436 protein-coding genes, 2 tRNA genes, 1 pseudogene and 1 riboswitch (2 of these 440 running past the window's edge) are annotated in these 451,989 nt (G+C 69.4%); of the genes and pseudogenes, 185 read left to right on the top strand and 254 right to left on the bottom strand.

The features are described from left to right. Window positions 1–2,056, top strand: partial view of a hypothetical protein gene (locus tag PGB26_RS06690; RefSeq protein ID WP_271639556.1) — the 3' portion only. It extends 740 nt beyond the left edge of the window; the window shows 2,056 of its 2,796 coding nt (coding positions 741–2,796); its start codon lies beyond the left edge, outside the window; the stop codon is at window positions 2,054–2,056. Between the two features lie 130 nt (window positions 2,057–2,186). Here the strand turns inward: PGB26_RS06690 and poxB are convergent, their stop codons facing one another. From poxB to gabT, 8 genes are all read right to left on the bottom strand, one after another. After that, window positions 2,187–3,911 carry a ubiquinone-dependent pyruvate dehydrogenase gene (gene poxB / locus PGB26_RS06685; protein ID WP_271639555.1) on the bottom strand — a complete coding sequence of 575 codons (1,725 nt, stop codon included), beginning with the start codon at window positions 3,909–3,911 and terminating at the stop codon, window positions 2,187–2,189. A gap of 26 nt (window positions 3,912–3,937) precedes the next feature. Beyond that, window positions 3,938–4,372, bottom strand: coding sequence for a pyridoxamine 5'-phosphate oxidase family protein (locus tag PGB26_RS06680; RefSeq protein WP_271639554.1), 435 nt, complete (start codon window positions 4,370–4,372; stop codon window positions 3,938–3,940). 99 nt (window positions 4,373–4,471) lie between these two features. Further along, the gene (locus tag PGB26_RS06675; protein ID WP_271639552.1) at window positions 4,472–5,833 is read right to left on the bottom strand and encodes an NAD-dependent succinate-semialdehyde dehydrogenase; all 1,362 of its coding nucleotides are present in this window, start codon (window positions 5,831–5,833) and stop codon (window positions 4,472–4,474) included. A gap of 61 nt (window positions 5,834–5,894) precedes the next feature. Beyond that, window positions 5,895–7,364 carry an NAD-dependent succinate-semialdehyde dehydrogenase gene (locus PGB26_RS06670; RefSeq protein WP_271639551.1) on the bottom strand — a complete coding sequence of 490 codons (1,470 nt, stop codon included), beginning with the start codon at window positions 7,362–7,364 and terminating at the stop codon, window positions 5,895–5,897. A gap of 28 nt (window positions 7,365–7,392) precedes the next feature. Further along, a complete protein-coding gene (locus PGB26_RS06665) occupies window positions 7,393–8,958 on the bottom strand; it encodes an APC family permease (protein ID WP_271639550.1) in 1,566 nt (521 codons plus the stop codon). Further along, window positions 8,958–9,851 (bottom strand): universal stress protein, encoded by an 894-nt coding sequence (locus PGB26_RS06660; RefSeq protein ID WP_271639549.1) that lies wholly within the window; start codon window positions 9,849–9,851, stop codon window positions 8,958–8,960. Before PGB26_RS06660 ends, PGB26_RS06665 begins: the two co-directional genes overlap by 1 nt. Next, window positions 9,848–11,227 (bottom strand): flavin monoamine oxidase family protein, encoded by a 1,380-nt coding sequence (locus tag PGB26_RS06655; protein ID WP_271639548.1) that lies wholly within the window; start codon window positions 11,225–11,227, stop codon window positions 9,848–9,850. The genes PGB26_RS06660 and PGB26_RS06655 overlap by 4 nt, the downstream gene beginning before the upstream one ends. An 86-nt stretch (window positions 11,228–11,313) precedes the next feature. Beyond that, a complete protein-coding gene (gene gabT / locus PGB26_RS06650; protein WP_271639547.1) occupies window positions 11,314–12,672 on the bottom strand; it encodes a 4-aminobutyrate--2-oxoglutarate transaminase in 1,359 nt (452 codons plus the stop codon). A 97-nt stretch (window positions 12,673–12,769) separates the two neighbouring features. Here gabT and PGB26_RS06645 point away from each other — a divergent pair, with 97 nt between their 5' ends. After that, a complete protein-coding gene (locus tag PGB26_RS06645) occupies window positions 12,770–14,275 on the top strand; it encodes a helix-turn-helix domain-containing protein (RefSeq protein ID WP_271639546.1) in 1,506 nt (501 codons plus the stop codon). Window positions 14,276–14,285: 10 nt separating this feature from the next. Here PGB26_RS06645 and PGB26_RS06640 read toward each other — a convergent pair whose 3' ends face one another. Continuing rightward, a complete protein-coding gene (locus tag PGB26_RS06640; RefSeq protein WP_271639545.1) occupies window positions 14,286–15,737 on the bottom strand; it encodes an XRE family transcriptional regulator in 1,452 nt (483 codons plus the stop codon). A 140-nt stretch (window positions 15,738–15,877) separates the two neighbouring features. On the opposite strand from PGB26_RS06640, the gene aceB reads away from it, so the two are divergent. The 4 genes from aceB to PGB26_RS06620 all read left to right on the top strand — a co-directional run bounded on the left by aceB (window position 15,878) and on the right by PGB26_RS06620 (window position 21,132). Beyond that, a complete protein-coding gene (gene aceB, locus PGB26_RS06635; RefSeq protein WP_271639544.1) occupies window positions 15,878–17,545 on the top strand; it encodes a malate synthase A in 1,668 nt (555 codons plus the stop codon). 30 nt (window positions 17,546–17,575) lie between these two features. Continuing rightward, a complete protein-coding gene (locus tag PGB26_RS06630) occupies window positions 17,576–19,171 on the top strand; it encodes an isocitrate lyase (RefSeq protein WP_271639543.1) in 1,596 nt (531 codons plus the stop codon). Window positions 19,172–19,321: 150 nt separating this feature from the next. After that, complete coding sequence (gene rraA / locus PGB26_RS06625; RefSeq protein WP_271639542.1) at window positions 19,322–19,786, top strand: ribonuclease E activity regulator RraA; 465 nt, start codon at window positions 19,322–19,324, stop codon at window positions 19,784–19,786. Between the two features lie 128 nt (window positions 19,787–19,914). Beyond that, window positions 19,915–21,132: a pyridoxal phosphate-dependent aminotransferase gene (locus PGB26_RS06620; protein ID WP_271639541.1), complete on the top strand. Its 1,218-nt coding sequence runs from the start codon at window positions 19,915–19,917 to the stop codon at window positions 21,130–21,132. Between the two features lie 43 nt (window positions 21,133–21,175). On the opposite strand, the gene PGB26_RS06615 is transcribed toward PGB26_RS06620, so the two are convergent. From PGB26_RS06615 to PGB26_RS06580, 8 genes are all read right to left on the bottom strand, one after another. Further along, the gene (locus PGB26_RS06615) at window positions 21,176–21,571 is read right to left on the bottom strand and encodes a VOC family protein (protein ID WP_271639540.1); all 396 of its coding nucleotides are present in this window, start codon (window positions 21,569–21,571) and stop codon (window positions 21,176–21,178) included. A gap of 32 nt (window positions 21,572–21,603) precedes the next feature. Continuing rightward, window positions 21,604–22,740: a UDP-N-acetylmuramate dehydrogenase gene (locus PGB26_RS06610; RefSeq protein ID WP_271639611.1), complete on the bottom strand. Its 1,137-nt coding sequence runs from the start codon at window positions 22,738–22,740 to the stop codon at window positions 21,604–21,606. Window positions 22,741–22,756: 16 nt separating this feature from the next. Beyond that, entirely contained in the window at window positions 22,757–23,158 is a 402-nt protein-coding gene (locus tag PGB26_RS06605; RefSeq protein ID WP_271639539.1) for a MaoC/PaaZ C-terminal domain-containing protein, read from the bottom strand. After that, on the bottom strand, window positions 23,158–23,619 hold the full coding sequence (locus PGB26_RS06600) for an FAS1-like dehydratase domain-containing protein (RefSeq protein ID WP_271639538.1): 462 nt from the start codon (window positions 23,617–23,619) through the stop codon (window positions 23,158–23,160). The genes PGB26_RS06605 and PGB26_RS06600 overlap by 1 nt, the downstream gene beginning before the upstream one ends. 58 nt (window positions 23,620–23,677) lie before the next feature. After that, window positions 23,678–24,475: a sulfite exporter TauE/SafE family protein gene (locus PGB26_RS06595; protein ID WP_271639537.1), complete on the bottom strand. Its 798-nt coding sequence runs from the start codon at window positions 24,473–24,475 to the stop codon at window positions 23,678–23,680. Window positions 24,476–24,544: 69 nt separating this feature from the next. After that, window positions 24,545–26,092 (bottom strand): tripartite tricarboxylate transporter permease, encoded by a 1,548-nt coding sequence (locus tag PGB26_RS06590; protein WP_271639536.1) that lies wholly within the window; start codon window positions 26,090–26,092, stop codon window positions 24,545–24,547. Beyond that, on the bottom strand, window positions 26,092–26,637 hold the full coding sequence (locus PGB26_RS06585; protein ID WP_271639535.1) for a tripartite tricarboxylate transporter TctB family protein: 546 nt from the start codon (window positions 26,635–26,637) through the stop codon (window positions 26,092–26,094). The genes PGB26_RS06590 and PGB26_RS06585 overlap by 1 nt, the downstream gene beginning before the upstream one ends. A gap of 1 nt (window position 26,638) precedes the next feature. Continuing rightward, the gene (locus PGB26_RS06580; protein ID WP_271639534.1) at window positions 26,639–27,655 is read right to left on the bottom strand and encodes a Bug family tripartite tricarboxylate transporter substrate binding protein; all 1,017 of its coding nucleotides are present in this window, start codon (window positions 27,653–27,655) and stop codon (window positions 26,639–26,641) included. A 159-nt stretch (window positions 27,656–27,814) separates the two neighbouring features. On the opposite strand from PGB26_RS06580, the gene PGB26_RS06575 reads away from it, so the two are divergent. Continuing rightward, window positions 27,815–29,083, top strand: a complete 1,269-nt coding sequence (locus tag PGB26_RS06575; protein WP_271639533.1) for a PAS domain-containing protein — start codon at window positions 27,815–27,817, stop codon at window positions 29,081–29,083. A gap of 38 nt (window positions 29,084–29,121) precedes the next feature. Continuing rightward, window positions 29,122–30,705 (top strand): AMP-binding protein, encoded by a 1,584-nt coding sequence (locus tag PGB26_RS06570; protein ID WP_271639532.1) that lies wholly within the window; start codon window positions 29,122–29,124, stop codon window positions 30,703–30,705. Window positions 30,706–30,775: 70 nt separating this feature from the next. Here PGB26_RS06570 and rplQ read toward each other — a convergent pair whose 3' ends face one another. The 7 genes from rplQ to PGB26_RS06535 all read right to left on the bottom strand — a co-directional run bounded on the left by rplQ (window position 30,776) and on the right by PGB26_RS06535 (window position 34,693). Then, window positions 30,776–31,291, bottom strand: a complete 516-nt coding sequence (gene rplQ, locus PGB26_RS06565) for a 50S ribosomal protein L17 (protein WP_271639531.1) — start codon at window positions 31,289–31,291, stop codon at window positions 30,776–30,778. A gap of 35 nt (window positions 31,292–31,326) precedes the next feature. After that, window positions 31,327–32,316 (bottom strand): DNA-directed RNA polymerase subunit alpha, encoded by a 990-nt coding sequence (locus tag PGB26_RS06560; protein ID WP_271639530.1) that lies wholly within the window; start codon window positions 32,314–32,316, stop codon window positions 31,327–31,329. 138 nt (window positions 32,317–32,454) lie between these two features. Beyond that, window positions 32,455–32,853 (bottom strand): 30S ribosomal protein S11, encoded by a 399-nt coding sequence (gene rpsK / locus PGB26_RS06555; RefSeq protein WP_071644012.1) that lies wholly within the window; start codon window positions 32,851–32,853, stop codon window positions 32,455–32,457. A 27-nt stretch (window positions 32,854–32,880) separates the two neighbouring features. Next, window positions 32,881–33,255 (bottom strand): 30S ribosomal protein S13, encoded by a 375-nt coding sequence (gene rpsM / locus PGB26_RS06550; protein WP_099196937.1) that lies wholly within the window; start codon window positions 33,253–33,255, stop codon window positions 32,881–32,883. Between the two features lie 226 nt (window positions 33,256–33,481). Beyond that, entirely contained in the window at window positions 33,482–33,598 is a 117-nt protein-coding gene (rpmJ, locus tag PGB26_RS06545; RefSeq protein ID WP_071644008.1) for a 50S ribosomal protein L36, read from the bottom strand. Between the two features lie 61 nt (window positions 33,599–33,659). Then, window positions 33,660–33,881: a translation initiation factor IF-1 gene (gene infA / locus PGB26_RS06540; protein WP_017201569.1), complete on the bottom strand. Its 222-nt coding sequence runs from the start codon at window positions 33,879–33,881 to the stop codon at window positions 33,660–33,662. A 152-nt stretch (window positions 33,882–34,033) separates the two neighbouring features. Continuing rightward, entirely contained in the window at window positions 34,034–34,693 is a 660-nt protein-coding gene (locus PGB26_RS06535; RefSeq protein ID WP_271639525.1) for a DsbA family protein, read from the bottom strand. Between the two features lie 253 nt (window positions 34,694–34,946). Between PGB26_RS06535 and PGB26_RS06530 the strand changes: the two genes are divergently transcribed. Beyond that, the gene (locus tag PGB26_RS06530) at window positions 34,947–35,975 is read left to right on the top strand and encodes a hypothetical protein (protein WP_271639524.1); all 1,029 of its coding nucleotides are present in this window, start codon (window positions 34,947–34,949) and stop codon (window positions 35,973–35,975) included. Between the two features lie 78 nt (window positions 35,976–36,053). Here PGB26_RS06530 and map read toward each other — a convergent pair whose 3' ends face one another. The 35 genes from map to PGB26_RS06355 all read right to left on the bottom strand — a co-directional run bounded on the left by map (window position 36,054) and on the right by PGB26_RS06355 (window position 60,656). Beyond that, a complete protein-coding gene (gene map, locus PGB26_RS06525; RefSeq protein WP_271639523.1) occupies window positions 36,054–36,902 on the bottom strand; it encodes a type I methionyl aminopeptidase in 849 nt (282 codons plus the stop codon). A gap of 7 nt (window positions 36,903–36,909) precedes the next feature. After that, on the bottom strand, window positions 36,910–37,506 hold the full coding sequence (locus PGB26_RS06520) for an adenylate kinase (protein ID WP_271639522.1): 597 nt from the start codon (window positions 37,504–37,506) through the stop codon (window positions 36,910–36,912). Then, complete coding sequence (gene secY / locus PGB26_RS06515; protein ID WP_271639521.1) at window positions 37,503–38,825, bottom strand: preprotein translocase subunit SecY; 1,323 nt, start codon at window positions 38,823–38,825, stop codon at window positions 37,503–37,505. The genes PGB26_RS06520 and secY overlap by 4 nt, the downstream gene beginning before the upstream one ends. 113 nt (window positions 38,826–38,938) lie before the next feature. Then, on the bottom strand, window positions 38,939–39,520 hold the full coding sequence (gene rplO, locus PGB26_RS06510; protein WP_271639520.1) for a 50S ribosomal protein L15: 582 nt from the start codon (window positions 39,518–39,520) through the stop codon (window positions 38,939–38,941). After that, entirely contained in the window at window positions 39,520–39,705 is a 186-nt protein-coding gene (rpmD, locus tag PGB26_RS06505; RefSeq protein ID WP_071640253.1) for a 50S ribosomal protein L30, read from the bottom strand. Before rpmD ends, rplO begins: the two co-directional genes overlap by 1 nt. After that, window positions 39,705–40,385, bottom strand: coding sequence for a 30S ribosomal protein S5 (gene rpsE / locus PGB26_RS06500; RefSeq protein WP_271639519.1), 681 nt, complete (start codon window positions 40,383–40,385; stop codon window positions 39,705–39,707). Before rpsE ends, rpmD begins: the two co-directional genes overlap by 1 nt. Further along, window positions 40,382–40,741, bottom strand: a complete 360-nt coding sequence (gene rplR / locus PGB26_RS06495; protein WP_071640257.1) for a 50S ribosomal protein L18 — start codon at window positions 40,739–40,741, stop codon at window positions 40,382–40,384. Before rplR ends, rpsE begins: the two co-directional genes overlap by 4 nt. A 2-nt stretch (window positions 40,742–40,743) precedes the next feature. Next, complete coding sequence (gene rplF / locus PGB26_RS06490; RefSeq protein WP_271639518.1) at window positions 40,744–41,280, bottom strand: 50S ribosomal protein L6; 537 nt, start codon at window positions 41,278–41,280, stop codon at window positions 40,744–40,746. A gap of 6 nt (window positions 41,281–41,286) precedes the next feature. Further along, a complete protein-coding gene (gene rpsH, locus PGB26_RS06485) occupies window positions 41,287–41,685 on the bottom strand; it encodes a 30S ribosomal protein S8 (RefSeq protein WP_071640261.1) in 399 nt (132 codons plus the stop codon). A 161-nt stretch (window positions 41,686–41,846) separates the two neighbouring features. Next, a complete protein-coding gene (gene rplE, locus PGB26_RS06480; RefSeq protein ID WP_071640263.1) occupies window positions 41,847–42,437 on the bottom strand; it encodes a 50S ribosomal protein L5 in 591 nt (196 codons plus the stop codon). Further along, the gene (gene rplX / locus PGB26_RS06475; RefSeq protein WP_101188491.1) at window positions 42,437–42,796 is read right to left on the bottom strand and encodes a 50S ribosomal protein L24; all 360 of its coding nucleotides are present in this window, start codon (window positions 42,794–42,796) and stop codon (window positions 42,437–42,439) included. Before rplX ends, rplE begins: the two co-directional genes overlap by 1 nt. A 2-nt stretch (window positions 42,797–42,798) precedes the next feature. After that, on the bottom strand, window positions 42,799–43,167 hold the full coding sequence (gene rplN, locus PGB26_RS06470; protein WP_099194602.1) for a 50S ribosomal protein L14: 369 nt from the start codon (window positions 43,165–43,167) through the stop codon (window positions 42,799–42,801). After that, complete coding sequence (gene rpsQ / locus PGB26_RS06465) at window positions 43,164–43,478, bottom strand: 30S ribosomal protein S17 (protein ID WP_271639517.1); 315 nt, start codon at window positions 43,476–43,478, stop codon at window positions 43,164–43,166. The genes rplN and rpsQ overlap by 4 nt, the downstream gene beginning before the upstream one ends. Then, window positions 43,478–43,792: a 50S ribosomal protein L29 gene (gene rpmC / locus PGB26_RS06460; RefSeq protein ID WP_071640272.1), complete on the bottom strand. Its 315-nt coding sequence runs from the start codon at window positions 43,790–43,792 to the stop codon at window positions 43,478–43,480. The genes rpsQ and rpmC overlap by 1 nt, the downstream gene beginning before the upstream one ends. Next, window positions 43,792–44,211 (bottom strand): 50S ribosomal protein L16, encoded by a 420-nt coding sequence (gene rplP, locus PGB26_RS06455; protein WP_179410064.1) that lies wholly within the window; start codon window positions 44,209–44,211, stop codon window positions 43,792–43,794. The genes rpmC and rplP overlap by 1 nt, the downstream gene beginning before the upstream one ends. After that, window positions 44,211–44,975, bottom strand: a complete 765-nt coding sequence (rpsC, locus tag PGB26_RS06450; protein ID WP_071640276.1) for a 30S ribosomal protein S3 — start codon at window positions 44,973–44,975, stop codon at window positions 44,211–44,213. The genes rplP and rpsC overlap by 1 nt, the downstream gene beginning before the upstream one ends. After that, window positions 44,975–45,376, bottom strand: a complete 402-nt coding sequence (rplV, locus tag PGB26_RS06445) for a 50S ribosomal protein L22 (protein ID WP_101188487.1) — start codon at window positions 45,374–45,376, stop codon at window positions 44,975–44,977. Before rplV ends, rpsC begins: the two co-directional genes overlap by 1 nt. 38 nt (window positions 45,377–45,414) lie before the next feature. Next, the gene (gene rpsS / locus PGB26_RS06440) at window positions 45,415–45,696 is read right to left on the bottom strand and encodes a 30S ribosomal protein S19 (protein ID WP_071640280.1); all 282 of its coding nucleotides are present in this window, start codon (window positions 45,694–45,696) and stop codon (window positions 45,415–45,417) included. A 12-nt stretch (window positions 45,697–45,708) separates the two neighbouring features. Next, window positions 45,709–46,548: a 50S ribosomal protein L2 gene (gene rplB / locus PGB26_RS06435; RefSeq protein WP_271639514.1), complete on the bottom strand. Its 840-nt coding sequence runs from the start codon at window positions 46,546–46,548 to the stop codon at window positions 45,709–45,711. 20 nt (window positions 46,549–46,568) lie between these two features. After that, window positions 46,569–46,889 carry a 50S ribosomal protein L23 gene (gene rplW, locus PGB26_RS06430; RefSeq protein WP_099194598.1) on the bottom strand — a complete coding sequence of 107 codons (321 nt, stop codon included), beginning with the start codon at window positions 46,887–46,889 and terminating at the stop codon, window positions 46,569–46,571. Next, window positions 46,886–47,551, bottom strand: coding sequence for a 50S ribosomal protein L4 (gene rplD / locus PGB26_RS06425; RefSeq protein ID WP_271639513.1), 666 nt, complete (start codon window positions 47,549–47,551; stop codon window positions 46,886–46,888). The genes rplW and rplD overlap by 4 nt, the downstream gene beginning before the upstream one ends. Window positions 47,552–47,555: 4 nt before the next feature. Further along, window positions 47,556–48,215, bottom strand: coding sequence for a 50S ribosomal protein L3 (rplC, locus tag PGB26_RS06420; protein ID WP_099194596.1), 660 nt, complete (start codon window positions 48,213–48,215; stop codon window positions 47,556–47,558). An 8-nt stretch (window positions 48,216–48,223) separates the two neighbouring features. Next, entirely contained in the window at window positions 48,224–48,532 is a 309-nt protein-coding gene (gene rpsJ, locus PGB26_RS06415) for a 30S ribosomal protein S10 (RefSeq protein ID WP_017201594.1), read from the bottom strand. A 423-nt stretch (window positions 48,533–48,955) separates the two neighbouring features. Next, a complete protein-coding gene (locus PGB26_RS06410) occupies window positions 48,956–49,168 on the bottom strand; it encodes a hypothetical protein (protein WP_271639504.1) in 213 nt (70 codons plus the stop codon). A gap of 145 nt (window positions 49,169–49,313) precedes the next feature. After that, on the bottom strand, window positions 49,314–50,507 hold the full coding sequence (gene tuf / locus PGB26_RS06405) for an elongation factor Tu (RefSeq protein ID WP_271639503.1): 1,194 nt from the start codon (window positions 50,505–50,507) through the stop codon (window positions 49,314–49,316). A 169-nt stretch (window positions 50,508–50,676) separates the two neighbouring features. Then, window positions 50,677–52,791, bottom strand: coding sequence for an elongation factor G (gene fusA / locus PGB26_RS06400; RefSeq protein WP_271639502.1), 2,115 nt, complete (start codon window positions 52,789–52,791; stop codon window positions 50,677–50,679). A 77-nt stretch (window positions 52,792–52,868) separates the two neighbouring features. Then, window positions 52,869–53,339, bottom strand: coding sequence for a 30S ribosomal protein S7 (rpsG, locus tag PGB26_RS06395; RefSeq protein WP_017201608.1), 471 nt, complete (start codon window positions 53,337–53,339; stop codon window positions 52,869–52,871). 5 nt (window positions 53,340–53,344) lie between these two features. Further along, window positions 53,345–53,713, bottom strand: coding sequence for a 30S ribosomal protein S12 (gene rpsL / locus PGB26_RS06390; RefSeq protein ID WP_018187369.1), 369 nt, complete (start codon window positions 53,711–53,713; stop codon window positions 53,345–53,347). 213 nt (window positions 53,714–53,926) lie between these two features. Further along, window positions 53,927–54,574: a spermidine/putrescine ABC transporter substrate-binding protein gene (locus PGB26_RS06385; protein WP_271639501.1), complete on the bottom strand. Its 648-nt coding sequence runs from the start codon at window positions 54,572–54,574 to the stop codon at window positions 53,927–53,929. A 65-nt stretch (window positions 54,575–54,639) separates the two neighbouring features. Beyond that, window positions 54,640–55,131, bottom strand: a complete 492-nt coding sequence (locus PGB26_RS06380) for a hypothetical protein (protein ID WP_271639500.1) — start codon at window positions 55,129–55,131, stop codon at window positions 54,640–54,642. Window positions 55,132–55,146: 15 nt separating this feature from the next. Then, window positions 55,147–56,448 (bottom strand): hypothetical protein, encoded by a 1,302-nt coding sequence (locus PGB26_RS06375; protein WP_271639499.1) that lies wholly within the window; start codon window positions 56,446–56,448, stop codon window positions 55,147–55,149. A gap of 162 nt (window positions 56,449–56,610) precedes the next feature. Then, on the bottom strand, window positions 56,611–56,769 hold the full coding sequence (locus PGB26_RS06370) for a hypothetical protein (protein ID WP_271639498.1): 159 nt from the start codon (window positions 56,767–56,769) through the stop codon (window positions 56,611–56,613). Window positions 56,770–56,864: 95 nt separating this feature from the next. Beyond that, entirely contained in the window at window positions 56,865–57,749 is an 885-nt protein-coding gene (locus tag PGB26_RS06365; RefSeq protein WP_271639497.1) for a sugar ABC transporter permease, read from the bottom strand. Next, window positions 57,749–59,353, bottom strand: coding sequence for a maltose ABC transporter permease MalF (gene malF, locus PGB26_RS06360; protein ID WP_271639496.1), 1,605 nt, complete (start codon window positions 59,351–59,353; stop codon window positions 57,749–57,751). Before malF ends, PGB26_RS06365 begins: the two co-directional genes overlap by 1 nt. 88 nt (window positions 59,354–59,441) lie before the next feature. After that, the gene (locus PGB26_RS06355; protein WP_271639495.1) at window positions 59,442–60,656 is read right to left on the bottom strand and encodes a sugar ABC transporter substrate-binding protein; all 1,215 of its coding nucleotides are present in this window, start codon (window positions 60,654–60,656) and stop codon (window positions 59,442–59,444) included. A 240-nt stretch (window positions 60,657–60,896) separates the two neighbouring features. Here PGB26_RS06355 and PGB26_RS06350 point away from each other — a divergent pair, with 240 nt between their 5' ends. The 3 genes from PGB26_RS06350 (at window position 60,897) to PGB26_RS06340 (ending at window position 63,683) form a co-directional block, all read left to right on the top strand. Next, window positions 60,897–62,300: a serine/threonine-protein kinase gene (locus PGB26_RS06350; protein WP_271639494.1), complete on the top strand. Its 1,404-nt coding sequence runs from the start codon at window positions 60,897–60,899 to the stop codon at window positions 62,298–62,300. A 45-nt stretch (window positions 62,301–62,345) separates the two neighbouring features. Further along, complete coding sequence (locus PGB26_RS06345) at window positions 62,346–62,834, top strand: YajQ family cyclic di-GMP-binding protein (protein ID WP_271639493.1); 489 nt, start codon at window positions 62,346–62,348, stop codon at window positions 62,832–62,834. A gap of 204 nt (window positions 62,835–63,038) precedes the next feature. Next, window positions 63,039–63,683 carry a GntR family transcriptional regulator gene (locus PGB26_RS06340; protein WP_271639492.1) on the top strand — a complete coding sequence of 215 codons (645 nt, stop codon included), beginning with the start codon at window positions 63,039–63,041 and terminating at the stop codon, window positions 63,681–63,683. On the opposite strand, the gene PGB26_RS06335 is transcribed toward PGB26_RS06340, so the two are convergent. The 5 genes from PGB26_RS06335 to PGB26_RS06315 all read right to left on the bottom strand — a co-directional run bounded on the left by PGB26_RS06335 (window position 63,676) and on the right by PGB26_RS06315 (window position 69,271). Beyond that, entirely contained in the window at window positions 63,676–64,677 is a 1,002-nt protein-coding gene (locus PGB26_RS06335) for an alpha/beta hydrolase (protein WP_271639491.1), read from the bottom strand. The two genes, PGB26_RS06340 and PGB26_RS06335, sit on opposite strands and share 8 nt — an antisense overlap. A 26-nt stretch (window positions 64,678–64,703) precedes the next feature. Continuing rightward, the gene (locus PGB26_RS06330; RefSeq protein WP_271639490.1) at window positions 64,704–66,077 is read right to left on the bottom strand and encodes an FAD-dependent oxidoreductase; all 1,374 of its coding nucleotides are present in this window, start codon (window positions 66,075–66,077) and stop codon (window positions 64,704–64,706) included. 13 nt (window positions 66,078–66,090) lie between these two features. Beyond that, a complete protein-coding gene (locus PGB26_RS06325) occupies window positions 66,091–67,152 on the bottom strand; it encodes a polyprenyl synthetase family protein (RefSeq protein WP_271639489.1) in 1,062 nt (353 codons plus the stop codon). Between the two features lie 58 nt (window positions 67,153–67,210). Beyond that, entirely contained in the window at window positions 67,211–68,479 is a 1,269-nt protein-coding gene (locus PGB26_RS06320) for an isochorismate synthase (protein WP_271639488.1), read from the bottom strand. A 237-nt stretch (window positions 68,480–68,716) separates the two neighbouring features. After that, window positions 68,717–69,271: a DUF402 domain-containing protein gene (locus PGB26_RS06315; protein WP_271639487.1), complete on the bottom strand. Its 555-nt coding sequence runs from the start codon at window positions 69,269–69,271 to the stop codon at window positions 68,717–68,719. A 119-nt stretch (window positions 69,272–69,390) separates the two neighbouring features. On the opposite strand from PGB26_RS06315, the gene ubiE reads away from it, so the two are divergent. Continuing rightward, window positions 69,391–70,104: a bifunctional demethylmenaquinone methyltransferase/2-methoxy-6-polyprenyl-1,4-benzoquinol methylase UbiE gene (gene ubiE, locus PGB26_RS06310; protein ID WP_271639486.1), complete on the top strand. Its 714-nt coding sequence runs from the start codon at window positions 69,391–69,393 to the stop codon at window positions 70,102–70,104. Window positions 70,105–70,113: 9 nt separating this feature from the next. On the opposite strand, the gene PGB26_RS06305 is transcribed toward ubiE, so the two are convergent. After that, window positions 70,114–70,968: a polyphosphate kinase 2 family protein gene (locus PGB26_RS06305; protein ID WP_271639485.1), complete on the bottom strand. Its 855-nt coding sequence runs from the start codon at window positions 70,966–70,968 to the stop codon at window positions 70,114–70,116. A gap of 97 nt (window positions 70,969–71,065) precedes the next feature. On the opposite strand from PGB26_RS06305, the gene rmuC reads away from it, so the two are divergent. Beyond that, the gene (rmuC, locus tag PGB26_RS06300) at window positions 71,066–72,640 is read left to right on the top strand and encodes a DNA recombination protein RmuC (RefSeq protein ID WP_271639484.1); all 1,575 of its coding nucleotides are present in this window, start codon (window positions 71,066–71,068) and stop codon (window positions 72,638–72,640) included. A 24-nt stretch (window positions 72,641–72,664) separates the two neighbouring features. On the opposite strand, the gene PGB26_RS06295 is transcribed toward rmuC, so the two are convergent. Both PGB26_RS06295 and PGB26_RS06290 read right to left on the bottom strand, forming a co-directional pair. After that, entirely contained in the window at window positions 72,665–74,416 is a 1,752-nt protein-coding gene (locus PGB26_RS06295) for a thiamine pyrophosphate-binding protein (RefSeq protein ID WP_271639483.1), read from the bottom strand. After that, window positions 74,413–74,754, bottom strand: a complete 342-nt coding sequence (locus PGB26_RS06290) for a PLDc N-terminal domain-containing protein (RefSeq protein ID WP_271639482.1) — start codon at window positions 74,752–74,754, stop codon at window positions 74,413–74,415. The genes PGB26_RS06295 and PGB26_RS06290 overlap by 4 nt, the downstream gene beginning before the upstream one ends. An 88-nt stretch (window positions 74,755–74,842) precedes the next feature. Between PGB26_RS06290 and PGB26_RS06285 the strand changes: the two genes are divergently transcribed. Next, entirely contained in the window at window positions 74,843–75,103 is a 261-nt protein-coding gene (locus tag PGB26_RS06285) for a DUF4229 domain-containing protein (protein ID WP_271639481.1), read from the top strand. Window positions 75,104–75,137: 34 nt separating this feature from the next. Here the strand turns inward: PGB26_RS06285 and PGB26_RS06280 are convergent, their stop codons facing one another. From PGB26_RS06280 to PGB26_RS06270, 3 genes are all read right to left on the bottom strand, one after another. Beyond that, entirely contained in the window at window positions 75,138–75,437 is a 300-nt protein-coding gene (locus tag PGB26_RS06280) for a DUF4287 domain-containing protein (RefSeq protein ID WP_271639480.1), read from the bottom strand. A gap of 65 nt (window positions 75,438–75,502) precedes the next feature. Then, a complete protein-coding gene (locus PGB26_RS06275) occupies window positions 75,503–76,471 on the bottom strand; it encodes a 1,4-dihydroxy-2-naphthoate polyprenyltransferase (RefSeq protein ID WP_271639479.1) in 969 nt (322 codons plus the stop codon). Between the two features lie 49 nt (window positions 76,472–76,520). Then, on the bottom strand, window positions 76,521–76,970 hold the full coding sequence (locus PGB26_RS06270; protein ID WP_271639478.1) for an Lrp/AsnC family transcriptional regulator: 450 nt from the start codon (window positions 76,968–76,970) through the stop codon (window positions 76,521–76,523). A 72-nt stretch (window positions 76,971–77,042) separates the two neighbouring features. Here PGB26_RS06270 and PGB26_RS06265 point away from each other — a divergent pair, with 72 nt between their 5' ends. Both PGB26_RS06265 and PGB26_RS06260 read left to right on the top strand, forming a co-directional pair. Beyond that, the gene (locus PGB26_RS06265) at window positions 77,043–78,473 is read left to right on the top strand and encodes a DUF6421 family protein (RefSeq protein ID WP_271639477.1); all 1,431 of its coding nucleotides are present in this window, start codon (window positions 77,043–77,045) and stop codon (window positions 78,471–78,473) included. A gap of 62 nt (window positions 78,474–78,535) precedes the next feature. After that, a complete protein-coding gene (locus tag PGB26_RS06260; RefSeq protein WP_271639476.1) occupies window positions 78,536–79,177 on the top strand; it encodes an SDR family NAD(P)-dependent oxidoreductase in 642 nt (213 codons plus the stop codon). On the opposite strand, the gene PGB26_RS06255 is transcribed toward PGB26_RS06260, so the two are convergent. After that, entirely contained in the window at window positions 79,164–80,522 is a 1,359-nt protein-coding gene (locus PGB26_RS06255) for an MFS transporter (protein WP_271639475.1), read from the bottom strand. The two genes, PGB26_RS06260 and PGB26_RS06255, sit on opposite strands and share 14 nt — an antisense overlap. A gap of 81 nt (window positions 80,523–80,603) precedes the next feature. On the opposite strand from PGB26_RS06255, the gene PGB26_RS06250 reads away from it, so the two are divergent. Next, window positions 80,604–81,671: a threonine aldolase family protein gene (locus PGB26_RS06250; protein WP_271639474.1), complete on the top strand. Its 1,068-nt coding sequence runs from the start codon at window positions 80,604–80,606 to the stop codon at window positions 81,669–81,671. Between the two features lie 13 nt (window positions 81,672–81,684). On the opposite strand, the gene PGB26_RS06245 is transcribed toward PGB26_RS06250, so the two are convergent. After that, window positions 81,685–82,278 (bottom strand): NUDIX hydrolase family protein, encoded by a 594-nt coding sequence (locus PGB26_RS06245; RefSeq protein ID WP_271639473.1) that lies wholly within the window; start codon window positions 82,276–82,278, stop codon window positions 81,685–81,687. 132 nt (window positions 82,279–82,410) lie between these two features. On the opposite strand from PGB26_RS06245, the gene PGB26_RS06240 reads away from it, so the two are divergent. Continuing rightward, window positions 82,411–83,067, top strand: coding sequence for an alpha/beta hydrolase (locus PGB26_RS06240; protein ID WP_271639472.1), 657 nt, complete (start codon window positions 82,411–82,413; stop codon window positions 83,065–83,067). A 260-nt stretch (window positions 83,068–83,327) separates the two neighbouring features. Then, window positions 83,328–84,992 carry an ABC-F family ATP-binding cassette domain-containing protein gene (locus PGB26_RS06235; RefSeq protein WP_271639471.1) on the top strand — a complete coding sequence of 555 codons (1,665 nt, stop codon included), beginning with the start codon at window positions 83,328–83,330 and terminating at the stop codon, window positions 84,990–84,992. Window positions 84,993–85,030: 38 nt separating this feature from the next. Here the strand turns inward: PGB26_RS06235 and PGB26_RS06230 are convergent, their stop codons facing one another. Continuing rightward, a complete protein-coding gene (locus PGB26_RS06230) occupies window positions 85,031–85,276 on the bottom strand; it encodes a hypothetical protein (RefSeq protein WP_271639470.1) in 246 nt (81 codons plus the stop codon). Window positions 85,277–85,357: 81 nt separating this feature from the next. On the opposite strand from PGB26_RS06230, the gene PGB26_RS06225 reads away from it, so the two are divergent. From PGB26_RS06225 to PGB26_RS06205, 5 genes are all read left to right on the top strand, one after another. After that, entirely contained in the window at window positions 85,358–90,121 is a 4,764-nt protein-coding gene (locus PGB26_RS06225) for an Lhr family ATP-dependent helicase (RefSeq protein WP_271639469.1), read from the top strand. Between the two features lie 12 nt (window positions 90,122–90,133). Further along, entirely contained in the window at window positions 90,134–90,889 is a 756-nt protein-coding gene (locus tag PGB26_RS06220; protein WP_271639468.1) for an EI24 domain-containing protein, read from the top strand. After that, window positions 90,882–91,655 carry a DNA-formamidopyrimidine glycosylase family protein gene (locus PGB26_RS06215; protein WP_271639467.1) on the top strand — a complete coding sequence of 258 codons (774 nt, stop codon included), beginning with the start codon at window positions 90,882–90,884 and terminating at the stop codon, window positions 91,653–91,655. The genes PGB26_RS06220 and PGB26_RS06215 overlap by 8 nt, the downstream gene beginning before the upstream one ends. An 80-nt stretch (window positions 91,656–91,735) precedes the next feature. Continuing rightward, window positions 91,736–92,143: a transferase gene (locus PGB26_RS06210; RefSeq protein WP_271639466.1), complete on the top strand. Its 408-nt coding sequence runs from the start codon at window positions 91,736–91,738 to the stop codon at window positions 92,141–92,143. A 74-nt stretch (window positions 92,144–92,217) separates the two neighbouring features. Next, window positions 92,218–92,928: a LysR substrate-binding domain-containing protein gene (locus PGB26_RS06205; RefSeq protein ID WP_271639465.1), complete on the top strand. Its 711-nt coding sequence runs from the start codon at window positions 92,218–92,220 to the stop codon at window positions 92,926–92,928. Between the two features lie 43 nt (window positions 92,929–92,971). On the opposite strand, the gene PGB26_RS06200 is transcribed toward PGB26_RS06205, so the two are convergent. After that, window positions 92,972–95,542 (bottom strand): ATP-dependent Clp protease ATP-binding subunit, encoded by a 2,571-nt coding sequence (locus PGB26_RS06200; protein ID WP_271639464.1) that lies wholly within the window; start codon window positions 95,540–95,542, stop codon window positions 92,972–92,974. A 99-nt stretch (window positions 95,543–95,641) separates the two neighbouring features. Here PGB26_RS06200 and PGB26_RS06195 point away from each other — a divergent pair, with 99 nt between their 5' ends. Beyond that, window positions 95,642–96,358, top strand: coding sequence for a glutamine amidotransferase-related protein (locus tag PGB26_RS06195; protein WP_271639463.1), 717 nt, complete (start codon window positions 95,642–95,644; stop codon window positions 96,356–96,358). Window positions 96,359–96,403: 45 nt separating this feature from the next. Here PGB26_RS06195 and PGB26_RS06190 read toward each other — a convergent pair whose 3' ends face one another. Next, window positions 96,404–96,865: a glutaminase gene (locus PGB26_RS06190; protein WP_271639462.1), complete on the bottom strand. Its 462-nt coding sequence runs from the start codon at window positions 96,863–96,865 to the stop codon at window positions 96,404–96,406. A gap of 75 nt (window positions 96,866–96,940) precedes the next feature. Here PGB26_RS06190 and purU point away from each other — a divergent pair, with 75 nt between their 5' ends. Beyond that, window positions 96,941–97,792 carry a formyltetrahydrofolate deformylase gene (gene purU, locus PGB26_RS06185; RefSeq protein ID WP_271639461.1) on the top strand — a complete coding sequence of 284 codons (852 nt, stop codon included), beginning with the start codon at window positions 96,941–96,943 and terminating at the stop codon, window positions 97,790–97,792. A 26-nt stretch (window positions 97,793–97,818) separates the two neighbouring features. Here the strand turns inward: purU and PGB26_RS06180 are convergent, their stop codons facing one another. The 3 genes from PGB26_RS06180 to PGB26_RS06170 are packed head-to-tail and all read right to left on the bottom strand — an operon-like array spanning window position 97,819 to window position 100,102. Further along, a complete protein-coding gene (locus tag PGB26_RS06180; RefSeq protein WP_271639460.1) occupies window positions 97,819–98,859 on the bottom strand; it encodes an NAD(P)H-dependent flavin oxidoreductase in 1,041 nt (346 codons plus the stop codon). A gap of 53 nt (window positions 98,860–98,912) precedes the next feature. Next, window positions 98,913–99,221, bottom strand: a complete 309-nt coding sequence (locus PGB26_RS06175) for a hypothetical protein (protein WP_271639459.1) — start codon at window positions 99,219–99,221, stop codon at window positions 98,913–98,915. Continuing rightward, window positions 99,218–100,102: an SDR family oxidoreductase gene (locus PGB26_RS06170; protein WP_271639458.1), complete on the bottom strand. Its 885-nt coding sequence runs from the start codon at window positions 100,100–100,102 to the stop codon at window positions 99,218–99,220. The genes PGB26_RS06175 and PGB26_RS06170 overlap by 4 nt, the downstream gene beginning before the upstream one ends. A 206-nt stretch (window positions 100,103–100,308) precedes the next feature. On the opposite strand from PGB26_RS06170, the gene PGB26_RS06165 reads away from it, so the two are divergent. Next, complete coding sequence (locus PGB26_RS06165) at window positions 100,309–100,557, top strand: hypothetical protein (protein ID WP_271639457.1); 249 nt, start codon at window positions 100,309–100,311, stop codon at window positions 100,555–100,557. A 154-nt stretch (window positions 100,558–100,711) separates the two neighbouring features. On the opposite strand, the gene PGB26_RS06160 is transcribed toward PGB26_RS06165, so the two are convergent. Further along, window positions 100,712–101,035: a DUF7882 family protein gene (locus PGB26_RS06160; protein ID WP_101188419.1), complete on the bottom strand. Its 324-nt coding sequence runs from the start codon at window positions 101,033–101,035 to the stop codon at window positions 100,712–100,714. A 69-nt stretch (window positions 101,036–101,104) separates the two neighbouring features. On the opposite strand from PGB26_RS06160, the gene PGB26_RS06155 reads away from it, so the two are divergent. The 6 genes from PGB26_RS06155 (at window position 101,105) to PGB26_RS06130 (ending at window position 105,168) form a co-directional block, all read left to right on the top strand. Continuing rightward, complete coding sequence (locus tag PGB26_RS06155; RefSeq protein ID WP_271639456.1) at window positions 101,105–101,410, top strand: DUF7882 family protein; 306 nt, start codon at window positions 101,105–101,107, stop codon at window positions 101,408–101,410. 181 nt (window positions 101,411–101,591) lie between these two features. After that, entirely contained in the window at window positions 101,592–102,005 is a 414-nt protein-coding gene (locus PGB26_RS06150) for a CBS domain-containing protein (protein ID WP_271639455.1), read from the top strand. 61 nt (window positions 102,006–102,066) lie between these two features. Further along, window positions 102,067–102,624, top strand: coding sequence for an FHA domain-containing protein (locus tag PGB26_RS06145; protein ID WP_271639454.1), 558 nt, complete (start codon window positions 102,067–102,069; stop codon window positions 102,622–102,624). Between the two features lie 99 nt (window positions 102,625–102,723). Next, window positions 102,724–103,008 carry a DUF6412 domain-containing protein gene (locus tag PGB26_RS06140; RefSeq protein WP_271639453.1) on the top strand — a complete coding sequence of 95 codons (285 nt, stop codon included), beginning with the start codon at window positions 102,724–102,726 and terminating at the stop codon, window positions 103,006–103,008. A 73-nt stretch (window positions 103,009–103,081) separates the two neighbouring features. Then, a complete protein-coding gene (locus PGB26_RS06135) occupies window positions 103,082–103,822 on the top strand; it encodes a YidC/Oxa1 family membrane protein insertase (protein ID WP_271639452.1) in 741 nt (246 codons plus the stop codon). Window positions 103,823–103,869: 47 nt separating this feature from the next. Next, entirely contained in the window at window positions 103,870–105,168 is a 1,299-nt protein-coding gene (locus PGB26_RS06130) for a M18 family aminopeptidase (RefSeq protein ID WP_271639451.1), read from the top strand. Between the two features lie 22 nt (window positions 105,169–105,190). Here the strand turns inward: PGB26_RS06130 and PGB26_RS06125 are convergent, their stop codons facing one another. Then, window positions 105,191–105,598: an arsenate reductase ArsC gene (locus PGB26_RS06125; protein WP_271639450.1), complete on the bottom strand. Its 408-nt coding sequence runs from the start codon at window positions 105,596–105,598 to the stop codon at window positions 105,191–105,193. A 289-nt stretch (window positions 105,599–105,887) separates the two neighbouring features. Here PGB26_RS06125 and PGB26_RS06120 point away from each other — a divergent pair, with 289 nt between their 5' ends. The 3 genes from PGB26_RS06120 to PGB26_RS06110 are packed head-to-tail and all read left to right on the top strand — an operon-like array spanning window position 105,888 to window position 108,267. Then, window positions 105,888–106,235: an ArsR/SmtB family transcription factor gene (locus PGB26_RS06120; RefSeq protein WP_099195296.1), complete on the top strand. Its 348-nt coding sequence runs from the start codon at window positions 105,888–105,890 to the stop codon at window positions 106,233–106,235. Window positions 106,236–106,282: 47 nt separating this feature from the next. Then, on the top strand, window positions 106,283–107,728 hold the full coding sequence (locus PGB26_RS06115) for a purine-cytosine permease family protein (protein ID WP_271639449.1): 1,446 nt from the start codon (window positions 106,283–106,285) through the stop codon (window positions 107,726–107,728). Beyond that, window positions 107,725–108,267: a cysteine hydrolase family protein gene (locus PGB26_RS06110; protein WP_271639448.1), complete on the top strand. Its 543-nt coding sequence runs from the start codon at window positions 107,725–107,727 to the stop codon at window positions 108,265–108,267. The genes PGB26_RS06115 and PGB26_RS06110 overlap by 4 nt, the downstream gene beginning before the upstream one ends. A 4-nt stretch (window positions 108,268–108,271) precedes the next feature. On the opposite strand, the gene PGB26_RS06105 is transcribed toward PGB26_RS06110, so the two are convergent. After that, complete coding sequence (locus tag PGB26_RS06105; protein WP_271639447.1) at window positions 108,272–109,771, bottom strand: glutamate-cysteine ligase family protein; 1,500 nt, start codon at window positions 109,769–109,771, stop codon at window positions 108,272–108,274. Window positions 109,772–109,903: 132 nt separating this feature from the next. On the opposite strand from PGB26_RS06105, the pseudogene PGB26_RS06100 reads away from it, so the two are divergent. From PGB26_RS06100 to PGB26_RS06080, 5 genes and pseudogenes are all read left to right on the top strand, one after another. Next, window positions 109,904–110,753: pseudogene (locus PGB26_RS06100) on the top strand (tryptophan 2,3-dioxygenase). A 162-nt stretch (window positions 110,754–110,915) separates the two neighbouring features. After that, the gene (locus PGB26_RS06095) at window positions 110,916–111,803 is read left to right on the top strand and encodes a hydrolase (RefSeq protein WP_271639446.1); all 888 of its coding nucleotides are present in this window, start codon (window positions 110,916–110,918) and stop codon (window positions 111,801–111,803) included. 1 nt (window position 111,804) lies between these two features. Continuing rightward, complete coding sequence (locus PGB26_RS06090; RefSeq protein ID WP_271639445.1) at window positions 111,805–113,031, top strand: kynureninase; 1,227 nt, start codon at window positions 111,805–111,807, stop codon at window positions 113,029–113,031. A gap of 95 nt (window positions 113,032–113,126) precedes the next feature. Beyond that, window positions 113,127–113,918 (top strand): PaaX family transcriptional regulator, encoded by a 792-nt coding sequence (locus tag PGB26_RS06085; protein WP_271639444.1) that lies wholly within the window; start codon window positions 113,127–113,129, stop codon window positions 113,916–113,918. 18 nt (window positions 113,919–113,936) lie between these two features. After that, window positions 113,937–114,581, top strand: coding sequence for a DsbA family protein (locus PGB26_RS06080; RefSeq protein WP_271639443.1), 645 nt, complete (start codon window positions 113,937–113,939; stop codon window positions 114,579–114,581). Window positions 114,582–114,639: 58 nt separating this feature from the next. Here the strand turns inward: PGB26_RS06080 and PGB26_RS06075 are convergent, their stop codons facing one another. Continuing rightward, window positions 114,640–115,122 carry an FBP domain-containing protein gene (locus tag PGB26_RS06075; RefSeq protein WP_271639442.1) on the bottom strand — a complete coding sequence of 161 codons (483 nt, stop codon included), beginning with the start codon at window positions 115,120–115,122 and terminating at the stop codon, window positions 114,640–114,642. Between the two features lie 310 nt (window positions 115,123–115,432). Between PGB26_RS06075 and PGB26_RS06070 the strand changes: the two genes are divergently transcribed. Beyond that, window positions 115,433–115,777 (top strand): hypothetical protein, encoded by a 345-nt coding sequence (locus tag PGB26_RS06070; RefSeq protein WP_271639441.1) that lies wholly within the window; start codon window positions 115,433–115,435, stop codon window positions 115,775–115,777. Window positions 115,778–115,837: 60 nt separating this feature from the next. Here PGB26_RS06070 and PGB26_RS06065 read toward each other — a convergent pair whose 3' ends face one another. Then, window positions 115,838–116,239 carry a hypothetical protein gene (locus tag PGB26_RS06065; protein ID WP_271639440.1) on the bottom strand — a complete coding sequence of 134 codons (402 nt, stop codon included), beginning with the start codon at window positions 116,237–116,239 and terminating at the stop codon, window positions 115,838–115,840. 120 nt (window positions 116,240–116,359) lie between these two features. Here PGB26_RS06065 and PGB26_RS06060 point away from each other — a divergent pair, with 120 nt between their 5' ends. The 13 genes from PGB26_RS06060 to PGB26_RS06000 all read left to right on the top strand — a co-directional run bounded on the left by PGB26_RS06060 (window position 116,360) and on the right by PGB26_RS06000 (window position 125,994). Next, complete coding sequence (locus tag PGB26_RS06060; RefSeq protein ID WP_271639439.1) at window positions 116,360–117,808, top strand: MFS transporter; 1,449 nt, start codon at window positions 116,360–116,362, stop codon at window positions 117,806–117,808. A gap of 202 nt (window positions 117,809–118,010) precedes the next feature. Then, complete coding sequence (locus PGB26_RS06055; RefSeq protein WP_271639438.1) at window positions 118,011–118,370, top strand: hypothetical protein; 360 nt, start codon at window positions 118,011–118,013, stop codon at window positions 118,368–118,370. Between the two features lie 7 nt (window positions 118,371–118,377). After that, window positions 118,378–119,169 carry a nitroreductase family protein gene (locus PGB26_RS06050; protein ID WP_271639437.1) on the top strand — a complete coding sequence of 264 codons (792 nt, stop codon included), beginning with the start codon at window positions 118,378–118,380 and terminating at the stop codon, window positions 119,167–119,169. A 2-nt stretch (window positions 119,170–119,171) separates the two neighbouring features. After that, complete coding sequence (locus PGB26_RS06045) at window positions 119,172–120,026, top strand: endonuclease/exonuclease/phosphatase family protein (RefSeq protein ID WP_271639436.1); 855 nt, start codon at window positions 119,172–119,174, stop codon at window positions 120,024–120,026. Beyond that, window positions 120,023–120,646 carry a DUF2238 domain-containing protein gene (locus PGB26_RS06040; RefSeq protein ID WP_271639435.1) on the top strand — a complete coding sequence of 208 codons (624 nt, stop codon included), beginning with the start codon at window positions 120,023–120,025 and terminating at the stop codon, window positions 120,644–120,646. The genes PGB26_RS06045 and PGB26_RS06040 overlap by 4 nt, the downstream gene beginning before the upstream one ends. Before the next feature lie 65 nt (window positions 120,647–120,711). Continuing rightward, window positions 120,712–120,972 carry a hypothetical protein gene (locus PGB26_RS06035; protein ID WP_271639434.1) on the top strand — a complete coding sequence of 87 codons (261 nt, stop codon included), beginning with the start codon at window positions 120,712–120,714 and terminating at the stop codon, window positions 120,970–120,972. 25 nt (window positions 120,973–120,997) lie between these two features. Next, entirely contained in the window at window positions 120,998–121,843 is an 846-nt protein-coding gene (locus PGB26_RS06030) for a transposase (RefSeq protein WP_271639433.1), read from the top strand. A gap of 133 nt (window positions 121,844–121,976) precedes the next feature. Further along, window positions 121,977–122,141, top strand: coding sequence for a hypothetical protein (locus PGB26_RS06025; protein WP_271639432.1), 165 nt, complete (start codon window positions 121,977–121,979; stop codon window positions 122,139–122,141). A 49-nt stretch (window positions 122,142–122,190) separates the two neighbouring features. Continuing rightward, complete coding sequence (locus PGB26_RS06020; RefSeq protein WP_271639431.1) at window positions 122,191–122,631, top strand: SRPBCC family protein; 441 nt, start codon at window positions 122,191–122,193, stop codon at window positions 122,629–122,631. Then, window positions 122,628–124,100, top strand: a complete 1,473-nt coding sequence (locus tag PGB26_RS06015; protein WP_271639430.1) for a phytoene desaturase family protein — start codon at window positions 122,628–122,630, stop codon at window positions 124,098–124,100. The genes PGB26_RS06020 and PGB26_RS06015 overlap by 4 nt, the downstream gene beginning before the upstream one ends. A 103-nt stretch (window positions 124,101–124,203) precedes the next feature. Next, window positions 124,204–125,031 carry a hypothetical protein gene (locus tag PGB26_RS06010; RefSeq protein ID WP_271639429.1) on the top strand — a complete coding sequence of 276 codons (828 nt, stop codon included), beginning with the start codon at window positions 124,204–124,206 and terminating at the stop codon, window positions 125,029–125,031. Beyond that, a complete protein-coding gene (locus PGB26_RS06005; protein ID WP_271639428.1) occupies window positions 125,009–125,422 on the top strand; it encodes a phage holin family protein in 414 nt (137 codons plus the stop codon). Before PGB26_RS06010 ends, PGB26_RS06005 begins: the two co-directional genes overlap by 23 nt. Next, window positions 125,419–125,994 (top strand): DUF3618 domain-containing protein, encoded by a 576-nt coding sequence (locus tag PGB26_RS06000; RefSeq protein ID WP_271639427.1) that lies wholly within the window; start codon window positions 125,419–125,421, stop codon window positions 125,992–125,994. The genes PGB26_RS06005 and PGB26_RS06000 overlap by 4 nt, the downstream gene beginning before the upstream one ends. A gap of 56 nt (window positions 125,995–126,050) precedes the next feature. On the opposite strand, the gene PGB26_RS05995 is transcribed toward PGB26_RS06000, so the two are convergent. From PGB26_RS05995 to PGB26_RS05985, 3 genes are read right to left on the bottom strand one after another with little or no spacing between them, the layout of a single operon-like run. Further along, window positions 126,051–126,755, bottom strand: coding sequence for a TetR/AcrR family transcriptional regulator C-terminal domain-containing protein (locus PGB26_RS05995; protein WP_271639426.1), 705 nt, complete (start codon window positions 126,753–126,755; stop codon window positions 126,051–126,053). Between the two features lie 37 nt (window positions 126,756–126,792). Further along, entirely contained in the window at window positions 126,793–127,338 is a 546-nt protein-coding gene (locus tag PGB26_RS05990) for a YaeQ family protein (RefSeq protein WP_271639425.1), read from the bottom strand. 48 nt (window positions 127,339–127,386) lie between these two features. After that, window positions 127,387–128,592, bottom strand: coding sequence for a fibronectin type III domain-containing protein (locus tag PGB26_RS05985; RefSeq protein ID WP_271639424.1), 1,206 nt, complete (start codon window positions 128,590–128,592; stop codon window positions 127,387–127,389). Between the two features lie 747 nt (window positions 128,593–129,339). On the opposite strand from PGB26_RS05985, the gene PGB26_RS05980 reads away from it, so the two are divergent. The 11 genes from PGB26_RS05980 to PGB26_RS05930 all read left to right on the top strand — a co-directional run bounded on the left by PGB26_RS05980 (window position 129,340) and on the right by PGB26_RS05930 (window position 140,715). Next, window positions 129,340–131,106, top strand: coding sequence for an ABC transporter substrate-binding protein (locus PGB26_RS05980; protein WP_271639423.1), 1,767 nt, complete (start codon window positions 129,340–129,342; stop codon window positions 131,104–131,106). A gap of 73 nt (window positions 131,107–131,179) precedes the next feature. Continuing rightward, a complete protein-coding gene (locus PGB26_RS05975; RefSeq protein ID WP_271639422.1) occupies window positions 131,180–132,829 on the top strand; it encodes an ABC transporter ATP-binding protein in 1,650 nt (549 codons plus the stop codon). Next, window positions 132,826–133,785: an ABC transporter permease gene (locus PGB26_RS05970; RefSeq protein WP_271639421.1), complete on the top strand. Its 960-nt coding sequence runs from the start codon at window positions 132,826–132,828 to the stop codon at window positions 133,783–133,785. The genes PGB26_RS05975 and PGB26_RS05970 overlap by 4 nt, the downstream gene beginning before the upstream one ends. Then, complete coding sequence (locus tag PGB26_RS05965; RefSeq protein WP_071641670.1) at window positions 133,782–134,747, top strand: ABC transporter permease; 966 nt, start codon at window positions 133,782–133,784, stop codon at window positions 134,745–134,747. The genes PGB26_RS05970 and PGB26_RS05965 overlap by 4 nt, the downstream gene beginning before the upstream one ends. A 115-nt stretch (window positions 134,748–134,862) precedes the next feature. Further along, window positions 134,863–136,164 carry an alpha/beta fold hydrolase gene (locus tag PGB26_RS05960; RefSeq protein ID WP_271639420.1) on the top strand — a complete coding sequence of 434 codons (1,302 nt, stop codon included), beginning with the start codon at window positions 134,863–134,865 and terminating at the stop codon, window positions 136,162–136,164. Window positions 136,165–136,220: 56 nt separating this feature from the next. Beyond that, the gene (locus PGB26_RS05955) at window positions 136,221–137,708 is read left to right on the top strand and encodes an aminopeptidase P family protein (protein WP_271639419.1); all 1,488 of its coding nucleotides are present in this window, start codon (window positions 136,221–136,223) and stop codon (window positions 137,706–137,708) included. 54 nt (window positions 137,709–137,762) lie between these two features. Next, the gene (locus PGB26_RS05950) at window positions 137,763–138,668 is read left to right on the top strand and encodes a dihydrodipicolinate synthase family protein (protein WP_271639418.1); all 906 of its coding nucleotides are present in this window, start codon (window positions 137,763–137,765) and stop codon (window positions 138,666–138,668) included. A 117-nt stretch (window positions 138,669–138,785) separates the two neighbouring features. Then, a complete protein-coding gene (locus PGB26_RS05945; RefSeq protein WP_271639417.1) occupies window positions 138,786–139,463 on the top strand; it encodes a GntR family transcriptional regulator in 678 nt (225 codons plus the stop codon). Window positions 139,464–139,556: 93 nt separating this feature from the next. Further along, window positions 139,557–139,997 (top strand): hypothetical protein, encoded by a 441-nt coding sequence (locus PGB26_RS05940; RefSeq protein WP_271639416.1) that lies wholly within the window; start codon window positions 139,557–139,559, stop codon window positions 139,995–139,997. A 108-nt stretch (window positions 139,998–140,105) separates the two neighbouring features. Then, a complete protein-coding gene (locus PGB26_RS05935) occupies window positions 140,106–140,567 on the top strand; it encodes a hypothetical protein (protein ID WP_271639415.1) in 462 nt (153 codons plus the stop codon). A gap of 19 nt (window positions 140,568–140,586) precedes the next feature. Next, the gene (locus tag PGB26_RS05930) at window positions 140,587–140,715 is read left to right on the top strand and encodes a hypothetical protein (protein ID WP_271639414.1); all 129 of its coding nucleotides are present in this window, start codon (window positions 140,587–140,589) and stop codon (window positions 140,713–140,715) included. 21 nt (window positions 140,716–140,736) lie between these two features. On the opposite strand, the gene PGB26_RS05925 is transcribed toward PGB26_RS05930, so the two are convergent. The 4 genes from PGB26_RS05925 to PGB26_RS05910 all read right to left on the bottom strand — a co-directional run bounded on the left by PGB26_RS05925 (window position 140,737) and on the right by PGB26_RS05910 (window position 142,997). Next, a complete protein-coding gene (locus tag PGB26_RS05925; protein WP_271639413.1) occupies window positions 140,737–140,919 on the bottom strand; it encodes a hypothetical protein in 183 nt (60 codons plus the stop codon). A 192-nt stretch (window positions 140,920–141,111) separates the two neighbouring features. Then, a complete protein-coding gene (locus PGB26_RS05920) occupies window positions 141,112–141,315 on the bottom strand; it encodes a hypothetical protein (protein WP_271639412.1) in 204 nt (67 codons plus the stop codon). Window positions 141,316–141,595: 280 nt separating this feature from the next. Continuing rightward, window positions 141,596–142,231 carry a hypothetical protein gene (locus tag PGB26_RS05915; protein ID WP_271639411.1) on the bottom strand — a complete coding sequence of 212 codons (636 nt, stop codon included), beginning with the start codon at window positions 142,229–142,231 and terminating at the stop codon, window positions 141,596–141,598. Window positions 142,232–142,346: 115 nt separating this feature from the next. Continuing rightward, window positions 142,347–142,997, bottom strand: a complete 651-nt coding sequence (locus PGB26_RS05910; protein WP_271639410.1) for a response regulator transcription factor — start codon at window positions 142,995–142,997, stop codon at window positions 142,347–142,349. A gap of 340 nt (window positions 142,998–143,337) precedes the next feature. Here PGB26_RS05910 and PGB26_RS05905 point away from each other — a divergent pair, with 340 nt between their 5' ends. After that, the gene (locus tag PGB26_RS05905; RefSeq protein ID WP_271639409.1) at window positions 143,338–144,531 is read left to right on the top strand and encodes a sensor histidine kinase; all 1,194 of its coding nucleotides are present in this window, start codon (window positions 143,338–143,340) and stop codon (window positions 144,529–144,531) included. Window positions 144,532–144,788: 257 nt separating this feature from the next. Here the strand turns inward: PGB26_RS05905 and PGB26_RS05900 are convergent. Continuing rightward, a tRNA-Ser gene (locus tag PGB26_RS05900) sits at window positions 144,789–144,879 on the bottom strand. 107 nt (window positions 144,880–144,986) lie between these two features. On the opposite strand from PGB26_RS05900, the gene PGB26_RS05895 reads away from it, so the two are divergent. The 3 genes from PGB26_RS05895 to PGB26_RS05885 are packed head-to-tail and all read left to right on the top strand — an operon-like array spanning window position 144,987 to window position 148,153. Further along, window positions 144,987–145,916 (top strand): ornithine cyclodeaminase family protein, encoded by a 930-nt coding sequence (locus PGB26_RS05895; RefSeq protein ID WP_271639408.1) that lies wholly within the window; start codon window positions 144,987–144,989, stop codon window positions 145,914–145,916. Window positions 145,917–145,956: 40 nt separating this feature from the next. Beyond that, the gene (locus tag PGB26_RS05890; RefSeq protein ID WP_271639407.1) at window positions 145,957–146,940 is read left to right on the top strand and encodes a proline racemase family protein; all 984 of its coding nucleotides are present in this window, start codon (window positions 145,957–145,959) and stop codon (window positions 146,938–146,940) included. Window positions 146,941–146,965: 25 nt separating this feature from the next. Then, window positions 146,966–148,153 (top strand): metal-dependent hydrolase family protein, encoded by a 1,188-nt coding sequence (locus PGB26_RS05885; protein ID WP_271639406.1) that lies wholly within the window; start codon window positions 146,966–146,968, stop codon window positions 148,151–148,153. A gap of 133 nt (window positions 148,154–148,286) precedes the next feature. Here the strand turns inward: PGB26_RS05885 and PGB26_RS05880 are convergent, their stop codons facing one another. The 11 genes from PGB26_RS05880 to PGB26_RS05830 all read right to left on the bottom strand — a co-directional run bounded on the left by PGB26_RS05880 (window position 148,287) and on the right by PGB26_RS05830 (window position 159,420). Continuing rightward, complete coding sequence (locus PGB26_RS05880) at window positions 148,287–149,759, bottom strand: aldehyde dehydrogenase (NADP(+)) (RefSeq protein WP_271639405.1); 1,473 nt, start codon at window positions 149,757–149,759, stop codon at window positions 148,287–148,289. Between the two features lie 46 nt (window positions 149,760–149,805). After that, on the bottom strand, window positions 149,806–150,807 hold the full coding sequence (locus PGB26_RS05875) for a proline racemase family protein (RefSeq protein WP_271639404.1): 1,002 nt from the start codon (window positions 150,805–150,807) through the stop codon (window positions 149,806–149,808). Beyond that, window positions 150,807–152,186 (bottom strand): FAD-dependent oxidoreductase, encoded by a 1,380-nt coding sequence (locus PGB26_RS05870; RefSeq protein WP_271639403.1) that lies wholly within the window; start codon window positions 152,184–152,186, stop codon window positions 150,807–150,809. Before PGB26_RS05870 ends, PGB26_RS05875 begins: the two co-directional genes overlap by 1 nt. Next, window positions 152,183–152,428 carry a (2Fe-2S)-binding protein gene (locus PGB26_RS05865; protein ID WP_271639402.1) on the bottom strand — a complete coding sequence of 82 codons (246 nt, stop codon included), beginning with the start codon at window positions 152,426–152,428 and terminating at the stop codon, window positions 152,183–152,185. The genes PGB26_RS05870 and PGB26_RS05865 overlap by 4 nt, the downstream gene beginning before the upstream one ends. Then, window positions 152,425–153,585 (bottom strand): NAD(P)/FAD-dependent oxidoreductase, encoded by a 1,161-nt coding sequence (locus PGB26_RS05860; RefSeq protein WP_271639401.1) that lies wholly within the window; start codon window positions 153,583–153,585, stop codon window positions 152,425–152,427. The genes PGB26_RS05865 and PGB26_RS05860 overlap by 4 nt, the downstream gene beginning before the upstream one ends. A 53-nt stretch (window positions 153,586–153,638) precedes the next feature. Beyond that, entirely contained in the window at window positions 153,639–154,349 is a 711-nt protein-coding gene (locus tag PGB26_RS05855) for an ABC transporter ATP-binding protein (protein WP_271639400.1), read from the bottom strand. Continuing rightward, window positions 154,346–155,272, bottom strand: coding sequence for an ABC transporter ATP-binding protein (locus tag PGB26_RS05850; protein WP_271639399.1), 927 nt, complete (start codon window positions 155,270–155,272; stop codon window positions 154,346–154,348). The genes PGB26_RS05855 and PGB26_RS05850 overlap by 4 nt, the downstream gene beginning before the upstream one ends. Next, a complete protein-coding gene (locus PGB26_RS05845; RefSeq protein WP_271639398.1) occupies window positions 155,269–156,423 on the bottom strand; it encodes a branched-chain amino acid ABC transporter permease in 1,155 nt (384 codons plus the stop codon). The genes PGB26_RS05850 and PGB26_RS05845 overlap by 4 nt, the downstream gene beginning before the upstream one ends. A gap of 1 nt (window position 156,424) precedes the next feature. Then, entirely contained in the window at window positions 156,425–157,312 is an 888-nt protein-coding gene (locus PGB26_RS05840; protein ID WP_271639610.1) for a branched-chain amino acid ABC transporter permease, read from the bottom strand. A gap of 115 nt (window positions 157,313–157,427) precedes the next feature. Further along, window positions 157,428–158,612: a branched-chain amino acid ABC transporter substrate-binding protein gene (locus tag PGB26_RS05835; protein ID WP_271639397.1), complete on the bottom strand. Its 1,185-nt coding sequence runs from the start codon at window positions 158,610–158,612 to the stop codon at window positions 157,428–157,430. Between the two features lie 124 nt (window positions 158,613–158,736). After that, window positions 158,737–159,420: a GntR family transcriptional regulator gene (locus PGB26_RS05830; protein ID WP_271639396.1), complete on the bottom strand. Its 684-nt coding sequence runs from the start codon at window positions 159,418–159,420 to the stop codon at window positions 158,737–158,739. Window positions 159,421–159,543: 123 nt separating this feature from the next. On the opposite strand from PGB26_RS05830, the gene PGB26_RS05825 reads away from it, so the two are divergent. Next, the gene (locus PGB26_RS05825; protein WP_271639395.1) at window positions 159,544–160,320 is read left to right on the top strand and encodes a hypothetical protein; all 777 of its coding nucleotides are present in this window, start codon (window positions 159,544–159,546) and stop codon (window positions 160,318–160,320) included. Window positions 160,321–160,338: 18 nt separating this feature from the next. Here the strand turns inward: PGB26_RS05825 and PGB26_RS05820 are convergent, their stop codons facing one another. After that, window positions 160,339–160,953 (bottom strand): helix-turn-helix transcriptional regulator, encoded by a 615-nt coding sequence (locus PGB26_RS05820; protein ID WP_271639394.1) that lies wholly within the window; start codon window positions 160,951–160,953, stop codon window positions 160,339–160,341. A 98-nt stretch (window positions 160,954–161,051) separates the two neighbouring features. On the opposite strand from PGB26_RS05820, the gene PGB26_RS05815 reads away from it, so the two are divergent. Together PGB26_RS05815 and PGB26_RS05810 are read left to right on the top strand one after the other, a co-directional pair. Continuing rightward, window positions 161,052–161,528 (top strand): MogA/MoaB family molybdenum cofactor biosynthesis protein, encoded by a 477-nt coding sequence (locus PGB26_RS05815; protein WP_271639393.1) that lies wholly within the window; start codon window positions 161,052–161,054, stop codon window positions 161,526–161,528. Continuing rightward, complete coding sequence (locus PGB26_RS05810) at window positions 161,525–161,950, top strand: molybdenum cofactor biosynthesis protein MoaE (RefSeq protein WP_271639392.1); 426 nt, start codon at window positions 161,525–161,527, stop codon at window positions 161,948–161,950. Before PGB26_RS05815 ends, PGB26_RS05810 begins: the two co-directional genes overlap by 4 nt. A 61-nt stretch (window positions 161,951–162,011) precedes the next feature. Here PGB26_RS05810 and PGB26_RS05805 read toward each other — a convergent pair whose 3' ends face one another. The 5 genes from PGB26_RS05805 to PGB26_RS05785 are packed head-to-tail and all read right to left on the bottom strand — an operon-like array spanning window position 162,012 to window position 165,945. Next, window positions 162,012–162,260 (bottom strand): MoaD/ThiS family protein, encoded by a 249-nt coding sequence (locus PGB26_RS05805; protein WP_271639391.1) that lies wholly within the window; start codon window positions 162,258–162,260, stop codon window positions 162,012–162,014. Window position 162,261: 1 nt separating this feature from the next. Continuing rightward, window positions 162,262–163,146, bottom strand: coding sequence for an NTP transferase domain-containing protein (locus PGB26_RS05800; RefSeq protein ID WP_271639390.1), 885 nt, complete (start codon window positions 163,144–163,146; stop codon window positions 162,262–162,264). Then, a complete protein-coding gene (moaC, locus tag PGB26_RS05795) occupies window positions 163,143–163,616 on the bottom strand; it encodes a cyclic pyranopterin monophosphate synthase MoaC (protein ID WP_271639389.1) in 474 nt (157 codons plus the stop codon). Before moaC ends, PGB26_RS05800 begins: the two co-directional genes overlap by 4 nt. After that, window positions 163,616–164,842: a molybdopterin molybdotransferase MoeA gene (locus PGB26_RS05790; protein WP_271639388.1), complete on the bottom strand. Its 1,227-nt coding sequence runs from the start codon at window positions 164,840–164,842 to the stop codon at window positions 163,616–163,618. Before PGB26_RS05790 ends, moaC begins: the two co-directional genes overlap by 1 nt. Next, window positions 164,839–165,945 (bottom strand): ThiF family adenylyltransferase, encoded by a 1,107-nt coding sequence (locus PGB26_RS05785; RefSeq protein ID WP_271639387.1) that lies wholly within the window; start codon window positions 165,943–165,945, stop codon window positions 164,839–164,841. The genes PGB26_RS05790 and PGB26_RS05785 overlap by 4 nt, the downstream gene beginning before the upstream one ends. Window positions 165,946–166,090: 145 nt before the next feature. Between PGB26_RS05785 and PGB26_RS05780 the strand changes: the two genes are divergently transcribed. From PGB26_RS05780 to radA, 5 genes are all read left to right on the top strand, one after another. Continuing rightward, on the top strand, window positions 166,091–166,495 hold the full coding sequence (locus tag PGB26_RS05780; protein WP_271639386.1) for a TOBE domain-containing protein: 405 nt from the start codon (window positions 166,091–166,093) through the stop codon (window positions 166,493–166,495). Then, window positions 166,492–167,289, top strand: a complete 798-nt coding sequence (gene modA / locus PGB26_RS05775; RefSeq protein ID WP_271639385.1) for a molybdate ABC transporter substrate-binding protein — start codon at window positions 166,492–166,494, stop codon at window positions 167,287–167,289. Before PGB26_RS05780 ends, modA begins: the two co-directional genes overlap by 4 nt. A gap of 53 nt (window positions 167,290–167,342) precedes the next feature. Then, window positions 167,343–168,146: an ABC transporter permease gene (locus PGB26_RS05770; protein WP_271639609.1), complete on the top strand. Its 804-nt coding sequence runs from the start codon at window positions 167,343–167,345 to the stop codon at window positions 168,144–168,146. Next, window positions 168,143–168,850: an ATP-binding cassette domain-containing protein gene (locus PGB26_RS05765; protein WP_271639384.1), complete on the top strand. Its 708-nt coding sequence runs from the start codon at window positions 168,143–168,145 to the stop codon at window positions 168,848–168,850. The genes PGB26_RS05770 and PGB26_RS05765 overlap by 4 nt, the downstream gene beginning before the upstream one ends. Window positions 168,851–168,916: 66 nt before the next feature. Continuing rightward, window positions 168,917–170,284 (top strand): DNA repair protein RadA, encoded by a 1,368-nt coding sequence (gene radA, locus PGB26_RS05760; RefSeq protein WP_271639383.1) that lies wholly within the window; start codon window positions 168,917–168,919, stop codon window positions 170,282–170,284. A gap of 7 nt (window positions 170,285–170,291) precedes the next feature. Here the strand turns inward: radA and PGB26_RS05755 are convergent, their stop codons facing one another. From PGB26_RS05755 to PGB26_RS05745, 3 genes are all read right to left on the bottom strand, one after another. Beyond that, complete coding sequence (locus tag PGB26_RS05755) at window positions 170,292–170,702, bottom strand: dehydrogenase (protein WP_271639382.1); 411 nt, start codon at window positions 170,700–170,702, stop codon at window positions 170,292–170,294. A gap of 235 nt (window positions 170,703–170,937) precedes the next feature. Further along, the gene (locus PGB26_RS05750) at window positions 170,938–171,582 is read right to left on the bottom strand and encodes a hypothetical protein (RefSeq protein ID WP_271639381.1); all 645 of its coding nucleotides are present in this window, start codon (window positions 171,580–171,582) and stop codon (window positions 170,938–170,940) included. 9 nt (window positions 171,583–171,591) lie between these two features. After that, window positions 171,592–172,095 (bottom strand): amino-acid N-acetyltransferase, encoded by a 504-nt coding sequence (locus PGB26_RS05745; RefSeq protein ID WP_271639380.1) that lies wholly within the window; start codon window positions 172,093–172,095, stop codon window positions 171,592–171,594. Between the two features lie 84 nt (window positions 172,096–172,179). Here PGB26_RS05745 and PGB26_RS05740 point away from each other — a divergent pair, with 84 nt between their 5' ends. Further along, window positions 172,180–172,395 carry a hypothetical protein gene (locus tag PGB26_RS05740; protein ID WP_442923012.1) on the top strand — a complete coding sequence of 72 codons (216 nt, stop codon included), beginning with the start codon at window positions 172,180–172,182 and terminating at the stop codon, window positions 172,393–172,395. 63 nt (window positions 172,396–172,458) lie between these two features. On the opposite strand, the gene PGB26_RS05735 is transcribed toward PGB26_RS05740, so the two are convergent. Continuing rightward, entirely contained in the window at window positions 172,459–174,978 is a 2,520-nt protein-coding gene (locus PGB26_RS05735) for an ATP-dependent Clp protease ATP-binding subunit (RefSeq protein WP_271639379.1), read from the bottom strand. A gap of 217 nt (window positions 174,979–175,195) precedes the next feature. Between PGB26_RS05735 and PGB26_RS05730 the strand changes: the two genes are divergently transcribed. From PGB26_RS05730 to PGB26_RS05715, 4 genes are all read left to right on the top strand, one after another. Beyond that, entirely contained in the window at window positions 175,196–175,819 is a 624-nt protein-coding gene (locus PGB26_RS05730) for a hypothetical protein (RefSeq protein WP_271639378.1), read from the top strand. Continuing rightward, window positions 175,819–176,565, top strand: coding sequence for a hypothetical protein (locus PGB26_RS05725; protein WP_271639377.1), 747 nt, complete (start codon window positions 175,819–175,821; stop codon window positions 176,563–176,565). Before PGB26_RS05730 ends, PGB26_RS05725 begins: the two co-directional genes overlap by 1 nt. After that, window positions 176,562–176,801 carry a helix-turn-helix domain-containing protein gene (locus PGB26_RS05720; RefSeq protein WP_271639376.1) on the top strand — a complete coding sequence of 80 codons (240 nt, stop codon included), beginning with the start codon at window positions 176,562–176,564 and terminating at the stop codon, window positions 176,799–176,801. Before PGB26_RS05725 ends, PGB26_RS05720 begins: the two co-directional genes overlap by 4 nt. A gap of 242 nt (window positions 176,802–177,043) precedes the next feature. After that, complete coding sequence (locus PGB26_RS05715) at window positions 177,044–178,471, top strand: dicarboxylate/amino acid:cation symporter (RefSeq protein ID WP_271639375.1); 1,428 nt, start codon at window positions 177,044–177,046, stop codon at window positions 178,469–178,471. A gap of 154 nt (window positions 178,472–178,625) precedes the next feature. On the opposite strand, the gene PGB26_RS05710 is transcribed toward PGB26_RS05715, so the two are convergent. Continuing rightward, window positions 178,626–178,916, bottom strand: coding sequence for a MerR family transcriptional regulator (locus tag PGB26_RS05710; RefSeq protein WP_271639374.1), 291 nt, complete (start codon window positions 178,914–178,916; stop codon window positions 178,626–178,628). Window positions 178,917–179,043: 127 nt separating this feature from the next. Between PGB26_RS05710 and PGB26_RS05705 the strand changes: the two genes are divergently transcribed. Next, entirely contained in the window at window positions 179,044–179,466 is a 423-nt protein-coding gene (locus tag PGB26_RS05705) for an Hsp20/alpha crystallin family protein (protein WP_271639373.1), read from the top strand. Between the two features lie 62 nt (window positions 179,467–179,528). Further along, window positions 179,529–179,744, top strand: coding sequence for a DUF2795 domain-containing protein (locus PGB26_RS05700; protein WP_271639372.1), 216 nt, complete (start codon window positions 179,529–179,531; stop codon window positions 179,742–179,744). Between the two features lie 112 nt (window positions 179,745–179,856). On the opposite strand, the gene PGB26_RS05695 is transcribed toward PGB26_RS05700, so the two are convergent. Continuing rightward, window positions 179,857–181,551 carry a cation:proton antiporter gene (locus tag PGB26_RS05695; RefSeq protein ID WP_271639371.1) on the bottom strand — a complete coding sequence of 565 codons (1,695 nt, stop codon included), beginning with the start codon at window positions 181,549–181,551 and terminating at the stop codon, window positions 179,857–179,859. Window positions 181,552–181,622: 71 nt separating this feature from the next. Between PGB26_RS05695 and PGB26_RS05690 the strand changes: the two genes are divergently transcribed. Next, entirely contained in the window at window positions 181,623–182,666 is a 1,044-nt protein-coding gene (locus PGB26_RS05690; protein WP_271639608.1) for an LLM class flavin-dependent oxidoreductase, read from the top strand. A 509-nt stretch (window positions 182,667–183,175) separates the two neighbouring features. Continuing rightward, window positions 183,176–184,114, top strand: a complete 939-nt coding sequence (locus PGB26_RS05685) for an endonuclease domain-containing protein (RefSeq protein ID WP_271639370.1) — start codon at window positions 183,176–183,178, stop codon at window positions 184,112–184,114. Window positions 184,115–184,430: 316 nt separating this feature from the next. On the opposite strand, the gene pheA is transcribed toward PGB26_RS05685, so the two are convergent. Continuing rightward, on the bottom strand, window positions 184,431–185,372 hold the full coding sequence (gene pheA / locus PGB26_RS05680) for a prephenate dehydratase (RefSeq protein WP_271639369.1): 942 nt from the start codon (window positions 185,370–185,372) through the stop codon (window positions 184,431–184,433). A 123-nt stretch (window positions 185,373–185,495) separates the two neighbouring features. On the opposite strand from pheA, the gene pgm reads away from it, so the two are divergent. After that, on the top strand, window positions 185,496–187,139 hold the full coding sequence (gene pgm / locus PGB26_RS05675) for a phosphoglucomutase (alpha-D-glucose-1,6-bisphosphate-dependent) (RefSeq protein WP_271639368.1): 1,644 nt from the start codon (window positions 185,496–185,498) through the stop codon (window positions 187,137–187,139). A 191-nt stretch (window positions 187,140–187,330) separates the two neighbouring features. Here the strand turns inward: pgm and PGB26_RS05670 are convergent, their stop codons facing one another. From PGB26_RS05670 to PGB26_RS05630, 9 genes are all read right to left on the bottom strand, one after another. Next, a complete protein-coding gene (locus tag PGB26_RS05670; protein WP_271639367.1) occupies window positions 187,331–188,443 on the bottom strand; it encodes a glycerate kinase in 1,113 nt (370 codons plus the stop codon). Continuing rightward, complete coding sequence (locus PGB26_RS05665; protein ID WP_271639366.1) at window positions 188,440–189,465, bottom strand: LacI family DNA-binding transcriptional regulator; 1,026 nt, start codon at window positions 189,463–189,465, stop codon at window positions 188,440–188,442. Before PGB26_RS05665 ends, PGB26_RS05670 begins: the two co-directional genes overlap by 4 nt. A 9-nt stretch (window positions 189,466–189,474) precedes the next feature. Beyond that, window positions 189,475–190,275 (bottom strand): sugar phosphate isomerase/epimerase family protein, encoded by an 801-nt coding sequence (locus PGB26_RS05660; protein WP_271639365.1) that lies wholly within the window; start codon window positions 190,273–190,275, stop codon window positions 189,475–189,477. Between the two features lie 49 nt (window positions 190,276–190,324). Beyond that, on the bottom strand, window positions 190,325–191,188 hold the full coding sequence (locus PGB26_RS05655; RefSeq protein WP_271639364.1) for a sugar phosphate isomerase/epimerase family protein: 864 nt from the start codon (window positions 191,186–191,188) through the stop codon (window positions 190,325–190,327). Next, window positions 191,185–192,369 carry a dihydrodipicolinate synthase family protein gene (locus PGB26_RS05650; protein ID WP_271639363.1) on the bottom strand — a complete coding sequence of 395 codons (1,185 nt, stop codon included), beginning with the start codon at window positions 192,367–192,369 and terminating at the stop codon, window positions 191,185–191,187. Before PGB26_RS05650 ends, PGB26_RS05655 begins: the two co-directional genes overlap by 4 nt. Further along, window positions 192,366–193,520 carry a Gfo/Idh/MocA family protein gene (locus PGB26_RS05645; RefSeq protein ID WP_271639362.1) on the bottom strand — a complete coding sequence of 385 codons (1,155 nt, stop codon included), beginning with the start codon at window positions 193,518–193,520 and terminating at the stop codon, window positions 192,366–192,368. The genes PGB26_RS05650 and PGB26_RS05645 overlap by 4 nt, the downstream gene beginning before the upstream one ends. Before the next feature lie 109 nt (window positions 193,521–193,629). Continuing rightward, window positions 193,630–194,103, bottom strand: a complete 474-nt coding sequence (locus tag PGB26_RS05640) for a MarR family winged helix-turn-helix transcriptional regulator (protein WP_271639361.1) — start codon at window positions 194,101–194,103, stop codon at window positions 193,630–193,632. Between the two features lie 131 nt (window positions 194,104–194,234). Then, on the bottom strand, window positions 194,235–194,672 hold the full coding sequence (locus PGB26_RS05635; RefSeq protein WP_271639360.1) for a MarR family winged helix-turn-helix transcriptional regulator: 438 nt from the start codon (window positions 194,670–194,672) through the stop codon (window positions 194,235–194,237). 1 nt (window position 194,673) lies between these two features. Then, window positions 194,674–196,350, bottom strand: coding sequence for an MDR family MFS transporter (locus tag PGB26_RS05630; protein ID WP_271639359.1), 1,677 nt, complete (start codon window positions 196,348–196,350; stop codon window positions 194,674–194,676). A gap of 165 nt (window positions 196,351–196,515) precedes the next feature. On the opposite strand from PGB26_RS05630, the gene PGB26_RS05625 reads away from it, so the two are divergent. After that, a complete protein-coding gene (locus PGB26_RS05625; RefSeq protein ID WP_442923011.1) occupies window positions 196,516–197,469 on the top strand; it encodes a formylglycine-generating enzyme family protein in 954 nt (317 codons plus the stop codon). A gap of 25 nt (window positions 197,470–197,494) precedes the next feature. Here the strand turns inward: PGB26_RS05625 and PGB26_RS05620 are convergent, their stop codons facing one another. Continuing rightward, on the bottom strand, window positions 197,495–197,869 hold the full coding sequence (locus tag PGB26_RS05620) for a DUF202 domain-containing protein (RefSeq protein ID WP_271639358.1): 375 nt from the start codon (window positions 197,867–197,869) through the stop codon (window positions 197,495–197,497). After that, window positions 197,866–198,234, bottom strand: a complete 369-nt coding sequence (locus PGB26_RS05615; RefSeq protein WP_271639357.1) for a YidH family protein — start codon at window positions 198,232–198,234, stop codon at window positions 197,866–197,868. Before PGB26_RS05615 ends, PGB26_RS05620 begins: the two co-directional genes overlap by 4 nt. A 62-nt stretch (window positions 198,235–198,296) precedes the next feature. On the opposite strand from PGB26_RS05615, the gene PGB26_RS05610 reads away from it, so the two are divergent. Continuing rightward, window positions 198,297–199,319, top strand: coding sequence for a zinc-dependent alcohol dehydrogenase family protein (locus PGB26_RS05610; protein WP_271639356.1), 1,023 nt, complete (start codon window positions 198,297–198,299; stop codon window positions 199,317–199,319). A gap of 133 nt (window positions 199,320–199,452) precedes the next feature. On the opposite strand, the gene PGB26_RS05605 is transcribed toward PGB26_RS05610, so the two are convergent. Then, window positions 199,453–200,427 (bottom strand): LacI family DNA-binding transcriptional regulator, encoded by a 975-nt coding sequence (locus PGB26_RS05605; protein ID WP_442923010.1) that lies wholly within the window; start codon window positions 200,425–200,427, stop codon window positions 199,453–199,455. A 72-nt stretch (window positions 200,428–200,499) separates the two neighbouring features. Here PGB26_RS05605 and galT point away from each other — a divergent pair, with 72 nt between their 5' ends. From galT to PGB26_RS05590, 3 genes are all read left to right on the top strand, one after another. Beyond that, window positions 200,500–201,684, top strand: coding sequence for a galactose-1-phosphate uridylyltransferase (gene galT, locus PGB26_RS05600; RefSeq protein WP_271639355.1), 1,185 nt, complete (start codon window positions 200,500–200,502; stop codon window positions 201,682–201,684). Next, window positions 201,681–202,862, top strand: coding sequence for a galactokinase (gene galK, locus PGB26_RS05595; protein WP_271639354.1), 1,182 nt, complete (start codon window positions 201,681–201,683; stop codon window positions 202,860–202,862). The genes galT and galK overlap by 4 nt, the downstream gene beginning before the upstream one ends. Before the next feature lie 87 nt (window positions 202,863–202,949). Continuing rightward, window positions 202,950–204,449: a carboxylesterase/lipase family protein gene (locus PGB26_RS05590; RefSeq protein WP_442923009.1), complete on the top strand. Its 1,500-nt coding sequence runs from the start codon at window positions 202,950–202,952 to the stop codon at window positions 204,447–204,449. Window positions 204,450–204,685: 236 nt separating this feature from the next. On the opposite strand, the gene PGB26_RS05585 is transcribed toward PGB26_RS05590, so the two are convergent. After that, window positions 204,686–208,126 (bottom strand): bifunctional proline dehydrogenase/L-glutamate gamma-semialdehyde dehydrogenase, encoded by a 3,441-nt coding sequence (locus PGB26_RS05585; RefSeq protein WP_271639352.1) that lies wholly within the window; start codon window positions 208,124–208,126, stop codon window positions 204,686–204,688. Between the two features lie 91 nt (window positions 208,127–208,217). Here PGB26_RS05585 and PGB26_RS05580 point away from each other — a divergent pair, with 91 nt between their 5' ends. Beyond that, a complete protein-coding gene (locus PGB26_RS05580) occupies window positions 208,218–209,111 on the top strand; it encodes a LysR family transcriptional regulator (RefSeq protein WP_271639351.1) in 894 nt (297 codons plus the stop codon). A gap of 6 nt (window positions 209,112–209,117) precedes the next feature. On the opposite strand, the gene PGB26_RS05575 is transcribed toward PGB26_RS05580, so the two are convergent. From PGB26_RS05575 to PGB26_RS05555, 5 genes are read right to left on the bottom strand one after another with little or no spacing between them, the layout of a single operon-like run. After that, a complete protein-coding gene (locus tag PGB26_RS05575) occupies window positions 209,118–210,029 on the bottom strand; it encodes a DNA-methyltransferase (protein WP_271639350.1) in 912 nt (303 codons plus the stop codon). Beyond that, window positions 210,008–211,057 (bottom strand): lipoate--protein ligase family protein, encoded by a 1,050-nt coding sequence (locus PGB26_RS05570; RefSeq protein ID WP_271639349.1) that lies wholly within the window; start codon window positions 211,055–211,057, stop codon window positions 210,008–210,010. Before PGB26_RS05570 ends, PGB26_RS05575 begins: the two co-directional genes overlap by 22 nt. 44 nt (window positions 211,058–211,101) lie before the next feature. After that, a complete protein-coding gene (gene pnuC, locus PGB26_RS05565) occupies window positions 211,102–211,809 on the bottom strand; it encodes a nicotinamide riboside transporter PnuC (protein WP_271639348.1) in 708 nt (235 codons plus the stop codon). A 1-nt stretch (window position 211,810) separates the two neighbouring features. Next, a complete protein-coding gene (locus PGB26_RS05560; RefSeq protein ID WP_271639347.1) occupies window positions 211,811–212,692 on the bottom strand; it encodes an alpha/beta fold hydrolase in 882 nt (293 codons plus the stop codon). 47 nt (window positions 212,693–212,739) lie between these two features. Then, window positions 212,740–213,483: a copper homeostasis protein CutC gene (locus PGB26_RS05555; protein ID WP_271639346.1), complete on the bottom strand. Its 744-nt coding sequence runs from the start codon at window positions 213,481–213,483 to the stop codon at window positions 212,740–212,742. Window positions 213,484–213,582: 99 nt separating this feature from the next. Here PGB26_RS05555 and PGB26_RS05550 point away from each other — a divergent pair, with 99 nt between their 5' ends. From PGB26_RS05550 to PGB26_RS05535, 4 genes are all read left to right on the top strand, one after another. Then, window positions 213,583–214,014, top strand: a complete 432-nt coding sequence (locus tag PGB26_RS05550) for a MarR family winged helix-turn-helix transcriptional regulator (RefSeq protein ID WP_271639345.1) — start codon at window positions 213,583–213,585, stop codon at window positions 214,012–214,014. Beyond that, window positions 214,011–215,369, top strand: coding sequence for an MFS transporter (locus PGB26_RS05545; protein WP_271639344.1), 1,359 nt, complete (start codon window positions 214,011–214,013; stop codon window positions 215,367–215,369). The genes PGB26_RS05550 and PGB26_RS05545 overlap by 4 nt, the downstream gene beginning before the upstream one ends. Window positions 215,370–215,447: 78 nt before the next feature. Further along, entirely contained in the window at window positions 215,448–215,714 is a 267-nt protein-coding gene (locus PGB26_RS05540) for a hypothetical protein (RefSeq protein ID WP_271639343.1), read from the top strand. 29 nt (window positions 215,715–215,743) lie between these two features. Beyond that, a complete protein-coding gene (locus PGB26_RS05535) occupies window positions 215,744–217,603 on the top strand; it encodes a BCCT family transporter (RefSeq protein ID WP_271639342.1) in 1,860 nt (619 codons plus the stop codon). Window positions 217,604–217,804: 201 nt separating this feature from the next. Here PGB26_RS05535 and rocD read toward each other — a convergent pair whose 3' ends face one another. From rocD to PGB26_RS05520, 3 genes are all read right to left on the bottom strand, one after another. After that, window positions 217,805–219,025, bottom strand: coding sequence for an ornithine--oxo-acid transaminase (gene rocD, locus PGB26_RS05530; RefSeq protein ID WP_442923008.1), 1,221 nt, complete (start codon window positions 219,023–219,025; stop codon window positions 217,805–217,807). Continuing rightward, on the bottom strand, window positions 219,022–219,900 hold the full coding sequence (gene ddaH / locus PGB26_RS05525) for a dimethylargininase (RefSeq protein ID WP_271639341.1): 879 nt from the start codon (window positions 219,898–219,900) through the stop codon (window positions 219,022–219,024). The genes rocD and ddaH overlap by 4 nt, the downstream gene beginning before the upstream one ends. 171 nt (window positions 219,901–220,071) lie before the next feature. Continuing rightward, window positions 220,072–220,635: an acyl-CoA thioesterase gene (locus tag PGB26_RS05520; RefSeq protein ID WP_271639340.1), complete on the bottom strand. Its 564-nt coding sequence runs from the start codon at window positions 220,633–220,635 to the stop codon at window positions 220,072–220,074. Between the two features lie 120 nt (window positions 220,636–220,755). On the opposite strand from PGB26_RS05520, the gene PGB26_RS05515 reads away from it, so the two are divergent. After that, window positions 220,756–221,265, top strand: coding sequence for a GNAT family N-acetyltransferase (locus PGB26_RS05515; RefSeq protein WP_271639339.1), 510 nt, complete (start codon window positions 220,756–220,758; stop codon window positions 221,263–221,265). 135 nt (window positions 221,266–221,400) lie between these two features. On the opposite strand, the gene pntB is transcribed toward PGB26_RS05515, so the two are convergent. From pntB to PGB26_RS05490, 5 genes are all read right to left on the bottom strand, one after another. Beyond that, window positions 221,401–222,810 carry a Re/Si-specific NAD(P)(+) transhydrogenase subunit beta gene (gene pntB, locus PGB26_RS05510; protein WP_271639338.1) on the bottom strand — a complete coding sequence of 470 codons (1,410 nt, stop codon included), beginning with the start codon at window positions 222,808–222,810 and terminating at the stop codon, window positions 221,401–221,403. After that, window positions 222,807–224,360, bottom strand: coding sequence for a Re/Si-specific NAD(P)(+) transhydrogenase subunit alpha (locus PGB26_RS05505; RefSeq protein WP_271639337.1), 1,554 nt, complete (start codon window positions 224,358–224,360; stop codon window positions 222,807–222,809). The genes pntB and PGB26_RS05505 overlap by 4 nt, the downstream gene beginning before the upstream one ends. 204 nt (window positions 224,361–224,564) lie before the next feature. Continuing rightward, window positions 224,565–226,259 carry a cytochrome b/b6 domain-containing protein gene (locus tag PGB26_RS05500; RefSeq protein ID WP_271639336.1) on the bottom strand — a complete coding sequence of 565 codons (1,695 nt, stop codon included), beginning with the start codon at window positions 226,257–226,259 and terminating at the stop codon, window positions 224,565–224,567. Between the two features lie 2 nt (window positions 226,260–226,261). Next, window positions 226,262–227,233: an electron transfer flavoprotein subunit alpha/FixB family protein gene (locus tag PGB26_RS05495; RefSeq protein WP_271639335.1), complete on the bottom strand. Its 972-nt coding sequence runs from the start codon at window positions 227,231–227,233 to the stop codon at window positions 226,262–226,264. Window position 227,234: 1 nt separating this feature from the next. After that, window positions 227,235–228,011, bottom strand: a complete 777-nt coding sequence (locus tag PGB26_RS05490) for an electron transfer flavoprotein subunit beta/FixA family protein (protein ID WP_271639334.1) — start codon at window positions 228,009–228,011, stop codon at window positions 227,235–227,237. A 116-nt stretch (window positions 228,012–228,127) separates the two neighbouring features. On the opposite strand from PGB26_RS05490, the gene PGB26_RS05485 reads away from it, so the two are divergent. From PGB26_RS05485 to PGB26_RS05475, 3 genes are read left to right on the top strand one after another with little or no spacing between them, the layout of a single operon-like run. Next, window positions 228,128–228,664, top strand: a complete 537-nt coding sequence (locus PGB26_RS05485; protein ID WP_271639333.1) for a MarR family winged helix-turn-helix transcriptional regulator — start codon at window positions 228,128–228,130, stop codon at window positions 228,662–228,664. Further along, complete coding sequence (locus PGB26_RS05480; RefSeq protein WP_271639332.1) at window positions 228,664–229,131, top strand: SRPBCC family protein; 468 nt, start codon at window positions 228,664–228,666, stop codon at window positions 229,129–229,131. The genes PGB26_RS05485 and PGB26_RS05480 overlap by 1 nt, the downstream gene beginning before the upstream one ends. Window positions 229,132–229,136: 5 nt before the next feature. Then, a complete protein-coding gene (locus PGB26_RS05475) occupies window positions 229,137–229,568 on the top strand; it encodes a YdeI/OmpD-associated family protein (protein ID WP_271639331.1) in 432 nt (143 codons plus the stop codon). On the opposite strand, the gene PGB26_RS13880 is transcribed toward PGB26_RS05475, so the two are convergent. The 6 genes from PGB26_RS13880 to PGB26_RS05450 all read right to left on the bottom strand — a co-directional run bounded on the left by PGB26_RS13880 (window position 229,450) and on the right by PGB26_RS05450 (window position 234,467). Then, the gene (locus PGB26_RS13880) at window positions 229,450–229,914 is read right to left on the bottom strand and encodes a Fic family protein (protein WP_442923016.1); all 465 of its coding nucleotides are present in this window, start codon (window positions 229,912–229,914) and stop codon (window positions 229,450–229,452) included. The two genes, PGB26_RS05475 and PGB26_RS13880, sit on opposite strands and share 119 nt — an antisense overlap. Before the next feature lie 263 nt (window positions 229,915–230,177). Continuing rightward, window positions 230,178–231,497 (bottom strand): hypothetical protein, encoded by a 1,320-nt coding sequence (locus tag PGB26_RS05470; protein ID WP_271639330.1) that lies wholly within the window; start codon window positions 231,495–231,497, stop codon window positions 230,178–230,180. Further along, complete coding sequence (locus tag PGB26_RS05465) at window positions 231,490–232,170, bottom strand: hypothetical protein (RefSeq protein WP_271639329.1); 681 nt, start codon at window positions 232,168–232,170, stop codon at window positions 231,490–231,492. The genes PGB26_RS05470 and PGB26_RS05465 overlap by 8 nt, the downstream gene beginning before the upstream one ends. A gap of 34 nt (window positions 232,171–232,204) precedes the next feature. Continuing rightward, window positions 232,205–233,416 (bottom strand): exonuclease domain-containing protein, encoded by a 1,212-nt coding sequence (locus tag PGB26_RS05460; protein ID WP_271639328.1) that lies wholly within the window; start codon window positions 233,414–233,416, stop codon window positions 232,205–232,207. Continuing rightward, window positions 233,401–234,021 (bottom strand): hypothetical protein, encoded by a 621-nt coding sequence (locus PGB26_RS05455; protein ID WP_271639327.1) that lies wholly within the window; start codon window positions 234,019–234,021, stop codon window positions 233,401–233,403. The genes PGB26_RS05460 and PGB26_RS05455 overlap by 16 nt, the downstream gene beginning before the upstream one ends. Then, window positions 234,018–234,467 (bottom strand): hypothetical protein, encoded by a 450-nt coding sequence (locus PGB26_RS05450; protein WP_271639326.1) that lies wholly within the window; start codon window positions 234,465–234,467, stop codon window positions 234,018–234,020. Before PGB26_RS05450 ends, PGB26_RS05455 begins: the two co-directional genes overlap by 4 nt. 180 nt (window positions 234,468–234,647) lie before the next feature. Between PGB26_RS05450 and PGB26_RS05445 the strand changes: the two genes are divergently transcribed. Beyond that, the gene (locus PGB26_RS05445) at window positions 234,648–234,977 is read left to right on the top strand and encodes a DUF2130 domain-containing protein (RefSeq protein WP_271639325.1); all 330 of its coding nucleotides are present in this window, start codon (window positions 234,648–234,650) and stop codon (window positions 234,975–234,977) included. 136 nt (window positions 234,978–235,113) lie between these two features. On the opposite strand, the gene PGB26_RS05440 is transcribed toward PGB26_RS05445, so the two are convergent. The 5 genes from PGB26_RS05440 to PGB26_RS05420 form a co-directional block, all read right to left on the bottom strand. Next, entirely contained in the window at window positions 235,114–235,551 is a 438-nt protein-coding gene (locus tag PGB26_RS05440; RefSeq protein WP_271639324.1) for a putative immunity protein, read from the bottom strand. A gap of 8 nt (window positions 235,552–235,559) precedes the next feature. Then, window positions 235,560–236,336: an enoyl-CoA hydratase-related protein gene (locus tag PGB26_RS05435; RefSeq protein WP_271639323.1), complete on the bottom strand. Its 777-nt coding sequence runs from the start codon at window positions 236,334–236,336 to the stop codon at window positions 235,560–235,562. Between the two features lie 279 nt (window positions 236,337–236,615). Continuing rightward, a complete protein-coding gene (gene mmsB, locus PGB26_RS05430; RefSeq protein WP_271639322.1) occupies window positions 236,616–237,503 on the bottom strand; it encodes a 3-hydroxyisobutyrate dehydrogenase in 888 nt (295 codons plus the stop codon). Further along, entirely contained in the window at window positions 237,500–238,690 is a 1,191-nt protein-coding gene (locus PGB26_RS05425; RefSeq protein WP_271639321.1) for an acyl-CoA dehydrogenase family protein, read from the bottom strand. Before PGB26_RS05425 ends, mmsB begins: the two co-directional genes overlap by 4 nt. Before the next feature lie 11 nt (window positions 238,691–238,701). Beyond that, window positions 238,702–240,204: a CoA-acylating methylmalonate-semialdehyde dehydrogenase gene (locus PGB26_RS05420; RefSeq protein ID WP_271639320.1), complete on the bottom strand. Its 1,503-nt coding sequence runs from the start codon at window positions 240,202–240,204 to the stop codon at window positions 238,702–238,704. A gap of 284 nt (window positions 240,205–240,488) precedes the next feature. Here PGB26_RS05420 and PGB26_RS05415 point away from each other — a divergent pair, with 284 nt between their 5' ends. After that, window positions 240,489–243,266 carry an immune inhibitor A domain-containing protein gene (locus tag PGB26_RS05415; RefSeq protein ID WP_271639319.1) on the top strand — a complete coding sequence of 926 codons (2,778 nt, stop codon included), beginning with the start codon at window positions 240,489–240,491 and terminating at the stop codon, window positions 243,264–243,266. 95 nt (window positions 243,267–243,361) lie between these two features. On the opposite strand, the gene pulA is transcribed toward PGB26_RS05415, so the two are convergent. The 9 genes from pulA to PGB26_RS05370 all read right to left on the bottom strand — a co-directional run bounded on the left by pulA (window position 243,362) and on the right by PGB26_RS05370 (window position 260,799). Next, on the bottom strand, window positions 243,362–249,340 hold the full coding sequence (gene pulA / locus PGB26_RS05410) for a pullulanase-type alpha-1,6-glucosidase (RefSeq protein WP_271639318.1): 5,979 nt from the start codon (window positions 249,338–249,340) through the stop codon (window positions 243,362–243,364). A gap of 552 nt (window positions 249,341–249,892) precedes the next feature. Then, window positions 249,893–250,942 carry a ScyD/ScyE family protein gene (locus PGB26_RS05405; RefSeq protein ID WP_271639317.1) on the bottom strand — a complete coding sequence of 350 codons (1,050 nt, stop codon included), beginning with the start codon at window positions 250,940–250,942 and terminating at the stop codon, window positions 249,893–249,895. Between the two features lie 207 nt (window positions 250,943–251,149). Next, on the bottom strand, window positions 251,150–252,328 hold the full coding sequence (locus tag PGB26_RS05400) for a thiolase family protein (protein WP_271639316.1): 1,179 nt from the start codon (window positions 252,326–252,328) through the stop codon (window positions 251,150–251,152). A gap of 46 nt (window positions 252,329–252,374) precedes the next feature. After that, the gene (locus PGB26_RS05395) at window positions 252,375–253,553 is read right to left on the bottom strand and encodes an ROK family transcriptional regulator (RefSeq protein ID WP_271639315.1); all 1,179 of its coding nucleotides are present in this window, start codon (window positions 253,551–253,553) and stop codon (window positions 252,375–252,377) included. Window positions 253,554–253,611: 58 nt separating this feature from the next. Beyond that, the gene (locus PGB26_RS05390) at window positions 253,612–255,168 is read right to left on the bottom strand and encodes a family 43 glycosylhydrolase (protein WP_271639314.1); all 1,557 of its coding nucleotides are present in this window, start codon (window positions 255,166–255,168) and stop codon (window positions 253,612–253,614) included. Further along, the gene (locus PGB26_RS05385; protein ID WP_271639313.1) at window positions 255,165–257,597 is read right to left on the bottom strand and encodes a glycoside hydrolase family 3 N-terminal domain-containing protein; all 2,433 of its coding nucleotides are present in this window, start codon (window positions 257,595–257,597) and stop codon (window positions 255,165–255,167) included. The genes PGB26_RS05390 and PGB26_RS05385 overlap by 4 nt, the downstream gene beginning before the upstream one ends. A 1-nt stretch (window position 257,598) precedes the next feature. After that, window positions 257,599–258,462, bottom strand: a complete 864-nt coding sequence (locus PGB26_RS05380; protein ID WP_271639604.1) for a carbohydrate ABC transporter permease — start codon at window positions 258,460–258,462, stop codon at window positions 257,599–257,601. 29 nt (window positions 258,463–258,491) lie between these two features. Beyond that, the gene (locus tag PGB26_RS05375) at window positions 258,492–259,505 is read right to left on the bottom strand and encodes a carbohydrate ABC transporter permease (protein WP_271639312.1); all 1,014 of its coding nucleotides are present in this window, start codon (window positions 259,503–259,505) and stop codon (window positions 258,492–258,494) included. Between the two features lie 7 nt (window positions 259,506–259,512). Beyond that, entirely contained in the window at window positions 259,513–260,799 is a 1,287-nt protein-coding gene (locus PGB26_RS05370) for an extracellular solute-binding protein (RefSeq protein WP_271639311.1), read from the bottom strand. A gap of 139 nt (window positions 260,800–260,938) precedes the next feature. Between PGB26_RS05370 and PGB26_RS05365 the strand changes: the two genes are divergently transcribed. The 3 genes from PGB26_RS05365 (at window position 260,939) to xylB (ending at window position 264,757) form a co-directional block, all read left to right on the top strand. Then, window positions 260,939–261,937: a LacI family DNA-binding transcriptional regulator gene (locus PGB26_RS05365; RefSeq protein ID WP_271639310.1), complete on the top strand. Its 999-nt coding sequence runs from the start codon at window positions 260,939–260,941 to the stop codon at window positions 261,935–261,937. A gap of 104 nt (window positions 261,938–262,041) precedes the next feature. Next, window positions 262,042–263,232, top strand: coding sequence for a xylose isomerase (gene xylA, locus PGB26_RS05360; protein WP_271639309.1), 1,191 nt, complete (start codon window positions 262,042–262,044; stop codon window positions 263,230–263,232). Window positions 263,233–263,359: 127 nt separating this feature from the next. Continuing rightward, entirely contained in the window at window positions 263,360–264,757 is a 1,398-nt protein-coding gene (xylB, locus tag PGB26_RS05355; protein WP_271639308.1) for a xylulokinase, read from the top strand. Window positions 264,758–264,865: 108 nt separating this feature from the next. Here the strand turns inward: xylB and PGB26_RS05350 are convergent, their stop codons facing one another. From PGB26_RS05350 to PGB26_RS05285, 14 genes are all read right to left on the bottom strand, one after another. Next, window positions 264,866–265,789 carry an aldose 1-epimerase family protein gene (locus tag PGB26_RS05350; RefSeq protein WP_271639307.1) on the bottom strand — a complete coding sequence of 308 codons (924 nt, stop codon included), beginning with the start codon at window positions 265,787–265,789 and terminating at the stop codon, window positions 264,866–264,868. After that, complete coding sequence (gene araA / locus PGB26_RS05345; RefSeq protein WP_271639306.1) at window positions 265,789–267,312, bottom strand: L-arabinose isomerase; 1,524 nt, start codon at window positions 267,310–267,312, stop codon at window positions 265,789–265,791. Before araA ends, PGB26_RS05350 begins: the two co-directional genes overlap by 1 nt. Before the next feature lie 50 nt (window positions 267,313–267,362). Continuing rightward, window positions 267,363–268,931, bottom strand: coding sequence for a xylulokinase (locus tag PGB26_RS05340; RefSeq protein ID WP_271639305.1), 1,569 nt, complete (start codon window positions 268,929–268,931; stop codon window positions 267,363–267,365). Beyond that, the gene (locus tag PGB26_RS05335) at window positions 268,928–269,647 is read right to left on the bottom strand and encodes an L-ribulose-5-phosphate 4-epimerase (protein ID WP_271639304.1); all 720 of its coding nucleotides are present in this window, start codon (window positions 269,645–269,647) and stop codon (window positions 268,928–268,930) included. The genes PGB26_RS05340 and PGB26_RS05335 overlap by 4 nt, the downstream gene beginning before the upstream one ends. Before the next feature lie 232 nt (window positions 269,648–269,879). Then, a complete protein-coding gene (locus tag PGB26_RS05330; RefSeq protein ID WP_271639303.1) occupies window positions 269,880–270,890 on the bottom strand; it encodes a LacI family DNA-binding transcriptional regulator in 1,011 nt (336 codons plus the stop codon). A 53-nt stretch (window positions 270,891–270,943) separates the two neighbouring features. After that, window positions 270,944–271,981, bottom strand: a complete 1,038-nt coding sequence (locus PGB26_RS05325) for an ABC transporter permease (RefSeq protein ID WP_271639302.1) — start codon at window positions 271,979–271,981, stop codon at window positions 270,944–270,946. Continuing rightward, window positions 271,978–273,048: an ABC transporter permease gene (locus PGB26_RS05320; RefSeq protein ID WP_271639301.1), complete on the bottom strand. Its 1,071-nt coding sequence runs from the start codon at window positions 273,046–273,048 to the stop codon at window positions 271,978–271,980. The genes PGB26_RS05325 and PGB26_RS05320 overlap by 4 nt, the downstream gene beginning before the upstream one ends. Continuing rightward, window positions 273,045–274,652, bottom strand: coding sequence for a sugar ABC transporter ATP-binding protein (locus PGB26_RS05315; RefSeq protein ID WP_271639300.1), 1,608 nt, complete (start codon window positions 274,650–274,652; stop codon window positions 273,045–273,047). Before PGB26_RS05315 ends, PGB26_RS05320 begins: the two co-directional genes overlap by 4 nt. Before the next feature lie 64 nt (window positions 274,653–274,716). Continuing rightward, complete coding sequence (locus PGB26_RS05310) at window positions 274,717–275,712, bottom strand: substrate-binding domain-containing protein (RefSeq protein WP_271639299.1); 996 nt, start codon at window positions 275,710–275,712, stop codon at window positions 274,717–274,719. A gap of 195 nt (window positions 275,713–275,907) precedes the next feature. Continuing rightward, window positions 275,908–277,449: a sugar ABC transporter ATP-binding protein gene (locus PGB26_RS05305; RefSeq protein ID WP_271639298.1), complete on the bottom strand. Its 1,542-nt coding sequence runs from the start codon at window positions 277,447–277,449 to the stop codon at window positions 275,908–275,910. Continuing rightward, a complete protein-coding gene (locus PGB26_RS05300) occupies window positions 277,446–278,465 on the bottom strand; it encodes a LacI family DNA-binding transcriptional regulator (RefSeq protein ID WP_271639297.1) in 1,020 nt (339 codons plus the stop codon). Before PGB26_RS05300 ends, PGB26_RS05305 begins: the two co-directional genes overlap by 4 nt. Before the next feature lie 156 nt (window positions 278,466–278,621). Beyond that, the gene (locus tag PGB26_RS05295; protein ID WP_271639296.1) at window positions 278,622–281,315 is read right to left on the bottom strand and encodes a family 43 glycosylhydrolase; all 2,694 of its coding nucleotides are present in this window, start codon (window positions 281,313–281,315) and stop codon (window positions 278,622–278,624) included. 308 nt (window positions 281,316–281,623) lie between these two features. After that, complete coding sequence (locus tag PGB26_RS05290) at window positions 281,624–282,883, bottom strand: FAD-binding protein (protein WP_271639295.1); 1,260 nt, start codon at window positions 282,881–282,883, stop codon at window positions 281,624–281,626. 20 nt (window positions 282,884–282,903) lie between these two features. Then, window positions 282,904–284,385, bottom strand: coding sequence for an MFS transporter (locus PGB26_RS05285; RefSeq protein ID WP_271639294.1), 1,482 nt, complete (start codon window positions 284,383–284,385; stop codon window positions 282,904–282,906). Between the two features lie 192 nt (window positions 284,386–284,577). On the opposite strand from PGB26_RS05285, the gene PGB26_RS05280 reads away from it, so the two are divergent. Next, the gene (locus PGB26_RS05280) at window positions 284,578–285,396 is read left to right on the top strand and encodes an aldo/keto reductase (RefSeq protein WP_271639293.1); all 819 of its coding nucleotides are present in this window, start codon (window positions 284,578–284,580) and stop codon (window positions 285,394–285,396) included. A gap of 165 nt (window positions 285,397–285,561) precedes the next feature. Here the strand turns inward: PGB26_RS05280 and PGB26_RS05275 are convergent, their stop codons facing one another. The 9 genes from PGB26_RS05275 to PGB26_RS05235 all read right to left on the bottom strand — a co-directional run bounded on the left by PGB26_RS05275 (window position 285,562) and on the right by PGB26_RS05235 (window position 295,004). After that, window positions 285,562–286,752 (bottom strand): bifunctional 2-methylcitrate synthase/citrate synthase, encoded by a 1,191-nt coding sequence (locus PGB26_RS05275; protein WP_271639292.1) that lies wholly within the window; start codon window positions 286,750–286,752, stop codon window positions 285,562–285,564. Between the two features lie 36 nt (window positions 286,753–286,788). After that, the gene (gene prpB / locus PGB26_RS05270) at window positions 286,789–287,697 is read right to left on the bottom strand and encodes a methylisocitrate lyase (RefSeq protein WP_271639291.1); all 909 of its coding nucleotides are present in this window, start codon (window positions 287,695–287,697) and stop codon (window positions 286,789–286,791) included. Then, complete coding sequence (locus tag PGB26_RS05265) at window positions 287,697–289,223, bottom strand: MmgE/PrpD family protein (protein ID WP_271639290.1); 1,527 nt, start codon at window positions 289,221–289,223, stop codon at window positions 287,697–287,699. The genes prpB and PGB26_RS05265 overlap by 1 nt, the downstream gene beginning before the upstream one ends. Further along, window positions 289,220–289,879: a GntR family transcriptional regulator gene (locus tag PGB26_RS05260; RefSeq protein WP_271639289.1), complete on the bottom strand. Its 660-nt coding sequence runs from the start codon at window positions 289,877–289,879 to the stop codon at window positions 289,220–289,222. Before PGB26_RS05260 ends, PGB26_RS05265 begins: the two co-directional genes overlap by 4 nt. Window positions 289,880–290,046: 167 nt before the next feature. Then, window positions 290,047–290,406, bottom strand: a complete 360-nt coding sequence (locus PGB26_RS05255) for a VOC family protein (RefSeq protein WP_271639288.1) — start codon at window positions 290,404–290,406, stop codon at window positions 290,047–290,049. 71 nt (window positions 290,407–290,477) lie between these two features. Further along, a complete protein-coding gene (locus PGB26_RS05250) occupies window positions 290,478–291,827 on the bottom strand; it encodes a sulfatase family protein (protein WP_271639287.1) in 1,350 nt (449 codons plus the stop codon). Beyond that, a complete protein-coding gene (locus PGB26_RS05245) occupies window positions 291,824–292,747 on the bottom strand; it encodes a carbohydrate ABC transporter permease (protein ID WP_271639286.1) in 924 nt (307 codons plus the stop codon). Before PGB26_RS05245 ends, PGB26_RS05250 begins: the two co-directional genes overlap by 4 nt. Before the next feature lie 8 nt (window positions 292,748–292,755). Beyond that, complete coding sequence (locus PGB26_RS05240; RefSeq protein ID WP_271639285.1) at window positions 292,756–293,715, bottom strand: carbohydrate ABC transporter permease; 960 nt, start codon at window positions 293,713–293,715, stop codon at window positions 292,756–292,758. Further along, window positions 293,712–295,004, bottom strand: coding sequence for an ABC transporter substrate-binding protein (locus tag PGB26_RS05235; protein WP_271639284.1), 1,293 nt, complete (start codon window positions 295,002–295,004; stop codon window positions 293,712–293,714). Before PGB26_RS05235 ends, PGB26_RS05240 begins: the two co-directional genes overlap by 4 nt. Window positions 295,005–295,234: 230 nt before the next feature. Between PGB26_RS05235 and PGB26_RS05230 the strand changes: the two genes are divergently transcribed. The 4 genes from PGB26_RS05230 to PGB26_RS05215 are packed head-to-tail and all read left to right on the top strand — an operon-like array spanning window position 295,235 to window position 300,215. Further along, window positions 295,235–296,359, top strand: a complete 1,125-nt coding sequence (locus PGB26_RS05230; protein WP_271639283.1) for a GntR family transcriptional regulator — start codon at window positions 295,235–295,237, stop codon at window positions 296,357–296,359. A gap of 15 nt (window positions 296,360–296,374) precedes the next feature. Next, window positions 296,375–297,370 carry a Gfo/Idh/MocA family protein gene (locus tag PGB26_RS05225; protein WP_271639282.1) on the top strand — a complete coding sequence of 332 codons (996 nt, stop codon included), beginning with the start codon at window positions 296,375–296,377 and terminating at the stop codon, window positions 297,368–297,370. Continuing rightward, window positions 297,367–298,782, top strand: coding sequence for a sulfatase family protein (locus tag PGB26_RS05220; protein ID WP_271639281.1), 1,416 nt, complete (start codon window positions 297,367–297,369; stop codon window positions 298,780–298,782). The genes PGB26_RS05225 and PGB26_RS05220 overlap by 4 nt, the downstream gene beginning before the upstream one ends. Then, window positions 298,779–300,215, top strand: a complete 1,437-nt coding sequence (locus tag PGB26_RS05215) for a sulfatase family protein (protein ID WP_271639280.1) — start codon at window positions 298,779–298,781, stop codon at window positions 300,213–300,215. The genes PGB26_RS05220 and PGB26_RS05215 overlap by 4 nt, the downstream gene beginning before the upstream one ends. Before the next feature lie 56 nt (window positions 300,216–300,271). On the opposite strand, the gene PGB26_RS05210 is transcribed toward PGB26_RS05215, so the two are convergent. Next, the gene (locus tag PGB26_RS05210; RefSeq protein ID WP_271639279.1) at window positions 300,272–301,678 is read right to left on the bottom strand and encodes a sulfatase family protein; all 1,407 of its coding nucleotides are present in this window, start codon (window positions 301,676–301,678) and stop codon (window positions 300,272–300,274) included. Window positions 301,679–301,784: 106 nt separating this feature from the next. Here PGB26_RS05210 and PGB26_RS05205 point away from each other — a divergent pair, with 106 nt between their 5' ends. The 3 genes from PGB26_RS05205 to PGB26_RS05195 are packed head-to-tail and all read left to right on the top strand — an operon-like array spanning window position 301,785 to window position 305,346. Further along, window positions 301,785–303,719 carry a DUF2264 domain-containing protein gene (locus PGB26_RS05205; RefSeq protein WP_271639278.1) on the top strand — a complete coding sequence of 645 codons (1,935 nt, stop codon included), beginning with the start codon at window positions 301,785–301,787 and terminating at the stop codon, window positions 303,717–303,719. Between the two features lie 49 nt (window positions 303,720–303,768). Then, window positions 303,769–304,818, top strand: a complete 1,050-nt coding sequence (locus PGB26_RS05200; RefSeq protein WP_271639277.1) for a PLP-dependent cysteine synthase family protein — start codon at window positions 303,769–303,771, stop codon at window positions 304,816–304,818. Between the two features lie 18 nt (window positions 304,819–304,836). Then, window positions 304,837–305,346, top strand: a complete 510-nt coding sequence (locus tag PGB26_RS05195) for a glycine cleavage system protein R (protein ID WP_271639276.1) — start codon at window positions 304,837–304,839, stop codon at window positions 305,344–305,346. 75 nt (window positions 305,347–305,421) lie between these two features. Here PGB26_RS05195 and PGB26_RS05190 read toward each other — a convergent pair whose 3' ends face one another. From PGB26_RS05190 to PGB26_RS05180, 3 genes are read right to left on the bottom strand one after another with little or no spacing between them, the layout of a single operon-like run. After that, on the bottom strand, window positions 305,422–306,435 hold the full coding sequence (locus PGB26_RS05190) for an aldo/keto reductase family protein (protein WP_271639275.1): 1,014 nt from the start codon (window positions 306,433–306,435) through the stop codon (window positions 305,422–305,424). A 43-nt stretch (window positions 306,436–306,478) separates the two neighbouring features. Further along, window positions 306,479–306,970 carry a hypothetical protein gene (locus PGB26_RS05185; RefSeq protein ID WP_271639274.1) on the bottom strand — a complete coding sequence of 164 codons (492 nt, stop codon included), beginning with the start codon at window positions 306,968–306,970 and terminating at the stop codon, window positions 306,479–306,481. A gap of 12 nt (window positions 306,971–306,982) precedes the next feature. Further along, the gene (locus PGB26_RS05180; RefSeq protein WP_271639273.1) at window positions 306,983–308,596 is read right to left on the bottom strand and encodes a DUF4407 domain-containing protein; all 1,614 of its coding nucleotides are present in this window, start codon (window positions 308,594–308,596) and stop codon (window positions 306,983–306,985) included. Between the two features lie 104 nt (window positions 308,597–308,700). Between PGB26_RS05180 and PGB26_RS05175 the strand changes: the two genes are divergently transcribed. After that, a complete protein-coding gene (locus PGB26_RS05175; RefSeq protein WP_271639272.1) occupies window positions 308,701–309,177 on the top strand; it encodes a SixA phosphatase family protein in 477 nt (158 codons plus the stop codon). A gap of 9 nt (window positions 309,178–309,186) precedes the next feature. Here PGB26_RS05175 and rlmN read toward each other — a convergent pair whose 3' ends face one another. Continuing rightward, window positions 309,187–310,458 carry a 23S rRNA (adenine(2503)-C(2))-methyltransferase RlmN gene (gene rlmN, locus PGB26_RS05170; RefSeq protein WP_271639271.1) on the bottom strand — a complete coding sequence of 424 codons (1,272 nt, stop codon included), beginning with the start codon at window positions 310,456–310,458 and terminating at the stop codon, window positions 309,187–309,189. Window positions 310,459–310,489: 31 nt separating this feature from the next. Between rlmN and PGB26_RS05165 the strand changes: the two genes are divergently transcribed. After that, entirely contained in the window at window positions 310,490–311,263 is a 774-nt protein-coding gene (locus tag PGB26_RS05165) for a sulfite exporter TauE/SafE family protein (protein WP_271639603.1), read from the top strand. A 112-nt stretch (window positions 311,264–311,375) separates the two neighbouring features. Here the strand turns inward: PGB26_RS05165 and PGB26_RS05160 are convergent, their stop codons facing one another. After that, entirely contained in the window at window positions 311,376–312,206 is an 831-nt protein-coding gene (locus PGB26_RS05160; protein WP_271639270.1) for an SDR family oxidoreductase, read from the bottom strand. 94 nt (window positions 312,207–312,300) lie between these two features. Beyond that, complete coding sequence (locus PGB26_RS05155) at window positions 312,301–313,062, bottom strand: SDR family NAD(P)-dependent oxidoreductase (RefSeq protein WP_271639269.1); 762 nt, start codon at window positions 313,060–313,062, stop codon at window positions 312,301–312,303. A 63-nt stretch (window positions 313,063–313,125) separates the two neighbouring features. Here PGB26_RS05155 and PGB26_RS05150 point away from each other — a divergent pair, with 63 nt between their 5' ends. Next, window positions 313,126–313,539: a DUF488 domain-containing protein gene (locus PGB26_RS05150; protein WP_333909437.1), complete on the top strand. Its 414-nt coding sequence runs from the start codon at window positions 313,126–313,128 to the stop codon at window positions 313,537–313,539. 44 nt (window positions 313,540–313,583) lie between these two features. On the opposite strand, the gene PGB26_RS05145 is transcribed toward PGB26_RS05150, so the two are convergent. The 3 genes from PGB26_RS05145 to PGB26_RS05135 form a co-directional block, all read right to left on the bottom strand. Next, window positions 313,584–314,402 (bottom strand): energy-coupling factor transporter transmembrane component T family protein, encoded by an 819-nt coding sequence (locus PGB26_RS05145; protein ID WP_271639268.1) that lies wholly within the window; start codon window positions 314,400–314,402, stop codon window positions 313,584–313,586. Next, window positions 314,399–315,949 carry an ABC transporter ATP-binding protein gene (locus tag PGB26_RS05140; protein ID WP_271639267.1) on the bottom strand — a complete coding sequence of 517 codons (1,551 nt, stop codon included), beginning with the start codon at window positions 315,947–315,949 and terminating at the stop codon, window positions 314,399–314,401. Before PGB26_RS05140 ends, PGB26_RS05145 begins: the two co-directional genes overlap by 4 nt. 2 nt (window positions 315,950–315,951) lie before the next feature. Then, the gene (locus tag PGB26_RS05135) at window positions 315,952–316,596 is read right to left on the bottom strand and encodes an ECF transporter S component (RefSeq protein WP_413634775.1); all 645 of its coding nucleotides are present in this window, start codon (window positions 316,594–316,596) and stop codon (window positions 315,952–315,954) included. Beyond that, a riboswitch (TPP riboswitch) is annotated at window positions 316,589–316,698 on the bottom strand. Its footprint overlaps the gene before it by 8 nt. A 74-nt stretch (window positions 316,699–316,772) precedes the next feature. Here PGB26_RS05135 and PGB26_RS05130 point away from each other — a divergent pair. Further along, complete coding sequence (locus tag PGB26_RS05130; RefSeq protein WP_271639266.1) at window positions 316,773–318,356, top strand: D-alanyl-D-alanine carboxypeptidase; 1,584 nt, start codon at window positions 316,773–316,775, stop codon at window positions 318,354–318,356. A gap of 184 nt (window positions 318,357–318,540) precedes the next feature. Here the strand turns inward: PGB26_RS05130 and PGB26_RS05125 are convergent, their stop codons facing one another. From PGB26_RS05125 to PGB26_RS05115, 3 genes are all read right to left on the bottom strand, one after another. Then, window positions 318,541–320,790: an ABC transporter ATP-binding protein gene (locus PGB26_RS05125; RefSeq protein WP_271639265.1), complete on the bottom strand. Its 2,250-nt coding sequence runs from the start codon at window positions 320,788–320,790 to the stop codon at window positions 318,541–318,543. Then, a complete protein-coding gene (locus PGB26_RS05120) occupies window positions 320,787–322,514 on the bottom strand; it encodes an ABC transporter ATP-binding protein (RefSeq protein WP_271639264.1) in 1,728 nt (575 codons plus the stop codon). Before PGB26_RS05120 ends, PGB26_RS05125 begins: the two co-directional genes overlap by 4 nt. A 141-nt stretch (window positions 322,515–322,655) precedes the next feature. Continuing rightward, window positions 322,656–322,937: a hypothetical protein gene (locus PGB26_RS05115; RefSeq protein ID WP_271639263.1), complete on the bottom strand. Its 282-nt coding sequence runs from the start codon at window positions 322,935–322,937 to the stop codon at window positions 322,656–322,658. Window positions 322,938–323,007: 70 nt separating this feature from the next. Between PGB26_RS05115 and PGB26_RS05110 the strand changes: the two genes are divergently transcribed. After that, entirely contained in the window at window positions 323,008–324,171 is a 1,164-nt protein-coding gene (locus tag PGB26_RS05110; protein ID WP_271639262.1) for a glycosyltransferase family 4 protein, read from the top strand. A gap of 179 nt (window positions 324,172–324,350) precedes the next feature. Here PGB26_RS05110 and PGB26_RS05105 read toward each other — a convergent pair whose 3' ends face one another. Continuing rightward, complete coding sequence (locus PGB26_RS05105; protein ID WP_271639261.1) at window positions 324,351–325,409, bottom strand: enoyl-CoA hydratase/isomerase family protein; 1,059 nt, start codon at window positions 325,407–325,409, stop codon at window positions 324,351–324,353. 133 nt (window positions 325,410–325,542) lie between these two features. Between PGB26_RS05105 and PGB26_RS05100 the strand changes: the two genes are divergently transcribed. Further along, the gene (locus PGB26_RS05100) at window positions 325,543–327,876 is read left to right on the top strand and encodes an ATP-binding cassette domain-containing protein (RefSeq protein ID WP_271639260.1); all 2,334 of its coding nucleotides are present in this window, start codon (window positions 325,543–325,545) and stop codon (window positions 327,874–327,876) included. Between the two features lie 122 nt (window positions 327,877–327,998). Here the strand turns inward: PGB26_RS05100 and PGB26_RS05095 are convergent, their stop codons facing one another. From PGB26_RS05095 to hemE, 11 genes are all read right to left on the bottom strand, one after another. After that, the gene (locus PGB26_RS05095; RefSeq protein WP_271639259.1) at window positions 327,999–328,451 is read right to left on the bottom strand and encodes a hypothetical protein; all 453 of its coding nucleotides are present in this window, start codon (window positions 328,449–328,451) and stop codon (window positions 327,999–328,001) included. A gap of 243 nt (window positions 328,452–328,694) precedes the next feature. Beyond that, on the bottom strand, window positions 328,695–330,008 hold the full coding sequence (gene hemL, locus PGB26_RS05090; RefSeq protein WP_271639258.1) for a glutamate-1-semialdehyde 2,1-aminomutase: 1,314 nt from the start codon (window positions 330,006–330,008) through the stop codon (window positions 328,695–328,697). Between the two features lie 39 nt (window positions 330,009–330,047). Beyond that, window positions 330,048–331,028, bottom strand: a complete 981-nt coding sequence (hemB, locus tag PGB26_RS05085) for a porphobilinogen synthase (RefSeq protein ID WP_271639257.1) — start codon at window positions 331,026–331,028, stop codon at window positions 330,048–330,050. Then, complete coding sequence (locus PGB26_RS05080) at window positions 331,025–331,822, bottom strand: uroporphyrinogen-III synthase (RefSeq protein ID WP_271639256.1); 798 nt, start codon at window positions 331,820–331,822, stop codon at window positions 331,025–331,027. The genes hemB and PGB26_RS05080 overlap by 4 nt, the downstream gene beginning before the upstream one ends. Window positions 331,823–331,833: 11 nt before the next feature. Then, window positions 331,834–332,820, bottom strand: coding sequence for a hydroxymethylbilane synthase (gene hemC / locus PGB26_RS05075; RefSeq protein ID WP_271639255.1), 987 nt, complete (start codon window positions 332,818–332,820; stop codon window positions 331,834–331,836). Then, the gene (gene hemQ / locus PGB26_RS05070; RefSeq protein WP_271639254.1) at window positions 332,817–333,494 is read right to left on the bottom strand and encodes a hydrogen peroxide-dependent heme synthase; all 678 of its coding nucleotides are present in this window, start codon (window positions 333,492–333,494) and stop codon (window positions 332,817–332,819) included. Before hemQ ends, hemC begins: the two co-directional genes overlap by 4 nt. Before the next feature lie 80 nt (window positions 333,495–333,574). Continuing rightward, window positions 333,575–333,883, bottom strand: coding sequence for a hypothetical protein (locus tag PGB26_RS05065; protein ID WP_271639253.1), 309 nt, complete (start codon window positions 333,881–333,883; stop codon window positions 333,575–333,577). Beyond that, on the bottom strand, window positions 333,870–334,280 hold the full coding sequence (locus PGB26_RS05060; RefSeq protein ID WP_271639252.1) for a phage holin family protein: 411 nt from the start codon (window positions 334,278–334,280) through the stop codon (window positions 333,870–333,872). Before PGB26_RS05060 ends, PGB26_RS05065 begins: the two co-directional genes overlap by 14 nt. 3 nt (window positions 334,281–334,283) lie before the next feature. Then, on the bottom strand, window positions 334,284–334,697 hold the full coding sequence (locus PGB26_RS05055; RefSeq protein WP_271639251.1) for a hypothetical protein: 414 nt from the start codon (window positions 334,695–334,697) through the stop codon (window positions 334,284–334,286). Window positions 334,698–334,835: 138 nt separating this feature from the next. After that, window positions 334,836–336,302, bottom strand: a complete 1,467-nt coding sequence (locus PGB26_RS05050) for a protoporphyrinogen/coproporphyrinogen oxidase (RefSeq protein WP_271639250.1) — start codon at window positions 336,300–336,302, stop codon at window positions 334,836–334,838. Between the two features lie 272 nt (window positions 336,303–336,574). Then, window positions 336,575–337,588 carry a uroporphyrinogen decarboxylase gene (gene hemE, locus PGB26_RS05045; RefSeq protein WP_271639249.1) on the bottom strand — a complete coding sequence of 338 codons (1,014 nt, stop codon included), beginning with the start codon at window positions 337,586–337,588 and terminating at the stop codon, window positions 336,575–336,577. A 102-nt stretch (window positions 337,589–337,690) separates the two neighbouring features. Here hemE and PGB26_RS05040 point away from each other — a divergent pair, with 102 nt between their 5' ends. Next, a complete protein-coding gene (locus PGB26_RS05040) occupies window positions 337,691–338,968 on the top strand; it encodes a glutamyl-tRNA reductase (protein ID WP_271639248.1) in 1,278 nt (425 codons plus the stop codon). Between the two features lie 49 nt (window positions 338,969–339,017). Continuing rightward, entirely contained in the window at window positions 339,018–339,929 is a 912-nt protein-coding gene (locus tag PGB26_RS05035) for an oxygenase MpaB family protein (RefSeq protein WP_271639247.1), read from the top strand. On the opposite strand, the gene PGB26_RS05030 is transcribed toward PGB26_RS05035, so the two are convergent. Beyond that, a complete protein-coding gene (locus PGB26_RS05030; RefSeq protein ID WP_271639246.1) occupies window positions 339,926–340,588 on the bottom strand; it encodes a DUF3887 domain-containing protein in 663 nt (220 codons plus the stop codon). The genes PGB26_RS05035 and PGB26_RS05030 overlap by 4 nt on opposite strands. Before the next feature lie 107 nt (window positions 340,589–340,695). On the opposite strand from PGB26_RS05030, the gene PGB26_RS05025 reads away from it, so the two are divergent. Beyond that, window positions 340,696–341,268, top strand: a complete 573-nt coding sequence (locus PGB26_RS05025; protein WP_271639245.1) for an HhH-GPD-type base excision DNA repair protein — start codon at window positions 340,696–340,698, stop codon at window positions 341,266–341,268. Beyond that, entirely contained in the window at window positions 341,265–341,690 is a 426-nt protein-coding gene (locus PGB26_RS05020; protein WP_271639244.1) for a DUF1801 domain-containing protein, read from the top strand. The genes PGB26_RS05025 and PGB26_RS05020 overlap by 4 nt, the downstream gene beginning before the upstream one ends. Before the next feature lie 157 nt (window positions 341,691–341,847). On the opposite strand, the gene PGB26_RS05015 is transcribed toward PGB26_RS05020, so the two are convergent. Beyond that, window positions 341,848–342,321: an adenylyltransferase/cytidyltransferase family protein gene (locus tag PGB26_RS05015; RefSeq protein ID WP_271639243.1), complete on the bottom strand. Its 474-nt coding sequence runs from the start codon at window positions 342,319–342,321 to the stop codon at window positions 341,848–341,850. A 288-nt stretch (window positions 342,322–342,609) separates the two neighbouring features. Between PGB26_RS05015 and PGB26_RS05010 the strand changes: the two genes are divergently transcribed. Beyond that, entirely contained in the window at window positions 342,610–345,615 is a 3,006-nt protein-coding gene (locus PGB26_RS05010) for an alpha-mannosidase (RefSeq protein WP_271639242.1), read from the top strand. Window positions 345,616–346,003: 388 nt separating this feature from the next. On the opposite strand, the gene PGB26_RS05005 is transcribed toward PGB26_RS05010, so the two are convergent. The 3 genes from PGB26_RS05005 to PGB26_RS04995 all read right to left on the bottom strand — a co-directional run bounded on the left by PGB26_RS05005 (window position 346,004) and on the right by PGB26_RS04995 (window position 349,139). Next, entirely contained in the window at window positions 346,004–346,684 is a 681-nt protein-coding gene (locus PGB26_RS05005; RefSeq protein WP_271639241.1) for a hypothetical protein, read from the bottom strand. Window positions 346,685–346,806: 122 nt separating this feature from the next. Beyond that, entirely contained in the window at window positions 346,807–348,192 is a 1,386-nt protein-coding gene (locus PGB26_RS05000; RefSeq protein WP_271639240.1) for a glycine--tRNA ligase, read from the bottom strand. Window positions 348,193–348,449: 257 nt separating this feature from the next. Further along, the gene (locus PGB26_RS04995) at window positions 348,450–349,139 is read right to left on the bottom strand and encodes a GNAT family N-acetyltransferase (protein ID WP_442923015.1); all 690 of its coding nucleotides are present in this window, start codon (window positions 349,137–349,139) and stop codon (window positions 348,450–348,452) included. Between the two features lie 106 nt (window positions 349,140–349,245). Here PGB26_RS04995 and PGB26_RS04990 point away from each other — a divergent pair, with 106 nt between their 5' ends. From PGB26_RS04990 to PGB26_RS04980, 3 genes are read left to right on the top strand one after another with little or no spacing between them, the layout of a single operon-like run. After that, a complete protein-coding gene (locus PGB26_RS04990; RefSeq protein ID WP_271639238.1) occupies window positions 349,246–350,034 on the top strand; it encodes a TspO/MBR family protein in 789 nt (262 codons plus the stop codon). Window positions 350,035–350,076: 42 nt separating this feature from the next. Next, window positions 350,077–351,546: a peptide MFS transporter gene (locus PGB26_RS04985; protein WP_271639237.1), complete on the top strand. Its 1,470-nt coding sequence runs from the start codon at window positions 350,077–350,079 to the stop codon at window positions 351,544–351,546. Between the two features lie 45 nt (window positions 351,547–351,591). Continuing rightward, complete coding sequence (locus tag PGB26_RS04980; RefSeq protein WP_271639236.1) at window positions 351,592–353,034, top strand: MFS transporter; 1,443 nt, start codon at window positions 351,592–351,594, stop codon at window positions 353,032–353,034. A gap of 24 nt (window positions 353,035–353,058) precedes the next feature. Here PGB26_RS04980 and PGB26_RS04975 read toward each other — a convergent pair whose 3' ends face one another. The 3 genes from PGB26_RS04975 to PGB26_RS04965 form a co-directional block, all read right to left on the bottom strand. Beyond that, window positions 353,059–353,991, bottom strand: a complete 933-nt coding sequence (locus PGB26_RS04975; protein ID WP_271639235.1) for a serine hydrolase — start codon at window positions 353,989–353,991, stop codon at window positions 353,059–353,061. Window positions 353,992–354,107: 116 nt separating this feature from the next. Further along, window positions 354,108–356,072, bottom strand: coding sequence for a M13 family metallopeptidase (locus PGB26_RS04970; RefSeq protein ID WP_271639234.1), 1,965 nt, complete (start codon window positions 356,070–356,072; stop codon window positions 354,108–354,110). Window positions 356,073–356,250: 178 nt separating this feature from the next. Next, window positions 356,251–356,808 carry a J-domain-containing protein gene (locus tag PGB26_RS04965; RefSeq protein WP_442923007.1) on the bottom strand — a complete coding sequence of 186 codons (558 nt, stop codon included), beginning with the start codon at window positions 356,806–356,808 and terminating at the stop codon, window positions 356,251–356,253. Between the two features lie 237 nt (window positions 356,809–357,045). Between PGB26_RS04965 and PGB26_RS04960 the strand changes: the two genes are divergently transcribed. Continuing rightward, window positions 357,046–358,380 (top strand): MATE family efflux transporter, encoded by a 1,335-nt coding sequence (locus tag PGB26_RS04960; protein ID WP_271639233.1) that lies wholly within the window; start codon window positions 357,046–357,048, stop codon window positions 358,378–358,380. Continuing rightward, entirely contained in the window at window positions 358,377–359,300 is a 924-nt protein-coding gene (locus tag PGB26_RS04955; RefSeq protein WP_271639232.1) for a hypothetical protein, read from the top strand. The genes PGB26_RS04960 and PGB26_RS04955 overlap by 4 nt, the downstream gene beginning before the upstream one ends. 112 nt (window positions 359,301–359,412) lie before the next feature. On the opposite strand, the gene PGB26_RS04950 is transcribed toward PGB26_RS04955, so the two are convergent. Next, window positions 359,413–361,128 carry an acyl-CoA dehydrogenase gene (locus tag PGB26_RS04950; RefSeq protein ID WP_271639231.1) on the bottom strand — a complete coding sequence of 572 codons (1,716 nt, stop codon included), beginning with the start codon at window positions 361,126–361,128 and terminating at the stop codon, window positions 359,413–359,415. A 90-nt stretch (window positions 361,129–361,218) separates the two neighbouring features. Beyond that, the gene (locus tag PGB26_RS04945) at window positions 361,219–361,839 is read right to left on the bottom strand and encodes a TrmH family RNA methyltransferase (RefSeq protein ID WP_191712524.1); all 621 of its coding nucleotides are present in this window, start codon (window positions 361,837–361,839) and stop codon (window positions 361,219–361,221) included. 135 nt (window positions 361,840–361,974) lie between these two features. On the opposite strand from PGB26_RS04945, the gene PGB26_RS04940 reads away from it, so the two are divergent. From PGB26_RS04940 to PGB26_RS04925, 4 genes are read left to right on the top strand one after another with little or no spacing between them, the layout of a single operon-like run. Beyond that, the gene (locus tag PGB26_RS04940) at window positions 361,975–363,210 is read left to right on the top strand and encodes an Nramp family divalent metal transporter (RefSeq protein WP_271639230.1); all 1,236 of its coding nucleotides are present in this window, start codon (window positions 361,975–361,977) and stop codon (window positions 363,208–363,210) included. A gap of 48 nt (window positions 363,211–363,258) precedes the next feature. Then, window positions 363,259–363,585 carry a hypothetical protein gene (locus tag PGB26_RS04935; protein WP_271639229.1) on the top strand — a complete coding sequence of 109 codons (327 nt, stop codon included), beginning with the start codon at window positions 363,259–363,261 and terminating at the stop codon, window positions 363,583–363,585. 2 nt (window positions 363,586–363,587) lie between these two features. Then, window positions 363,588–364,193, top strand: a complete 606-nt coding sequence (locus PGB26_RS04930; RefSeq protein WP_071642034.1) for a metal-dependent transcriptional regulator — start codon at window positions 363,588–363,590, stop codon at window positions 364,191–364,193. A 17-nt stretch (window positions 364,194–364,210) separates the two neighbouring features. Continuing rightward, on the top strand, window positions 364,211–364,372 hold the full coding sequence (locus PGB26_RS04925; protein ID WP_271639228.1) for a hypothetical protein: 162 nt from the start codon (window positions 364,211–364,213) through the stop codon (window positions 364,370–364,372). Window positions 364,373–364,461: 89 nt separating this feature from the next. On the opposite strand, the gene pyrE is transcribed toward PGB26_RS04925, so the two are convergent. Next, window positions 364,462–365,022: an orotate phosphoribosyltransferase gene (pyrE, locus tag PGB26_RS04920; protein ID WP_271639227.1), complete on the bottom strand. Its 561-nt coding sequence runs from the start codon at window positions 365,020–365,022 to the stop codon at window positions 364,462–364,464. Window positions 365,023–365,098: 76 nt separating this feature from the next. On the opposite strand from pyrE, the gene PGB26_RS04915 reads away from it, so the two are divergent. The 10 genes from PGB26_RS04915 to PGB26_RS04870 all read left to right on the top strand — a co-directional run bounded on the left by PGB26_RS04915 (window position 365,099) and on the right by PGB26_RS04870 (window position 373,393). Continuing rightward, on the top strand, window positions 365,099–365,635 hold the full coding sequence (locus PGB26_RS04915) for a YbhB/YbcL family Raf kinase inhibitor-like protein (protein ID WP_271639226.1): 537 nt from the start codon (window positions 365,099–365,101) through the stop codon (window positions 365,633–365,635). A 42-nt stretch (window positions 365,636–365,677) separates the two neighbouring features. After that, the gene (locus tag PGB26_RS04910) at window positions 365,678–366,523 is read left to right on the top strand and encodes an exodeoxyribonuclease III (protein WP_271639225.1); all 846 of its coding nucleotides are present in this window, start codon (window positions 365,678–365,680) and stop codon (window positions 366,521–366,523) included. A gap of 43 nt (window positions 366,524–366,566) precedes the next feature. Next, a complete protein-coding gene (locus tag PGB26_RS04905; protein WP_271639224.1) occupies window positions 366,567–367,448 on the top strand; it encodes an HAD family hydrolase in 882 nt (293 codons plus the stop codon). A gap of 9 nt (window positions 367,449–367,457) precedes the next feature. Further along, window positions 367,458–368,246, top strand: a complete 789-nt coding sequence (locus PGB26_RS04900) for an HAD-IIA family hydrolase (protein WP_271639223.1) — start codon at window positions 367,458–367,460, stop codon at window positions 368,244–368,246. 90 nt (window positions 368,247–368,336) lie between these two features. Further along, a complete protein-coding gene (locus PGB26_RS04895; protein ID WP_271639222.1) occupies window positions 368,337–369,671 on the top strand; it encodes a sensor histidine kinase in 1,335 nt (444 codons plus the stop codon). Continuing rightward, on the top strand, window positions 369,668–370,402 hold the full coding sequence (locus tag PGB26_RS04890) for a response regulator (protein ID WP_271639221.1): 735 nt from the start codon (window positions 369,668–369,670) through the stop codon (window positions 370,400–370,402). Before PGB26_RS04895 ends, PGB26_RS04890 begins: the two co-directional genes overlap by 4 nt. Next, window positions 370,399–370,665, top strand: a complete 267-nt coding sequence (locus PGB26_RS04885; protein ID WP_271639220.1) for a hypothetical protein — start codon at window positions 370,399–370,401, stop codon at window positions 370,663–370,665. Before PGB26_RS04890 ends, PGB26_RS04885 begins: the two co-directional genes overlap by 4 nt. Before the next feature lie 65 nt (window positions 370,666–370,730). Next, window positions 370,731–371,621 carry an ABC transporter ATP-binding protein gene (locus PGB26_RS04880; protein ID WP_271639219.1) on the top strand — a complete coding sequence of 297 codons (891 nt, stop codon included), beginning with the start codon at window positions 370,731–370,733 and terminating at the stop codon, window positions 371,619–371,621. After that, window positions 371,618–372,685 (top strand): ABC transporter permease, encoded by a 1,068-nt coding sequence (locus tag PGB26_RS04875; protein WP_271639218.1) that lies wholly within the window; start codon window positions 371,618–371,620, stop codon window positions 372,683–372,685. The genes PGB26_RS04880 and PGB26_RS04875 overlap by 4 nt, the downstream gene beginning before the upstream one ends. A 120-nt stretch (window positions 372,686–372,805) precedes the next feature. Then, window positions 372,806–373,393: a nitroreductase family protein gene (locus tag PGB26_RS04870; protein ID WP_271639217.1), complete on the top strand. Its 588-nt coding sequence runs from the start codon at window positions 372,806–372,808 to the stop codon at window positions 373,391–373,393. Window positions 373,394–373,444: 51 nt separating this feature from the next. Here the strand turns inward: PGB26_RS04870 and PGB26_RS04865 are convergent, their stop codons facing one another. After that, entirely contained in the window at window positions 373,445–375,241 is a 1,797-nt protein-coding gene (locus tag PGB26_RS04865) for a glycoside hydrolase family 15 protein (RefSeq protein WP_271639216.1), read from the bottom strand. Between the two features lie 76 nt (window positions 375,242–375,317). Between PGB26_RS04865 and PGB26_RS04860 the strand changes: the two genes are divergently transcribed. Continuing rightward, complete coding sequence (locus PGB26_RS04860; protein WP_271639215.1) at window positions 375,318–376,703, top strand: glucose-6-phosphate dehydrogenase; 1,386 nt, start codon at window positions 375,318–375,320, stop codon at window positions 376,701–376,703. A 129-nt stretch (window positions 376,704–376,832) separates the two neighbouring features. Here the strand turns inward: PGB26_RS04860 and PGB26_RS04855 are convergent, their stop codons facing one another. Both PGB26_RS04855 and PGB26_RS04850 read right to left on the bottom strand, forming a co-directional pair. Continuing rightward, window positions 376,833–378,299 (bottom strand): nucleobase:cation symporter-2 family protein, encoded by a 1,467-nt coding sequence (locus PGB26_RS04855; protein WP_271639214.1) that lies wholly within the window; start codon window positions 378,297–378,299, stop codon window positions 376,833–376,835. A gap of 248 nt (window positions 378,300–378,547) precedes the next feature. Next, the gene (locus PGB26_RS04850; RefSeq protein WP_271639213.1) at window positions 378,548–380,704 is read right to left on the bottom strand and encodes an ATP-dependent Clp protease ATP-binding subunit; all 2,157 of its coding nucleotides are present in this window, start codon (window positions 380,702–380,704) and stop codon (window positions 378,548–378,550) included. Between the two features lie 126 nt (window positions 380,705–380,830). Between PGB26_RS04850 and PGB26_RS04845 the strand changes: the two genes are divergently transcribed. The 4 genes from PGB26_RS04845 to xdhC all read left to right on the top strand — a co-directional run bounded on the left by PGB26_RS04845 (window position 380,831) and on the right by xdhC (window position 385,811). Continuing rightward, window positions 380,831–380,953, top strand: coding sequence for a hypothetical protein (locus PGB26_RS04845; RefSeq protein ID WP_271639212.1), 123 nt, complete (start codon window positions 380,831–380,833; stop codon window positions 380,951–380,953). Between the two features lie 190 nt (window positions 380,954–381,143). Then, window positions 381,144–382,628: a xanthine dehydrogenase small subunit gene (locus tag PGB26_RS04840; RefSeq protein ID WP_271639211.1), complete on the top strand. Its 1,485-nt coding sequence runs from the start codon at window positions 381,144–381,146 to the stop codon at window positions 382,626–382,628. Then, window positions 382,625–384,988, top strand: a complete 2,364-nt coding sequence (gene xdhB / locus PGB26_RS04835; protein ID WP_271639210.1) for a xanthine dehydrogenase molybdopterin binding subunit — start codon at window positions 382,625–382,627, stop codon at window positions 384,986–384,988. The genes PGB26_RS04840 and xdhB overlap by 4 nt, the downstream gene beginning before the upstream one ends. Window position 384,989: 1 nt before the next feature. Then, window positions 384,990–385,811 (top strand): xanthine dehydrogenase accessory protein XdhC, encoded by an 822-nt coding sequence (gene xdhC, locus PGB26_RS04830; protein ID WP_271639209.1) that lies wholly within the window; start codon window positions 384,990–384,992, stop codon window positions 385,809–385,811. A gap of 189 nt (window positions 385,812–386,000) precedes the next feature. On the opposite strand, the gene PGB26_RS04825 is transcribed toward xdhC, so the two are convergent. Together PGB26_RS04825 and PGB26_RS04820 are read right to left on the bottom strand one after the other, a co-directional pair. After that, window positions 386,001–387,596 (bottom strand): NCS2 family permease, encoded by a 1,596-nt coding sequence (locus tag PGB26_RS04825; RefSeq protein WP_271639208.1) that lies wholly within the window; start codon window positions 387,594–387,596, stop codon window positions 386,001–386,003. A gap of 28 nt (window positions 387,597–387,624) precedes the next feature. Next, entirely contained in the window at window positions 387,625–388,140 is a 516-nt protein-coding gene (locus tag PGB26_RS04820; protein ID WP_271639599.1) for a nucleoside deaminase, read from the bottom strand. A 298-nt stretch (window positions 388,141–388,438) separates the two neighbouring features. Between PGB26_RS04820 and moaA the strand changes: the two genes are divergently transcribed. Beyond that, the gene (moaA, locus tag PGB26_RS04815; protein WP_271639207.1) at window positions 388,439–389,518 is read left to right on the top strand and encodes a GTP 3',8-cyclase MoaA; all 1,080 of its coding nucleotides are present in this window, start codon (window positions 388,439–388,441) and stop codon (window positions 389,516–389,518) included. Between the two features lie 11 nt (window positions 389,519–389,529). Here the strand turns inward: moaA and coaBC are convergent, their stop codons facing one another. Then, window positions 389,530–390,759 carry a bifunctional phosphopantothenoylcysteine decarboxylase/phosphopantothenate--cysteine ligase CoaBC gene (gene coaBC / locus PGB26_RS04810; protein ID WP_271639206.1) on the bottom strand — a complete coding sequence of 410 codons (1,230 nt, stop codon included), beginning with the start codon at window positions 390,757–390,759 and terminating at the stop codon, window positions 389,530–389,532. A gap of 95 nt (window positions 390,760–390,854) precedes the next feature. Between coaBC and PGB26_RS04805 the strand changes: the two genes are divergently transcribed. After that, window positions 390,855–391,568, top strand: a complete 714-nt coding sequence (locus tag PGB26_RS04805) for an NRDE family protein (RefSeq protein WP_271639205.1) — start codon at window positions 390,855–390,857, stop codon at window positions 391,566–391,568. Window positions 391,569–391,702: 134 nt separating this feature from the next. Continuing rightward, window positions 391,703–391,849 carry a hypothetical protein gene (locus tag PGB26_RS04800; RefSeq protein WP_271639204.1) on the top strand — a complete coding sequence of 49 codons (147 nt, stop codon included), beginning with the start codon at window positions 391,703–391,705 and terminating at the stop codon, window positions 391,847–391,849. A 71-nt stretch (window positions 391,850–391,920) separates the two neighbouring features. Here PGB26_RS04800 and PGB26_RS04795 read toward each other — a convergent pair whose 3' ends face one another. The 7 genes from PGB26_RS04795 to PGB26_RS04765 form a co-directional block, all read right to left on the bottom strand. Continuing rightward, window positions 391,921–393,051: a glycerate kinase gene (locus tag PGB26_RS04795; protein ID WP_271639203.1), complete on the bottom strand. Its 1,131-nt coding sequence runs from the start codon at window positions 393,049–393,051 to the stop codon at window positions 391,921–391,923. Window positions 393,052–393,068: 17 nt separating this feature from the next. Further along, a complete protein-coding gene (gcl, locus tag PGB26_RS04790) occupies window positions 393,069–394,856 on the bottom strand; it encodes a glyoxylate carboligase (RefSeq protein WP_271639202.1) in 1,788 nt (595 codons plus the stop codon). 19 nt (window positions 394,857–394,875) lie between these two features. After that, complete coding sequence (locus PGB26_RS04785) at window positions 394,876–395,754, bottom strand: 2-hydroxy-3-oxopropionate reductase (RefSeq protein WP_271639201.1); 879 nt, start codon at window positions 395,752–395,754, stop codon at window positions 394,876–394,878. A 25-nt stretch (window positions 395,755–395,779) separates the two neighbouring features. Further along, a complete protein-coding gene (locus PGB26_RS04780; protein WP_271639200.1) occupies window positions 395,780–396,565 on the bottom strand; it encodes a hydroxypyruvate isomerase family protein in 786 nt (261 codons plus the stop codon). A gap of 182 nt (window positions 396,566–396,747) precedes the next feature. Further along, a complete protein-coding gene (locus tag PGB26_RS04775) occupies window positions 396,748–397,560 on the bottom strand; it encodes a bifunctional allantoicase/(S)-ureidoglycine aminohydrolase (protein WP_271639598.1) in 813 nt (270 codons plus the stop codon). Next, window positions 397,557–398,822 (bottom strand): DUF6986 family protein, encoded by a 1,266-nt coding sequence (locus tag PGB26_RS04770; RefSeq protein WP_271639199.1) that lies wholly within the window; start codon window positions 398,820–398,822, stop codon window positions 397,557–397,559. Before PGB26_RS04770 ends, PGB26_RS04775 begins: the two co-directional genes overlap by 4 nt. 5 nt (window positions 398,823–398,827) lie before the next feature. Further along, window positions 398,828–400,225: an NAD-dependent malic enzyme gene (locus PGB26_RS04765; protein ID WP_271639198.1), complete on the bottom strand. Its 1,398-nt coding sequence runs from the start codon at window positions 400,223–400,225 to the stop codon at window positions 398,828–398,830. A gap of 195 nt (window positions 400,226–400,420) precedes the next feature. On the opposite strand from PGB26_RS04765, the gene PGB26_RS04760 reads away from it, so the two are divergent. Continuing rightward, window positions 400,421–401,188: an IclR family transcriptional regulator gene (locus PGB26_RS04760; protein ID WP_271639197.1), complete on the top strand. Its 768-nt coding sequence runs from the start codon at window positions 400,421–400,423 to the stop codon at window positions 401,186–401,188. Window positions 401,189–401,201: 13 nt separating this feature from the next. Beyond that, window positions 401,202–401,951: an SDR family oxidoreductase gene (locus PGB26_RS04755; RefSeq protein WP_271639196.1), complete on the top strand. Its 750-nt coding sequence runs from the start codon at window positions 401,202–401,204 to the stop codon at window positions 401,949–401,951. Between the two features lie 175 nt (window positions 401,952–402,126). Here the strand turns inward: PGB26_RS04755 and pucL are convergent, their stop codons facing one another. The 5 genes from pucL to PGB26_RS04730 form a co-directional block, all read right to left on the bottom strand. Continuing rightward, window positions 402,127–403,020, bottom strand: a complete 894-nt coding sequence (gene pucL, locus PGB26_RS04750) for a factor-independent urate hydroxylase (protein ID WP_271639195.1) — start codon at window positions 403,018–403,020, stop codon at window positions 402,127–402,129. 9 nt (window positions 403,021–403,029) lie between these two features. Beyond that, the gene (uraH, locus tag PGB26_RS04745) at window positions 403,030–403,371 is read right to left on the bottom strand and encodes a hydroxyisourate hydrolase (protein WP_271639194.1); all 342 of its coding nucleotides are present in this window, start codon (window positions 403,369–403,371) and stop codon (window positions 403,030–403,032) included. A gap of 11 nt (window positions 403,372–403,382) precedes the next feature. Beyond that, a complete protein-coding gene (gene uraD, locus PGB26_RS04740) occupies window positions 403,383–403,871 on the bottom strand; it encodes a 2-oxo-4-hydroxy-4-carboxy-5-ureidoimidazoline decarboxylase (RefSeq protein ID WP_271639193.1) in 489 nt (162 codons plus the stop codon). A gap of 179 nt (window positions 403,872–404,050) precedes the next feature. Further along, window positions 404,051–404,518, bottom strand: a complete 468-nt coding sequence (gene bcp / locus PGB26_RS04735) for a thioredoxin-dependent thiol peroxidase (protein ID WP_271639192.1) — start codon at window positions 404,516–404,518, stop codon at window positions 404,051–404,053. A gap of 79 nt (window positions 404,519–404,597) precedes the next feature. Continuing rightward, entirely contained in the window at window positions 404,598–405,455 is an 858-nt protein-coding gene (locus PGB26_RS04730; RefSeq protein WP_271639191.1) for an HpcH/HpaI aldolase/citrate lyase family protein, read from the bottom strand. 204 nt (window positions 405,456–405,659) lie between these two features. Here PGB26_RS04730 and allB point away from each other — a divergent pair, with 204 nt between their 5' ends. Beyond that, window positions 405,660–407,057, top strand: a complete 1,398-nt coding sequence (gene allB / locus PGB26_RS04725; RefSeq protein WP_271639190.1) for an allantoinase AllB — start codon at window positions 405,660–405,662, stop codon at window positions 407,055–407,057. 48 nt (window positions 407,058–407,105) lie between these two features. Here the strand turns inward: allB and PGB26_RS04720 are convergent, their stop codons facing one another. Beyond that, on the bottom strand, window positions 407,106–408,284 hold the full coding sequence (locus tag PGB26_RS04720) for a glycosyltransferase (protein WP_271639189.1): 1,179 nt from the start codon (window positions 408,282–408,284) through the stop codon (window positions 407,106–407,108). Window positions 408,285–408,378: 94 nt separating this feature from the next. Between PGB26_RS04720 and PGB26_RS04715 the strand changes: the two genes are divergently transcribed. Next, the gene (locus PGB26_RS04715; protein WP_271639188.1) at window positions 408,379–408,963 is read left to right on the top strand and encodes a hypothetical protein; all 585 of its coding nucleotides are present in this window, start codon (window positions 408,379–408,381) and stop codon (window positions 408,961–408,963) included. Window positions 408,964–409,018: 55 nt separating this feature from the next. Here the strand turns inward: PGB26_RS04715 and PGB26_RS04710 are convergent, their stop codons facing one another. Further along, window positions 409,019–409,591, bottom strand: a complete 573-nt coding sequence (locus PGB26_RS04710; RefSeq protein ID WP_271639187.1) for a dihydrofolate reductase family protein — start codon at window positions 409,589–409,591, stop codon at window positions 409,019–409,021. 74 nt (window positions 409,592–409,665) lie between these two features. Between PGB26_RS04710 and PGB26_RS04705 the strand changes: the two genes are divergently transcribed. Then, on the top strand, window positions 409,666–410,250 hold the full coding sequence (locus PGB26_RS04705) for a TetR/AcrR family transcriptional regulator (RefSeq protein ID WP_271639186.1): 585 nt from the start codon (window positions 409,666–409,668) through the stop codon (window positions 410,248–410,250). Here the strand turns inward: PGB26_RS04705 and PGB26_RS04700 are convergent. Next, entirely contained in the window at window positions 410,241–411,314 is a 1,074-nt protein-coding gene (locus PGB26_RS04700; protein ID WP_271639185.1) for a YeiH family protein, read from the bottom strand. The genes PGB26_RS04705 and PGB26_RS04700 overlap by 10 nt on opposite strands. A 77-nt stretch (window positions 411,315–411,391) precedes the next feature. Here PGB26_RS04700 and PGB26_RS04695 point away from each other — a divergent pair, with 77 nt between their 5' ends. Then, window positions 411,392–412,297 (top strand): LysR family transcriptional regulator, encoded by a 906-nt coding sequence (locus tag PGB26_RS04695; RefSeq protein ID WP_271639184.1) that lies wholly within the window; start codon window positions 411,392–411,394, stop codon window positions 412,295–412,297. A 62-nt stretch (window positions 412,298–412,359) separates the two neighbouring features. On the opposite strand, the gene PGB26_RS04690 is transcribed toward PGB26_RS04695, so the two are convergent. Beyond that, entirely contained in the window at window positions 412,360–412,836 is a 477-nt protein-coding gene (locus PGB26_RS04690) for a hypothetical protein (protein WP_271639183.1), read from the bottom strand. 298 nt (window positions 412,837–413,134) lie between these two features. On the opposite strand from PGB26_RS04690, the gene mgtE reads away from it, so the two are divergent. Further along, complete coding sequence (gene mgtE, locus PGB26_RS04685; RefSeq protein WP_271639182.1) at window positions 413,135–414,490, top strand: magnesium transporter; 1,356 nt, start codon at window positions 413,135–413,137, stop codon at window positions 414,488–414,490. Window positions 414,491–414,493: 3 nt separating this feature from the next. On the opposite strand, the gene PGB26_RS04680 is transcribed toward mgtE, so the two are convergent. From PGB26_RS04680 to dnaK, 4 genes are read right to left on the bottom strand one after another with little or no spacing between them, the layout of a single operon-like run. Beyond that, complete coding sequence (locus PGB26_RS04680) at window positions 414,494–414,949, bottom strand: heat shock protein transcriptional repressor HspR (RefSeq protein WP_271639181.1); 456 nt, start codon at window positions 414,947–414,949, stop codon at window positions 414,494–414,496. Between the two features lie 2 nt (window positions 414,950–414,951). Beyond that, on the bottom strand, window positions 414,952–415,935 hold the full coding sequence (locus PGB26_RS04675) for a DnaJ C-terminal domain-containing protein (RefSeq protein ID WP_271639180.1): 984 nt from the start codon (window positions 415,933–415,935) through the stop codon (window positions 414,952–414,954). Window positions 415,936–415,948: 13 nt separating this feature from the next. Further along, window positions 415,949–416,587 (bottom strand): nucleotide exchange factor GrpE, encoded by a 639-nt coding sequence (locus PGB26_RS04670; RefSeq protein ID WP_271639179.1) that lies wholly within the window; start codon window positions 416,585–416,587, stop codon window positions 415,949–415,951. Between the two features lie 2 nt (window positions 416,588–416,589). Continuing rightward, window positions 416,590–418,449 carry a molecular chaperone DnaK gene (gene dnaK / locus PGB26_RS04665; RefSeq protein ID WP_271639178.1) on the bottom strand — a complete coding sequence of 620 codons (1,860 nt, stop codon included), beginning with the start codon at window positions 418,447–418,449 and terminating at the stop codon, window positions 416,590–416,592. Between the two features lie 198 nt (window positions 418,450–418,647). On the opposite strand from dnaK, the gene PGB26_RS04660 reads away from it, so the two are divergent. From PGB26_RS04660 to PGB26_RS04605, 12 genes are all read left to right on the top strand, one after another. Next, the gene (locus PGB26_RS04660) at window positions 418,648–419,334 is read left to right on the top strand and encodes a sirohydrochlorin chelatase (RefSeq protein WP_271639177.1); all 687 of its coding nucleotides are present in this window, start codon (window positions 418,648–418,650) and stop codon (window positions 419,332–419,334) included. Between the two features lie 255 nt (window positions 419,335–419,589). Next, window positions 419,590–421,311, top strand: a complete 1,722-nt coding sequence (locus PGB26_RS04655) for a nitrite/sulfite reductase (protein WP_271639176.1) — start codon at window positions 419,590–419,592, stop codon at window positions 421,309–421,311. A 20-nt stretch (window positions 421,312–421,331) separates the two neighbouring features. Then, a complete protein-coding gene (locus tag PGB26_RS04650; protein ID WP_442923014.1) occupies window positions 421,332–422,060 on the top strand; it encodes a phosphoadenylyl-sulfate reductase in 729 nt (242 codons plus the stop codon). Beyond that, entirely contained in the window at window positions 422,057–422,974 is a 918-nt protein-coding gene (gene cysD / locus PGB26_RS04645; protein ID WP_333909436.1) for a sulfate adenylyltransferase subunit CysD, read from the top strand. Before PGB26_RS04650 ends, cysD begins: the two co-directional genes overlap by 4 nt. Next, window positions 422,974–424,323 carry a sulfate adenylyltransferase subunit 1 gene (locus PGB26_RS04640; RefSeq protein WP_271639173.1) on the top strand — a complete coding sequence of 450 codons (1,350 nt, stop codon included), beginning with the start codon at window positions 422,974–422,976 and terminating at the stop codon, window positions 424,321–424,323. The genes cysD and PGB26_RS04640 overlap by 1 nt, the downstream gene beginning before the upstream one ends. A 55-nt stretch (window positions 424,324–424,378) precedes the next feature. Beyond that, a complete protein-coding gene (locus PGB26_RS04635; protein WP_271639597.1) occupies window positions 424,379–425,446 on the top strand; it encodes an ABC transporter substrate-binding protein in 1,068 nt (355 codons plus the stop codon). Beyond that, window positions 425,446–426,282, top strand: coding sequence for an ABC transporter ATP-binding protein (locus PGB26_RS04630; protein ID WP_271639172.1), 837 nt, complete (start codon window positions 425,446–425,448; stop codon window positions 426,280–426,282). The genes PGB26_RS04635 and PGB26_RS04630 overlap by 1 nt, the downstream gene beginning before the upstream one ends. After that, window positions 426,272–427,180, top strand: a complete 909-nt coding sequence (locus tag PGB26_RS04625) for an ABC transporter permease (protein ID WP_271639171.1) — start codon at window positions 426,272–426,274, stop codon at window positions 427,178–427,180. The genes PGB26_RS04630 and PGB26_RS04625 overlap by 11 nt, the downstream gene beginning before the upstream one ends. Next, on the top strand, window positions 427,177–428,106 hold the full coding sequence (gene cobA / locus PGB26_RS04620) for a uroporphyrinogen-III C-methyltransferase (RefSeq protein WP_271639170.1): 930 nt from the start codon (window positions 427,177–427,179) through the stop codon (window positions 428,104–428,106). The genes PGB26_RS04625 and cobA overlap by 4 nt, the downstream gene beginning before the upstream one ends. Continuing rightward, window positions 428,103–429,650, top strand: coding sequence for an FAD-dependent oxidoreductase (locus PGB26_RS04615; protein WP_271639169.1), 1,548 nt, complete (start codon window positions 428,103–428,105; stop codon window positions 429,648–429,650). The genes cobA and PGB26_RS04615 overlap by 4 nt, the downstream gene beginning before the upstream one ends. Then, on the top strand, window positions 429,647–429,982 hold the full coding sequence (gene fdxA, locus PGB26_RS04610; protein WP_271639168.1) for a ferredoxin: 336 nt from the start codon (window positions 429,647–429,649) through the stop codon (window positions 429,980–429,982). The genes PGB26_RS04615 and fdxA overlap by 4 nt, the downstream gene beginning before the upstream one ends. Beyond that, window positions 429,979–430,899, top strand: a complete 921-nt coding sequence (locus PGB26_RS04605) for an NAD(P)/FAD-dependent oxidoreductase (protein ID WP_271639167.1) — start codon at window positions 429,979–429,981, stop codon at window positions 430,897–430,899. The genes fdxA and PGB26_RS04605 overlap by 4 nt, the downstream gene beginning before the upstream one ends. A 10-nt stretch (window positions 430,900–430,909) precedes the next feature. Here the strand turns inward: PGB26_RS04605 and PGB26_RS04600 are convergent, their stop codons facing one another. The 4 genes from PGB26_RS04600 to PGB26_RS04585 all read right to left on the bottom strand — a co-directional run bounded on the left by PGB26_RS04600 (window position 430,910) and on the right by PGB26_RS04585 (window position 436,276). Next, on the bottom strand, window positions 430,910–432,346 hold the full coding sequence (locus PGB26_RS04600) for a maltokinase N-terminal cap-like domain-containing protein (protein ID WP_271639166.1): 1,437 nt from the start codon (window positions 432,344–432,346) through the stop codon (window positions 430,910–430,912). After that, complete coding sequence (gene treS, locus PGB26_RS04595; RefSeq protein ID WP_271639165.1) at window positions 432,343–434,103, bottom strand: maltose alpha-D-glucosyltransferase; 1,761 nt, start codon at window positions 434,101–434,103, stop codon at window positions 432,343–432,345. Before treS ends, PGB26_RS04600 begins: the two co-directional genes overlap by 4 nt. A gap of 125 nt (window positions 434,104–434,228) precedes the next feature. Continuing rightward, on the bottom strand, window positions 434,229–434,690 hold the full coding sequence (locus PGB26_RS04590) for a DUF3817 domain-containing protein (protein ID WP_271639164.1): 462 nt from the start codon (window positions 434,688–434,690) through the stop codon (window positions 434,229–434,231). Window positions 434,691–434,953: 263 nt separating this feature from the next. Continuing rightward, window positions 434,954–436,276, bottom strand: a complete 1,323-nt coding sequence (locus PGB26_RS04585; RefSeq protein WP_271639163.1) for an HNH endonuclease signature motif containing protein — start codon at window positions 436,274–436,276, stop codon at window positions 434,954–434,956. A 261-nt stretch (window positions 436,277–436,537) separates the two neighbouring features. Between PGB26_RS04585 and PGB26_RS04580 the strand changes: the two genes are divergently transcribed. Next, on the top strand, window positions 436,538–437,974 hold the full coding sequence (locus PGB26_RS04580) for an MFS transporter (RefSeq protein WP_271639162.1): 1,437 nt from the start codon (window positions 436,538–436,540) through the stop codon (window positions 437,972–437,974). Window positions 437,975–438,135: 161 nt separating this feature from the next. Further along, a complete protein-coding gene (locus tag PGB26_RS04575) occupies window positions 438,136–440,514 on the top strand; it encodes a glycoside hydrolase family 65 protein (RefSeq protein WP_271639161.1) in 2,379 nt (792 codons plus the stop codon). Window positions 440,515–440,520: 6 nt separating this feature from the next. On the opposite strand, the gene PGB26_RS04570 is transcribed toward PGB26_RS04575, so the two are convergent. From PGB26_RS04570 to dcd, 3 genes are all read right to left on the bottom strand, one after another. Next, window positions 440,521–441,735: an NAD(P)/FAD-dependent oxidoreductase gene (locus PGB26_RS04570; RefSeq protein ID WP_271639160.1), complete on the bottom strand. Its 1,215-nt coding sequence runs from the start codon at window positions 441,733–441,735 to the stop codon at window positions 440,521–440,523. A gap of 215 nt (window positions 441,736–441,950) precedes the next feature. Next, a complete protein-coding gene (locus tag PGB26_RS04565; RefSeq protein ID WP_271639159.1) occupies window positions 441,951–442,334 on the bottom strand; it encodes a hypothetical protein in 384 nt (127 codons plus the stop codon). A 1-nt stretch (window position 442,335) separates the two neighbouring features. Continuing rightward, on the bottom strand, window positions 442,336–442,941 hold the full coding sequence (gene dcd / locus PGB26_RS04560) for a dCTP deaminase (RefSeq protein ID WP_271639158.1): 606 nt from the start codon (window positions 442,939–442,941) through the stop codon (window positions 442,336–442,338). A 45-nt stretch (window positions 442,942–442,986) separates the two neighbouring features. Here dcd and PGB26_RS04555 point away from each other — a divergent pair, with 45 nt between their 5' ends. The 9 genes from PGB26_RS04555 to murQ all read left to right on the top strand — a co-directional run bounded on the left by PGB26_RS04555 (window position 442,987) and on the right by murQ (window position 450,870). Beyond that, window positions 442,987–443,508 (top strand): 2'-5' RNA ligase family protein, encoded by a 522-nt coding sequence (locus PGB26_RS04555; protein ID WP_271639157.1) that lies wholly within the window; start codon window positions 442,987–442,989, stop codon window positions 443,506–443,508. Window positions 443,509–443,651: 143 nt separating this feature from the next. Beyond that, on the top strand, window positions 443,652–444,221 hold the full coding sequence (locus tag PGB26_RS04550; protein WP_271639156.1) for a TasA family protein: 570 nt from the start codon (window positions 443,652–443,654) through the stop codon (window positions 444,219–444,221). Between the two features lie 105 nt (window positions 444,222–444,326). Continuing rightward, window positions 444,327–444,857, top strand: coding sequence for a signal peptidase I (locus tag PGB26_RS04545; protein WP_271639155.1), 531 nt, complete (start codon window positions 444,327–444,329; stop codon window positions 444,855–444,857). Window positions 444,858–445,007: 150 nt separating this feature from the next. Then, window positions 445,008–446,846 carry an Ig-like domain-containing protein gene (locus PGB26_RS04540; RefSeq protein ID WP_271639154.1) on the top strand — a complete coding sequence of 613 codons (1,839 nt, stop codon included), beginning with the start codon at window positions 445,008–445,010 and terminating at the stop codon, window positions 446,844–446,846. Window positions 446,847–446,902: 56 nt separating this feature from the next. Then, on the top strand, window positions 446,903–447,616 hold the full coding sequence (locus PGB26_RS04535) for a response regulator transcription factor (protein WP_271639153.1): 714 nt from the start codon (window positions 446,903–446,905) through the stop codon (window positions 447,614–447,616). Beyond that, a complete protein-coding gene (locus tag PGB26_RS04530) occupies window positions 447,609–448,838 on the top strand; it encodes a sensor histidine kinase (RefSeq protein ID WP_271639152.1) in 1,230 nt (409 codons plus the stop codon). The genes PGB26_RS04535 and PGB26_RS04530 overlap by 8 nt, the downstream gene beginning before the upstream one ends. Before the next feature lie 91 nt (window positions 448,839–448,929). Next, a tRNA-Gly gene (locus PGB26_RS04525) sits at window positions 448,930–449,003 on the top strand. A gap of 42 nt (window positions 449,004–449,045) precedes the next feature. Beyond that, window positions 449,046–449,945 (top strand): N-acetylglucosamine kinase, encoded by a 900-nt coding sequence (locus PGB26_RS04520; protein WP_271639151.1) that lies wholly within the window; start codon window positions 449,046–449,048, stop codon window positions 449,943–449,945. Next, window positions 449,935–450,870 carry an N-acetylmuramic acid 6-phosphate etherase gene (gene murQ, locus PGB26_RS04515; RefSeq protein ID WP_271639150.1) on the top strand — a complete coding sequence of 312 codons (936 nt, stop codon included), beginning with the start codon at window positions 449,935–449,937 and terminating at the stop codon, window positions 450,868–450,870. The genes PGB26_RS04520 and murQ overlap by 11 nt, the downstream gene beginning before the upstream one ends. Window positions 450,871–450,888: 18 nt before the next feature. Here the strand turns inward: murQ and PGB26_RS04510 are convergent, their stop codons facing one another. After that, window positions 450,889–451,083 (bottom strand): hypothetical protein, encoded by a 195-nt coding sequence (locus PGB26_RS04510; protein WP_271639149.1) that lies wholly within the window; start codon window positions 451,081–451,083, stop codon window positions 450,889–450,891. A 131-nt stretch (window positions 451,084–451,214) separates the two neighbouring features. Between PGB26_RS04510 and PGB26_RS04505 the strand changes: the two genes are divergently transcribed. Beyond that, a protein-coding gene (locus PGB26_RS04505; protein ID WP_271639148.1) for a pyruvate, water dikinase regulatory protein crosses the window boundary here: on the top strand, window positions 451,215–451,989 show its 5' portion. It continues 71 nt past the right edge of the window; 775 of the gene's 846 nt are visible here — the first part of the coding sequence; its start codon is at window positions 451,215–451,217; its stop codon lies beyond the right edge, outside the window.

The following is a 451,989-nucleotide window of genomic DNA, read 5'->3' as shown; positions in this document are numbered from 1 at the left end:
CCTCGGCATCGTCGCGAACCACATCGTGTTCGCCGCGGTCACGGGCAACGAGGCGCGCGCCCTGTCGCTGGTCGAACGGCACCTGCCCTGGCTCGCTCACGACCAGCTGAACGTCGACGGTCATTTCGCGATGCTGTCGGCGATCGCATTGGCCCTCGACTGCGTGACGGCGGTCGGTCATGGCACGACGACCGTGCGCGCGGCCGAGGCCGCCGCGCTCGAGCCGTTCTTCGGCGCGCGAGAGGGTGCGTGGACGGCATCCGCCCTGGCGCGCGCCGCCGGCGCGGCCGCCGACCGCATCGGCGCCGAGTTCGACGCGCGGGACGGCTCGGACTGGCACGCGCAGCGCCGTGCCCGGATGCGAATGCTGGCGGATGCACGCTGGGACGTGCCGATCCGGTCGGACGTGTTCGCGGTCGAGACGCCGTCGCCCGAACCGCAGGATGCCGAGGGATGGTACGAACGAGCGCTGGCGCTGGCCGCGTACGGCTCGGAGCGCGATGCGCTGGCCGCTGCCGATCGCGTCGGCGAGCTCGTGGACGCCGAGCAGCGGGCGCGCCTGCTCGGGCTGCGGATCGGCGCGCACGTGTCGCTGGCGGAGTGGGACGCGGCCGAGGCGCTGATGCCGCTGCGTGCGGCGACGCTGCGGGAAGCCGGGCACTCTGAGCAGGCCGAGTTGGAGGGACGCCGCGGGCTCGCGCTGTACGGACGCACCGAGGTCGGCGACCACGCCGGCCTCGAGCAGGAGTGGGCGGATGCCGGACGGCTGCCCTCCTGGTCGCGCGGCGACGTCGCGCTGACGCTGGCGGCGCTGCGGTTGAGAGGCGACGACCCCGACGGTGCCGTCGAGCTCACCGAGCACGCCGCCGTCTGCTTCGCCGAAGCCGGGGACGGGCGTCTGGTCGCGGCGAGCCGGATGCTGCGCGCGATGGCGTTCGTGGGTCAGGGCGAGATCGAGCAGGCGGACGAGCTGCTGCAGTCGCTGCTGGCCGATGACGATCTGAACCCCGGGCAGCGCGCGCGCCTGCTCGAGGTGCGGGCGCGACTGCACGGCGGTGCCGGGCGGCTCGAGGAGGGCGCCGCCGACGCGGACGCCGCGGCCGGCATCCTCACCACCCTGGGAGCGGCCTCCGCCTTGGCGGAGGCGCAGATGCTCGCCGGCGCGCTGTGGGATGACGCCGGGCACCCCGATCGGGCCATGCCGCGCTACCGTGCGGTGATCCGTCTGATGAGCGGGCGCGGCGCCGACGTCAGCGGTGCCGAGTTCCGCCTCGGGCGGGCGATGCTCGGGGCCGGTCTCGCCGCCGAGGCCGCCGAGCTGCTCGGCGATGTGCTGCAGCGCGAGGAGAGCAGCGGAGCGTCCGCGGCGTCGCGCGCGATGACCGCGGGCGTGCTGGGCCGCGCCCTCGCCGCCGCGGAGGAGTACGGCCAGGCGATGGGCGCGTACGGGTACGCGGCCGAGCTGCACGCCGAGGCCGAGGAGCCCGCCGAGCAGGCGCTCGTGCTCACCGAGCAGGCCAAGATCCTCGCGCGCTTCGGCGAGCACTCCGACGCCCGCGAGCTTCTCGAGCAGGCGGCCGAGCTGGTGCGTCCCACCGACGCGATCGGTGCGATCGTCGAAGTGCTGCACAACCTCGGGCAGTCGTACGGCGGTGCTCGGGACGAGCGGGCGTTCGCGCTGTTCGACGAGGTGCGGGCCCTGGCGGTCGAGCACGAGGCGGACTGGCTGATCGCCGACGTCACCGACTCGCGCGGGCGCGCGCTGCTCGAGTTCGACCGCATCGACGAGGCGATCGCTGCGCTGCTGACCGCGGCCGACGGCTTCGCCGCTGTAGGGGATCCCGCATCAGCCGGCGGTTCGGAGCTGCTCGCCGCCCGCACGCTCGCCGAGGCTGATCGCCTCGACGACGCCGTGCCGCTCTACCGCAGCGTGCTCGACCGTGCCTCGGACATGCCTCCGATGCGTCAGGTCGCCGCCCTCGAGCTCGGCGACGTGCTCGAGAAGCTCGGCCGCACCGGAGACGCCGCGCAGGTGCGCGCGCTGCTGGACGAGTAGGTCGCGGGGCATCCGGCTACCGGCATCCGGCATCCGGGCGTACAGGCGGACCGGGCAGGAAGGACAGCCGACCAGGCGCACAGCCGACGCCCCGCAGCGAACGACAAGGTGCGCCAGACGGCGGAGCGGCTCAGAACAGCTGACGCCAGTTGGCCTTGGCGAGGTCGAGCAGCTCATCGCCACGTCCCGACATGACTGTCCGGATCGCGTACAGGGCGAAGCCCTTCACCTGCTCGGCGCTGACCGACGGCGGCATCGAAAGCTCCTGCCGCTCGGTGACCACGTCCAGCAGGGCCGGCCCGTCGTGTGCGAGCACCTCGGCCACCGCATCCAGCAGATCCTCCGACCGCTCGACCCGGCGCGCGAAGATGCCCAGCGCCGACGCGACCGCCGCGAAGTCGGGGTTGTCCAGGTCGGTGCCGTAGGTGACGAACCCGGCTGCCTTCATCTCGAGCTCGACGAAGTTCAGTGACGAGTTGTTCACCACGACCACCTTCACGGGCAGCCGGTTCTGGGCGATCGTGATCAGCTCGCCGAGCATCATCGCGAGTCCCCCGTCTCCGGCGAGGGCGATCACCTGCTGATCGGGCCTCGCGGTCTGCGCACCGATCGCGTGCATGATCGCGTTCGCCATCGAGCCGTGGGTGAACGAGCCGATCAGCCGCCGACGCTCCGTCATCGAGAAGTAGCGCGCCGCCCAGACCGTCGGCGAGCCGACATCCGCCGTGAAGATGGCATCCGACGCCGCAGCCTCATCGATCAGCCGGGCGAGGTACTGCGGGTGGATCGGCGCCTTGCCGCGAGCCGGCACGGCCAGCTCATCCAGCTTCGCCCGCGTCTTGCGGTAGTGCGCGACGGCGTCGTCGAGGTGCGAGCGATCGCTCTTCTCGGCCAGCCGCGGCAGCAGCGCACCGACGGTGGCCTTCACATCGCCGACGAGGCCGAGATCGAGCGGATGCCTGCGCCCGAGCTGCGAGCCGCGGATGTCGACCTGGATCGTCGTCGCGCGCTCGGGGTAGAACTGCGTGTACGGAAAGTCCGACCCGAGCACGAGGAGGACGTCGGCCGCCTCCATCGCACGGAACCCGGACGCGAAGCCGAGCAGGCCGGTCATCCCGACGTCGAACGGATTGTCGTACTCGATGTGCTCCTTGCCCCGCAGCGCGTGCACGATCGGCGCGGCGAGCCGGTCTGCCAGCGCGACGACCTCGTCGTGCGCACCCTCGACTCCGGCTCCGGCAAGGATGGTCACCTTCCGCGTGCCGTTGAGCAGCGTGGCCGCCTGCTCGAGCTCTGCCGGGCTCGGGGTGATCACGGGATTCGTGCGCGGGATGACGACGGCGCGGTCGTCGGCGATCTCGGCGAGGGCGACGTCTCCCGGGATCACCAGCACCGCCACGCCGCGCTGCTCGATCGCCGCGCGCATCGCGATCTCCATCAGGCGCGGCATCTGCGTCGGGTCGGCGACGTACTCCACGTACACGCTCGACTCACGGAACAGCTCCTGCGGGTGGGTCTCCTGGAAGTACCCCGTGCCGATCTCGACCGTGGGGATGTGGGCGGCGATCGCGAGCACGGGCACCCGAGACCGGTTCGCGTCGTAGAGTCCGTTGATGAGGTGCAGGTTGCCCGGGCCGCAGGATCCGGCGACCACGGCGAGGTCACCTGTGAGCGCGGCATCGGCAGCCGCGGCGAACGCCGCAGACTCCTCGTGTCTCACATGCACCCAGCGGATGGCGCCGTCCTTGCGGAGCGCGTCGGTGAAGCCGTTGAGCGAGTCGCCCGGGATGCCGTAGACCCGGTCGATGCCGTTGGCGCGAAGCGTGCGGACCATGTTCTCAGCGACGGTCGTCATGCCTCGACCCTACGCCCGCCCGCGGATCAGTACTCGGCGACGCCGTAGCGCTCCGGCTCTCCCGTGCGCGAGAAGGCGCGTCCGCTCACCGACATCGGCCGGATGCGCACGTAGATGTACTTGAGGGTAGGCACCCACGGCTTCAGCCCGAGCCGGTCGGCCGCTTCGCGCTCATCCAGGGTGTCCAGCGTGTGCGCGCTGCCTCGCACGACGACGCTCCAGGCGTCAGCATCCGTGTGATCGTCGACCTCGAAGAGCACCTCGTCGTTGACGGTCAGCTCGACGAGCTTGCTGCCCTCGGCGGTGCGGAAGACGATCGAGGTGCCGTCGGTGACGAAGTTGATCGGGAAGATGTCGATCACGTCGCCGACCCGGGTCACCAGACGACCCAGCTCGGCGCCTCTGAGCCGCTGCCAGCATTCCTCTTCGCTCAGCCGGATGACCGGATCCTCGGTGCTCATGACGCGCTCCTTCCGCCTGTTTCGAGAGTATCCCTGAAGACGGCGACGCGGTACGGGCGAATGCTGCCCGTACCGCGTCGGAAGGAGTGCAGGGGACGCTCAGGCCGTGCGGATGAGCTTCTTGTTGACGAACTCGTCGGCCGCGAGCAGCCCGAGCTCGCGCGAGGTGCCGCTGCGCTTCACACCGCCGAAGGGCAGCTCGGGGCTGTCGGCGAGCGCGATGTTCACGTAGACCATGCCGGCCTCGATGCGGTTCGCGACTCGATCCGCCTGCTCGGGATCGGTCGTGAACACGTACGAGCCGAGACCGAAGGTCGTGTCATTGGCGAGCTCGACGGCGGCGTCCTCGTCGGCGACGCGGTACACGACCGCGGCCGGACCGAAGAGCTCTTCGCCGTAGACATCCATCTCGGGCGTCACATCGGCGAGCACCGTCGGTGCGAAGAAGGCGCCCTCCCGGGTGCCGCCGGTCAGCAGGGTCGCCCCCTGCGCGATCGCCGTGTCGATCTGCTCCTGCAGACGCTCCGCGGCCGCGAGGGACGACAGCGGGCCGAGCACCGTGTCCTCCTGCGTCGGGTCCTCGGCGGAGACGGCGGCGAGCGACGCCACGAACTTCGAGGTGAACTCGTCGTACAGCTCGTCGACGATCACGAAGCGCTTCGCGCCGTTGCAGGACTGTCCGTTGTTGTCGAGGCGGGCGTCGACGGCGAGCTGCACGACGGAGTCGAGGTCGTCGGTCGAGAGCACGATGAACGGGTCAGACCCTCCCAGCTCGAGCGCGACCTTCTTGAGGTTGCGACCGGCGACCTCGGCGACGGCAGCGCCGGCGCGCTCGGAGCCGGTGACCGAGACGCCGTGCACGCGCGGGTCGGCGATGATCTTCGCCGCCTGCTCATTGGTGGCGTACACGTTTACGTACGCCCCTTCGGGAAGACCCGCATCGCGATAGATGGCCTCGATCGCCGCAGCCGACTCCGGGCACTGCGGAGCGTGCTTGAGGATGATCGTGTTGCCGATCGCCAGGTTCGGAGCCGCGAAGCGGGCCACCTGGTACGCCGGGAAGTTCCACGGCATGATGCCGAGCAGCGCACCGAGCGGGGCGCGGCGCACGACGGCGGTCCCCTCGCCGACGATGTCGAGCGGCTGATCGGCCGTGATCACGTCGATGTTGTCGGCGTAGTACTCGATGATGTCGGCGGCGAACTCGACCTCGCCGACGGCGGCGGCGATCGGCTTGCCCATTTCGCGGACGATGATCGCGCCCAGCTCGTCCTTGCGCTCACGGTGCAGCTCGGCGATGCGGCGGATCACCGCGGCGCGGTCGGCCGGAGCGGTCGCGCCCCACACCTTCGCGGCCGAGGCCGCGGCGGCGATCGCCTGCTCGATCTGCTCGTCGGTGGCGGTGTCGTAGCCGGCGACGGTCTCGCCGGTGGCCGGATTGACGACGGCGTAGTCGGTCATGTCGGTTCCTCTCGTAATGCGCTGGTGGGCCCTCGACGATGTCGAGGGCCCACCACGCGGGTCAGCTGTTGGGAATCAGTGTGTACTTGGTCGACAGGTACTCGTGGATGCCCTCGGCGCCGCCCTCACGGCCGACGCCGGACTGCTTCACGCCGCCGAAGGGAGCCGCGGCGTTGGAGACCACGCCCACGTTCAAGCCCATCATGCCCGTCTCCAGCGCATCGATCATCCGGTGCCCGCGGGCGAGATCCTCGGTGAACACGTACGACACCAGGCCGTACTCGGTGTCGTTCGCCAGACGCACGGCCTCGGCCTCATCGGCGAAGGTCGCGATGGCGAGCACGGGTCCGAAGATCTCCTCGCGCAGGATCGCGCTGCCCGCGACCACCTCGGTGAGCACGGTGGGCTCGTAGAAGGTGCCGGTGCCCTCCAGCGCCTTGCCGCCGGCCAGCACGCGGGCGCCGCGATCGACGGCGTCGCCCACCAGCTCCTCCGCCTTGGCGACGGCGTCCTCGTCGATCAGCGGGCCGATGGCCACGCCGTCTTCGGTGCCGCGACCGACCTTCATCGCCTGCACACGCTCGGCGACCCGGCGGCCGAACTCCTCGGCGACGTCCTGGTGCACGATGAAGCGGTTGGCGGCGGTGCACGCCTGGCCGATGTTGCGGAACTTCGCCGCCATCGCGCCGTCGACCGCCTTATCGAGATCCGCGTCCTCGAAGACGACGAACGGCGCGTTGCCGCCCAGCTCCATCGACACCCGCAGGATGCCGTCGGCAGCCTGCGCGATGAGCTTGCGGCCCACCTCGGTGGATCCGGTGAACGACAGCTTGCGCAGGCGCGGGTCGGCGATGATCGGGCCGGACAGCGCGCCCGAGCGCGAGGTCTGCACGACGTTGACGACACCGGCGGGCAGGCCGGCCTCTTCCAGCAGCTTCGTGAAGAAGATGGTGGTCAGCGGGGTCAGCGCCGGGGGCTTGATGACGACCGTGCAGCCGGCGGCGAGCGCGGGCGCGATCTTGCGGGTCGCCATCGCGAACGGGAAGTTCCACGGCGTGACGAAGAACGACGGACCCACCGGGCGCTGCGAGACGATCATCTGTCCGGTGCCCTCGGGGTTGCTGCCGTAGCGGCCGGAGATGCGCACGGCCTCCTCGCTGAACCAGCGCAGGAACTCACCGCCGTAGACCACCTCGCCGCGCGCCTCGGCGAGCGGCTTGCCCATCTCGAGGGTCATCAGCAGCGCCAGGTCCTCCTTGTGCTGCTGCACGAGGTCGAAGGCGCGACGCAGGATGTCGCTCCGGGTGCGCGGTGCTGTCGCGGCCCAGGCATCCTGGGCGGCGACGGCCGCGTCCAGGGCACGGATGCCGTCGGCCGGCGTCGCGTCGGCGATCGAGGCGATCACCTCGTTGGTCGCGGGGTCGCGCACGTCGAAGGTGCGCCCCTCTTCGGCATCCGTCCACTGCCCGCCGATGAAGAGGCCGCCGGGGACGCGGGAGAGGAGTTCCTGCTCGTTCGATGCGAGTGTCATGTTCGTCTCGATTCTGTGGGAGGGATGGTCAGCGCTGGCGGGCGCTCGGCGGGGCGTCCACACCCAGCGTCTCACCGCGGAAGAAGGCGGGGGCGAAGATCCGCTGCACGAGCATCAGCACCGCGCCGAAGATCAGCAGGCCGACGCCGATGAAGAACACGATGCCGATGCCGCCCTCGCCGTTCGCATCGACGCCGATCGCGATCGACCCGTAGTCCGGCGCGAGGCTGTCGATCGCGGTGATCACGAAGAGGACCAGCAGGATGATGCCGCCGACGAGCGGGCTGGCGAACTTGAAGAAGAAGTCCTTGCCCGAGTCGAACCACTGGCGGCGGAAGTACCACACGCACGACAGCGCCGTGATGCCGTAGTAGAAGCAGATCATCATGCCGAGCGCGAGGATCGTGTCCCACAGGGCGTCCTCGCTGAGGAAGCGCATCACGGCGTAGAACCCGCCCGCGACGAACGCCGACGCGATCGTGGCATATCCCGGGGTGAAGAAGCGCGGGTTGACGCGCGCGAACTTCTTGGGCATCGCGCCGTAGTGGCCCATCGCGAGCAGGGTGCGTGCGGGCGAGATGAACGTCGACTGCAGCGACGACGCCGACGAGGTGAGCACGGCGAGGGAGAGCAGGAAGGCGAGGCCGCCCATCACCGGTCCCGACAGCGCGAAGAACACATTGCCCCCGATGTCCTCGTTGGTCAGGCCCAGGCCCTCGTCGCCGATGCCCGAGTACATCAGGCTGCTGATGGTGAGCATCAGGTAGATGGCGATGATCGAGACCACCGTGAGCATCGCGGCGCGGCCGGGCGTGCGCTCGGGGTCCTTCGCCTCCTCGTTCATCGTGAGGGTGACGTCCCACCCCCAGAACATGAAGACGGATGCCGACAGACCCATCACGATCATCGAGAGCCCGCCCTGGATCTCGAACGGGTTGAACCACGCGAGCTCGGGCAGGTTCGCCTCGAACGCGCCGCCCTGCACGGTCTCGACGATCGCCATCGCGGCGAAGAGCACGAGGATCGCGACCTGGAACGCGACGAGGCCGTACTGCAGCTTCTGCGAGGTCGACACGTCGCGATACGACACCCACGTGGCGAGGGCGACGAAGATCAGGCACACCGCGACGTTCACGAACGGGTTGCGCGTGATCGACGCGATCTCCTCGTTGCCTGAGATCTGCGCGATCAGCAGGAAGAGGAAGTCCACGGCGATGCCGGCGAGATTCGACAGCACGAGGATCGTCGCGACGATCAGGCCCCACCCTGCCATCCATCCGACGTACGGACCGAACGCACGGGTGGCCCAGGTGAAGCTCGTGCCCGAATCGGGCATGGCTTTGTTGAGCTCGCGGTATCCGAAGGCGACGAGGAGCATCGGGATGAATCCGAGCAGCAGGATCGCGGGCACCTGGAACCCGACGGCGCCCACCGCGCCGCCGATGCCGGCGGTGTAGGTGTAGGCCGGGGCGATGCACGAGATGCCCATCACGAGGGCGCCGAGAACGCCGACGGTGCCGACGCTCAGGCCCTTGCGGGAGATTCCGGTCGTTACTCCGGAGTCGGGCGCCATCGCCCGATCGGTGCTGGACATCAACGTTCTCCTGCTTCGGCGCGGGTGCGCGGGACGACGATCATGGGGACGGGCAGCTCGTGCAGCATCTTCGCCGCTGTCGAGCCGAGGAAGAGACGACGGGGCTGGGCGAGACGGCTGGAACCGACCATGACGACCTCTCCCGGATGCCAGCGCAGGTGCGCCACGGCATCTTCGACGCTGTCTCCTGCCGCGCGCTCGACCTCGACGGCGACGCCCTCGGGAAGCGATGCCCGCACCTGGGCGAGCACGTCCTCTCCGTGCGCGTCCTGCGCCAGGGTGATCGCCCCGGTGTCGAGGCCGGTGGGCACGTCGAAGGGCACGAGCGAGACGAGGCGCAGGGTGCCGCGGGCTGCAGTGGCGAGCTCGACGGCGGCGTCGAGCAGGGCGTCGGCGCCGGCGCGGGTGCCGACCGCCGCGGTCACCCGAGGGATCGGCATTCCGGCGTCAGTGTCGCGGTGCGAGCCGGCAGGTGCCAGGGCGACGGGGATGGGCGAGGAGTGCACGAGCTCGGATGCCACCGAACCGAGCCGGTGTCGGCCGAGGGTGGAGCCGTTGCCGGCGCCCACGACGATGAGGCGCGCGTCGAATTCCTCACCGGCGGCGATGATGCCCTCGGCGAAGGACTCGTTGAAGCGCACGTGTCCGAGGCAGCGGATGTCGGCGGGCACCTGGGCGACGGCCGCTCGCAGCCACTCCTCGGCCTGGCCGCGCACGTGCGCCTCGAAGGCACGCTCCGGCGGGACCACCGCCGAGCTGCGGGTGCCTTCCGGCGGAAGAACGATGACGAGTTCGAGGTGCGCGTCGATGCTGCGCGCCAGCCTCGCCCCGAGAGCGAGGGCGTCGGCCCCGGCATCCGTCGCCGTGTAGCCGACGACGATCGACCCGGTCATGCCTCGGCGACCTCGGCGCCGGCCTTCTCGAGGATCTGCGCGGCGGCGAGGCGGCCCATCCGGATCGCGCCGTCGACGTGCTGGTAGCCGGCGCCCGCCATGTCGCTGCAGGCGAAGTGGATCGGACCGACGGCGGCGCGCAGATCGGCGCCGTAGCGGTGCAGACCGCCCATGTCGAAACTCGCGGCGTAGGCGCCGCGTGTCCACTCCTCGCTGCCCCAGTCGCTCTCGTAGTACACCACCGGGTTCTTCGCCTCGGGGCCGTAGTAGTGCGACAGCGACTCGAGGATGCGCTCCTTGCGCTCCTCGGCGCTCAGGGTGAACAGGTCGTCGGCGTTCTGGTCGCTGACGAAGCCGACCAGCGTGCCGCGCTCATCGCCGTAGTTGGTGTTGTCGTACGCCTCGTGAGAGAGCTCGTACGGGCTGAACGCGGTGCCGCTGAGGCCCTGCTCGCGCCAGAACGGGCGGTCGTAGACGGCGTGCACCTTGATCACGAAGCCCATCGAGAGGTGCTGGTGCAGCTGGTGCTGGCGGCGAGGCAGCGGTGGCACGAACGAGATGCGGTCGTACAGCACGGGTGCGTGCGCGAGGATCGCGTGCCTGGCGCGGACGATCATGCCGTCGGCGTGCGCGACGACTCCCTCCTCCGACCACTCCAGGGTGCGCACCGGCTGGTTCAGGAACACGTCGTCGCCGAGCCGCTCGGCGAGCAGCAGCGGAACCTGCTGGAGGCCGCCCACGACCCGCTTGTCGAGGATGAAGTCGGCATCGACGAGGTTCGAGTACGAGCCGGCCGAGGCGGCCATCAGCAGCGACTGCAGCAGGGAGAACGCGTGGGTCGGCTTGGTGAGCATGGCGGATCCGGTGGCGAACGCGAGGTTGCGCACGGCCTCGTCGTCGTCGGTCTGCTGGCGCAGCCAGGCATCCCAGGTGATCGCGTCCCACTCGGCGGCGTTCGGGTGCTCCCACGGACGGTCGGGATCGATCTCGGCGACCATCGCGTCGAGGCGCTCGCTGATCTCCGCGATCGTCGCCTCGGTCTCTTCAGAGACGGGGAACATCTCACCGGTGAAGCGGTGCAGCGTGCCGTCGGGGCCGACGTAGACGCTGTCTCCCTCGCGGTAGCGGTCGAAGGTCTCGAGGCCGAGCTCGACGATCGTCTCCTTCAGGGCATCCTGATCGGGCGAGACCCACTGCCCGCCGATCTCGAGCATCGCGCCCTCGATCGTGTCGGTCCACAGGCGCCCGCCCACGCGGTCCCGCGCCTCGAGCACGGCCACCGACAGGCCGGCCCTGCGCAGCTCGTTCGCCGCGGTGGTACCGGCGGCTCCCGCGCCGACGATGACGACGTCGCGCGTAATCTCGTGCTCTGCCATGGGTGATCTCCTTTGATGCGGAATGTTCGTCGGGAATGTGTCGGCCGCGACCCCTGATCCCCCGACCAGGGTCGCGGCCGACCGTCTCAGGCGCGCTCGAGCGCGGTGGCGAGGACGTCGAGGCCCTCGTTCAGCAGGTCGTCGCCGATCGACAGCGGCGGCAGGAAGCGGATGACATTGCCGAACGTGCCGCAGGTGAGGATGATGACGCCCTCGGCGACGCAGGCCTTGGCGACCGCCGCGGTCAGCGCGGCATCGGGAGCGCCCGTCTCGGCGTCGACGAACTCGACGGCGATCATGGCGCCGTGCCCGCGGATGTCGCCCAGTCGGGCGTCGCTGTCGCGCATCGCCCGCAGGCGCGTGGTGAGCACCTCGCCGATCTGGCGGGCGCGTTCGATGAGGCCGTCGTTCTCGAAGGCGTCGATCGCGGCGAGCGCTGCGGCGCAGGCGATCGGGTTGCCGCCGTAGGTGCCGCCGAGGCCGCCCGCATGCGCCGCGTCCATGATCTCGGCGCGGCCGGTGACGCCGGCGAGCGGGAGACCGGCGGCGATGCCCTTGGCGGTGGTGACCAGGTCGGGCTCGATGCCGAAGATCTCGCTGGCGAACATCGCGCCGGTGCGGGCGAAGCCCGTCTGCACCTCATCGGCGATGAAGACCACGCCGTTGTCGCGGCACCAGGCGACGACGGCATCGAGGAACCCGTCGGCGGGGACGATGAACCCGCCCTCACCCTGGATCGGCTCGATGATCACGGCGGCCAGGCTGTCTGCCCCGATCTGCTTCTCGATGAGGGTGATGGCGCGCTCGGCCGCCTCGGCACCGGTCAGGCCGTCACGGTACGGGTACGAGCCGGGCACGCGGTAGACCTCGGGCGCGAACGGACCGAAGCCGGCCTTGTACGGCATCGCCTTGGCGGTGAGCGCCATGGTGAGGTTGGTGCGGCCGTGGTAGCCGTGGTCGAAGGCGACCACCGCCTGGCGGCCGGTGTGCTTGCGGGCGATCTTGATGGCGTTCTCGACGGCCTCCGCGCCGGAGTTGAACAGGGCGGTCTTCTTGGCGAAGTCGCCCGGCGTGAGGCGGTTGAGCGCCTCGGCGACGTCGACGTACGACTCGTACGGCGAGACCATGAAGCAGGTGTGGGTGAACTGCGCCGCCTGCGCCGCGACGGCGGCCGCGACCTTCGGGTGCGCGTTGCCGACACTGGTCACGGCGATTCCCGAGCCGAGGTCGATGAGCGAGTTGCCGTCGGCGTCGACGACGACGCCGCCGCCCGCGGCGACGACCGAGACGGGCATGGAGTGCGCGACCCCCGACGCGACCGCGTCGGCCTTGCGGGCGAGGATCGCCGCCGAGCGCGGCCCGGGGAGTTCTGTGACGATGCGACGGACCTGCTCGAGGGTGGGTCCGCCTGCGGGAATCGTGGAGGTCTCGTCGATGAGGGTCATGAGGCGAGGCTACGACTCGGTTCGGCTGGATGCACTCGCCGGAGCGTACACTTCTGAATACGCTTTCGCCGTACCGTACAAGATCGAGGAGACATCGGTGGAGATCGCCGCACCGCCCACGCTGCGCACACTGCTCGGGCGCGCGGATCTGCGATTGAGCCTGGTATCCGCCGAGGACTCCCTCACCCTCGGATCGCTCGACCTGCCCGTTCGCGGTGTGCACAGCTCCGACCTCGTCGATCCCACGCCGTTCCTCGCCGACGATCTGGTGCTGATGACCACGGGCAGCCAGTTCGCCGAGCACGACGAGCGCGGGGTCGCCGACTACGTCGCCCGTCTCGTGCGCCGCGGCGTGCGGGCGCTGGGTTTCGGCTCGGGTGTGCACCGGGTGGGACCGCCCGACGAGCTCGTCGTCGCGTGTGCGACGGCGGGACTCGCCCTGTTCGATGTGCCCTACGACATCCCCTTCATCGCGGTCGCCCGCGCGCACGCGGAGGCGATGGCCTCGCACGCGTACGCGCGACGCACCTGGGCGCTGGAGGTGCAACGGGCTCTGGCCGTGGCGGCCCTGCGTCCGCGGGGGCTGGAGGCCACGCTCGCGGAGCTCGCTCGGCGGCTCGGCTGCTGGGTGGGGCTGTTCGATTCGAGCGGGACGATCGCTCAGGAGCATCCGTCCGCTCCCGCCCACGGCGCGGAAGCCGTCGCGGACGCCGTCGCCGACCTGCTGGGCAGGGGAACGACCGCGACGCGCTCGCTCGACGTGGCCGACGGCACCGTGACGCTCTTCACCCTCGGCCGCAGCTCGCAGCTGAAGGGGGTGATCGCCGTCGACCTCAGCCCCATCGATGCCGAGGCGCGCGCCGTCATCACCACGGCGATCGCCATGGCAGGCCTGGCGCTCGAGCAGAGCGAGCAGCTCGCCCGCGGCCGCCGCAGGATGCACACCCAGCTGCTCGCCTCGCTGCGTGCGGATGATCCCACCCTCGCCCGGCGCACCCTCGGCGCGCTGCCTCCCGCGCCGATGGTCGTGGCGACCGCCGCCGACGCGCCGGTCGATGCGATCGTCGGCTGGTTCGAGCGGCAGCGGTCGGTAGGCGGCACCGTCTCATTCGTCGGGGAGGATGCCGACGGACTGACGATGTGCCTCGGCGCATCGTCGCGAGGGCTGCTCGATCAGGTGGCGGAGCGCTTCGGCATCCGGATCGGCGTATCCGAGCCCGCAGAGTACGCCGCATTCTCGCACGCGCATGCGCAGGCCACGACCGCTCTGCAGCGTGCCGGCGGCGGAGGGGTGATCGGCTACCACGACGTCGAATCCGGCGGGGTGCTCGACGCCCTCGTCTCGGCCGAGACGCGCACGCTGGCCCGCACCAGGCTCGCACCGCTGCGCGCGCACGACGCCACCACGGGCGCCGAGCTCGAGCGGACCCTGCGTACCTGGCTCGAGCACGACGCGCGCGGCGAGCAGACCGCAGCGGCTCTCGGCATCCACCGGCACACTCTTCGCAGCCGCATCGCGCAGGCCGCGACGCTGCTCGGCAGCGATCTGTCGTCCTTCCCCGCTCGCGCCGAGCTGTGGGCGACGCTGCGCGCGGCCGGGTGACTGCGCGACCTCAGCGCGGTGCGTGCGCCTCGAGGAACTCGTACACATCCGTCGTGTCGACGCCCGGGAACGATCCGGTCGGCAGCGTCGCGAGCAGGGTGCGCGGGGTGCGCACATTCGGCCAGGCCTGGTCGCGCCAGCGCTGCTCGAGCTCGGCGGGCGCGCGCCGGCAGCACGTCTCGACGGAGTGCTTCGACACGCCGCGGTTGGGCGTGTCGCGGCCGACGAACCATTTCGTGTCGTCGAAGCGCACACCCACGCTCACCGAGTGCAGGCCCTCGCTCGACGGCTCGACGCGCGCCGTGCACCAGTAGGTGCCGTTGCCCGTGTCGGTGTACTGGTAGTACGGGTTGAACCGGTCGTCCACGTCGAACACCTCGCGGCTCGTCCACCGGCGGCAGCACATCTGCCCCTCGATCGAGCCGAGGCGGTCGGTCGGGAAGTTCACGTCGTCGTTCTCGTACGCCTTGGTGATGGTTCCCGACTCGTGCACCTTGAGGAAATGAACCGGGATGCCGAGGTGCCGGGTCGCCAGGTTGGTGAAGCGGTGCGCGGCGGTCTCGTACGAGACCGAGTACGCGTCGCGGACGTCTTCGATGGAGATGGCGCGTCGCCCCTTGGCGTCCTGCAGCACCGGCACGACGTGGGATTCGGGCACGAGCAGGGCGCCGGTGAGGTAGTTCGTCTCGACGCGCTGGCGCAGGAACTCGGCGTAGCTGCGCGGCTCCGAGTGACCGAGGATGCGGCTCGACAGCGCCTGCAGCACGGCCGTGCGCGCGTCGCCCTTGGCGGGAATGCTGCTCGAGAGATACAGCCGGCCGTGCGCGAGGTCGGCGACGCTGCGGGTCGACTGCGGCAGGTCGGAGGCGTAGTGCAGGGTGAAGCCGAGGTGCGCGGCGATCTCAGACGCGGTGCGCTGCGTGAGCGGCCCCCCTGGGTGGTCGACGGCGTCGAGGATCTCGCGGGCCTGCGCCTCGAGATCGGCGAAGTAGTTGTCCTGTGTGCGCATCAGGTGACGCAGCTCGAGGTTGGCGCGACGCGCCTCCTCCGGGGTCGCCGCGCGCTCGTCGCGCAGTCGCTCGATCTCGCCGTGCAGCGCGAGCATCGCATCGATCGCGTCATCCGACAGGGACTTCCCGATCCGGAATGCGGGGATGCCAAGGGCGCGGAACGTCTGCCCCTTCATGGCGCGCTCGAGGGCGATCTCCTTCGTAGCCCTCTCGTCGAGCGGCTCGCCCTCGAGCAGGCCATCGAGGCTGGTGCCGAGCACCTTCGCGATCGTCTGCAGCAGGGTGAGCTTCGGTTCCCGCTTGCCGGTCTCGAACATCGACACCTGACTGGGCGCACGGTCGATGCGTGTCGCGAGCTCTTCCAGCGTCATGCCCTGCGCGGTGCGCAGCTGGCGGATGCGCCGGCCGATGGTCAGCGCATCGGAGCCGTCGTGATCCTGATCCGGGGTCATGGGAAGCAGTCTGTCACAAAAACAGAAATCTGGCCGAACTTCTCCCCCGGAATGGTCAAGCGCTCCGGCGTTCTTCACCCACAGTGGTGTCAAAGCCCGGTTTCCCGGGCCGACCGCACATCTCACGGAGGAGACAGATCATGAGCATTCCCACTGCGACCGCACCGACTCGCACCGTCGTCGACGCAGCCGTCTCCGCCGGACTCGGCCCGACGCTGCACATCACCGGACCGGTGCTCGAGCGCCAGGACGAGATCCTCACCGCGCCGGCGATCGCGTATCTCACCGAGCTGCATCACCGCTTCGGCGGACGTCGTCACGACCGGCTCGCCGACCGGATGCGCCGCCGCTTCGAGATCGGCAACGGGCACGACCCGCGCTTCCGCGACGACACCGCGCACATCCGCGACGACACCGACTGGCGGGTCGCCGGAGCCGGTCCCGGCCTCGAGGACCGTCGCGTGGAGATCACCGGCCCGACCGACCCGAAGATGACCATCAACGCCCTGAACTCCGGAGCCAATGTGTGGCTCGCCGACCTCGAGGACGCCACCAGCCCGACCTGGCGCAACATCATCGGCGGTCAGCTGTCGCTGCGCGACGCGATCCGCGGCGAGCTCACCCACACTTCGGGCGACGGCAGGGAGTACCGGGTCACCGCCGAGCGGACGCCCACCATCGTGATGCGCCCGCGCGGCTGGCACCTGAGCGAGAAGCACATCGACTTCACCGACCGCACGGGTCGCCGGCTCGCCGCATCCGGGTCGCTGGTCGACTTCGGGCTGTACTTCTTCCACAACGCGCAGGCCCTCATCGACGCGGGCCGCGGACCGTACTTCTACCTCGCCAAGCTCGAGTCCAGCGAAGAGGCCCGTCTCTGGAACGACATCTTCTCGTTCAGCGAGGAGTACCTCGGCCTGCGACACGGCACCATCCGCGCGACGGTGCTGATCGAGACCCTCCCGGCCGCCTTCGAGATGGACGAGATCCTCTACGAGCTGCGCGACCACTGCGCCGGTCTCAACGCCGGCCGCTGGGACTACATCTTCTCGATCATCAAGAACTACCGTGGCCGCGGCGCGCGGTTCGTGCTGCCCGACCGCAGCGAGGTCACGATGACCGTCCCGTTCATGCGGGCGTACACCGAGCTGCTGGTGAAGACCTGCCACCGGCGCGGAGCGCACGCGATCGGCGGCATGAGCGCGTTCATCCCCAGCCGCCACGACGCCGAGGCCACCGCCCGTGCGCTCGAGAAGGTGGCCGCCGACAAGCGTCGCGAGGCGGGTGACGGCTTCGACGGCACCTGGGTCGCCCATCCCGACCTCATCGCCACCGCGAGGGCCGAGTTCGACGCCGTGCTCGGCGAGCGCCCGAACCAGCTCGACCGCAGGCGCGACGACGTGGAGGTGACGGCATCGCAGCTGCTCGACCTGCGCATCGGCCGTCCGGTGACCGATGCCGGCGTGCGCGAGAACGTCTCGGTGGCCATCCGCTACCTCGAGGCGTGGCTGCGCGGTCAGGGCGCCGTGGCGATCGACGGCCTCATGGAAGACGCGGCCACCGCGGAGATCAGCCGCTCGCAGGTGTGGCAGTGGATCCACCAGGACCGCCGCACCGAGGCGGGGACGGCGATCACGGTCGAGCACGTCGAAGGCCTGATCCGCGAGGTGCTCGCCGAAGCCCCCCGCAGCGACGGCGACCGCTTCGATGACGCCGCCGAGATCTTCCGCGAGGTCACCCTGCAGCCCGAGTTCCCGGCCTTCCTCACCCTGCCGGCGTACTCGCGCTATCTGACCGACAACGACTGACCCGTCCCCACCCAACACGAAGGATTCGCCATGACCCGCTACCAGGACGACATCGACGCCATCCAGCAGCTGAAGGCCGCGCAGGGCGCCGGCTGGAGTGCCATCGACCCCGAATCGGCCGCGCGCATGCGCGCGCAGAACCGCTTCCGCACGGGACTCGAGATCGCGCAGTACACCGCCGACATCATGCGCCGCGACATGCAGGAGTACGACGCCGACTCCTCGGTCTTCACCCAGTCGCTCGGCGTCTGGCACGGCTTCATCGGCCAGCAGAAGATGATCTCGATCAAGAAGCACATGAAGTCGACGAACAAGCGCTACCTGTACCTGTCAGGCTGGATGGTCGCGGCCCTGCGCTCGGAGTTCGGACCCCTCCCCGATCAGTCGATGCACGAGAAGACCGCGGTTCCCGCGCTGATCGAAGAGCTCTACACCTTCCTCCGGCAGGCGGATGCCCGTGAGCTCGACCTCCTGTTCACTCAGCTCGACGCCGCCCGGGCTGCCGGCGATGAGACCGCTGCCGAGTTCATCCAGTCGCAGATCGACGGCTTCGAGACCCACGTCGTGCCGATCATCGCCGACATCGACGCCGGCTTCGGGAACCCGGAGGCGACGTACCTGCTCGCGAAGAAGATGATCGAGGCAGGCGCCTGCGCCATCCAGATCGAGAACCAGGTGTCGGACGAGAAGCAGTGCGGTCACCAGGACGGCAAGGTGACCGTCCCCCACGAGGACTTTCTCGCGAAGATCAACGCGGTGCGCTACGCCTTCCTCGAGCTCGGCATCGACAACGGTGTCATCGTCGCCCGCACCGACTCCCTCGGCGCCGGGCTCACGCAGAAGATCGCCGTCTCACGCCAGCCGGGCGATCTGGGAGATCTGTACAACTCGTTCCTCGACGTCGACGACATCGCCGCCGACGACCTCGGCGACGGCGATGTGGTGATCAAGCGGGACGGCCGGCTGGTGCGCCCCAAGCGCCTGCCGAGCAACCTGTACCGGTTCCGGCCCGGAACCGGCGAGGACCGCGTGGTGCTGGACTGCATCACCTCGCTGCAGCACGGCGCCGATCTGCTGTGGATCGAGACCGAGAAGCCGCACGTCGAGCAGATCGCCGGCATGGTCGATCGCATCCGCGAGGTCGTTCCGAACGCGAAGCTGGTCTACAACAACAGCCCGTCGTTCAACTGGACGCTGAACTTCCGGCAGCAGGCGTACGATCTGCTCGCCGAGCGCGGAGACGACGTCTCGGCATACGACCGCGACAAGCTCATGAGCGTCGAGTACGACGACACCGAGCTCGCGGCGCTGGCCGACGAGAAGATCCGCACGTTCCAGAGCGACGGGTCGGCAAGGGCCGGCATCTTCCACCACCTCATCACCCTGCCGACGTACCACACGGCCGCACTGTCGACCGATGACCTCGCGAAGGGGTACTTCGGGGACGAGGGCATGCTGGCCTACGTGAAGGGCGTGCAGCGCCGCGAGATCCGCGAGGGCATCGCCACCGTCAAGCACCAGAACATGGCGGGCTCCGACCTCGGCGACAACCACAAGGAGTACTTCGCCGGCGAGGCCGCGCTGAAGGCGGGCGGCCAGCACAACACCATGAACCAGTTCAGCTGACCCGCCCTTCGGCGGGCTCAGGGCCCCATCCTGGGACGCTGAGCCTGTCGAAGCGCACGCCTTGGGCCTCTGAGAATGTCGAAACCGCCCTTCGGCAGGCTCAGGGGCCCCATATGTGAGCCCGACGAGGGTCCCTGATAGGAGTGAGTCATGACATCCACCGCTGACCTCTACGACGTACACGGCGACGACCTGCAGTCCCTGTCCCTTCAGCTGCGCTCGTTCGGCGGGCGCAGCTCATTCGAAGGCCCGATCCGCACGGTGCGGTGCTTCCAGGACAACGCGCTGCTGAAGTCGCTGCTCTCGTCCCCCGGCGAGGGCGCGGTGCTCGTCGTCGACGGCGACGGGTCGTACGGCACGGCGCTGATGGGCGACATGATCGCGCAGCTCGCGATCGACAACGGCTGGGCCGGCGTCGTCATCCACGGCTGCATCCGCGACAGCGTCGCGATATCGACCATGCCACTCGGCGTGAAGGCGCTCGGCACCAATCCGCGCAAGAGCGGCAAGCAGGGCACCGGCGAGGCCGACGTCACGGTCGAGTTCGGCGGCGTCACCTTCCGCCCGGGTGCGCGAGTGTACGCCGACGAGGACGGCGTGCTCGTCGAGCACTGAGCACGGCATCCGGCATCGCGCACCCGACCCAGCAAGAATCCCGATTTCTCCGGATCGCGCGGTTTCGCGGTTTCTCGCCTGCGAATCCGACCGGTGCGGCGCCCGCCGCCGCGAGTACGATCGGAGTCGTGACCGAACGCGCCCCTCTCTCCCGCAAACTGTCCGCCATCGCCGAATCCGCCACTCTGAAGGTGGATGCCAAGGCCAAGGCTCTCAAGGCCGAGGGCAAGCCCGTCATCTCGTATGCCGCCGGCGAGCCCGACTTCGCGACGCCGCAGTTCATCGTGGATGCGGCGGCGAAGGCCCTCGCCGACCCGGCGAACTACCGCTACACCCCCGCTGCGGGTCTTCCCGAGCTGCGCGAGGCGATCGCCGCGAAGACGCTGCGCGACTCGGGCCTGGAGGTCTCGCCGTCGCAGATCATCGTCACCAACGGCGGCAAGCAGTCGGTGTATCAGGCGTTCCAGGCGGTCGTGAACCCCGGCGACGAGGTGCTGCTGCCCGCACCGTACTGGACGACCTATCCCGAGGCGATCCAGCTGGCCGACGGCGTGCCCGTCGAGGTGTTCGCGGGCGCAGACCAGGAGTACAAGGTCACCGTCGAGCAGCTCGAGGCCGCGCGCACCGAGCGCACCACCGTGCTCGTGTTCGTCTCGCCGTCGAACCCGACGGGCTCGGTCTACACCGCCGACGAGACGAAGGCGATCGCCGAGTGGGCGCTCGAGCACGGCATCTGGGTCATCAGCGACGAGATCTACCAGAACCTGACGTATGAGGGTGTGAAGGCCACCTCGATCGTCGAGGCGCTGCCCGCGATCGCGAACCAGACCATCCTCGTCAACGGCGTCGCGAAGACGTACGCGATGACCGGCTGGCGGGTCGGCTGGATGGTGGGGCCGGCGGATGCCATCAAGGTCGCCGCCAATCTGCAGTCGCACCTGTCGAGCAACGTCAACAACGTCGCCCAGCGCGGCGCGATCGCGGCTCTGAACGGTCCGCAGGACGAAGCCGAGAAGATGCGCGAGGCGTTCGATCGCCGTCGCAAGCTGATTGTGGCGGAGCTGTCGAAGATCGAGGGGATGGTCGTGCCCACCCCGACCGGCGCCTTCTACGTCTACCCCGACGTGCAGGGCCTGCTCGGGCGCACCTGGACGCGGCGCGACGGCAGCACCGTGACGCCGACCACCTCGCTCGAGCTCGCCGACTTCATCCTCGACGAGGCCGAGGTAGCCGTCGTGCCGGGCGAGGCCTTCGGCCCCTCGGGCTACCTGCGCCTGTCGTACGCACTGGGAGATGACCAGCTGATCGAGGGCGTGCAGCGCCTGCAGCGCCTCTTCTCGGTCTGAGGTCGGTCACCGGCTACTCGACACTCGATACCGGGTTCTGCCGTCAGCCCCGGTATCCGATGAGCCAGGGCACGCCGAAGCGGTCGACGAGCGTGCCGTCGTGGTCGCCCCACGGGCGCTTCTGCAGCGGGTCGATGATGCTGCCGCCCTCGGCGAGCGCGTCGAACCACGCCGCGAGCGTCTCAGGCTCCGCCGCACCCAGAAGCGAGAAGAACATGCCGTTCACCGACACCGTGCTCTCGCCGGCCGCGGCATCCGCCCCCGCCAGCTCGATCGGGCCGTCGAGCATGCCATGCGCGATCGCGTCGCCGGGACCGTCGGCGCGCCCCGCCTCGGCATAGGTGAACAGCCGCGTCTCACCGCCGAACACCGATGCGTAGAACGACAGCGCCTCTGCGGCGCTGCCGGGGAAGAGCAGATACGGGATCAGTCCGGTCATCCGGCGAGTGTACGCGCGGTGCCCCGTTCGATCTACAGGTCGACGCCGACGAGCACCGGCTCGGGCTGCAGCAGCAGCCCGAACTCGGCGTGCACGCGGCTCTGGATGAACCTGGCCAGCTCGCTCAGCTCGGCCGCGGTCGCGCCGCCCCTGTTGCTGAGCGCGAGCGCGTGCTTGGTCGACAGCCCCGCGCGGGACTGCGGCAGACGGAATCCCTTGCGGATGCCGGTGTTCTCGATCAGCCATGCGGCGCTGACCTTCACCGAGGCGACGGGCTTCTCCTCCCGCGGTGCGAGTCCGTAGTACGAATCCAGCGGGATGACGGTCACCGAGTCGAGATCCGGCTCGACGGGCCACCGCGGGCACTCCGGCGGGAGGGTCCGCGCCACGGGCTCGGGCACGATCGCATTCTGGAAGAACGAGCCGGCGCTCCACGTGTCGGGGTCGTCGGCGTCGAGCAGCATGCCCTTCGCGGCGCGCGTCTCGAGGATCCGGGAGCGCACCCAAGCGAGCGGAACGGCCTCGTAGTCCTCCAGTCCCAGGGCTCGGCGCAGCTGCTCGCCGCGCACCACGCGCCCTGCATCGCCCGTGACGGCGAGGTCGAGGGTCACCGAGACGATCACGGCGCGCCGGCCCTCGGCCTCGCCGTAGTGGTGCTTGAGCACGGAGGTGCGAAAGCCCAGGCCGAGATCGGCCGCCGGCAGCACGACGGGGGTGTCTTCGTGCTCGTCGATCAGCTCGACCTCGACGAGCGTCTCCTGGATCTCCTGCCCGTACGCCCCCACGTTCTGCACCGGAGCGGCGCCGACGGTGCCGGGGATTCCGCTCATCGCCTCGATGCCGGCGTAACCGCGCTCGACGGTGTAGGCGACCAGGGCATCCCAGTTGTGTCCGGCCTGCACGCGCAGCCGGACGCGGCCCTCGTGCGGCGACGGCAGCTCTTCGATGCCCTCGGTGAGCACACGGATCACCGTGCCCTCGAAGGGCGCATCGCCGACGAACAGGTTCGATCCGCCTCCCAGCACGAACCAGTCCTCACCGGCTGCCCAGACATCCTGCAGCGCGGCAAGCAGCTGTTCGCGGGTGCGCGCCTCGAGCATCCGCTGCGGGGCCGCGCCGGTGCGCAGCGTGGTGAGCTCGCGCAGGGCGACGGGGGTGACCTCGATCACGTCGGCGGATGCCATGTCAGAGCGCGACCCGCAGCTGGGCCTTCACGAGCACGGTCGTCTCGGCCGCCTTCACGGTGAGATCGATGCGCGCAGCGACCTCATCGACGGCGCCGACCTTCGCGACGATCTGCACGTCGGCGCCCGCCTCGGCGTCGACCACGACCGGCTTGGTGAAGCGGACGCCGTAGTCGACCACGCGCGTGTCGGCGGGCAGAGCGGAGAGCACGACCGACGAGGCGATGCCCATGGTCAGCATCCCGTGCGCGAGTACGCCGGGGAGGCCCACCGCGGCGGCCACGTCATCGCGGTAGTGGATCGGGTTGAAGTCGCCGGAGGCGCCGGCGTAGCGCACGAGCGATTCGCGGGTGAGGTGCACGATGCGCTCGGCGATGACGTCACCGACCGTGAACTCGGCCATCACGCGGCCTCCCCTTCGCTGTCGGAGCCGACCAGCAGCACGCTGACGGCCGTGACGACGTGCGCGCCCGCGGCATCGGTGATGCTCGCCTCGCTCGTGATCATCGCGTTGCCGCCCATCGACCGGATGCCCGTGACGGCCAGCTGCGCGGTGAGCTCGTCTCCGGCGACGATCGGTCGCGTGTACCGGAAGCGCTGCTCGGCGTGGATCGTGCGCGCGAGGACGATGCCCGAGTCGGGCTCGCTGAGCAGCTGCTGCAGAGTGAGGTCCTGGATCACCATCGGGAATGTGGGCGGCGCCACGACATCGGAGTAGCCTGCGGCACGAGCCGCGTCGACATCGATGTGCTGCGGGGCGTCGGCGAAGACGGCGCGGGCGAACTCGCGCACTTTCTCACGGCCGACGAGGTACGGGGCCGTCGGCGGGAACTCCCTGCCGACCAGTTCACTGTTCACGGGCACCCCACGATCCTACCGGGGAGCCCTGAACGCGCTCTGCCTGGCGGGCTGTGCGAATGCCTCAGCGGGTGCGCGACCGCAGTGCCTTCAGCGCCATCTGCACGGCGATCACGACGAGATACGCCGCGAAGAGGATGTTGCCGGCGAACGGGTCGATCATCGTCGCGAGCCAGGCGCCGAGCGCGGTCGTCGTGCAGGCGGAGACGCCGATCAGGGCGGCCGCCACCAGGTCGACGTTGTGGTGACGCAGATTGCCGATGGTCCCAGAGACGGCTGTCGGGATCATCATCAGCAGGGAGGTGCCCTTGGCGACGAGGTCGCTCGTGCCGAAGCCGAGCATGAGAACGGGGACGACGACCACCCCGCCGCCCACGCCGATCAGTCCCGCGATGACGCCGGTGACCACGCCGACCGCCACGAGCGCGATGCCGTTGAGCCAGCCGAGCTCGAATTCGGCGGCCCGTGAGGGGATCACGATGAAGAGGCTCACGATGACGACGAGCAGGAAGGCGACGAAGCCCCAGCGCAGGGCTGTCTGCGAGACGCGGGGAAGCAGCCGCGAGCCGATCTGCGCACCCACCACCGCGCCGGCGGCGAGGATCAGCGCGGGGAGCCATGCCACCGAGCCCGACATCGCGTACGAGATGACGCCGACGCTCGCAGTCGGGACGATCGCCGCCAGCGACGTGCCGGCTGAGATCCGCTGACCGAAGCTGAGCAGCAGCACCAGCAGCGGCACGATCACCGTGCCGCCTCCCACCCCGAACAGCCCCGAGAGCAGGCCCGCTGCAAGCCCGATGCCGATGAAGGAGAGGTAGGCGCGGGGCCCCCGGGTGATGGCCTGGTGCTCTGCGTTCACGCAGTTCAGACTATCGCCGGCGGCCCCGCGCTCCTGAGCCGAGCCCGCTCGGCATCCGGCCCTCTCGGCTCAGACCTCCTGGTCGGCCTTGATAGGAACGGCGATCGACTCGGTCAGCGCCTGCTCGTAGCGGCGCTGTCGACGCCGCAGCCAGAGTCCGCCCGCGACCAGCGCCGCGAGCACCGCGTACGCGGTGGCCGCGAACGGCTGCGCGACCAGCGTCGACAGGTCGCCCTGGCTCAGCTGCAGCGCCTTGCGCAGATACTCCTCCCCCATCGGGCCCAGGATCATGCCGACGACCAGCGGAGCCACGGGGTACCCGAAGCGGCGCATGAAGTACCCGGGCACGCCGATGACCGCGAGGATGAGGATGTCGACGACCGCGAAGTTCAGCGCGTAGGCTCCGAAGGCGGCGAACAGCAGGATGCCCGCGTAGAGATAGGGGCGCGGGATCTGCAGCAGCTTCACCCACATCCCCACCAGCGGCAGGTTCAGCACGATGAGGATGACGTTGCCGAGGTACAGGCTCGCCACCAGCGCCCACACGAGAGCGGGCTGGGTCTGGAACAGCTGCGGCCCGGGCTGCAGACCGTACGCCTGGAAGGCGACCAGGATGATCGCCGCGGTCGCCGTGGTCGGCAGCCCCAGCGTCAGCAGCGGCACGAGGACCCCGGCCGCTGCGGCGTTGTTGGCGGATTCGGGTCCGGCGACGCCCTCGATGGCGCCGTGTCCGAACTCCTTTTTGTGCTTCGACAGCTTGCGCTCGGTGGCGTACGAGAGGAAGGTCGCGACGTCGGCGCCGCCCGCCGGGATGGTGCCGATCGGGAAGCCGATCGCGGTGCCGCGCAGCCACGGCTTCCACGAGCGCTTCCAGTCGCTCTTCGTCATCCAGCTGCGCCACCCGCCGGTGACCGGGATGACGTCGATCCCGCCGTGTCGCAGACGCGCGGCGATGTACAGCGTCTCTCCGACGGCGAACAGGCCGACGGCGACGAGCACGATGTCGATGCCGTCCGACAGGGGCAGCAGCCCCAGCGTGTAGCGCTGCTGAGCGGTCAGCGTGTCGGTGCCGACCAGGCCCAGGAAGAGGCCGACGCCGAGCGACGTCATGCCTCGCGGCACCGAGCTGCCGATCAGTGCGCCGACGGTGACGAACGCGATGACGATGAGCGCGACGTAGTCGGCAGGGCCGAGGTTCACCGCGAACTGGGCCAGCACCGGGGCGAGCAGCGTGAGGCCCACGGTCGCGATCGTGCCGGCGATGAACGAGCCGATCGCCGCTGTCGCGAGCGCGGCCGCGCCGCGGCCGAGCTTGGCCATCCTGTTGCCCTCGATCGCGGTCACGATCGAGGCGGACTCGCCCGGGGTGTTGAGCAGGATGCTGGTGGTCGAGCCGCCGTACATCCCGCCGTAGTAGATGCCGGCGAAGGTGATGAGAGCGGCCGTCGGGTCGAGGGTGTAGGTCAGCGGCAGCAGCAGCGCCACCGTCATGGCCGGTCCGATGCCGGGCAGCACCCCGACGGCCGTGCCGACCAGCACACCGAAGAACGCGAAGACGAGGTACTGCGGCTGCAGCGCGGTCGCGAAGCCCTCGAGAAGAAGAGTCCAGCTGTCCATCAGAACATCCCTCCGAGCCATCCGAGCGCCGGTCCCCAGGGCAGCGAGAGCCCCATCAGTCCGCCGAAGACGACCTGCACGACGAGGCTCAGCGCCAGGCCGATGATGAAGGCGAGCCACCAGCGCCTGGCGCCCAGCGACCACGCGACGATCCCGAAGAGCAGCGCCGCCGCCGGCGCCCACCCGATGAGGTCGATGAGCAGCAGATGCGCGACGACGGCCCCCACGATCTTCGCGAGGGTGAGCCAGTCGGTCTTCGCCTCGGGGTCGATGTCCTCTCCCTCTTCGAGCTCGGCGCGGTTTCCACGCAGCACCGAGACGAGCACAGCGACCGCAGAGCCGAGCAGCACGATCGACACGAAGATCGGGAAGATCGTCGGACCGACTTTCACGCCGACGGGAACGTGGATCGAGAAGGCCCCGATGAGCGCGAACGCGCCGAGGGCGAGCATGAGCAGGGCGAAGACGAGTTCTCCGACGGGAACCCGCTGAGCGGGCCGAGTCTCCTCGGCCCGCTCAGTCGCCCCGGGGTGCGGGGCGTTCATGTCAGATCAGTCCGATGTTCTCGAGCGTCCCGGTGACGTCGGCGATGCTCTCTTCGAGGAAGGCGTCGAACTCGTCGCCCGCGAGGAAGGCATCCGCCCACCCCTTCGTCTCGAGCTCCGACGTCCACGCCTTCGACTCGTGCATCTCGGTCACGATGCGCTCGAGTTCGTCACGGTCGGCGTCGGAGATGTCGCCGGGGGCGACCACGCCTCGCCAGTTCGTCAGCACGAGGTTGTACCCGGCGTCAGTGATGGTGGGCACGTCGGGCAGCGATTCGACGGGTTCCGCCGACGAGACGGCGAGCGCGCGCATCGAGCCGTCCTCGATGTACTGCAGGAACTCTCCCACTCCCGAGATGCCTGCGGCCACCTTGTTGCCGACGAGCAGCGAGACGGCCTCGCCACCGCCGGAGTTCGGCGTGTAGTTCAGCTTCGCCGGGATGTCGGCCCCGTCGACCCCCGCCTCTTCGAGCAGCAGACCGGCGAGGATGTGGTCGGCGCCACCCGCGGAGCCGCCGGTGACCGTGATCTCCTGGCCCTTTTCGACGATGTCGTCGACGAGATCCTCGAGGGTGTCGTACTTCGAGCTCTCGGGCACGACGACCACGAGAGGTTCGTCGGTGAGGCGGGCGATGGGCGTGGTGTCCTCGAGGCGCACCTTCGAGGCATTCGTCTCGATCGCGCCGACCATCACCAGCCCCATGACCATGAGCGTTGCCGGATCCTTCTGGTTCGCGAGCTGCGCGAGGCCGACGGTGCCGCCGGCGCCGCCGACGTTGGTGACCGGAGCCGATCCGACGATGTCGCCGTCGGTGAGCACCTTCGCCATCGCCCGACCCGTCTGATCCCATCCGCCACCCGGATCTGCGGGGACGATGAGCGAGACGTCCGTGAACGACGATGCGTCGCCCTTCGCGTCGGAATCCGATGCGGGTGCGGCATTCTGCGACGAGCATCCGGCGAGAGCCAGTGCCGCGACTGCGGCGATGGCGACCAGAGCTGAGCGTGACTTCTTCATGCGCTCCTCCTTGAGCGGTGTAGGGATGCTGGCAACCGTATGCACCGGAGGGACACCGGATCTGCTTCTGAAATCATTGGTCGGGCTTTCGAAACTATTGGTCTCGCATGCCCCGCGACCGGCCGTTGCCCCGCTCCCCGGCTCGGCGAGAATGGTCTGGTGGCCTCGAGGATGATGCGCGCGTCGCAGATGAGGCACAGCGGGATGACGCTGCGGGTGCAGCTGATCCTGCTGCAGGCGCTGATCGTCTCGGTCGTGACGCTCATCGCCGGCGTGACGGCCGGCGTCATCCAGGCGCACACGGTTCGCGACGCATACGAAGACCGCATGCTGGCGGTGGCGCAGTCGATCGCGTCAATGCCCGTGGTGCTCGATGCGTTCGACGACGCGAACCCGTCGGCGACCGTGCAGCCGCTGGCCGAGACCATCCGCCGGGCATCCGATCTCACGTATGTCGTCGTCGCCGACGCGAACGGCATCCGCTTCTCTCATCCGAATCCGGAGCGGATCGGGCAGAAGGTCTCGACCGATGCCTCGGTGCCGCTCTCGGGCGAGATCTACATGGGCACGCAGACCGGCACGCTCGGCCCGTCATGGCGTGTGAAGGTGCCGGTGTTCGACGGCTCCGATGTGATCGGCACGGTCTCGGTCGGCATCCTCGAGTCGCAGGGCACAGGCGAGTTCGTCGGGAATCTCACCTGGATCATCGGCGCGATGCTGGCCGCAGTCGTGCTGGGGCTCTTCGGCTCGGCGTGGGTGACCTCGGTGATCAGACGGCGTATCCACCTGCTCGAGCCGCACGAGATCACCGCGCTCGTGCGCAATCAGGAGACGACGCTGCACGGCCTCAGCGAGGGTGTCATCACGGTCGACGCCTCAGGCACCATCACCCTGGCGAACGATGCCGCGGCCCGGCTGCTGGGAGCGGAGGCGAGCGAGCTCACCGGCGCTCGTGCGGCCGATGTGCTCGACGACGAGCTGCGCGCGGTGCTCCGTGACGGTGAGGACGCGGGTCGTCCGGTGATCGTCGGCAGTCACGTGCTGGTCGCCCGCGGCACCGGTGCGCGGCAGGGCGGCGAGGCGGTGGATGCCACTCTGCTGCTGCGCGATCACACCGAGCTGCACGATGTCGTGCGCCGGGTCGAGGCGGCCGACGCCATCATCGCCTTCCGACGCCGTGCCGGCCTTCCCAAGGGCCTCAGCGCCGAGACCCTCGACCGCGTCGTCACCGCTCTGGACGAGCACCCCGACACGTCAGCCGCCGAGCTCGGCGAGGTGCTCGGGATGTCGAGGGTGAGCGCGCGGCGCTATCTCGAGCACCTCGCGAGCACCGGCCGTGCCGTGCGCACGCTGGACTATTCGACCAAGGGGCGCCCCGGCACCCGCTATCGGATCATTGAGACGGTGTCTCAGACCGTGCGAGACTGACGCCCAGCAAGCCGCCCGCTCTGATCGAAGGAGATCACATGCTTCGCAGCCCTCTGCCCGACGTCGAGATCCCGGCGGTGTCGATCTACGATTACCTGTTCTCCGACCTCGACGAGTCGACGCTCGACACCGTCGCGATCGTCGACGGCACGACCGGCGGCGAGACCACCTACCGCCAGCTGATCGCACAGATCGGGCTGTTCGCGGGCGCCCTGGCCGCCCGTGGCATCGTCGTCGGCGACCGGGTGGGGGTGCTCTGCCCGAACGTCCCGGCATTCGCCACGGTGTTCCACGGCATCCTGCGTGCCGGAGCCACCGCCACCACGATCAACTCCCTCTACACAGCAGACGAGATCGCGAACCAGCTGGCCGATGCCGGCGCGGAGTGGCTGGTGACGGTGTCGCCCCTGCTCGCCGGCGCGAGGGCTGCGGCGACGCAGCGCGGCATCGCCGACGACCACCTGATCGTGCTCGACGGCGCGGCCGGGCATCCGGGTCTGCGCGATCTGCTCGGCGAGGGACACGCCGCCCCCGACGTGTCGTTCGACCCGGCGACCCATCTCGCTGTGCTGCCCTACTCGTCGGGCACGACGGGGCGACCCAAGGGCGTCATGCTCACCCACCGCAACCTCATCGCCAACGTCGCCCAGGCCCGGGCGATGCTGAGCGTCGACGACACCGATCGCGTGCTCGCCGTGCTGCCGTTCTTCCACATCTACGGCATGACCGTGCTGCTGAACTTCGCGCTGCGTCAGCGCGCGGGGCTCGTCACCATGCCGAAGTTCGACCTTCTCGAGTTCCTGCGCATCATCTCCGAGCATCGCACGACATGGGTGTTCGTCGCGCCGCCGATCGCCGTCGCCCTGGCCAAGCATCCCGTCGTCGATCAGTACGATTTGTCGGCGGTCAAGGTGATCTTCTCGGGCGCGGCTCCGCTCGACGGCGGACTCGCCGCCGCCGTCGCGGCCCGCCTCGGCTGCGAGGTGGTGCAGGGCTACGGAATGACCGAGACCAGCCCGGCCGTCAACCTGATCCCGGCAGGGCGTCCTGAGATCGACAAGTCGTCGATCGGGCCGCTCGTGCCGAACACCGAGGCACGACTCGTCGATCCCGACACGGGTGCGGACGTGCAGGTTCCCGCCGACGGCCACAGCGCCCCCGGCGAGCTGTGGGTGCGCGGGCCGCAGGTCATGGTCGGCTACCTCAACCGACCGGATGCCACGGCCGAGATGCTCGATGCCGATGGATGGCTGCACACCGGAGACATCGCGACGGCTGCTTCCGACGGCACGTTCCGGATCGTCGACCGCCTCAAGGAGCTGATCAAGTACAAGGGCTACCAGGTGGCGCCGGCGGTGCTCGAGGCGGTGCTGCTCGAGCATCCGCTGGTCGCGGACGCGGCCGTGATCGGCGCTCAGGACGAGGACGGCCAGGAGGTGCCGAAGGCGTTCGTCGTCGCACAGCAGGATGCGACGCTCACTGCGGAGGATGTCATGACGTTCGTGGCGTCGAAGGTCGCACCGCACGAGAAGGTGCGGCAGGTGGAGTTCATCGACGGGATCCCGAAGTCGGCATCCGGCAAGATCCTGCGGAAGGATCTGCGCGCACGACAGGCCGGTTGACCTGCGTGCCGTATGAAGAAGCCCGCCACCCCGGAAGGGGCGGCGGGCTTCTTCATGCGGAGGGAAGGACTTACTCGGCCTTCTCCTCGGCGGGAGCCTCGGTGGTCTCCTCGGCGGTCTCGACCGGAGCCTCGGTGGTCTCCTCGACGGGAGCCTCCTCGACCTTCTCGGCCTTGGGCGCCTCGGCCTTGGCGGCGGGCTTCGCAGCCTTGCGCTTCGGGGTGACGGGCTCGAGGACGAGCTCGATCACGGCCATGGGGGCGTTGTCACCCTTGCGGTTGCCGACCTTCGTGATGCGGGTGTAGCCACCCTGACGGTCGGCGACCAGCGGAGCGATCTCGTTGAACAGCACGTGCGCGGCGTCCTTGTTCGAGCGCAGCACGGTGAGCGCACGACGACGCGCGTGCAGGTCGCCGCGCTTGCCGAGCGTGATCAGGCGCTCGGCGAGCGGACGCAGGCGCTTCGCCTTGGTCTCGGTCGTCTTGATCGACTTGTGGGTGAACAGCGCTGCCGCGAGGTTCGCGAGAAGAAGGCGCTCGTGTGCGGGGCCGCCTCCGAGGCGGGGACCCTTGGTGGGCTTGGGCATAATCGTCTAGCTCCTGGTCAGAAAGATGTCGGGTTTCAGAAGGACTCGTCTTCGCCTGCGCTGTAGAAGTGGGCGCCGTCGAAACCGGGCACCGAATCCTTCAGCGACAGACCGAGCGAGACGAGCTTGTCGCGCACCTCGTCGACCGACTTCTGTCCGAAATTGCGGATGTTCATCAGCTGCGTCTCCGAGAGGGCGACCAGCTCCGAGACGGTGTTGATGCCCTCGCGCTTGAGGCAGTTGTACGAGCGCACCGACAGATCGAGGTCCTCGATCGGCATGGAGAGCTCGCTGGAGAGCACAGCCTCGACCGGCGCCGGGCCGATCTCGATGCCCTCGGCCTCGACGTTCAGCTCGCGGGCGAGGCCGAACAGCTCGGTGAGGGTCTTGGCTGCGGAGGCGACGGCGTCGCGCGGGAGGATCGACGACTTGGTCTCGACGTCCAGCACGAGCTTGTCGAAGTCGGTGCGCTCACCGGCACGGGTGGCGTCGACGCGGTAGCTGACCTTGAGGACCGGCGAGTAGATCGAGTCGACCGGGATCTGACCGGCCTCTGCGTACTCGTTGCGGTTCTGTGCTGCCGAGACGTAGCCGCGGCCGCGCTCGATGGTCAGCTCGAGCTCGAAGCGAGCGGTGTCGTTGAGCGTCGCGATGACCAGGTCGGGGTTGTGCACCTCGACGCCCGCCGGAGCGGAGATGTCGGCTGCGGTGACCTCGCCGGCGCCCGTCTTGCGCAGGTACGCGGTGATGGGCTCGTCGCGCTCGCTGGAGACGACCAGCTGCTTGATGTTGAGGATGATCTCGGTGACGTCCTCCTTCACACCGGGGATCGTGCTGAACTCGTGCAGCACGCCGTCGATGCGAATGGTGGTGACCGATGCGCCGGGGATCGACGAGAGAAGGCTGCGACGCAGAGCGTTGCCGATCGTGTATCCGAAACCGGGCTCCAGGGGCTCGATGATGAACCGGCTGCGGTTCTCGGAGATCTTTTCCTCGTTGAGAGTGGGACGCTGTGCAATGAGCACTATGTGTTCCTTTCGATCACATGCCCGCTATATGACATGTGTGGGGTGAGGTCTGAAGTTGTGGGAAATCTGGGGGCGAGTCCGCCTCACCGGGTCCCTGAGCTTGTCGAAGGGTCCCAGTGAGGCGAATGCGCGAGATCAGACGCGGCGGCGCTTCGGCGGGCGGCAGCCGTTGTGCGCCTGCGGGGTGACATCCTGAATGGATCCCACCTCGAGGCCGGCGGCCTGCAGCGAGCGGATCGCGGTCTCGCGGCCCGAGCCCGGACCCTTCACGAAGACGTCGACCTTCTTGACGCCGTGCTCCGCTGCCTGGCGGGCAGCAGACTCCGCTGCCATGCCGGCGGCGTACGGGGTCGACTTGCGGGAGCCCTTGAAGCCCACGCCACCCGACGAGGCCCAGCTGATGACAGCGCCGGACGGGTCGGTGATCGAGACGATGGTGTTGTTGAACGTCGACTTGATGTGGGCCTGGCCCAGCGCGATGTTCTTCTTCTCCTTGCGGCGCGGCTTGCGCGCGGCGGCCTTGGGTGCAGCCATGAAAGTGTTCTCCTATTCCCTGGCCGCTTAGCGGGCCTTCTTCTTGCCGGCGACGGTGCGCTTCGGGCCCTTGCGGGTACGCGCGTTGGTCTTGGTGCGCTGACCGCGGACCGGAAGGCCGCGGCGGTGACGCAGGCCCTCGTAGGAGCCGATCTCGACCTTGCGGCGGATGTCGGCGGCGACCTCGCGGCGCAGGTCACCCTCCACCTTGTAGTTGCCTTCGATGTGGTCGCGCAGGGCGACGAGCTGCTCGTCGGTGAGGTCCTTGACGCGGATCGACTCGTCGATCTCGGTCGCCTTGAGGATCTCGACGGAGCGGGTGCGGCCGATGCCGTAGATGTAGGTGAGGGCGATCACCACGCGCTTGTCGCGCGGGATGTCAACGCCGGCAAGACGTGCCATGCGGTTCTCCTGGAGTGTTGTGGAGGTGTGGAGCAGCATCCGGTCCCGGGCCTCCGCCCCGAGGTGTCCGCCTCTTCAGGCTCGACCCGTTGGGTTGCTGAGCCTGCCGAAGCATCCGATGCTGCCTTATGTGATCCCACCCGGCCGTTGAGCGAAGCGACGAATCGAGACGTCTCGCATACGACGGTGAGTGTTCAGTTGTGGATTCTGCGGGGTGCGACCCTGCTCAGCCCTGGCGCTGCTTGTGACGCGGGTTCGACTTGCAGATGACCATGACGCGACCGTGACGACGGATCACGCGGCAGTGGTCGCAGATGGGCTTGACGCTGGGGTTGACCTTCATGATGTTTCCTGTTCGCTGTCTTCGTACCGCCCCGCGGGGCAGGCCGTTACTTCTCGACCGATCAGCGGTAGCGGTAGACGATCCGACCGCGGGTCAGGTCGTAGGGCGAGAGCTCCACGACCACGCGGTCCTCGGGGATGATGCGGATGTAGTTCTGCCGCATCTTTCCGGAGATCGTGGCGAGCACCTTGTGTCCGTTGCTGAGCTCAACGCGGAACATCGCGTTGGGCAGAGCCTCGGAAATGACGCCCTCGATCTCGATGACACCGTCTTTCTTAGCCATAGCCTCGCTGACGCTTCTGCAGATCGGTCGATCTGCGGTGGGTGGGTGATGAGTGTGGTGCGGCCTGTTCGGACACGCCGGAACGAGGCACAAGGCACCAAGGAACTAAGATATACCCTTGGCGGCCCTGCGGCAAATGGAGCGCAGCCCGATCAGGAAAGCACCTTCGGCAGCTCGGTGTTGATCTCGTTGATGTCGAGGCGCTTGCCGTTGATCTCGATCGTCGGAGTGCCCTTGATCTCGTGCGCCTTGGCCTGAGCAGCACCGTACTTCAGGTACGTGCCCTCATCGATGCAGCCAGCCGCCTTGTCGGCGCCCACCTGGTCGGCGATCTCCTTGAGCTGATCGTCGGTCAGACCGGTCGAGTTCTCTTGGGGCTGATTCGCGAACAGCGCGTTCATGAAGTCGAGCGCCTTGTCGGAGTTGTTCTCGGCCACGCAGTACATGGCCGCGGCCGAGCGCGACGAGTAGTCCGTGCCCTGCGAGAGGTGGTCGAGGATCGCGATGGGGTGGATCTCGAGAGTGAGCTCGTCGGAGGCTGCCGCCTCCTGCAGCTGCTGGCCGTAGGCCTGCTCGAACGAGTTGCACGCCGGGCACATGAAGTCGACGTAGGTCGAGACGACGTCTTCGCCTTCGCCGAACGTGATGGCGCCCGTCTCGGAGTTGACGATGTCGCCCTTCGGCGCCGGGCCCGCATCGGTGGCCTGGTTGTTCAGCCAGACGACGACCGCGCCGAGCGCGACCAGCACGACGACGACGGCGGCGGAGATTCCGATGGCGAACCAGTTGGGCTTGCTCTGGGCGTGGGCCATGACAGTCCGATCTTCAGCACAAAATTGTCGCACCCATTCTGCCCGGCGCACGCTATGCCTGCCATGTGAGCCGCGGCGCAGCTTCGTTTTCCCGCGAGACTTACCTTCCAGCACGAGACAGGCGTCTATGAGCACCGTCTGATGCTGGAGCGGAAGTCTCGCGGCTTTCCACATGGGGAGGTTCGCGGCTGGCTTTCCACCGAGAGCGGGAATGAGACGGATGCTCGGCTCGGGCACTGCGTTGAATGGGCGGATGCTGCTGTTGATCGAACGTGCCATCGTCGCCTCCCCTGTTCCGCTGATCACGCGATCGGAGGCGCGGATGCTGGGGATCACGCTGCGCGCCTCGACCCACGTGCGACTGCGGCGGGGCATCTACGCGCCGAAGCAGGCGTTCCTGAGGTTGAAGGCGTGGCAGCGCTACGCGGCTCGGGTGCACGCCTTCGCCCGCAGCAGGCCGGATGCCGTACTGTGCCTCGAGTCCGCAGCTGTGCTGCACGGGATGCCGGTGTTCGGGCATCCGCGCGACATTCATGTATTCGACCCCGATCTCAAGACCTCGCAGCGCAGCGGAGACGTGTGCGTGCACACCAGCGTCGATCCGCGCGAGATCGCCGTGGTCGCCGGCGTGCGGGTCACGTCGCTGCTCGACACCGCCGCCGACCTCGCCCGGGCGCTGCAGCCGGCGCGAGCTCTCGCCGTCGTAGACAGTGCGATCTCACCCGCGCAGGGTGGATCGCTATCGGTCAGCGACATCATGGCTCGCAGCAGGAGCCAGAACGGTTCGCGGGGCCGAGCCATGCTCCGCTGGGTATGCGAGCGAGCAGACCCTCGAGCAGAATCCCCGTCTGAGAGTGTGAGCCGGGCGATCATCGAGTGGAGCGGATTCGAGGAGCCGGAGCTGCAGCGTGAGTTCCACTACGACGGAAGCGAGGACCGGGTCGACTTTCACTTCCCTTCCACCGGGGTGGTCGGAGAGGCTGACGGCTGGGGCAAGTACCACCTTGACGACGCCGACGAAGCGGCTGAGCGGCTCAGAGCCGAGAAGCGCCGCGAGAACAGGCTCCGGCGGCACGGGCATCCGGTCGCACGGTGGGAGCTGGCGGACGCCTGGAAGGTCGATCCGCTCGTCGGCGCGCTGCGCGCAGCAGGGCTGCGCCCGCAGCATCCGATGCAGCCGGAGATGCTCGCCTCGCTCTCAGACCGCCGTCGTGACCGCCTCCCATCGCACCCGAGTTCACCGCGCGAGACTTCCGTTCGAGCACGAGACGGAGTTCATTGAACGCCGTCTCGTGCTGGAAGAGAAGTCTCGCGGGGGGGGCGCGGGGGCGCGGGGGGAGGGAGCGAACCGGAGGTCGCGCTACGCGATCGGGACGGGGGTCACGCCGAACGGCGCGAGGCCGGCCGCACCGCCGTCGGGGGCGGTGAGCACCCAGATACCGCCCTCGTGACGTGCGACGCTGTGCTCCCAGTGCGATCCGTCAGAGCCGTCGACGGTCGACACCGTCCAGTCGTCGTCCTCGATGAAGGTCGCCTCTCCCCCGGCGGTCACCATCGGCTCGATGGCGAGCACCAGCCCGGGGCGGATCTCGGCGCCCGCGTCGGGCGTGCGGTAGTTGAACACGCTCGGCGCCTCGTGCATCTTTCGGCCGATGCCGTGGCCGACGTATTCACGGAGGATGCCGTAGGACTCACCGGACACCTCCGAAACACCCTGCTCCTCGATGTAGTCCTGGATCGCGGCCCCGAGTTCGCCGATGTGCGTGGCGGATGCCATAGCCGCGATCCCCGCCCACATCGAGCCCTCGGTGACGCGCGAGAGCTCCTCGCGCCGCGCCACCAGCTCGGGGCGCGAGTCGTCCGGCACCACGAAGGTCACCGCGCTGTCGCCGTTCCAGCCCTTGTACTGCGCCCCGCAGTCGATCGAGACGATGTCGCCCGGCTCGAGCACTCGGTCGCCCGGGATGCCGTGCACGACCTGTTCGTTGACCGAGATGCACGTCGTGTGCCGGTACCCGCGCACGAGCTGGAAGTTCGACTCGGCGCCGCGATCCACGATGGTGCGCTCGGCGACGGCATCCAGTTCCGCGGTCGTGACCCCGGCACGCACCAGCGGTCGCACCGCGTCGAGAGCCGCGGCTGTGATCAGGCCGGGCTCGATCATCGAGCGCAGCTGAGCCGGTGTCTTGTAGATCGACTTGCGGAACATCGAGGGATCAGACCAGCTGCCCGATGCCGCGAGCGGCGAGGGCGGCCGAGATGCGCTCGGTGATCTCGTCGAGTGACCCGACGCCGTCGATGCGGTCGACGATGCCGCGCTCCTCGTAGACCGAGATGATCGGCGCGGTCTCGTGCTCGTAGATGTCGAGACGGTGCGCGATGGCCTCGTCCGTGTCATCCGAGCGACCCTGCTCCACAGCGCGCAGGCTGAGACGCGCGATGCTCTCCTCACGCGGCACGTCGAGCAGGATGACCGCGTCGAGAGACGCGTCGTGCTCACCGAGGAACGCGTCGAGGTGGTGCACCTGCGCGGTGTTGCGCGGGTAGCCGTCGAGCAGGAAGCCGCTCTGCGCGTCGTCCTGCGAGAGCCGGTCGCGCACGATCTCGCTGGTCAGCTCGTCGGGCACCAGGTCGCCGGCGTCGAGGATCGCGGTGACCTTCTGGCCCAGCTCGGTGCCCTCCTTGATGTTGGCGCGGAACATGTCGCCCGTCGAGACGACGGGGATGTTCAGCGCCTCGGCGACGCGGATGCCCTGGGTGCCCTTGCCGGAGCCCTGCGGGCCGACGATCAGAAGACGTGCGGAAGCGGTCATCGGAGGAGTCCTTCGTAGTGGCGCTGCTGCAGCTGCGCGTCGATCTGCTTCACCGTCTCGAGACCGACACCCACGATGATCAGGATCGAGGCGCCACCGAACGGGAAGTTCTGGTTGGCCTGCACCGTCGCCAGCGCGATCAGCGGGATCAGCGCGACGAGGCCCAGGTAGAGCGAGCCGGGGAAGGTGATGCGGGTGATGACGTAGTCGAGGTACTCCGCCGTCGGTCGGCCGGCGCGGATGCCCGGGATGAACCCGCCGTACTTCTTCATGTTGTCGGCGACCTCGACAGGGTTGAACGTGATCGCGACATAGAAGTAGGTGAAGCCGATGATCAGCAGGAAGTACGCGGCCATGTACAGCGGCTGGTCGCCGGATGCCATGTTCGCCAGGATCCAGGCCACCCAGGCCGGCGGCTCGCTGCCGTCTGCAGGGGTGTTGAACTGCGCGATGAGCATCGGCACGTACAGCAGCGATGAGGCGAAGATGATCGGGATCACACCCGCCATGTTGACCTTGATCGGGATGTACGTGTTCGTGCCGCCATAGGTGCGGCGGCCGACCATGCGCTTGGCGTACTGCACGGGCACGCGTCGCTGCGACTGCTCGACGTACACGATCAGCGACATCACCACGATGCCGATGATCATCACCAGCAGGAAGGTCTCGAAGCCCTTCGCCTCCCAGATCGCCCACATCGACGACGGGAAGGTGGCGGCGATCGAGGTGAAGATGAGCAGCGACATGCCGTTGCCGATGCCGCGCTCGGTGACGAGCTCGGCCATCCACATGATGAGTCCCGTGCCCGCGGTCATCGCGATGATGATGAGCGCCTGTGCCCACCACACGTCGTTGGTCAGCAGGTTGTTGCAGGCTGCGACGTCGGTCTGACCGAACAGCTGACCGCTGCGCGCCACGGTGACCACGGTCGCGGACTGCAGCAGTGCGAGTGCGATCGTGAGGTAGCGGGTGTACTGGGTCAGCTTGCTCTGGCCCGCCTGGCCCTCCTGGTGGAGGCTTTCGAAGTGCGGGATGACGACGCGGAGCAGCTGGGTGATGATCGTCGCGGTGATGTACGGCATCACGCCGAGGGCGAAGATCGACAGCTGCAGCAGTGCGCCGCCCGAGAAGAGGTTGACCAGTCCGAGCAGCCCATCGGTGCCGGCGTTGGCCGCGAGGCACTGCTCGACGTTCGGGAAGTTCACGAACGGAGCCGGCACATTCGAGCCCAGGCGATACAGAGCGATGATGCCGATGGTGAAAAGGATCTTCTGCCGCAGGTCGGGCGTGCGGAAGATTCGCGCGATGGCGCTAAACAAGGGCGTTCCTCCTGAAGGGATTGCCGAACGTGGAAGGACGGCCGAAAGTCCAGGGTAACGCAAAGGAGGGGCCGGATAATCTCCGACCCCTCCCAGCGTTCACCGCGGCCTGATCAGTTGACCGAACCGCCGGCGGCGACGATCTTCTGCTCGGCGCTGCCGGAGACCTTGTCGACCGACACGGTCAGCTTGACCGAGATGTCGCCGTCGCCGAGGACCTTGACCTTCTCGTTCTTGCGCACGGCACCCTTGGCGACAAGGTCGCTGACGGTGACGTCGCCACCCTGGGGGTAGAGCTCCGCCAGCTTGGCCAGGTTCACGACCTGGTACTCGACGCGGAACGGGTTCTTGAAGCCGCGCAGCTTCGGGGTGCGCATGTGCAGCGGCATCTGCCCACCCTCGAAGCCGGCGCGCACGGTGTTGCGCGCCTTCGTGCCCTTGGTTCCACGACCGGCGGTCTTGCCCTTCGAGCCCTCACCGCGACCGACACGGGTCTTCGCGGTGTGAGCGCCCGGGACGGGACGCAGGTGGTGCACCTTCAGCACCGAGGGACGCGAAGCCGGAGCGTCGACGTCCTTCTTGGCCGGAGCCTTCTTGTCGGCGGCCTTGGCCGGAGCAGCCTTGGCAGCAGCCGGACGCTTGGCAGCGGTCTTCGGGGCCTTCTCGGCCTCGACGGTTTCGTTCTTCTCAGCCATTAGTCGATCTCCTCAACCTTGACGAGGTGCGCGACGGCGCGGACGTAGCCGCGGGTCTGAGCGTCGTCGGGACGAACGACCGAGTCGCCGATCCGCTTGAGACCGAGCGAACGCAGCGTGTCGCGCTGGTTCTGCTTCTCGCTCACCTTGGACTTGATCTGCGTGACCTTGAGGCGCTCAGCCATCAGGCACCTACCTTCTGCGCGGCGGCGGCAGCGGCCTTCGCCTCGTTGCGGATGATGATCTCCGGCACGACGGCGTCGTAGTCGAGACCACGACGAGCGGCGACGGCGCGCGGCTCCTCGAGCCCCTGCAGCGCCTCGACGGTCGCGTGCACGATGTTGATCGTGTTCGACGAGCCGAGCGACTTCGACAGGACGTCGTGGATGCCGGCGCACTCCAGCACGGCGCGAACCGGACCACCGGCGATGACACCGGTACCGGCTGCGGCCGGACGAAGCAGGACGACACCTGCAGCGGCCTCACCCTGCACGGGGTGCGGGATGGTCGAGCCGACGCGCGGTACGCGGAAGAAGTTGCGCTTGGCCTCTTCGACACCCTTCGAGATCGCCAGGGGGACCTCGCGTGCCTTGCCGTAACCGACGCCCACCAGACCGTTGCCGTCGCCGACGACCACGAGAGCGGTGAAGCTGAAGCGACGACCACCCTTCACGACCTTCGAGACGCGGTTGATGGTGACGACGCGCTCGAGGAACTGGTTGTCCCCGCGGTCGCGCGAGTTGCGGTCGCGGCTCTGGCCGCGGTCGCGACCGCCACGGCGGTTGTCGCGCTGCTCGCGCTGCGGCTCGGCCTGAGCCTCGGCAGGAGCGGTTTCGGTCACTTCGTTCTCCTTGATGTCACTCACAGTGCCAGCCCCCCTTCACGGGCGCCTTCGGCGATGGCGGCGACACGACCGGCGTAGCGGTTGCCGCCACGGTCGAACACTGCCTCGGAAACGCCGGCGGCCTTCGCGCGCTCAGCGACGAGCTCGCCGACCTTGCGAGCCTTGGCGGTCTTGTCACCGTCGAAGGAGCGCAGTTCGGTCTCGAGCGTGGAAGCGGATGCCACCGTGTGGCCCTTGGCATCGTCGACGAGCTGCACGAACACGTGGCGCGCGGAGCGGTTGACGACGAGACGCGGGCGGACGTCGGAGCCGACGATCTTCTTGCGAAGACGTGCGTGGCGACGCGCGCGGGCGGCGGACTTGGACTTCACAGCCATGGTTACTTACCAGCCTTTCCGGCCTTGCGACGCACGACCTCGCCGGCGTAGCGCACACCCTTGCCCTTGTACGGCTCGGGCTTGCGGATCTTGCGGATGTTGGCAGCGGCCTCGCCGACAGCCTGCTTGTCGATGCCACTCACGGTCACCTTGTTGGTGCCCTCGACCGTCAGGGTGATGCCTGCGGGCGGGTCGACCAGGACCGGGTGCGAGAAGCCGAGCGCGAACTCGATCGAGTTGCCCTTCTGCTGCACGCGGTAACCGGTGCCGACGACCTCGAGGCCCTTGGTGTAGCCCTGGGTGACGCCGATGATGTTGTTGTTGATGAGGGTTCGGGTCAGGCCGTGCAGCGAGCGCGACTCGCGCTCGTCGTCCGGGCGGGTGACGAGAACCTGGTTCTCCTCGACCGTGACCTCGATGGGGCTGGCCAGGGTGAGCGACAGCTCGCCCTTGGGGCCCTTGACTGCGACCTCGCGGCCGTCGACCGAGACGGTGACGCCGGAGGGGATGTCGATGGGGAGTCGTCCGATTCGCGACATGTCAGATCACCACACGTAGGCGAGAACTTCTCCGCCCACGCCCTTCTGCTCAGCCTGACGGTCGGTGAGGAGACCGGAGGAGGTGGACAGGATGGCAACGCCGAGGCCACCGAGGACTTTGGGCAGCTCGGTCGACTTCGCGTACACGCGCAGACCGGGCTTCGACACGCGCTTGATGCCGGCGATGGAGCGCTCACGGTTGGGACCGTACTTGAGCGAGAGGGTGAGGTTGCTGCCGACGCGGGCGTCGGTGACCTCGAAGCCGGCGATGTAGCCCTCCTGCTGGAGGATCTCGGCGATGTTCGTCTTGAGCTTGCTCGACGGCATGGTCACGGAGTCGTGGTGCGCCGAGTTCGCGTTGCGCAGACGGGTCAGCATGTCTGCGACCGGGTCTGTCATCGTCATATCTGGTTTCCTTCGATCATGAGGTTCCGGCTGCCGTTACACGACAGACGGCCTTCGATGAGAGTCGCGCCCGAGCGGACGCACAATCTTCAATTGTACGGGATGCGGGGAGGGATGCTGTGCGGCATCCCTCCCCGATCCCGATGTGCGGCGCTCTTCGCTTACGCCGGGGCGTCGGCGGCCTTGAACGGGAAGCCGAGCGCGCGCAGGAGTGCGCGACCCTCGTCGTCCGTCTTGGCCGTCGTGACCACGGTGATGTCGAAGCCGCGGACGCGGTCGATCTTGTCCTGGTCGATCTCGTGGAACACGCTCTGCTCCTGAAGACCGAAGGTGTAGTTGCCGTTGCCGTCGAACTGGTCGGCCGACAGACCGCGGAAGTCGCGGATGCGCGGCAGCGCCAGGTTGACGAGGCGGTCGACGAACTCCCACGCACGGTCGCCACGGAGGGTGACGTGCGCACCGATGGCCTGGCCCTCGCGCAGCTTGAACTGCGCGATGGACTTGCGGGCCTTGGTGACGATCGGCTTCTGACCGGTGATCTTGGTGAGGTCGTCGATCGCGCCCTCGATCACCTTGGAGTCACGAGCCGCCTCACCGACACCGGTGTTGACGACGACCTTGACCAGGCCGGGGATCTGCATGACGTTCGCGTAGCCGAACTGCTCCTGCAGAGCCTTCTTGATCTCGGTGTTGTACTTCTGCTTCAGGCGAGGCTGGGTCTTGCCAGTCTCAGCAGCAGTTGCCGTTGCCATCAGAGGTCCTTACCTGACTTCTTCGCGTAGCGCACGCGGACCGTGCGCTTCACGCCGTCCTTGACCTGCTCCTCGACGCGGTGGCCGACGCGGGTCGGCTTCTTGGTCGAGGGGTCGACGAGAGCGACGTTGGAGATGTGGATCGGGGCCTCGACGGTCTCGATGCCACCGGTCTTGGTGCCGCGCTGGGTCTGGCCGACACGGGTGTGGCGGGTGACGAAGTTGACACCCTCCACGACGACGCGGTTCTGCTCGACGAGGACCTCGAGGACCTTGCCCTGCTTGCCGCGGTCGCCGCCCTTGTCCTGCTTGCGGCCGCTGATGACCTGAACCAGGTCACCCTTCTTGATTTTCGCCATGATCAGATGACCTCCGGGGCGAGCGAGACGATCTTCATGAACTTCTTGTCGCGAAGCTCACGACCGACCGGTCCGAAGATGCGGGTGCCGCGGGGCTCCCCGTCGTTCTTCAGGATGACGGCGGCGTTCTCGTCGAACTTGATGTACGAACCGTCGGCACGACGCGTCGACTTGACGGTGCGGACGATGACGGCCTTGACCACATCGCCCTTCTTGACGTTGCCGCCGGGGATCGCGTCCTTGACGGTCGCGACGATGGTGTCGCCCAGACCGGCGTAACGGCGGCTGGAACCACCGAGAACGCGGATCGTGAGCAGCTCCTTGGCGCCGGTGTTGTCGGCGACCTTGACGCGGGACTCGGTCTGGATCACTTTGCCTTCTCCAGGATCTCCACCAGACGCCAGCGCTTGGTGGCGCTCAGCGGGCGGGTCTCGTTGATGAGAACGAGGTCGCCGATGCCGGCGGTGTTGTTCTCGTCGTGCGCCTTGACCTTCGAGGTGACGCGGATGACCTTGCCGTACAGCGGGTGCTTCACGCGGTCCTCGACCTCGACGACGATGGTCTTGTCCATCTTGTCGCTGACGACGTAGCCGCGGCGCGACTTGCGGTAGCCGCGGGCACCCGCCTCGCGGACGTCGTGCTCGCCGTGCTCGACGGCGTCAGCAGCCTTCTTCTCAGCCATTACTCGGCCTCCTCCTTCGGCGCCTCAGCCTCATCGGCCTTCTTCGCCTTCGCCTTGGACGCCTTCTTGGCCGGAGCCTCGACCGGAGCGGGCGTCGCACGGATGCCCAGCTCGCGCTCGCGGATCACGGTGTAAAGGCGCGCGATGTCGCGCTTGACGGCGCGGATGCGGCCGTGGCTCTCCAGCTGACCGGTGGCCGACTGGAAACGGAGGTTGAACAGCTCCTCCTTGGCCTTGCGCAGCTCCTCGACGAGGCGCTGGTCTTCGAACGTGTCGAGCTCGCTCGGTGCGAGCTCCTTGGTGCCGATCGCCATTACGCGTCGCCCTCCTCGCGCTTGATGATGCGTGCCTTGAGCGGCAGCTTGTGAATGGCCCGGGTGAGTGCCTCGCGAGCGAGTTCCTCGTTCACGCCCGCGACCTCGAAGAGGACGCGGCCCGGCTTGACGTTGGCGACCCACCACTCGGGCGAGCCCTTACCCGAACCCATGCGGGTCTCAGCGGGCTTCTTGGTGAGCGGGCGGTCGGGGTAGATGTTGATCCACACCTTTCCACCACGCTTGATGTGACGGGTCATCGCGATACGAGCGGACTCGATCTGACGGTTGGTCACGTAGGCGGGGGTCAGCGCCTGGATGCCGAACTCACCGAACGACACCTTGGTGCCACCGGTGGCCTGCCCCGAACGCTTCGGGTGATGCTGCTTGCGGTACTTGACCTTGCGAGGGATAAGCATCAGGCAGACGCTCCTTCTGCGACGGGAGCCTCGTTGCGACGGTCACCGCGGTCGCCACGGGGGCCACGACGGTCGCCACGCTCGCGCGAAGGCTTCTGGTTGGCCTGCTCGCGAGCAAGCTCCTTGTTGGTGAGGTCGCCCTTGTAGATCCAGACCTTCACGCCGATGCGGCCGAAGGTGGTCTTCGCCTCGTAGAAGCCGTAGTCGATGTTCGCGCGCAGCGTGTGCAGCGGCACACGACCCTCGCGGTAGAACTCCGACCGGCTCATCTCCGCGCCGCCGAGGCGGCCGGAGACCTGGATGCGGATGCCCTTGGCGCCGGCGCGCTGAGCGCCCTGCAGACCCTTGCGCATCGCGCGACGGAACGCCACGCGAGCGGAGAGCTGCTCGGCGATGCCCTGCGCGACGAGCTGAGCGTCGGCCTCGGGGTTCTTGACCTCGAGGATGTTCAGCTGGATCTGCTTGCCGGTGAGCTTCTCGAGGTCGCCGCGAATGCGCTCGGCCTCGGCGCCGCGGCGGCCGATGACGATGCCCGGACGTGCGGTGTGGATGTCCACACGCACGCGGTCGCGGGTGCGCTCGATCTCGATGTTCGAGACGCCGGCGCGGTCGAGCTGCGTCTGCAGCAGACGACGGATCTTGATGTCCTCGGCGACGTAGTCGGCGTAACGCTGGCCCGGCTTGGTCGAGTCCGAGAACCAACGCGACACGTGGTCCGTGGTGATGCCGAGGCGGAAGCCGTACGGGTTGACCTTCTGGCCCATTACTTGCTCGCCTTCTTCGTCTTGGCCGCCGGTGCGGCCGCGTCAGCGACCTCCGGGGTGGCCAGCACGACCGTGATGTGGCTCGTGCGCTTCTTGATCTGCGATGCACGACCCTGAGCACGGGGGCGGAAACGCTTGAGCGTCGTGCCCTCGTCGACGTACGCGTTCTTCACGTACAGGTCCTGCTCGTCCAGGAACTCGCCGTCACGGTCGGCCTTGACCGACGCGTTGGCGATCGCGGAGTGCACGAGCTTGTAGATCGGCTCGCTGGCACCCTGCGGTGCGAACTTCAGAATGGCCAGTGCTTCCTGCGCCTGCTTGCCCTTGATGAGCGCGACGACACGACGAGCCTTCTGAGGGGTCACGCGGATGTGCTTGACGCGTGCGATGGATTCCACCATTGTTCTCCTCCTCTGTTTCTGTCCAGAGCGTCACCGCGTCAGCGGCGACGGCCCTTCTTGTCGTCCTTCTCGTGGCCGCGGAAGGTGCGGGTGGGCGCGAACTCGCCCAGCTTGTGGCCGACCATGGTCTCGGTCACGAACACGGGGATGTGCTTGCGACCGTCGTGCACGGCGATGGTGTGTCCCAGCATTGCCGGGATGATCATCGAGCGACGCGACCAGGTCTTGATGACGTTCTTCGTACCGGACTCGTTCTGTCCGACCACCTTGCGAAGCAGGTGCTCGTCGACGAAGGGGCCCTTCTTGAGACTGCGTGGCATCTTCCTCTACTCCTACTTGCGCTTCTTGCCGGCGTTGCGGCGGCGGACGATGTACTTGTCACTTTCCTTGTTGGCGTGACGGGTACGACCCTCAGCCTGACCCCACGGGGAGACGGGGTGACGACCACCGGACGTCTTGCCCTCACCACCACCGTGCGGGTGGTCGACCGGGTTCATGGCGACACCGCGGACGGTCGGGCGGACGCCCTTCCAGCGCTTGCGGCCGGCCTTGCCCCAGTTGATGTTCGACTGCTCGGCGTTGCCGACCTCGCCGATGGTCGCGCGGCAGCGCGCATCGACGTTGCGGATCTCGCCCGAGGGCAGACGCAGCTGTGCGTAGGGGCCGTCCTTCGCGACCAGACGCACCGAGGCGCCGGCCGAACGGGCCATCTTCGCTCCGCCGCCGGGACGCAGCTCGATCGCGTGGATCACGGTACCGGTGGGGATGTTCTTCAGCGGCAGGTTGTTGCCCGGCTTGATGTCAGCGCCGGCACCCGACTCGACGACGTCGCCCTGCTTCAGCTTGTTCGGGGCGAGGATGTAGCGCTTCTCGCCGTCGAAGTAGTGCAGCAGCGCGATGCGCGCGGTGCGGTTGGGGTCGTACTCGATGTGAGCGACCTTGGCGTTGACGCCGTCCTTGTCATTGCGACGGAAGTCGATGACGCGGTACTGGCGCTTGTGGCCCCCACCGATGTGACGGGTCGTGATGCGGCCCTGGTTGTTGCGACCACCGGTCTTCGAGAGCGGGCGCAGCAGCGACTTCTCAGGCGTCGATCGGGTGATCTCGGCGAAGTCGGCCACCGACGAACCGCGGCGACCCGGGGTCGTGGGCTTGTACTTGCGAATAGCCATTATCTGTCCTTATCCCCCGGTCAGCCGACTGCCGTGAAGATGTCGATGGAACCCGACTTGAGAGACACGATGGCGCGCTTGGTGTCCTTGCGCTTACCGGTGCCGAAGCGGGTGCGGCGGGCCTTGCCGACGCGGTTGATCGTGTTGACCGAGGCCACCTTCACGCCGAAGATCTTCTCGATGGCGAGCTTGATCTCGGTCTTGGAGGCGCGCGGGTCGACGAGGAAGGTGTACTTGCCCTCATCGATCAGGCCGTAGCTCTTCTCGGACACGACCGGTCCGAGGATGATGTCGCGCGGGTCCTTGTTCAGGGCCGTGGCGAGAACGTTCTGCTCGGTCATGCCGAGACCTCCTCTGCGGTCGCACCCGTCTTCGAGGCGATGAAGCCCTCGAGTGCGGCCTTGGTGAAGACGATGTCGTCGGAGACGACGACGTCGTAGGCGTTCAGCTGGTCGAAGCTGATCAGGTGGACGTTCGCAAGGTTGCGGACGCTCTTCGTGGTCAGCTCGTCGGAGCGCTCGATGACGACCAGCACGTTCTTCGACGGGGCGACGGATGCCAGCAGGCCGGCCGCAGCCTTGGTTGAGGGGGTGCTGTCGGCGACGAAGCCCTCGACGGCGTGCAGACGCTCGCCGCGCAGACGGTCGCTCAGCGCGCCACGGAGGGCGGCGGCGATCATCTTCTTGGGGGTGCGCTGCGAGTAGTCGCGCGGCTGCGGGCCGTGGACCGTGCCACCACCGCGGTGCTGCGGCATGCGGATCGAGCCCTGACGGGCGTTACCCGTGCCCTTCTGCTTGAAGGGCTTGCTGCCCGAGCCGGACACGTCGCCACGAGTCTTCGTGGCGTGGGTGCCCTGACGCGCGGCTGCGAGCTGCGCGACGACGACCTGGTGGATCAGCGGGACATTGGTCTCGACGTCGAAGATCGAGGCGGGCAGCTCGACCGAGCCTGCCTTCTTGCCGTCGACCGACAGGACGTCGATTGCCAGAGTGGAGTCAGCCATGGGATCAGGCACCCTTCACTGCGTTGCGGACGTACACGATACGACCACGTGCGCCGGGGACGGCGCCCTTGACGAGCATGAGTCCCTTCTCGGCGTCGATGGCGTGCACCGTGAGGTTGAGGACGGTCACGCGCTCGCCACCCATGCGGCCGGCCATGCGCATGCCCTTGAACACGCGGCTGGGGGTCGACGAGGCGCCGATCGAGCCGGGCTTGCGGTGGTTGCGGTGCGCACCGTGGGAGGCCGAGACACCGGCGAAGTTGTGACGCTTCATGACACCGGCGGTGCCCTTGCCCTTGCTGGTGCCGACGACGTCGACCAGCTGGCCTGCCTCGAACACGCCGTCGAGCGTGAGCTCCTGGCCGAGCGAGTAGTCAGCGGCGTCCGCGGTGCGGATCTCGGTGACGTGGCGCCGCGGGGTCACGCCGGCAGCCTCGAAGTGGGCGGTCAGCGGCTTGTTGACCTTGCGGGGGTCGATCTGGCCGTAGGCGATCTGAACGGCGTTGTAGCCGTCCTTCTCGGGAGTGCGAACCTGGGTGACCACGTTCGGAGCCAGCTCGATGACGGTCACGGGGATGAGCTTCCCGTTCTCGTTCCAGACCTGGGTCATGCCGAGCTTTGTGCCGAGCATGCCCTTGGAAATCTTTGCGTTGATGTCAACCATGGCGGACCTCAGAGCTTGATCTCGATGTTGACGTCGGCGGGCAGGTCGAGACGCATCAGCGAGTCGACGGCCTTCGGCGTCGGGTCGACGATGTCGATCAGACGCTTGTGGGTGCGCATCTCGAAGTGCTCGCGGCTGTCCTTGTACTTGTGGGGCGACCGGATGACGCACACGACGTTCTTCTCGGTCGGAAGCGGCACGGGGCCGACGACGGTCGCGCCCGCACGGGTCACGGTGTCGACGATCTTTCGTGCCGACGTGTCGATGACCTCGTGGTCATACGACTTCAGGCGAATGCGGATCTTCTGTCCCGCCATTGTCTGCTCTCTCTCTATAGGCGTCGTACCGACCGGGGCCGGGTGACCCTGGGGCATTGGACGCTCGATGGCGCTGTTCGCGCCTTCGGCACTTGCGCACCGCTGTTCTCTTTTCACCATGAAGACGCCAGCATCTGATGCTCGCGTCTTCGAGTGGGATCGTGTTCTGCTGCCCGCGGCCTAGAACCCTGCAGCACCCTGATCAGGGGCCGCCGTCTATGCACTGTCGTGGCAGTGATTCCGCGCATCACTAAGAGCGCAGAAATGTGGAACCTGTCTATTCTGCCACGGCCGATTCCCGTACTGCAAACCCGGGCGTGTCGCGCGCGATTCCGCGGCTTCCGAACCCCGCATCCGGACTCGAGAAGGGGTGCTGCGCTGTGAGCGCAGCACCCCTCTCCGACACGGGACGACCCGTGAGGATCACTGATCGCCGACGGCTCCGTCGGCCTTGTCCCGGATGTCGTCGATCTGTTCCGCCGCGCCGGGAGCGACCTTCTTCGCGAAGTCGGCGATCTCGTCGAGCACCCGGTCGCTGATGTCCTCCGCCTGCTCGCTGCGGACCGCCTCGGCGATCCTGTCCTTGTTCTGCTCGAACGCGTCCTTGCCCTTGTTCACCAGGTCATCGATGCCCATGGTTCTCCTCCCCTGCGCGGTGTCGGCGCAGCATCCTGCACCCAGTCACTGTTCTACGCGATCGAGCGCGTCGTGTCGACAGTCGCGGCACACAGAAAGAGGGGCCGGACCCGAAGGTCCGACCCCTCTTTCGAGAAGCAGATGCTTACGCGACGACCTTGGTTACCGTGCCGGCGCCGACAGTGCGGCCACCCTCACGGATCGCGAAGCCGAGGCCCTCTTCCATTGCGATGGGCTGGATGAGGTCCACCTTCATGTCGGTGGTGTCACCGGGCATGACCATCTCGGTGCCCTCGGGCAGCGTGATGACGCCGGTCACGTCGGTGGTGCGGAAGTAGAACTGCGGGCGGTAGTTCGTGTAGAAGGGGTTGTGGCGGCCACCCTCGTCCTTGGACAGGATGTACGCGGTGCCCTCGAACTCCGTGTGCGGGGTGATCGAGCCCGGCTTCACGACGACCTGGCCGCGCTCGACGTCCTCGCGCTTGGTGCCGCGGAGCAGCAGACCACAGTTCTCGCCGGCCCATGCCTCGTCGAGCTGCTTGTGGAACATCTCGATACCGGTGACCGTGGTCTTCTGCGTCGGGCGGATGCCGACGATCTCGACCTCGGAGTTGATCGCCAGGGTGCCACGCTCGGCGCGGCCCGTGACGACCGTTCCACGACCGGTGATCGTGAAGACGTCCTCGATCGGCATGAGGAACGGCTTGTCGCGGTCACGCTCGGGGTCCGGGATGGCGTCATCAGCGGCCTGCATGAGCTCGAGGATCGAGTCGACCCACTTCTCTTCGCCGTTGAGCGCACCGAGAGCCGAGACCTTGATGACCGGAGCGTCGTCGCCGGGGAAGCCCTGCGAAGAGAGCAGCTCGCGAACCTCGAGCTCGACGAGCTCCAGGATCTCCTCGTCGTCGACCATGTCGGACTTGTTCAGTGCGACCATCAGGTAGGGCACGCCGACCTGCTTGGCGAGCAGCACGTGCTCGCGGGTCTGAGCCATCGGGCCGTCGGTGGCGGCGACCACGAGGATCGCGCCGTCCATCTGAGCAGCACCGGTGATCATGTTCTTGACGTAGTCGGCGTGGCCGGGGGCGTCGACGTGCGCGTAGTGGCGCTTCGGGGTCTCGTACTCGATGTGCGAGATGTTGATGGTGATACCGCGCTGACGCTCCTCGGGAGCCGAGTCGATCGAGGCGAAGTCACGCTGGACGTTGGTGTCCGACGGGTACTTGTCGGCGAGCACCTTCGAGATCGCGGCAGACAGCGTGGTCTTGCCGTGGTCGACGTGACCGATCGTTCCGATGTTGACGTGCGGCTTGGTCCGCTCGAACTTGGCCTTGGCCACTGGGTCCTCCTCAGGACGTTCGTGTAGAGATGGCCGGGCACTGGATTGTGACCGGCTCCCTACGGATTTCGGTTTCTCAGTTTAGTAGAGAGTGAATGTGAAGTTGTGGGGTGCCGGCGCCCCTGGGCCCTTCGACAGGCTCAGTGACCCAGGGGAACCGGGGAAGGGCTTACTCGCCCTTGGCCTTCTGGACGATCTCGTCGGCGACGGCACGCGGAACCTCAGAGTAGCTGTCGAACTCCATCGAGTACACAGCGCGGCCAGAGGTCTTCGAGCGCAGGTCGCCGATGTAGCCGAACATCTCGGACAGCGGCACCGAAGCACGCACCACCTTGACGCCCTGCGCATCCTCCATCGACTGGATCTGCCCGCGACGCGAGTTCAGGTCGCCGATGACGTCGCCCATGTACTCCTCGGGAGTACGGACCTCGACGGCCATCAGCGGCTCGAGCAGCACGGGGTTGGCGCGACGAGCGGCCTCCTTGAAGCCCATGGAGCCCGCGATCTTGAACGCCATCTCCGAGGAGTCGACGTCGTGCGAGGCGCCGTCGACGAGGGTCGCCTTGACGCCCACCATCGGGTAGCCGGCCAGCACACCGACGTTCATCGCGTCCTGGAAGCCCGCGTCGACCGAGGGGATGTACTCGCGCGGGATGCGTCCGCCGGTGACGGCGTTGACGAACTCGTACGTCTTGTCGCCCTCGACCTCGAGCGGCTCGAGGTTGAACTGGATCTTCGCGAACTGACCCGAACCACCGGTCTGCTTCTTGTGCGTGTAGTCGTGCTTCTCGACGGCCTTGCGCAGCGTCTCGCGGTACGCCACCTGCGGCTTGCCGACGTTCGCCTCGACCTTGAACTCGCGCTTCATGCGGTCGACGAGGATGTCGAGGTGCAGCTCGCCCATGCCCTTGATGGTCGTCTGACCGGTCTCGGGGTTGAGCTCGGTGCGGAAGGTCGGGTCCTCTTCAGCGAGCTTCTGGATCGCGAGACCCAGCTTCTCCTGGTCGGCCTTCGTCTTCGGCTCGATGGCGACCTCGATCACCGGCTCCGGGAACGTCATCGACTCGAGCACGACCGGAGCGGCCGGGTCGGCGAGGGTGTCTCCGGTGGTGGTGTCCTTCAGGCCGATGACGGCGTAGATGTTGCCCGCGGTGAGCGAGTCGACCGGGTTCTCCTTGTTGGCGTGCATCTGGAAGATCTTTCCGATGCGCTCCTTCTTGCCCTTGGTCGAGTTGACCACGGCGGATCCCGAGTCGAGGTGACCCGAGTACACGCGCACGTAGGTCAGACGACCGAAGAACGGGTGCACCGCGACCTTGAAGGCCAGGGCCGAGAACGGGTCGTTCGCGTCGGGGTGACGCTCGATGACCTTCTCCTCGTCCTTCGGGTCGTGCGCCTCGATGGCGCCGACGTCGAGGGGGTTGGGGAGGTAGTCGATGACGGCGTCGAGCATCGGCTGCACACCGCGGTTCTTGAACGCCGAGCCGCAGAGCACCGGGTAGATCTCGTTCGCGACGACCATCTTGCGGATGGCGCCCTTGATCTCGGCGATCGTGAGCTCTTCGCCGCCGAAGAACTTCTCGAGCAGCGCGTCGTCGGACTCGGCGACGGTCTCGAGCAGCTGCTGACGGTACTCCTCGGCCTTCTCCTGAAGGTCGGCGGGGATCTCCTGCACCTCGTACGAGGCGCCCATGGTCACGTCACCCTTGGAGTCACCGGGCCACACCAGCGCGCGCATCTCGATGAGGTCGACGACGCCGATGAAGTCGCTCTCGGAACCGATCGGGAGCTGCAGCACGAGCGGCTTGGCGCCCAGGCGGTTCACGATGGTGTCGACGGTGTAGTAGAAGTCGGCGCCCAGCTTGTCCATCTTGTTGACGAAGCAGATGCGGGGGACGTCGTACTTGTCGGCCTGACGCCAGACCGTCTCGGACTGGGGCTCGACGCCCTCCTTGCCGTCGAAGACGGCGACCGCGCCGTCGAGCACGCGAAGCGAGCGCTCGACCTCGACGGTGAAGTCCACGTGACCGGGGGTGTCGATGATGTTGATCTGGTTCTTGTTCCAGAAGCAGGTCACGGCGGCCGACGTGATCGTGATGCCGCGCTCCTTCTCCTGCTCCATCCAGTCCGTCGTCGACGCGCCGTCGTGGGTCTCGCCGAGCTTGTGGTTGACACCCGTGTAGAACAGGATGCGCTCGGTCGTGGTGGTCTTGCCGGCATCGATGTGCGCCATGATGCCGATGTTGCGGACCTTGCTCAGGTCGGTGAGCACTTCTTGTGCCACGGGGGTTCCTCCGGGATGGTTCAGGAACGAACAGAGAGTGGGAGCGGATGCCGCGGTGGCGGCATCCGCTCAGCCCATTACCAGCGGTAGTGGGCGAAGGCGCGGTTCGACTCGGCCATCTTGTGGGTGTCCTCGCGGCGCTTGACCGCGGCACCCAGACCGTTCGACGCGTCGAGGATCTCGTTCTGCAGACGCTCGGTCATCGTCTTCTCACGACGGCCCTTCGCGTAGCTGACCAGCCAGCGCAGCGCGAGGGTGTTCGCGCGGTGCGGCTTGACCTCGACGGGAACCTGGTAGGTCGAGCCACCGACACGGCGGCTGCGGACCTCGAGGGTGGGGCGCACGTTGTCGAGCGCCTTCTTGAGGGTGGCGACGGCGTCCTGGCCGTTCTTCGCCTCGACGCCGCGGAGGGCGCCGTAGACGATCGACTCGGCGAGCGACTTCTTGCCGTCGACGAGGATCTTGTTCACCAGCGAGGTGACGATCGGGGCGCCGTAGACCGGGTCGTTGACGACGGGGCGCTTGGGTGCGGGTCCCTTACGAGGCATCTGACTCAGCCCTTCTTCGCGCCGTAGCGGGAACGAGCCTGCTTACGGTTCTTCACTGCCTGGGTGTCGAGCGCACCACGGACGATCTTGTAGCGGACACCGGGGAGGTCCTTCACACGACCACCGCGGACGAGCACCAGCGAGTGCTCCTGCAGGTTGTGGCCCTCACCGGGGATGTAGGCGGTCACCTCGGTGCCGTTGCGCAGCTTCACACGAGCGACCTTGCGCATCGCCGAGTTCGGCTTCTTCGGGGTGGTGGTGTACACGCGGGTGCACACGCCGGCCTGCTGCGGGTTCGCCTTCAGGGCGGGCGCCTTGGTCTTGGTGACCTTGGGCGAGCGTCCCTTGCGAACCAACTGCTGAATAGTTGGCACGTTCTCTCCTCATAGTGCTGCACGGTGACAGCGTGATGGGTTTCACATCATGACCCACCGGCTCGACAGAGGAGTCGGGCTTTTGGTGTGATGGGTATGCCGTGGGGGCGAACCGACGGTGCCGGCGCCCTGCGTGCGCGCACAGTCGTGCACACACCCGATCAAGTGTAAGCGCCACGTGCCATGGCGGTCAAATGAGGTCCGGATGCCGTGCTACGGCGTATCCGGGTCGAACGGCGAGTCGAGCGCTTCGCTCAGCTCGGCCAGCATCGCCTCTATCTGCGGCTCGACGTACTGCGAGATCGCGGCCTGCACGTGCAGGCGGTGCCGCAGCAGCAGCCCGCAGATCTCGCGCCCGATCATGTTCGCGTACTCGTCGGCGAGCGCGACCTCCTGGCGCAGGGCCGCCTTGGCGTCTTCGGAGAGCGGCGGCAGAGGCGGCAGTTGAGCAGCCGCCTCGTCGGCCATGCCCGCTACGGTGAAGAGGAACGGAGCGCCAGGTACGGGGTCGGGGTCGAGCGGCATCCCCTCGTACTCGGGATCGAGGCCCTCGCCCGGCCGGTATGCCCGCGACCTGTTGCGGGCCGCCTGGTGGTCGAGCTCGGACTGCAGCAGCGGCAGGTTGCGCGCGGTGTACTCGGCGACGGCCTGATCGACGATCGACTTGATCCGCGTCGAGAGCCCGTGCTGCACCCCGTGCGGAACGTTGCCGCCGATACCGACGGCAGAGAGCACGGGTGAGCCGAGGCAGCGACGGCACGGCGCCACCCGACCGCGGTGCGTGGCCGGCGCCCATCGCGGCACCCAGCGCAACCAGGCCTCGACGGCCTGGTCGACGAGGGATTCCAGCGACCTCTCCACGAATACAGAGTAGGGCCGGGATGCCGTGCAGGGGCGCTTTCCCGCGGGAGGCGGCGCGTCCGTCGTCACTCCGCGTCGTCGCGCTCCCATGGCCATCGCGGTGTGCCGGACCGCGAACGGCGCAGCGCCACCGCGATCCACCCCGCGATGAGGGCGACGACGATGATGACGACGCTGGATCCTCTGACGACGATCTGCGAGGCGGCCGCCGACGCGTGCGCGAGGCCGGCGCCTCCGATCAGGCTCGCGAGCCACACTGCGGCGAGATGCGCGAGCGCCGTGGCCACCGCCACGAGCACGGTCGCGCCGTACGGGGGAAGCCGCCTGCGCAGCACGGGCGCGAGCAGAAGCGCGAACACCGCGATCGCGACGGCCACCCCCGTCACTCCCGGCCAGAGGGTCAGCCCCTCGACGGAGATGATGTCGACGTCGGCGAAGAACGACAGCATCCCGAGGCCGAGGATGGCGAACGCGCCGAAGCAGACCACGCCGACCACACCGGCGAGAGACGCAGAGACCCCCTCCGGCGCGGGACCGTGGGGGTCTCTGATGGTCATGCCGTCAGACTACGCTCATCGCAGTGCGGCGGGACCGGCTTCGAGAGTGCGCTCGTACTCGGCCTGCGCCTCGGCGTTGAGCGCCTTCTTCCTGGCACCGCTGCGGGCGACCCACGCGCCGAACCAGATCGTGAGCTCGCGGGCGAAGATGAACGATGCGATGGCGAGCGGAGCGAGCAGCTGCTCGTTCACCAGCTCGATCGACTCTGTGGCCGTCACACGCCAGAACGGCTCCTGGAAGAGCTGCCCGAGGATGTGACCGCCGTAGGTCGCGATGGCCACGAACACCCCGAAGATCACCCACTTGCCCCAGCGCGCGCGGTTGATGAACGCGCCGAGCAGCCAGAACGAGAGGAAGAACACGACGACCGGCACCCAGAACGACCAGGTCGAGAGGGGCTCGAGGGCGGCGGTGCCGATGTTCTCGACGGTCACGTCGCCGCGCACGGCGCCGAAGCCGAGGATCGCGGCGAGGTAGAGGATCGCGAACGCGACTGTGGCGACCAGGCCGATGGCGCCTGCCGTGCCGCGGTTGCCGAGCTCGCGAGGCGGCTCAGGCGCCTGCACGAAGATCGGCTGCGGCGCTGCGGGCGGCGCGACGGGCTCGGCGGGGACGACCTGCGTCTCGGCTGCCGATGCCGAGGGCGCGGCGTACGCGGTGTCGGCGACAGTGTGGTGGTGCGGGCGGTCCTGGTCGATCACGCGGGTCGCATCGGCGTCGTACGCGCCGGTCGGCGAGGCGGATGCGGAGGTGTCGCGCTCGTCGTGCTGCGCGGCCGCGGCGCTGCGCTCGTCGACACGGTTCTCGTCTGCATGACGCTCGTCGACACGGGTCTCATCGATGCGGTGCCCGTCGACCACGCGCTCGTCGCCACGGCTGGCGTCGCCGCGGTTGTCGTCACGGCTGGCGTCGACATGGTTGTCGTCGACACGGCTCTCATCGATGCGGTGCTCGTCGACGGCAGGAGCATCCACACGGCCGGGGTCCGCGGCACCAGCACCGGCACCAGCACCAGCACCAGCACCAGAGGCGATGGAGTCGTCCTCACGGCGGGCGGCGTCGTAGCGGCGCCCCTCGGAAGGGCGGTCGACGCCGGGACGGGAATCCGCGGGCTCAGCGGCACCGAACGTGCCCGGGTGGTCGCGCTCAGCTGCGGCGAACGCCTCCATGTCGGGATCGACGGGCTTCGCCGCGGCATCCCTGCTCGGCACATCCGCGCGTGCAGCGGCGGCGGCGTCGAGTCCCTCGTTGGCGCTGCCGACGACGTCGTCGACGTCGCGGTGCTGCTCGTTCTTCGGAACCTCGGGGTCACTCATGGGATCGCCTCTCGTCGTAGATGCACACCGAGGCTAACTCCCCGCACGTTTCGCGCCGCGAAGGCGTGCCGAAGTGTCCGCGATGTCGGCTCGCGCAGCGCGGCGCCCGGCGGTCGCCGACCCGTCAGCGGGGATGCCGCTGTCAGCTGGGCAGAGCGCCGATCATCGCGGCACGGTGCCGTCGAGCAGGTGACCGACCACGAAGAGCAGCCCCGGCCCCGCCGGAAGCGATATCCAGAGCAGCGCGCCGACCACGCCCGCGCACAGCAGCCCGACGATCCAGCTGATCGCCAGATTGCGACCTCCCACGCGTGCGGCCATGCTCTCACCGTATGCCTCTCGAGCGCCGCGCCATGGCATCCGGTCGTCGTGTCTCGCCGACACCCTTCGCCCGACGGCGCGACCCGGGTCGCGGCCTACTTGACCGCGCCCGCGGTGAGACCGCCGACGATGTACTTCTGCAGGCAGAGGAACAAGATCATCACCGGGATCGCGGCCATCACGGCCCCCGCCGAGAAGGCCGACCAGTCGGCGTAGCGCGGGTTCGCGACGAGCTTGGTGAGGCCCACGACGAGCGTCTGCTTCTCGGGGTCGATGAGGATGACGCTGGCGATCACGTACTCGTTGACGATGCCGATGAACGAGAGAAGCCCGACCACCGAGAGGATGGGCGCCACCAGCCGCAGGATGATCGTGAAGAAGATCCGGGCGTGCCCTGCGCCGTCGATGCGGGCCGCCTCGTCGATCTCCTTCGGGATCGTGTTGAAGAAGCCGTACATGAGGTAGGTGTTCACGCCCAGCGCGCCGCCGAGGTAGACGAGGATCAGGCCGGTGTGCGTGTTCAGGCCGATCGCCGGGAACCAGTCTCCGAGAGTCGACATGAGCATGAACAGCGCGACGACCGCGAGCAGCTGCGGGAACATCTGCACGACGACGACGGTGATCAGTCCGACCCGCCGTCCGGCGAACCGCATGCGCGAGAACGCGTAGGCGGCGCACGCGCCGATGAACACCGTGAGCAGCCCGGTGACCGTGGCGATGATCAGGGTGTTCAGGAACCACAGCGCGTAGGGGTTCTGCGGATCGGTGAGGATGCGCACGTAGCTGTCGATGCCGATGGCCGAGAAGAGCTGGTTCGAGCCGGTCAGCGTGCCCTTGGGGTTGAGCGATGCCGACAGCACGTACAGCAGTGGGAAGAGCGCGAACACGCTCACCACGATCGCGACGAGGTGGCGCCATCCGGTGTCGGCGAACCATGCGCCGAAGGAGCGCTTGGACGGCGCGAGGGTCTGGGTGCTCATCAGTTCAGCTCCTCGAGGGCCTTGGTCTTGCGGAAGCTGACGATCGAGATCGTCGCCACCACGATGAAGATGAGGATCGTGAACGCCGAGGCGAGACCGTAGTCGCGCGTCTGCCCGGTGAACGCCACCTTGTACACCATCGAGATCAGGATGTCGGTGTGCCCGACCGGGATCGAGACGTCGGTGAACCGCGGCCCGCCCCTGGTCAGCATGTAGATCAGGTTGAAGTTGTTGAAGTTGAACGCGAACGACGAGATCAGCAGCGGCGCCACGGTCACCAGCAGAAGCGGCAGCTTGATGCGCCTGAAGATCTGCCAGGGGTTGGCGCCGTCCATCACGGCCGCCTCGTTGACGTCCTCCGGGATGCCCTGCAGGGCCCCCATGCACACCAGGAACATGTAAGGGAATCCGAGCCATAGGTTCACGATGAGGATCGACACCTTCGCCAGCGTCGGATCGGTCAGCCATGGGATCTCGGCTCCGCCGAGGAGCACCTGGTTGATGAAGCCGAAGCTCTCGTTCATCATCCCGGCCCACACCAGCGCCGACAGGAACGCGGGGAAGGCGTACGGCAGGATCATGATGATCCGGTAGGTGTTGCGGAACCGCATGCGGGTGTTGTTGAACACCAGCGCCATCAGCAGCCCCAGGAAGAAGGTGGATGCCACCGAGACGATCGCGAAGACGAACGTCCATACGGTGACCGAGATCAGCGGCCCGCGGATCGAGGCGTCGGTGACGGCCCGGACGAAGTTGTCGAACCCGACATTGACCTGCCATCCGGGCAGCAGCTGCTCGCCGTCGTCGGCGGTGAAGGCGCCGATGCCGGTGTCGGAGTAGATGACGCCGTTGCGCGTGTCGGTGATCGTGTCGGCGGCCGCGTCGTACTCGAGCTGCGAGATGTAGAGGTAGCCGCTCTGCCCGTCGGGAGTGCGCAGGCTGCCGTCGTTGGGATCGTCGCTGAACGGCACCGAGAGCTTCTCGAGCTCGGATGACAGGCTGAAGACCTCGGCGAGCGGGAGGGTGCGCCAGCCGTCGGTCGCAGTGGCGCTGCCGCCGTCGAACTGCGCGTCGACCTCGCGCAGCGGCTCGTCATTGGTTCCGAGCAGCGCGTCGCCGGTGTCGGGATCGGTCACGAGCAGGCCGTAGACGCCTGCCTGCTCGACGATCTGCACCGGGTAGACGGGCGAGTCCTCGACGCGCTCCTGCGCAGAGGCGAGAAGCGCGGAGACCGCCTGAGGCTTCGAGCCGTTGTGCCCGGTGCCGTAGTTGGTGAAGCCGATGTAGCCCGTGTAGACCAGCGCGAAGACCTGGAAGACGACCAGGAAGATGATTCCGGGCGTGAGGTACTTCGCGGGCACGCGTCGACGCGAGAAGTAGATGTAGTTCACCACGGCGGTGACGGCGATGACCACCGCGAGCACCAACCACTCCTGGTTGGCGAAGAGCACGAACGCCGCGTACACGGCGACCGCGTCGACGATCCCCAGCAGGAGGATCTTCAGCAGCATCCAGCCGACCGGCGTCGCGGCCGCCTCGGCGATCTGCGCGGCCTGTCGCTGGCGCTTGGTAGGAGGAGCGGTCTGCTCCATGGTCTCGGTCATCTCTGTTCCCGTTGTCGTCTCGCAGGCTCGATGATGGAGGCGCGCTCGAGGCGGGACGGTATTCCCCGCCCCGAGCACGCCCGGGCGATCACTTGATCGCTGCGGAGACGTCGTCCGTGAGCTTCTGCCAGGTCGCCTTAGGGTCGGCGCCGTTGATCACGGCCGCCTCGGCGATGCCCCAGTACTGCCAGACCGATCCCATCGCGGGGATCGCGGGCATCGGCACCGCGTCGGCGCCGACGGTCTGGAACCCGGCGATGATCGGGTCGGATGCCGCTGTGTCGGCGGCGGCGGTCAGTGCGGGCAGCACGTTGCCGGCCTTGAACAGTTCAAGCTGCACGTCTTCGGTGCCGATGTAATTGACGAGGAAGTCGTTCGCGGCGACCTTGTTCTTCGACTCCGAGCTGACGAAGAAGCCCTTGACACCGGCGAACGGCGAGGCCGCCTCTGCGGTGGGGCTGGGGATCGGGTCGATCGCGACGTCGATGCCGGCGTCGACGGCCGCGGCGACGTTCCACGGCCCGGTCAGCCAGAAGGCTGCGGTGCCGTCGAGGAACTGCTGCTTGGCGATCTCACCGTCGATGTCGGTGTTCAGCGTGCCGGACTGGCCCTGTGCGGCCAGCCAGTCGGCGAAGGCGAAGCCGCCCTCGCTGCCCAGCTGCAGGTCGGCCGGGTCGTAGCTGCCCGATGCGTCGGTGCCGAACACCGGGGCGCCGAAGGCAGTCTGGAACGGGTACATGTTGTACGGGTTGCCCTCGGCGCCCAACTCGACCACGAAGGTGCCCTTCGAGACCATGTCGTCGAAGCTCTTCGGAGCCTCGGGGACGAGCTTCGTGTTGCGCAGCATGGCGATGTTCTCGACCGCGTACGGGAGCATGTAGACGGTGCCCTCGTAGGTGGCCGCCTGAGTCGCGACGGGCAGGTAGCCGTCGGCCGAGTCGCCGAGCTCGATCGGGGCGACGACACCGTTGGTCGACAGCTCGCCGAGCCAGTCGTGAGCACCCATGACCACGTCGGGGCCCTTGCCGGTCGGCGCCTGCTGGATGAAGTCGTCCTTGATGTCGTCGACCGACTTGCCGACGAGGTCGACGGTGACGCCGGTCTTCTCCTCATAGGCGTCGGCCGCGCCCTTGAGCGCGTCGACGCGCTCCGCGTCGAGCCAGACGGTGAGCTTGCTGGCCGCGCCCTTGCCTGACGAGTCCTCGTCGGCGGAGGGGGTGGATGACGCGCAGCCGCTCAGAGCGATTGCGGACGTGACGGCGAGTGCGCCGAACGCGAGGATGCTTCTCTTGGTCACCTTCATTGGTGCTTACCTCTCTGGATGCGAATGGCCTGCAGGAAACTGCAAGCGCTTACAGTATGCACTCCGCCGGGCGCTTTTCGGTAGCGTCGACTGAAAGCGTTTCCAAATCGAGACCCTTATGCACCCTCCCGGCCTCTTGCACGTCCTGACGTCGACGTCAAGGCGGAAGACGATGCGGGCCGGCGCCCCTAGCTTGGGCAGGGTCACGGCGCCCGAGCCGTGCCGGATTGCGGAGTTCCGATGGATACGATCGACGACGAGGCGACGGCCCCTCTTCTCGACGGACGGTACCGGCTCGACGGCTGTGTCGGCCGAGGCGCGACATCCATGGTCTACCGCGCACACGACTCGCTGCTGCGCCGTACGGTCGCCATCAAGCTGCTCCGCGCGGACGACGAGACGCCTCTGGAATGCGAGCGCGTCCACAGTGAGACGGCGCTTCTGGCATCCCTCTCCCACCCCTCGCTCGTCGCCCTGTACGACGCGAGTCTCGATCTTCCGCACCCGCGATACCTGGTGATGGAGTTCGTCGACGGGCCCACGCTCGCCACGCACCTCACCCGGGGCACCCTCACTCGCGGCGAGGCTGCCGCTATCGGTCGCGATCTGGCTGACGCGCTGCGCGTCGTCCACGCCCGCGGCATCGTGCACCGCGACGTGAAGCCGTCGAACGTCCTGCTCGCCCGCACCGACGGGAACGACGGCTGGAACGCCAAGCTCACCGACTTCGGCATCGCCTTCCATCCCGACGAGGCTCGGCGCACATCGCCGGGGATCGCGATCGGCACGGCCGCGTACATGGCACCCGAGCAGGTGCGGGCCGATCCGATCACCCCGGCCGCAGACATCTACTCCCTCGGCCTCGTGCTACTCGAATCCCTCACCGGCGAGCCGGCCTTCCCGCGCACCCGCGACGTGCAGACCGCGCTCGCACGGCTGGTCAGCGAACCGGGCATCCCCGACGGTCTCGGCGCCGAGTGGGTTCATCTGCTGCGTCGGATGACGCACAGCGAGCCCGACCAGCGTCCGACGGCGGCCGAGGTCGTGCACGAGGTGTCGATCATGTCGGCGGATGCCCGTGACGACACCACCGGTGTGCCGGACGACACCACCGGAACGACGGCGGCGCTGCCTGCGGTGTCGATCGCCACGCCCGCGGCGCCGAAGATCGCGTCGGCGACGACTCCCGACGTGCAGAAGCGTCGACCCATGCGTCGTCGGACGATGGGCGCGTTCGCGGCCGCTGCAGCGGCGGCCGCCGTTCTCGCCGGCGGGTGGATGGCGTGGCCGGCCGGCACGTCTCCGACGCCGACCGTCACGCCGGCGGAGGTCGCAGAGACTCCGACGACGCCGGATGCCGACCAGCCGGTCACCACGCCGATCGCCGAGACACCGGTCGAACCCGTCGAGCCGGTGCAGCCCGCCCAGCTCGACCAGTCCGAGGTGCAGACCGAGGTGCAGTCCGACGTGCAGACCGCAGGCACCTCGACGGCGGAGAAGGCCAGCGGGAACCCGAACGCCGGGCCGGGCAGCAACTCGGGAAGCTCGCCCGAGACGAACTCCGGGAAGGCCGCCGGCAAGAGCGACTCCCCACAGGGCAAGGGAAACGGCAACGGCAACGGCAACGGCGGAAAGGACAAGTGATGCACCGCCTCCGGTGGGCGGGGCTGACACTCTATGGTGGTAGTCATGGCTGACTCTTCGTTCGACATCGTCTCCAAGGTTGATCACCAGGAGGCGGACAACGCACTCAACCAGGCGCGCAAGGAGATCGAGCAGCGCTACGACTTCAAGGGTACCGGCGCGTCGATCTCGTGGAGCGGCGAGCAGATCGTGATCGTGGCGAACTCGGAGGAGCGCGTCAACGCCGTGCTCGACGTGTTCCAGTCGAAGCTGATCAAGCGCGGCATCTCCTTGAAGAGCCTCGAGTCGGGAGAGCCGGTCGCGAGCGGCAAGGAGTACCGCCTCACCTCGAGTCTGAAGGACGGGATCTCGAGCGAGAACGCGAAGAAGATCGGCAAGATCATCCGCGACGAGGGCCCCAAGGGCGTGAAGAGCCAGATCCAGGGCGACGAGCTGCGCGTGCAGTCGAAGAGCCGCGACGACCTGCAGTCGGTGATCGCTCTGCTCAAGGGCAGCGATCTCGACATCGACCTGCAGTTCATCAACTACCGCTGACGCGCCACCGTCTCTGCCGACGCCGCGCTCGTCCGGTCAGCGCGCGTCAGGCATCCGTCGGCCCGATATCCGACCTTCGACGACCTCCTGCCGCTCGGCAGGCGGTGGCGAGGGCGCCGTGTCGCACGCCCTGGGTAGAATGCCGGTGTATGGGTTGTATGGGGCAACCCGGGGGACGCCGTCAGGCGCATTGGGGAGAGACACATGGTCGACGTCGAACGACCGCCGAGAGCGGATATCGGGGCGAGGAAGCAGCTGCTCGCCGAGGGGCTGTTCCACCTGATCGGCGAACGGATCGTGAGCGGCGAACTCGCTCCGGGCGCACGGATCCGCGACAGCGAACTCGCCGTCGAGCTGTCGGTGTCGCGCACACCGGTGCGTGAGGCGCTGCAGCGGCTCGAGCGCATCGGCATGGTCACGATGTATCCGAGCAGGTACACCGAAGTCTCGTCGGTCACGCCCGATCAGGTCGAGACGGCGCACGTCTTCGCGGGTCTGCAGGCGAGCATCGTCGTCCGCCTCGCGTGCCCTCGGCTCACGGCCGCCGAGCTGGAGGCGGTGTGCCGGCTCATCCGCGCCGTCAGCGCCGACATCTCCGACACCGCCGCGACCGCGAGCGCCCGACGCGCTCTGATCGAATACCTCGCCCCGCGCTCGGGCAACGCGCTGCAGGTGGCGTTGATCGACGACGTGAGCCTCGCGCTCGCACGTGCGTTGAAGACGCACGATGTGCCCGCCGACAGGCATCCGCACGTCGAGAGCGCGTGCGCCGATCTGGAGGACGCGTTCCTGCGCCGCGATGCGGACGCCGCCGAGCAGGCCTGCCGGCGGATGTACTGGCTCATCTGACGGAGGCGTGGGTGTGCGCCCACCCCCGCGCCCAGTTGTCGAGGCGCTCGTACGCCTCGGTGCGCACGTCGCGGCGCGACAGGAAGACGTCGTGCAGCGCGCCGTCGATCCGCTCGACGGTGACCGAGCGACCGAGCTTGAGCGCGGCGCGGGCGATGTCGTCGACGACCAGCACGCTGTCGGCCGACATCAGCTCATCGGACCACCGAGTGGGCAGCGCCGATCGCGCCGACAGCAGCACGCAGACCGGCACCTCGATGTCGAGGCCGCGCGAGACGGCGGCGTGCCCGGCGAGAACCGCTCGCAGCCAGGCGGCGTGCACGGTCATCGCCTGCTCGGGCCGCCACAGCGGGTTCACCTCGACCGGATCGTCGGGATCGGCGACCTCGCGCTGCGCGCGGGTGTAGAAGCCGAGGTCGACCTGCGGCGCCGGCTCCATCGGGCGCAGCCTCGCCTGCAGCTCGACCATCGGCGTGATCGCCGCACGCGCCGCTCCCAGCTGGAACTCCAGCCAGGGCGCGTTGAGGATCACCGCGTCTACCTGACGCGGATGCCGCGACGCCCAGAGACTGAGGATGAGCCCGCCGGTGGAATGGCCGAGCAGCACGAGACGCCGTCCCGCGGCATCGCCCCTGGCCTCCAGCGCAGCGGCGATGTCGGCATCGTACTCGGCGAGATCGGTGATGTACCCGGGTGTCTGGCCCGGTCGCAGGCTGCGGCCGTACTTGCGCAGGTCGAGGGCGAAGAACCGCGCGCCTCGATCGGTCCAGAACCGGGCCAGTCGCCTCTGGAAGAAGTAGTCCGACCAGCCGTGCACGTAGAGCACGTCGACGTCCGCCAGCGGGCGGCGATCGCCGCCGAGGCGCCACCACGGCACGGGGTCGGGCAGCGCGCGCACGAGAGTCGCGACGATGTCGCCCTCGACGTCCTCCCCCAACGGCAGAGTGAGCTGCTGGAAGCCCTCACCGAGGACATCGGGAACCCACTCGGCCATGCACTCAACCTAGCGGGCGCGAGAGCTCACTCCCCGCGCGATACGCGGACCATCTCCTCGCGCGGCACGAGCTTGACCCGGGCGCGCTCATGCGGCGCGCCGAGCTCGATCTCGTGCGCGTCCAGACGGTGCCAGCCGTCGAGATCCGTCCACGCGACGCCGCGCTCGGCGAGGAGCGCCGGGATCGCATCCTCGGACGGGTCCTCGGGCTGCCACCACGAACCCTGATCGTTGATCAGGTGCCGCACGGTCTCCATGGCATCCGACTTGGTGTGACCGATCAGGCCGACCGGCCCGCGCTTGATCCAGCCGGTGGCGTAGATGCCGGGCACGCGCTGGTTCGACTTCGTCTCGAGCACCTGCCCCTCGCGGTTGGGGATCACGCCGTGCTTCTTGTCGAACGGCACGCCGGGCAGCGGCGATCCGAAGTAGCCGATCGCGCGGTACAGCGCCTGCATGGGCACCTCGCGCAGCTCGCCGGTGCCGACCGCGCCCCCGGCGCCGTCGGATTTGGTGCGCTCGTAGACGAGCGCCGCGACGCGGCCGTTCTCATCCTTCTTCACCTCGACGGGGCGTGCCCAGAAGTGCAGGTGCAGGCGTCGGGATGCCGTGCCGCCGGCGTTGTTCACCGAGTCGAGCTTGCGCCACGACTGCATGATGCGGTCCATCACCATCACCTGCTTGTTGCTGGTGACGGCCTGGCGCGACGCCTCGTCGTAGTCGAAGTCCTCGTCGTACACGACCATGTCGACGTCGCGCAGCTCGCCCAGCTCGCGCAGCTCGAGCGGGGTGAACTTCACCTGCGCGGGGCCGCGGCGGCCGAACACGTGCACATCCGTGATGCGGCTGGCCTTCAGGCCCTGATAGACGTTCTCGGGCACCTCGGTGACCAGCAGGTCATCGGCGTGCTTGGCGAGCATGCGGGCGACGTCGAGCGCCACGTTGCCGTTGCCGATCACGCCGACCGACTCGGCGTCCAGGCTCCACTCGCGCGGCACATCCGGATGCCCGTCGAACCAGCTCACGTATTCGGCCGCCCCGAACGAGTGGTCGGCGTCGATGCCGGGGATGTCGAGCGACGAGTCGCGCACCGCGCCGGTGGCGAAGATCACCGCGTTGTAGTGGCGCTTGAGGTCGTCGATGGTGATGTCGGTGCCGAAGCGCACGTTGCCGAACAGGCGGATGTCACCGCGGTCGAGCACGTCGCGCAGCGCCGTGATGATGCCCTTGATGCGCGGGTGGTCGGGAGCCACGCCGTAGCGGACCAGACCGTAGGGCGCGGGCAGCTGCTCGAAGAGGTCGATGGAGACATCGAACTTGCGCTCGGCCTTGAGCAGGAGGTCGGCGGCGTAGATGCCTGCCGGTCCCGCCCCGACGATGGCCAGCTTGAGCTTCGTCATGGGGTTCCTTCCGTCAGCTGCTGCGATCAGCGAGAGTCTCCGCGAACCGGGTCAGCGCATCGCGCACGGTGCCCTTGGGCAGCGGTGCGAGCGCGGCGACGGCGTCGGCCGTCCAGGTGCGGGCGAGAGTCAGGGTGCGGGCGGTGGCGTCATTGTCACGCAGCTCGGCGAGCGGCCCGTCGAGCACCGAGGGATCGGCGCCTTCGGCGATGCGGGCGACGCCCTCGTCTATCCTCCGCGCGAGATCGACGTCTTCGGGTGCCTCGCTCGTCTTCAGCAGCAGCGACGGCATCGTCGGCACTCCCGCGCGCAGATCGGTGCCCGGAACCTTGCCGGTCTCTTCAGCGTCGGCCGAGAGGTCGATCACGTCGTCGAGCAGCTGGAAGGCCACGCCCACCTTCTCGCCGTAGACGCGCAGCGGCTCTTCGAACTCGGCGGGGGCATTCGAGAAGATCGCTCCGCCCTGGGTCGCTGCGGCGATCAGCGAGCCGGTCTTGTCGGCGAGCACCTGGATGTAGAAGTCGATCGGGTCATCGCCGGGCTGCGCGCCGACGGTCTCGCGAAGCTGGCCGAGCACGAGCCGCTCGAACGTGTCGGCCTGCAGGCGCATCGCGCGGTCGCCGTAGCGCGACATGATCTGGCTCGCACGCGAGAACAGGATGTCGCCGGTGAGAATGGCGACGTTGTTGCCCCACACCGCGTGTGCCGCAGGCACTCCGCGACGGGTGTCGGCGCCGTCCATGACATCGTCGTGGTACAGCGAGCCGAGGTGGGTGAGCTCGAGCGCCTTGGCCACATCGATCACCGCTGCGGTGCCGCCGTCGCCGAGCTGCGCGGTGAGCAGGGTGAGCACGGGCCGGATGCGCTTGCCGCCGGCCTCGTACAGGTAGCGGGCGGCGGCATCCGCGATCGAGTCGGCGACCTTGACCTCTTCGGCGATGCCCGCCTCGACCAGGTCGAGTCCGGCCTCGATGCGCGAGGCGACGCGACGCGCGGCCGGGCCGAGGAAGATGCGGTCGCTGAAGCCGAGTCGGCTCGCCAGTCGCGTGCCCGGGGTCGCGGGGCCTGAAGTCACGTACTCAACCCTACCTTCGCGGCGGAGGGTGACGGCACGACGGGCACGCGGAAACCGTTCACGCGAGAGCGTCGACGAGAGGGCGGAATTTGACGCGCGTCTCGAGCAGCTCCGACTCGGGCTCGCTGCCGGCGACGATGCCCGCCCCGGCGTATGCCGTGACGCGTCTCGCACCGGATGCCTCCCGCGGCGCGTCGCCGAACTGCGCACAGCGCAGCGCGATGGCCCATTCGCCGTCGCCGGCGGCGTCGATCCACCCGACCGGCCCGGCGTAGCGCCCCCTGTCGAAGGGCTCGATGCGTCGGATCGCGGCGATCGCGGCATCTGTGGGCGCGCCGGCGACAGCCGCGGTCGGGTGCATCGCCCCGACCAGGTCGAGCGATGACGCGCCGTCGGTGAGTCGACCAGCCACGTCGGTGGCGAGGTGGAAGAGATTGGGCAGCTCGAGCACGAAGGGAGCGGTGTCGGCGTCGAGCGCGCTGGTGTGCGGTGCGAGTGCCGTCAGGACGCTCTGCACGGCGTAGCGGTGCTCGTCGAGGTCTTTGCCGCTCGCGGCGAGCGCTGCGGATGCCGCGTGATCCTCGGACGGGTCTGCTCCCCGCCCGGCCGTTCCCGCCAGCACACGGGCGGTGACCACCCGCTCATGCGCGGTGACCAGTGTCTCGGGGCTCGCGCCGACGAGTCCGTCGACGGCGAAGGTCCACGTGTCGGGGTAGCCCGTCGCCAGTGCGCGCACGAGGCGGCGCAGGTCGGCGTCGCCCGGCACCGTGCCGGTCAGGTCCCGGGCGAGCACGACCTTGCTGTACGCGCCCTCCGCGATCTCGTCGAGGGCGCGGCGGACGGCATCCTGGTACCCCTGCGGGGTCTGTGCGCCGGGCCCGACGCGGCCCGCCCAGTGCGGCCCGAGGGCGGCCGGTTCGGGAGTCGGGGCGAAGTCCGCATCGGAAGCCTGACGGATGCGGGTGATCCAGCTGCGACCGTCACGCAGCCCGATGACCGTCTGCGGCACGAGCAGCACGCTGTCGGACGACGAGTCCTCGTCGAACGCCAGCGCGCCGAAGCCGACGAGACCGGTGCCGGCGAGTCCCACCTCGTCGTCGATGTCGGCGATGGCCGTGATCTCCCGCCATGCGTCGGCGATGACGGCGCTGCGCAGGCATCCAGAGCCCGCTGGCACGCGGATCACCGCGGCGACGCCGTCGCCGGCGGCCACGATCCCCTCGCCGCGACGCAGCCAGGCCAGAGGCCGGGTGGCGGAGGTGTGTGCCAGCAGATCCCCGACGGGTGGGATCTCGCGGGTCTCGGCGACCAGGCGGATGCTGCTCACCCGTACAGCCTATCCGCCGGGCGGGGCCGGGGATGCGCCGGCGGGGCTCGGCGGGCGGCGGGCGGGGCGGCATGCGCCGGCGGGGCGGCGTGCGCCGGGCGGCGGGCGGCGGGCGGCGTGACACTTCGGGGGCCGACACTCCAGATGTCGGACCGATTCGCGGGTTCGGTCCGACATCTGGCGTGTCGGCCCCCGGTTCGTACGCGGTGACGCGGGTCGGATGCCCGCGGGCGGGCGTCAGCGGTGCAGACCGAGCGCGACGAGGCGGTCGAGCCACGGGTCTGCGGTGGCATCGTCGAACGGGGCGAGCTGGGCGCGCACCTGCTGCTCGAGTTCGACGGCGCGTGCCTCGAGGTGGGTCATGACCTCGGCCGGGTAGCCGTAGCGGATGCTGTGCTCGGCCCACTCGTCGCGGTCGTCGACGTACGTGCCCTGCTCGGTGAGGCGCCGCACCACGTCGAGGTCCATGTCGATCGCCGTGGCCAGCCGCGGATCCCGGGTCCAGCGCACGTCCCACGCGAGGTCGATGTACACCCGCATGTGGCGCGGGTGCCCGCGGTGCACGGTGAGCGCGAAGTCGGTGTGGTCGCGGGGCACCAGGGTGACGTTCGGCGACTCGGCGACGAAGTCCGCGCCGGGGCGGTGGCTGCGCCAGCCGATCGGCTGTCCGATCCAGTCGCCCCAGTCGTCGGCGCCCAGGTAGACGACGTCGTTGTTCCAGTGCGGCGAGCCGTCCCATTTGCGCCAGGTCATGGCCATCGGTGTGCCCGGTTCGGGGCGCGTCGCATTCACCCGGCGAGTCTATGCCCGGGCTGCACCGGCCCCTTCGGAGTCGGTCGTGCGCGGCGAGGGACGCCCCGGGCGTCCGTCCGGGCGGAGCGCACGGCATCCGGTCGCTCTAGGATCGAAGCATGCAGCCGAACCGCGCCGATCTCGGCAAGAACCCCTCCCGCGTCAGCGGCATGTTCGACCAGGTCGCGAAAGGCTATGACCGCACGAACACCGTCATGACGCTCGGCAACGATGCGCTGTGGCGCGCGGCCACGACGCGCGCGGTCGCGCCGAAGCGCGGCGAGCGGATCCTCGATCTGGCTGCGGGCACGGCATCCTCCTCCGCCTCCCTCGCCGCGAGCGGAGCACAGATCGTCGCCGCCGACTTCTCCCCCGGGATGCTCGCAGAGGGGCGGCGCAGGCACGGCCACCTGCACAACATCACCTTCGTCGAGGCGGATGCCACGGACCTGCCTTTCGGCGACGCCGAGTTCGACGCGGTCACCATGTCGTACGGCCTGCGCAACGTGCAGGACCCGAAGAAGGCGCTGCGCGAGCTGCTGCGGGTCACCAAGCCCGGCGGCCGCATGGTGATCAACGAGTTCTCGACGCCTCCAGGGCGCTTCTTCCGCGGGTTCTACGACTTCTACAACGCACAGGTGCTGCCGCGGGTCGCGCGCCTCGCCGGCACCAACGGCGACGCGTACGACTATCTGAACGAGTCGATCCGCGACTGGCCCGACCAGCGCACGCTGGCCGCGTGGATCCGCGAGGCGGGCTGGACGGATGTCGAGTACCGCAACCTCTCGTTCGGAATCGTCGCACTGCATCGCGCGCGCAAGCCGCGGCGCTGACCTTTTCGCTCAGCTGGCAGCGAGGCGCTTCTTCTCGGCCTCGACGTCGAAGTCGGCGGCCGGCCATCGCGGATCGATGTCCTCCAGAGCGCCGATGAGCAGCTCCTGCACGGCGAGGCGCGCGTACCATTTGCGGTTCGCGGGCACGACGTACCAGGGCGCATCCGGCGTCGAGGTACGCTCGAACACGGTCTGATACGCGGCCATGTAATCGCTCCACAGCATCCGCTCGTCGACATCGCCGGGGTTGTACTTCCAGTGCTTGTCGGGGCGGTCCAGCCGCTCCATCAGCCGGTCCTTCTGCTCGTCGCGTGAGATGTGCAGCATGACCTTGACGATGCGGGTTCCGGATGCCGCGATGCGGCGCTCGAAGTCGACGATCGCGCCGTACCGGCGCTCGATCTCGACCTCGTCGGCCAGGCCGCGCACCCGGCCGATCAGCACGTCCTCGTAATGCGAGCGGTCGAAGACGCCGATCATGCCGGCGTCGGGCAGGCGCTTCTCGACGCGCCAGAGGAAGTCGTGCGCGAGCTCTTCTTCGGTGGGCGCCTTGAACGCCGCGAAGTCGACGCCCTGCGGGTCGACGCCACCGACGACGTGCCGCACGATTCCGCCCTTGCCTGCGGTGTCCATCGCCTGCAGCACGAGCAGCACCGCGTCGTGCCCTTCGCCCACATGGCTGGCGGCGAACAGCCGCTCCTGGAGCTCGTCGAGACGCCGCTCGCGCTGCTCGAGCAGGGCGGTGCCGGCATCTTTGTCGCCGTCGAAGCCGGGGTGCGCGTCCGCATCGACCGCGTCGAGCGAGAAGCCCTCGCCGACTCTGAGCAGCTCGGCCGGATCGGTGGTCCATGCGTGCGTCGCCATGCAGACATCATGCCCCCTGCGAGCCTGAGCGGGCCATGCGCCGCACTGAGCGAGCCCGCGAGTCGAAGTGTCGGTGGCCTCATCCACAATCGGAGACATGGACACCATCGTTCTCGTCGTCATCGCGGTGATCGCCGCCGCTCTCGCCGGAGCGCTCGGCTTCGTGCTCGGCGCGCAGCGCGTCCACTCAGCCCATGCGGGCCGGCAGGCCGAGGCCGGTGCGGCACTGCTGCGCGTGGCCGCACTCGAACGGGATGCCGAGGCGCTGCGCGCCGAGAACTCCGCGCGAGTACAGGAGGAGCGGACGCTGGCCGATCGGCGAGTCGCCGAGGTGCGGCAGCTGGGCGAGCGGGCGGTGGCGGATGCCCGGCGCGAGGCCGAGGAGCGACGGGAGCACGAGCGCGTGGAGCATGCGCGCCGGCTCGCCGAGGTGCGTGAGGAGGCCGATGCCGATGTGCTGGCGGAGCGCCGGCGGGCGGCCGAGCGACTGGAAGAGCTGAAGGCCGATCAGAAGCGCCTCGCCGACGAGTTCGATGCGCTGAGCCGGCGGGCGCTGGAGGCGAACACCAAGGCGTTCCTGCAGCAGGCGGAAGAGCGCCTCAAGCGCAGCCAGAGCGAGGGGGCCGCCGAGCTGCAGAAGCGGCAGGATGCGGTGCAGCAGCTCATCGAGCCGATCCAGAAGACCCTCGACACCGTGAAGTCGGAGATGACGACCGCTGAGAAGGCGCGTCTCGAGGCCCATGCGGCGCTCGCCGAGCAGCTGCAGATCATGCGCCAGTCGTCGGAGACGCTCGGTTCGGAGACCCGCAACCTCGTCAACGCCCTGCGGGCGCCCCAGGTGCGCGGGCGCTGGGGCGAGCTGCAGCTGCGGCGTGTGGTCGAGGCGTCGGGCATGGTCAATCACGTCGACTTCGACGAGCAGATGCATCACAGCACCGACGACGGCGCGCTGCGGCCCGACCTGGTCGTGCACCTCGCCGGCGACAAGCGCGTCGTCGTCGACTCGAAGGTCGCGTTCAGCGGGTATCTCGAGGCGATGGAGGCCACCGACGAGGCCGTCCGCGCGCAGCGGCTGGCGGCGCACGCGCGCCATCTGAAGAAGCACATCGACGACCTCGGCGCCAAGGAGTACTGGGATGTCGTCGCGGGATCACCCGAGTTCGTGGTGATGTTCGTGCCCGCAGAGCCGTTTCTCGCGGCGGCGCTCGATCAGGACGCGACGCTCTACGAGTACGCCTTCGAGCGCAACGTCGTGATCGCGACGCCTTCGACGCTCATCGCGCTGCTGCGCACCGTGGGACACGCGTGGCGGCAGGACCAGCTGGCTCAGGAGGCTCAACAGATCTTCACCGTGGGCAAAGAGCTGCACAAGCGCCTCGGAACGCTCGGACAGCACCTGGCCAAGCTCGGGCGCAGTCTCAACTCGACCGTCGACGCCTACAACAGGTTCGCCGGGTCACTCGACCGCAACGTCGTCACGCAGGCCCGCAGGTTCAGTGCGCTGCAGGGGCTCGACGACGTGCTCACCGAGACGCAGCCCGTGGAGGCGCAGGCCGTCGCCCCGCAGAAGAGCGACCTGTACGAACTCGAGGCCGGCGGTCCGGACGCGACGGCTTCCGAAGACCGCTACGCGAGCGCAGATCTGGGCGAGATCGCCCAGCGCCTCGACTGACCGCGCGCTGTGGGCGAGCGCGGCTCAGCGCTCGAGCGGAACCTCGATGATCTGCGGGCCCGAGATCGCAGAGGTCAGCGCCTGGTCGAGCGCCGAGCGGGTGCTCACCTGCAGGAAGTCCCACCCGTAGGCGGCGGCGAGGTCGGCCAGCTGCGCGGCGTGCGGAGTGTAGAACGCTCGGTCGAGGTCGACCTGCTGGGCGGAGGAGGCGACCTCCAGTCCGTCGAAGATGGTGCCTCCGCCGTCATTGCCGACGATCACCTGAATGCGCGGGGCGGGTTCGTCGCCGGGCAGCAGCAGCGCACCGACGTCGTGCAGGAAGGCCAGGTCGCCGAGCAGCACGCGGGTCACTCCCGGCGCGCCGTCGCCTTGGCTGGCCAGGGCGATGCCGATGCCGGTCGCCACCGTGCCGTCGATGCCCGCGAGCCCTCGGTTCGCGTGAACAGGCACCTTCTTGCCGCCGAGCACCTGGTCGGCGACTCGCACCAGACGCGACGACCCGAACACGAGCCGATCGTGCGGCCAGGTGGCGCGCCACACGGCGTCGGTCAGAATCTGACGATCCACCCGCCGGCGCACGGCGTCGAGCTCGGCGCGCACCGCACCCAGCCGTTCGGCGCTGTCGTCGGAATACAGCCCCTTCTGATCCGGCGCGGGGGCGCTGAGGTCGACCGCGCTCTCCTGCGAGGCGGTCATCCACTCCCCCAGCCACTGACGGTCGGCCGCGCCCGACTCGACGGCTACGGCGGCGACCGCTCGCGTGCGACCGTTCAGGTTCAGCGCTTCACCGCCCGCACGCACCGCGATGACCTCGACGTCGCGGCGGGCCAGCAGAGCCGCGACCTCGCGGCTGAGGGTGGGATGCCCGAAGACCACGGCCCGCTCGATGCGCCCGCCGAGCGGCTCCTCCCGCAGCAGGGCACGGTAGCCGTGCACGAGAAGCCGGCCGAAGCGCGCGCCGCTGACGACCTCGGCGATGAGCGGCCAGCTGCCCGCATGAGACAGCTCCTCGGCATCCGGTCCGGCGTCCGCTCCCGCGACCACGATCGTGCGTGGACCCCGGGGCAGCAGCACGGGCTCGGCCGGCGGTGCCGTCGGCGCATCACCGGGCGTCGCGATGACCTCGGCCGCGGCAGAAAGCGGCTCGCGCGTGGGCAGGTTCAGGTGCACGGGGCCGGCGATACCGGCCAGCCCGTCGCCGTCGAGTCCCAGCGCGGCGCGCACGGCGCGCTCCGCGAGGCCGGCCCACGCCGTGCAGCCGGTCGGGATCCTCAGACCATCCGGCTCTTGCCCGGCATGTTCATGGGCGACACGCTGCTCCGAGCACGTCTCGTCCGAGATATCCGACGCGCCGGGCACCTCGGCATCGACGTGCAACCGCACGAACGATCCGAAGATCCCCGGCTGCATGGTGGCCTGGTTCGCCCCGACCCCGCGCAGCTCTGGCGGACGGTCGGCGGTGAGCAGCAGCAGCGGGATGCCGGAGTGGAAGGCCTCCATGGTCGCGGGAAGCAGGTTGCCCGCTGCGGTTCCCGACGTGCAGAGCACTGCCACGGGAACCCGGCTCTCGCGAGCGATACCCAGCGCGGTGAATCCGGCCACCCGCTCGTCGATGCGCACGTGCACTCGCATGGCGCCCGTGCGCGCCAGCGAAGTCGCAGCGAGCGCAAGTGCCTGGGAGCGCGAGCCCGGCGAGAGGACGAGATCGCGGACGCCGTGGTCGACCAGCTCGACGAGCAGCTCGGCCGCCGCGTCGCTTGCGGGGGCGCTGCTCACGAGCGCGGATCCGTGCCGTCGGTCTCGTCGTCGAGGCGCGCGAGCTCCTCTTCCAGCTGTCGGATCCGGGCATCCTGCTCGGCCGTGCTCATGCGGCGCAGGGCGGCCGGATCGTCGTCCGGACCCGTCACGAAGTCACTGACCCGCTCGCCGCGGCGCCGTCGCCCGATCCAGAACCACAGGATGCCGCCGATGACCGGCAGCAGCACGACGATGAGGATCCAGGTGCCCTTCGACACCCCGCGGTGCCGGTCGGCAGGCTGCACGGCCACGTCGACGATGCTGAACACCCAGAAGATGACAGCCAGAAAACCGCCGACGATCAGGACACGAGCCATGCCTCCAGTGTAGTTCGCCGACTCGTGCCCGGCCTCGGAGAGCGGCGACGCACAGCAGGTGCCTAACCCCCGCTCGTAGACTGTCGGGGTGAAGCTGCCACCCCTCCTCGTCTACACCGTGCTGCGGTTGCTGGCGTTCATCGTGCCGCTGGGCATCCTGTGGCTGTTCCCCGTGTTCCGCGAGTACTGGTGGCTCGCCGCCCTGTTCGCCGCGCTGATCGGCATGAGCATCTCGCTGCTGTTCCTGCGTGCACCGCTGTCGCAGGCGTCCCGCGACATATACGCCAAGCGCAACCGCGACAGGCGTCCCTCTGATGAGGATGCTGAGGACCGCCTCGCGGGCGAGTGACCGCAGTCGAGTCTCTCCCGCGCGAGCAGCACGTTCAGGTTCCCGCGGATGCGGGGTTGGTGGCCTTGCCGTCGAGCCAGAGGCTGTCCGACGGGTCCGCGTGCGCGCTGTCGGTGCCGACGTGCTTCGCGCTGATCTGAGAGCCCTTCGTGATCACGTGCACGAGTGCCATGCCGTAGCCGCGCGAGAGCTCGTAGTCGGCTTTCAGCCATTCGAGGATCGGAGTGGCCTTGGTGCCGGGCCCGAAGCCCTTCTCGGATGCCAGTTCGATGAACTGCCGCGGAGTGAGGCCCGTCTTCGTCTCGATGTTGTCGAGGTACGCCTGAAACGACATGCTGCTCCTTCTGCGACGTAGGGGTGTGCGGATCACTCTTCCGCCGCCGAGGTCGAGTCCCGACCTCAGCCGACGAGAGCCCAGTACACCAGGCCCGCGTACGCGAGTGCGGTCAGCGAGGTGAGCGCGAGCGCGGTGACCAGCTCGCGCGGCTGCCGGTACGTCCAGACGATGACGATCGCCACGAGCCCCGCCAGCAGAGCGAGCATGGCCAACCACGCGATCGGGTAGAGCAGGGCGATCCACGCGGCGAGCGCGAACGGGATGAGCACGAACAGCGTGAACAGCACCTGGGTGGCGCGTCGCCCGATCAGCACAGAGAGGGTGCGCTTGCCGACGGCGCGATCCTGATCGATGTCGCGCAGGTTGTTGGCGAGCAGCACCGCGCACGCGAAAAGTCCGGCCGCGACCGCGACCACCCACGCGACGGTCGGCAGGTACTGCACCTGCACCCACGTGGTGCCGAGTGTGGCGACGAGCCCGAAGAACACGAAGACGAACAGCTCGCCCATCGCGTTGTAGCCGTAGGGGCGCTTGCCTCCCGTGTAAAACCACGCGGCGACGATGCACAGCGCGCCGACCACGAGCATCCACCACTGCTGCGATCGGATGACGATGGCGAGGCCGACCACGGCGGCGAGCGCGAAGAAGACGAGCGCGACCAGCAGCACCCGCTTCGCCGGGACGCGTCCGGAGGCGGTCAGGCGGGCGGGACCGACGCGCTCGGCGTCGGTGCCGCGGATGCCGTCGCTGTAGTCGTTGGCGAAGTTCACGCCGATCTGCAGCAGCACCGCGACGGCCAGGCAGGCGAGCGCGATGACCCAGTGGAAGAGGTGGTCGACGGTCTGCGCCGCACCGGTGCCGAGCACGACCGGGGCCACGGCCAGCGGCAGGGTGCGCAGACGGGCGGCGCCGATCCAGTCCTTGGCGGTCACCGGCGCGAGGGCGAGCGCCGGGCGCTTCGCCGGGTTGCCGCCAGCGCGGCGTCGCTGCTGCGGAGCGCGCTTCTTCGTCTTCTTGGAGGATCCTGCCACGGCAGAGATCCTACTGTCCGCGTCTCTGCCCGCCGCCGCTCGTCCGCGATCAGGCGGGGCTGACGATCGGCCGGCGCTCGTAGAAGGTCTGCAGCACGACCGTGGTGCGGGTGCGGACGTTGGCCGCGATGCGGATGTCTCGGACGAGCTGCTCGAGAGAGCGCGGAGAGGCCACACGCACGAACAGCATGTAGGCCGCATCGCCCGCGATCGAATGGCACGCCTCGATCGCGCTGAGGTGCTCGAGCAGCTCGGGGGCGTTGTCGGGCTGCGCGGGATCGAGCGGGGTGATCTCGATGAAGGCCGACAGCGGCGCCCCCACCTGCTCGGGGTCGAGCACCGCCTGGTAGCCGGCGATCACCCCGCGCGACTCGAGTCGCTTGAGCCTCGACTGCACCGCAGACGTCGACAGCCCCACCGTCTCCGAGAGCTGGGCCAGAGTGGCTCGCCCGTCGCGGGAGACGGCGGCGAGGATCGCGTGATCGACAGTGTCATCCATAGGTGGAATAGTAGAGGTGAAGCACGCCCGTCGCCGGAAAATTTCCGGCCTGTCCCCTGATCGGAGGGTTCGATGTCCACCATCACCAGCGCCACCCAGAGCATCATCGGCGAGCCCGAGGTCGTGGAGGACGCATCGACCGCCGAGCGCAGCGCCGCCTGGACGCTGCTGAAGGACGCCGCGATCGCGATGCGCCCGCTGCAGATCAAGGACGGCTCGATCCCGAACGCCGACGACCGCGAGGCTGCGGCCGGTCACGTGGCTACGATCATCTCGGGCATCCGGGCCCTCGCCCCCGCCTTCCCGCACGACGCGGCCTACCTCGACGCCCTCGTCGTCGACTTTCAGCGCTGGGCCGACGACGGCTTCGGCGTGCCCGACTTCCTCGACTCCCTGGTCGCCTTCCAGCCCCAGCAGCACCGCATCGACGGCATCCGTCACCTCGTCGTCTTCCCGATGTACACGCAGAACGGCTCGAGCGACCGTCTCGTCGAGGCGCTGATCGTCGAGACCATCTGGCCCGAGTTCATCGCCGAGCTCGAGGCGGGCGACTACGGCAACAAGCTGTTCGTCTCGCTGCGACTGGTCGACTTCACTCCCGGCTACGACACCAACTCGGCCGTGCTGTTCCCCGAGACCGTCGCGATGCGCGAGATCCCCTCGTTCACCTGGGGCGCGATCTTCCAGGACCGCGAGGCCGCCCGCTACCGCCGCGTGGTGCGCGCAGCATCCGAGATCACCAATCTCGAGCTGCCCGAGCGTGCGAAGGCGATGCTCGACGACCAGCAGATGACCGAGAAGACGTTCGTGATGTGGGACATCATCCACGACCGCACCCACATGCGCGGTGACCTGCCGTTCGACCCGTTCATGATCAAGCAGCGCATGCCGTTCTTCCTCTACTCGCTCGAGGAGATGCGCTGCGACATGACCGCGTTCCGCGAGTCGGTGAAGATCGAGCGCGCGTTCGACGCCCGCGTCGCGGCCGGCGAGACGCTCACCGAGACCGAGCAGGAGATGCACGATTACGCGCACCTCGTGCAGTACGCCGTGATCTTCGACCGCATCTTCCGCTTCGCGATCACCGGCACCCGGGTGCGCAACTACGACGCGGTCGGCGGTCAGCTGCTGTTCGCCTGGCTGCACCAGCGCGGCGTGCTGCACTGGACCGACACGGCTCTCGCCTTCGACTGGGACAACGTCCCTGACGCCGTCGTCGCCCTCGGAGACGCGATCGACGACCTGTACTGGCACTCCATCGACCGCCCGAAGGTGGCGCACTGGCTCGCCGCGTACGAGCTGGTCCGTGGCACGCTCACCCCGCACCCCGCCTCGCAGTGGGCTCGCGGCCTGAGCGACGAGATCCTCGCCGGCGCCCCCAAGGGGTACACCGACGCCGTGATGGACGACGAGTTCCCGCTGTCGATGTTCTTCGAGACGCTCGACAAGAAGATGAAGGCGGTCATCGAGTCGACCGTGGGCATCCGCGGCACCGACGACTGACACTCATCGGAGTGGGCGGGAGAGCATCGTCTCCCGCCCACTCTCGTACCGAGGAGCGAATCATGAGCATCCACCGCACCGTCGTCCTCGTCGGCGCCACCAGCGAGGCGGGACTCGCCACCGCCACGGCGCTGATCGCAGCGGGCGCCAGGGTGATCGCCACCGGCCGCTCGGATGAGCGACTCGCGGCGCTTCGGGATGCGGGGGCGCAGACCGAGATCGCCGACGCCACCTCGTTCGGCGAGATGACCGCCCTGGCCGAGCGGCTCGGCCCGGTCGACGCGGTGATCCCGCTCGTCGGCGGCTGGCGCGGCGGCGGCGGGCTCGCCGGGCAGAGCGATGAGGACTTCGACGCGCTGCTGCCCGCTCTGCAGGCGGTGCGCGCGACGAGTCGCGCTTTCGACGCGGCGATCAAGGCGTCGGATGCCGGCCGCTTCGCGATCGTGTCGTCGACCGCCGTCGCGCGCCCGCTTGCGGGCGGGGCGAACTACGCAGCCATGAAGGCCGCGAGCGAGGCGTGGACGCGCGCCGTCGCGCAGGGCTACGCCAAGGCGGCACGGGATGCCGGCGACGATCTGCGCGCGGCATCCGTCGTCTTCCGCGCTGAAGGCGCGCTGCAGGCCGACGCTTTGTCGGGGGCGGTGGTGGCGCTGTGGGATCGGGATGCCGCCGCGCTGAACGACACGGTGGTCACGCTCGGCTGAGCCTGTCCGCTGCGCCCTCGGCGTCTCCAGGCTCGGGCGCCCCGGCGTACAGCTCGGTGAGCCTGCGGTAGGAGCGCGTGAAGAACGCCAGTGACGCCGCGACGACCATGATCAGACCGGCGAACAGGCAGATCAGGGCGATACCGCGCGCCTCGCCCTCACCCAGCAGCCAGCCCCACTGCATCCGACCGGCTTCGCTGCGCATGAACGGGATTATCAGGAACTCTGCCAGAGGTGCGATGAGGAAGGCGGTCACCGGCGCTGCAGCGGCCTCCATCGCCTGCGCCATTCCGAAAACCCGCCCCTGCCTGGCGTACGGCACCACCTTCTGGATCACGGTCTGCTCGGCCGCCTCGACCGGCGGCACCATCATCATGTACAGCCACATGCCGACGACGAACAGCGGCCACCATTCGCGCAGCATGAACACGGCGCCGAGCACGCCCATGCCTACGACGACGAGCAGCATGGTGCGCACGGGGCGCTTGCCGAGCCCGAACTTCGCGACCAGCGCACCGCCGACGAGGAATCCGGTCGAGGCGAACGCAAGGGCGATCCCCCACATCTGAGCCGAGAAGAGCGTCAACCCATACGGGTCCATCAGCGCCATGTAGACGCCGCCGATGAGGTTGTTGAACGTCGAGAACACGATCAGGGCGAATAGCCCCGGCGCCTCGCGGATCGCCTTCACGCTGCCGTGGAAGTCCAGCGCGCTCGGCGCATCGGGGTCGCGCTGCGGCGCCTCTTCGGGAATGCGGACGAACAGCAGGTGCACGAAGGTGAGCGCCATCGCGGCGACCGCGATGATCAGCGTCCACCCCATGCCGAGGAAGCCGATCGACAGCCCCGAGAACACGCTGGTGACGAGGAAGGCGATGCCCTGCACGGTTCCGACCAGGCCGTTCGCGTTCGCGTGCCTCTCTTCCGGGATCAGCAGCGTGACCGTCGTCGACAGCGCGATGCTGCGCAGCTGCTCGATGACCCCGCCGACGAGGATGATCAGCGCGAACGCCCAGAACCACGGACCGCCGATGTCGAGCAGCGCCGATTCGGGCTGCCAGAGGTAGAGCACGCCCGCCGCGCCGAATGCGACGGCTGAGACGACGCTCGAGATGAGCATCACGGTGTGCTTGCGGTAGCGATCGACGATCGTGCCGAACACCATCGAGAAGAACGCGATGAGCAGCATGTACGCGCCGCCGATGACGCCCGTCGCCAGAACCGACTGCGTCTCGATGTACACCCAGAACGTGAGCGCGAACCACAGGAAGCTGGTCGTCACGTTGGCGATCAGCGTGTTCACGAGCACGTTCGCGAAAGCCCTCGTCTTCGTTGCTGAGGTCACGGGTAGAGGGTAATCCCGGCCACCGACATCCGACAGGGCCGGTCGAGGACCGCCGGGTGCGCCGCACACTAAAATCGGACGGTGAGCACTCTGCATGACACCGCCGTCCGCGGCTTCGCATCCGACAACTATTCCGGCATCCACCCCGAGGTGCTGGCCGCGATCGCCGCCGCCAACGAAGGCCACCAGATCGCCTACGGCGAAGACCAGTACACCGAGCGCCTGCAGGAGGTGTTCCGCTCGCACTTCGGCGAGAGGGTCCAGGCGTTCCCCGTCTTCAACGGCACCGGCGCGAACGTCACCGGCCTGCAGGCCATGCTGCCGCGCTGGGGCGCGGTGATCGCGGCATCCACCGCCCACATCAACGTCGACGAGGGTGGTGCCCCCGAGCGCATCGGAGGTTTCAAGCTGCTCACCGTCCCCACCGACGACGGCAAGCTCACCCCCGAGCTCGTCGACCGCGAGGCCTGGGGATGGGGCGATGAGCATCGGGCGCAGCCGCTGGTGGTCTCGATCACCCAGTCGACCGAGCTCGGCACGCTCTATACGGTCGACGAGATCACGGCTCTCGCCGACCACGCGCACGGTCGCGGCATGAAGCTGCACCTCGACGGCGCACGCATCTCGAACGCGGCGGCGGCCCTGGACGTGCCGCTCGGCGCCTTCACCACCGACGCCGGCGTCGACGTGCTCAGCTTCGGCGGCACGAAGAATGGGGCGATGCTCGGTGAGGCGATCGTGGTGCTGAATCCGGATGCCGCCGACGGCCTGCTGTACAGCCGCAAGTTCAACATGCAGCTGTCGTCGAAGATGCGCTTCGTGTCGGCGCAGCTGATCGCCCTGCTCGAGGGGGATCTGTGGCTGCGCAACGCCCGGCACTCGAACGCGATGGCCCAGCGTCTGCGCACCGAGGTCGAGCAGGGCATCGCCGACGGCAGCATCAACGGCGTCGGCTTCACGCAGCCCACGCAGTCGAACGGCGTGTTCGCGACGCTGCCCGACGGCGTCGCCGACCGCCTGCGCGAGAAGTTCCGCTTCTACGACTGGGATGCCGCGCGCAACGAGGTGCGCTGGATGTGCTCGTTCGACACCCAGGACTCCGACGTCGACGCGTTCGTCGCCGAGCTGTCGCGCCTGACCTCTGCCTGACTGCCCGGCCGCGTCAGCGCAGCAGACCGAGGTGCGCGAGCGCCTGGCGGATCAGCGTGCCGCGACCGCCCTCCAGATCCGCCGCGAGCGCATCGGAGGCGGCTTCCTCAGGCGAGAACCAGGTCACCTCGAGGGCATCCTGCCGCGGTTCGCACGTGCCGGTGACCGGCACCACGAAGGCGAGCGAGACGGCGTGCTGGCGGTCGTCGTGGAAGGCGCTCACGCCCGGGATCGGGAAGTACTCGGCCACGGCGAAGGGCGCAGGCGATGCGGGCAGCAACGGGAACGCCATCGGGCCGAGATCGTTCTCGACGTGCCGGAACAGCGCGTCGCGGATGGTCTCCCCGTACCGCACCCGACCGGAGACGATGGTGCGAGTGATCTCACCGAGCGGCGTGGAGCGCAGCAGCACGCCGATCGAGGTGACCTGTCCCGACCCGTCGGTGATGACGGGGATCGCCTCGACGTACAGCATCGGCAGGCGCCGACGCGCCTCCTCGAGCTCGATGTCGGAGAGCCAGCCCGGGTTCGCGTCGACGTTACGCGCGCCGTCGAAGCCGAAGTCGTCGTCGGGCTCGGGGCCGGGATCAGGAGTGCGCACCGCCATGGCTCTTTTCTACCAGCGTCGGGGCGGCTTACCCCACGTCGACGCGATCGATTCCGCCGGCGTCGGGGCGGCTGACCTCACGTCGACGCGATCGATTCCCCCGGCGTCCGAGGCGGCTGGCAGGATGGCCTCGTGACAGTCTCGATCGATCCGTCGGTGACCCTGTGGTCGCCCGAACCGCGCGGGGGCAAGCCTCTTCTCGTGCTGCTGCACGGCTACGGGGCCGACGAACGCGACCTGTTCGGGCTGATCCCCTATCTGCCCGAGGGCATCGCGGTCGCGGCCGTCGGCGCTCCGCTCACCCCGCCCTGGCCGATGCCTGGCCGCTCGTGGTACGCGATCGATTCGCTGACCACTCGGGATGCCGTGGGCATCACCACGGCGGCCGAGGCGTTGCTCGCATGGCTCGACGAGGCTGCGGCCGACGTGAGTTCGGTGGCGCTGCTCGGGTTCTCTCAGGGCGCGGCCGTCTCGCTGCAGGCCCTGCGCCTGCAGCCGTCGCGGATCGACGCGGTCGTGGCGTTGAGCGGGTACGCCGCCCCGGGCGAGCTGCCGAACGACGGCGTGCTGCAGGAGCAGCGTCCACCGGTGTTCTGGGGCCGCGGAACACATGACGATGTGATCCCCGCCGGCCTCGTCGAGCACACCGCCCAGTGGCTGCCGGCGCACTCCGAGCTCTCCGGACGCGTCTACCAGGGACTCACGCACTCCATCTCGGAGCAGGAGCTCGCCGACGTCCGCGTCTTCCTGTCGCAGTGGAAGGACTCGGTCGAGAAGAAGACCGCGTGAGCACGACACGCCCGGGTTGCGCGTCTTCGCGAGGCGGGAGTAAAGTCGCAGAGTCCTGTCCGCCGTGTCTGGAAGTCCCTTGATCTGATTCGTCGCCTCTCCGCGCAAATCATCCGCGCGCTGATCCGACGAACCCGCCTTCCGGCAGGACACGCTCCGAATTCGAGCCCCTCTTCGGGCTCTTCGATCCGACGTCGTCCGACGTCTCTTGCGAGACCCCTTCGTCGGCATCCGCGCACCCCCACTTCCGGGAGTCGCTCATGTCATCACCGAGAACCTTCACCTCCGCCGTCGTCACGCTTGACCGGGTCTCCTTCACCTGGCCCGACGGCTCCATCGCGCTCGACGCCGTCAGTGGCTCGTTCGGATCGGATCGCACCGGGCTCGTCGGGCGCAACGGCGCCGGCAAGTCGACGCTGCTGCGCCTGATCGCGGGCGAGCTGACGCCGACATCCGGGCAGATCCTGCGCTCCGACCAGGTCGCCCACCTGCCGCAGCGTCTCACCCTCGAGACCGATCGACGGGTGGCCGACCTGCTCGGCATCGCCGCTCCGCTCGACGCGGTGCGCGCGATCACCGCGGGAAACGTCGATCCGGTGCACTTCGACGCCGTCGGCGACGACTGGGACATCGAGGCGCGCGCCGAGGTGTCCCTCGCAGAAGCCGGCCTCGACCCGTCGTTCCTCGACCGCACGGTCGGCGAGCTGTCGGGCGGGGAAGCCGTGCTCGCCGCCGTCGCAGGCATCCGGCTGCGACGAGCGCCGATCACGCTGCTCGACGAGCCGACGAACAATCTCGACCGCGAGGCGCGGCAGCGGCTCGCCGACATGGTGCGCACATGGAAGGGCGCGCTCATCGTGGTCAGCCACGACGTGTCGCTGCTCGAGCTCATGGACGACACCGCCGAGATCTACGGCAGCGAGCTGAGCGTGTTCGGCGGACCGTACTCGCAGTGGCGAGCGTGGCTGGATGCCGAGCAGGGCGCGGCTCGCCAGGCCGAGCGCGACGCGGCGCAGGCATACCGGAAGGAGAAGCGGCAGCGCATCGAGGCCGAGGCGAAGCTCGCTACCCGTGCGCAGATGGGCCGCAAGGCGTTCGATGAGAAGCGCGTGCCGAAGATCATCGCGAACGGCCGCAAGATGGCAGCCCAGGTGTCGGCCGGCAGGCTGCGCACCGAGGTGCGCGGCAAGGAGGACGCCGCGCACCAGGCCCTCGACGCCGCCGGACGCCGGGTGCGCGACGACGACACCATGAGGATCGACCTTCCCGATCCCGAGCTGTCGGCATCGCGGCGCATCGCCACCATCGGCGACGGGGAGCGGTCGTGGATCGTGCAGGGGCCGGAGCGAGTGGCCCTGGTCGGACGCAACGGGGTCGGCAAGACCACGCTGCTGCGCCGGCTGGTGGCATCCGCAGCTGACAGCTCCGGAGATCGGGACGGATCTGGCCAGGACTCAGCTGTTCCGGGGCAGATCCGGCCGATTCTCCGGAGTTCTGACGCGCACACCGACCGCATCGGCTACCTCTCGCAGCGGATCGACGGGCTCGACGAGCAGGCATCGGTGGTGCAGAACATCGCGGCGGTCGCACCGCACGTGCCGGACAGGGAGCTGCGGAACCGGCTGGCGCGGTTCCTGATCCGAGGGGCGACCATGGACCGGGCTGTCGGCGCGCTCTCAGGCGGCGAGAGGTTCCGTGTCGCGCTGGCGAAGCTGCTGCTCGCCGATCCAGCGCCGCACCTGGTGGTGCTCGATGAGCCGACGAACAACCTCGATCTCGACACGGTCGATCAGCTGGTCGAGGCGCTGCGCGCCTACCGCGGAGCCGTGCTGGTCGTGAGCCACGACGACGCGTTCCTCGCCCGGCTGAAGCTGGATCTCACCCTCGAGCTGGATGCCGAGGGTCGGCTGGTCGAGCTGGGCTGACGCAGACGGGCGGCCGGGGTGATGTCAGGCCGCCCGTCTCAGCCGAGCCGGGAGAGCCAGGGATGCTGCGGGAGGGTCCGCTGCAGCGCGTCCGCGAGCCATCGACGGCGCCGCTCATCGAGGAAGGGCAGGGTCGCGTCGAAGTCGGCGCGGTCCTTCTCGCGCAGACCCTTCGACCGCATGGCGCGGCGGTGCTCGAGCGCCGGGTCGGCGGCGAGCGCGGCGTACTCCTCGGAGTCCCTGACCTCGATGAACGTGTCGGTGTGGTTCGTCGTGTGCGCCATGTCGCCAGCATCCCCTACCCCTCTTCCGTTGTCGAGAGCAAGCACCGAGGCGATGTCCGTGGCCTGTCCCATGATGGAGGGGTGCCGGACGTGCTCGACAGGTTCACCCCCGCCACCCAGGATTGGTTCCGTGGGGCGTTCGACGCGCCCACGCCCGCGCAGGCGGGCGCGTGGGACGCGATCTCCGCCGGGCGCAACGCCCTCGTCGTTGCGCCGACCGGGTCGGGCAAGACGCTGTCGGCGTTTCTCTGGGCGATCGACAGCGTGTTCCGCGAGCGGACGGCCGATTCGGCGGCGACAGCGGATGCCAAGGAGCGCGCTGCGCGCACGCGCGTGCTCTACATCTCTCCCCTGAAGGCTCTGGGCGTCGACGTCGAGCGCAACCTGCGCTCGCCCCTGATCGGGATCGGGCAGTCGGCGCGGCGCCTCGGCGTCGCGGCACCGGATATCACCGTCGGCGTGCGCTCGGGTGACACCACCTCGAGCGACCGGCGAAAGCTCGTCAGCGACCCGCCCGACATCCTCATCACGACGCCCGAATCGCTGTACCTCATGCTCACCAGCCGAGCCGGTGAGACGCTGCAGAACGTGCACACCGTGATCATCGACGAGGTGCACGCGGTCGCCGCCACCAAGCGCGGCGCGCATCTGGCGGTCAGCCTCGAGCGGCTCGACGCGCTGCGCACTGCACGGGGAGCCGAGAAGCCCGCTCAGCGGATCGGTCTGTCGGCGACCGTGCGCCCCATCGATGAGGTGGCGCGGTTCCTGGGCGGATCGGCGCCGGTCGACATCATCGCCCCGCGCGCGATGAAGACATTCGAGCTCGGCGTGGTCGTGCCCATCGACGACATGCGCAACCCTCCTCCGCCGCCCGGGGCATCGGCTTCGGCTGGTGAACCGGCCGAGTACACCGAGGTCACCGGATCGGTGTGGCCGCACGTCGAGGAGGCGATCGTCGATAAGGTGCTCGAGAACCGCTCGACCATCGTGTTCGCCAACTCCCGGCGACTCGCCGAGCGGCTCACCGGTCGGCTGAACGAGATCTACGCCGAGCGCATCGGGGTGGCCGTTGCCGAACCGGCGGGACCGCCGGCCGCCAGGGCCCACGGAGCAGAGGCTCCGGGCGGCGCGCATGCGCCGGCCGGAGGGGCGAACGGGGCGGCGCAGGCGGGCGCCACCGCCGGCGCCGATCCGGTGCTCGCCAAGGCCCACCACGGGTCGGTGTCGAAGGAGCAGCGGGCGATCGTCGAAGACGAGCTGAAGTCGGGCGTGCTGCGCTGTGTGGTGGCGACGAGCAGTCTCGAGCTCGGCATCGACATGGGCGCGGTCGACATGGTCATCCAGGTCGAGGCGCCGCCGTCGGCGGCATCCGGCCTGCAGCGCGTCGGACGCGCGGGCCACCAGGTGGGCGAGATCAGCCGGGCGTCCCTGTTCCCCAAGCACCGCGGCGACGTGCTGCACACCGCGATCGTCACCGAGCGGATGCTGGCGGGACAGATCGAGGCGATCGCCGTGCCGCGCAACCCGCTCGACATCCTCGCGCAGCAGACCGTCGCCGCATGCGCGCTCGATTCGATCTCGGTCGAGGAATGGTTCGAGACCGTGCGGCGCAGCGCGCCGTTCCAGACGCTGCCGCGTTCGGCATACGAGGCGACACTCGATCTGCTCGCCGGCAAGTACCCGTCGGACGAGTTCGCCGAGCTGCGCCCGCGCGTGGTGTGGGATCGGGATGCCGGAACCCTGACCGGCCGGCCGGGAGCGCAGCGCATCGCGGTCACCAGCGGCGGCACCATCCCCGACCGCGGGCTGTTCGGCGTGTTCGTCGCGGGCGAGACCAGCGGTGCGCGCGTCGGCGAGCTCGACGAGGAGATGGTCTACGAATCACGGGTAGGCGACGTCTTCACCCTCGGCACCACCAGCTGGCGCATCGCCGAGATCACCCACGACCGGGTCAACGTGCTGCCGGCGTACGGGCAGCCCGGCAAGGTGCCGTTCTGGCACGGCGACGGCATCGGCCGTCCGTTCGAGCTCGGTGAGGCCCTCGGGCGGTTCTCGCGCGAGGTCTCGACGGCGACTCCCGCCAAAGCCCAGCAGCGACTGATCGACGCGGGCCTCGACGAGCGCGCGCGCGACAATCTCATGGGGTACCTGACCGAGCAGCGCGAGGCCACGGGAACCCTGCCGACCGACCGCACGCTGACCGTCGAGCGGGGTCGCGACGAGGTCGGCGACTGGCGGCTCATCCTGCATTCCCCCTACGGCATGAAGGTGCACGCGCCGTGGGCTCTCGCGCTGAACGCTCGGATCCGCGAGCGGCTCGGCGTCGAAGGCTCGGCGGTGGCGAGCGACGACGGCATCATCGTCCGCATCCCGGATGCCGACGCGCAGCCGCCCGGAGCTGACCTGTTCGTCTTCGACGCCGACGAGCTCGAGCAGATCGTCACCGCCGAGGTGGGCGGATCGGCGCTGTTCGCCTCGCGATTCCGCGAGTGCGCGGCCCGTGCCCTGCTGATGCCGCGGATGAACCCCAACAAGCGCACGCCGCTGTGGCAGCAGCGGCAGCGCTCGGCGCAGCTGCTCGAGGTCGCGAGGCGCCATCCGACTTTCCCGGTGATCCTCGAGACCCTGCGCGAGGTGCTGCAGGACGTCTACGACCTGCCATCGCTGCGCCGGCTCATCACCGACATCGCCGAGCGCCGCATCCGTCTCGTCGAGACCGAGCCCGGCCAGCCCTCCCCCTACGCGCGCGACCTGCTGTTCGGCTACGTCGGCGCGTTCATGTACGAGGGCGACTCGCCCCTCGCCGAGCGGCGGGCCGCGGCCCTCGCCGTCGACCCTGCCCTGCTCGGGGAGCTGCTCGGCACGGTCGAGATGCGCGAGCTGCTCGACCCCGACGTGATCGCGCAGTTCGAGCGCGAGGCGCAGCGACTCGATCCGCAGCGCCGGGTGCGGGGGGTGGAAGGCGTCGCGGACCTGCTGCGGATGCTCGGCCCGCTGGACGCGGAAGAGGTGGCTCTGCGGCTCGACAGCACGTCGACGAGCTCTGCCGCCGACGAGGCGGCCCGGACCGACACGGGTGCGGATCCCGCGGCTGTCCCGGGGGCGGATGCCGCGGTTGAAGCGACCAGGGAGCCCGGTGCGGCGACCGCGGACCAAGCCGCCGCACTGCTCGCCGAGCTCGTCACCGCTCGCCGCGCCATCGCGGTCACGATCGCGGGCCGCTCCCGGTTCACGGTGATCGAAGACGCGGGCCGGCTGCGCGATGCGCTCGGCGTCGCGCTGCCCACGGGCATCCCGGTGGCCTTCCTCGAGCCTGTCGCTGATCCACTCGGCGATCTCGTGTCGCGACACGCGCGCACGCACGGCCCATTCACGACCGAAGACGTCGCAGCCCGGTTCGGCATCGGCGCGGCTGTCGCCAGGCACACGCTCCAGCGGCTGGAGTCGGCGGGCCGGCTCACCAGCGGGTTCTTCCTGCCCGCCGCATCCGCCGCCGCCGACGGATCGAAGGAATGGTGCGACGCCGAGGTGCTGCGCCGTCTGCGGATGCGCTCGCTCGCCGCGATCCGCGGCAGTGTGGAGCCGGTCAGCCCGCAGGCGTACGCGCGTTTCCTGCCCGACTGGCAGCACCTGACGCGGCCGACCGAAGGCGTCGATGGCGTGCTCAGCGTGATCGAGCAGTTCGCCGGCGTGCCGATCCCCGCCAGCGCCTGGGAGTCGCTCGTTCTGCCCGGCCGGGTGCGCGACTACTCCCCTGCCCTCCTCGACGAGCTCACCGCCGCCGGCGAGGTGGTCTGGGCGGGCCACGGGTCGCTGCCGGGTCGCGATGGGTGGGTGTCGCTGCATCCCGCCGATCTCGCGCCCTTCACCCTTCCCGTACCCGAGGAGGCACCGGCGGCAGGCTCCCTCGAAGAGAAGGTGCTCGATGCGCTGCAACTCAGCGGCGCCTCGTTCGCCGGCGCGCTGAAGACCATGACCGGCGCCGATAACCAGCAGTCCGTGCTCGAGGCCCTCTGGTCGCTGGCCTGGCAGGGGCACATCACCAACGACACCTTCGCGCCCGTCCGCGCGCTCATCGCCGGAGGGTCGCAGGCGCACAAGACCGCGCGCCGGGCGCCCCGCACGCGCACCTACCGCGGCATCTCGCTCGCACGACCGACCGCACAGCCGTCCGCCGCGGGCGCGGGTGGCCGGTGGGCGGTGCTGCCCGAGACCGATCCGGATGCCGCGCGCCGCGCCACGGTGACCGCAGGGCTGCTGCTCGACCGCTACGGCGTCGTCACCCGGGGCGCCGTGCAGGCGGAGGGCGTGCCGGGCGGCTTCGCACAGGTGTACCGCGTGCTCGCCGGCTTCGAAGAGGCCGGGCACTGCCGGCGCGGCTATGTGATCGAGAAGCTCGGAGCCGCCCAGTTCGCGGCATCCACGACGGTCGACCGACTGCGCACCTTCGCCGGACTCGCCGATCCGCCTCCACTGAACGCCGTGACGCTCGCGGCGACCGACCCCGCCAACCCCTACGGCGCCGCTCTCGGCTGGCCGCGGCTGGAGGCGGTGTCGCATCGTCCCGGTCGGAAGGCCGGCGGGCTGGTCGTGCTCGTCGACGGCGAGCTCGTGCTCTATCTCGAACGCGGCGGCCGCACGGTGCTCGCCTTCGATGACGACCCCGAGGTGCTGAAGGCCGCCGCCGCCGACCTCGTCGCCACGTCCAGGGCGCGCCGGCTCGAGACCCTCACCGTCGAGAAGATCAACGGCGAGGGCGTGTACGGCACCCCGTTCGCATTCGCCCTGCAGGAGGCGGGCTTCGTGGCGACCCCGCGCGGCTACGCCCTGCGCAAGACCGTCTGATTGACTGCACACATGCTCAGCGAGTTCTTCACCGGCGTCCGCTACCTCGGGCGCGGCTTCGGGTACTGGCGGCGGCGCCCCGGGCTGATGGCGCTCGGTCTCGTGCCCGGCCTCATCGCCCTCGCGCTGCTTGCCGCCGCGATCGTTCCGCTGCTGCTGAACCTCGGTGGCATCACCACCTGGGCGACACCGTTCGCCGACGGGTGGGATCCGTTCTGGCGCAACGCCCTGCGTACCGCCGTCGGGGTGCTCGCGGTGATCGCGATCCTGGCGCTGGCGAGCGTGACGTTCACCGCGCTCACGCTGCTGATCGGCGACCCGTTCTACCAGCGGATCTGGCGTGCTGTCGAGACCGACCTCGGCGGCGATGTACCCGAGGGAGACGGCGGATTCCTCGTGGCGCTCGGCGAGAGCATCCGGCTGATCGCGCTCGGTGCGCTCGTCGCCCTGCTGGCGCTGGCATCGGGGTTCGTGCCACTCATCGGTGCTCCGCTCGCCGCCGTCGTGAGCGTGCTGCTGACCGGCCGCCTGCTCGCGCGCGAGCTGACCGGCCGTGCGCTGAACGCGCGCGACATCCCGACTGCCGAGCGTTCGCGGCTCTTCTCGGGGCGGCGGGCCCGCCTGCTCGGATTCGGCGCGGCGACCCAGCTGTGCTTCATGGTGCCCCTCGGCGCGGTGTTCACCATGCCGACCGCGGTCGCCGGAGCCACCGTGCTGGCGCGCGACCTGCTGCATCAGCGCTCGTCGACAGCGGCGCACCGTGCCTGAGGGCGACACGATCTATCGCGCCGCGAAGCGCCTCGACGCCGCGCTGCGCGAGCAGGAGGTGACCCGCTTCGACCTGCGCGTGCCGCGCCTGGCCACAGCCGACCTCAGAGGGCGGACGGTGCACGACGTCGTTCCTCGCGGCAAGCACCTGCTGATGCGGATCGGCGAGTTCACCCTGCATTCCCATCTGCGCATGGACGGAGCATGGTTCACCTATCGCCCGGGCGAGAAGTGGCGTCATCCCGCATTCAAGGTGCGCGCGATCGTGGGCACCGCCGAACACGAAGCAGTCGGCGTCGACATCGCCGAGGTGAAGCTGGTGCCCACCCGCGACGAGGGCCAGCTGGTCGACTACCTCGGACCCGACCCGCTCTCCGAGAACTGGGATCTGGACGAGGCGATCCGGCGCCTCAGCGCAGACACTCGTCCCATCCACGTCGCCCTGCTCGACCAGCGCAACGTCGCAGGGTTCGGCAACGAGTATGCGGCGGAACTGCTGTTCCTGCGCGGTGTCCGGCCCGAGACGCCGACGCCGGACGTGGATGTTCCCGCCCTGCTCGACCTCGGCGTGCGCACCATCAGGGCGAACCGCGACCGAATGGATCGCACTTTCACGGGAGACGCCAGGCGGGGCTTCACCGACTGGGTCTACGGGCGCGCGGGCCGCTCGTGCCGACGCTGCGGCACCCGCATCCGCAAGGGCGAGCTGGGCGCCGATCCGACCCGCGAGCGCATCACATTCTGGTGTCCGAACTGTCAGCGGTGAGCTAATCCCAAACGGGGAATGAATCAAGCCCCCTCCCGGTTGTACATATATCCGGAAGACTCCGGAACACGGGAGGAAACGTGGGCAAGAACTACATCGATATCGAGGACGACCAGGGCGCCACGCTGCGCTACCGCAAGCACGTCAATGGCCGCGGACTCGTCGCACACGGCGCGAAGGTGCATCCGAAGGCCCTCATCGAAGCCGGCGCCTATGTCGAACCGGGCGCTCGCGTCGGCGCCGGTGCGCGGGTCGCGCGCGGCGCCTGGGTGGAGCCGGATGCCGTGATCGGCGAGAACGCGCGGATCGACGCGCACGCGCACATCGGCGTCGGAGCGGCCGTCGGCGACGGCGCGTGGATCGGCGTCCGCACCGAGATCGGCGCGGGAGCGCGGGTCGCACGGGGAACGCGCATCGGCCACGACGAGAGCGTCGCCCCCGGTCTCACCGTCATCACCGACCGCAAGGGACTCTGGCTCGCCGCCTGATCCCGTCCACCGGAGCCCGCCTGGTCGATTCGGCCGGCGGGCTCTTCTGCATCCACGGCCGGTACGCTGAACCGGTGAAGAACGACCGGCGCCGCGCTCCGAAGGGTGGGCGTCCGCGCCCGGCGAAGACACAGAAGCCGGCACAGAAGCGCACGCCTCGCCCTGCGGCGCAGCCTGCGCCCCCGGCAGACCAGACGCCGCGCCGGTTCCGGCTCGGCGTCATCCCGGGCGCCACCCCGGGCAAGTGGGTGGACGCCTGGAGGGAGCGCATGCCGCACGTCGGCATGGACGTCGTGCCCATCACGGTCGCCGGTCAGCGTGCAGCCCTCGACGATCTCGATGCCGCGCTGGTGCGTCTTCCCCTCGACGACCGCGACTCCCTGCACGTGATCCCGCTGTACGACGAGGTTCCCGTCGTCGTGGCGCCCATCGACTCGTTCCTGATGGCGACGGACAGCCTCACGGCCGACGATCTCACCGGACAGGTGCTGATCACCCCCGGCGATGACGTGCTCGGGCCGCTCGATCTGCCCACGCAGACACCGTCGTTCCCGACGATAGAGACCACGGAAGACTCCGTCGCGACCGTGGCCTCCGGCGTCGGCATCCTCATCGTGCCGATGTCGCTCGCCCGGCTGCACCACCGCCGAGACGTCGACTACCGTCCGCTCCTCGGCGGGCGGACCTCGACCGTCGCACTGGCGTGGCTGCGTGACGCGACCACGCCGGACGTCGAGACGTTCGTCGGCATCGTGCGCGGACGCACCGCGAACTCGTCACGCTGACCTCTGCCCCGCAGATGAGGGCAGAGGTCAGCACCGCCGGCCGTCAGGCAGCCGCGCGGTGGACCGTGCCCGCGGTGACCGACAGCCCGCCTCCTGCGGATTCGACCCGCACGTCGCCGCCGTCAGCGAGCTCACCGGTCACGAACAGGTCTGCGATGCGGTCGTCGACCTCACGCTGGATGAGGCGGCGCAGCGGACGCGCGCCGTACTCCGGCTCGTAGCCGTGCTCGCCCAGCCACTCGACAGCGGCATCCGACACCTCGAGTGAGACGCCGCGAGCGGACAGGCGCTGCGAGGTCGCCTGCAGCATGAGCCGGACGATCCGGCCCAGCTCCTGGCGACCGAGCTTCTGGAACAGCACGATCTCGTCGATGCGATTCAGGAACTCCGGCCGCATCGCCTCGCGCAGCCTGCCCATCACTCGAGCCCGCAGGTCCTCCGCCGACGCGAAGCCGTTCGCCGAGGCATCCTGCGACGCCACGAAACCGAGGGCCCCAGAGCGCGAGGCCAGGAACTCCGAGCCGATGTTCGAGGTCATCACGATCACCGTGTTGCGGAAGTCGACCGTGCGGCCCTGCCCGTCGGTGAGGCGTCCGTCGTCGAGCACCTGCAGCAGCAGGTTGAACACGTCGGGGTGCGCTTTCTCGATCTCATCGAACAGCACGATCGAGTAGGGGTTGCGCCGCACCCGCTCGGTGAGCTGACCGGCCTCGTCGTACCCCACGTAGCCGGGAGGGGACCCGACCAGGCGAGACACGGTGTGCCGCTCGCCGAACTCGCTCATGTCGAAGCGGATCACGTTCGCCGTGTCCGCCTGCCCTGAGCCTGTCGAGGGGAACAGGCGGTCGGCGAGAGCCTTCGCCAGCTCGGTCTTGCCCACACCGGTCGGACCGAGGAACAGGAACGATCCGACGGGACGACGAGCGTCGCCCATGCCGGTGCGGCTGCGCCGCACGGCCCGAGCCACCGCGGCCACCGCGTCGTCCTGCCCGATCACGCGCGCGTGCAGGTCGGCTTCGAGCTCGCCGAGCCGCTCGCGCTCGGTCTCGGTGAGACGGCTCACGGGGATGCCCGTCGCCCGCGACACCACGGCGGCGATCTGCGACTCGTCGACGACGGCCTCGGCAGCCGGCGCAGTCGTCGCAGGCGCGCCCGCGGCATCGATCCGGCCCTGAAGCTCCGCGATCTCGTCACGGATGCGCGAGGCCTCCTCGTAGTGCTCCGCGTTCACCGCGGCGTCCTTCCGCGACTCGAGCTCGTCGAGCCGGGCCACCATCTTATCGACGTCGGGCACCACGCCGAGGCGCAGCCTCAGCCGCGCGCCGGCCTGATCGATCAGGTCGATGGCCTTATCGGGCAGCACCCTGTCGGGCAGATAGCGCGCACTCAGCTCGACGGCGGCACGCACGGCGTCGGCGGTGTACGTCACGGAGTGGTGCTGCTGGTAGGCGGGCAGCAGGCCCTCGAGGATCAGCACGGCGTCGTCGGTCGACGGCTCCGAGACCCTCACAGGCTGGAAACGACGCTCGAGCGCCGGATCCTTCTCGATGCGTCGGTACTCGCTCAGCGTGGTGGCACCCACGAGGTGCAGATCACCACGGGCGAGGCGGGGCTTGAGGATGTTCCCGGCGTCCATGCCGCCGTCGCCCGATCCGCCGGCGCCGACGACGGTGTGCACCTCATCGATGAACACGATGATCTCGCCCTTGTGCGCGGCGATCTCATCCATCGTCATCGTCAGGCGCTCCTCGAAGTCACCGCGGTAGCGGGTGCCCGAGAGCATCGCCGGCAGATCCAGAGCGATGACACGGCGGTCTGCGAGCTGCGCGGGCACGGCGTTCTCGACGATCGCACGAGCGAGCCCTTCGACGATCGCCGTCTTGCCGACGCCCGCTTCGCCGATCAGCACGGGGTTGTTCTTCGTACGGCGGCTGAGGATCTCGATGGCCTGCTCGATCTCTTCGGCGCGCCCGATGACGGGGTCCAGCTCGCCTGCGCGAGCGCGAGCGGTGAGGTCGAGCCCGTACTGGTCGAGCATGGGAGTGGCGGATGCCTGCTCTGCCGTGCCCTCATCGGTGTCGGCTCCCGCGGTGACCGGCTCGCGAAGACCCTGCGTGAGGGCCTCCGGCGTGACGCCGACGCGGGCGAGGATCTGACCGGCCGGCACGTCCTGGGCCAGAACGAGCGCGAAGAACAGGTGCTCGGGGTCGATGTAGGTCGCGCCGGACGAACGAGCCACCTGGTACGAGTGGAACAGCGCACGGCTGGCGCCCGGCGTGATCGTCGCGGCGCTCAGGGCCGCGGGTTCGGCAGGAACGGGCAGACCCGCGTCGACGGCCGCCACGATGGCCTGCGGGTCGACGCCGATGTGCCGGATCGCCTGCGACACCGCGTCGTCCTCGACGATCACCCGCAGCACGTGCAGCGAGTCGAGATCGGTCTGCCCGCGCTCGAGCGCGAAACGGCCGGCGCGTTGCAGGACCTGCTGGGTGCGCGCGGTGAGGAACCGAGCGAGGTCGATCGAGCGAGCCTGCCGGTTGCGCTCCCCCGCGAGATAACGGGCCAGGAACTCGTCGAAAGATCCTGAACCCGCTTCGTTGAAGTCGTTGGGCATTACCTTTCCTCTCAAAGTTGAGCGTAGTGCTGTCAACTTCAACATCGACCCACGGCCCGTATTCCCGGCTCAGGCCGAATCGCCCAATAGACTCGGCGCATGTCCTCGGTGCTGTACGTGTGCGTCCGACCGGAGCGGAGCGCGGCCGACGCCGAGCACCGCTCGTTCCGGCGCGGACTGGGCGTCGGCTCCCTGGACCGCCTTGACCTGCTGCACGCCTCACTCGAGACGGTGGAGTGGCAGCAGTACGAGGGCTTCGTCATCGGCGGATCGCCGTTCAACGTGACGGATGCCGAGAAGGACGAGTATCAGCGGGCGGTGGAGCACGACCTCGAGCGGATCGCCCGGCGTGCGCTCGACGGCGACGCGACCGCGCTGTTCACCTGCTACGGCATCGGCGTCGTGACACGGATGCTGGGTGGCGAGGTGCACACCGGTCAGCCCGAGCAGGCCAGCGCGACCAGTGTGCAGCTGACCGATGCGGGCATCGGCGATCCGCTGTTCGGCCCCGGCGCGCCCACGATGTCGGTCTTCACCGCGCACAAGGAGTCAGCGCGCGAGACGCCGCCGGGAGCCGTGCTGCTCGCCACCAACGACGCCTGCACCGTGCAGGCGTATCGGGTCGGCGAGCGGCTGTACGCCACGCAGTTCCACCCTGAGGCGTCGCCCCAGGACTTCGCCGATCGGATGGCGGTGTACCGGGCATCCGGCTATTTCGACCCGCGCGACTACGAGCGCACCGAGCGCGCGATCCTCGATGCGTCCGTCGACGGCCACGACCTGCTGGCGCGCTTCCCTGAGCTTCTGCGCGGCTGAGGTCGCCCTTCGACAGGCCCAGGGAGCCAGGGTGGGGCCTGGGGGTCAGGTTCCGATGGCGAGCGCGATGCGCTCGTCGAGATAGCCCTGCAGCGGCACGAGCAGGCCACCCGGCGACCACCGCACGCTCGGCACCCCCTCGACCAGGGCCAGAGGGCCCGACACTCCGCCCGCGTCGACCGCAGCTGCGTCGAGCACCTGCCATCCGACGTGCACGACCTCGCCCTCGGCGAAACCACCTCGACGCGCCTGCGCCCTCCGCTCTGCTCTCGCCCGCGCCGACTCGGCCGTGTAGCCGCGCCGCACGGGCTCGGCGGCGCGCAGGATCTCGGCGGTCGACAGCACGCCTTCATCTGTGAGCAGCAGCACGCCGAGGTGCCAGGCGGCACCCGCGGGGACGATCCGATCGGCACGCCACCGCGAGGTGCGCTCGCGGCCCAGCGACTCGCGCGGTGCCGCGGCGAGGCGCGCGCGGGCATCGCGCAGCAGCTCCTCGGTCGGCCCCATGGGTCAAGGGTAACGATTCGGCGCCGCCCTCCGGATGCGGGCAGAATCGACAGACACCCCAGTTCAGGAGCATCCATGCCGCACACCGACACCGCACGCCTTCTCATCGCCTGCGACGACCAGCCCGGGATCGTCGCGGCCGTCGCGGGAGTGCTGGCCGCGCACGGGGCGAACATCATCTCGCTCGACCAGCACTCGACCGACGAGGAAGGCGGACGGTTCTTCCAGCGCACCGTCATCCACCTCGACGGGCTCTCTGCCAAGCGCCCGGAGCTCGAGGCGTCGATCGCCGAGGTCGCCGACCGGTTCGGGATGGAGTGGTCGCTGCACGACACCGCCAAGCGCAAGCGCGTGGCGATCTTCGTGTCGAAGTACGACCACTGCCTGATGGAGCTGCTCTGGCGCACACAGCGCGGCGAGCTCGACATCGATGTGACCATGGTGATCTCCAACCATCCCGACCTCGCCGAATCGGTGCGCTCCTTCGGGGTGCCGTTCATGCACATCCCGTCCGGGGACAAGGCCGCGATGGAGGCCCGCCAGCTCGAGCTGCTGCAGGGCAACGTCGACCTGGTCGTGCTCGCCCGCTACATGCAGATCCTCACCGACGGATTCATCGAGCGGCTCGGAGCGCCGGTGATCAACATCCACCACTCGTTCCTTCCCGCGTTCATCGGCGCGAATCCCTACGCCCGCGCCAAGGAGCGCGGCGTGAAGCTGATCGGCGCGACCGCCCACTACGCGACCGCCGATCTCGACGAGGGCCCGATCATCGAGCAGGACGTCACCCGCGTCACGCACGCGGAGTCTGCGGCGGAGCTGCAGCGGCGCGGAGCCGATGTGGAGCGGTTCGTGCTCGCCCGCGCCGTGAAGTGGCATGCCGAGGACCGCGTGATCGTGCACGGGCGCTCGACCGTCATCCTCTGACGATCGCGCGGACGAGGCGCCGTTCGTCAGCCGGGCAGGCCGGCGACCAGCTCGTCGAAGACCGCGGCCGCCGTGCGTCCGCGCGACAGGGGCGCCGACTGCCCGAGCCACAGCGACTGCAGCTCGCCCATCCCGCGCTGACCGGCGATCGCCCGGAAGCGTCCGGTCAGCCAGTTCTGGGCCGGGAAGGGAGCGACGGCTCCGGATGCCTCGATCTCGCGCACCGCGCGATTGGGGGCCCCGCGCGACAGCCGTCCGCTCATCGCGCGGGTGAGCACGCTCTCGTCAGCAGCGGTCGAGCGGATCGCCGCGCGGTGCGCGTCGTTCGCCGCGGACTCGGCGGTGGCGAGGAAGGCGGTGCCGACCTGCACGCCCGACGCTCCGAGCGCGAATGCCGCCGCGACGCCGCGACGGTCGGCGATGCCGCCGGCGGCGATGACGGGCACGCGCACGGCATCCGCCACCTGCGGTACAAGTGGGACCAGTCCGACCAGTGACTCCTCCGCGGACTTCAGGAACGACACCCGGTGTCCGGCCGCCTCGGCGCCGGTGGCGACGATCGCGTCGACGCCTGCGGCCTCGAGGGCGCGGGCTTCGGCGACCGTCGTGGCGGTGCCGATGACGCGGATGCCGCGGCTGTGCGCCTCGTCGATGAGCACGCTCGACGGTGCGCCGAAGACGACGCTCAGCGCGGCCGGGCACGCCTGCCAGATCGCGTCGAGCTGCTCGTCGAGGCTGGGGAGGTATCGCTCGGGGCGCGCGGGCGGCGCGATGCCGACCTCATCGAAGAAGTCGCTCAGGGCGGCGGCATATCCGTCGTGCTCGGCGCCGGGCACGACCTCGTCGCCCGTCGGAAGCCAGATGTTCAGCGCGAACGGCGCCGAGGTGGCGGCGCGCAGCGCTGCGGCGGTCTCGGTGATGCGGGCGCCGTCGTACCCGTAGAGACCGTATGAGCCGAGACCGCCCGCGTCGCTCACCGCGGCGGTCAGCGCCACCGATGACAGTCCCCCGAACGGCGCGAGGACGACGGGATGCCGGATGCCCAGGAGTTCACGCAGATCGCTCATGTTTCGAGGCTACGCTTCCGTCGGTCCCGTGTTTCAGCGCGCTTCGGCACGGTTCACAGCGGCGGGCGTCCGGGGATCGGCGACGGCTTCTGCGCCCGGTTCGACGCGTTCGCGACCGCCAGATCGAGCGCCTCGAACAGCTGCTTGAAGCCGCGGAACCGCGTGGTGCGCGGGCACGGCGTGCGCAGCCACAGCACGTCGAGAACGCCCGTCGGCGAGCGGTCGACGTAGGCGATCAGGCAGTCCGCGTCGGCGTGACGTCGTGCCGGGTCGCAGATTCGCCAGCTGTTGCGGCCGAGCGGCGTGAGCTCCCAGTCCCCGTGCGGGGTGCCTGGTATGGGGTCGTCGAGCATGACAGTCACAGCGCCTTACCTCCTGTCACCGCGAGCACCGTGCCCGAGGTGTACGAAGACTCGGCTGCGGCGAGGTACACGTACGCACCGGCGAGCTCGGCCGGCTGGCCGGCCCTGCCCAGCGGGGTGTCGCTGCCGAACTGCTCGACCTTCGTGTCGTCCCAGCCGGTGGCCGGAATGAGCGGGGTCCAGATGGGCCCCGGTGCGACGGCGTTCACGCGGATCCCGCGCTCCCCCGCCTCTGCTGCGAGCGCCTTCACGAAAGCCACCTGCGCGGCCTTCGTCATGGCGTAGTCGATGAGTCCAGGCGACGGGTCGTACGCCTGGATCGAGGAGGTCACGATGATGCTCGCACCGTCCTCGAGGTGCGGATACGCCGCCCGCGCGGTGAACAGCGTGCCGAGGATGTTCGTGTCGAACACGCGACGCATCTCATCGGTCTTCAGCGATCCGAAGTCGTCGATGTCGTGCTGGTACGCCGCGTTGAGCACCACGATGTCGAGTCCGCCCAGTGTCTCGCGAGCGCGGGCGACGGCCTCCTCGGCGAACGACTCGTCGCGCAGGTCACCGGCGATGCTCACACCCTGGCGTCCGGCCTCGGTGATCAGCGCGACCGTGTCATCGGCATCCTTCTGCTCCTCCGGCAGATGCACGATCGCGACGTCCGCACCCTCGCGGGCGAACGCGATGGCGACCGCCCTGCCGATGCCGGAGTCGCCCCCGGTGATGAGCGCGCGACGCCCGGCGAGCCGATCGTGACCCTGGTACGACGACTCGCCGTGATCGGGCTTGGGCCCGGTCTCCTCCGTCAGGCCCGGCTGGGTCTGCTGCTGAGGGGGGAACTTCTCATCGTGGTGCTGGTGGCGAGGATCTGGGGTGTTGTCGCTCATCGTGCGCCTCTCTGAAGTTGGATGGGGAGTGCCGGCACCTGTGCCAGTCTGCTCACCCTCCCTCAGCGGGCGTGGTCCGGCCAGGGGGTTGACAGTTCGAGAAGCCCGGCGCACGCGCGAGGCCGGACGGCCGGGATGCTGTCAAGGGGCGTGCCCGAAGCACCTGCATCACGCAGGCTGAACGTCCACGACGAAAGGACTGCATGATGAGCAGCGACTCCCTGAACCCGGAAGACGACTCCACCACCGAGGTCCCGGCCGCAGACGCCGCGGTCGCGGGGCGGCCGGATCTGCAGCCCGACTCCCAGGGCGACGACCCTCTCGACGCCGAACTGGGTGAGGACGGCCAGGGTGACCTGGCGGAGGGCGACGAACAGCTCCACTCGGGCGACGCGCCGACCGACCTGCGCACAGAAGCCCCCTCCGGCGATGTGCACGAGGGCACCGCTCAGTAAGGGTCCCAGGTGGGCTGTGTCCGGAAACGTCCGGGCCGGTGGCCGCCGGACGCATCAAGGCCGCGCTCGATCGCCGCGAACGGTCGGGCGCGGCCGGCGCGGGTGGCGGCTCCGTTCGCCCCTGTCGACGTCTGCGCCGAGACCGGCGCCCCGTTCAGCCCTCGAGGCCGGCGTTCGGGTCGTCCGGCGGCTCGGGCACCATGTGCAGGCCGGTCGGGGTGTTGGCCGTGTAGGCGAGCGCCTCGATCCACGCCCTGTTGATCGCGGGCTGGCGGCTGCCGAAGTACTTGAACACCAGCGAGCTGCTGGGCTGCACCCACACGGTCGTGCGTCCGCCGCCGACGCTGGCATCTTCGCGCCAGCTGAACGGGAACGGCTCTCCGCGGCGCAGCTTGGCCGTGATCACGAGCTGCAGGTGGGTCAGGGCACGGTCCTCGATCTCGGTCTTGACCGAGCCTTCATAAACGAACTTTCCCAAGGAAGTGCACCTCTCAACCGTTCCGAACTGCTCTGGCGTCCGCCGAACGCCTGGGGATAGCTTAGTCAGATGGGCATGCTCTTCTACGGCGCCAGTCCGGATCCGATCGAGATCGAGGATCGCGCGCTCGCTCACCTCAAAGTCGTGATCGCCACGAAGCTGCGACGCAACGAGTCCTTCACCCTGTCCTGGCAGCACCCGCACCTGAACCCGACCGGGCGTTCGACCATCTGGCTGCACCCGTCGATCCCGCTGCGGTTCGTCTTCGACGAGCCGGTGACCCCTCAGCTCAGCGCGGAGTGGATAGCCGCGCTCGCCAACTCCGCCAGCACCAGCGGCGGGCTGTGCCTGCTGCCCGAGGATCTCGAGGACTGAGGAGCCTGCTCGGATCGTCACTCCGACTCCTGCGCCGCGATGGTGTGCTCCAGCCCTGTCATCTGACGGGGTTGACGAGCAGGCGGCGGGCTGTCAACCCCATTACCCCCGCCGGTCCGGCTGTCTAGCGTCGGATGCACGTGATCGAGACAGGTGAATGCGAAGCGGAGAGGACGGGACGATGACCCGCACGCGAGACATCATGACACCGAACGCACAGTGCATCGGCGAGAACGATGCACTCTCGATCGCGGCAGAGCGGATGCTCGAGCTGGACGTCGGCGCCCTTCCGATCTGCGGAGAGGACGGGCGGCTGAAGGGCATGCTCACCGACCGCGACATCGTCGTGAAGGCGATAGCGACGGGATTGGATCCGGAGACGACGAACGCCGGACGCCTTGCGACCGGGGTACCCGTCATGGTCTCGCCCGACGATGACATCGATCGTGCGCTCGCGCTGATGCGCGAGCATCGGATCCGCCGCATCCCGGTGCTGGAGGACCACCGTCTGGTCGGCATGATCAGCCAGGCCGACGTCGCCCGCCATCTCACGCCGTCGACCACCGGCGAGACGGTGGGAGTCATCTCGCGCTGACGCTGCGCGCCGGCATCCGCACCGCTCGAACTCAACGACCACCCCCACAGAGGAGGCCCCCATGACCGATCAGACCACCGGTTCGACGCCCGCGCACAGCGCACCCGATGTCGACGACCAGCTCGAGCAGCTCGCGACGGCGGACGGTGAGCAGCCCACCACCACCCATGCCGAGTGGGGTGCCGGCGAACCGCACCTGCGCATCACGAGTCCGGACGGCGATCGCAGTCGTCTGGAGCTGACCGAAGAGCGCACCACGATCGGGTCGGGCGCGGAATGCGCGCTCGTCATCGCCGGCGCCGACCCGGTTCACGCGACGATCATTCACGACGAGCGCGACGAGTACGTGCTGACCCTGCACGGCGACGGGCTGATGAACGCCAATCCAGCCGACGGTGTCGCTGGAGACCGCAGCGAGATCCTCCGCACGGGTGCGCGATTCACCGTCGCGGACTGGATCCTCGTCTTCGGCCGCGAGGAGTTCGCCGACCACGGTCGTCCGTTCGGCGGCCGCGAGGGCGGCGAGCTCGACGACCAGCCGCCACAGCCGGCCCGTCCCGGCTACGCCGGCGCCGAGGACGACGGACAGCACGGCGATCTCGAGGTCAAGGACGGCTGAAGCCCCGGAGGGTGCGAAGGGCGAGGGGACGACGACCCCCTCGCCCTTCTCATGTGCGCGTCCGGGGCGAGTGGTAGCGTCAGCCGGGAAGGAGGGGCGATGATCGACGCGATCGGGGTGCTGCTGCGAACGCTGCTCGCAGCACTCGGCGCTGTTCCCCTCCCCGAAGGGCTGACGGCCAGCGGGATGCTCGGCATCGCCGCGATCCTCGTCGCCGCCACCGTGCTCGCGGTCGCGCTCGCGCTGCTCACGCCGAGGTTCGGCGTCCGACCGACATCGCACCCGCGACGCGCCATCGCCGCGTCCGTGCTGCTCGCGCAGAGCGATCCGGATGCCGACGGTCATCCGCGTCCGCGAGCGCCGGGGGTCGTGCCCGCCACCTGATCCGTCCTCGCCTTCGAGGAGTGGATCGCGTGGCCTCCGGCCGACATCCACCCCCCTCTGCGAACGGACGTTCATGGACATCTTCGCCCTTCCTCCGCTGACCCTTCTTCTCGACGCCGCATATTCCGCGCTGCTCTCGCTCTCGACCGCTCTGGAACCCGTCGGTGGTTCCGCGTCGGCCGCACTGGAGGTGATCCTGGTCACCGTCGGGGTGCGCGCCGCCCTCATCCCGGTCGGCGTCTCCCAGGCCAGAGCCGAGCAGATGCGCGCTCGCCTCGCTCCCCGTCTGCGCTCTCTGCAGCAGCGTCACGGCCGCGACCGCGAGCGACTGCAGCGCGAGACGATGGCTCTGTACCGCGACGAGCAGGCGTCGCCGCTGGCCGGATGCCTGCCGCTGGTCGTGCAGGCGGCGGTCGTCGGGGTGCTGTACACCCTGTTCCTGCGCCCCGAGATCGCCGGGCAACCGAACGATCTGCTCGCGCACGACCTGCTCGGAGCCCCTCTCGGCAGCTCGCTGGTCACGGCGGCCGGAGCGGGTCTGGATGCGCAGACGGCCATCGTGTGGGCGGTGGTGCTGGCGGTGATCGTGGTCGTGGCCGACATCACCCGCCGGGTCTTCCGGCCGCAGGTGCCGACCGAGGGGCCGCTGGCAAGTCCAGCCATGCTCGGCATGATGAACGCGATGCACTACCTCATCGCGCTCGTCGCGGTCTTCGTGCCGCTCGCCGCGGCCCTGTACCTCGTCGTCACCGTGACCTGGACGCTCGCACAGCGGTGGCTGCTGCGACGACGATACCCGCTGCCCGTCGCGTGACGGGCAGCCCACGCCTCTCGTCGGCGCGGCCGATTAGGCTCGTACCCATGCCCGCTGTCTCCGCCGCCCACACGCATGCAGCCGATCTCGCCGACTTCGTCGCCACCTCGCCGTCGAGCTACCACGCCGCCGAAGAGGTCGCCCGACGACTCGAGGAGGCCGGATTCACCCGCCTCGACGAGACTGCGGAATGGCCGACTCAGGCCGGCGGACGCTTCGTCGTCGTCCGCGACGGCGCAGCGATCGCGTGGGCCGTGCCGGCGGATGCCGTGCCCACGACGCCCGTGAACGTGCTCGGCGCGCACACCGACTCCCCCGGCTTCAAGCTCAAGCCGAAGCCGACCACCGGGTCGCGCGGATGGCTGCAGGCCGCCGTCGAGGTGTACGGCGGACCGCTGCTGAACTCGTGGCTCGACCGCGAGCTGCGCCTCGGCGGGCGCCTCGCACTCGCCGACGGTCGCGTCGTGCTGGCCGCGACCGGCCCACTGCTTCGCCTGCCGCAGCTCGCGATCCACCTCGACCGCGGCGTGAACGACGGCCTCGCACTCGACAAGCAGACCGGCACGCAGCCGGTGTGGGGCCTCGGCGACGCCGAATCGGCCGACATCCTCGCCGAGCTCGCGGCCTCCGCGGGTGTCGATGCGGCCGACATCCGCGGGTTCGACGCCGTCGTCGCGGATGCCGCGCGGGGTGCCGTCTTCGGCAAGGACGGCGCATTCTTCGCGTCGGGCCGCCTGGACGACCTCGCCTCGGTGCACGCGGGAGTGGTCGCGCTGATCGAAGCGACGTCCGCGTCGACCGACCCCTGGCCGCAGAGCGTGATCCCCGTGCTCGCCGCCTTCGACCACGAGGAGCTCGGCTCGCAGTCGCGCTCGGGCGCTGCGGGGCCCTTCCTCGAGGACGTGCTCATGCGCATGTACGCCTCGCTCGGGGCGGATGCCACCGAGCAGCGTCGCGCGTTCGCCGCGTCGTGGCATCTGTCGAGCGATGTCGGCCATTCCGTGCACCCGAACTACGCGCACCGGCATGACCCGATCGTGCAGCCGGTGCTCGGCTCGGGCCCGATCCTGAAGATCAACGCGAACCAGCGCTACGCCACAGACGCGGTGGGCGCCGCCGCGTGGGCGGCATGGTGCGAGACGGCCGGCGTGCACTCGCAGGAGTTCGTGTCGAACAACGCCGTTCCCTGCGGATCGACGATCGGCCCGATCACGGCGACCCGGCTCGGCATCAGGACGATCGATGTCGGCATCCCGATCCTGTCGATGCACTCCGCCCGCGAGCTCGCCGGCGTGAGCGACCTCTACGACCTGTCGCGCGTGGCGCGCGCGTTCTTCGCCGGCTGAGGCCGAAGAACGCCGCTGGCGTTCAGAGAAGCTCCCCGATCAGCTTCTCGATGCGCGAGCGGATCTCGTCGCGGATCGGACGCACCGCGTCGATGCCCTGACCGGCCGGGTCGTCGAGCTTCCAGTCCTCGTAGCGCTTGCCGGGGAAGAACGGGCAGGCGTCGCCGCAGCCCATCGTGATCACGACGTCAGACGCTTGCACGGCCTCTGTCGTGAGCACCTTGGGCTGCTCGCCCGTGATGTCGATCCCGAGTTCTCCCATCGCCTCGACGGCGATCGGATTGATCTGATCCGCCGGCATCGATCCGGCGGAGCGCACCTCTATGCGATCGCCGGCGATGTCGCGCAGGAACCCCGCGGCCATCTGCGACCGCCCCGCGTTGTGCACGCAGACGAAGAGGACGGAGGGCTTGGTCGAGCTGTCTGGCATAGGAGCTCCTGTGAGCGGTCGCGGGTTGCGGGTTGCGGATTGCGGATTGCGGATTGCGGATTGCGGGGCCAGCCTACGTGACCGTCGCCGCAGACCCACCGGGACGGCAGGCCCGCGGCGACGCATCGACAGAGCTCGTCAGCAGCACCCCGCGACGCAGGTTCCGTCATCGAGGATCTCGCAGCAGTCGTCCATCTCGCACCTCCATTCATCGATGCTCATCAATGTGTTGTGTGACGATGGTCCCGCAGATATTGACGTTCGTCAATATGTAGATCACAATCGATTCGTGCCCACCTCAGAGCTGATCCCGCTGCGCGACCTCCGCTCCTGCTGCGCGCCGCTCACACGCGTGCCGATCTCGGTCGAGAACGCAGAATCACTGGCATCCTCGCTCAAGGCTCTCGCCGACCCCGCCCGCCTCCGCCTGATCTCGATGATTGCCGCCCACGCCGACGGCGAGGCGTGCGTGTGCGATCTGACCGAGCCTCTCGGCCTGAGTCAGCCGACGGTCTCCCACCATCTCCGGGTGCTCGTCTCGGCGGGATTCCTCGAGCGTGAGAAGCGGGGCACCTGGGCGTACTTCCGGCTCGCCGACGGAGCCATCGACGCCGTCACGCAGCTGCTCGGCCGCTGAACCCCGCACTTCCCCCGAGACGGCGGCAGCGGTGCCAGGATGAGGGCATGACCGACATCACGTCGCCCGCGCTGATCGAGCGAGCGGGCATCGAGATCATCCCCGAGTCGCAGCGCACCGCGAAGCCCCGCGATCTGTTCTGGCCCTGGTTCGCCGCCAACGTCTCGGTGTTCGGGATGTCGTACGGGTCGTTCGTGCTCGGCTTCGGCATCTCGTTCTGGCAGGCGACGCTCGTTTCGATCGTCGGCATCGTGGTCTCGTTCCTGCTGTGCGGGCTCATCGCGATCGCCGGCAAGCGGGGCTCGGCGCCCACTATGGTGCTCTCGCGCGCCGCCTTCGGGGTGCACGGGCAGAAAGTGCCCGGCATCGTCTCGTGGCTCACCTCGATCGGCTGGGAGACGTTCCTGGCGATCATGGCGGTGCTCGCCACGGCCACCGTCATCACCCAGCTGGGCGGCCCGGGTGACAGCGTCGCCCTGAAGATCATCGCCACCGTCGTCGTCGCGGCGCTCATCGTCGCCGCCTCGGTGCTCGGGTACCACACCATCATGAAGATGCAGTCGGTGCTCACCTGGATCACCGGCGCCGTCACGATCCTCTACGTGATCCTCGCGAGCAGCCGGATCGACATGGGCGCGGTCCTGTCGATCCCCGATGGGAGCATCGGTGCGGTCATCGGCGCGCTGGTGATGGTCATGACCGGGTTCGGACTGGGCTGGATCAACATCGCCGCCGACTGGTCCCGGTACCAGAAGCGCACCGCCTCAGACGGCGCGATCGTCTTCTGGAACACCTTCGGCGGCGCGATCGCCCCGGTGATCCTGGTCGTCTTCGGGCTGCTGCTCGGCGGCTCCGACCCGCAGCTGATGGACGCCGTCGGCGCCGATCCGATCGGCGCACTCGCCGGCATCCTGCCGATCTGGGTTCTCGTGCCGTTCCTGCTGACCGCCGTGCTCGCCCTCGTCTCGGGGGCGGTGCTCGGCATCTACTCGTCGGGCCTCACGCTGATCAGCCTCGGCATCCGCATCCCCCGCCCGGCGGCCGCCGGGATCGACGGCATCATCCTCACCCTCGGCACGATCTACGTGGTGTTCTTCGCCGCCGACTTCCTGGGTCCGTTCCAGTCGTTCCTCATCACGCTGGGCGTGCCGCTGGCCTCGTGGGCGGGCATCCTGATCGCGGACATCCTGCGGCGCCGTCGCGACTACGACGAGGCGGCACTGTTCGATCCGAACGGCCGATACGGTGCCTGGGACTGGACCTCGATCGTCACGATGGCCGTCGCCTCGATCATCGGCTGGGGCTTCGTGGTCAACCTGTTCGCCGACGACGCGGCGTGGAACAACTGGCAGGGCTACCTCCTTCCCCTCATCGGCGGCAAGGACGGCGACTGGGCCTACGCGAACCTCGGGGTCTTCTTCGCCCTGGTTCTCTCGTTCGCCATCACGTGGTTCGCCCGCGCGGCGCGGATCCGTCGGCAGGAGCAGGCATGACGGACGGCTGGCTGATCGTCATCGATCCGCAGAACATCTTCGCCTCGCCCGACTCCGAGTGGGGGTCGCCGTTCTTCGAGGAGGCGATGCACAACATCGCCCGTCTCGCCGATCGGTTCGGCGAGCGGGTGCTGGTGACCAGATGGATGCCGACCGCCGATCGCTCCACGTCGTGGGGCGACTACTTCGCGACGTGGCCCTTCGCCGACCAGCCTCCCACCGACCCCCTGTTCGACCTCGTCCCCACGGCGCGCGGTCTCTCACCGCTGCCGACGCTCGACCTGCCGGCCTTCGGCAAGTGGGGAGGCGAGCTCGAGACGATCGTCGGGCGCGGCGCGCACGTCGTGCTCGCCGGCGTCTCGACCGACTGCTGTGTGCTCTCGACGGCTCTGGCAGGGGCGGACGCCGGCGCGCGCCTCACTGTGGCGACCGACGCGTGCGCCGGATCGACGGCGGGGAACCATGCCGCAGCACTGCACGTGATGAGCCTGTATCCGCCGCAGATCACGCTCGCGACGACAGCCGAGATCCTCGGCTGACCAGTCAGGGCCGCCAGGTGTGTACCGGCTCGCCGGAGTGCATCCGCTGCAGGTAGTCGTCGAGCATGCCGTGCAGCGCCTGTGGTCGCGATTCGCCCGCCGCCTCCCTGGCGGCGACGTTCGCCCGCTGCCAGGTGGCGCCGTTGCGCCCGGTGACGCAGCGCTGCTCGATGATGCCCAGATAGCGCTCGCGCGCCTCCGTCGAGACGCCGTAGGCCTCCAGCCCCTCCGCGGCGAGCGGCAGCAGGCGGCGAAGCACCAGCTCCCGCGGCCCGACCCAGCCGAGCTCTGGCCAGTACAGCTGCGACTCGATACCGTGCCGCGCCGCAGCGTGCAGGTTCTCGTGGGCGGCGTCGAAGGTCATCTGGCTCCACAGCGGACGCTCGCTGTGCGCGAGCGAATGCAGCAGCCCGTAGTAGAACGCGGTGTCGGCCATGGCATCCGCCATCGACGGCGAGGCGGGCAGCACCCGGTTCTCGAGCCGCAGGTGGCAGCCGCCGTCCTGCGTGTCGTAGATCGGGCGGTTCCAGCGGTAGACGGTTCCGTTGTGCATCCGCAGCTCGCTGAGATCGGGGGCGGTGCCCGATCTCAGCGTCTCGAGCGGATCCTGGTCGCTGCTCTCCGGCAGCAGCGCCGGGAAGTAGCGCGAGTTCTCCTCGAAGAGGTCGAAGATCGACGTGATCCAGCGCTCCCCGAACCACACGCGCGGACGCACGCCCTGGTTCTTCAGCTCCTGCGAGCGCGTGTCGGTGGCCTGCTCGAACATCGGGATGCGCGTCTCGTGCCACAGCGCACGGCCGGCGAAGAAGGGCGAGTTGGCCGCGAGCGCCACCTGCACGCCGGCGATCGCCTGCGCTGCGTTCCAGTGCGCGGCAAACTCCTCGGGCTTCACCTGCAGGTGAAGCTGCATCGAGGTGCACGCGGCCTCGGGCACGATGGTGTCGCAGATGATGTCGAGGTCTTCCGGCTCGGCGGTGTCGGTGAGGGGGACCCCCTCGAGTCGCAGCTCGATGTCTTCGCCGCGCGCCGCGAGGATCTGCTGCCCGAGCATCTTGTAGCGCGGTTCTCTCGACAGCCAGCGCTCGGTGAAGTGCGTCTCGTCGAGGGTGGGCAGCATGCCGACCATCGCGAGGTCGCTGCCCGCACCGTGGGCGCGGTCATCGGCGGCGGCGAACGCCGAGCTCAGCACCTTCTCGAGCTCGACGAGGCTGTCGTCGCCCAGCGGGCGCGGTGCCACGTTGATCTCGACGTTGAATCGCCCGAGCTCGGTCTGAAAGGCCGGATTGGCGATGGCATCCAGCACCTGCTCGTTGGTCATCGCGGGGTTGCGGTCACCGTCGACGAGGTTCAGCTCGATCTCCAGACCCAGCTGCGGCTGAGACGCCTCCTCGAACCAGCCGTCGCCGAGCATGAGCTCAAGCGCCTCCAGTCCGCGCTGCACCTGTTCGCGGAATCGTGCCCGATCCTGCCGTGTGAACCGCTGTGAGCTGATGCTGTCTCCCATGCTGGGAAGAATATCCGCTGCGATTCGATCGCCTGCGCTGGGCGGGCACCCCTTGTCGATCGAGGCGGCGGCATGCTAGCGACGGCGGTTTCATCATTGTGACGGCCGCCACGAAACTGATACCGTTCCGGGATGGCCCCCGCCGACAATGAACGCACGCTCGAAGACGGCATCGTCACCGACCTCAAAGACCGGATGACGTACGGCTCGTATCTCGATCTGGATCGGCTGCTGAGTGCGCAGCATCCGGTCTCGCAGCCCGAGCATCACGACGAGATGCTGTTCATCATCCAGCACCAGACCACCGAGCTGTGGCTCAAGCTCGTGCAGCACGAGCTGGGCACCGCCCGCGATCGTCTCGCCGACGACGATCTGCGCTCTGCGCTCAAGCACATCGCCCGGGTGAAGCACATCCAGGAGGTGCTGACCCAGCAGTGGTCGGTGCTGGCAACGCTCACCCCCACCGAGTACGCGCAGCGGCGAGCTCGGCAACTCGTCCGGGTTCCAGTCGGTGCAGTACCGTGCGGTCGAGTTCGCACTCGGCAACAAGAACGAGCGGATGCTCAGCGTGTTCCGCGACCACCCCGCGAACCTGGCGATGCTCACCGCCGAGTGGGAGCGTCCCACGCTGTACGACGAGTTCCTGCGATACGCGTCACGACGCGGCCTGCCGATCCCGGCCGAGGTGCTCGAGCGCGACGTGCGTCAGCCCTACCGAGAGCATCCCGAGCTCGTCGCCGCGATCCGCGAGATCTACGAGAACCCGCACGAGCACTGGGACCTCTACGAGGCGTGCGAAGAGCTCGTCGACGTGGAGGACAACTTCCAGTTCTGGCGCTTCCGGCATCTGCGCACCGTGACCCGCACGATCGGCATGAAGGTCGGCACGGGCGGCTCGAGCGGCGTGAGCTTTCTGCAGCGCGCGCTCGATCTCACCTTCTTCCCCGAGCTGTACAGCGTGCGCACCGAGATCGGCCGCTGAATGCGGGCGGTCACCTTCTTCGACGGCGAGGGGATTCGCGAGGGCACCCTCAGCTCCCAGACCCCTGACTCTCTCGCCTCCTCGAACCCTGGCGCCCGCCCCTCCTGGGTCCTTGAGCTTGTCGAAGGGCCACCGCCGGCCGGCACTCCCCGCCTCGACGGAGTGATCACGGGCCTGTTCACCGATCATCACGTGCATCTGCAGCTCGTCGACCACTCGCTGCTGGCGGAGTCGCGGCTCGGCCGCGTGATCGATCTGGGCGCGGATCCGGACTGGGTCGCCGACGTGGCCCGCCACGACTCCGGAGATCCGGATGACGACCAGATGACCGTGCCGCGCTCGGCGCAGCCACGCCGTCCGATCGTCGAGTACGCCGGGCCATTTCTGACGGCACCGGGCGGGTATCCGTCGGATCGCGCGTGGGCTCCCCCGGGTTCGGTGCGGGAGATACCGGATGCCGAGCACGCCGCGCGCGCGGTCGATGAGCTCGCCGCTGCCGGTGTCTCGCTCATCAAGATCGTCGCCAACAGCGACGCCGGCCCCGTGCTCGACGACGATTCGTTCCGAGCGGTGGTGCACCAGGCGGCCGTGCATCACCTGCCCGTCGTCGCCCATGCCGAAGGAGCAGGCCAGGCGCAGCGCGCGGTGCGCCTCGGTGCCACACGCCTCGCGCACGCGCCGTTCAGCGAGCGGCTGAGCGATGCCGAGATCGTCCGGCAGGCGGCATCCGCATCGTGGATCTCAACCCTGGCGATCCACGACGGCGACGCACTCGGCCTCGCGATCGACAACCTGCGCCGCTTCGCCGCCGCCGGCGGCGAGGTGCTGTACGGCACCGACATGGGCAACGGCGACACCCCGGTCGACCTGCGCGACGCGGAGATCGACGCGCTGCGCGCGGCGGGCGTCGACGGGCTCGGCCTGCTGGCTGTCCTCTCCCCCGCCGACCCGCTCGCGGGCGGCCCCCTGCTGCTTCTGCCCGGCGGCGACCCGATCCGGGCGCGCCGCCTTCACCCCATCGACATCGACACCGACATCGCGGAGCCGTGACATGACCGACATCACCGACGACCTGCTCGCCGAGGCCCGCAAGCTCGACCAGGCGGATCCGCTCGCCCATCACATCGCCGAGTTCGCCGACGCCCCCGGCGTCATCGCCTACCTCGACGGGAACTCGCTGGGTCGCCCGCTGCGCGATCTGCCCGAGAAGGCCGCCGCGTTCATCCGCGATGACTGGGGCACGCGCCTCATCCGCTCGTGGGATGAGCAGTGGATGCAGCTGCCGATGCACCTCGGCGATCGCATCGGCGCCATCACCCTCGGTGCCGCGCCGGGGCAGACCGTCGTCGCTGATTCCACCAGCGTGCTGCTGTACAAGCTCATGCGCGCCGGCGTCGCCGCGCGCCCCGGTCGCGACGAGATCATCATCGAGGCCGGCAACTTCCCCACCGACCGCTTCATCGCCGCTGGCGTCGCTGACGAGACAGGCACGACGTTGCGCTGGGTCGAACCGGATCCGATCCTCGGGGTGACGGCCGAGCAGGTGGCCTCGGTCATCTCCGAACGCACCGCGCTCGTCGTGCTCAGCCACGTCGACTACCGCTCGGGCTCACTGGCGGCGATGCCCGAGATCACCGAGGCGGTGAAGAGCGCCGGCGCGCTGATGCTGTGGGATCTGTGCCACTCGGCGGGTGTGGTGCCCATGAAGCTCGACGAGTGGGGAGTCGACATGGCGGTCGGCTGCACCTACAAGTACCTGAACGGCGGCCCGGGATCGCCCGCGTTCGCATACCTGCGCGCCGAGCATCACGGCAGCGTCGTTCAGCCGATCCACGGCTGGTGGGGCGCCGCCGACATCTTCGCGATGGGGCCGGAGTACACCCCGGTCTCCGGCATCCGGCAACTGCTCAGCGGCACCCCGCCGGTGCTGTCGATGCTCGCGATGCAGGGCATGCTCGACCTGATCGAGCTCGAGGGCGTCACCGCCCTCCGGGCGAAGTCGATCACGCTCACCGAGTTCGCGATCCGCGCCTACGACGCGCTGCTCGCGCCGCTGGGCGTACGACTGCTGTCGCCGCGCGAGGCGTCGCGCCGCGGCGGGCACGTGACGATCGGCCACGACTCGTTCCAAGAGGTCACGAAGCAGCTGTGGGCCGACGGGGTCATCCCGGATTTCCGCTTCCCCGACGGCATCCGCCTCGGACTGTCGCCGCTGAGCACCTCGCATGAAGAGACGCTGCGCGGGGTGATCGCCGTGCGCGACGCCCTGCAGTCATGACCCCCGTATCACTCAGAGCCCAGACCTCTGCTCACGAGCGTTCTTTCGAGGGGGTCTCGGCGCGAACCGGGAGCGACGGCGCGAGTGAGCCGAGCGTGCTCGACGACATCGACGCGCGTCCGGGCAGCACCACCTCGCTGCTGCGCACCCTGATCGGCCTGTATCTGCGTCCGCTCGGCGGGCGCATCACGCCGGCGGCGCTCGTGCGGCTGGCCGATGACCTCGGGATACCGGCGGCACGGGCACGCACGGCGATCACCCGGCTCAAGCAGCGAGGACTGCTGCTGGCGGCGCCCGATGGCGACTACGCGCTGAACCCCGCCGCGCTGCCGATGCTCGAGCGCGGCGACCGGCGCATCTTCGCGGTGCGGACGATGACCGAGGCCGATGAGTGGATACTCGTCTCGGCGACCGTTCCCGAGACCCGCCGCGACCTCAGGCACCAGCTGCGCCGCAGGCTGCAGTTCGTCGGTGCGGGTGCGGTCTCGGCCGGGCTGTGGATCCTGCCCGGGCACCTGGCGGACGAGGTCGAGCAGCTGCTGGCCGAGCTGGATGCCCGCGCCTTCACCACCCTGTTCCGCACCACCGATCCGAAGCCCGCCGACCCGCTTCCGATCGCAGCGGCACGGTGGTGGGATCTCGCCGCGCTGCGCGCCGAGCACGAGCGGTTCCAGGCGTCCCTCGGCGACCTCGATGAGACCGAGCCGTTCGACGCCTATGTGCGGCTCATCGACAGCTGGCGGGTGCTGCCGTACATCGATCCGGGGCTGCCTCGGTCGCTGCTTCCCGACGACTGGCCCGGCGAGCGCAGCGTGCAGGAGTTCGCTCGCCTGTCGTCCGAGCTCGCGCCGGCCGCACTCGCCCATGCGTGCGGCGCCGTCGGGTGAAGCTGACAGGATCGAACCATGAAGAACTCCGTCAAGGCCGTCATCGTCACCGGCGGCCTCGTCATGCTGCTGCTGATCGGCGTGCTCGTGTGGGCGGTGGCGCAGCGCGCCGAATCAGAGAACGACCCAAAGCCGCAGGTGCTGCGCGAGGAGTCGCACGTGCTCGACGACGGCGGAGCGGATGCCGTGACCGTGGTGGAGTTCCTCGACTTCGAATGCGAGGCGTGCGCGGCGTTTCATCCGGTGATGGAAGAGCTGCGGCAGCAATACGACGGGCAGATCACCTACGCGGTGCGGTACTTCCCGCTGCCCGGGCACGCGAACTCGATGCCCGCGGCGCTCGCCGCCGAGGCAGCCGCACAGCAGGGCGATTTCGAGGCGATGTACCAGCGGCTGCTCGAGACGCAGGCCGAGTGGGGCGGAGCCGCCGAGCCGAACCCGCAGGTGTTCCGCGACCTCGCCGAGGAGATCGGCCTCGACATGGCGGCCTACGACGAGGCCGTCGCCGACCCGGCCACGGCCGAACGCGTGCGCCGCGACAGGTCGGAGGGCACCTTCCTCGGTGTGGAGGGGACGCCGACATTCTTCGTCGACGGCCGGATGGTCACGCTCACCGGGCCCGATGACCTCGAGAAGGCGATCGTCGAGGCGCAGTCGCGCTGACGCGCCGGGTCGCCGGCTCGCCGACCGAGGGAGCGTGAGCCCCCTCCGTCAGCGGATGTCAGCCCAACCCGCGCACGAATGACTCGACATGCTCGCGCAGGCGAAGCATCCGCATCTCGCGCGCGAGCTCGCGGTCATATCCCTCGTAGGCGAGGGGTGGCAGCCGACGCACGTTGGCCGAGCAGCCGAAGTTCTCGCAGATCAGCGTGCCGATCGTGTCGCCGTTGCGACCTGCGGCGCCGGCTTTGCGTGCCGAGAAGAACTGCACGTCGTTGCGCAGAGTGACGTCTTCGCACCACGAGCACTGTGCGCGTCTGCGGGTGCGCTGCTCGGTGCGCTGAAGCAGGATGCCGACGGGGGCGCCGTCGACCTCTGCGACCACGTACGCCCGTCGGGGCAGCTTCGGGTCGAACCAGCCGAGATAGTCGAGCCGGTCGAAATCGATCTCGTCGAACTCGGGCGGGAGACTGAGCGATGACGCCTCCTTGCGGGAGGCGTTGCGGAAGGACGCGCGGATGGCGCGGTCGTCGAAGGGACGCATGAGAGAGCTTTCTGGTCGAGGAGCCGAGGGTGGTCGGCGAGGGCTGCGCAGCATCCTTCAGATCGGATGCCGGATATCGCTAGGTTCCGGTGACGGGAGTTCCGCCGCCGGAGCGATCTCAGCCTCTGCCGTCGGCGCGGAGCGCGCCGACGATCACCTCTCGCGCCGCGACGGCGCACTCTGCAGACAACACGGCGTCCAGTGTACGCCGCAGCGCGCGCCGCTGATGTTTCGCCCTGTGTCGGATCTCATCGACACCTCGCCGGAGCCGGACGTATTCTCGGTGGACCCGACCATGAGGAGACCCACCGTGAGCACGCAGCCGATCCGCCTTTCGCCCTCCGAGGTGCGTGAGCGTGCGGCGTGCATGTGCGACCACGGCGACGTGTGCTCCTCCTACGCACCCGGTCATGCCCTGCACCTGATCCAGGCGCGGATGGCGTCGGCGACGCCTCTGGGCTGGGCGGATGCCATCGTCGAGGTCGCCGATGCCGCATCCGGCGTTCTGCGCCTGCGCACCCTCGACGGCGACGTGCTCTCGATCTGGAGCGCCGGCGGCGCGGCGCTCGAGGCGCCGGCTGGCACACCGGTCGCCCTGCACGCCGCCTACGACGTGCTCGCGGTCGGCCGCATTCTCTACAACGTCGCGCGCTGACTCCTCGGCGGGCTCAGGGCCCCAGGAGCGGCGGGCTCAGGGGCACGGGAGGGCAGGCGCTCAGGACGCCATCTTCGTCATGGCATCGCGCATCGCCATGCAAGCATCCATGCACGCCTTGCAGGCCTGAGCGCACATCCGGTAGACGTCGCTGTGCTCGGCGTGCGCCTGACATTCGTCCATGCACATCCGGCACATCGCGATGCACGCGTCGAGCATCGACATCATCACCTGCGCGGTCATGCCCTGCATGCGCAGCATCGAGCGCATCATGGTTCCGCACATGTCGGCGCAGTTCATGCACGCGACGCTGCAGTCCATCATCTGCGTCGAGCAGACCGTGCAGGCCTGCTCGCACGCTGCGCAGGCGTCGATGCAGGACTGCATGACCGACATGTCCATCATCTCCATGCCGGAGGTCTTCATCTCGGACGCCATCGCGTCCATCATCATGGAATCCATGGTTCGCACCGCCTTCGTCTTCGGCTTCACGCCGGGGTCTCGGACGGGGCAGGTCGTCCCGCCTGCGGCCAGGCTACGCCTGCTCGGGCCGCAGGTCGATGGCGGGAGTAGTGTCGGCCTGTGCCCACGTTCACCCCCGTGCCCGGATTCGACACCGTGCAGCGACTCGTCGTCTCAGTGGCCGTGCTGGCCTCGTTCGTCACCTTCCTCGACGGCACGGTGGTCACCGTGGCACTGCCGGCGATCAGCCGCGAGCTGGGCGGCGGCATCGCCACCCAGCAGTGGGTGGTCGACGCCTACCTGATCACGCTGAGCGCGCTGATCCTGCTGGCGGGGTCGCTGTCGGATGCCTACGGGCGCGTGCGCGTGATGCGGACCGGGCTCATCGCCTTCGGCGTCGCCTCGATCGCCGTGGCGGCGGCTCCCGACCCGCTGGTGCTGATCATCGCGCGTGCCGCGCAGGGAGCCGCGGGTGCGCTGCTCGTGCCGAGTTCTCTCGCGCTGATCACGGCGACGATGCGCGGCGAGCTGCAGTCGCGCGCGATCGGCGTATGGACGGCGTTCACCACCGCCGCTCAGCTGGTCGGGCCGCTCATGGGCGGCCTGTTCGTCGACCTGCTCTCGTGGCGGTTCGTCTTCCTCATCAACGTGCTGCCGATCGCGGTGACTCTCGTGCTGCTCGGCCGGCTCGATCTGCCCGAGCACGAGCGCGATGTGCGGGTCGACTGGGTGAGCGGCATCCTGTGCGCGCTCGGTCTGGGTGCGGTCGTCTTCGCGCTGATCGAGCAGGAGCGGCTCGGCTGGTCTGATCCGGGGATCTGGATGCCAGGAGCCGCCGGACTCGTGCTGCTCGCCGTCTTCCTGTGGCGCCAGGCCCGGTCGGCGCACCCCCTGCTGCCACTGTCGATGTTCACCGTGCGCAACTTCGGATGGGGAAACGTCTCGACGCTGTTCGTGTACGCCGCGCTGTCGCTGAACGGCTTCGTGATCGGCGTCTACCTGCAGCAGGGTCCAGGGCTCAGCGCGACGGCGGCGGGGCTGGCGAGCCTGCCGGTCACGGTGCTGATGATCCTGCTGTCGTCGCGCGCCGGAGCGGTGGCAGGGCGCCTCGGCCCGAGGCTGTTCATGACCGTCGGTCCCCTTCTGATGGCGGTGGGTGCGCTGCTGCTGCTCACGGTCGGGCGGGACTTCGACTACTGGTGGCAGGTGCTGCCCGCGATGATCGTGCTCGGGCTGGGCCTGGCACTGACCGTCGCCCCGTTGACCTCGGCGATCCTGGGTGCGATCGACGAGCGCCGCAGCGGCATCGCGTCGGCCGTGAACAACGCGGTCTCCCGCGTCGCCGGGCTGCTGGTGGTCGCACTGCTGTCGACCATCGTCGGCGGATCGCTCGATCTCGGGGGCTTCCACAGCGCCGCGATCGTCACCGCCGCCCTGTTCGCCGCAGGCGGCGTGGTGTCGTGGATCGGCATCCGCCGCAATCCGGCGGAGCCGGCTGTGCCGCCCGGAGACCCGGCTCCCGCCGACCCGGCCCCCGCCGACCCGGCCCCCGCCGACCCGGCTCGCTGAGAACAGGAGAACACTCGAGAACAGGACGGAATCCGGGGAATCCTCCTGCGTCCGCGTGTTCTCCTGTTCTCGGTGACCCGACTCCTCGATGACCCAACTCCTCGATGACCCGACTCCTCGGTGACGCGACTCCTCGGTGACGCAAAGCAAACCCGAGCGCAACCCCTCGCGCCGGAACCCCGCGGCGTGGTGTGCTGATCGCATGAGACGCAGGCACGCGAAGCGCAGGCACGGGCATCCGTCGGCGAAACCCGCGTTCCGGGCATCCGCCCTCTGCTACGCGGCGAACTGCGCGCTCGGCGCGGCCGTCGCGACGCGCCTCATCGACACCCGGCGATTCCGCTGGGTGCACCACGCGCTCTACATCGCCACGTTCTCGGCGACGATCGTCGCGGTGCTGGTGGGTCTGCGACGCAACAGGCCCGCAGCCCTCGCCCTCGCACCGGCGCTCGCGCCGCTCGCCGTCATCCCCTACGCGGGCACGCACACTCGCCGGCATCCTGCCATAGCCCTCACCGCCGCGCCGTTCATCGCCGCCGGCGTGATCACCTCCCGCCGATAGGAGCACCATGGAATTCCTCGACGTCATCCGCCGCCGCAAGACCACGAACGGGCCGTTCCTCCCCGACCCTGTGAGCGAAGAGCACCAGCGTCTGCTGATCGAGGCGGCGGGCCGCGCGCCGTCGCAGCTGAACAGCCAGCCGTGGCGTTTCGTCGTGATCGAGCAGCGGGAGACGATCGAGCGGATCGCGAAGATCTCGGGCGAGAGCATGACCGAGGTGATGTCGAACGGCACCTTCTTCGAGCGGTACAAGCCGTACTTCCGCTTCAGCGAGGCCGAGATGGAGCAGAAACGCAGCGGGATGCTGTTCGACAAGCTGCCCGCGGTGCTGCGGCCGTTCACGAGCCAGGTGTTCACCTCGCGCGGTCAGAAGCTGATGAACTCGCTCGGCGTGCCGAAGACGCTGGGCGCCGAGAACGCCAAGCTGGTGGCCGGCTCCCCGCTGCTGCTCGGCGTGATGCTCGATCGCAGCGAGTACCGGCCCGGCGAGCTGTCTTCGTTCTACTCGGTGTTCAGCATGGGTGCGGCGATGGAGAACATCTGGCTGACGACGGTGGAGCTGGGCATGGGCATCCAGTTCATCTCCTTCCCGATGGAGGCGCCGGGTCGCTGGGACGAGATCGTCGAGCTGCTGCAGGTGCCCGACGATCTCGAGCTGATGGCGGTGTACCGTCTGGGTTACCTGCCCCCCGAGCAGCGTCGCCCGGCCATCGACTGGTCGAGCTCGCAGCGCAAGCTGCCGTCGCAGTTCGTCTTCCGCGAGACGTGCGAGACGCCGCAGCAGGGGTGGGACGGATAGCGATGGCGGCACCCGAACCTGTTTGGCCCGCGGATGCCCTGATCGGGCGGATCGCCGCGCCCGACGTGCACGTCATGACGTTCAACATCCGTCGCGCGGCGGACGGCATGCTGCAGCTGCCCGCCGACCGGTGGTCGCGGCGCGCTCCGGCTGTCGGGCAGCTGCTCGCCGCGGAGCGTCCGACGCTCCTCGGCCTGCAGGAGGTGCTGCCGCGCGCCATGCCCGTCGTGCGCGACGCGCTCGGCGCCGGCCATCGCGCCGTCGGCGCGGGCCGGGGTGCCGGAGGTCGCGGTGAGGGTACGCCGATCGTGTACGACAGCACTCGCCTCGAGCTGCGTGATTGGGGCCAGCAGGCGCTGTCCGATCAGCCCGAGCGGACAGGCTCGATCGGCTGGGGGAACCTCATCCCCCGGATCATGGTGTGGGCCGAATTCGTCGAGCACAGCACCGGCACGCGATTCCTCGCCGTCAACACCCATCTCGACCATCTCTCCGCGTCGTCGCGGCGGCGTTCGGCCCTCAGCATCCGCCGACTCGTGGCCGAGCGCGCGCTGCCTGCGGTTGTGACCGGCGACCTCAACGCCGGCGCCGATTCGACGACCGTGCGCGCGCTGCAGTCGGGCGGCGCCCTGCTCGACAGCGCAGGCGTCGCCGAGCGGCAGGTCGGAGCACACCGGGGCACGTACTCGCGCTACGGGCGCCCGCGCGCCGGCGGACGCCGGCTCGACTGGATCATGACGACACCGGGTGTGCGCGTTCACGCGGTCGGGGTCAACGACCATGCCCCGGAAGGACGCAGACCGTCGGATCATCTGCCGGTGCAGGCGATCCTGCGTTTCGGAGAGGATGCCGCATGAAAGAGGACTTCCTGCGGCCGCCGCGCACGGCGGCGGAATGGACGGCCGATGCGCTGCGCGTCATCGGCATCCTGGGCGTGATCGCGGCCGCCAGCTGGCTCAGGCCGACGGATGCCGGGATCGCGGCCCTGGCGCTGCCGGCTCTCATGCTGCCGCGGATGCTGGGCATGCGGGCCTGGTTCGACGTCGCCGCCGGCGTGACCGTCCTCGCCGCCGCGTGGAGCAACGTGCTCGACCTGTATGCCGCCGTCTCGTGGTGGGACCTGGTGGTGCACTTCGCGTGCACGGCGGTGCTGGCGATCATCGCGGCGGAGGTGCTGACGCGCACCGATGTCGTCGGCATCACCGCATCGGCGAGTCCCCGAGCGCGGACCCCGCTGGTGCTCGTGCCGCTGATCGCGCTCGCGCTCAGCGCGGTCTGGGAGATGATCGAGTGGTTCGGTGTCGAGTACATCAGCGATCAGATCCATGTCGACTACCAGGACACGATCGGCGACATGGTGCTCGGCGGCATCGGCGGGGCCATGGCCGGCGTGCTGCTGGCGCTGATCGACGTGCGTCGTGTTCCCGCTCCGCCGTTTCCGGCGCCCGCGGCGATGCTGTCGGATCGGCGCAGATGATACCCCGCGAGGTCTGCGCCGTCACGGCCCTGCCTCGAACGCCGCGATCGGCCGATACTCGGAGCATGACTCAGCACAACGGAAACCCCGACGACCTGCACGACGACGCTGCGGCGGACTCCGCCCAGGTGAAGAACGGCGCCCACGGCGACCCTCAGACCGCCGACGAGGCGCTGCCGGACGGTCAGTTCGACAGCCAGGAGATGCCGACGACGGATGGCGAGCCCGCCTCCGGCGACGACCCCGCGGCGAGCGCCGGCGCGGAATCGCCCGAGGAGGGCGATGCCGCCATGCGCGAGGCTGAAGAGGCGACGAAGAACGACTGAACCCTCAGGCGATAGGGTCGCTCGCATGGGCGAAGCGGGTGACCTCGACAGCATCGCCGCCGAGCTGTACGCGGGGTCGCCGGATGAGTTCATCGCTGCACGCAACGTGCGCGCGAAGGACGTCGGCGATCCCGCACTCTCGGCGGCGGTCCGCGCTCTGCGCAAGCCGAGCGTCGCCGCGTGGGTGGTCAACCTCTTCGCCCGCGAGCGCAGCGCGCGGCTCGGCCAGGTGCTGCAGCTCGCTTCAGAGCTGCGCGAAGCCCAAAACGACCTCGACGCCGCGACTCTCTCGCAGCTCGGGCGTCAGCGACGGGCGCTGACCGGACAGCTGGCAGCCGAGGCGGTGTCGCTCGCCACCGCGCGGGGCGGGCGAGTGACGCATGCCACGCTCGAGGCGGTGCGGCAGACGATCTCGGCGGCGTTCTTCGATCCGGAGGCGGCCGCGGCCGTGGCATCCGGTCGTCTGGTGCGCGACATCGAGCCCACCGGATCGTTCGACGCCGGGGCGGTCGTCGCGGGCGGACGGCCGGATGCCCCGGTCGCGCCGAAGCCCGCGGCCGACGAGGTGGCGGCGCGGCGAGCCCGCCGGGATGCTGAGCGCGCTCTGCGCGAGGCTGAGCAGGCTCATGCCGGCGCAGAGCGCGCCGCACGGCGCGCAGACGAGGAAGCGCATGAAATCGACGAGCGGATCGACCAGCTGACGCAACGCATCTCCGAGCTCGAGGACGAGCTGCAGCACGCCCGTCACGACGCGACCCGGGCGAAGACCGATGCCCGCGCCGCTACGGACCGCCGACGGCAGGCGGCTGCGGAGCGGGAAGCGGCTGCGGATGCCGTCGCACGGGCCCGCGAGGCGCTCGACCAGCTCTGACTCGGCCCGAGGACGAGTGCAGAGGATACTCGCGACCGCTCCTGTCGTCACGGCCCTCCCGGATCTCCGCGAGATGCGGTGCGCTCACGGTATGACTGGCAGCGATCACCGAGAACACCGGGACACTCACAACATGAACGAGGATGGGGACGAGAGCGCCTCCGGCGCTGCTCCGTCGTCCGACGGACTCGGCGACGACGGGACGATCCCTGACCATCCGGAAGGGGTCGCCGCAGGCCACACCGGCACCGCGTCGACGTTCGAGCCGGAGGAGGACGAGCTCGCCGACGAGCCGTGACCCGGCCCGCCCCGAAAGACCGCTGAACCGACTTGCTGAGGAGTGATTGATGGCCCGCAATGTGAGGGTGCTGCACTGCGCACCGGAGGACGTGTTCGAGGTGCTGAGCGACGGATGGCTGTACCCCGCGTGGGTGGTCGGCGCATCACGCATGCGCGCGGTGGCTCCCACCTGGCCCGGCCAGGGGTCCGAGCTGCACCATTCGTTCGGCGTCTGGCCGATGCTCATCAACGACCGCACCATCGTCGAGCAGTACGACCCGCCGCGCAGGATGGTGATGCGGGCGCGCGGATGGCCGATGGGCGAGGCGCGGGTGACGCTTGATGTGCGACCTCATCGCGAGGGCTGCCTCGTGCGCATCCAGGAGGAGCCCGTCGCCGGCCCCGGGAGGTTCGTCCCGCGCCCGATCATGGACGCACTCGTCCGCTGGCGGAATGCAGAGACGCTGCACCGACTGGCCTATTCGTCCGAGGGCAGGGCGACCGGGTGAACGAACGGCGTCGCTCGACCGGGGATGACCTCGACGTCGTCGTGGTCGGCGCGGGCCCGAATGGTCTCGCAGCTGCCGTGACCCTCGCCAGGGCGGGGCTCCGTGTGCGCGTCTACGAGCGCGAGAGCCAACCCGGCGGCGGAGCCGCCACGCGGGAGCTCACGCTGCCGGGATTCCAGCACGATGTCTGCTCGGCCGTGCATCCGCTGGCTTTCGAGTCGCGCTTCTTCCGGGACTTCGGGCTGCGCGATCGTGTGGAGTTCGTGACTCCTGAGGTGTCGTTCGGCCACCCGATGGACGGCGGGCGCGCCGGCATCGCCTATCGAGACCTCGACCGGACCGCCGACGCGCTCGGCGCCGACGGCCGGGCGTACGCGAGGCTTCTGCGACCGCTTGTCGAACGCGCCACCCGGGTGGCCGACTTCACCGGGTCCTCCCTGCTGCGCATCCCGCGCGACCCGCTCACGGCCATCCTCTTCGGTCTGCGCTCTTTCGAGCAGGGCACCCCCGCGTGGAATGCACGCTTCCGCGACGATGTCGCGCCCGCCATGCTCACCGGCGTCGCGGCGCACACGATCCTCGCGCAGCCGAGTATCGCAGGTGCCGGCGCCGGCCTGGCCCTGACCACCTACGCGCACGCGCAGGGCTGGCCGATACCGGTCGGCGGCAGTCAGGCGATCGCGGATGCCATGGTCGACGACCTCCGCCGCCACGGCGGCGAGCTGGTGCTCGATCACGAGGTCGAGTCGCTGCGTGACCTGCCGGATGCGTGGGCCACGCTCCTGGACGTCACCCCGAGAGCGCTCGTGCGCCTCGCAGCCGACGTCATCCCGTCGGGCTACCGGCGGGCGCTGCAGCGCTTCCGCTACGGCGACGGCGTCGCGAAGGTCGACTTCGCGCTCAGCGAGCCGGTGCCGTGGACGAATTCCGAGCTGCACCGCGCCGGCACGCTGCACGTCGGCGGCACGCGAGCCGAGGTGGCCGATGCCGAGAATCAGGTGCACCGCGGACGGCTCCCCGAGAATCCCTACGTGCTGGTCTCGCAGCCGACGCTGTTCGACCCGAGTCGTGCCCCGGCGGGGCAGCACACACTGTGGACGTACACGCATGTGCCCGCGGGGAGCACGGCGGACCGCAAGGAGGCGGTGATCAACCAGATCGAACGGTTCGCCCCTGGCTTCCGCGACACCATCCTGGCGACGAGCTCGCGCAGCGCGCAGGAGGTCGAGCAGCACAACCCGAACTACCCGGGCGGGGACATCGCGGCAGGCGCACCGAACCTCTGGCAGCTGTTCCGCAGGCCCGTGCTCAGCCCTGACCCGTGGCGCACTCCGATTCCCGGCGTCTACCTCGCCTCCGCCTCCGCCTCGCCGGGGCCAGGCGTCACGGGCATGCCGGGCTGGCTGGCGGCGGTGAGTGCGCTGCGGCACGAGTTCGGCATCCGGGAGCTCCCCGACCTGGCCGACTAACTTACACCGTAAGCCCGTCGTGTGCAAGGGGCCTGGCGCCGCGCTCCTCGGGGGCTAGACATGGGGCACCGATCCTCCGATCGGTCCGCGAAAAGGAGCACTCATGTCGGACAATTTCGAGACGACCAGCCCGAGCGGTTCGGGAACGCCCGCTTACGGCGCGGGCACGCAGCCGTACGATTCGGGCTCGCAGCCTTCGGGCTCGCAGGGCAAAGTCGATGCCGCGAAGCACGAGGCATCCGATCTCAAAGACAGCGCGACCGGGCACGCGAAGGATGTGCTGGGTGCCGCCAAGGACGAAGCCTCAGGCGTCGTCGGCGAAGCCAAGATGCAGGCGAAGGACCTGTACGCGCAGACGCAGCGCGAGCTGCGCGACCAGGCGAACACGCAGCAGCAGCGGCTGGCGACGGGCCTTCGCTCGGTCGGTGACGAGCTGGGATCCATGGCCGCCAACTCAGATGGGAGCGGGATCGCCGCCGACCTGGTTCAGCAGGCATCCGGGCGGGTGTCGGCAGCGGCGAACTGGCTCGGCGACCGGGATCCGGGCGCTGTGCTGTCCGAAGTCAAGCGTTACGCGCGCCGCAAGCCCGGAACTTTCATCCTCGCCGCGGCGATCGGCGGGGTCATCATCGGACGGCTGACGCGCGCACTGGCATCCGACGCGGCCGACCAGAAGCACGCCACCGGCCAGGGGCACGCGACGGCCGAGGGGCGCGCGACGGGCCAGGGGCACGCAGCCACGCAGGCGCCGGCGGTGCCGCCGGCCCCGCCGGTGCCCCCGGTCACCCAGGTGCATCCTGATCACTCGGTGCCCACCACTGTGAGCGACAGCTCGACCTCGGCTGCGGAGACGCCGCTGTACAGCCAGACCCGCTCGACCAGGGCGGACGCCAGCGGGGAGGACGGCTATGACCGACCCCACACCGTCTGAGCAGAGAGCCGCCTCGGCCTCTCTCGGCGAGCTTCTCGGGGAGGTGTCGCGCGACATCTCGACCCTGATGCGCCAGGAGGTCGCGCTCGCGAAGGCAGAGCTGAAGGAGTCGGCGGCGAAGTCCGCCAAGGGAGCAGGCCTGATGGGCGCCGCCGGATACGGCGCGCTGATGGCCGTGTTCTTCCTGTCGATGGCGCTCTGGTGGGCGCTGGGCACCCTCATCGGCGGCGGGTGGTCGGGCGTCATCGTCGCGATCATCTGGGCGCTGATCGCCCTCGTCCTCTTCCTGGTCGGCCGTGGCCAGCTGCAGGAGGTCGATGGAGCACCGCAGACCGTGGAGACCCTCAAGGAGATCCCGGACACGCTGAAGAGAAATGAGGAGAACCGATGAGCAATTCAGCCGATGAGATCCGCTCGGACATCGAGCGGACACGTCAGGACCTCGGTATGGACGTCGACGCGCTGGCGGACAAGGTCACGCCGTCGAAGATCGTCGACCGTCAGATGGGCAAGGTGCGGGGCGCGATCGGGTCGGTGCGCGACCGGGTGATGGGCGCCGCCGACGATGCCAGCTCGTCGGTGTCCGACGCCGGGGCGCACGCGGGCGACGTAGCCGGCGACGTGAAAGACCGCGTCGTGGCGAAGGCCGAGGGGAACCCGCTGGCCGTGGGGCTGATCGCGTTCGGCGCGGGCCTCGTGCTCGCGTCGCTCTTTCCGGCATCGACGAAGGAGAAGGAGCTCGCGTCGACGGTGAAGGATCAGGCGCAGCCCCTGATCGATGAGGCCTCCGACGTCGCCAAGGAGGTCGGCGAGCACCTGAAGGAGCCGCTGGCCGCGTCGGTCGACTCGGTCAAGGCGTCCGCCCAGGACTCCGTCGCCGCCGTCAAGGATGAGGCGCAGTACGCCGCGAACGAGGTGAAGCACGACGCTCAGGATGCCCGCGACAACGTGACGAACAGCTGACGCGTTCTCGCACGAGCGGGTGGGTTCCGAACGCGGAGCCTACCCGCTCTTCGCTGTCAGCGATGCAGCGCGAGGCTGTTCTCCAGCCGGTCGAGCAGCGACTCCAGCGCGGCCTCGAACTCCTCCCGACTGTGGTCCTCGCTCAGCCTCTCGCGCAGGCGGAAGACCTGTGGGGCGCGTGCCTCGGCATCCGGTCCGTCCTGCTCGGCCGTGGTGCCGGGCTCGGGCTCATCGGCCGTCTCGTGCGCGGCGGCTTCGAGCAGCAGCTGGCCCAGCAGGAAGCTCGAGAACGAGCGATACGTCGCGACTGCCTGGGCGTCGCTGAAGCCGCGGTCGAGAAGTGCGGTGAGGAAGGCGTCGACCACCTCGACGCTGCGCAGGGGCGGACGCAGCCAGGGAGCCGCGGGGTTCTGCGATGCGACGAGCGGGAAAGCGCGAGGATGCTCGATCGCGATCCTGCGCACCTCGTGGGCCATCGCCTGCAGGAACCCCTGCCAGTGCTCGGCGACCTCGTCATCGAGGGAGTCCATCAGGTCGCCGGTGAGCACGTCGACGACCCCCTCGAGCAGGTCTTCGCGGCCACGCACGTACCGGTAGAGCGACATGGCCTCGACGCCGAGTCGCTCGGCGAGCGAGCGCATCGAGAGGGCGCTCACGCCGGCCCCGTCGATCTGCGCGAGCGCTGCGGTGACGATCGACTCGCGGGTCAGGCCTCGCCCGCGCGAGCCGCTTCGCGATGGGTCTTCCGGATGCTCGACCACGCCCCGATCCTACCTGCGGCGAGTCGGCGCCCGCTGGTCAGAGCGCGCGGATCGGCCGCTCGTGCACGGTGGTGCTCAGGTGCACGCCGTTGAGCTCGAGGTAGAGCTGACGCTCGGTCACCGAGACGGTCATGGTGTTGCGGCGGGCGAGCGCCGTCGCCGCGTCGGCGAGGAAACCCGCGTCGAAGCTGTGGAGCACGATGGCGTCGGCCTCGTGGATCGTCTTGCCCGCCCAGTTGGCGATCACCTTCGCCGGGTCGCGGTAGGTGTACACGACCGTGCGATCGGCGAGCTTGCTGCCGTAGTGCAGGCGAGTGGCGTCTGGTGCACCGACCTCGATCCACGCCGCGACGCGGCCGGTGAGGTCGCGCACGAGCACCGCGGGCTCGTCGGTCGCAGCCACCCCCTCGGTGAACGCGATGCCTTCCGCATACTCGAGGCAGTACGCCAGCAGCCGCGTGAGCATGTACGCGTCGGTCTCGGACGAATGCCGCGCGAGTCGGAGCGTCAGTTCGTCGTACACGCCGCGGTCGACGTCGGCGAGCTGCACATCGAAGGTGTGGATCGTCGCGCCTGCCGCCATGGGTTCGAGCTTACGCGTCGAACACCACGGCGGCAGGCGCCCTCCTCATCAGGACCGGAGGAGCCGGCGGCGAGCGAGCACGATGGTCGAAGCTCCCACCCCGACCAGCGCGAAGGCGATCGCAAGCAGCGACATCGGCGCCTCCGAACCTGTCGCCGCGAGCACGTCAGTCCGCTTCTGGTTCGCCGACGGGGTGCTCGCATCGACGACTGGCGATGCAGTCGACACAGATCCGCTGCCCGTGTCGACATTCGTCGATGCTCCCGGAGTGCTGTCTGAGTCGACCGGTGCAGCATCTGTCGAGACAGCGAGCGCAGTGGATTCACTCGACGCCGTCTGGTTGGATGCGCGGACGCTGACCGAATACGCGGTGCCCGGCTGCAATCCCGCGAAGGTGTGCAGGCCCGGCCGCGCAAGCTGCGCCGTCTGTACCGTGACGCCACGCGTGGTGAGGCTGAGGGTGTATGTGATCTCGTCGACTGCGGCGGCGGGGGCTGCAGCCAGGCGCGCGCGACCAGGAGCGGTCGCGCTGCCGTCCGTGACGCGCACGGTGATCGAGTCGCGCGTCGCGGTCTCGATCGATACCGACGGCGACGCGGGTGGAGTCTGGAAAGAGTGTTCGTTCGACGTCTCGCCACCTGGGCCGACTGCTGTGAGAATGAAGAGGTAACGAGTGTTGGGCGTCAGGCCGTCCACCCAGTAGCTCTCCTGCGGCACATCGACCGTTCGACGCTCGAACGTGCTCCCATCGCGCGCAGCGATATCGAGAACGTACTCGCTTATCGGCCCGATGCCCTCTTGACCGGCTGGGATGAAGTCAGCCACAGGCTCGTTCAGCCGCAGCTCGACAGCAGTCGCATGGATGGCTTTGGCGAAGATGAACGGGTGCCCAGGTGCGTGATGCGGAGTCGTGATCGTTGCAGCGACCGTTGCCGTCGTGCCGGCGGCCTGCGCCCTCACCTCGATCTCGTACACCGTGTTCGGCGTGAGATTCTGGATGTCAGCCCTGCCGGGCCGGTCACTCGACGCCTGATAGACCTGCTCGTTCGTCGACAGCTCGGTGGCGTACACCTCGAAGGATTCAACGGGCACGCCGCCATCATCAGCGCCGAAGTCGAGTTGGATGGACGTCGGCTTCACTTCGACGTTGGTGATCGTCGGCGTCGCGGGTCCTTGCACATCGGCCGCGGCACTGGATCCAGCGCCGAGCATCATCCCCACGGTAAGAATGCCGCTGACGATCACGGTGGGCACTCGCCTCATTTGTCCCTCTTTCTCTCGCCGTGCCGCGCGACGAGCGGGCACGAAGTTCAGATTCACCATCCCACCCGCCGAGTGCGGAGAACGCCCACGAGCGCTTTCCCGCACGGCCCCGCACACCTGCGATGACCGCATACGACTCAGTCGCACCTTGCCGTCGGCGCGGCCCTCGGGGCAGCGTCACGAGCTCCTCGTGGAGACCGTCGCGCCTGCCGCCATGGGTTCGAGCTCACGCGTCGAACACCACGGCGGCAGGCGCCCTCCGGTCGCAGTCGGACCGACCGGGGGGTGAGCGATCAGATGGTCGTTGTCCCCACATCGACCATCGCGACGATGAGCCCGAACTCCGTCGCGGCGCCTCGGGTGGCGAGCCGCATTCCTCCCGCTTCGGTCTCGGCTGAGCAGGTGCGAGACCTGAGACCACCTTCTCATCGACCTCGTGCGAAAGGGGGCGTCAGCCGGGTTCCCGCACGGCTCCGGACGCACCCGGCCTGTGATGAATCCACGAGCAGTGCCGCACGGGCGTCCGCTCGACGGTTCATGCCGAATCGTTCATACGTCTGATGGCGCTCGGCCCGCGGCCCGCATCTGCCTCCAAGATCCCCTCCGCGACAGCTGAAGGAGATGGGCGGTCGAGTAGCACTCTGACATGTGCTATGTTACATGGGCGTGCCACGGCCCGTCCGTGACCGCTCGCCCGTCGAAGATGCGGGCATCCGACCGAGAATCAAGGACGACTCTATGGCCCGTAAGAAGCTGTCCCCCCTGGCTCCCCTCATCGTCGCCTCAGCCTTCGCGCTCGTGCTCAGCGGCTGCTCGTCCGCCGGCGGCGGTGGCGGCGACGCCGGCGAACCGCAGACCGGCGGCACCCTCAAGGTGCTCTCCAACGGCGACACCGATCGCATCGATCCGCAGCTGATCGCGTACGTGCCCTCGAACAGCATCACGCGCGTCATCTCCCGCTCGCTGCTCAGCTACGAGGCATCCAACGACGCCGAGACGCGCTCGAAGCTCGTCGGCGACCTCGCCACCGAGGTGCCCAAGCCGACCGATGACGGGCTGACCTACACCATCACCCTGCGCGACGGCGCCACCTGGGATGCGCCCGACGGCGCCCGCCCGATCGTCGCGGAAGACGTCGAGCGCGGCATCAAGCGCATCTGCAACCCGCACATCGGTGCCGCCCTGGGCAGCTACTTCATCACGCTCATCGACGGCATGGCGCAGTTCTGCGACGGCTTCGCCGATGTCGCTCCCGAGGCCGGCGCGATGAAGGAGTACATCGAGGCCAACGACATCACCGGCATCGAGACGCCCGACGACAAGACCGTCGTGTTCCGTCTCACCGAGCCGGCATCCGACTTCACGTCCATGCTCAGCCTGACGACCGCCAACCCGGCCCCCGTCGAGGTGCTCGACTACCTTCCCGACTCCCCGGAGTACCGCAACAACTTCATCTCGTCGGGCCCGTACACGATCGACGAGCACAAGCCCGACGTGAAGCTCACCCTCACGCGCAACCCATCGTGGAACGCGAAGAGCGACCCGCTGCGCAAGGCGTACGTCGACAGCATCGAGATGACGATGGGTGTGGAGGTGGATGCCGCCATGCAGCAGCTCCAGGCAGGTTCCGCCGACATGCTGTTCGACATCCAGCCGGGACCCGCGAACATCCAGCAGCTCACCGCCGCGAATGACGAGAAGTTCTCGACGCTCGAGAACGGCGGGGTCGACCAGTTCATGTGGATCAACACGATGTCCGACAACAACGGCGGCGCGCTGCAGAAGCTCGAGGTTCGCCAGGCCCTGCAGTACGCGATCGACAAGAGCGCCGTCGTGCAGGTCATGGGTGGTGCCGACATCGCCACGGTCACGAACGGCATCTTCGGACCCGGGATCAACGGATACGAGGAGTACTCCCCGTACGGCGACGGGAGCGGCAAGGCCGACCCCGAGAAGGCGAAGGAGCTGCTCGCGAAGGCCGGCGTGCAGAACCTCACCCTGAAGCTCCCCTACCGCAACCTCGGCTCGCAGCCCGACATCGCCCAGACCGTGCAGGCGAGCCTCGAGAAGGCAGGCATCACCGTCGAGCTCTTCCCGGTCCCGCCCACCGACTACTACGCCAACTTCATGACCAACCGCGAGAACGCGTCCGGCGGCGAGTGGGACATCGCGCTGGTCGGCTGGTCGCCGGACTGGGTCGGGGGCGCCGCGCGCAGCGTGTACCAGCCGCAGTTCACCTTCGACGGGACGCCGCAGGCGTACAACTACGTCGACTACAACAACGACGAGGCGAACGCCCTGGCCGACCAGGCTCTGGCGGCCAGCACGCCCGAAGAGGCCGCCAAGCTGTGGCACCAGGTCGACCAGACGGTCATGAAGGACTCGCCCATCGTCAGCATCGCGGCGAAGAAGAAGGCCAACTACCACTCGGCGCGTGTGCAGAACTTCTCGATCTACGCTCTCGCGCAGAACGGCGACTGGGCCAACGTCTGGCTGACGAAGTAGCCGCTGCTCGACCTGCTGCTGCGGCGCGACCCGCTCGCGCCGCAGCAGCTCCACTCGGAAGAGAAGAGAACGAATGCCCATTCTCGAGGTGTCCCATCTGAAGGTCGACATCCCCACCGAGGGCGGCGACGTGCACGCTGTGAAGGACGTCTCGTTCGACGTCGCCGAGGGCGAGTTCTTCGGCATCGTCGGCGAATCCGGCTCGGGCAAATCGGTGCTCGTGCAGTCGGTGATGGGTCTCATCCCGCAGGCACGCACCTCCGGCGCGGTGCGCTTCCAGGGCGAGGACCTGCTGACACTCGATCCCGAGCGGCTGCGTCGCAAGCGCGGGCGCGAGATCAGCATGATCTTCCAGGACCCGCTGTCCAGCCTGCATCCGCAGTACACCGTCGGATGGCAGATCGTCGAGCAGATCCGCGCACACGAGAACGTCTCCCGCCAAGCGGCGAAGGCGCGGGCTATCCAGCTGCTCGACAAGGTGCACATCAGCGATGCGGCGTCGCGGTTCGACGCCTACCCGCACCAGTTCTCCGGCGGCATGCGTCAGCGCGTGATGATCGCCATGAGCCTCTCGCTCGACCCGGCGCTGATCATCGCGGATGAGCCGACCACCGCGCTCGACTCCACCGTGCAGGCGCAGATCCTGCAGCTCCTCGGTGAGATGAAGCAGGACTTCGGGGCGACGGTGCTGATGATCAGCCACGACCTCAGCGTGATGGCGAGTGTCGCCGACCGCGTCATGGTCATGTACCGCGGCGAGCAGGTCGAGGTCGGCACGAGTGACGAGGTGCTGCGCCGCCCACGAGAGCCGTACACGCGCGACCTGATCGCGTCGTCCGCCTTCACGCAGAGCGAGCGTCGGGCTCCGCTCGGTCAGCTCGCCGAGGCCGCCGCGGCCGGTCCGGTCACGGCTGCACCGATCGCCGAGGTGTCGGATGTCAGCGTCTCGTTCTCGGCACGGCGCGGCGTCGAGCGCAAGGTCCTCGACGGCATCAGCCTCGAGGTGCGCCGAGGCGAGACGCTGGGCCTGGTGGGCGAGAGCGGATGCGGCAAGACCACGCTCGCCCGCACGATCGCCGGGCTCGTGCCGCCGTCAGAGGGCACCGTGCACTTCGACGGCACCGACCTGCGCACCCTCAACGGTGCGCAGTGGCGGCGGATGCGCCAGCGCGTACAGGTGGTCTTCCAGGACCCCTTCTCATCGCTCAACCCCAAGCGCCGCGTCGGATCGATCATCGGCGACCCGCTGCGCATCCACGGCGTGGGCACCCCACGCGAACGCGAACGCCGCGTCCTCGAGCTGCTCGAGCAGGTCGGCCTCGACCCCGACCACTACAACCGCTTCCCCGCCCAGTTCTCAGGCGGGCAGCGTCAGCGGATCGGGATCGCGCGCGCCATCGCGCTCAACCCCGATCTGATCATCCTCGACGAGCCGGTCTCGGCGCTCGATGTCACGGTGCAGGCCCAGGTGCTGCAGCTGCTCGACGACCTGCAGCGCGAGCTCGGGCTGACCTATCTGTTCATCTCGCACGACCTCGCCGTCGTCCGCCACATGTGCGACCGAATCGCCGTGATGGAGCACGGGCGCATCATCGAGCTCGGCGAGGCGGAGACCATCTACGACGCGCCGCAGCAGCCGTTCACGAAGAAGCTGCTGGCTGCGGCGTTCCTCGGCGCGCTCAGCGATGCCGGTGACCCCACCCCGTCGGAGGCGCACGCATGAGCCCGTTCTCGAAAGAGACCCTGACCCTGCTCATCCCGGCGAAGGGCGCCGCCGACGCGGCATCCGGGGTGAAGAGCTCGTGGCAGCTCACCCTCCGCCGGCTGCGCCGCGACCCGGCCAGCGTGGGCTCGGCCGTCGTCATCGTGCTCATCGTCATCTTCGCCCTCGGCGCGCCCCTGATCGCGCAGTGGACCGGACACGGACCCACCGAGCAGTTCCGCGAAACCGGGCTGTCGCCCGCCGGCATGCCCGGGCCACCGAACGGCGAGTTCCTGCTCGGCACCGACCAGCTCGGCCGCGACCTGCTGGTGCGGCTCGCCTACGGCGCCCAGGTATCGCTGCTGGTCGGCGTGGTCGCGTCACTGGCGGCCTCGGCGATCGGCATCCTGATCGGGATGACCGCCGGCTTCTTCGGCGGGGCGGTCGACACGGTGCTCAGCCGCGTCATCGATCTGGTGATGAGCGTGCCGTTCCTGCTCGTCGCGATCGCCACGGTGTCGGTGCTCGGGCCCAGCCTGCAGCTGTCGATCTCGGTGATCGTGTTCTTCAGCTGGGCGGGCCTGGCCCGCGTCATCCGCGGGCAGGTGCTCGCCCTGCGTGAGCGGGAGTTCATCGAGACGGCCCGCTCGCTCGGCCAGTCCCCCATCGCCACGATGTTCCGCGATGTGCTGCCGAACCTGGTCGTGCCGATCGTGGTGTACACGACGCTGATGATCCCCGCCGCCATCGTGTTCGAGGCCACGCTGTCGTTCCTTGGCCTCGGCACCGTGCCGCCCACCCCCAGCTGGGGCAACATGCTCGCCGACGCCTCCAACGGATCGATGTACATCGTCGCTCCGTGGATGGTGCTCGTGCCCGGCCTTGCCCTGCTGGCGCTGACCCTCACGTTCAACCTCGTCGGCGACGGTCTTCGCGACGCGCTCGATCCGTCCTCTGCGAAGGGAGCGCGGGCATGATCCGCTTCCTGCTGTCGCGCATCGGGTTCGGCCTGCTGGTGCTGTTCCTGCTCAGCGTGTTCATCTTCGTGCTGTTCTACGTGACGCCCTCCGACCCGGCGCGGATCATCGCCGGCGACAAGGCGACCGAGGCGCTCATGGCGCAGATCCGGGCGAACCTCGGCCTCGACAAGCCGATCTGGGAGCAGTACCTGATCTTCATCGGCAACCTGCTGCAGGGTGACCTCGGCTTCTCGTACCGCTCGAGCCTGCCTGTCGCCGATCTCGTACTGGCCCGGATCCCCGCGACCATGTCGCTGGTCTTCGGCGCGGTGGTCCTGTGGCTCGCGATCGGAATTCCGATCGGCATCGCCTCGGCCAAGCGTCCGGGCAGCGTCCGCGACCGCCTGGGTCAGGGGTTCGCGCTGGTCGGCATCAGCTTCCCCACCTTCGTGCTGGGCATGCTGGCCCTGTACCTGCTGTACTACCTGCCCACCCGCTTCGGGGTGAACCTGTTCCCGCCGTCGGGGTACGTGCCCTTCGCGACCGACCCTCTGCAGTGGGCGTGGCATTTGGCGCTGCCGTGGCTGACCCTCGCGATGGTCACCGCGGCGGTGTACGCGCGACTCACCCGCGGGCAGATGCTCGACGTCCTCGGCGAGGACTACGTGCGCACCGCACGGGCGAAGGGTCTCACCGAGCGGCGCGTGATCTACGTGCACGCCTTCCGCAGCGCCATGCCGCCGCTGGTCACCCAGCTCGGCATCGACATCGGGCTGCTGCTGGGCGGTGTGATCGTGATCGAGCAGGTCTTCGGCCTGCAGGGCGTCGGGGCGCTCGCGGTGACCAGCGTCGCCATGCAGGATCGGCCGGTCGTGATCGCCATCGTGCTGCTGGGCGGACTGTTCGTCGTGCTCTCGAACCTCATCGTCGACCTCTTCTACGCGCTGCTCGACTCCCGGGTGCGCACCCGGGCGCAGTAATACGGGAGGGCGCGGTGGCCGCGGGCGCCGCGCCACCGGACCCGGCCGCTCCGGGCAGACTGGATCGGTGCCTGCGAACAGCCGGCATCCCCCATCGGAAGGCAAGGTGACCTGCGTGACCTCTGACAGCGCGTACTTCGTCGGCAAGGACATCGTGGCCCGCGACGTGTGGACCACCGTGCCCCTGGACTGGAACGACCCCGACGGCGAGACCATCGAGATCTTCGCCCGCGAGTTCGTCGCCGCCGAGCGCCGCCACGACGACCTGCCGCTGCTGCTGCACCTGCAGGGCGGTCCCGGCGGCAAGGGCGTGCGACCGGTCGGTCGGGGCGACTGGGTCGCCGCCGCGCTGTCGCGCTTCCGGCTGATCGTGCCCGACCAGCGCGGCACCGGCCGGTCGACGCCACTGTCGGGGTCGCGGTTCGCCGAGATGCCGGCCGAGGAGGCCGCGCGACGGCTGTCGCTGCACCGGGCGGACTCGATCGTGCGCGACTTCGAGGCGCTGCGCGCCGCACACTACGGCGGGCGCCGCTGGTGGACGATCGGCCAGAGCTACGGCGGCTTCCTCACACTGCACTACCTCTCCGCCTTCCCCGAGGCCATCGTCGCCTCCGCGGTCGCGGGCGGGCTCCCCTCGCTCGATCCGGACCCCGCCGAGGTCTACCGGCGGACTTTCCCGCGCGTGGTGGAGAAGAACCGGCAGTTCCGTGAGCGCGCCCCGCACCTCGCCGAGCGCATCGCGCGGGTCGCGGACACCCTGCAGGCGCAGGACGTCCGCCTCGCCGACGGCGACCGCCTCACCGTGCGCCGCCTGCAGACCCTGGGCTTCGACTTCGGCATGGGACCGGGGTTCGACCGGGTGCACTGGCTGCTCGACGAGGCGTTCAGCGACCGGGCCGAGACCCGGTTGAGCGACACCTTCCTCGCCTCGGTGGGCGCGGCCACCGCGTTCGCCGGCAACCCGCTGTTCATCGCTCTGCAGGAGAGCATCTACGGCGCAGGGCCGACGGGCTGGGCGGCGCAGCGCGAGCGGGAACGGCACCCGGAGTTCGACGAGGATGCGCGGCCGGTGCTGTTCACCGGCGAGATGGTGTTCCCCTGGATGTTCGACGAGGTCCGCGCGCTGCGCGGCTTCCGAGCCGGTGTCGAGCTGCTCGCCGCACGGGAGTGGCCGATCGAGCTGTACGACACCGCGCGGCTCGGCGCGAACCAGGTACCCGTCGAGGCGGTGGTGTACTTCGACGACATGTACGTCGACGCCGGACTCTCCCTCGACACCGCGGCCCGCGTGGGCGGACTGCATGCCTGGGTCACCAACGAGCACGAGCACGACGGCATCGTCATGGACGGCGTCGTCGAGCGGCTGTTCACCGCACTCGAATGGCGCCTCGGCGGGCGCGGCGGCGAACGATCCTGACCCGGCCGGTGCGCCATCCGCACCTGTTCCCCGCCCGAAGACCCTCTGGAGACAGCATGAGCAATCACCACCACCAGCCGGCCGGCTACGGCGCCGAGGTGCACGTCGTCGACTGGGAGAGCGGCATCCCGAACGCCCGTTCCGACTCGCAGGATCCACGGATGCCGTCACTCGCGGCCGCCTCGGGCTTCACCGAATGGATGAGGACCGGCTGGGGTGATGCTGACCGCACGCCCCGGGTGGAGCCCGGCGCCGCGCAGGCGGCGGCCCGTCACCGTGAGCGCCTCTCGACCGCCCTGCCGGGTCGCACCCTCGTCGTCGCCGCGGGGCGCGCACACGCGCGGCTGAACGACTTCTTCTTCGAGTTCCGCGCACACAGCGACTTCCTCTGGCTGGTGGGCTTCGGCGTGGAGGACGGGGTGCTCGTGCTCACCCCCCGTGCCGGAGGACATGACGCGACGCTGTACATCATCCCGCCCGCGCGTCCCGGCGCCGCCGCCTTCCACGCCGACCCCACCCACGGCGAGCTCTGGGTCGGTCCGCTCGCCGGGACCGCTGAGCTGGCCGACGCCCTGGACGTGCGCGTACGCGAACTGGACGAGCTCGCTGTGCCCGACGACGCGCTCATCGCGGGCAGTGCGGTCGTGGGCGCCGTGCCCGGTCGGCAGCTGGGCGGCCGGGCACGCTCAGCCGAGCTCGCCCAGACGCTCTCCGCGCTGCGAATGCAGAAGGACGCGTGGGAGCTCGCCGAGCTGCGCGCGGCCGTGCAGCACACCGTCGAGGGATTCGCCCAGGTGCGCCGAGAGATCCCCCACGCCGTGCAGCACGGCGGCGAGCGCTGGCTGCAGGGCACCTTCGACCGGCACGCCCGCACGGTCGGCCAGGCACCCGGGTACGCGAGCATCGTGGGATCGGGAGCGAACGCGCCGATCTTGCACTGGGTGCGCGCCGACAGTCCGGTCGATCCCGAAGCGCTGCTGCTGCTCGACATGGGAGTGGAGAACCGCAGTGGATACACCGCCGATGTGACGCGAACGCTCCCGGCGAGCGGACGCTTCACCACGGCGCAGCGCGAGGTGCACGATCTGGTCGAGCGCTCTCACCGCGCCGGGCTCGCCGCGGTGGCACCCGGTCGCGACTGGCGCGATTTCCACGTGGCCTGCATGGAGGTGCTCGCACAGGGGCTCTCCGACTGGGGGCTGCTGCCGGTCTCCGTCGACGAGGCTCTCGCCGCAGACGGTCAGCACCACCGTCGCTACATCGTGTGCGGCGTCGGGCACCACCTCGGACTCGACGTGCACGACTGCGGGGCGTCATCATACGCGCAGTACTTCGAAGCGTCGATGCAGCCGGGCATGGCGCTCACGGTCGAGCCCGGACTCTACTTCCACGCCTGGGACGAGACCGTCCCGCCGGAGCTGCGGGGCATCGGCGTGCGCATCGAAGACGACGTCGTGGTGACCGACAGCGGGATCGAGGTGCTCAGCGACGCCCTGCCGATCGATTCCGCCGGGTTGGAGCGCTGGATGGCTTCCGTGCTGTAATATGTTACATATGACCAACGGCTTCAGCGCCGCGAAAGCTGGAAAGGAACAAAGATGTCTCAGAAGGCTCCCTGGCATGGCGTGATCGTCGCATCCGCCCTGCCGTTCAAGGACGACCTCTCGGTCGACTACGACCGATTCGCCGATCACGTGCGCTTCCTCGCCGACAACGGCTGCGACGGGATCGCGCCGAACGGCTCGCTGGGTGAATACCAGAACCTCAGCGAGCAGGAGCGCGCGAAGGTGATCGAGGTCGCCGTCGACGCCGCCCCCGAGGGCTTCTCGGTGATGGCGGGCGTCGGCGCGTACGGTGCGCTGCAGTCGGCGCACTGGGCCGAGCAGGCCGCGAAGGCCGGCGCGGACTGCGTCATGCTGCTGCCCCCGAACACGTACCGGGCGAACCGTGAGCAGGTCAAGCACCACTACGCCACCGTCGCGGCGGTGGGCCTGCCCATCGTGGGCTACAACAACCCCATCGACACCAAGGTCGACCTCGTGCCCGACCTGATCGCCGAGATCCACGAGGCCGGTCACATGGTGGGCGTGAAGGAGTTCACCGGCGACCCCCGGCGCATCTACGAGATCAAGGAGCTCGCTCCCGACATCGACATCCTCATCGGCACCGACGACAGCGTTCTCGAGCTCGGCATCGCGGGAGCCGTCGGCTGGGTGGCCGGCTACCCCAACGCCATCCCGCAGGCCACCGTCGAGCTGTTCCGCCTCTCCACCTCGGGAGACGTGCGCGACCTCGAGCGCGCCAAGGTGATCTACCGCGACCTGCACAAGCTGCTGCGCTGGGACACAAAGACGGAGTTCGTCGAGTCCATCAAGCTCTCGATGGACGCGCTCGGGCTGTACGGCGGCCCCTGCCGCCCGCCGCGCCTGCCCCTTCCGAAGGACGTCGCCGACCGCATCGTCGCCGACACCGAAGAGGCCGCCGCCAAGGGCTACGGCAAGTGATCCACGCCGTGGATGCGCGGGCGGCGTGCTGTCGCCGCGCATCCACGGCATCCGATAGTTTCGTAGGCAGTGCCATGCCGCATGGCACTGCCTACGCTTCTTGATCGGTGGTCGTTCATGACACTCCCCTCCGTCGTCACTCCCCTGCAGCCGGTGATGAACCTGCGAGAGCGCGTGGAGGTTGCGCTCGAGGCGGCGATCCGCGCCGGAGAGATGGCCCCCGGCGAACTCTTCTCGGCGCCCGCGCTCGCCGCGCGATTCAACGTCTCGGCCACGCCGGTGCGCGAAGCGATGCTGAACCTCGAGAAGCTCGGCTTCGTCGAGGCGGTGCGCAACAAGGGATTCCGCGTCACCGAGGTGCGCGATGACGAGGTGGCGAACATCGTCGCGGTGCGGCGACTGCTCGAGCCGCCGGTGATGCGCGAGCTCGCGGGACAGATCCCGGCGGATGTCATCGAGAAGCTGCGCGCGACGGCGGATGCCATCGTCGAGGGCGCCTCCAGCGGCGACCTCACCACGTACCTCGAGGCCGACCGCGCCTTCCACGAGGCCATCAACGTGCACAGCGGCAACCCGCGCCTGGCCGCGCTCATCTCGCAGCTGCGCAAGGAGACCCGTCTTCCTGGCCTCGCCGGCCTGCTGGCGACCGAGCAGCTGTCGCGCTCCGCAGCCGAGCACCACGAGCTGCTGGACCTGCTCGCGGCAGGCGAGGGCGAGCGCGCCGAGCGCCTCATGCACCAGCACATCGGTCACGTCATCGGCTGGTGGGCCGGGCGGCCCGAAGCCGGCAGCTGACGCCGCTCGCCGCGTGGCGGATCATCCGTGCGAGGTACGCGGATACCTCGCACGCACGACGCGGCGCGGATCCGCTGCGGCGAGGCTGGAAGCATGAACGCACGCACAGCCCTCGCCGCTTCCGCTCTGATCGCCGCAGCGGGGTTGTCCCTGACCGGATGCGCGGTGTACGAGGAGCTCGTCCACCACCAGTCCACGCACACCTTCGACGATCTCGCGGCTTTCCGTGCCGAGGCGGACGTCGACGCGCCGTGGATCCCCGCCGACGCCACCGACATCATTGTGCGCACGTCGACGTCGGAGAGCTCCGACGACGCCGTCATCCTGCTCACCGGTGACTTCGCTCTCGCCGGCTACTGCGCGGATGTGGAGCGGCGCTCGGCTCCGGTGTGGACGCTCGACGGCGCGCCCGACCCGTACGCGGCCAAGACCGTCTTCGCCTGCGGCGACTGGAGTGTGATCCCTGCCGATGACGGCTGGTTCGGCTGGACGCCGAACTCCGACGCGGAGCGCGCGGACGCGCGGGGGAAGTGACCGCCGGCAGACGCGCATCGTCCGGGCACGCTCGCTCGCTACCTGCTGTCGTTCGCGCAGTATTACCCCTATGGGCCGCAGTACTTCATGTTCGGCGGCGCGTTCGAGGTGACCGAGATCAAGCCTGATCGGTTGGACGATCACGGCCACGATCTGACGCCCTTACCGCTGCACGAGCAGTTCATCAAGCGCCTCATCGTCAAGCTCGACAGGCCCATCGGTCGGACTCCGTGCCTGCGTCACTACGTGGGGCTTCAGGAGAGCCTGCTCGCCCCGGAGGTTTACGAGCTCGCGCCCGACGTCAAGCTCGGCACCTTCCCGGGGTACCAGAACGTCCGGCTGCGGCATCACGAGCTGCAGCGCATCATCGCCGGCGACGAGCCCAGTTGGAAGGATGCGCTCTCCAGCGTGAAGGGCGTCTACGTCATCACCGACCTGAGCTGCGGGCGGCTGTACGTCGGGTCGGTCAGCATCCGGGGACGCCAACGGGCTGTGGCAGCGCTGGTCCAGCTACGCGCACTTGAAAGTCTTCACCGGTGGCAATCGGGAGCTCGAGCAGATCCGAAATGATTTTGGCGATGGGCACATCGTGGACAACTTTTCGTACTCAATCCTGGAGATCTTCGACCCCAAGACCCGAGCTGACACGATCCTGACTCGCGAGTCGTTCTGGAAGAACGCGCTGGACAGCCGCGCGCACGGGATGAACTGGAACTGAAGGCTCTCGAATGAGATCGGTTCAGTCTATGCGGCGCTGCCACTGGCCGTAGAGCGCACAGGCGAGCGCCGTGAGGAACACGATCATCGCGAGCGCCCACGCGGCGGCCGCGAACTGGACCGGGAGGAGCATTGAGGCCAGCAGGAAGGCGACGCCGACGAGCGGGAGCGACACCGTCAGGTGTTGTGCGAGGGTTCGGGGCATCTTGGTCTCTCTGCTCGGGCTGGAGCGGGTTCGTCGCCGGGAATCTTGCGTCCATCGTGTCTGGCTGCCGGCGGTCGACCAAGGCCCAGCGTCCGCTTCTAGCCCCAGGGCTGCACCTTCACCGCGATGTCGTTCGCTAAGGCACACGAAAGGGGGGCCCGAAATCCGAGCCCCTCTTTCGTGTCTCGGTGATCAGGCGTGCCCACCGATCGGCTTCTGGCGTCGCGTGGCGACGCTGAGCACCACGGAGAGTACGACGAACGCGATGAGTGCGATCGTGCCGGAGGACGACAGAGCCGCGCCCATCGTGGTTCCGACTTCGACGATGAAGCTCGGGATCGCCAGGCCGACGCCGATCCTCTTGCCGAGGACGCCGAGCCTCAGGCCGAAGGTCATATACGGGTTGTCCGTGGGTATTTCTGTGACCTTTCTTGCGTCGACGGGCTGGATTGCCAACAGCTAGAGGCTTTCTCCCCGCAAGGCTCTGTTCCTGCGCTGGACGAGCTTCGCCCCCAAGCCTGCGCCGACAACGACAATCGGAGTGCCTATGAGGAAGATGATCGAAGATCCTGAGGGAAAGCTAGTCGCCAGCAGCGCGAGGACAACTAGGGCCGCGACGACGCTTCCTATGAAGATCAGCCAAGATCGCATGGGCTTACCTCTTTCCGGTTCCTAGTCAGAACGGTGCGGTTGAACGACAGTTGATCACAGATCCGCCCTTGACGTCGTACCACCAGAGGGTGCGGCCACCGCTGCAGATCCCGTTCGCGACGAGGTAGGTGGTGGCAACACCGACGACGATCCCGATGACTGTGCAGGCGGCCCAGCCGACCCCCGGGATCAGACACAGAGCTGCGGCGACCGCAGCCCCACCTCCTGCAGCGAGAGCCTGCTGGTCGACAGTGTTGAAGCCGACCGCCATCTTGATGCCGGAGAAGCGAACCTCAAGGAAAGGTGTGATCACGTCGCTCGGCGCGGACGAGGGTGCCGACGCATCTGCGTCGATCGCTGCGCGGACATCAGCGGCGCTCGGCAGCGTCAGCGAGCCTTCGGGGACGACGTATTGATAGAACGTGTGGCCGTCCTCGGTGATCTCGTTCCGCTCCACAGGCGAGGCTTCGAGCTCCTCCAGCCCGTGGAGAAACACGTCGGGGTCCAGAGCGGCCCCACCATTCGGTGACATCGCATCGAGGTCTTTTGAGGAGAAGAACATCGAATCGTCCGGCAGCGGCTCCGACGCTTGCGCAGGCGCGGCTATAGTTCCGAGCGCAAGCGCCGCCACGACCCCGAGTACAGCGGTTTTGAACTTCATCGTTGTTCCTCCGTCTCTTCGCGATTCGGTGGTCGAACCGCACTCTCAACCTATGAGCGCGATAAGGCGCGAAACGGGTCCATAGCGCTGGGGCTATGAATTGCTTACCGTGGGGTCAGAGGCTGATGATCCCGAGCTCGGTGGCACGCAGAACAATCTGCAGGCGGTTCTCGACGCCCCACAGCTGATTGATGCGCCGGATGTCGGCCTTCACCGTGCTCTCGGCGTAGTGGAGCTCGTCCGCGATCTCAGAGTTGGACATGCCCTTCGCGATCAGCTCGATGACCTGCCGCTCTCGGTCACTGAGCGCCGGGCCATCGGTGAAGCGTCCGTCGCCGGAATCGATCGCGGCGCGCACGAATCGCTCTTGCACTTCTGGCGAGACGACGCGGTCGCCGGCGTGGGCGGCGACGATGGCATCGATGATCTGTTCCGGGGTGGAGTTCTTCACCAGGTATCCGCAGGCACCGGCATGTAGCACCTCGAGGGCGCGCCACTCGGTGGTGAACGTCGTCAGCGCGACTATGCGGCAGCGCGGGTTCCACTCCAGGACACGACGGGTGGCCTCGACGCCGCTGATCTCGGGCATCTTGATGTCCATCAGCACCACATCCGGCTGAGACTGCCGGCAGGCCTCGACGACCTCGGAGCCGTCTTGGGCTTCTCCCACGAGGGTGACCCGTACGTCGTCAGCGACGAATGCGCGAAGGGCGTGGCGCACCAGGGCCTCATCGTCGACGACGAGAACGCGCACCGCTTCACTCACCTCAACACGCTATCGCGCGGGCGACGGCGGATCTGTAGCCCCAGGGCTATGGTTCTCGGGCCCTGGGGAGGTGCGACGTAGTGTGTAGGAACATCCATGTTCCGGGACGACGCCGCCCGCTCGGGCAGGCGTCGGCTCGCGTCCTGACCGTGAGGAGTCACCATGCCCACCTCGACCATGTACGGCATCGCATCGTTCGTCCGACTGGCTGCTGGAGCGAATGCGGACCTCGGCGACTGGCTGTGCAAGGTGATGGGGATTTGTGCCTGAACAGCGCGATCGTCCTCGCGCCGGTGCTGAGCTGACGCTCTCCGACCCGGGACGGACGTCTCTGCGCCGCATGCTCGCTTCCAGAGAGTTCTGGCAGCAGCGTTCCCTGCACCCGATCGCCCGGATTCTGCTCATCGTCGTCGTGAGCGTCCTGGTGTGCATCGCTGTCGGCTTCATCGTCGCAGCCGGACGCTTCGCACGTGCGGACCTGCTTGCGCTGATGCTCTATGCCGCCATCGCAGCCTTCGCGTGGCACCCACTGACCGCAGCGTTCATGGTCATGGTCATCTGCAGCCTCGGTGCGGTGCTGACCGGCAGCGCCGGCGATCTTCTCGAGCTGGCCATCGCGCTGGGACTGGTGGCAGCGACATGCGCACCCTGGGGGATCGTGATCCACGTCCTGGTTCTCGGCATGCTCACCGCGGACATCGCCCTCAACGGCTCATCCCTCACCGACGGCGGTGTCTTCGGGGTCGCCGGCATCGCGATGATCGCGTTCCTCGCAGGTCTCACCTTTCGGCTCGTCTCAGCACGGGAGGCGATCTTCGCCTCGGAACGTGCCCGCGTGATGAGCGATCTTGAGACGTTGGCACGGGAGGAACAGGAGCGGATCGCCGATGAGCTGCACGACGGGATCGCGCACGATCTCACGCTCGTGCTGTTCCACGCCCGCGCACTGCCGCGGCAGCCAGACGAGGCGGCACGGCAGGTGTCCCTCTCGACCATCGAGGACTCTGCCGAGAAGGCGTTGCAGAGCGTCCAATCGCTGCTGTCGTTGATTCGTGAGACCCGCCCGGAGGTCACAGAGGCAAGACCGACACGGTATGCGGGCGACCTCGTAGAGGTGGTGGCATCGCTCGGAGACTTGCTGAAGGATGCCCGCATCCCGACACGCGTGTCCACGCCTCGCATTCCGCTCGGTGCGACGCCCGCTGCGGATCGAGCACTCACGGAGGCCGCGATAGAGGCCGTCACCAACATCCTCAAGCACGCCCCGAACTCGCGCTCCGCGAGCGTGGAGGTCCTTCGTCAGCCCGGCACCGTCGAGCTCGTCGTGACGAACGTCTCGACACCGCTGGCCAAAGGAGCGATCGGCGGCACCGGACGGGGCCTCGTGCGCGCCCGCCAGCGCCTCATCCACCAGGGAGGGCAGCTGCAGTCGGAAGCGACAGCGGATGGATGGATCCTCTGCGCCGCCGTTCCTGCCTCTGGTGCGGAGTGGAGCGAGGGAACGCGACGGAGAGCCGCGCGCACGGGAACCTGAACTGAGACGTTGGGATCAGCTTGTCTGGGCGTCGCCGAACCATCCCGCGAGCATACGGCTGACACACTCGAACCTTGATGAGCGGTCCTCCCCCTTAAGCGCGCTACCGCACTTAGAGGCTCGTGTCGTCCAAGACCTACCGGACTCTAAGAGCGCCAGATCCCCGCGAAGTTTCCATCGACGTCCGGAATATGCACCAAGGATGCACCACGCGGTGTCTAGATACGCGAAAACCCCCGATTTCTCGGGGGTTTCCATGGCGGTGACGGTGGGATTTGAACCCACGGTAGGGGGTTACCCTACACAACTTTTCGAGAGTTGCACCTTCGGCCGCTCGGACACGTCACCGTCGTCCAGCTTACGACATACGCCACCGCTGCGCGAATCGACAGCGACACCGGCGATCAACATCGATAGCGCGTGACATATTACTGATTTGAACCTAGATTGGGAGCATGCCCGACGTCATCGCCGATCTCGCCCTGGTCAACGCACAGCTGCTCGCCGAGCGGGTCAGCATGCCCGCCGCCATCGCGGCCGTGCAGAGCACGCTGCGAGACGGTTTCGACCCCGAGCACGACCTCGCTCGGCAGATCCTCGACGTCCCCAACGGGCAGCTGCTGCTCATGCCCGCCGCAGCGGGCGGCGCCGTGGGGCAGAAGTTCGCCACGGTCGCGCCCGGTAACCCCGAGCGGGGTCTCGAGCGCATCCAGGGCGTCTACATCCTCGTAGACGGCCAGACCCTCGCCCCCACCGCCATCCTCGACGGCACCGCGCTGACGAGCCTGCGCACCCCGGCGGTGTCCGCCGCCTGCGCGGACGTGCTTGCCAGCGAGACCGCCGGCGACCTCGTCGTCATCGGCACCGGGCCGCAGTCGATCCGTCACGTCGAGGCATTCGCGGCGATCCGCCCGCTGCGCTCGGTGCGCATCATCGGGCGGGATGCCGGGCGCGCGGCATCCGCCGTCGAGGCCTCCCGCTCCTACGCACCCGACGCCGACATGCGCGCAGGCACCTTCGACGACATCGCGGCCGCCGACCTCATCGTGTGCGCGACCACGGCATCCGCTCCCCTGTTCCCCTCCGCGTCGGTGCGCGACGACGCGACGATCGTCGCGATAGGCTCGCACGAGCCCGACCGCACCGAGCTCGACCCGGCGCTCGTCGGGCGATCGCAGGTCGTCGTGGAGAGCCGTCGGGTCGCGGCATCCGAGGCCGGTGACGTGATCGTCGCCGTCGAGGCGGGGATGCTGCGCCTCGACGACGTCGTGACGATGCACGAGCTGTTCACCGGCGCGACCACCGCTGCGACCGACCGCCCGCGGATCGTGAAGACCTGCGGCATGGGGTGGCAGGATCTCGCCGTCGCCCGGCTGGCCGTCTGAGCGCCGAACACGGAACCGCTCGAGCATCGGAGGAGAACGCATGCAGTGGACCACGGAGGACTGGCACACCGCCGGCGAGCCGTTCCGCATCGTCGAGGGCGTGCCCACGCGCGGCGACACGGTCGCCGAGCGCCGCGTCGAGGCGATCAGCGGTGGTGCGGATGCCATCCGGCGGTTCCTCTGCCTCGAGCCTCGCGGCCACGACGACATGTACGGCGGGTTCATCACCCCGCCCGACGACGCGGGCGCCGACTTCGGGGTGCTGTTCTGGCACAAGGACGGCTTCTCGACGGCGTGCGGACACGGCACGATCGCCCTCGGCGCCTGGGCGGTGCGCACCGGCCGAGTCCCGTCCGACCCCGACGGCGAGACGGCGGTGACGATCGACGTTCCGAGCGGACGGGTGCAGGCGCTGGTGCGTCAGAGCGCAGGGCGCATCGACGAGATCGTCTTCCGCAACGTCGAATCCCGGGTGCTCGCCCGCGGCATCCCGCTGCGCACCTCACGCGGCGACGTCGAGGTCGACCTCGTCTTCGGCGGCGCGGTCTACGCGACCCTACCCGCCTCGGCCGTCGCGCTCGAGGTCACCCCGCAGCACACCACCGATCTCATCGCGATCGGCCGCGAGATCAAGTGGGCGCTCAACGAGCATCCGGCCGCGCAGCTCGACGACGCCCGTCTTTCGGGGGTCTACGGCACAATCCTGTTCGACGATCTCGGGCGCACCGACGCGGGTCCCCACCAGCGCAACGTGACCGTGTTCGCCGACGGTGAGGTCGACCGCAGCCCGTGCGGCTCGGGCACTGCGGCGCGAGTGGCGCTGCTCGCGGCGACCGGAGAGCTGGCCGACGACGAGACGCTCACCCACGACTCGATCATCGGCACCCGCTTCCTCGCGCGCGTCGCCGAGCGCACGACAGAGGGGGTCATCCCCGAAGTGCGCGGCATGGCGCACCGGGTCGGCACCTGCACGTTCGAACTCGACGAGAACGACCCCGTCGCCGACGGCTTCAGCCTGCGCTGACCGAGAGAACCGAGGAGACATGAGCATGTCCGCACCCGCAGCACCCCTGACGATCTCCGGCGCCCAGGTCTGGGACGGCGAGCGCTTCGAGCGCCGCGACCTGCACATCGCCGAGGGCAGGGTGTGCGAGCACCCGCAACCCGACGCCGACGTGGTCGACGGCGCCGGCCTCTGGGTCGTCCCCGGACTCATCGATGCGCACTTCCACGCCTACGCCACGAGTATGGACGGCTTCGAGAACGAGCGGGGCCCGCTCAGCTACGCCGCCCTCAACGGCGCCCGACGGCTCACCCGCGCGCTGCAGCGCGGCTTCACCACGGTGCGCGACGTCGCGGGCGGCGACATCGGGCTCGCGCAGGCGATCGGCGCCGGACTCTTCCCCTCCCCTCGGTACCACTTCACCGGCCCGGCGCTGAGCCAGACCGGCGGGCACGGCGATCCGCGCGCGGCCCACGTGGACGTGTGCTTCTCGCACGGGCACATGTGCGAGGTCGTCGACGGCGTCGACGCCCTGCGCGTCGCCGTACGTGAGCGGCTGCGCACCGGCGCCCACGCGATCAAGGTGATGGCCTCGGGCGGGGTGTTCTCGCTGACCGACCCGATCCGCGTCCCGCAGTACTCGGTCGACGAGCTGCGCGCCGTGGTCGACGAGGCCACCCGCCGGGGCAGTTACGTCGCCGCGCACGCGTACTCGTCGGAGGCCGTGCAGCATGCCGTGCGCGCCGGCATCCGCTCGATCGAGCACGGCAACCTGATCGATGAGGCGACTGCCGTGATGATGGCCGAGGCGGGTGCTTTCCTCGTGCCCACCCTGGCCGCGTACGACGCGATGGACCGCCGCGGCGCCGAGATCGGGCTGAACGCCGTCTCGCTCGCGAAGAACGCCGAGGTGCTCACGAAGGGGCAGGATGCCGTACGGCTCGCCCACGCCGCCGGCGTGCGGGTCGGCTTCGGCAGCGACCTGATGGGTGACCTGGAAGACGACCAGCTCGCCGGAGTGCGTCTGCAGGTCGAGGCCAGCGGCGCCGCGCGGACCCTGCAGTCCATGACCGTCGTGAACGCCGAGCTGATCGGGGATGCCGCGCTGGGACACCTGCGACCCGGCGCGTACGGTGACGCCGTGCTGCTGGCATCCGACCCGCTCGCCGATCCCTCGACGCTGTGGCGCGAGGACGCACGCCTCGGCGTCATCCGCTCCGGCGTCCGCGTCTGACCACGCAGCCGTCGACAGCCATGGTTCAGCGACACCCCCCATCCAAGGCCGAGACCCCCACGTGCGCCTGCGCACACGTGGGGGTCTCGGCGTAAGGCGGGTCTCAGCTGAGAGGCGAGACCAGCCGGTCGGGTCAGCGGGCGAATGAGCCCCACTCGTGCGAGCGACCGGCCTCGCTGCGCTGCTGCGGCACATTCCACGGGTTGTCGTCGCGCAGCGGTGCGGGCAGCAGCTCCTGCGGGGCACCCTGGTAGGCCACGCCGCGCAGGAAGCGGGTGATCGCCGCGGTGCCGACGCTGGTGGCATCGGTCGTGGTCGCCGGGTACGGGCCGCCGTGCTGCATGGCGGGCGTGACCGAGACGCCGGTGGGCCACCCGCCGAACAGCACGCGTCCGCTCGTCTGTGCGAGTGCGTCGACCAGCGGGGCGAGCGAGCCGTCGGAGAGCTCGTCGGCGCGGGCGTGCAGGGTCGAGGTGAGGTTGCCGGGGAACAGCTCGACGTGCAGCTGCGGCAGCGCATCCCGGTCGCTGTACTGCACGATCACCGACAGCGGTCCGAACGACTCCTCGAGCAAGGCCTCGCGATTCGCCATCAGGGTGTCGGCGCCGACGGTCACCACGGTCGGGGTCGCGTAGGTCTGCCCGGCGTCATCCGTGCGCACCTCGCCCTCCGACAGCACGGTCACCCCGTCCGCGCCCAGCACGTCGTCACGACGCTGCGAGAACGCGCGCCCGATGCCCGGGTTCAGCAGCCGGTGCTCGTCGACGGCGCCCGCGGCATCCGTCACCGCACCCAGATCCGACCCCTCCGGCACGAACAGGAACCCTGGCTTGGTGCACAGCTGCCCCGCCGAGCCCGACACCGAGGTGACGAACGCCTCGAGCAGCGCGGAATCGGCGTAGGTCGCATAGACCGGGTTCACGCTGCCCAGCTCGCCGAAGAACGGGATCGGCACCGGCCGGGATGCTGCGATGTCGGCCAGCATGCGGCCGACGTGCGTCGACCCGGTGAACGCCCCGGCGCGGATGCGGTCGTCCTTCAGCAGCGCGACGCCGTTCTCCTGCCCGCTGATCAGCAGGAAGGTCCCCTCGGGCATCCCCGCGCCCTCGAGGGCCGCGACGACGATCTCGGCGGTGCGCCGCGACAGCTCCGGATGCCCGGAATGCGCCTTCACCACCACGGGGCATCCCGCCGCGAGTGCGGCGGCCGAGTCGCCGCCCGCGACCGAGAACGCGAACGGGAAGTTCGATGCGGCGAAGTTCAGCACCGGGCCGACCGGCTCCAGCATCCGGCGCAGGTCCGGTCGCGGACCGATGACGTAGTCGGGGTCGGCTGCGTCGATGCGCACGTCGAGGTAGCCGCCGTCGACGATGGTGTCGGCGAACAGGCGCAGCTGCCAGGCCGTGCGTCGCAGCTCGCCGGCCAGCCGCGCCTCGGTGAGGCCGGTCTCGCGCATCGCGATCTCGATGAGTTCGGGCGCTGCGGCCTCGAGCGCCTCGGCGACCGCGACCAGGGCTGCACCGCGCTCGCGGGGGCTGGTGCGGGCGAACGGGCGGGCGGCGGCGGCCGCGGCGGCGGCGACGGCGTCGATGGGCTTCTCTGTCACTGTTCTCTCCTCGTTTCGATGTCTGTCTGCGGTGTCCGCGCTGCGGTCAGAACACGAACCCCTCGGGGAACGGATCGTCGGGATCGAGCAGGTACTGCCCGAGTCCGGTCACCCATGCGCGTCCGGTGATGGTGGGCACCACCGCGGGGCGGTCTCCCACGCGCGTCTCGGCCACCAGCGTGCCGGTGAACTCGGTGCCGATGAACGACTCGTTCACGAACGGCACGTTCAGGTCGAGCTCGCCTCTCGCGTGCAGCTCGGCCATGCGGGCGCTGGTGCCGGTGCCGCAGGGCGAGCGGTCGAACCAGCCCGGGTGGATCGCCATCGCATGACGGGATCGCACGGCATCCGAGCCGGGGGCGATGAACTCGACGTGGTGCACGTGGTCGGCGCCGCGCAGCACCGGATGCACGGGCGGGGCCTGGGTGTTGATGGCATCCATGATCGCGAGTCCAGCGGCGAGGATGTCGTCCTGCCGGGCGCGGTCGAAGGGCAGCCCCACCTGCTCGAGGTCGACGAGCGCGTAGTAGTTGCCGCCGAACGCGACCGAGTAGCTGATCTCGCCGATGCCCGGCACGTCGATGCGCTCGTCGAGGCGGTCGACGAAGCTCGGCACGTTCTCGATGGTGACGTCGACGGCCCGGCCGTCCTCCACGCGCACCCGCGCGATGACCAGGCCGGCGGGGACGTCGAGGCGGATCTCGGTGACCGGCTCGGTGACCTCGACCATGCCCGTCTCGACGAGCACCGTCGCCGCCCCGATGGTGCCGTGGCCGCACATCGGCAGGAACCCGGATGCCTCGATGAACACGATGCCCCAGTCGGCGTCGTCTCGCGCCGGCGGCTGCAGCAGCACACCGGACATGGCGGCGTGACCGCGCGGCTCATTCATGAGGAAGCCGCGCAGCCCGTCGAGGTGCTCCATCGCGTACAGGCGGCGGTCGTTCATCGTCGCGCCGGGGATGCGTCCCACCCCGCCGGTGACGACGCGTGTCGGCATCCCCTCGGTGTGCGAGTCCACGGCCTGGATCGTTCGACGCGCGCGCATCAGCTACCTCCTGTGATTGTGGCCTTCGTGTCGGCGATGGCGGCGAGCTCGCCGATCCGCACCGACGACAGCACGGGACGTCGATCGATGTCGAAGCGCGTCCCCAGCACATCCTCCACGCTGCGACCGCAGGTGCGGCCCTGGCAGGCGCCCAGTCCGGCGCGGGTGGACAGGCGCATGGCGCGCGACGAAGCCGCAGAGTACTCGTCGATGCGCGCCTTCGGCACACTTTCGCAGCGACAGATGATGGTGTCGCCCTCGAGCCAGCTCGTCCATCCCCGCCCGATGCGGTGCACGTCCAGGCGGACGGCGAACGCCCGCATCCGTCTCCGAGCGGCGAGCGGCGCCCGCCAGCGGGCGTCCGTGTCGGGCACCCCGGCGGCGGCGAGTCCGGCGATCTCGCCCTCGGCGAGCGCGGCATCTGCACCGCCGATCCCGGTGATCTCGCCCGCGGCGTAGACGCCGGCGACGCTGGTGCCCTGGTCGTCGCCGACGTGCACGAAGCGGTCGGCGCCGATCTCGCAGCCGAACTGGATCGCCGCCTCGAGCCGCGGGGTGAATCCGTGTCCGAGGGCGACCGAGTCGCACTCGGCGGTCCGCTCGGTCCCCGCGATCGGATGCCAGTCGGCGTCGATCCGCTGCACGGTGACCGCCTCCACCGCGGCGCCCCCGTGGATGCGGGTGACCGCGCTGCCGAAGCGGTACGGCGTGCGGTGCCGCGCCAGCGAGACAAGATACGAGCCGAGCTCTCCGGCCTTGGCGGTGGCGGCGGTGAGCTCCCATGCACGAGCGCCCCAGCCGCGCAGCATCCGTCCTGCTTCGGTCGCCTCGACGACCTCGGCGACCTCGCCGCCCATCAGCGCGACGCTCTGCGCGACCGGCAGCAGGAACGGGCCGGCGCCGGCGACCACGGTGCGCGCACCCGGTGCGAGCCCGTCGCGTTTGGCCAGTGCCTGCGCGGCGCCGGCGGAGGTGACGCCGGGAAGCGTCCACCCCGGCACGGGCAGGACGCGATCGTGCGCGCCGGTGGCGACGATGACCGAATCAGCCTCGATGGTCTCCGCGCGTCGGTCCGCCGCGTCGGCGGGGCCGATCAGCACGTGCGCGCGCAGCGGCGGGCCCGCCTCGACGCGCCATACGCTCGCCGACGAGATCACCCGAACATCGCGCAGGCGATCACGCAGATCGGTGAAGCGACGGCGCTGATGCTGGAGGCGCTGGTCGGTGAGGGTGGGATGATGACGCCAGAACTGGCCGCCCACGCGCTCGCCCTCGTCGACGATCACCACGTCGGCGCCGGCATCCGCGGCGGCGGCCGCTGCTGCCAGACCGGCTGGGCCGGCACCGATGACCATCACCCGGGGTGCGCTGGCATTCATGCGCGAATCTCCCTCTCGATCACGTCGCCGTCGCAGGCGGTGCGCTGACAGGCGCGGACGCCCTCGACGCCGTTGACGGTGAGCACGCAGTCCTGACAGACCCCGATACCGCAGAAGATGCCGCGTTCGCCGCCCTCGGCGGTACGCCAGGTGCGGTGCCCGTGCGCAAGCAGCACGCCTGCGATGCTCTGGCCGTCGCGTCCTTCGAGCGACTCCCCGTCGAATCGGATCTGTACGGTCATGCCGCGGCTCCCTGCAGAGTGGTGCGCGAGGGCAGGAAGGGCGTCGGGTCCAAGGGCGCCGGGACGCCGAGCACGGCGTGCGCGATGAGCGCCCCGGTCGTGGGCGCCAGGCCGATGCCGGCGCCCTCGTGACCGGCCGCGTGGAACAGTCCCTGCACGCGCGCGTCCGCACCGATCGCCGGCAGGTGGTCGGGTGCGTACGGGCGGAAGCCGAAGTAGGTGCGCAGCAGCATGGTGTCGCGCAGGAAGGGGAACAGCCGGCTCGCCTTCGCGGCGATCTCGGCGAGCGGCGCGAGCAGCCCGTCCTCCGAGAATCCGACGCGCTCGCGGCTCGAGCCGATCAGCACCGTGCCGGCGGGGGTGGATTCGACCACGGTCGACGTCTGCAGCGCGGCATCCGCAGACCCGACCGCGCCCACATAGTCGGCGTCGTACACCTTGTGGAACACGCGCTGCGGCATCGCGGTGGTCACCAGGATCGTGCCGCGACGCGGGCGGATGTCGAGCTCGGCGCCGAACAGCGCGGCGATCTCCCCTGCCCACGGCCCCGCGCAGTTCACCACGGCGTCAGCGTCGATGCGCCCGGTCGGAGTGCGCACACCACGCACCCGTCCGGCTTCGACGACCGCGCCGGTGACCTCTGTCACGTGCAGCTGCGCCCCGAGGTGGCGTGCCCGGGCGAGCATGGCCTGCGCGGCGAGACTGGGCTGCACCTGGGCGTCGTCGGGGTAGTGCACGCCGACGGCGACCTCGGGGGCGAGATGCGGCTCGGCGGCGCGCAGCGCCGCGGCATCGAGCACGTCGGCCCGGATGCCCATCTCGCGCTGCGCGGCGGCGAAGCCCTGCAGCGCCTCCGCCCCGGGGGCGAATGCGACGACGATCCCGCCCTTCGCCTCGAACTCGGTCGCCGGCTGACCGGGCACGCGCTCCGCGTCGAGCCGTTCGGCGAGCTCGCGCCACGCCCGGTTGGCTTCGACGGCCATGACCGCTTCGGCTCCCGGCTGCTTGTCCGAGACGAGGATGTTGCCCTCGCAGCGACTCGAAGTCTCACCGGCCACCCCGGTGCGGTCGAGCACCGTCACCTCGGCGCCGGCCTCGGTCAGGCTCAGCGCGCAGGCGGCGCCAACCGCGCCGGCTCCGATCACGATGATCCGCATCGATCACACCTCCTCGACCAGCTTAGTGCAATGTCACATGCTCACAGGCCTTATCAGCCCCCGAGATAGGCGTCGATCACCCGGGCATCCGCCGCGAGTTCCGCCGCCGGACCCGATAGCGTGGCCTGACCGCTTTCGACGACGTACGCGCGGTCGGCGATCCTCAGCGCCGCGCGGGCGTTCTGCTCGACCAGCAGCACCGTGGTGCCCTGGGCGTTGACCGCCTGGATCGTCTCCATGACCTGCTTGACCACCAGGGGCGCGAGCCCCATCGACGGCTCGTCGAGCAGCAGCAGCTTCGGTCCGCCGATGATCGCGCGTCCGATCGCGACCATCTGCTGCTCGCCGCCGGAGAGGGTGCCGCCCTGTTGACGGCGCCGCTCGGCCAGCCGTGGCATCAGCGCGTACACCTGCTCGACACGCTGGCCGATGAGCTTCGCGTCGCGCACGGTGTATCCGCCCAGCAGCAGGTTCTCGTGCACGGTCATGGTCGAGAAGATGCGTCGACCCTCGGGCACGTGGATGAGCCCGGCCGCGACGATGTCCCAGGGCTTGGCTGTGGCGAGATCCATCTCACCCCAGCGCACGACGCCCGACTTCGGGCGCACGAGCCCCGAGAGCATGTTCATCGTCGTCGACTTGCCGGCGCCGTTGTTGCCCAGCAGGCAGACGATCTCACCCTCCTGCACCTCGAAGCTCAGACCTCGCAGGGCGTGCACGCGACCGTAGTAGACGTCGGCCGCATCGACTGTCAGCGTGCTCACGACCGGCCCTCCTTGCGGGTGCGGCCCGGTCGGGCAGGATCGAGCGATGAGAGGTTCACGGTGCCGGTCTGCAGCTTGGTGTCGTCGAGTGCCTCGTCTTCGACGCCGAGGTACGCCTCGATGACCACCGGATCGTGCTTGATCTGCTCGGGCGTGCCCACCGCGATCTCCTTGCCGTAGTTGAGCACCACGATGCGCTCGGCGAGCTCCATGATCAGGCCCATGTCGTGCTCGATCAGCACGACGGCGACGCCGAGGTCGCGGATGCGGCGGATCAGCTGCATCAGGCCCTGCTTCTCGTTGAAGTTCAGTCCGGCGGCCGGTTCGTCCAGCAGCAGCAGCTTCGGCCCGGTGGCGAGGGCGCGAGCGATCTCGACGCGGCGCTGCTCGCCGTAGGGCAGCTGCGTGACGTAGAGGTTCTCGTCGCCGGTGAATCCGACGAAGTCCAGCCATCCTCGGGCCTGCTCGGCGCACTCCGCCTCGGCACGCCGGTACCCCGGCGTGTGCAGCAGCGTCGACCAGAACCCTTCGCGCAGGTTGGCGTGCATGGCCGTCTTAACGTTGTCGAGCACGCTGAGCTCGCGGAACAGCCGCAGGTTCTGGAACGTGCGCGCCATCCCCCACTTCGTCACACGCGAGGGCAGCACGCGGTAGAAGCCGAAACTCTGCAGCAGGTCGACCAGGCGCAGGGTGCGAAAGATCCCAGGCGCCTCACGCACGATGTCCTTGCCGTCGAAGACCACGGATCCGGATGTGGGCAGGTAGAACGCCGAGATGCAGTTGAATGCACTGGTCTTGCCGGCGCCGTTTGGCCCGATCACCGCGAGGATCTCCCCCGCCTCGACCGAGAAGCTCAGCCCGTCGACGGCCTTCACGCCGCCGAACTGCAGGCGCAGGTCCTTGACCTCCAGCAGCGCGCTCATCGGCTCTCCTCGCCTTCCACGGTCTCGAGGTCCTCGTTGGCGGTCGGCGGCACCGCCATGAACCCTGCGGTCGCCGGCGGCACCGGCCTGCGCTTCTTCAACCACGGCAGGACCGCGGTCGCCGGCCACAGCCCGGAGGGGCGGAACAGCATGACCACCACCAGCAGCACACCGAAGATGAGGAAGCGCCATTCCGCGAAGTCGCGCAGCAGCTCGGGGGCGAGCGAGACGAACAGCGCGCCGATGATCACACCGGGCGTCGATCCCATGCCGCCGAGCACGACCGCCATGAGGATGAGCGCCGAGTACAGGAACATGAAGCTGTTCGGGCTGATCGCCGACAGGTGCGTCGCCATGAGCTGCCCGGCGACGCCGGCCCAGACCGCGCCGATGATGTACGCCATGATCTTCGCGATGTAGGTGTTGATGCCCATCGCCTCAGCGGCATCCTCATCGTCGCGCACGGCCTTCCACGCCCTGCCGAGCCGGCCGCGGGCGAGGCGCCCGGCGCCGATCACGCCCACAAGCACGACCACGGCGGCCACGAAGTAGTAGAACACCACGCGCTGCGGGAACTCCAGCCCGAACAGCGTGAAGCCGTCGGCGAAGCTCCAGTCGCCGAACCGCCAGGTGGGGATTCCGTGGATGCCGGAGGGTCCGCCGGTGATGTCGAGGTTGTTCGCGGTGATCCGGATGATCTCGCCGAAGCCGAGCGTGACGATCGCGAGGTAGTCGCTGCGCAGGCGCAGCGTGGGTGCGCCGATGATGATGCCGGCGATGATGCACGCCAGCACCGTGGCCGGCAGCGCCGCCCACATCGGCCAGCCGAGCACCGTCGTGAAGATGCCGGAGGTGTAGGCGCCGACGGCGAAGAAGGCGATGTAGCCCAGGTCGAGCAGTCCGGCATAGCCGACGACGACGTTCAGGCCCATGCACAGCATGATGTAGATCAGCGCGCTCGTCGCGATCGACATCGTGTACCGCGACGCGTCGAGGAACGGCAGCACGAGCAGCAGCACGACGCTGATCGTGCCGAGCGCGCGCAGGAAGCCGGTGTTGGACGAGAGGATGCCGGCCGGCGCAGCCGGGCGGTCGAACAGCGGCGACGGGGCGCGCAGCGCGGCGTCGTCTCTGAATGCGGAGCGGGACATGTCACATCCTCTCGACGACGCGGGCGCCGAGCAGCCCGGTCGGTTTGAAGGTGAGGAACAGGATGAGGAAGGCGAACGAGAAGACGTCCCGCCATTCGCCGCCGAACCAGGCCGAGCCGAACGACTCGAGCAGCCCGAGCAGCAGGCCGCCGAGCATGGCGCCGTAGAGGTTGCCGATGCCGCCGATGACGGCCGCGGTGAACGCCTTCAGGCCGATGATGAACCCCATCAGGAAGTCGATCGAGCCGTAGTAGGCGCCGGCCATCACGCCCGCCGCCCCGGCGAGTGCCGAGCCGATGAAGAAGACCGTGGCGATCACGCGATTGACGTTGATGCCCATCAGCTGCGCACCCTGCGGGTCGAGGGCGATCGCGCGCATCGCGCGTCCCTGCCGGGTGCGCTCGACGATGTGCGCGAGCACGAGCATCAGCGCCGCCGCGATCACCACGAGCACGATCTGCGCGGCCGTGATCCGCATGCCCGCGAAATCGAAGCCCGAGGACTCCAGCCGCACCGGGAAGGCCTCGGGGTTGGGGCCGAAGATCTGCCGCACGGCGTACTCGAGAGTGAACGAGACGCCGATGGCCGTGATCAGCACTGCCAGTCTCGGGCTCTTTCGCAGCGGCCGGTAGGCGATGCGCTCGATGCCGACCCCGATGAGACCCGTGGTCACCATCGACAGCAGCATGATGACCAGCAGCAGCGGGATCGACGACTCGTTCGAGATCCCGAATGCCGACATGGTCGCGAAGCCGGCGAATGCGCCGAGCATGTAGATGTCGCCGTGCGCGAAGTTCAGCAGCTTGATGATCCCGTAGACCATGCTGTAGCCGAGCGCGACGAGGGCGTAGAACGAGCCGACGATGAGGCCGTTCCAGATGAGTTGCATCACTGCGGATGTCCTTGCTCGTCAGGGGCGGAAGGAAGCGTCCCGGTCGGATGCCGGGTGGGAGCGGGTCGGCGCCGCCGAGCGGGGCGGCTCGCACCGCCCCGCTCTGCCGATCTCATCCCTGGAGGTCGTCCTCGAGCACGAAGCTGCCGCTCGCGGGATCGATGCCCACGATCACGAAGCCGCCGCCCGAGAGGGTGTGATCCTTGGTGAACGTCAGCGGGCCCGCGAAGGTCTTGAAGTCCTTCAGCCCCTCGAGCGCCGCGACGACCTTGTCGAAATCGGTGCTGTCGGCTTCGTCGATCGCCTCGGCGACCACGCGCACGGCATCGTACGACTGGGTGGAGTACGGGCCGGGCTTGCCGCCGGCGAGCTTCTCGTAGTCTGCGATCCACTTGTCGGCGCCCTGGATCATGTCGGGCGTCTGCGTGAACGTTCCCACGACCTTGTCGGTGTAGCCCTTGCCGGCGATCTCGGCGAACTTCGCGTCGACCGATCCGTCGCCCACCAGGAACGCGCCCTCGTAGCCGGCGTCGGTGGCCTGGCGGACGATCAGACCACCCTCCTGGTAGTACCCCGTCCAGTACACGAGGTCCGGCTTGGCCGAAGCGAGCTGTGTCGCCACTGCCGAGTAGTCGTTCTCGCCGGGAGTCACGGTCGCCTCGAATGCGACGGTGAGTCCCGCCTCTTCAGCCTGCTGGACGAACGATCCCGCGAGATCGGCGGAGTACGCCGTTGCATCGTCGATCGCCGCAACGGTCTTCGCGCCGATCTTCTGGGCGTACGTCACTGCGGCTTTGGCCTGCTGTGTGCCGGTGCCGTTGATGAGGAACACACCGGGCAGCTGCTGCTTGACGAGCTCGTTCGAGTTGGCTGCCGGGATGACCATGGGGATGCCGGCCTCGTCGAAGATCGGCAGCGTGGGAAGGGTGGCTCCCGAGCAGTAGCCGCCGACCGAGGCGACCACGCCGTTGGTGACGAGCTTGTTCGCGGCCGCGACCGAGGCAGTGGCGTCGCAGGCGTCGTCCTCCACCACCAGTTCGAGCTTTCGGTCGTCGATGCCGCCGTCGGCGTTGATCTCGTCGATCGCGAGCTGCGCACCGTTCTTCATGTAATCCCCGAAAGCGGATTCGCTGCCCGAGAACGGCGCCAGCATTCCGAGCTTGATGGGCCCGTCGGAGTCACCGCCCCCGTCGTCGCCGGCGCCGAGGCCGCCCGAGCAGCCGGCGGTGATGATGATCGCGCCTAGGGCGGCGACGAGGGACAGCGTGCGTCGCAGACGCGGATTGCGGGTGTTCATGTGATGGTCCTCCTGGATGCCTCATTGCATGTGCCATCGGATAGTACGTGACACATTACTGCTCGGATGGCCAGAAAGGAATCACCGAGATCAATCTGTGACCGGCGACGCGTAGAACAATCGATCAGCGCTCGTCGCGTCCGCTCCACACGCCTCCGACGTGACCGATATGCCGGCGCATCAGCGCCTCCGCCCCCTCGCCATCTCCGGCGACCAGCAGATCCACCAGCTGCGCGTGTTCGAGGGCGGTGGGCATCAGTGCGTCGGACTCCACCAGGTGGGCGAGCCCCACCAGACGCGTCTGCTGGCGAAGCTCCCGCACCATGTCGAGCAGTGCGCGGTTGCCCGCCTGCGCGAGGACTCGCAGGTGGAATGCGGTGTCCGCGGCCAGGAACTCCGCGAACAGCCCCGCTCGGCCCGCCTCGACGATGCGGTCGGCCAGCGCACGCAGCTCAGCGACCACGCCGTCGTCGAGTGTGCCTGCGATGCGACGCATGGGCGGCGCCTCGAGCAGCATCCGCACCTCGCACAGCTCGTTGAGCTCATCCTGAGAGACCTCGGTCACCGCGAATCCGCGGTTGCGGATGGGATTGAGGAAGCCGCGGCGCGTGAGATTGAGCATCGCCTCGCGAACCGGGGTGGCGCTGACTCCGAAGTCAGTCGCCAGACGTGGCACGGTCAGCACATGTCCCGGCGGGATCTCCCCGGCGACGATGCGCGCCGACAGCTGGTTCTCGATCTGCTCGCGCAGGCTCTCGGAGGGAGCGAGGGGGGCGGCGAAGTCGCCCAGAGCATCCTGCAGCATCATGGCGACACCCTACCCGCAGCCGAATCGGCTGCGACGGCGCTTCTGCCCGGCCGTCCCCGAGTCGCCGGATGACCGTTCGCAATAGGATCGACCTGAGAGCGGATGCCGGAACGGAGACGCGCGATGGGATACCTCACCTCCCCTGCCCTGAGCGAGACGGGCTACGTCGTGCTCGACCGCCACGACCAATCGGCCGATCCCGTCGAGTGGCGCGACCTCGAGTACGTCGGGTGGCGCTCGTCGGGCATCACCCGCTTCGCGCCGCTCGCGAGCCACGCCGGCGATGTCGAGTGCAACGGCTTCTGGAACCACACTCCCCCGCGCACCGACAAGGACGGCGTGTGGATCCCCTCCCAGGTCGCGAAGGCGCCGACGCTGCAGGCGCGCGCGCTCGAGCCCGGCGCCAACGTGGGTCGCTGCCGCGTCATCGAGCTGCAGCCGAACACGTATGCCGATGCCATCTACAACCTGCATCAGGACGACAACAACCGACTCAACACCGAGGGCACCGGCTGGGTGGTGCGCGCCTGGCTGAATCTGACGGATGACCCCGACTCGCTGCTGATCCTGCGATCCGACCGCTTCGACCCGTCGACCGAGATCCGGCTGCCGCTGCCCGCGGGCTCTCGTATCGTCGTCGACACCCAGCGCTTCTGGCATGCCGTGTGGCATCGCGGCCCCGAACCGCGCTACGCGCTCATCTGCTCGTGGACCTCAGGGCCCGAGCTCGACGCGTACTTCGAAGCAGGCCACGCCGACCCGCATCCGGCATCCGTCGCCCTGCCCGCCGCCCTCGTCGCCGATGCTCAGGCCGAGATGCACCGGCGCATCGAAGAGCGCCGTCAGGCGTTCGAGGCGCACGGCATCGTGATGGAGCCGACCGAGTCGCTGTACAGCTGAGCTGTCCGTCAGGCGGGATCAGGCCGTGAGCCGCAGCTGAACCGTGCACTCCTCGGGCCGCCGCGCGGCCTGCACGCACTCGGCGGCGATGGGTCCGCCGGCCTGAGTCAGCACGCCCTGCATGAGCCCCAGGTGCACCTGGCAGAGCATCGGGCGGTGCTCGGGAGAGCTCGCGGCGTGCGGGCACGGCGTGAGCTCGACGGTCATCCGGCTCTCGTCGACGATCGGCTCGAAGCCGCTCTCCTCGAGGTGCTCGACGAGGGCGTCGAGCTGATAGGTGGCCTCGCGCCCCAGCTCGGAGTCCGGTTCGGCGAGGATGCGCCGCATCACATCGCCGCGACGCGCCGCCTCGGCGACCTTCTCACGGGCGATCGGGCTCGACGCGTCCGGGGTTCCGGTCGCGGCGCTGTAGAGGGTGCGGGGGCGCCCGCGGGTGGTGCGGTGCTCGGTCGTCTGGATGACGTAGCCGCCCTCGATCAGCCGCTGCAGGTGCTCGCGCACGGTGTTCGCGTGCAGACCGGTCGCCTCGCACAGCTCGCCGATCGTGCGCTCGGGTCGCTGCTGCACGAGGTGCAGGATGCGCACGCGCGAGTAGCTGGAGATCGGCCCGTACGCGACCGCAGTGGTGGTCATGCTTCCATGTTCGCAGAGCCCTGGTCCGCGCACGTGGGACCGGGCCGTGAATAATCCCCCACGCGGCCCCGGCCTGCGTCGCGGATAGTGTGGAGGGCATGATCGCCGCCGCCGTCCTCACCGTCTCCGACCGCTCGTCGGCCGGAGCACGGCCCGACTCGGCCGGTCCCGTCGCCGTCAGCGCGCTGCGTGAGGCGGGCTTCGACTGCGATGACGCGACGATCGTGTCCGACGGGGCGGATGCCGTGGAGCATGCTCTGCGCGAGCTGCTCGATTCGGGCATCCGGCTCATCATCACCAGCGGCGGCACGGGGGTCGCACCGCGCGATGAGACGCCCGAGGGCACCGCGCGCGTGATCGAGAGGCAGCTGCCCGGCATCGTGGAAGAGCTGCGCCGCGCCGGCCTCGCCGCCACCCCCGCGTCGATGCTGACCCGCGGCCTCGCCGGCGTCGTCGGCGACACCCTGATCGTCAACCTGCCCGGCTCGCCGAAGGCCGTCGCCGAAGGCATGCCCGTCGTACTCTCGGTCGCCGGGCACGTGCTCAGCCAACTCGATGGAGAGGACCACCGATGACCGTCCGCCTGGCGCGCATCTCAGACCAGCCGCTGTCGCTCGACGAGCACATCGCCGCCGTCGACAGCACCACCTCCGGCGCCGTCACGACGTTCGTCGGCCGGGTGCGCGACCACGACCCGGATGCCGCGGATGCCGTCGTCGCGCTGGAGTACACCTCTCACCCGGATGCCGAGCAGACCCTGCACCGCATCGCCGAGGTCGCCTCGGAGGGAACGGATGCCGTCGTCGCCGTCAGCCACCGGATCGGGCGTCTCGATGTCGGAGAGGCGGCGGTCGTCATCGCCGTGGCCTCGTCGCACCGGGATGCGGCGTTCACGGTGTGCCGCGAGGTGATCGAGGCGATCAAGCGCGAGCTGCCGGTGTGGAAGCGTCAGGTCGAGGCCGACGGCACGACCGCGTGGAAGGGCATCGGCGGCTGACCTCCCGGCACTGCCGACCGAGACCGGCGCTGCCGCCAGGCCGGCGCGACCGACGCGCGGTTCACCCGCCCGCGAACGGCGGCAGCACGTCGATCGTCTTCGCCTCGGCGAGCGCGAAGTCGTCGTCGACTCGGGCGCCGTCGACGAGCACCGCGCAGCGCGACAGGATGCCCGTGAGCGCCGGGTGCTCGGCGAGCAGCTGCTGCCTGAGGGCCCCCAGCGTTCCGGCATCCGTCGTCAGCGCATCCTGACCGACGGCCTCCTGCGCGGCGGCGAAGAAGCGCACCGTGGTGGTCTGCGTCGTCGTCATCTCAGCGCTCCTTCCAGTCGCCTGCCAGCTCGACCACGGCGGCGACGGCCTCACGAACCTGTTGCGGCGTGCCGCCGGCACGACCCGCGACCAGCCCGGCGACGAAGGCGCTGAACGGGGCGGCGGGCCGTGCGACGCCATTGGCGACGTCGCGTGCGAGGTCGAGGATGAGACCGATCGGCACGTCTTCGGCATCGAGGTCGAACCGCTCGCGCAGGGCGAGCGCCCACTCGTCGAGCGCCTCGGGGGGCAGGGTGCGGGATGATTCGCTCACGGTCTCCTCCTCGAATGCCGCGCGCATGCGCGCCAGGTCCGCCGGGGTGTCGATGTCGGCGGTGATCCCATCTTCGTCTGCCAGCCACGTTATATCGAGGCCGCCGAGCAGGGCGCGGCACGCCAGGCCGGCGAGCTCATCCCCCGCGGCGCGCACCGCAGCGCGCAGAGCCGCGGTGCGGTAGATGCCGGCGAGCCATTGCGGATGCCCACCGGCGCTCAGCACGACCGCATCTGCGGCCGACGGTGCGGAGGTCGCCGCCCCGGTCAGCTGCGCGGTCACACGCTCGACATGCGGCAGGTCACCGGCGAGCACGAGCGTCCATTCCGGCGCATCGCCGTCACCGTGGCCGCTCTGCGCAGACACCCCCGCGGCGATGCCTGCCGCTGGGCCAGAGAACGGCGGATCCTCGCGCGCCCACCGCACCGGGGCGTCGGAGTCGAGCTGCGGCCCGACGGCGATGATCGGCGCGCATCCGGCATCCGTCATCGCGCCGATCGCGCGCGAGAGCAGCGTCCGACCGCCCACCTCGAGCAGGGGCTTGGCACCGCCGCCCATGCGCGTCGAGCGCCCGCCGACGAGCAGGATCGCGCCGATGGTCGTTGCGGTCATTCTCCGGGCCGCCGCCATGATCCGCTGCGGCCGCCCTCCTTCGCGGTGATGCGCAGATTCTCGATCGAGGCCGACTTGTCGACGCCCTTGATCATGTCGATCACCGACAGCGCGGCCACCGAGACGGCCGTGAGCGCCTCCATCTCGACGCCGGTGCGGTCGGCGGTGCGCACGGTCGCCTCGATGGCGACGCCCTCGTCTTCGATCTCGAGATCGACGACCGCACCGTGCACACCGATGACGTGCGCGAGCGGCAGCAGCTCGGGAGTGCGCTTGGCCGCCTGGATGCCGGCGATGCGCGACACCGCGAGCACGTCGCCCTTGGGCACCGACCCGTCGCGCAGCAGAGCCACTGTCTCAGCCGCGCAGCGCACGAACCCGCGCGCGGTGGCGGCGCGAACGGTCGGCTTCTTCTCGGTCACGTCGACCATGCGTGCGTTGCCGGCGGAATCCAGGTGGGTGAAGGTCATCACAGCTCCATGACTTCGATGAGGTCGCCGGCGGAGACGCGCTCCGTCTCGGCGGGGACGATGGCGTACGCGTCGGCGGCGCCGAGACCCACGCTGAGGTGCGAGCCCGATCCGCCGGCGGTCGCGGGGCGCACGACCGGGCGGGCGGGGTCGGTGCGGTCGATCACGGCGGGCAGGTACTGGCGCCGCCCGGGCGGGGTGCGCCACTCGACCCCTGCGGACACGTGCCGGCGAGGTCGGTGGATGGCGTCGCGTCCCTGCATGCGCAGCAGGGCCGGTCGCACGAAGACCTCGAACGACACGGCGGCGCTGACGGGGTTGCCGGGAAGGCCGAACAGCAGCATCCCGTCGCCGGTCGCGCCGAAGCCCTGCGGCTTGCCGGGCTGCATCGCGACCTTCGTGAACTCCATGGCGTCTTCGAGGCTCTGCTTGACGACCTCGTAGGCGCCAGCGCTGACTCCGCCCGAGAAGACGATGGCATCGGCACCGCGTTCCCTCGCGTCGGCGACGGCCTCGGCCGGACCGTCGCCCTCGTCGTCGACGACGCGGCGCAGCACGATCTCGGCGCCGGCGTCGGCGGCGAGTCCCGCGAGCAGGATGCCGTTCGACTCGGGGATCTGTCCGCGCTGCAGCGGCGTGCCGGGGGCGACGAGCTCGGATCCGGTCGAGACGATCGCGATGCGTGGTCGCGGGGCGACGTCGACCCGCGCGATGCCGGCGGATGCCAGCGCCGCCAGCTGCCGTGCCCCGAGCAGCGTGCCCGCGGCGAGCACGACCGCGTCGGCGGCGATGTCGGCGCCGGCCCGGCGGATGTGCGCGTGCTGAGCGCTGGGCGATCGCTCCACGACCACGGTGTCGAGCGAGTCGGCCAGCCCGCCGGCGGTGTCTTCGAAGGGCACGATCGCGTCGGCGACGGTCGGGGTCGGGGCCCCGGTCATGATCCGCGCGGCCTCTCCCGGCGCGATCGCGGGGTCGAGCGCGCTGCCGGCCGGGATGTCGGCGACGACCCGCAGGGTGACCGGATGCTCGGGTGCGGCGCCCGCGACATCGGCCCAGCGCACCGCGAAGCCGTCCATGGCGGAGTTGTCGAAGACGGGTACGGCGCTGACCGCGCGCGCGTCGGATGCCAGGGTCAGCCCGTGCGCCTCGTCGAGCGGCACGGTGACGGGCGGACGCCGGCGCACCTCAGCGAGGACGATCTCGAGCTGCTCCTCGACGGTTCTCATGCGGTCGCCCCGCTCTGTGACGCCTCGTTCCAGGCATCCATGCCGCCCGCCAGCACGACGGCGTCGGCACCGACGGCGCGCAGCGTCTCGGCCGCACGGCGTGCGCGCACACCGGCCTGGCAGATCACGACGATGCGACCCTGTGCGACCGCCGACGGATCGGCGAGCACCTGCGCCAGCGGCACGTGCGTCGCACCGGGGATCATGCCGGCGACGACCTCGGCATCCTCCCGCACGTCGAGCAGCATCGCACCGGCGGCCGACTCGTGCCCGAGGTCGGCGACGGCGATGTGCGGCAACGAGGGCGGTGGCTCGGGTCCGACAGAAGCCTGCACCCGCGATGAGCGCAGCGGCACCTCGCTGCTCTTGGCGCGCAGCGCGTCGATGACGAGCACCCGCCCCAGCAGCGGGTCGCCGATTCCGGTGATCAGCTTGATCGCCTCCATCGCGAGGATCGATCCGGCCTGCAGGCAGAGCGCGCCGAAGACCCCGACCGCGGCGCACGTGGGCAGTTCACCCACGCTCCCCTCGGGGTAGAGATCGCTCAGCACGACGGCGTCGGTGCCCTCAGGCGGCGACGACCAGAAGACGGTGATCTGCGCGGCGAACTCCTGGATCACGCCCCACACGAGCGGGATGCCGAGTCGTTCGGCGGCGGCGGCGACCAGCAGCCGCGTCTCGAACGTGTCGGTGCCGTCGATCACCAGGTCGGCTCCGGCGAGCAGGTCTGCGGCGTTGTCGGATGCCAGCCGCGCCCGCAGCGGTCTGACCTCGGTCTCGGGTGACAGGTCGGCGGCGACGCGGACGGCGCTGTCGACTTTCGGTCGGCCGACGTCGCTGCGGCGGTGCATGATCTGGCGCTGCAGATTGGAGATCTCGACGTCGTCGTCGTCGATGATCGTCAGCGTTCCGATTCCGGCCGCGGCGAGTGCGAGCACGACCGGAGCGCCGAGTCCGCCCGCCCCGACGACGGCGACATGGGCGGCACGCAGGCGACGCTGGCCGATCTCGCCGAGACCGGACAGCACCTGATGGCGCGCGGTGCGCAGACGCTCGGCGTCACTCAGAGCGTCGACTGGCTCGACGAGAGGCGGCAGGGGCATACTTCGAGCGTACGGTTCTCTCACGTGGCCGGCCAGCATCGCTCGCCGGGAAAAGGCGGCCATGAAACCTGCTGGTTCCCGCAGATGCGGAGGTTCACGGATATTTCGTCTGGATCTGCGGTCATCCGACATCTAGGCTCAGGCCATGACCTCATATCGAATCGCTGACGCCGCCCGCCTGCTCGGCGTGAGCGACGACACGGTGCGGCGCTGGATCGACCACGGCGCACTGCCGGTCACAGGGGATTCCCCCGCCCGCATCCCGGGCGCCGCCCTCGCCGAGCACGCCCAGCGCCTGGCCGACGCCCCCGGCGACGACGCCGACCTGCTCTCCAGCGCGCGCAACCGCTTCACCGGACTCGTCACGCGCGTGCAGATCGACGGCGTGATGGCTCAGGTCGACATCCAGGCAGGTCCCCACCGGGTCGTGTCGCTGCTGTCGGCCGAGGCTGCACGGCAGCTCGACCTGCAGCCCGGCTCGCTCGCCTCGGCCGTGATCAAGGCGACCAACGTGATCGTCGAGACGCCGCCGAAGGAGGCGCTGCGGTGAGGCTGCGATGGGTCGGCGTCGCCGCTCTGGCTGCGGCGCTGGTGCTCACCGGGTGCACGTCAGCCGCGTCCCGCTCCGACGGGAATGCTTCGAACGGGAAGAGCTCCGACTCGGGCGGCGAGCAGCAAGGCCCCACCGGCGAAGTGACGGTGTTCGCCGCCGCGTCGCTGCGCACCGCGTTCGATGAGATCGCCGAGTCGTTCGAGCAGCAGTACCCGGGCGTCACCGTGAACCCAATCGTGTACGAGGGCTCGAGCACACTCGTGACCCAGCTGCAGGAGGGCGCACGGGCCGACGTGCTCGCCACCGCCGACGAGCGCAGCATGACCGCGCTGGTCGACAGCGGACTCGCCGCCGGCCCGCAGCTCTTCGCCACCAACACGCTGGTCGTGGCGGTTCCCGCCGGCAACCCGGGGGGTGTCGAGACACTGGCCGATCTCGCAGATGCCGTGACCGTGCTCTGCGCGCCGCAGGTGCCGTGCGGAGTGGCGAGCCAGACGCTTCTCGAGGCGGCCGGAGTAGCGGTGACGCCGGCGAGCCAGGAGCAGAACGTCACCGCCGTGCTGCAGAAGATCGCCGCCGGCGAGGCGGATGCCGGGCTCGTCTACGCCACCGATGTGATCGGCGACGACGCCGTGCAGAGCTTCGTGCCCCAGGGCGCCGACGAGGTCGTCAACCGCTACCCGATCGTCGCGCTCGACGACGCCGACGAGACCGGCGAGCTCTTCGCCGACTTCGTGCGCGGGCCGGACGGGCAGCGGATCCTGCAGCGGCTCGGGTTCGGGGCGCCGTGACCGTCGACGCCGGTCCCGCGGCCTCCCGTCGCGCTGCCGTTCGGCGCAGCGGCATCCGCGACACCGGCACGGGCACGCCGTTCACGCTGATCGCCCCGGCGGTGCTCGGGGTGGCGCTGCTGATCCTGCCGCTGCTGGCACTGATCACCAGGGCGTCTTGGGCGACGCTGTGGCAGGACATCACCTCACCTGTCGCCGTCGACGCGCTGCGGCTGTCGCTCGTCAGCGGCCTGGCGGCCACGTCCGTGTGCCTGGTGCTCGGCCTTCCGCTGGCGCTGCTGATGGCGAGGTCGGGCCCTCGCACGTCGGCGCTGCTGCGCGCGCTCGTCGCCGTGCCCCTCGTGCTGCCGCCGATGGTCGGCGGGGTGGCGCTGCTGTTCCTGTTCGGCAGGACGAGTCCGGTCGGACGGATGCTGTCGGGTGCCTTCGACGTGACTCTGCCGTTCACCCCGGCGGCGGTGGTGCTCGCGCAGGCGTTCGTCGCCCTGCCCTTCCTCGTGCTCGCCGCGGAGGGCACCATCCGCAGCGTCGGCGGCCGGTACGAGCGCACCGCGGCGACGCTGGGCGCCCGCCCCTGGCGAGTGCTGTGGCGGGTGACGCTGCCGCTCGCGGCGCCCGGGATCGTGGTCGGCGTGATCCTGTGCTTCGCGCGGGCCATCGGCGAGTTCGGCGCCACGGCACTGTTCGCCGGCAACGCCCCCGGCGTCACGCAGACCATGCCACTGGCGATCTACACGGCCTTCAACGGAGCGGGCACCGGCCGCGAGACGGCGGTCGCGCTGTCGATCCTGCTGCTCGCGACCGCGGTCGTGGTGCTGCTGCTCGTGCGCGCCTGGCGACCGGGTGCGCTGAAGTGACCGGCACACTCGACGCGCATGTGGTCGTCGACCACGCCGGCCTCGACGTGCGGCTGACGCTGCGCCCGGGTGAGGTGCTGGCGGTGATGGGTCCGAGCGGGGCCGGCAAGACTACGCTGCTGGATGCCGTCGCCGGCCTCACCCGTCTTGACGGCGGGCACGTCGACATCGGCGGCGATCGGCTGGCGGATGCTTCGCGGCACACTCCCCCATCGCGGCGCGCGATCGGTCTGCTCGGCCAGGACCCGCTGCTGTTTCCGCACATGACCGCCGTTGCCAACATCGCGTTCGCCGCCCGTTCGGCCGGCTCGTCGCGCGCCGATGCGCTCGCGATGGCCGAGGAGTGGATGCCGCGGATCGGCCTGCCCGACCTGGGCGGCCGCCGACCCGACCAGCTCTCCGGCGGTCAGCGTCAGCGCGTCGCGCTGGCCCGCGCCCTCGCGGCGCGCCCGCGGCTGCTGCTGCTGGATGAGCCGTTCAGCTCGCTCGACGTGCTCGCCGCCGCGCAGCTGCGCGAGGTCGTCCGCGAGCAGCTGCACGGCACCACGACGATCGTCGTCTCGCACACCGTCGCCGATGCGCACGCCCTCGCCGACCGCCTGCTCATCCTCGAGCACGGGCGCATCTCCCAAGAGGGCGTGCTCGATGAGGTACTGTCGGCGCCGGACACCCCGTTCGCTCAGGCGGTCGCTGCCTCGCAGTGAGCCCGGGCACACCGGTCGGGCACGGTCGAAGGCCGTGGTGTCGGATGCCGAGGATACCCTTGCTGCATGGCCACCCGCAGACCCGCCCCTCCCGCTTTCGTGTGCTCGGAATGCGGCTGGACGACGGCGAAGTGGGTCGGCCGGTGCGGCGAGTGCCAGCAGTGGGGCACGGTGCAGGAGCAGGGAGCGAAGACGGGGCTGGTGCGGCAGACCGAGGCCGTCGCGCCGTCCGCGAGCCGCGCCGCGCGGCCGATCACGCAGATCACGACCGCCGACGCGCCGCGGCGCAGCAGCGGGGTCGGCGAGTTCGACCGTGTGCTGGGCGGCGGCATCGTGCCCGGCGCAGCGATCCTGCTGAGCGGCGAGCCGGGTGTCGGCAAGTCCACGCTGCTGCTGGAGGTGGCGGCATCCACCGCGCGCACCGGCCGTCGCGTGCTGTACGCGAGCGCCGAAGAATCACCGGCCCAGGTGCGCCTGCGCGCCGAGCGCACGAATGCGCTGCACGACGAGCTGTACCTCGCCAGCGAGACCGACCTCGCCACGATCCTCGGTCACATCGACGACGTGAAGCCCGACCTGGTGATCGTCGACTCGGTGCAGACGGTGGCGTCGGGCCTCATCGACGGCGCAGCCGGTCAGCCGAGTCAGGTGCGCGAGGTCGCGGCGACCCTCATCAGGGTCGCGAAAGACCGCGGGCTGCCGGTGATCATCGTCGGACACGTGACCAAGGACGGTCAGGTCGCAGGCCCCCGGGTGCTCGAGCACCTGGTCGACGTGGTGTGCCACTTCGAGGGCGACCGGCAGACGGCGCTGCGGTTCATCCGAGCGCTGAAGAACCGCTTCGGCCCGACGGATGAGGTCGGATGCTTCGAGATGACCGGCGCGGGCATCGCCGAGGTGCCCGACCCGAGCGGGCTGTTCCTCTCCCAGGGCGCAGCAGAGCCCGGCACCTGCGTGGCGATCGCGCTGGAGGGTCGGCGCGCTCTGCCGGTCGAGGTGCAGGCGCTGACGATCGAGTCGAACGCCCCGAACCCCCGTCGCGTGGTGCACGGCCTGGATGCATCCAGGGTGGCGATGGTGCTGGCGATCCTCGAGCGGCGCGCGGGCATCGCGACGTCGAAGCTCGATGTGTACGTGTCGACCGTCGGCGGCGTGCGCTTCACCGAGCCGGCGGCCGATCTGGCCATCGCCGTCGCCGTGGCGGGGTCGATCCGGCAGTGGTCTGTGCCGCGAACGGTCGCCGCGGTGGGCGAGCTGTCGCTGGCGGGCGAGATCCGCCCGGTGACCCAGGCGACGCAGCGCCGAGGCGAGGCCGCGCGGCTCGGGTACCAGCAGGTGGTCGACGACCGGTCGAAGACGCTGCGCTCGGCGCTGACCGACATCCGCTCGCGCGCCACCGACCGTCGCCCCGAGGCGTCGATCCCGCCGTTCTGACGGCGGCTCAGGCTTCGAGCGCCTTGAGCAGCTCTGCCGGCGGCGCCTGCATCGGGTGCGGGCCTGCGATGTCGAGGAAGACGGTCGTGATGGTGTCGCGGTGCGTGCCCAGGAACGACTTCAGCCAGGTCGGCGAGTAGATACCCACCCCGGGCGGCAGGTTGGCGGGCTTGTGCTTGGCGTCGCTGAACAGCAGAAGCGCGACGTCGCCGGTGCTCGCGTCGCGGTACGTCCACACCTCGCCGCTGTCGAGCGGGTTGTCGCGGGCACCGGGCTTGATCAGCGGAACGACCGTGTTGCCGTTGCGGAGCGCGAGGGCGACGGCCGCCATGTCCTGCTTCTCGAGCGCCTGAGCCAGAGCCTCAGAGCGGAAGTCCTCGGGTGCGGGGCGCTTGCTGCCTGACTTCTTCTTCGCCATGACACCAGCCTAAGAGTGGGGCCCTCTCGAGTCCTCCATTGGGGACTGGGGAACTCGAGAGGGCCCTCCGGCTCTCGGTCGCGGCGATTGTCGAAGCGCTGGGGACGCTGGTGTCGACACCACTGGGGATGGCTTGCCGCAACAGAACTGAGAACCTGGCCTCTATGGTATCCCAAAATATCGTCCATGTCAGCCACTCATCGGGGATAAGTTCGAGGCCGCAACGACTTTTCGCTCAGCGCAACAGGATCTGCTTGGGCGTCTCGCTGGCGAAACCGCCGATCGACACGGCGACATGATACGAGGCTCCACCGCCCGGTGCGCGCGGGCGGTTCTGCTCTTCACAGGTGTCGGTCGATGAGCGCGTGCGATCCCACACGACCGGCGATGCACTGGGTACCGAAGACCCGGCCGCGAGCGTCACGATCATGTCGCTCGACTCCGACTGGCAGTCCGTAGAACGCCACCACACGTCGTCTCCGCTGCTCACCGTGAAGATCTGCGTGCTCGAGCCCACATTCAGCGTGCAGTCCCGCGTGCCGGTGTTGGCGAGCAGGATCGACAGCTGCGGCAGCGCTTCGGCGGGGTATGCGTCGGCGTCGGTGACGGCGGTGACGGTCACGTCCTCCGCGGTGCACGCCGCGATGCCGGGGGTCTCGGAGGGGTCGGGGCTCGCATCGGGAGACGCGCTGGGGCTCTCGGTCGGGGTCGCCGGCGCCGCGCCATCCGGAGTGGGGGTCCGGTCGGCCGGAGCCGAGGCCGACCACGGCTGCGCGATCGCGAGCCACACACCCCCGCCGACTGCGACGAGCACGAGAACGAGCAGCAGCAGCACCGCGAGCCGGCGGCGACGGTAGACGGCGGCAGACTGGCGGGGCATGAGTCCAGGCTAATTCAGGTGCTTGATCATCCTCGTGTTGCCGAGCGTGTTCGGCTTGACGTGGGCCAGATCCAGAAACTCCTCCACGCCCGCGTCGCCGCTGCGCAGCAGCTGCGAATAAACGTCGGCATCGACCACCTGCTCGCCGATGGGCTCGAAGCCGCGTCGCGAGAAGAACTCGGTCTCGAAGGTCAGGCAGAAGAGCCGGGTGAGCCCGAGCTGGCGGGCGCGGTGCTCGAGGTCGGTGACGATCGCGCGACCGACGCCGTGGCGCAGGTAGTCGTCGCGCACGAGAAGGGTGCGCACTTCGCCCAGGTCCTCCCACATCACGTGCAGGGCACCGCAGCCGATCAGCTGACCATCAGCTTCGGCGACGACGAACTCCTGCACGGCGCCGTAGAGCACGGCGAGGTCCTTGCCGAGCAGGATGCGCTGATCGACCATCGGCTCCAGCAGAGAGTGGATGCCGATCACATCGGTGCTGCGGGCGGGGCGGACGAGGAAGTCTGGCACGGGTCCACACTAGAGCGAGCCCCCTGCAGGTAATCCGCATGACCGCTGGGAGTCGCGCTCCTTGTCTGGTTGCCTGGCATCTGGTTGCCTGGCATCGACCTGCGCGACGCCGACGTCGAGACCGATCTCAGCACGGCCGAGGGCCGCCAGTCGGCCGCCGCCGCGGCGATCGCGAACCTGCTGATCTGGCTGACCGGGGTCGAGAACACGCACCTGGCCGGACAGGTCATCTACGACGACAGCGGGGCGGATGCCACGCTGCGCGGCGACGACATCTGGTCGTGGAACGACGCACGCTGATCTGTTCACGCAGAAGGGGGCGGATGCCATCGGCATCCGCCCCCTTTCTCGTCTCAGCTGTCGTCAGCCCGCAGCGATCTCCGGGGTGGTGGAGATGCCGCCGCCGGTGTTGACGCCGACCGACACCTTTTCGCCGCGCGGCGCGTGCTCGAACGCGAACTTGCCGTCGACGACGTCGACCTTCACGTGGTCGCCGGTGTTCAGCTGGCCGTGCAGGATGCGCTCGGAGAGCTGGTCCTCGATCTCGCGCTGCATGGCGCGACGCAGCGGACGCGCACCGAGGGCGGGGTCGAATCCGATGTCGATGAGCTTGTCCTTCGCGGCATCCGACAGCTCGACGGTCATGTCGCGGTCGAGCAGGCGGTCGCCGAGCTGCTTGGTGAACAGGCCCACGATCTGGCGCAGCTCGTCCTTGTTCAGCTGCGGGAAGACGATGATGTCGTCGAGGCGGTTGAGGAACTCGGGCTTGAAGTGGCGCTTGAGCTCTTCGTCGACCTTGCCCTTCATCCGCTCGTACGTCGTCTGCGAGTTGCCCTCGATCTGGAACCCGACCGGGCCACCGGCGATCGCCGACGAGCCGAGGTTGGTCGTCATGATGATCACGGTGTTCTTGAAGTCGACGATGCGTCCCTGACCGTCGGTCAGGCGACCCTCTTCGAGGATCTGCAGCAGCGAGTTGAAGATGTCGGGGTGGGCCTTCTCGATCTCGTCGAACAGCACGACCGAGAACGGCTTGCGGCGCACCTTCTCGGTGAGCTGGCCGCCCTCTTCGAATCCGACGAATCCGGGAGGGGCTCCGAACAGACGCGACACGGTGTGCTTCTCACCGAACTCGCTCATGTCGAGCGAGATGAGAGCTGCCTCGTCGTCGAAGAGGAACTCGGCGAGGGCCTTGGCGAGCTCGGTCTTTCCGACGCCGGTGGGGCCGGCGAAGATGAACGAGCCGCTGGGGCGCTTCGGGTCCTTGAGGCCGGCGCGCTGGCGGCGGATCGTGCGGCTGAGCGCGGCGATCGCCTCTTCCTGGCCGATGACGCGCTGGTGCAGCGCCTTTTCCATGAAGACGAGTCGGCTCGACTCCTCCTCGGTGAGCTTGAAGACCGGGATGCCGGTGGCCTGGGCGAGCACCTCGGCGATCAGGCCCTCGTCGACGACCGCCTGAGTGGCGACATCGCCCGAGCGCCACTGCTTCTCGAGGCGCAGCCGCTCACCGAGCAGCTCCTTCTCCTGGTCGCGCAGCGACGCGGCCTTCTCGAAGTCCTGCTCTTCGGAGGCTGCCTCCTTGTCCTGACGGACCTTGGCGATCTTCTCGTCGAACTCGCGCAGCTCGGGCGGCGACGACAGGATGCTGAGGCGCAGGCGGGCGCCTGCCTCATCGATCAGGTCGATCGCCTTGTCGGGCAGGAAGCGATCGGAGACGTAGCGGTCGGCGAGGTTCGCCGCGGCGACGATCGCGCCGTCGGTGATCTGCACCTTGTGGTGCGCCTCGTAGCGGTCGCGCAGCCCCTTGAGGATGTTGATCGCGTGCGGCAGCGTCGGCTCGTTCACCTGAACGGGCTGGAAACGACGCTCGAGCGCGGCATCCTTCTCGAAGTACTTGCGGTACTCGTCGAGGGTCGTGGCGCCGATCGTCTGCAGCTCGCCGCGCGCGAGGAGCGGCTTGAGGATGGATGCCGCGTCGATCGCGCCCTCCGCGGCGCCCGCGCCCACGAGGGTGTGGATCTCGTCGATGAAGACGATGATGTCGCCGCGGGTGCGGATCTCCTTGGTGACCTTCTTCAGGCGCTCCTCGAAGTCGCCGCGGTAGCGGGAGCCGGCGATGAGCGAGCCGAGGTCGAGCGAGTAGAGCTGCTTGTCCTTGAGCGTCTCGGGGACGTTGCCCTTGACGATCGCCTGGGCGAGGCCCTCGACGACGGCGGTCTTGCCGACGCCCGGCTCGCCGATGAGGACGGGGTTGTTCTTCGAGCGGCGCGAGAGGATCTGCATGACCCGCTCGGCCTCCTTCTCACGGCCGATCACCGGGTCGAGCTTGCCGTCGCGGGCAGCCTGGGTGAGGTTGCGGCCGAACTGGTCGAGCACCTGCGAGCCGCCCTGGGCGGCCTGCTGGTTCTCGTTGGTGGTCGCGCCGACCGAAGCCGTCTCGCGGCCGGGCGCTCCGGAGAGCAGCTGGATGACCTGCTGGCGGACCTTGTTGAGGTCGGCGCCGAGCTTGACGAGCACCTGAGCGGCGACGCCCTCGCCCTCGCGGATGAGGCCGAGCAGGATGTGCTCGGTGCCGATGTAGTTGTGGCCGAGCTGCAGCGCTTCGCGCAGGCTCAGCTCGAGCACCTTCTTGGCGCGCGGGGTGAAGGGGATGTGGCCGGTCGGCTGCTGCTGACCCTGGCCGATGATGTCCTGCACCTGCTCGCGCACCGCGTCGAGGGAGATGCCGAGGCTTTCGAGGGCCTTGGCGGCGACACCCTCACCCTCGTGGATGAGGCCGAGCAGGATGTGCTCGGTGCCGATGTAGTTGTGGTTGAGCATCTTCGCCTCTTCTTGGGCGAGGACGACGACTCGGCGGGCTCGGTCGGTGAATCTCTCGAACATGCTGTGACTCCTTTTCGCGCGGGGCGAAGCGGCGGTGGCGCCGTGTACATCGAGAGTAACGACCGCGGCGGGGTGGAACGGTCGTGTTCGCCGTCGGCATACGCTCCCCCATTCGCCGGGAAGGGAGCGGGGTGTCCTTCCGTTCTTGACATGCTTATCGACTGTCATTAAGTTATCGAAAGCCGATAACAACGACTATCGATATGTGGGGGCAGATATGAAGATCACCGACGGCGCTCCGGCGGAGCGCACGCTGAGCAGGGGCGACACGGTCAGCCTCGCGTTGTTCGTCATCGCGGGGGTGGCGATCGCAGCATGGACAGTGTGGAACGTCAGCGTGCGCATCGCCGAGCTGGTGGGCGGCGGTGCGATCGACGTCCTGGTGCAGTTCCTCGACACGACGGCGGATGCCCGGATCGGCGACACGACCCTTCCGGTCGAGCTGGATCAGGGTGTCATCGCCGTCGAGGGGCTCGACGGGATCGGTGTGGTTGCCGGCGTCCTCGGCCAGGTCGCCTTCGGCACGACGGTGGTCGTCGTCGTGGCCTGCCTGATCGCGCTGAGCCGCAACATCCTGCGCGGGCGGGTGTTCGGCAAGGGGAACACGCGGCTGGCCGCGATCGGCGGCGCAGTCGGTCTGATCGGAGCCGCCGCGGCGCACTTCTTCGACAACATGCTCGCGAACGCCGCGATGGCTCATGCGATCGATGGCCCGTTCGACACGGCGGTGATCTCGGTCGAGCCGTTCACCTTCGTGCTCGCCGCCTTCGCACTGGCCGTGGTCGGTTCGGTGTTCGTCGTCGGCGACCGGCTGCAGCGCGAGGCCGAGGGGCTGGTCTAATGGGCGTCGCAGTGTGGTCGCTGGCGGCGGTGTTCGTCGTCGTCGCGCTAGGCGTCGTCGTCGCGTTCGCTCGTGCGGGCGGGCGGCGGCGTGGTGAGTCCTCGGTCATTCGCGTGACCTTCTGGGTCGCACTGCTGTGGGCGGGTATCGCGATCATCGGCGCGCTCGTGACCGCCGTCTCGACGCTGGTGCAGAACGCCGTGCAGATCACCGTACCCACGGCCGCGTACTGGCCGACTCTGCCGGAGGGCGCCTTCGTCGAGGGCGCGAGCGCGACGCGAATCAGCGGCGGCTTCACCGCTGCCGACGTGGTGGTCGAGGGCCTGAGCGTGGGAGCGCGGGTGTGCTGGGCGATCGGTCAGGCGCTGTGGTGGCTGGTGCCGGGCGCCGTCGCGGCCATGGTGGCCCTGTCGTGCTTCCAGCTGCTGCGGGGACGCGCTTTCGCGCCGGTGTTGTCTCGGATGTCTATGGTGACGGCGGTCGTAGTCAGCCTCGGCGGCATCGGCGCGCAGGTGCTGTCTGATATCGCGGGAAGCATGGCGTCGTCCGAGCTTCTCGAGTACTCCGGCGGTGGCTACGAGAAGGTTGCCGGCATCGACGACGTGCTGGATGCCTGGTGGCCCGACCCTGTATTCAGCGTCACCCTTCCGTTCTGGCCGATCGCGGCCGGGCTGGCGTTCGCCGCCCTCGCGGTGATCCTGCGCAACGGAACTCGACTGCAGCGCGAGACGGAGGGGCTGGTATGACGCCGGCAGGGGCGGATGACGAGTTTACGGGCATCCATTGCCGCCTGGATGAACTGCTCGTCGAGCGCGGGATGACGCTGACCGAGTTGAGCGCTCGGGTGGGGGTGAGCATCGTGAACCTGTCGGTGCTGAAGAACGATCGGGCGCGGGCGATCAGGTACTCGACGCTGCGGGCGGTGTGCGACGCGCTCGAGTGCGAGGTGGGGGACCTGCTGGTGCTGGCTCCGCGCGGGTGAGTGGGTGCTGGCTCATCCGCGATTGCGTCCGGCGGGTACGTCGGCGTTTCGACTCGCTTCGCTCGCTGAACGACCGGGAGGGTGTCCGCTCTGCGACCGGGCGGTGTGGGCGGAGCGACCGCGGCCCGGGCCGGGGGGACCCGGCCCCGTCATGCTTCGTCACACATATTCGCGGGAATACAGCGATCCGCTTAGCGTTTACCCCACACGACGCGCACTCCGCGCAGACAATTGGAGTCCCTTTGAGCACCTCTTCTTCCACCGCGCGCGCCCAGAAGGCGCCAGACACCCGGGGCCCGGTCCGCAAGCTGCTGACATCCTTCGGGTTCCAGATCATCGCCGCCCTCATCCTGGGCATCGGCGTCGGCCTGATCGCCGTCTCGCTCGGCGCGAGCGGCACCAACCCGACGGTACTGTCCGACACGCTCGACCGCATCGGCAGCTCGTACGTCACGCTGCTGAAGGCGGCCGTGGTGCCGCTGATCTTCACGGCGATCGTCGCGAGCATCTCCAACCTGCGCCGCGTGCAGAACGCCGCGCGCCTCGCGGGTCAGACGATCCTCTGGTTCGGCATCACCGCGTTCATCGCCGTGATCATCGGCATCACGCTCGGCCTGGTCATCCAGCCCGGCGCGAAGGCGGGGGCGGGCCTCGAGACGGGCGACCCGTACACGGTCGGCACCTGGTGGAACTTCCTGCTCGGTCTGATCCCGCAGAACTTCCTCGGCCTGTCCGTGTCGACGGGCCCCGGTCCCGTCGAGGGCACACTCGTGTCGAGCGTGAACTTCAACATCCTGCAGGTCATCGTGGTGGCCGCGGTCGTGGGAATCGCCGCCCTCAGGGCCGGCCGCAAGGCCGAGCCGTTCCTCGCCTTCACCGAGTCGCTGCTCAAGGTCATCCAGCGCGTGCTGTGGTGGATCATCCGCATCGCCCCGATCGGTACTTTCGGCCTCATCGGCTCGGCCGTCGTCAAGTACGGCTGGGACAAGCTGACCTCGCTCGCGTGGTTCGCCGCGGCGATCTACATCGGCCTCGCCCTGGTGATCTTCGTGGTCTACCCGATCCTCGTGAAGACCCACGGTCTGTCGATCAAGCAGTACTTCTCGGGCGTCTGGCCCGCCGTGCAGCTGGCCTTCGTCAGCCGCTCGTCGATCGGCACCCTGCCGCTCACGCAGCGCGTCACCGAGCGCAACCTCGGCGTGCCCCGCGGCTACGCGTCGTTCGCCGTGCCGCTCGGTGCGACCACCAAGATGGACGGCTGCGCCGCCATCTACCCGGCGATCTCGGCGATTTTCGTGGCCCAGTTCTTCGACATTCAGCTGAGCTTCATCCAGTACCTGCTGATCGTGATCGTCTCGGTCGTCGGCTCGGCCGCCACCGCCGGAACCACAGGCGCGGTCGTGATGCTCACCCTCACCCTGTCGACCCTGGGCCTGCCGCTCGAGGGCGTCGGACTGCTGCTCGCCATCGACCCGATCCTCGACATGGGCCGCACCGCGGTGAACGTCGCGGGCCAGGCCCTCGTGCCGGCCATCGTCGCTAAGCGCGAGGGCATCCTCGACGAGGAGCTCTACAACGCCCCCCGCAACGGCCTGCCGTTCGCGGAAGACATCGACGACGCGGATGCCCCGGAGCCGGACACCACGAAGGAGCCGGCCGGCGCACGCTGACCCGCTGCATCGACGAGAGCGCTCCACCCCTTTCTCCGGGGCGGAGCGCTTTCGGCATCCGGATGCCGAAAAACAGGCGACCCGGATGCCCGGGCGCAGCCAGCTCCAACGGCTGCGCGCATCCGGCGAGGCATCGTTCTCGCGCCAGCCGAGGTCAGCGTTCCCGACGCTCCTGCTCGAGCTCGCGACGCAGCTCGCCGTTCTCGTCCTCCAGATCGAGGACGCGCCCGATGCCGGCGAGGTTCACCCCGGCATCCCGCAGCTCGGCCACCCGGCGAAGGCGATCGATGTCGTCGTCGCTGTACCGCCTCGTGCCGCCGTCGCTGCGGAACGGGGTGAGCAGTCCGCGCCGCTCGTACAGCCGCAGCGTCGCCTCGGGGACGTCGGCGAGATCGGCCGCCACGGCGATCCCGTACAGCGGAGTTGCGGCGTCACGCTCGGTCATCTGGCATCCGTTCCGGGTACTTGAAATCTGTCGAACTGGGCGCTATAAATATACAGCAACGGATGCAGATTCCCTGCATTGCACCGCAGAGCCGCCGACCGGCGGCCCATAGTGAGAGGAGAACACCATGGCCATGACCCTCGATCCGATCAGTCAGCTCGATCGATTCGCCGCGAGCGTGCTGGACTCCGTACGCGCCCCGCGCGTGATGCCCGTCGACCTCTGCCGCGACGGCGACCGCTATGTCTTGCATGCCGACATCCCGGGCGCCGACCCCGGCTCGATCGACGTCGATCTCGACGGCTCGCAGCTGTCGATCCGCGCGCAGCGCACCGCCGACACCGGCGAAGGCATGCGCTGGATCGCCCGCGAGCGCGGCACCGGAACCTACTTCCGCCAGTTCACGCTCGGCGACGGTGTCGACCTCGAGCGCATCAGCGCCTCGTACGACAGCGGCGTGCTCACGGTGATCATCCCGGTCAGCGAGCGTGCCAAGCCGCGCCGCATCCGGGTCGAGTCGACCGACACCCCCGAGGCGATCAGCGCCTGATTCGCACAGTGGGGAGCGCCCGGTCAGGGCGCTCCCCACTCCGATCCGGAAAGGAATGTGTCATGTCCCCGTCCCCCGCCCTCCGACGGTTCCTCGCCGAGATGGAATTCCCCGCCACGAAGGACGACCTGCTGCGCGAAGCCGTCCGCGACGGACTCGACAGCGCCGACATCGCCGCTCTCGAGCGACTCCGCGACCACAGCTTCAGCGCCCGCTGGCAGATCGTCGGCGCTCTGCGCCTGGCACGGCCACCGGCCGACGCGCTCGTGGCGGCCTGACCACGAGCGGCCTCACCCCGTTCGGTAGCCGCCGTTCGGTCTGACGCCGCTCGTGCGCCACGCAGCGCTCGCGCGTCCGTTGCCTCGTCGGCGACGCTGCTCGACGCCCGTTTCAGGTGCGCAGCGCCATCCGGGTGTCGAGCGCGAGTTCTTCGGCATCCATTGCGGCGATCAGCTCGTGCATGACCTCCTCGCTGAGGTTGCCGGCGCGTCGCTCTTCGAGCAGCAGGTCGCGACGCGCCGACAGCCACCCCTTGGCCATCGCCGCGAACTGCTCGGGCGAGGGGCGTGCCGGCCCCTCGTCCGCCCGGCCGGGTCCGGCCTGCATGCGCACCAGGCGCTCGGCGTACGCGTCGAACGCCGGCAGCTGATCCTCGCCGTACTCCTGCGCCCACGCGCGCCTCGCTTCGCGCAGGTAGGCCTTGCCGACCTCGCGGCTGCGTTCGCGCACGGACTCCAGCTGCCTGGCATCCTCCCGCGCCTCCTCGTCATCGACGACACCCAGCACCCGGATCAGCCAGGGCAGCGTCAGCCCCTGCAGCAGCAGCGTGCCGACGGTCACGACGAACGCGACCACGACGATCGCGTGGGAGGCGACCGCGTCGAGGCCCGCGAGATCGGCGGCGGCGAGCGCCGTCGCCAGCGTCACCACCCCGCGCATGCCCGCCCACGAGACCACGGCGTGGTCGCGCCACGAGAGTCGGGTCTCGGTCAGTCGGCGACGCAGCTGATCCTCGGTGAGCGGATGCCGGTGGCCCGGGCCGTCGGCAATGGGTAGCACCTTCTTCGCGGCGGACATCTTCTCCCATCGGCGCAGCCGGAACTTCGTCCAGCGCTGCCCCCATGCGCCCGCCGGATACACGAAGAGCGGCCGCACGAGCAGCACCGCCACCAGCACGACCACCGCGAGCAGCACGATCGTGTCGCCCTCGCCGTCTTTCAGCTCTCCGACCACCCGCGGCAGCTGCAGCCCGATGTACGCGAACACGAACGACTCCAGCAGGAAGTCGGCCGAGAGCCACAGCGGCGCCTCCTGCTGCCTGGTCGCATAGCTCGTCTTGGGCGCGTTGAACCCGACGAACAGGCCCATCGCGACCACGGCCAGCACTCCCGATCCGAGCAGCTGCTCCGCGATCGCGTAGGCGCCGAACGGGGCGAGCAGGCCGAACGTGCCGTTGACGACCGGGTCGTCCACGCGCATCCGCAGCTGGTGCAGCACGATCCCGAACACCAGCCCGACAGCTATTCCGACCATCACGGCGAGCGCGAACTGCCAGATGCCGTCCCAGAGCGATACCGTCGCTCCGGCGACGATCGCCGCGAACGCCCGGAACATCGTCAGCGACGTGGCGTCGTTGATCAGGCTCTCCCCAGAAAGCACGGTCATCACGCGACGCGGCAGGCCAAGACGACGCCCGATGGAGGCTGCCGACACGGCATCCGGTGGTGCGACGATCGCACCCAGCAGCAGCGCTCCCGGCAGAGTCAGTGCGGGCATGATCCACCACGCCAGCACGCCGACCACGACAGCGGTGACGACGACGAGGCCGACCCCCAGCCGCCGGATCTGCGGTATCGCCCTGCGGAAGCTCAGGAACGACACGTCGAGCGCCGCCGAGTAGAGCAGCGGCGGCAGGACGACGTTGAGCAGCACGTGCCCGTCGATCGCGACATCCGGCACGAAGGGCAGGAAGGATGCCAGCAGCGCGACCACCGTGACGAGCAGAGGCGCCGGCCATCCGCGGCGACGGGCCACCGCTGCGACCGCGACGGCGCCGACGACGATGAAGAAGATGCTGGACTCCATTCCAGGAAGAGTACGCCTGCGATGCGCGAGCGGAGGAATGCGGGCGCGCCCACCGACGTTGTCGTCTGATGATGACTACTCCCGCGCTCTCCGTCCTCGATCTCGTACCTGTCCGCACCGGCCAGACCAGCGCGCAGGCCGTCGCATCGTCGATGGCACTCGCGCAGCACGCCGACGAGCTCGGACTCACCCGCTTCTGGTTCGCCGAGCATCACAACATGCCGTCGGTTGCCTCGACCAGCCCGCCCGTTCTGATCGCCGCCGCCGCGGCGCGCACGCAGCGCATTCGCGTCGGCTCGGGCGGCGTCATGCTGCCCAACCACGCGCCGCTGATCGTCGCCGAGCAGTTCGCCGCGCTCGAAGCGCTCGCCCCGGGTCGCATCGATCTCGGCATCGGGCGTGCGCCGGGCAGCGACCCCGTGATCACGCATCTGCTGCGCCAGTCGGGCACCACCGGAGACGTCGAGCGCTTCCCCTCCCACGTACAGGACATCGCCGCCATGCTGCAGTCCGACGGCGCGACGGTGCGCTTCACCAGCGGCGGCGAATACGGCGTGAAGGCGACGCCCGCGGCATCCGGATCCCCGACGATCTGGCTGCTGGGCTCGAGCGACTACTCCGCTCAGCTGGCCGCCGCGCAGGGGCTGCCCTACGTGTTCGCGAACCACTTCGCGGGAGTGGGGCTCGAGCGCGCCCTCGACCTGTACCGCTCGCAGTTCCGCCCCTCCGAGACCCTCGACGCGCCACTCACCTTCCTCACGGCGAACGTGGTGGCGGCCCCTTCGGCCGATGAGGCTTCGGAACGCGCCCTGCCGCAGCTGCGCGCGATGGCGCGGCTGCGCGCCAACAAGCCGATGAGGCCGCTCGAGACGGTCGAAGAGGCCCAGCGCGGTCTCGCCGAGCATCCGGATGCCCAGGAGCAGACCCTCATCGACGCGATGCGTCAGCGCTGGCTGATCGGCGAGGGCGGCGAGGTGCGCGCGGCTCTGGCCGCGTTCGCCACGCAGCACGGCGTCGACGAGATCATGGTCTCGCCGGTGGCGGGAGCCTACGACGGCGAGCCGCTCGACTCGGCCGCCGGCCGAGCGCAGACCCTCGACCTGCTGGTGGCGTAGGCGCGCCACCCAGTCAGAGATGCATTCCTCCGGCACGGACACCTTCGCGCCGGCATGATCCATCCCGGGCTCGTGGTCACGCGGCACCGGGGATGGATTCGTCTGGCCCGCACGGGCTGACGGCGCACTTTTCCATCCCGGGCTCGTGGTCACGCGGCACCGGGGATGGATTCGTCTGGCCCGCACGGGCTGGCAACGCACTTTTCCATCTCCGGCTCGTGGTCACGCGGCACCGGAGATGGATTCGTCTGGCCCGCACGGGCTGACGGCGCACTTTTCCATCTCCGGCTCGTGGTCACGCGGCACCGGGGATGGATTCGTCTGTCCCGCACGGGCTGACGGCGCACTTTTCCATCCCGCCCCGACCCTGCGGTGGCGACGGCGTTCGCGTCGGCAGGCACATCCCGTCGACACGACTGCTCCTGCACAGCAGATCGCGGGGGCTCTCTCGCCCACAGGGAGCGGAGATCGTCGCTCGCCCCTGGGGCGCGCTCGGCCATCATGGCCGGATGCACCACCGGAAGACACTGCCCGCCGCGCTCGGTGTCCACTTCGCGTTGCGCGACGCCACGGCCGCGGGCGTCGGCAAGTGGCGCGCCAGCGCACCCGACCTCGCCCGCCCCTTCAACGGCGTGCGCGCGCCCGCCGAGCCGGAGACCTTCCTGCAGAACGTCGCGTGCTACCGCCCGCGGATGCGCCCGCACCACCGCCTCGTGGGCAGGTCCGCCATGCGGGTGTGGGGTATCCCGCACCCGGACCCCTGGCAGCCGAAGACCGAGAAGAAGCCGCGGGAACCGATAGAGATCGCGGTTCCGCGGAATGCGACTCCACCCAGAACCGCCGGCGTCACGGGACGCCGACTGAATGAGGATCGCGCCTCGACCTGGACGGTTCGCGGCGTGCGGACGGTCGATCCCGTCGCTGCGCTGATCACGACAGCGCACGAGCTGAGCCTCGAGGCTGCGGTGATCGCCATCGATGCGATCATCACCCGCTCTCTCAATTACCCGGGTCTGGAACCAGGACGCCCTCTCGTCACTCGCAGTGAGATCGCGATACGGGTCGACTGCTGGGGGTGGTTCACAGGGCGCGACACGGTGCGCACGGCGCTTGCACTCGCCCGAGACGGCGTCGAGTCGCCGAAAGAGACGGAAACTCGACTCATGCTCGTGCGCCACGGCTTGCCGGAGCCGCACGTTCAGCACGACGTGTTCGACGGGCACAGGCGGATCGCTCGGGTCGACCTGGCCTATCCCGAGGCGAAGATCGCGATCGAGTACGAAGGCGATGGGCACCGCACGAGCCAGGAGCAGTGGCGTCGCGACATCCAGCGACAGCGCGAACTCGAAGCCCTCGGCTGGATCGTCATGCGCCTGACCCAGGTGGATCTCGATGATCCGGATGCGTTGATCACCCGCGTCCGCGCCGCGCTGGCATCTCGCCGCTGAACGTCAGACGCCCTGGGATGCTTTTGGTCGGTTCGGGATGTCCGCCGCCGCACTTATGCATCCCGGCTGTCGCGGGTGCTGAGGCGGAGATGGGAAAGTGCGGTGCAAGCGGTGCTACGCCAGACTTACCCATCCCAGGCGGGGCAGATCCGTCCCAGCCCGGGACACGCGCCGAGCTGGGGATGGGAAAGTGCGGTGCGGGCGAGACCACGCCCCACTTTTGCATCCCAACCGATGCCGCGAAGCCGCAGCGCACCGCGCGACACCGGCCCTCGGGCCGCCGAGCGAGCGAGGCCGTCGGCCAGGCCGCGGCGACCTACGCCTCGGGCTCGCCGTGCAGCAGGGCGCGCAGCCAGTCGCGGGCCTCGACGAACACGCCGTCGGCGTACCGCTCGGGGTAGTGCACGATCCGGCGGTCGGCGCGGGGGTACGAGCCGAGGAAGACGACGCGCGGGCTGAACCGGCGGATGCCCAGCAGAGCGTCGGCCATGCGCTCGTCGTAGGCGTGCCCGTCGGCATCCACCACGAAGCGGTACCGGCCGAGAGCGTCGCCGACCGGACGCGACTGCAGCAGCGACAGGTTGATGCCGCGGGTCGAGAACTGCTCGAGCATGTCGAGCAGCGCGCCGGGGCGGTCGTCGGGCAGCTCGACGATCAGCGAGGTCTTGTCGGCCCCGGTCGGCTCGCCCGGCGGGGTGGGCTTCGACACGAGCACGAAGCGCGTCACGGCGTTGTCGTTGTCGCCGATCTGCTCGGCGAGCACCTCGACGTCGTGGTGCTGCACGATCCCGGGGGCGGCGATAGCGGCCTGAGCGGGCGACGATCCGTCGAGCACGCCGAGGATGGATGCCACGTTGCTCGCCGCCGGAACATGAGCGTGCCGGGGCAGGTGCTCGCCGAGCCAGCTGTGGCACTGCGCGTAGGCGACCGGATGCGCGGCGATGACCTCGACGTCCTCCAGCCGCACGCCGGGCTTGCCCACGAGCACGAAGTTCACCTTCACCAGGTACTCGCCGATGATGCGCAGCCCCGGCAGCGTGGCGAGCGCATCGAGCGTGGTGGACACCCCGCCCTCGACGGAGTTCTCGATCGCGATCATCGCCGCGTGGCTGCGGCCCTCGAGCACGTCGGCGAGCGCCTCGCCGACGTTGTGCACGGGCTTCCACTCGTGACCGCGGGCCTCGGGCACCTGGTCGAGCGCTGCTTCGGTGAAGGTTCCTGCGGGGCCCAGATAGCTGTAGGTGCGGCGTTCGATCACCTGGTAAGCCTAGCCCCGCAGGTCACCGGGCCCTCGAGCCGTTTCATTACCACGAACGCTCGGCTCACGGCATCCGCCCCCGGCCGAGGTGCGTGACCGCCCGAGGAGGGGCAGACTGTTCCCATGACGAGCCGAGCCGGCCTCCCTGCGGAGGAACAAGACCTCATCGACGTCGACGAGCTGATCGCCGCCTACTACGACCGCGTCCCCGACCCGTCCGTGGCCGCGCAGCGGGTCGCGTTCGGCACGAGCGGGCACCGCGGCTCCTCCCTCACGACGAGCTTCAACGAGCAGCACATCGTGGCCACCACGCAGGCCATCGTCGACTACCGCCGCGAGCAGGGCATCCGGGGTCCGCTCTTCCTCGGTCGCGACACGCATGCGCTGTCGCTGCCGGCAGAGCGCACCGCGATCGAGGTGCTGATCGGCAACGGCGTCGACGTGCGCGTCGACTCCCGCGACTCGTGGGTGCCCACGCCCGCGCTCAGCCATGCCATCCTCACCCACAACCGGGGGCGCGCCGTCGACGACCCCGACCGCGCCGACGGGATCGTCATCACCCCGAGCCACAACCCGCCCCGCGACGGCGGCTTCAAGTACAACCCGCCGCACGGCGGGCCGGCCGACACCGACGCGACGACGTGGATCGCGCAGCGCGCGAACGCCCTGATCGAGGCCGGTCTGGAGGGCGTCGAGCGGGTTCCGCACGCGGACATCGACGACGACACGATCGGCCAGTACGACTTCCGCGACGCGTACGTGCGCGACCTGCCCTCGATCATCGACATCGAGGCGATCAAGCGTGCGGGCGTGCGCATCGGCGCCGACCCGATGGGCGGCGCGTCGGTCGAGTACTGGCAGCTCATCAAGGACATGCACGGCATCGAGCTGACCGTCGTGAATCCCGAGGTCGACCCGACCTGGCGTTTCATGACCCTCGACTGGGACGAGAAGATCCGCATGGATCCGTCATCGCCCAGCGCGATGGCATCGCTCGTGGCGAAGCGCGGCGACTACGACGTGCTCACCGGTAACGATGCCGACGCCGACCGGCACGGCATCGTCACCTCCGACGCCGGGCTGATGAACCCGAACCACTACCTCGCCGTGGCGATCGACTACCTGTTCTCGCACCGCACCGAGTGGCCGCGCGACGCTGCGATCGGCAAGACCCTCGTGTCGTCGATGATCATCGACCGCGTGGCCGAGTCGCTCGGCCGTCGCCTGCTCGAGGTGCCGGTCGGGTTCAAGTGGTTCGTGCCCGGTCTGCTCGATGGCTCGGTCGCGTTCGGCGGCGAGGAGTCCGCCGGCGCGTCGTTCCTGCGTATGGACGGCACCGTGTGGTCGACCGACAAGGACGGCATCCTGCTCTGCCTGCTCGCCGCCGAGATCGTCGCGGTGACCGGCAAGACGCCGTCGGAGCGCTACCGAGAGCTCGAGCAGGCGTTCGGCTCGTCGGCCTACCAGCGGGTCGACGCCCCGGCGACGCCCGAGCAGAAGGCGACGCTGGGCAAGCTGGCGCCGGATGCCGTGAGCGCGACCGACCTGGCCGGCGAGCCCATCACGGCGAAGCTGTCGCATGCACCGGGCAACGGGGCGGCGATCGGCGGACTGAAGGTGCAGACCGAGCACGCGTGGTTCGCCGCGCGCCCCTCGGGCACGGAGGACGTCTACAAGCTGTACGCCGAGAGCCTCAAGGGTCCGGAGCACCTCGCGCAGGTGCAGGAGGAGGCTCGCACGGTCGTCAGCGCGGCGCTGGAGGGCTGAAGCCGACCTCCGTCGCGCTGCCGCACTCCCGCGCGGTTCGGATGCCGGTCAGCGCACGCGCGCGAGCCGGCTGCCGATCAGCGCACGCGCGTGAGCCGGATGCCGGTCAGCGCTCGAGCGTCAGTCGGATGCCGATCAGCGCACGCGCGGTTCGGATGCCGGTCAGCGCTCGCGCGCGAGCCGGATGCCCGTCAGGCGTCGCTCGCCGCGAGCGCCAGCTGCCGGCCGGCCTCGTGCAACCACCGCGCGGTGTCGGCCAGCGCGGCCGCGCTCGACCCGGCGAGCGCGGTGAGCGAGCGAGTGTGCGTGAACGGCGTGAGATCGGCATCCGGTGCGATCCGACCGGCGACGAGCAGCGCGTCGACACTCGCTTCTGCGGCGAGGGATGCCACGAACGACGGCACCTTGCCGTCGCCGGACTGCCCGTCGTAGGCGCCTTCGCCGGTCACGACGACGTCGGCCCCGGCGATGGCGTCGGCGAGGCCGATCAGGTGCGCGACCTCCGCAGCTCCCGGCAGCAGCGCGCCGCCCCAGGCGAGCAGCGCGGCGCCCACTCCGCCCGCGGCACCGGCGCCGGGGGTCTGCGGGTCGAGGTCGAGCAGGTCGGCGAGGCGCGCGAGACCGGCATCCGCCCGCTGCTGATCGGCGAGGTCGACCAGCCCCTTCTGCGGGCCGAACACCGCCGCCGCGCCGCGGGGGCCGGTGAGCGGGTTGGTCACGTCGGTGAGCACCCGCATCTCGGGAGCGGGGCGCAGGCGAGCAAGGTCGACCGAGGCGATGTCGCGCAGACCGCGCGCACCTGGCGCGACCTCCGTGCCGTCTGCGGCGAGGAAGCGTGCGCCGAGCGCGCGCAGCATGCCGGTGCCGCCGTCTGTCGACGCGCTTGAGCCGATGCCGAGCACCAGGCGTGAGACACCGTGGTCGAGTGCCGCCGCGATCGCCTGACCGAAGCCGCGGGAGTCGACATCCCAGGGGCGCAGGTCGTCGAGCAGCTCGATGCCCGACGTCGAGGCCATGTCGACGACAGCCGTGCCCTTCGGCGCTTCCGGCGTCGCCGGCAGCAGCAGCCAGGATGTCTCGACGGGATGCCCGGCAGGGCCGTCGACAGTGATCGGCATCCGCTCGGCGCCCGAAACCGCCGCGGCGAAGGCGGCGACGGTGCCCTCTCCCCCGTCTGCCATCGGGCGCAGCACCGCATCGGCGCTCGGATCTACCGACAGCCACGCGTCCGCCAGCACGCGGGCCGCATCCGCTGCGGCGATCGTGCCTTTGAAGCTGTCTGGGGCGAAGACCACCCGGGTCACGGGGCGACGCCCGGTGTGCTCTCGCGCACGATCACCTCGAGATCGGCGGGCGGCTGGGTCCACTCCGGGTCGACGACGGCGCGGAACGCCTGCTCGCCGAGGTCGCTCAGTGGCACGCGCACGGTCGTCAGCCGCGGGGTGACGTCGCTGCTGACCGGCACGTCGTCGAACCCGCACACGGCGATGTCCTCCCCCACGCGGCGGCCGGCGTCGCGAATGGCCGTCATCGCCCCGACGGCGATCACGTCGCTGAGCGCGAAGACGAGTGTGCCGGCATCCACCCCCTCGGCCAGGGCCTGCGCCATCGCCGCAGCTCCCGACTCGCGCTCGAAGGAGCCCCGGTGCACGCGGCCGACTTCACCGCCCCCGGCGGCGAACCCCACGGTGAAACCGGCGAGGCGATCGTCGGAGGTGCGCACGCCCTCGGCCGCGACGATGGCGGTCGCGCGACGGTAGCCGAGCCGCGCCATCTGAACGCCCAGCCGCTCCGCGCCACCGCGGTTGTCGATCAGGATGCTCCGGTCGCCGCCGTCACCGAAGGTGACGGTGCGCCCGCCCAGTGCGCGCAGCGCTGCCAGCTCGGCGATGCTCGACGCACCCTGGTTCTCGGCACGAGAGGCCGCGAGGATCACGCCGCGCGGGCGCTGACCGCGCAGCGCACGCAGGATGCGCACCTCGCGGTCAGCATCGCGTTCGGTGATCGCCACGGTGACGATGAGCCCCTCGGCGTCAGCCGAGCGGGCCACGCCCGAGGCGATCAGCCCGAAGTACGGGTCGGCGATGTCGGCGACGAGCAGCGCGATGGCCGCCGACGTGCCGCGCGCGGTGGCCTGCGCGGAGGCGTTGGCGGTGTAGCCGAGCTCGTCGGCGGCCTTCTCGACGCGCTCCCGGAACGACTCGGCGACCTTGCGCTCCGAGCCGTTCAGCACCCGGGAGGCGGTCGCGAGCGAGACGCCCGCCGCGCGTGCGACGTCGTGCAGCGTGGGCGGCGAGGTGCGCACAGACGCGGGGTCGGCGGTCATGGCCACAGCCTAGCGACGCCCGGCGTCCCGGCCCGTCGCCCGATCGGGCGACTCGACCGAGGGGTCGCGCCCGAGGAGGGCGAAGAGGGCGGCGGCCTCAGCAGGCAGCAGTGCCGGGTCGTCGTCGACGACGAACTCGAGCAGGGCGTCGCGCGGCGGCACCGGCTGCGCCGACGCCGTGGCGAAGAGCGGATGCCAGAGGCTCACCCGCTCAGCGAGACGCAGCCGCGTGTCGAACGGCCACCACGAGAACACGTGCACGGCGCTGGTGTGCGCGGCGACCTGCTCGAACTCGTGCAGCGCGACCTCGTCGGGCGCATCGACCGTGGGCTGCCAATACGTCGTCAGCCCCGGCACGTCGGCCAGCAGCCGCAGGGTGGCTGCCGGGGTGTCAGCGAGCGTGCGACGGTGGAACTCGAGTGCCAGCGCTATGCCGCGCTCCGACGCCTCGGCGACGGCATCCCTCAGCCTGGCGACGATCTGCGCGTAGTGCTGCGGACTCGCTTCGGCCGACCCCGTCCGTCCGGCCCAGATGCGCACCCGGTCGGCGGCCAGCGCGGAGGCGCTGTCGAGGATCGGCGTGAGCGCCTCATCTACTCCCGCTCTGAAGTAGGAGCCGTACGAGCACACCGCAAGACCGGCATCCGTCGTCGCCGCCGCGACCTCAGCCGCTCGCTCGGCATCGCCCGGCGGCACGTGCACGTCGCCGCCCCACTCGATCACCTTGAGACCGGCGGAAGCCGCCCGGAGGGCGACCTCCTCCGCGGCGAGCTGGCGGAAGGTCACCGAGCACAGTCCCGGTCTGATCATGCGCGCCTCCCCGATGGTGCCGACACCCCTACGAAATCACATCGAGCGATCACAGGTGCGGCGAGACGGTCGCCGCGAACGACTCCGCGGTGCGCGCGACGACCTTCTCGGGCGCATCCGACCAGATGTCGGCGTTGAAGATCTCCACCTCGATGTCACGGTCGTAGCCGGTCTCGACGACCGCGCGGGTGAGCGAGGCGAAGTCGATGATCCCGTCGCCCATGTAGTGCCGCGAGAGCAGCACGTCGGCGGGGAACGGCGTCTTCCAGTCGCACACCTGGTACGTCGAGATGCGCCCCTCGCGGCCGGCTCGGGCGATCTGCCCCAGCACCTGGGGGTCCCACCAGATGTGGAACGTGTCAACCGCGGCCCCGACCACGTCGGCGTCGAAGTCGCCCGCGATGTCGAGCGCCTGGCCGAGTGTGGTCACCACGCAGCGGTCCGAGCCGAACATCGGATGCAGGGGCTCGATCGCCAGGGTGACCCCGGCGCTCTGCGCGTACGGGGCGAGCGAGCCGATGGCATCCCGCACCCGCTCGCGCGCGCCGGTCAGGTCTCGCGATCCATCGGGCAGGCCGCCCGCGACGAGCACGAGCACGGCGGTGGAGCCGTCGGCCCCCGCCGCGGCCAGGGCGGCCGTCTCGTCGATCGCCCGGCGGTTGTCGTCGAGCGCGGCGTCGCGTTCGGGTCCGACCGGGAGGGTGAAGAATCCTCCGCGGCAGTGGGTTGAGAAGCGCAGGCCCGAGTCGGCGAGCATCTTCGTCGCCGTGTCGAGGCCGACCTCGTTCACGGGCTCGCGCCACAGACCGATGGACTGCACGCCGGTGTCCGCCGTCACCCGCAGGGCGGTGGCGAGATCGGCGTACTTGATGGTCGCCTGATTGATCGACAGGCGCGGGTCGGGTGCGGTCATGCCTGCAGTCCGTTCAGCGTCAGCATCCCGTGCCAGCGTTCGCGCGCCAGCTCGGGATTCTCGAGGGCGAGCGAGGCGTTGGCCAGCTCGACGATGCGCGAGAGGTGCGGCAGGCTGCGGGCGGAGTGCAGCCCTCCGACCATCTGGAACGCGGGCTGGTGGCCGTTCAGCCACGACAGGAACGCAACCCCGGTCTTGTAGTAGAACGTCGGCGCGGCGAAGACCTGCCGACTCAGCTCTTCGGTCGGGCCGAGGATGCGGCGATAGGCCGCGTCATCGCCGGCGTCGAGCGCCTGGATCGCTGCGGAGGCGACCGGGGTGATGGCGGCGAAGGCGCCCAGCAGCGCGTCGGAGTAGGAACGCCGCCCCACCTGCGAGTCGCCGATCAGCGAGACGTAGTTGAAGTCGTCGCCGGTGAACATCCGCACGCCCTGCGTTGATTGGGCGGAGGGCAGTCGCTCGCGCACCGAGATCTCACTCTCGGCGTTGAGCAGGCTCATCTTCACGCCGGCGATCTTCGCCGGGTTCTCGTTGATGATGTCGAGCAGCACCTCGGCCGCTTCGGGCCACTCGGTCGATCCGAAGTAGCCCTCCAGCTCGGGGTCGAACGCGGTGCCCAGCCAGTGCAGCACGACCGGGGTCGTGGCGCGCTCGAGCACGGCCCGGTACACGCGGCGGTAGTCGTCGGCCGACTCCGCGACGCGGGCGAGGTGACGCGATGCCATGAGCACCGGGCCGGCGCCCTGCTGCTCGGTGAACTCGAGCTGCGAGATGTAGGCGTCGATGACCTGCTGCAGCGAGATGTGCGTCTCGTCGACGTGGTCGGTGTTCACGCCGACCACGACCGAGCCGCCCTCCTCGCGCGCCACCTCGGCGCTGCGGGCGATCAGCTGGCGCGTCGCGGCCGCGTCGAGGCCCATGTTGCGCTGGGCGGTGTCCATGGCATCCGCCACACCCAGCCCCCACGAGTACACGTTGCGGCGGAACGCGAGCGTGGCGTCCCAGTCGATGTCGGCGGGCCGGCCGGGGGTGTTGTCGGCGTGCACCTTCGGCACGACGTGCGCCGCCGCGTACGCGACGCGGGAGCGCAGCGGCGAGGTCGGGCGCGTGTACGCGCCCGCGTCGTTGAGCGCGGCGTCGGAGAGCTCTCCGGATGCCGAGAGCAGGCGCAGCGTGGTCACAGCGCCAGCTTCTCGATGGCGACCTTGCGGCCCTCGGCGCTCGAGGTGAGGCCCGCCTCGGCGAACTGCACGCCGCGCGCACCGGCGAGCAGGTCGAACGGGTAGTCGGTGCCGAGCACGTACGAGGTGAGGTACTCCTCCCACTGCTGGCGGAACCCGTTGAGGAACACGTCGTTGGTGGGCACGTTCTGCCAGTCGGCGTCGTAGTCGTGGGTGTCTTCGAGGTCGGGGTTCCAGACCGGCTTCGGGGTGGCGTTGCGCGGCTGGATCTTGCAGCCGAACAGCCCGACCACGGCCGAGCCGTGCGTGCCGTCGACCTGGAACTCGACGAGCTCGTCGCGGTTCACACGCACGGTCCACGACGAGTTGATCTCGGCGATCACGCCGCCCTCGATCTCGAAGATGCCGTAGGCGGCGTCTTCAGCCGTGGCGGTGTAGTGCTCGCCCTTCTCGTCCCAGCGGTCGGCGATGTGCACGGCGGCCTGGGCGTAGACGCTCTTGACCTCGCCGAAGAGGTTCTCGAGCACGTAGTTCCAGTGCGGGAACATGTCGCTGATGATGCCGCCGCCGTCTTCGGTGCGGTAGTTCCAGCTCGGCCGCTGCGCGGGCTGCCAGTCTCCCTCGAACACCCAGTAGCCGAACTCGCCGCGCACCGACAGGATGCGGCCGAAGAAGCCGGAGTCGATCAGGCGCTTGAGCTTCTGCAGCCCGGGCAGGTACAACTTGTCGTGCACGACTCCGGTCTTCACGCCGGCGGCCTCGGCGAGCTTCGCGAGTTCGAGAGCTTCCTCGAGCGACTCGGCGGTGGGCTTCTCGGTGTAGATCGCCTTGCCCGCGGCGATGGCCTTGCGGATCGCGGTGGCGCGCGCCTTGGTCACGAGGAAGTCGGCGTAGATCTCCCACTGCGGGTCGGCGAGTGCCGCGTCGAGGTCGGTGGTGTAGTCGTCGATGCCGTGCTTCGCGGCGAGCTCGGCGAGCTTGGCCACGCTGCGCCCGACGAGCATCGGCTTGACGGTGACCTTCGATCCGTCAGGCAGTTCGACGCCGCCCTGGTCGCGGATCGCGAGGATCGAGCGCACCAGGTGCTGCCGGTAGCCCATGCGCCCGGAGACGCCGTTCATGATGATGCCGATCTCACGCACGTCGGTCATGGTGGTCCGTTCTGTCGAAGTCTGAATCTCGGCGGAGATGTCGTCCGAGAAAGAGTGGGTAAACGCTTTCCGACATAGAAGCACCTTCTCGACGTCACCGCAACCGGTCTCAGCCGGCGAGGCCGTCGAGCAGGTCGGCGAAGTGGTCGAGATCCTCGGCCGACCAGCGTCGCAGGCGCTCTCCGAGGCGGCTCTCGTAGGCCGCCCGCGCGGCCGTGACGCGCTCCACCGCCAGAGGGGTGGCGACCAGGCGGCGCGCCCGCCGGTCATCGGCATCCCGGATGCTCTCGACCAGCCCGAGCTCGGTGAGACGACTGACCTGACGACTCACCGCCGATTTGTCGGTCTGCAGGCGCTCGATGATCTCGCCCGCGCTGCCGAGGCCGTTCACGATCGACACGAGCACCTGATACCCCAGCGGCTGCAGGTCGGGATGCACGGTCGCGGCGGCCTCGCGCCATCCGACGCGGATCCGCGCGAACAGCCGGCCGAGATCGCGTTCCACCCGATGCACGGCCGCATCGAGTGCCGCGCCGTCGAGGGGCACCTCGGGGGCAGGCGGATCAGCCGGCGTATCGCTCACATCGCCAGCCTAAACCGCGCCCCGTCGGCCGGCAGTCGCCGTGCAATCGCCGTGCGAGGTCATCTGGGTACACATCCGCGGCCGGAACCGTGCACAACTGACCCTGCACGCGAGCGGGGGACGAGCCCGGCTCAGACCTCCGCGAGGAGGCGGAACGCCTTCGACGCGGCCTGCACCTCGTCCGGGGTCAGCTCGGCGAGCACCGCCCGCATGCGCTCGGCGTTCTCCGCCCGCAGCCGGGCGAGCGTCTCCTGCGCGCCGGCGGTCGCGGTGAGCACCCGCAGCCGGCCGTCGCGCTCGTCAGGGCGCGATTCGAGGAGGCCGAACTCCTCGAGCATCCGGATCTGACGGCTCACCATCGACTTGTCCATCTCGAACAGCTCGGCCAGCTGGTGGGCGTTCGACCCGCCAGTGCGGGCGATGTACGACAGCAGCTTGTATCCCGAGGGCTGCAGATCGGGGTGCATCCGCGCCGCCGACTCCCGCCACAGCGTCTTCGCTCTCGAGAAGATCAGGTTCAGATGCCCCTGGAAGTCGGCGAGCGCGTCGTCGACGCTCTGCGTGTGCACCTCAGCGCACCTGCTCGCGCACGCGCCCGTCGTTCTCGACGACGCGGATGCTGCCGGTCGACCCGCCGACCTCGGCCTCGGCGACCTCGATCGCCGATCCCTCGGCCTGCTCGCGCAGCTGCTCGGCCGAGTTCTTCGTCGACAGCGGCTTGTTGCGGATAAAGGCGATCGCGATCACGCCGATCACCGCGAGCGGCACGGCGACGATGAACGCGTCGGCGATTCCCAGGCCGTAGGCCGACTCGACCACGCGACGGATGCTCTCGGGCAGCGACGACATGTCGGGCACGTTGCCCGAGCCGAGCGATTTCAGAGCGCTCACCTCTTCGGGCGACTTCGGCACGAATGTGCTGAGGTCGTCCTTGATGTACGAGCCGACGTTGGTGGCGAGGATCGAGCCCATGATCGTCACACCGATGGTGCCGGCGATGGTGCGGAAGAAGTTGACGCCCGAGGAGGCCGCGCCCAGCTGCCGCGGCGGGGTGTCGTTCTGCACGATCAGGGTGAGGTTCTGCATGACCATGCCGAGCCCGGCGCCCAGCACGAACATGTAGGTCGCGACGAGGATGAACGGGGTGTCCCAGCGCAGGGTCGACATCAGCGACACGCCGCCGAGGGCGAGCACCGACCCCAGCATCATCCAGCCCTTCCACTTGCCGAAGCGGCTCACGAGCTGACCGATGATGATCGACGCTCCCATCTGGCCGATGATCATCGGGATCGTCATCAGGCCCGACTCGGTGGGCGTAGCCCCGCGGGCGAGCTGGAAGTACTGCGCGAGGAAGACCGAGGTGGCGAACATCGACACGCCGATCGCGATCGAGGCGATCACCGAGAGCGTGAAGGTGCGGTTCTTGAACAGCGACATCGGCACGATCGGCTCGGCGACGAAGAACTCGACGACGATGAACGCGACGATCACGACGGCTGCGCCGATGCCGAGCACGTAGCTGGTCGAGGAGTCCCAGTCGAACTGCGAGCCGCCCATCGAGACCCAGATGAGCAGCGCGGAGACGCCCACGGCGAGCAGCACGATGCCGAGGTAGTCGATCGAGACCTTGACGTTCTGGGGCTTCGGCAGGTGCAGGGTGAGCTGCAGCAGCACGAGCGCGAGCACGGCGAAGGGCACGCCGACGAAGAAGTTCGCGCGCCAGCCCCACACGTCGGTGATGAATCCGCCCAGCAGCGGTCCGCCGATCGTGGCGAAGGCCATGATGCCGCCGACCACACCCATGTACTTGCCGCGCTCGCGCGGCGAGATGATCAGGGCCACGGCCACCATGACGAGCGACATGAGTCCGCCGACGCCGATGCCCTGCACGACGCGCACGGCGATGAGCATGTTCGTGTCGGTGGAGAAGCCCGAGATCACGGTGCCGACTGTGAACAGCACGAGCGAGAGCTGCACGAGCACCTTGCGATCGAGCAGGTCGGCGAGCTTGCCCCAGATCGGGGTCGAGACGGCGGTGGCCAGCAGGCTGGCGGTGATGACCCAGGTGTACTGCGCCTGGGTGCCGCCGAGGTCGGCGATGATGACCGGCAGCGACGTCGAGACGACGGTGCCCGAGAGCACGGCGACGAACATGCCGACGATGAGGCCCGAGATGGCAGTGAAGACCTCACGCGCCGAGCGGGTGGTCGGCGCGTGAGAGGACGAAGGGGAGGGAAGAGAGGTCAAAAGGTGCAGCTCCTGAAGATGGTTGATCTTTCTCAACCTTATCATCGATCGTTGACAGACGTCAACTATTGCCGGACATCAACTATTCCCGAGCGCCGAACGCTGCGTGCCGGTTAGGCTCGATGGGCGGCACCCGCCCCTCCCGTGCCGTCGGAAGGACGAGCTGTGGACGCTGGATGCTCATGCGGCTGCGGCACGCCCTCGCGGTCGGCTTTCGCGACGGTCTCGCTGCGTCCAGGCGCCGCCCCGACCGCGGGAGGGCCCCAGCACGCTGTGCCGCAGGTGGCCGTGCCGCCCGGGTCGTTCGTGATGGGCGACTCCTCGGGCGACCGCAACGCCGCCGACGGCGAGGTGCCCCTGCACCGCGTGACGCTCGGCGCCTTCTCGATGGATGCCACGAGCGTGACCAACGACGACTTCGCACGCTTCGTGGACGACACCGGGTACCGCACCGAGGCCGAGGAGTTCGGCTTCTCGGCGGTGTTCCATCTCGCGCTCGCGGCCGACGAGGCCGACGTGCTGGGGCGGCCGCCGCAGACACCATGGTGGATCGGCGTGCGCGGCGCCGACTGGCGGCATCCCGGCGGTCAGCGTTCGAGCATCGAGGGCATGGGCGATCACCCCGCGGTGCACATCAGCTGGAACGACGCCCAGGCGTACTGCGAATGGGCGGGACGCCGGCTGCCGACCGAGGCCGAGTGGGAGTACGCCGCTCGCGGCGGGCTCGAGCAGCGGAAGTACCCCTGGGGCGATGCCGAGGTCGACGAGGGCGGCTGGCGCACGAACATCTGGCAGGGCGAGTTCCCCCGGGCGAACACCCTCGAGGACGGCTGGCTGACCACCGCCCCGGTGCGCTCGTTCGAGCCCAACGGGTACGGGCTGTGGCAGATGGTCGGCAACGTGTGGGAATGGGCGTCGGACTGGTTCTCGCCCGGGTACTACCGCGTCTCTCCCGAACACGCTCCGACCGGACCGGAACGCGGGCAGTCGCGCGTGCTGCGCGGCGGAAGCTACCTCTGCCACTCGTCGTACTGCAACCGCTACCGCAACTCGGCGCGCTCGCAGAACACACCCGACTCCTCGATGGGCAACGCCGGGTTCCGCACCGTCGGCCTGTAGAGGGCGAGGCCGCGGGCGTCCGCCGTCAGATCGCCACGGCCAGGACGGCGGCCAGTCCCAACATGCCCACCGCGGCCGCTCCCACGGCGAGCGCGAGCAGAGCCCCCGCTCCGGCCGCACCCGGCGCGCGGCCGGACTCGACGTCGGCCATGAATGCGTGGTGACGCCGCCGCGACACCCGCCAGAGGATGGATGCCGCCACGAGGCCCACCATTCCAGGCAGCACCCACTGCGCGCCGCCGAGCCACAGCGGGAGCAGCCGCAGCGAGACCAGCGAGCCGACCGCGATCGACAGCGCGGTGCGCCGCCACGACAGGGAGGTGCGCTCGAGCTGCAGCCCGGCATCGAACGGCCCCGACCACGACGAGCCGGCCGACGATCCGTCGGAGCGATCGCTCATCGCAGCACGGCGAGCAGCACGAGCACGCCCGAGGCGACCACCGCGACGGCGAGCACGATCCCCGTGGGAGGCTGCGGCAGGGGTCTGCCGAGGCGCATGGCGCGCTCCACCCGCGACCACTCCACCCAGGCGATGACCGGCAGCACGATGCCCGTGATGATGAGCACGAGCGAGGCGGCCAGCCGCAGCGGGGCGTACATGTCGAGCGCGAGGGCTTCGAGTGCGACGCCACCCGCGATCAGTGCCAGCGCGGTGCGGGTCCAGGCGAGGAAGGTGCGCTCGTTGGCGAGGGAGAAGCGCACGTCGGGCTCACTGCCCTGCCGGAACACCGAACGCGGGAAACGACGATCGGGCTGCGCACTCACCCGTTCAGGATACCGGCGTCGAAGCCCTCGCAATCCGCGCCGCGGAGTGGTGGAGTAGACGCATGCGCGCAGTCATCATGCACGGACCCGGCGACGTCCGGGTCGAGGATGTCCCGACCCCTGAGCTCGTCGAGCCGACCGATGCGATCATCCGCGTCGATGCCGCCTGCATCTGCGGCTCGGATCTGTGGCCCTACCGCGGCATCTCGCCGGTGAAGCGTCCGTCGCGGATGGGTCACGAGTACATCGGCGTCGTCGAGCGGATCGGGTCGGGGGTGCGTGATATCGAGGTCGGCGACTTCGTGGTCGGCTCGTTCATGGCATCCGACAACACCTGCGAGATCTGCCGGGCCGGCTACCAGTCGCGGTGCATCCACGTCGTCGGGATGGGCTCGATCGGCACGCAGGCCGAGTACGCCCGGATCCCCTGGGCCGACGGCACGCTCGTCAAGGTCACCGGGGAGATCACGCCCGAGCGTCGCCGCAGCCTGCTCGCCGCATCCGACGTGCTCGGCACGGGGTGGTTCGCGGCGGTCGCCGCCGAGGCCGGGCCCGGCAAGACGGTCGCGGTGGTCGGTGACGGGGCGGTCGGCCTGCTCGGCATCCTCGCGGCGTCGCAGCTGGGGGCCGAGCGCATCATCGCGATGTCGCGGCACGCCGACCGCCAGCAGCTCGCCGGTCGCTTCGGCGCGACCGACATCGTCGAGGCGCGAGGGGATGCCGGCGTCGCGGCGATCAAGGAGATGACGGGCGGCTACGGCGCTCACTCCACCATCGAGGCGGTCGGCACACAGGAGGCGATGGAGCAGGCCATCCGCTCCACCCGTGCCGGCGGCCATGTGGGGTTCGTCGGCGTCTCGCACGGGGTGAGTCTGGACGGGCAGGAGCTGTTCCTCTCGGGCATCCACCTGCACGGCGGGCCCGCACCGGTGCGCCACTTCCTGCCCGACCTGATCGAGCGGATCATGACCGATCAGATCGACCCGGGCGTCGTGTTCGATCGGACGCTGTCGATCGACGAAGCGGCAGAGGGCTACCGGGCGATGGACGAGCGCCGCGCCATCAAGGTGATGCTCGAGTTCTGAGGCGGGCATCTGCTCGCGAGACTTGCGTTCCAGCACGAGACAGCGCTTCCGAAGACCGGTTTCGTGCTGGAACGCAAGTCTCGCGCGGGCGCGTGAGCCGGCGCGCGAGGCGGGCCCGCGCTCGGGCGCCGGCTCAGGCGCTCGCGCGGCGGATGAGCGCAGGTTCGAGCAGCAGATCGACGGGGCGCGCACCCTCGATCCACTCGACCAGGGCCGACACGGCGCGCTCGCCGAGCGCATCGAAGTCCTGCCGCACGGTGGTCAGCGGAGGCTGGAAGTTCGCGGCGTCGGCGATGTCGTCGAAGCCGATCACCGCGACGTCGTCGGGCACCCGGCGCCCGGACCCCGCGAGCGCGCGCAGCGCGCCGAGGGCCATCTGATCGTTCGCGGCGAAGATCGCCGAGACCCCGGATGCCGGGATCCGCATCACCGCGTCGAATCCGGATGCCGCGCTCCAGTCCCCCCGCGCGAGGTCGGGCTGCTCGGCGCCGGCGGCGGCGAGCGCTTCGCGCCAGCCCCGCTCTCGCTCCGCTGCTGCGAATGATCCGGCCGGCCCTGCCAGATGGTGCACCGTGCGGTGCCCTGCGGCCAGGAGGTGCTCGGTCGCCAGACGAGCGCCCGCGGCATGGTCCGTGCCGATCACGGTGAAACGGTCGTCGGGCGGCGAATCGACGACCACGAGGCGCAGGCCCGCCGAGGCTGCGTCTCGCGCCAGCGCCGTGGCCTCGTTCAGCACGACGGCGCCGTCGACGCCCTGATCGCGTAGCCGGTCGAAGGCATCGGCGATGTCGGCATCCGCGCCGAGGGTGAGCACGGTCAATGCGTAGCCGCGGGATGCCGCCGCATCGGCGACGGCCTGCAGCATGCGGGAGTTGCCCACCGTGGCGAGGGTCTGCGCGACGAGACCGAGCGTCTGGCTGCGGCCGGTGCGCAGCGCGCGCGCCGCGCGGTTGGGGCGGTAGCCGAGTTCGGCCATGGCCTGTTCGACGCGCGCGCGCGTCTCGGGGTCGACTCTCGGGCTGCCGTTCGCGACGCGGGAGACGGTCTGGCCCGACACGCCGGCCCGCTGGGCGACCATCGCCATCGACACGCGTGGGGATGTCGGCATCCGGTCTCCCTCTCGAGTGGTTACAACTTCGGAGTGTTGACGTTACCACGCACCGCGCGCTACCGTGTTGACGTGAACACGTCCGAATCTCCCGAGCTGCGCACGTCCGAACTCGGCGCCGGCGTCGTCAAGCGCTCCACCCGTCTCGCCGACGGCCGCGAGCTGTTCTACTACGACGATCCCGGCACGACCCTCGGCCCCGACCGCACGGTCGATTCCCGCCCGCTCGACGTGCGGCCCGAGACCGCGACGATGCGCCAGGACATCCTCACCGGCGACTGGGTCAGCTTCGCCACAGCGCGTCAGAACCGCGTCATGATGCCGAGCGCCGACGCCGATCCGCTGGCTCCGCAGTCGCCGACGAATCCGTCCGAAGTGCCGGCGAACTACGATGTCGCGGTCTTCGAGAACCGCTCGCCCGCCTTCGGTCCGGCGCTGGCCGACGCCATGTGCGACGCGCCCGAAGCGCGCGACTCCCCGCGCGGACTCGACGATCTCGCCGAGCTGGGCCTCGGCCGCACCCGCACGAGCATCGGCCGCTGCGAAGTCGTGTGCTTCAGCCCCGACCACGAGGGATCGTTCGGCACCCAGTCGGTCACCCGCGCGCGCACGGTGATCGAGGCGTGGGCAGATCGCACAGCCGCTCTGTCGATGCTGCCCGGCATCCAGCAGGTGTTCCCGTTCGAGAACCGCGGCGAGGCGATCGGCGTCACACTGCCCCACCCGCACGGGCAGATCTACGCCTACCCGTACGTCACGCCGCGCACGCAGCGGCTGCTCGACAGCATCCGCCGCACCGCGCCCGACCTCATGACGCGCATCCTCGATTCCGAGCGCGACTCCGACCGCGTCGTGCTGCAGGGCGAGCACTGGACCGCCTTCGTGCCGTTCGCGGCCCGCTGGCCGCTCGAGGTGCAGCTCATGCCGCACCGCCACGCACCCGACTTCGCGTCGCTCACCGACGCCGAGCGCGACGAGCTCGCGCCGCTCTACCTGCGCCTGCTGCGCGGAGTCGATGCGCTGTACCCGACCCCCACGGCGTACATCGCCGGGTGGCACCAGGCCCCCGTGAACGTCGGCCGCGACACCGTGCGGATGCGTCTGGAGCTGACCAGTCCGCGCCGTGCCGCCGACAAGCTGAAGTTCCTCGCAGGCTCGGAGGCCGCCATGGGCGCCTGGACCGCGGAGATCCTTCCCGAGGTCGCGGCGGAGCGTCTGCGAGAGGCGATCGCGTCGGTTCCGGAGGTGACGGCATGAGCGCCCTCGTCGACGCGCGTGACCTGTTCGCCCGGATCACCGGACGCGATCCCGAGGGCGTCTGGTCTGCCCCGGGGCGTGTGAACCTGATCGGAGAGCACACCGACTACAACGAGGGATTCGTGCTGCCGTTCGCGATCCCGCATCGCACGTTCGCCGCCGCGAGCCTTCGCGGCGACGATCGCATCCGGGTGGCATCGACCTTCGCGGCCGACCCGGTCGAGGTGGCGCTCCACGACCTCGACGCGCTGTTCCCGACGGCCACCGGTGCCGAACCTGCGGTGCCGGAATGGTCGGCGTACGTGCTCGGCGTCGCGTGGGCTCTGCAGCTCGCCGCACCCGAAGCCGCGCTGCTCGGCGTCGACATCGCGATCGCGTCCGACGTGCCGGTCGGCGCGGGCCTGTCGTCGTCGGCGGCGATCGAGGGGTCGGTGGCATCCGCCCTGAACGACCTCTGGAGCCTCGGGCTCGACCCGGTGACTCTCGCGCAAGTGGGCCGCCGCGCTGAGAACGAAGCTGTCGGGGCGCCCACCGGGATCATGGATCAGATGGCGTCGATGCTCGGCCGCGCCGACGCCGCGACGTTCATCGACTGCCGCGAGCTGACGACCGAATCGGTGCCCACCGGGTTCACCGGCGAGGGGCTCGAGGTGCTCGTCATCGACACCGGGGTGTCCCACGCGCACTCCACCGGCGGGTACCGCGAGCGCCGCGACGCGTGCGAGCGTGGGGCGGCGCTGCTGGGCATCCCCACGCTGCGCGACGCGTCCGAAGCCGACCTGCCGCGTGCCGCCGAGCTGATGGAGGACGTCACCTTCCGGCGAGTGCGCCACGTGATCACCGAGAACCAGCGCGTGCTCGACACCGTGCGCGTGCTCGGCGCAGACGGCCCGCGCGCGATCGGCGACCTGCTGGTCGCCTCGCACGCGTCGATGCGCGACGACTTCGAGATCTCGGTGCCCGAGCTCGACCTCGCCGTCGAGACGGCGCTCGCGCAGGGCGCGGCCGGAGCGCGGATGACCGGCGGCGGCTTCGGCGGCGCGGCGATCGCACTGGTCGAGCGCGACGCCGTCGACAGGATCACGGATGCAGTCACGAGGGCGTTCGCGGATGCCGGATTCGGCGCACCGCACGTCTTCACCGTGCACCCCTCCGGCGGACCCCGCCGCGACGCCTGACGCCCGGCGGCCCCGGTTTCCGTGCCGAACTGACCTCGGAGGCGAGCGAGGCAAGAGCGCTGGGCCAGGTGCCGGGTCGGTACGCTGATGGCCGTGGACGACCAGTCGCAGGCAGAGATCGCGCAGACAGCCGAGGGGCCTGTGCGCGGCATCCGCCGGCCGGACGGGTCGCTGGCGTTCCTCGGCATCCCGTATGCGGCGCCGCCCACCGGCAGCCGGCGCTTCCAGCCTCCGCAGCCGGTCACGCCGTGGACCGAGCCGCTCGACGCGACCCAGTACGGCCCTACTCCGCAGCGCCGGGAGGAGCCGAACGCGATCATCCCCGAGCCGAGCATCCCCGGTGCGGCGACGTTGAATCTCAACGTGTTCACCCCCGCCCTTCGACAGGCTCAGGGACCCGAGGAACAGAATCAGGGTCCCGGCGGAGAAGGACTCCCGGTGCTGGTGTGGATCCACGGCGGCGGATACTCCTCCGGCTCCTCGGCGAGCCCCTGGTACGACGGCCGCGCCTTCGTGCGCGACGGGATCGTCGTGGTCGCGATCTCGTACCGCCTGGGCTTCGACGGCTTCGGGGTGATCGACGGCGCGCCCGACAACCGCGGGGTGCGCGACTGGCTCGCCGCGCTCGAATGGGTGCAGCGCAACATCAGCGTCTTCGGCGGCGACCCGTCGCGCGTGACGATCGCCGGGCAGTCCGCCGGTGGCGGTGCGGTGCTGACGATGCTCGGGATGCCCGAGGCGCAGCACCTGTTCCGTTCCGCCATCTCGATCAGCGGCGCCCTGGGCGATCTGCCCCGCGACCGCGCGCGCAGACGCAGCGAGCGACTGGCGTCGATGGTCGCCTGCCAACCCACCCTCGCAGGCTTCCGCGGCGTGAAGGAGCGGGAGCTCACGCGACGCCAGTACGAGGCATCCCTGCTCGGCAAGACCGGCCTCGCAGCCACGACCGCGACCCTCACCGATGGCCTGCCCTGGGGGCCGGTGATCGACGGCGAGCTGCTCACCCGCCCGACCGTCGACTCGTACGCCGCGGGTGTCGGCGCCGACAAGCCGCTGCTGCTCGGCGCGACCGATGACGAGTTCACGATGGTGTTCGACCGCGCACCGCGCATCCTGCGCTGGGTGCCCGTGGCGCTCGCCCTGTTGATCGTCGAGAAGACTCACGCGTTGCGGCACGGCTGGCGGCGAGCGAACCGCGGAAGACGTGGTGCGGGTGCGGCGCTGGGTCGCTTCGTCACCGACCGGGTGTTCCGCTCGCTCGTGGTGCGCATCGCCGAGACGCGGCGGGATGCCCGTACCTGGACGTACCGGTTCGCCTGGGCTTCACCCACGAACGGATGGTCGTACCACTGCCTCGATGTGCCGTTCTGGTTCGACTGCCTCGATGACCCGCATGTCACCCGCATCGCCGGCGGGCATCCTCCGCAGCACCTCGCAGACGAGATGCACGCCTCTGCGGTCGCGTTCATCCGCGACGCCGACCCCGGCTGGCCGGCCTGGCGCACCGATCCGGGCATCACCCGCGTGTTCGGCGACAGACCCGCGCTTTCGCGCTCGGCCTACGACGACGCGCTGCCGCTCGTCTGACCCGCGCTCTCGCGCAGAGCACCGGGCCCCGGGCCTGCGCCCAAATAGCCTGGGATTCACGCCAGCCCTGGGCCCACATGGCCGCCTTCCACCAGAGGAGGCGACCGAATGGGACCAGCGGGAGCCAGCGGAGTCACCCCACGCCGCTCACTGGGCCCATAAGGCCACCCCACACCAGAGGAGGCGGCCAAATGGGACCTGCGAACGTCGAGAGGGTCAGCCGACAGGAAGACGACTCAGCGCACGGGCTCGAGCAGCGGAACCTCGTACCGGTGCGGGGTGCCGAAGCGGTGTGCGGTGATCGACACGGCCTGCTCGCGCACGAAAGTCAGCATCTCCACCCGGCCCGCGGCGACGACAGGGTTCGCGTAGATCGCGAGGCTCGGCGAGCCGTCCACAGCAGTCGCGGTCTCGAGCGCGTCGGCACCGATCAGACGCACGCGTCCGCCCGCGGCGGCGAGACGACGAGCGTGGGATGCCCACGCCTGAGCGCCCTCGGTCACCACGACGACGTCATGCGAGCCGAGCCAGGTGACGACCGGCGCGGGCAGAGCGGATGCCGTGCTCACCGTCACCCGTGCGCGCAGGCGCGCTCCGGCAGCGGCGACGCGCAGCAGCTCGGAGACGCGGGCACCCTCGAAGCGAATCGTGACGGGCAGCGCCTGGTAGCGCAGCGCGTTCTGCTCGGTGACGAGGCCCGTAGCATCGCGCACCACGCCGAACTCGGCCGCAAGAGCGTCGATGTCTGTGGCCAGCGCACCGCGCAGCCACTCGGCGTCGGCACCATCGACGAGCGCGACCGCCGACGACGCGAGGGCGTCCAGCGAGGTGCTGGTCTGCACCGGGGCATCCGTCCAGTCCGAGAGGCCGACGAGGTAGTTCGGGCCGCCTGCCTTGGATCCGGCACCGACGGCCGCCTTCTTCCAGCCGCCGAAGGGCTGGCGCTGCACGATCGCGCCTGTGGTGCCGCGATTGACGTACACGTTTCCGGCTTCGATCGAAGCCAGCCACTGCTGCACCTCGTCGACGTCGAGGGAGTGGATGCCGCTGGTGAGGCCGTAGTCGATGTCGTTGACGATGTCGATCGCCTCGGTCAGCGACTCGGCGGTCATCACGCCGAGCACGGGGCCGAAGTACTCGACCCTGTGGAACTCGCTGCCGCGCTGCACGCCGTCACGGATGCCGGGAGTCCAGAGCTGGCCCTCGTCGTCGAGCTTCTTCGGCTCCAGCATCCAGGACTGCCCAGGGTGCAGCTCGGTCAGTGCGCCGAGCAGCTTGCCCTCGGCCGGCCCGATCAGCGGGCCGATGCGGTTCGAGCCGTCTTCCGGCGTGCCGACCTGGTACGCGCGCACGGCGTCGACCAGCTGGCGGCGGAAGCGCTCCGACTTCGCGACCGAGCCGACGAGCACGACCAGCGATGCCGCCGAGCACTTCTGGCCGGCGTGGCCGAACGCCGAGTACGCGACATCCTTCGCGGCGAGGTCGAGGTCGGCCGACGGGGTGACGATGATGGCGTTCTTCCCGCTGGTCTCGGCGAGCAGCGGCAGGTCGGCGCGGAAGCCGCGGAACAGCTCGGCCGTCTCGAACCCGCCGGTGAGGATGACCCGGCCGACCGCCGGGTCGCTGACGAGCTGCTCGCCCAGCGACCGACCCTCGAGCTGCACGTACTGCAGCACGTCGCGGGGAACGCCCGCTTCCCAGAGCGCCTCGACCATGACCGCTCCCGAGCGGCGCGCCTGGCGGGCGGGCTTGATGATCACCGGCGAGCCGGTGGCGAGGGCCGACAGGGTGGAGCCGGCCGGGATCGCGACCGGGAAGTTCCACGGCGGGGTGACGACCGTGAGGCCGACGGGCTGCATGACCGCGCCGTCGACGTCGGAGAGCTTCTTGGCGCTCTCGGCGTAGTAGTGCGCGAAGTCGATCGCCTCGGAGACCTCGGGGTCGCCCTGCTCGATCACCTTGCCGGCCTCGGAGCCCATGACCTCGAGCAGCTCGGCACGGCGAGCTTCGAGGATGTCGCCCGCGCGGTGCAGGATCTCGGCGCGGCCGGCGGCGCCGAGCGCGCGCCAGGCCTCACCGGATGCCACGGCCGTGGCGATGCGCTCGGAGACCTGCTCCGGAGTGCTGAGAGTGTTGGCCGCGACGGTGTCGTCACCGAGGGTCGAGCCGACCATCCGCGCGCGGATCCGGTCGGCCCAGGCGCGGTTGCCGGCCAGCGACGGGTCGGTGTCGGGGGTGTTCGTGAAGCCGTCGCGCGGCGCCGGCTCGGCGGGCATCCGGCGATCCTGGGTGCGGTTCGGCCCTGGCACCTCGGTGGGGATGGTCTGGATGGATGCCAGGAAGCGCTGCTTCTCGCGTTCGAACAGCGCCGGGTCGGTGTCGAGGTCGAAGACCGCCGACATGAAGTTCTCGTGCGACGCGCCCTCTTCGAGGCGGCGGATCAGGTAGGCGATAGCCACGTCGAACTCATCGGGGTGCACGACCGGCGTGTAGAGCAGCAGCGAGCCGACGGTGCGCTTGACGACCTCGGCTTGAGCAGTGGCCATGCCGAGCAGCATCTCGAACTCGACCCCCTCGGCGACGCCGCGCTTGTTCGCGAGCAGCCATGCCAGAGCGATGTCGAACAGGTTGTGTCCGGCGACGCCGACGCGCACGTTGCCGATGTGCTCGGGGCGCAGCGAGTAGTCGAGCACCGCCTTGTACGACGAGTCGGACTCCTGCTTGCTCGACCAGGTCGCGAGCGGCCAGCCGTGCGTCTCGGCGTCGACCGTCTCCATCGGGAGGTTGGCGCCCTTGACGACGCGCACCTTGATCGGCGCACCGCCCGAGGCGACGCGGGCGGCGGCCCACTCCTGCAGGCGCATCATCGCAGAGAGCGCGTCGGGCAGGTACGCCTGCAGCACGATGCCGGCCTCGAGGCCCTGGAATTCGGGGCGGTCGAGGATGCTGGTGAAGACCGCGATGGTGAGGTCGAGGTCCTTGTACTCCTCCATGTCGAGGTTGATGAACTTCGATCCGCGCTCGGCGATCCGGTACAGCGGCAGCAGGGCCTCGGCGGCGTCGGCGACGGCCTCGTCGAACGCCCACGGGCTGTGCGGCGCGACGGTCGAGGAGACCTTGATCGAGACGTAGTCGACGTCATCGCGCTCGAGCAGGCGACGGGTGCCCTCGAGGCGGCGCTTGGCTTCCTCCTGACCGAGGATCGCCTCGCCGAGCAGGTTGATGTTGAGCTTCACACCCTGCGACTCGCGGATGTGCTTGATCGCGGCGCCCAGCTTCTCATCACGCGCGTCGACGATGAGGTGACGCACCATCTGCCGCAGCACAGCGCGGGCCGACGGCACGACCACACCGGGCAGGATGCCCGCGGTGGCGCCGCCCAGGCCGATCGCGGCGCGCATCGGCGCGGGAAGGAAGCCGGGCGTCAGCGGCACGAGCTCCTTGAGCTTGGCGGCGGCGACTTTGAGGTCTTCGGGCCGCACGACGCCGTCGACGAAGCCGACGGTGAAGTCGAGCCCGTTCGGGTCGCGCAGCACTCCGGCGAGGCGCTGGCCGGCGGCATCCACCGTCACCTCACGGCTGTCGACGAGCCACTGGCGCACCAGCGCGACGGCGTCGTCACCGAGGGCTGCGAGTTCGGACACGGATGCTTCGGAGGCGCGCGCAGGAGTGCTCATTGCTACAGGATGCCCCCGCGCACCGTACAAGAAAAGCGACCGTTTCTGAATGATAATGTTCGACGAAGCTGAAGAATGAGGAGAATCCCGCATGTTCGAGCTGAGACGGCTGAGACTGCTTCACGAACTCGCGCTGCGCGGCACGATCGCCCAGGTCGCCGCCTCGCTCTCGTACTCCCCCTCGACCGTCTCGCAGCAGCTCGCACTGCTGGAGAAGGAGGCCGGAGTCACGCTGCTCGAGCCCGACGGCCGACGGCTGCGGCTGACGGCGCAGGGCCGGATGCTGGCCGAGCATGCAGCACGAGCCCTCGAGCTCGACGAGGAGGCTCGGGCCGCGCTGACGGCCCACGTGGGATGGGAGCCGGTGCGCATCGCCGCGATGCCCACCGCCGCGCAGACCATCGCACCCGCCGCGCTCACCCTGCTCGCCGAGCGCGCCCCGGGCCTGCGTGTCGAGCTCGCCGAGCTGCCGCCCGAAGAGAGCCTGTTCGAGCTGTGGGCGCGGCGCTTCGATCTGGTGATCGCCGAGCAGTATCCCGGGCACACCAGACAGCAGCGCGACGGTGTGGTGCACGAGCTGCTGGGCGAGGACCCCATCCGGATCGTGCTGCCTCCGGCTGAGCGCGCGGTGTCTCTGCCCGAGCTGCGTGAGCGCGCATGGGTGATGGAACCGGAGGGAACGGCCGTGCGGCAGTGGACGGTGCAGCAGTGCCGCGCCGCCGGGTTCGAGCCCGACGTGCGCTTCGAGGCCACCGACCTCACCGCGCACGTCCGGCTGGTGGCATCCGGTCACGCGGTGGGCATGCTGCCCGACCTCATCTGGGGCGAGGAGCCGAGCCCGCTCACCGTCGCCGACCTGCCCGGCTCGCCCGTGCGCGAGGTCTTCACCGCTGTGCGCGCGGCGTCACGCGCGCACGAAGCCGTCGACGTCGTGCGCACCGCGCTTCGCGACGCCTTCACCGCCCACCGCCGCGTCGCGCCGTAGACCGGATCAGATCGCACGCACGTCGGCGTGGGGCATCCGCTCGCGCATCACGCGGATCGCCTCGGGGTTGTCGTCGACCAGCACGGCATCCCGGCCCAGCGCCGACGCGACCGCTCCGGTCGTACCGGAACCCGCGAAGAGGTCGAGCACCCGGTCGCCGGGACGCGACGACGCCTGCACGATGCGGCGCAGCACCCCCTCGGGCTTCTGTGTGGGGTAGCCCGTCTTCTCGCGCCCGGTCGTGGGCACGATCGTGTGCCACCACACGTCGGTGGGCAGCTTCCCGCGCGCGGCCTTCTCGGCGGTGACGAGCCCCGGAGCCATGTACGGCTCGCGGTCGATGTCGTCGGCGTTGAACACGTGCCTGCCGGGGTTCTTCGCGTACACCAGGATCGTGTCGTGCTTGGTGGGCCAGCGGCTGCGCGACTTCGCGCCGTAGTCGTACGCCCAGATGAGCTCGTTGAGGAAGCAGTCGCGCCCGAACACGGCATCCATCATCACCTTGGCGTAGTGCGCCTCGCGGTAGTCGAGGTGCAGGTACAGCGTGCCGTCGTCGGCCAGCAGCCGCCACGCCTCCTCCAGCCGCGGCATGAGGAAGTCGCCGTAGTCGTCGAAGCGGTCGTCAAACGTGCGCAGCATGCCGCGCACCCGCTCGTACGAGTGCCCGTGGAACCCGTAGCGGATCTCTTTCGCCACCTCGAGCGGTTCTCCCTCCGGGGCCTGCGCATCGGAGGGCACGCTGCGGCGCGCGGTCACGACCTCACGGCCGCGGGTGCGGCCGGTGTTGAAGGGCGGGTCGAGGTAGATGAGGGTGAAGGATCCGGATGCCAGCGACGCGGCGACCTCGAGATTGTCGCCCTCGATGATCTCGACGGAGCCAGGGCGCGGCGCGCCGGTCACGGCACGCGGTGCAGCCACGCGTCGGTCGCGAACTTACTCTCGACCAGGGCCTGGGCGGCCTCGTACTCGTCGGCGCTGATCGCCCCGTCCTCAGCACCCGTGAGGGCGCGGAAGGTGCCTTTAAAGCGCTCGATGATCTCGGCGCGCTCCATGCCGGTCTGCGTGCGCAGCGGGTCGACGCGCTTGGCCGCCGACGTGGTGCCCTTGTCGCTGAGCTTCTCGCGCCCGATGCGCAGCACCTCGGTCATCGTCTGACCGTCGATGTCGTACGAGATGGTCGCGTGGTGCAGCACGCCGCCGTTAGCGAGGCGCTTCTGGGCGGCTCCGCCGATCTTGCCCGTGGGCGAGGCGATGTCGTTGAGCGGCTGGTAGGTGGCCTCGATGCCGACCGATCGCAGCGCGTGCAGCACCCAGTCGTCCAGGAAGGCATACGAATCGGCGAAGGTCATGCCCTGCACGAGCGAGGCGGGCACGTACAGCGAGTAGGTGATGATCTGCCCTGCGGCCATCATCATCGCGCCACCGCCCGAGATGCGCCGCACGACGTCGAACCCGTGCCGGGCGGCGCCTTCCGGATCGACCTCGTTGCGGTACGACTGGAACGACCCGATCACGACCGCCGACTCGTCCCACTCCCAGATGCGCAGGGTCGGGCGACGGCGGCCCTCGCCGACGCGCGAGGTGAGCACCTCGTCGAGAGCGAGGTTCATTCGCGGCGACACGGCCTTCTCGTGCACGATCTCCCAGTCGAAGTCGCGCCATCCCGGTGCGGTCACCAGCGCTCGGCGCACCACTGTGCCCACGGCCTCGGGAGAGAATCCCAGCAGCTGGGCACCCTCGGGAAGCGCCGCACGCACGGCGGCGGCGATCGTGGCGGCATCGGCCTCGACCGGCATGCCCTCGACGGCCGAGTTGATGGCCTCGAGCGCCGTGTCGGGCTCGAGGAAGAAGTCGCCCGCGAGGCGGAAGTCGCGGATCAGTCCGTCCGCGACCTCGAGGTCGACGACGACGAGCTTTCCACCGGGAACCTTGTACTCACCATGCACTCTTCGATCTTAACCGCGCAGACAGCGGCACCGCCGGGTCCGACTCAACCCCGCCCGCCGCGCACGGTCGGGTCGGGCAGGTCGGTGTCGATGCGCGGTTTGGCGCCGCGCGAGGCGCGCATCCACACGAAGAAGCCGACGATGGTGAACGCACCGTAGAAGAGGTACATGAACGCGGTGGCGTAATAGCCGGCCGAGAACAGCAGCGGCACGCCCACGGCATCCACCGCCACCCAGATCAGCCAGAACTCCACCCAGCCCCTCGCCATCGCCCACGTCGCCAGCAGGGACCCGACGAAGGTCCACGCGTCGCTCCAGACCGGCTCGTACGATCCGAGCATCCGGAACAGCGGCGTGATCGCCGCCGTTCCGATCAGCAGCGTTCCGATCAGCAGAAGACGCGTGCGACCGGATGCCCATCGAGGCGTGACCGCGTGACCGGCGCTGTCGCGGGCCTGCCGCCAGCGCACCCAGCCGTAGACCGAGACGGCGATGAACATCACCTGACGGCCGGCCTGCCCGAGCAGGTTCGCCGCATGCTCGGTGCCGAACACGCTGCCGATGAAGACGGTGAGCAGCAGCACGTTGCCGATGATGCCGACCGGCCACGCCCACAGTCGCCGTCGCATCGCGCCGAGAGCGCTCGCGAGTCCGAAGACGTTGCCGACCACCTCGCGCACGAGCAGCGACGACGACCCGACGGCGATCTGCGCGTTGAACGCGTCGATCAGCCACTGCAGAACGTCGCCCACCTCAGCCCTGCGCCGGGATGCGCGCGTCGAGCCAGGCGATCAGGTCGGCGCGCACGTCATTCTGCTGCAGCTCGTTGAACAGCTCGTGGCGCGCGTCGGGGTAGACGAGCGTCGTCACGTCGGTCAGCCCCGACCGGTTGCGGTACGCGTCGGCGAGCTTGTGCACGCTCCGCGGGCCGCCGACCGGGTCGTCACGGCCGACCATCAGCAGCACCGGAAGCGTCCTCGACGGGCTCAGCGACCCGAGAAGGTTCTTCTTGGGCAGCCCGTACAGCTTCGCCGCCTCGATCGGCCCGAAGAGAGTGAGCAGCGGCGCCTCGGTCGTCAGCGGGTCGTCACGGAACGCCGCCCAGACCGCCTCGTCACGCGAGAGCCACTCGAGCCCGTGCGCGTCGGGCGCCTTCCACCGCGCGTTGAGCGGGCGAGGGTTGAGATCGGTCGGCGTCCGCAGCGCGGATCCGGTGAGCACGACCGCGTCGTACGCCTCGGGATGCCTGTTCAGCAGGATCTGCGCCAGGAACGACCCCCAGGAATGGCCGAGCAGGACGAGCGGCAGGCCTGGATGCTCGGCGCGGATGATCTCGGTGAGCTGCCAGCACGCGTCGACGGCGGCGCGCAGGCCGCCGGGGCCCAGGCGACCGAGCCCCGCCGGACCACCATGCTGCCGGATGCCCGTGCGGCCGTGCCCGCGGTGGTCGTCGGCGTAGACGTGGAACCCCGCCTCGACGAGCACCTCGATGGTGCGGGCGTACCGACCGGCGTGCTCGCCCACGCCGTGCAGCAGCTGGACCACTCCCCTGGGGGTGCCTGCGGCCTCGTATACGTCGTAGACGATGGCGATGCCGTATGCATCGGCGAACTCAGCTGTGCGAGGGGAGGGCATACCGTCGAGTCTACGGAGCGGCGCACTGCGCTCCGGCCGCCCGGCTCTCAGGCCGCGTGCGCCTTCGCCAGCGCGTCGACGATCGAGCGCGCCGCGTCGAGGTCAGTGACCTCGTGCCCCCCGACGCCGTCGCTGGCCGAGCCCAGCCGCACGCCGACGTCGACGGTCACGGTGCGCTTGGCCGAGAAGTGCACAGCGTCGACGCCGGCGCCGGCGACGGTGGCGACGTCGGCCGCGGTGATGCCGCTGCCTGCCATCACCTCGATCTCGCCGGCCGCTTCGCGCACGAGGGCGCGCAGCACGTCGAGGCCATCGACCGCGCGCGAGGCGCCTCCCGAGGTGAGCACGCGGCGAAGGCCGAGCTCGCGCGCGATGCGCAGCGCCCCGAGCGGATCGGGTGTGGTGTCGATCACGCGGTGCAGGGTGACCGATGCGCCCCCGGCCGCATCGCGCAGACGCTCGAGACCGTCGCGGTCGAGTTCGCCGGTCGCGTCCTGGCATCCGACCACCACGCCATGCGCGCCTGCGGCGAGCGCGTCGCGCACGTCACGCTCCATGACGGCGAACTCCTCGCGGTCGTAATGGAAGCCGCCGGCACGGGGCCGGATGAGCACGTGCACCTCGGGGCCGCTCTCGCCGCCCGCTTCACGCACCAGTTCGATCGTGCCGCGAGACGGGGTGAGCCCGCCGAGGCTGAGCGCCTGGGTCAGCTCGACCCGGGCCGCCCCGATCTCGCGCGCAATGCGCATGCCGGCGGTGTTCTGGACGGCGACTTCGAGATCGACGGACATGAGAATTATTCTCGCATTCCGCGCGGTTCGAGCACAGTGCCGAGAACAAGATTTTCATCCGACCCTCGCGCGCTGAATATTAGTTAGACTATCTAAGTAATGACTGCCGATTCCGACGACTCCGCCGCCGAGCTGCGCTACGCACTGTTCCGTCTCACTCGCCGCCTTCGATCCGCCCGCGCACTCGACGCGATGAGCGATGCGCAGCTGGCCGCACTCGGCGCGCTGCGTGCGCATGGACGCCGCACCCTGTCCTCTCTCGCCGAGCATGAGCACGTCACCGCGCCGACGATGAGCGCCACCGTGAACGGTCTCGCCGACCTCGGGCTCGTGGTCCGCGTCCCCGACGACGACGACCGTCGTCGCGTGTACGTCGAGCTCACCCCTCAGGGAGAGAGCGTCGTGGCCGAGACGATCCGCAAGCGGAACCGCCTGATGGCCGACCTCATCGACGCGCAGCGGTTCGACGACGACGAGCTCGCGGTGCTGGATGCCGCGTCGGCTCTGCTGAAGAGGATGGCCGACGCATGAGCGCCTCCTCCGGCATGTTCCGCTCGTTCCGCAGCTTCAACTACCGCACCTGGTTCCTCGGCGGTGTCATCTCGAACATCGGCGGGTGGATGCAGGCCACCGCTCAGGACTGGGTGGTGCTGACCGAGCTCACCGACAACGACGCCACCGCCATGGGCGTCACCATGGCCCTGCAGTTCGGCCCTCCCCTCGTGCTCGTGAGCCTGACGGGCTGGGTGGCGGATCGCTTCGATCGACGCAAGGTGCTGCTGTGCACCCAGACCGCACTCATGATGCTCGCTCTCGGCGTGGCGGCGCTGCTGCTCAGCGGGGCGATGACCCTGCCGCTGATGTTCGTCTTCGCCGCTGCGTTCGGCGTCGCGAACGCATTCGATGCTCCTGCCAGGCAGGCGTTCGTCTCCGACATGGTGAGCCTCGAAGACACCTCGAACGCCGTGGCGCTGAACTCGGCGGCCTTCAACATGGCGCGTCTGGTGGGACCGGCGGTCGGCGGCATCCTCATCGTGCTGCTCGGGTCGGGCTGGGTATTCGTCGCCAATGCGATCACCTTCCTCGCGATGATCATCGCCCTGACCCTGATCAGGGTGAACGAGCTGACACCCCGTGTGAAGAGCAGACGCGGCGGCGGTGGCCTCGGCGAAGGCTTCCGGTACGTGTGGGGCCGACCCGATCTCATGGTCGTGTTCGTGATGGTCTTCCTCATCGGCGCGTTCGGCATGAACTTCCCCATCTTCGCGTCGACCATGGCGCTCGAGTTCGGACGCGACGCAGACGGCTACGGCCTGCTCAGCTCGGTGCTCGCGATCGGCTCGCTGGCGGGAGCCCTGCTGGCGGCACGGCGCGATCGGGCACGGGTGCGGGTGCTGGTGATGGCCGCGGGAGGGTTCGGGGTGGCATCCGTCGTCTCGGCCGCCATGCCCACCTACCTGACGTACGCGGCAGTGCTGGTTCTCGTCGGCTTCTCGACCGTGTCGATGCTCACGACCGCCAACGGGTACGTGCAGACCACGACAGACGCGGCGCTGCGCGGGCGCGTTCTGGCGCTCTACATGGCGGTCATCATGGGGTCCACTCCTATCGGCGCGCCGATCGCCGGATGGATCGTCGACACCTTCTCGGCGCGAACGGCGATCACCGTCGGCGGCATAGCAGGCATCGTCGCGTTCGGAATCGGGGTGGGCTGGATGCTGTGGTCGGGCCGACTGCACCGTCGCGACGGCCAGCGCTTCCGGCTGACTCTCGACGAGACGCGGCCGCTGTCGGTGATCCGGGCCATGGACCCCGGCTCGTTCGACGATCGGCCCACCACCGCCACGCCCATTCGGCTGACCGACCCCCGCGACGACGAGGACTGAGCTGCTGCTGCTCCTCCGCCAGCCGCGCACTGTCAAGGGGGTATGACCGGGCGCCGCCGGGCGCATACTTTCACGGGCATGAACGAGCAGACCCCGACGTACGGCTCCCCCGACGGCCAGCACCCCCACGTGCCCGGGCACGACCCGCTGGGTACCGGCATGCCGCGTCAGCGTGAGACCAGGCAGGCCCAGCCCACGGCATCCGCCGACGGCGCCCCGGCCGAGCCCCTCGACGACGACGCCCCGCTGGGCGGCGACGAGAACACCGAAGACCAGCTGACAGCAGACACGGCCGTGGAGCGCGACGCGCTCAAGTCGCTCGACCCCGACGACACTCCCGCGTGAGCGCGCCTGATCCCGGTACCGTAGGCGGCATGAGCGAGAGCAGAGACACGACGGATCCGGGCACGGTGTCCACCCAGCGCACCCCGCAGGTGCTGCGGTGGGTCTTCTGGCCGGCCGCAATCGTCGTCGTGGCGTTCGCGCTGTTCGCCCTGCTGCTGCCCGGCGTCGCCGAGTCGGCGTTCAACGCGGTGCAGACGAGCATCGTCAACGCGTTCAACTGGTACTACGTGCTGATCGCCGCGTTCTTCGTGATCTTCTGCCTGTTCCTCGGGTTCAGCCGCTTCGGAGACATCAAGCTCGGGCGCGATGATGAAGAGCCCGAATTCTCGGCGATGAGCTGGTTCGCGCTGCTGTTCGCCGCGGGCATGGGCATCGGCCTGGTGTTCTACGGCGTCAGCGAGCCGCTGTCGCACTTCACGAATCCTCGCCCCGGCGTCGAGGGCACGCCCGCCCAGCTCGCCCAGGCGGCCCTCGGCCAGACCTACCTGCACTGGGGCGTGCACGCCTGGTCGATCTACGTCGTGATCGGTCTTGCACTCGCCTACGCGATCCACCGCCGTCGGCGCCCGATCTCGATCCGCTGGACGCTCGAGCCGCTGCTCGGCAAGAAGGTCGAGGGCGGCTGGGGCCACGCGATCGATGTGATCGCACTCGTCGGCACGCTGTTCGGCGTCGCCACCTCGCTGGGTCTCGGCGTGCTGCAGATGAGCGCCGGTCTGCACTCGGCCGGCATCGCCGATCCCGACGAGACGACCCAGGTCATCCTCATCCTGGTCATCTCGGTGTTCGTGCTGATGTCGGTGCTGTCGGGCGTGACCAAGGGCATGAAGTGGCTCTCGAACGCGAACCTCGTACTCGCCGGCATCCTGGTCGTCTACCTGCTGGTGATGGGGCCCACCGAGTTCCTGTTGCGCGATTTCGTGCAGTCGATCGGCTACTACATCCAGAACTTCATCGGGCTGTCGTTCAACGTCAGCGCCTTCCAGGGCGCTGCCGGCGAGGAATGGCAGGCATCGTGGACCTCGTTCTACTGGGGCTGGTGGATCTCGTGGGCGCCGTTCGTCGGCATCTTCATCGCTCGGGTGTCGAAGGGCCGCACCGTGCGGGAGTTCGTCGTCGGGGTGATCCTCGTGCCGACGCTGCTCGGCATCCTGTGGTTCGCCGTGCTCGGCGGATCAGCGCTCGCACTCGAGCTCAGGGAGCCCGGCACGCTCACAGGCGCCGACGGCACGGTCGACCTGCAGGGCGCCCTGTTCGCGCTGCTGCAGAACGTTCCCGGCTCGACGATCGTGAGCATCGGCGCGATCCTGCTGCTGGCGATCTTCTTCATCACGTCGGCCGACTCCGGCGCGCTGGTGATGGGGATGATCGCCACGGGCGGCCAGCCCGAGCCCAAGCGCTGGATCCGGGTCTTCTTCGTCGCGGTGACCGCGCTGCTCGCCATCTCGCTGCTGCTCTCGGGCGGTCTGACCGCGCTGCAGACGGCGGCCATCACGATCGCGCTGCCGTTCAGCGTCGTCATGCTGCTGATGTGCTGGTCGACGGTGGTCGCGTTCAGCCGTGAGCGGCGTGCGTACGCGAAGGCCGAGCGCGCCCAGTTCATCGACAAGATCGGCGACTACTACGGGCTCGAGGTCGAGGCACACGACGCGACCGGGGTCTTCGGCGCCCAGCCGCGATGGATGCGCCGTGTGCAGCGCACCTTCCGGCTGCCCGTCGCACCGGCCGACCCCGCGCGGGCGACGCCGGGAGCGCTGTCGGCCGAGAGCCACGTCGACGCCACGCCGTCGACACTCGACGTCGACGAGCTGATCGCGCAGGACGAGCTGTCCGGCCTCGATGACCCCGATGCCCGCCAGCAGGACACCGGGCCCTTCCTGAAGGACTGACTCCCTTCCCGCGAGACTTCGCTTCCAGCACGAGACATGGCGCTGTGCGCTCGGTCTCGTGCTGGAACGGAAGTCTCGCGGCGCGTCCGGCGCGGCTCGGCGCGCGTAGCCCGAGAAACCACCTTCCGCGTGAGAACCCCGGGCGAACGTGGTTCGTCGTGCGGAAAGTGGTTCTTCGGTGCGGCGCGGCGCCCCGCGCGGTCAGCCCGCGAGCACGAGGCGCAGTTGCTCGACGGCCCAGTCGAGCTCGGTCGCCCGGATCACCAGCGGCGGCGCGATGCGGATCGTCTGACCGTGCGTGTCCTTGACGAGTACGCCCCGCTCGCGCAGCTTCTCGGCGACCTCGCGGCCGGTGCCGTACGCCGGGTCGATGTCGACGCCCGCCCACAGCCCGGCGATGCGCACCGAGGTGACGCCGTGACCGACGAGCGACTCGAGGGCGGCCGCGAGGTGAGCGCCCAGCTGACGAGCCCGCTCCTGGAACTCGCCCGTGCTGAGCATCTCCACGACCTTGCGGCCGACCGCGGCGGCCAGCGGGTTGCCGCCGAAGGTCGAGCCGTGCTCGCCCGGACGGATGACACCCAGCACGTCGCGGTCGCCGACGACGGCCGAGACGGGGAGGATGCCCCCGCCGAGCGCCTTGCCGAGCAGGTAAAGGTCGGGCACGACGCCCTCGCGGTCGCACGCGAAGGTCTCGCCGACCCGGCCGAGTCCCGACTGGATCTCGTCGGCGATGAACAGCACGTTCTTCTCGTCGCAGATCTCGCGCACCCGGCGCAGGTAGCCCTCGGGCGGGATGATCACGCCACCCTCACCCTGGATCGGCTCGATGAGCACCGCAGCGGTGTCATCGGTGATCGCGGCGGCGATCGCATCCGCATCCCCGTACGGCACCGTGTCGAAACCGGGCGTGTACGGGCCGAAGTCGTCGCGCGCCTGCTCGTCGTCGCTGAAGCTGATGATCGTGGTCGTGCGGCCGTGGAAGTTGCCGGCCGCGACGATGATGCGCGCCCGCCCCTCGGCGATGCCCTTGACCCGGTAGCCCCACGCACGGGCGACCTTGATGCCCGTCTCGACCGCCTCGGCGCCGGTGTTCATCGGCAGCACGAGGTCTTTGCCGCAGAGTTCGGCGAGCGCGGCGGCGAACGGCTCGAGCTGGTCGTTCATGAACGCCCGGCTGGTGAGCGTGACGCGGCCCAGCTGCGCGACGAGCGCTTCGACGATGGCGGGATGCCGGTGGCCGAAGTTCACGGCCGAGTACGCCGCGAGCAAGTCGAGGTAGCGCTTGCCGTCGGCATCCGTCACCCACACCCCGTCGCCCTCGGCGACGACGACGGGCAGCGGGTGGTAGTTCTCGGCGACGTGCGGCTCGGGGTTCGCCCCCTCGTGCAGCACGGCCTCAGTCTCGATCGTCGACATCATGCACCCCGCAGTTCGAGCGTGCAGCACTTGATGCCGCCGCCGCCGAGCAGCAGCTCGGACAGGTCGACGGTGATCGGGTTGTAGCCGCGCTCGCGCAGCTGCCGCTCGAAGCCCTTCGCGCGCGGCGAGATGATCACGTTGTAGCCGTCGCTCGCAGAGTTCAGGCCGAACACGGCGCCGTCCTCATCGGAGACGAGGATCGCGTCGGGGAAGCGCTTTTCGAGGATCGCGCGGCTCGCGTCATCGAAGGCGCCGGGCAGGTAGGCGATGTTGGCGCGCTCGGGACCGCCGTTCTCGACGCCCTGCACCGGATCGAGCACCGCGATGGCGGTGTCGAGGTGGTAGAAGCGCGGGTCGACGAGGTTGAGTGAGACGACCTCGCGGCCGAAGACCTCACCGACCTCGCGGTGGCTGTCTCCGGTCGAGCGGAAGCCGGTTCCTGCCAGGATCACATCGCCGACGAGCAGGAAGTCGCCCTCGCCCTCGTTGACCTCTTCCGGCATGACCGTGTCGAAGCCGTTCGCACGGAACCAGTCGGCGAAGGCGGGCGCCTCGCCCTGGCGCTCGACGAAGCGGAACTCGGGCACGTAGGCGCGCCCGCCGATGACGAACCCGCCGTTGGCCGTGTAGACCATGTCGGGGTACCCGGCGAGCGGCTCGATGAGCTCGACCTCGTGGCCGAGCTCGAGGTAGAGGTCATACAGCTTCTGCCACTGCGCGACTGCCCTGGCGGTGTCGGTGGGGCGCGTGGGCTCCATCCACGGGTTGATGGAGTAGTTGACAGTGAAGTGCTCGGGCCGGCACATCAGGTAGCGACGGCGGTGAGCGGTGCGGGTCGCGGTGTCGATGATCGTCGCGGTTTCAGGCGTGGACATGAGTGCTCCTCGGGAAGGTGCGGCGGACGCTGTCCAGGGGCCTGGCGGAAGTTCGACCCGCTCCTCGGTGGGAGCACGGGGAAGATGCGACACAGGCACGCCGCATCCATTTTTGCATCCGGATGCTGGATGCCGCCAGCATCCGCGCTCGAATTCGCTCGATCCGCCGCGTCACCGCCAGACGCTGGGCGCGGGCTTCCTCGTCGAGGGCAGCGCCGACGCCGACGCCCAGTCGTGGATCCACGGCTCGACCTCGGGCAGGCCGGCGGGCTTGCCTACGGCGGCGAACAGCTCCTCGTTGCTGACGGTGGTGCCGCCGCCGCGGCGCAGCATCCGCGATCTCACGATCACCCGCGCGTACACCTCGCCGTCGACGACGGCGCGGTGCTCGAGGAAGACCGCCTTGTCGTCGTGACCGACGAAGCGCGACTCGACGTCGAAGCGCTGCCACAGCTGCAGCGACTTGCGGAAGGTGACCGTCTCGCTCGAGACGACCGCGTACCAGCCGCGCGACTTCATCGCGTCGAACAGGCCGGTGCGGATCAGCAGATCCCAGCGCCCCAGGTCGAACAGCGACAGATAGCGGCCGTTGTTCATGTGCCGCAGGATGTCGATATCGGTGGGCAGCGTGGTGAGCCGGATGCGGCTGACCGCCGAGGGCTCGAGGGCGCCGCCTCGCCGCGTGCGCCGCCGCGCCTGGAGGATGACGAGGACGGTGCGCCAGATCACGTTCACAAGGGGCGATAGTAGTGATCCACGATGGTTCGCCCAACTTCATTGGCTGAACACCACAGGGCGGCGCATGTGTCGGTCGCCGATTTCACCTCCGCGACGGCGGCGCGTAGAGTCACGCACATGAGCACCGAAGCCCATACCGAGATCATCGTCCGACCCGTCCGCGATGTCGATGCGGAGGCCCTGGGTCGCGTCCACGCGCAGTGCTGGCACGAGACCTACGACCACCTGATCAGCAAGGCCGCCCTCGAGCGCATCTCCCCTCGCCGCATGGCCGAGCTGTGGACGAACTGGGCTCGCCAGGGCGACGACTTCCGCATGAGCGCGGCTCTGGTCGATGGCGAGATCGTCGGCTTCGTCGGCTCGGGTCCGGCCCGCGACAAGGACGCCCCGGCGCTGCGCGAGCTGTACTTCATCTACCTGCTCGACGAGCACCACGGCACGGGCATCGGCCAGAAGCTGTTCGATGCCGCCGTCTACGAGAACGAGCCGTGCTACCTGTGGGTGGCCGAAGACAACCCCCGCGCGCACCGGTTCTACCAGCGCAACGGGTTCACCCTCGACGACGAGAGCCACACCGAGCCGTTCCTGGGCGAGACGCTCACCGAGGTCCGGTTCGTGCGCGCCTGACGCGGCGCCCGCGGGGTCGCCGACACCCGCCGTATCGCCGACACCCCGTGCCGTGCACGTCCAGGGCACGGGGTGTCGGCGCTTCTCACGGGCTGTCGGCGTTGGAGCATCCGGCCGGGGCCTCCGGATGCCGGGTCAGAGCGCGCGGATGATGTCCTCCACCCGCTCCTTCGCATCGCCGAACAGCATCTGCGCGTTGTCGCGGAAGAACAGCGGGTTCTGCACGCCCGCATAGCCGGCGGCCATCGAGCGCTTGAAGACGATGACGTTCTCGGCCTCCCAGACGCGCAGCACGGGCATCCCGGCGATGGGACTGCCGGGGTCCTCGGCGGCGGCGGGGTTGACCGTGTCGTTCGCGCCGATCACGAGAACGACGGAGGTCGACGCGAAGTCGTCGTTGATCTCGTCCATGCCGAGCACGATGTCGTACGGCACCTTCGCCTCGGCGAGCAGCACGTTCATGTGCCCGGGCAGACGCCCGGCGACGGGATGGATGCCGAAGCGCACCTCCACGCCGCGATCGCGCAGCCGCGTGACGAGGTCTGCGACGGGATACTGCGCCTGCGCGACGGCCATGCCGTAGCCGGGTGTGATGATCACCGTCTGCGCCTGGGACAGCATGGCCGCGGCCCCCTCCGCACTGACCTCGCGATGCTCGCCATGCTCGCCATGCTCGCCGTCCGAAGACGCGGCTGCCGTGATGCCGAAGCCGCCGGCGATCACCGACAGGAACGACCGGTTCATCGCCCTGCACATGATGTACGACAGGTACGCACCGGACGAGCCTACGAGCGCGCCGGTGACGATCAGCAGGTCGTTGTTGAGCAGGAAGCCGGCGGCGGCCGCCGCCCATCCGGAGTAGCTGTTGAGCATCGACACGACGACGGGCATGTCGCCGCCGCCGATGGATGCCACGAGGTGCCACCCCAGCGCGAAGGCCAGCGTTGTCACCGCGATGAGCAGCCACAGCTGCTGATCCACGACGAACCAGACGGTCAGCGCGACGAACGCGGCGAGCGCGCTGACATTGAGCACGTTCTTGCCGGGCAGCATCAGCGGACGCGACGACATCTTCGCCGACAGTTTCAGGTAGGCGACGATCGAGCCGGTGAAGGTGACGCCGCCGATGAAGATGCCGATGAAGACCTCGGCGTTGTGGATGCCGACCAGCTCAGCCGGAATGGGCGCGTGGGCCAGGTGCCCGTTCCAGCCGACCAGCACGGCGGCGAGACCGACGAAGCTGTGCAGCAGGGCGATCAGCTCGGGCATCTGCGTCATCTGCACGACCCGTGCCCGCCAGAGTCCGATCGCGGCGCCGATCAGCACGCCGGCGCCGAACAGGCTCAGGCCGAGCGTCGCACCGGCCGTCCCCCAGGCGTCCGCGATGGTGAGCGTCAGAGTCGCCCCCAGCGCGATCACCATCCCTGTGATCCCGTAGATCACTCCCGCCCGGGCCGACTCGTGCCGGCTGAGACCGGCCAGGCTGAGGATGAAGAGCAGGGCCGCGACGATGTACGCCGCGGCCGCGAGGGCGTCGACGCTCACTTGTCGGCTCCCCTCGCCGGCCCGAGGGTGAACATGCCGAGCATCCGTCGGGTCACCGCGAAGCCGCCGAAGATGTTGATGCTGGCCACGAGCACGGCGACGGCGGCGATCACCTGCACCACGGGGTTCGCGTCGGTGATCTGCAGCATCGCGCCGACGATGATCACGCCGGAGATGGCGTTCGTCACCGACATGAGCGGCGTGTGCAGCGCATGGTGCACCTTGCCGATCACGTACAAGCCGATCACGACCGAGAGCATCAGCACAGTGAAGTGCTGCGGCAGCGGGGCGGGCGCGAACGCGTTCACGAGGAACAGCGCGGCGATGCCCGCGACGATCAGACCGGCCCTCTTGCCGGCCGACATCGGCTTCTTCTCGGGTATCGACGCGGATGCAGTCTCCGGAGCGGATGCCTGGGGCGCGGCGGCGACCTGCACGGGCGGTGGCGGCCAGGTGATCTCACCGTCGCGCACGACGGTGACCGAGCGCTGCACGATGTCGTCGAAGTCGATCGTGATCGCCCCGTCGTCGTTCGGGGTGAGCAGGGCGACGAGGTTGGCGACGTTCGTGCCGTAGAGCTGGGATGCCTGGGTCGCCAGGCGCGAGGCCAGGTCGGTATACCCGAGGATGATCACGCCGTTATCGGTGACGACGCGCTGCCCGGCCACCGACCCCTCGACGTTTCCGCCCTGGGCGGCCGCCATGTCGACGATCACGCTGCCCGGCTTCATCTGTGCGACGTCGGAGGCGGTGATCAGCCGAGGGGCGGCGCGTCCGGGTATCAGCGCGGTCGTGATGATGACGTCGACGTCGGCAGCCTGCTCGGTGTAGATCTCCGCGGCGCGGCGGTCGTAGTCCGCGCTGGTGGCTTTGGCGTACCCGTCGGAGGACTTCTCGACCTCCACGTCGACGGGCAGGTAGGTGCCGCCGATCGATGAGACCTGGTCGGCCACCTCGGGGCGCGGATCGGTGGCGCGCACGATCGCGCCCAGACTCGACGCCGCCCCGATCGCCGCGAGCCCGGCCACACCGGCTCCCGCGACGAGCACCTTCGCCGGGGGCACCTTGCCGGCGGCCGTCACCTGACCGGTGAAGAAGCGCCCGAACTCGTTCGCCGCCTCGACGACCGCGCGGTACCCGGCGATGTTCGCCATCGAGCTGAGCACGTCCATCGACTGCGCCCGTGAGATGCGCGGCACCGCGTCGAGCGCGATCGCCGTGATCCCCCGCTGCGCGAGCTTCTGCACCAGCTCCGGGCGCAGTGCCGGAGAGACCAGCCCGATGAGGGTGGCGTTGTCAGCGAGGCGGGCGATCTCGGCATCCGTGGGCGGGTTCACCTTGAGCACGACCGGGCTCGCCCACGCCTCCGCCTGAGAGACCAGGCGGGCGCCGGATGCCGCGTACGCGGCATCCGGGTACGCCGAGCGCTCCCCCGCCCCGATCTCGACGACCACCTCGTAGCCGAGCGTGCTGAGCCTGTGTGCGGTGTCCGGGGTCGCGGCGACGCGCGCCTCCTCCGGCCCTTCCCGCACGATTCCTATCCGCGTCATCGCGTTCCCTCCCACTGGCGTCTTCGCCGGTGGGCTCAGACTACTGAGCGGGCGCAAGGATACGACGGCATCCGGTTCAGATGACGCCTCAAGAACACGCCTTCTTACCTTCCAGCGAAATCAGCGCCCTCCGAACGCTATCGCCCCCTCTGAATCGCGCGATTCAGAGGGGGCGAAGACGGCAGGGGTGGTGAAGAGGCTGGCTCAGCGGCCGGACACCTGCCCGAACAGCTTCGCGATCGGAGCGAGCACCAGCGGACGCGCGGCGAACCAGCCACCGGCGATCACGGCCATCGCGAGCACGAACACCCAGAATCCCGTCCAGTTCGCGGCATACGCGGCGCCCTCGACCGATCCCTGAGCGGCGAACATGTGGTTGAGGTTGCGCAGCGCCCCGGTGAGGAACACGAGCGCGACGTGCACGATGATGAACGCGACGAAGTACAGCATCACCGGGAAGTGCAGCGCACGCGCCCACTCGACCGGGTACGCCTTCGACAGCCCCTCGGCCTTCTTCGGCCACAGCCCCGACATCCGGAACCCGGTGACGATCGCGAGCGGAGCGGCGACGAACACCGTGACGAAATAGGCAAGCTGCTGCAGGCTGTTGTAGTTCACCCAGCCGTTGTCGGTCGGCCAGTCGAACGAGAGGTACTGCAGCCCCGCCGACAGCGCGTTCGGGAAGACCTCCCAGCTCGTCGGCACGATGCGCGCCCAGTGGCCGGTGGTGAACAGCAGCGCGACGAAGACGACGCCGTTGATGATCCACAGCAGGTCGAGTGCCTGGTGGAACCAGAGTGTGAGGCTGATCTTGCCCTTGGCGTTGCGTCGCGGCGTCCAGAACACCGTCGGCCGCTTCTCGCTGCGCACGCGCAGGCCCGAGCGGATGATCAGCACCATGAGGAACATGTTGAAGAAGTGCGCCCAGTTCGCCCACGGCGCGAACCCCGGCTCGACGTCGACGGCCGGGTGGTACTCGCCCGGGTAGGCCGCCAGGAAGTCCTGCATCAGCGGGAGGCTGAGGAATGCGCGGACGAGGAAGACCGCCGCGACCGCCACCAGGCCGAGGGACGCCAGTCCCAGCAGCCCTCCGATGGCCCGCGGCCATCCCGGCCGCAGAGGCGAGGGCTCGGGCAGCGGAGCGGCCGCGTGCCGCGGAGCGCGACCTTGCCACACCGTGCGCGGATACGGCAGCGGGGTCGAGACGACGGGCCTGGACGCCGAGGCGACGACTTCCTGGCCGGCCGGAGCGTCGATGGACGCGGCGATCTCTGTCACCGGAGCGGACTCTCTCGCGACGGTCGCGGCAGTCGTCTCCTCGTGGGTCGCAGCCTCCTGGGTCGCCGCCGCTGCGCCGACGTGTGCGGTCACGGGCACGGTGCCGGCCGGAGGCCACGGCTCCCCTCCTGCGACGCGCGGAAGCCCGCGTCGCACCGCGACTCCGGCATCCGCCCCTGCCGCTGCGTGCGCAATCGCCGGGCTCGCCTCTGCGTCGACAGCACGGGATGTCGCCGACGGCACGGCCTGTTCGCGTGAAGGACCCGTGTTCTCGGCGAGATCCCGTTCACTGGACGCGCCGGCCACGGGCTCGGTGGTGGCAGCGGCGACGGATGCCACGACTGTGGCCTCCCCGGGGGGCCAGGGCTCCCCGCCCGGCACGCGCGGAAGTCCGCGCCGCAGGCTCACGCCGGTCGGCGCAGGGGCATCCGAGAGCCGCTCGTCGAGAGCACCGGACGTCGACGACGGCACGGGCTGTTCACGCGAAGGTGCCGTGCTCTCGGCGAGGTCTCGCGCTGTCGTCGGCGAGGTGGGGAGCTCGGGGACCTGGACCTCGGTCGCGGGAGGCCACGGCTCGCCGCCCTTCACTCGCGGGAGTCCGCGGCGGATCGATCCGGCCATGGTCACTTCTTCCGGGCTTCGAGCGCCTCGATCAGCTGGGGCACCACGGTGAAGACGTCACCGACGATGCCGAAGTCGGCGACGTCGAAGATCGGAGCGTCGCCGTCCTTGTTGATCGCCACGATGGTCTTCGCGGTCTGCATGCCCGCACGGTGCTGGATCGCGCCCGAGATGCCGAGGGCGACGTACAGCTGGGGCGACACCGAGACACCGGTCTGACCGACCTGGTGCGCGTACGGGATGTACCCGGCATCCACCGCCGCGCGCGACGCGCCGACGGCGGCACCGAGCGCGTCGGCGAGCTGCTCGACGAGAACGAACTTCTCCTTCGAGCCCAGGCCGCGCCCGCCCGAGACGACCCGGGTGGCACCGCGCAGCTCGGGGCGCGACGACGTCTTCTCCTCGGCGGCGATCTCGCCGGCGGCGGCGGTCGCGGCGCCGGACGGCGTGACCGCCAGCTCTTCGACCACGGGCGAGGCGACGGCCTCGGCGCGTGCGTCGACCGCTCCCTGCCGCACAGTGATCACGGGCACGCCGAAGGTGGGCGCCGACTCGGTGAGGTACGAGCCGCCGTACACGGAGTGCTGCGCGATCACACCCTCGTCGTCGCGGGAGACGCCGACCACGTCGACCGAGAGAGCGAGCTTCTCGCGCACGGCGAAGCGGCCTGCGACGTCGCGACCGGCGATCGAATTGGAGATGAGCACAGCGTCCGGCTGCACCTGACGGTAGGCCGCCTGCAGAGCGTCGACGGCGGGCACGGTGAGCGACGAGGCATCGCCGGCAGCAGTGAGCACGACCTGTGCGCCGGCCTGAGCCGCCGCGTCGGTGGCCGCCTGGCCGCCCCCGACGATCAGCGCCACCGGCGCTCCTATCGCCGAGGCGGCGCCGATCAGCGCCGCCGTGCTGCTGGCGGCATCGCCGGACGGGTCGACGTCGACGAGAACGAGGATCGACTTCTCGGGGTACGCCATGTCACACCAGCCTGTTCTGCGCGAGGAACTCGACGAGCTGCGCTGCGGCGTCGCCCTCGTCGGTGATCTTGACTCCGGCGGCTCGCGCCGGCTTCTCCGCGACGCTCGTCATGATCGTGCGGGGAGCGACGGCCGGGTCGGCCGAGACGCCGAGGTCCGCCAGCGAGAGCACCTCGAGGGGCTTCTTCTTCGCGGCCATGATGCCCTTGAAGTTGGGGAATCGGGCATCCGGAAGCGCCTCGGTGATGGAGATGACCGCCGGCAGCGGCACCGTCACATCTTGTGTGCCCGCGTCGCCGGCGCGGGTGCCGGTCAGCTGCCCGTCGCCGATCTCTACCGCGCTGAGTGCGGTCGCCTGCGCCCAGCCGAGGTGCTCGGCGAGCATCGCGGGGATGACGCCGCCGACTCCGTCGGTCGACAGGTTGCCGGTGATGACCAGGTCGGGCTCGCCGCGGCGGATCGCGGCCGCGAGCACCTCTGCGGTGAGAGTGAGGTCGGCGCCGCGCAGCTCTTCGTCGACGACGTGGACGGCGGAGGCGGCGCCGATGGCCAGCGACCGGCGGACGGATGCCGTAGCGGATTCGGGAGCCATCGACAGGCTCACCACCTCGGTTCCCGGGTTCTTGTCGGCGTACGACAGCGCCACCTCGAGCGCGCGCTCGGTGATCTCATCGAGCACGACATCACCCGCCGATCGATCAGCCAGACCGGTCTCGAGATCGAGCTTGCGGTCTCCGTAGGTGTCGGGCACTTCCTTCACCAGGACGTAGATCTTCATCGAACCTCCCTCACGCAGGTTCGATCCTACCCGCGTGATCATTTGGAATCAGGTGTCACTACCAATGATACTGAGTGTCGCACGCAGGCGGGTCGGCTTGCCGATACCGTTGACCCATGGCTCGTCCCCGTCCGCTTCCCATCGACCCTCTCGCCGAGGCGAAGCGGCAATGGCTTGCACATGGCTGGACCGATGCGGCGGAGGGCATGGCCGTGGTGACCTCGGTCATGCGGGCGCAGCAGCTTCTGCTGGCCCGGGTGGATGCCGCTCTCAAGCCCTTCGAGGTGACGTTCGCCCGCTACGAGGTGCTGCGTCTGCTCGCGTTCAGCCGCACGGGCACGCTGCCTCTTTCGAGCGTCGTCGCCCGCCTGCAGGTGCACGCCACCAGCGTCACGAGCACGGCCGAGCGGCTGGTGCGCGATGGCCTGGTGCGCCGCGACCCGCACCCGCACGACGGCCGCGCCGCATTGCTGACTCTGACCGACTCGGGCCGAGACCTCGTCGAGCGGGCCACCGCCGCCTTGAACACCGAGGTATTCTCCTCCCCCGGGCTCGACGCCGACGATGCGACGTCGCTGGTCGGCATCGTCGCGCGTCTGCGCAAGAACGCCGGCGACTTCACGGACCCCCGCCCGCTCCCCGACCCGCTCTGATGCCGTCCTTCACTCTCGAGCGCGTGATCCCCGCCCCGCCGGGGGACGTCTTCGACGTCTCGCTCGACGTCGGACTGCATCTCATGTCGCAGCGCTCACACGGCGAGCGCGTGGCATCCGGTCGCACCTCGGGCCGACTCGCGGAGGGCGAGCAGGTCACCTGGAGCGCCCGGCACTTCGGTCTGCGGTTCCGGATGACCTCGCTCGTCTTCGACGTCGAGCGCCCTCGACGCTTCCGCGACCGTCAGGTGCGCGGACCGTTCGGGTCATTCGTGCACACGCACGAGTTCGTGCCTCTCGACGGCGCCACTCTCATGCGCGACACGATCGACTTCCGCTCTCCGCTCGGCCCGCTGGGGCGAGTCGTGGATGCCGTGGCCATGCGGCGGCACCTGATCCGGGTGATGACCGAGCGCAACGACGCGATCAGCGCCCATTTCGCAGGAGCCGCACCTTCCCTAGGATGACCGGCATGAGCGAGCTGACGCTGCACACCGTTCTCGAGCCGATGGGCCCGGCCAGAGCCATCGTGCTCGACGACGAGCAGGTGGCGGCGTTGAGCGATGCCAAGGCGTTTTCGGTCGTGGTGACGATCGGCGATCGATCGGCCCGACTGCGCCTCGCCCGCATGGGCGGCAAGAACCTCATCGGGTTCAGCAAGGCGGTGCGCGCCGAGATGGGCGTCGACCTCGGCGACGAGTTCGACGTGATCATCGGCCCGGATGCCGGTGAGCGCACCGTCGACGTGCCCGAGGTGCTCGCCGCGGCCCTGCAGGCCGACCCGGTCACCCGCGCCGTCGACGGGCTGTCGTACTCGCGCCGAAAAGGAGATCGCCCGTTCGATCGCCGACGCACTCCCAGTCGGCGAGCAACGCGCCGAGGTCTTCGTGGTGCGGCGGAATGAACCGTGCGGTTTCGGGTCGGGCGTTCGGTGATCCGATCCAGACTGGGGACCGCCGCAGCTCGCCGGGCGACTTCTCCTCACCGCGAACGTCCGTGAGCAGTGTCTGATGCAGCGCGCAGAAGAACCTCAGGGTCAGCGGCCACGTCTTGATGAGTTCGGCCCCCTCCTCGATAGCGCGCAGGTAGTTGGCGACCTCACGCAGGTTCTCGTTCTCGATGGGCACATCAGCGTTCTCCGCTGAGAGAACTTCACTGAGCGATGCCTCAGTGCCCTCGATCCGCGAACTGGCGAGCGCCCCTTGGGCGAGGGCCGGTCCGAGCAGCAGAGCCGGGTCATCGATGAGCATTGCGAGCCCCGCGAGCTTTCCGAGTGCGAGGTCGGCGCGAGAGACTGCGGCGACCGTTTCGGGTTCCAGCACGAGTTGACGGGGGATCGCGGACGGCAGGAAGTACTCGTGGGGCCATGCCGCGAGCGGTTTGGTCACCAATGAGCCGAACCGGGTGCTGATGAAGTCCGTCGATCGCATGTGGGTCTGTCCCGGTCTTATAGAAGGGCAGAAAACTTAAAGCTTTAGAGCCCAAATTTTATAAGTTTGCGGAGATGGACGCATCACGACTCCGTCTTGTCGTCGCCCGTCTCAGGTGTCCCGCCCGTGCGCTGGAGGCGGTGCGCGAGCTTCTCCGCGAAGCGTCCGCTCGACAGACGCGCATTCTCGAGCGTCTCGGACCCGAACCGACCTGCCGCCTGTAGGCCGTCCTTACTCGCCCCGACGACGTCGTCTCGCACGTCGGCGGCCGCGGAAGACCAGCGGCGAGCTTCAACGGCTTCTCGCTTCTGGGCGATGCCGAGGGTCGCGTTGAGTTCGCTGACTCCCGCGGCGACCTCGTTGCTCGCGGTGACGACCACGCGCGACGACATGGGGTTCAGCAGCACTTTGGCGTTGGCGCGACTGGCTGCTGCATCCATTCGCGCGACGAGTTGTGACGTTGTCGTGGCGATGAGCTCGCGCCGGCGCTCGCGAGCCGTCTGCAGGGCGAGGCGATGCTTATCCAGGTCGTCGGGCGAACTGTCCAAAACGCGGTCGAGCTCCAACACACCCATGCCCTCCTGAAGCTGGAAGCACCGGGCGAGCACAGCGAGCCACTCGTTGACGGTCTGCTGCGCCTGCCTCGACAGGCCGGCGAGGTCGCTGATCTTCGCCTCGCGCTCCACCCTCTCGGCGAGACCGTCAAGCTGCTGTAAGGCATATGCCTGGGTGCGGGCGATGGTCGCGGCCGATCCCTGCACCTTGGACCAGCTCACTTCGGAGACGCGACCCACCTGCGCACGCACCACCATGACTTCGTCGAGCATCAACTCGACGCCGATCATGTCGGCGAGTACGGCGTCCTTTTGGGCCCGGAGGATGTCGTCGACCTTCGCATCGATCTTCGCGAGATAGTCGGTGATCTCTTCCATGGTCTGCTGCATGGCATACTGCGCCATGATGCCGCCGACGCCGGCGAGAATCGCGGGGTTGGTGAGTAGCGCTCCTGCCTTACCGAGCCCACCGGGACCGGACACGAATTGAAGGTTCCTGGCGAACTGACCGTTCGCGCCCCGCGTCGTGGCCTGCACGAACTTGCCGCCTGATCGCTGCACGAGGTTCGCGGCCTGCGCCGCACGGGCAGATTCCTCGGTGAGCTTCATCCAGCGTCCGGCGTTCGCTGAGACCTCGGATGCCGTCTGCATCATCGAGCCTGTCTTCGCGACCGCATTCGGGGAGACCGCCGAGGAGAGACGCTCCAGGTCCAGCACCCGCGAGGGCACGCCCGCGGATGCTGCGAAGCGATCCACGGCGGCAGGTTCACCGATGACCACCAAGCCCTCGCCGTCGCTGATGAACTCGATCTCATCGCCGAGGTCGTCGGTCGAAACTCCGTCAGTCATTCTTGTCTCCTGATTCGATCCCATCCGCGAAAACGAACTCGATCTCAGCGTCCGGCGAGACGCTTCGAATGATGGACGTATAGAACAATCTGGCCTGAGCCGTCAGAACATCTTTGCTGTTCTCGATGTATTTCGCAGCGTTTCGCTCGCTGAGGATCCGGTTGGTCATCTCGGTCTGGTTCGCCTTATCCGCGAGCCAGCCCAGCACCTCGTTGCTTTCGATCGGGGCCTCGAACTTGATCTTGTTGTTGCCGATGACGATGAATTGAGGGATCGAAACGCGGTAGGTGTTCTCTTTGCCCTCGATCCGGTCGATCTTCACGTCGGACCCTTCGAAGCCCACTTTCGCGTTGAACTTATAAGCGATGTACGTATTCCGGCCGCTCGCCGGAACGGGTACGCCGAGGATATTGCCGTCGGTACCTTCCTTTTCGAATCCTTCGATGTGGACGCTCGCGAGCACCACTTGCTGCTCCGGCACCACGAATCGCACGACTTCGCTGCTCTCTCTGACGGCGTTGCCGCCGAAAAGGGTCGGCAGTGCGAGAGCGTTCAGTGCTCCGCTCGTGAATGCGCCGACGAGACCTCCCGCGATCAGAACCGCCGCCAACAGCAGTGGCCATAGCCGGACGCGAAAGGCGAAGAATCGCGTGATGGGGGTGGCACTTGCCATGGTTATGGTTCCGTTCTCCAGGTTTGCTCAACCGTCATGCGTCGAGCAGCGCGCGCAGTCCGTCTTCGTTGACGATGGGGATGCCGTAGTCGCGCGCCTTCTTCGCCTTGCCCGACAGCGAATCGGGGTCGGCGGCGACGACGAGCTTCACCTTCTTCGTCACCGAAGGGTGCGGCGTATACCCGCGTTCGCGCAGCTCAGCCTCCCAGCCCGAACGATCGCGGGTCATCTCCCCTGTCAGGACGATCATGTCACCGATTTCGAGGGCGAACCGCTCGTGGACCGTCGTGTCATTGGGCGTGCTCTCGAGCGACGCGGCATCCACCTGGAGCAGCGACGCCACAGCGGCCAATTCTGCCCGCTCCTGGTCGGTGAGGATGCCGTCCGCCCATGCCCGTTCGTCGAGGGAGCGATAGTACGCCGCGTGCAACTCGTCGATGCGCACACGCGTCAGCGCGAGCTCGTTCGCTACTTCAGCCAGCTGGGCGCCTTCGTGCGCCGAGATATGGCCGTCAAGGAGGCAGCGATCGAGCAGCGCGAGGTACTGGGCTTCGGCCCCGTCGACCGACTCACGGACAGCATCGGTCGAGATTCGTTCAAGGAAGCTCTGCTGCACGGAGACACCATCGGGGCGGCGCTTGAGCGCGAACCCAGTGCGTGAACCCTTCGGGTAGGCGTATGAACGGCCGGCGTGCGCGGTCGCGGCCCAATAGTCGTCCCACCCGGGCCACGTCGCACTCGTCGTGCGGTACGCGGAGAGCAGTTGCGCCGCAGCATGCGAGTCGGCGCCGGCGGAGTGCGCCAGTCCGTGCGCGATGCGGTAGATGCTGCACGCATACGCAAGAGATGCGGATGCCCCGAGGCCGAAGTTCGCCCCTAGTGCCATCGTGCAGACGCTGGGCGTGCCCCCGTCGAGCCAGTAACCGGCGCGCTCGAACTCGGCCTGCAGGAAGCGCAAGTCGAAGCTCGCGTTGTGCGCCGCGAACACGCGCCCATCAAGCAGCTCGGCGAACTCGGCGGCGACGTCGCTGAACACCGGAGCGTCGAGAATATCGGCGGCACGGATGCCGTGGATGCTCTGCGGTCCGAGATCTCGCTCGGGGTTGATCAGCGTCTCCCAGCGATACGAGATCGTGCCGTCGTCTTCGACATGGGTCACGCCGATCTCGACGACGCGATGGTGGTACGACGGCAGGATGCCTGTGGTCTCGAAGTCGACGACAGCGAAGCTCATTGCTTCGTCCATGTGCCGCAGCCGTTGGATTCGAACACGTCGCCGTCGGCGAGAGTGACCGTGGCCGTGCCGGACCTGACGATGTTGTTGTCCACGATCCCCGCGTCAGAGCCGGTGCCGGTCTTCCACACGTAATAACACATGCCCGAGGCGATCTCGCCGGTGGAGTACACACCGGCGGCCGTGTTCGTGCCGACAAGGCGGACTCCTCCACCGAACGAGTTGGCGGCGATGTCCGCCTCTGTGGCGCTCACGGCCGACTCTCGTTCCGAAAGGTCGGCTTCGCGAGCTCCGAGCTCTTCGAGCTTGGTGCTGTACTCGGCCTCAGCGTCATCGCGCCGCTTCTGCGCCTGCTCGATGTCGGCCTGGGCGATCAACAACTCTGCGTCCTGATCTGCGATCGTGGATTCTGACGCATCCAATTGAGGTTGCAGTTGCGCTGCGGTGATGCCCCATCCCATTGCACCTCCGATGGCGAGGCCGACGACGAGCGAGGCGGATGACAGGCCGATCAGCGCAGGCGACAATCGCTTGCGCGGAGCCGGGTCTTCGGGTCCATCGGTGCTAGCGTTCGCGGCCGGCGCGGCGTCATCCGGAAAGCTGTCGGTCGTGTTCATGACGGTTCCTTGTCGGTTGGTACGGATGAGTCGAGGTCCATCGACTCGATATCGTGCTCGATGTCTGCGACCCGAAGTTCACCAGACATGAGTCTGGGAAGGAGCGCATCGCGGATGGCAGAGAGGGTGCGGTTCTCCTCGGCGAGCAAAACTCTAACTCCGTATAGAGGCTCGGCGTAAGCTTCGAACGTAGCCAACGCCGCGCGCAACGGTAGACAGACTGTCTTCCTCGCGAGATCCGCCTTGTTCAGATGGATGACAGTCGTGGCCGACTTCTCGTTGTCCACTTGCGCGAGCGGGCGCTTGAGTACCTCGCGCACGAGTGCACGACCGTAGACAGGATGTCCTGCTCGAAGTACCCGCTGATTGAGCACACCAGGTGCCCCTAGCCAAGCAGTCGCCCTGAACTCGGCGTCCATGCCGACCAGTACGTCACCGGCGACCACCTGTGTTTCTTGTGGGCGTCTCTCCACTGTCCAAACCTGAGAGTCGAACGTCTTCAGGTCGCGAATTCGAATCAGTGGACGCCCCAACCCCGGTTCGGCGAAAGACGCACCCGAGAAGGGCTCATTCGATGAAGAGCTTATCGAGCAGGGGCCGCTCCGTCCCACCAGGACACGATCATCGTGAAGGCCGAGCTCGAACAGGCGAGGCAACAAAACCTCGACATCACCGAGTTCGAGTCGAGGCTCGAAGACTTCAAGTCGGGGTTCGGGCGCAACTACGAGCTGGCCCAGCGCAAGTTCGAGGGTGCGATCAAAGAGATCGACGCGGCGATCGACCGCCTCCAGAAAGTCAAAGATGCGCTGCGTGGATCGGAGAACAACCTCCGCCTCGCCAACGACAAAGCCACCGCTCTCACTGTCAAGAAGCTGACCAGGGGCATCCCCACTATGCAGGACAAGTTCGCGGCTCTGGAGAGCGTCGAGATCGAGGGGGACGAGGACGCGGCCTGAGGCGAGCTGAGTCGCCGACCTGCGCACCGCCTTCTGGCGCGAGACTTGGGTTCCAGCATGAAACAGTGCTCCAGAGGCGCCGTCTCGTGCTGGAAAGCAAGTCTCGCGAGGATCGCCCGGCGCGCGATGCGTGCGCTCAGTCGCCCTCGTAGACGTAGTGGTCGAAGCGCTCGGGCACGCGCATCCGCTGCCAGGCGAGCTCCTCGTCGCGCCGTGAGCGGTCGCCCGGGAACGCCTTGGCCGTGTAGCGGGGCACCTGCCTGGCGTGCCCGGCCATGTGCGCGACGGCCGCAGCCTGCCCGCACACGCGAGCGGCGGCGATGGCGTTCGGATCCTTCGATTCGCGGGCTGCGGCGTGGCAGGCGAACGCGCGCTCTCGCACCTCGTCGATGCCGAGTTCGCCGCGCAGGAACGCCTGCGCGGCGTCGAGGGCATCGCGGGGACGGCTGTCGTTCGGTCGTTCGGCGAGGAACAGCGGCAGCATCCGCTCGGCGCAGGCCACCGTCCACTGCACGAGCTCGCGGCGGTCGCCCTCTGAGAGGGTCAGGTCGTCGTCGTCAGGCAGTGCGTGCATGGCGATTCTCATCGGTGCTGGAAATGAGGGGGGCGCTTCTCACGGAACGCGGCCATCCCCTCCTTCTGGTCCGCCGTATCGAAGAGTGCGGCGAACTGGCGCTTCTCGACGTCGAGGCCTGCTTCGAGGGTGGTCTCCATCGCGGCATCCAGAGTCGCCTTGGCCGCATACAGCGACGGCAGCGACTTGGATGCGATCGTCTCGGCGAGCGAGGTCGCCTCGGCGAGCAGGTCGGCCGCTGGCACAATGCGCGAGACCAGTCCGATCCGCTCGGCCTCGTCGGCCTTGATCAGCCGGCCCGACAGGATGAGCTCGGCCGCCTTGTAGTAGCCGACCGCGCGGATCAGGCGCTGCGTGCCGCCCATCCCAGGCACGACGCCGAGGTTGATCTCGGGCTGGCCGAAGGTGGCGGTGTCGGCGGCGAGGATGATGTCGCACATCATCGCCAGCTCGCAGCCGCCGCCGAGCGCGTATCCCGACACGGCGGCGATCACGGGAGTCCTGACCGCGGCGAAGCGGGTCCAAGCGCCGAAGTGGTCGGTGTCGAGCATCTCGGCGCCGGTCTTCGACTCCATCTCCTTGATGTCAGCGCCCGCGGCGAACGCGCGCTCTGAGCCGGTCACCACGATCGCGCCCACGCCGTCGTCGGCATCGAAGGCGGATGCCGCTGCGGCGACCTCCTCGGAGACCTGGCCGTTCAGGGCGTTCAGCGCCTCCGGCCGGTTGAGGGTGATCCAGCCCACCCGTCCTCGCTGTTCGACAAGGATCGTCTCGTACTCGGACATGTCGCTCCCCTCCCGCCGCCACGTCGCGGCGCCTCCAGTATCTCAGGTCGCCACGGCGTCGCAGCCGCCCGCCGAGGTGCGGCGGGTCGTCGACGCTTCTGCCGCTGGTCCCATATGGCTGCAATCTCGCGGACGAGGCGACCATGTGGGCCCAGCCGACACCGCTGGGGCAGGCCCGCGATCCGCCGCCGACCGCGTGGGCGCGACTGGGCCCGAATGGCCGCATCCTGGCGGACGAGGCGACCATATGGGCCCAGCCGCCGGAGCATGGCGACCCCCTCAGACCGTGCCCTCGCGGATGTCGGTGATGATGCCCGAGAAGTCGCGACCCGCACCCTCGCCCGCCGCGAATGCGGCGTACAGCTGCTGCGCGAGACGGCCCATCCTGGCATCCGTTCCGGTCTGGTCTATCGCCTGCAGCGCGAGGCCGAGATCCTTCGCCATGAGCGCTCCGGCGAAGCCGGGCTGGTAGTCGCGGTTGGCCGGGCTGGTCGGCACCGGCCCAGGGACCGGGCAGTTGGTCGTGATCGACCAGCACTGACCGGATGCCTGTGAGACCACGTCGAACAGCGCCTGATGCTCGAGACCGAGTCGCTCGCCGAGCACGAACGCCTCAGCGACCGCGATCTGCGACACCGCGAGGATCATGTTGTTGCACACCTTCGCCGCCTGACCGAGGCCCGGCCCGCCGCAGTGCACGATGCGCTTGCCCATCGCCTCGAGCAGCGGCAGCGCCGAGGCGAAGTCCTCGTCGGAGCCGCCGACCATGAAAGCGAGTGTGCCGTTCTCGGCGCCCACCACTCCGCCCGAGACGGGTGCGTCAACATTGCGGTGTCCCGCGGCGATCGCCAGTTCGTGCGCGGTGCGCGCCTCGTCTACGGCGATGGTCGACGATTCGATGAACAGGGTCCCCGGCGGCGCCGCCGCGAGCAGCTCGTCCTGGTATGCGGCGATCACGTGCCTGCCGGCCGGGAACATCGTGATCACGACCTCGGCATCCGCCACCGCCTGGGCGCCGCTGGCGGCGACCGGGATGCCCGCCTCGCGCGCGGCGTCGATCGCGGCGGGCACGAGGTCGAACCCGTGCACGTCGTGCCCCGCCTGCACGAGATTCACGGCCATGGGCAGTCCCATGTGCCCGAGCCCCAGGAAGGCGATGCGGGTCATGATGCGCTCCGCATAGACGCCGAGCCCGCCGGACGCAGCATCTCGCGTCCGACGATGAGCCGCATGATCTCGTTCGTCCCCTCCAGGATCTGGTGCACCCGCAGATCGCGCACCACCCGCTCGAGGCCGTAGTCCTGCAGATAGCCGTAGCCGCCGTGCAGCTGAAGCGCCCGGTTGGCGACCTCGAAGCCCGCATCGGTGGCGAAGCGCTTGGCCATGGCGCAGCGCATCGTGGCATCCGGAGCCCTCTCGTCGACCGCCTGCGCACCGTCGCGCACCATAAGGCGCGCGGCCTGCAGCTCGGTGCGCATGTCGGCGATCGCGAACAGGATCGACTGCTTCTCGGCGAGCGGCTCGCCGAACGCGACCCGCTCGTGCACGTACTGCACCGCCTTCTCGATCGCCCACTGCGCGCCCCCCAGCGAGCAGGAAGCGATGTTCAGCCGGCCCCCGTTGAGCGCCGACATGGCGATCGCGAAGCCGCGCCCCTCCTCCCCGAGCAGGGCGGATGCCGGAACCCGAACTCCGTCGAAGATGACCTGGCGGGTGGGCTGGGCGTGCCAGCCCATCTTCTTCTCGTTTGCGCCGAAGCTGAGGTTCTCGGCGCCGCCAGGCACGAGGAACGCCGAGATGCCCTTCGCGCCCGAGCCCTGATCGCCGGTGCGCGCCATGACGACGTAGACCCCGGCCTCGCCCGCACCCGAGATGAACTGCTTCACACCCGTGATCAGGTAGTCGTCGCCGTCGCGAACGGCGCTGGTGGCGAGGTTCGCGGCATCCGATCCGACACCCGGCTCGGTCAGGCAGTAGCCGCCGAACTCCTGCATCGCAGTCAGCGCCGGCAGCCACTGCGAGCGCTGATCGTCGTCGCCGTAGGTGTCGATCATCCACGCCACCATGTTGTGGATGGAGATGTACGCGGCGACCGCCGGGTCGCCCTTGGCGAGCTCCTCGAAGATGGCGACGGTGTCGGTGCGGCTCAGCGCGGTTCCGCCGAACTCCTCGCCGACGTAGATGCCGCCCAGGCCCAGTTCGCCGGCTCGGCGCAGCGACTCCCGCGGGAAGATGTGCTTCTCGTCGCGCTCAGCGGCGAAAGGTGCGAGTTCGGTCTCGGCGAACTCGCGCACGGCGCCGAGGATCGCCTCGCGCTCTTCGGCGGTGACGGTGGTGGGTTCGATCATGGTCATGGCTGCGGCTCCTAGGACATCGTGGGGATGACGAAGCTCGCGCCGTCGCGCACCCCATGCGAGGGCCAGCGGCTCGTCACCGTCTTGGTCTTCGTGTAGAACCGGAAGGCGTCGGTGCCGTGCTGGTTCAGATCGCCGAATCCGCTGCGCTTCCATCCGCCGAAGGTGAAGTACGCGATCGGCACCGGGATCGGCACGTTCACGCCGACCATGCCGACGTTCACGCGCGCGGTGAAATCGCGCGCGGCGTCGCCGTCGCGGGTGAAGATCGACACGCCGTTGCCGTATTCGTGGTCGGATGCCATCGCCAGGGCCTCTTCGTAATCGGCGGCGCGCGCGATGACGAGCACCGGGCCGAAGATCTCCTCGCGGTAGATCGCCATGTCGGTGGTGACGTGATCGAACAGGGTGGGGCCGAGGTAGAAGCCCTCCTCATGGCCGTCGACGGAGAAGCCGCGGCCGTCGGCGAGCAGAGTGGCGCCCTCGTCGACGCCCTGCTGGATGTAGCCGGTGACCCGGTTTACGGCATCCCGTGTGACGAGCGGGCCGTAGTCCACCCCCGCCTCGAGCGATGGGCCGACCTTCAGCTCGGCGACGCGCTCGGTGAGCTTGGCCGCCAGGGCATCCGCTGTCTCCTCCCCCACCGGCACCGCGACCGAGATCGCCATGCAGCGCTCGCCCGCCGAGCCGAATCCGGCGCCCATCAGGGCGTCGGCTACCTGATCGAGGTCGGCGTCAGGCATCACGATGAGGTGGTTCTTCGCCCCGCCGAAGCACTGGGCGCGCTTGCCGTTGGCGGTCGCGGTCGTGTAGATGTACTCGGCGATCGGGGTGGAGCCGACGAAGCCGACCGCCTGGATGCGCGGGTCGGTGATCAGCGCATCCACCGCCTCCTTGTCGCCGTGCACGACGTTGAAGACGCCGGCGGGAAGACCCGCCTCGACGAAGAGCTCGGCGAGCTTGACCGGCACGGAGGGGTCGCGCTCGCTGGGCTTGAGCACGTAGGTGTTGCCGCAAGCGATGGCAGGCCCGGCCTTCCACAGCGGGATCATGGCGGGGAAGTTGAATGGCGTGATGCCCGCCACCACGCCCAGCGGCTGGCGCATCGAGTAGACGTCGATGCCGGTGCCGACGCCGGTGGAGTACTCCCCCTTGAGCAGGTGCGGGGCTCCGATGCAGAACTCGATGACCTCAAGCCCGCGCTGCACGTCACCCTTGGCGTCTTCGAAGGTCTTGCCGTGTTCGCTCGAGAGCAGGCGGGCGATCTCGTCCATGTCGCGGTTCACAAGGTCGACGAAGCGCATGAGCACGCGGGCGCGCTTCTGCGGGTTGGTCGCGGCCCAGTCGGGCTGCGCCGCCTCGGCGACGTCGATCGCGGCCCTGACCTCATCGGTCGTGGCGAGCGGGACTCTGGCCTGCACGCCGCCTGTGCTCGGGTCGAACACGTCGGCCATGCGTCCGCCGGTGGCTTCGACGTGCGTTCCGCCTATGAAATGGGGGATCGTATGAGTCATTGTGTGACACTCCTCTGCGCCGTCTTTGGCACACTGACCACGATACGCGGCATCCCGAGTAATTACTAGGGACCCCTACTAGCAGTGCAGCGGCGCGGCCTCGTCCGCGCACCAGTTCAACTTTTCTTGGGTTCCCTCTTCCCTCTCAGCGTTTCTCCAGGTAAACCCGTATAGGTCCGCCCCGATCGGGGTGGTTCATTTCGCACCGTTGCGAGACCCCTGCGCGACGGTGTCCGGAGGGAGAAGCAATGTCACAACGGACTGCCCCAGCGCGACGACGCGCGGTGGCTGCAACGTCCGCCTTCGTGATCGCAGCCGCGGGCCTCACGGCCCTCGGCAGCGCGACCGCGACGGCGGCCCCGTCGCCCGACAGCAGGGCGCCACTGGCGGCGCCCGAGATCGGAGCCGGCGAGTACTACATGAACTACGTCGCTCCGCGTACCGACAGCATCGTCGAGGTGCCCGCCGACACGCCGATCGCCGACACGAGTGGTCGGCAGAAGCGCTCGGTGAGCGGAAAGGCACTCGAGCGGGCCGAAGCCCACGACCAGAAGTTCGCTCAGGGCAACCCCAAGGCAGCAGCGCAGCTGGCCAAGACCGAGGCGAAGTCCCTGAAGACGGGAAAGAGCCCCAAGCAGCTGAAGAAGGCGAAGACCACACAGCAGGCGAAGCTGCTCACCATCCTCGTCGAGTTCGATGGCACCGACGACTTCAGCGACCTGTACGTGCCCACCGAGTTCGGTGCCACCGACTGCAAGCCGGGCAGCGTGCAGAGTCCGACGCTGCACAACAACATCCCGAACCCGGCCGACAGCGAGCACCTCGACAACAACTCGATGTGGGTGCCGGACTTCTCGAGTGAGCACTTCAACAAGATGCTGTTCACCGAAGAGGGCATCACCGAGCGAGTGCGCACAGATCTGACGGGTCCCGACGGCAAGCCCGGCTTCGACATCTCGGGCTACACCATGAAGAACATGTACGAGGAGATGTCCCGGGGCGGATACTCGCTCAGCGGATCCGCGACCGAGTGGGTCACGGTGCCGCACTCCGAGGGCTACTACGGCGCCACCGTCTGCCACAAGAACGACGCCGGCGAATGGGAGGCCGGGGCGATGCAGGACATGCAGGGGCACCCCGACAACCCGCTCGGACCGGGTCAGCTGCCGATCGACGCCGTCGCCGCCGTGGCGGCTCAGAATCCCGACTTCCCCTGGGCCGACTACGACATCGAAGACCAGGGCGACCGTGACGGCGACGGCAACGTGCTCGAGCCGGACGGCGTGATCGACCACGTCGTGCTCGTGCACGCCGGCGCCGACAAGTCCGGCGGCGGCGGGGCCGAGGGCACCTACGCCATCTGGGCGCACTCCTCGGCTGTGGCCGGCGGTGCGACGATCCCCGGCACCGATCTGAAGATCTCCAACTACATCGTGCAGCCCGAGGACTCGGGGGTGGGCGTGTTCGCCCACGAGTACGGCCACGACCTGGGTCTGCCCGACCTGTACGACACGTCGAACGCCGGCAACTCCGACATCGACTTCTGGGATCTGATGAGCTCGGGCTCGCACTCGGGTCCGATCTTCCAGTCGATGCCCACGCACATGGGACTCTGGGACAAGTGGATCCTCGGCTGGGTCGAGCCGGAGGTCGTGAACCCCGGCGAGCGCTCGCGCACGATCAAGGTCGGCCAGACCTCGCGCCCCAAGAAGGGCACCGAGGACGGCATCAAGGTGAATCTGCCCGACAAGAAGATCGTGCTGACGACCCCGCACAGCGGTGCGGATATGTGGTACTCCGGCGCCGACCAGAGCTGGGCCGACGTGACGCTCAGCCGCTCGATCGACGACGTGCCGGCAGACGCACGGTTCTGGATGTGGAACGACTACGTCATCGAAGAGGACTGGGACTTCGGCTTCGTCGAGGTGTCGACCGACGGCGGCAAGACGTGGGGCGAGCAGAAGGTCTACGACGAGGCCGGCAACCTGGTCTCGACCGACGACGGCTACTCCGACCCGAATGGTCGCCTGAAGGACTTCGGCGGCAAGAAGTACGGTCTCACCGGATCCACCGACGGATGGCGCCACGACTACATCGATCTGACCGCGTTCGCCGGTCAGGACATCCAGGTGCGTCTGCGCCAGGCGACCGACGCGGCGTTCGAAGAGCGCGGTTGGTTCGCCGACGACTTCGCGCTGACCAGCGCGGGCACCGCCGTGTGGACCGACGATGTCGAATCCGGCGACAACGGCTGGACGGCCGCCGTCAACACCTGGACCGACACGACCGGGACCGGCTGGCACCACGACAGCGGCACGCAGATCAAGGCGCAGTACTACCTGGTCGAGTGGCGCAACCTCGACGGCTTCGACGAGGGCCTGAAGTACGGCTACACCACCGTGTACAGCGACGAGGCATGGAAGGTCGAGAAGGTGCCGTACAACGCACCGGGCGCGCTGGTCTGGTACCGCGACACCACCTATGGCGACACCAACCACGTCGCCGCCAACCACACGGCCCTGCCGAGCTGGGGTGCCAAGGGCGGCCTGCTGCTCGTCGACAGCCACTTCGACCCGTTGCGCCGCACCGGCGCACAGGCCGCGATGGACCCGTCGCCGTTGAAGAACATCTCCAGCCGTGCACAGAGCTCGAATGCGGCGTTCGGCACCCAGCCGACGTACTCGTTCAAGGACTGTTCGGTCGATGGGAACTACAACGAGGCGTGCACCACGCTCGCGCCACAGCCGGCGGTGAGCACCTTCACCGACGACAAGGGCTGGGTGCCCGGCATCGAGGTCCGCGGTGAGGACCTCTACTACCGACTGCGCGACGCCTCGGTCGTCGTGCCGTCGGTCGGCGACGCCCCGTACACCACTCGCGTGGTGAACGCGGATGGCTCCCCGGCGACAGACCTCTACGGTCTCGATCTGGGCGGCACCGTGCTGGGCAGCGGCAACCCGGCTGACGCGGGCGTCGGCTACGGCACGGTGATCACCGTCAAGAAGTCGATGCAGCACGACACCGCAGCCCTCATCTCGGTCACGCCTCCCCAGGTCAAGTGATCATCACCCACTGACCGCACCAGGAAGCGCCGGTCACCCCCTCGGGTGACCGGCGCTTCTCTGTTGATCCGGATGCTGTGATGCGTCCCGCCGACTTAGTCGACCTCGGCGTCGGCGGCGACCGCGGCGACTGCGCGGCGGCGCAGGAGCACCAGCCCGGCCCCCAGCACCAGCAGCAGCGTCGCACCGACGGCCGCCGCCCACGGCGCCTCGGCGCCCGTGATCGCGAGCTCGCCGTCGGCGGCCGAGCCCGATCCGCCCGCACTGGGCTGACCGGAGTCGCCGCCGGCGCTGGGCTGGCTCGGCTCGGTCGGCTCCGTCGGCTCGGTCGGCTCCGTCGGCTCCGTCGGCTCGTCCTGCGTGTCGACGAGCACCGCCACCGTGCGTGCGGGCACCGTGACCTTGCCGGCCTTGGCATCCCACTTCGTCGTCTTCACGACCGCGTCCGAGCCCTTGGCCTGTGCCGGCGTGAGGCCGAACGAGCGGCCGGCCAGGTCTGCGACCGTCTGGGTGACGGCCTTCGGCGAGGCGTTGAAGATCACCAGGGCGCCGTCGAGCTCGGGGTCGGCGTCAGCGCCCTCGAGGTCGTCGATCTGCATCGTGATGACGCCGGGAGTGGCATCCGCTCCCCCGTTGGGGAAGGAGACCTTCTGCTCGATCAGCTTCGCCGACCCGAGGCGCAGCAGGCCGACCTCGCCGCGCACGCGCAGCAGGTCGAGGGCACTCGCCTCTGCTTCGGCGATGTCGGCAGGCTTCGGCTTGAGCGCCGCGTTCTCGAGCAGCGGGCGCATGATGCCCCACTTCTCTTCGTTGTCGGCGGCCATCGGCAGACCGGATCCGAACGTCGACTCCTTGCCCGTCCAGTCGATGCGGTTGAACCAGTCGCCGGAGTCGTAGCTGTTGCGGTCGAGCGACTTCGAGCGAAGCAGCTCGGTGCCCGCATGCCAGAACGACGGTGACTGCGACAGCGTCACCGTGGCGAGCGACAGCGTGTTCATGCGCACCCGGTCTGCCATCGAGGTGCCGACCGGCAGCTTGAAGACCGACAGGTCGTACAGCGTCTCGTTGTCGTGCGCGTCGACGTAGTTGATGACCTCGTCGGGCTCGTCGGCGTACCCGGCGCGGGAGCCGCGGTAGTCGATGTCGTCGCCCGAGGTGACCTTGCCATCGCTGGTCGTGAAAGCGAAGTCGCGCAGGTTGCCGACCAGGCCCAGCTTGACCAGGTCGGTCTCGTGGCCGAGGTCGGCGAGCGCCTGCTCGGCGCTGCCGTTGATGGCGTTGCCGTTCGGGTCGGTGCCGAGACCGGTGCCGAAGCCCTGACGGAAGGTCGACGAGCCGTCGACCGGGCTGCCGCCATGCACGGCGTCGCGCAGCCGGTCGTTGAACGTGCCGATTCCCGTGCCGCCGAGCTGCCCCTGCGTGGCCTGCTCGAACAGCGCGTTGTCAGCGACCTCACCGAAGTTCCAGCCTTCGCCGTAGAGGAGGATCGACTTGCCGTCGACCCCGTCTTCCTTCACGGTGAGGGCGTCGAGCGCCTTGCGCACAGCGCGCATGTTGGCCGTCGAGTGGTGCCCCATCAGGTCGAAGCGGAAGCCGTCGACCTTGTAGTCACGCGCCCAGGTGACGACCGAGTCGACCATCAGCTTCTGCGCGACCGAGTGCTCGGTGGCGACGTTCTCGCAGCACGTGGAGGTCTCGACCGCACCCGCCGCGTTCAGGCGGTGGAAGTAGCCGGGAACGACTCGGTCGAGCACCGAGCGGTCTGCCTGGCCCGACTCGGCGGTGTGGTTAAACACCTGGTCGAGCACGACCTGCAGGCCCATGCCGTGCAGTCCGCCGACCATCGAGCGGAACTCCGCCACGCGCGCGCCGCCATCGGGGTTGACCGCGTACGAGCCCTCGGGAGTCGAGTAGTGGTACGGGTCGTAGCCCCAGTTGAAGCCGTCCGTGGCGGCGACCGCCGCCACGCACTCCTGCTGCGCGGCGTCGGCCGGACCGTACGAGCGCAGGTCGCAGTCAGGCTGAGCCTGCTTCGTCCGGTTCTCTTCGATCGTCGCGATGTCGAACGACGGCAGCAGGTGCACGGTGTTGATGCCCGCGTCCGCGAGCTGGCGCAGCTGCTTCGCACCGGCTCCGTCGCGCGTGAACGCGAGGTAGGTGCCGCGCTCGGCCTCGGGCACGCTCTCGTCGCCGACCGAGAAGTCGCGGATGTGCAGCTCGTAGATCGCGCGGTCGACCGAGCGGGCGACGACCGGGGCCTTCGTCTCGCTCCACGCCTTCGGCTGGAACGCCTTATCGTCGAGGCTGATGGCGACGGAGCGCTCGGAGTTCTCGGTGAGCGCGACCGAGTACGGGTCGGTGACCCGGTTGGTCTCGATCTTGCCGGTGGTCGGCGCGTACACGACGACCTCCCACAGGTACTCCGCGCCGTTCAGCGCCTTCTCGCCCTTCACCGTCCACACGCCGGACGCCTCGTCGTACGATGCCTTTTGGCGCGTCGGCTCGGCATCAGCGGCGGCACCGGCTGGCCACGTGAGCAGCGTCGCGCTCTGCGCGGTCGGCGCCCACAGGCGGAAGGTGGGGTTGACTCCCTTGAAGGTCACGCCGAGACGCTGGTCGTCGACCTCGTCGGCGTAGAGGTCGTCGAGCACGCCGGCGATCTGCACACCGGTGAACGCGGTGAGAGCGCCAGAGGTGTCGCGCTGCGCGACGGCCAGCTGACCCTTCAGCAGGGTGGCTGCATCAGCATCCGGAACCTGCAGCGCGAGATAGCCGGCCAGCGCGGGGAAGCGCTTCTTCTGCGCGTCGGTGAGTCCGCCGTCGATCACGCTCAGCGCGATCGGCTCGGCGCCGGTCACGTCGCCGTCGGCGACCTTCACCGAAGCGTCAGCCGACGCGTACAGCTGGTATGCGGCGCGGTCGGGCGAGCCGAGCCTCGCCGGCCAGGCGATGGTGCGCTCGTCGATCCACTGCGCGCGCTGCTCGCCGGTGCCGGGGAACGGCGAGTCGTCGCTGGTCACCTCGAGCACGTGCGTGTCGAGGGTGTAGCGGAACGACGTGACCTTGCCCTCGGTGGCGCTGAACGAGATGTTCGCACCGCCCGCAGCGCCGTCGGCACCGTAGTTCTCGTCCCAGCTGAGACCGTGCGCGACCTTCAGCTCGTAGGCGCCGGTGGGCAGCTCGGAGCTCGAGAACTCGTACACGCCGTCGCGGTCGCCGTCGGCCATGAGGGTGGCCAGGCAGTCGGGCATCCAGTCGCCCGAGCAGCCGAGCTCATCCTGCAGCGAGCCGGGCAGGGTGACGATAGGGCCGTCGGCGCTGGACTGCACGATGTTCGTGCGCGGGTCGAAGTAGAACGAGATCTTGCCGCCCCTGTGCGAGACGGTGACGTTGGGGCCGTCGAGCACGCCGTTCGCGCCGTAGTTGACCGCCCAGCTGCCGTCGACCGCGGCCTTGTACTCGTAGTCGCCAGCAGGAAGGTCGAACGTGCCGGCCCAAATGCCGTCGGAGCGCAGCGTCAGCTTCGCCTTCTCGCACGCCGGATCCCAATCGCCGGCGCAGCCCATCTCGGAGTTCAGGCTGCCGGGCACCGTGACCATCTCGATCGGCGACTCGGGCTTCTCCTCCACCGCGAGCGACACCTGGTTGCCGACCGAGGCGTAGGTGGATGCTGCGGAGTGGTTGCCTGCGGCATCCGTCGTGACGGCGCGGTACTCGACCAGCGTGCCCTTCTTCAGGCCGCGGATGTCGTGGTAGACGCGCGGCTCGGTGTCTTCGGCCGTGCCGAGTGCGTGCCACTCGTCGGATCCGGCGACGCGCCACGAGAAGCTCGTCTGCGCCCACTGATCTGCGATGTCAGCCTGCACGGGCGACTGGTCCTGAAGCGCGGCGCCCGCGGCGGGTGCGGCGACGGTGATCGCGGCGGCCTCGGCCGGAGCCGTCACCGTGGCGTCGGCCTTCCACACGACCGCCGACAGGGCCGGCACCGTGATCGAGGTCGCTGCGCCCGCGTCGGTCGAGATCGCCTTCGCGTCACCGTGCAGCACCGTGTACGAGGCGTCGGCGGTGAGGGTCGTGAGGTCGACCGTCTGTGCGGAGGTGGCGTTGTTCACTGCGACCAGGTACTCAACCTTGTCGCTCGCGTCGACGCGGGAGAACGCGTAGACGCCGGCGCCCGAGGCCGCGTGGCGCTCGATCTGCGCACCGTCGCTGAGAGCCGGGTGCGCCTCGCGAAGCTTCGACAGCTCGGCGATCTGCGTGTAGAGCGGAGCCGTCGTGCTGTAGCGGTCGACAGAGCCCGCCTGCTCGCCGGTCACGAGCTTCTGGTCGGCGTACTCGGCCACCTTGGTCGCGAACAGCGTCTGACGTGCGTCCTTGTCGCCGCCGGTGCCGGCGAAGCCCTGCTCGTCGCCGTAGTAGACCACCGGCTGTCCGCGGGTGAGGAACATCAGCTCGTTGGCGAGCTCGACGCGCTTCTGCGGGGCGTCGGTGTTGCGCAGGAATGATCCGACGCGACCCATGTCGTGGTTGCCGAGAAACGTCGGCAGCGCCGTCGCGCTCGAGTCGGGGGTCGTGTAGCGGTCGTCGCCGGCGAACAGCGTCTGCAGGCCCTTGGCGGAGTTGCCCGAGGCGTAGCTGACAGCCGACGACTGGAAGGTGAAGTCGAGCACCGAGTTCATGTCGGTGTCGCGCACGTAGGGCGCGAGCTTGACCGGGTCGGCGTCGTAGACCTCGCCGAACATGAAGAAGTCGTCCTTGCCCTTGCCGTGCGCGTAGTCGAGCACGCCCTTCGTCCACTTCTGCCAGAACTCGAAGTTGACGTGCTTGACGGTGTCGATGCGGAAGCCGTCGATGCCGAGGTCGATCCAGTCCTGGTAGACCTTCACGAATCCGTTCACCACGGTCGGGTGCTCGGTCATCAGGTCGTCGAGGCCGTCGAAGTCGCCGTAGGTGACCGATTCGCCAGACCAGGTCGAGTTTCCGCGGTTGTGGTACAGAGTCGGGTCGTTGAGCCAGGAGGGCGTCTTCGCGTCCTTCTCGGCGTCGGCGACGACCGGCGTGTACGGGAAGCTCGTCTTGGCGTCGAGGGTCGGGAAGCCGTCGGTGCCTGCGTACTCGGCGGGGTCGAACGCCGTGCCGTCTGCCGTCTTGTAGGGCTTGGTCGCCTGATCGATGTACGAGTACTGCTTCTCGCTGTAGTCGATGACGTCGGCGGTGTGGTTGGTGATGATGTCGAAGTACACCTTGATGCCGCGGTCGTGCGCCTCGGCGATGAGCGACTCGAGCTCGGCGTTCGTGCCCAGGTGCGGGTCGATGCGCGTGAAGTCGGTGATCCAGTAGCCGTGGTAGCCGGCGCTGGCGTCGGCCCCGGTGCCCTGCACCGGCTTGTTGGCGAAGCTGGGGGTCAGCCAGATGGCGGTGGTGCCGAGGCCGTCGATGTAGTCGAGGTTCTCGCGAAGGCCTGCGATGTCGCCGCCCTGGTAGAAGCCCTTGTTGGTCGGGTCGAATCCGGTCGCGAGGCGGTCGCCGTCGATGCCGCCGGTGTCGTTCGACGTGTCGCCGTTGGCGAAGCGGTCGGTCATCACGAAGTAGAACTGCTCATCGGATCCGGCCTGACGCACGGGCTTCGAGATCAGGGCGTCGTCGTCTGCCGTGTAGCCCTTCTTCAGGCTCTCGACCTCGACGCCGACCCGCTTGATGTTGTCGTCGAACGTGAAACGCAGCGTCGAGGGGCCGCCCACGGTGAGCGGGATGTTGTCGCCGGTGCCGTCGAGCCCGTACGCCTCGTCCCACGCGTCATTGAGCGCGACCTTGTACTCGTAGCTGCCGGCGGGCACCTCGAACGACGCCGAGTAGATGCCCTCGGCGCCGGTCGGGGTGAGCTCGGTCGCCGCGCAGTCGGGCGCCCAGTCGGCTGCGCAGCCGAGCTCCGACTGCAGGTCGCCGACGAGGGCGACGGTGCGGTCGGCTGCCACGGCCGGCGCCGCGAGCGCACCGAAGGAGGACAGACCGGATGCCACGAGAGCGGCGGTCGCGAGCAGGGCGGTACGGCGTAGGGAGGTCTTCTTCGACACAGGGACTCCGTCAGGAAGGGCGCGGCGGCGCGCCGGTGGCTGTGCTGCGAAGGTAACAGCCCTCCGCGTCGTTGTGCAAGCGCTTCCAGCATCCGGATGCCGGGAATCCGGCGCGCTCGACCGCCGCCTCCCCCTCGAAACGCAAGCGCTTTCAGCGGCGACCTGGTGCCGGTACCCGACGCCTTCCGGTCACCCCGACCCACCCCGCGAGACTTGTCTTCCAGCATGAGACCGGCGTTCTGAAGCCCTGTCTCGTGCGGGAACGCAAGTCTCGCCGGGGGGGCGGGGGCAGGGGTGCGGGGACAAAAGAGCGGGGGCAGGGCGAGAGGGCGGGTGCACCCCGAGGATTGGGGCGCCGTTCACCCCGATGTCACCTGCGCCGCGTACAACTGTCTGTGCGCGGCGACAGAGCGAGACCGGATCGGGTGCCTGCCTCGGCCGCGCCGTGGTGAGCACCTCGCTCCCACCGCGGTCGCAGACCGCGAGACCCCCGCCGAATCGGGTCGGCGGGGGTCTCTCCCTATCAGTGCGGGTGCCGCGCGTGCGAGGCGCTCAGCGACGAAGGTGCGCCTGCACCTTCACCTCGCCCTTGGCGATGCTCACCAGTTTGCCCGGTCCCCCGGCGAAATCGAGCGTCGAAGCCCAGACCGTGCCGTTCGAGGATGCGGCCACGCCCACCGCCCCCGGCAGAGCGGCGAACGGCGACACCTGGCCGTCCTTGACGATCGAGATCCCATCGCCGAACAGCTCGGCGACGTAGACCCGGTTCGCGGCGATGGAGAGGCTGGTCGGCCCGGAGAAGCCGGATGCGACCTGGCTGAGCGCACCGGTGCGGCTGTCGATCCGCCAGAGCGCGCCGAGAGACGCCGACTCCCCCGGAAAGCCGGGCAGCGTGGTGATGTAGATCGCCCCGCCGGGGCCGACTGCGACGCCGGTGGGAACCGGCTCTGCGAAGTAGACGTCTCCGATCGCGCATTCGCCCAAGCCCAGCATCCCGGCCGTCTCGGCGGTGAGGGTGACCGCAACCGGCGGCAGCACAGCGAGGGTGCTCACCTCGCCCTTGTCCGTCACCTGGTACACCGCGTTGGATGCTGCGTCGGCGACCAGCCAGTCCCTATGCCAGGCGGTGACGCCGTAGACATGAGAGTCGTACAGCCCCGTATAGGCCGTGCCCGCAGCGCAGCTCGTCGGATCCGTGACGCCATACGCATTGCCCGAGTCAGGGTTGTTCGCGTCCTCGTAGGCCCGCAGATCGACGTACCTGGTCCCGCCGCGCGGGTCGCGGATGTTCAGGCCGCTCTCGGTGATGACGGGCGGCTCGGAAGCGAAGTCCTCGACGGAGGACCCGTAGGCCATCCACGAGCCGCGCGTCGCGAGGCCGGCGAGACCGGGAACGCCCTCGACGATGGGTGCGATGCTGCCCTCCGGCTGAAGCTGCCCGACGATGCCGGTGCCGCCGTCTGCGACGAGCAGCCGGTGACCTTCGACGGCGAGACTGAACGGTGCCGCCAGCTGCGTCGACCATTCCTTCACGACCGGCGTCCGGTCTGCCGCCGACGCGAGCGCCGGCGTGATGAGAGCGAGAACCGACAGGGTGCTCACTGCGATGAGTGCACGATGAACGCGCATGATGCCTCCGATCTCCCGGCCCGGCTTCCACGCCGAACCGTGTTCAAACCGGGCGGAGCCTCCCCAGCAGACGTCCGGATGCCGCAGAACCGACCTCGATGTCGGCTCGCCGACATCCTCCTCCGCGTTTCGGCGAAATTCAAGAGCCGCAAGCAGGAGTCGACGGCGCGGGGGATGCCGTCAGAGGCGCTCGAGGATGAGGGCGTTGGCCATGCCGCCGCCCTCGCACATCGCCTGCAGGCCGAGCCGACCACCGGTCGCCTCCAGATGATCGAGCAGGGTGCCCAGAAGCCGCGTTCCCGATGAGCCGAGGGCATGGCCGAGCGCGATGGCACCGCCGCGCGGGTTGAGCTTCGCCGGGTCGGCACCGAGCTCACTGGCCCAGGCGAGCGGCACCGAGGCGAAGGCCTCGTTGACCTCGTAGGCGTCGAGATCGTCGATCGTCAGACCCGCGCGCTCGAGCACGCGACGCGTGGCGGGGATCGGACCGGTGAGCATCAGCATCGGGTCGTCGCCGATCACATCGAACGCGCGGAAGCGGGCACGCGGGGTGAGACCGAGCTGCTCGGCGCGGTCGGCGCTCATCATCAGCGCGGCGGATGCCCCGTCGGTGAGCGGCGAGGAGTTTCCCGGCGTGATCGACCACTTCAGATCGGGGAATCGTTCGGCGAGCGCATCCGTGCGGAAGGACACCGGTAGCCCCGCCAGCTTCTCGGCCGTGGTCCCCTCGCGCACGGTCTCGTCGCTCGTGGCGTCCGGCGCCTCCGCAACCCCGATCGTGGTCCGGTCGAAGAACCCGTCACGCCACGCCTGCGCCGCGCGGGCGTGCGACTCGGCGGCGAAGGCGTCGAGACGCCCTCGGTCCAGTCCCCAGCGGCGGGCGATCAGCTCGGCGCTGACCCCCTGGTTCACCAGCCCGTCCGGGTAACGGGCACGTAGTCGCGGCGACAGAGGCGTGCCGCCCGCGGCGGAGGCACCGAGCGGCACGCGGCTCATCGACTCCACTCCACCGACGATGACGATGTCGCTTTCGCCGGCCGCGATGCCGGCGGCGGCGAAGTGCACGGCCTGCTGGCTCGATCCGCACTGCCGGTCGATCGTCGTGGCGGGAACCGCCTCGTCGAACCCGGCCGCGAGCACCACCTGACGGGCGATGTTCATGGCCTGATCGCCGACCTGGCTGACGCACCCGAGGAGCACGTCGTCGACCTGCCCGGACTCGAGACCGTTTCGTTCGAGGATCGCCTGCAGCAGCCCGGCGGCAAGATCGACCGGGTGCACGCCTGACAGCGCCCCGCCGGGCTTGCCCCGACCCACCGGTGTGCGGACGACGTCGACGATCACGGCTTCGCTGCTCATGGCTCCATCCTGCCCCGATCACCGGCTGGCCGTCACCGGGCGGCGATCAGGCGGTCAGCAGCGGGGCGGGTGCGAGAGGGTCGGCGAGTAGTCGATCGAAGGCGGCATCCGCGGCGCCGATCAGCAGGCGATCGGCGCCGAGAGCGGCGGATGCCAGCTGCAGACCCTCTGCGGACGCGGCGAGCGCCTGAGCGCGCACGGCCTCATCGAATGACCCGCGATCCAGGTCGCGGAGCACCGCGAGGAAACCGCCGAGCACGATCATCGACGGGTTGAGCACGTTGACGGCGTTGCGCAGAGTTGCGGCGAGGATCCGGCGCTGCCGCGCGGCCTCCTCACTCGCCTGCACAGCGGAGCTGTCGGCCAGGGCGAGGGCGAGCTCGTCGTCGTCCGCCCCTTCCAGACCCGCCGACGCCAGCAGCCGGGCGCGGTTGACCTCGTCTTCCAGCACCCCGTCGTCGACACGTCGATCCCTGGCATCCGCGATGCACGCCGCCGTCTGCCCCCACTCCCCGGCGTACCCGCCCGCCCCGCCGATGAGCTGACCGTGCAGGATCAGTCCGCCGCCGATGCCGCTGGCGCCGCCGTTGAGGTACACGACGTCGGCGTGCTCCCGCGCCGCCCCGAACAGCCGCTCGGCGCGCGCCCCGTACGATGCGTCGTTTCCGACCGCGACCGGCAGCCCCAGCGCCGCGGAGAGAGGACCGCCGATCTCGGCATCCCGCCAGCCGAGGTGAGGGGCCAACCGCACGATGCCGTCGGCCATGCGCACCAGGCCCGGCACCGCCACGCCGGCGCCGATCACCCGGCACCCCTGCAGATCGCCGCTCCACCCGTCGACTACCCGCGCGACCACGTCGATCACCTCATCGACGTCGGGCCGGGTGACCGCGATGCGCGCGCGGCGGCGCACCAGGCCGCCCAGCGATACCGCGCCGATCTCGACCGCATCGATCTCGGGGTTGATACCGATGGCGACCACCCCACGGCTCGGCGCGACGATCGGCGAGGGGCGACCGACCCGTCGGGTGGGATCGGGGTCGTGCTCGTCGACGAGACCCGCCTCGGCGAGACGGGAGACGAGGTCGCTGACCGTCGATCGGTTCAGCCCCGTCTCGGCGGTGATCACCGCGCGCGAGCGCGGTCCGCTGTGGTGCACCAGTCGCAGCACCTCGCCGAGGTTGGTGCGCCGTACGCCTTCGACCGTCGTGGCGCGTTCGCTCATGCTTGGTCCGCTTTCTGCCGCCGTCGATCCCCAGGCTACCGAGGAGCGGGCCGCTGGGTCACTGCTCGACGCCGACCGGTGTGTACTCGAACGTCTCGATCGCCAGCTGCCCCTGGGCGACGCGCCCCGAGCTGCTCGCGCACACCCCGAGCCACAGACCCAGGAACCCGCCCGTCGACGACGCGTCGAGCTGCCGCGCGTCGACCGTCGCGAGCGAGAGCCCGTCGTGCAAGAACTCGAGCTCGTACCCGCGGGCGCGCAAGTGCAGCTCCACCCGCGGATGGTCGGGCAGCGCGTGCGAGGCGAGCTGAGCCTCGTCGCCGGCGCGCACGTGCACGACGCTCAGCACCGCGCCCGCAGCTGTTCGCGTCACGACTGCGGCGGCATGGTCCTGCTCCGACTGGCGCACGACCAGCGCACCGCTCTCGCCCTCGGCCAGCCCACCGATGTCCAGCACGCAGCGCACGTCGACGTCGGAGTGCTGCTGCCGGATGCCCAGGAACGCCACGGTCGTGGCATCCCGCAGCGTCGCCGATCGCACAGGCATCCGCCAGGTCTCGCCGTCCGCCAAGGCGATCTCCGCCGGCAGCGCGCGCAGCGCCGTCCACCGCGCATCCTGCGGGAGCACGGCGCCCACCCGGCGATCGTCGGGCTGCCAGCTTCCGGCCGGAGCGGCCTGCGTCGCCCATGGCGCCGCGATCTCGTGCGGCAGCACCCCCTCGCCCGGAGCGAAGACGGGCCAGCCGTCCTGCCATTCGACCGGGCAGAGGAACGTCTCGCGTCCCAGCGGGTAGTGGTGCCCGTCGGCCGCGCGCATCGCGAGCATCAGCGCCTGCCACGAGCCGTCCGGCGCCTGCACGAGGTCGGCGTGCCCCGCCCCGATCACGTCCGTACGGCGGCCGAGATGACGGTGGGTGAAGACGGGATTCGCCTTATTGCCCTCATAGGGGCCGGTCACCGCGGCGGCCCTGGCCACACTCACGGCGTGATGGAATTCGGTGCCGCCCTCGGCTGCGACGAGATACCACTCGCCGTCGATCGGGTACAGATGCGGGCCCTCCGCCCACACCGCACCGTGCACGGCCCCTCGCCAGATCACGTGCTCGTCGCCGATCAGCGCGTGCTGCGCGGGAGAGTACTCCCGCACCCAGACCTCGGTCTGGTGGTACCACTCCGGATCGCGCGCGAGGCGCGTGCCGTGCATCCACACGCGTCCGTCGTCGTCGAAGGCCAGCGACGGGTCGATCCCGTCGACGTCGAGCATCACCGGGTCGCTCCACGGGCCCTGCGGATGCTCGGCGGTGACGACGAAGTTGCCTCCTCGGCTCGGATCGGCGGGGTCGACGAGTGTGCACACCACCCAGAAGAGGCCGAGACCGTGACGGATCGTGGGCGCGTACAGACCACCCGACGAACGGATCCCATCGAAGTCGAGCATCCCTGAGCGGTCGATGACGTGGCCGATCGTCTCCCACCGCACCAGATCGCGCGAGCGCATCACCGGCAGGCCGGGAAGGTACTCGAACGTCGAGGTGACGAGGTAGTACCACTCCCCCACCCGGCACACCGACGGGTCGGGATGGCAGCCGGGCAGCACGGGGTTGGTGGCGGTCATGCCGGCACGCCCTGCGACATCTCGACGGTCACGACACGACGGTCCGCGCCAGTCACCCGGTGCACGTCTCCGGTGAGCACCATGCGGCTCGGCGTCGTGGCCGCGCCGGGCAGCACCACCTGCTCGCGGGTGCGCTCGTTCGAGATCGCGCCGCCCGTCGTGCCGGCGAGATCGGCTGCGGGAGCGGATGCCGCAGCATGGGCCGCCGCCCAGACCAGTACCTCCCCCGGTTCGACGACGCGGGTGAGGGTGCGGTCGGTGAAGGCGAAGCGACCGGCGGGCACGTCGAAGCTCACCCGACGGCTCTCGCCCGGATCGAGCGCCACCCGCGCGTAGCCGAGCAGCTGCGTGACAGGGCGGGTGACGGATGCCGCCACGTCTCGGCCGTACAGCTGAACGATCTCGTCGCCGGGCAGGTCGCCCGTGTTGGTCACGGTGACCGACGCGGTGAAGCGGCCGTCGGTACTCGCCTCGGTGGGCACCTCCAGGTCGTCGTAGGCGAAGGTCGTGTACGACAGGCCGAACCCGAACGGCCGCAGCGGCGTGGGGTCGGTGGCGGTGACCTCCGAAGGGCCGCCGAGGATGGGATGCAGGTAGCTGTACGGCTGCGCGCCCGAGAAGCGGGGCAGGCTGACCGGCATCCGGCCCGATGGCACGACCTCTCCGGTCAGCACCTGGGCGATCGCCGTGCCGCCCGCCTCGCCGGGGAAGAACGACTGCAGCACCGCGGCCGGTCGCGCGGCGCCCTCCAGCGCCCACTCGATCGCGTACGGGCGGCCGGTCAGCAGGATCATGATGACCGGTGTGCCGGTCTCGACGATCCGCTCGACGAGCTCGCGCTGCACACCGGGCAGATCGAGCGACTGCACGTCGTTGCCCTCGCCGACCGTGCCACGGCCGAACAGACCCGCCTGATCGCCGACGACCACGACGGCCAGGTCGGCGTCCGCGGCCGCCTGAGCCGCGGCGTCGAACCCGGACCGGTCGGCGCCCTCGACGTCGCATCCGCTCAGGTGCACGATCTCGGCATCCGGCATCGCCGCGTCGAGCGCCTCACGGACCGTGGGGATCTCGAACCCGATCTCGTGGTCGGGGTGGTGGGCGAGCACGTGGTTGGCGAAGGAGTAGCAGCCCTGCAGCGCCGCCGAGCGGTCGGCGTTCGGCCCGACCAGGGCGACGCGGGCGCGACGGTCGGAGAGGGGCAGCACCCCGTCGTTCGCGAGCAGCACGACCGACTCGGCGGCCAGGCGCAGCGCGACCGCTCGGTGCTCGGCGGTGTCGAGGTCGACGACCGCCGGCGGCTCGTCCTGGAAGGCCTCCGCCTCGAGCAGCCCGAGCTCCTCTTTCTGCGTGAGCACGCGGATCACGGCGCGATCGAGGTAGGCCTCGTCGAGCTCTCCTGCGCGCACGCGCTCGATGAGCGGGGCGAGGTAGGCGTCGCCGGACGGCAGTTCGACGTCGATCCCGGCCTTCAGCGCGAGTTCGGCGGCCTCACCGCGATCACGCGCGACGGCGTGCATGACCTCGAGGAACGCTACGGCGAAGTAGTCGGCGACGACGACCCCGTCGAAGCCGAGCCCGTCGCGAAGGAGATCGGTGAGCAGTGCAGGGTCGGATGCCACGGGCACGCCGTCGATCTCGGAGTAGCTGTTCATGACCCCGCGCGCACCGCCGTCGCGGATGGCCATCTCGAACGGGGGCAGGAAGACGTCGGCGACCTCGCGCGGTCCGGCCGAGACCGGGGCGTGATTGCGCCCCGCGCGCGAGCCGGAGTAGCCGAGGAAGTGCTTGAGGGTCGCGTGCACGCCCTGCGACTGCAGTCCCTGCACGTAAGCGGTGCCGATGGTGCCGACCAGGTACGGGTCCTCGCCGATGCACTCGTCGACGCGCCCCCAACGGGGGTCGCGGACGACGTCGAGCACCGGGGCGAGGCCCTGATGGATGCCGAGCTCGCGCATCGACTGCCCGATCAGCGCGCCCATCTCTGCGACGAGATCCGGATCGAAGGCGGCGCCCCAGGCGAGCGGCGTGGGGAACGTCGCGGCCTTCCATGCCGCAAGGCCCGTGAGGCACTCCTCGTGCACGATCGCGGGGATGCCCAGGCGCGTCTCGCGCCGCAGCCGGCGCTGCTCGTTCCACAGCCACGCCGCCCGCTCGGCCGGGTCGACGGGGCGGGTGCCGTACACGCGGGTGTAGTGGCCGATGCCATCGCGCGTGATCTCGCTCAGGGTGCTCGACGCTCCCGCCGAGGCCATCTCGTTCTGCATCGGGGCGACCACGTCGCCGCCCTGGTCGAGCCAGTAGCCGACGAGCTGGGCGGCCTTCTCGTCGAGGGTCATCCGCGCGAGGATCTCGGCGACGCGAGCCGAGGGGGTCGGGAAGGCGGGCACGCCGTGCGATGCGGCCGAGGATGAGGTGCGATCGAACATGTCAGCCCTTCACGGCTCCGGTCAGTCCGCCGACGATGCGGCGCTCGAACAGGCTGAAGAAGACCAGTGCGGGCAGCATCGACAGCGAGGTGTAGGCCAGCACGCGGGCGGTGTCGACCGAGTACTGGGAGGCGAAGTTCTGCACACCCAGCGGCAGGGTGAACAGGCTCTGATCGCTCAGGATGAACAGCGGCAGCATGTAGCCGTTCCACGCGCCCACGAACGCGAGGATGCCGACCGTGATGACGCCGGGGAGGCTCAGCGGCAGCACCATCCGCCAGAAGAACCCCAGTCGGGAGGCTCCGTCGATCGACGCCGCCTCCTCCAGCTCCCTGGGGATCGCCCGCAGGAACGGGACGAGGATGATGATCGTCATCGGCAGGGCGAAGGCGATCTGCGGGAGGATGATGCCGGCGAGGCTGTTCACCAGACCGAGGTTGCGGATGAGGATGTACAGCGGGGTGATGGCGACCGTGACGGGGAACATCAGACCGGCCGCGAACAGCGAGTACATCAGGCCGCGCCCGCCGAAGTCGTAGCGGGCGATCACGTAGCTGGCCATGAGACCGAGCAGAACCGCGCCCACGGTGGTGCCCACCGCCGAGATCGTGGAGTTCATCAGGGCGACCCAGAACTCCGAGCTGGCCAGCACGTCACCGTAGTTGGCGAACTGCCAGGGTGCCGGGAACCCGGACGGGTCGAGGGTGATCTGCGAGTTCGTGCGGAACCCGCCGATGATGATGTAGAGCACCGGGGTGATGCAGATGGCGATCAGCACCAGCGCGACCAGGTAGACCGCGGGGCTGCCCCACTTGACGCCGGACTCGCGCACGCGGCGCGGCCCCTTCGGGGTGATCGCCTGGATGGCGACCCGGGTGTTCAGGCTGTCGGCACTCACTTGCGCTTCCTTCCGCCGTCGCCGGTCAGTGCGCCCTCGGTGTCGCGGCGCAGGACGAAGCGCTGGTAGAGGAGCGCGACGATGAGCGTGATGATGAACAGCATCACGGCGACGGCGTTGCCGAATCCGTAGCTGCCGGCCAGGTGGCCGTTCTGGTACATGTAGGTCGCCATCGTCGAGGTGCCTGCCGTGGCGGCGATGTACTGACCCCAGATGATGTTGACCAGGTCGAACAGCTGCAGCGACCCGATGATCGACAGGAACGCCCAGATGCGGATGGTGGGTCCCAGCAGCGGTACGGTGATCGCCCACTGCATCTTCCAGAAGCCGGCGCCGTCGATGGCCGCGGCTTCGTAGAGCTCCTCGGGGATGGACTGCATCCCCGCCAGCATGAGGATGACGGCGAAGCCGAGGTACTTCCAGGTGATGATGATCATCAGCGACGTCATGGCGATCGACGGATCGGCGATCCACGACTGCTGGAAGTCGCCGAGGCCCCACTTCTCGAGCAGGGAGTTCAGCGCACCGGCATCCTGCAGCATCAGGCTCCAGCCGATGCCGACGATCACCTCGGAGATGACGTACGGGACGAAGATCAGGATGCGGATGATCGAGCGCCCGCGGATCTTCTGGTTCATCAGCAGAGCGAACAGGATCGCGACCGGGCCCTGCAACAGCAGCGACAGCACCACGATGATGCCGTTGTGCGTGACGGCCTGGCGGAACGTGTCGTCCTGCCAGATCATCACGTAGTTGTCGAGACCGATGAACTCGGTCGGCCAGCCGAAGCCGTTCCACTTGAAGAAGCCGTAGAACGCGGCCATCGCCACCGGCAGGATGACGAAGCCGACGAACATGATCAGGGCGGGACCCGAGAGGAGCGCTATCTCTGCGCGCTTGCGCCAGTCGGCCCGCCGCGGTCGCCGCTCCGGGGCGGGCGTCGCGCCCGCCCCGGAGACGGCGTCCTTCTCAGGCACCGTGGTGCGCTGCAGTGCCTGGATGTCGTGCATGGTTCGGTCAGCCTCGCGCCTGCGCCTTGGCGACGGTGTCGACGAGCTTCTCCGGGCTGCCCTGACCAGCGAGCATCTCGACGACGCTGGTGTTCAGCGCGTTTCCGACGTTCTGGCCGAGAGCGGTGTCGAGCCACAGAGCGACGTACGGCGCCTTCTGGTACGCCTCCATCAGCGGCTTCAGCGAGGGGTCGGTGACCGCGCCGGTGGCCTCCTGCGAGGCGGGGACGGTCTGGAACGCGACCGCGTACTTCTCCTGCCACTCCTTCGACGAGACGAAGTTGAGGAATTTCTCGCACGATGCAGGTGAGTCCTTGGCACAGGAGTATCCGTCGACGCCGCCCATCATGGCGCCCGCTCCGCCGTCTCCGCCTTCGACCTCGGGGAAGGGGAACCAGCCGAGGTCGGGCAGCGGCTTCTCGTCAGGCGTCAGGCTGGCGATCACACCCACGTCCCAGGCGCCCATGAGCTCCATGGCCGCCTTGTGATTGGCGATGAGGCCGGCGGACGAGTTGGCGCCCTCCTGCGGATCGGTGGTCAGGAAGCCCTTGTTGAACGGCTCGGTGGCGGCGAACTCCTGGAAGTTCTTCGCGGCTTCGAGCCAGCACGGGTTGGTGAAGTCGGCGTCGGTGACGAGGTTCTCGATGACGTCCTGGTCGCAGGCGCGCACCGCGAAGAAGTAGTACCAGTGCGCTGCCGGCCATGCCGCCTTGGCGCCGAGGGCGATCGGCGCGACGCCGGCACCCTTGAGCTTCGAGACGGCGTCGTTGAGCTCGTCGAACGTGGTGGGCTCGGAGGTGATGCCCGCCTGCTCGAAGAGATCCTTGCTGTAGAACATGCCGCCGGGAAGCACGGCGCTGGGCATGCCGTAGATCTTGCCGTCGACGGTGAACGCACCGAACGGCGCGTCTCCCATGGCCTCCTTGACGTCGTCGTCGATGAGGTCGGTGAGGTCCTTCACCTTGTCGGCGCTGACGATGTCGGCAAGCTTGCCGCCACCGCGCGCCATGAAGATGTCGGGCATGTCACCCGAGTTGACGGCGGTCTGCAGCTTGCCGTCCATGTCTTCGTTCTGGATGGACGTGACCTTGATCGTGACGTCCTTGTTCTCCTTCTGGAACGCGGCCGCAGCGTCTTCCCAGTACTGCTTGCCCTCGCCGGTGGTGGAGTTGTGCCACATGGTCAGCGTCTCGCCGCCGCCGTCTCCGCCGCTCGAGCTCGAGCAGCCGCTCAGGCCGAGTGCTCCCACGGCCACGACGGCAGCCGCCGCGAGCCAGGTCTTCCGGATCTTCATGCTGTGTCTCCTCATCGTTGAGTGGCTGGGCGAGGCTATTTGTTGTCAACGACACCCAATCTCGTCGCCACCACTTTGGCACCTGACCCGGATCATGTCAATCGTTATCGATAACGTTTTCGCTCATTAGGCTGGGTGTATGGCCGCCCGCCCCACCATCCATGACGTCGCGAAGGCCGCCGGCGTCTCGGTCGCCACCGTCTCGAAGGCGATCAACGGTCGCGACGGCGTCGCGCCCGCCACACTCACGCAGGTGATGAACGTCGTCGAGGAGCTGGGATATGCCAGTTCGCTGGTGGCGACATCGATGCGCCGCCGGCAGACCAACGTGATCGGTGTTCTCGTCGCCGAGTTCGAGCCGTTCGCCGTGCAGCTGCTGCAGGGGGTGTCGACCGCCCTGCAGAACACCCGCTACGACGTTCTCGCATACGCCGGCAGCGTCTCAGCCGGAGAGCACCTCGGCTGGGAGCGGCGCTCCCTGTCCCGCCTCGGCGGGACACTCATCGACGGGGCGATCATCGTCACGCCGACCACGACCCCTGCTCACGCCACGGTGCCGATCGTGGCCGTCGACCCGCATGCCGGGCCGAAGGGCACCTCCACCGTGAGCGTGCACAACCACGACGGCGCACGGGTGGCCGTCGAGCACCTGATCAGCCTCGGGCACCGGCGCATCGGGCATCTGCGCGGTCGTACCGACCTCGAGTCCGCGCACCAGCGCGAGGAGGGGTACCGGCGCGCTCTGCGCGATGCCGGCATCGCCTTCGACCCAGCCCTCGTCGTCGACGGCGGCTACCGCGCCGCCGACTCCACTGCCGGAGCCCACCATCTGCTCGCCCTCCCCGCTCGCCCCACCGCGATCTTCGCCGCGAACGACCAGTCGGCCATCGAGATGATGCGCATCGCCGCCGAGCGCGGGCTGCGGGTTCCGCACGATCTGTCGGTTGTCGGATTCGACGATGTGCCTGAGGCCGCCTCGCACGATCCGCAGCTCACCACGGTGCGTCAGCCGCTGCACGAGATGGGCAGGATCGCCGTGCGCGTGCTGCTGGGCATGCTCGACGACGGTGCCCCCGAGCACGTGCGGCTGCCCGCCGAGCTCGTCGTGCGCTCGTCGACCGCTGCCCCCGCGCGGTGAGGCGCGCGGCCCCCGCGTGCCCAGGTCGGGACGTTGCGCCTTCGGCATCCGATTGATATGTTCGCCTCTACAACATTTCACCGACGTCGCTGAAGGCGGATCACATGTCTCTCACCCCCACCAAGGCCGACCGATTCTCGTTCGGGCTCTGGACCATCGGCTACAACGGCACCGACCCGTTCGGCGGTCCGACCCGGCCCGCGCTCGACGTCGTGCACGCCGTCGAGAAGCTCGATGAGCTCGGCGCATACGGCCTCACCTTCCACGACGACGATCTGTTCGCCTTCGGGTCGACCGACACCGCGCGGCAGAAGCAGATCGACCGGCTGAAGGGGGCACTCGACGCCACCGGCCTCGTCGTGCCGATGGTCACGACCAACCTGTTCAGCGCGCCGGTCTTCAAAGACGGCGGCTTCACCTCGAACGACCGGCAGGTGCGTCGCTTCGCGCTGCGCAAGGTGCTGCGCAACCTCGACCTCGCGGCCGAGCTGGGGGCCAAGACGTTCGTCATGTGGGGAGGCCGCGAGGGCGCCGAGTACGACTCGGCGAAAGACATCCAGGCCGCCCTCGAGCGCTACCGCGAGGCGGTCAACCTGCTCGGCGACTACGTCACCGACAAGGGCTACGACATCCGCTTCGCCATCGAGCCCAAGCCCAATGAGCCCCGCGGCGACATCCTGCTGCCCACCCTCGGCCACGCGATCGCGTTCATCGACTCGCTCGAGCGCCCCGAGCTGGTCGGTCTGAACCCCGAGGTCGGTCACGAGCAGATGGCGGGCCTGAACTTCACGGCCGGTATCGCCCAGGCGCTGTACCACGGCAAGCTCTTCCACATCGACCTGAACGGCCAGCGCGGCATCAAGTACGACCAGGACCTCGTCTTCGGTCACGGCGACCTGAACAACGCGTTCTCGCTCGTCGACCTGCTCGAGCACGGCGGTCCGAACGGCGGTGCCGCCTACGACGGCCCCCGCCACTTCGACTACAAGCCGAGCCGCACCGAAGACGAGACGGGCGTGTGGGATTCGGCCGCCGCGAACATGCGCATGTACCTGCTGCTCAAGCAGCGTGCAGAGGCGTTCCGCGCCGACCCGGAGGTGCAGGAGGCCCTTGCCGCCGCGAAGGTCGCCGAGCTCGCGCAGCCCACCCTCGGCGAGGGCGAGTCGTACGACGACCTGCTCGCCGACCGCAGCGCCTACGAGGAGTTCGACGCCGACTCGTACCTGGGCGGACACGGCTTCGGCTTCGTGCGCCTGCAGCAGCTGGCCACCGAGCACCTCATGGGCGCCCGCTGACCCGGTCGCCCCTTCGCCGACATCGCGCCCTGCCGCCGAGACCCCGCCCTGCCGACGTCGACACGGCGGGATGTCGGCGAGAGCTCGGGGTGTCGGCGCAGCCGAGCGCAGAGGAGAGGATGCCGATATGGCACTCGTGATGGGGGTCGACTCGTCGACCCAGTCGTGCAAGGTCGTCGTGCGGGATGCCGCGACCGGCGCCGTCGTGCGCACCGGACGCGCCCCGCATCCGGAGGGAACGGAGGTCGACCCCGAGGCGTGGTGGGATGCCCTGCAGCGGGCGATCGCCGACGCGGGCGGGATGGACGACGTCGCCGCGTGGTCGATCGCCGGTCAGCAGCATGGCCTCGTCGCCCTCGACTCGCGTGGCGAAGTCATCCGCCCCGCGCTGCTGTGGAACGACACGAGATCGGCAGGAGCCGCCGCATGCCTGACCGCCGAGCTCGGCGCCGACCATCTCGCCGAGCGCACGGGAGTCGTGCCCGTGGCGTCGTTCACCGTGACGAAGCTGCGCTGGATGGCCGACCACGAGCCGAGCGACGCGGCGCGCATCGCTGCCGTCGCTCTGCCACACGACTGGCTGACCTGGCGGCTGCGGGGCTTCGGCCCGGTGTCGGAGGGGCAGGACGCTCGGCTCGACGAGCTGATCACCGACCGCTCCGACGCCAGCGGGACGGGGTATTGGGGAGCGGACGGCTACGACCGCGACATCCTGTCGCACGCGCTGCGCCGCGATGCTGCGCGGGTGGTGCTCCCCCGCGTGCTGCACCCGCACGAGCACGTCTCCGACCCCGACGGACGCCGCGTCGCGCCCGGAGCCGGCGACAACGCGGGGGCGGCCCTCGGGCTCGGTGCACGGCAGGGCGATGCGGTCGTCTCGATCGGCACGTCGGGCACGGTCTTCGCCGTGACCGACGCCCCGGTGCGTGATGCGTCGGGCACGGTGGCCGGGTTCGCCGACGCCGCGGGCGGGTGGCTGCCGCTGATCGCGACGCTGAACGCGGCGCGGGTGATGGACGCCACGGCGGCCCTGCTCGGAGTCGACCACCACGCCCTCAGCGACCTGGCTCTCGCCGCCGAGCCGGGTGCGGGCGGATTGGTGCTGCAGCCGTGGTTCGAGGGTGAGCGCACCCCCAACCGTCCGGATGCCACTGCCACTCTCTTCGGCATGACGCTGGCCAGCACGACTCGCGAGAACCTCGCGCGTGCGGCGATCGAGGGCGTGCTGTGCGGTCTGGCGGAAGGGCTCGACGCGATCCGCCGGCAGGGCGTCGAGGTTGGCCGCGTTCTGCTGACCGGCGGTGCAGCGCAGAATCCCGCGGTGCAGCGGATCGCCTCCGAGGTCTTCGACGTGCCTGTCGTCGTGCCTCAGCCCCAGGAGTACGTCGCCCTCGGCGCGTGCGCGCAGGCCGCGTGGGCCCTGACCGGCTCGCGTCCGGCGTGGGCCGCCGACGCCGACGCGCCCGCGGCCACGGGCGCGCCGGTCTCGAGCATCCGCTCCCAGTACGCCGCTCGACTGCCCTAGCCGCCGCGGCCGATCCGGCCGATGCCCGAGAACCACTTCCGGCATGAGAAGCGCGTTCACACGCGATGTCTCAAGCCGGATGTGGTTTCTCGACGCGCGAGCTGCAGATCAGAGGGCGCGGATCGTCCAGGAGGCCGCGTGTGAGGCACCTGACTCGAGAATCACAAGGCCGGCGCCGGAGTTGAAGGCGTCCGGCGCGCAGGTCATCGGCTCGACCGCCAGCCCGACCCGGTGCGTCGCGTGCGCCTCGGGGGTGTCGGCGGTGTGGATCTGCACCCACGGGCACACCTCGCCCCAGCTGATGGCCGTGCCGGTGCCGTCTGCGGCAGTCACCTGCACCTCGGCGATGCCGCCGATCCGCTCGAGCGCGGTGAAGGCGTGGTCGATGAAGGTCTCGCCGATCATGCGGGCCGTGCGGAAGTCCCACTCCGGATGCCGGTCGACCGGCTCGACCGCGACAGGGCTCAGCCGATCGTCGGTCACCGTCAGCACCTCGGATGCCGGCAGCGACAGCATCCACGCGTCCACGGCTCCCGGCAGGGCCGGGGAAGCGACCAGATACGGATGGGGGCCTGTACCCCACGGCGCAGCGTCGGTCCCGAGGTTGCGCCCGGTCACGACCTGCGTCAGACCGTCGGCGCCGAGGCGGTACTCCACCTCGACCTCGACGCGGAACGGGTATCCCGCCTGCGGCTCGATCACCGCCGTGAGCACGACCCGGTCGGGCTCGACGACCTGATCGGCGAACTCCAGCCAGGCCGTGAGTCCGTGCAAGGCGTGCCCCCGCGACGGCTCGGTGAGCGCGAGCCGGTGCTGAGCGCCGGCGAACGCGTAGCGGCCGTCGACGACGCGGTTCGGCCACGGCGCCAGCGTGGCGCCACGGTAGTTCGGCCGCACCTCGTCGGCGTCGAACGGCACGACGAGGTCGCGCCCCTCGTGCGTGAGCGTGCGCAGCGAGGCCCCGACGCTGGCGATCACCGCCGCATAGCCGTGCCCGGCGATCGAGAGCTGACGGCCGGATGCCGGCAGCATCACAGCCCCTGAGCCAGGCGGTGGTACGCCGCGTTCCAGCGGACCTGCTTCTGGAACTCGGGCAGGGTCGTCGACTCGTCGATGACGAGCAGCTCGACTTCGGCCATCTCGGCGAAGTCGCGGAATGCGTCGATGCCCACCGCGGTCGACATGACCGTGTGGTGCGCGGCGCCGGCGGTCAGCCACGCGGCTGCGCTGGTGTTGAAGTCCGGCGCGGGCTTCCACACCGCACGTCCCACCGGCAGCTTCGGCAGCGCCGCCCGTGGCTCGACGTTCTCGACGACGTTCGCCGTGAGACGGAACCGGTCGCGCATGTCGCTCAGCGCGACGACGACGGCCGGCCCCGGGTCGGCGGTGAAGACCAGGCGCACCGGGTCGTCCTTGCCGCCGATGCCGAGCGGGTGGATCTCGAGGGTCGGCTTCTTCGTGGTCAGCGACGGCGAGACCTCGAGCATGTGCGCGCCGAGGATCAGCTCGTCGCCGGGGGTCATGTCGTAGGTGTAGTCCTCCATGAGGCTGGCGCCCCCGGGGAGGCCCGCACCCATCACGTTCGCCACGCGCACGAGGATCGCCGTCTTCCAGTCGCCCTCGGCGCCGAACCCGTAGCCCTCGGCCATCAGGCGCTGCACGGCCAGGCCCGGCAGCTGCTTCAGCTCGCCGAGGTCTTCGAACGAGGTGGTGAAGGCGCCGAACCCGCCCTCCTCGAGGAACGAGCGCAGCCCGATCTCGATGGCGGCGCCGTCGCGCAGTGACTGGTGGCGGTCGCCGCCGCGCCGCAGCTCGGGCGCGACCTCGTACAGCTCCTCGTACTCGGCGACGAGGGCGTCGATGTCGCTCGACGATGCGGCGGCCACGGCATCCGCCAGGTCGTTCACGCCCCACGTGTTCACCTGCACGCCGAAGCGCAGCTCGGCCTCGGTCTTGTCGCCCTCGGTGACCGCGACGAAGCGCATGTTGTCGCCGAAGCGGGCGAGCTTCAGCGAACGGGCGGCGGCGAGACCGGCGGCGGCGCGCTGCCAGGTCGCGAGCTCCTGACGCACGCGCGGGTCGGATGCGTGACCGACGATGGTCTTGCGCGGCACTCCGAGACGGGTCTGGATGTACCCGAACTCGCGGTCGCCGTGCGCGGCCTGGTTGAGGTTCATGAAGTCGAAGTCGATGTCTGCCCAGGGCAGCTCGACGTTCGCCTGCGTGTGCAGGTGCGCGAGCGGCTTCTGCAGCGCGTCGAGCCCGGCGATCCACATCTTGGCCGGGCTGAACGTGTGCATCCAGGCGACCAGGCCGATCACGCGGTCATCGGCGTTGGCCTCGAGTGCGATGCGGCGGATGGACGCCGAGTCGGTGAGCACCGGCTTCCAGACGATCCGCACGGGCACCTCGCTCGCCTCGTCGAGCGTGCGTGCGATCTGCTGCGACTGATCGGCGACCTGGGCGAGGGTCTCGGGACCGTAGAGGTGCTGGCTGCCGGTGAGGAACCAGACCTCGTACTCGTCGAGGGTCGTGGTGAGCGGGGTGCGGGTCATGGGTGTTCCTTGTGCTGTCGGCCCGGTCGGGCGGTTCATGCTGAATGGGTTCAGAGCGCGGCGACCGCGGCGGCTTCGACGGCGATGCCGGCACGGTAGCGGTCGAGGTAGGCGGTGTACCCGGCGACGTCCTCGGGCAGGGGATCTGCGACGCTGACGTCGGCGTCGGCGAAGACCCGCTCGGCGAGGTGGGCGCCCAGCGGACGGTCGGAGCCCAGGAACGCGGCGAGCACCGCGACGCCCCAGGCGCCGCCCTCGGATGCCGTGTCACCGACCGCGACAGGCGCGTTCAGCGCCCCGGCGAGGAAGCGCTGCGCGACGCCGGCGGTGCGGAATACACCGCCGTGCGCGAACATCCGCTCGATCGCGACACCCTCGCCGACGAGCACCTGCATGCCGAGGGCGAGCGTGCCGAAGACGCCGTACAGCTGGGCGCGCATGACGTTCGCGAGGGTGAACCGGCTGTCGGGCGTGCGGACGAACAGCGGTCGTCCTTCGTCGGTGCCGGCGATGGGCTCGCCCGCGAGATGGTTGTAGGCGAGCAGGCCGCCCGCGTCCGGCTCGCCCCCGAGCGCCTCACGGAACAGCGTCTCGAAGACGGCGTCCGCCGGCTGCGGAGCGCCGGATGCCTCCGCGAAGCGGGCGAACATGCCCACCCACGCCGCCAGCTCGCTGGCGCCGTTGTTGCAGTGCACCATGGCGACCGCGTCGCCGGCGGGCGTGGTCACGAGGTCGAGCTCGTGGTGCACCTCGGCAAGCGGCCGTTCGAGCACGACCATCGCGAAGATGCTGGTGCCGGCGCTGACGTTCCCGGTGCGGGGTGAGACGGCGTTGGTCGCCACCATGCCCGTGCCGGCGTCGCCTTCGGGCGGACAGAACGGGATGCCCGGCTGCAGCGCGCCGGTCGGATCGAGCAGCGCTGCCCCCGCGGCGGTCAGTGCCCCTGCCCCGCGGCCGGCGACGAGCGCCTCGGGCAGCATGGCCCGCAGGTCGCCGCCGGTGTGCGCGTCGTACCGTTCGATGAGCGTCTGGTCGTAGTCGCGGGTCGCGGAGTCGATCGGGAACATGCCGGATGCGTCGCCGACGCCGAGCACGCGACGACCGGTGAGCTGCCAGTGCACATATCCGGCGAGTGTGGTGAAGAATCGCACCTCGTCGACGTGCGGCTCGGCGTCGAGCTGTGCCTGGCGCAGATGGGCGATCGACCAGCGCAGCGGGATGTTCACTCCGAGCAGGTCGGTCAGCTCCGCGGCGGCGGCGCCCGTGTTGGTGTTGCGCCAGGTGCGAAACGGCACGAGAAGCTCACCGGAGCGGTCGAACGGCAGGTAGCCGTGCATCATCGCCGAGACGCCGATCGCCCCGAATGTCGCCGGACGGATGCCGTAGCGGTCGTGCGCATCGGCGACGAGCCCAGCGTAGGCCTCCTGCAGGCCCGTCCACACGGCGTCGAGCGAGTAGGTCCACAGACGGTTCTCGAACCGGTTCTCCCAGTCGTGGAAGCCGGTGGCGAGCACCTCGTGGGTGTCGGCGTCGATGAGGCACGCCTTGATGCGCGTCGACCCGAGTTCGATGCCGAGAGCCGTGCGACCCGATCGGATCGTCTCTGCGGTGGCGCTCATCGGCGGGCATCCGAGTTCTGGCCGTACACGTTCTGGTACCGGTCGAAGAGGGCATCGATCGCCTCCTGCGGAATGGGGATGAGCGGCCCCGCCTCGCGCGCGTGGTGCACGGTGCGAGCCACGTCCTCGACCATGACCGCCGCCTTCACCGCATCCTTCGCATCCACCCCGATCGTGAACGGACCGTGGTTCTGCATCAGCACGGCACGCGAGCGGTGACCGGTGAGGGTGTCGACGATGCCGCGCCCGATCGAGTCGTCGCCGATGATCGCGAAGGGGCCGACCGGGATCGGCCCGCCGAACTCGTCGGCCATCGCGGTGATCACGCAGGGGATCTCCTCGCCGCGCGCGGCCCACGCGACCGCGTAGGTCGAGTGGGTGTGCACCACGCCGCCCACGTCCGCCATGTTGCGATACACGTAGGCGTGCGCTGCGGTGTCGCTCGACGGCGACCGGTCGCTGCCCGCGCTGCCCGGGACGACGTTGCCGTCGAGGTCGCAGAGGATCATGTTCTCGGGCGCGAGGTCGTCGTAGCTCACGCCGGAGGGCTTGATCACGAACAGATCGGCGCCGGGGACGCGTCCCGAGACGTTGCCGCCGGTCCAGACGACGAGGCCGTAGCGCACGAGCTCGCCGTGCAGGCGCGCGACGTCTTCGCGGACGGTTCGGATCGCTGCCTCGACCTCGGGGGCAAAGGCGGGAACTGCACTGCTCACGGGCACCTCTTCACGTCGGCCGTTGTGACCGGTCACAGTCAGTGTGACACGATGGCGACCGCGGGTCAACCGTACGGCGCTCGGGTCACTCAACGCGGTCGGCTTCCGGACAGATGTCGGCGCATCGGACGGATGTCGGCGGGATGCGGCGGCATGCGCCGACATCCGTGTTCCGCGCCGACATCCGTGCGTCGAGTTCCGCGCGGCGCCGTCCGGGGCTGCGCAATGCGAGTCAGCGCGGCGGGGCGATCGACGCGCGGGGCACGAGCACGGGGAGCACCGCGTCCCGCGGCGCGGTCACATCGCCGAGCACCGCCGCGACGGCACGGCGCGCGAGCTCGTCGAAATCCTGCCGCACTGTGGTCAGCCGCGGCCAGTAGTGCGCGGCGTCGGGCACATCGTCGAAGCCGACGATGCTCACGTCGCCGGGCACCTCGAGCCCCGCTTCGCGCAGACCCGTGATCAGGCCGAGCGCCATCTGGTCGTTCGCGGCGAACACCGCGGTCACCCCCGCCTCGCGAACGGCGGCGGCGGCGGCGTGCCCGGATGCGGCGGACCAGTCCCCCACGAGCACCGGCCCCTCCGCGATGCCGCGCGCGGCCAGCTCGGCGGCGAATCCCTGCGCCCGCGACTCGGCCTCGAGCCAGTCGGCAGGACCGGCCAGGTGCGCGATCCGTGTGTGCCCGGCCTCGGCGAGCGCCGCCACCGCGAGCCGCGCGCCGGCGGCCTGATCGACCGACAGCCCGCGCGTGCCGCGCTCGGACGAGTGCAGCGTGACGATCGGCAGACCGATCCGCAGCGCATCCAGAGCATCGAGTGTGCGAGCGTGCGGTGCGACGACGACGACACCCTCGACGCCCTGCGAGGCGAGATGCTCGACCGCCGCGATCACAGCGTCGGCGTCGCCCGCGCCGGCGAACGCGGCACTCAGCCAGTATCCGGCGGCGCGGGCCTGCGCCTCGATCGCCGCCAGGCTGCGCGACGGACCGTATTGCAGGGCATCCGAGGCGAGCACTCCGAGCGTGCGCGATCGGCGGGTTCCCAGCGCCCGCGCCGCGTTGTTCATCCGGTAGCCGAGCTCGGCCATCGCCGCCAGCACACGCTCACGGGTCGGGGCCGCGACCTCGGGGCGCTCGTTGAGCACCCGCGACACGGTCTGCCGCGACACCCCGGCGAGCGCCGCGACCTCGCGAACGCCGACGTCGCGGCTCGGCCCTCCGCCCGTCGCATCCACCTCGCTCACCGTCCTGAGTGTACGGCTCGGCCGGCGGGGACCCGCCGGCCGAGCTTCCCCCGCTACTCCTTCTTGCGGATCACCGCACGCTGCAGCAGCACGAAGACGAGCAGGATCCCTCCGGTGATGATCGTGGTCATCTCGGGCGGGATACCGCCGTCACGGGTGATCAGCACGGTCATGAGTCCCAGCACGAGCGCGCCGACCACCGAGCCGAGCACATAGCCGTAGGCGCCGGTGAGCACGGTGCCGCCGATGACCGCCGCGGCGATCGCGTCGAGCTCCCATCCGATGCCGGTGATGTTCTGGGCTGTGCCGAGGCGCGCCGTGTAGAGCACGGCCGCGACGCCGGCGAGCGTGCCGCTGATGACGTACACCAGCACCTTGCTGCGGTGCACGGGCAGGCCCATCAGCAGGGCAGAGCTCTCGGACCCGCCGATGGCGTACACCGTGCGACCGGTTCGCGTGCGATGCAGCACGAAGAACGCGGCCGCGACCACGACGATCGCGACGATCACGGCGGGTGTGACGGTGAGGTCGTTGACCTTCGGCCCGTCGATCACCTTGATCTTCTCGCCGATCCAGCGGATGGGCGAGTCCTCGGCGAGACGCTGCGGCTTCGTGCTCAGCAGCGACGCCAGGCCGCGTCCGAGGAACATCATCGCGAGCGTGGCGATGAACGGCTGCACGTTGAAGTACCGGATGAGCAGCCCCGAGCACAGCCCGAATGCGGATCCCATGGCGATCATCGCGACCACGACGAGCAGCGGCGGCCACCCCGCACCGGCGAGCATGACGCCGGCGACCGACGAGAACGCGATGATCGATCCGACCGACAGGTCGATGCCGCCGGTCAGGATGACGAACGTGAGCGCGACGGCCAACACGATCAGGTGCGCGTTGTTGATGAGCAGGTTCGACAGGGTGCTCGCCTGCACGATGCGCCCGTACGCGATCTCGCCATAGACGACCATCGCGATGAAGATGACGACCGAGGCGATCGTCGGCAGGATCGACGGATTCGCGGTGATCGTGCGGCCGACGCGCGTGGCGAGGCTCGCGCGTGCGGGAGCTGCGGGTGTCGCGGTCATGGTGGTCATGCCGCCACCTCCTTCATCTCGTTCGTCTGTACGCGCGGGGTGGGTTCCGACGCGCGACGGCGCCGGAACCATGCGCGCACGCGCTCGGACTGCAGCAGGCAGATGACGATGATCACCGTCGCCTTGAACGCGGGGGTCGCCGACGACGAGACCCCGAGGAAGAGCACCGTCTTGTCGAGGGTCGCGATCAGCAGAGCCCCGACGAACGCTCCGGAGAGGGAGAACTTCCCGCCCATCAGGGATGCCCCGCCGATGACGACGGCGAGGATCGCGTCGAGTTCGAGCTGATAGCCGGTGCGGGAGATGTCGACGGTCATCACGCTGCCCACCGACATCACTCCGGCGATGCCGGCGAGCACACCGCTGAGGATGTACGCGGTCAGCAGCAGGCCCTTCGGCTTGATGCCGGCCATGCGGCTCGCCCTGGGGTTGATGCCGATTGCCTCGATCATCAGGCCGAGCGCGCTGCGGCGCACGACCCAGGCGACCGCGATCACGATCGCCAGTGCGAGCAGGAAGACGACGGGGATGCCGATGACGTAGCCGTTCGCGATCCACCGGTAGGCGTCGTTGCCGGCTGCGGTGTTCTGCCCGCCGGTGATCACCTTCGCGATGCCGCGCCCGGCGAGCATCAGCACGAGGGTGGCGATGAAGGGCTGCAGCCCCACGTACGCGACCAGCACGCCGTTGACGGCGCCGAGCAGCGCTGTGACCGCCAGCGATAGGCCGACCGCGGCGAGCGCGGAGCCCGCGGAGGTGCCGTCCGTGCTGCGCAGGAACTCCATCGACACGGCTCCGGCGACCGCCATGAGCGAGCCGACCGACAGGTCGATGCCCGCCGTCGCGATCACGAGTGACATGCCGATCGCGATCATCATGATCGGTGCCGCCTGGCGCAGGATGTCGATGACGTTGCCGACGAGGTGACCGTTGTTCGGATTGACGGAAAGGGCGAGGTAGCCGGGGTCCTTCAGCACATTCAGCAGCAGCAGCGCGACGATCGCGATGATGCCCCAGAAGAACGGCTTGTGGATCAGGTCTCGCCAGACGGTGGTCGCGTTCTTCATCGCGCCCCCTCCTCTGCGGTCGATGCGGGGATGGTATCGGGCACGGCACCCTCGGCCTCGTCGAGTGTGGCAGCCGCGGCATCCGTTCCGTGCGCGGCGATCACGTCGACGATCTGCTGGGCGTTGACCTCTGGGCCGTTCTGGATCTCACCGATCTTCTCGTGATCCTTGAGCACCACGATCCGCTCGGAGAGGCGGACGACCTCCTCCAGCTCCGATGAGACGAACACGACAGCCACGCCGTCCTCGGCGAGCGCGGCGACGGCTTCCTGGATCTCCGCCTTCGCACCCACGTCGATCCCGCGAGTGGGCTCGTCGAGGATGAGCAGCTCGGGCTTGGTGGCCAGCCACCGCCCGAGCAGCACCTTCTGCTGGTTACCGCCGGAGAGGTTCTTGATCATCCGGTTCGGGTCGGCGGGGCGCACGTTCAGCTCGGCGATGTACTTCTCGACGATGGCATCCTGCTCCTTACGCGGCAGCGGCCGTGCCCAGCCGCGTTCGGCCTGCACGGCGAGGATGATGTTCTCGCGCACGGTCAGATCGCCGATGATGCCCTCGTCGCGCCGGTTCTCGGTCGAGAATGCGATCCGCCCGGCGAGCCCGTCGGCGGGCGAGCGCAGATCGACGTCCCGGCCATGCAGCCGGATCGCGCCCTCGTCGACACGATCGGCACCGTAGAGCAGGCGGGCCAGCTCGGTGCGTCCCGAGCCGAGCAGGCCGGCGAAGCCGACCACTTCGCCGGGGCGGATGTCGAGATCGGTCGACTCGACGGAGCCGCGGCGAGCGATTCCGGATGCCGAGAGCAGCGGCTCCTCATCGGGATCGCGCGGCTCGGTGCGCCGGTTCCCGCCCAGCGAGGTGAGCGCGTCGAGATCCTTGCCGATCATCTTCGAGATCAGCGCGTGGCGGTTCAGGTCGCGAGTCAGGTACTCGCCCTCGTACCGTCCGTTACGCAGCACGGTGAGCCGGTCGCTGATGGCGTAGATCTGGTCGAGGAAGTGCGACACGAAGAGGATGGCGACGCCCTGATCGCGCAGCGTGCGCATGACCGTGAACAGACCCTCGACCTCGGCCGCGTCGAGGCTGGAGGTCGGCTCATCGAGGATGAGCACCTTGGCCTTGACGGCCATCGCACGGCTGATCGCGACGAGCTGCTGCACGGCGATCGAGAGCGTGGAGAGGGGCTTGTGGGTGTCGAGGTGCGAGAGGCCGAGCCGCCCGAGCGCTTCGGTGGCGGCTCGGTGCGTGGCGCGCCAGTCGACACCCAACGGACCGCGGATCTCGTGGCCCAGCATGACGTTCTCGCCGATGCTGAGATTCGGCGCCAGGTTCACCTCCTGGTAGACCGTCGAGATGCCTGCGCTCTGCGCGTCGCCGGTGCCGCTGAACTGCCGCTCCTGGCCTGCGACCACGATCGAGCCGGAGTCGATCCGGTAGACGCCCGTGAGCGCTTTGATGAGGGTGGACTTGCCGGCGCCATTCTCGCCCATGAGGGCGTGCACCTCGCCGGGGAAGAGTCGGAACTCGACGTCGTCCAGGGCCTTCACGCCCGGGAACTCGATCGATATCCCGCGCATCTGCACGATGGGCAGTTCTTCGGTCATCGCTGTCTCTCAGTCTGTGATGACGGAAGCCGGGTGGCGCGCTCCGCGCCACCCGGCCTTCCGATCAGTACTTGCGGTCGGCGAGCACGGCCTTGGCCGCATCTGCCGAGTCGAACGCCTCGCTGGGAACGATGATGTACGAGTCGACGTCCTCACCGTCGAGCGCCTTCTGCACGACCTCCAGAGCGGTTTCGCCGAAGAGGGGGTTGTACTCGTGCACGTAGCTGAGCTTGCCGTCGGCGAGCGCCTGGATCGCGTTCTTGGTCCCGTCGATCGTGGCGATCTTGATGTCTTCGCCCACGACCAGGCCGGCTTCCTCGGCAGCCTGAGCCGCGCCGAGACCCATCTCGTCGTTCTGAGCGAACACGAACTGGATGTCGTTGTTGTTAGCCTTGAGCATCGTCTCGAGCACGCTCTTGCCCTCTTCGGTCGACCAGTTGGCGGTCTGCGCGTCGACCTTGTTCAGCGTGGAGTCGCCGAGGCCCGCTTCGAAGCCCTCGTTGCGCTCGTTGACGACGCCGACCCCGGCCGGACCCTCGAGCACGACGTAGTTGCCGCCGTCGGGGAAGGCCGAGGCAGCCCACTCGCCGACCTCCTTCGCGACCTCGACGTTGTCGGGGGCGATGCGGGTGACGTAGACGCTGTCGTCTTCGGGCTCGATGCCGCGGTCGAGCAGGATGACCGGGATCTCAGCCTCCTGCGCCAGCTTGAGGGAGTCCTCCCAGCCCGTGGCCTCAGTGGCCGAGAGCAGGATGACGTCGACGCCCTGGTCGACGAATGCGGTGAAGCTGTCGATCTGCGACTTCTGGTCGAGGTTCGCGGCGGGTGCGTAGCTGAGCTTGTAGCCGGCCTCCTCGGTGAACGTGTCCTTGATGTTCTGCTCGTTTGCCTGGCGCCAGCCGCCCTCGGGGCCGACAGCGACGAAGCCGACGGAGACCAGGTCGCCCGACGAACCTGCGTCGGATGATGTCTTGTCGCCGCCGCAGGCGGTCAGGCCGAGCGCGAGCGCGCCGACGGCCGCGAAGCCGAGTACCGCGCGGATGTGCTTCTTTGCAGACATAGTTCTCCTCCTTGAGAGACCGGGCCGCTGCCCGGGGGCGGGCCGTGAGGCCCACGGGTGATTGCAGGATGCGGAGCGTCCTGTGTGGATGTTACCGGGAACATTTCATCCGGCACAAGCACGTTGCATAACGTTCGGGACTCGTCGACGGCCGGGAACCTCCTCCGGCCTCGCGCACCCGTGAAGGGTGACGTCTCAGTCGACGGTGTCGCCGGATTCCGCGGCGATCATCTCCACGATCGTGTCGACGGTGACTCCGGGCCCGTTGCTGAGCTCGCCGATCTTCTCGCGGTCCTTCAGCACGACGATCCTGTCACTGAGCCGAACGACCTCCTGCAGTTCCGACGAGATGAAGACCACGGCCACGCCCTGCCCCGCCAGCGTGCTGATGCTTCGCTGGATCTGCAGCTTCGCGGCGATGTCGATGCCTCGCGTCGGCTCGTCGAGGATGAGCACGTGCGGGCGGACGGCCAGCGCGCGTGCGAGCAGCACCTTCTGCTGCGCCCCTCCGGAGAGCTGCTCGACCGGGCGCGCGAGATCAGCCGCGCTGAGGTTCAGCACCTCGACGTAGATGTCCAGCAGCACTCTCTGCTCGGGCTGCGGGATGGGCCGGGTCCAGCCGCGCAGCGCCTGCAGCGAGAGCAGCATGTTCTCTCGAGCGGTGAGTCCCGCCACGATCCCGTCCGTGCGGCGGCTCTCGCTCGATGCGGCGACGCGACGGCGCAGCGCCGTCGACGGGCTGTTCAGCCGCACCCGCTCGCCGTCGACCCACAGCTCCCCCGAGTCCGAGCGCAGTGCGCCCGACATCAGCGCTCCGAGCTCGGTGCGCCCGGCGCCGCGAAGGCCGGCGAACCCGACGATCTCACCGCGATGCACCTCGATGTCCGTCGGGCGGAGCTCGCCTCGACGCCCGAGGGCGTCGGCGCGGAGGGCCGGCTCCCCCTCCGAGACGTAGTGGTGCGCCTTGCGCTCGGAGCCCAGCGCGCGCAGGCCCTCGATGTCCTTCCCGAGCATCTGCGAGATGACCTCGGCGCGTTCGAGCTCTCGGGTCGGAGTCTCGGCCACCTTCCGGCCACCGCGCAGCACGGTCATGCGGTCGCTGATCGCGAAGGCCTGCTCGAGGAAGTGCGACACGAACAGGATCGCGACGCCCCGATTGCGCAATCCGCGGATCACTCGCATGAGCGCCGCCACCTCGGAACTCTCGAGACTCGAGGTCGGCTCATCGAGCACGAGCACACGCGGCTCGTCGACCACCGAGCGCGCGAGTGCGACGAGCTGCTTCTGGGCGGGCGAGAGGAATGCGAGCGGGGTGCGCGGATCGAGGTCGTCGACGCCGAGCCGGGCCAGGGCCTGGGCGGCATCCGCCCTGTTGCGCCGCCAATCGATGCCGAACCGGCCGCGGCGCTCGCGTCCGAGCATGACCGCCTCGGTGACGGTCAGGTTGGGACTGAGCTGCATGTCCTGGAACACGGTCGCGATGCCGGCCGCCCTGCTGTCCCCGACGCCCGTGAACGACCGCTCCTCACCGTCGACGACGACCATGCCCGACGTGGGACGGCGAGTGCCGGTGATCACACCGATGAGGGTCGACTTGCCCGCACCGTTCTCGCCCATCACCGCGTGCACCTCGCCGGGGAAGAGACGGAAGTCGACCGCATCCAGCGCCCGCACCCCCGGCAGCTCGACCGTGATCCCTCGCAACTCGATCACGGGAGCGGCGGCTGGGCCGCTCATCGCGACTCCCGCGGCTTGGCGGTCGAGTCCCGCACCACGAGCTCGGTCGGGATGCGGGTGAAGGGCGGCAGCTCGCGCTGCTCGATCGCCGCGCGCAGCATCTCGACGACGGCACCGCCCAGGGCCTGGAAGTCCTGCCGCACGGTCGTCAGCGGAGGAAGGAAGTGCCGTGCGAGCGGCACATCGTCGAACCCGACGACGCTGATGTCGCCGGGCACGTCGAATCCTCGATCGTGCAGCCCGTGGATGAGCCCGATCGCGGTGTCATCGTTGGCGGCGAAGATGGCGGTCGCCTCCGGCAGGCGCTGCAGTCCCATCGCGAAGTCGTAGGCGAAGTCGGCGCTCCAGTCGCCGACGACGATCGGCCGCTCCCGGATGCCCCATGACTTCGCCCTGGTGTGGAAGGCACGTTCTCGCGCCCTGGCGTCGAGCCAGTCGAGGGGACCCGAGATGTGCAGGATGTCGCGGTGGCCGAGGGAGACGAGGTGGTCGACGACGAGCGTGGTTCCGGCATGCTGGTCGATCGAGACCGTCAGGAAGGTCGGGTCGGGGTCGGCCTTGACCACGAGCATGGGCACGCTCATCGTGACCCGCCGCAGCGCCGCCACCGACGACGACCTCGGCGCGACGACGCAGATGGCGTCGACGCCCTGGGTGGTCAGGCTGTCGACCGCGTCATGGGGTGTCATCGCGTCGCCCTCGTACAGGGCTATGGGCGTGACCGAGTACCCCGCCTGGCGCGCCGCGAGTTCGACCGCGCGCAGGATGCTGGTGGGGCCATGCGCCACGGGACTCTCGACAATCACCCCGATGCGCTGGCTGCGCTGCGTGGCCAGCGCACGGGCGACCAGGTTCGGCCGGTAGTCGAGCTCTTCGATCGCTTCGAGCACGCGGCGACGGGTCTCGGGCTTGATGTTCGGATAGTCGTTGAGCACCCGCGAGACGGTCATGTGCGAGACACCGGCGATCGACGCGACCTGCCTGATGTTCGGTTTGTCGGAGCCGACGTTGGCCATGCGTCTCCTCCGTCGGCTTGCCTTCCGAGATGTTACCGAGCACAGCGCTGCCCTCGCAATGGACGCCGGCCCGCAGACGCACGATCGGCCCGGTCGCGCCCCTTCTCGGGGGCACGACCGGGCCGATGTGTCGGCAACTCGACGCGCGGTCGAGGATCAGGCCGTGGGCTCGCTCACCTCCGGCTGGCGGCGGCGCAGCATCCACAGACCGGAGCCGGCAGCCAGCAGCAGTGCGGCGATCGCTGCGGCGAAGGCGCTGCCCGATCCGTCTGCACCTGTCGTGGCCAGGGCACCGCCAGGATCGGCTGCCGCCGAGCCGCCGGCGCTGGAACCACCGGAGTTCGCACCACCGGAGCCGGCACCGCCGTCACCCTGGTCGCCGCCAGGCGCGGCAGCGGCCGTCACCGTGAGCGGCAGGCGAGTCAGCTCGCCGCCGTCGGCCCGCAGCACGATCTCGTGCGCACCCGGTTCGATGTCGGCGGGGATCACGACAGTAGCCGAGAGGGCGCCCCGCTCGACCTGTGCCGTGGCGAGCTTGCGATAGGTGCTCTCGATGCCGATCTCGACCTCGTCGGCCTCGACACCCGAGGCGGTGACGGTCACCGACCCGCCGGCCGCGACCTGGTCGACCGACAGCTTCGCTGCGAGCTGCTGCTCACCGGGGCCCGAGTCCTGCGAACCGGTGAACGCCCAGTTGTCGACCTCCATGAGGTCGGCACCGGCCTCCGCACCCTCGGCTCCGGCGAACACGAAGAACACGTCGTGCTCTCCGGTTGCGCCATCGACGTCGGCCTGCACGGTGGCCCACTCGCCGACCGCGCCGTCCACGGGCAGAGTGGCCACGACGGGACCGTCGGGCTGATCCAGGCGGACCTGAATGCTGCTGCCCCCGGAGAGCGGCTTCACCCGCGTCGACACGGTCTTCGCGCCGACTCCGAAGTCGACCCCCGAGATTCCGGTGAAGTCGCCGTCGTCGATCGACGCCACGACGAGGTTGCCTCCTCCGTTGTGCTCAGGGAACTCGATGGATGCCGCCTCCGTCTTCGCGGTGGTGATGCCCAGCTGCCACGCCAGGGTCTCCGCCTCGAATGTGCGATACGGGTCGAACGCCTCGACCTGCTCGACTCCGGCGCGCGTTCCCACGACCGGCTTGATGGTGCCGTCGGCGTTGAACTCCAGCTTGTCGATGTGCACTGAGCGGTAGCCCTGCGTGGCGCCGGGGCTGCCGAACGCTGCGGCCCAGGCGGCTCCGCGCGTCTGTGCGTGGTACGTGAAATACGTTTCGCCCTTGTAGGTGAACATGTCGGAGTGGTTGTTGCCGCCGTTGCCCGCTCCGAAGAAGGTCGCCTGGTTCAGGAAGGCTTCACCCGCGTACTTCGAGGCCGTGAGATCCATCGGATCGCCCGTCATCATGTATGCGATCGCACCGGTCTTCGGGTACTTGCCTGCCTCTTCCTTCACCTGGAAGTTGGACGAGTAGGAGTAGTAGTACTTGTCACCGCGCTTGAACATGCTGGATGCCTCGAACATGCCGGGAGCATCGATCTCGACCGGGTCGCCGTCGAGGGTCACCAGGTCGTCCTTCAGCTTCACGACTCGGGTCGACTTGGGGTTCTGCGGGCCCTGCACGTTCGGCGCAGTACCGATCTGCGAGTTGCCGCCGAAGTAGAGGTAGGCCTGACCGTCGTCGTCGATGAAGATCTCGGGGTCGAACAGCCACATGCCCGCGGGGAAACCGCCCGAGGCGATGTAGTCGCGGTCGACCGTGTCGGGGATGATCTTCTTGCCGAGCGGGTCGGTCCACGGCCCGAGAGGCGAGCCTCCGACGACGACGGCAGTCCCGGTGCCGCTGTCGCAGAAGTACAGGTAGACCTTGCCGTCCTTCTCGATCGCGGCGGGAGCCCACGAGTTGCGCGCCCACGGAGCGGCGCCGCCCTCGCGAGCGATCGGGATCGCACCGTGATCGACCCAGTTCACCATGTCGCTGGTCGACATGACGTTGAGACGCGTGATGGCACCGTAGCCGTTCGACTGCGTGGGCAGGCCGTTGGCGTCCTTGCTGTTCGCCTCGTACTGCTGCGTGTCGTCGGTGGAGTAGATGTAGAGCCGACCGTTGTACACGAGGTGGTGCGGGTCGGCGCCGAACTTGTGGCCGACGAGCGGGTTGTGGTCGCCGATCGGCTTCGTCTGCACGTCCTCGAGCGCCTGGAAGGCCGGCTGCTCGGGAGCGTCGGCGATCTTGATCAACGAGATCTCGTCGACGGCGAAGTCCTGCAGGGCGTTCGAACCCCACGGCGTCTCGATGAAGAACCAGTTCGCGTCGGCGTGCTTCGCCTCAGCAGTGAACTCCTGCGAGAACGATGCCCACTCCCCCTTGGTGAAGGTGTGCCCGTAGTCGGCGCAGCCGTTGAAGTTCGACGGGCAGAAGGTGAAGTTGAAGCGCTGCGTCGCCGCACCTTCAATGTACTTCAGCTTGCCGCTCATCCGGTAGGTCGCGCCGGCCTCGAGCTTGCCCGAGACGTCGGCGAAGGGGCCGGACTGGGTGTTCTCCCGCTTCGTCGCCGCGAGGGCGTGCGACCCGCTGGCAGCGTCGGTTGTCAGCGCGAGCTCGCCGCCGCGGGTGTTCGTCCACCCGGCCAGGCTGCCGGCGAACCGCCCGTCGGGCAGCAGGTTGCCCGGCACGGCCGGCGGCTCGGCGACTGCTGCGGTCGGCACCGCGATCGGCGCCGCGAACGCGGCCTGGCCGACGACGGTCGCCGATGAGGCGACCAGCGCGGTGACTCCGATCGCCGCGGCCAAGCGCCGGGCTGATCGGCGCCGACGGCGCGCAGGGTTGTCGTGTGTTTTCACGTGTACGAACTCCTTCTAGTGCATCGGCCGTCTCCGAGCGCGACGAAGCGCGGGCGCACTCGAGCAGCGGCACGAGCGAGTGCCGCGTGCGCGCCGGAAGCGGCAGGTGGGGAGGATCGGCCCGGTCGGGCCGGCGACCGGAGTCGCGATCAGCTGAAGCCGTGCCACCGGGTTCGGTGGGGTGGGGTGTCTCCTCCTCGAGATACGACAGATGCCACGGCGTTGGGGCCAGCTGATTCGGATGTTACCGGTATCATTACGGGGAACACAAGAGCTGATCCTCGCGGGACGGTGAAGCGAAACGCCCGTCAGAGCCCGAGCATCTCCAGGCGCCGGTTCACGAAGCGGCGCTCCGGGTCGAACGACGCGGCGAGCGCGGCGAAGTCGCCCCAGCGGGGGTACCTCGCGCGCACCTCGCCGGCATCCAGGGTCGAGATCTTGCCCCAGTGCGGTCGGGTCGAATCCGGCAGCGCCGCCTCGATCTCGGGCAACAGGGCCCGTACCGCCGGCTCGTCGGGCCGCCACGTGAAGTGCAGGGCGACGGCATCCGCCCCGTACGACGAACTCAGCCACAGGTCGTCGGCTCGCACCGTGCGGATCTCGTTCACGAGCAGCAGCGGAGCGATGCGCGAAGCGAGCCCGCGAACCGCCTCGATCGCCGCCACGGCGTCGCGGCGCGGCACGAGGTACGCGCTCTGCAGCTCGAGGCCGGCCGAGGGGGTGAAGGCGAGACGGAAGTGCGGCAGACGCTCGAACCACGGGCCCGGAACCCCGCCCTGCTCGCTGCAGGCCTGCGGATCAGCGCCCAGGATCGGATGGCGCTTCCCAGCGGCGGGTAGCGCACCAAGTAGAGCGACGACGGCAGCGCGCTCATCGGCGCGATCGTCACGCTGTCGCTGCTTGATCCACAGCTGATCGGCGGCGTCGGTGCGTTGCCAGGTCGAGAAGATGCTCACGCTTGTGCCGGCGCCCGTGACCGTGTCGAGGTCGGCGAGGATCGCGTCCCAGCGCGGCGCCTCGTAGACGTGCTGCGCGACGGCGTACGTGGGCTCGACGTCGAGCGTGAGTTCGATCACGGCGCCGAGCGCACCGAGCGAGACCACTGCCCCGTCGAATCGGGGGTCGCCGCGGCGCAGCTCGCGGGTCTCGCCGGATGCGGTGAGCAGCGTGAGCGCCCGCACCGCGGTTGCCAGCGAGCCGATCCGGTCGCCGGAGCCGTGAGTGCCGGTGGCCACGGCTCCGGCGACCGAGATGTGCGGCAGCGAGGCGAGGTTGGGGAGGGCGAGGCCGGCCGCCTCGAGCGCGGGCGCGATATCGCCGTAGCGCAGCGCGCTGCTGACGCGCACCGAATCACGCGCGGCGCTGATCTCGATCGCCCGCGGCATGCGATCGAGCGCGATGAGCGCGCCGTCGGTGTCGGCGATGTCGTTGAACGAGTGCCTGGTGCCCAGCATCCGCACCCGCTCGCTGGACACGATCGCCTCGCGCGCCTCCTCGAGGGATTCGGGATGCACGAGACGAGCCGCCCCGTAGACGAGATTGCCTGCCCAGTTGCGCTCGCTGCTCATGCCGCCATGATTCCACGCCGTCAGCTCGCGCCCTCGGGCGTGACGCCGTCTTCGGCCGGCGCCACCAGCGAGAGCGGATCCGTGACGTCCTCGAGCGATTTGCCGGCGGCGCTGATGCCGAAGACCCCGCAGATCACTCCCCCGAAGATCATCACGCCCGAACCGAGCACGTATCCCCAGAACAGCGGCCCCCGGTCGCCTGACTCGGCACTTGCCCCGATCAGCGAGCCGTACAGCACGGGTGCGATGGCGCCGACGAGTTGACCGATCGAGAAGACGTACGAGATCACCTGGCTGCGCAGCTCGAGCGGGAAGATCTCGCTCACAGTGAGGTACGCCGCCGACGCCCCCGCCGAGGCGAAGAAGAACGAGGCGCACCAGAACGCCGTGTGCGTCGCCGCGTTCAACGCGCCCGCGTTGAACATGAACGCGCTCACCAGCAGGATCAGGCCGGCCAGCACGTAGGTGCCGAACAGCATCCGCCGTCGTCCCCAGGTGTCGAAGAAGTGCCCCAGCACGAGCGCGCCGGTCAGGTTTCCGATGGCGAAGATGATGAAGTACTGACCCGCGGATGCCGGGGGCGTGTCGTAGAAGTTCTCCAGCACCAGCGCGTAGGTGAAGAAGATCGCGTTGTAGAGGAACGACTGCGTGATCATCATCGTGATGCCGACCAGCGTGCGGCGGGGGTACTTCTTGAACAACACCTTCATGATCACGAGGAAGGGCACGCTGCCGTACTCCTTGACGGTGATCGCCTTGCCCTCATCGACCGGGTCCACGGTCTTGCCCTCGCGGCGCACACGCTCCTCGATCTCGTCGACATTGCGCTCGGCGTCTTCTTCCCGCCCGTGCGTCATCTGCCACCGCGGGCTCTCGGGGATGTGTCGGCGCAGCCAGATGATCAGCACGCCCAGCACCGGTCCGAGGAAGAAGCTGAGCCGCCAGCCGAGGTCGGCGGGCAGGATGTCGGTGTTCAGGAAGAACATGTTCGCGACGGCGCCGAGAGCGGCACCGCCCCAATAGGTTCCGTTGATGGCGATATCGACCCGGCCCCGGTATTTGGCGGGGATGATCTCGTCGATGGCGGAGTTGATGGCCGCGTACTCGCCGCCGATGCCCGCTCCCGCGACGAACCGCCAGATGTAGAAGAACCATGGCGCGAACGCGAGGCCGGCCACCGCTGAGCCGACCAGGTACACGGCGAGGGAGAGGAGGAACAGCTTCTTGCGTCCCAGTCGATCGGCCAGCCTGCCGAAGACGAGCGCTCCGAAGACCTGGCCCAGCAGATAGCAGGTGCCCGCGAGTCCCACTTCGGCCGGCCCCATCCCCAGCGTCTTCGCGTAGCCGTTCGCCGCCACGATCTGCACTTCGAGGCCGTCGAGGATCCACGAAAAGCCGAGCCCGACGATGATCATCCAGTGGAAACGCGACCACGGAAGCCGATCCATCCGCGCAGGAACCAGCGACCGCACCTCTTTGACCTGTGCTCCGGATGCAGACATGTCGCTCCCCTTCTCGTGGGGACGAGAAGCCCCCGGGCATCCGTTTCTACTCCGGCGGATGCAGGGGCCGGACACGGTTGACCGGGAGGGCACGAACACGCTAACGCTGCGTCACCGGCACCGGCATCGGCATCGGCACCGGCACCGGCACCGGCACCGGCACCGGCACCGGCACCGTGTCAGGATGTCGGCATGCCAGGAATGCTCGCTCTCAACGACGGAAGCCGGCTGCCGGCGCTCGGGCTCGGTCTCTACAAGGTGCCCATCGAGCAGACGGCCGAGGTGACGCTCGCCGGCATCGACGCAGGCTACCGGCTTGTGGACGGCGCCCGCTTCTACGGCAATGAGCGCGAACTGGGTGACGCCATCCGCTCATCCGGGCGACGCGAAGACCTGCTCGTCGCTTCGAAGTTCTGGGGCGACCCCGTGCAGAGCGGCGAGCAGGCGCTCGCCGACTTCGCAGACTCCGAACGCGATCTCGACATCGGCCCACTCGATCTCTACATGATCCACTGGCCGCGGTCGACGCGAGGCACCTTCGTCGACGTGTGGCGCACATTGATCGCGCTGCAGCGGGCGGGGCGGGTGCGCACGATCGGCGTCGCCAACTTCGAGCCCGAAGACCTGCGACGCCTCATCGACGAGACCGGCGTCGCACCGGCGCTGAACCAGGTCGAGTCGCATCCGTGGCTGCCGCAGCACGAACTGCGTGCTCTGCACGCCGAGCTCGGCATCGTCACGCAGGCGTGGAGTCCGCTCGGCCGCGGGCGGCTGCTCGATGACCCGACCCTGTTGACCATCGCGGCGAAGCACTCGGTCTCGGTGGCGCAGGTGGTGCTGCGCTGGCATCTGCAGCTCGGCGGGGCCGCCGTCGTGAAGTCGATCCATCCTGCGCGCCTGCGCCAGAACCTCGATCTCGACGACTTCGAGCTCGACGACCGCGACATGGCGACCATCGCCGGTCTCGAGTCCGGCGTGCGCACCGGCACCCACCCGCGCGACCGGCAATAGGCTGGGGCGCGCAGCGCGAGACCGGCCGCAGCATTCCTGGCGCGACCACGTCTGAGCGCGGCGATCGGCTTCGCTGAGAAACCACAACGGGCATGAGAACCACGTTCGCACGTGGCTTCTCATGCCCGATCTGGTTTCTCGCAGGAAGAGGCGAGGCGGATGCCGTCAGCCGGCGGCTTCCTCCGGACGCTCCTGCACGTCGATCGCGGCGGTGTCGGGCACATATGCCTCGATGTGCCGCTCGTCGAGGCCGTTGTACGCCGACAGCGGGCGGATCAGCGCGTTCGAGGCCTGCTGCTCGAGGATGTGCGCCGTCCAGCCGACGATGCGCGCGGCGATGAACAGCGGGGTGAACGTCAGCGTGTCGTAGCCGATGAGGTTGTACGCGGGGCCCGAGGGATAGTCGAGGTTCGGGTAGATGCCCTTGCGCTCGACGAACTCGTTCTCGAGCTTCTCGTACAGCTCTGCGACGTCGGGCCGGTCGTAGTGCTCGACGAGGGTGTCGAGCGCGGCCTTCATCGTCGGCACACGCGAGTCGCCGCGCTTGTACACCCGGTGGCCGAACCCCATGATCTTGCGCTTCTCGGCGAGCGCCGCGTCGAGCCATTCCTCGACGCGGTCGGCCGAGCCGATCTCGTCGAAGATGTGCATGACGGCCTCGTTGGCTCCGCCGTGCAGCGGGCCCTTGAGCGCGCCGATGGCTCCGACGACCGCCGAGTACATGTCGCTGAGCGTCGACGTGATCACCCGCGCGGTGAAGGTGGATGCGTTGAACGAGTGCTCGGCGTACAGGATCATCGAGCGGTTGAATGCGTCGACGACCGCCTCGTGCGGCTCTTCGCCGAACGTCAGCCAGAGGAAGTTCGCGGCGTAGTCGAGGTCGTCGCGCGACTCGAGCAGCTCTTGGCCGCGGCGGCGGCGCTGACCGTACGAGACGACGGCCGGCAGCACCGCGAACAGCTGAAGGCTGCGCTGCAGGTTCTGCTCGGGGGTGCCGACCGCATCGAGCACGTTGCCGCTGCCCGCGGTCTCGAAGGCGCCGATCACACTGACGGCGGTGCGCACCTCGTCCATCGGGTGCGAATCGAGCGGCAGCGCATCGATGGCGGCCTTGACCTCGGGCGACAGGGCGCGGTGCGCCCGCTCGGTCGTGCGGAACTCGGCGAGCTGCTCGTCGGTCGGCAGCTCACCGTGCCACAGCAGGTACGCGACCGCCTCGAACGACTGCGTCGCCGCGAGCTCCTGCACGGGGTAGCCGCGGTAGAGCAGGCTGTTGGTCTCGGGGTTGACCTTGCTGATCGACGTCACATCGGCGACGACCCCTGCGAGGCCCTTCCTGATCTCTGCATCAGTCATGCTGTGCTCCTTTGCGTTTCGGCGCGCTTCGCCTGCTCAACGACCGGGGTGGTCGATGGTGAAGTTGAACACTCCGGAGTCGAAGTGGTTGTACGACTCGTAGTCGATCAGATCATAGAGATCGGCGCGGTGCTGCATCTCGCCGAGCTTCGAGGTCAGATGCCCCTCGGCGTTCAGGGTATCGAGCGCGCGCCCGGCGGCACCCATGGCGATCCGCAGCAGCGACACCGGCCAGATCACGATGTTCACGCCGACGCCCTGCAGCTGATCCACCGAGAACAGGTCGGACTTTCCGAACTCGGTCATGTTCGCGAGGATCGGCACGTCGACGGCATCCCGGATCGCGGCGAACTCCTCGAGCGACCGCATCGCCTCGGGGAAGATCGCGTCGGCGCCGGCATCAACGAGCGCCCTGGCCCGATCCTTCGCCGCCTCGAGCCCGTCGACGGCGGCGATGTCGGTGCGCGCCATGATGAGGAAGTTCTCGTCGCGGCGCGCGTCGACGGCGGCCCGGATGCGCTTGACCGCCGTATCCGAGTCGACCACCGCCTTCCCATCGAGATGACCGCAGCGCTTGGGGTTGATCTGGTCTTCGATGTGGGCGCCGGCGAGACCGGCATCCTCCAGTGTCTGAATCGTGCGGGCGACGTTCATCGGCTCACCGAACCCGGTGTCGGCGTCGATGATCGCGGGCAGATCGGTCATGCGGGCGATCTGCTGACCGCGTCCGGCGACCTCGGTGAGCGTGGTCAGGCCGATGTCGGGCAGGCCGAGGTCGGCCGACAGCACGGCACCCGAGACATAGACGCCCTCGAAGCCCTTCTGCTCGATGAGCCGGGCGCTGAGCGGGTTGAACGCGCCGGGGAAGCGCAGCAGCTCGCCGCTCGCGAGGCGGGCGCGGAAAGCGCGGCGCTTCTCGTGCGCCGGCGTGGTGGCGTACAGCATCAGAACAGGCCCTTCGGGGCGTCGGCGGATGCCAGGACGCCCTTCTTCGCGACGATCGAGAGCTCCTGCACCTCGTCGGCCGTGAGCTCGGGCAGGCGCTGGACGAGCTCGAGGAACCGATCGATCTCTGCGGCGTCGAGCACGGGCTGGGCGAGCACGCGGAACTTGCGGATGTAGTTCTCGCGTGCGAACGGACGGGCACCGAGCGGGTGCGCGTCGGCGACCGCGATCTCTTCGACGATCTTCGTGCCGTCCTTCAGCGTGATCTCGACCCGGCCCCCGAACGCCTTCTCGGTGATGTCGGTGGAGTGATAGCGGCGGGTCCACTCCGGGTCCTCGAGCGTGGTGATCTTCTGCCACAGCTCGACGGTGTCGGGGCGCTGAGCACGCTCGGGGGTGTACGAGTCGACGTGGTGCCAGGTGCCGTCCTGCAGTGCGACGGCGAAGATGTACGGCACCGAGTGGTCGAGCGTCTCACGCGAGGCTGTGGGGTCGTATTTCTGCGGGTCGTTCGCCCCCGAGCCGATCACGTTGTGGGTGTGGTGGCTGGTGTGCAGCACGATCGACTCGATGTTCGCCGGGTCGCGCAGGGCCGTGTTGTCGGTGCCGAGTCGACGAGCGAGGTCGATGATCGCCTGGGCCTGATACTCGGCGGAATGCTCCTTCGTGTAGGTGTCCAGGATCGCTCGCTTGGGCTCGCCCTGGGCTGGCAGCGGCACCTCGTACGAGGCGTCCTTGCCGTCGAGCATCCAGGCGATCACGCCGTCTTCGCCTTCGTAGATCGGCGACGGCGAGGTCTGGCCGCGCATGGCCCGGTCGACCGCCTCGACGGCCATCTTCCCGGCGAACGCGGGGGCGTGCGCCTTCCAGGTCGAGATCTCGCCCTTGCGGCTCTGACGGGTCGCGGTGGTGGTGTGCAGCGCCTGCCCGATCGCCTGGTAGATGGTCTCGGCGTCGAGCCCGAGCAGCGTGCCGATGCCGGCGGCGGCCGACGGGCCGAGGTGCGCGACGTGGTCGATCTTGTGCTTGTGCAGCGAGATCGCCTTCACGAGGTCGACCTGGATCTCGTAGCCGGTGGCGAGGGCGCGCACCAGGGCGTGCCCGTCGGATCCGACGTGCTGCGCGACCGCGACGATGGGCGGGATGTTGTCACCGGGGTGGGAGTACTCGGCCGCGAGGAATGTGTCGTGATAGTCGAGCTCGCGCACGGCGACGCCGTTCGCCCACGCCGCCCACTCGGGGCTGGTGCGCTGGTCGAGCGGGCAGCCGAACACGGTGGCGCCCCGGCCGCCGGTCGAGACGGGGTGGCTGAACGCCTGTGCACGGGCCGCATTGATGGGCGCGCGGGTGAGCGATGCCGCGGCGACCGCCGCGTTGTCGATGACGCGGTTGATGATCATGTCGACGACCTCGGGTTCGACCTCGACGGGGTCGACGGCGACCTGGGCGATCTTCCAGGCGAGCTGCTCTTCGCGCGGCAGCTCCTCTTCGGAGCGGTAGACGCGGACGTGGTGGGTGACGGTCATGGGGTTCCTTCCCTGAGGGACTGCAGGATGCTCTCGAGAGCGTTGTGGAGATGGATGTGGGTGGCGTGCGCGGCGAGGTCGGCGTCGCGGGAAGCCAGGGAGCGGGCGATCAGCAGGTGCTCGCGCGCTGAGGCTGCGAGCCGCTCCGGCTTGTCGCGCGCCATGCGCCTGACGCGCACCAGGTGGGCACGGACGGTGCGCAGGGCGGAGGTGAGGTAGTCGTTGGCGACGGCCGCGTCGAGTTCGGCGTCGAGCCGTGCGATGAGGGCGTAATAGGCATCCCGTCCCTCATCGCGCGCCAGATCGACGTGCTCGAACGCGTCGGCCAGAGCGGCGAAGGCGCCGGCGTCACCCCGTTGCGAGGCGAGGCGGGCGGAGGTCTCTTCGAGAGCCCGGCGGATCTCGAACAGCGCACGGATGTCGTCGGCGTCGAGCGCCGCGACGACCGTGACGCGCGGCGACTGCTGAACGACCAGACCTTCGGCGGCGAGGCGGCGCAAGGCCTCACGCAGCGGCGTGCGGCTGACGCCGAGCCGCGCGGCCTGTTCGACCTCGCCGAGCACGGCGTCGGCGGCGAGAGCGCCCGACTGGATCTCTTCAAGCAGCGTCTCGTAGGCGCGGTGGCTTGCGCGGCTGCGATCGACGACGGTGCTCATTGCGTCAGTGTATACACAAAGGGGTCACAGAAGAGTGCATCCAGATTGTCACTGCGTTTTTGCATACACACTCATCTGTTCGTCGACCGGCGCGCGCACGGACGCAAGGGCCGTGCGCGCGATCAGTGCACCGACGTCGGCCACGCCCCCGGCCGGCCGCAGCCGGGTCAGCCGACGGTGCCCTCGTACAGACCGATGCTGTTGCCGTCGAGGTCGCTGATCACCGCCCACGCGCTGGTGTCGGTGATGGGCATCTTCTCCATCAGCACGCTGCCGCCGGCCTCCTTCGCCGCGGCGATCGTCTCATCGATCGAGTCGACCTCGACGTACGACCGAGGTTGGGTGAAGCCCTCGTCGCGCGGTGCGAGTCCGCCGCCCGAGATCCCGTTCGGGGCCTGCCACATCGGGTACCCCTCGAAACCGGGCAGCTCGGCGATGTTCCAGCCGAACAGCCTGCTGTAGAACCCGCTCGCACTCGCCATGTCGCTCACCGGGATGTCGATGTGCGTGATGTCACCGTGTGCCATCGTCTCGTCCTCTCTTCGCCTGACGCGGTCATTGTGCGCCTGCTCCGCCGAGCACGCAAGGGCACGGCGGGTCAGTAGGGCACGGCGAAGATCCGCTCCTGCGTGCCCTCCGTGGCATCCGCCGGCAGCGGGACCAGTTTGAGGAACTCGTGGTCATCGGTGTCGATGCACCACTGCAGCAGACTCGCCCGCATGTCCTCCCGCACTGCGTCGAACGCCGACTCGACGGCGAGGTTGCGGCGCTCGCCCGGATCGGCGACCACGTCGTGCAGCTGCTCCCGGTTCCTGCCCCAGCTGTAGACCACGTACTTGTACCGGCCTCGATAGACCGCGCGGCCACGGGTGAGGGGCGGGTCGGCGCGCTCGAAGCGGGTCTCGACTCCGACGACGCGATCGGATGCCCCATCCGCATCGTCCACGAGGGGCAGCGGGCGGCCGAGCCGCCCTGCGGGCTCAGGCGCTCCGGCGGCCTCGAGCAGGGTGGGCAGCACGTCGAGTCCGGCCGATACCGGATCGGTCCGCAGCCCGGGCGCCACGCCGGGCCCTGACACGATCAGCGGCACTCGCACGCACTCCTCGAACAGCGCCGTCTTCTGATTCCACCGGTGCGCGCCGTCGCCGTCGCCGTGATCGCTCGTGAACACCACCAGGGTCGAGTCCGTGAGACCCGACTCGTCGAGCGCCTCGAGGATCCGCCCCAGCTGGGCATCCGTGCGCTCGACGAGCCGTCGGTAGGCGGCGCGGTACTGCCGCCACTCCTCGGGTGTGTACTCGGCTGTGCCGTAGGTCTGCTGGGCGGCGCCCTTCTCGAAGCGCACCGCCTCGGCCTCGAACGGGGCTGGCTCGAAGTTCGCCGGCAGCGGCGGGGCGTCCCGTGCCGCACCGGGATCGACGTCGCCGTAAGGCATCGGCTGGCGCCGCGCGTACTCGCAGATGCTGTGCGGATCGTCGAACGAGGCGAACAGCAGGAAGGGTCGTGAGGCCTCCCCGCGGCTGCGCAGCCACTGCACAGCCGCGTCGGCGAGACCGCGATCGCCGAAGGGATGCAGCACCTCGAACCCCGCATCCGGCGGCGCGCTGGGCGAGATCGCATGCCACTTGCCCGCATACGCGCAGTCGTACCCGGCGGCCGTGAGCAGGTGCCCCATGCTGTCGGGGCGCGCCCCCGGCTCCGCCACCGCCGAACCCTGCCGGTTGCCGCCGACGCCGAGTTCGTGCGGCATCCGTCCGGTCAGCAGCGACGCCCGCGAGGGCACGCACAGCGGGAAGGTAACGGTGGCCCGGGTGAACTCCGCCCCCGACCGGCGCAGCCGATCGAGGTGCGGAGTGTCGACCCATCCCTCATCGCGGTCGATGACGTGCGCGCCGAGCTGGTCGGCCATCACCACGAGCAGGTTCGGCCGCGCCGCCACCGAAGTCATTTGCCCATGCCGAGGGTGAGACCCTCGGTGAGCCGGCGACCCAGCCACAGATAGATCGCCAGCATCGGCAGCACGACGATGCACAGTCCTGCGAACAGCCCGCCCCAGTCGGCGCCGGAGTAGGTCTGCTGCTGGATGAACGAGATCAACGCCACGGGCAGCGTGTACTTCTCGGTGGACTGCAGCAGCGTGAGAGCGAGGAGGGTCTCGTTCCAATGCGAGATGACCTGCAGCACGAACGCGGTGAGGATGCCGCCCTTGGCCAGCGGCAGCGTGATGCGCCAGAAGGTGCCGAAGGCTGTGGTGCCGTCGAGCGCCGCGGCCTCCTCCATCTCCAGCGGCAGGGACCGGAAGAACGCCGTGAGCAGGAAGACGGTGAACGGCATCGAGACGCCGATGTACACGAGGTTGAGCCCGATGAGACTGTCGGTGAGGTAGACCTCGTTCAGCATGACGAACAGCGGGATGACGATCACCTGGGCGGGGATGCCGAGCCCGAGCACGAAGTACATCGTCAGCGAGTTGGTGAGCCGGTTCTCGACGCGGCTCAGGTAGTACGCCGCGGGGGCCGCGAGTGCGACGGTCAGGAACGACGAGACCAGCGTGGTCACGACGCTGTTCATCGTCGCCGTCGCGAAGTCGCCGACCGTCCAGGCGGTGACGAAGTTCACCGGGTCGAGCGAGGTGGGCAGCCCCCACGGGTCGGCGAGAATCGAGCGGGTGTCGCGGAAAGCCTGGATGACCATCCACACCATCCACGCGACGTTGAGCACGACGAAGGCCCACAGCAGCACGATCCCGATCGCACGGATCACGCTGCGGTCGTTGCCGATGGCGGCGCGGGTCCGGCGGCGCGGACGACGGCGCTCGGGGGGCACCACGATGGTGCGGGTGGTGTCTTCGGTGAGGGTCGCAGTCACGATGTCTCCTAGAACTCGATCGCTTCGCGCTTCATGACGCGGCGCAGCAGCAGCACCAGCACCGACACGAGCGCAAGCGAGAGCACGGCCGAGGCGGATGCCGCGCCGTAGGCGGGCACGGATTCGCCGGAGAAGGCGGTGACGTAGGTGTACACCGCAGTGGTCCAGGTCTGCGTCGGCGGCATGCCCGCACCGGTCGATCCGCCGAAGATCCAGATGATCTCGAAGATCTTGACCGACGAGATCGTCCACAGCACGGCGCACGTGCCGAACACGTCCCAGGTCAGGGGCAGGATGACGTGGCGCAGCCGCTGCCAGGCGTTCGCGCCGGCGAGGGCGCAGTCCTCGTAGTAGTACGGCGGGATGCGGTCGACGCCGGCCATGAGGATCGTGGTGAAGTAGCCCGTGGTGATCCACGTCATCATCACCATGATCAGGGGGAACAGGTTGTCCTGAGAGAGCCAGGCGGGCGGATCGGTCACGCCGAAGGCGCCGAGCAGCGTGTTGACCAGGCCGCCCGGGTTGAAGATGAATCCGGCGAGGACGCCGAAGATCATCGCGTTGACCAGATGCGGGAAGAAGATCACCGACCGCGCGATCTTCTTGCCCGTCATATCGCGCAGCACGAGCGTGAGGGCGAAGGCGATCACGAAGATCGCCAGCCCGACGACGAACAGCAGCAGCAGCGTGTTGCCGAACGATCGCACGAAGAGCTTGTCGTTGAACAGCCGGACGTAGTTGCCGAGGCCGACGAACTCCATGGGGCCGGCACCGGCCCACTTGTTGAAGCTGATCCAGATCGCGTACACCGAGGGCACCACGAAAAGGATCGTGTACAGCACGAACGCGGGGCCGACGAACGGCACGAACAGGCGGCGGCGGGCCTGGTCGATCGTGCTGCCCCCTCCCCGCCGCCCGCGAGGGGCGGCGGGGAGGGGGGCGGCGGGCGCCAGAGCGACGTCGGTCACGAGTTCTGCTTCCAATAGTCGACCTGTCCGGTCTTCATCGTCTCGACGAACGTCTTCGCGTCGGTCTTGCCCAGCACGAGGTCGCTCAGCGCGGGCCACAGCAGCTTCTCGGTGTAGCCGGGGAAACTGATGCCGTCGTTCTGCATGTAGTACGAGTCCGCAGCGTCCAGAGCATCCTTGACGGTCGACATCTCCTCGCTGACAGCCGCGTCGGACCTGATCGGGATGATCTTGGCGTCGGTGCCGAGGGCGTCCTGGTACTTCTTGTTCAGGAAGAACGCCGCGAACTTCTGCGCGTTCTCGGAGTTCTTCGCGCGAGCCGGCACGGAGAATCCGACGAAGTCGGCCCGCGCGGTGTCTCCCAGCGACGGGAACGGGAACGACGAGTACTCGAAGCCGTCGGCGGCGTACGGGCCGGTCTCGGTGGGGATCCACGTGCCGTTGAAGAGCATCACGGCCTTGTCGTCCGCCCAGACCTGCTGCTGCGCGGGCCACTTGCTGGCGTTGTATCCGTCGATGAAGTAGTCGCCCTCGACGAGCTCCTCGATCATCTGCGCGGCCTCGAGCGCCTCCGGGTCGTCCCATGCCTCGCCGGTCTTGTCGGCGGCCATCTTGCGAAGCGAGCCGGGCCCGGCGAGTCCGACCATCGCCGAGGTGTACCAATAGGCGTTGTAGCCGGCGACGTCGCCGTCGATGGCGATCGGCGTCTCGCCCGCGGCCTTCATCTCATCCATGGTCTTGAGGAAGTCGTCCCAGGTCTCGGGCGCGTTCTCGGCGAGCTCGGGATGCGCCGCCTTGTTGAACCAGATCGCGTCACTGGTGAGCGAGTAGGGCAGCATCCACGGCGCATCCTCGCCCTCGACGGTGAGCACGTCGTCTTCGAGGTACGCCTCGGGGATCAGCGACGACACCTTCTCGCCGTCGACCTCTGCGGCATACGCCTCGGTGAGCGGCTTCGCCTGTCCGGTCTCAGCCAGCACGGGCGCGGTCTTCGCGAACGAGCCGTCGACGAGGTCGGGGACCTTGTTCGTGTTGAGAGTGGGGACGGTCTTCTTGAGATTGTCGCGCCCCTGCCACTGGACGTTCACCTCGATGCCGGTCTCCTTCTCGAAGTCGGCGATGGCCTGGGCGACGACCTTCTGCTGCGCCTCGCCCTCTTTCCACATCGCCCAGTAGGTGAACTCTCCGGAGTCGCTGGACCCGCCGCCTGATGCGGACGAGCATCCGGCGGCGGTGAGCGCGACCGCGCCGATGAGGGCAAGTGCTGAGACCTTTCGGATCTTCGCCATCGGATTTCCTTTCGTCTGTGCGCGGCATCGTCGCCTGCGTGGGTCGACTTTCGCCCCTCGATAGAAGAGCATTCAAGGAGTATTCCGATATCCGTGATCGTTCTGTTGCGACGGCTCCTTGCTTCCCGCCTCCGCAAGGCGCCTGATACACGGAAGTAATCGTTGAATACGTCTTTATTCCTTCTCTCAAGGACCGAAGAATCAAAGGAAGAACGACGGAGGGGATCGGCATGGCCGGAAAGCGCGCAACGGTGCGCGACGCAGAATCGCGGGGATTGAAGTTCGAGCTCCTCGCAGATCAGCTTCGTCGCGGGATCCTCGCCGGCACCTGGACGGCGGGCCAGAAGCTGCCCACAGAGCAGGAGCTCTCGAAGGAGACCGGTCTGTCGCTGACCACGGTGCGCCGCGCGTTCGACGAGCTGGTGGCCGAACGCATCGTCGTGCGGCGTCAGGGAGCCGGCAGCTTCGTCGCGCACACGCGCCCGCGAGAGGAGCGCACCCGTCGGCGCATCGGCGTGCTGCTGCCCGACACACAGCTCTACTACCCGCGCGTTCTGCAGGGCATCGACGAGTCGCTGCAGGCGGCGGGCGCCTCGCTGCAGCTCGCCACCTACCGATATCAGCCCGAGCGCGAGGATGACGCGATCGCGTCGCTGCTGGATGCGGGCGTCGACGGCCTGATCCTGGCTCCGACGCTCACCGGACTCGACGATCCCCTCGCCCGTGCCCAGCAGCTGATGGCGCTGCCCGCCCCGGTGGTCCTCGTCGAGCGCAGCCTCGCCGATGTCGGCCCCGCCGACACCACCGAGCACGTGTGCTCCGACCATGCCGGTGGTGCCTACGACGCGATCGCGCACCTCGCGCGGCTGGGCCACTCGCGCATCGCTCTTCTCACGCGTTCGGCCACGGTCACCGAGTTCGGCATCGTGCGAGGCTTCGGTCGCGCCATCGCCGATCTGGGGCTCCCATCGGGGCTCGAGTTCGCGCAGACGAAGCAGGAGTGGGAAGCCGATTCCGGCTCTTCCGCCTTCACCGCGCTGCGGGAGTTCGAGGCCACCGCCGCCCTCATCTTCGGCGATCGGGAGGCGGCCCTCCTGCAGGGCGCCGCCCGCCGGGCCGGAGTGCGAATCCCCGATGACGTCGCGCTCGTCTCGTACGACGACGAGGTCGCGGATCTGGCCGAGGTGCCGCTGACCGCAGTGGCGCCGCCCAAGTACCGCATCGGCCGCATGGCCGCTGACGTCATGCTGCGCCGGCTGGTGGAGGGCGACGAATGCCCGCTGCACCAGATCCGGCTGCGGCCGCGCATCGTCATACGCCGCTCGTGCGGGGCGAGCGCACTTCACCAGGACTGATCGAGGGAGATACACGTGCGGATCGGATTGATCGGAGCCGGGGCCGTCGCCTCGTACCACTGCGCCGCAGCTGCGACGCTGGACGGCATGCGGCTCGCCGCCGTCTGCGACATCGACGAGACGGCGGCTCGCAGGGTGGCCTCCGGATGCCCGGATGCCGCGGTCTTCACCGACCACCGGGCGATGCTGGAGTCGGGAACGGTGGATGCCGTGATCGTGAACACGCCGCACGCGACGCACCTGCCGATCGGTGTCGACGCGGCTGCCGCCGGCGCGCATGTGCTGGTGGAGAAGCCCATGGCCACCACGCTTGAGGACTGCGACCGCCTGGTCGCCGCGTGCGACACCGCGGGCGTCGCCCTGACCGTGGGACACATCCAGCACTACCTGCCCGAGAAGGTCGAGGCTCACCGGGTGCTCGCCTCGGGCCGCCTGGGGGCGGTGCGCATGGTGCGCGACAACCGCAGCACCGACTATCGCCCCGGCACCCGCTCACCCTGGTTCTTCTCCCCTGAGATCGCCGGTGGCGGCGCGCTGATGAACATCGGCGGACACTGCATCGACCGCTCGCTGTGGTTCGGCGGCGGCCGAGCCGCCGAGATGCTCGCCACCACCGTCAACCGCTTCGGCTCGACTGTCGAGACCGACGGTGCGATGATGCTGCGCCTCGACAACGGGGTCGCGGTCAGCATCGTCGTCGTCAGCGACCCTGCCACGCGCGGTGACCTGGTCACCGTCGTGTGCGAGGGCGGCATCATCGAGATCGATCCTCGGCACGGCACCACCGTGCACGCTGACGGCCGCTCGCAGCTGATCCACCGCACCCACCCGGATGACATCCAGAGCGCCTTCACCGCGCAGCTCGCCGACTTCCAGCGCGTCGTGCAGGGCGGGGCACCCACCGTGCCACTGGAGCACGCCAGGCACGTGGTCGAGCTCGTCCTCGCGGCATACCGCTCCGCTGAGGAGGGCTCGGCTCTGCTGCTCGCCGACGCGGACGCGCTGACATGACGCGGCCGAACCTCATCCTCATCGTCAGCGACGACCAGGGCCCCTGGGCGCTCGGCGCTGCGGGCAACCGCGAGATCCGCACCCCCGTCCTCGACGAGCTGGCCGCGCGCGGCATCCGTCTCGACCGGTTCTTCTGCGCGTCGCCCGTCTGCTCACCGGCCCGCGCCAGTCTGCTCACCGGTCAGGTTCCGTCCACTCACGGCGTGCACGATTACCTCGACGGCGCGCACTCCGGCGCTGCCGGCCGCGATCATCTCGCGGGGATGCCGACGCTCACCGATGCACTCGCCGACGCCGGCTACCGGCTGGGCCTTTCGGGCAAGTGGCACCTCGGCGCCAGCGACGTGCCGCGCCGCGGCTTCGTGCACTGGTACGCACTCGATGGAGGCGGCAGTCCGTACCACGATGCGGTGATGCACACCGGCGACGGACGCACCGAGCACGTCACCGACTACCTCACCGATGTGATCGCCGACGATGCGATCGCGTTCCTCGACGCCGAGCAGCAGCACGACGCCCCGTTCTTCCTGGCCCTGAACTTCACCGCGCCGCACAAGCCGTTCGCCGGTCAGCATCCTGCGGAGTTCACCGACCTCTATCGCGACTGCGCGTTCGAGACCTGCCCGCAGGAGCAGCCGCATCCCTGGCTGCAGACCCTCGACGGCGCGCCGATCGGCGGCGAGGCCGACACCCGCGAGGCGCTGATCGGCTACTTCGCGGCCGTGACGGCGATGGATGCTGCCATCGGCCGCGTGCTCGACCGGCTGAAGACGCACCGCATCGCCGACGACACCATCGTGGTCTTCCTCAGCGACAACGGGTTCAGCTGCGGGCAGCACGGCTTCTGGGGCAAGGGCAACGGCACCTTCCCGATGAACATGTACGACGAGTCGGTCATGGTGCCCTTCATCGTCGCCGGGCCCGGCGTACGACCCGAGGGCGAGGTGCGTGACGAGCTGCTCAGCGCCTACGACCTGCCGGCGACCCTGCTCGAGCTGCTCGGACTCGACCCCGAGCCGTTCGAGCACGGGCCGGGGCGCAGCTTCGCTGCGGTGCTGCGCGGTGGGCGCGCCGAGACACCGGATCGTCCGGTCGTCGTGCACACCGAGTACGGCCCCGTCCGGATGATCCGCACCGCGGAGCGCAAGTACGTGCACCGGCATCCGTACGGCCCGCACGAGATGTACGACCTGGCCGCCGATCCGCGCGAGCGCAGCAACCTCGCCGACGATCCCGCGTACGCCGACGAGGTGGCGCGGATGCGCCGGATGCTCGACGCATGGTTCACGGAGCACGCGGACCCGCGCGCGGACGGCCGCGGGCTGCCGGTGTGCGGCGCCGGACAGACCCGCACCCTCGACGACGACCCCCTCGGCGCGTTCGCGCCGCCCGGATGGGATGGAGCCTCATGACCCGCCGCCCGAACATCCTGCTGATCGTCTCGGACGACCATGGCTATGCCGACCGGTCGGCCGAAGGCACGCCCGGGGTGCGCACTCCGGTACTCGACCGTCTGGCTGCCGAGGGCGCGACCTGCACCGACGCGTACGTCACCGCGCCGATCTGCTCGCCCTCACGCGCCGGACTCATCACCGGGCAGTACCAGCAGCGCTGGGGCGGCCTGTGGTTCGACTCGGCGCACATCGGCAGCGCCCCCACCATCGCCGAGCGCCTTCGCGATGCCGGCTACGCGACCGGGTACTTCGGCAAGGTGCACTACGGCGACGAGACGGCCGCCGATCGTGGCGCACCGCCGCACCACGGCTTCGACGAGTCGTTCTACGGCCTGGCCGGCCAGTCGATGGGGCGCCTGCACTACCTGCATCACAGTGCAGACGCGGTCGCCGAGTACGGCGAGGCCGCCGAGGCGATGGGCGTGCAGCCGTTCTGGTCGGGTGAGGAGCCGGTGGAGTTCAACGGCTTCACGACCGACGAGATCGCCGAACGGGCGGAGGCGTTCATAGAGCGCCAGGACGGCGAGCAGCCGTTCTTCGCCATGGTCGCCTTCAACGCCGTGCACAACTTCTGCTGGCAGCTGCCCGATGACGAGCTGGCCGCGCGCGGCCTGCAGAGCCCGGGTGACTGGCATCCGGGCGCCTCCGAGTACCTCGACTGGTACGACGGCGCCATCAGCCCGAATCTGCCCGACGGGCGCGCCTTCTACCTCGCGCAGCTCGAGCTGATGGACCGTGCGATCGGGCGCCTGCTCGACCGCCTCGACGCCTCCGGCATCGCCGACGACACGATCGTGGTCTACCTCACCGACAACGGGGGATCACAGTGCAACTACGGCGACAACGGTGCGCTGCGCGGCACGAAGTACACGCTGTGGGAGGGCGGCATCCGCGTGCCGTTCCTCGTGCGCTGGCCCGGCGTCGCCGCCGCCCGCACCGTGGTGAGCGAACCGGTGAGCGCGCTGGACCTCACGGCCACGTTCGCGGCGGCAGCGGGGCTCGCCGAGAACGCGGACGACGACGGACGCGACCTGCGCCCCCTGCTCGAGGGCGACGTCGACGACGACACCCCCGGCGCTCAGGACAGACGCGAGAATCGCGCGACCGGCGAGCGCGAGCTGCACTGGGACTGCGGTTGGCAGTGGGCCGTGCGTCGCGGCGACTGGAAGCTGCTCTCGGTGGCCGGCGACAGTCCGACCGCGCAGTATGTGCGCGCGGTGGAGCACACGAGCACCGGCGACGGGCTGATCCTCACCGACCTCGTCGGCGACCCCGGCGAGCGCGACAATCTCGCCGCCCGCCGTCCGCGACTGGTCGCCCAGCTCACGCGGGCGCACGAGCGCTGGCGGGAGCAGGTCGGGCTGCCGGCCGCGGTGACCGCCGACGACTGACCCGCCGGAGCCCGGGCCGGCGCCACCGTTGGCGCAGCGGCCCCTCGGCTCCGGCGTCAGTGCGCGAGCTGCGCCGTGACCGCGGCGAGCGCTGCGGCGCCCTCCCATGGGTCGTCGGCGCGCTGCAGTTCTTCGCGCAGCCGACCCGCCAGCGCGAGCGCTCGCGGATCGTCGGGGCGGTCGTGCAGCTCGTAGGGATCGGCGGCAAGGTCGAAGAACTGCACCGCCAACCCGGATTCCGGATGCCAGGCGGCGACGATCTTCGACGTGCGCGTGCGCAGTCCGCGCACGCTGCTCGCATCCGACCGGGAGGCGAAGCGGGTGTAGAGCGTCGCGTCGTCGTCCTCGCCCTCGAGCGCCGGGGCGCCTGGCGCACCGCGCAGGACATCAGATCGATCGCGGCCGGCCATGCGCTCGTCGCTCAGCGTGACCCCGGCGAGGCCGAGGATCGTCGGCGCGAAATCGAGCGAGTCCAGCACGGTGTGCGACTCCCCCGCGGGGATCATGCCGGGTGCGTGCACGATGAGCGGCAAGCGCATCGACTCCTCGTAGGGGACGTTCTTGTACATCAGGCCGTGACTGCCGAGCTGCATTCCGTGATCGGAGGTGAACAGGGTCACGGTCGGCCGTCGAGTCCGCCTGGCGGCGACGGCGTCGACCAGCCGGCCGACCTGCTCGTCCACCCCGGTGATCGCGGCGAAGTAGTCGCGGGCGACGTTCGCAGCCTCGGTCGCGACGGCGCTGCCGTGCGGCACGTTCGGGCGGTTCAGCAGGGTGGGCTCGTCGAGATCGGCGTAGCGGGCGCGATAGCGGTCGGGCACCTGGTCGAAGGGCTGGTGCGGCGGGTTGAGCGAGACCATCAGGGCCCACGGGTCGCCTCCGGCGGCGCTCAGGAAGTCGATCGCGACATCCACCTCATGCTCGGCCGACCACTGGTCGACGTCCACCCGCTCTTCACGGCCGGCGTCTGTCGTCCAGTAGTGCGGCGCGAGGTGCCGGTCGGCTGCACCGTACGAGTACCAGTACTCGAAGCCGAATCGCCGTCGCGGCGGCGACCATGCATCCCAGACCTTGCCGTCGTCGCGGCGCCCCTCGCCGTATCGCTCGTCATCGTCGACCGGCGGTTCGAGATGCCACTTTCCGATGTACCCGGTCCGCCATCCGCGATCGCGCAAGGCGCTGGCCCAGGTGGGCAGGCCGTCGCGCAGTCCGACGCCGTCCTCGGCGCTCTCGGAATTGACGTTCACGGTGACGCCGTTCACCTGCGGGCGCATGCCGGTGAGGAACATCGCCCGGTGCGGGCTGCACACGGGGTAGCCGCTCACCGCCTGGCGCATGACGCGTCCGTTCTCGGCGAGCGCGTCGAGGTGCGGGGTGTGCACCGGGTCCTCTCCGGCGACGCCGAGGGAGGCGGCGCGGAACTGGTCGGCCATGACGACGAGGATGTTCGGGCGATGCGGCAAGACGGCCTCCTGGGCTCGAGATGCCGCCAGTCAACGCGGTGCGGAGAAGAGGATTCAACACCTTCTCGTCTTGAATCCTCTTCTCCCCCATCGCGACGATCGAGTCATGTCCACGACCGCCGCCTGGATGCCGCCCGCCGACCCGCTCGCCGCTGCGCACACCGGGTACACCCGCGCGCACTGGGTGACGGCAGCCGACCGGATCCTCGACGCGGCGCGGCAGCACTCGACGCACGGTGGGGCGATGGTGGACTTCGCCGCGCGCCCCGGCACGGCCGCAGATGCCACGACGGGCTCGCCGATGGACCGGCTCGAGGGCTTCGCGCGCACCTTCCTGCTCGCGGCGCTGCGCATCGCCGGCGATCCCGACGGCGCGGGCGGCACGCCGCAGCTGATCGAGCACTACGCAGAAGCCGTGCGGCATGCCGTCGCCACGAGGGTCTGGCCCTCGCTCACCGATCACAGCCAGGCGACCGTCGAGGCGGCATCGATCGCGATCGCCCTGCACCTCACGCGCGACACGGTGTGGGCCGCGCTCGACAGCGCCACCCGCGAGGGCGTGCACGCCTGGTTCGCGCAGGCTCGCGGCACGTGGTGCGCCGACAACAACCACGTGCTGCTGGGAGCCACCCTGGCGGCGTTCACCCACGCCGATGGCTTCGCCGACGGACGCGACACGGTCGAGAACGCCCTCGACCGGATGGATGACTGGCATCGCGCCGACGGCTGGTACACCGACGGCGACGGTCGCCGGTTCGATCACTACAACGCCTTCGCCTTCCACTGGTATCCGTTCTTCATCGACGAGCTGATGGGCCCCGGATTCGCCGATCGGCGCGCGCTGCACCGTGCGCGCCTGGCCGCGTTCGTCGACGGCTATCAGCACCTGTTCGATGCGCGCTGCGCCCCCGTGTTCCAGGGGCGCTCGCTGATCTACCGTTGGGCGACGGCCGCTCCGTTCTGGATGGCGCGACGCGAGGGCGTCGACGTGCTCGACGCCGCGCGCACGCGGCGACTGACGAGCGGCATCCTGAAGCACTTCGTCGACGGCGGCAGCCTCGACACCGGCGCGCTGTCGCTGGGCTGGCAGCGCCGTCCGATCCCGAGCATGGTGCAGTCGTACAGCGGGCCGGGGTCGCCCTACTGGGCGGCGAAGGGCTTCCTCGGGCTCGCGCTTCCCGCGGACGATGCCGTCTGGACGACGGCCGAGAGCCCGCTGCAGATCGAGCGCGAAGACGTGCGTCGGGTGCTCGACGGCCCGAGGTGGCTGATCGACGCCCGCCGTGAAGACGGCATCGTGCGGCTGCACAACTTCGGCAGCGACGGGCACCCGACCCGCGACGACCCCCTGTACCGCCGGCTGCAGTTCACCTCCGCGACACGCCCCGTCACGGGCGATGCGGTGCGCGACAGCGACATCACCATCGAGGGCGCCGTGCACCGCCCCGCCCTCCGCGCGAGCGTCGGTGCCCGAGGCGGCGCGGTCACCCGCGCGCTCGACGCAGGCGGCCGGCACGTGCTGAGCGAGGTGGCGACGAAGATCGTCGGGAGCAGCGTCGTGCACGTGGCGCGTCTGTCGGGATGCGTGGGGCTCTCCGGGCGGGTGAGCGGCGCCGCCCTCGTGGTCGACGGCGACGCTCCGGATGCCGGCCACACCACCTCGCACGCGGCGCGCTCCGCGCGGGCGCACTGCGGAGACCTGGTCAGCGCAGTGCGCCTGCTCGGCGCCTGGGCGGCATCGCCGTCTTCCGAGCCGGCGGCAGTGCCGCTGACATCCGACGGGGTGGTCGAGCGGGTCGTCGACGGCGCCGACACGCTGCTCTGCCCGGCCGTTCGTCTCGGGCCGCTGCCTGCCGAGGTGATCGTCCTCTGGCAGACCGGCCTGTCCCGGGCATCCGTTCCCGCTCTCGACGTCGAAGACGTCGTCGTGCATGACGACCATGTCGCTCTCAGCATCGACGGCCAGCGCGAGGTGTTCCGCTGGTCGCTGTCGGAGCCGTTCCCCGCCGACGCCGAGGCGCAGCGCATCCGTCGACCGTGACCGGGTTGCGCGCTCTTCTCGCCGCCGGGAGCACCGCTACCCTCGAACCATGAGCGATTGGGTCAGTTCTGCCATCCAGGTGCTCGAGGCGGACGCCAACCGCTCGGCAGACACGCACCTGCACCTCTTCCCGCTGCCCGCGGACTGGGGCATCGACCTGTATCTGAAAGACGAGTCGGTGCATCCGACCGGCTCGCTCAAGCACCGCCTCGCGCGCTCGCTCATCCTCTACGGGCTCGTCAACGGGCTGATCGATGAAGACACCACGCTCGTCGAATCGTCAAGCGGATCGACGGCGGTCTCAGAGGCGTACTTCGCCCGGATGCTCGGGCTGAAGTTCATCACCGTCGTGCCGAGATCGACGAGCCAGGAGAAGATCGACCTCATCGAGTTCTACGGCGGACGGTGCCACTTCGTCGACCACGCCGAGGAGATCTCGCCGGAGGCCCGCCGCCTCGCCGCCGGCTGTCATGGCCACTACCTCGACCAGTTCACCTTCGCCGAGCGCGCCACCGACTGGCGAGGCAACAACAACATCGCCGAGAGCGTGTTCACCCAGCTCTCCCAGGAGCGGCATCCGATCCCCCGATGGATCGTCGTCGGCGCCGGCACCGGCGGCACCAGCGCCACGTTCGGGCGCTACGTTCGTTACCGGCGCCACGCCACCCAGGTCGCCGTCGCCGACCCCGAGGGCTCGGCGTTCTACGCCGTCTGGCAGGGCGATCCGGGCGCCGCAGGCAGGCCCTCGATGATCGAGGGCATCGGCCGGCCCGGCGCGGAGCCCTCGTTCGTGCCGAGCGTGATCGACGAGATGATCTCGGTGCCCGATGCCGCGTCGGTCGCCGCGATCCGCCTTCTGCGCGACCGCACCCTGCACCTCGCGGGCGGATCGACGGGCACCAACCTGTACGGCGCGTTCGAGCTGATCTCGCGCATGCGCGACGCCGGAGAGACGGGCAGCGTCGTCACGCTGATCTGCGACAGCGGGATCCGCTACACGCAGACCTACTACGACGACGCCTGGGTCGCCGCCCAAGGATGGGACCTCGCCCCGCACCGGGAGAGGATGCAGCGCTTCCTCGACGGCGGCGCGTGGTGAGCGGGCTACGCTGAGCGCATGACAACGCTCATCCTCACCGTCGCGGGAGCGGACCGCCCTGGACTCGTCTCGAGCGTCGCCGACGTCGTCGCGGCGCACGGCGGCAACTGGGAGAACAGCCAGCTCGCAGAGCTCGCCGGCACCTTCGCCGGAGTGATCGAGATCTCGATCGCCGCCGATCGCGTCGACGCGCTGCGAGAAGATCTCGATGCACTCGACGGGATGCTCTCGATCACGGTGCACGCGGGCGCCGACACCTCGGCATCCGACGCCGCGCAGCGCATCTCGATCAGCGTGCTCGGCAACGACCGGGCAGGCATCGTGCGTGAGATCTCGGGCGTGCTGAATGCTCACGCGCTGAGCATCGAGAGCATGACCACGCACACCAGGGACGCCGCGATGGCCGGCGGGCGGCTGTTCGAGTCGTCGGTCACTGCGACGCTGCCGGCATCCGCCGACCTCGGCGCTCTGCGCGCCGACATCGAGCGGCTCACCCACGATCTGCAGGTGGACATCACCGCGCTCTGATCCGCCTGCCGGACAGCCGATCACGCTGGGCGGGCGGTGCTCACAGCTGATGTGGACACCGCCCGCGGCGCGGTCTCAGACCAGGCGGGTCTTCGGCGACACGTCGTAGGTGTCTTGCGGGTCGGTGTTCGCGACGTCACCCAGGGCCTCGTCGATGGCCGACATCACGTCGGGACCGAGGCGCACGCCCGAGGCCTTCACCGTCTCCGCGAGCTGCTCGGGACGCGAGGCGCCCACCAGCGCGGCGGCCACGTTCGGGTTCTGCAGCACCCAGGCGATCGCGAGCTGCGGCATCGTCAGGCCCGCGTCGGCGGCGATGGGCTTGAGCTTCTGCACCGCTTCGAGGATCTCGTCGCGCAGCAAGCCCTTGATGAAGTCCGAACCCGAGTGCGGGTCGGTGGCACGCGAGCCGTCGGGCACAGGCTGGCCGGGCAGGTACTTGCCGCTGAGCACGCCCTGAGCCATCGGCGACCACACGATCTGCGAGATGCCGAGGCTCTCCGAGGTGGGCACGACCTTGCCCTCGATGACGCGGTGCAGCATCGAGTACTGCGGCTGGTTCGAGATCAGCTGGAATCCGAGCTGACGCGACAGCGCGTGCCCTTCGCGCAGCTGCTCTGCGGTCCACTCCGAGACGCCGATGTACAGCGCCTTGCCCTGACGGACGACGTCGGCGAAGGCCTGCATCGTCTCTTCCAGCGGAGTCTCGTAGTCGTAGCGGTGCGCCTGGTACAGGTCGACGTAGTCGGTGCCGAGCCGCTGCAGCGAGCCGTCGATCGACTCGAAGATGTGCTTGCGGCTGAGGCCCGTGTCGTTGGGCCCCTTGGGGCCGGTCGGGAAATAGACCTTGGTGAAGATCTCGAGCCCGGCACGACGCTGGCCTGCGAGCGCCTTGCCGAGCACGACCTCTGCGGCGGTGTTCGCATAGGTATCGGCCGTGTCGAAGGTGGTGATCCCGGCATCCAGCGCGGCGTGCACGGTGGCGATCGCGGCGCTGTCGTCGACCTGCGACGCGTGCGTCACCCAGTTGCCGTAGGTGATCTCCGAGACCTTGAGTCCGCTGTTTCCGAGGTAGCGATAGTTGACCATGATCACACGCTATCCGGGATCGGCGCGGTCGCCGACCATGGCGTCAGGCCTTGACAGCGAGCGGGCGCCGGCGTCTCATCCGCAGCGCGACCACCACTGCCGCAGCTGCGGCGCCCAGGCTCACCGCGTGGAGCACCAGCGACCACCGGCTGTGATCGCCACCGCTGATCATGAACGTGTCAGCGACGTTCATCCCGGGGCCGAACGAGGCGACGAAATACCCCGGGGTGCCGAAGACCAGCAGAAGCAGGAACAGCAGTGCGCTGAGCGCCGGCGCCAGCCGCGACCGGATGCTGAGCACCGCCACCGCGATCGCCGCCGCGACACCCGCCCCGAGCATCAGCAGCGGCATCGTCACCGGCATGGTCTCGCCGGCGGCATCCATCTCGGCGTAGATGGCGTCGAGGGATGAGCCTGGCGCGGCAGCCAGCGGGTTGAGCACCAGGATCTGGAGTGCGGCGAGTCCGGCGTACGCGGTCACCGCGGTCACGCCGATGACGGCGACCTGCGCCGTGGATATCTGCATCCCGCTCATGACGCCATGATGTCAGACGGACGCGGTCTCGCGGATGTCGGCCCGTGTGAGCGGCTCGGTCGGCGCAGGGTCGGCCGCCGCTGCGGCCGCCGCTCTCGCGGGCGCTGCCGCCGCAGCATCCGCTGAGGTGACGATCGCCGCGCGATCGCGGAAGCCCTCCGCGGTCACCCTGTCGAGGTCGACCTGTCTGCGGATGTCGCGAGCCTTCTCGTACAGCGACGGGTCGCCCCAGCTCGTGAGCACCTTCACGAGCACGGGCAGCAGCTCGATCATGAAGAACAGCGCCGCGATCAGCCAGTGAGCCCAGAAGATCGTGGGCTCCTTCTCGCCGAGGCGGTTGAGCCCGGTGATCTGGCTGAGCAGGCCGACCGCGCCGGCATTGCCCTGCGCGACCGAGTCGGCACGCGCGTTGTATGCGTCGAGCGCCTGCTGGTAGGTCTTCTTCGCAGCCGGAAGCTGATCCTTCGCCTGTTCCCGGTTGGTCGTCTCGGATGCCGCGGTGTTCGCCTGCGCGCCGGACTCGGCCGATGCGAGGTCGTCGTTGGCCGAGCGCAGCTGAGCGGCGAGCGCGTCGTAGGTCTGCTGGGCCTGCGCGAGCTGCGCCTTGGCCGCGTCGGAACTCGAGCCCTGCCCGTTCACGCCCGTGCAGCCGGGCACGGTGCCGGCGCCCTCACCGGTCAGCTCGCACTGGTACAGCGCGCGGGCCGAGTCGATGACCTCCTGCTGCTCGGCGATCTTGCCGTTCAGCTCGTCGACGGTGGCCTGGGCCGCAGCCGTGGTGGCCGAACCGGATTCGGTGCCGGCGACCACGCCTGTCGCCGCCTGGTTCTCGAGAGCGGCGACGCGCTCGGTCGCCGCGTCCAGCGCCTTCTTCTCTGGCCCGTCCTCGAGCGCGTCCTGGTCGGACTGCGACTGGGTGATGTTGGTCGACGCCACTTCGCGTGCGATGTCGTTGTGGAACACCTGCAGCACGAGCGGCTCAGCGACGAGGAATCCGATCAGGGCGGCCATCGCCACGCGGGGCAGGGCGAGAGCGAGCATCTTGCCCACGCTGCGTGTAGACGTCATGGTCGACGTGAGGAAGCGGTCGAGGTTGAAGATGATGGCGGCCCAGACGAGTGCGAGCGGGACGGCCACCCAGATCGCCACCTGCACCCCGGTGGTCAGTGCGAACATCATCGAGATCGCCGAGACGAGAGCCGTGCCGACGAGCACGAAGAACATCTGCACGAAGCGAGGCGTCTCACCGGGTACGCGGTCGAGGATCTCTCCTTCCGCGCCGCCGAGGATCGCGAGGGTGCGCAGACGCGAGCCCGGCGTGCGCTCGCGCTTCGGGCGCGGCGCTCGCTTCGCGCGGCGCGGCTCGCGCGGACGGTCGTCGGATGCCGCCGGCTCAGGCACCGCTTCATCATCGGCTCCCTGAGCCGCTCCCTCACTGGGCCCCTGAGCCGCTCCCTCACTGGGCCCCTGAGCCTGCGGAAGGGTCGCAGTGTCGCCACCGGACGGCTCGTACTGGCGGAGGAAGTCGAGGTCTTCGTCGGTGACCGAACCCTCTGGCGCGTCGGACTCGAACGAGATCCGCCCCTGGGAATCCATCCGTCCAGGGCGATGTGCGGAATAGGACATCCCTCCAGAGTAGGAAGACCCGGCTGTGCGAGTGCCGGATGCCGCCTGCGAGCCGTTCACAGACAAGCGTGCGTCGTCGGCGTTCGGATGCCAGGCTGGAGCACATGAAGACGCTGCTGCTCGCCCGCCACGCGAAGGCCGGCTGGGACGACCCGTCGGCGCGTGATCACGACCGGGTGCTCGACGAGCGCGGACGGCGAGACGCACCGGCGATGGCCGGCCGGCTGCGTGACGAGGGGGTGCCGCTGCAGCACATCGTGTCGAGCACGGCGCTGCGCGCCCGCAGCACCGCCGACGCGTACGCCACGGCTTTCCGCCTCGAGGTGGGCGACGAGCCGGCGCTGTACGCAGCGACAGCCCGCACGATCCTGTCGGTGGCGGCCGGGCTTGCGCATGACGTCGACGTCGCGATGCTTGTCGGCCACAACCCGGGGATGGCGGATGCTGTGGCCGAACTCACCGGCCAGGTAGTCGAGTTCCCCACCTGCGCCGTCGCCGAATGCTCGGTCGATGTCGCGACGTGGTCGGAGCTGATCGAGGGGTCCGGACGTCTCGTGTCTCTGCGCACCCCTCGCCGCTAGTCGAGGAGGTCAGACCAGCGCGGCGGCCTCGGCCTCGTCTTCGCTGGTGGCGACGAGCTGGCCGCAGGCCCCGTCGATCTCCTTGCCGCGGGTGTCGCGCAGGGTGGTCGGGATGCCGGCGTCGTTGAGCCGGCGCACGAACTCGTTCTGCACGTCGACGTCGGACGCCGTCCAGATCGACCCCGGCGTCGGGTTGAGCGGAATGGGGTTCACGTGCACCCAGCCGCGCCCGCGGGAGTTCAGCTTCGAAGCGAGCAGGTCGGCGCGCCACGGGTGGTCGTTCATGTCCTTGATCAGGGCGTACTCGATCGACACGCGGCGGCCGGTCTTGTCGAAGTACTCGCGGGCGGCATCCAGCGCCTCGCCCACCTTCCAGCGGGAGTTGACCGGGATCAGCTCGTCGCGCAGCTCGTCGTCGGGGGCGTGCAGTGACAGTGCGAAGGTGACCGGGATGTCCTCATCCGCGAGCTTCCTGATGGCAGGCACGAGGCCCACGGTCGACACGGTGATGCCGCGGGCGCTCATGCCCAGGCCGTCGGGCTGCGGCGCGACCATGATGCGCACCGCGTCCATCACGCGCCTGTAGTTCGCCAGGGGCTCGCCCATGCCCATGAAGACGATGTTCGACACACGCTCCATCGAGTGGTCGCTCGCCTTCTTACCGCCGAGCTCGCCGTTCGCGATGGCCCGGTTTGCGCGCACGATCTGCTCGATGATCTCGGCGGTCGACATGTTGCGGGTCAGTCCCGCCTGGCCGGTGGCGCAGAACGGGCAGTTCATGCCGCAGCCGGCCTGCGACGAGACGCAGAGCGTGATGCGGCCGGGGTAGCGCATGAGCACCGACTCGACGAGCGCGCCGTCGTGCAGGCGCCAGAGGAACTTGATCGTGTCCCCCCGGTCGGTCTCGAGTCGCTTCACCTCGGTCATCAGCGGCGGCAGCATGCCGGCGACGAGCTCGTCGCGCTGCGCGGCCGGGAGATCGGTCATGTGCGCCGGGTCGGAGGTGTAGTGCGTGAAGTAGTGGGTCGACAGCTGCTTTGCGCGGAAGCCGGGCAGGCCCAGCTCCTTCACCTTCTCGACACGCTCGGCGGGGGTGAGGTCGGCCAGGTGCACCGGCGGCTTGCCGCGCTTAGGGCTGGCGAACTGCAGGAGCGGCCGCCCTTCGGCATCCTTCTGCTGCGTCCATCCCTCTGTTGCGGGGCGCACCTGCGTGGCGCGGGCGGGTCCCGTTTTGCGCACGGGCGTGCTGCGAGAGGGCGGCGTCTGGTCGGATGCGGGCATACCTCCAGGGTACGGCGTCACGGCTGGGAGACTGGAGGGCGTGGAGATCTGGGTGTGGGCGCTGCTGGCCTTCGCGGCGCTCATCGCAGGGCTCGGCAAGACCGCGCTGCCCGGCAGCTCGACCATCGCCGTGGTGATCCTGGCGTCCGTCCTGCCCGCACGCACCTCGACCGCGGCGATGCTGCTGCTGTTCATCGTGGGCGACGTCTTCGCGCTGATCGCCTACCGGCGGCACGCCGACTGGCGCACGCTGCTGCGGCTCGCGCCTGCGGTCGTGGTCGGCCTGCTCGTCGGCGCCGCGTTCCTCGCGATCAGCTCCGACGGCGTCGTGCGCCGCACGATCGGCGCGATCCTCTTGGCGATGGTGGCGATCACGCTGTGGCGCCGACGGACGCTCGGGCGCCGCGCCGGCAGCTCGCCGGCGAACTCCGATGAGACCGGCGCCGGGGCATCCGGGCGCATCGCCGCCGCCGGCTATGGGACTCTCGCCGGGTTCACGACCATGGTGGCGAACTCCGGCGGTCCGGTGATGTCGATGTACTTCCTCGCGACCCGCACCCCGGTGAAGGTGTTCCTGGGCACCTCGGCGTGGTTCTTCGCGATCGTCAACCTCACCAAGGTGCCGTTCCTCGCCGGGATCGGACTGCTCACCCCCGAGGTGCTGCTGCTCGATCTCACGCTGGCCCCGATGGTCGTGGTCGGGGCGTTGATCGGCATCCGGATCGCCAGGCGGATGCCGCAGCACCTGTTCGACCGGCTCGTGATCGCGCTGACGATCGCCGGGTCGGTCTACCTGTTGTTCTGACCGACCGCTGCGTCGCACGCTTGTCGGTCCAGAACACGGTTGTCGGCGCGAACAGCCCGTTCGCGCCGACATCCGTTCAATCCGCCGACATCCGTGCGGGCGGCTCTGCCGGTCAGTCGAGGAAGATGTCGGGGAACAGGCGGTCGTCGGGGGTGCCGGGGACGGCGGCGTACTTCGAGAAGTCGGTGATCCCGTCGGCCTCGAGCACGTCCTCCACGATCAGGGTCTGCCCGGAGTACTCCCGTGCGGGCTTGGTGATCACCGAGTACGCCGCGTCGGCGTAGATGTCAGCGGTGCGGCTGGCGGCCATCACCCTGTCGCCGCCGAGGAGGTTCTGCACGGCCGCGGTGGCGATCGTGGTGCGCGGCCACAGCGTGTTGGCCGCGATCCCGGCATCCGCGAATTCGGCCGCAAGGCCCAGCGTCGCCATCGTCATGCCGTACTTCGCGAGGGTGTATCCGGTGTGCGCACCCAGCCACTTCGGCGACAGGTTCAGCGGCGGCGACAGCGACAGGATGTGCGGGTTCGCCGACTCGCGCAGCACCGGAACGGCGGCGCGGGACAGCATGAACGTGCCGCGCACGTTGACGTCCTGCATCAGGTCGTACTTCTTCGCCGCGAGATCCAGCGAACGTGACAGGTCGATGACGCTGGCGTTATTGATGACGACGTCGATGCCGCCGAACTCGCCCTGCGTCTTCATGACCGCCTCGGTCACCTGGTCGTCGTCGCGCACGTCGCCGACGATGGGCAGCGCCTGCCCGCCGGCAGCACGGATCGCCTCGGCCGCGGAGTGAACCGTGCCCTCGAGCTTCGGATGCGGGGTGTCGGTCTTCGCGAGCATCGCGATGTTCGCGCCGTCGGCCGCGGCACGCAGGGCGATCGCGAGGCCGATGCCGCGGCTGCCGCCCGACATGAGGATGGTCTTTCCGGCCAGTGACATGGTCTCTCTCCTTGGGCTGTCTGGCTTGGGATCGCTCATAGTGCGCATTCCCGGACGGTTTCGAGGCGAAGTGGGCGATTCGAAGGGAGCGGGCTCACTTCGGCGCCATGCGGATGGCGCCGTCGAGTCGGATGGTCTCGCCGTTGAGGTAGCCGTTGGCCACGATGTGCTCGACGAGCGCGGCGTACTCGTCTGGCCTGCCGAGCCGCGACGGGTAGGGCACCTGCTGGCCGAGCGAGTCCTGCGCGGCCTGCGGAAGACCCGCGAGCATCGGGGTCTCCATGATGCCGGGAGCGATCGTGCAGACCCGGATGCCGTGCCGCGCGAGCTCGCGTGCGATCGGCAGGGTCATCGCGTGCACTCCGCCCTTGGAAGCCGAGTAGGCGGGCTGGCCGATCTGACCGTCGAACGCGGCGACGCTCGCGGTGTTCACGATGACGCCGCGGTCGCCACCCTCGGTGGGCTCGGTCTGCGCGATCACGGCCGCCGCCTGGGAGATCACGTTGAACGTGCCGACGAGGTTGATGCGGATGACGCGCTCGAAGGCGGCGAGGTCGGCGGGGTTGCCGTCGCGGTCGAGCACCTTGGCGGGCGGGGCGATGCCGGCGCAGTTGACGACGACGCGCAGCGGTGCGACGGCGTGGGCGGATGCCACGGCGGCGGCGACCTGCTCGGAGCTGGTCACGTCGGCGGGCAGGAACAGCCCGCCGAGCTCGGCGGCGATCTCCTCACCCGAGGAGGTCGGCAGGTCGATGATCGCGACCCGTGCTCCCGCGGCGGACAGCCTGCGCGCGGTGGCGAGGCCGAGTCCGCTTGCGCCGCCCGTGATGAGCGCGCCCTGTCCCGTGATCTGCATCGTGTTCTCCTTCGAACGACTCGGCGCCGGTCGGACGCCGAATGCGACTGAGTCTCAGCATACGTGGCTCTGAGTGCCTGGCTGGCGGGTGGCCGCGAGCGGGTGGATGCTGAGGGCATGGACCTTCGTCGCAAACGAGCCTACGACAGCGCCTCCGCGGGCGATGGCTACCGCGTGCTCGTCGATCGACTCTGGCCGCGTGGCGTGTCGAAGCAGCGTGCGGCGATCGACCTCTGGGCGAAAGACGTCGCACCGTCGACCGAGCTGCGCCACGAGTGGCATGCGCCGGGAGCGGACTTCGACGCCTGCGCCGCGCACTACCGTGCGCAGCTCGAGGGTGAATCGGCAGAGGCGCTCGCCCGGCTCGTGGACGAGCTCCGCGGGCATCCGGTCGTCACCCTCGTCTACGCCGTCAACGACACCGAGCACAACCACGCGGTGGTGCTGGAGAGCGTGCTGCGGGGGATGATCGGCTGAGCCCGGCCGGCACCCGACGGCCTGGTCGACTCGAGGCCGACCGGTCAGCTCCAGACGAACCGGAAGATGCCGGCCGCGACCGCCCCGGCGATAGCGAGCGTCATGATCGCAGCACCGCCGAGCAGCGCCACACCGTCGCGCAGACGGAGGCGCGACGGACGCGACCACGTGCGCTCGATGCCCGATCCGAATCCACGCGCTTCCATCGCCATGGCGAGCTTGGTGCCGCGGCGCACCGCGAAGACGAGCAGCACGAACGCCATCGAGAAGAATCGGCGCAGCGCGCCGTGGTCGCCCACACCACGGGCCCGTCGCGCCAGCGACATGGTGCGCCAGTCGTCGAGGAACAGCCCCAGCATCCGCGCCCCGGCGAGCGCGCCGAGAACGAATCGACTGGGCAGGTGCGCGACCTGGGCCAGCGCATCGCCGAGTTCGGTGGGGTCGGTGCGACCGAACAGCAGGATGGTCGGCAGCCCGAGCGCGATCACTCGCAGCGTCACCGCGACGGCCAGAGCGATGGACCCCTCGCTGATGGCCGCGAAGCCGAAGCTGAAGAACACCTCCCCCTCGGGCTCGGCGTACAGCAGCATGCTGAGTCCGGCGATCGGCGAGAACAGCGCGATGGGCAGCAGGCGCAGCAGCACGGTGCGCACCGGCAGCCCGGTCAGCGGCAGGCAGACCAGCTGCAGTGCGATCGCCACGAGGGCGCTGACCGGATCGATGGACGCGAACAGCGGCACCGACAGCAGCAGTGCGAGAGCGATCTTCGTGACGGGATTGACTCCGTCGAGCCATGCCGGACGGGGCCGGGCGGCAGGATGCATCGGCTGTGTCGTCGCCGGTCGGTTCGACGTGCTCGTCATGGCCGCCCCCGATCGATGCCGACGAGGGGGGCCGGACGGGCGGGCTCCGATGCTGCGGGTGCCGAGGGTGCGGGTGACGTCGCCGGGCCGTCGGGTGACGCCACCGGTTCGAGCTCGATGCGATGCCCGCCGAGGTGCCGGACCACCGCCTCGTCGTGGCTGACGGCGATCACTGTGCGGCCGGCCGTGACCTCGGCCTGCAGCAGCTCGACGAGGCCGATCCAGCCCCGGCGGTCCTGACCGAACGTGGGCTCGTCGAGCACGAGCACCTCGGGAGCGGCGGCGAGCACCGTCGCCACCGAGAGGCGTCGTTTCTGGCCGCCGCTGAGGGTGAAGGGATTCGCGAGCGCGAGCGGCGCGAGATGCAGCCGCTCGAGAAGGTCGTCGACGATCGCCTGCACCTGCGTCTCGGGCAGCCGGAGCGCTCTCGGCCCGACGGCGAGTTCGTCACGCAGCGTGCGGGCGAGGAACTGATGCTCCGGCTCTTGGAACACGGTACCGATGCGGGTCAGCAGTTCACGCGACTTCCACCGCGAGGGGCGACGGCCGGAGCGGGCGGCGAGGTCGGATGCGGCGAGCACCTGCCCCTCGAGCTCGGGTAGGAGCCCCGCGAGGGTGAGCGCGAGCGTCGACTTGCCCGCCCCGTTGGGCCCGGTGACGACCGTCGCCGATCCGCGTGGGATCCGCAGCTCCAGCCCGCTCTGCACGGCGGTGCGAGCGTCGCGGGAGACGGCGAGCGAGCTCGTCTCGAGCACCGTGCGCGTCGCGCGATCGGCGGTCGGCAGCACCGGCACATCGACCTCGGCGTGAGGCACCCACACTCCCGCCGCGGCGAGCGCGTCACCGTGCTGGGCGAACACGGAGGCGGGCGGGCCGTCTGCGAGCAGACCGCCGTCGGCGGCGAGCACGATGACGCGGGTGAGCAGATCGAGCCAGACCTCGGTGCGATGCTCGACGACGATGAACGTCGCGCCGGTGGCATCCAGCGCTCTGCCCACGCTGTCGCGCACCTCCCGCACCCCCGCCGGATCGAGATTCGCGGTGGGCTCGTCGAGCAGCAGCAGGCCGGGCCGCATGGCGAGGACTCCAGCGAGAGCGAGGCGCTGCTTCTGCCCGCCCGACAGGGCCTTCGTCGGCCGGTCGAGCGGAACGTCGAGTCCGACGGAATCCAGTGCCGACGCCACCCGTGCGGGGATCTCGTCTGCCGGCACGCCCAGGTTCTCGCAGCCGAAGGCCACGTCATCGCCGACCTTCGACAGGACGACACCGGCATCCGGATCCTGCAGCACGAGACCGATCCGGCCTCGTTGCGACTCCGGCGCTGCCCCGTCGACGAGCAGAGCGCCGGTGCGCTCGCCCTCATCGGCGTCGCCGAGCACACCGGCGAGGCCGGCGAGCAGCGTCGACTTGCCCGCACCCGACGCGCCGAGCAGCAGCACCCTCTCACCGGGTTCGATCGAGAACGAGACGTCGGCGACGGCAGGCAGACGACGACCGGCGTAGCGCCAGCCCCACCCGTCGGCGGTGACGCGAGCCGGAGACGACACGCTCAGACCTCCTGGCGCACTTCCCGGCCGGCCGCGAAGCGACTCAGCGCGCCTGTCGTCGCGAGCGCGCGCACGAGCAGCCACCCGACCACACCGGCCAGCAGGGCACCCGAGACGACGAGCGCGCCGAGGTAGATGGCGTTGAACTCGATGCTCTTCAAGAAGTTCGGCGACGAGCCGTAGAACATCTCGAAGACCCACGCGGCCACGGCCGCGCCCACACCCGAGAGGGCGGCGACGGCGATGCCGAAGCGCCGGTAGAGGAACAGCGCGAAGATCAGCTCTGCGCCGAGGCCCTGCACCAGCCCGGAGAGCACGGTCGAGACGCCCCACACGTTGCCGATGAGCATCGAGATGATCGCGGCGATCAGCTCGACGACGAGCGCGGCGCCGGGCTTGCGGATGACCAGGCCGCCGATGACACCGCCGATCAGCCAGATGCCGACGGCGATGCCGCCGAAGCCCGGGGTCAGCGCGTCAGCGGCTCCGAACCAGGCGCCGCCGATGATGTTCCACCCCCAGAACAGCAGGCCGATCGCGACGCCGAGCACTGCGGCGACGACGATGTCGACGACGCGCCAGCGCAGGTTGCGCGCGGCGGGTGCGGGGACGGTCTGCGCGGTGGACGCGGACATGGATGCACTCATCTGAACTCCTCCCTGCGCCGGCATGATCCGGATCAGGTTCGACGGTCGAAGCGCGGATCGCTTCCTCTCAGCCCGGCTGCCCGGACTCCCGTGGTGATGGATCGATCATAGCGCCGGTCGCGGCGGTCACGGGCCGGCGTTTCGCCCCGTGAAACACCGGGCTGTAGCGTGGTCGCGTGACACCTCCCCCCGAGTCGGCGCCGCCGGTGACGCGCCGTGCCGCGCGCGAGCGCACTCGCGCGCGCGCCGAGCATCCCTCCGCCGGCCCGATTGCGCTCCCCGCCTTCGGCGACAGCCTCGGACCGGAACGGGCTGCGCTCGAGGATGCTGGGGCCGCAGACGCGTCGGCTGCGGATGCCACCCGCGGCGCCACCGCATCGGCGGACGCGCCGACGGCGGATGCCCACGCCGGTGCACCGACGCCGGAGTGGGCCGATGCCACCCGTCCGCCCACGGCTCTGACCTGGCTCGAACCGGTCGACCTGCTCGCCGATCCTGTGCCCGCCGCGCAGCCACGCGACCTCTTCGCCGGAGCACGGCTCACTCCCGAATGGCGTCGCCCCCGTGTGCTCGTGCCCCTCGGGTTCGTCCTCGCTCTCTGCGGAGCCTACGTCTCGACCACGCTGCTGTGGCCGCTGCACGAGGTCGCCCCGGTAGTGGAGGCGGCAACCGTCGAGATCGCTCCCGCGCCGGCGGCCACTGTCACGTGGCCTGCCACGGGCAGCGCGGCCGTCGGAATCCAGGGCATGGCCCCGGTGGCATCCACCGCAGCGGCCGACGAGATCGCCAGCATCTCGAAGGTGGTCAGCGTGATGATGGTGCTCGACGAGCTGCCGCTGAAGGTCGGTGAGCAGGGGCCAAGCTTCGATTTCACCCTCGCGGACTCCCGCGAATACTGGCAGTACCGACGGTCGGATCAGTCATCGCTCGACGTGCCGGTCGGGGGCAGCCTGACCGAGTATCAGATGCTGCAGGGCATCATGCTCGGATCGGCCAACAACTACATCGACCGCCTCGCGAGAGAGATCTGGGGATCGCCGCGCGGTTTCGCGGAGGCATCCGCGAAGTGGCTCAGCGATCGCGGAATCGAGGGCGTCACCGTCCAGTCGCCGTCGGGGTTCAGCGAAGCGAATGTGGCTCCACCCGCCGCCTTGATCCAGATCGCCGAGCTCGCGATGGCGAACCCCGTCTTCGCCGAGATCGTCGGCACCCGCTCGGCTGACATCCCGGGCGTCGGAGTGGTCACGAACACCAACCAGATGCTCGACGACCCTGGCGTCGTCGGAGTGAAGACCGGAACCCTGAACCACTGGAATCTGCTCACCGCCAAGGACGTCGCGTTCGGCGAGACCACCGTGCGTCTGTACACGTCGGTGCTCGGGCAGGCCGACAACACCGAGCGCCTGGCCGTGACCCGTCAGCTGCTCACCGAGATGGAGACCACGCTCGCCGAGCAGCCGCCGTCGGTCCCGTCGGGGACGGTGGTCGGCCATGTCAGCACGGAGTGGGGCGACCGTGTCGAGGTGGTGACGGACGCCGACGCGCGCGTCCTGCTCTGGAACGGCTCCGAGGCGGCGGCGACCACCGCGTTCTCGCTCGGCGAGAAGACCGGAGCCGGCGCCGAGGTCGGTACCCTCACCGTCGAGGGACCGCTCGGCGGCGACACCGCGTCGGTATCGCTCGCAGACGACATCACCGCCCCCAGCGCGTGGTGGCGCCTGACCCACCCGCTCGCCCTCTTCGGCCTCGACAACGACTGACCTACTTCTCCGACGCCGCGAGACTTCCGTTCCAGCACCAGACGGCGCTCACTGGCGCACGTCTCGTGCTGGAAGACAAGTCCCGCGGGCTCGGCGCGGGCGGATGCTCGGGTGCGGCGTGCACAAGCACAACGCCCGCCCCGAGTGACGGGGCGGGCGTGCGTCGAGTGCAGGGCTTGCGGGATCAGTCGCGCTTCGGGTCGGATGCCGTGGTCTCGGCCTCTTTGACCGCTTCGCCGAGCTGGTGAGCGTCGGGGGCGGCGACGACCTTCTGCTCGGCGACCGCCTCGCGCTCGTCCACGGCCTCTCCGGTGACGATCACCGGCACCGATCCGGTGAGGGCCTCCTCGGCGTCGAGATCGGTTGCGGCCTGCTCGAACTGCGACTGGTAGAGCCGCCAGTACGCGCCCTGCCGAGCGATCAGCTCGTCATGGTCACCCTGCTCGACGATGTCGCCGTGCTCCATCACGAGGATGAGGTCGGCGTCGCGGATCGTCGACAGGCGGTGGGCGATCACGAACGACGTGCGCCCCTCGCGAAGTGCTGCCATGGCCTGCTGCAGCAGCAGCTCGGTGCGGGTGTCGACGGCGCTCGTCGCCTCATCGAGGATGAGGATCGACGGTCGTGACACGAATGCCCGGGCGATCGTGATCAGCTGGCGCTCTCCGGCCGAGACGTTCGAGGCGTCCTCGTCGAGCACAGTCTCGTAGCCCTCGGGCAGGGAGTGCACGAAGCGGTCGACGTACGTCGCCTCGGCCGCGGCGATGATCTGCTCGTCTGTGGCCACGTCGTTGCCGTAGCGGATGTTCTCGCGGATGCTGCCGGCGAACAGCCACGGATCCTGCAGCACCATGCCGGTGCGCGCACGCAGGTCGTCGCGGCGCATCTCGGAGATGTCCTGCCCGTCGAGCAGGATGCGACCCGAGTCGAGCTCGTAGAACCGCATGATGAGGTTCACGAGCGTCGTCTTGCCGGCACCGGTCGGCCCCACGATCGCGACGGTCTGCCCGGGCTCCACCCGGAACGAGAGGTCGGTGATCAGCGGGCGATCCTCGCTGTACGAGAAGGCGACGTGCTCGAACTCGATGACACCCTTGCCCTCCGGCGCGGAGGGCGGGTCATCGGCATCCGGATCCTGCTCCTCCGCGTCGAGCAGGTCGAAGACCCGCTCGGCCGAGGCGGTGCCCGACTGCACGACGGCGGCCATGCCGCCCAGCTCGCTGAGCGGCTGGCTGAACTGCTGGGAGTACTGGATGAACGCCTGCACGTCGCCGAGTCGCAGGTTGCCGCCTGCGACGAGCAGACCGCCGAGCACCGCGATGCCGACGTACTGCAGGTTTCCGACGAACATCATCGCGGGCATGATGATGCCCGAGAGGAACTGCGCCTTGAACGCCGCCTGGAACAGCTCCTCGTTCTCGACCTGGAAGCTCTCGAGGGCGTCCTTCTCACGGCCGAACACCTTCACCAGCGCGTGACCGGAGAAGGCCTCCTCGACGCGGGCGTTCAGACGGCCCACCTTGCGCCACTGCGTGCCGAAGGCCTTCTGCGAGCGCGGTCCGATGATGCCGAAGATCACGCCCATAAGGGGCAGGGAGATGAGCGCGACCAGGGCGAGCTGCCACGAGATCGAGAACATCATGACCAGCACGCCGACCACCGTGAGCACGCTGGTGAGCGCACCCGAGAGCGACTGCTGCATGGTTTGGGTGATGTTGTCGATGTCGTTCGTGACGCGCGAGATCAGCTCGCCGCGCTGCACCTTGTCGAAGTACGACAGCGGCAGACGGTTGATCTTCGCCTCGACGTCTTCACGCAGGCGCCACATGGTGCGCACCATGATCACGTTGATCACGTACCCCTGCAGCCAGCTGAGGATCGCGGAGACGACGTAGATGGCCAGCACCGCGACGATGATCCAGCGCAGGCGCTCGAAGTCGACGCCGTCGCCGACCGCGAAGTCGTCCATGGCCGAGATCATGTTGGCGAACTCGTCCTGCCCCGCGCCGCGCAGCGCCTCGACGACCTGGTCGCGGCTGGTGCCCTGCGGGAACCCCGGTGCTCCGCCGAAGCCCTGGCCGAGCACGCTCGAGATGAATCCCTCGTAGACGACGTTGGTCGCCTCGCCGAGCACCTTCGGCGCAGCGACGGCGAGCACGACACCGACGGCGCCGAAGAACGACACCAGCGCGAACCACCAGGCAGAGGGCTTGAGCAGCCCGATCATCCTCTTGAAGCTGGGCCCGAAGTTGTCGGCCTTGCCCGGCGCGGGGCCGTCGAACATGCCGCCGCCTTCGAGGCGAGCCTTCTCGGCGAGCTCAGCCTCCTCCTTCTCGGCGGCGGTCAGCTCCGGCTCTGCGACAGCGGTGGCGGATGCCCGTGCGGCGAGTGCGCGTTCGCGGCGTGACATCTTGTTCTGCTCCTGCTCGCTCATGCGTCCACCCCCAGCTGCGACTCGACGATCTCGCGGTAGGTCGGGCTGGTGACGAGCAGCTCGTCGTGCGTGCCCACGCCCACCACGGCGCCGTCGTCGAGGACGACGATGCGGTCGGCGTCGGTGATCGTCGAGACGCGCTGCGCGACGACGATCTTGGTGACGTCGGGCAGCTCTCGCCACAGGGCCTGGCGCAATCGGGCATCCGTCGTCAGATCGAGGGCCGAGAACGAGTCGTCGAACACGAGGATGCGCGGCCGGTGCACGATCGCCCGGGCGATCGCCAGACGCTGCCGCTGGCCGCCGGAGACGTTCGTGCCGCCCTGGGCGATGCGCGAGTCGAGTCCGTCCGGCATCGCCTCGACGAAGTCGCGCCCCTGGGCGATCTCGAGCGCCGCCCACAGCTCGTCGTCGGTGGCATCCTTCCGCCCGTAGCGGAGGTTGGATGCGACCGTGCCGGAGAACAGGAAGGGGCGCTGCGGCACGAGCCCGATGCCCTGCCAGAGCGTGTCGAGATCGGCCTCACGCACGTCGACGCCGCCCACGTGCACCGCGCCGCCCGTCGCGTCGAAGAGGCGCGGGATCAGCGAGACCAGAGTCGTCTTACCCGATCCGGTGGATCCGATGATCGCCACCGTCTCGCCCGGCCGGGCGTCGAAGGTGATGTCGGAGAGAACCGGCACCTCCGCACCCGGATACGTGAACTCGACGTTCCGGAAAGCCACCGCGCCCGGCTCGGGGAAGTCGGTGACGCCGTTCTCGGGGCGGGTCATCGACGATTCGGCGTCGAGCACCTCGGTGACGCGCTCGGCCGAGACGGCGGCGCGCGGGATCATCATCGCCATGAAGCTCGACATGATGACGCCCATCATGATCTGGCCGATGTACTGCATGAACGCGAAGATCGTGCCGATTTCGGCGTTGCCGGCATTGATCTCCACGCCGCCGAACCACACCACCGCGACGATGGTGACGTTGAGCACGAGCATGAAGAGCGGGAACATCAGCACGAACAGCGAGCCGATGTTGCGTCCGAGCACCATGAGGTCGGTGTTGACGGTGCGGAACCGACGCTCTTCGATGCGCTCGCGCACGAAGGCGCGCACGACGCGCACACCGGTCAGCTGCTCGCGCATGATGCGGTTGACGTCGTCGAGCTTGGCCTGATTGCGCCGGAACAGCGGCACCATCCGGCCGATGATCACGACGGCGATGACCAGCAGCAGCGGCACCGACACGGCGATCAGCCAGCTGAGGCCGACGTCGGTCTGGATGGCCTTGATGATGCCCCCGATCGCGAGCAGCGGAGCGGTGACGAACATCGTCGCGCCCATCATCGCGAGCATCTGCACCTGCTGCACGTCGTTCGTGTTGCGGGTGATCAGCGAGCCGGCGCCGAATTGTGACACCTCACGCTCGGAGAATCCGCTCACCCGGGCGAAGACGTCGGCGCGGATGTCGCGGCCGGCGCTCATCGCCATGCGCGCGGCGAAGAAGGTGGCGAGGATCGAGGCGAGGATCTGCCCCAGCGACACGAGCAGCATGAAGCCGCCGCGGTTCCAGATGTAGCCGATGTCGGCCTTCGCGACGCCGTTGTTGACGATGTCGGCGTTGATCTCGGGCAGGTTGAGGGATGCCATGACGCTGGCGAACTGCAGCACGACGATCGTGATGAGCAGCGGCCAGTATCTGGCCAGATAGCGGGTGAGGAGTTTTCCGAGCACAGGCGGACTTCCTTGTGAGATTTCGGAGGGCCGAAACGCGGCCACCACACAGAGTGCCACGAACCGCCGACATTCGTATCCCTCTCAGGGATGACCTTCGCTCCCAGCGGAAAGGGCGCGCGCACCCACCCCGGTGAGGTGTCAGGAGAAGCTCAGCCCGAACATCGTGGATGACGCGATGAGAAGCAGCACTCCTCCGGTGGCGAACACGGCCTTGCGCTCGGTCGTGGTCGACCTGACAGCCGCGATGACGGCGCCGATGACGCCGACCATACCGACGAACGCGAACCCGCGTGCCGCATCCGCATCATCGACCGCGAACATCAACACAGCAGCGATGGCCGCGCTGACGACGCCCGCGCCCGCGAGCGATGCACCGGCCACGGCGATGCGCCCATCTCGACGCTCGATCGACGTGTTCATGAGGCCTCCTCGACGCAGCTCACGGTAGCGCACAGCGTCGGGCCGCACCACCCTGAATAGACTCGCTGTCATGCCCTCCGAGAACGCCGCCCGCCCAGCCGTGCTGATGGTGTGCGACTACTCGCTGCGCTACCTCGGCGGTGCGCAGACGGCTTTCATCCGTCAGGCGCAGGCTCTCGCCGGCGAAGGTGTGAGGGTTGTCGTCCTGGCACCGGATGCGGACGCTCTGACGTCAGACGGCATCACCACGGTCTCCCCGCCGAAGCGCGGCACGATCCCGGTGCTCGACCTGCCGCTGCTCGGACGGGCCCGCGATCTCGAGCCGCTGGTCGCCGCGACGATCCGTCGGCACGGTGTCGGTGCGGTCGTCCTGCACTCTGAATTCGCAGTCGCGGCGGCCGCGATCGACGTGGCGCGCCAGCTGGGGATCCCCTCACTGCACACCGTGCACACCTTCTTCTGGCGCGCTCCGGCAGCGCTGGCCCCGTTCGCGCCGGTGGTCTCGCGCGTGCACCGCTCGCTCACCGGCATCCGGAATGGCGGCCGTTTCACTGGCAGCCATCCGCTGAACAATTCTCTGCGGACCATGACGCTGCGGGTCGCGGAGCGCGCCGACATCGTTCTCTCGCCCTCGAAGCACCAAGCTGTGGCGCTGCGCGATGCGGGCGCTGGGCGGGTCGAGGCGTTCTCGAACGTCGCCCAGCCGCTTCGGGTGGCCCCCGCGCCGGAGGGAGAACCGCTGCGCCTGCTGTGGGTGGCGCGCTTCGCGCCCGAGAAGCGCGTCGACGTCGCAATCGACGCGATGCGCCTCGTTGTCGAGCGTCTCGGTGAGGGCCGGGTGCACCTCGACGTCGCCGGCGGCACGCACCGCCCCGTGCCGGGCGTGACCTTCCACGGACCGGTACCGGGTGAACGAGTCGGCGAGCTGATGGATGCCGCGGATGCCGCCCTCATCACCTCGCTCGGCTTCGACAACCAGCCGATGGTCGCGCTCGAGGCGTTCGCGCACGGACGCCCGGTGATCGTCAGCGACCCCGTGCTCGCGAGGGAGTTCGGCGACGCCGCGCTCGGCACCCCCAGTCCGGATGCTGAGGGCCTGGCCGACCTGATCATCCGGCTCGCGGCCGACCGCTCGCTGCTCGCGGCTCCGCGCGAAGCCGCCGTGGCGTATGCGAGCGAGCGGGTGGCCGCCGCCCACGTCGCGCGACTGCTGGAGCTCGCCGCCTCGGTCTGACTGCTCAACGCCTCCGTCTGCGCGCTCATCGGAGGTAGGCGAACCCGCGAACACAGGCGAATCTCGCGCAGAATCGCCTACGTCGGACTGTTCGCCTACTCCCAGCGAGCGCCGGCCCCAGCGAGCGTCGGCCCCAGCGGTCGCCGCCCCAGCGGGCGAAGCACCTGCAAAGACCCGGCTCAGAAGAGCGGCGGCTCGGGCACGTACGCGCGCGCCGGCGCACCGGCATCCGCGGGCAGGTCGGCGACGGTCGCAGGCTGCCACTTCGGGTCGCGGTCCTTGTCGACCAGCTGAGCCCGGATGCCCTCGACCAGATCGGGATGATTGTGCCCGAACCACATGACCCGGCGGTACTCCCCCTCCAGCGCTTCGCGCACACCGCTCATCGCGCGTGCCTCGCGCACGGCGTCGAGGGTGACGGTGAGGGCGGTGGGCGAGAGCTCCTCGAGCGTCGCGAGGGCAGTCGCTGCATCCGGGGCATCCGATTCCCGCAGCCGCTGCATGATCTCTCCCACGGTGTCGCCGGAGAAGGTCTCGTCGATCCACGCCCGAGCGGCCGGCAGCTGCGACGGCTCCGGCGTCTCGTCGAACAGCAGGGTCAGCTCGTTCGGCGTGCCGGGGTCGGCACGGGTGGCGAGAGCATCGCGCAGCCCGTCCAGGTTCTCAGACGGCACGAAGTGATCAGCGAAGCCGAGGTACAGGGCGTCCGCCGCGCTCATGCTCTGGCCCGTGAGACCGAAGTACTCCCCCAGCCGGCCCGGCGCGCGGCCGAGCAGCCAGGTGCCCCCGACGTCGGGTGTGAAGCCGATGCGCGTCTCGGGCATCGCGAGGCGCGAGCGCTCGGTCACGATGCGCACGGCGGCGTGACCGGCGAGGCCGATGCCACCGCCCATCGTGATCCCGTCGGCGAACACGACGACGGGCTTGGGATACTCGGCGATGAGCGCGTTCATCGCGTACTCGGCGCGGAAGAAGTCGGCGATGTGGTCGGGCTGACCGCTCGTGATCGAGTCGTAGAGCGCGCGCACGTCACCGCCGGCGCACAGACCCCGCTCGCCGGCGCCGTCGATCAGCACGGTCTGCACGTCGGTGTCGTCGACCCATGCCGTGAGGGCTGCGGTGATCTGCTCGATCATGCCGAGATCCAGGGCGTTGATCGCCCGCGGACGGTTCAGCGTGACGCGTCCGAGCGAGCTGTCGGTGCGGGCGATGACGGTGGCGGCTTCGGTGTCGGTCACGCCTGCCAGGCTACTCCGCTTCGCGATCTGCACTGATCTGTCGACGAGGATCGCCCGTTTCGGCAGGTGAAGCGCAGATTCTCCCAGATTTCCGAGAAGATGGAAGAGATTGTCCCGAACAGGAGAGGTCGCCATGCCCGAAGGACAGGTGCTCGAGTTCACCCAGGTCACAAAGCGCTTCGGCGCGCTGACCGCCGTTTCCGACCTCTCCGTCCGCGTCGAGCCCGGCGCCGTCACCGGATTCCTCGGCCCGAACGGCGCAGGCAAGACCACGTCACTGCGCATCCTGCTCGGGCAGATCCGCCCCACCTCGGGCTCCGCGACCATCGGCGGAGCGAACTACTCCGAGCTGCGTCACCCGCTGCGCACGATCGGTGCCGTGCTGGAGGAGTCGGCGTACCGCCCGCGCCGCACGGCAAGTCGTCAGCTGATGCTCGCCGCGAAGGCCAACGGCATTCCGTCCGCTCGTGTCGATGAGGTGCTGCACCTGGTCGGCCTGCAGGACGACGGCGACACCCGCCTGGGCAGCTACTCACTGGGAATGCGGCAGCGTCTGGCCGTCGCGTCGGCGCTGCTCGGCGACCCCGGCGTTCTCGTGCTCGACGAGCCGGCCAACGGTCTCGACCCCGAGGGCATCCGCTGGATGCGTCTGCTGATGCGTCGCCTCGCCGACGAAGGACGCACGGTGCTCGTCTCGTCTCACGTGCTGAGCGAGATCGAGCAGGTGGCCGACGACGTCGTGGTGCTGTCGAAAGGCCGTGCGGTGCACGCCGGCCCCATCTCCGAACTCGCGGATGCCTCCGGCGGTGCCGTCGTGGTGGATGCCGAGAACCGCGCACCCCTGATCACCGCGCTCTCGGCCGCGAAGCTCGACTTCGACGTGCTGCGCTCGGGCGTCACCGTGCGCGACTCCGATTCGGCTGCGGTCGGCGCCGTCGCCGCCCAGGCCGGCGTCGCCCTGACCATGCTGCAGCAGCGCGGGCCCAGCCTCGAGGAGGTCTTCCTCGACCTCGTCTACGGGCGCCGTGCCGACAGCCCGCGCCTCGACACGTCGGCGAATCGGGTCGCGCACGCGTCCGACCCGATGAGCGGGGCAGGCGTCGCCAGCGCCGACGCGGCGAGGACGGATGCTACGGATGCTTCGGATGTCGACGCCCGCGACGACGTGGACCGCGTCGTCGACGACGCTGAGGCCGGTGCTGCCGACGCGGCCCTGGTCGCCGGAGGTGTGCCCCTTTCGGGCGCGGCTGCGGTCGTCGCCGACGGAGGCGCGGTGGCTGCAGCCGGCACCGGATACGGGGCCGCACCCACCGACACGATCGCCGTGGACGAGCACGCGCCGGACAGTGATGATACGGACAGCGACGCGACGGCTGAAGGCGCGTCGGACAGCGCGCCGACCGACGAAGGCGCGACGGACGGCGACGCATCGGACATCGACGCGACGGAAAGTGACAGCGACGCGACGGACGGAAACGCGACGGACAGCGCCGGAACGGAAGGCGCCGCCACGGAAAGTGACGGCGACGCGAACGCGACGACCCTGGACGACCCCGCGGCGGGTGCGCAGATCGCCGGCGTCGAGACGGCCGCGGATGCCGAGGCGGACGCGCCGTCGGCGTCCGATGCACCAGAGGACGGCGGGCAGGCCGTCGATGGCGATTCGGAGCCCGCGCCCGCGAACGAGACGAGCGAGGGCGCAAAGACCGTCGATGGCGGACCCGAGAACGCGCCAGGAGACGAGACGAGCGAGGGCACGGACACCGATGCCGGCGCCGACCTCGACGCCGCGAACTCGGACATCTCCGACGTGGAAATGGACTCTCCGTCATCGGACGAGGCTCGCGCAGCCGAGCAGAGCGATGATGACCTGATCGACGACGTGATCGACGGTGCCACTGTCGGCGAGACGCGTGAGCCGGACGCCCACGCTGAGCCGGACGCCCGCCCCGAGGCCGACGCCCAGCGGGCGTCGGATGCGCAGCCGGAACACGACGACGAGCACGACGACGACGAGCACCGCGCCGACGAATCGTCGGACGAGACGCGACCGCTGCTCCTGCCCCTCGCGACCGATGCGGTCACTCTGCCGTCTGCGGCGGTCGAACCGACGTTCACCGAGCTGATCACGGGCCTTCCCGCCTCCGTCACCACCGACGGATCCGACAACCCGGCCCCGGCGACCGAGGCCATCTCGATCGTGACGCCCACCCTGTCGGGCGACGACGACGATGACTCCGTCGACGACGGAGATGACGACCCGCGACTCGCCGCGATGCGCACCTCGCTCTCGGCAGCGGCCAGCCGCTTCTTCGACGGTCCTGCTCCGGATTACCCCTACAGCTCACGCGCTCAGCGGCGCGAGGAGTCGGCCGACGCGGATGCCGACGAGGCATCCGAACGCCCCGACGGCACCTCGGGCCACGATGCCCGCCACGACGGAGACCAGGGCCAGCAGCAGCACTGAGACTCGGCTCGAGTCCACCAGGCACCGATCGAGCCGGCCACGAGCCCGCGCGCCACACCCGGCCAAGCGCCGGCCGAGCCGGGCGGCGGCACCGTCGGCCACCAGCTCATCCTGGCGCGACGTCAGACCGTCCGCGGCCGCGGCCGGATCACCCGCCGCTGGCGCGGCTTCTGCACCGGCACCGCGCCGGTCGCGATGTCGGCGACGTCTTCAGGCTGATCGCTGACCTCGAGGCGCAGCGCCTGTGTCAGAGCGAGTCCGTGCCGAGTGGTGAGGATGAGTCGCTGGAACTGGGGGTCCCCGTCGAGGTCGATCACCACGCTGGGCTTGCGCCGCCGGATGAGCACGAAGTCCGTGGTCTCGGCAGCCTTCCACGTCCCGGCGGCGAGGACGCCGGGGATGTGCGTGCCGGGCCCCGGCACTCCGCGCAGCCACGTCCAGGCATCCTGCGTCAGCTGCACCTTGGTGATGTGCTCACGCTCTACCCGCACGTTCTCACGGTGGAAGGTCGATGCCCGCTCGATCGGCGAGAGAACGATCTCAAGTCGCGTCTGATCCAGCAGCAGGGTCACCATGCGACCAGTCTGCCAAAGCGCACGACCGACGCGCACACGACTTGCTGACAGGTCGACAACGATCCTGTTGTGTCAAACCGGCAATCCGCGCGCGGGAATTCTCAGGCCGAACGCCGCGGCGGCGGCGCGTCGCATGACGACACCCCGTCAGTCGACTGAACGGTCTGAGATCTCGGGCAGGAGGTGCGCCGCAGCGCCCGGCAGATGACAGGGTGCGGCACCCCATCGACAGGTCGCGCCGGGTCAGGCGGATGCCGCGGCTGCAGCCGCCGCAGGCAGTGCCGCCTCGATGGCGGCGAGCTCGTCTTCCCCGTGCGCAGCCGTGAGGAACCACGCCTCGAACACGCTGGGCGGCAGCGCCACCCCCTGCTCGCGCATGGAGTGGAAGAACGGGGCGTACCGGAACGACTCCTGCGTCTGAGCGATCGCGTAGTCGCGCGGCGCCTCGGGCAGGAAGGCGACCCCGAACAGGTTGCCCGCATGCGGCACGGCGTGCACCACGCCCGCGTCGGTAAGCGCAGCGTCGAGCGCCGCAGACAGCCGCGAAGCGGCGGCGTCGATTCGTGCATAGACTTCCGGCGTCGCTAGCCGCAGGGTCGCGATCCCCGCCGCGACCGAGAGCGGATTGCCCGACAGCGTTCCCGCCTGATAGACGGGGCCGACGGGGGCGAGCATGTCCATCACCGCGGCGCTGCCGCCCAGGGCGGCAAGGGGCATCCCTCCGCCGACCACCTTGCCGAACGTGATGATGTCGGGCACGTACTTCTCGCCCCCCTCCTGCTGCAGCCCCCAGAAGCCGGCAGGGTGCACGCGGAATCCGGTGAGCACCTCGTCGAGGATCATCAGCGCACCGTGCGCGTGGGCGGTGTCAGCGATGAGCTTGTTGAAGCCGGGCAGCGGGGCGACGACGCCCATGTTCGCCGACGCCGCCTCTACGATCACCGCGGCGATGCGCTCACCGTGCTCGGCGAACACCGCGGCCAGGGCATCCGGGTCGTTGTAGTCGATGACCAGCGTCTGCGCGGCGATCGGAGCCGGCACCCCGGCCGAGCCGGGCAGCGCGAGGGTGGCGACGCCCGAGCCGGCGGCGGCGAGCAGTCCGTCGGAGTGCCCGTGGTAGTGGCCGGCGAACTTCACCAGCAGATCGCGTCCTGTGACGCCGCGAGCGAGCCGGATGGCGGTCATGGTCGCCTCGGTGCCGGTGGAGACCAGGCGCACGCGCTCGATCGGTCGCACGTCGCCGTGGCGCACCCGGTCGGCGATCAGCTGGGCGAGCTCGACCTCGCCCTCGGTGGGAGCGCCGAACGAGAGGCCGCGGGTGGCGGCATCCTGAACCGCCTGCACGACCTTGGGATGCGCATGCCCGAGCAGCGCCGGACCCCATGATGCGACGAGGTCGATGTACTCGCGGCCGGCCGCGTCGGTCACCCGGGCGCCGGAGGCGGATGCCAGGAACCGCGGCGTACCGCCGACCGAGCCGTACGCGCGCACCGGCGAGTTGACTCCGCCGGGGATCACGGAGCGGGCGGTGTCGAACAGGGAGTCGTTGCGGTCCATGCATCCAGCCTACGGATGCCGGCTATGAGCGGCTCCGAGTCAGGGGCGCAACCAGCGCGCAGCCTCGACCGCCCAGTACGTCAGCACGGCATCGGCACCGGCACGGCGGATCGACATGAGCGACTCGAGCACGGCCGCGCGGCGGTCGATCCATCCGTTCGCGGCGGCGGCCTCGATCATCGCGTACTCGCCCGAGACCTGGTACGCCCACACCGGCACGTCGACCGCGTCGCGCACCTCGCGCAGCACATCCAGGAAGGCCATCGCGGGCTTGACCATGACGATGTCGGCGCCTTCGTCCTGATCGAACAACGCCTCGCGCACGCCCTCGCGGCGGTTGCCGGGGTCCATCTGGTAACTGCGACGGTCGCCCTGCAGCTGCGAGTCGACGGCCTCGCGGAACGGGCCGTAGAAGGCGCTCGCGTACTTGGCCGAGTAGGCGAGAATCAGCGTGTCGTGGAATCCCTCGTCGTCGAGCGCCTCGCGGATGACGGCCACCTGCCCGTCCATCATGCCGCTGAGGCCCAGCAGCTGAGAGCCGGCGCGGGCCTGCGCGAGGGCCATCGAGGCGTAGCGCTCGAGCGTGGCGTCGTTGTCGACGCCACCTGCAGGCGTCAGCACACCGCAGTGACCGTGGTCCGTGAACTCGTCGAGGCAGAGGTCGGTCTGCACGACGAGCGCGTCGCCCACCTCCGCAGCCAGCGCGGTCGTGGCGACATTCAGGATGCCGTCGGGGTCGTCGGCGCCCGATCCGATCGCGTCTCGCACGGCCGGCACGCCGAACAGCATCACTCCGCCGAGTCCGGCCTCGGCGGCATCCACCGCGGCTGCCTTCAGCGAATCCAGCGAGTGCTGGACGACACCCGGCATCGAGCCGATCGGCGCGGGGTCGGCGAGACCCTCGCGCACGAACATCGGCAGCACCAGCTGGCGCGGCTCGAGCGACGTCTCGCGCACGAGCTCACGAACGGGAGCGGACTGGCGAAGGCGGCGCAGCCGCGCGTCGGGGAAGCGGCTCACGGCGCGAACTCGTCTGCCGCGTGCGGGAGGGTGAAGCGCGAGACCGTGTCGATCAGCGCATCCACCGTCTGCTTGTCGGCGATGGCCGTGACCGGCAGGCCCGCCTTCTCAGCGTCCTTCGCGGTGCGGGGGCCGATCGCCGCGAGCATCGTCGTGTCGGGGATCTCGGGGAACTGCTCGCGCACCTGCTTGGCCACCGAGCCGCTGGTGACCAGGATCGCGTTGATGCGGCCGTTCTCGACATCGCGGCGGATCCGCTCGGTGACCGGCACCCCGACGGTGCGGTAGGCCACCACGCTGTCGACGTCGTGCCCCGCCTCGGTGAGCATGACCGAGAGGACAGGCTTGGCGATCTCACTGCGCAGCGAGAGGATGCGCTGCGCGTCGGGCTCGATCGAGATGATCTTCTCGGCCATCCCGGCCGCCGAGTTGTCGAGCTCGGGCATGAGCGCAACGTCGTAGCCGACAGCCTGCAGAGCCGCAGCGGTCGTCTCGCCGACGGCGGCGACCTTGGTCGTCGCCGGGATCACGATGCGATGCGCGTACAGCACGTCGACCGTCGTGGCGCTGGTGATGGTCAGCCAGTCGTACTCGCCGGCCTGCAGGCGGGCGAGGGCCGCATCCAGGGCGTCCTGGTCGGTGGTCGGGGCGAAGTTGATGAGAGGCGCCACCACGGGCACCGCACCCATCGCGCGCAGGCTGGCGGCGACGCTGTCGCCCCAGGGGCCACCCCGCGGCACGAGGACGCGCCAGCCGTCGAGCGGCTTGGCGGTCTTGGTTTCGGAAGCAGTCATCTCGATCACTCTCAGGGGAGGAGGTCGGCCGCTCCCTGTTCGAGCAGCCGATGGGCCGCAGATTCGCCGAGCTCACGAGCCGTGCGCATCGGGTCTGCACCATCGGCAGCATCCGCTCCGTTGCCGCTGCCGTTCCGTCGAATATACCCCCTGTTCAGGGACTCGGAGACGTCCAGCCCGATTCGGCGTCCGCCGCCGGGTTCGTACACGACGGCGCGCAGACGGATGCTGTCTCCCGTGACGACCGCGTGGGCTGCCATGGGCGCCTGGCATCCGGCGTCGAGTCCGGCGAGCACGGCTCGCTCGACCGTCACCGCGATGCGGGTGTCGAGATCATCGAGTCGTGCGAGCGCATCGAGCAGTTCTGCCGGGGCATCGGCCGTGGTCTCCACAGCCAGCGCCCCCTGCCCGGGCGCGGTCGGCCATTCGGTCAGGCCCAGCTCCTCGCGGCGCAGCGCCGTCTCCGAGCCGAGGCGGGTGAGACCGGCAGCGGCGAGGATCACGGCGTCCAGCTCACCCGACGAGACCCGCTCGAGACGGGAGTCGACGTTGCCACGGATGTCGACGACCTCGGCGTGCGGCGCTCGGCGCCGCACCTGAGCGATGCGGCGCGGCGAGCCGGTGCCCACGGTGCTGCCGTGGCGCAGCTCGTGCAGGGGCGTGCCGCCGCGCGTGATGACCACGTCCCTGGCATCCGCCCGACGCGGCGTCGCCGCGATGACCAGTTCGGCGGGCACGGCAGTGGGCAGATCTTTCAGGGAGTGCACGAGGATGTCGCACTCCCCCGCGATCAGCGCCTCGCGCAGACGGTTGGCGAAGATGCCGGTGCCGCCGATCTCCGACAGGGATGCGCGGTTCGTGTCGCCCTCCGAGACGATCGGCACGAGCTCGACCGGACGACCGGCGACGGCGGCGAGCGCGTCGGCGACGTGACCGGACTGCGCCTGGGCGAGCGCGCTGCGCCGGGTGCCGAGCCGGATGGGTGCCTGCGTGCTCACTGAAGCACTTCGGCGATCTCGTCGAGACGCAGGCGGCGCCCGGTGTAGAAGGGCACCTCCTCCTTCACGTAGCGACGGGCCTCGGTGTAGCGCAGGTCGCGCATGAGGTCGACGAGCTCGGTCGGCGAATCGGACTCGAGGGGCAGCAGCCACTCGTAGTCGCCGAGCGCGAAGGCCGCGACCGTGTTCGCGATCACGCCGGTGAAAGCGGCCCCCTTGCGTCCGTGATCGGCGAGCATCTTGCGACGCTCGGACTCCTCGATCAGGTACCACTCCGGCGTGCGCACGAACGGGTAGAGGCATAGCCACTGCTTCGGCTCGACTCCGCGGAGGAAGCCGGGTACGTGCGCGCGGTTGAACTCCGCGTCGCGATGCACGCCCATGACGTTCCACACCGGCAGCAGGTTGCGCAGCAGGTCGGTGCGACGCAGGCGGCGCAGCGCGCGCTGCAGCTCTTCGACGGTGTCGCCGTGCAGCCACACCATGAGGTCGGCGTCGGCCTTGAGGCCGCTGACGTCGTAGAACCCTCGGACGCTGACCCCAGAGCTCTCGATGTGGCCGACGAGCACTTCGAGCTCGCTCTCATCGGTCTCGATCGCCGGCGCGTCGGGGTTTCTGCCCCAGACGGCCCACAGGGTGAATCCGGACGGGTTGTCATCGCGCGTTTCGGGCATGCCTCCAGTCTGCCCCCTTCTCAGCGAAGGCGGCGAACCGGGCGGCGCCGGCGCGCGTTCTCAGAGCGGCGTGGCGGGTCTCAGCGCGAGATCGCGCGGGCGATCACCCACACGAGGCTGCCGACGGCCGCCGCCGCCACCACGACGACAGCCCCGGCGCCCGCCGGGTTGCGATGGGCGAACGCCCGTGCACGCACGATGCCACGGTCCGTCGCCTTCTCGATACGGCGGGGGAAGTTGCCCCTGATCTCGATCGCGGCGAGCGCTGCTCGCAGCTCGGCGCGGGCAGAGGCCACCGGATCGGTGATCCCCGCCGGCACGACCGTGCGGGGAACCTCGGTGGTGGTGAGGGCGGCGTTGGGCAGCGACGTCTTCTCAAGATCGCTCATTGGCGGGGTCTCCCTTGATGATGCGCACATCGGTGGCGACGGCCTGGCCCGGATTCTCGCGCTTCATCACCTTGCGGAAGCGTGCCAGTCCGAGCAGGGCGAAGATGACGATGAAGACGAGCAGGAAACCGAACACGGCGAGGGCGGAGAGCCAGGCGGGCCACCATGAGCTCAGCCCGATGATGCCGAATGCCAGCAGCACCGGGATCGCCCAGAACAGTAGGAACAGCACGATGACGAACCACAGGCTGCCCATGCCGGCATCCTTCGCCGTGCGAGAGATCCACGCCTTCGCGGCGTTGATCTCGGCCGTGACGAGGTTGCGCACCAGCTCGGGAAGATCCCCGAGCAGGGTCAGCAGGCTGTCATCGGCGCGGTCGCGGTATCCGCGGAGCATCCGTCACCCCTTGTTCTTGGGCGTGGTGCCCTCGGAGCCGACCGGCTTGGCGGGAGGCATCGTGCCGCCCGAGGCCGAGTCGTGCGAGGTCGAGTCGTGCGATTCCTTGGCGTCTGCGACCTTCTCGGCGGCGTCCTTGGTCGCGTCGATCGCACCGTCGAGCTTCTCCCCGGGGGTGGTGCCCGACTTCGAGACGGCCTTGACGACCTTGACCGCACCGGTCCAGACGGCACCGGGAACCGCGGCGGCCTGCGACTTGGCGAAGTCCTGCACGCGGGAGACCTGCTCCTGCACGGGATCGAGGTTCCACACCTTGAGCCACTGCGTCTTGATCTGCTCGTAGCGCTCGCGTCCTGCTCGACTGCCGAGGACGTAGCCTGCGCCGAGTCCGATGACGAGTCCGATCTTCCCCTTCATGAGGGCCTCCTGACGTTGGTTGCGGCCACTTCCGCGCTCCAGCGTAACCACATATTCCTCGTTCGGCATCTGCCCTTGCGCCGCGGCCCGGTTCGATGTATCAGCACGGCGCCCGAACAGTCGCCGCGCAGCGTCCGCTCAGTCCCAGAGCAGGCTCGCACGCAGCCGATCGGCTTCGGCGACCGCATCCGGAATCACCTGGGCGAGCCCGGTGCCGGCGACCCACGCGCCCACGATGCCGAGGCCCGGGGCGGCGACCACGGCAGCGCGTACGGCCGCCCGCCGCTCGGTCGCGCCGATGAGCGAGGTGGGCTGAGCCTGCACGTACCGGGCGCGGTGCGCGGCGACCAGCTGCGCCGGGCGCAGCGGAACGCCGAGCAGGGCGGATGCCTCCGACAGCGCGAGCGCGGCAGCCGCGTCGTCATCGAGGGCGGCCGTCGCCGCAGCCTCGCCCTGGCTGCCGAACGACACGCGTACGACGTGACGTCCACCCGCCGCATCGCGCAGCCAGCCCCATTTGACCGTGGAGTGGGTGAGGGCCTTGGCGATGTGGCTGCCCGGCACCGTGAGCACGCCGCTGCCGCGGGGCGCGGCGTCGAGTTCGGGTGCGTCGAGCAGCAGCGTCACGATCTCGATCTCAGGTGCGTCCCCGACCTCGGCGAGGCCCGAGACGTGCGCGTCGATGAGGGGGCGCGCCGACGGCTCGGCTGTCGCGACGATGACTCCGGTGGCGCGCAGGGGGGCTGCGGCATCGGCATCCGCCCCCTCTTCGAGCGACGGAGCGATCTCGACACTCCATTCCGCACGCTCGCGCTCGAGATGGGTGACGCGGGCGCCGGTGCGGATCTCGACCCCGTACGCGAGGAGGTCGGCGCGCAGCGCCTCGACGAGCCGGCCCATGCCGCCGACGAGCCCGAGCACCGCCGACCCGGGCGCTGTGCCCTTGCGCTCGGCCGCGAGCAGGCCGACCGCTCCGGTCAGCGATCCGATGCGCGTGAGCGCGGCGTTGAGCCCTGGCGCGGCGACGTCGGTGTCGACGTCGTCGGGGTCGGCGGAGTAGACGCCCGCAGTGACAGGCGCCACGAGCCTGTCGCGCACACGCGCACCCATACGCGAGCCGACCAGCTTGCCGAGGCTGCGCTCGTGCCCGATGGTCAGCGGCGGGCGGAGGCGGTCGAGATACGCCCGCCAGGCGCCGCGCCAGCCGATGATGCGGCGCACGTCGTCTTGGAACGGGTTGGCCGGGATGCCCAGCAGGCTGCCCTTGGGAAGGGGCGCGTCGGGGGCATCCGGGATGCCGCTCAGCCACGCGCCACCGCCCTGCGGGGGAACCACCGCGTCGGCGAGGCCCAGCTCGTCGACGAGCGCCTTCACGTGACCGCCGCGCGTCGCGAAGCTCTCGGCTCCCGCGTCGACGGTGATGCCGTCGAGTTCGACGGAGCGGATGCTTCCGCCCAGCGCCCCGGATGCCTCCAGCAGCGTCACCCGCATGCCCACCTTCGCGCACTCCCGAGCGGCGACCAGACCGCCGATGCCGCCGCCGATGATGACGATGTGCTGCTGCGCGGCGCGCGCGGCGAGGGCCGGGGAGTGCTCGGAGCTCATGCCTCGATTCTTCCACCGGGACCTATGCGCCGGATGCCGGTGACTCCACGAGACCCGGAGACGTTCGGCTGCTCCTGCCGAGGAGCCGAACGTCCGTCATCTGCGCGACTTCAGCGGCATCTGGCTCCTGGACAGGCTGCACGTCGCCGGCCTGCAGCCCGGGCGGCGACCATCCCGGTGTCGGGGAGCCGAATGCCGCTCATCCGCTGCCGTACGCCGACATCTGGCTCCTCGCGCCGGACCCATCGGTGGGAGAGTCCTGCGCGCCGGAGTCAGAGCTCGCCGTGGGCGAGCTGCACGATCCGCGTGAGCTGGTCGGGGTCGGTCTCGGGCGGCACGCCGTGACCGAGGTTGAGGATGTGCCCCTTCGCGCCGCGGCCGCGGGCGATCACGTCGCGCACGTGGGCCTCGAGCACCGGCCACGGGGCCTGAAGCATCGCGGGGTCGATGTTGCCCTGCACGGCGGTGTCGGATCCGACGATGCCGATCGCCTCGTCGAGCGGCATCCGCCAGTCGACGCCGACGGCGTCAGCAACGCCGTCCAGGCGCATGTCGGCGAGGAACGGTCCGGTGCCGACGCCGAAGTGGATGCTCGGCAGGCCGATCCCCTCGAGCGCCGCCTTCGAGTGCCGGGCGATGTGCGTTCGGTAGTCGGCTGTGCTGAGGGAACCGGCCCACGAGTCGAAGAGCTGCACGACCGAGGCTCCGGCGTCGCGCTGGATCTCGAGGAAGCGACGCGAGATGCGCGAGAGCCAGCCGGCCAGCGCGTTCCACGCCTCGGGGTCGGCGTGCATCATGGCCCGGGCACGCAGGTGCTCCTTCGAAGGGCCGCCCTCGATCAGGTAGGCGGCCAGGGTGAACGGCGCCCCGGCGAAGCCGATCAGCGGCGTCTCGCCCAGCTCGGCGACGGTCATACGCACGGCCTCGGCGACCGCGGTGCCGTCGAGGTCGGCGGGGTCGATCTGCGTGATGCGGGCGACGTCGTCGGCGGTGCGCACGGGGTCGGCGAAGACCGGGCCCCGGCCGGGCTCGATCTCGACGTCGACGCCGGCCAGGCGCAGCGGGATGACGATGTCACTGAAGAACACCGCCGCGTCGACCTTGTGCCGGCGCACCGGCTGCAGGGTGATCTCGGATGCCATGTCGGGGGTGAGACAGGCGTCCAGCATCCGCGTGCCGACGCGCAGCTCGCGGTACTCGGGCAGCGACCGCCCGGCCTGACGCATGAACCAGACAGGGGTGCGCTCGGGGGTCTCGCCGGCGAGCGCGCGCAGCAGATCACTCATGCCGCCATCCTCGCACCGCGCGCCTATGCGTGCGCCGGGGCTGGAACTCGGGTTAGGTCCTCCTTGGATGCCACCCACAGCTGCGCGGCGTACACTCGACTCGTGCTGCTCTGCGTGACGGCGAGTCACAAGACCGCCTCTTTCGAACTGCTCGAACGCCTCAGCCGCCAGCCCGAGACCGTCGCCCCCAGCCTGATGGCTGCCGGCGTGCAGGGAGCCGTCGTGCTCGCCACCTGCAACCGATTCGAAGCCTACGTCGAGGCCGAGGAGGTGGACTCGGAGGCGGTGATCGAGACGGTCGCGCAGGCCACCGGCATCCCCTCCGCCGACCTCGACGGCTCATACCAGGTCGTCGACGACCCGCATGTCGCCGAGCACCTGTTCGCCGTCGCATCGGGCCTGGAGTCGGTCGTGTCGGGTGAGGGCGAGATCGCCGGACAGGTCCGCCGCGCTCTCAGCGGCGCCCGCGAGCAGGGCACCACCTCGCCGCAGCTCGAGCGTCTGTTCCAGCGCGCGAGCCAGGCGCAGCGGAAGGTCAAGAACGTCACCGCCCTGCACCGCGCCGGTCGCTCGCTCGTGCGCCTGTCGCTCGAGCTCGCCGACAGCCGCATCGCCGACTGGAGCGCCGAGCGCGTGCTGCTCGTCGGCACCGGTTCGTACGCCGCCGTCACTCTCGCGTCGCTGCGCGAGCGCGGCGCCGTCGACATCTCGGTCTACTCGCCGTCGGGCCGCGCTGTGCCGTTCGCCCAGAAGCACGGCATCCGTCCGGTCGCCATCGCCGATTACGCGAGCGTCGCGCAGCACGCGTCGCTGCTGATCACCTGCACCTCCGCCGAGATGGTGCTGGGGCCGGCCCAGTTCGACCGCCAGCCCGGCGCCGCCGCGGGATGCCTGTCGACGACCTCAGGGGCTCACCCCCAGTCGCAGCTCGTCATCGACCTCGGGATGCCGCGCAACGTCGATCCCGCCGTCGCCCAGCTCGAGGGCGTCGCACTGCTCGACCTCGAGACCATCCGCCTGCACGCCCCGCTCGAGGAGCTGCATGCCACCGACGCCGCCCGTCATGTCGTACGCGAAGCGGCGGAGAGCTTCCATCTCGACGGCTCGCGTCAGAGCGTGACCCCCGCGGTCGTGGCGCTGCGCACGCACATCTTCGGTCTGCTGGAGGCGGAGATCGAACGCGCGCGACGGCGCGGCGACGAGAACGGCCGCGTCGAGCAGGCTATGCGCCACCTCGCCGGCGTTCTGCTGCACACTCCGACCACGCGTGCCCACGAGCTCGCCGCCGAGGGTCGCGCGGACGAGTTCCATGCGGCGCTCGAGGCGCTGTACGGCCTGTCGGCCGAGTCGAGCACCGCCTCAGACGCAGCATCCGCCTGATCACGCCTTCATCGGCGCCGGATCGCGCCAGGCATGCGACGCTGGGAGCATGACGCAGCGCACACCCCTGCGAGCGCGACTGCTCACCGCGCTCAGTGGCGACCCGGATGGGACGCCGAGGTGGGTGCGCGACCTCGCCGAAGGCGATGACGACGGCTGGTTCGTCGACGGCGGCGCGGCCTGGACGGTGCACGCGGGCATGGGCACGCTGGTCGCCGGCATCCGGGCACTGCTGATCCAAGCTCTGCATCCGGGCGCGATGGCGGGCGTGCACGACTTCTCGCGCTACCGCGAAGACCCCATCTCCCGCCTCAACGGCACGGTGCGGTGGGTGCTGAGCGTGACCTACGGGTCGCGCGAGCAGGCGGAGCGCGAGACGGGGCGAGTGGCTCGACTGCACCGCAGAGTCACCGGCGAGTACACCGCCGGAGACGGGACGGAGCGAGAGTACAGCGCCTCCTCCGCGGACCTCGTCGAATGGGTGCACCTCGCCTTCGCCGACGCGTTCCTGACGGCGCATGAGGTGTGGGGAGGGCCGATTCCGGGCGGGGCAGACGCGTATGTCGCCGAATGGGCGATCGCCGGGCGCCTGATGCGGGTGCCGGATCCGCCCACGAGCGAGGCGGAGCTGCGGAAGCGACTGCGCGGATTCCTCGAGCGCGGCGAGCTGCGCGCAGACGAACGCACCCGCGACGTCGTGGCGTTCCTGCGACGCCCGCCGTTCACCGGCACCATGGGCATCGCCTACCGCGTGCTGTTCGCGGCGGCCGTGGCCACGATCCCCCGTCCCTACCGCCGCATGCTGGGTGTTCATCGCAGTGTTCTCCCGGTCGTCACCGCGACTCGAATCGTGCTCGCCGTGGCCGAGAGATCGCTCGGCTCAGGGCCTCGCGCGCAGGACTTCGCGCGGCGCCGGCTCACCCGCCTGACCGCCGCGCGTCGTGCCGGCGAGGCCGCCTAGAACGGCAGGTCGCGGGATCCCGGAGGCGCGATCAAGAGACCGGTGATCTTGCCAGAACCGTTGTAGGCGACCCGGCCGATCCATTCGCCCGCCTCGTGACGCAGTGTCGCCTGTACGATGGCGCCGCTCGCGAGCACCCTGTTGGCGAACTTGTTGAGCGCGTTCGCGCCGTCGGGAGTCTGCACCGTGAGGTCACTGGACGACTCGAGCCGTCCTGTCTCGGCGACGACCTGATTCCACACTCCCTCGATCTTCCGCTTGCTGAGCATGCGAGCGCAGGTATAGGTCATCTGCGTTCGCACTGCTTCGTAGTCGCCCGCATCCAGGCGTTCGAACACCGCGCGAGTTCGATCCATGAGGTCGATCATCTGCTCACCCATCTCCGTCTCCTTCTGGGGGCGCGCAACCGCACCTCCGAACCGCTTGAACGCGGCTTGTCGGCTCACGCCGAGCGCATCGCCGATCGCCTGCCACGAGACCCCGGCGGCACGCGTCGCGACGACGAGGTCGACGAGCCGTGCCTGCGACCGACGCACCAGTTGATCGGCTTGCCGGATCGCAGCGGCGTCATCGACCGGGACGCCAACCGCTCGTGCCTCCTCGACCATTGCCGCGAGTGCGGACAACGGAATCCCATCACCCGGGAACTGATCGACCATCTCTCAAACCATAGAGACAGTTGGCATGCTCGTCAACCCATGGTTTACATGCACAAGGCTGGGACAGCCGATCCATGCGGGCAGTGCGGGAATGCCACACTGGAGACATGGCCCTTCACATCACCGGAGACACCGCCGCCGACGACCTGCTCACGAACAATCCGCTCGCGCTGCTGGTCGGGATGCTGCTCGACCAGCAGGTGCCGATGGAGACGGCGTTCGCCGGCCCGCTCAAGATCGAGCAGCGCACCGGAGCTGCTGACGCCGCCGCGATCGCGGGGATGGATCCGGATGCCTTTCTCGAGGCGTTCAAGCAGACGCCGGCCGTGCACCGCTTCCCGGGCTCGATGGCAGCCCGGGTGCAGACGCTCTGCCAGACGCTCGTCGACGAGTGGGGCGGGAACGCCGCGGCGCTCTGGACCGAAGGCGACCCGGATGGCGCCGAGGTGCTGAAGCGGCTGAAGAAGCTGCCCGGATTCGGCGAGCAGAAGGCGAAGATCTTCCTCGCACTGCTCGGCAAGCAGTACGGCTTCACCGGTGCGGGCTGGCGCGAGGCATCCGCTCCCTACGGTGAACCGGATGCATTCCGCAGCGTCGCCGACATCGTCTCGCCCGAGTCGCTAACGAAGGTGCGCGAGCACAAGAAGGCCATGAAGGCGGCCGCGAAGGCGGCGAAGTGAAGCCGACCGGCGACGACGTCGCGGCCCTGATCGCGCGTTCTGCTCCGGCGATCCGACGACGGGATGCCGAGACCCTGACTGCTCTGATGCAGGAGATCTCCGGCCGCACTCCCGCCACCTGGGGCACGATCATCGGATTCGGCCAAGTGCACTACCACTACCCCACCGGTACCGAGGGCGACACCGGTCTGCTCGCCTTCGCCCCACGCAAGGCGGCGACGACCATCTACCTGCTCGACGGCGTCGACGCTCACGCCGACGCACTGGCGCAGCTCGGCCCGCACACGACGGGCGCCGGATGCCTGTACATCAAAGACCTCGAGCAGATCGACCTCGATGTTCTGCGCGAAATCTTGACCCGCTCGCTCGCCTGGGCGGAGTCCGGGGGCAGCGAGGGGATGCAGCTCACCGTTGTGAGCTGACGGCAAGCCCGCCGCGCGAAGCGCCCGTGGCCGTCGGAGACCAAGAACAGCGCGCCGCCGGTCATCCAGGTGCGTCGGCGCGACCGGGTCGCATCAGCGGCCTCGGTCACTTCGATCATGCGGTCACCTTATCGGGGTGAGCGCCGGTCGGGTTCCTTCAGCCGCGCGCGAGGCGCTCGGCTTCCTTAGCGGCGACGATCTTGCGCAGGCCCGAGCTCGAGAAGCGGTGCTCGCGGCTGTTGAAGTACAGCTCGATCCCGGCCTCTTCGCAGTAGCTGCGGCCGGTGAAGTCGCGTTCCTCGTACTCGTCGCCGACGATGCGCACGTCGATCTTGAACGAGCGGAGGATGTCTTCGAGGTCCTGCTCGGTGGAATACGGGACGATCTCGTCGACGTACTCGCAGCCGCGAAGCTGGATGTACCGCTCGACGACCGTCTGCGTCGGAGCGTTCTTCTCGGGGCGGTCGAGCGTCGGGTCCATCTGCAGCCCGCAGATGAGGTAGTCGCACTGCCGCTTCGCCTCGGCCAGCATCATGATGTGCCCGGCGTGCAGCAGATCGAAGGTGGAGAAGGTGATCCCCACCCGCGGCCCGGGGTTGTAGTCCTGGTGCTTCTTGACGGTCTCGCTCATGGCGTCCTTCCGTATGGCTTCAGAAGATTCTATTGCGACGCGACACGGGTAAACGCGCACGCACGCCCCTCGTCGCCCCTGGGCGCCGTTCGGCCGTGGGATACGCTCGTCAGGCGAGCGCCGACACGGCGCCCACCCCCTGAACCGCCATGAAGGAAGGACAGCGATGTCCGCCACCGCTGCGGCTTCGGCGCCGCTCCGCTTCGGGGCGAACCACACGCCATCCACGAACTGGATGCATCCCTGGCTCTCGCACCTGAGCGAGACGATCCCACCGCAAGGACCCCGATGCACGATGACAGTTCCCTCACCGTAGGACGCGTCAACCGGGTGCTTGCCGAGCGCGTCCGCCCGGCCGTCCATTCGGCCCGGGTGCCGCTCGAGATCGCCGCGCACCATCTGCCCGGCGAGCCGATCGCGTCCGCCGAGGGACTCGCCCTCGACTTCCAGCCGTTCACCGCGGGCAGCATGTGGGGGCCGGCCTGGGGCACAACCTGGTTCCGTCTGCGCGGGGAGGTTTCCGCCGAATGGAGCGGCAAGAGGGTCGAAGCGCTCATCGATCTCGGCTTCGACATCAACATGCCGGGGTTCCAGTGCGAGGCTCTCGTCTACCGCCCCGACGGCACACCGGTGAAGAGCATCAACCCCCGCAACCAGTGGGTCCCGGTCGAGGCCGTCGCCGGGCATCCGGTCGAGCTCTTCCTCGAAGCCGCCGCCAACCCCGTGCTGCTCGACTACCACCCCTTCCTGCCCACCCAGGAGGGAGACATCCGCACCTCCTCGCCCGAGCCGCTGTACCGGGTGCGCCACATGGACCTCGCGGTGTTCGAGCCCGAGGTGTTCGACCTCTCGCTCGACCTCGAGGTGCTGATCGAGCTGCAGGCCGAGCTGCCCGAGACGAGCCCACGGCGCATGCGCATTCTGCAGGCCCTCGACAACGCGCTCGACGTGCTCGACCTGCAGCGCATCGTCGAGACCGCGGGTGACGCCCGCGCGCAGCTGGCCGAGGTGCTCGCCTCCCCCGCCGACGCGAGTGCGCACCGCATCGCCGCGATCGGTCATGCGCACATCGACTCGGCGTGGCTGTGGCCGGTGCGCGAGACCATCCGCAAGGTGGCCCGCACCACGTCGTCGATGACCGCGCTCATCGACGAGCAGCCCGACTTCCTCTACGGCATGTCGAGCGCGCAGCAGTACGCGTGGATCAAGCAGCACCGTCCCGAGGTCTTCGAGCGCGTGCGCGCCGCGGTCGCCGACGGCCGCTTCCTGCCGCTCGGCGGGATGTGGGTCGAATCCGACACGGTGATGCCCGCCGGCGAGTCACTCGTGCGCCAGTTCTCGCACGGTCAGCGATTCTTCGAGCGCGAGTTCGGCATCCGATCGAAGGGCGTCTGGCTGCCCGATAGCTTCGGCTACTCCCCGGCGCTGCCGCAGCTGATGCGCCGTGCGGGCTTCGAATGGTTCTTCACGCAGAAGATCTCGTGGAATCAGCGCAACGTCTTCCCGCACCACAGCTTCCTGTGGGAGGGCATCGACGGGTCGCGCGTCTTCACGCACTTCCCGCCGATGGACACCTACAACTCCCAGCTCTCGGGCATAGAGATGGCGAAGGCCTCCCGCCAGTTCAAGGAGAATCGGGTCGCGACCATGTCGATCGCCCCGGTCGGCTGGGGCGACGGCGGCGGCGGCACGACCCGCGAGATGACCGGCAAGGCCGCACGCCTGGCCGATCTCGAGGGCTCGGCGAAGGTGGAATGGAAGCATCCGGATGCCTTCTTCGACGACGCCAAGGCCGAGCTGACCGACCCGGCCGTTTGGGTCGGCGAGCTGTACCTCGAGCTGCACCGCGGCACGCTCACCAGCCAGCACGCCACCAAGGCGCTGCACCGCCGGGCCGAGCAGGCGCTCATCGAGGCCGAGCTGTGGGCGGCGACCGCCGCCGTGCGGCTGGGCGCCGAGTACGACTTCGAGCAGTTCGACCGGCTGTGGCAGCTCGTGCTGCTGCACGAGTTCCACGACATCCTGCCCGGCACGTCGATCGCGTGGGTGCACCGCGAAGCAGTCGAGGTGCTCTCGCAGGTGCTGGCGGATGCCGAGGAGCTGTCGGCTGCGGCCCGCCAGGCGCTCGCGGGCGACGGTGATCGCACGCTCGTGTTCACCCCGACCTCGGTCGGCGGTGGGCGCGCCCTCGGCGCGACGCACACCCCGGTCGTCGAGCAGGCGAAGCGCGTCGAAACGCAGCTGACCGAGCGCGCCGATGGCTCATTCGCACTGTCGAACGACCTCGTCGTCGTCATCATCTCGCCCGAGGGTCTGATCACCTCGGCCATCGACAAGGCCACCGGGCGCGAGGTGATCGCCGCCGGCAAGCCCGCGAACCTGTTCCAGCTGCACCAGGACTTCCCGAACATGTGGGACGCCTGGGACATCGACCGGTACTACAAGAACCGCGTCGACGACCTGACGGCCGTCTCGTCGCTCTCGGCATCGGTCGTCGATGGCGCCGCGGTCGTGAAGGTCACCCGCGAGTTCTCGCAGTCGACCATCGCGCAGACGATCATCCTGCCCGCCGGGTCGCGCACGGTGCACCTGCGCAACGACATCGATTGGAACGAGACCGAGAAGCTCCTCAAGCTCGCCTTCCCGCTCGACATCTTCGCCCGCGAGACGCTCGCCGAGACCCAGTTCGGATTCCAGCGCCGAGTCACGCACGTGAACACGAGCTGGGAGGCGGCGAAGTTCGAGACGTCGATGCACCGCTTCGTGCTCGCCCAGGAGGACGACGGATTCGGCGTCGCCCTGGTGAACGACTCGATCTACGGCTACGACACGTCCCGAGAGGTCGAGGGCGACGACGTCACGACGACCGTTCGGCTGTCGCTGCTGCGCGCCCCGCGCTTCCCCGATCCCGACACCGACCACGGTCACCACCAGATCGAGGTGGGCTTGGTGATCGGAGCGGATGCCGAGATCGCCACCGCCAAGGGCATCGAACTCAACGCTCCGGCGACCCTCGTGCGCGGCGCGAACGAGGTCGAGCCGCTGGTCGCGGTGACCGGCAGAGGCATCGTCATCTCGGCGGTGAAGCTCGCCGACGACCGCTCGGGCGATGTGATCGTGCGGGTCTACGAGTCACTCGGCCGCCGTACGACCGGTGCCCTGTCCGTGGCATTCGAGTATTCGGGCATCCGCGAGGTCTCTCTGATCGAAGATGAGCTCGACGGCGCCCGCACCAGCGGCGAGCTGGCGCTCAAGCCGTTCGAGGTGCGCACGCTGCGGATCGCCCGGGCCTGACGAGCGCGCACCCGATCGGAGGCGTTCGCACGCCGCCGAGCAGAGATCGTCGAAGAGGCTCCTCCCCCTGGAGCCTTAACGAGCGGCGTAATTTTGCTGCTTCTTTCTCCTGCGTTCTCATTAAAGAGTGTCGAACCATGCCGGATGCTGGATGCAGATCCCATCCGTCACGCGCGAAGGAGCCGCACAATGGACCGCGAGAACGACCTCATCGACACCGACGCCCTGCTGCACATCGGCCGCCCGTACTGGTTCGACCGCCACCCGTCGCAGGCCGAAGGCGAAGACTTCTGATCACACGCTGATCGACAACGGGTCCCTCCGAATCATCCGGAGGGACCCGTTCGCGCGCCGGGCCGGTGACTCTGCCGCGCAGTCACCGGCCCGGTCAGCCGGCGCGAAGATCACCGTCCGCGGCGCTCACCGACGACGCCCACGCGGCGAAGATGAGACTCACGCTGCCCAGCACGATCGCACCGATCGCCTGCAGCGCGGTGAGCGTGCGGTACAGATCGGTCCAGGGCGCCATCCAGGCCATCAGCGAGGCTGCCGCGATGCCCGCTTTGATCGCGATCGCCACGACGCTCAGCACCAGTGCGGGCAACGCCAGCCATCCCCACGGCGCGGGGACGCGCCCGCCCACGGCGAGATCCATGCCGGCGAAGACGGCGCACAGCAGCACCGGGGCCGCTGCGATGGCGGCTCCACCCAGCAGCACGACCTGCGAGGCCACCGCGCTGCTCGCTCCCGTCGCCATGGAGATCGTCATCACGATGCCCGACAGCAGGAAGACCACGGGTGTCAGCAGGAGGAACGATGCGCCCACCACGATGAGCGAGACCCGTGGCAGCGAGCGCGTGCCGATGAGCGACGCATGAGGACCCACCCCCGCGGCGACGACGATCGCCGCCGTGAGCGCTCCGATTCCCAGCAGGAAGTCCTGCATGTCGATCTCGAGGAACAGGGCCACGGTGCCGCACACGAGCAGGATGAGCCCCAGCCCGATGACCGTCCGCAGCCGAGCGGCATCGAATCGGGCATCCCTCGTCTTCTGCGATTCGTGAACCATGGACGCGACGCTACGGCGTCGACCCGCACCTCGTGCACGCTATCCACAGGTGACGAGCAGCCCTCCCTCATGACGAAGCCCCGATTCCGATCGTCGGAATCGGGGCTCAGGTCACCGTCGCATCAGGCGCCGCGCAGGCGCTCCGCGAGGTACGCCTCGAGGTTCTGCAGCGGCACGCGCTCCTGACCCATGGTGTCGCGGTCGCGAACCGTCACGGCGCTGTCATCGAGCGAGTCGAAGTCGACGGTGACGCAGAACGGGGTGCCGATCTCGTCCTGACGCCGGTAGCGGCGGCCGATGGCGCCGGCGTCATCGAAGTCGACGGTCCAGTTGCCGCGCAGGGTGGCGGCAACTTCGCGCGCCAGCGGCGACAGACGCTCGTTGCGCGACAGCGGCAGCACGGCGACCTTGACGGGCGCCAGGCGGGGGTCGAGCTTGAGTACCGTGCGGGTGTCGGTGCCGCCCTTAGCGTTCGGCACCTCCTCCTCCTCGTACGCGTCGACGAGGAACGCCATCATCGCTCGGGTGAGGCCGAAGGACGGCTCGATCACGTAGGGCGTGTAGCGCTCTCCGGATGCCTGGTCGAAGTAGGTCAGCGACTGACCGGAGGCCTCGGAGTGGCTGGAGAGGTCGTAGTCGGTGCGGTTCGCGACACCCATCAGCTCGCCCCACTCCGAGCCCTGGAAGCCGAAGCGGTACTCGACGTCGATGGTGCCGGCGGAGTAGTGAGCGCGGTCGTCTTCGGGCACGTCGAACCGGCGGATGTTGTCGGCGTCGATGCCGAGGTCGATGAACCAGTTCCAGCACGCTTCGACCCAGTGCTCGAACCACTCGTTCGCCTCAGCCGGCGGCACGAAGTACTCGATCTCCATCTGCTCGAACTCGCGGGTGCGGAAGATGAAGTTGCCCGGGGTGATCTCGTTGCGGAATGCCTTGCCGACCTGACCGATGCCGAAGGGCGGCTTCTTGCGCGAGGCGGTGAGCACGTTCGAGAAGTTCACGAAGATGCCCTGCGCCGTCTCGGGACGCATGTAGTGCAGGCCCGACTCGTCGTCGACGACGCCGAGGTAGGTCTTGACCAGACCCGAGAAAGACTTCGGCTCGGTCCACTTGCCGCGCGTGCCGCAGTCGGGGCAGACGATGTCGGCCATGCCGTTCTCGGGCTGACGACCCTTCTTCGCAACGAACGCCTCGACGAGGTGGTCTTCGCGATGCCGCTTGTGGCACTGCAGGCACTCGACCAGCGGGTCGCTGAAGGTGGCGACGTGACCCGACGCCTCCCACACGCGCTTGGGCAGGATGATCGACGAGTCGAGGCCCACCATGTCGCCGCGGCCGCGCACGAACGTCTGCCACCACTGCCGGCGGATGTTCTCCTTCAGCTCGGTGCCGAGAGGGCCGTAGTCCCATGCCGAACGCGAACCGCCGTAGATCTCACCCGCCTGGAACACGAACCCGCGATGGCGGGCGAGGGCGATGACCTTGTCAAGACGGGACTGTTCGGCCACGGTGGCTCCAATGGTCGGATGCTGCGGGTGAGAAGCCCGTGAATACGGGCATCCCAATCCTACCCGCGACGCTCTTCCGGCATGTCTGCGGCCGGTGCCATTCTGAGACCATGGACCAGCGCGTGAGCTTCATCACCCTCGCAGTGGCGGATGTCGTCAGGACGAGGGCGTTCTACGTCGATGCCTTCGTGCTGCCGCCCGCCTCTTCTTGAATCCTTCCCCGACGTCGAGAGAAGGTGGGCTCGAGGTGGATAGGCCTACTCGGTGAACAGGTAGCCGCGCTCGTCGTCGAAGCCGGCGATGCGCAATCCCCGGCCCAGCAGCTCCTCCATCCCGCCACGCAGGCGCAGACGCCATTCGTGTGCGGCGTCGGGATCGCTGACCCGCATCGCCTCGACGTCGGAGGGGATCTCGAGAGTGGCGACCACGGCGTCGGATGCCGGCGGCTTGGCGATGTCGGCCAGCGCCCACTCCACGTCGAGCCGGTCGCTCTCATCTCCCGCGTCACCGCCGCCGAAGATGCCGTAGCGGTTCACCGAGTAGCCGCTGACCCGCGCCCCGAGCACCGTGAGGAAGAAGTGCGCGTTGCGGGCGACGAGCGGATCGTAGGTCCAGGTGATGCGCCCGACCTCTCGCGAGAACGCCCACTGCCGCTGGTGCTCCTTGAGCTCGCGCCCCCAGCCGCGTCCCCGATACTCGGGCAGCAGCGCGGTGATGTGCGAGTGCATGGTGCGCCGTGCGGGCTCACCGAAGAAGGCGATCGAGGCGCCCACCATCCGCTCTGCGCCCTCACTGTCGTCGAAGAGCCCGACGACGTAGTTGCCCGAGTGCTGCAGGGCCCGCAGGGTGCCGGCGTCGATGACGCGGTTCTCGCCACGGATCGAGTCCAGCAGTTCCTGGGCGTCGATGATCAGTTCAACGGTGTCGAGATCTCGAATCGTGCGCACCATGCCAGCGTACCGGGGCGCTCGACGGGCCGGGAAGGCGTCGCCGCCGCCCTCGGACTTGTCAACCCTGGCTAGCTGCTCGCCTACGACGAGTATGGTCGTGGCCATGAACAGCACCGGACGCGACATCGTGAGGCAGTCGACCGTCATCGCCGCGGCGGTGCTCATGCTGATCGGAGCGGCCGTCGGCGGTGGCGCATTCGGCGGAGAGTCGGTGGCGGAGCTGCAGAACGGCGCGCTGTCGGCTGAGGGCTCGTACCTCGCGCCGGCGGGGCCGGCGTTCGCGATCTGGTCGGTCATCTACCTTGGGCTGGCGGCGTACACGATCTGGCAGGCCCTGCCAGGGCAGCGCGACAGCACCCGCCAGCGTGCGGTCGGCTGGTGGGTGGCGGCTTCGATGGTGCTCAACGGTCTCTGGCTGGTGACCGCCCGCTACCTGAACCTCGTGGCCACCGTGATCGTCATCGCCGCGCTGCTCGCCGTGCTGGCGCGCATCATCGTCCTGCTCGGACGCGACCGGGCATCCGGCCCGCTCGAGCTGACCCTGTTCGACGGCGTGCAGGGCCTGCACTTCGGCTGGGTGACGATCGCGACGGTCGCGAACACTGCGGCATGGCTGACGCAGACGCTTCCGGCCGATCTGGCCAAGCAGGCGGATGCCTGGGGCATCGGCGTCCTGGTCGTGGTCGCCGTCATCGGTGCGGCGAGCGCATTCGTCACTCGCCGCCTCGCTCCCGCTCTGGCCACCTCGTGGGGTCTGGTGTGGGCGGCGATCGGACGGCTGAGCGGCGAGCCGGAGAGCACGCCGATCGGGGTCACTGCTCTGGTCGTGGCCGCGGCGATCCTCGTCGCCGGAGTGGTCGGACTGCTGCGAGCACGGCGCCCAGTGCGCTGACGAGCCCCGGTGCCCGAACGGGCGCGAGCGTAATCTGGGTGGATGCCTTCCCCAGAATCCGCGACCGACAGCAGCTCGCCCCAGAAGCAGTTCCTCGGTCAGCCACGGGCCCTGGCCCACCTGTTCGGCGTCGAGATGTGGGAGCGGTTCAGCTTCTACGGCATGCAGGGCATCCTGCTGATCTACCTGTACTTCAGCGTCACCAAGGGCGGGCTGGGACTCGACGAGGCGGTCGCCGGCGGCATCGTGGGCGCATACGGCGGCTCGGTCTATCTCTCGACCATTCTGGGGGCGTGGCTCGCCGACCGCCTGTTCGGCTCGGAGCGCGTGCTGTTCGGCAGTGCGATCGTGATCGTCGCGGGGCACCTGGCGCTGGCGCTCATCCCCGGCATCGCCGGGGTGGCGGTCGGCCTGGTGCTCGTCGCCCTCGGCTCCGGCGGACTGAAGGCGAACGCGACGGCGGTCGTCGGCACACTGTACTCGGAGGACGACACCCGGCGGGATGCCGGGTTCTCGCTCTTCTACCTCGGCATCAACCTCGGCTCGTTTTTCGGTCCGCTGCTCACCGGCCTGCTGCAGAAGTCGGTCGGATTCCATTGGGGCTTCGGGCTCGCCGCGGTCGGGATGACCGCCGGCCTCATCCAGTACAGCTTCGGCCGCAAGGAGCTGCCGGCCGCCGCACACGAGGTGCCGAATCCTCTCCCCCGCAGCCGCTACCCGCTGTTCGGCGGCAGCGCAGTCGGCGCCATCGTCGTGATCGCCGTGCTGGTGCTCACCGGCGTGATCCGCGCCGACAACCTCGCGGGCATCGTGATCGTGTGCGCTCTGGGAGCGACGATCGCCTATTTCGCGGTGATCCTCGCGAGCCCGCACGTCAATGCCACAGAGCGCTCGCGGGTGTGGGCATTCGTTCCGCTGTTCATCACGAGCGTCGCCTTCTGGTCGCTCTACCAGCAGCAGTTCACCGTGCTGACGGTGTACAGCGACAAGCGCCTCGACCGCTCGATCTTCGGGCTGGAGATGCCGGTGTCGTGGGTGCAGTCGATCAACCCGGTGTTCATCATCATCTTCTCGGGGGTCTTCGCCGCGCTGTGGACCCGCCTCGGCACCCGGCAGCCGTCTACCCCGGTGAAGTTCGCCCTGGGCACCGCGCTCATGGGCGGCGCCTTCCTGCTGTTCCTGCCGTTCGCGAACGGCGGCGAGGGCTCGACCCCGCTGCTGGCGATCGTCGGCATCCTGTTCGTCTTCACCGTCGCCGAGCTGCTGCTGTCGCCCATCGGCCTCTCGGCGGCGACCAAGCTCGCACCCGCGCGGTTCAAGACCCAGATGGTGGCGCTGTTCTTCCTCTCGATCTCGCTGGGCACGGCGATCTCGGGATGGCTCGTGCAGTTCTACGACCCGGCTGACGAGGTGCCCTACTTCACCGTTCTCGGCCTGATCGCCATCGCGGTCGGCGTCGGGCTGTTCGTGTCGGTGAAGCCGGTGCTGAAGCTCATGAAGGGCGTCAGCTGACCGGCATCCGGTCCGGGTGTCTGTGCGAGCCGGTAGCCTTCTTCGGTGGGCGGTGCGGATGACAGGGCGAGAAAGCGGCTCTCCCGCACCTCTCCCCGCGGGGCGATCATCGCGGTGCTGGCCTTCGTGGGCCTGTGCTCGGCGTTCATGTTCACCCTCGTCGTGCCACTGCAGGCCGAACTACCCAGCCTGCTGAACGCCTCGCGCGAGGACACCAGCTGGGTGGTCACGATCACGCTGCTGGTCGCCGCGGTCGCGACGCCGATATCCGGGCGGCTCGGCGACATGTACGGCAAGCGCCGTGTCGTGATCGCCCTGCTCGCGCTGCTCGCGATCGGCTCGGTGGTGGCCGCACTGTCATCGTCGATCGTCGGTGTGATCATCGGTCGGGCTCTGCAGGGCGCGACGACCGGGGTGGTGCCGTTGGGCATCGCCATCATGCGCGACGTGCTGCCGCCGCAACGGCTCGGCACCGCGGTCGCCCTGATGAGCGCGACCATGGGTGTCGGCGGGGCGGTCGGGATGCCCGTCGCGGCGTTCGTCGCCGAGAACGCCGACTGGCACGGGCTGTTCTGGCTCGCCGCCGCCCTCGGCGTGGTCGGGCTGGTGCTGGTGGCGCTCGTGATTCCGGATGACGTGCTGCTCGCGCCCGGACGCCTCGACGTCATCGGGGCGCTGGGCCTCGCCACCGGCCTCACCGGCTTGCTGCTGTACGTTTCGCGCGGAGCGGAGTGGGGCTGGACCTCTCCCCTCGCGCTGGCCTGCCTGATCGCCGGCATCATGGTGCTCGCCATATGGGGCTGGTATCAGCTCAAGGCGAAGGAGCCCCTGCTCGACCTGCGCGTCGCAGCGCGACCGGCGGTGCTCTTCACGAACATCGCCGCGATCGGCATGGGCTTCGCGCTTTTCTCGTCGAACGTCACGTTCCCCCAGATGCTCGAGCTGCCGCGCGAGACCGGGTCGGGGCTGGGCCTGGACATGTTCACCGCCGCGATGATCGTCGCCGTCTCGGGCGTCATGATGATGATCATCTCGCCGCTGTCGGGATGGCTGGAGCGAACCGTCGGGCCGCGCCCGCTCTTCACCGTGGGAACGGCCGCGATCGTGCTGTCATATGCGTTCGTGCTGATCTGGTCGACCGAGATCTGGCACTTCGTTGTCGCGAACGTGCTCATCGGCATCGGCATCGGATTCGCCTTCGCCGCCATGCCGATGATCATCATGCGCGCCGTCCCCGCGCACGAGACAGGCGCGTCGAACGGGCTGAACGCCCTGTTCCGCTCGGTCGGCACCTCCACCGCATCGGCAGTGATGGGCGCGGTGCTCGCCGCGATGAGCATCGAGGTCGGTGGGCGGGCGATCCCCACCCGTGAGGCCTTCGAGGTGTGCTTCTGGCTGTCGATCGTCGCCGGCGCGATCGGCTTCGCGCTGACCTTCCTGATCCCGAAGCATCCGGCCGCGGAAGCGCATCCGTCGCTGCCCGGCTGACCCGCGCAGCACCTGACCTCGGCGTCAGTGCGTGTACTCCATGAGGTCGGTGCCGAGCACCCGGAACGCGTCGTGAGCGCGCAGTCGATGGCTGATCGAGAGGTCGTCAAAGCAGATCGTGAGCGCATACGCGACTCCGGCACGAGGCCCTGCCAGCACGCCCGCCTCAGCGCGCACGCCGCGATCACGACCGGTCTTGTTGATGAAGAGCAGCCCGTGGGCGTCGTCGTCGTGCGCGAACGGGTCGAGTCCGGTGGCGGATGCCACGAGGCCCAGGTCCTGATTCAGGCTGAGCCACTCGGCGACCTGGGCGCTGACGGCGGCGTCCATGGTGCGCGAGTCGACGAGTGCCGCGAACAGTCGGGCGAACTCGCGCGTCGTTCCCACGGCGACGTGCGGGGCGTCGTCGGGACCGCGCACGTCGCGGAACAGATCGAGCACGGCGCTGCGCGGCATCCCGAGCGCCACCATCCGGGCCTGCACCCGCTCGTGGCCGACGGCGTCGAGCAGCGCATTGGCTGCGTTCGGATCTCCGGCAGCCGCGGCCAGCACGGCCAGATCGACGAGCGGCAGAGCCGGCACCCGAAGGTGTCGCCACAGCCCCGAGCCCGCCACGGGCTCGTCCGGCCGTTCGATGATCTGCAGCGGGTCGAGCACGCGCGACGCGAAGCCCGCCGCGGTCTCGACCAGCACGGGCACCAGTCCCAAACCCGCGATCGGCAGCGGCACGTGGTCGTCGCCACTTAGCACGACGCGACCCGAGTCGAGTTCGACGACGTGCACCGAGACCTGCGCTCCGCTCTGCGCCACCTCTTCGAGACGGCGCAGGCTCGATGCGAACGAGCGACGTCCGGCGGCCGCGCGCCGCGGGATGCGTCGGCCGCCGCGTGCCCCGCGTCGACGAGCCGCGGGCGCGCCGGAAGGCGACTCAGAGCCGGATGCGGACGACGGAACCACGCGCGGTTGTCCTAACAGGGAGAAGCGGAGGCGACGGCTGCGAGGATCCGCTGCTCTCGCGAATCCCCGTATGCCGCCGTCATCCTAGCCCCGCGCGCTGAGCGCGCAACCAGGCCTCACCAGATGGTGACCCGCTGCTCGGCCGGAAGGTGCAGCCGGTCGCCGTCGTTCACATCGAACGCCTCGTAGAACGCATCGATGTTGCTGAGGATCTGGTTGCAGCGGAACTCGTTCGGAGAGTGCGGATCGATCGTGAGCAGGCGGATCGTCTCGGCCTCGCGGCTCTTCTGCTGCCAGACCTGTGCCCATGACAGCAGCAGGCGCTGGATGCCGGTGTATCCGTCGATCACGGGCGCCTCCTCGCCGCCGAGCGAGAGCTCGTACGCCTTCAGCGCGATGCCGAGACCGCCGAGGTCGCCGATGTTCTCACCGATGGTCAGCGCTCCGTTGACGCGGTTCTCTTCGCTCAGGCCGAGCGGCACGAGGGCGTCGTATTGGGCGATGAGCGCCTTGGTGCGCTCTTCGAACGCTTCGCGATCGGCATCCGTCCACCAGTCCTGCAGCCGGCCGTCGCCGTCGTAGCGGCTGCCCTGATCGTCGAAGCCGTGCCCGATCTCGTGACCGATCACCGCACCGATGCCGCCGTAGTTCGCTGCCGCGTCGCGCTTCGGATCGAAGAACGGGTACTGCAGGATCGCCGCGGGGAAGACGATCTCGTTCATCAGCGGGTTGTAGTAGGCGTTCACCATCTGCGGCGGCATGAACCACTCGTCCCGGTCGATCGGCTTGCCGACCTTCGATACCTGACGATCGTGCTCGAAGACCGTTGCGCGGCGGGCGTTGCCGATGAGGTCGCCGGGGTCGATGTCGACTCCGTCGTAGTCGCGCCACACATCCGGGTGGCCGATCTTCGGGCGGAACGTGTCGAGCTTGGCGAGCGCCTTCTCCCGCGTCTCGGGGCTCATCCAGTCCAGCTTCTGGATGCTCTGCCGGTACGCCTCGATGAGGTTCGCGACGAGCTCGTCCATGGCGGCCTTGGACTCTGCCGGGAAGTGCCGCTCGACGTAGATGCGACCCACGGCGTCGCCCAGCGAGCCCTCGACGAGCGATACCCCGCGCTTCCAGCGCTCGCGGATCGACGGCGTGCCCGTGAGCTCGGTGCCGTAGAACGAGAAGCTCTCGTCGACGAAGTCGTCGGTGAGGTAGGCCGCGAGACCGTGCACGACCTTGGCGCGCAGCCAGGCCTTCCAGTCTTCGAGGCGCTCCTCGACGAGCAGCGTGCCGAGCCCCTCGAAGAAGCTGGGCTGGTAGACGACGAGCTCGTCGAATGCGCTCGGGTTGGCAGGGGCCACGGCATCCCGCCACGGCGTCAGGTCTACCCCGGCCAGCGTCTGGAACTCGTCCCACGTGTTCAGGTTGTACGTCTTCACCGCGTCGCGGGAGGCGACGTTGTCCCAGTGGTGGCCCGCGATCTCGTGCTCGAGACCGAAGGCGCGGTCAGCCTGTTCGGCGGCGTCGGCGATCGCCGCGAGGTTCAGCAGGCGCTCGAGGTGCTCGCGGTACGCAGCGCGGGTGCCCGTGAAGTTGTCGAGACGGTAGTAGCTCTCGTCTGGCAGCGAGAGCCCGGCCTGCACGGCGAACGGGACGTAGCGCTCGGGGTTGCCGGGATCGGGCTCGATGAAGACGCCGATCAGTGCGGCGATGCCCTCGCGGTCGAACGCGCCGACGGTGCGCAGGAACGACGGGATGCCGTCGATCGCGTCGACCTTCGCCAGCTCGGACTGCAGCGGGGCGAGGCCGAGCTCGGCGATGCGGTCGGTGTCCATGAAGCTGCGGAACAGGTCGCCGACCTTGCGCTCCAGGGTTCCCTCAGCGGCATCCTGCGATTCGACGATGATCTCGCGGACGTCCTTCTCGGCCTGCTCGGCCAGCATGTGGAACGACCCCCAGCGCGCCTTGTCGGAGGGGATCTCGGCGGCCTCGAGCCACGCGCCGTTGACGTGGCGGTAGAGGTCGTCCTGCGGACGGATGTCGGAGCTGAACTCGCTGATGGCAAGGCCGGAGGGCAGAACGTCAGTCATGTCGTCCAGCCTATGCGGCGGGGCCGACTTCAGGCCTGCGGGCCCTGGCATCGCGCGGGTGACGCCGTGGTGCGCGCCGCCGTGAGTGCCGTCAGGGATGGGAAACGCCGGTGCCCGGGCATCCGCACCGGCGTTTCCCATCTCTGAACCGGCCAGGCGCGCGGGTCCGGGGAAGACGTCAGCGCCGCCACCAGCGTCGAGCGCGCCGCGGCTCGGCATCCGGAGCCGCCTCGGCACGGGCATCCGCCTGCCGGGCCGCCCGGCGTTCGCGCCAGGCCGCCAGCTCCGCCTCGACATTTCGCGGCTGCGTGACCACCGGTGGGCCGCCGAGCAGCTGACGCCGGGTCTCGATCACGCGGCGATTGAAGTCGTCGAGCACACCGCGCACATCCTCTTCGCGGCCGAGCTGATCGAGCTCGCCGTCGAGCTCACGATCCTCGACGCGCAGCATGAGCGCGGGAGGACCGAGGCCCGACAGATTCTCGGTCTCGATCTTGCGACGGATCCACCAGTCGGGGTCATGGTGGGTGCCGAGTCCCTCGAGCGGCTTGCCGGCGCCGGGCAGGTTGTCGAACTCGCCGCGACGGATCGCGAGCTGGATGGCCGTCTCGACGAACTCCGCCTTGTTCTGCGCGTTCAGCACCATCGGCGCGTCGTTCTCCGGCTCGGCCTCCATACCGTGGCCGGCGTCGCGACGCGCGCGGTAGCGGGCGGCATTGCTCATCGCGTCAGACATGGCAGGCACCTCCGTGCGATCCAGGGTACGCGGGCGTCGGTGGCCGGGCGTCAACCGATTAGCGCACCGTCACCATGATGCGCGCCGACGCCCTCAACCTGTTCTGCGCGCACGCGCTCGACTGCGACAGCCGGATGCCCGTCAGCGGTGTCACCGTCATCGTCCGCATCAACGCCACAGACATCGCCGCCTGACCGCGCCCCGTCCACCGTCCGACCCACCCCATAGGCTCGTGAGGTGGCATCCACCGCATCCCCGTCCCCCGCGCTCAACCGCGAGATCCTGCGACTCGCCGTGCCCGCCCTCGGCGCCCTCGTCGCCGAGCCGGCATTCCTCATCCTCGACTCGGTGATGGTCGGCCACCTCGGCACCTCACCACTCGCGGGCCTCGGCATCGCCAGCGCGGTGCTGCAGACGATCGTCGGGCTGATGATCTTCCTCGCGTACTCCACCACGCCCGCCGTCGCACGCCGGTACGGAGCCGGCCGCCCCGGCGATGCCGTCTCGGTCGGCATCGACGGCATGTGGCTCGCCCTGGGGCTGGGCGCTGTGCTCGCCGCTGTCGGGGCACTGGCGAGCCCGGCGTTGATCGCCGCATTCGGGGCATCCGACGCGGTCTCCACCGAGGCGCAGACGTACCTCACCATCTCGATGTGGGGCCTGCCGGCGATGCTCATCGTCTTCGCCGCCACCGGGCTGCTGCGCGGGATGCAGGACACCATGACCCCGCTGTGGATCGCCGGCCTCGGCTTCGGCGCCAACGCCCTGCTGAACTGGGTCTTCATCTACGGATTCGGCTGGGGCATCGCCGGCTCTGCGTTCGGCACGGTCACCGCGCAATGGGGGATGGTCTCGGCGTACGTGGTCGTCATCCGCCGTCTCGCCCTCAGACACGGCGCGTCGATGAAGGCTCAGCGCAGCGGCATCCGGGGCACCGCCCGCTCGGGCGGATGGCTGTTCCTGCGCACCGTCAGTCTGCGCGTCGCGCTGCTCGCCACCGTGGCCGTCGCGACGGGCATCGGCACGCGCGAGCTCGCCGGCTGGCAGATCGCCTTCACCATCTTCTCGACCGCCGCGTTCGCCCTCGACGCCCTCGCCATCGCCGCGCAGGCGATGATCGGCAAGGGTCTCGGGTCGGGCGATCTCGCGCAGGTGCACCGCGTGCTGCGCCGCACGGTGGCGTGGGGAGCGTGGTTCGGAGTGATCGTCGGCGCCGCCATCGCCGCCCTGTCGGGTGTGATCGGCGTCGTCTTCACGGGGGATGCCGAGATCGGTGCGCTCGCGCAGCCCGCGTTCCTCGTGCTCGCGGTCGCGCAGCCGGTCGCGGGGATCGTGTTCGTGCTCGACGGCGTGCTCATGGGCGCGAACGACGCCCGCTACCTCGCGATCGCGGGTGTGCTGAACCTCGTGCCATTTCTGCCCGCGCTGTGGATCATCGCCGCCACCGGTGTCGCCGGCGCCGCCGGACTCGTCTGGCTCGCCGTCGCGTTCTTCGGCGTGTACCTGCTCGCGCGTCTCGGCACCCTCGGCTGGCGGGTGCGCACCGACGCATGGACGAAGGTGGGAGCATGAGTCCCTGGAGGAACCGACACGACGACAAGAGCTGGGTTCCGGATGCCTGGCCCGGCGACTCCGCGACCGTCGAACGCCGCCTGCGCGACGAGCTCTTCGCCGAGGTCGCGAGCAGCGCGGACATGCGCGTGAGTGGCTTCGACGACGTCCGCACCACAGTCGACCTCGACGGCGCCGAGATCACCCACCTGCTCATCGACGCCACTGGCGTGAAGCTGAAGATGAAGCCCGGGGACGGTGCGACTCCTGAGCCGCAGGCGAAGGCGGAGACCGAGCCGGCCATCCTCGACCGCATCCCCGGAGCGTTGCGCTTCGCCCGAATCACCGCCGACCCGGCAAACATCCAGGGATATGACATCCGCATCGACGCGACCCTGCAGAACGTCGCCTTCGACTGGGCTCGCTACGAGACGCCCGTTCGCGCGGACCGACCGGCGACGGCATTCGGGATCGCGGATGCCGACGACCCCGGCGCCCCGAGCGGCGCCTTCTCCGTGCGCATGCGCGCCGATGACCTGGGTCCGATGATCGAGTCGGTCGCACGCCCCCTGATGAAGGAATCGGGCATGCGGCTGCGCCGCCTCGACACGGATGTCACCGCGAACGACGATCAGAATGTCACGATCGACGCGGTGGCTGCGGTGCGGTGGAAGGTCTTCTACGCGACCGTGCGCGCCCACGTAGAGTTGCACGTCGCCCGCGATGCGATCATCGCCGTGAAGACCGTGCGCTTGAGCAGCCGCAATCCGCTGATCGCCCTGGCCCTGCGCCTCATGCGCGAAGAGCTGCGCGAGGCCGAGGGTCGGCGGCTCGATCTCAACGCCGAGGCGGCCGCCGACGGCGCGAGCCGCACGCTGCGCGTGCACGACCTGCGCGTCCGCGTCGCGGAGGACATCGAGGTCTCCGGCCGCATCGGCTGAGCCCGCGTCCTCTCACCGACACCCCTACCTGCCGCCGAGACCCCCGGCTGCGGACGTGCACAGCCATGGGTCTCGGTGATGACTGGGGTGTCGGCGAAGACGCCGAGTGCGGTCAGGCGACCTCGCCCGCCGCGACCGTCTCGGCGAGCATGTGCACGCGCGGCAGGTGGTGGGCGCCGTAGAAGTCGGCCGAGATCAGGCGCTCGGCATCCGCGGCATCCGGAGTCGCGTGCGCCAGCACAGCAGCGACCGCCAGGCCGTGCATCCAGCCGCCGGAGAGGGTTCCGAGCAGCATCAGGTACGGCACGCTGACGCCGAACGCGTCGCGCGTCATGCCGAAGCCGAGCAGCGACGCCGTGGCGCGGCGAGCCGCATCGACCGCCCGCTCGAGGCGATCGGCCGTGCGCGCGGCAACCTCGTGCTCCAGCCCCCGCAGCGTCTCGACGTTCTCACTGATGAGCGAGAACAGCGCCTCAGCGGTCGCGCCACCGTCGCGGATCACCTTGCGGCCGATCAGATCGTTGGACTGGATGGCCGTGGTGCCCTCGTAGATCGGCATGATGCGGGCATCGCGGTAGTGCTGCGCGACTCCGGTCTCCTCGATGAAGCCCATGCCGCCGTGCACCTGGATGGCGTCGCTGGTCAGCGCCACGGCGTCCTCCGTCGCCCACCCCTTCAGGATCGGCACGAAGAACTCGGCGAGCGCCCGGGTGCCGTCGGCATCGGCGCGGTCGAACAGGTCGCCCACGTACACGCCGAGCGCTCGCATGGCGAACAGACGGCTCTGCATCGACAGCAGCAGACGACGCACGTCGGGATGCTCGGCGATCGGCGCACCCGCCGGGCGGTCGAGCACCGCGCCCTGGCGACGGTCGTTCGTGTACGCGACGGCCTGCTGGTAGGCGCGGTCGGAGATGCCCGTGGCCTGGAAGCCCATGCCCGCACGAGCCGAGTTCATCATCACGAACATGCCCGCGAGGCCGCCGCCCACTTCGCCGACGAGGTAGCCCGTGGCATCCTCGTAGGCGAGCACGCAGGTCGGGCTGCCGTGGATGCCGAGCTTGTGCTCGAGCGCGACCGTGGTGACAGCGTTCCGCTCACAGGGGGCGCCCGAGGCGTCTGGCAGGAACTTCGGCACGACGAACAGCGACAGCCCCTTGGCGCCGGCCGGGGCTTCGGGCGTGCGCGCGAGCACGAGGTGCACGATGTTCTCGGCGACGTCGTGGTCGCCCCAGGTGATGAAGATCTTCTGTCCGCTGACGCCCCACGACCCGTCGGATCGCGGCGTCGCGATCGTGCGGATCGCGCCGAGGTCGGTGCCGGCGTCGGGCTCGGTGAGGTTCATCGTCCCTGTCCACTCACCCGAGACGAGCTTGGTGAGGTAGGTCTGGCGCAGCTCGTCGGATGCCGCGGCATCCAGCGCATGGATCTGACCCGCGGTCAGCAGCCAGCACAGCGCGAACGCCGCGTTGGAGCCGTTCCAGATCTCGCCCAGTCCCGCACGGATCGATCCGGGGAGCCCGTCGCCGCCGGCCGATTCCGGCGCCTCGGCGCTCACCCAGCCGGCCTCGATGAATGCCTGGTAGGCCTCGGCGAACCCGGCGGGAAGTCGAACCTGCCCGTCTTCGAGGCGCGCGCCCTCGCGATCGCCGCTGGTCTCGAGCGGCGCCAGGACGGACGCCGCGAACTCGCCGGCCCCGGCGATGATCTCGGTGGCGTCCTCTGCCGTGAACGCACCGCCGGTCGAGCGCGCCGGCAGGTCGAGGCCGAAGGCCTCGCCGAAGAGGAAGCGGTAGTCGTCGACCGGGGGGACGTAGTCGGATGCCATGCTGCACTCCATTCGCGTGAGACTCAGGCCCATCCTACGCGGGACTGCGTACCAAGAGAAGCGCCGGACGGTCTCCGTCCGGGCATCCGCTCAGGCGTATCGGCGACACCACTCGTACATGACGACCGCCGCCGCCGCGCTCGCGTTGATCGAGCGGGTCGAGCCGTACTGGGTGATCTCGATATGGCCGGATGCCGCGGCCAGCGCCTCATCCGACAGCCCCGGCCCCTCCTGCCCGAACAGCAGCACGCAGCGCTCGGGCAGAGCGGCACGGTCGACCGGCACCGCCTCGCCCACGTTGTCGACCGCGATGATCGGGATGCCCTCGCCCGCCGCCCACGCCGTGAACGCCGCGACATCGGGGTGGTGCACCACGTGCTGATACCGATCGGTCACCATCGCGCCGCGCTTGTTCCAGCGGCGGCGACCGATGATGTGCACGGTGTCGGCGAGGAACGCGTTGGCGCTGCGCACGATCGAGCCGATGTTCATGTCGTGCTGCCAGTTCTCGATCGCCACGTGGAACGGATGCCGATGCGTGTCGAGGTCGGCGACGATGGCATCCATCCGCCAGTACCGGTACCGGTCGATGACGTTGCGGGTGTCGCCGTGGGCGAGCAGCTCGGGGTCGTAGTGCTCGTCGGTCGGCCACTCGCCCGGCCACGGGCCGACGCCGTATCCCGGCTGCGTCTCTGACCCGGTCTCGTCCATCGTCCCCAGCCTAACCGCGCCCCCACCCCCGCGTTCGAATCGCTCGCCTTGCCGGTCTGGGGCCGCGGCCGTCGCCAATTGAGCGATTCGAAAGCCGGAGGGGTAGTGCTATTTTTAGGTGTGCCTAAAAATCTGGTGGAGAGTACGAGAGCGCGATGGTCATGGTGGCGCAGCGCCTGGCTGCTCGGCCCCGCCCTCGTCGCCGGTGTCGCCTACCTCGACCCCGGCAACGTGGCGAGCAACATGACCGCCGGCGCCCGCTACGGGTACCTGCTCGTCTGGGTCGTCGTCGTCGGCAACGTGATGGCCTGGCTGATCCAGTACCTGTCGGCGAAGCTCGGCATCGTCACCGGGCAGAGCCTGCCCGAGGTGCTCGGCACCCGCATCCGCAATCGGTGGTCGCGCCGGGCCTACTGGCTGCAGGCCGAACTCGTCGCCATGGCCACCGACATCGCCGAGGTGCTCGGCGGAGCCGTGGCCCTGCATCTGCTCTTCGGCATTCCGCTGCTGCTCGGCGGAGCCATCACCGGGGCCGTCTCGATCGTGCTGCTGACCATCCAGACCCGGCGCGGGCCACGGCACTTCGAGTTCGTCATCATCGGCCTGATGGCGGTCATCGTGATCGGGTTCGTCGCAGGACTCTTCGTCGCACCGCCCGACCCCGCGGGCGTGCTCGGCGGCATGCTGCCGCGCTTCGCCGACAGCGGCTCGGTGCTTCTCGCCGCCTCGATCCTCGGCGCCACCGTCATGCCACACGCCATCTACGCGCACAGTGCTCTCACGCGCGACCGGTTCGCCACCGAGGTCGGCCGCCCGGGCATCCGGATGCTGCTCGCCGTCACCCGCTGGGATGTGACGATCGCGATGGTCATCGCGGGCTCCGTCAATCTCGCGATCCTGCTGCTGGCCGCAGCCAATCTCGCCGGCGTCGACGGCACCGACTCGCTCGAGGGCGCGCATGCCGCGATCAGCGCGAGCCTCGGCCCGGTGATCGGCACCCTGTTCGCGGTCGGGCTGCTGGCGTCCGGTCTCGCGTCGACCTCCGTCGGCGCTTACGCGGGAGCGGAGATCATGCACGGACTGCTGACCGTGCGCATCCCGGTGCTCGCCCGGCGCCTGGTCACCCTGATTCCTGCGCTCGTGCTGCTCGGCGTCGGATTCGACCCGACTCTCGCGCTCGTGCTCAGTCAGGTGGTGCTGTCATTCGGCATCCCGTTCGCGCTCGTGCCGCTCGTCGCGCTCACCGCCCAGCGCCGCACCCTCGGCGAGCACGCCAACCGCACCATCACCACCGTGCTCGGCGTCGTGTTCGCGGTGCTGCTGATCGCCCTGAACGCCGTGCTGCTCTGGCTGGTCGCGACCGGCGCGTGACCCCGGCACGCGAGGGAGGCGCGGACTCCCCCGGGTAGGCTCGAGATCATGCCCTCCTCCCCCGCCAAGAAGCACCGCGACGACTCCGAGGCGCGTCGGGCGATGCAGCTGAGCACGTGGTTCGCGCTCGCATCGGGAGCCCTGGGCGTGCTGCTCATCGCGCTGCCTGATCTGCTTCCGGCCGGCGGCCCGTGGGTGCAGCTCGCGCTCGGCGCGCTGACCCTGTTCCTCGCGTTCCGGGCTCGCGCCATCGGCACCCGGGGCGTGAACGACTACGATGGGCGCCTGTCGCTGCTCGCCGCGATCGCCGGGTTCGCGATCCTGTTCTTCGCGGGCAACGCGGCGTTCAACGTGCTGGTCTCACTCGGCGGCTGAGCATGGCATCCCCCGCCTTCGACGACTACCTCAAGACGGTCTACGCGCACACCGAGTGGCAGGACGCGCCGATCACCCCGTCGCAGCTCGCCGGTGCGCTCGGCATCGCCCCGTCGAGCGTCACCGAGATGGTGAAGAAGCTCGCTGCCGCAGGTCTCGTCTCGCACGTGCCGTACGGTGCGGTGAAGCTGACGGATGCCGGGCGGGAGCGCGCACTGCAGATGCTGCGGCGCCACCGCCTGATCGAGACCTGGCTGGTGCGCGAGTTCGACTACGCCTGGCACGAGGTGCACGACGAGGCCGAGGTGCTCGAGCACACGATCAGCGATCGGCTGCTGGATGCCATCGACGAGCGCCTCGGACGCCCGCGCTTCGATCCGCACGGCGACGCGATCCCCGACGCGAACGGCGACGTCGTACGCGAGCCGTTCGTGCTGCTCGGCGACGCGCCCGCTGGGCACACCGGCCGCGTGCTGCGGGTGAGCGATCGCGACCCCGACCTGCTGCAGCGACTGGAGGACGCGGGTGTGAGCGTCGGCGTCGAGATCACCGCTCCGGCCGACCTGCCCGACGGAGCAGCCCACGCGATCTGGCTGAGCCTAGGCTGAGCGAGGAGGAACCGACCGTGAATCAGAGCGACATGCTGTTCCTGGTGCTGATCAGCATCGGCCTCGCGTCGTTGACGCTCATCACCATCCAGCTGCTCAAGCCGCGCAAGCGCGACAACCGGGGCGAGTGGTACGAGGGCCCCTGGGACGACGACGACCGGCCCCGCGGTAAGCACTGACGAGACACCGGAACCACGTACGAATCGGGGGAGTGTCAGCGGGGCGCCGGCCCCCGGGAATGTCACCGGAATGTCGGCGGGCACGGCGGCTACTGCGGGTCGAGGCCCAGGTCGTCGAGGTCGTAGGCTGCGAGCCACTGCAGACCCTCGGCCTCGATCGCGGCCTGCGCGCCGGTCTTGCGGTCGACGATCACGGCGACAGCCAGCACCTCTGCGCCTTCCCGGCGCAGCACTTCGACGGCCTTGAGGGCCGACTGCCCGGTGGTCGAGGTGTCTTCGAGCACGATGACGCGCTTGCCCGCGATGTCGGCGCCCTCGACCTGGCGTCCGCGACCGTGATCCTTCGGCTCCTTGCGCACGACGAAGGCGTCGAGCGGGCGATCCGTCGCCACCGACGCGTGCATCACGGAGTTCGCGATCGGGTCGGCGCCGAGCGTGAGCCCGCCGACCGCGGCGATGTCGAAGTCCTTGATGAGGTCGAGCATGATGCGCCCGATCGCGGGAGCTGCGCGGTGATCGAGCGTCAGTTTGCGCATGTCGACGTAGTACGTCGCCTTCTTGCCGCTCGAGAGGGTGAAGTCGCCGTGGAACACGGCCTCGTCCTTGATGAGGTCGAGCAGGGTCTGGCGGTCTTCGGCGGGGTTGGTCACGGCATCCAGTGTATTCACCGCCCGACGCCTGGCCGGATGCGCGCTCCTCCCCTACCGTGGAACGCGGAGGTCACACATGTTCTCGTACGATCCCTATGCCGAACTCGCCGAGCTGCGCCCGGTCGCCCCGCTCGAGCTGACCAGCCCCGACTTCACCGCCGGAGGGCCGCTGCCCGGCTTCGCCTGGTCGTCGGACCGCGCGGGCGAAGACCGCCACCCCACCCTCGAATGGTCCGACCCGCCGGCCGGAACCCTCAGCCTCGCGATCTCGTGCTTCGACCCCGACGCCCCCACCGGGTCGGGCTTCTGGCATTGGGCCGCCTACGACATCGCTCCCGACGTGCGGCGCCTCGACAGCAGCGACGGCACCACCGCCGACCTGCCGAACGGCGCCATCGTGCTGCCCAACGAAGCGCGCAAGGAGCGCTTCATCGGCGCGGCCCCGCCCGCCGGCACGGGCGTGCACCGCTACTTCTTCGTCGTCGACGCGCTCGACGTCGATCACCTCGACCTCGAGCCCGGCTCGACGCCCGCCGTGCTCGGCTTCAACCGGCACTTCCACACGCTCGCTCGCGGGGTGCTGATCGGCACGGGAGACCCGGCCGAGCGGTAGCCGTCGGCGGCGTCTGTGGGTCGCCGCGAATAGGCTGGATGCATGCGTCTGGCCACCTGGAACATCAACTCGATCCGCACCCGCGTCTCGCGCGCCGTCGACTTCGCCGTGCGCGAGGACGTCGACGTGCTCGCCTTCCAGGAGATCAAGTGCAAGCCCGAGCAGTTCCCCTATGAACCGTTCGAAGAGGCGGGCTACCAGGTCGAGGTGCACGGCTTCAACCAGTGGAACGGCGTGGCCATCGCGAGCCGCCTGCCCATGACCGATGTGCGCACGTCGTTCGCGGGGCAGCCCGGCTTCGCCAAGGGGCACGAGGGTCCGGATGCCCCGCTCGAGGCGCGCGCGCTGGGCGTGATGGTCGACGGCGTGCGGGTGTGGAGCCTGTACGTGCCCAACGGCCGCTCCCTGAACGACGAGCACTACCACTACAAGCTGCACTGGCTCGAGGCGCTGCGCACCGCGACCGCCGACGAGCTCGCCGCCGACCCGAACCTGCCGCTCGCGCTGGTGGGCGACTTCAACATCATCCCGTTCGATCACGACAACGGCGATCCGGCGATCGTGCAGGGCTTCTCGACGCACGTGTCACCGCCCGAGCGCGAGGCGTTCTTCGCCCTCGAGTCGGCCGGCGTGACCGACGTCGTGCGCCCGCTGATCCCCGAGGGGTTCACGTACTGGGACTACCAGCGCCTGAAGTTCCCCCGCAACGAGGGCATCCGCATCGACTTCGTGCTCGGCTCGAAGCCCTTCGCCGACGCCGTCACCGGCGCGTCGATCCATCGCAACGAGCGCAAGGGCGAGCAGCCCAGCGATCACGTTCCCGTCGTCGTCGACCTCGACTTCGGCGGCGGTGACGATGACGCCGACCTGCCGATGATCTTCGCGTGAGCGCACTCTCGGGCATCCGCGTGACCGGGCAGGTGATTCGCGCGTGACACCGCTCTCGGGCATCCGCCTCATCGCGACCGACCTCGACGGCACGCTGCTCGACGAGTCGGGCGCCGTCTCTTCGCGCACCCGCGCAGCTCTCGACGCCGCTCGGGATGCCGGGATCGAGGCGATCCCAGTCACAGCGCGCCAGCCGATCGCGCTGCGGCTGATCGCCGAGCAGGCGGGTTTCGACTCCTGGGCGCTGTGCGGCAACGGCGCCTACGGGCTGCACCTGACGACCGGCGAGCACCTGTTCGCGGAGGAGATTCCCGCCGAGGTGCAGGGCGAGCTCGCGCGGGCGCTGCTCGAGAGCATCCCGGATCTGCTCTTCGCCAGCGTGCGTGACGCCGGCGAGGGCTTCGTCGCGCAGCACGGTTATGCCGAGATCGCGCAGCTGAGCGACCACAAGCGCGACCCGCAGACCATGGGTGGCGTCGCGCTCGACGAGGTCGTCGGATCGCCGAGCCTCAAGCTCGTCATCCGGCATGCGTCGGTGCCGATCGACGAGATCTTCGCGACGCTGAACGCACTCGGGCTCGAGGGGTTCGCGGCGACGCTCTCGGGTGCGCCGTTCGTCGAGGTGATGGCGGAGGGCGTGACGAAGGCGACCGGTCTTGCGCAGGTGTGCCGGCGGCTCGACGTCGAGGCGCACGAGGTGCTCGCGTTCGGCGATGCGCTCAACGACCTCGAGATGCTGCAGTGGGCCGGTCACGGCGTGGCGATGGGCAACGCGATCGACGTCGTGCGAGATGCCGCCGACGAGGTCACCGCGGCGAACGCCGACGACGGCGTCGCGATCGTGATCGAGCGGATGCTGCGCGTCTGCGCAGACGACTCCGGAACCCCTCCCGACCGTGTCTGCGCGGACGCATCCGCCCGCTAGCCTGAACTCATGGCTGATCGTTCTGAGATCGAATGCTGGCTCACCGACATGGACGGCGTCCTCGTGCACGAGAACGACGCGATCCCCGGCGCGTCCGAGCTGCTCGCCGGATGGGAGTGCGACGGCATCCCGTATCTCGTGCTCACCAACAACTCGATCTTCACCGCGCGCGACCTGTCGGCGCGGCTGCGGGCCAGCGGCCTGCACGTGCCGGAGGAGCGCATCTGGACCTCCGCTCTGGCCACCGCCGACTTCCTCGCACAGCAGCTGCCCGGCGGGTCGGCCTTCGTGATCGGCGAGGCCGGTCTGCTCACGGCCCTGCACGAGGCGGGCTTCATCATGACCGAGACCCGACCCGACTTCGTCGTGGTCGGTGAGACCCGCAATTACTCATTCGAGGCGATCACCAAGGCGATCCGACTCATCGGCACCGGCGCGCGCTTCATCGTCACCAACCCCGACGCGACCGGTCCCAGCGCCGAAGGTCCGCTGCCGGCCACCGGTGCGATCGCGGCGCTGATCACGAAGGCCACCGGGCGCGAGCCGTACGTGGTCGGCAAGCCGAATCCGATGATGTTCCGCTCGGCGCTGAACAAGATCGGCGCGCACTCCGAGAAGACCGGGATGATCGGCGACCGCATGGACACCGACATCGTCGCCGGCATCGAGGCGGGTCTGCACACCGTACTGGTGATGACGGGCATCAGCGACCGGACCGAGATCGAGCGGTATCCGTTCCGGCCCGACGAGATCGTGCAGTCGGTCGCAGATCTGCTGCCCGCCGATCGCGACCACTGACGCCCTCGCCTCAGCCGGCCTCGTCCGCCCTGCCCGCCCATCCGTCGTGAGGGGGATGCCCTGGCATCCCCTCGTCCCTATGTTGGAGAGATGCCCGCGCCCGCCGTCTTCACCCGCACGCCGACCGCCCGCGACCGCCGGCAGGACCTGCTTCTCGCCGTGGTCATGCTGGTCGGCGCGGTCATCAGCGCGGCACTCTCGAGCATCTCCGGCCTCTACCGCGACGAGCAGGCGCCGCTCTCGTGGGCGCTGCTGGTCGCGGTGGGCGTCTCGGCTCCGCTCATCGTGCGCCGGCGGTATCCGGCACTGGTGGCCGTCGTCATCGCGCTCGTCATGTTCACCAGCGTCACCCTGCGCGTGCCCGAGGTGTACGCGACCAACATCGCCATGTTCATCGCGCTCTACACGGTGGGCGCCTGGATGAACGACCGCCGCCGCGCGTTCTTCGTGCGCGCCGGCATCATCCTCGGCATGTTCGTCTGGCTGATCATCGTGATGTATCGCGACGCGATCGACGAGGCCGACAAGGCCGAGGTTGCCGCTGGGCTGTTCTCGCCGTTCGTCGCGTTCATGATGCTGAACCTCCTGATCAACGTGCTCTACTTCGGTGGCGCCTACTACTTCGGCGAGCGCTCATGGCATGCCGCCGCCCAGCGCTCCGCGCTCGAGCAGCGCACCCGCGAACTGGAGGCCGAGCGCGAGATCACCGCCGCGCAGGCGGTGGCCCTCGACCGGGTGCGTATCGCCCGCGAACTGCACGACGTCGTCGCGCACCACGTGTCGGTGATGGGCGTGCAGGCGGGGGCGGCGAGGCTCGTGATCGACCGCGACCCCGACGAAGCGAAGCGGATGCTGTCTGCAGTGGAAGACGCCTCCCGCGCCGCGATCGGCGACTTCCGCCAACTGCTCGAGACGCTTCGCGATCCGGGTGACAGCGGCGACGACGAGCCGTCGGCGGTGGGGATCGCCGACATCGAGCGGCTCGCGCGAGCCTCGACGGATGCCGGTCTGCCGACCGCGTACACCGAGATCGGCGACCCCGTCGCGGTGCCGTCGACGGTCGAGGTGAATCTGTACCGCATCGCACAGGAGGCGCTGACCAACGCCCGCCGGCATGCTGGGGCGGATGCGACGGCTGATGTGCGACTGCGATGGAACGCGGATGCCCTCGAACTCGAGGTCGTGAACACCGGCCGCACGGTCGGCGTGCTGCGGCCGGGGCTCGGACAGCTCGGCATGCGCGAGCGCGCGCTGGCGTCCGGAGGCGAGATCGAGCTGCAGCCACGACCACAGGGCGGCTTCCGGGTGCGGGTCGCCGTGCCTATCGCGGCGGCCGGCGATTTCGAATCGCCCGGTCCGCGGCATCCGCGGCCGGGAGGCGACGAGTTGAACGATTCGAAGGCAGGAAGAAGGGCCGTCGTATGATCCGGGTCCTGCTCGTCGACGACCATGCGATGCTGCGGGCCGGCTTCCGGGCGATCCTCGGCACCCAGCCCGACATCGAGGTCGTCGGCGAGGCCGGCACGGGCATCGAGGGCGTGCGGCTGGCCGCCGACCTGCTGCCCGACGTCATCATGATGGATGTGCAGATGCCCGACATGGACGGCATCCGGGCCACCCGGCTCATCGTCGCCGATCCACGCGTCACGGCGTCGGTGGCGATCGTGACCACCTTCGATCGCGACGAGTACCTCTTCCAGGCGCTGGATGCCGGCGCCGGTGGCTTCCTGCTGAAGAACGCCGGCCCCGAGGAGCTGATCACAGCGGTCCGGGCCCTCGCCGCCGGCGACGGGATCCTCGCGCCGGAGGTGACCCGGCGCGTGCTGTCGAGGTTCGCGGTGTCGGGGAGCGGCGCCTCGGCAGGCTCGGCAGCACAGGGCGGCGCAGCGACCCGGGCGGGCGGCGCTCCGGCAGGCTCAGCGGCCGAGAAGGTGAACTCAGCGACCCCCGGCATCCTCGCCGAACCGCTGACCGATCGTGAAGCCGAGGTGCTCGTGCTGATGGCCGACGCGCGCAGCAACGCCGAGATCGCCGGCGAGCTGTTCATCGGCGAGGCGACGGTGAAGACCCATGTCTCACGGGTGCTGCAGAAGATCGGCGCCCGTGACCGCGTGCAGGCGATCGTACTGGCCCATCGCCACGGGCTCACCCGATGAGCGCGCCGCCGCCCGCCGCCGGGCGGCCGCGCGGATCAGCCACCCGTCCGATCACCGCCGGGATCGTGACCGCCCTGGTCGGCCTCACCAGCTCGTTCGCCGTCGTGCTCACCGCTGTCAGCGTCGTCGACGGGGGCTGGCCGGCTGCGGTCGGCGCCCTTCTCGTCGCGGCGTCCGGCGTCGCGCTGCTCGGCATCAGCGCCGCGTTCTGGGCGCTCGTCGCTGGACTCGTCGTGGGCGCCGCCCTGCACCTCGGCCGATAGGCGGATCCGCTGAATCCGCCTCAGGGGGGATGCCGTGCCCTACCGCCCTTCCCTAGCGTGAAATCATGAGCTTCCTCAGACTCGACGGCATCACCAAGAGCTACGGCTCACGCAGAGTGCTCGACGGCATCCGGTTCGACGTCGCCCCCGGGCGGCTGACCGGATTCGTCGGCGGCAACGGCGCGGGCAAGACCACCACGATGCGGATCATCCTCGGCGTCCTCGCCCCCGACAGCGGCACCGTGACGCTCGACGGCAGCCCGGCGACAGCCCACGACCGGCAGAGCTTCGGATACATGCCCGAGGAGCGCGGGCTGTACCCGAAGATGAAGGTGCTCGAGCAGGTCGTCTACCTCGCGCGACTGCACGGCTTCAGCAGGGCGGATGCCACCGCGCGCGGCACCGCGCTGCTCGAGGAGCTCGGGCTCGGCGAACGGCTCGACGAGAAGATCGAGGCCCTGTCGCTGGGCAACCAGCAGCGGGCTCAGATCGCCGCCGCGCTCGTGCACGACCCGCAGGTGCTCATCCTCGACGAGCCCTTCTCGGGCCTCGACCCCCTCGCCGTCGACGTGGTCGCCGAGGTGCTGCAGCGCCGTGCGGCGGCCGGCGCCGCCATCCTGTTCTCGTCGCACCAGCTCGACGTCGTCGAGCGGCTGTGCGATGACCTGATCATCATCGCCGGCGGCACCATCCGCGCAGCCGGATCCCGTGAAGAGCTGCGAGCGGCGCATTCGACGCTGCGGTATCAGCTGCACTCCGCAGACGACGCCGGCTGGCTTCGCGGCGAGCCGGGAGTCGCGGTGCTCGACTTCGAGGGCGGCTCGGCGCTGTTCGACGTCGACGCCCCCGCCACCGCGCAGCGGGTGCTGCGTCAGGCCATCGACCGCGGGGCCGTGTCGAGCTTCGCGCCCCAGCATCCGTCCCTCGCCCAGATCTTCAAGGAGGTCATCTCATGAACAATGCCGTCTGGCTCGTCGCCGAGCGGGAGATCATGGCGAAGCTGCGCAGCCGCGCGTTCGTCATCGCCACCGGCATCCTGCTGCTGATCGCGCTCGCCGGCGTGCTCTTGGGCGGATTCATGAGCAAGGCCCCCAGCGCGGATGCCATCGCCGTCACACCCGAGACGGCGACGGTGCTCGAGGGGATGCCCGGCATCGACGCGCGAGAGGTCGCCGACCGCGCGGCTGCCGAGGAGCTCGTCACGAGCGACGAGGTGGAAGCCGCTCTCGTTCCCGGCGACCCGACCGGATTCGGGTATGTGGTGCTCGCGAAGGACGGTGCACCGTCGAGCCTGATGATGATGCTCTCTCAGTCGCCGACGGTCGAGGTGCTGGAGCCGGCCGACACCGACCCGCTGCTGCGCTATCTGGTGGCGCTCGGATTCGGAGTGGTGTTCCTGATCGCCGCATCGACGTTCGGAGGCACTATCGCTCAGAGCGTGGTGGAGGAGAAGCAGACCCGCGTGGTCGAGCTGCTCATCTCGGCGATCCCGACGCGGGCGCTGCTCGCCGGCAAGGTGCTCGGCAACACCGTGCTGGCGATGGGCCAGATCGTCGCGCTGGCCGTGATCGCCATCGTCGGGCTGATCGTGACCGGGCAGGAGGACGTGCTCAGCGGCATCGGCGCGCCGATCCTGTGGTTCGCGGTGTTCTTCCTGTTCGGCTTCGTGCTGCTCGCGGCGCTGTACGCTGCGGCGGCGGCGATGGTGTCGCGTCAGGAGGACATCGGATCGACGACCATGCCGCTGATGATGCTGGTGATGGCGCCGTACTTCCTGGTGATCTTCTTCAACGACAACCCGCTGGTGCTGACGATCATGTCGTACGTGCCGTTCTCGGCGCCCGTCGCGATGCCGGTTCGTATGTTCGTCGGCGAGGCGCAGTGGTGGGAGGGCGCACTGTCTCTGCTCATCCTGCTCGTCACGTGCCTCGCCGCGATCGTCGTCGCGTCGAAGATCTACGAGAACTCGCTGCTGCGGATGGGGGCTCGGGTCAAGCTCGCCGAGGCACTGCGCGGCTGAGTCGTGGCACGTGCCGGCCTCCGGATGCCAGGGAATATGCGTGCGCATGCAAGAGTTGCGTTCCATGGACGATGAGGTCCGCTGTCCACCGTTCTCTTGTTTGAAAGGACCTCATCGCGCATGAGCACCCCTGTCCTCGACCGCACCGCCCAGACCGAGCACCCCGTCCTCGACGTCCTCGCCGACCGCTGGAGCCCCCGCGCCTATGACGCGGACGCTCCGATCGACGAGGCGAAGCTGTCGTCGGCACTCGAGGCCGCTCGCTGGTCGCCGTCGGCGTACAACTCGCAGCCGTGGCGCTTCATCGTCGCGCGACGCGGCACCGAGCTGCACCGCGAGGTCGTGTCGACGCTGGTGGAGTTCAACCAGGCGTGGGCAGCGCACGCCGCGGTGCTCGTGGTCGCCATCGCCGAGACGGCCGCCGAAGACGGCACGCCCAACACACACGCGATCTACGACCTGGGTCAGGCCGTCGCGCACCTGTCGGTGCAGGCGCACTCGGACGGTCTGCACGTGCACCAGATGAGCGGCTTCGACCCCGAGAAGGTCCGTGAGATCGCCCGTCTCGACGCGCGCTTCGCGCCGACCACGGTCATCGCCGTCGGCGACCTCGGCAGCGCTGACGCCCTGCCCGAGGGCATCCAGAAGGGCGAGACGGCTCCGCGCATGCGTCGTCCGATCGACGAGACCATCATCGCCAGCGCCTGACGCGAGCATCCCGACGAGAGCGCCGTCCCTTCGGGGGCGGCGCTCTCCGCGTCAGCGGGGCAGGCACTCGCTGTCGACGAGGGCATCCGCCGCGCGGACGAGGGCGAGGTGCGAGAACGCCTGCGGGGTGTTGCCCAGCTGACGCCCGGCGATCGGGTCGTACTCCTCGGCGAGCATCCCCACGTCGTTGGTCAGCGAGCAGAGCCGGTCCATCAGCTGCGCGGCCTCGTCGCGTCGGCCGGTGCTCGCGTACTGCTCGACCAGCCAGAACGAGCATGCGAGGAACGGGCTCTCCTCACCAGACAGCCCGTCCACACCGCTCGAGGTGCGGTATCGGTACAGCAGCCCGTCGTGCATGAGCGTCTGCTCGATGCGGGCGACGGTCGCCAGCATCCGCTCGTCATCCGGCCGGCAGTAGCCGACCTGGGGAAGCAGCAGCAGCGACGCATCCACCTCGTCGGTGTCATAGTGCTGGGTGAAGTGCCCGTCGCACACGCCTCGGGAGTCGACCTCGTCGCGCATCCGGTCGCGCAGCCTGCGCCAGGTCTTGACCGATCCGGGCAGGCCGTAGTCTTCCACCGCCCGAACGCCGCGGTCGAACGCCGCCCACATCATCACCCGGGAATGGGTGAACATGCGCGCTGGCCCGCGGATCTCCCAGAGGCCCTGGTCGGGGTGGTCGATCTGATCCGCCGCGAAGCGCAGCAGGCTGCGCTCGAGCGGCCACGAGAACGCGCTCTCAGCCAGACCGGCCTTGCGGGCGGCCGACAGGGTCACGAGCACCTCGCCGACGACATCCGCCTGATACTGCCCCCACGCACCGTTGCCGACGCGCACCGGCGACGAGCCAGCGTACCCCGGCAGCGCGGTGAGCACGCTCTCGGTCAGATCGCGCTCACCGGCCAGGCCGTACATGATCTGCACGTCGGCCGGGTCACCGGCCACCGCCCGCAGCAGCCACTCCCGCCAGTTGTCGGCGAGCCCGAGGAAACCGTGCCCGAGCAGCGCCTCGAGCGTCAGCGCCGCGTCGCGCAGCCAGACGTAGCGGTAGTCCCAGTTGCGCTCCCCGCCCATCTCCTCGGGAAGCGCCATCGTCGCCGCGGCCGCGATGCCGCCGGTCTCGTGGTTGGTGAGGGCACGCAGGATCAGCAGCGAGCGCACCACCTTCTCGTGATGGGGTCCGGAGTGCTCGATGGTGTCGGCCCAGCTCTGCCACCACTTCTTGGTCGTCTCGAGGGCATGATCGACGTCGAGCGGGTCGGGCGCCTGGCGGTGCGAGGGGAACCACGCCAGCTGCAGGTCGCGCACCTCGCCTGCTGCGATGCGGATGTCGCCGCGATGCTCGTGGTCGACCGCCGTCAGACGCGCGCCGCGCACGATCAGCGCGTCGGGACCGGCCATGGCGACCAGCTGAGGTTCGTCGTCGCTGCCGGTCTGGCGCACCCACGGCATGGCGCGCGAGTAGTCGAAGCGGATGCGCAGGCTCTGCGTGAACGTCATCTCGCCGGTCACCCCGACGATCCGGCGCACGACGTCCGTCCGCCGGATCTGCACACCCGGGTCCGGGTCGACGGGCATGAAGTCGTGCACCTCGGCGACGGCGTCGCCGCTCTGCCATCGGGTGATGAGCACGAACGTGTCGCGATCGTAGTGACGGGAGGCGGTGGCATCCGGATCGTCGGGACGCACCATCCACCGTCCGTGCGATTCGTCGCCCAGCAGCGCCGCGAAGGTGCTGGGCGAGTCGAGTCGCGGCAGACACAGCCAGTCGACGCTGCCCTCCGTCGACACGAGCGCCGCGGTGCGGCAGTTGCTGAGCAGGGCGTAGTCCTCGATTCGCGTCACCACGAGCGCAGTCTGTCATCGGAGCCGCACGCGCTCCAGCCCCCTTGCGCTCGCTTCGGTGGCGACTACCCTCGGTGCCATGTCGACGACCAGAACCCTCTTCATCCTCGGCGCCAGCGGCGATCTCACCTCGCGGCTGCTGCTTCCCTCGCTGGCTTCCCTGCTCGGCAAGGGGCACGCAGACCGCGTCACCCTTCGCGGGTCGGGGACGGAGGACTGGGATGCGGAGACCTGGCACGCGACGGTCGAGAAGGCGTTCTCCCACGCACCGGGGGCGCTGGACCGGGTCGAGATCGCCGACTACATCCAGGCGGATGTGACGGATGCCTCGGCCGTGGCCTCCCTCGTCGGCACTCTCGGTCCCGACACCGTTCTCTACTTCGCCCTGCCGCCGGCTGTCACCGCCGCCGCGATCGATGCGATGACCGGGTTGACTCTGCCCGAGGGCACCGTGCTCGCGATGGAGAAGCCGTTCGGGCAGGACGAGGCGAGCGCTCGCGCGCTCAACGACAAGCTGCTGGCGCTGGTGCCCGAGAATCAGATCTTCCGGGTCGATCACTTCCTCGGTCGATCGACCCTGCTCAACCTGCTCGGCGTGCGCCTGGCCAACCGCATCTGGGAGCCGGTGTGGTCGGCCGAGCACATCGAGAAGGTGCTGATCCGCTTCGACGAATCGGTCGCGCTCGAGGGCCGCGCCCGGTACTACGACAAGGCCGGGGCGATGATCGACATGATCCAGAGCCACCTGCTGCAGGTGCTCGCCCTGCTCGCGGTGGATCCGCCGGCGACCCTGCACGAGCGCGACCTGCGCGATGCCAAGGCGGAGGTGCTGCGGGCCACGCATGTGATGGATGACGACCCGGCTCGCTTCTCACGACGCGCGCAGTACACCGCCGGCACGCAGCAGCTCGCCGATGGAGGATCGCGCGAGCTGCCCTCGTACCGCGACGAGGACGGCATCGACGTCTCGCGGCAGACCGAGACGCTGGCCGAAGTCGTCTTCGAGGTGTCCAGCGACCGCTGGGCAGGGGTGCCGTTCACCCTCCGCTCCGGCAAGGGGCTCGAACGCAAACGCTCCGAGATCGTGGTGACCTTCAAGCCCGTGCGGCACGTGCCGCCGGGTCTCAACGGCACTCCCGCCGACGGCGGTCGTCTCACCTTCTCGCTCGGCCCCGACGAGATGCATCTGAGGCTGCATGTGACCGGCGGCGACGACCCGTTCGCGCTTCGCGACGAGGATCTGGTGGCGGGCCTCGGCGCCGGTCAGCAGCGGTCGTACGAGGAGGTGCTCGACGAGCTGCTCGACGGCGACGTCGCGCTGTCGGTGCGGGCGGATGAGGCCGAGCAGTGCTGGCGGATCATCCAGCCGGTGCGGGATGCCTGGGCACGGGGCGAGACGCCTCTCGACGAGTACGCCGCCGGCTCGACCGGCCCCACCTCGTGGGAGACGTCGACACACGACTGAGCCCCGCCCCCGCCCCCCCCTGCACAACGCCGCGAGACTTCCCTTCCGGCATGAGACCGGGCGCAGGTGCGCAAGTCTCGTGCCGGAGGTGAAGTCTCGCGGGGACGTCAGGGTGTCGGGCGGCCGGTGTCAGTGCTCAGGCACCTGCACCGGAACCTCCTTGCCGTCCCGATCGACGATCTTCCCGTCGACGATCGAGTCGCCGTCCTCGAACGCGTCGAGGTACTGCACCGGGATGCTGCGCGTGGGAGCAGCGACGAAGCTGTTGGCGCCCTTCGACCGGCGTGCGCCGACGTGGTTGAACAGCAGGTTGAGGAAGATCGCGGCGACCGCTGCCGAGCTGATCCCCGAGTGGAAGATCGTGTTGAACCAGTCGGGCATCTGGTCGTAGATGGTCGGCGCGGCGATCGGCAGCATGCCGATGCCGAGCGAGGCCGCCACGATGATCAGGTTCATGTTGCCGCGATAGTCGACCTTGGCCAGGGTGCGGACACCGGATGCCGCGACCGAGCCGAACAGCACGATGCCCGCGCCGCCGAGCACCGGCGAGGGGATCTCGCCGACCACGCGTCCCAGCACCGGCAGCAGGCCGAGGATCACCAGCACCACACCGCCCGCGGTCACGACGAAGCGGCTCTTCACGCCGGTGATGGCGACCAGACCGACGTTCTGCGCGAACGCCGACTGGGTGAAGGTGCCGAACACAGGTGAGACGGCACTGGAGAGCATGTCGGCGCGCAGGCCGTCGGCGATGCGCTTCTTGTCGACCTTGGTGCCCACGATCTCGCCGACCGCGAGGATGTCGGCGGTGGTCTCGGTGAGGGTCACGAGGATCACGATGAACATCGAGATGATCGCGGCGATCTCGAACGTCGGCCAGCCGAAGGCGAATGGCGTCGGGAAGGCGAAGATGGCACCCTCGCCGACCTGCGAGAAGTCGACGCGGCCGAGGAACGCGGCGAAGATCGTGCCGGCGACGATCGCGAGCAGGATCGACAGGCGCGAGACGGCCCCGATCGGCACCTTGCTGAGGATCAGCACGAACAGCAGGGTGACGAAGGCGAGCAGCAGGTTCTGCGGCGCGCCGAAGTCGTCTGCGTTGGCGTTGCCGCCCATCGCCCAGCGCGCGGCGACCGGCAGCAGGGTCAGGCCGATGGTGGTGATGACGACACCGGTGACGACCGGCGGGAAGAATCGGATCACCATCGCGAAGATCGGCGCGATCAGCAGGCCGATGACGGATGCCGCTATCACCGATCCGAACACGGCGGGCAATCCGCCGCCGTTCGTCACGATCGCGCCCATGGTCGCGACGCCGGCGAACGACACCCCCTGCACGAGCGGCAGCTGCGAGCCGAAGAACGGAATGCCGACCGTCTGCAGGATGGTCGCCAGGCCGCCCATGAAGAGGCACGACGCGATGAGCACACCGATCTCTGCGGGGCTGAGCCCGGCGAGCTGTCCGATGATCAGCGGTGGAGCGATGATGCCGCCGTACATCGTCAGCACGTGCTGGAGTCCGTACCCGAAGGTGGCGCCGATGGGCAGGCGTTCGTCTTCGGGGCGGAGGGTTGCCTGTGTCTTCTGTTTCGTCATGTCGACCTCTTCGTCGTGTCGGGCTGCTTCGGTTATCAGGTGTCGGATGGTGTCTGATCAGCGATGCCGCACGAGCAGCGAGTCACACACGCACCCTCAGATAGGTCAGCACGTTTTCCGAGCATCGAAGACACTCTTTCACGTTGTGAAATCCGCTCGTCACCGCGAACGTGAGAAACCATTCCGCAAGAGAAACCCGCTCAGACGTGGTTTCTCTTGCGGAATGCGGTTTCTCGGCGGGATGGCGGTCAGGTGTCGGCTCTGTCCGCGGTGAGCGCCAGCCCGCTGCCGTCGGCCGCCACGTCGACACGCACGGTGTCGCCGTCGCGCACGCCGCCCGAGAGCAGCGCCGTCGCGAGGCGGTTCTGCACCTCGGTCTGGATCAGTCGGCGCAGCGGGCGCGCGCCGAACACCGGGTCGTAGCCGCGCTCGGCGAGCCAGGCCCTGGCATCCGGAGTCACCGCCAGCGTGAGCCGGCGATCGGAGAGCCGACGCTGCAGGCCGTCGACCGCGAGCTCGACGATCTGCGCGAGATCGTCGTGCGAGAGCGCCGAGAACATGACGATGTCGTCGAGACGGTTCAGGAACTCGGGGAGGAACGACTGCCGCACGAGCGTCATCACCGCCTCGCGCTTCTCGTCTGCCGACATCACCGGATCGATGAGGATCGGCGAGCCGATGTTCGAGGTGAGGATGAGGATGACGTTCGAGAAGTCGACCGTGCGCCCCTGCCCATCGGTCAGGCGCCCGTCGTCGAGCACCTGCAGCAGCACGTCGAACACCTCGGGATGCGCCTTCTCGACCTCATCGAGCAGCACCACGCTGTAGGGGCGCCGGCGCACGGCCTCGGTCAGCTGGCCGCCCTGCTCGTACCCGACGTAGCCGGGAGGGGCGCCGACCAGACGCGAGACCGAGTGCTTCTCGCCGTACTCGCTCATGTCGATGCGCACCATCGCGTGCTCGTCGTCGAACAGGAACGCGGCGAGCGCCTTGGCCAGCTCGGTCTTGCCGACACCGGTCGGCCCGAGGAACAGGAACGATCCGGTCGGGCGGCCGGGATCGCTGATGCCGGCGCGCGAGCGCCGCACGGCATCCGACACCGCCTTGACCGCGTCCTTCTGACCGATCAGACGGCGACCGAGTTCGCTCTCGAGATGCAGCAGCTTCTCGCTCTCGCCCTGCAGCAGACGGCCGACCGGGATGCCGGTCCACGCGGCGATCACCGCCGCGATGTCCTCTTCGGTGACCTGCTCGTTGACCATGCGGCCCTCGTCCGACACGGCCTGCTCGGCCTGCTCGGCCTCGGCGATCTCGGCATTCAGACGGCGAATGGTCTCGTACTCGAGCTTGGACGCCTTCGTGTAGTCGCCCTCGCGCATCGCCAGGTCGCGCTGCGTCGTCGCCTCGTCGAGTTTCTTCTTCAGCTCGCCGACGCGGTTCAGACCCTGACGCTCGCGCGCCCAGCGCGCTTCGAGCTCGCCGAGTTGGCTCTCGAGCCCCGCCATCTGCTCGCGCAGCGCCGCGAGGCGCTCTTTCGACGCCGCATCCTTCTCCTTCTTCAGGGCGAGCTCTTCGAGCTTCATCCGGTCGACCTGGCGCTTGAGCTCGTCGATCTCGACGGGCGAGGAGTCGATCTCCATCTTCAGTCGGGACATGGCCTCGTCGATCAGGTCGATCGCCTTGTCGGGCAGCTGCCGGCTGGGCAGGTATCGGTTCGACAGCGCGGCCGCAGCGACCAGTGCGGTGTCGGAGATCGTGACACCGTGGTGCGCCTCGTACCGGCCCTTCAGGCCGCGCAGGATCGCCACCGTGTCTTCGACACTCGGCTCGCCGACATACACCTGCTGGAAGCGGCGCTCGAGCGCGGCGTCCTTCTCGATGAACTCGCGGTACTCGTTGAGGGTGGTGGCGCCGATCATGCGCAGCTCGCCGCGGGCGAGCATCGGCTTGAGCATGTTGGATGCCGCGACCGAGCCCTCACCGCCTCCGGCCCCCATCAGCACGTGCAGCTCGTCGATGAACGTGATGACCTTGCCGTCGGACTCGGTGATCTCCTTGAGCACGCTCTTGAGGCGCTCCTCGAACTGTCCCCGGTACATCGCGCCGGCGACGAGCGCCGAGATGTCGAGCGAGACGAGCTCTTTGTCTTTGAGGGATTCGGCGACGTCTCCCGCGACGATGCGCTGCGCGAGCCCCTCAACGACGGCGGTCTTGCCGACGCCGGGCTCGCCGATGAGCACGGGGTTGTTCTTCGTGCGCCGTGTGAGCACCTGGCTCACACGACGGATCTCGCTGTCGCGGCCGATCACCGGATCGAGCTTGCCCTGCCGGGCGCGATCGGTGAGATTGATGCCGAACTGCTCGAGGGCGCTCTGCTGCTCTTCACTCTGTGCCGGGTTGGTCATTCGCTCCTCCTGGGGGGACTCCTTCAAAGTTGAGTTGTGGTGACTCAAGTTTAGATCGTGGATCGCCGGAGGGCAACCCGTTACGCTTGACCGAAGCCGAAGCGGCGGAATACACTGACCGACACCATGAGGATCCTCCTCAACTCAGCGCAGAGAGGGGCCGCGATGTTGCAGTACGTTCACGTTCACGCCACCGCCCCCGTCGAGAGCTCCACCGCCTGGGGCAACTGGTACGCCCACGGCGCCTGAGCAGCCGTCCACGGAATCGCCCTTCCCGACGATTCCGAGGCTTCGCCGTCGGCTCGCCCGAGAGCAGTGCAGCCGCGCGACGTCGATGCGATCGTCCGACGCGATCGCGACGGCGCTCACCCCTCGGAATCCCCGCCGGCACGCGAACAGTGTGCACCCGACGCCGCCGCGTCATACCCGAGGAGACACAATGACTGACATCACGGTCACCGTGAACGGGCGCAGCCGCCCGCTCGACGGTGTGGCCACCCACACGACCGCGCTGGACTGGCTGCGCGACTGCGGGCTTCCCGGCAGCAAGGAGGGCTGCGCCGAGGGCGAGTGCGGCGCGTGCGCCATGATGATCGCCACCCCCGACGACGACGGCACCACCCGCTGGACGCCGGTCAACGCCTGCCTCGTGCCGGTCTACGCCCTCGACGGCCAGGAGATCGTCACCGCCGAAGGGCTCGGCGGAGTCGAGAACCTGCATCCGGTGCAGCAGAAGCTCGCCGAAGCCGGCGGCTCGCAGTGCGGGTACTGCACGCCCGGCTTCGCCTGCAGCATGGCTGCCGAGTACTACCGCCCTGAGCGCGGCGACGGCTGCCCTGCCCACGACGGCGAGCAGCAGCACGGCGAGGGCCCCGACGACGATGGTCTCGAGGCGGGCCCCAACGGATTCGATCTGCACGCTCTCAGCGGCAACCTCTGCCGCTGCACCGGATATCGCCCCATCCGCGACGCGGCCTACTCTCTCGGCTCGCCCGAGCAGGACGATCCGCTGCAGCAGCGCCTGTCGCACGCTGCTCCTGCGGCGGTGGCGACGGATGCCCGGGTCGCCGGCTCACGCTTCGTGCGACCCGCCACCCTCTCCGACGCCCTGCGCCTGCTTCGCGATGAGCCGGATGCCCTGATCGTCGCCGGCTCGACGGACTGGGGCGTCGAGGTCAACCTCCGCGGCCGCCGCGCACCCCTGGTCGTCGCGATCGATCAGCTCGACGAGCTGCGTGCCCTCTCCGTCACCGACGAGATGGTCGAGATCGGTGCGGCTCTGCCGATATCCGATGTCGAGCGGCGTCTCGGCGGCCGCGTGCCGCTGCTCGCCAAGCTGTTCCCGCAGTTCGCGTCCCGCCTCATCCGCAACCGCGGCACCATCGGTGGCAACCTCGGCACCGGTTCCCCCATCGGAGACACCCCGCCGGCGCTGCTCGCCCTCGACGCGCGGCTCGTGCTGGCATCCGTCGACGGCGAGCGCGAGGTGCCGCTGGCCGAGTACTTCATCGGCTACCGGCAGACCGTGCGCGCGAAGGACGAGCTGATCACGGCTGTGCGCATTCCGCTGCCGCTAGCGGAGTACACGGCATTCCACAAGATCTCCAAGCGCCGCTTCGACGACATCTCCTCCGTCGCGCTCGGCTTCGCGTTCGACATCACCGGCGGCACCGTGTCCTCTGCGCGCATCGGCCTGGGCGGTGTGGCAGCCACGCCGCTGCGAGCCACCGCGACCGAGGAGGCGCTGATCGGCAAACCGTGGAACATCGCCACAGTGAAGGCGGCATCCGCCGTGCTCCAGTCGGAGGGCACCCCGATGTCCGACCACCGCGCCAGCGGCGACTACCGCGCGCACATGCTGGGCTCCGCCCTGCTGAAGTTCTACAGCCCGACCGTCATCCAGTCGAAGGAGGTGTCGGTATGAGCACTCTCGCCGACCGCCCCGAGAACCCCGTCGTCGGGCGCCCTGCAGTGCACGAGAGCGCGGCGCTGCACGTGACCGGAGCCGCGATGTACACCGACGACCTCGCCGCGCAGACCCATGGTGTGCTCACCGCGTGGCCGGTGCAGTCCACCAGCGCGCACGCGCGCGTGAGCATCGACGTCTCGGGCGCCTACGAGGTGCCTGGCGTCGTGCGGGTGCTCACCGCCGACGACGTGCCCGGTCTGAACGACGCCGGCATCCGCAACGACGAGCCGCTGTTCCCGAGCGAGGCCATGTTCTACGGGCATGCGCTGGTGTGGGTGCTCGGCGAGACGACCGAGGCCGCACGCCTCGGGGCCGAGCGCGTGCAGGTCGAGTACGACGAGCTGCCCTCGCTGATCACCGTGCGCGATGCGATCGAGGCCGGATCCTTCATGGGCACGCCGCGCACCGTCGCCCGCGGCGACGCGGCGGCCGGACTCGCCGCCTCGGCGCACGTCTTCGAAGGGGTCACCGAGTTCGCGGGTCAAGAGCACTTCTACCTCGAGACGCACGCATCGTTCGCCGTGCGCGACTCGGAGGGGCAGTACTTCATCCAGTGCTCGACCCAGCATCCGACCGAGACGCAGGACCTCGTCTCGCACGTGCTGGGCATCCACGCCAACGAGGTCACGGTGCAGTGCCTGCGCATGGGCGGCGGCTTCGGCGGCAAGGAGATGCAGCCGCACGGCTTCGCCGCGATCGCAGCGCTCGGCGCCAAGCTCACCGGCCGTCCGGTTCGGGTGCGCCTGAACCGCACGCAGGATCTCACGATGACCGGCAAGCGGCATCCGTTCCACATCCGCTGGAAGGTCGGTCTCGACGAGAACGGCATGCTGCAGGCCCTCGATGCTGTGCTCACCGCAGACGGCGGCTGGTCGATCGACCTGTCGGAGCCCGTCCTCGGCCGCGCGCTCTGCCACCTCGACAACGCGTACTGGATCCCGAACGTGCACGCCTACGGGCAGATCGCGAAGACCAACAAGCAGTCGAACACCGCGTACCGCGGTTTCGGCGGCCCGCAGGGCGTGTTCCTCATCGAAGACATCCTCGGCCGGGTCGCGCCGACGCTCGGCATCGATCCGCTCGAGCTGCGCCGGCGCAACTTCTACCAGCCCGGCCAGAGCACGCCGTACGGCCAGCTGGTAAAGGACGCCGAGCGGATGCCGACCATCTGGAACCAGCTCGCCGACGAGGCGTCGATCGCCCAGCGCCGCGCCGAGATCGACGCGTTCAACGCCGCGAGCCCTGACGTGAAGCGCGCGATATCGATGACGCCGATCAAGTTCGGCATCTCGTTCAACTTCGCCGCGTTCAACCAGGCCGGCGCGCTCGTGCACGTCTACAAAGACGGCTCGGTGCTGGTCAATCACGGCGGCACCGAGATGGGTCAGGGACTGCACACCAAGATGCTGCAGATCGCGGCCACCGCGCTGGGACTGGAACTGCACCAGGTGCGCCTCGCCCCCACTCGCACCGACAAGGTGCCCAACACGTCGGCCACAGCCGCGTCATCGGGCGCCGATCTCAACGGCGGCGCGGTGAAGAACGCCTGCGAGCAGATCCGCGATCGCATGGCCGCTGTCGCCGGGCGCCTGCTCGGCGTCGACGAGCGCGACGTGCGCTTCGGCGGCGGCTACGTGACCGCCCTCGGCAAGTCGGAGCGACTGACCTTCGCCGAGGTGGCGAAGGCGGCGTACTTCCAGCGGGTGCAGCTGTTCGCGGCCGGGTACTACCGCACGGCCGGTCTGCACTGGAACCCCGAGACGATGCAGGGCTCGCCGTTCAAGTACTTCGCGTACGGCGCGGCCGCCACCGAGGTCGAGATCGACGGCTTCACCGGCGCATACCGAATCCGTCGCGTCGACATCGTGCACGACGTGGGCGACTCGCTCTCGCCGATGCTCGACATCGGCCAGATCGAGGGCGCGTACGTGCAGGGCATGGGCTGGCTGACACTGGAGGACCTGAGGTGGGATGCCACAGACGGCCCGCACCGGGGTCGCCTGCAGACCCAGTCGGCGTCGACCTACAAGCTGCCGAGCTTCTCGGAGATGCCTGAGGAGTTCACGGTGCGCCTGTTCCAGAACGCCAGGGAGGACGGCGCGGTCTACGGCTCGAAGGCCGTCGGCGAGCCGCCGTTCATGCTCGCGTTCAGCGCTCGCGAGGCGCTGCGCGAGGCGGTCGCGGCATTCGGCCCGGCAGGCCACTCGGTCGACCTCGCCTCTCCGGCGACGCCCGAGGCGGTGTACTGGGCGGTCGAGACCGCCCGTGCTGCCCAGGGCGCGGCGGAGCCGGCGCCCGAGCTCGCCGCGGTCTGACATGGTCGACTGGCTGGATGCCCTGCGCGCGCTGCGCGAGAGCCGCACTCCTGCGGTGATCGTGACGCTGGCGATGGTGCGCGGTCACGCGCCCCGCAACGGCGGCGCGAAGATGGTCATCTCGCCGGGCGCTCAGTTCGGCACGATCGGCGGCGGCAACCTCGAGGCGACCGCCGCCGATCGCGCCCACGAGATGCTCGCCTCGGGCACCGCCGAACCCGAGCTGCTCACGCTGACGCTGAGCGACAAGGCCACGACCGAGTACGGCGTGCAGTGCTGCGGAGGAGAGGTCACGATCATGCTCGAGCCCGTTCGCGTCGTGCCGTCGGTGGCTGTGTTCGGCATGGGCCATGTGGGGCTCGAGCTGGCGCGCATCCTGACTCGGCACGAGCTGGCGCTGCACCTGGTCGATTCGCGAGCCGAGATGCTCGACCCAGCCCGTCTCGAGCCTGTGACCCGCGATGCGGTCGCGCGTGTCGAGGCGCACCACGCGCCCGTGCCCGAGGCAGCGCTGCTCGACGTCCCCGCGGGCACCCACGTGCTGGTCATGACGCACGATCACGTCGAGGATCTCGCGATCGTCGACCAGTCGCTGCGCACAGACGGCCTCGGATCGATCGGGCTGATCGGCTCGGCTTCGAAATGGGCGCGGTTCCGCAAGAAGCTGCACGAGCTCGGTCACACCGACGACGAGCTCGCCCGCGTGACCACTCCCATCGGCGTCCCCGAGGTGTCGGGCAAGCAGCCGGCCGTCATCGCGGTGAGCGTGGCGGCTCGCATCCTGCAGCTCATCGAGGAGGCCGCGCCGCGGGCATCCGAATGACGCTCACATCGATTCCGGAATGCGCGAAACGCATTCCGGAATTTCTCGACGCACCATAGCGAATGCAACGCGCATTGGCCCCGACATGAATTGCACCCGCCGCACTCATGCGGCGGGTGCAAGACGTTCCGCAGAAATGCAAAGACCCCGATCCTCGGAATGAGAATCGGGGCCTTTCCTGTGCGGCGATCAGCCGGCGAGCATCGCCTCGATCGGCCCGCGAACGAAGTACAGCGCGAATCCGGCTGCCACGATCCACATCAGCCAGTGCACCTTGCGGGCGCGACCCGAGAAGGCGTTCACAAGCGCCCAGGAGATGAAGCCCACCCCGATGCCGTTCGCGATCGAGTAGGTCAGCGGCATGGTCACGATGGTGAGGAACGCCGGCAGCGCGACGGCGAACTTCGTGAACTTGATCTCGCGGATCTGCGACATCATCATCGCGCCGACCACCACGAGCGCGGCCGAGCCGACCTCGATCGGCACGACGAGGGTGAGCGGGGTGACGAACATCGACAGCAGGAACAGCACGCCGACGACGAGCGAGGCGAGACCCGTGCGCGCGCCCTCGCCGATGCCGGAGGCGCTGTCGACGTACACCGTGTTCGACGACGTCGAGGTCACACCGCCCGCCACCGCGCCGAAGCCCTCTACGACGAACGCCGAGCGCAGCCGCGGGAACGTGCCGTCCTTGTAGGCGAGGCCGGCGTTCTTCGCGAGTCCGGTCATCGTGCCCATCGCGTCGAAGAAGTTCGAGAACACGAGGGTGAAGACGAGCATGGTGGCTGAGAGGATGCCGACGCGCTCGAAGGCGCCGAACAGGTCGAACTGGCCGATCAGACCGAAGTCCGGCACGGTGATCCACGCGGCCGGGAGCTCGGGGATGGTCATGTGCCAGCCGTTCGGGTCTTCGAAGGAGGGTCCGAGCTTCAGCACCGATTGCGCGATCAGCGCCATGACCGTGCTGACCACGATGCCGATCAGGATGCCGCCCGGCACCTTGCGCGCCACGAGGATGCCGATCAGCACCAGCCCGAACAGGAAGATGAGCGTGGGCACGGAGGTGATCGATCCGTTGTCGCCGAGCTGCACCGGCGGGCCGCCGGCGGTGCGGTTGACGAAGCCCGAGTCGACGAAGCCGATGAAGGCGATGAAGAGGCCGATGCCGACGGTGATGGCCGCCTTGAGCGCCTGCGGCACGGCCCTGAAGATGGCGGTCCGGATGCCGGTGGCGCCGAAGAGCACGATGAGCAGGCCGTTGATCACGACGAGTCCCATCGCCTCGGGCCAGGTGACCTGACCGACGACCGAGACGGCGAGGAAGGAGTTGATGCCCAGTCCCGCGGCGAGCGCGAACGGCAGCCTCGCCACGACGCCGAACAGGATCGTCATCACGCCGGCTGTGAGCCCCGTCGCGGCACCGATCTGCGCGGCATCCAGCGCTGCGTCGGACACGTCGGTGACGCCACCGAGGATCAGCGGGTTGAGGATGACGATGTACGCCATCGTCACGAACGTGACCACGCCGCCGCGGATCTCGCGTGCGATGGTCGACCCTCGACGGGTGATCTCGAAGAACCGGTCGAGGCCGTTCTTCGGCGTGGCGTCGACGGTGGTCGTCGCCCCGGTGGCCAGCGGCGGCCGCTGTTCATCGTCGCGGGCGAAGAGCCCGGCGGCGTCGTTGCCGACCACACCCGTGGTGGATGTGTCGGTGGCGGTGGATGGGTCGGTCGTAGGCGAGTCGGCCCCGGTCGGGCGCGCGGAAGGAGGGACAGGTGAAGACATCATCGGCTCCGGAAACGGTGAAGGGGGTTCAGTACTCGATGCGGGTGGGCGTACCGGCCCACTCGGTGAAGGGGGCGACGCGCTGCTCGGGCGGCAGCGCGATGTCGGTCACGGGCATGACGGCCCGATCGGCGTCGTCGCCTTCGAAGTAGCGGTAGAACGCCGCGTCGTCGAAGCCGGCATCGGCGGCATCGTGGCGGTCGGCGGCGAAGTAGACGCGGTCGATCCGCGCCCACAGCGACGTGGCCAGGCACATCGGGCAGGGCTCGCAGCTCGTGTAGAGCGTGGCTCCCGACAGGTCGAACGTGCCGAGCCCTCGGCACGCGTTGCGAATCGCCGTGACCTCGGCGTGCGCCGAGGGATCGAGATCGGCGGTGACCCGGTTCACGCCCTCGAAGACCTGACCGTCGGCCGTGACGACCACGGCGCCGAAGGGCCCGCCCTCGTTGCGCACGTTCTCGACCGCGATGCGCACAGCCTCGGCCAGGTACGCGGCGGGATCGGGTGAGGCTGTCGGGTCGGTCTGCGATTCGGGTCTGGGCATAGCGCTGCTGTTCATACGAGAGCTTCCTTGCTGTCGTAGCAGTGATACGGCTTATCGAGTCGGATCCGGATGGGATCGTTCTGCGAGATATACGTCGAACCGCTGACTGTTCAATTGAGCCGCATCTCGGATATTGCGGCTGTCCAAGAATAGCAACACCATTTCGTCCCGTCCAGACAATTCCCGCGCGCATTTCACGCTACGGCGACAAATGCACTTCAGCGGCAATTGATACGGGCTTCAGCGGGTCCGCACCCAGGCATCCGGTGCTAGCGTTTCAACGCGAGAGGACGAGATCATGGCGAGCAGGCGAATCGACGGCGAGGGCCGTCTGGCCGGCCCGTCGACCGCGCTCACCGACCGGCTCGAGCGCCCCCTGCGCGACCTGCGCATCTCGGTGACCGACCGCTGCAACTTCCGCTGTGTCTACTGCATGCCCAAGGAGATCTTCGGGCGCGACTACGCCTTTCTCGACCGTGACGAGCTGCTCAGCTTCGAAGAGATCACCCGCATCGCCACCGTCGCCGCCGCGCACGGGGTGCACAAGCTCCGCCTGACCGGAGGCGAGCCGCTGCTGCGCCGCGGCATCGAGCAACTGATCGAGCAGCTCGCCGCCATCCGCACCCCGGAGGGCCGACCGCTCGACCTGGCCCTGACCACCAACGGCTCCGCCCTCGCGGTCAAGGCGCAGGCACTGAAGGCCGCAGGCCTGAAGCGGGTGACGGTGTCGGTCGACTCACTCGACGACGCCCTCTTCCAGAGCATGAACGACGTGCGCTTCCCGGTCAGCCGAGTGCTCGACGGCATCGACGCGGCGCACGAGGCCGGCCTCGGGCCGATCCGGCTCAACATGGTCGTCAAGCGCGGCGTGAACGACGGTGAGATCGTCGACATGGCGCGGCACTTCAAGGGCACCCCCTACACGCTGCGCTTCATCGAGTACATGGACGTCGGCAACACCAACGGCTGGTCTCTCGATGAGGTGGTGCCGTCGGCCGAGATCATCGAGCGGATCGGCGCGGTGTTCCCGCTCGAGCCGGTCGCCCCCGCGGTGCTCGGCGAGACCGCGAAACGCTGGCGCTACACCGACGGCGGCGGCGAGATCGGCGCCATCTCCAGTGTGACCAACGCGTTCTGCGGCACCTGCACGCGTGCGCGCATCTCGACTGAGGGGAGGCTGTTCACCTGCCTGTTCGCCTCCCAGGGCCACGACCTGCGCGCGCTCATGCGCGGCGGAGCCGACGATGTCGAGCTTGCGGCGGCCATGGCATCCATCTGGGGCGGACGAGACGACCGCTACTCCGAGATCCGCGCGGGGCTCACCCCGGCGCTTCGCACGCAGCGCAAGCGCATCGAGATGTCGTACATCGGCGGCTGAGCCGCCGCTTCTCAGGCCAGCACGTCGGCGATGACGTCCCAGACGTCGTCGGCCACTGAGCGCTTAGTCCCGGATGCCCTGGCGAGAACCGCACCCCCGTCGCCGATGACGTGCACGGTGTTCTGCCCCGACTCGAAACCGCGCTCCCAGCCGACCTCGTTCACCACGAGCAGATCGACGCCCTTGCGCTCGCGCTTGCGCCGCGCGCGCTCGATCAGCTCGTCGCCGTCGTCTGCGGTCTCGGCCGCGAACGCGACGATCACCTGACCCGGATGCCGCCGAGCGGCCAGATGAGCCACGATGTCCTCGTTCTGCACCAGCTCGATGCTCTCGAGCGGGCCGGAGTCCTTGGTGAGCTTGCGGTCGGACACGTCGGCCGGACGGTAGTCGGCGACGGCCGCGGCCATCACGATCACCGCGGCCTCCTCCGATGCCCGGCGCATCGCGTCGCCGAGTTCGGCTGCGGTGCCGACGTGCTCGATGCGGATGAGCGGATGCCGTTCGGCATCCGCCAGCACCGCACCGTCGACGTGCGCGGCGACGAGCACCACCTCCGCGCCGCGGTCTGCGGCGGCGATGGCGAGGGCTGTGCCCTGCCTCCCGCTGGAGCGGTTGCCGAGGAAGCGCACGGGATCGAGGGGCTCGCGGGTGCCGCCGGCCGACACTGCGACCCGCAGGCCGTCGAGGTCCTGCTCGGAGTTCGGTCCCGATTCTTCGTCGTCGAGCAGGGCGAGCGCCCCCGCCATGATCTGCTCGGGCTCGAGCATCCGCCCCGGTCCGGAATCGCCGCCGGTCAGCTCGCCCTCTCCCGGGCCGAGGATGGCGACACCGCGATCGCGCAGCGTCGCGACGTTCGCCTGCGTCGCCGGGTGGCGCCACATCTCGGTGTGCATCGCCGGGGCGATCACGACCGGCGCGGTCGTGGCGAGCAGAGTGGTGCCGAGCAGGTCGTCGGCGAGTCCCGCTGCCATCTTCGCGATCGTGTTCGCCGTGGCGGGCGCGACGATCACGAGTTCGGCGGCCTGCCCGAGAGCGACGTGGCGCACCTGGGCGACATCCTCGTGCACGCTCGTCGTCACGGGTCTACGACTGATCGCCTCCCACGTGGGCAGGCCGACGAAGCGCAGCGCGTCTTCGGTCGGCACGACGGTGACCTCGTGCCCCGCGGTGATCAGCAGGCGCACCAGGTGCACGCTCTTGTAGGCGGCGATCCCGCCGGTGACGGCGACGACGATGTTCACGCGTTCGATTCTGCCCCAGGCTGCAGGACAGTCGGCGATTCGACCGCCCCTGCCGTGCGCCCTCCCCTGCTGCAGGCGCACCTAGACTCGTGCTCGTGTGCACCGTCGTGATCGATGTCGCCCCCTCCCCCGGCGCGGGCGCCCGGCTGCTGGCCGTGCGCGACGAGGATCCGGATCGCCCATGGGACGACCTCGGAGAGTGGTGGCCGGACGCGCACCCGGGGGTGATCGGCATCCGCGACCGCCGGGCCGGTGGCGCGTGGCTCGCCGCCGACCCCGCCGCCGGACGCCTGGCCGTGCTGCTCAACCGCGCCGACGTGGTCGACCTGCCACAGGACGGTGCGCGCTCGCGCGGGTCGCTGGCACTCGAGTCGGTCGCCGGCCGCTCGCCGGACGGTCCGCTGCCGATGCACGGATTCAACCTGCTCGAGGTGACGCCGGAGGGATCCCGCGTGCTGTCGTGGGACGGTGCCCAGCTGCGGGAGACCGCGGTGCCGGCGGGGGTGCACATGATCGCCCACGACGATCTGGACGACCCCGGCACGGCGCGCATCGAGGCGTGGCTGCCCCGCTTCGCCGCGTCTGCGGGCGACGCACCCGCAGGCCACGCGTCCGCGTGGGACGAGCGCTGGGTCGCGGTGCTCGCAGAGAGCGCGAGCCTCTCCCCCGACGACGACAGGGCGATCGTGCGCGACAACCGGGTTCACGGGTATCCCACGATGTCGCTGCTGTTCTGCACCGCAGAGGTCGCCTCCGGGTCGCTTCAGGTGAGCTCCCGGGTGCTGACCGATCCGGGCCACTGGGGCTGACGACGCGCCCGCGCCGCAGCGCAATTTGCCGTCACACGCAGGAAGCGGGTATTGACTCCTCGGCGACGCTGCCTTACTCTTTTCATAGAGCAAGATGATTCTTTCACTTTATGGAAATGGGAACGGAGAGGGACATGAGCTCACATTCGACTGAGACGAGCGGGTACGTCCCGTTCGCAGAGAACCCATCGGTCAACATCGACCCGGATTTCCACCTGCCTGCCGACGAAGGCAATGGCTTCATCCGCGCATTCCGCGTCCTCTTCCCGAAGGCGGCCTGAGGACCAACGCGCGACACAGGGGATCGGCTCCGCCCATCGGCGGTCCGGTCCCCTTCTGCGTGCAGCCAGGCTCAGCGAGCGGTGAGCGCGGGCAGGTCTGCGGCGATGGCGCGGCCGACTTCGCGCAGCAGCGGCACCGCGTTGGCCATGCTCTTCGCCGGCTCGGGCTCGAGGTCGCTCAGCGCGTAGACCTTCCCGAAGCCCGCGGACGCGGCCTGCGCGGCGTCCAGCGTGGTGCGACCGCACACCGCAACGACGGGCTTGCCCGCCCTCGCGGCGGCCGCCGAGACGCCCAGTGGCGTCTTGCCGCCGAGACTCTGATCGTCGAGGCTTCCCTCGCCTGTGATCACGAGGTCGGCATCGGCGATGCGCTCGTCGAGTGAGATCAGGCGCAGGATGACGTCGATGCCCGCTTCGCGCACCGCGCCGAGCACCGCGAGAGCCGCGTACCCCACCCCGCCCGCGGCGCCCGCACCGGGGGCCGTCGCCGAGGGCCGCACGCCGGGCAGCACGTCGACGACCTCTGCGAGACGCGACAGGCCCGCCTCGAGGACAGCGACATCGTCGGCGCTCGCCCCCTTCTGCGGTGCGAAGACCGCGGCGGCCCCCCGGTCTCCCAGGAGAGGATTGTCGACGTCGGCGGCCAGCACGAAGCTGACGCCGTCGAGCCGAGGGTCGAGGCCGGAGATGTCGGCCGAGACCAGATCGACCAGGCCCGCGCCGCCGGGTCGCACGGGTCGATCCTCGGTGCGCAGTGCCACGCCCAGCGCCTGCAGCATCCCCGCGCCGCCGTCGGTGCAGGCGCTGCCGCCCACGCCGAGCACGATCGAGGTCGCGCCGCGATCGAGCGCCGCCGCGATGAGCTCGCCGGTGCCGCGGCTGGTCGCTGCGAGGGCATCCTTCTCGCCGTTCGGCAGCAGGTCCAGACCACTCGCGGCGGCCATCTCGATGATCGCCTGCTCTCCGCGGACGGCGAAGGCGGCATCCACCGGGCGGCCGGTGGGGCCGGTCACCGACACCGTCACGGGGGTGAACCCGCTCGCCACGGCCGCGTCGACCGTGCCCTCGCCGCCGTCGGCGACGGGAGCCGCGTCGACGACGGCATCCGGGGTGATCTCCCGGATGCCGTCGGCGAGCGCCGCCGCCACCTCGGAGCCCGTCGCCGAGCCCTTGAACTTGTCAGAGGCGATGAGGATGCGCATGTCGTACTCGGAATCGATCAGTCGAGCAGGGCGTAGATCGCCTCGGGTGCGTCGGCCGGCGACGCCGCGAGGTCTTCGAATTCGTTCATGGTGTCGAGGTCGGCACCCATCGCGATGTTCGTGACGCGCTCGAGGATGACCTCGACGACGACGGGAACCTGGAACTCGTCGCGCAGGCGGGCGGCCTCGGCGAAGCCGGCGGCGAGCTCTTCCGGGCGCTCGACGCGGATCGCCTTGCAGCCGAGCCCCTCGGCGACCTTGACGTGGTCGACGCCGTATCCGGTGGCGACGCTGTCGGGGTCGTACGGCGTGTTGACGTTGTCGAACGCCAGCGAGACCTCGTAGTCCATCTCGAAGCCGCGCTGGGACTGACGGATCAAGCCGAGGTAGCTGTTGTTGACCACGACGTGGATGTACGGCAGCTTGTGCTGCGCGCCCACCGCGAGCTCTTCGATCATGAACTGGAAGTCGTAGTCGCCCGAGAGCGCGACGACCTGCTCCCCCGGCTTGCCGCGCACGACGCCGAGGGCGGCGGGACCCGTCCAGCCCAGAGGTCCGGCCTGGCCGGCGTTGATCCACTTGCGGGGGCCGTAGACGTGCAGCAGCTGCGCGCCGGCGATCTGCGACAGACCGATCGTGGTGACGAAGGTGGTGTGGCGGTCGAACGCCGTGAGCATCTCCTGATACACGCGGTGCGGCTTCATCGGCACGTTGTCGAAGTTGGTCTTGCGCTGCAGACGCGCCTTGCGGTCGCGGCACTCCTCGGCCCAGCCGTTGTAGTCGGGCAGCTCGGCGACGCGGTCTCGCGCGGCTTCGAGCAGCACGTCCATGAACGCGCCGGCGTCGGAGACCACCCCGTAGTCGGGCGCGAACACGCGGCCGATCTGGCTCGGCTCGATGTCGACGTGCACGAACGTGCGGCCCTTGCGGTACGTGTCGAGCCCGCCGGTGTGGCGGTTGGCCCAGCGGTTGCCGATGCCGAGCACGAAGTCGCTCTCGAGGAAGCTCGCGTTGCCGTACCGCTGCGAGGTCTGGATACCGACCAGGCCGGCTGCCAGCGGGTGATCGTCGGCGATGGCGCCCCAGCCCATCAGGGTGGGCACGACCGGCACGCCGAGGGTCTCGGCCAGCTCGACGAGCTTGTCGGAGGCGCCGGAGTTGACGATGCCGCCGCCGGCGACGATCACGGGGTGCGTCGACGCGGTGAGCATGTCGAGCACCTTCTCGGCCTGCGCGCGGGTGGCGACGGGCTTCGCGACCGGCAGCGGCTCGTACGTGTCGATGTCGAACTCGATCTCGGTCATCTGCACATCGAACGGCAGGTCGATCAGCACGGGGCCGGGACGGCCCGAGCGCATGATCTGGAAGGCGCTCTGGAACACGCCGGGAACCTGCGCGCCCTCGAGCACGGTCTTGGCGAACTTGGTCACGGGCTTCGCGATGGATGCGATGTCGACGGCCTGGAAGTCCTCCTTGTCGAGCTTGGCGACCGGCGCCTGGCCGGTGATGCACAGCATAGGGATGCTGTCGGCGATCGCCGCGTACAGCCCGGTGATCATGTCGGTGCCTGCGGGGCCGGAGGTGCCGAGGCAGACTCCGATGCGGCCGTCGCCGGTGCGGCTGTAGCCGTCGGCCATGTGCGAGGCGCCCTCGACGTGGCGGGCGAGAGTGTGCCGGATGCCGCCACCGGCGCGCATCGCGGAGTACAGGGGATTGATGGCGGCTCCGGGCAGGCCGAACGCCTCGTCGGCGCTCTCCTTGATGAGGATCTGGACGATGGCGTCCACTGCGCGCATGCGGGTCATGATGTTCTGTCCTTGATTCTTATTCGCGGCCGGAGAGCTCGGCGGTGAGCGTGAAGAGGCCGGAGTGGTCGAGGCCGCCGTCGCCGCGGGCGACGAGCGAGGTGACGAGCTGGGCGACGGCCGAGCCGAGCGGCACGGCGACGCCGGCGCCGCGGGCTGCGGCGGTGACGATGCCCAGGTCCTTGTTGTGCAGGGCCAGGCGGAAGCCGGGGGCGAAGTCGCGGTCGAGCATCTTCTGCCCCTTCTGGTCGAGGACCTTGGAGCCGGCGAGACCGCCGCCGAGCACCTTGAGCGCGGCGTCCGTGTCGACGCCGTACGCCTCGAGGAAGACGATCGCCTCACTGAGCGCCTGGATGTTCACGGCGACGATGAGCTGGTTGGCGGCCTTCACCGTCTGCCCCGCACCGGCGGGCCCCACGTGCACGATCGTCTTGCCGATCGCCTGCAGGATGGGCTCGGCCTTCGCGAAGTCCTCGGGAGAGCCGCCGGTCATGATCGACAGGACGCCGTCGATGGCGCCCTGTTCGCCACCGGACACGGGCGCGTCGACGGCGCCGAGGCCAGCGGCGATGGCCTCCTCGGCGAGCTCCTTCGCGACGTCGGGACGGATCGAGGAGTTGTCGATCCAGAGGGCGCCCTTCTTCGCGTTGGCGAAGACGCCCTCGGGGCCCTGCACGACGCCGGCGACATCCGGGGAGTCGGGGACCATCGTGATGATCACGTCGGCGTCCTTGACGCCCTCGGCGACGCTGGCTGCGCCCTTGCCGCCGGCATCGACGAGCTTCTGCACAGCTTCGGGACTGCGGTTGACGCCGGTGACGGTGTAGCCGGCCTTGACGAGGTTCTTCGCCATGGGCAGGCCCATGATGCCGAGGCCGATGATGGTGATGCTGGTCATGTCGTCGCTCCTTCGCGGAAGTGGGTCAGTTCTTGGTCCAGGCGAACGGGTCGCTCTGGGTGGCCTTGTACTCGAGCCCGATCACGCCGTCGTAGCCGCCGGCGCGAGCGGCGTCGATCCACGCGGTCAGCGGCAGCTCGCCGGTGCCGGGCTCGCCGCGCCCGGGGGCGTCGGCGATCTGGATGTGCCCGAACTCGCCGGCGTGGTCGGCGATGACGGCTGCGACGTCGTCGCCGTTGACGGCGAGGTGGTAGAAGTCGGCGAGCAGGCGGACGTTGTCGACGCCGTGCTCGTCCTTGACGCGGGCGATGACGGCGAGCGCGTCTGCAGCGGTCTTGAGCGGGTAGGCGTCGGCACCCGAGACGGGCTCGAGCAGCACGATGCCGCCGATGCGGGCTACCGCCTTGCCCGCGATCGCGAGGTTCTCGACCGCCAGGTCGTCCTGGGCCTTCTCGTCGACGCCATCCTGGCGCAGACCGTAGAGGGCGTTGAACGCCTTGGTGCCCGTGCGCTCGCCGATGCCGACGACGACCTCGACGTTGTCACGGAACTCGCCCTCGCGACCGGCCCACGAGACGAGGCCGCGGTCGCCGGCGGGCATGTCGCCGGCGAAGAAATTCAGACCCGTGAGCTGGACGCCTGCCTCATCGATGGCGGCGACGAACGCGTCGACCTCCTGCTGCTCGGGCACGGCCGACGAGAAGGGCCACCAGAACTCGACGGCGTCGAAGCCGGCGGCCTTGACTGCGGCGGAACGCTCGTTGACGGGAAGGTCGGTCAGCAGGATCGACGCGTTGACGGTGTAGCTCATGATCGTCCTTGGTTTCGTGATACGGAATAAAAGTTTCTACTAATGAAAGGCTAGGGACGAGCCAGAGGTGTGTCAACGGAGAGGCGCCGGTATTCCAGCATCCGGAACCGGCTGGAAAGCCGAACGCACCCACCGGATGCCCGATGGGTGCGTTCGCCCGGTGCGCGATGCGCGGGACCGGCTCAGGTGAGCTTGATCTGACGGTTCATGTCCTTGTAGAGCAGGTAGCGGAAGTCGCCGGGGCCGCCGGCGTAGCAGGCCTGCGGGCAGAACGCGCGAAGCAGCATGTAGTCGCCGGCCTCGACCTCGACCCAGTCGCCGTTGAGGTGGTAGACCGCCTTACCCTCGAGCACGAAGAGGCCGTGCTCCATGACGTGCGTCTCGGCGAACGGGATCGAGCCGCCCGGCTTGAAGGTGACGATGTTCACCTGCATGTCGTGCGCCATGTCGCTCGAGTCGGCGAAGCGCGTGGTCAGCCACGCGTCGGTGCCGACCATCGGGGTCGGCTCGACGTCCTGGTCACGGGTGACGAAGGAGGCGGGTGCGTCGACGCCCTCGAGCCACTCGTACGCCTTGCGGATCCAGTGGAAGCTGGTGACCTCGTCGCCCTCGTTCTTCAGCGACCAGTCCGCCCCGGGGGCGAGGAAGGCGTAGCCGCCCTCTTCGAGCACGTGCGTCTCGCCCTCGAGGGTCAGCGTGAGCTTCCCGGTGGTGACGAAGACGACGCCCTCGACGCCGGTCTCGGGCTCGGGCTTGGCCGCCTCGCCGCCGGGCGAGATCTCGACGATCAGCTGCGAGAAGGTCTCGGCCGAGCTCGGGGTGGGCTTGGCGATGATCCAGGCGCGCGTGTTGCTGAAGCCCGGCAGGCTGCTGGTGACGATGTCGCGCAGCACGCCCTTCGGGATCACCGTGTAGGCGAGCTTGACGATCGCGCGGTCGGTGAGCAGGTCGGTCTGCGGCGGCAGCCCTCCGGTCGGGGTGTAATAGGACATCAGGCCTCCTTGGTGGCGAGTTTGGGATGTGCGAGCCGCGTCAGCTCGGCGGGCGAGGCGCCGGTCGACGAGCGCACCTCGTCTTCGGTGAGCGCACCGCACTCCAGGCCGCGCACGACGAAACGGGCGAGGGCTCGCGCGGTGGCGGGCTCGTCCATGATCGTCGCGTCGCTGCCGTGCAGGTAGTTGTCGAGGCGCCGGGCGGCGGCCTCGAAGCCCTCGCGGTAGAACGCGTAGGTCGCCAGGTACCGAGTGGGCAGCTGGTTGGCGTGCAGGTCCCAGCCCTGGTAGTAGCCGCGCTCGAGCGAGCGCCGCACCAGGCGGGCGTGCAGCTTCCAGGCATCCGTCGCCTGCTCGCCGACCGGGATGACGTTGGTCGACCCGTCGGAGAGCCGCACGCCGGTCTCGGCCACAGCCACCTGCATGACCTGCTTGGCGTAGTCGGCGGCTGGGTGCTCCATCGACTGGTACGCCGCGGCGATCTGCAGCGACGCGCTGTAGTCGTATGTGCCGTAGTGCAGAGCCGAGACACGCCCCTCGGCGCGGTGCAGCAGCGTCGCGACGGGGATCGTGCCGTCGGCGGCGACGATCAGCTGCGGCGTCTCCATCTGCACCTCGAAGCGCAGGCGCCCCGATGCCAGGCCCAGGCGCTCCTCGAAGCGCTCGCATAGCGCGACCATGGCCTCGACCTGTGCCACGGTTGTGACCTTGGGCAAGGTGAGGACGAGCCCGTCCGGCAGCGCGCCTGCGGCGGCGAGGGTGGTGACGAAGCGGTCGAGGGTACGGATGCCGCGACGCCTGGTCGGCGCCTCGAAGCACTTGAACCGGATGCCGATGAACGGCGTCGCCGTGCCCGCGGCGAGGGCCTCGGCGACGCGTTCGGCGGCGAGGATCGCGTCGGCGTCCTCCTCGTCGTCGTCACGCGCGCCGTAGCCGTCCTCGAAATCGAGGCGGAGGTCTTCGATGGGCTCGCGGCGCAGCTTGGCATCCACCAGCGGAGCGAGCTCGCCGGCGAGGTGCCCCAGCCCGACCGACTCGGCGAGCGCGGCCGTGCCTCCCGCCGCCTCGACTGCCGCGATCGCGGCCGCGCCGAAGCGTGCCGGCAGGTCGCGATCGAATCGGTCGGCCGGCACGTACAGGGTGTGCACGGGCTGACGGCTGCCGTCATCGCCGGGGTACGAGCCCGCGAGAAGGGCGTCGGCCTGCGCCAGGCGCGCGTCGATGTCTGCGAAGTCGTCTTCGCGCAGGGATGTGGTGGCTGACACGCTGGTCACTCCTTCTCTGCGCCGGACTTGACGACCCGGACGATCGCCTCGGCCACGGCACCGGCGACCTCGGGGTCGAAGACGCTGGGGATGATGAAGCTCGCGTTGCGCTCCTCGTCGTCGACGCGCGCGGCGATCGCCTCGGCGGCTGCGACCAGCATAGGTGGGGTGATGTCGGACACGCCCGCGTCGAGAAGACCGCGGAAGAAGCCGGGGAAGGCCAGCACGTTGTTGATCTGGTTGGGGAAGTCGCTGCGGCCGGTGGCCACGACGGCGGCGTGCTTGGAGGCCACGACCGGGTCGACCTCGGGCGTCGGGTTGGCCATCGCGAAGACGATCGCACCGTCGTCCATCGCCGCGATGTCGTTCTCGTCGAGCACGTTCGGGGCGCTGACGCCGATGAACACGTCTGCGCCGACCATGGCCTCCTTGAGGGTGCCCGTGAAGTTGCGCGGGTTCGTGTTGGCCGCGAGCTCGACGCGGTGTGCGTCGGCGTAGTCCTCGTCGCGGTTGATGGCGCCGTTGCGACCGCACGCCACGATGTCCTTCGCACCCTGCTCGAGCAGCAGCTGCGCGATCGCGTTGCCCGCGGCACCCACGCCCGAGAGCACGATGCGCACGTCCTCGATCTTCTTGCCGACGACCTTCAGCGCGTTCACGAGGGCGGCGAGGGTGACGATCGCAGTGCCGTGCTGGTCGTCGTGGAAGACGGGGATGTCGAGCTCTTCACGCAGGCGGGCCTCGATCTCGAAGCAGCGGGGAGCCGCGATGTCCTCGAGGTTCACGCCGCCGTAGACGGGCGCGATCGCCTTGACGATCTTGATGATCTCCTCGGTGTCCTTGGTGTCTAGACAGACGGGCCACGCGTCGACGTTGGCGAACTGCTTGAACAGCGCGGCCTTGCCCTCCATGACGGGCAGGGCGGCCTCGGGTCCGATGTCGCCGAGACCGAGCACGGCGGTGCCGTCGGTGACGACGGCGACGGTGTTGCGCTTGACCGTGAGGTTGCGCGCCTTGCTCTTGTCTTCTGCGATGGCCATGCACACGCGCGCGACACCGGGGGTGTAGGCGCGTGAGAGGTCGTCGCGATTGCGCAGCGGGACGCTGGGCACGACCTCGAGCTTGCCGCCGAGGTGCATGAGGAAGGTGCGGTCGCTCACCTGGCGCACGTGCACGCCGTCGAGCGCCTCGACGGCGTCGCGGATGCGGGTGGCGTGGTCGTCGTCGATCGTGTTGCAGGTGAGATCGACGACGATCGAGGTCGGGTGCGACTCGACGACGTCGAGTGCGGTGATCGCAGCGCCGGCGGATGCCGCGGCAGCCGCGAGCTCGCTGGTGACGCTGAAGTTGGAGGGGGCGTCGATGCGCAGTGTGATCGAGTTGCCGGGACCCGGATTGGCCATGATTCCTCTTCCCTGAGGTGCGCCGTACGCCGCAGCGCCGACTCACATTTGCTGGTGGACTACCTCGTGCTTTCGCATCGTGGAGACTATTGTCTATCTTACGAAAGTTCGGTGCAATCAACGATGATGGGTCGCGCAGGATTTTCGCTCGCTCTTCTCGCATGATGGAATCATGTCGGTACCTAGGAGGACTTGATGGCCGAAAGCAAGACCCCGCGCGGCAGCGGATCCGGAGTGCAGTCCGTCGAGCGGGTGTTCGAGCTGCTCGAGCTGGTCACCGACGCCGGCGGCGACGTCACCCTCAGCGAGCTCGCGTCGTCGACCGACCTGCCGCTGCCGACCATCCACCGGCTGCTGCGCACCCTGGTGTCGCTCGGCTATGCGCGCCAGCTGCCGAACCGGCGCTACGCGCTGGGGCCGCGGCTGATCCGCATCGGCGAGGGCGCCTCGCGCCAGTTCGGAGCCCTTGCGCGCCCGCAGCTGAAGACCCTCGTCGACCAGCTTGGCGAGAGCGCCAACATGGCGGTGCTCGACGGCAACATGGTCGTCTACGTCGCCCAGGTGCCGTCGCTGCACTCGATGCGCATGTTCACCGAGGTGGGCAGGCGTGCGCACACCCACGACACCGGCGTCGGCAAGGCGATCCTCGCCCAGCTGCCGAATGACACCGTGCGCTCCATCGTCACTCGAGCCGGGATGCCCACTCCCACTGAGCACAGCATCGGCGACGTCGACTCGCTCATCGCCGAGCTCGACCGCATTCGAGAGCGCGGGTACGCGATCGACGATCAGGAGCAGGAGATCGGGGTGCGCTGCTTCTCGATGGCGGTGCCGGACGCACCGACGCCCACCGCGGTCTCGGTCTCGGGACCGATCTCGCGCGTTGACGAGGCCTTCGGCGAGCGCGCCGTGCCCATGCTGCGGGCGGCGGCCGAGGCGATCAGCGCCGAGCTGGCGTCCTGACGGCGGGCGAGGGATGACGAGCGAACGCGTCGCCGTGGTGACCGGGGCCGGATCCGGGATCGGCCGTGCCGTCGCCGCGGCGATGCTCGAGGCGGGCTTCCGGGTGGCGCTCGCCGGCCGGCGGGCGGATGCCCTGCAGCAGACTGCAGACGGGCATCCGGACGCCCTCGTCGTGCCGACCGACATCACCGTGCCGGCCGAGGTCGACGCGCTGTTCGACCGCGTGGTGGCCGAGTGGGGCCGCGTGGACGTGCTGTTCAACAACGCCGGGATCTTCGGGCCCGTGGCATCCGCCGCCCACGTCGACCCGGTCGAATGGCAGCGCACGATCGATGTGAACGTCACCGGCGCGCTGCTCTGCGCCGGAGGGGCGATGCGCGCGATGATCGCCCAGCGACCGTCCGGCGGTCGCATCATCAACAACGGCTCGATCGCGGCCCAGGTGCCCCGGCCGCTCTCGGTCGCGTACGCCGTGAGCAAGCATGCGATCACCGGCTTGACGCGATCGATCGATCTCGACGGCCGAGCGCACGGCATCAGCTGCGGTCAGATCGACATCGGCAACGCCGCGACCCGCATCATGTCCGACATCGGGGTGGGCTCCGGAGCCCTGCAGGCCGATGGCTCGCGCCTGGTCGAGCCGACGTTCGACGTGGCGGATGCGGCGCGCGCCGTGCTGTTCATGGCGCAGCTGCCGCCGGAGGCGAACATCTCCTCGCTCACCGTCACCGCGGCCGGGATGCCGTTCGGCGGTCGCGGCTGACCACTGTCCCGGTGTCGATCCCGACGACGCGGTGATCACGCACGAAGGTCCGCGCCCCTCTCGCGGGAGCGCGGACCTCTGTGCAGGTGGGTCGATCTCAGTGCGCTGAACTCAGTGCGCTGGTCGGTGTGACCGACGAACCCCCGGAGTGTGTGCCGTGCCGGCTCCCGCCGGATCAGCAGAAGCCGGCGATGCCGTCCCACGACCAGTGGTCGGTGTCGGCGCCCTCGCGGAGGAACGACGCCTCGATCAGGCCGTAGGGGCGGTCGGCCGCGTAGAACACCTCGTTGGGGTTCTCGAGACCGAACGGCGACAGGTCCACCACGAAGTGGTGGCTGTTCGGGGTCGAGAAGCGGATCTCGTCGATCTCGGGGTGCGCCTCGAGAACAGCCTCGGCCATCTCCTTCAGCGTGTGCTGCAGGGCGTACGAGTAGTTGCGCGAGAAGCCGGCCAGCAGCAGGCGGCGGACGTCCGCGAAGACATCGTTGAAGTCGATGTCGTTGCGGTTGTAGCGCCACTTGGCGGTGACGGAGGTGGCCAGGATGCGGTCCTCGGTCTCGGGGAGCGTCGTGTACTTGTCTTTCGGGTACCCGACGAATCCGCTCTGCGTCGACTTCAGCACCTTGAGGTCCTGCAGACCGGTGATGACGACCGTGTCGTCGCCGTCGATCTGCACCACCGAGGTGCGGGTCTCGGTGCCGCCGCGCACGAACGAATGGTCGTGCTCGCCGGCGTCGCCCTGGATGCGCTGCCAGGTGTACTGCTCGGCCTCCCAGCGTCCGCCGGTGACCCAGTCGAACTCGCCGGTGAAGTGACGGCCGAGGCGCAGCAGAAACTCCTCGGGGCTGCCGACGCCGTCCTTGGCGAAGGCGTACACCGTGTTCTTCTGCGTGTCGGTCGGCACGACGTGCTCGTTGTTGCCCTCGAAGTGAGCGCTGTCGAAGTCGCCGCGCAGCTGCGAGGTGACATTGAGATCCTCGATCTCGTGGCGGTCGGAGTCGCGGGTGACGCGCACGACGCGGACCTCTGCCTTGCCGTACTGGTTCTTGCCCAGAATGATGTTGGTCATGATCTCAACTCAGCTTCCTCGGTAAGTGGAATAGGCGAACGGGCTGAGCAGAAGCGGCACGTGATAGTGCGCCTGCTCTGCGTCGACCTGGAAGGTCAACACCACCTCCGGGAAGAAGGTGTCCGTGTCGATGCCGGCGAAGTAGGCCGCCGTGTCGAACCGGAGGCGGTATGCACCGCTCTCCAACAGCGAAGGGCCCAGTTCTTTCACCCGCCCGTCAGCATCTGTGGATCCTGAACCGATCACGACCCACTCGTCGCCCTGTCGGGCTTCGAGTGCGACGGCGACGTCGGGCGCGGGGCGTCCGATCGAGGTGTCCAGGATGTGGGTGGTCACGTGGGAAACGCTCATGGCGCGCTCCTTCAGCTCTCGAGGGCTCCGGTCAGACGCAGCGCTGCGATCTCGCGCAGCTGCTGGTCGACGACGGCGAGTTCCTGTTCGGGGGTGTTGCCCAGCCGCTTCTGCAGCAGGGCGAGGATCTCCTCGGCGGAGCGTCCGGCAGCGCGTACGAGGTACACGCGGTCGAACTTCTCCTCGTAGGCCTTGTTGCCCGCGGCCAGCGCAGCGGCGGCGTCGGCATCGACGCCCGGCTGCTCGCGGCGCGAGTGCGCGGCCTCGGCCGTGTCGCCTTGCGGCTTCTCGCCGATGCGCGGGTGATGCGCGAGTGCGCCGTCGATCTCGGCCTCGGTGAGCGGGGCAGCGACCGTGGCGGCCGCTGCGACGATCTGGTCGAAGCTCTGGTACGGTCGGCCGTCGACGATCGCGTCGATCCAGCGGGCGATGTCCAGAGCCGGCTTCACGACGGCGACGGCTTCTTCACGGGGAGCCGAGTTGAAGTTCTCGAGTAACATCTTCGATCCTCAAGCAGATGCTGGCATCCGGCGTGAAGGCTATACGGAAACCCCTGACGGAGTCTTCACGAGAAGGTTACTTCCGTATGCCGGAACTGTTATTTCAGCATGTGTAAGTAGTGTGCGCGCCGCCGGGAGGGTTTGTCAACCTCCCGGCGGCGCCTTTTCGCATCGTGGAGTCAGGCGCCCAGTTCGGCGCGCAGACGCGCCACGTGACCGTCTGCATCCACACCGTACTCCGCGCGCTGCACGACGCCGTCGCCATCGAGCACGAACGTCGAGCGGATGACGCCGTCGAAGGTCCGATCACCCACGCTCTTCTCGCCCCACACGCCCCAGGCGCGGGCCACGGCGGCGTCCCTGTCGGCGAGCAGCGGGAAGTTCAGGCCCTCGGCCTGTGCGAACGCGCGGATCTCGTCGACGGAGTCGGGCGAGATGCCGATGACCGCGTAGCCCGCGGCATCCAGCGCCGAGAGGCTGTCGCGGAAATCGCACGCCTCAGTGGTGCAGCCGGGCGTCGCCGCCTTCGGGTAGAAGTAGACGACGACGTTGCGGCCGCGGTAGTCGGCGAGCGCGACGGTGCGGCCCTCCGCATCCTCGAGGGTGAAGTCGGGCGCGGTGACGCCGGCGGTGAGCTTGTCGGTCATGGTGGCTCCGTTCGGTTGCGGGATGGATGTCTGCTGCGGGATGGATGCCCCGCTGCGGCGCTGTCGTCCGGCAGCGTCGTCAGCGGGCGACGGGCAGCACGTCGAAGGCTTCGGCGAGGTGCATGATCTTGCGTGCACGCCCCAGACGGGGCAGGTCGCTGCCGTCGCGGACGATGCGACCGCGGGCGTCGAAGTCGGCGAGGAACTCGGAGGCCCATTCGACGTCGGTGCGCGTGGGGCTGATGACCTCGTTCACGACGGGGGTCTGCTCGGCCTGCAAGCAGAGCTTGCCCGTCATGCCCATCGCCACGGTGGTGGCCGACTGCTCGCGCAGGATGGGGTGGCTCGATCCGACGGTCGGCCCGTCGATCGGGCCGGGGAGCCCGCCGACGCGGCTCGAGATCACAAGGCGGGCGCGCGGGTACGCCATCGCCTCCCGGTCGGCCGACATCCCGGTGTCGCGACGGAAGTCGCCACTGCCGAAGGCCAGACGGAAGACACCCTTGGCGCGGGCGATCTCGCTCGCGTTCTCGATGCCGACGGCCGATTCGACGAGGGCGACGATGGGAACCCTGGCGCCCAGGCGATTGAAGGTGTCCATGGCCTGGCCGCCGAGCTCTGTCTTCGCGAGCATCACGCCCTGCAGACCGGGTGCGCGGCGGAGCTCTTCGATGTCGTCCGCCCAGTAGTCGCTGCCGGCGTCGTTGATGCGCACCCACGCGCGTCCGCCCTCACTCAGCCAGCGCACGACGTCGGCGCGAGCCGACTCCTTCCTGCTGGCATCGACGGCGTCCTCGATGTCGAGCACCACCGCATCGGCGTGCGAGGCCGCCGCGTCGTCGAAGGTCTCGGGGCGGGTGGCCGCGACGAGCAGCCAGGAGCGGGCGAGTTCGGGAGCGATCTCACGTCGCGCGGCGGACGGGAGGGGAGCGTTCATCTGAGTTCCGATCAATGAAATCCGGTTTCTGCGATGTGAAAAGTCTACTGTGGAGCACTTCCGTCCGCCAGCAGACCCACCGATCGCTCAGCCTATGCCGGGACTACACTCGCACCGTGTTGACAGCGTTTCGTCCGCATGGTGAGATCCCTTAGTGCGAAAAGTTGTTCTCGCATCATGAAAGTATCAGAAAGGGCGGTCGGGATGTCACAGGACGCCGAGCACCAGGAGACAGCACGGACCTCGCTCGACCCCACGGGCGAGCACTACGACCTCGTGATCCGTGGTCAGCGCGTCCTCACCAGCTCAGGCATCCGCCCCCGAGAGGTCGGCGTGCGCGGCGGCGTCATCGTCGCGATGCAGCCGCTCGGCAACGATCTCGACGGCGCCGAGGTCGTCGAGCTCGCCGAGGACGAGACGCTCATCCCCGGCCTGGTCGACACCCACGTGCACGTCAACGAACCGGGCCGCACCGAGTGGGAGGGCTTCGCCTCTGCCACTCGCGCCGCCGCAGCCGGCGGCGTGACGACGATCGTCGACATGCCGCTGAACAGCATCCCTCCCACCGTCAGCGTCGAAGCGCTCGAGATCAAGCGCGAGGTCGCGCGGGGGCAGACTCACGTCGATGTCGGGTTCTGGGGCGGTGCGGTCCCCGGCAACACCGCCGACCTGCGCCCCCTGCACGACGCAGGCGTGTTCGGCTTCAAGAGCTTCCTGCTGCACTCGGGTGTCGACGAGTTCCCGCCGCTCGACCCGGACGAGCTCGAGAAGGACATGCGCGAGCTCGCCACGTTCGACTCCGTGATGATCGTGCACGCCGAGGACTCCAGGGCCATCGACCGCGCCCCGCAGCCCGACGGGGACGACTACTCGAAGTTCCTCGCATCCCGCCCCCGCGGCGCCGAGAACCTCGCCATCGCCGAGGTCATCGAGCGTGCCCGCTGGACGAATGCTCGGGCGCACATCCTGCATCTGTCGTCGTCGGATGCTCTGGCGATGCTGCGCACCGCGAAGCACGACGGCCTCAAGATCACCGTCGAGACCTGCCCGCACTACCTGACTCTGGTCAGCGAGGAGATCCCCCTCGGCGCGACGGCGTTCAAGTGCTGCCCGCCGATCCGAGAGGCGGGCAACCGCGAGCTGCTCTGGCAGGGCCTGGAGGACGGCACGATCGACTTCATCGTGTCGGACCACTCCCCCTCGACCCTCGACCTGAAGGATCTCGAGAACGGCGACTTCGGCGTCGCCTGGGGCGGCGTGGCCTCGCTGCAGCTGGGGCTCTCGCTCATCTGGACCGAGGCGCGTCAGCGCGGGCTCTCGCTCGAGCAGGTCGTGGCATGGATGAGCGAGCGGCCGGCCCAGTTCGCCGGCCTCACCGGCAAGGGACGCATCGCGCCGGGCTACGACGCCGACTTCTCGATCTTCGCCGCCGATGACGCCTACGTGGTCGACGCGAAGAAGCTGCACCACAAGAACCCCATCACGCCATACCAGGGCAAGGCTCTCGCCGGCGTCGTGCGCCGCACCTGGCTGCACGGCGAGATCATCGACTTCGAGAACCCGCGCGGACGACTGCTGCGCCGCGGCATGACCAACGCATGAGACGAGCCTCGCAGCGCGGATGACCGCGCCGACGCCAGCAGGGCAGCCTCAGGAGGGCAGCGGCTCCTCGCGGTAGAGCGCCTCGAAGGTGTCTAGCGTGCGGTTGATGTCGTGCACGGCCACGCCGTCGAGCGAGGCGCGCTGCATCCGCTCGTACTCGGCGGGCGACGCGGTCAGCACCCGGGTCAGCTTGTCGGCGAGATCGTCGACGTTCCCGGGCTCGAACAGGTAGCCGTTCTCGCCGTCGTGCACGAGATGCGGCAGAGCGACGGCGTCGGCGCCGACGATCGGCAGGGCGGATGCCATGGCCTCCATCGTCACGATCGACTGCAGCTCGGCGATCGAGGCGATCGCGAACACCGACGAGCGCGAGTACAGCTCGCGCAGCTGCGCGTCGGTCACCCGGCCGTGGAACGTGACCCGATCCTCGATGCCCAGCTGCGCGGTGAGCGCCTCGAGGGCCTTGCGCTGGTCGCCGCCGCCGGCGATGTCGAAGTGCACGTCGAGCGCCGAGTCGAGCGCCGCCACCGCGCGCAGCACGACGTCGACCTGCTTCTCGCCCGTGAGCCGCCCCACGAAGAGGATGCGGTTGCGCTCGCGCGGGGCGATCACCGGATCGTAGTTGCGTCGGTCGATGCCGCAGCTGATCGGCACGACGCCCGGCATGTCGATCGTGCGCTCGAGGAAGTCGGCGGCCTTGCGGGTGGGCGTGGTCACCGCGCGGGTCATGTCGAAGGTGCGCTTGGCGTCGGCCCAGGCCAGGCGCAGCACGATGTCGTCGATGAACTTCGGCATCGCGGTGTGGTCGAGGATGTTCTCGGCCATCACGTGATTGGTCGCGATGACGGGGATGCCACGCTGATGGGCGATGCGGGTCAGTCCGCGCCCGATGATGATGTGCGACTGGATGTGCACGATGTCGGGACGCACCTCGTCGAGCACCTTACGCGCCCAGTGCTTCGACCGCCACGGCCAGACGAAGCGCACCCAGTCGTGGGGCAGCCAGCGCAGCGCGGGCAGCCGGTGCATCGTCATCGGCTCGCCCTCGATCACCTCGGTGTGCGCGGGCGAGCGCCGGTACGCGGTGTTGGGCGCGACGACGTGCACGTCGTGGCCGCGCTGCACGAGGCCGGCGGCGAGGCGCTCGGCGAAGCGTGCGGCTCCGTTGATGTCGGGGGCGAACGTGTCGCAGCCGATGAGGATCTTCAGGGGGCGTCCGGAGGTCACGGGAAGTCTGCTGCCTATCTCTAGCTCTGGGCGCCCGTCACTCTACCCGAGGGCACTGTGCCATCTCGGGAGGCGGGCCGCGTACCGTGGGCTCATGCGTCTGATCTCGTCTGCCGACCGTGCTCTGTGGATCCCCGTCACCGGCTCTCTGGGCTTCAGCGGCCGTCGGCATCGGAAGGCCGCCATCCGGATGCTGATGGCGCAGGCGGGCACGGGACTCGGGCGCGAGACACTGCCCGGCGCCCGATTCGGCAGCTGGCTGGCGAGTCAGGCCATCCCGTTCGCGATGCGCAGGGCCGACGGACGGGTGCTGGCCTGGACATGGAAGGCCGAGCCGGAGCTCGTGGTGGCGATGGCGACCGTGCAGGCGCTCACCCCGCAGCTGCGCACCGCCCGCGCCATGATGCCCATGGAGTACGACGACACCGAGGACTTCCGCTCCGCGCTCGGCCAGGGCGAGAAGCTCATGATGCCCGTGCCGCCCGATCCGGCGTCCCCCGCGTCGGCGACCTACACGTGGGACACCGGCACGCACCTGATCACCCTGACCGCGGTGTGCAGCGATCGGGAGCGGTTCGGGACCCTCGAGGCCGCCCTCGACGACCTCGCCCGCAGCATCCGGATCGCCGATGACATCCCCGGCGGCGAGGGCGACGTGCTGCGACTGCCTCCGGCCTGAGCTGCTGCGGCCCACCTGAGCGGCGCGGAACCGAGACCCGGCTGACGAGCGCAGGTCAGGCGGGTGCGTACTCCGAGATCACGACGCCCGAGTCGAACCGGGTGACCGCACGCGGGACCATCGCGCGCGGTGCGTAGGGGTGATCGCCGAGCAGCCGGATGCCGTCGCCGAGCAGCACGGGACTCGCCTTCAGCACGAGGCGGTCGATCTCGCCGGCCAGTCGCCCGGCGAGTGCCCCGCCTCCGCACAGCCAGATGCCGGCGCCCGGCTCGCCCTTCAGCTCGCGGACGACCTCCACCGGATCGCGGTCGGTGAACTGGACGGTCTCCGCCCCCTCCGGCGCATCGTGCGCGCGCGTGAAGACGATCTGCCGCAGGTGCGAGTAGGGATTCGGCACGTGGGGCAGGCCGACCGCGTAGGTGTTCCAGCCCATCAGCACCGTGTCGAAGGGGCCGCCGTCGCTCGGCACCCCCACGTGATCGGCGAAGGCGGTCGGCACGGTGCCGCGATACCTCTCCGCGATGAAGGCCATATGGTCGCCCTCCGCGAGGAACCGGTCGTGCTCTCCACCCGGCCCGGCGATGAAGCCGTCGATCGAGACGGCGACGAAGTAGGTGAGTTCTCGCATCAGTGCTCCAATCACGACAACTGCAGTGGTTGACCAGACTACAACAGCTGCAGTGGTTGCGCTAGGGTCATCCCATGGCGAAGAACGATGCGCGGCGTAGCGCGCTTGCGGACGCCGGTATCACCGTGCTCGCCAGGGAGGGCTCGCGCGGGCTCACCCACCGCGCGATCGACGCTGAGGCGGGGGTGCCGCTCGGAACCACGTCGAACTACTTCCGCAGCCGGGAGCTGCTCATCGCCGGACTCGTCGAGCGGATCGGCATCCGTCTCGCGCCCTCCGCCGACGATCTCGCCACACGGGAGTCCGCGCCGCCGACGCGCGAGCTCTTCGCCGATTACGTGAGGGACATCGTTCGGCGTCTCACCACCCACCGCGACGTCACGCTGGCGCTGTTCGAGCTGCGACTCGAGGTGGCCCGCCGGCCGGAGCTGATGCCCGCGATCCGCGACTGGCAGCGTGCCGCGTTCGACGCGGACGTGGCGTTCAACGAGGCCGCAGGGCTACCAGGTGGGCGTCGCGAGATCGCACTGTTCCATTACGCGATCGAAGGCCTGGTCTTCGACCGGCTCACCTCGCCGCTCGACCCGGAGACCGGCACCGACGAGATCGTCGACGCGCTCGTCGCGGGCCTGATCGACGACCCCGGGCGTCACAGGTAGCCGGCGAACGCCATCGTGGTGACGGTGGTCGCGGCGACGAGCACCGACAGCATCCCGCCGAGTGCGAGCGGACGCCAGCCGGCGGTGCGGATCGTCGCCGGATCGGTCGACAGACCGATGCCGGCCAGGGCGGTCGCCACGAGGAAGCCGCTGACCTGGCCCAGCGCATCCGCGACGACGGGCGGGACGACGCCGGTCGAGTTGACGAGGGCGAGCGCCACGAATCCGACCAGGAACCACGGCACCAGGCGCAGCACGCGGGCGAGGGAGAAGCCGCTGCGCCCCTGGCGGCGTCGAGCGTCGATGACGGCCAGTCCGACGCTGACCGGCACGATCATCAGCGTGCGCACGAGCTTGACCACGACGGCGAACTTCAGCGCGGCGGCGCCGTAGACGCTGGCGGCGGCCACGACCGAGCTGGTGTCGTTCACGGCGGTGCCGGCGAACAGGCCGAATGCCTGCGGCGACATCCCGAGCAGGTGCCCGATCAGCGGGAACGCGCCGATCGCGATGATATTGAACAGGAAGATCGTCGAGACGGCGTAGGCCACCTGCGAGCTCTTCGCGCGGATGACCGGCGAGACGGCGGCGATGGCCGAGGCCCCGCAGATGCCGGTGCCGACGCCGATGAGCGTGACCAGCCCGGCGTCGATGCGCAGCGCGCGCCCGAGCAGCCAGGCCGCGAGCAGGCAGACAGCCAGCGAGAGCAGCATGACCGGCAGCGAGCGGGCCCCCACCCGGAGCACCGAGTCGATCGAGAGGCCGGCACCGAGCAGCACGACGGCGCACTGCAGCACGAACGAGCTCGCGAACCGCACGCCCCGCACGACGCGGCCCGAGGGCCGTCGCACGAGAGCGATCAGCACGCCGATCAGCACGGCCGGGATCACCGCTCCGAGCACGGGGACGGCGCGACCGACGAAGGTCGCGATCGCCGCGATCACGACGCACAGCAGCAGCCCCGGCAGCACGCCGCCCACAGCGCCCAGCGCCGCCCCCGGGCCCCGGCGCCGGCTCTCGGCGGTGGGCGGCTGCGACACAGATGCACGAGCGGTTCGTTCCATGCATCCAGTCTTCGACGGGCGGCAGGGCGCAGAGTAGAGCGCGCATTCTTGTAGGGTTACAACGAGGAGTTGTAACCATGGAGATCGTCGACGTCCGGCCGCTGCGCGCGCTGGTGCAGGTGGCGTCCGACGGCAGCATCTCGCGCGCCGCCCGCTCGCTCGGCCTCACCCAGCAGGCGCTCTCGGCACGGCTGCGCGCCTTCGAACGCGAGATGGACGTCGAGCTGCTGCAGCGCTCGCCTCGCGGCACCGTGCTCAGCCCGCAGGGCGACCTCGTCGTCGTGTGGGCGCGGGAGGCGCTGGCCTCGATGGACCGGTTCAACGCGGCGGTCGGCTCGCTGCGCCAGCACAGCGCGACCGATCTGGTGGTCGCGGTCAGCCAGACCGTGGCCGCGCACCTGCTTCCCGGCTGGGTCGCCGCTCTGCACGGTCGCCAGATCGCCCGCGGCCAGCGTCCGTCATCGGTCGTGTTCGACACCGCCAACAGCGACGAGGTGATCCGCAAGGTGCAGGAGGGCGAGTGCGCACTCGGCTTCATCGAGAGCCCGCGCATCCCGACGGGCCTCGGCTCGCGCGTCGTGCACTGGGATTCCATGGTCGTCGCGGTGGGCCTGCAGCATTCGTGGGCCGGCCGCAACAGCGTCGACTTCGCCGAGGTCGCCGCCACGCCCCTCATCGTCCGTGAGCAGGGCAGCGGCACCCGTGCCGCCCTCGACCAGGTGCTGAGCGCGGCCGGCTACACCGCCGAGCCGCCGGCATCGGTGCTGTCGACCGAAGCGGCGGTGCGCTCGGCGGCGATCGCCGGCATCGCTCCGGCCGTGCTCAGCGAACTCGCCGTCGCCGACGACACCGCGCTCGGTCGCCTGCACGCACTCGATCTGGCGCCGGTGCCGCTGCGCCGGCCGATCACGGCCCTGTGGCAGGGTGGCCCCCGCGATCTGCACGGCCTCGCCAGGGAACTGGTCGAGGTCGCGACGAGCTGACGAGAACGGCCCGCCCCCGGTGCGGGAGACGGGCCGTTCGGCGGTGATTCGCGCGGGTCGGATCAGCCGTTGCAGATCTTGCCGAGCTCGGTGCTCGCGTCGGAGACCTTCTTGACGGTGTCGTTGACCTTGGTCATGGCGTCGCTGGCCTGCGAGGGGTCGGCCGAGACCTCGCCGATGATGGTCGAGAACTCGCCGTACGCCGACACGAACTCGTTGTAGACGGGCGAGACCTCCTCGTTCGTGATCTTCTCGCCGAGCGCCTCGAACTCCTTCTGCACATCGGCGAGCGCGTCGGCGGCAGCCGCCGGGTCGGTGGATGCCGTAGCCGAGAGCTCCTGTGCCTTGTTGCTGATCTCGGTGCCCTCGTCGACGAACAGCTGGCAGGCGTCGGCGACGCTCTGGCTGCTGGCCGCCGGCTTCTCATCGGCCTTCTTGCCGTCGCCGCTGTCGGCCGCCGGAGCGCCCGAGCAGCCGGAGAGGCCGACAGCGAGGGCGAGAGCGGTGATGAACAGGGCGGACTTGGGTGCGGTGCGCATGGATTCTCCTCCGGTGACAGGCCGAAGGCCCGCCTTGCGCAGCCCCCCGACTATGAGAACCCTATTGCACACGACCCGCGCTGGGAGGGCGACGCAGCGCATCCCGGTACGATCGGTGGGTACGTCTCTGACCGAGCACCAGGAAGCGAGGTGGTTCACCATGTCGAGTGACAGTCATAGTCGCAGACACGTCATCCCCTCCGCTTCCGCATCGCTCGGCTGAGCGGCGGCGTCTGCTGCGACGCACGCCCCGGCGTTCCCCGCAACGCTCCCGCGCGGTGCCTGATCAAGGCTCGCCATGACTCCTTTCCAGCTCCAGTCCGTCTCCGAGGCCGCCGACGACATCCGCCGTCTCATCTCCGAGCAGGATCTCGCCGGCGCATCAGCCAGGCTGACCCCGCTGTCCGTTCCCGAGGTGGTCGAGCTCGTCGACCGGCTCGGCATCGAGGACGCCGCGATCGTCTACCGGCTGCTCGCGAAGGCACGGGCACTCGACGTGTTCGAAGCGCTCTCCCCCGGCACCAGGGGCGACCTGGTCGGCGCGCTGCGCCGCGCAGAGGTGACCTCGCTGTTCGCCGAGATGGATCCGGATGATCGGGTCTGGCTGCTCGACGAGCTGCCGGCCTCGGTCGCCCCGCAGCTGCTGCGCGGGCTCACCCGGCAGGAGCGCGACCTGACCGCGGGCATGCTCGGCTATCCGCAGCACTCGGTCGGCAGGCGCATGAGCCCGGAGTTCGTCACCACGCATCCCCGTCTCACGGTGCGCGACACGTTCGCGCGCATCCGCGCCGCGCTCGACAGCGCAGAGACCGTCTACACGCTGCCGGTGACCGACGCGCGCCGGGTGGTGGGGATCGTGAGCCTGCGCGATCTGATGTCGGCCGACGAGGAGGCCCTGATCGCGGACGTCATGAGCGACCCGCACGTCGCCGAGGTCACCGAAGACGCCGAGGTCGCCGCGCGGCGCACCACCGACTACGGTCTGCTGGCGCTGCCGGTGGTGGACGGCGAGCAGCGGCTCGTCGGCATCCTCACGATCGATGATGCCGCCCGCATCCTGAAGCAGGAGGAGAGCGAGGATGCCGCACGCCAGGGCGGTGTCGAGCCGCTGCGCCGCTCGTACCTGTCGACACCGATCCGTCGCCTGGTGCGCTCACGCGTGGTGTGGCTGCTCGTGCTCGCCGTCGGCGCGACCCTGACCGTGCAGGTGCTCGACGCGTTCGAGGCGACCCTCGCGCAGATGACCGTGCTGGCGCTGTTCGTGCCGCTGCTGATCGGCACCGGGGGCAACACCGGCAATCAGGCCGCGACGACCGTGACCCGCTCGCTGGCGCTGGGCGAGATCGTCCCGCGAGACCTGCGCAAGGTGCTCTTGCGGGAGGTCAGGGTGGGGCTGTGCCTGGGGCTGCTGCTCGGCACGCTCGGATTCGCGATCGCCGGGCTCGTCTACGAGTGGCACGTCGGGCTGGTCGTCGGCCTGACGCTCGTGGCCGTCTGCACGGTGGCCGCATCGATCGGCGGCATCATGCCGCTCGCTGCTCGAGCCATGAAGGTCGACCCGGCGGTATTCTCGAACCCGTTCATCACGACGTTCGTCGACGCGACGGGCCTGATCATCTACTTCCTGATCGCGAGGGCCGTGCTCGGCATCTGAGCGCTACTGGGCGGTGTCGCCGGTTGCGGCCCGGTCCGCGTCGGCGGCGGCGTGGCGCGGATGCCAGAGCACGACCTCCGTCGAGCGGCGGATGCGCCGCCCCGACGGCAGGGTGACGACCTGCCCCGTCGCTCCGGCGGCGAACACGCGCACACCGGGACGGTTCTCGCGCTCGGCGCGCAGCGCACCCTCGAGCTCGCTGACGCGGCGACGCAGCATCCGCACCTCGTCCTCCAGGTCGAGCAGACGGGCGATGGCCGGCAGACTCATCCCCTCGCTCGAGAGCTGGGCGACCTCGCGGAGCTGCTCGATGTCGCGCATCGAGTAGCGCCGCGAGCCGCCGCGGGTGCGGCCGGGCACCACCAGGCCGATGCGGTCGTACTGCCGCAGGGTCTGGGGGTGCATCCCGGCCAGCTCCGCGGCGACCGCGATCGCGAAGACGGGCGAATCGGCGTCCATGCTCAGGCCTTCGCCTTGGCCATCATCTCGGCGCGCGGGTTCTCCTTGGGGCCGAGCTCGCGGAAGCGCTCGAGCGCCTCCCTGGCGGCCTCGTCGAGGTGCGAGGGCACGGCGATCTGCAGTTCGGCGAGCAGGTCGCCTGTGCCCTTCGCCGTCGTCACGCCGCGACCCTTGACCCGGAGCACGCGCCCGGACGGCGTGCCGGGCGCCACACGCAGCTTGACGATCTCGCCGCCGAGCGTGGGCACCTCGATGGTCGCGCCGAGTGTCGCCTCGGTGAACGTCACCGGCACCGTGAGGCGCAGGTTCAGTCCGTCGCGGGTGAACACCGGGTGCGGGCGCACCTTCACCTGCACGACGATGTCACCGGGCTCGCCGCCGTCGGGCGACGGGCGCCCGCGGCCGCGCAGACGTATCTTCTGCCCGTCCTTCACGCCCGCGGGCACCTTCACCTTGAACGGCTTGCCGTCGCCGGCCTGCAGGGTGATCGTGTCTCCCTGCACCGCCGTGGCGAAGTCGAGCGTGGTCGTGGCCGTGAGGTCGGCGCCCTTCTGCGGGCCGCCGAAGCCGCGGTACCCGCCTGTCGGCTGGCCGAATCGACCGGAGCTGAACGAGCCGCCGCCCTGCGAGAACATCGAGAAGATGTCGTCGAAGTCGGCCTGGCTCGCGCGACCGCCCTGCCCGAACCGGCTGAAGACGTCTTCGAAGCCGCCTGCCCCGCCGGCACCGGGCGCCGTGAACCGCGCGCCCGAGCCCATGGCGCGGATCTCGTCGTACTCGCGACGCTGCTCGGCATCGCTGAGCACGCTGTACGCCTCGCTGATCTCCTTGAACTTCGCCTCGGCCGCCGCATCGCCCTGGTTGGAGTCGGGGTGGTACTTGCGGGCGAGCTTGCGATATGTCTTCTTCAGATCGGCGTCCGAGACGTCCTTCGAGACGCCCAGCGTCTTATAGAAGTCCTTGTCGAACCAGTCCTGGCTAGCCATCGATCACCTGCTTCTACTCGGCGGGAACAGCGACGACGACCTTGGCCGGGCGCAGTTCGACGTCGCCGAGGCGGTAGCCGACCTCGACGACCTCGAGGATCGTGGAGGTGGTGACACCTGGTGTCGGCTGCTGGAAGATCGCCTCGTGCTGCTGCGGATCGAACTCGTCGCCCTGCGCGCCGTAGGCGACGACGCCGAGGCGCTCGACCACCGCGCGCAGCTTGTCGGCGATCACGGCGAAGGCCGAGCCCTCGGTGAGGTCGCCGTGCTGCTGGGCACGGTCGAGGTCGTCGAGCACGGGCAGCAGGCCCTTGGCGACCTCGCCCTTGGCGCGGGCGATCTCGACATGACGCTGCTCTTCGGTGCGGCGACGGTAATTCGCGTACTCGGCGGTCAGGCGCTTCAGGTCGGTCAGCAGCGCGTGCTCGGCGTCGACGATGCCCGCGTCGGAGCCGTCCTCGCTGGACGCCTCGTCGATCTGCTCGGCGTTCAGGATGTCGTCGACCGTGAGGTCGTCGTCGGAGCCCTCGGCCGCGGCGGCCTCGGCGGAGTCGGGATTGTCAGGAACGTCCTGGTTCTGCGGCGCGGGGCCGGATGCCTGAGCATCCGACCCCTCCGGAACCTCGTTCTCGTCGAAGTTCTTGTCCGTCATGATTACTTCTTCTCGTCCTCGTCGTCCACGACCTCGGCATCGACGACGTCCTCGTCGGAGGAGGCGTCGGCCGGGGTCTCGTCACCTGCGGGGGCGCCGGCTGCGGCGTCCGCCTGGGACTGGGCGTAGATCGCCTCGCCCAGCTTCGTCTGCGACTCGTTCAGCTTGTCGAATGCGGTCTTCACCGCCTCGTCGTCGTCGCCGGCGAGAGCCGTCTTGAGCGCGTCGACATCGCCCTGCACCGAGGTCTTGACGTCCTCGGGGAGCTTGTCCTCGTTCTCCTTGATGAGCTTCTCGATCGAGTACGAGAGGGTCTCGGCCTGGTTGCGCACCTCGGCGGCCTCACGGCGCTTCTTGTCTTCGGAGGCGTGCTCCTCGGCCTCGCGCACCATGCGGTCGATGTCCTCCTTCGACAGCGACGAGCCGCCGGTGATGGTCATCGACTGCTCCTTGCCTGTGCCCTTGTCCTTGGCGGACACGTGCACGATGCCGTTGGCGTCGATGTCGAAGGTGACCTCGATCTGCGGGATGCCACGGGGGGCCGGGGCGATGCCGGTGAGCTCGAAGGTGCCGAGCGGCTTGTTGTCGCGGGTGAACTCGCGCTCGCCCTGGAAGACCTGGATCGCGACCGACGGCTGGTTGTCGTCGGCGGTGGTGAAGGTCTCGCTGCGCTTGGTCGGGATCGCGGTGTTGCGGTCGATGAGCTTGGTCATCATGCCGCCCTTGGTCTCGATGCCGAGGCTCAGCGGGGTGACGTCGATGAGGAGGACGTCCTTGCGCTCGCCCTTGAGGACACCGGCCTGCAGGGCGGCGCCGACGGCGACGACCTCATCGGGGTTGACGCCCTTGTTGGCATCCTTGCCCGTCTCGCGCTTGACGAGCTCGGCGACGGCGGGCATACGGGTCGAGCCGCCGACCAGCACGATGTGGTCGATGTCCGACACCTTGATGTTCGCCTCGCGGATGACGTCCTCGAAGGGCTTCTTGGTGCGGTCGAGGAGGTCCTTGGTGAGGTCCTCGAACTTCGCGCGGGTCAGGCTCTCGCTCAGCGAGACGGGACCCGAGTCGGTCAGCGACAGGTACGGCAGGTTGATCGAGGCGCTCGTCGAGCTCGAGAGCTCCTTCTTGGCCTGCTCGGCGGCCTCCTTGAGTCGCTGCAGGGCGATCTTGTCGCCCGAGACGTCGACGCCGGTGGTCTCCTTGAACTGCTTGATCAGGTAGTCCACGACGCGCTGGTCCCAGTCGTCGCCGCCGAGGCGGTTGTCACCGGCGGTGGCGCGCACCTGGATGGTCGAGAAGTCGTCGTCCTTGCCCACCTCGAGCAGGGAGACGTCGAAGGTTCCGCCACCGAGGTCGAAGACGAGGATGAGCTCGTCCTCCTTGCCCTTGTCGAGACCGTAGGCGAGGGCGGCCGCGGTGGGCTCGTTGATGATGCGCAGCACGTTGAGACCTGCGACCTCACCGGCCTCCTTCGTGGCCTGACGCTCGGCGTCGTTGAAGTAGGCGGGAACGGTGATGACGGCGTCGGTCACGGTGTCGCCGAGGTACGACTCGGCGTCGCGCTTGAGCTTCTGGAGGATGCGCGCGGAGATCTCCTGCGGCGTCCACTTCTTGCCGTCGACGTCGAACGTCCAGTCGGTGCCCATGTGGCGCTTGACCGACGCGATCGTGCGGTCGACGTTGGTGACGGCCTGGCGCTTGGCGGTCTCGCCGACGAGCACCTCGCCGTCCTTGGTGAACGCGACCACCGACGGGGTGGTGCGGAAGCCCTCGGCGTTGGCGATGACCTTGGGCTCGCCACCCTCGAGGACGCTGACGACGGAGTTGGTGGTTCCGAGGTCGATACCGACAGCACGTGCCATGTGTTTCTCCTTTGCATTGGTGAAGTCTCGGACGATCAGACGTGAACCTGAGTCGTGATGACTCAAGTGTAGACGCAGGTCCGGATGCTGTCAAGCAAACTTGATATGACACGGCTCAGGTTTGTGTCGATAGCGTCGCATTTCGCTGTTTGACGCCACGCGCCACGCATCCGGGCCGGGCGATCTAGAGTCGCCCGCATGGCCCGACCCGCGCTGCTCGCCGTCTCGCACGGCACCTCCGACGCCGACGGAGCGCGCTCGATCGCCGCCCTCGTCGCGCGCGTGACCGAGCGCCTGCCTGACGTCGACGTGCGGGCGGCTTTCGTCGACGTGCAGCAGCCCGACGCGGCGAGCGCGCTGGCCGCGATCGACGGACCGGTCGTGATCGTGCCGCTGCTGCTCTCGCAGGGCTTCCACGTCCACCACGATCTGCACGGCATCGCGGTGGACAAGGCGGATGCCGTCGTCACCGACCCGCTCGGCCCCGACGCCCTGCTCGCCGAGGCCCTTGCCGAACGGCTGGGCGGCGTCGCGAGCCCCGACTCTCCCGTCGTACTCGCCGTCGCCGGCTCCCGCGACGAGCGATCGGTGCCGGATGCCGAGGGCATGGCCGCACTGCTGCGCGCCCGCACCGGCCGGCGCGTCGATCTCGCGTATCTCGCCGCCCGGCATCCGGATCTGCCGACGGCGCTGACCGCCGCACCGGATGCCGTCGTCGCGACCTATCTGCTCGCACGCGGGTTCTTCTTCGATCTCGCCGCACGCCACGCCGGCGCGCATCCGATCACGCCGCCGCTGCTCGACGATCTTCTGCCCGATCAGGGCATCCCGGATGCCCTGGTCGACCTCGTCGTCGCGCGATACGCCGGGGCGCACCCGGGCTGACCCATCCGAGACAGGCGAACAAGCCGAGGCAGGACGGATTCACGCGGCTGCGTCCTACGTCGGGTGGATCGCCTGCGCTCGCGCGGTCGTCGCCACCGGATGCACACATCCGACGACCGCGCCACCCCCGCCGCGTCATGTTTCACGTCACATGACGCCGTGTTTCCCTCCTGGTCTTTCCGTGTCACGGAAGGTTTCCGGCCCGGATCGCAGTACGTACCTTGATCCCCAGCCATTCATCAAAGGAGGGCCTCGATGACCATCCAGCAGCCGACGACGATTCGCGGCGCGCGCACCCGCACCAGTCGCACGCCGACCAAGCCGCACGGCCAGTGGGCCGTCGACGGCCGGGAGCCGCTCAACGCGAACGAGGAGTTCAAGCTCGCCGACGACGGCCTCAACGTACGGGAGCGCATCGAGACGATCTACGCGCAGGGCGGCTTCGCGAGCATCGATCCGACCGACCTGCACGGGCGGTTCCGCTGGTGGGGGCTGTACACGCAGCGCAAGCCGGGCATCGACGGCGGGCGCACCGCTCAGCTCGAGCCCCACGAGCTCGAGGACGAGTACTTCATGATGCGGGTGCGCATCGACGGCGGTCAGCTCACCACTCGGCAGCTGCGCGTGATCGGCGAGATCTCGACCGAGTTCGCCCGCGACACCGCCGACATCACCGACCGGCAGAACGTGCAGCTGCACTGGGTCGAGGTGCAGGACGTGCCCGAGATCTGGCGCCGCCTCGAGGCTGTCGGCCTCAGCACGACCGAGGCGTGCGGCGACGTGCCGCGCGTGATCCTCGGCTCGCCCGTCGCGGGCATCGCGGCCGACGAGCTCATCGACCCCACCCCGCAGATCCGCGAGATCGCCGACCGGTTCCTAGGCGATGAGACGCTGTCGAACCTTCCCCGCAAGTACAAGACCGCGATCACCGGGCACCCGAGCCACGACGTCGTGCACGAGATCAACGACTGCGCCTTCGTCGCGGTCGAGCACCCCGAACTCGGCATCGGCTACGACCTGTGGGTCGGCGGCGCGCTGTCGGTGGTCCCCCGACTCGGCGAGCGCCTCGGCGCCTTCGTGCCGGCCGAGCGCGTCGCCGAGGTGTGGCACGGCGTCACCCAGATCTTCCGCGACTACGGCTACCGGCGCCTGCGCAACAAGGCGCGGCTGAAGTTCCTGCTCGCCGACTGGGGCACCGAGAAGTTCCGCGCGGTGCTCGAGAACGAGTACCTCGAATCCCCGCTGCCCGACGGCCCCGCGGCCCCCAAGCCGAAGAGCCTCGGCGACCACGTCGGCATCCACCGGCAGAAGGACGGCCGGTTCTTCGTCGGCGCCGCCCCGCTTGTCGGCCGCGTCTCCGGAAGCACTTTGACGGCGCTCGCCGACCTCGCCGAAGCACACGGCTCGCAGCGCATCCGGACCACGCCCCACCAGAAGCTGCTCGTGCTCGACGTCGAGGAGAGCCGCGTCGGGAGTCTCGTCGCCGGCCTCGACGCCCTGGGCCTGTCGGCCCGCCCGAGTCTCTTCCGTCGCGGCACGATCGCGTGCACCGGGATCGAGTTCTGCAAGCTCGCGATCGTCGAGACCAAGGTCAACGCGGCCCGCGCGATCGAGCAGCTGGAGGAGCGCCTGGGCGCGCTCGAGCCCGAGATCGGACGGCCCATCACGCTGCACGTGAACGGATGCCCGAACTCGTGCGCGCGCATCCAGACCGCCGACATCGGGTTGAAGGGTCAGCTCGTGCTCATCAACGGGCAGCAGGTGCCGGGATACCAGGTGCATCTCGGCGGCGGACTCGCGAACGTCGACCGTGAGGAGGCCGGTCTCGGTCGCACCGTGCGCGGCCTGAAGGTGCCTGCCGACGGCATCGCCCACTACGCCGAGCGCGTCATCCGCCGCTATCTCGCAGATCGCGACGGCGCCGACGAGACCTTCGCACAGTGGGCGCACCGCGCTGACGACGAGGCGCTGCAGTGAGCACCGCGGAGAATGGGCCCCTGAGCCTGTCGGAGGGTCGCCGGCCCGCCGCAGACCTGCGCGCGCTCGCCGAGCGCGGCAATCTCGAGCTGCGCAGTCGTCAGCCCGACGAGGCCGGTCCCGCTGAGGTCGTCGCCTGGGTCGCCGCCAACTTCGCTGTCCCGCAGGCCGCCGTCGCCTGCTCGATGGCGGATGCCGCGCTTCCCCACCTGGTCTCGCAGAGCCTCCCCGGAGTCGACGTGCTCTTCCTCGACACCGGCTACCACTTCCTCGAGACGAGGTTCACGAGAGACGAGGTCGCATCGCGGCTCGATGTGAACGTCGTCGACGTGAAGCCCGCGCAGAGCGTGCGGGATCAGGATGCCGAGTTCGGCGCCGACCTGTTCGCCCGGGATCCCGGCCTGTGCTGCGCGCGACGCAAGGTCGAGCCGCTGCAGCGCGCACTCGGCGGCTACGAGGTGTGGTTCACCGGTGTGCGCCGCGACGAGGCGCCCACCCGCGCGGCGACCGAACTGGTCGTCTGGGACGAGCGCAACGGGCTCGTGAAGGTGAACCCGGTCGCGGCGTGGAGCTTCGATGACCTCATCGACTACGCCACGGTGCACGACGTGCCGGTGAACCCCCTGATCGCGAGCGGGTACCCCTCGATCGGCTGCGCGCCGTGCACCCGGCCGGTCGCCCCCGGCGAAGACCCTCGCTCCGGCCGATGGGCCGGACTGACGAAGACAGAATGCGGGCTGCACGTATGAGCACTGTTGTCGACCCCACCATTACCTTGAGCACCCTCGACCTGCTCGAAGCCGAGGGCATCCACATCATCCGCGAGGTGGTCGCCGAGTTCGAGCGCCCCGTGCTGCTGTTCTCGGGCGGCAAGGACTCGGTCGTGGTGCTGCACCTCGCCGCGAAGGCGTTCGCCCCCGGTCGGGTGCCGTTCCCCGTGCTGCACGTCGACACGGGGCATAACTTCCCCGAGGTGATCCGCTTCCGTGATGAGACGGTCGCCCGGCTCGGCATCGACCTCGAGGTCGCGCGCGTGCAGGACTACATCGACGACGGCCGCCTCTTCGAGCGCCCGGACGGCACGCGCAACCCGCTGCAGACCCAGCCGCTGCTGGATGCCATCGCGGCCGGCCGCCACGATGCGGTCTTCGGCGGCGCCCGCCGCGATGAGGACAAGGCGCGGGCCAAGGAGCGCATCATCTCGCTGCGCGACGAGTTCGGCCAGTGGGATCCGCGCAACCAGCGCCCCGAGCTGTGGAGTCTGTATAACGGCCGGCACCTGCCCGGGCAGCACGTGCGCGCCTTCCCCGTCTCGAACTGGACCGAACTCGACATCTGGCGCTACATCGAGCGCGAGGACATCGCGCTGCCGCCGCTGTACTACGCCCACGAGCGCGAGGTGTTCCAGCGCTCGGGCATGTGGTGGGCGGTGGGCGAGTTCTCGCAGCCGCTCGACGACGAGCAGGTGGTGCGCCGCACGGTGCGCTATCGCACCGTCGGCGACATGAGCTGCACCGGTGCGGTCGAGTCGGACGCCGCCGACACGGCGGCGATCGTCGACGAGGTCGCCCGCACCACCCTCACCGAGCGCGGCGCGACCCGGGCCGACGACCGAATCAGCGAAGCCGCCATGGAGGACCGTAAGAAGGACGGGTATTTCTGATGAGCACCGACAGCACGACGCGACGCGTCTCGACTCCCTTCGCTCGCTCGACGACCGGGGAGCTGTTCCGGTTCGCGACCGCGGGCTCGGTCGACGACGGCAAGTCCACCCTGGTCGGCCGGCTGCTGCACGATGCGAAGGCGATCCTCGCCGACCAGCTCGACCAGGTGGCCGCGACCTCGCGCGCCCGCGGCTTCGCACATGGCGCGTTCGACTTCGCGCTGCTCACCGACGGGCTGCGCGCCGAGCGCGAGCAGGGCATCACGATCGACGTCGCGTACCGATACTTCGCCACCGACCGGCGCAGCTTCATCCTCGCCGACTGCCCGGGGCACGTGCAGTACACCCGCAACATGGTCACCGGAGCGGCGACGGCAGACGCCGTGATCGTGCTGGTGGATGCCCGCAAGGGCGTCGTCGAGCAGACCAGACGCCACCTGGCCGTGGCGTCGCTGCTGAGAGTCGCGCACGTGATCGTCGCGGTGAACAAGATCGACCTCATCGGATTCGACGAGCAGACCTATGTCGACATCGAACTCGAGGCGCTGCGGGTGGCCGACGAGCTCGGCATCAGCGCCGTGCGCGTGCTGCCCGTCTCGGCGCTGGAGGGCGACAACATCGTCGACAGGTCCGAGCGCACCCCCTGGTACGGCGCAGAGACGCTCTTCGAGCTGCTCGAGACGCTGCCAGTGCGCACCGACGCCGAGGCTCCGCTGCGACTGCCGGTGCAGCTCGTGCTACGCCCGCAGGGCGGCCTCTCGCCCGAGATCACCGCAGACGAAGCCGAGCGGCTGCGCGACTTCCGGGGTCTCGCCGGGCGCATCACCGCAGGCACCGTCTCGGTCGGCGACCGAGTGCAGGTGCTGCCCTCGGGCCTCTCCAGCGAGGTCACGGGTGTGCACGTCGCCGGCGTCGACACCGGCGCGGCCTCGGTGCGGCAGTCGGTGACGCTCACGCTGGCCGACGAGATCGACGCGGCCCGCGGCGCCCTGGTCGTCGCCGAGGGCTCGGCTCCGCCGCTGCGACGGGATGCCGTGGTCGAGCTCTTCCAGCTCGACCCCCGCGCCACGGCGCCGGGCGCCCGCGTGCTCGTCAAGCACGGCACTACGACCGTGCAGGCGTTCGTCGCCGAGGTGCTCACCCGCCGTGACCTCGAGACCCTCGCGCACATCGACCTGAACGCGGCGGCGGATGCCTCGATCGCCGAGAACGAGATCGGCCGCGTGCGGCTGCGCCTGGCATCCGATCTCCCACTCGAGCCGTACGCGCAGAGCCGCGAAGGCGGCTCGCTGCTGCTCATCCACCCCGCCGACGGCGCCACTCTGGCCGCCGGCACCGTCATCGACTGACCCGACCGCGCCGCACCGAACCGCAGCACGAGCCTAAGGAGGCGAAACCGTGAACATCACCCGCACGAACAGGACATTCACCGCACTGGGGGCCCTGGCGATGGGCCTCACCGCGCTGGTGCTCGCAGGCTGCGCCCCGGCATCCGGATCCGCCGCCGAAGGGGATGCGGCAGAGCTGCGTCTCGGCTACTTCGCCAACGTCACCCACGCGCCGGCGCTGGTCGGGCTGTCGGAGGGACTGTTCGACGAGGCGCTCGGCGACGTCGACCTGACGACCGAGATATTCAACGCCGGCCCGGCCGCGATCGAGGCTCTGTCGGCCGGCGCGATCGACGCCGCCTACATCGGGCCGAACCCCTCGATCAACACGTTCATCCAGTCGGGAGGCGCCTCCGCCCGCATCATCGCCGGAGCGACGTCGGGAGGGGCCGCTCTCGTCGTGCGCGACGGCATCGACTCACCCGCCGATCTGGAGGGCGCGAACCTGGCCAGCCCGCAGCTCGGGAACACGCAGGACGTGGCGCTGCGCAGCTGGCTGGCCGAGGAGGGGTACGAGACCTCGGTCTCGGGCGGTGGCGACGTCAGCATCTCACCGACGGAGAACGCCCAGACGCTGACGCTCTTCCAGGACGGACAGCTCGACGGCGCATGGCTGCCCGAGCCGTGGGTGTCGCGCCTGGTCGTCGAGGCCGGTGCGCACGTGCTGGTCGACGAGGCCGACCTCTGGGACGACGGGGCTTTCCCGACCACCGTGCTGCTCGTGCGCAAGGACTTCGCCGACGAGCATCCTCAGCTCGTCGACAAGCTGCTCGCAGGTCACATCGCCGCGGTGCGGTGGCTGGACGAGAACGAGGCCCAGGCCGGCGCCGTGATCAACGCCCAGCTCGATGAGGCGACCGGCAAGCGGCTGGCCGACGACGTGCTGGCTCGGGCGCTCGAGAACGTCGACTTCACGGTCGATCCGCACGCGGAGACGTTCCAGGCGCTCGTCGCCGATGGGCTCGCCGCTGGCACCCAGAAGAAGGGCTCGATCGACGGGCTGTTCGACCTGCGCGCGTTGAACGCGCAGCTCTCGGACGCCGGCGACGACGCCGTCTCGGCCGCGGGGCTCGGGGAGCAGTGATGGCGAGCCGCGACACCCTCGCACGCCCCGCCGTCACGCACGGCCACCTCGTCCCCAGCTTCGACGGCGTCAGCCCCCTGCCCGGCGAGCGAGCACCCGTCGACCCGGCGGTACGCGTCTCGCACGTCACCAAGCGGTACGGCGTCGGGCCGATCGTGCTCGACGACATCTCGCTCGACATCGCACCCGGCGAGTTCGTGTGCCTGCTCGGGGCGTCCGGCTGCGGCAAGTCGACGCTGCTCAACCTCATCGCCGGTCTCGAGCCGACGACCTCCGGGGCCATCGAGACGCCCGACGGCGGGTCTGCGGTGATGTTCCAGGACTCGGCGCTGATGCCGTGGCTCACCGCCCGCCGCAACGTCGAGCTGGCGCTGCGGCTGCGCGGCGTGCCGCGGGGCGAGCGCGCGGCCGAGGCCGACCGGCTGCTCGCGACCGTGAACCTCGCCGAAGCCGGAGACAAGCGACCGCACGAGCTATCCGGCGGCATGCGCCAGCGGGTCGCTCTGGCGCGAGCGCTGGCTCAGGATCGGCCGGTGCTGCTCATGGACGAGCCGTTCGCCGCCCTCGACGCCATCACCCGCGACCTGCTGCACGAAGAGCTCGAGCGCGTGTGGCGGGCCACCGGCCGCACGATCGTGTTCGTCACGCACAACGTGCGCGAGGCCGCGCGTCTGGGACAGCGCGTGGTGCTGCTCTCGAGCAGGCCGGGCCGGATCGCCGGCGAGTGGCGCATCCGCAACACCGTCGGGCGGCGCATCGAATCGCCCGAGGTCGCGGCTCTCGCCGGCGAGATCACCGCCGAGCTGCGGAAGGAGCTGGCCCGCAATGCCTCCTGAGTCGACAGCGCCGACGACGCCCACCCCCGTCGAGCACGACGATCTGCGCACCCTGTCGAGCGGTCTCGATCGGCTGCAGTCCGATCCGGCTCAGGCCGCGCCGCGCTGGCGCGGCATCATCGCCAAGGCGCTGCCGCCGGTCGCCCTGCTGCTCGTGCTGGTGGCGCTCTGGCAGCTCTACATCACCGTGGCCGCCCCGCGCCCCGACAAGGCGCCCAGCCCGACCGCGGTGCTGGCCGCCCTCGGCGACGCCTGGGAGTCGGGTCGCCTGCAGCAGGCCGTGCTCACCAGCCTCGAACGCGGCGGGCTGGGTTTTCTCATCGCGATCGCCATCGGCACCCCTCTCGGTCTCGCCCTCGCCGAGTGGAAGCTGCTGCGTCGCGCCGCCGGCCCGCTGATCTCGGGGCTGACCGTGCTGCCCTCTGTGGCCTGGGTGCCCGCGGCGATCATCTGGTTCGGGCTGACCGATGCGACGGCGTACTTCGTGATCCTGATGGGCGCCATCCCCTCGATCGTGAACGGCCTGCTGTCCGGCGTCGACCAGGTGCCGCCGCAGCTGCGCCGGGTCGGCACCGTGCTCGGCGCCACCCGCTGGCAGCTCGCCACCACCGTCGTGCTGCCCGCCTCGCTGCCCGGGTACGTCGCGGGTCTGAAGCAGGGCTGGGCGTTCTCGTGGCGCTCGCTGATGGCCGCCGAGATCATCACGATGGGCGGCTCGATGGGCTTCGGTCTGGGAACGCTGCTCAATCAGTCGCGCGAGCTGGCGGACCTCGCCAGCGTGCTCGGCACCATCATCCTGATCCTCGCGATCGGCATCGTCATCGAGCTGGTGCTCTTCGGGCCCCTCGAACGCCGGATGCTGCGCGATCGCGGCCTGCTGCTGGGAGGCACCTCATGACCGGAACAGTGACCCTCGTCGGCGCCGGCCCCGGCGATGCCGGGCTGCTCACGCTGCGCGGACTGCGCGCGCTCGAAAAGGCCGACGTGATCGTGGCCGACCGGCTCGGCGCGCGCAGTGTGCTCGCCCAGCTCGAGGCGGAAGGCTCCGTCATCGCCGCCGAGGTGATCGACGTCGGCAAGCTGCCCGGTCACCATCCCGTGCCGCAGGACGGCATCAACGAGCTGCTCGTCGAGCTGGCCCTCGCCGGCCGCGACGTCGTACGGCTGAAGGGCGGCGATCCGTTCGTCTTCGGCCGCGGTCGCGAAGAGCAGCTGTTCTGCGAAGCCGCCGGCATCCGGGTCGACGTCGTGCCGGGCGTGACCAGCGCCGTCTCGGTGCCGGCCGTCGCGGGCATCCCCCTCACGCATCGCGGCGTCAGCGCGTCGTTCAGCGTCGTCAGCGCGCACGACCAGATCGAACCCGGCGGGTCGGTGAGCAGGTCGGGTGCCGACCACACGCTGGTGCTGCTCATGGGCGTCAGCACGCTGGCGCACTCAGCGCACGTGCTGGCCGCCGGCGCGCGCGGCGCCGACTGCCCGGTCGCGATCGTCGAAGACGGCTACGGCAGCGGCGAGCGCGTGACGATCGGAACGCTGGGCACGATCGCGCAGCTCGCCGCCGCGGCGCAGGTGCGCTCCCCCGCGGTGGTCGTGGTCGGCGAGGTGGTGCGGCTGAGTCCGTTCGCCGCGGCGCTGGTCCCGGCATCGACGGATGCCGAAGACGCCGCGCCCCGGGCATCCGCCGCCGCACGCCGGCGGGGGCGCTCGCGCCTGACCGCCGCACTCGACGCCGGCCTCGCCGTCGACACCGGGCTGGTGCGGGCGATCGACTCGAGCTTCCGCTTCTCTCATTCCGCTTCGTCTCGAAAGGCCTCCCTGTCATGACCCTCTCCACGCTGCGCGTCGCGATCGTCGGTGCGGGACCCGCCGGCATCTATGCGGGCAACCTGCTCGCTCAGGCCGTCGCCGCCCTCCGCCCGGCTCAGGGAGCCGACTCGGCCGACGCGGTCGAGATCGACGCGGTCGAGATCGACCTGTTCGAGTCGCTTCCCGCCCCTTACGGGCTGATCCGCTACGGCGTCGCGCCGGACCACCCCCGGATCAAAGGCATCGTCAGCTCGCTGCACGAGATGCTCGACGCTCCCCAGCCCGGGCCTTCGAGCCTGGCGGACACTCGCCGCACCATCCGGTTCATCGGCAACGTCGAGGTGGGTCGCGACATCGCTCTCGACGAGCTGCGCGAGCGGTACCACGCGGTGATCCTCGCCACCGGTGCGCTGCGCGATGCGACGCTCGACATCCCCGGCGTCGACCTGCCCGGCTCGTACGGCGCGGCCGACTTCGTGGCTTGGTATGACGGGCATCCCGACGTGCCCCGCACCTGGCCGCTCGAGGCGTCGTCGGTCGCGGTGATCGGCAACGGCAACGTCGCGCTCGACGTGGCGCGCGTGCTCGCCAAGCACGCGGTCGATCTGCGCACCACCGAGGTGCCGGACAACGTGCTCGCGGGCCTCGAGTCGTCGGCGGTGACCGACGTGCACGTGTTCGGCCGCCGCGGACCCGCCGACATCAAGTTCACGCCGATCGAGCTGCGCGAGCTGGGTGAGGTGCGCGACGTCGACATCGTGCTGTACAACGAGGACTTCGAGGGCGTCGATCCGGCGGCCGCGCCCAACAACCAGCTCAAGGTCATGCTGCGCACCCTGAACTCGTGGCGGGGAAAGCCGTCGACGGGAGCGTCGCGGCGTCTGCACCTGCACTTCTGGCACGCGCCGGTCGAGATCACCGGTGACGACCGCGTCACGGGCATCCGGTTCGCCCGCACCGCGCCCGACGCGGCAGGCGTCCCGGTGCCGACGGGCGAGGTGCGCGAGTACGACGTGCAGGCGGTGTACCGCGCGATCGGCTACTACGGCACGCGCGTCGAGGGCGCGGACTTCGACGAGCGCCGCGGCGTGGTGCCCAACGTCGAGGGAAGGGTGCTCGGCCAGACCGGCCTCTACGCGACCGGCTGGATCAAGCGCGGCCCGGTCGGGCTCATCGGGCACACGAAATCCGACGCCCTCGAGACGATCGGCCACCTCGTCGCCGACGCACGGGCGGGACTGCTCACCCACCCCGCCGCGCCCGGGCCCCTGAGCCCCGCGGAATCTGGGCCCCTGAGCCCCGCGGAACCCGGGCCCCTGAGCCCCGCGGAACCCGGGTCCCTGAGCCCCGCGGGATCTCGGCCCCTGCGCCTGTCGAAGGGCGATGTGCTCGACCTGCTCGACGAGCGCGGGACGGCCTACACGACCTGGGACGGCTGGCTGGCGCTGGACGCGCACGAGCGCGCGCTCGGCGAGAATCACGAGCACGTGCGCGAACGCGTCAAGGTCGTCGACCGCGAAGAGCAGGTCGAGATCTCGCAGCCGGGGGTGCTGACCCGATGACCTATGTGATCGCGCTGCCCTGCGTGGACGTGAAGGATCGCGCCTGCATCGACGAGTGCCCGGTCGACTGCATCTACGAGGGCGAGCGCTCGCTGTACATCCACCCCGACGAGTGTGTGGACTGCGGCGCCTGCGAACCGGTCTGCCCCGTCGAGGCGATCTACTACGAAGACGACCTCCCCGAGGAATGGGCCGACTACTACAAGGCCAACGTCGAGTTCTTCGACGAGATCGGCTCTCCGGGCGGCGCATCCAAGGTCGGCGTCTACGACTTCGACCACCCTGTCGTGGCCGCGCTCGCCCCACAAAGCCCTTCAGGGGCGCACGGATGACCGACTACGACGTGCTGATCGTCGGCGGCGGGCCGGCCGGGCTGTCGGCCGCGCTGAACCTCGGACGCTCGCTGGCCCGCGTGCTGGTCGTCGACGCCGATCGGCCGCGCAACGCGGCGACGCTCAACTCGCACGGCTTCCTCACGCGTGACGGAGTACCGCCGTTCGAGCTGCGGCGCATCGCCCGCGAAGAGCTGGCGGCGTACCCGAACGTCGAGATCCGCTCGCGGGTGCGCGTCGGCGCGCTGACGGCGACGGATGCCGGGTTCGCGGCCGGCATCGGCCGGCGCGAGCCCGCAGAGCAGGTGACGGCTCGCTCGGTGCTGCTCGCGACCGGGCTGCGCGAGACGCTGCCCGACGTGCCGAATCTGCGCGGCTTCTACGGCATGAGCCTCTTCAGCTGCGCCGCCTGCGATGCCTGGGAGCTGCGCGGGCGCAGCCTGGCGCTCATCGGCGAATCGAACGACCTCGCCGACCGGGCGAGGCTGATCGCGCACTGGACCGCTCGGCTGACCGTGTTCACGAACGGCTCCGACGCGGTGGGCACCGCCGAGGAGGCGGAGCTCGTGGCCGCCGGCGTGACGGTCGTGCGCTCCCCCGTCGTCGAGCTGGTCGGTGACCGGGGCCGGATCGAAGCCGTGCGCACCGCCGACCGCGAGGAGCACGTGATCGACGGGGGGTTCGTGCGCCCGGAGTGGGAGGCCGACCTGTCGTTCCTCGGCGGGATCACGCCGGAGCGCGATGGGCAGGGGCACCTGCTCACCGACAGGTCGGGTCGCACCAGCATCCGGGGCCTGTACGCGGCGGGCGATGTCGCCGCCCCCGGGCCTCAGCAGCTGATCGTGGCGGCAGGGGCCGGAGCGCGCGTCGCGGCGGTGATCACGCACGACGCGATCGGGGTGGCCACGGCGCACTGACCATCGTGGGTCACCTCGCGGCGATGCGCTCCAGCGCGTCGAGGGGGATCCTGACCCACGACGGGCGGTTGCGCTTCTCGTAGATCGCCTCGTATACCGCCTTGTCGGCTTCGTAGGCGTCGAGCAGAGCCTGCAGCGGTGGGCTCAGTTCGGTCGCCGCTTTCGCGTCATCGGGATCGCAGGCCGTCGCGTACCCGTGCAGGAAGTGCTCGCGTGCAATCGCCGACCACTCCTTCGCGCGTTCGCCACGCAGCTCCTGCTCCTCGTCTTCGGTGGGGCGACCCGCCAGAGACATCTCGACGACGCCGGGCGCGTAGCTGAACGAGCGCAGCATGCCCGCCACGTCGCGCCAGGGCGAGTCGGGCAGCGCCCGCTCGGCGAACGGCCGGCCCGGCTCGCCCTCGAAGTCGACGATCCGCCAGCCGTGCGACGTGCGCAGCGTCTGGCCGAGGTGCAGATCGCCGTGCACACGCTGCACGTCGAGCCCGTCCAGCCGCGCGACCGAGTCGTACAGCGCGCGCAGTCGGTCGGCGTACGGTTCGATCTCGGGCACGATCGGCAGCGCTCTTTCGAGCCGTTCGGTCATCGTACGGGCCAGCTGAGCGGTCGCATCGGGGCCGCGACGCTCCAACGGGAACCGTTCGCGCAGCGCGGCGTGCACCTCGGCGAGCGCCTCGCCCAGTCGCGCGGCCTCACCGCCGAAGTCGCCCCCGGACTCGGCCACGGTCAGCTCGGGGTCGGCCAGCGCGGTGCGCACACTCGCGGTGGCAAGCTCGAAGCCGTCGGCTGCCGTGCCCAGCAGCTCCTGCAGCATCGCGAGCTGCAGGACCTCGCCGTCGAGATCGAGCTCGATCCAGCCGTAGAGCTCGGCGATGTGCTCCGAACCCGCGTTGGTGAGAACGTCATGGATCTCGATATCGGCGTTCAGTCCCGGGTTCACCTTGCGGAACAGCTTCATGATCGCCGTGTCGTCGAAGCGCAGCGACGAGTTCGACTGCTCGCCGGTGAGGGGCGAGGAGCGCAGCTCGGGGTCGAGCGCCGGGCTGGCCGCCACACGTCGGAAGCGCAGCCCCCCGACGTCCGCCCGCCCGCTCGGCTCGGCGGCGATGAAGCCGCGCAGCCAGAGCGCCATGGCATCGCGGTCGTGAACCGCGTCGTAGAGGTGGCGCTCGCGCCCCTCGAACTCGATGGCGCCGACGTAGGCGTGGCTGTGCCGGTCGTCGAATTCGTCGTATGCCGACAGCGGCACCTGGTACAGCTCGGTGCCGCCCTCGTCGTCGGCGTACTCGACGGTGATGAGCAGCACGCGCACGGCGGGATCCCGCCCGGCATCCGTCAGCTCGCCGAGCTGCCTCACCGCCGTGACGTGGAACGGGCGTCCCTTGCCGCCGAACCACCGCGTGCGAACCAGGTACCCCTCCAGAAGAGAATGATCGATCAGGTTCACAGCAGCCCCTCCTCAGACTCCTCCGCCGGCGCATGCAGCTGGAACCAGTAGAAGCCGTGCCCGGCCAGCGTCAGCAGGTACGGCCACTCGCCGATGCGCGGGAACGGCACCCCGCCGACCAGTTCGACCGGGACCATCCCCTCGAAACGCCGCAGATCCAGCTCGACCGGCTGCGGGAACTGCGACAGGTTGTTCACGCACAGGATGACGTCGACCGAGCCGTCGTCGTTGGTGTGCTCGCGCGTGTACGACAGCACCGACGGGTTCGAGCCGCCGAGGTCGTTGAAGCTGCCCAGGCCGAATGCCGGATGCCGCTTGCGCGCGTGCACCATCTGCCGTGTCCAGTGCAGCAGCGACGAGCGATCCTCCTGCTGCGCCTCGACGTTCACGGCGAGGTAACCGTAGACGGGGTCCTGCACGACCGGCTTGCTGAGCTTGCCGGGGTTCGCGGTCGAGAAGCCCGCGTTGCGGTCGCTGGTCCACTGCATCGGGGTCCGCACCCCGTCACGGTCACCGAGCCAGATGTTGTCGCCCATGCCGATCTCGTCGCCGTAGTACAGCACCGGCGAGCCGGGCAGCGACAGCAGCAGGGCGGTGAACAGCTCGATGCGGTCGATGTCGTTCTCGAGCAGCGGAGCGAGTCGTCGACGGATGCCGATGTTGGCCTTCATCCGCGGATCCTGCGCGTACTCGTTCCACATGTAGTCGCGGTCTTCGTCGGTGACCATCTCGAGCGTCAGCTCGTCGTGGTTGCGCAGGAAGATGCCCCACTGGCATCCGGCGGGGATCGTGGGGGTGTCGGCGAGGATCTCGCTGATCGGGTAGCGCGATTCGCGGCGAACGGCCATGAAGATGCGCGGCATCACCGGGAAGTGGAAGCACATGTGGCATTCGTCGCCGCCCACCTCGGGGTCGCCGAAGTAGTCGACCACATCGGCCGGCCACTGGTTCGCCTCGGCCAGCAGCACCCGGCCAGGGTAGTTCTCGTCGACGAAGCGGCGCACCTTCTTGAGGAACTCGTGGGTCTCGGGCAGGTTCTCGCCGTTGGTGCCCGGCCGCTCGTAGAGGTACGGAACGGCGTCGAGGCGGAACCCGTCCAGCCCCATGTCGAGCCAGAACCGCATGGCGTCGAGCATCGCCTCGTGCACCTTCGGATTGTCGAAGTTGAGGTCGGGCTGGTGGCTGAAGAAGCGGTGCCAGAAGTACTGCTTGCGCACCGGGTCCCACGTCCAGTTGCTCGGCTCGGTGTCGACGAAGATGATCCGCGCGTCCTCGTAGAGCTGGTCGGTGTCGCTCCACACGTAGAAGTCGCCGTAGGGGCCGTCGGGGTCGCTGCGGCTGGCCTGGAACCAGGGATGCTCGTCGCTCGTGTGATTCATGACGAAGTCGATGATCACCTTGATATCGCGCGCGTGTGCGGCGTCGAGGAACTCCTGGAAGTCGTCGGTGGTGCCCAGGTCGGACTGCACGCCGGTGTAGTCGGCGACGTCGTAGCCGCCGTCGCGCAGCGGTGAGGGGAAGAACGGCGGGATCCACAGGCAGTCGACGCCCAGCCACTGCAGGTAGTCGAGTTTGTCGATGAGGCCGCGGAAATCGCCGACGCCATCGCCGTCGCCGTCTTTGAACGAGCGCACGAGCACCTCGTAGAACACCGCTGTCTTGAACCACTCGGGCGCGGGGCTGCCCGGGGTATCGGGGAACGGCTCCTGTGTGAGCACAGGGATCGAAGCGGTGTACGGGGCGGGTTCGGCGGTCATGCGGGCTCCCTCACCATCGGATTGCGTCCGAGCATGCGCCCAACCTGTCACACGAGACCGGCGCTGGCTAGGGTCTTGTGCACCTCTTGACCTGCGTCGGCCGACGTGCAAGGAGAGCTGAGTGCTCAGCGGCCCCCGGGAGGTCCGATCAACAGCAGGATGCTGAAGATGGCGACGATGGCGACCACGATGAGCACGGCGAGCACCCAGGGCCGGTGCAGGAACCAGCGCATGGTGCGGTCGTACCAGGTGCGGTCGCGCGGGTCGTCGGTCTCAGTGAGACGCCACTGCCCCTTGAGCCGCCCGCTGCGGTGCAGCCAGATCTCGGCGGGGATGGTGGCGTAGGGCACGATCGCGCTGGCGATCGCGGTGGCGGCGACGCCGGGGTGCCAGCGCTGGTTGAATGCTAGCAGCACCGCGGTGGCGCCGTAGGCGAGGAAGACGAAGCCGTGGATGCCGCCGCCGATCGTGACGAGCACCGCCGGCTGCCCGACGGCGCGCAGGATGAGGGCGCTGATGAGCAGGGTCCAGGTGATCGCCTCGGCGATCGCGAGCACGCGGAACAGACGGGCGGGGGTGGTGAACACGGTTCTCCTCGGGTGGGTGTGCTTCCACGGTAGGTGAGCGCGGCTATGCGGATGCCCGAGATTCCCGCCATCGCGGGCGCGAACGGCGAAAGATCAACCGAAAGGCTGATATGCAGCCCACCGCACTCAGACGCTCGGCAGCCACCACCCTCAGACCCCACGACTCTCAGCAGCAACGACCGCACTCAGACCGCCCACCACCGCACTCCGAAGCCAGGACCGCACTCCGAAGCCAGGACCGCACTCAGCAGCCACGACCGCACTCAGAAGGGAGGCTCGGTGAAGGTGACGGTGTTCGGAGGGGGCGGCCGGTCGACATAGGTGCGCCCGGTGGGACTCGTCCATTCCAGAAGCCCGTCGCCGAGCTGAACGACATGCCACGGCGTCTCATGCTTCAAGACATGATGTCGTCGGCATAGAGCGGCGAGATTCCCCTCGCTGGTCTCGCCGCCGAAAGCGGCATCGAGGGTGTGATCGAGGTCGCTGTCGCGAGCCGGCAACCCGCATCCGGGGAAGCGGCACCGCTCATCGCGCGACCGCAGTCTGCGGCGCAGGGATTCCGGAGGCCGGTACCTGTCGACGGACAGCACTCCTCCGTTCACCGGGTGCGTGAGGACCCGATCCCAGCCGGCGGCGGCTCCGGCCAGGGCCCTCGCGGAAGCGAGATCCATCGGAGCCCGGCCCGAGAGCTCTGCGGCGGGTCCGTCCGCGCTCATGAGCGTCGTGACGGGCACGGTGACCGCGACCTGCGCCTTGATCGATGCGAGCAGTGCGCCGACGGTGTCATGACCGGCGGGAGCGCCGGTCAGCAGCAGATCCGCCGCGAGATCGAAGCGTCGCTGCCCGAGCGTGCGCGGGTCGGTCGCGGCCGAGGCGACTGAAGCCGACGCCTCCGAAGCCGACGCCTCCGAAGCCGACTGCATCGGGGCCGAGCCGGCATCGCGAGAAGCGAGCTCCTTCGCCATCTGAGTCAACCGGTCATGCGCGCCGTGGATCAGAACCGACGGACCGTACACATGCAGCTCGGACATGGCATCCGGGCCGTCCGTGACCCATACGTCACGCCGCCCGCGCGCATCCTCGTGTCGCTCATCGAGCGTGCGCGACTGAAACTGCTGGGCGATCCGCTCGGCGATCACTCGCACGCGGTTCGGCGACTCGTCCTGCGCGAAGTCCAGCACGCGCGCGGCGTAGGCGGCACGCGCATCGTCGCCGTCGATGTGCGAGCCGGCGTCGACGATCACTCGCGCGTGCCCTGCCGTGATCAGCCCAGCGCCCTGCGCGTGCCACACCTGCGGGAACCGCTCGACCAGCACCTCCGCCGCGACCATGCGCCGCTGCACAGTGCGGTCGCTCACGCGCAGCGCCGTCGCGAGTTCGGCGGCCACGGTGCGCAGCGTGAGATCGGAGTCGTCGAGGCCGGCGCCCTTCTCCGCGATCGACATCGCCAGACGATTCGCCACGGCGAGCAGTCCGTCTCTTGCGGCCAGCACGCCCTGCAGCGTCTTCTCGACGGCCTGCAGCGACGACACCACGGCGCTGAGGTTCGCCATGTCCTCCTTCGTCGCCGCCGTAATTCCGTTCATATCTCGAGTATCCACGTGGCCACCGACATTCGAACCTGTGATCGCCCGGTAGAACCACCGACCTGATCACGCACGCATAACGAACCCATCTTTTCCGGCGTGAGCGGATGGGAGAGGCACATCGCCGCACCGACGCCCCTCCACATCATTCGGCTGACCCGGCCGCCGCGTCAGCGCCCGGTATCCGCCGACGTCGGACCGCCCTCCACCGCGTCGCGTCGCGAGGTCGGCGCGACACCGGCATCCTGTAGCGTGTCGGCCATGACCGGTCGTGATGCCGCCGCCGTACCCCCGCCGACCGCCAGGACGGGAGCCGTAGCGGCGTTCGGCCGGGACCACGAGAGCGCCACCGCACCGGCCACCCGCAAGCAGGTCGTCTCGTGGGCGATGTGGGACTGGGCGATGCAGCCGTTCAACACGGTCATCCTCACCTTCGTCTGGATCGCGCTGTACCTGACCTCGCGGATGTTCCTCGAGCCGTCGGTGCGCGAATCCGGTCTGCTGGCCGACGGCTCGTACATGAACTGCAACAGCTCGCAGTACGCGGCGTCCGAGTACTGCCACGGGCTCACCGACCTGTCGGAGTGGTGGGGATGGGCCAACTTCGCCGCGGGCATCCTGATCCTGCTGCTCGCGCCGGTGCTCGGGCAGCAGGCCGACGCGCGCGGCAGCAAGAAGAAGTGGGTCATCGGCGCGACGATCGCGATCGCTCTCGTCCAGTTCTCGCTCTTCTTCGTCGAAGCCGATCCGAAGTTCTTCTGGTTCGGCGCATTCGCCGTCGCGATCGCCGCCGTGGTCAGCGAGATCGGCAACGTCAGCTATTACGCGATGCTCTCGGAGGTGTCGACGCCGAAGAACGTCGGTCGCGTGTCCGGCCTCGGCTGGGGGCTCGGCTACATCGGCGGCGTCGTCGCGCTGATCGTGTGCATCCCAGTGCTCTTCCTCGTCGGGCAGGACAACGCGCTGTCGTTCAAGCTCGTCGCCGTCATCTGCGCCGTGTGGACGATCGTCTTCTCGATCCCGATGTTCCGCAACGTGCCCGAGTCGCCTTCGTACGACACCGCCGAGAGGGTGGGCTTCTTCCGCTCGTACGTCGTGCTGGGCCGCAGCATCGCCGAGCTGTTCCGCACCAACCGCCCGACGTTCTGGTTCATGCTCGCCGCGGCCGTCTACCGCGACGGCCTCGCCGGGGTGTTCGCGTTCGGCGCGGTGCTCGCCGCACAGGGCTTCGGCTTCTCGTTCCTCGAGGTGATCGTGTTCGGACTCGCCGCGAACCTCGTCGCGGGCGTCTCGACACTCCTCGCCGGGCGCATCGACGACGCCATCGGTCCGCGACGGCTCATCATCTTCGCCCTCTCCGGCCTGGTCGTGATGGCGTTCGTCGTCTACGCACTGCGCGACTACGGCACCATCGTGTTCTGGATCTGCGGTCTGCTGCTGTGCGCCTTCGTCGGCCCGACCCAGGCATCCAGCCGCAGCCTGCTCACGCGCCTCACCCCGCCGAGCCAGCAGGGCGCCATCTTCGGTCTCTACGCGACCACCGGCCGGGTGGCGTCGTTCCTGTCGCCGCTGGCGTGGTCGCTCTTCCTCGCCTGGTTCGGCGGGATCGTCTACGGCGTGCTCGGCATCGCCGTGGTGCTGCTGGTCGGCCTGGTGCTGCTGCTGTGCGTGCAGTTCCCGAAGGACGTCGGGGCCTGACCGGACGCCCCGACGTCGGGGCATGACCGGACGCCCGCCGACAGGTCCTGATCCCGGGCGCTCCGGCGCCTAGCCGGATGCCGGCCTGCGACGCAAGGGTCGCACGGGCCGAGGCATCCGTCCGCAGAATGGTCATCCCGACCCTCACCGACAGGAGCGATATGACCACGCACCGATTCGACGTGCATCCGTGGGGCGTCGGCTGGTCATGTCTGCGCAACACGGGCTGGGAGGACCGAGGCCAGTCGCACCGCGAGTCGGTCTTCTCACTGTCGAACGGACACATCGGATGGCGCGGCACCCTCGACGAGGGGGATCCCAGCGCGGCAGCGGGCAGCTACCTCAACGGCGTCTTCGAAGAGCATCCGATGCCCTACGCCGAAGACGGCTACGGATATCCCGAGCACGGCCAGACCGTCATGCACGTGCCCGATGGCAAGGTCATCCGACTGATCGTCGACGATGAGCCGTTCGACATCCGCACCGGGGAGCTCGCCGAGCATCGGCAGCTGCTCGATGTGCGCACCGGCCTCCTGCACCGCACGGCCACCTGGACGTCGCCCGCCGGCCGCACCGTGACCATCGCATCGCAGCGCATGGTGTCGTTCGCCCACCGCTCGATCGCCGCGGTGAGGTACGAGGTGACCGCCGAAGACGCCGCCGTCGACGTGACGCTCCTCTCGGAGATCGTCGCCGACGAGCCGCTGCCCGAAGTGCACTCCGACCCGAGGGTGATGGATGCCCTGCGCGACCCCTTCGAGCCGGTGGCCCACCACGGCGGCGGCGGTCGGGCCACCCTCGTGCAGCGCACCAGGCGCAGCCGGATCGCGGTGGCCGTCGCGGCCGACCATCGCGTCAGCATCTCATCGCGGGCTACCGCGCCCGAGCCGCACACCGAGGTCACGGCAGACCTCGCGCGCACCGCCGTGCGCGCCCGGATCGAGCCGGGCGAGAGCGTCGCCCTGGTGAAGTGCGTGGGCCATGAGTGGTCACCCGATCTCGACGATGTCGCGCTGCAGGATCGTGCCGAGGCGGCGGTCGAGACGGCCATGAAGCTCGGCTGGGACGAGCTCGTCGACGAACAGCGTCGGTATCTCGACGAGTTCTGGACCCGAGCCGATGTCACGGTCGACGGTGACGAGAGACTGCAGCAGAGCGCTCGGTTCTCGCTGTTCCAGGTGCTGCAGTCCGCCGCACGCGCCGAGGTGCGATCGATCCCAGGCAAAGGGCTCACCGGCGTCGGATACGAGGGCCACACCTTCTGGGATGCCGAGACGTTCGTGCTACCGGTGCTCACCTATACCGCACCGTCCGCCGCGCGGGACGCACTGGTGTGGCGGCACTCCACGCTCGACCATGCGCGCGAGCGGGCCGAGCAGCTGCACCTCGAAGGCGCCGCCTTCCCGTGGCGCACGATCGACGGCCGGGAGTGCTCGGGGTACTGGCCGGCGGGCACCGTCGCGTTCCACATCAACGCCGACATCGCGGCGGCCGTCGTGCGCTACGTGCAGGCGACCGGGGATGTCGACTTCGAGCGCGAGAAGGGCGTGGAGATTTTCGTCGAGACCGCGAGACTGTGGTGCACCCTCGGGCGCTGGGACGACGAGGGTGCGTTCCACATCGACGGCGTGACCGGACCCGACGAGTACTCGGCCATGGTCGACGACAACTTCTTCACCAACCTCATGGCGCAGCGCAACCTGCGGGCCGCCGCGGACGCCTGCAGGCGGCACCGCGATCAGGCATCCGCTCTCGACGTCTCGTCGGAGGAGATCGCGCGATGGACGACCACCGCAGACGCGATGGCCTTCCCGTACGACGCCGCACGGGGCATTCCGGAGCAGTCCGCCGGGTTCAACGAGAAGGAGCGGTGGGACTTCGAGGGCACCCCCGACGACCATTACCCGCTGCAGAAGCACTTCCCGTACTTCGGCCTGTACCGCAAACAGGTCGTGAAGCAGGCCGACCTCGTGCTCGCGCTGCAGACGGCACCCGACGCGTTCACGCCGGACGAGACGGCCCGCGCGTTCGCGTATTACGACGGGCTGACCGTGCGCGACTCGTCGCTGTCGGCGTCGGTGCAGGCCACCGTCGCCGCTCGCGTGGGTCAGCTCGACCTCGCGATGGACTACCTCGCCGAAGCCGCGACGATCGACCTCGACGATCTGCAGGAGGACGTCGACGAGGGCCTGCACGTGGCCGCGCACGCCGGGGTGTGGAATGCGCTGGTCTGCGGCTTCGGCGGCATGCGCGACGACGCCGAGGCGCTGCAGTTCGCGCCGCGGGTGGCGGCACCGATGACCGCCTTCTCGTTCGGGATGCTCGTGCGCGGCCACACCCTGCGGGTCGAGGTGCAGCACGACGCGGTCACCTACCGACTCGAGGGAGGCCCCGCGCTCGGCATCCGGCACTTCGACGAGGAGATCACGCTGGAAGCGGGCGTGGCTCGGCGTCTCGGCATCCCTGCACTCGCCGACCCCGGCCCGCGCCCTTCGCAGCCGCGCGGGCGGGAGCCACGGCGAGCGGGCGCCGAGACCTGAGCCGCATCAGGCGCGGCCCTGCAGGATCATGTGCCAGTAGACCTGCGGGAAGATCTGGCGGTCGATGATCCAGTTCATCCGACTCTCCCGGTACGAGCTGCGCCACAGCGTCGGCATCAGGCGGAGCCGGTCGTCGAACTCTGCGAAGACGGCTGTCGAGCGCGAGACGGTGAAGGGGCAGACGCCGTATCCGTCGTAGGCGGATGCCGCCTCGCGCCCCTCGAGCACCGCGCCGACGTTCTCGGCCACCACCTTCGCCTGCTTGCGCAGCGCACCGCCGGACTTCGAGTTCGTCGTGCCTGCCGCGTCGCCGAGCGCCCAGATCTCGGGATGCCGGGTGGAGCGCAGCGTGTGCGGATCGACGGCCACGAAGCCGGCGTCGTCGGCGAGGCCGCTGGCGCGGATCCATTCCGGCGCCTTCTGCGGCGGTTCGGCGACGAGCAGGTCGTAGTGCAGCGACTGCCCGCCGGCACCGTCGGCATCGAACACGACCGTTCGACCGTCGGCGTCGACCTCGCGCAGGTGCGCGCCGGTGCGCACGTCGATGTCGTACTCGTCGATGCTGCGCTGCAGCTCGGCGTCGATCTCGGGGATGCCGAAGATCGTCGGCGTCGGCACGAGCAGCACCACATGGATGTCGTGCAGCACGTTCATCGCCCGCCAGTACGCGCACGCCTGGTACATGGGCTTCTGCGCTGCGCCCGCGCAGGAGGCGGGCCCTGGCGCCTGCACGAAGACGACCGTGCCCGAGCGCACCGAGCGCAGCAGCCGGGACGCCTTCTGCGCAAGCGCGAAGTCGTAGTTCGAGGCGCCGTGCGGCGAGTTCATCGCCTCGTCGAGGCCGGGGACGGCATCCCAGTCGTTCCGGATGCCCGGGGCGAGGATCAGCTGGTCGTACCGGACGGTGTCGCCGGATGCCAGGTGCGCCCGCCGATTCTCGGGGTCGACCGCGCTGACGGCATCCGGGATCCACTCCACCCCGTCGGGGAAGACGTCGGCCTGCGGACGCACCGCCTCGCTCGCCCGGGCGGTGCCGCCCGCTATGTGCGAGAAGAGCGGCTTGTAGTAGTGGGTCTGCGATGGCTCGACGACGGCGATGTCGGTGACTCCGGATCGGCGCAGGCGACCGGCGACCGACAGCCCGCCGTTGCCTCCTCCGACCACGAGGACCCGATGCGTGCGCTCGTGACTGTCGACTGTGGATGTGTTCTCGGCGCTCATGGAAGCCGACCGTAGGCGGCTGCAGCGGCCGAGGCGACGGCCTTGACAGCCCCTGCCGGTGTGGTCGGTCACAGCCGGCGCGTCGCCGGATGCGAGGTCATCCGTGTACGCCTCAGCGCGGATTCGCGTACACGGCTGACCCCGCACGCCGCCGCGGGATGGAGAACGCTGGTCGCGGCTGCGGCTCACCGGCATTTTTCATCCCGGGGCGCGGGTCAGCTCAGCAGCACGCCTATCGTGACGACGGCGCCGCTCAGGAGAAGCGCGAGGAAGCTGCAGATCGCGATCGTCCAGCCCCGGTAGCTGCTCGGTGTCGCTCCCGCCGGCGGCGGCACGACGGTCGGGTCTGGGGGCGGTGCGGTCAGACGCCGATCGGATGCCGGTGCCGGAGCTGCCGAAAGCTTTTCAGCGGCAGACGTGCGCCGAGCGGCTCGGGTCGGCGCCTCTTCCGGAGGCGCGGGCGGGATGACGGGCTCGGCGAGCGCCGCATCGGGGATCACCGCATCGGGGATCGTCGGCTCGGGCACAGCAGGCTCCGGCACAGCGAGCTCCGACTCAGCGCGCGCTGCGTCATCGGCATCCCTCGTCGGGTCGCTCATGTCACCCGCCCTGAGCTCCCGCGTCGGTGATGCCGACGTCTGTGCGGTGGAAATTCTGGAACGAGCGGGATGCCGTGGGCCCGCGCTGCCCCTGGTACCGATTGCCGTACGGACCCGAGCCGTACGCGTTCTCGGTGGGCGAGGTGAGGCGGAAGAAGCAGAACTGGCCGATCTTCATCCCCGGCCACAGTTTGATCGGCAGGGTCGCGACGTTCGCCAGTTCGAGGGTGACGTGCCCGCTGAAGCCAGGATCGATGAACCCGGCCGTCGAGTGGGTGATGAGCCCGAGGCGTCCGAGCGACGACTTGCCCTCCAGCCGCGCCGCGACATCGTCGGGCAGGGTCACCTGCTCGAAGGTCGCACCGAGCGCGAACTCGCCGGGGTGCAGGATGAACGGCTCGTCTGGCGCGACCTCGATCAGCCGGGTCAGCTCGGGCTGATCCTCTGAGGGATCGATGAACGGGTACTTGTGGTTGTCGAACAGCCGGAAGTACCGGTCGAGGCGCACGTCGACGCTCGACGGCTGCACCATCTGCTCGTCGTACGGCGCCAGCCCGATGCGGCCCGTTGCGAGTTCTGCCTTGATGTCGCGGTCGCTGAGAAGCACGTGTTCAGCGTAACGGTGCCAGGAGAGCCGCACTATTCTCGTCGCATGACGCGCGACCCGATGATCTCCATCGAGCTGCTGCTCGACGAGATCAGCGAGAACGCCGTGCGCGCGGAGTGGGATGCCCTGGCCGCCGCCGGCCTGTCGAGTCTGGCCGCGCATACCGCGCCGAGCAACAGGCCGCACGTGACCCTGCTCGTGCGCAGTGCGCTGGAGCACCTCGACGTCGATGCCCTCGCCACTCGCGCGGCGTTCGAGGTGCGCCTGGGTGCGCCGGTGCTGTTCGGGGACGGCGACCGGCGCGTGCTCGCGCGCAGCGTGATCCCATCGTCCGCGCTGCTCGCCCTGCATGATGACGTCCACTCGGCGGCCGGACCGGGTGACGAGGCCCCGCACACCGCACCCGGCGCGTGGACACCGCACGTCACCCTCGCCCGGCGCGTGCGGTTGCAGGATCTCGAACGGTCGCTCCCTCTCGTCGGAGAGGAGCTCATCGGAACCGCGCGTGCGCTGCGCCGCTGGGATGCCGCCACGCGCACGATCACCGAGCTCGCGCGGCTGCGCTGACACTGACGCGAAGCACTCTGTGGTCGAACGCTGGCAGAGGTGTTGCCGCTCTGTGGCACGCGTGTAACCGGCGCCTCCGTAGCTTCGAATCACAAGCTTCCCCACAGTCCAGAGCCGCCTCGGCCCTCAAGAACGGAAACATCATGACCGAGATCACCGCCACCGCCGCCCCCACCGCCAAGAAGTCCCGCAAGCGCCTGATCATCCTGCCGCTGGCCGGCCTGCTCGTCGCCGCCACCGTGGCAGTGGGCTCGGGTGCGGACTTCGTCGCCAACTCGGTCAACTCCGCCAACGCCTTCAGCAGCGGCACGCTCGCCCAGCAGAACTCCAAGTCGGGCAAGGCGATCTTCAACGCCTCCAACCTCAAGCCGGGCGACACGGTCAACGGCAAGGTGACCATCACCAACTCCGGCTCGCTGCCCGCCTCATTCACCCTCACCGAGAACGCCACCAACGGCTTCCTCAAGGCCGAGAACCTCAAGCTCGTCATCACCCGCGCCGGCAGCGGCACCCCGGTCTGGTCCGGCACCTTCGGCGAGCTGACCAAGGCCGGCGCTCTGGACCTCGGCGAATTCGCCGTGGGCGAGTCGCGCGAGTACACGTTCAGCACCACCCTCGCGCAGACCGCCGACAACACCGAGCAGGGCAAGAACGCCTCCGCCGTCTACACCTGGGACTCGAAGCAGACGGCCGCCACGTCCGTCGCGCAGTGATCGCCCACCCCTGACCCGGGACATCCGGCATCCATTCGCCGGCTGTCCTACCCCCGCTGATCACCCGAGATCGGCACTGATCACCCGAGATCAGAGGAGAAGAGCATGAGCCCCATCAAGACGACCCGCGCGATCGGCAACACCCTGATCAGCGTCGCCGTCGCCTGCGCCATAGCGCTGGTGGGGCTCATGCTCGTCCCGTCGCTGTTCGGCCTCGACCGCTACGTCATCACAGGCGGCTCGATGTCCGGCGCCTTCGAGCGCGGCACCGTCGTGTACGAGCGGCAGGTTCCCGTCGCGGATCTGAAAGTCGGCGACATCATCACCTACGTGCCGCCGAAGGACGCCGGCATCAACGAACCGGTCACGCACCGTATCCTCTCGATCGACGACGAGACCGACCCCGACGGCCGGCGCGTGCTGCGCACCCAGGGCGACGCGAACGCCAGTGCCGACCCGTGGACCTTCACCCTGGAATCCGCCGTTCAGCCCCGCGTCGAGGGCTGGGTGCCGGCAGTGGGCTGGGTGTTCATCCTGCTGTCGATGTCGGGGGTGCGGATGCTGGCCATCGGCCTTCCCGCCGCGATGATCGGTCTCATGTTCCTGCGCGACCTTGTCCGCGCGCTACGCGGCTAGCACGCACTTCTCCACGGGTCTCGAAGGGGCCGCGGCTTCCTGCCGCGGCCCCGTCCCCGTATCTGCGCAGCGCTTCTTCTGGTCCGATCGTGTCCCGGCTGAGACCCCGTTGTTGCCGGGCTGTAACCGGCCGCTCCGTAACGTCGAAGCATGACCAGACGGACGGGCACCCCGATGACCGGCACGGCGCTGCGCAACAGCGCACTCGCCGCTCTGGGCGCCCTGCTTGCGGCCGTCTTCGCCCTGAACGGACTGCAGACCTCCTCCGCAGCCTTCATGTCACAGTCCGCGAACGCCACGAGCACGGCCTCCGCCGCCGTCGACTGGACCCCGCCGACGGTCGGCATCGTCGCCCCCGATGCACCGCTGCGCGGATCCGCGGCCATCACCGCCGCGGCCGCCGACGCCGAGACCGGCATCGCGAACGTCATGGTCCAGTGGCAGAGCGCGGGCGCCTCGAGCTGGACGACGCTGTGCAGCACCGCATCTGCCCCCTACCGCTGCAGCTGGGACACCTTCGCCGTGGTCGACGGCGCATACGACGTGCGAGCCACCGCCACCGACAACGCGGGCTACGCCTCCACATCGGCGCCGGTGCGGGTCGCCGTGGCGAACGCCTTCACCGTGGCGCTCGCCGACCTCGGCGACGCGGTGCGCGGCACCATTCCGCTGAGCGCGACGCTCGGCGATGCCGACCCGCGCGCCACCTATGGTCTGCGATTCGAGTACTCGGTCGCTGACGCGAACAGCTGGAAGAGCGTCGCTGGCTGCGCGAGCATCGCAGGCTCCGCGTCCTGCACCGTCAACTGGGCGACGGCGTCACTGGCCAGCGGCGACTACGACGTGCGCGTCGTGGCGTGGCCCACGGCCCGTCCGGCCGTGGTCATGGTCTCGGAGACCGCCGCCGTCACCGTCGACAACATCGCACCCACCGTCACCATGACCGACCCGGGCAGCGTGCTCACCGGCACCGTCACCCTCGCCGCCTCGCCGGCCGATGCGCACTCCGGTGTGGCATCCGTCGTCATCCAGCACCAGCCGAGTGCGGGTGGCGCGTGGACGACCGCCTGCACCATCACCGACGAGCCGTGGTCGTGCCGCTTCAACACCGTGCCGCTGCCGTATGGCCGATACTCGTTCCGTGCCATCGCGACCGACCTCGCCGGCAACAGCACCACGTCGGCCGCGGTCGCCGGCCGCCTGGTCGACAACACGGTCTCGTCGATCTCGCTCGACGACTCGGGCGCGTACCTCACCGGAGCCGTGCAGCTGACGGCCACCGCGAACTCCTCGGCCGGGGTCTCGTCGGTCGCGATCCAGTACTCCCCGGCGGGCAGCGGCAAGTGGTCACCCGTGTGCACCCTCGCCGCGGCGCCCTACGTCTGCGCGTGGGACACCAAGACCGTCGCGGACGGCTCGTACGATCTGCGCGCCGTCCTCACCGACAGCCACGGCAAGCAGACCACCTCGACCGTGCTCGCTGCCCGACGCGTCGACAATGCGCCGCTGCGCGGCGCCGACGTGCAGGCCGTCAACGGCGGCAACGCCGGGGTGATCGACGCCGGCGACGTGCTGGTGCTCACCTACAGCGGACGCGTCAGCCCGGAGAGCATCGCGAGCGGATGGGACGGCTCGGCTCGCGCCGTCACCGCCCGGGTGCGCGACGGCGGCATCACGAGTGGGTCCAACGACCTGCTCGACGTGCCGAACACCAACCTCGGCTCCGTCAACCTGCGCGGCAACCACGTCGGCTTGTGGCGCACGGCGCAGTTCTCGGCCACCATGATCGCCACGACCGAGACCATCAACGGCGTGCCCGCCACCGTCGTCCGTGTCACCATCGGCGCCCCCACGTCGGGCTCGGTGCGCACGGTCACCACGGCCGCTGCGATGACCTGGACGCCTTCCGCCAATGCGACCGACCTCGTCGGTCTGCGCTGCTCGACGACTCCGGTCACCGAGAGCGGCCCTCTCGACAAGGACTTCTGATGACACGGTACGAGCGCCCCGAAGGGCCCTTCGATGACGTTGATAGCCTCGAGCATGTGGGACGACACATCCTTGTGGTGGAAGACGACGACGGCATTGCGGTGCCGCTGCTGCGCACTCTCGATCGCGAGGGCTACGACGTCGAGCGCGTCGCCGACGGAGCGTCGGCCCTTGCGCGAGCGGGCGACGATATCGATCTGGTCGTGCTCGACCTCGGCCTGCCCGACATGGACGGCCTCGACGTGTGTCGCAGACTGCGCGAGCAGGGTTTCGCGGGCGGCATCGTCATCCTCACGGCGCGCGACGGCGAGCTCGATCGCGTCGTCGGCCTCGACGTCGGTGCGGACGACTACATCGCCAAGCCCTTCGCTCTGGCCGAGCTGCTGGCCCGGCTGCGCGCTCTGCTGCGACGCAGTCCTGCGGCTGCGTCGCAGCCCGTCAGCGAGCGGACGCCCTCGGCATCCGTGTCCCCAGCCGCACTCGTCGTCGACGTCGCCTCGCGACGCGCCCTCGCAGGGGCTCGCGAGCTGCCGCTGAGCACGAAGGAGTTCGACCTGCTGGCCCAACTCGACATGCAGCGCGGCGCCGTGGTGACGCGCGAGCGACTGATGGACGAGGTATGGGACGCGAACTGGTTCGGGTCCACCAAGACCCTCGACGTCACCGTCGCCCGACTGCGCCAGAAGCTCGAGGAATCGGGTGCCGACGCGCGGATCACCACCTTGCGCGGGGTCGGATTCCGCCTCGACGAGGGCGCGCCCGATGCGTAGACGGCTCATCGTCGCCTTCCTCTCCCTCGCCGTCGCGATCATCGCGTTGTACGGCGTGCCGCGTGTGCTGATGGTGGCCGATCTCGTGCACGCCTCCGAGCAGCAGTACGCGAAGCGGATGGCCAGCATGGTGGGAACCGTGATCGACCAAGGCGGCGGCTCCGGGACTGTGAACGAGAAGCTGCTCGGCGGGCTGATCATCTACGGCGAGCGAGTGGTGTACACGGCTTCCGACGGCACCACCGTCGTCGCCGGAAGCGACGTCGATGCGGATGACATCACCGGCACCTCGATCGTCCGCAGCGGCGGCACGGTCGACTTCACCCGATCCGGCGAGATCGTCAACGAACGCATCTCGAAAGCCGTCACACCGGTCATCGCGATCGGCGCAGGCCTGCTGCTGATCGCGATCATTGCAGCGATACAGCTGGCGCGTTCGCTGTCTCGACCGTTCCTCCGCCTGCTGGACACCGTGCGCGAGATCGGCAGAGGCAATCTGCGGCCGCCGAAGCAGCACCTCGGAGTGCCTGAGGCACGCGCGATCGACACGGCGCTGCGGGAAAGCGCGCAGACGCTCGAGGATCGCCTGCGCCGCGAGCACGAGTTCGCCTCGAACGCCTCGCATCAGCTGCGCACCCCGATCACCGCGCTGCGCCTCGAGCTCGAGGATCTGTCGCTGTGGCCCGAGACTCCGCCGGTCGTGCGCGATCAGCTCGACCACGCGGTGCGTGAGATTGACCGCCTGTCGGATGCCATCGCGCAGCTTCTCGCGCTCGCCCGGGGCGACACACCAGGAGCGACCACCTTCGAGCCGCTCGCCGAGTCGCTGCACGAGTCCGCAGCACGCTGGCAGGGGCAGGCCCATTCCCTGGGACGCACGATCCACGTCGCGCCGATGACAGGCGATCTGGGGGACGCCCCTGCCGCCGCGTCGCAGATCATCGACGTGCTGCTGCACAACGCCCTCACGCACGGTCGCGGCGACATCACGATCGACGCGGAGCGGCGAGCGGAGTACGTCACCGTGCGGGTCGCAGATGAGGGCACGCGTCCGCGCGGCAACGCGATCTTCCAGCGGCGGCCGCATCGGCGCAGCGCCACCGCGGGAGAGGGCATCGGCCTTGCCCTCTCGGTCGAACTCGCCGAGAGCCTCGGTGGCCACCTGCTGCTCGACGGGGCGTCGACCACGACGTTCTCGCTGATGCTGCCTGCCCGCGGATGACGAGCGAGGTCGTTTTCCCGGCCCCGAGGCCTGCGATGTTCGGGTGGGCGGGCCGGAACGCGTATGATTGCAGACGCGCCGCTAGGCGTGCGGGGCTGTAGTTCAATGGCAGAACTTCTGCTTCCCAAGCAGACAGCGCGGGTTCGATTCCCGTCAGCCCCTCCATCTGTAGAGTCTTTCTGACTGAGCCATGGGCCGAGGGGAAAGATGAGCACGGCGGACGCGATCGCAGCGATCGACCTGGGCAAGACCACATGCCGCCTCCTGATCAGCGGCGATTCGCACCAGGTCACCCGCACGGGCGACGGCGCGCCGGGTCTCGCCGCGCCAGGCGGGGTCGCGAGCACCGCCGCGGCGATTCTCGCGCTGCTCGACCCCGGACCGATGCCGCACGCCCTCGGAGTCGGGGCGGCCGGCGCGTGGACGGCCCCGACCGCCGCGCTCGAGCTGGCCGTGACGCTCGCCGCAGAGACCGGAGGGCAGGTCGCCGTCGCATCCGACGTCGTCACGGCGCACATCGGCGCGCTCGACGGCGCTCCGGGCGTGCTGCTGATCGCCGGAACGGGCGCCGTCGCGCTCGGCGTCGACACCGACGGCATCCGCCTGGTGGACGGGTGGGGACCCGAGATCGGCGACCTCGGCAGCGGGTCGTGGCTCGGACGCGAAGCCGTCCGCGCGGTGCAGCGCGCCGCGGTCGGCCTCGGCCCCGCGACAGCCCTGGAACGGGCCGTCGCCGCGCACATCGCGCCTGCCCCCGATCCGCTCTCGTGGACGCTCGCCCAGCAGCCGCTCGCGCGAGCGCTGGGCACCCTGGCCCCTCTTGTCCTCGACTGCGCTGAGCAGGGCGACCCGGTCGCCTTCGAGATCGCCGCCGAGGCCCTGCGGCTGCTCACCGCATCGGCCGTGGCCGCCTCCGCGTCGGCTCGCGAGGTGGCGCTGCACGGCGGACTGACCGGGCATCCGTGGTTCCGCGCGAGACTCGACGACTCCCTCTCGGACGCCGGTCGCCGCGTCGCATCGCCGATGGGGGATGCTCTGACCGGCGCTCGGCTTCTGATGACCCGCCACGATCTCCCCCACGAAAGGTTCGTGCACCGTGCCGAATGACGACAGCTCGCTCACCGCGCTTCTCGGCCTGCTCTCGAGCCTCACCACCGAGGCAGCCGCGCCCGAACGAGGCGACCTCGACGTGCTCAGCACCGAAGAGCTCGTGCGCAGCATGAACGCCGAGGATCGCGGGGTTCCCGAGGCGGTCGCCGCGCGTGCGACCGAGATCGCCGCCGCCGTCGACGGCATCGTCGATCGCTTCCGTCGGGGCGGGCGCCTCATCTACATCGGCGCGGGCACCGCAGGACGCATCGGCGTGCTCGACGCCAGCGAGTGCCCGCCGACCTTCGGCACCGATCCGTCGATGGTGGTCGGCCTGATCGCGGGAGGCGAGACGGCCATCCGGTCTGCCGTGGAGGACGCGGAAGACGACGAAGACGCCGCGGAGGCGTCGCTGCGCGGCCTGAACCTCTCCCCCGACGACACGATCGTCGGGATCTCGGCATCCGGTCGCACCCCCTACGTCGTCGGCGGCCTGACCTTCGCACGCGGCATGGGCGCACTCACCGTGGCGATCGCCTCGAACGCCGACTCGGCGATCGGCTCCGCGGCGGAGATCGCGATCGAGGTCGTCACCGGGCCGGAGTTCGTCTCGGGCTCCACCCGCCTGAAGGCCGGCACGGCGCAGAAGCTCGTGGTCAACATGCTCAGCACGCTCTCGATGATCAAGCTGGGCAAGACGTACCGGGGCGTCATGGTCGACCTGGTCGCAACCAACGAGAAGCTGCGCGCCAGGTCGATCAGCACGGTCTCGCGCCTGGCCGGGGTCGAGGTCGACGAGGCGATGACCGCGCTCGACGCGGCGGGCGGCTCCGTGAAGCTGGCGCTGCTCATGCTCGCGACCGGCGCTTCGGCCGCGGCTGCGGCCGACGCACTGCAGCGCACCGACGGCATCCTGCGAGACGCCATCACCGCTCTCGGCTGAGGGGGCGGCAGGGACGCGCTATTCGCCGACCCGCAGCACGCTCAGCCGCATGTCGAGCTCCTCGATGCGATCCGCGTCTTCGCGCTCGATGGCGAGACGTCTCAGATGCTGGAGCTTGGCGATCTCGTCGGCTCGGGTGGCGGTGCCGTCGTGCAGCCGCTCGACGAGCGCCTCGTCGAGGCCGCTCAGGTCTTCTGCGTTCTGCTCGCTCATATCCGAACTCTAGTCACGCCCTCGGTCGAATCCGAGGGCAGAAGAGCAGTCTTGCGCGAGAGATAATTTCCTCGGTTCTTTGCCCACCGAATCGGCGAAGGTTCCCTCCTTCCTCCACATAGAGTCGCCTCATGGTTGAGACCGTCACCACCACTGAGGCGACGACGCGTTCGGTGCGCGCCGCGTACTTCGTCTCCGACAGCACGGGCATCACCGCCGAGACCCTGGGCAACGCCCTGCTGGCCAACTTCCCGGGCATGGTCTTCGTCAAGCACACGGTGCCGTTCGTCGACTCGGTCGACACCGCGACCACCGTCGCCGGCCAGATCGCGCAGGATGCCGCGAACGGTCTCGAGCCGCTCGTGTTCACCACGGCGAAGAACCTCGCTGTGCGCACCGTGCTCACCGACGTGCCCGCGACGCACATCGACCTGCTCAGCGGCCATCTCAGCGAGCTCGCCGAGGCCCTGGGCACCCTGCCGTCCGAACAGCTCGGCCAGTTCCACACGCTGGGGGATGCGACCGAGTACTTCGCCCGCATGCGCGCCGTCGAGTACGCGATCGAGCACGACGACGGACAGAGCAGCCGCGCACTCGACCTCGCCGACGTGATCATCGTCGCCCCGAGTCGCTGCGGCAAGACGCCGACGACGATGTACCTCGCCCTGCAGTACGGCCTGCTCGTCGCCAACTACCCGCTCACCGACGACGACTTCCCCACCGACGGCCTCCCGCCGCTCGTCGCGCCCTACTCCGCACGCTGCTTCGGGCTCACCACCACGCCACTTCGGCTCAGCCAGGTGCGGCACGAGCGCCGACCCGACTCGCGCTACTCGAGCCTCGCGCAGTGCACCACCGAGCTGCGGCGGGCAGAGAAGCTGTACGCCCGCAACGGCATCCCGTTCC

The organism is Microbacterium sp. nov. GSS16 (assembly GCF_028198145.1).
In the GTDB taxonomy this organism is placed as follows: domain Bacteria; phylum Actinomycetota; class Actinomycetes; order Actinomycetales; family Microbacteriaceae; genus Microbacterium.
This window is presented reverse-complemented; position numbering and strand designations above follow the sequence as displayed.

What these genes read in the sequence shown, in the direction of transcription:
- poxB (WP_271639555.1), bottom strand. Translation starts at nt 3,911, where the DNA reads ATGACGACCGTCGCTGAGAACATGGTCCGCACGCTTCGCGCCAACGGC.
- PGB26_RS06680 (WP_271639554.1), bottom strand. Translation starts at nt 4,372, where the DNA reads ATGAGCACCGAGGATCCGGTCATCCGGCTGAGCGAAGAGGAATGCTGG.
- PGB26_RS06675 (WP_271639552.1), bottom strand. Translation starts at nt 5,833, where the DNA reads ATGACCGACTACGCCGTCGTCAATCCGGCCACCGGCGAGACCGTCGCC.
- PGB26_RS06670 (WP_271639551.1), bottom strand. Translation starts at nt 7,364, where the DNA reads ATGACACTCGCATCGAACGAGCAGGAACTCCTCTCCCGCGTCCCCGGC.
- PGB26_RS06665 (WP_271639550.1), bottom strand. Translation starts at nt 8,958, where the DNA reads ATGTCCAGCACCGATCGGGCGATGGCGCCCGACTCCGGAGTAACGACC.
- PGB26_RS06660 (WP_271639549.1), bottom strand. Translation starts at nt 9,851, where the DNA reads ATGACCGGGTCGATCGTCGTCGGCTACACGGCGACGGATGCCGGGGCC.
- PGB26_RS06655 (WP_271639548.1), bottom strand. Translation starts at nt 11,227, where the DNA reads ATGGCAGAGCACGAGATTACGCGCGACGTCGTCATCGTCGGCGCGGGA.
- gabT (WP_271639547.1), bottom strand. Translation starts at nt 12,672, where the DNA reads ATGACCCTCATCGACGAGACCTCCACGATTCCCGCAGGCGGACCCACC.
- PGB26_RS06640 (WP_271639545.1), bottom strand. Translation starts at nt 15,737, where the DNA reads ATGACCCCGGATCAGGATCACGACGGCTCCGATGCGCTGACCATCGGC.
- aceB (WP_271639544.1), top strand. Translation starts at nt 15,878, where the DNA reads ATGAGCATTCCCACTGCGACCGCACCGACTCGCACCGTCGTCGACGCA.
- PGB26_RS06630 (WP_271639543.1), top strand. Translation starts at nt 17,576, where the DNA reads ATGACCCGCTACCAGGACGACATCGACGCCATCCAGCAGCTGAAGGCC.
- rraA (WP_271639542.1), top strand. Translation starts at nt 19,322, where the DNA reads ATGACATCCACCGCTGACCTCTACGACGTACACGGCGACGACCTGCAG.
- PGB26_RS06615 (WP_271639540.1), bottom strand. Translation starts at nt 21,571, where the DNA reads ATGACCGGACTGATCCCGTATCTGCTCTTCCCCGGCAGCGCCGCAGAG.
- PGB26_RS06605 (WP_271639539.1), bottom strand. Translation starts at nt 23,158, where the DNA reads ATGGCCGAGTTCACGGTCGGTGACGTCATCGCCGAGCGCATCGTGCAC.
- PGB26_RS06590 (WP_271639536.1), bottom strand. Translation starts at nt 26,092, where the DNA reads ATGGACAGCTGGACTCTTCTTCTCGAGGGCTTCGCGACCGCGCTGCAG.
- PGB26_RS06585 (WP_271639535.1), bottom strand. Translation starts at nt 26,637, where the DNA reads ATGAACGCCCCGCACCCCGGGGCGACTGAGCGGGCCGAGGAGACTCGG.
- PGB26_RS06580 (WP_271639534.1), bottom strand. Translation starts at nt 27,655, where the DNA reads ATGAAGAAGTCACGCTCAGCTCTGGTCGCCATCGCCGCAGTCGCGGCA.
- PGB26_RS06570 (WP_271639532.1), top strand. Translation starts at nt 29,122, where the DNA reads ATGCTTCGCAGCCCTCTGCCCGACGTCGAGATCCCGGCGGTGTCGATC.
- rplQ (WP_271639531.1), bottom strand. Translation starts at nt 31,291, where the DNA reads ATGCCCAAGCCCACCAAGGGTCCCCGCCTCGGAGGCGGCCCCGCACAC.
- rpsK (WP_071644012.1), bottom strand. Translation starts at nt 32,853, where the DNA reads ATGGCTGCACCCAAGGCCGCCGCGCGCAAGCCGCGCCGCAAGGAGAAG.
- rpsM (WP_099196937.1), bottom strand. Translation starts at nt 33,255, where the DNA reads ATGGCACGTCTTGCCGGCGTTGACATCCCGCGCGACAAGCGCGTGGTG.
- rpmJ (WP_071644008.1), bottom strand. Translation starts at nt 33,598, where the DNA reads ATGAAGGTCAACCCCAGCGTCAAGCCCATCTGCGACCACTGCCGCGTG.
- infA (WP_017201569.1), bottom strand. Translation starts at nt 33,881, where the DNA reads ATGGCTAAGAAAGACGGTGTCATCGAGATCGAGGGCGTCATTTCCGAG.
- PGB26_RS06535 (WP_271639525.1), bottom strand. Translation starts at nt 34,693, where the DNA reads ATGGCCCACGCCCAGAGCAAGCCCAACTGGTTCGCCATCGGAATCTCC.
- PGB26_RS06530 (WP_271639524.1), top strand. Translation starts at nt 34,947, where the DNA reads ATGCTGCTGTTGATCGAACGTGCCATCGTCGCCTCCCCTGTTCCGCTG.
- map (WP_271639523.1), bottom strand. Translation starts at nt 36,902, where the DNA reads ATGTTCCGCAAGTCGATCTACAAGACACCGGCTCAGCTGCGCTCGATG.
- PGB26_RS06520 (WP_271639522.1), bottom strand. Translation starts at nt 37,506, where the DNA reads ATGACCGCTTCCGCACGTCTTCTGATCGTCGGCCCGCAGGGCTCCGGC.
- rplO (WP_271639520.1), bottom strand. Translation starts at nt 39,520, where the DNA reads ATGGCTGAGAAGAACGAAACCGTCGAGGCCGAGAAGGCCCCGAAGACC.
- rpmD (WP_071640253.1), bottom strand. Translation starts at nt 39,705, where the DNA reads ATGGCTGAGCGCCTCAAGGTCACGCAGATCAAGTCCAAGGTGAGCGAG.
- rplR (WP_071640257.1), bottom strand. Translation starts at nt 40,741, where the DNA reads ATGGCTGTGAAGTCCAAGTCCGCCGCCCGCGCGCGTCGCCACGCACGT.
- rplF (WP_271639518.1), bottom strand. Translation starts at nt 41,280, where the DNA reads ATGTCGCGAATCGGACGACTCCCCATCGACATCCCCTCCGGCGTCACC.
- rpsH (WP_071640261.1), bottom strand. Translation starts at nt 41,685, where the DNA reads ATGACGATGACAGACCCGGTCGCAGACATGCTGACCCGTCTGCGCAAC.
- rplE (WP_071640263.1), bottom strand. Translation starts at nt 42,437, where the DNA reads ATGGCAACGGCAACTGCTGCTGAGACTGGCAAGACCCAGCCTCGCCTG.
- rplX (WP_101188491.1), bottom strand. Translation starts at nt 42,796, where the DNA reads ATGGCGAAAATCAAGAAGGGTGACCTGGTTCAGGTCATCAGCGGCCGC.
- rpsQ (WP_271639517.1), bottom strand. Translation starts at nt 43,478, where the DNA reads ATGGCTGAGAAGAAGGCTGCTGACGCCGTCGAGCACGGCGAGCACGAC.
- rpmC (WP_071640272.1), bottom strand. Translation starts at nt 43,792, where the DNA reads ATGGCGATCGGCACCAAGGAGCTCGCACCGAGCGAGCTCGACACGTTC.
- rplP (WP_179410064.1), bottom strand. Translation starts at nt 44,211, where the DNA reads ATGCTTATCCCTCGCAAGGTCAAGTACCGCAAGCAGCATCACCCGAAG.
- rpsC (WP_071640276.1), bottom strand. Translation starts at nt 44,975, where the DNA reads ATGGGCCAGAAGGTCAACCCGTACGGCTTCCGCCTCGGCATCACCACG.
- rplV (WP_101188487.1), bottom strand. Translation starts at nt 45,376, where the DNA reads ATGGTGGAATCCATCGCACGCGTCAAGCACATCCGCGTGACCCCTCAG.
- rpsS (WP_071640280.1), bottom strand. Translation starts at nt 45,696, where the DNA reads ATGCCACGCAGTCTCAAGAAGGGCCCCTTCGTCGACGAGCACCTGCTT.
- rplB (WP_271639514.1), bottom strand. Translation starts at nt 46,548, where the DNA reads ATGGCTATTCGCAAGTACAAGCCCACGACCCCGGGTCGCCGCGGTTCG.
- rplW (WP_099194598.1), bottom strand. Translation starts at nt 46,889, where the DNA reads ATGACCGAGCAGAACGTTCTCGCCACGGCCCTGAACAAGGACCCGCGC.
- rplD (WP_271639513.1), bottom strand. Translation starts at nt 47,551, where the DNA reads ATGGCTGACTCCACTCTGGCAATCGACGTCCTGTCGGTCGACGGCAAG.
- rplC (WP_099194596.1), bottom strand. Translation starts at nt 48,215, where the DNA reads ATGGTTGACATCAACGCAAAGATTTCCAAGGGCATGCTCGGCACAAAG.
- rpsJ (WP_017201594.1), bottom strand. Translation starts at nt 48,532, where the DNA reads ATGGCGGGACAGAAGATCCGCATTCGCCTGAAGTCGTATGACCACGAG.
- PGB26_RS06410 (WP_271639504.1), bottom strand. Translation starts at nt 49,168, where the DNA reads ATGGGCATCGATGACCTGGTGAACAAGGGCAAGGACGCGTTCGAGCAG.
- rpsG (WP_017201608.1), bottom strand. Translation starts at nt 53,339, where the DNA reads ATGCCTCGTAAGGGACCCGCACCCAAGCGCCCCGTCGTCAACGACCCG.
- PGB26_RS06380 (WP_271639500.1), bottom strand. Translation starts at nt 55,131, where the DNA reads ATGACCATCAGAGACCCCCACGGTCCCGCGCCGGAGGGGGTCTCTGCG.
- PGB26_RS06375 (WP_271639499.1), bottom strand. Translation starts at nt 56,448, where the DNA reads ATGAGTGACCCCGAGGTTCCGAAGAACGAGCAGCACCGCGACGTCGAC.
- PGB26_RS06370 (WP_271639498.1), bottom strand. Translation starts at nt 56,769, where the DNA reads ATGGCCGCACGCGTGGGAGGTCGCAATCTGGCGATCAGCTGGATCGTC.
- PGB26_RS06365 (WP_271639497.1), bottom strand. Translation starts at nt 57,749, where the DNA reads ATGAGCACCCAGACCCTCGCGCCGTCCAAGCGCTCCTTCGGCGCATGG.
- malF (WP_271639496.1), bottom strand. Translation starts at nt 59,353, where the DNA reads ATGACCGAGACCATGGAGCAGACCGCTCCTCCTACCAAGCGCCAGCGA.
- PGB26_RS06355 (WP_271639495.1), bottom strand. Translation starts at nt 60,656, where the DNA reads ATGAAGGTGACCAAGAGAAGCATCCTCGCGTTCGGCGCACTCGCCGTC.
- PGB26_RS06350 (WP_271639494.1), top strand. Translation starts at nt 60,897, where the DNA reads ATGGATACGATCGACGACGAGGCGACGGCCCCTCTTCTCGACGGACGG.
- PGB26_RS06345 (WP_271639493.1), top strand. Translation starts at nt 62,346, where the DNA reads ATGGCTGACTCTTCGTTCGACATCGTCTCCAAGGTTGATCACCAGGAG.
- PGB26_RS06340 (WP_271639492.1), top strand. Translation starts at nt 63,039, where the DNA reads ATGGTCGACGTCGAACGACCGCCGAGAGCGGATATCGGGGCGAGGAAG.
- PGB26_RS06335 (WP_271639491.1), bottom strand. Translation starts at nt 64,677, where the DNA reads ATGGCCGAGTGGGTTCCCGATGTCCTCGGTGAGGGCTTCCAGCAGCTC.
- PGB26_RS06330 (WP_271639490.1), bottom strand. Translation starts at nt 66,077, where the DNA reads ATGACGAAGCTCAAGCTGGCCATCGTCGGGGCGGGACCGGCAGGCATC.
- ubiE (WP_271639486.1), top strand. Translation starts at nt 69,391, where the DNA reads ATGCAGCCGAACCGCGCCGATCTCGGCAAGAACCCCTCCCGCGTCAGC.
- PGB26_RS06305 (WP_271639485.1), bottom strand. Translation starts at nt 70,968, where the DNA reads ATGGCGACGCACGCATGGACCACCGATCCGGCCGAGCTGCTCAGAGTC.
- rmuC (WP_271639484.1), top strand. Translation starts at nt 71,066, where the DNA reads ATGGACACCATCGTTCTCGTCGTCATCGCGGTGATCGCCGCCGCTCTC.
- PGB26_RS06290 (WP_271639482.1), bottom strand. Translation starts at nt 74,754, where the DNA reads ATGGCTCGTGTCCTGATCGTCGGCGGTTTTCTGGCTGTCATCTTCTGG.
- PGB26_RS06280 (WP_271639480.1), bottom strand. Translation starts at nt 75,437, where the DNA reads ATGTCGTTTCAGGCGTACCTCGACAACATCGAGACGAAGACGGGCCTC.
- PGB26_RS06270 (WP_271639478.1), bottom strand. Translation starts at nt 76,970, where the DNA reads ATGGATGACACTGTCGATCACGCGATCCTCGCCGCCGTCTCCCGCGAC.
- PGB26_RS06265 (WP_271639477.1), top strand. Translation starts at nt 77,043, where the DNA reads ATGTCCACCATCACCAGCGCCACCCAGAGCATCATCGGCGAGCCCGAG.
- PGB26_RS06260 (WP_271639476.1), top strand. Translation starts at nt 78,536, where the DNA reads ATGAGCATCCACCGCACCGTCGTCCTCGTCGGCGCCACCAGCGAGGCG.
- PGB26_RS06245 (WP_271639473.1), bottom strand. Translation starts at nt 82,278, where the DNA reads ATGGCGGTGCGCACTCCTGATCCCGGCCCCGAGCCCGACGACGACTTC.
- PGB26_RS06235 (WP_271639471.1), top strand. Translation starts at nt 83,328, where the DNA reads ATGTCATCACCGAGAACCTTCACCTCCGCCGTCGTCACGCTTGACCGG.
- PGB26_RS06230 (WP_271639470.1), bottom strand. Translation starts at nt 85,276, where the DNA reads ATGGCGCACACGACGAACCACACCGACACGTTCATCGAGGTCAGGGAC.
- PGB26_RS06220 (WP_271639468.1), top strand. Translation starts at nt 90,134, where the DNA reads ATGCTCAGCGAGTTCTTCACCGGCGTCCGCTACCTCGGGCGCGGCTTC.
- PGB26_RS06200 (WP_271639464.1), bottom strand. Translation starts at nt 95,542, where the DNA reads ATGCCCAACGACTTCAACGAAGCGGGTTCAGGATCTTTCGACGAGTTC.
- PGB26_RS06195 (WP_271639463.1), top strand. Translation starts at nt 95,642, where the DNA reads ATGTCCTCGGTGCTGTACGTGTGCGTCCGACCGGAGCGGAGCGCGGCC.
- PGB26_RS06190 (WP_271639462.1), bottom strand. Translation starts at nt 96,865, where the DNA reads ATGGGGCCGACCGAGGAGCTGCTGCGCGATGCCCGCGCGCGCCTCGCC.
- purU (WP_271639461.1), top strand. Translation starts at nt 96,941, where the DNA reads ATGCCGCACACCGACACCGCACGCCTTCTCATCGCCTGCGACGACCAG.
- PGB26_RS06180 (WP_271639460.1), bottom strand. Translation starts at nt 98,859, where the DNA reads ATGAGCGATCTGCGTGAACTCCTGGGCATCCGGCATCCCGTCGTCCTC.
- PGB26_RS06170 (WP_271639458.1), bottom strand. Translation starts at nt 100,102, where the DNA reads ATGAGCGACAACACCCCAGATCCTCGCCACCAGCACCACGATGAGAAG.
- PGB26_RS06165 (WP_271639457.1), top strand. Translation starts at nt 100,309, where the DNA reads ATGAGCAGCGACTCCCTGAACCCGGAAGACGACTCCACCACCGAGGTC.
- PGB26_RS06155 (WP_271639456.1), top strand. Translation starts at nt 101,105, where the DNA reads ATGGGCATGCTCTTCTACGGCGCCAGTCCGGATCCGATCGAGATCGAG.
- PGB26_RS06150 (WP_271639455.1), top strand. Translation starts at nt 101,592, where the DNA reads ATGACCCGCACGCGAGACATCATGACACCGAACGCACAGTGCATCGGC.
- PGB26_RS06145 (WP_271639454.1), top strand. Translation starts at nt 102,067, where the DNA reads ATGACCGATCAGACCACCGGTTCGACGCCCGCGCACAGCGCACCCGAT.
- PGB26_RS06140 (WP_271639453.1), top strand. Translation starts at nt 102,724, where the DNA reads ATGATCGACGCGATCGGGGTGCTGCTGCGAACGCTGCTCGCAGCACTC.
- PGB26_RS06135 (WP_271639452.1), top strand. Translation starts at nt 103,082, where the DNA reads ATGGACATCTTCGCCCTTCCTCCGCTGACCCTTCTTCTCGACGCCGCA.
- PGB26_RS06130 (WP_271639451.1), top strand. Translation starts at nt 103,870, where the DNA reads ATGCCCGCTGTCTCCGCCGCCCACACGCATGCAGCCGATCTCGCCGAC.
- PGB26_RS06125 (WP_271639450.1), bottom strand. Translation starts at nt 105,598, where the DNA reads ATGCCAGACAGCTCGACCAAGCCCTCCGTCCTCTTCGTCTGCGTGCAC.
- PGB26_RS06115 (WP_271639449.1), top strand. Translation starts at nt 106,283, where the DNA reads ATGACCGACATCACGTCGCCCGCGCTGATCGAGCGAGCGGGCATCGAG.
- PGB26_RS06110 (WP_271639448.1), top strand. Translation starts at nt 107,725, where the DNA reads ATGACGGACGGCTGGCTGATCGTCATCGATCCGCAGAACATCTTCGCC.
- PGB26_RS06105 (WP_271639447.1), bottom strand. Translation starts at nt 109,771, where the DNA reads ATGGGAGACAGCATCAGCTCACAGCGGTTCACACGGCAGGATCGGGCA.
- PGB26_RS06090 (WP_271639445.1), top strand. Translation starts at nt 111,805, where the DNA reads ATGACCGACATCACCGACGACCTGCTCGCCGAGGCCCGCAAGCTCGAC.
- PGB26_RS06080 (WP_271639443.1), top strand. Translation starts at nt 113,937, where the DNA reads ATGAAGAACTCCGTCAAGGCCGTCATCGTCACCGGCGGCCTCGTCATG.
- PGB26_RS06075 (WP_271639442.1), bottom strand. Translation starts at nt 115,122, where the DNA reads ATGCGTCCCTTCGACGACCGCGCCATCCGCGCGTCCTTCCGCAACGCC.
- PGB26_RS06065 (WP_271639440.1), bottom strand. Translation starts at nt 116,239, where the DNA reads ATGGATTCCATGATGATGGACGCGATGGCGTCCGAGATGAAGACCTCC.
- PGB26_RS06055 (WP_271639438.1), top strand. Translation starts at nt 118,011, where the DNA reads ATGAGACGCAGGCACGCGAAGCGCAGGCACGGGCATCCGTCGGCGAAA.
- PGB26_RS06050 (WP_271639437.1), top strand. Translation starts at nt 118,378, where the DNA reads ATGGAATTCCTCGACGTCATCCGCCGCCGCAAGACCACGAACGGGCCG.
- PGB26_RS06045 (WP_271639436.1), top strand. Translation starts at nt 119,172, where the DNA reads ATGGCGGCACCCGAACCTGTTTGGCCCGCGGATGCCCTGATCGGGCGG.
- PGB26_RS06040 (WP_271639435.1), top strand. Translation starts at nt 120,023, where the DNA reads ATGAAAGAGGACTTCCTGCGGCCGCCGCGCACGGCGGCGGAATGGACG.
- PGB26_RS06035 (WP_271639434.1), top strand. Translation starts at nt 120,712, where the DNA reads ATGACTCAGCACAACGGAAACCCCGACGACCTGCACGACGACGCTGCG.
- PGB26_RS06030 (WP_271639433.1), top strand. Translation starts at nt 120,998, where the DNA reads ATGGGCGAAGCGGGTGACCTCGACAGCATCGCCGCCGAGCTGTACGCG.
- PGB26_RS06025 (WP_271639432.1), top strand. Translation starts at nt 121,977, where the DNA reads ATGAACGAGGATGGGGACGAGAGCGCCTCCGGCGCTGCTCCGTCGTCC.
- PGB26_RS06020 (WP_271639431.1), top strand. Translation starts at nt 122,191, where the DNA reads ATGGCCCGCAATGTGAGGGTGCTGCACTGCGCACCGGAGGACGTGTTC.
- PGB26_RS06010 (WP_271639429.1), top strand. Translation starts at nt 124,204, where the DNA reads ATGTCGGACAATTTCGAGACGACCAGCCCGAGCGGTTCGGGAACGCCC.
- PGB26_RS06005 (WP_271639428.1), top strand. Translation starts at nt 125,009, where the DNA reads ATGACCGACCCCACACCGTCTGAGCAGAGAGCCGCCTCGGCCTCTCTC.
- PGB26_RS06000 (WP_271639427.1), top strand. Translation starts at nt 125,419, where the DNA reads ATGAGCAATTCAGCCGATGAGATCCGCTCGGACATCGAGCGGACACGT.
- PGB26_RS05990 (WP_271639425.1), bottom strand. Translation starts at nt 127,338, where the DNA reads ATGGCGGCAGGCGCGACGATCCACACCTTCGATGTGCAGCTCGCCGAC.
- PGB26_RS05980 (WP_271639423.1), top strand. Translation starts at nt 129,340, where the DNA reads ATGGCCCGTAAGAAGCTGTCCCCCCTGGCTCCCCTCATCGTCGCCTCA.
- PGB26_RS05975 (WP_271639422.1), top strand. Translation starts at nt 131,180, where the DNA reads ATGCCCATTCTCGAGGTGTCCCATCTGAAGGTCGACATCCCCACCGAG.
- PGB26_RS05970 (WP_271639421.1), top strand. Translation starts at nt 132,826, where the DNA reads ATGAGCCCGTTCTCGAAAGAGACCCTGACCCTGCTCATCCCGGCGAAG.
- PGB26_RS05965 (WP_071641670.1), top strand. Translation starts at nt 133,782, where the DNA reads ATGATCCGCTTCCTGCTGTCGCGCATCGGGTTCGGCCTGCTGGTGCTG.
- PGB26_RS05955 (WP_271639419.1), top strand. Translation starts at nt 136,221, where the DNA reads ATGAGCAATCACCACCACCAGCCGGCCGGCTACGGCGCCGAGGTGCAC.
- PGB26_RS05950 (WP_271639418.1), top strand. Translation starts at nt 137,763, where the DNA reads ATGTCTCAGAAGGCTCCCTGGCATGGCGTGATCGTCGCATCCGCCCTG.
- PGB26_RS05945 (WP_271639417.1), top strand. Translation starts at nt 138,786, where the DNA reads ATGACACTCCCCTCCGTCGTCACTCCCCTGCAGCCGGTGATGAACCTG.
- PGB26_RS05940 (WP_271639416.1), top strand. Translation starts at nt 139,557, where the DNA reads ATGAACGCACGCACAGCCCTCGCCGCTTCCGCTCTGATCGCCGCAGCG.
- PGB26_RS05925 (WP_271639413.1), bottom strand. Translation starts at nt 140,919, where the DNA reads ATGCCCCGAACCCTCGCACAACACCTGACGGTGTCGCTCCCGCTCGTC.
- PGB26_RS05920 (WP_271639412.1), bottom strand. Translation starts at nt 141,315, where the DNA reads ATGACCTTCGGCCTGAGGCTCGGCGTCCTCGGCAAGAGGATCGGCGTC.
- PGB26_RS05915 (WP_271639411.1), bottom strand. Translation starts at nt 142,231, where the DNA reads ATGAAGTTCAAAACCGCTGTACTCGGGGTCGTGGCGGCGCTTGCGCTC.
- PGB26_RS05905 (WP_271639409.1), top strand. Translation starts at nt 143,338, where the DNA reads ATGCTCGCTTCCAGAGAGTTCTGGCAGCAGCGTTCCCTGCACCCGATC.
- PGB26_RS05895 (WP_271639408.1), top strand. Translation starts at nt 144,987, where the DNA reads ATGCCCGACGTCATCGCCGATCTCGCCCTGGTCAACGCACAGCTGCTC.
- PGB26_RS05890 (WP_271639407.1), top strand. Translation starts at nt 145,957, where the DNA reads ATGCAGTGGACCACGGAGGACTGGCACACCGCCGGCGAGCCGTTCCGC.
- PGB26_RS05885 (WP_271639406.1), top strand. Translation starts at nt 146,966, where the DNA reads ATGTCCGCACCCGCAGCACCCCTGACGATCTCCGGCGCCCAGGTCTGG.
- PGB26_RS05875 (WP_271639404.1), bottom strand. Translation starts at nt 150,807, where the DNA reads ATGCGCGCGCGTCGAACGATCCAGGCCGTGGACTCGCACACCGAGGGG.
- PGB26_RS05870 (WP_271639403.1), bottom strand. Translation starts at nt 152,186, where the DNA reads ATGAATGCCAGCGCACCCCGGGTGATGGTCATCGGTGCCGGCCCAGCC.
- PGB26_RS05865 (WP_271639402.1), bottom strand. Translation starts at nt 152,428, where the DNA reads ATGACCGTACAGATCCGATTCGACGGGGAGTCGCTCGAAGGACGCGAC.
- PGB26_RS05860 (WP_271639401.1), bottom strand. Translation starts at nt 153,585, where the DNA reads ATGCGGATCATCGTGATCGGAGCCGGCGCGGTTGGCGCCGCCTGCGCG.
- PGB26_RS05850 (WP_271639399.1), bottom strand. Translation starts at nt 155,272, where the DNA reads ATGAGCGCGCTGCTGGAGGTCAAGGACCTGCGCCTGCAGTTCGGCGGC.
- PGB26_RS05845 (WP_271639398.1), bottom strand. Translation starts at nt 156,423, where the DNA reads ATGTCCCGCTCCGCATTCAGAGACGACGCCGCGCTGCGCGCCCCGTCG.
- PGB26_RS05840 (WP_271639610.1), bottom strand. Translation starts at nt 157,312, where the DNA reads ATGCAACTCATCTGGAACGGCCTCATCGTCGGCTCGTTCTACGCCCTC.
- PGB26_RS05835 (WP_271639397.1), bottom strand. Translation starts at nt 158,612, where the DNA reads ATGAACACCCGCAATCCGCGTCTGCGACGCACGCTGTCCCTCGTCGCC.
- PGB26_RS05830 (WP_271639396.1), bottom strand. Translation starts at nt 159,420, where the DNA reads ATGATGCTGCAGGATGCTCTGGGCGACTTCGCCGCCCCCCTCGCTCCC.
- PGB26_RS05825 (WP_271639395.1), top strand. Translation starts at nt 159,544, where the DNA reads ATGGGATACCTCACCTCCCCTGCCCTGAGCGAGACGGGCTACGTCGTG.
- PGB26_RS05820 (WP_271639394.1), bottom strand. Translation starts at nt 160,953, where the DNA reads ATGACCACCACTGCGGTCGCGTACGGGCCGATCTCCAGCTACTCGCGC.
- PGB26_RS05815 (WP_271639393.1), top strand. Translation starts at nt 161,052, where the DNA reads ATGATCGCCGCCGCCGTCCTCACCGTCTCCGACCGCTCGTCGGCCGGA.
- PGB26_RS05810 (WP_271639392.1), top strand. Translation starts at nt 161,525, where the DNA reads ATGACCGTCCGCCTGGCGCGCATCTCAGACCAGCCGCTGTCGCTCGAC.
- PGB26_RS05805 (WP_271639391.1), bottom strand. Translation starts at nt 162,260, where the DNA reads ATGACGACGACGCAGACCACCACGGTGCGCTTCTTCGCCGCCGCGCAG.
- PGB26_RS05800 (WP_271639390.1), bottom strand. Translation starts at nt 163,146, where the DNA reads ATGACCGCAACGACCATCGGCGCGATCCTGCTCGTCGGCGGGCGCTCG.
- moaC (WP_271639389.1), bottom strand. Translation starts at nt 163,616, where the DNA reads ATGACCTTCACCCACCTGGATTCCGCCGGCAACGCACGCATGGTCGAC.
- PGB26_RS05790 (WP_271639388.1), bottom strand. Translation starts at nt 164,842, where the DNA reads ATGAGAACCGTCGAGGAGCAGCTCGAGATCGTCCTCGCTGAGGTGCGC.
- PGB26_RS05785 (WP_271639387.1), bottom strand. Translation starts at nt 165,945, where the DNA reads ATGCCCCTGCCGCCTCTCGTCGAGCCAGTCGACGCTCTGAGTGACGCC.
- PGB26_RS05780 (WP_271639386.1), top strand. Translation starts at nt 166,091, where the DNA reads ATGACCTCATATCGAATCGCTGACGCCGCCCGCCTGCTCGGCGTGAGC.
- radA (WP_271639383.1), top strand. Translation starts at nt 168,917, where the DNA reads ATGGCCACCCGCAGACCCGCCCCTCCCGCTTTCGTGTGCTCGGAATGC.
- PGB26_RS05755 (WP_271639382.1), bottom strand. Translation starts at nt 170,702, where the DNA reads ATGGCGAAGAAGAAGTCAGGCAGCAAGCGCCCCGCACCCGAGGACTTC.
- PGB26_RS05750 (WP_271639381.1), bottom strand. Translation starts at nt 171,582, where the DNA reads ATGCCCCGCCAGTCTGCCGCCGTCTACCGTCGCCGCCGGCTCGCGGTG.
- PGB26_RS05735 (WP_271639379.1), bottom strand. Translation starts at nt 174,978, where the DNA reads ATGTTCGAGAGATTCACCGACCGAGCCCGCCGAGTCGTCGTCCTCGCC.
- PGB26_RS05730 (WP_271639378.1), top strand. Translation starts at nt 175,196, where the DNA reads ATGAAGATCACCGACGGCGCTCCGGCGGAGCGCACGCTGAGCAGGGGC.
- PGB26_RS05725 (WP_271639377.1), top strand. Translation starts at nt 175,819, where the DNA reads ATGGGCGTCGCAGTGTGGTCGCTGGCGGCGGTGTTCGTCGTCGTCGCG.
- PGB26_RS05720 (WP_271639376.1), top strand. Translation starts at nt 176,562, where the DNA reads ATGACGCCGGCAGGGGCGGATGACGAGTTTACGGGCATCCATTGCCGC.
- PGB26_RS05710 (WP_271639374.1), bottom strand. Translation starts at nt 178,916, where the DNA reads ATGACCGAGCGTGACGCCGCAACTCCGCTGTACGGGATCGCCGTGGCG.
- PGB26_RS05705 (WP_271639373.1), top strand. Translation starts at nt 179,044, where the DNA reads ATGGCCATGACCCTCGATCCGATCAGTCAGCTCGATCGATTCGCCGCG.
- PGB26_RS05700 (WP_271639372.1), top strand. Translation starts at nt 179,529, where the DNA reads ATGTCCCCGTCCCCCGCCCTCCGACGGTTCCTCGCCGAGATGGAATTC.
- PGB26_RS05695 (WP_271639371.1), bottom strand. Translation starts at nt 181,551, where the DNA reads ATGGAGTCCAGCATCTTCTTCATCGTCGTCGGCGCCGTCGCGGTCGCA.
- PGB26_RS05690 (WP_271639608.1), top strand. Translation starts at nt 181,623, where the DNA reads ATGACTACTCCCGCGCTCTCCGTCCTCGATCTCGTACCTGTCCGCACC.
- PGB26_RS05685 (WP_271639370.1), top strand. Translation starts at nt 183,176, where the DNA reads ATGCACCACCGGAAGACACTGCCCGCCGCGCTCGGTGTCCACTTCGCG.
- pgm (WP_271639368.1), top strand. Translation starts at nt 185,496, where the DNA reads ATGACGAGCCGAGCCGGCCTCCCTGCGGAGGAACAAGACCTCATCGAC.
- PGB26_RS05665 (WP_271639366.1), bottom strand. Translation starts at nt 189,465, where the DNA reads ATGACCGCCGACCCCGCGTCTGTGCGCACCTCGCCGCCCACGCTGCAC.
- PGB26_RS05660 (WP_271639365.1), bottom strand. Translation starts at nt 190,275, where the DNA reads ATGATCAGACCGGGACTGTGCTCGGTGACCTTCCGCCAGCTCGCCGCG.
- PGB26_RS05655 (WP_271639364.1), bottom strand. Translation starts at nt 191,188, where the DNA reads ATGACCGCACCCGACCCGCGCCTGTCGATCAATCAGGCGACCATCAAG.
- PGB26_RS05645 (WP_271639362.1), bottom strand. Translation starts at nt 193,520, where the DNA reads ATGACCGACGTGCGTGAGATCGGCATCATCATGAACGGCGTCTCCGGG.
- PGB26_RS05620 (WP_271639358.1), bottom strand. Translation starts at nt 197,869, where the DNA reads ATGAGCGATCGCTCCGACGGATCGTCGGCCGGCTCGTCGTGGTCGGGG.
- PGB26_RS05610 (WP_271639356.1), top strand. Translation starts at nt 198,297, where the DNA reads ATGCGCGCAGTCATCATGCACGGACCCGGCGACGTCCGGGTCGAGGAT.
- PGB26_RS05605 (WP_442923010.1), bottom strand. Translation starts at nt 200,427, where the DNA reads ATGCCGACATCCCCACGCGTGTCGATGGCGATGGTCGCCCAGCGGGCC.
- galK (WP_271639354.1), top strand. Translation starts at nt 201,681, where the DNA reads ATGAGCGCCCTCGTCGACGCGCGTGACCTGTTCGCCCGGATCACCGGA.
- PGB26_RS05590 (WP_442923009.1), top strand. Translation starts at nt 202,950, where the DNA reads ATGGCCGTGGACGACCAGTCGCAGGCAGAGATCGCGCAGACAGCCGAG.
- PGB26_RS05585 (WP_271639352.1), bottom strand. Translation starts at nt 208,126, where the DNA reads ATGAGCACTCCTGCGCGCGCCTCCGAAGCATCCGTGTCCGAACTCGCA.
- PGB26_RS05580 (WP_271639351.1), top strand. Translation starts at nt 208,218, where the DNA reads ATGTTCGAGCTGAGACGGCTGAGACTGCTTCACGAACTCGCGCTGCGC.
- PGB26_RS05560 (WP_271639347.1), bottom strand. Translation starts at nt 212,692, where the DNA reads ATGCCCTCCCCTCGCACAGCTGAGTTCGCCGATGCATACGGCATCGCC.
- PGB26_RS05555 (WP_271639346.1), bottom strand. Translation starts at nt 213,483, where the DNA reads ATGTCCGTCGATCTCGAAGTCGCCGTCCAGAACACCGCCGGCATGCGC.
- PGB26_RS05550 (WP_271639345.1), top strand. Translation starts at nt 213,583, where the DNA reads ATGACTGCCGATTCCGACGACTCCGCCGCCGAGCTGCGCTACGCACTG.
- PGB26_RS05545 (WP_271639344.1), top strand. Translation starts at nt 214,011, where the DNA reads ATGAGCGCCTCCTCCGGCATGTTCCGCTCGTTCCGCAGCTTCAACTAC.
- PGB26_RS05540 (WP_271639343.1), top strand. Translation starts at nt 215,448, where the DNA reads ATGAACGAGCAGACCCCGACGTACGGCTCCCCCGACGGCCAGCACCCC.
- PGB26_RS05535 (WP_271639342.1), top strand. Translation starts at nt 215,744, where the DNA reads ATGAGCGAGAGCAGAGACACGACGGATCCGGGCACGGTGTCCACCCAG.
- rocD (WP_442923008.1), bottom strand. Translation starts at nt 219,025, where the DNA reads ATGATGTCGACGATCGAGACTGAGGCCGTGCTGCACGAGGGGGCGAAC.
- ddaH (WP_271639341.1), bottom strand. Translation starts at nt 219,900, where the DNA reads ATGTCCACGCCTGAAACCGCGACGATCATCGACACCGCGACCCGCACC.
- PGB26_RS05515 (WP_271639339.1), top strand. Translation starts at nt 220,756, where the DNA reads ATGAGCACCGAAGCCCATACCGAGATCATCGTCCGACCCGTCCGCGAT.
- PGB26_RS05505 (WP_271639337.1), bottom strand. Translation starts at nt 224,360, where the DNA reads ATGACGCGGATAGGAATCGTGCGGGAAGGGCCGGAGGAGGCGCGCGTC.
- PGB26_RS05500 (WP_271639336.1), bottom strand. Translation starts at nt 226,259, where the DNA reads ATGGCCGGATCGATCCGCCGCGGACTCCCGCGAGTGAAGGGCGGCGAG.
- PGB26_RS05495 (WP_271639335.1), bottom strand. Translation starts at nt 227,233, where the DNA reads ATGGCGTACCCCGAGAAGTCGATCCTCGTTCTCGTCGACGTCGACCCG.
- PGB26_RS05490 (WP_271639334.1), bottom strand. Translation starts at nt 228,011, where the DNA reads ATGAAGATCTACGTCCTGGTGAAGGAAGTGCCCGACACCTACGGAGAC.
- PGB26_RS05485 (WP_271639333.1), top strand. Translation starts at nt 228,128, where the DNA reads ATGGCTCGTCCCCGTCCGCTTCCCATCGACCCTCTCGCCGAGGCGAAG.
- PGB26_RS05480 (WP_271639332.1), top strand. Translation starts at nt 228,664, where the DNA reads ATGCCGTCCTTCACTCTCGAGCGCGTGATCCCCGCCCCGCCGGGGGAC.
- PGB26_RS05475 (WP_271639331.1), top strand. Translation starts at nt 229,137, where the DNA reads ATGAGCGAGCTGACGCTGCACACCGTTCTCGAGCCGATGGGCCCGGCC.
- PGB26_RS13880 (WP_442923016.1), bottom strand. Translation starts at nt 229,914, where the DNA reads ATGCTCATCGATGACCCGGCTCTGCTGCTCGGACCGGCCCTCGCCCAA.
- PGB26_RS05470 (WP_271639330.1), bottom strand. Translation starts at nt 231,497, where the DNA reads ATGACTGACGGAGTTTCGACCGACGACCTCGGCGATGAGATCGAGTTC.
- PGB26_RS05465 (WP_271639329.1), bottom strand. Translation starts at nt 232,170, where the DNA reads ATGGCAAGTGCCACCCCCATCACGCGATTCTTCGCCTTTCGCGTCCGG.
- PGB26_RS05460 (WP_271639328.1), bottom strand. Translation starts at nt 233,416, where the DNA reads ATGGACGAAGCAATGAGCTTCGCTGTCGTCGACTTCGAGACCACAGGC.
- PGB26_RS05455 (WP_271639327.1), bottom strand. Translation starts at nt 234,021, where the DNA reads ATGAACACGACCGACAGCTTTCCGGATGACGCCGCGCCGGCCGCGAAC.
- PGB26_RS05440 (WP_271639324.1), bottom strand. Translation starts at nt 235,551, where the DNA reads ATGCACGCACTGCCTGACGACGACGACCTGACCCTCTCAGAGGGCGAC.
- PGB26_RS05435 (WP_271639323.1), bottom strand. Translation starts at nt 236,336, where the DNA reads ATGTCCGAGTACGAGACGATCCTTGTCGAACAGCGAGGACGGGTGGGC.
- mmsB (WP_271639322.1), bottom strand. Translation starts at nt 237,503, where the DNA reads ATGACCCGCATCGCCTTCCTGGGGCTCGGGCACATGGGACTGCCCATG.
- PGB26_RS05425 (WP_271639321.1), bottom strand. Translation starts at nt 238,690, where the DNA reads ATGACCATGATCGAACCCACCACCGTCACCGCCGAAGAGCGCGAGGCG.
- PGB26_RS05420 (WP_271639320.1), bottom strand. Translation starts at nt 240,204, where the DNA reads ATGACTCATACGATCCCCCATTTCATAGGCGGAACGCACGTCGAAGCC.
- PGB26_RS05400 (WP_271639316.1), bottom strand. Translation starts at nt 252,328, where the DNA reads ATGAGCAGCGAAGCCGTGATCGTCGACGTCGTCCGCACACCGGTGGGT.
- PGB26_RS05395 (WP_271639315.1), bottom strand. Translation starts at nt 253,553, where the DNA reads ATGAGCGAACGCGCCACGACGGTCGAAGGCGTACGGCGCACCAACCTC.
- PGB26_RS05390 (WP_271639314.1), bottom strand. Translation starts at nt 255,168, where the DNA reads ATGACCGCCACCAACCCCGTGCTGCCCGGCTGCCATCCCGACCCGTCG.
- PGB26_RS05385 (WP_271639313.1), bottom strand. Translation starts at nt 257,597, where the DNA reads ATGTTCGATCGCACCTCATCCTCGGCCGCATCGCACGGCGTGCCCGCC.
- PGB26_RS05375 (WP_271639312.1), bottom strand. Translation starts at nt 259,505, where the DNA reads ATGCACGACATCCAGGCACTGCAGCGCACCACGGTGCCTGAGAAGGAC.
- PGB26_RS05370 (WP_271639311.1), bottom strand. Translation starts at nt 260,799, where the DNA reads ATGAAGATCCGGAAGACCTGGCTCGCGGCGGCTGCCGTCGTGGCCGTG.
- PGB26_RS05365 (WP_271639310.1), top strand. Translation starts at nt 260,939, where the DNA reads ATGGCCGCCCGCCCCACCATCCATGACGTCGCGAAGGCCGCCGGCGTC.
- xylA (WP_271639309.1), top strand. Translation starts at nt 262,042, where the DNA reads ATGTCTCTCACCCCCACCAAGGCCGACCGATTCTCGTTCGGGCTCTGG.
- xylB (WP_271639308.1), top strand. Translation starts at nt 263,360, where the DNA reads ATGGCACTCGTGATGGGGGTCGACTCGTCGACCCAGTCGTGCAAGGTC.
- PGB26_RS05350 (WP_271639307.1), bottom strand. Translation starts at nt 265,789, where the DNA reads ATGCTGCCGGCATCCGGCCGTCAGCTCTCGATCGCCGGGCACGGCTAT.
- araA (WP_271639306.1), bottom strand. Translation starts at nt 267,312, where the DNA reads ATGACCCGCACCCCGCTCACCACGACCCTCGACGAGTACGAGGTCTGG.
- PGB26_RS05340 (WP_271639305.1), bottom strand. Translation starts at nt 268,931, where the DNA reads ATGAGCGCCACCGCAGAGACGATCCGATCGGGTCGCACGGCTCTCGGC.
- PGB26_RS05325 (WP_271639302.1), bottom strand. Translation starts at nt 271,981, where the DNA reads ATGACCACCATGACCGCGACACCCGCAGCTCCCGCACGCGCGAGCCTC.
- PGB26_RS05320 (WP_271639301.1), bottom strand. Translation starts at nt 273,048, where the DNA reads ATGAAGAACGCGACCACCGTCTGGCGAGACCTGATCCACAAGCCGTTC.
- PGB26_RS05315 (WP_271639300.1), bottom strand. Translation starts at nt 274,652, where the DNA reads ATGACCGAAGAACTGCCCATCGTGCAGATGCGCGGGATATCGATCGAG.
- PGB26_RS05310 (WP_271639299.1), bottom strand. Translation starts at nt 275,712, where the DNA reads ATGTCTGCAAAGAAGCACATCCGCGCGGTACTCGGCTTCGCGGCCGTC.
- PGB26_RS05305 (WP_271639298.1), bottom strand. Translation starts at nt 277,449, where the DNA reads ATGAGCGGCCCAGCCGCCGCTCCCGTGATCGAGTTGCGAGGGATCACG.
- PGB26_RS05300 (WP_271639297.1), bottom strand. Translation starts at nt 278,465, where the DNA reads ATGGCCAACGTCGGCTCCGACAAACCGAACATCAGGCAGGTCGCGTCG.
- PGB26_RS05290 (WP_271639295.1), bottom strand. Translation starts at nt 282,883, where the DNA reads ATGAGCAGCGAGCGCAACTGGGCAGGCAATCTCGTCTACGGGGCGGCT.
- PGB26_RS05285 (WP_271639294.1), bottom strand. Translation starts at nt 284,385, where the DNA reads ATGTCTGCATCCGGAGCACAGGTCAAAGAGGTGCGGTCGCTGGTTCCT.
- PGB26_RS05280 (WP_271639293.1), top strand. Translation starts at nt 284,578, where the DNA reads ATGCCAGGAATGCTCGCTCTCAACGACGGAAGCCGGCTGCCGGCGCTC.
- PGB26_RS05275 (WP_271639292.1), bottom strand. Translation starts at nt 286,752, where the DNA reads ATGACTGATGCAGAGATCAGGAAGGGCCTCGCAGGGGTCGTCGCCGAT.
- prpB (WP_271639291.1), bottom strand. Translation starts at nt 287,697, where the DNA reads ATGCTGTACGCCACCACGCCGGCGCACGAGAAGCGCCGCGCTTTCCGC.
- PGB26_RS05265 (WP_271639290.1), bottom strand. Translation starts at nt 289,223, where the DNA reads ATGACCGTCACCCACCACGTCCGCGTCTACCGCTCCGAAGAGGAGCTG.
- PGB26_RS05260 (WP_271639289.1), bottom strand. Translation starts at nt 289,879, where the DNA reads ATGAGCACCGTCGTCGATCGCAGCCGCGCAAGCCACCGCGCCTACGAG.
- PGB26_RS05255 (WP_271639288.1), bottom strand. Translation starts at nt 290,406, where the DNA reads ATGGCACACGGTGACATCACGCACATCGACATCCCGGTGAGCGACATG.
- PGB26_RS05250 (WP_271639287.1), bottom strand. Translation starts at nt 291,827, where the DNA reads ATGACTTCGGTGGCGGCGCGGCCGAACCTGCTCGTGGTGATGGCCGAC.
- PGB26_RS05235 (WP_271639284.1), bottom strand. Translation starts at nt 295,004, where the DNA reads ATGGCGAAGATCCGAAAGGTCTCAGCACTTGCCCTCATCGGCGCGGTC.
- PGB26_RS05230 (WP_271639283.1), top strand. Translation starts at nt 295,235, where the DNA reads ATGGCCGGAAAGCGCGCAACGGTGCGCGACGCAGAATCGCGGGGATTG.
- PGB26_RS05220 (WP_271639281.1), top strand. Translation starts at nt 297,367, where the DNA reads ATGACGCGGCCGAACCTCATCCTCATCGTCAGCGACGACCAGGGCCCC.
- PGB26_RS05215 (WP_271639280.1), top strand. Translation starts at nt 298,779, where the DNA reads ATGACCCGCCGCCCGAACATCCTGCTGATCGTCTCGGACGACCATGGC.
- PGB26_RS05205 (WP_271639278.1), top strand. Translation starts at nt 301,785, where the DNA reads ATGTCCACGACCGCCGCCTGGATGCCGCCCGCCGACCCGCTCGCCGCT.
- PGB26_RS05200 (WP_271639277.1), top strand. Translation starts at nt 303,769, where the DNA reads ATGAGCGATTGGGTCAGTTCTGCCATCCAGGTGCTCGAGGCGGACGCC.
- PGB26_RS05195 (WP_271639276.1), top strand. Translation starts at nt 304,837, where the DNA reads ATGACAACGCTCATCCTCACCGTCGCGGGAGCGGACCGCCCTGGACTC.
- PGB26_RS05190 (WP_271639275.1), bottom strand. Translation starts at nt 306,435, where the DNA reads ATGGTCAACTATCGCTACCTCGGAAACAGCGGACTCAAGGTCTCGGAG.
- PGB26_RS05185 (WP_271639274.1), bottom strand. Translation starts at nt 306,970, where the DNA reads ATGAGCGGGATGCAGATATCCACGGCGCAGGTCGCCGTCATCGGCGTG.
- PGB26_RS05180 (WP_271639273.1), bottom strand. Translation starts at nt 308,596, where the DNA reads ATGTCCTATTCCGCACATCGCCCTGGACGGATGGATTCCCAGGGGCGG.
- PGB26_RS05175 (WP_271639272.1), top strand. Translation starts at nt 308,701, where the DNA reads ATGAAGACGCTGCTGCTCGCCCGCCACGCGAAGGCCGGCTGGGACGAC.
- rlmN (WP_271639271.1), bottom strand. Translation starts at nt 310,458, where the DNA reads ATGCCCGCATCCGACCAGACGCCGCCCTCTCGCAGCACGCCCGTGCGC.
- PGB26_RS05160 (WP_271639270.1), bottom strand. Translation starts at nt 312,206, where the DNA reads ATGTCACTGGCCGGAAAGACCATCCTCATGTCGGGCGGCAGCCGCGGC.
- PGB26_RS05155 (WP_271639269.1), bottom strand. Translation starts at nt 313,062, where the DNA reads ATGCAGATCACGGGACAGGGCGCGCTCATCACGGGCGGCGCAAGCGGA.
- PGB26_RS05145 (WP_271639268.1), bottom strand. Translation starts at nt 314,402, where the DNA reads ATGACGAGCACGTCGAACCGACCGGCGACGACACAGCCGATGCATCCT.
- PGB26_RS05135 (WP_413634775.1), bottom strand. Translation starts at nt 316,596, where the DNA reads ATGAGTGCATCCATGTCCGCGTCCACCGCGCAGACCGTCCCCGCACCC.
- PGB26_RS05125 (WP_271639265.1), bottom strand. Translation starts at nt 320,790, where the DNA reads ATGAGCGAGCAGGAGCAGAACAAGATGTCACGCCGCGAACGCGCACTC.
- PGB26_RS05115 (WP_271639263.1), bottom strand. Translation starts at nt 322,937, where the DNA reads ATGAACACGTCGATCGAGCGTCGAGATGGGCGCATCGCCGTGGCCGGT.
- PGB26_RS05110 (WP_271639262.1), top strand. Translation starts at nt 323,008, where the DNA reads ATGCCCTCCGAGAACGCCGCCCGCCCAGCCGTGCTGATGGTGTGCGAC.
- PGB26_RS05100 (WP_271639260.1), top strand. Translation starts at nt 325,543, where the DNA reads ATGCCCGAAGGACAGGTGCTCGAGTTCACCCAGGTCACAAAGCGCTTC.
- PGB26_RS05095 (WP_271639259.1), bottom strand. Translation starts at nt 328,451, where the DNA reads ATGGTGACCCTGCTGCTGGATCAGACGCGACTTGAGATCGTTCTCTCG.
- hemL (WP_271639258.1), bottom strand. Translation starts at nt 330,008, where the DNA reads ATGGACCGCAACGACTCCCTGTTCGACACCGCCCGCTCCGTGATCCCC.
- PGB26_RS05080 (WP_271639256.1), bottom strand. Translation starts at nt 331,822, where the DNA reads ATGACTGCTTCCGAAACCAAGACCGCCAAGCCGCTCGACGGCTGGCGC.
- hemQ (WP_271639254.1), bottom strand. Translation starts at nt 333,494, where the DNA reads ATGCCCGAAACGCGCGATGACAACCCGTCCGGATTCACCCTGTGGGCC.
- PGB26_RS05065 (WP_271639253.1), bottom strand. Translation starts at nt 333,883, where the DNA reads ATGAGCGATCTTGAGAAGACGTCGCTGCCCAACGCCGCCCTCACCACC.
- PGB26_RS05060 (WP_271639252.1), bottom strand. Translation starts at nt 334,280, where the DNA reads ATGCTCCGCGGATACCGCGACCGCGCCGATGACAGCCTGCTGACCCTG.
- PGB26_RS05055 (WP_271639251.1), bottom strand. Translation starts at nt 334,697, where the DNA reads ATGAAGGGGAAGATCGGACTCGTCATCGGACTCGGCGCAGGCTACGTC.
- PGB26_RS05050 (WP_271639250.1), bottom strand. Translation starts at nt 336,302, where the DNA reads ATGAGCTCCGAGCACTCCCCGGCCCTCGCCGCGCGCGCCGCGCAGCAG.
- hemE (WP_271639249.1), bottom strand. Translation starts at nt 337,588, where the DNA reads ATGAGTGATCTGCTGCGCGCGCTCGCCGGCGAGACCCCCGAGCGCACC.
- PGB26_RS05035 (WP_271639247.1), top strand. Translation starts at nt 339,018, where the DNA reads ATGACGCAGCGCACACCCCTGCGAGCGCGACTGCTCACCGCGCTCAGT.
- PGB26_RS05030 (WP_271639246.1), bottom strand. Translation starts at nt 340,588, where the DNA reads ATGGTCGATCAGTTCCCGGGTGATGGGATTCCGTTGTCCGCACTCGCG.
- PGB26_RS05025 (WP_271639245.1), top strand. Translation starts at nt 340,696, where the DNA reads ATGGCCCTTCACATCACCGGAGACACCGCCGCCGACGACCTGCTCACG.
- PGB26_RS05015 (WP_271639243.1), bottom strand. Translation starts at nt 342,321, where the DNA reads ATGAGCGAGACCGTCAAGAAGCACCAGGACTACAACCCCGGGCCGCGG.
- PGB26_RS05010 (WP_271639242.1), top strand. Translation starts at nt 342,610, where the DNA reads ATGCACGATGACAGTTCCCTCACCGTAGGACGCGTCAACCGGGTGCTT.
- PGB26_RS05005 (WP_271639241.1), bottom strand. Translation starts at nt 346,684, where the DNA reads ATGGTTCACGAATCGCAGAAGACGAGGGATGCCCGATTCGATGCCGCT.
- PGB26_RS04990 (WP_271639238.1), top strand. Translation starts at nt 349,246, where the DNA reads ATGAACAGCACCGGACGCGACATCGTGAGGCAGTCGACCGTCATCGCC.
- PGB26_RS04985 (WP_271639237.1), top strand. Translation starts at nt 350,077, where the DNA reads ATGCCTTCCCCAGAATCCGCGACCGACAGCAGCTCGCCCCAGAAGCAG.
- PGB26_RS04970 (WP_271639234.1), bottom strand. Translation starts at nt 356,072, where the DNA reads ATGACTGACGTTCTGCCCTCCGGCCTTGCCATCAGCGAGTTCAGCTCC.
- PGB26_RS04965 (WP_442923007.1), bottom strand. Translation starts at nt 356,808, where the DNA reads ATGTCTGACGCGATGAGCAATGCCGCCCGCTACCGCGCGCGTCGCGAC.
- PGB26_RS04955 (WP_271639232.1), top strand. Translation starts at nt 358,377, where the DNA reads ATGAGTCCCTGGAGGAACCGACACGACGACAAGAGCTGGGTTCCGGAT.
- PGB26_RS04950 (WP_271639231.1), bottom strand. Translation starts at nt 361,128, where the DNA reads ATGGCATCCGACTACGTCCCCCCGGTCGACGACTACCGCTTCCTCTTC.
- PGB26_RS04945 (WP_191712524.1), bottom strand. Translation starts at nt 361,839, where the DNA reads ATGGACGAGACCGGGTCAGAGACGCAGCCGGGATACGGCGTCGGCCCG.
- PGB26_RS04935 (WP_271639229.1), top strand. Translation starts at nt 363,259, where the DNA reads ATGCCCTCCTCCCCCGCCAAGAAGCACCGCGACGACTCCGAGGCGCGT.
- PGB26_RS04930 (WP_071642034.1), top strand. Translation starts at nt 363,588, where the DNA reads ATGGCATCCCCCGCCTTCGACGACTACCTCAAGACGGTCTACGCGCAC.
- PGB26_RS04915 (WP_271639226.1), top strand. Translation starts at nt 365,099, where the DNA reads ATGTTCTCGTACGATCCCTATGCCGAACTCGCCGAGCTGCGCCCGGTC.
- PGB26_RS04910 (WP_271639225.1), top strand. Translation starts at nt 365,678, where the DNA reads ATGCGTCTGGCCACCTGGAACATCAACTCGATCCGCACCCGCGTCTCG.
- PGB26_RS04900 (WP_271639223.1), top strand. Translation starts at nt 367,458, where the DNA reads ATGGCTGATCGTTCTGAGATCGAATGCTGGCTCACCGACATGGACGGC.
- PGB26_RS04895 (WP_271639222.1), top strand. Translation starts at nt 368,337, where the DNA reads ATGCCCGCGCCCGCCGTCTTCACCCGCACGCCGACCGCCCGCGACCGC.
- PGB26_RS04890 (WP_271639221.1), top strand. Translation starts at nt 369,668, where the DNA reads ATGATCCGGGTCCTGCTCGTCGACGACCATGCGATGCTGCGGGCCGGC.
- PGB26_RS04885 (WP_271639220.1), top strand. Translation starts at nt 370,399, where the DNA reads ATGAGCGCGCCGCCGCCCGCCGCCGGGCGGCCGCGCGGATCAGCCACC.
- PGB26_RS04880 (WP_271639219.1), top strand. Translation starts at nt 370,731, where the DNA reads ATGAGCTTCCTCAGACTCGACGGCATCACCAAGAGCTACGGCTCACGC.
- PGB26_RS04875 (WP_271639218.1), top strand. Translation starts at nt 371,618, where the DNA reads ATGAACAATGCCGTCTGGCTCGTCGCCGAGCGGGAGATCATGGCGAAG.
- PGB26_RS04870 (WP_271639217.1), top strand. Translation starts at nt 372,806, where the DNA reads ATGAGCACCCCTGTCCTCGACCGCACCGCCCAGACCGAGCACCCCGTC.
- PGB26_RS04860 (WP_271639215.1), top strand. Translation starts at nt 375,318, where the DNA reads ATGTCGACGACCAGAACCCTCTTCATCCTCGGCGCCAGCGGCGATCTC.
- PGB26_RS04855 (WP_271639214.1), bottom strand. Translation starts at nt 378,299, where the DNA reads ATGACGAAACAGAAGACACAGGCAACCCTCCGCCCCGAAGACGAACGC.
- PGB26_RS04850 (WP_271639213.1), bottom strand. Translation starts at nt 380,704, where the DNA reads ATGACCAACCCGGCACAGAGTGAAGAGCAGCAGAGCGCCCTCGAGCAG.
- PGB26_RS04845 (WP_271639212.1), top strand. Translation starts at nt 380,831, where the DNA reads ATGAGGATCCTCCTCAACTCAGCGCAGAGAGGGGCCGCGATGTTGCAG.
- PGB26_RS04840 (WP_271639211.1), top strand. Translation starts at nt 381,144, where the DNA reads ATGACTGACATCACGGTCACCGTGAACGGGCGCAGCCGCCCGCTCGAC.
- xdhB (WP_271639210.1), top strand. Translation starts at nt 382,625, where the DNA reads ATGAGCACTCTCGCCGACCGCCCCGAGAACCCCGTCGTCGGGCGCCCT.
- xdhC (WP_271639209.1), top strand. Translation starts at nt 384,990, where the DNA reads ATGGTCGACTGGCTGGATGCCCTGCGCGCGCTGCGCGAGAGCCGCACT.
- PGB26_RS04825 (WP_271639208.1), bottom strand. Translation starts at nt 387,596, where the DNA reads ATGTCTTCACCTGTCCCTCCTTCCGCGCGCCCGACCGGGGCCGACTCG.
- PGB26_RS04820 (WP_271639599.1), bottom strand. Translation starts at nt 388,140, where the DNA reads ATGCCCAGACCCGAATCGCAGACCGACCCGACAGCCTCACCCGATCCC.
- moaA (WP_271639207.1), top strand. Translation starts at nt 388,439, where the DNA reads ATGGCGAGCAGGCGAATCGACGGCGAGGGCCGTCTGGCCGGCCCGTCG.
- PGB26_RS04800 (WP_271639204.1), top strand. Translation starts at nt 391,703, where the DNA reads ATGAGCTCACATTCGACTGAGACGAGCGGGTACGTCCCGTTCGCAGAG.
- PGB26_RS04795 (WP_271639203.1), bottom strand. Translation starts at nt 393,051, where the DNA reads ATGCGCATCCTCATCGCCTCTGACAAGTTCAAGGGCTCGGCGACGGGC.
- gcl (WP_271639202.1), bottom strand. Translation starts at nt 394,856, where the DNA reads ATGACCCGCATGCGCGCAGTGGACGCCATCGTCCAGATCCTCATCAAG.
- PGB26_RS04785 (WP_271639201.1), bottom strand. Translation starts at nt 395,754, where the DNA reads ATGACCAGCATCACCATCATCGGCCTCGGCATCATGGGCCTGCCCATG.
- PGB26_RS04780 (WP_271639200.1), bottom strand. Translation starts at nt 396,565, where the DNA reads ATGAGCTACACCGTCAACGCGTCGATCCTGCTGACCGACCTTCCCGTC.
- PGB26_RS04765 (WP_271639198.1), bottom strand. Translation starts at nt 400,225, where the DNA reads ATGGCCAATCCGGGTCCCGGCAACTCGATCACACTGCGCATCGACGCC.
- PGB26_RS04760 (WP_271639197.1), top strand. Translation starts at nt 400,421, where the DNA reads ATGGCCGAAAGCAAGACCCCGCGCGGCAGCGGATCCGGAGTGCAGTCC.
- PGB26_RS04755 (WP_271639196.1), top strand. Translation starts at nt 401,202, where the DNA reads ATGACGAGCGAACGCGTCGCCGTGGTGACCGGGGCCGGATCCGGGATC.
- pucL (WP_271639195.1), bottom strand. Translation starts at nt 403,020, where the DNA reads ATGACCAACATCATTCTGGGCAAGAACCAGTACGGCAAGGCAGAGGTC.
- uraH (WP_271639194.1), bottom strand. Translation starts at nt 403,371, where the DNA reads ATGAGCGTTTCCCACGTGACCACCCACATCCTGGACACCTCGATCGGA.
- uraD (WP_271639193.1), bottom strand. Translation starts at nt 403,871, where the DNA reads ATGTTACTCGAGAACTTCAACTCGGCTCCCCGTGAAGAAGCCGTCGCC.
- bcp (WP_271639192.1), bottom strand. Translation starts at nt 404,518, where the DNA reads ATGACCGACAAGCTCACCGCCGGCGTCACCGCGCCCGACTTCACCCTC.
- PGB26_RS04730 (WP_271639191.1), bottom strand. Translation starts at nt 405,455, where the DNA reads ATGAACGCTCCCCTCCCGTCCGCCGCGCGACGTGAGATCGCTCCCGAA.
- allB (WP_271639190.1), top strand. Translation starts at nt 405,660, where the DNA reads ATGTCACAGGACGCCGAGCACCAGGAGACAGCACGGACCTCGCTCGAC.
- PGB26_RS04715 (WP_271639188.1), top strand. Translation starts at nt 408,379, where the DNA reads ATGCGTCTGATCTCGTCTGCCGACCGTGCTCTGTGGATCCCCGTCACC.
- PGB26_RS04710 (WP_271639187.1), bottom strand. Translation starts at nt 409,591, where the DNA reads ATGCGAGAACTCACCTACTTCGTCGCCGTCTCGATCGACGGCTTCATC.
- PGB26_RS04705 (WP_271639186.1), top strand. Translation starts at nt 409,666, where the DNA reads ATGGCGAAGAACGATGCGCGGCGTAGCGCGCTTGCGGACGCCGGTATC.
- PGB26_RS04700 (WP_271639185.1), bottom strand. Translation starts at nt 411,314, where the DNA reads ATGGAACGAACCGCTCGTGCATCTGTGTCGCAGCCGCCCACCGCCGAG.
- PGB26_RS04695 (WP_271639184.1), top strand. Translation starts at nt 411,392, where the DNA reads ATGGAGATCGTCGACGTCCGGCCGCTGCGCGCGCTGGTGCAGGTGGCG.
- PGB26_RS04690 (WP_271639183.1), bottom strand. Translation starts at nt 412,836, where the DNA reads ATGCGCACCGCACCCAAGTCCGCCCTGTTCATCACCGCTCTCGCCCTC.
- mgtE (WP_271639182.1), top strand. Translation starts at nt 413,135, where the DNA reads ATGACTCCTTTCCAGCTCCAGTCCGTCTCCGAGGCCGCCGACGACATC.
- PGB26_RS04680 (WP_271639181.1), bottom strand. Translation starts at nt 414,949, where the DNA reads ATGGACGCCGATTCGCCCGTCTTCGCGATCGCGGTCGCCGCGGAGCTG.
- PGB26_RS04675 (WP_271639180.1), bottom strand. Translation starts at nt 415,935, where the DNA reads ATGGCTAGCCAGGACTGGTTCGACAAGGACTTCTATAAGACGCTGGGC.
- PGB26_RS04670 (WP_271639179.1), bottom strand. Translation starts at nt 416,587, where the DNA reads ATGACGGACAAGAACTTCGACGAGAACGAGGTTCCGGAGGGGTCGGAT.
- dnaK (WP_271639178.1), bottom strand. Translation starts at nt 418,449, where the DNA reads ATGGCACGTGCTGTCGGTATCGACCTCGGAACCACCAACTCCGTCGTC.
- PGB26_RS04660 (WP_271639177.1), top strand. Translation starts at nt 418,648, where the DNA reads ATGGCCCGACCCGCGCTGCTCGCCGTCTCGCACGGCACCTCCGACGCC.
- PGB26_RS04655 (WP_271639176.1), top strand. Translation starts at nt 419,590, where the DNA reads ATGACCATCCAGCAGCCGACGACGATTCGCGGCGCGCGCACCCGCACC.
- cysD (WP_333909436.1), top strand. Translation starts at nt 422,057, where the DNA reads ATGAGCACTGTTGTCGACCCCACCATTACCTTGAGCACCCTCGACCTG.
- PGB26_RS04640 (WP_271639173.1), top strand. Translation starts at nt 422,974, where the DNA reads ATGAGCACCGACAGCACGACGCGACGCGTCTCGACTCCCTTCGCTCGC.
- PGB26_RS04630 (WP_271639172.1), top strand. Translation starts at nt 425,446, where the DNA reads ATGGCGAGCCGCGACACCCTCGCACGCCCCGCCGTCACGCACGGCCAC.
- PGB26_RS04625 (WP_271639171.1), top strand. Translation starts at nt 426,272, where the DNA reads ATGCCTCCTGAGTCGACAGCGCCGACGACGCCCACCCCCGTCGAGCAC.
- cobA (WP_271639170.1), top strand. Translation starts at nt 427,177, where the DNA reads ATGACCGGAACAGTGACCCTCGTCGGCGCCGGCCCCGGCGATGCCGGG.
- PGB26_RS04615 (WP_271639169.1), top strand. Translation starts at nt 428,103, where the DNA reads ATGACCCTCTCCACGCTGCGCGTCGCGATCGTCGGTGCGGGACCCGCC.
- fdxA (WP_271639168.1), top strand. Translation starts at nt 429,647, where the DNA reads ATGACCTATGTGATCGCGCTGCCCTGCGTGGACGTGAAGGATCGCGCC.
- PGB26_RS04605 (WP_271639167.1), top strand. Translation starts at nt 429,979, where the DNA reads ATGACCGACTACGACGTGCTGATCGTCGGCGGCGGGCCGGCCGGGCTG.
- treS (WP_271639165.1), bottom strand. Translation starts at nt 434,103, where the DNA reads ATGACCGCCGAACCCGCCCCGTACACCGCTTCGATCCCTGTGCTCACA.
- PGB26_RS04585 (WP_271639163.1), bottom strand. Translation starts at nt 436,276, where the DNA reads ATGAACGGAATTACGGCGGCGACGAAGGAGGACATGGCGAACCTCAGC.
- PGB26_RS04580 (WP_271639162.1), top strand. Translation starts at nt 436,538, where the DNA reads ATGACCGGTCGTGATGCCGCCGCCGTACCCCCGCCGACCGCCAGGACG.
- PGB26_RS04575 (WP_271639161.1), top strand. Translation starts at nt 438,136, where the DNA reads ATGACCACGCACCGATTCGACGTGCATCCGTGGGGCGTCGGCTGGTCA.
- PGB26_RS04570 (WP_271639160.1), bottom strand. Translation starts at nt 441,735, where the DNA reads ATGAGCGCCGAGAACACATCCACAGTCGACAGTCACGAGCGCACGCAT.
- PGB26_RS04565 (WP_271639159.1), bottom strand. Translation starts at nt 442,334, where the DNA reads ATGAGCGACCCGACGAGGGATGCCGATGACGCAGCGCGCGCTGAGTCG.
- PGB26_RS04555 (WP_271639157.1), top strand. Translation starts at nt 442,987, where the DNA reads ATGACGCGCGACCCGATGATCTCCATCGAGCTGCTGCTCGACGAGATC.
- PGB26_RS04550 (WP_271639156.1), top strand. Translation starts at nt 443,652, where the DNA reads ATGACCGAGATCACCGCCACCGCCGCCCCCACCGCCAAGAAGTCCCGC.
- PGB26_RS04545 (WP_271639155.1), top strand. Translation starts at nt 444,327, where the DNA reads ATGAGCCCCATCAAGACGACCCGCGCGATCGGCAACACCCTGATCAGC.
- PGB26_RS04540 (WP_271639154.1), top strand. Translation starts at nt 445,008, where the DNA reads ATGACCAGACGGACGGGCACCCCGATGACCGGCACGGCGCTGCGCAAC.
- PGB26_RS04530 (WP_271639152.1), top strand. Translation starts at nt 447,609, where the DNA reads ATGCGTAGACGGCTCATCGTCGCCTTCCTCTCCCTCGCCGTCGCGATC.
- PGB26_RS04520 (WP_271639151.1), top strand. Translation starts at nt 449,046, where the DNA reads ATGAGCACGGCGGACGCGATCGCAGCGATCGACCTGGGCAAGACCACA.
- PGB26_RS04510 (WP_271639149.1), bottom strand. Translation starts at nt 451,083, where the DNA reads ATGAGCGAGCAGAACGCAGAAGACCTGAGCGGCCTCGACGAGGCGCTC.